372 protein-coding genes, 7 tRNA genes, 1 other RNA gene, 36 pseudogenes and 1 riboswitch (2 of these 417 cut by a window edge) are annotated in these 461373 nt (G+C 70.9%); of the genes and pseudogenes, 189 read left to right on the top strand and 227 right to left on the bottom strand.

Going from position 1 to position 461373, the window contains the following annotated elements; genetic code table 11:
• On the top strand, positions 1-39 hold the 3' portion of the coding sequence (locus tag IPK37_17075) for a hypothetical protein (GenBank protein QQS00516.1). 576 nt of this gene lie to the left of the window's left edge; the window shows 39 of its 615 coding nt (coding positions 577-615); its start codon lies off the left edge, out of view; it ends in the stop codon at positions 37-39.
• 118 nt (positions 40-157) lie between these two features.
• Here the strand turns inward: IPK37_17075 and IPK37_17070 are convergent, their stop codons facing one another.
• Both IPK37_17070 and IPK37_17065 read right to left on the bottom strand, forming a co-directional pair.
• On the bottom strand, positions 158-1543 hold the full coding sequence (locus tag IPK37_17070; protein ID QQS00515.1) for a histidine--tRNA ligase: 1386 nt from the start codon (positions 1541-1543) through the stop codon (positions 158-160).
• 115 nt (positions 1544-1658) lie between these two features.
• Positions 1659-2357, bottom strand: a complete 699-nt coding sequence (locus IPK37_17065; protein ID QQS00514.1) for an MBL fold metallo-hydrolase — start codon at positions 2355-2357, stop codon at positions 1659-1661.
• 701 nt (positions 2358-3058) lie between these two features.
• Here IPK37_17065 and IPK37_17060 point away from each other — a divergent pair.
• On the top strand, positions 3059-4405 hold the full coding sequence (locus IPK37_17060; protein QQS02969.1) for a DUF349 domain-containing protein: 1347 nt from the start codon (positions 3059-3061) through the stop codon (positions 4403-4405).
• 151 nt (positions 4406-4556) lie between these two features.
• On the opposite strand, the gene IPK37_17055 is transcribed toward IPK37_17060, so the two are convergent.
• The 16 genes from IPK37_17055 to IPK37_16980 all read right to left on the bottom strand — a co-directional run bounded on the left by IPK37_17055 (position 4557) and on the right by IPK37_16980 (position 21485).
• Positions 4557-6833 carry a bifunctional (p)ppGpp synthetase/guanosine-3',5'-bis(diphosphate) 3'-pyrophosphohydrolase gene (locus tag IPK37_17055; GenBank protein QQS02968.1) on the bottom strand — a complete coding sequence of 759 codons (2277 nt, stop codon included), beginning with the start codon at positions 6831-6833 and terminating at the stop codon, positions 4557-4559.
• 505 nt (positions 6834-7338) lie between these two features.
• Positions 7339-7869: an adenine phosphoribosyltransferase gene (locus tag IPK37_17050; protein QQS00513.1), complete on the bottom strand. Its 531-nt coding sequence runs from the start codon at positions 7867-7869 to the stop codon at positions 7339-7341.
• Positions 7866-9191 (bottom strand): protein translocase subunit SecF, encoded by a 1326-nt coding sequence (secF, locus tag IPK37_17045; protein ID QQS00512.1) that lies wholly within the window; start codon positions 9189-9191, stop codon positions 7866-7868. The genes IPK37_17050 and secF overlap by 4 nt, the downstream gene beginning before the upstream one ends.
• Positions 9188-11095 (bottom strand): protein translocase subunit SecD, encoded by a 1908-nt coding sequence (gene secD / locus IPK37_17040; protein ID QQS02967.1) that lies wholly within the window; start codon positions 11093-11095, stop codon positions 9188-9190. The genes secF and secD overlap by 4 nt, the downstream gene beginning before the upstream one ends.
• Before the next feature lie 214 nt (positions 11096-11309).
• Positions 11310-12434, bottom strand: a complete 1125-nt coding sequence (gene ruvB, locus IPK37_17035; protein QQS02966.1) for a Holliday junction branch migration DNA helicase RuvB — start codon at positions 12432-12434, stop codon at positions 11310-11312.
• A gap of 224 nt (positions 12435-12658) precedes the next feature.
• On the bottom strand, positions 12659-13276 hold the full coding sequence (gene ruvA / locus IPK37_17030) for a Holliday junction branch migration protein RuvA (GenBank protein ID QQS00511.1): 618 nt from the start codon (positions 13274-13276) through the stop codon (positions 12659-12661).
• Positions 13273-13869: a crossover junction endodeoxyribonuclease RuvC gene (gene ruvC, locus IPK37_17025; GenBank protein QQS00510.1), complete on the bottom strand. Its 597-nt coding sequence runs from the start codon at positions 13867-13869 to the stop codon at positions 13273-13275. Before ruvC ends, ruvA begins: the two co-directional genes overlap by 4 nt.
• 24 nt (positions 13870-13893) lie before the next feature.
• Positions 13894-14724: a sigma-70 family RNA polymerase sigma factor gene (locus IPK37_17020; protein QQS00509.1), complete on the bottom strand. Its 831-nt coding sequence runs from the start codon at positions 14722-14724 to the stop codon at positions 13894-13896.
• Positions 14725-14898: 174 nt separating this feature from the next.
• Complete coding sequence (locus IPK37_17015; GenBank protein QQS00508.1) at positions 14899-15108, bottom strand: DUF2892 domain-containing protein; 210 nt, start codon at positions 15106-15108, stop codon at positions 14899-14901.
• A gap of 156 nt (positions 15109-15264) precedes the next feature.
• Positions 15265-16035: a YebC/PmpR family DNA-binding transcriptional regulator gene (locus tag IPK37_17010; protein QQS00507.1), complete on the bottom strand. Its 771-nt coding sequence runs from the start codon at positions 16033-16035 to the stop codon at positions 15265-15267.
• A gap of 159 nt (positions 16036-16194) precedes the next feature.
• The gene (pdxT, locus tag IPK37_17005; GenBank protein QQS02965.1) at positions 16195-16836 is read right to left on the bottom strand and encodes a pyridoxal 5'-phosphate synthase glutaminase subunit PdxT; all 642 of its coding nucleotides are present in this window, start codon (positions 16834-16836) and stop codon (positions 16195-16197) included.
• Positions 16837-16853: 17 nt separating this feature from the next.
• Positions 16854-17771 carry a pyridoxal 5'-phosphate synthase lyase subunit PdxS gene (gene pdxS / locus IPK37_17000; protein ID QQS00506.1) on the bottom strand — a complete coding sequence of 306 codons (918 nt, stop codon included), beginning with the start codon at positions 17769-17771 and terminating at the stop codon, positions 16854-16856.
• Positions 17772-17954: 183 nt separating this feature from the next.
• The gene (locus IPK37_16995; GenBank protein QQS00505.1) at positions 17955-18542 is read right to left on the bottom strand and encodes a hypothetical protein; all 588 of its coding nucleotides are present in this window, start codon (positions 18540-18542) and stop codon (positions 17955-17957) included.
• Positions 18539-19843, bottom strand: a complete 1305-nt coding sequence (locus tag IPK37_16990) for a glycosyltransferase family 4 protein (protein QQS00504.1) — start codon at positions 19841-19843, stop codon at positions 18539-18541. Before IPK37_16990 ends, IPK37_16995 begins: the two co-directional genes overlap by 4 nt.
• On the bottom strand, positions 19843-20838 hold the full coding sequence (locus IPK37_16985; protein QQS02964.1) for a phosphatidylinositol mannoside acyltransferase: 996 nt from the start codon (positions 20836-20838) through the stop codon (positions 19843-19845). The genes IPK37_16990 and IPK37_16985 overlap by 1 nt, the downstream gene beginning before the upstream one ends.
• A 29-nt stretch (positions 20839-20867) precedes the next feature.
• Positions 20868-21485, bottom strand: coding sequence for a CDP-alcohol phosphatidyltransferase family protein (locus tag IPK37_16980; GenBank protein QQS00503.1), 618 nt, complete (start codon positions 21483-21485; stop codon positions 20868-20870).
• A gap of 205 nt (positions 21486-21690) precedes the next feature.
• On the opposite strand from IPK37_16980, the gene IPK37_16975 reads away from it, so the two are divergent.
• Positions 21691-23802, top strand: a complete 2112-nt coding sequence (locus IPK37_16975) for an elongation factor G-like protein EF-G2 (GenBank protein QQS00502.1) — start codon at positions 21691-21693, stop codon at positions 23800-23802.
• Positions 23803-23901: 99 nt separating this feature from the next.
• Here IPK37_16975 and IPK37_16970 read toward each other — a convergent pair whose 3' ends face one another.
• Positions 23902-24549, bottom strand: coding sequence for a DUF1345 domain-containing protein (locus IPK37_16970; protein QQS00501.1), 648 nt, complete (start codon positions 24547-24549; stop codon positions 23902-23904).
• Between the two features lie 134 nt (positions 24550-24683).
• On the opposite strand from IPK37_16970, the pseudogene IPK37_16965 reads away from it, so the two are divergent.
• A pseudogene (locus IPK37_16965) lies at positions 24684-26056 on the top strand (3-oxoacyl-ACP reductase).
• A 134-nt stretch (positions 26057-26190) separates the two neighbouring features.
• Here the strand turns inward: IPK37_16965 and IPK37_16960 are convergent.
• The gene (locus IPK37_16960; GenBank protein QQS00500.1) at positions 26191-27030 is read right to left on the bottom strand and encodes a MerR family transcriptional regulator; all 840 of its coding nucleotides are present in this window, start codon (positions 27028-27030) and stop codon (positions 26191-26193) included.
• 166 nt (positions 27031-27196) lie between these two features.
• On the opposite strand from IPK37_16960, the gene IPK37_16955 reads away from it, so the two are divergent.
• The 4 genes from IPK37_16955 (at position 27197) to IPK37_16940 (ending at position 31718) form a co-directional block, all read left to right on the top strand.
• Positions 27197-28288, top strand: a complete 1092-nt coding sequence (locus tag IPK37_16955; protein QQS00499.1) for an extracellular solute-binding protein — start codon at positions 27197-27199, stop codon at positions 28286-28288.
• Positions 28289-28344: 56 nt separating this feature from the next.
• Positions 28345-29886 (top strand): iron ABC transporter permease, encoded by a 1542-nt coding sequence (locus IPK37_16950; GenBank protein QQS00498.1) that lies wholly within the window; start codon positions 28345-28347, stop codon positions 29884-29886.
• Entirely contained in the window at positions 29883-30959 is a 1077-nt protein-coding gene (locus IPK37_16945) for an ABC transporter ATP-binding protein (protein ID QQS00497.1), read from the top strand. Before IPK37_16950 ends, IPK37_16945 begins: the two co-directional genes overlap by 4 nt.
• Positions 30960-31028: 69 nt before the next feature.
• Positions 31029-31718, top strand: a complete 690-nt coding sequence (locus IPK37_16940) for a histidine phosphatase family protein (GenBank protein ID QQS00496.1) — start codon at positions 31029-31031, stop codon at positions 31716-31718.
• Between the two features lie 40 nt (positions 31719-31758).
• Here IPK37_16940 and IPK37_16935 read toward each other — a convergent pair whose 3' ends face one another.
• The gene (locus tag IPK37_16935; protein QQS00495.1) at positions 31759-32307 is read right to left on the bottom strand and encodes an HIT domain-containing protein; all 549 of its coding nucleotides are present in this window, start codon (positions 32305-32307) and stop codon (positions 31759-31761) included.
• Between the two features lie 223 nt (positions 32308-32530).
• Here IPK37_16935 and IPK37_16930 point away from each other — a divergent pair, with 223 nt between their 5' ends.
• Positions 32531-32980: a nitroreductase family deazaflavin-dependent oxidoreductase gene (locus IPK37_16930; GenBank protein ID QQS00494.1), complete on the top strand. Its 450-nt coding sequence runs from the start codon at positions 32531-32533 to the stop codon at positions 32978-32980.
• 50 nt (positions 32981-33030) lie between these two features.
• Here IPK37_16930 and IPK37_16925 read toward each other — a convergent pair whose 3' ends face one another.
• The 3 genes from IPK37_16925 to IPK37_16915 all read right to left on the bottom strand — a co-directional run bounded on the left by IPK37_16925 (position 33031) and on the right by IPK37_16915 (position 35918).
• Complete coding sequence (locus IPK37_16925) at positions 33031-33240, bottom strand: hypothetical protein (protein QQS00493.1); 210 nt, start codon at positions 33238-33240, stop codon at positions 33031-33033.
• Between the two features lie 96 nt (positions 33241-33336).
• A complete protein-coding gene (locus tag IPK37_16920; protein QQS00492.1) occupies positions 33337-33810 on the bottom strand; it encodes a GNAT family N-acetyltransferase in 474 nt (157 codons plus the stop codon).
• Positions 33811-33887: 77 nt separating this feature from the next.
• On the bottom strand, positions 33888-35918 hold the full coding sequence (locus IPK37_16915; GenBank protein QQS00491.1) for a threonine--tRNA ligase: 2031 nt from the start codon (positions 35916-35918) through the stop codon (positions 33888-33890).
• A 163-nt stretch (positions 35919-36081) separates the two neighbouring features.
• Between IPK37_16915 and IPK37_16910 the strand changes: the two genes are divergently transcribed.
• From IPK37_16910 to IPK37_16900, 3 genes are all read left to right on the top strand, one after another.
• Positions 36082-36909 (top strand): methyltransferase domain-containing protein, encoded by an 828-nt coding sequence (locus IPK37_16910; protein ID QQS02963.1) that lies wholly within the window; start codon positions 36082-36084, stop codon positions 36907-36909.
• 135 nt (positions 36910-37044) lie between these two features.
• Positions 37045-40686, top strand: coding sequence for a pyruvate:ferredoxin (flavodoxin) oxidoreductase (gene nifJ / locus IPK37_16905; protein ID QQS00490.1), 3642 nt, complete (start codon positions 37045-37047; stop codon positions 40684-40686).
• Complete coding sequence (locus IPK37_16900; protein QQS00489.1) at positions 40683-41720, top strand: dihydroorotate dehydrogenase-like protein; 1038 nt, start codon at positions 40683-40685, stop codon at positions 41718-41720. The genes nifJ (IPK37_16905) and IPK37_16900 overlap by 4 nt, the downstream gene beginning before the upstream one ends.
• Positions 41721-41898: 178 nt before the next feature.
• Here IPK37_16900 and IPK37_16895 read toward each other — a convergent pair whose 3' ends face one another.
• Positions 41899-42639, bottom strand: coding sequence for a hypothetical protein (locus tag IPK37_16895; protein QQS00488.1), 741 nt, complete (start codon positions 42637-42639; stop codon positions 41899-41901).
• A gap of 105 nt (positions 42640-42744) precedes the next feature.
• Between IPK37_16895 and ygeW the strand changes: the two genes are divergently transcribed.
• The 5 genes from ygeW (at position 42745) to IPK37_16870 (ending at position 48265) form a co-directional block, all read left to right on the top strand.
• The gene (ygeW, locus tag IPK37_16890; protein QQS00487.1) at positions 42745-43935 is read left to right on the top strand and encodes a knotted carbamoyltransferase YgeW; all 1191 of its coding nucleotides are present in this window, start codon (positions 42745-42747) and stop codon (positions 43933-43935) included.
• A 94-nt stretch (positions 43936-44029) separates the two neighbouring features.
• Positions 44030-45277, top strand: a complete 1248-nt coding sequence (locus IPK37_16885) for a YgeY family selenium metabolism-linked hydrolase (GenBank protein ID QQS00486.1) — start codon at positions 44030-44032, stop codon at positions 45275-45277.
• Between the two features lie 76 nt (positions 45278-45353).
• On the top strand, positions 45354-46289 hold the full coding sequence (locus IPK37_16880; GenBank protein QQS00485.1) for a carbamate kinase: 936 nt from the start codon (positions 45354-45356) through the stop codon (positions 46287-46289).
• Positions 46289-47566, top strand: coding sequence for a PLP-dependent lyase/thiolase (locus tag IPK37_16875; protein QQS00484.1), 1278 nt, complete (start codon positions 46289-46291; stop codon positions 47564-47566). Before IPK37_16880 ends, IPK37_16875 begins: the two co-directional genes overlap by 1 nt.
• A gap of 336 nt (positions 47567-47902) precedes the next feature.
• A complete protein-coding gene (locus IPK37_16870; protein ID QQS00483.1) occupies positions 47903-48265 on the top strand; it encodes a TraR/DksA C4-type zinc finger protein in 363 nt (120 codons plus the stop codon).
• Between the two features lie 111 nt (positions 48266-48376).
• Here the strand turns inward: IPK37_16870 and xdh are convergent, their stop codons facing one another.
• From xdh to IPK37_16840, 6 genes and pseudogenes are all read right to left on the bottom strand, one after another.
• On the bottom strand, positions 48377-51025 hold the full coding sequence (gene xdh / locus IPK37_16865) for a selenium-dependent xanthine dehydrogenase (GenBank protein ID QQS00482.1): 2649 nt from the start codon (positions 51023-51025) through the stop codon (positions 48377-48379).
• Positions 51026-51044: 19 nt separating this feature from the next.
• A pseudogene (hydA, locus tag IPK37_16860) lies at positions 51045-52441 on the bottom strand (dihydropyrimidinase).
• Between the two features lie 59 nt (positions 52442-52500).
• A complete protein-coding gene (ssnA, locus tag IPK37_16855) occupies positions 52501-53829 on the bottom strand; it encodes a putative aminohydrolase SsnA (protein ID QQS00481.1) in 1329 nt (442 codons plus the stop codon).
• The gene (ygfK, locus tag IPK37_16850) at positions 53826-56885 is read right to left on the bottom strand and encodes a putative selenate reductase subunit YgfK (GenBank protein QQS00480.1); all 3060 of its coding nucleotides are present in this window, start codon (positions 56883-56885) and stop codon (positions 53826-53828) included. The genes ssnA and ygfK overlap by 4 nt, the downstream gene beginning before the upstream one ends.
• Positions 56886-57038: 153 nt before the next feature.
• Positions 57039-58589, bottom strand: coding sequence for a purine permease (locus IPK37_16845; protein ID QQS00479.1), 1551 nt, complete (start codon positions 58587-58589; stop codon positions 57039-57041).
• Positions 58590-58727: 138 nt separating this feature from the next.
• Entirely contained in the window at positions 58728-59222 is a 495-nt protein-coding gene (locus tag IPK37_16840; GenBank protein ID QQS00478.1) for an NTP transferase domain-containing protein, read from the bottom strand.
• A gap of 183 nt (positions 59223-59405) precedes the next feature.
• Here IPK37_16840 and IPK37_16835 point away from each other — a divergent pair, with 183 nt between their 5' ends.
• From IPK37_16835 to IPK37_16825, 3 genes and pseudogenes are all read left to right on the top strand, one after another.
• Positions 59406-60575 (top strand): XdhC family protein, encoded by a 1170-nt coding sequence (locus tag IPK37_16835; protein QQS00477.1) that lies wholly within the window; start codon positions 59406-59408, stop codon positions 60573-60575.
• A 124-nt stretch (positions 60576-60699) separates the two neighbouring features.
• Positions 60700-61278 carry a CapA family protein gene (locus tag IPK37_16830; GenBank protein QQS00476.1) on the top strand — a complete coding sequence of 193 codons (579 nt, stop codon included), beginning with the start codon at positions 60700-60702 and terminating at the stop codon, positions 61276-61278.
• Positions 61161-61451: pseudogene (locus tag IPK37_16825) on the top strand (CapA family protein). The gene IPK37_16830 and the pseudogene IPK37_16825 overlap by 118 nt, the downstream one beginning before the upstream one ends.
• Here the strand turns inward: IPK37_16825 and IPK37_16820 are convergent.
• Entirely contained in the window at positions 61430-61609 is a 180-nt protein-coding gene (locus IPK37_16820) for a hypothetical protein (GenBank protein QQS00475.1), read from the bottom strand. The pseudogene IPK37_16825 and the gene IPK37_16820 overlap by 22 nt on opposite strands.
• 323 nt (positions 61610-61932) lie before the next feature.
• On the opposite strand from IPK37_16820, the gene ccrA reads away from it, so the two are divergent.
• Together ccrA and IPK37_16810 are read left to right on the top strand one after the other, a co-directional pair.
• The gene (ccrA, locus tag IPK37_16815) at positions 61933-63189 is read left to right on the top strand and encodes a crotonyl-CoA carboxylase/reductase (GenBank protein QQS00474.1); all 1257 of its coding nucleotides are present in this window, start codon (positions 61933-61935) and stop codon (positions 63187-63189) included.
• A gap of 75 nt (positions 63190-63264) precedes the next feature.
• A complete protein-coding gene (locus tag IPK37_16810; protein QQS00473.1) occupies positions 63265-63558 on the top strand; it encodes an AsnC family transcriptional regulator in 294 nt (97 codons plus the stop codon).
• Between the two features lie 29 nt (positions 63559-63587).
• On the opposite strand, the gene rnpB is transcribed toward IPK37_16810, so the two are convergent.
• The 11 genes from rnpB to IPK37_16755 form a co-directional block, all read right to left on the bottom strand.
• Positions 63588-63978: RNase P RNA component class A (gene rnpB / locus IPK37_16805), an RNA gene on the bottom strand.
• A 32-nt stretch (positions 63979-64010) separates the two neighbouring features.
• Positions 64011-64919: an HAD hydrolase family protein gene (locus IPK37_16800; protein QQS00472.1), complete on the bottom strand. Its 909-nt coding sequence runs from the start codon at positions 64917-64919 to the stop codon at positions 64011-64013.
• Positions 64912-66363, bottom strand: coding sequence for an RNB domain-containing ribonuclease (locus IPK37_16795; GenBank protein ID QQS00471.1), 1452 nt, complete (start codon positions 66361-66363; stop codon positions 64912-64914). The genes IPK37_16800 and IPK37_16795 overlap by 8 nt, the downstream gene beginning before the upstream one ends.
• A 146-nt stretch (positions 66364-66509) precedes the next feature.
• Positions 66510-67775, bottom strand: coding sequence for a histidine phosphatase family protein (locus IPK37_16790; GenBank protein ID QQS00470.1), 1266 nt, complete (start codon positions 67773-67775; stop codon positions 66510-66512).
• Positions 67776-67845: 70 nt separating this feature from the next.
• Positions 67846-68583 carry a hypothetical protein gene (locus IPK37_16785; protein ID QQS00469.1) on the bottom strand — a complete coding sequence of 246 codons (738 nt, stop codon included), beginning with the start codon at positions 68581-68583 and terminating at the stop codon, positions 67846-67848.
• Positions 68580-69515 (bottom strand): Nif3-like dinuclear metal center hexameric protein, encoded by a 936-nt coding sequence (locus IPK37_16780; protein QQS00468.1) that lies wholly within the window; start codon positions 69513-69515, stop codon positions 68580-68582. Before IPK37_16780 ends, IPK37_16785 begins: the two co-directional genes overlap by 4 nt.
• A 1-nt stretch (position 69516) precedes the next feature.
• Positions 69517-69589 (bottom strand) — tRNA-Val (locus tag IPK37_16775).
• A gap of 112 nt (positions 69590-69701) precedes the next feature.
• Positions 69702-70745: a zinc-binding dehydrogenase gene (locus IPK37_16770; protein QQS00467.1), complete on the bottom strand. Its 1044-nt coding sequence runs from the start codon at positions 70743-70745 to the stop codon at positions 69702-69704.
• A 90-nt stretch (positions 70746-70835) separates the two neighbouring features.
• Positions 70836-71870 carry an S-methyl-5-thioribose-1-phosphate isomerase gene (mtnA, locus tag IPK37_16765; protein QQS00466.1) on the bottom strand — a complete coding sequence of 345 codons (1035 nt, stop codon included), beginning with the start codon at positions 71868-71870 and terminating at the stop codon, positions 70836-70838.
• 72 nt (positions 71871-71942) lie between these two features.
• Positions 71943-72416, bottom strand: a complete 474-nt coding sequence (locus IPK37_16760) for a peroxiredoxin (GenBank protein ID QQS00465.1) — start codon at positions 72414-72416, stop codon at positions 71943-71945.
• A 45-nt stretch (positions 72417-72461) separates the two neighbouring features.
• Positions 72462-72926, bottom strand: coding sequence for a DUF3052 domain-containing protein (locus tag IPK37_16755; protein ID QQS02962.1), 465 nt, complete (start codon positions 72924-72926; stop codon positions 72462-72464).
• Between the two features lie 151 nt (positions 72927-73077).
• Here IPK37_16755 and aceE point away from each other — a divergent pair, with 151 nt between their 5' ends.
• The 6 genes from aceE (at position 73078) to IPK37_16725 (ending at position 81036) form a co-directional block, all read left to right on the top strand.
• Positions 73078-75882, top strand: coding sequence for a pyruvate dehydrogenase (acetyl-transferring), homodimeric type (gene aceE / locus IPK37_16750; protein QQS00464.1), 2805 nt, complete (start codon positions 73078-73080; stop codon positions 75880-75882).
• A gap of 187 nt (positions 75883-76069) precedes the next feature.
• Positions 76070-77173 carry a helix-turn-helix domain-containing protein gene (locus tag IPK37_16745; GenBank protein ID QQS02961.1) on the top strand — a complete coding sequence of 368 codons (1104 nt, stop codon included), beginning with the start codon at positions 76070-76072 and terminating at the stop codon, positions 77171-77173.
• Between the two features lie 78 nt (positions 77174-77251).
• Positions 77252-78205, top strand: a complete 954-nt coding sequence (locus IPK37_16740; protein ID QQS00463.1) for an ACP S-malonyltransferase — start codon at positions 77252-77254, stop codon at positions 78203-78205.
• Complete coding sequence (locus tag IPK37_16735; GenBank protein ID QQS00462.1) at positions 78202-79326, top strand: ketoacyl-ACP synthase III; 1125 nt, start codon at positions 78202-78204, stop codon at positions 79324-79326. Before IPK37_16740 ends, IPK37_16735 begins: the two co-directional genes overlap by 4 nt.
• 111 nt (positions 79327-79437) lie before the next feature.
• Positions 79438-79680: an acyl carrier protein gene (locus IPK37_16730; GenBank protein QQS02960.1), complete on the top strand. Its 243-nt coding sequence runs from the start codon at positions 79438-79440 to the stop codon at positions 79678-79680.
• 102 nt (positions 79681-79782) lie between these two features.
• Positions 79783-81036: a beta-ketoacyl-[acyl-carrier-protein] synthase II gene (locus IPK37_16725; protein QQS00461.1), complete on the top strand. Its 1254-nt coding sequence runs from the start codon at positions 79783-79785 to the stop codon at positions 81034-81036.
• 324 nt (positions 81037-81360) lie between these two features.
• Here IPK37_16725 and IPK37_16720 read toward each other — a convergent pair whose 3' ends face one another.
• Positions 81361-81870, bottom strand: coding sequence for a DUF3145 domain-containing protein (locus IPK37_16720; protein ID QQS00460.1), 510 nt, complete (start codon positions 81868-81870; stop codon positions 81361-81363).
• 335 nt (positions 81871-82205) lie between these two features.
• Between IPK37_16720 and IPK37_16715 the strand changes: the two genes are divergently transcribed.
• Positions 82206-82472 carry a hypothetical protein gene (locus tag IPK37_16715; GenBank protein QQS00459.1) on the top strand — a complete coding sequence of 89 codons (267 nt, stop codon included), beginning with the start codon at positions 82206-82208 and terminating at the stop codon, positions 82470-82472.
• A gap of 146 nt (positions 82473-82618) precedes the next feature.
• Here the strand turns inward: IPK37_16715 and IPK37_16710 are convergent.
• Positions 82619-84042, bottom strand: a pseudogene (locus tag IPK37_16710) (IS1380 family transposase).
• Positions 84043-84369: 327 nt separating this feature from the next.
• Positions 84370-84825 carry a DUF309 domain-containing protein gene (locus IPK37_16705; protein QQS02959.1) on the bottom strand — a complete coding sequence of 152 codons (456 nt, stop codon included), beginning with the start codon at positions 84823-84825 and terminating at the stop codon, positions 84370-84372.
• A 92-nt stretch (positions 84826-84917) separates the two neighbouring features.
• On the opposite strand from IPK37_16705, the gene IPK37_16700 reads away from it, so the two are divergent.
• Positions 84918-84991 (top strand) — tRNA-Ile (locus IPK37_16700).
• Positions 84992-85010: 19 nt separating this feature from the next.
• On the opposite strand, the pseudogene IPK37_16695 reads toward IPK37_16700, so the two are convergent.
• From IPK37_16695 to IPK37_16670, 6 genes and pseudogenes are all read right to left on the bottom strand, one after another.
• Positions 85011-85166: pseudogene (locus tag IPK37_16695) on the bottom strand (addiction module toxin RelE).
• Between the two features lie 44 nt (positions 85167-85210).
• Positions 85211-85903 carry a (2Fe-2S)-binding protein gene (locus IPK37_16690; GenBank protein QQS00458.1) on the bottom strand — a complete coding sequence of 231 codons (693 nt, stop codon included), beginning with the start codon at positions 85901-85903 and terminating at the stop codon, positions 85211-85213.
• Positions 85904-85993: 90 nt separating this feature from the next.
• Positions 85994-86320, bottom strand: a complete 327-nt coding sequence (locus IPK37_16685) for a hypothetical protein (GenBank protein ID QQS00457.1) — start codon at positions 86318-86320, stop codon at positions 85994-85996.
• An 82-nt stretch (positions 86321-86402) separates the two neighbouring features.
• Entirely contained in the window at positions 86403-86999 is a 597-nt protein-coding gene (locus IPK37_16680) for a methylated-DNA--[protein]-cysteine S-methyltransferase (GenBank protein ID QQS00456.1), read from the bottom strand.
• A 17-nt stretch (positions 87000-87016) separates the two neighbouring features.
• Entirely contained in the window at positions 87017-87514 is a 498-nt protein-coding gene (locus IPK37_16675; GenBank protein QQS00455.1) for a sigma-70 family RNA polymerase sigma factor, read from the bottom strand.
• A gap of 16 nt (positions 87515-87530) precedes the next feature.
• Positions 87531-88133: a methylated-DNA--[protein]-cysteine S-methyltransferase gene (locus IPK37_16670; protein ID QQS00454.1), complete on the bottom strand. Its 603-nt coding sequence runs from the start codon at positions 88131-88133 to the stop codon at positions 87531-87533.
• A 197-nt stretch (positions 88134-88330) separates the two neighbouring features.
• Here IPK37_16670 and IPK37_16665 point away from each other — a divergent pair, with 197 nt between their 5' ends.
• The 4 genes and pseudogenes from IPK37_16665 (at position 88331) to IPK37_16650 (ending at position 92175) form a co-directional block, all read left to right on the top strand.
• On the top strand, positions 88331-88663 hold the full coding sequence (locus IPK37_16665; protein ID QQS00453.1) for an antibiotic biosynthesis monooxygenase: 333 nt from the start codon (positions 88331-88333) through the stop codon (positions 88661-88663).
• 335 nt (positions 88664-88998) lie between these two features.
• Complete coding sequence (locus IPK37_16660; protein QQS00452.1) at positions 88999-90087, top strand: catalase family protein; 1089 nt, start codon at positions 88999-89001, stop codon at positions 90085-90087.
• Between the two features lie 13 nt (positions 90088-90100).
• A complete protein-coding gene (locus IPK37_16655; GenBank protein ID QQS00451.1) occupies positions 90101-90796 on the top strand; it encodes a hypothetical protein in 696 nt (231 codons plus the stop codon).
• Position 90797: 1 nt separating this feature from the next.
• Positions 90798-92175: pseudogene (locus IPK37_16650) on the top strand (Dyp-type peroxidase).
• 59 nt (positions 92176-92234) lie between these two features.
• Here IPK37_16650 and IPK37_16645 read toward each other — a convergent pair.
• Positions 92235-94430: a catalase gene (locus IPK37_16645; protein ID QQS00450.1), complete on the bottom strand. Its 2196-nt coding sequence runs from the start codon at positions 94428-94430 to the stop codon at positions 92235-92237.
• Between the two features lie 149 nt (positions 94431-94579).
• Here IPK37_16645 and IPK37_16640 point away from each other — a divergent pair, with 149 nt between their 5' ends.
• Positions 94580-96340, top strand: a complete 1761-nt coding sequence (locus IPK37_16640; protein ID QQS00449.1) for an NAD(P)/FAD-dependent oxidoreductase — start codon at positions 94580-94582, stop codon at positions 96338-96340.
• A 5-nt stretch (positions 96341-96345) separates the two neighbouring features.
• Here the strand turns inward: IPK37_16640 and IPK37_16635 are convergent, their stop codons facing one another.
• Positions 96346-96786: an SRPBCC family protein gene (locus IPK37_16635; protein QQS00448.1), complete on the bottom strand. Its 441-nt coding sequence runs from the start codon at positions 96784-96786 to the stop codon at positions 96346-96348.
• Positions 96787-96871: 85 nt separating this feature from the next.
• On the bottom strand, positions 96872-98044 hold the full coding sequence (locus IPK37_16630; protein ID QQS00447.1) for a radical SAM protein: 1173 nt from the start codon (positions 98042-98044) through the stop codon (positions 96872-96874).
• Between the two features lie 115 nt (positions 98045-98159).
• On the opposite strand from IPK37_16630, the gene IPK37_16625 reads away from it, so the two are divergent.
• From IPK37_16625 to IPK37_16610, 4 genes are all read left to right on the top strand, one after another.
• Entirely contained in the window at positions 98160-99146 is a 987-nt protein-coding gene (locus IPK37_16625; GenBank protein QQS00446.1) for a glycosyltransferase, read from the top strand.
• Positions 99147-99209: 63 nt separating this feature from the next.
• Positions 99210-100250: an amidohydrolase family protein gene (locus IPK37_16620; GenBank protein QQS02958.1), complete on the top strand. Its 1041-nt coding sequence runs from the start codon at positions 99210-99212 to the stop codon at positions 100248-100250.
• A gap of 154 nt (positions 100251-100404) precedes the next feature.
• A complete protein-coding gene (locus tag IPK37_16615; protein ID QQS00445.1) occupies positions 100405-101478 on the top strand; it encodes an IS630 family transposase in 1074 nt (357 codons plus the stop codon).
• 27 nt (positions 101479-101505) lie between these two features.
• Positions 101506-101760 (top strand): plasmid stabilization protein, encoded by a 255-nt coding sequence (locus tag IPK37_16610; protein ID QQS00444.1) that lies wholly within the window; start codon positions 101506-101508, stop codon positions 101758-101760.
• 119 nt (positions 101761-101879) lie between these two features.
• Here the strand turns inward: IPK37_16610 and IPK37_16605 are convergent.
• Positions 101880-103048: pseudogene (locus IPK37_16605) on the bottom strand (IS3 family transposase).
• A 420-nt stretch (positions 103049-103468) separates the two neighbouring features.
• On the opposite strand from IPK37_16605, the gene IPK37_16600 reads away from it, so the two are divergent.
• The 3 genes and pseudogenes from IPK37_16600 to IPK37_16590 all read left to right on the top strand — a co-directional run bounded on the left by IPK37_16600 (position 103469) and on the right by IPK37_16590 (position 106252).
• Positions 103469-103798: a helix-turn-helix transcriptional regulator gene (locus IPK37_16600; protein ID QQS00443.1), complete on the top strand. Its 330-nt coding sequence runs from the start codon at positions 103469-103471 to the stop codon at positions 103796-103798.
• Between the two features lie 17 nt (positions 103799-103815).
• Positions 103816-105449 (top strand): annotated as a pseudogene (locus IPK37_16595) (IS21 family transposase).
• A pseudogene (locus IPK37_16590) lies at positions 105446-106252 on the top strand (ATP-binding protein). The pseudogenes IPK37_16595 and IPK37_16590 overlap by 4 nt, the downstream one beginning before the upstream one ends.
• Before the next feature lie 210 nt (positions 106253-106462).
• Here the strand turns inward: IPK37_16590 and IPK37_16585 are convergent.
• Positions 106463-107650 (bottom strand): annotated as a pseudogene (locus IPK37_16585) (IS1380 family transposase).
• Positions 107651-107727: 77 nt separating this feature from the next.
• On the opposite strand from IPK37_16585, the gene IPK37_16580 reads away from it, so the two are divergent.
• On the top strand, positions 107728-108141 hold the full coding sequence (locus IPK37_16580) for a hypothetical protein (protein ID QQS00442.1): 414 nt from the start codon (positions 107728-107730) through the stop codon (positions 108139-108141).
• Between the two features lie 334 nt (positions 108142-108475).
• Positions 108476-109868: pseudogene (locus IPK37_16575) on the top strand (IS1380 family transposase).
• Between the two features lie 82 nt (positions 109869-109950).
• Here IPK37_16575 and IPK37_16570 read toward each other — a convergent pair.
• Together IPK37_16570 and IPK37_16565 are read right to left on the bottom strand one after the other, a co-directional pair.
• Positions 109951-110976 carry a DDE-type integrase/transposase/recombinase gene (locus tag IPK37_16570; protein QQS00441.1) on the bottom strand — a complete coding sequence of 342 codons (1026 nt, stop codon included), beginning with the start codon at positions 110974-110976 and terminating at the stop codon, positions 109951-109953.
• Positions 110973-111194, bottom strand: a complete 222-nt coding sequence (locus tag IPK37_16565; protein ID QQS00440.1) for a hypothetical protein — start codon at positions 111192-111194, stop codon at positions 110973-110975. The genes IPK37_16570 and IPK37_16565 overlap by 4 nt, the downstream gene beginning before the upstream one ends.
• Positions 111195-111496: 302 nt before the next feature.
• Between IPK37_16565 and IPK37_16560 the strand changes: the two genes are divergently transcribed.
• From IPK37_16560 to IPK37_16540, 5 genes and pseudogenes are all read left to right on the top strand, one after another.
• Positions 111497-112363, top strand: coding sequence for an IS3 family transposase (locus IPK37_16560; GenBank protein ID QQS00439.1), 867 nt, complete (start codon positions 111497-111499; stop codon positions 112361-112363).
• 2 nt (positions 112364-112365) lie between these two features.
• A complete protein-coding gene (locus tag IPK37_16555) occupies positions 112366-112650 on the top strand; it encodes a transposase (GenBank protein ID QQS00438.1) in 285 nt (94 codons plus the stop codon).
• A 72-nt stretch (positions 112651-112722) separates the two neighbouring features.
• Positions 112723-114124: pseudogene (locus tag IPK37_16550) on the top strand (IS1380 family transposase).
• A 608-nt stretch (positions 114125-114732) separates the two neighbouring features.
• Positions 114733-115113, top strand: coding sequence for a transposase family protein (locus IPK37_16545; protein QQS00437.1), 381 nt, complete (start codon positions 114733-114735; stop codon positions 115111-115113).
• The gene (locus IPK37_16540) at positions 115091-115471 is read left to right on the top strand and encodes a transposase (GenBank protein QQS00436.1); all 381 of its coding nucleotides are present in this window, start codon (positions 115091-115093) and stop codon (positions 115469-115471) included. The genes IPK37_16545 and IPK37_16540 overlap by 23 nt, the downstream gene beginning before the upstream one ends.
• Before the next feature lie 108 nt (positions 115472-115579).
• Here the strand turns inward: IPK37_16540 and IPK37_16535 are convergent.
• Positions 115580-115786: pseudogene (locus tag IPK37_16535) on the bottom strand (IS1380 family transposase).
• A 283-nt stretch (positions 115787-116069) separates the two neighbouring features.
• Positions 116070-117462 (bottom strand): annotated as a pseudogene (locus IPK37_16530) (IS1380 family transposase).
• Positions 117463-117677: 215 nt separating this feature from the next.
• Here IPK37_16530 and IPK37_16525 point away from each other — a divergent pair.
• Positions 117678-119082, top strand: a pseudogene (locus IPK37_16525) (IS1380 family transposase).
• Positions 119083-119365: 283 nt separating this feature from the next.
• On the opposite strand, the gene IPK37_16520 reads toward IPK37_16525, so the two are convergent.
• Complete coding sequence (locus IPK37_16520) at positions 119366-120556, bottom strand: hypothetical protein (protein ID QQS00435.1); 1191 nt, start codon at positions 120554-120556, stop codon at positions 119366-119368.
• A 352-nt stretch (positions 120557-120908) separates the two neighbouring features.
• On the opposite strand from IPK37_16520, the gene IPK37_16515 reads away from it, so the two are divergent.
• The 3 genes from IPK37_16515 to IPK37_16505 all read left to right on the top strand — a co-directional run bounded on the left by IPK37_16515 (position 120909) and on the right by IPK37_16505 (position 129429).
• A complete protein-coding gene (locus tag IPK37_16515; protein ID QQS00434.1) occupies positions 120909-122312 on the top strand; it encodes an IS1380 family transposase in 1404 nt (467 codons plus the stop codon).
• 607 nt (positions 122313-122919) lie between these two features.
• Positions 122920-124497, top strand: a complete 1578-nt coding sequence (locus tag IPK37_16510; protein QQS00433.1) for a hypothetical protein — start codon at positions 122920-122922, stop codon at positions 124495-124497.
• 2475 nt (positions 124498-126972) lie between these two features.
• Positions 126973-129429, top strand: coding sequence for an ATP-binding protein (locus tag IPK37_16505; protein QQS00432.1), 2457 nt, complete (start codon positions 126973-126975; stop codon positions 129427-129429).
• Between the two features lie 244 nt (positions 129430-129673).
• Here IPK37_16505 and IPK37_16500 read toward each other — a convergent pair.
• Together IPK37_16500 and IPK37_16495 are read right to left on the bottom strand one after the other, a co-directional pair.
• Positions 129674-130750, bottom strand: a pseudogene (locus IPK37_16500) (IS1380 family transposase).
• A gap of 20 nt (positions 130751-130770) precedes the next feature.
• A pseudogene (locus IPK37_16495) lies at positions 130771-132116 on the bottom strand (IS256 family transposase).
• A 101-nt stretch (positions 132117-132217) separates the two neighbouring features.
• Between IPK37_16495 and IPK37_16490 the strand changes: the two are divergent.
• Both IPK37_16490 and IPK37_16485 read left to right on the top strand, forming a co-directional pair.
• Complete coding sequence (locus IPK37_16490; protein ID QQS00431.1) at positions 132218-132970, top strand: transposase; 753 nt, start codon at positions 132218-132220, stop codon at positions 132968-132970.
• Between the two features lie 25 nt (positions 132971-132995).
• Positions 132996-133322, top strand: a pseudogene (locus IPK37_16485) (transposase).
• Between the two features lie 507 nt (positions 133323-133829).
• On the opposite strand, the gene IPK37_16480 reads toward IPK37_16485, so the two are convergent.
• The 4 genes from IPK37_16480 to IPK37_16465 all read right to left on the bottom strand — a co-directional run bounded on the left by IPK37_16480 (position 133830) and on the right by IPK37_16465 (position 137956).
• Positions 133830-133902 (bottom strand) — tRNA-Asn (locus IPK37_16480).
• A 128-nt stretch (positions 133903-134030) separates the two neighbouring features.
• Entirely contained in the window at positions 134031-134651 is a 621-nt protein-coding gene (locus tag IPK37_16475; GenBank protein QQS00430.1) for a hypothetical protein, read from the bottom strand.
• On the bottom strand, positions 134648-136639 hold the full coding sequence (locus tag IPK37_16470) for a DNA primase (GenBank protein ID QQS00429.1): 1992 nt from the start codon (positions 136637-136639) through the stop codon (positions 134648-134650). The genes IPK37_16475 and IPK37_16470 overlap by 4 nt, the downstream gene beginning before the upstream one ends.
• 42 nt (positions 136640-136681) lie before the next feature.
• Entirely contained in the window at positions 136682-137956 is a 1275-nt protein-coding gene (locus tag IPK37_16465; GenBank protein QQS00428.1) for a deoxyguanosinetriphosphate triphosphohydrolase, read from the bottom strand.
• A 198-nt stretch (positions 137957-138154) separates the two neighbouring features.
• Between IPK37_16465 and IPK37_16460 the strand changes: the two genes are divergently transcribed.
• Positions 138155-139036, top strand: coding sequence for a sulfurtransferase (locus IPK37_16460; protein QQS00427.1), 882 nt, complete (start codon positions 138155-138157; stop codon positions 139034-139036).
• 103 nt (positions 139037-139139) lie between these two features.
• On the opposite strand, the gene dusB is transcribed toward IPK37_16460, so the two are convergent.
• Both dusB and IPK37_16450 read right to left on the bottom strand, forming a co-directional pair.
• Complete coding sequence (gene dusB, locus IPK37_16455) at positions 139140-140429, bottom strand: tRNA dihydrouridine synthase DusB (GenBank protein QQS00426.1); 1290 nt, start codon at positions 140427-140429, stop codon at positions 139140-139142.
• An 83-nt stretch (positions 140430-140512) separates the two neighbouring features.
• Positions 140513-141736: an alpha-lytic protease prodomain-containing protein gene (locus tag IPK37_16450; GenBank protein ID QQS00425.1), complete on the bottom strand. Its 1224-nt coding sequence runs from the start codon at positions 141734-141736 to the stop codon at positions 140513-140515.
• A 94-nt stretch (positions 141737-141830) separates the two neighbouring features.
• Between IPK37_16450 and IPK37_16445 the strand changes: the two genes are divergently transcribed.
• On the top strand, positions 141831-142166 hold the full coding sequence (locus IPK37_16445; protein ID QQS00424.1) for a hypothetical protein: 336 nt from the start codon (positions 141831-141833) through the stop codon (positions 142164-142166).
• A 104-nt stretch (positions 142167-142270) separates the two neighbouring features.
• Here IPK37_16445 and IPK37_16440 read toward each other — a convergent pair whose 3' ends face one another.
• The 5 genes from IPK37_16440 to recO form a co-directional block, all read right to left on the bottom strand.
• Positions 142271-142741: a YbaK/EbsC family protein gene (locus tag IPK37_16440; protein QQS00423.1), complete on the bottom strand. Its 471-nt coding sequence runs from the start codon at positions 142739-142741 to the stop codon at positions 142271-142273.
• Positions 142741-144192, bottom strand: coding sequence for an argininosuccinate synthase (gene argG / locus IPK37_16435; GenBank protein ID QQS00422.1), 1452 nt, complete (start codon positions 144190-144192; stop codon positions 142741-142743). The genes IPK37_16440 and argG overlap by 1 nt, the downstream gene beginning before the upstream one ends.
• 137 nt (positions 144193-144329) lie before the next feature.
• The gene (locus IPK37_16430) at positions 144330-144887 is read right to left on the bottom strand and encodes a hypothetical protein (protein ID QQS00421.1); all 558 of its coding nucleotides are present in this window, start codon (positions 144885-144887) and stop codon (positions 144330-144332) included.
• The gene (locus IPK37_16425) at positions 144884-145693 is read right to left on the bottom strand and encodes an isoprenyl transferase (protein QQS00420.1); all 810 of its coding nucleotides are present in this window, start codon (positions 145691-145693) and stop codon (positions 144884-144886) included. Before IPK37_16425 ends, IPK37_16430 begins: the two co-directional genes overlap by 4 nt.
• 4 nt (positions 145694-145697) lie before the next feature.
• Entirely contained in the window at positions 145698-146426 is a 729-nt protein-coding gene (gene recO, locus IPK37_16420) for a DNA repair protein RecO (protein ID QQS00419.1), read from the bottom strand.
• Between the two features lie 130 nt (positions 146427-146556).
• On the opposite strand from recO, the gene IPK37_16415 reads away from it, so the two are divergent.
• The gene (locus IPK37_16415; GenBank protein QQS00418.1) at positions 146557-147183 is read left to right on the top strand and encodes an alpha-ketoglutarate-dependent dioxygenase AlkB; all 627 of its coding nucleotides are present in this window, start codon (positions 146557-146559) and stop codon (positions 147181-147183) included.
• Positions 147184-147363: 180 nt separating this feature from the next.
• On the opposite strand, the gene IPK37_16410 is transcribed toward IPK37_16415, so the two are convergent.
• Complete coding sequence (locus tag IPK37_16410) at positions 147364-147984, bottom strand: hypothetical protein (GenBank protein ID QQS00417.1); 621 nt, start codon at positions 147982-147984, stop codon at positions 147364-147366.
• A 113-nt stretch (positions 147985-148097) separates the two neighbouring features.
• Here IPK37_16410 and IPK37_16405 point away from each other — a divergent pair, with 113 nt between their 5' ends.
• Together IPK37_16405 and IPK37_16400 are read left to right on the top strand one after the other, a co-directional pair.
• Positions 148098-149642: an IS21 family transposase gene (locus tag IPK37_16405; GenBank protein QQS02957.1), complete on the top strand. Its 1545-nt coding sequence runs from the start codon at positions 148098-148100 to the stop codon at positions 149640-149642.
• Positions 149639-150421, top strand: coding sequence for an ATP-binding protein (locus IPK37_16400; protein QQS00416.1), 783 nt, complete (start codon positions 149639-149641; stop codon positions 150419-150421). Before IPK37_16405 ends, IPK37_16400 begins: the two co-directional genes overlap by 4 nt.
• Before the next feature lie 73 nt (positions 150422-150494).
• On the opposite strand, the gene IPK37_16395 is transcribed toward IPK37_16400, so the two are convergent.
• On the bottom strand, positions 150495-150941 hold the full coding sequence (locus tag IPK37_16395; GenBank protein QQS00415.1) for a hypothetical protein: 447 nt from the start codon (positions 150939-150941) through the stop codon (positions 150495-150497).
• A gap of 422 nt (positions 150942-151363) precedes the next feature.
• Here IPK37_16395 and IPK37_16390 point away from each other — a divergent pair, with 422 nt between their 5' ends.
• Together IPK37_16390 and IPK37_16385 are read left to right on the top strand one after the other, a co-directional pair.
• On the top strand, positions 151364-151585 hold the full coding sequence (locus tag IPK37_16390; GenBank protein ID QQS00414.1) for a hypothetical protein: 222 nt from the start codon (positions 151364-151366) through the stop codon (positions 151583-151585).
• 309 nt (positions 151586-151894) lie between these two features.
• Positions 151895-152632 carry a transposase gene (locus IPK37_16385; protein ID QQS00413.1) on the top strand — a complete coding sequence of 246 codons (738 nt, stop codon included), beginning with the start codon at positions 151895-151897 and terminating at the stop codon, positions 152630-152632.
• Between the two features lie 179 nt (positions 152633-152811).
• On the opposite strand, the gene leuA is transcribed toward IPK37_16385, so the two are convergent.
• Positions 152812-154620: a 2-isopropylmalate synthase gene (gene leuA, locus IPK37_16380; protein ID QQS00412.1), complete on the bottom strand. Its 1809-nt coding sequence runs from the start codon at positions 154618-154620 to the stop codon at positions 152812-152814.
• A gap of 295 nt (positions 154621-154915) precedes the next feature.
• On the opposite strand from leuA, the gene IPK37_16375 reads away from it, so the two are divergent.
• The 3 genes from IPK37_16375 to IPK37_16365 all read left to right on the top strand — a co-directional run bounded on the left by IPK37_16375 (position 154916) and on the right by IPK37_16365 (position 158054).
• Positions 154916-155782, top strand: a complete 867-nt coding sequence (locus IPK37_16375; GenBank protein QQS00411.1) for a hypothetical protein — start codon at positions 154916-154918, stop codon at positions 155780-155782.
• A gap of 204 nt (positions 155783-155986) precedes the next feature.
• A complete protein-coding gene (locus tag IPK37_16370; GenBank protein QQS00410.1) occupies positions 155987-157336 on the top strand; it encodes a M4 family metallopeptidase in 1350 nt (449 codons plus the stop codon).
• Between the two features lie 154 nt (positions 157337-157490).
• Complete coding sequence (locus IPK37_16365) at positions 157491-158054, top strand: LysM peptidoglycan-binding domain-containing protein (GenBank protein QQS00409.1); 564 nt, start codon at positions 157491-157493, stop codon at positions 158052-158054.
• Between the two features lie 177 nt (positions 158055-158231).
• Here the strand turns inward: IPK37_16365 and IPK37_16360 are convergent, their stop codons facing one another.
• Positions 158232-158465, bottom strand: coding sequence for a hypothetical protein (locus IPK37_16360; GenBank protein ID QQS00408.1), 234 nt, complete (start codon positions 158463-158465; stop codon positions 158232-158234).
• A gap of 41 nt (positions 158466-158506) precedes the next feature.
• Here IPK37_16360 and IPK37_16355 point away from each other — a divergent pair, with 41 nt between their 5' ends.
• On the top strand, positions 158507-159181 hold the full coding sequence (locus IPK37_16355) for a hypothetical protein (GenBank protein ID QQS00407.1): 675 nt from the start codon (positions 158507-158509) through the stop codon (positions 159179-159181).
• Between the two features lie 252 nt (positions 159182-159433).
• A complete protein-coding gene (pgl, locus tag IPK37_16350; GenBank protein ID QQS00406.1) occupies positions 159434-160204 on the top strand; it encodes a 6-phosphogluconolactonase in 771 nt (256 codons plus the stop codon).
• A 75-nt stretch (positions 160205-160279) separates the two neighbouring features.
• On the opposite strand, the gene IPK37_16345 is transcribed toward pgl, so the two are convergent.
• Positions 160280-161701 (bottom strand): short-chain fatty acid transporter, encoded by a 1422-nt coding sequence (locus tag IPK37_16345; GenBank protein QQS02956.1) that lies wholly within the window; start codon positions 161699-161701, stop codon positions 160280-160282.
• Positions 161702-161952: 251 nt separating this feature from the next.
• On the opposite strand from IPK37_16345, the gene IPK37_16340 reads away from it, so the two are divergent.
• The 7 genes from IPK37_16340 to IPK37_16310 all read left to right on the top strand — a co-directional run bounded on the left by IPK37_16340 (position 161953) and on the right by IPK37_16310 (position 169409).
• A complete protein-coding gene (locus tag IPK37_16340; GenBank protein QQS00405.1) occupies positions 161953-163044 on the top strand; it encodes a C39 family peptidase in 1092 nt (363 codons plus the stop codon).
• Positions 163045-163253: 209 nt separating this feature from the next.
• The gene (locus IPK37_16335) at positions 163254-164366 is read left to right on the top strand and encodes a hypothetical protein (GenBank protein ID QQS00404.1); all 1113 of its coding nucleotides are present in this window, start codon (positions 163254-163256) and stop codon (positions 164364-164366) included.
• 213 nt (positions 164367-164579) lie between these two features.
• Positions 164580-165326, top strand: a complete 747-nt coding sequence (locus IPK37_16330) for an ABC transporter ATP-binding protein (protein QQS02954.1) — start codon at positions 164580-164582, stop codon at positions 165324-165326.
• 49 nt (positions 165327-165375) lie between these two features.
• Complete coding sequence (locus IPK37_16325) at positions 165376-166068, top strand: ABC transporter ATP-binding protein (GenBank protein ID QQS02955.1); 693 nt, start codon at positions 165376-165378, stop codon at positions 166066-166068.
• Positions 166069-166149: 81 nt separating this feature from the next.
• Positions 166150-167403: an ABC transporter substrate-binding protein gene (locus IPK37_16320; protein ID QQS00403.1), complete on the top strand. Its 1254-nt coding sequence runs from the start codon at positions 166150-166152 to the stop codon at positions 167401-167403.
• Between the two features lie 132 nt (positions 167404-167535).
• Positions 167536-168405, top strand: a complete 870-nt coding sequence (locus IPK37_16315) for a branched-chain amino acid ABC transporter permease (protein ID QQS00402.1) — start codon at positions 167536-167538, stop codon at positions 168403-168405.
• On the top strand, positions 168402-169409 hold the full coding sequence (locus IPK37_16310; protein ID QQS00401.1) for a branched-chain amino acid ABC transporter permease: 1008 nt from the start codon (positions 168402-168404) through the stop codon (positions 169407-169409). The genes IPK37_16315 and IPK37_16310 overlap by 4 nt, the downstream gene beginning before the upstream one ends.
• 72 nt (positions 169410-169481) lie before the next feature.
• On the opposite strand, the gene IPK37_16305 is transcribed toward IPK37_16310, so the two are convergent.
• From IPK37_16305 to hrcA, 9 genes are all read right to left on the bottom strand, one after another.
• Positions 169482-169649 carry a hypothetical protein gene (locus IPK37_16305; protein QQS00400.1) on the bottom strand — a complete coding sequence of 56 codons (168 nt, stop codon included), beginning with the start codon at positions 169647-169649 and terminating at the stop codon, positions 169482-169484.
• Between the two features lie 44 nt (positions 169650-169693).
• Positions 169694-170644, bottom strand: a complete 951-nt coding sequence (era, locus tag IPK37_16300; GenBank protein ID QQS02953.1) for a GTPase Era — start codon at positions 170642-170644, stop codon at positions 169694-169696.
• Between the two features lie 26 nt (positions 170645-170670).
• The gene (locus IPK37_16295; protein ID QQS00399.1) at positions 170671-171963 is read right to left on the bottom strand and encodes an HlyC/CorC family transporter; all 1293 of its coding nucleotides are present in this window, start codon (positions 171961-171963) and stop codon (positions 170671-170673) included.
• Between the two features lie 12 nt (positions 171964-171975).
• On the bottom strand, positions 171976-172440 hold the full coding sequence (gene ybeY / locus IPK37_16290; GenBank protein QQS00398.1) for an rRNA maturation RNase YbeY: 465 nt from the start codon (positions 172438-172440) through the stop codon (positions 171976-171978).
• Complete coding sequence (locus IPK37_16285) at positions 172437-173402, bottom strand: PhoH family protein (GenBank protein QQS02952.1); 966 nt, start codon at positions 173400-173402, stop codon at positions 172437-172439. The genes ybeY and IPK37_16285 overlap by 4 nt, the downstream gene beginning before the upstream one ends.
• Before the next feature lie 509 nt (positions 173403-173911).
• A complete protein-coding gene (locus tag IPK37_16280; protein ID QQS00397.1) occupies positions 173912-174217 on the bottom strand; it encodes a hypothetical protein in 306 nt (101 codons plus the stop codon).
• Between the two features lie 9 nt (positions 174218-174226).
• Positions 174227-174985, bottom strand: a complete 759-nt coding sequence (locus tag IPK37_16275) for a 16S rRNA (uracil(1498)-N(3))-methyltransferase (protein QQS00396.1) — start codon at positions 174983-174985, stop codon at positions 174227-174229.
• Between the two features lie 12 nt (positions 174986-174997).
• Positions 174998-176122, bottom strand: coding sequence for a molecular chaperone DnaJ (gene dnaJ, locus IPK37_16270; GenBank protein ID QQS00395.1), 1125 nt, complete (start codon positions 176120-176122; stop codon positions 174998-175000).
• Positions 176123-176165: 43 nt separating this feature from the next.
• Positions 176166-177206: a heat-inducible transcriptional repressor HrcA gene (hrcA, locus tag IPK37_16265; protein QQS00394.1), complete on the bottom strand. Its 1041-nt coding sequence runs from the start codon at positions 177204-177206 to the stop codon at positions 176166-176168.
• Between the two features lie 65 nt (positions 177207-177271).
• On the opposite strand from hrcA, the gene IPK37_16260 reads away from it, so the two are divergent.
• Together IPK37_16260 and IPK37_16255 are read left to right on the top strand one after the other, a co-directional pair.
• A complete protein-coding gene (locus tag IPK37_16260) occupies positions 177272-178174 on the top strand; it encodes a DUF3097 domain-containing protein (protein ID QQS00393.1) in 903 nt (300 codons plus the stop codon).
• A gap of 57 nt (positions 178175-178231) precedes the next feature.
• On the top strand, positions 178232-179197 hold the full coding sequence (locus IPK37_16255) for a hypothetical protein (GenBank protein ID QQS00392.1): 966 nt from the start codon (positions 178232-178234) through the stop codon (positions 179195-179197).
• A 186-nt stretch (positions 179198-179383) separates the two neighbouring features.
• Here the strand turns inward: IPK37_16255 and IPK37_16250 are convergent, their stop codons facing one another.
• Together IPK37_16250 and IPK37_16245 are read right to left on the bottom strand one after the other, a co-directional pair.
• Entirely contained in the window at positions 179384-181936 is a 2553-nt protein-coding gene (locus IPK37_16250) for a pyruvate kinase (protein QQS00391.1), read from the bottom strand.
• 104 nt (positions 181937-182040) lie between these two features.
• Positions 182041-182571 carry an HXXEE domain-containing protein gene (locus IPK37_16245; protein QQS00390.1) on the bottom strand — a complete coding sequence of 177 codons (531 nt, stop codon included), beginning with the start codon at positions 182569-182571 and terminating at the stop codon, positions 182041-182043.
• Positions 182572-182642: 71 nt separating this feature from the next.
• On the opposite strand from IPK37_16245, the gene IPK37_16240 reads away from it, so the two are divergent.
• The 4 genes from IPK37_16240 to IPK37_16225 all read left to right on the top strand — a co-directional run bounded on the left by IPK37_16240 (position 182643) and on the right by IPK37_16225 (position 187312).
• Positions 182643-183245 (top strand): TetR/AcrR family transcriptional regulator, encoded by a 603-nt coding sequence (locus IPK37_16240; GenBank protein ID QQS00389.1) that lies wholly within the window; start codon positions 182643-182645, stop codon positions 183243-183245.
• 402 nt (positions 183246-183647) lie between these two features.
• Complete coding sequence (gene nadA / locus IPK37_16235) at positions 183648-184718, top strand: quinolinate synthase NadA (GenBank protein QQS00388.1); 1071 nt, start codon at positions 183648-183650, stop codon at positions 184716-184718.
• Positions 184719-184730: 12 nt separating this feature from the next.
• Positions 184731-186464: an FAD-binding protein gene (locus IPK37_16230; GenBank protein ID QQS00387.1), complete on the top strand. Its 1734-nt coding sequence runs from the start codon at positions 184731-184733 to the stop codon at positions 186462-186464.
• Positions 186464-187312 (top strand): carboxylating nicotinate-nucleotide diphosphorylase, encoded by an 849-nt coding sequence (locus IPK37_16225; protein QQS00386.1) that lies wholly within the window; start codon positions 186464-186466, stop codon positions 187310-187312. The genes IPK37_16230 and IPK37_16225 overlap by 1 nt, the downstream gene beginning before the upstream one ends.
• 55 nt (positions 187313-187367) lie before the next feature.
• Here the strand turns inward: IPK37_16225 and IPK37_16220 are convergent, their stop codons facing one another.
• The 6 genes from IPK37_16220 to lepA form a co-directional block, all read right to left on the bottom strand.
• Positions 187368-187532 carry a hypothetical protein gene (locus IPK37_16220; protein QQS00385.1) on the bottom strand — a complete coding sequence of 55 codons (165 nt, stop codon included), beginning with the start codon at positions 187530-187532 and terminating at the stop codon, positions 187368-187370.
• A 124-nt stretch (positions 187533-187656) separates the two neighbouring features.
• On the bottom strand, positions 187657-188934 hold the full coding sequence (locus IPK37_16215; protein QQS00384.1) for a coproporphyrinogen III oxidase: 1278 nt from the start codon (positions 188932-188934) through the stop codon (positions 187657-187659).
• A gap of 190 nt (positions 188935-189124) precedes the next feature.
• The gene (locus IPK37_16210) at positions 189125-190393 is read right to left on the bottom strand and encodes a hypothetical protein (protein QQS00383.1); all 1269 of its coding nucleotides are present in this window, start codon (positions 190391-190393) and stop codon (positions 189125-189127) included.
• On the bottom strand, positions 190390-192213 hold the full coding sequence (locus IPK37_16205) for a hypothetical protein (protein ID QQS00382.1): 1824 nt from the start codon (positions 192211-192213) through the stop codon (positions 190390-190392). Before IPK37_16205 ends, IPK37_16210 begins: the two co-directional genes overlap by 4 nt.
• Before the next feature lie 53 nt (positions 192214-192266).
• Entirely contained in the window at positions 192267-193082 is an 816-nt protein-coding gene (trmB, locus tag IPK37_16200) for a tRNA (guanosine(46)-N7)-methyltransferase TrmB (GenBank protein QQS00381.1), read from the bottom strand.
• Complete coding sequence (lepA, locus tag IPK37_16195) at positions 193079-194953, bottom strand: elongation factor 4 (GenBank protein QQS00380.1); 1875 nt, start codon at positions 194951-194953, stop codon at positions 193079-193081. The genes trmB and lepA overlap by 4 nt, the downstream gene beginning before the upstream one ends.
• A 28-nt stretch (positions 194954-194981) precedes the next feature.
• On the opposite strand from lepA, the gene IPK37_16190 reads away from it, so the two are divergent.
• The 4 genes from IPK37_16190 (at position 194982) to IPK37_16175 (ending at position 197107) form a co-directional block, all read left to right on the top strand.
• The gene (locus IPK37_16190) at positions 194982-195827 is read left to right on the top strand and encodes a DedA family protein (GenBank protein ID QQS02951.1); all 846 of its coding nucleotides are present in this window, start codon (positions 194982-194984) and stop codon (positions 195825-195827) included.
• Positions 195828-195884: 57 nt separating this feature from the next.
• Entirely contained in the window at positions 195885-196463 is a 579-nt protein-coding gene (locus tag IPK37_16185; protein QQS00379.1) for a type II toxin-antitoxin system PemK/MazF family toxin, read from the top strand.
• Positions 196464-196526: 63 nt separating this feature from the next.
• Positions 196527-196715, top strand: coding sequence for a toxin-antitoxin system, antitoxin component (locus IPK37_16180; GenBank protein QQS02950.1), 189 nt, complete (start codon positions 196527-196529; stop codon positions 196713-196715).
• Positions 196712-197107: a type II toxin-antitoxin system VapC family toxin gene (locus IPK37_16175; GenBank protein QQS00378.1), complete on the top strand. Its 396-nt coding sequence runs from the start codon at positions 196712-196714 to the stop codon at positions 197105-197107. The genes IPK37_16180 and IPK37_16175 overlap by 4 nt, the downstream gene beginning before the upstream one ends.
• A 172-nt stretch (positions 197108-197279) precedes the next feature.
• Here IPK37_16175 and IPK37_16170 read toward each other — a convergent pair.
• The 5 genes and pseudogenes from IPK37_16170 to IPK37_16150 all read right to left on the bottom strand — a co-directional run bounded on the left by IPK37_16170 (position 197280) and on the right by IPK37_16150 (position 202016).
• A pseudogene (locus IPK37_16170) lies at positions 197280-198895 on the bottom strand (RNA polymerase sigma factor).
• Between the two features lie 221 nt (positions 198896-199116).
• Positions 199117-199521 carry a universal stress protein gene (locus tag IPK37_16165; protein ID QQS00377.1) on the bottom strand — a complete coding sequence of 135 codons (405 nt, stop codon included), beginning with the start codon at positions 199519-199521 and terminating at the stop codon, positions 199117-199119.
• 155 nt (positions 199522-199676) lie between these two features.
• Positions 199677-200726, bottom strand: coding sequence for a DUF4192 domain-containing protein (locus IPK37_16160; GenBank protein QQS00376.1), 1050 nt, complete (start codon positions 200724-200726; stop codon positions 199677-199679).
• 114 nt (positions 200727-200840) lie between these two features.
• Positions 200841-201191, bottom strand: coding sequence for a DUF1232 domain-containing protein (locus IPK37_16155; protein ID QQS00375.1), 351 nt, complete (start codon positions 201189-201191; stop codon positions 200841-200843).
• A 117-nt stretch (positions 201192-201308) separates the two neighbouring features.
• The gene (locus tag IPK37_16150) at positions 201309-202016 is read right to left on the bottom strand and encodes an EcsC family protein (GenBank protein QQS00374.1); all 708 of its coding nucleotides are present in this window, start codon (positions 202014-202016) and stop codon (positions 201309-201311) included.
• Positions 202017-202343: 327 nt separating this feature from the next.
• Between IPK37_16150 and IPK37_16145 the strand changes: the two genes are divergently transcribed.
• Positions 202344-204080 carry a DNA polymerase I gene (locus IPK37_16145; GenBank protein QQS02949.1) on the top strand — a complete coding sequence of 579 codons (1737 nt, stop codon included), beginning with the start codon at positions 202344-202346 and terminating at the stop codon, positions 204078-204080.
• Complete coding sequence (locus tag IPK37_16140) at positions 204070-204885, top strand: DUF1206 domain-containing protein (protein ID QQS00373.1); 816 nt, start codon at positions 204070-204072, stop codon at positions 204883-204885. The genes IPK37_16145 and IPK37_16140 overlap by 11 nt, the downstream gene beginning before the upstream one ends.
• A 215-nt stretch (positions 204886-205100) precedes the next feature.
• On the opposite strand, the gene IPK37_16135 is transcribed toward IPK37_16140, so the two are convergent.
• The 4 genes from IPK37_16135 to IPK37_16120 all read right to left on the bottom strand — a co-directional run bounded on the left by IPK37_16135 (position 205101) and on the right by IPK37_16120 (position 211970).
• Positions 205101-206027 (bottom strand): PAC2 family protein, encoded by a 927-nt coding sequence (locus tag IPK37_16135; protein QQS00372.1) that lies wholly within the window; start codon positions 206025-206027, stop codon positions 205101-205103.
• 130 nt (positions 206028-206157) lie between these two features.
• Entirely contained in the window at positions 206158-210045 is a 3888-nt protein-coding gene (hrpA, locus tag IPK37_16130; protein QQS02948.1) for an ATP-dependent RNA helicase HrpA, read from the bottom strand.
• A gap of 422 nt (positions 210046-210467) precedes the next feature.
• Positions 210468-210950 carry a DinB family protein gene (locus tag IPK37_16125; GenBank protein QQS02947.1) on the bottom strand — a complete coding sequence of 161 codons (483 nt, stop codon included), beginning with the start codon at positions 210948-210950 and terminating at the stop codon, positions 210468-210470.
• 123 nt (positions 210951-211073) lie between these two features.
• Positions 211074-211970, bottom strand: coding sequence for a DMT family transporter (locus IPK37_16120; protein ID QQS00371.1), 897 nt, complete (start codon positions 211968-211970; stop codon positions 211074-211076).
• An 89-nt stretch (positions 211971-212059) separates the two neighbouring features.
• Here IPK37_16120 and IPK37_16115 point away from each other — a divergent pair, with 89 nt between their 5' ends.
• From IPK37_16115 to IPK37_16105, 3 genes are all read left to right on the top strand, one after another.
• Positions 212060-212419 carry a hypothetical protein gene (locus IPK37_16115; GenBank protein ID QQS00370.1) on the top strand — a complete coding sequence of 120 codons (360 nt, stop codon included), beginning with the start codon at positions 212060-212062 and terminating at the stop codon, positions 212417-212419.
• Between the two features lie 136 nt (positions 212420-212555).
• A complete protein-coding gene (locus tag IPK37_16110; protein ID QQS00369.1) occupies positions 212556-212780 on the top strand; it encodes a hypothetical protein in 225 nt (74 codons plus the stop codon).
• 6 nt (positions 212781-212786) lie between these two features.
• A complete protein-coding gene (locus IPK37_16105; protein QQS00368.1) occupies positions 212787-213200 on the top strand; it encodes a PIN domain nuclease in 414 nt (137 codons plus the stop codon).
• Here the strand turns inward: IPK37_16105 and IPK37_16100 are convergent.
• On the bottom strand, positions 213197-214501 hold the full coding sequence (locus tag IPK37_16100) for a GNAT family N-acetyltransferase (GenBank protein QQS00367.1): 1305 nt from the start codon (positions 214499-214501) through the stop codon (positions 213197-213199). The genes IPK37_16105 and IPK37_16100 overlap by 4 nt on opposite strands.
• Positions 214502-214593: 92 nt before the next feature.
• On the opposite strand from IPK37_16100, the gene IPK37_16095 reads away from it, so the two are divergent.
• Positions 214594-215076 carry a VOC family protein gene (locus IPK37_16095; protein QQS00366.1) on the top strand — a complete coding sequence of 161 codons (483 nt, stop codon included), beginning with the start codon at positions 214594-214596 and terminating at the stop codon, positions 215074-215076.
• Positions 215077-215099: 23 nt separating this feature from the next.
• On the opposite strand, the gene IPK37_16090 is transcribed toward IPK37_16095, so the two are convergent.
• From IPK37_16090 to IPK37_16080, 3 genes are all read right to left on the bottom strand, one after another.
• Positions 215100-215483 (bottom strand): type II toxin-antitoxin system VapC family toxin, encoded by a 384-nt coding sequence (locus IPK37_16090; protein QQS02946.1) that lies wholly within the window; start codon positions 215481-215483, stop codon positions 215100-215102.
• The gene (locus IPK37_16085) at positions 215480-215707 is read right to left on the bottom strand and encodes an antitoxin (GenBank protein QQS00365.1); all 228 of its coding nucleotides are present in this window, start codon (positions 215705-215707) and stop codon (positions 215480-215482) included. The genes IPK37_16090 and IPK37_16085 overlap by 4 nt, the downstream gene beginning before the upstream one ends.
• Positions 215708-215795: 88 nt before the next feature.
• Positions 215796-216434, bottom strand: coding sequence for a maleylpyruvate isomerase family mycothiol-dependent enzyme (locus tag IPK37_16080; protein ID QQS00364.1), 639 nt, complete (start codon positions 216432-216434; stop codon positions 215796-215798).
• 57 nt (positions 216435-216491) lie between these two features.
• On the opposite strand from IPK37_16080, the gene IPK37_16075 reads away from it, so the two are divergent.
• Genes IPK37_16075 through IPK37_16065 form a run of 3 tightly spaced genes read left to right on the top strand, consistent with a single transcriptional unit; the run spans position 216492 to position 217683 of the window.
• Positions 216492-216971 (top strand): MarR family transcriptional regulator, encoded by a 480-nt coding sequence (locus IPK37_16075; protein ID QQS00363.1) that lies wholly within the window; start codon positions 216492-216494, stop codon positions 216969-216971.
• A gap of 48 nt (positions 216972-217019) precedes the next feature.
• Positions 217020-217268 carry a hypothetical protein gene (locus IPK37_16070; protein QQS00362.1) on the top strand — a complete coding sequence of 83 codons (249 nt, stop codon included), beginning with the start codon at positions 217020-217022 and terminating at the stop codon, positions 217266-217268.
• Between the two features lies 1 nt (position 217269).
• Positions 217270-217683 (top strand): PIN domain-containing protein, encoded by a 414-nt coding sequence (locus IPK37_16065; GenBank protein QQS00361.1) that lies wholly within the window; start codon positions 217270-217272, stop codon positions 217681-217683.
• A 135-nt stretch (positions 217684-217818) separates the two neighbouring features.
• Here IPK37_16065 and IPK37_16060 read toward each other — a convergent pair whose 3' ends face one another.
• The 7 genes and pseudogenes from IPK37_16060 to IPK37_16030 all read right to left on the bottom strand — a co-directional run bounded on the left by IPK37_16060 (position 217819) and on the right by IPK37_16030 (position 228420).
• Positions 217819-219138 (bottom strand): bifunctional o-acetylhomoserine/o-acetylserine sulfhydrylase, encoded by a 1320-nt coding sequence (locus IPK37_16060; protein QQS00360.1) that lies wholly within the window; start codon positions 219136-219138, stop codon positions 217819-217821.
• An 84-nt stretch (positions 219139-219222) separates the two neighbouring features.
• Positions 219223-219341, bottom strand: a riboswitch (SAM riboswitch).
• Between the two features lie 83 nt (positions 219342-219424).
• Positions 219425-219559: pseudogene (locus IPK37_16055) on the bottom strand (N-acetyltransferase).
• Between the two features lie 161 nt (positions 219560-219720).
• Positions 219721-223131 (bottom strand): TM0106 family RecB-like putative nuclease, encoded by a 3411-nt coding sequence (locus IPK37_16050; GenBank protein ID QQS00359.1) that lies wholly within the window; start codon positions 223129-223131, stop codon positions 219721-219723.
• Position 223132: 1 nt separating this feature from the next.
• Positions 223133-224938, bottom strand: a complete 1806-nt coding sequence (locus IPK37_16045) for an ABC transporter ATP-binding protein (protein QQS02945.1) — start codon at positions 224936-224938, stop codon at positions 223133-223135.
• Between the two features lie 41 nt (positions 224939-224979).
• Positions 224980-225909, bottom strand: coding sequence for an ABC transporter permease (locus tag IPK37_16040; GenBank protein ID QQS00358.1), 930 nt, complete (start codon positions 225907-225909; stop codon positions 224980-224982).
• Positions 225906-226778, bottom strand: coding sequence for an ABC transporter permease (locus IPK37_16035; protein QQS02944.1), 873 nt, complete (start codon positions 226776-226778; stop codon positions 225906-225908). Before IPK37_16035 ends, IPK37_16040 begins: the two co-directional genes overlap by 4 nt.
• 85 nt (positions 226779-226863) lie before the next feature.
• A complete protein-coding gene (locus IPK37_16030; GenBank protein QQS00357.1) occupies positions 226864-228420 on the bottom strand; it encodes an ABC transporter substrate-binding protein in 1557 nt (518 codons plus the stop codon).
• A 257-nt stretch (positions 228421-228677) separates the two neighbouring features.
• Between IPK37_16030 and IPK37_16025 the strand changes: the two genes are divergently transcribed.
• Together IPK37_16025 and IPK37_16020 are read left to right on the top strand one after the other, a co-directional pair.
• The gene (locus IPK37_16025; GenBank protein ID QQS00356.1) at positions 228678-230492 is read left to right on the top strand and encodes a long-chain fatty acid--CoA ligase; all 1815 of its coding nucleotides are present in this window, start codon (positions 228678-228680) and stop codon (positions 230490-230492) included.
• Between the two features lie 307 nt (positions 230493-230799).
• Positions 230800-231378, top strand: coding sequence for a Uma2 family endonuclease (locus IPK37_16020; protein QQS00355.1), 579 nt, complete (start codon positions 230800-230802; stop codon positions 231376-231378).
• Between the two features lie 31 nt (positions 231379-231409).
• Here the strand turns inward: IPK37_16020 and IPK37_16015 are convergent, their stop codons facing one another.
• Positions 231410-232606 carry a DUF445 domain-containing protein gene (locus IPK37_16015; protein QQS02943.1) on the bottom strand — a complete coding sequence of 399 codons (1197 nt, stop codon included), beginning with the start codon at positions 232604-232606 and terminating at the stop codon, positions 231410-231412.
• Positions 232607-232877: 271 nt separating this feature from the next.
• Here IPK37_16015 and IPK37_16010 point away from each other — a divergent pair, with 271 nt between their 5' ends.
• Positions 232878-234056 (top strand): hypothetical protein, encoded by a 1179-nt coding sequence (locus IPK37_16010; GenBank protein ID QQS00354.1) that lies wholly within the window; start codon positions 232878-232880, stop codon positions 234054-234056.
• An 81-nt stretch (positions 234057-234137) separates the two neighbouring features.
• On the opposite strand, the gene IPK37_16005 is transcribed toward IPK37_16010, so the two are convergent.
• Positions 234138-234848 carry a hypothetical protein gene (locus IPK37_16005; protein QQS00353.1) on the bottom strand — a complete coding sequence of 237 codons (711 nt, stop codon included), beginning with the start codon at positions 234846-234848 and terminating at the stop codon, positions 234138-234140.
• Between the two features lie 269 nt (positions 234849-235117).
• Here IPK37_16005 and IPK37_16000 point away from each other — a divergent pair.
• The 5 genes and pseudogenes from IPK37_16000 to IPK37_15980 all read left to right on the top strand — a co-directional run bounded on the left by IPK37_16000 (position 235118) and on the right by IPK37_15980 (position 240945).
• Positions 235118-236287: pseudogene (locus IPK37_16000) on the top strand (extracellular solute-binding protein).
• Positions 236288-236313: 26 nt separating this feature from the next.
• Complete coding sequence (locus tag IPK37_15995; GenBank protein ID QQS02942.1) at positions 236314-237276, top strand: ABC transporter permease subunit; 963 nt, start codon at positions 236314-236316, stop codon at positions 237274-237276.
• Positions 237273-238139, top strand: a pseudogene (locus IPK37_15990) (ABC transporter permease subunit). The gene IPK37_15995 and the pseudogene IPK37_15990 overlap by 4 nt, the downstream one beginning before the upstream one ends.
• 6 nt (positions 238140-238145) lie before the next feature.
• Positions 238146-239276 (top strand): ABC transporter ATP-binding protein, encoded by a 1131-nt coding sequence (locus tag IPK37_15985; protein ID QQS00352.1) that lies wholly within the window; start codon positions 238146-238148, stop codon positions 239274-239276.
• The gene (locus IPK37_15980) at positions 239269-240945 is read left to right on the top strand and encodes an inositol monophosphatase (GenBank protein QQS00351.1); all 1677 of its coding nucleotides are present in this window, start codon (positions 239269-239271) and stop codon (positions 240943-240945) included. Before IPK37_15985 ends, IPK37_15980 begins: the two co-directional genes overlap by 8 nt.
• Positions 240946-240971: 26 nt before the next feature.
• Here IPK37_15980 and IPK37_15975 read toward each other — a convergent pair whose 3' ends face one another.
• Entirely contained in the window at positions 240972-242648 is a 1677-nt protein-coding gene (locus IPK37_15975; protein QQS00350.1) for an NAD(P)/FAD-dependent oxidoreductase, read from the bottom strand.
• Between the two features lie 108 nt (positions 242649-242756).
• Here IPK37_15975 and IPK37_15970 point away from each other — a divergent pair, with 108 nt between their 5' ends.
• Positions 242757-243428 (top strand): TetR/AcrR family transcriptional regulator, encoded by a 672-nt coding sequence (locus IPK37_15970; protein QQS00349.1) that lies wholly within the window; start codon positions 242757-242759, stop codon positions 243426-243428.
• A gap of 11 nt (positions 243429-243439) precedes the next feature.
• Here IPK37_15970 and IPK37_15965 read toward each other — a convergent pair whose 3' ends face one another.
• The 4 genes from IPK37_15965 to IPK37_15950 form a co-directional block, all read right to left on the bottom strand.
• Positions 243440-243868, bottom strand: coding sequence for a DUF2237 domain-containing protein (locus IPK37_15965; protein QQS00348.1), 429 nt, complete (start codon positions 243866-243868; stop codon positions 243440-243442).
• Positions 243869-244027: 159 nt separating this feature from the next.
• Positions 244028-245260: a 4-hydroxyphenylpyruvate dioxygenase gene (gene hppD / locus IPK37_15960; protein QQS00347.1), complete on the bottom strand. Its 1233-nt coding sequence runs from the start codon at positions 245258-245260 to the stop codon at positions 244028-244030.
• A 132-nt stretch (positions 245261-245392) separates the two neighbouring features.
• Positions 245393-245869, bottom strand: coding sequence for a hypothetical protein (locus IPK37_15955; protein ID QQS00346.1), 477 nt, complete (start codon positions 245867-245869; stop codon positions 245393-245395).
• A gap of 147 nt (positions 245870-246016) precedes the next feature.
• The gene (locus tag IPK37_15950; protein QQS00345.1) at positions 246017-247678 is read right to left on the bottom strand and encodes an FAD-binding dehydrogenase; all 1662 of its coding nucleotides are present in this window, start codon (positions 247676-247678) and stop codon (positions 246017-246019) included.
• A 177-nt stretch (positions 247679-247855) separates the two neighbouring features.
• Between IPK37_15950 and IPK37_15945 the strand changes: the two genes are divergently transcribed.
• Positions 247856-248248 carry a hypothetical protein gene (locus tag IPK37_15945; GenBank protein QQS00344.1) on the top strand — a complete coding sequence of 131 codons (393 nt, stop codon included), beginning with the start codon at positions 247856-247858 and terminating at the stop codon, positions 248246-248248.
• 291 nt (positions 248249-248539) lie between these two features.
• Here the strand turns inward: IPK37_15945 and IPK37_15940 are convergent, their stop codons facing one another.
• The 3 genes from IPK37_15940 to IPK37_15930 all read right to left on the bottom strand — a co-directional run bounded on the left by IPK37_15940 (position 248540) and on the right by IPK37_15930 (position 252752).
• Complete coding sequence (locus IPK37_15940; protein QQS00343.1) at positions 248540-251428, bottom strand: vitamin B12-dependent ribonucleotide reductase; 2889 nt, start codon at positions 251426-251428, stop codon at positions 248540-248542.
• A gap of 92 nt (positions 251429-251520) precedes the next feature.
• Positions 251521-251982, bottom strand: coding sequence for a transcriptional repressor NrdR (gene nrdR / locus IPK37_15935; GenBank protein QQS00342.1), 462 nt, complete (start codon positions 251980-251982; stop codon positions 251521-251523).
• 365 nt (positions 251983-252347) lie between these two features.
• Positions 252348-252752 (bottom strand): LysM peptidoglycan-binding domain-containing protein, encoded by a 405-nt coding sequence (locus IPK37_15930; protein ID QQS00341.1) that lies wholly within the window; start codon positions 252750-252752, stop codon positions 252348-252350.
• A 214-nt stretch (positions 252753-252966) separates the two neighbouring features.
• Between IPK37_15930 and lexA the strand changes: the two genes are divergently transcribed.
• Entirely contained in the window at positions 252967-253683 is a 717-nt protein-coding gene (gene lexA, locus IPK37_15925; GenBank protein ID QQS00340.1) for a transcriptional repressor LexA, read from the top strand.
• Positions 253684-253833: 150 nt separating this feature from the next.
• Entirely contained in the window at positions 253834-254766 is a 933-nt protein-coding gene (locus IPK37_15920; GenBank protein QQS00339.1) for a LysR family transcriptional regulator, read from the top strand.
• Positions 254767-254800: 34 nt separating this feature from the next.
• On the opposite strand, the gene IPK37_15915 is transcribed toward IPK37_15920, so the two are convergent.
• From IPK37_15915 to IPK37_15895, 5 genes are all read right to left on the bottom strand, one after another.
• The gene (locus tag IPK37_15915) at positions 254801-257389 is read right to left on the bottom strand and encodes a ComEC/Rec2 family competence protein (GenBank protein QQS00338.1); all 2589 of its coding nucleotides are present in this window, start codon (positions 257387-257389) and stop codon (positions 254801-254803) included.
• A 26-nt stretch (positions 257390-257415) separates the two neighbouring features.
• On the bottom strand, positions 257416-258513 hold the full coding sequence (locus IPK37_15910) for a helix-hairpin-helix domain-containing protein (GenBank protein ID QQS00337.1): 1098 nt from the start codon (positions 258511-258513) through the stop codon (positions 257416-257418).
• A gap of 93 nt (positions 258514-258606) precedes the next feature.
• Positions 258607-259485: a DegV family protein gene (locus IPK37_15905; protein QQS00336.1), complete on the bottom strand. Its 879-nt coding sequence runs from the start codon at positions 259483-259485 to the stop codon at positions 258607-258609.
• Positions 259486-259618: 133 nt separating this feature from the next.
• A complete protein-coding gene (locus IPK37_15900) occupies positions 259619-262588 on the bottom strand; it encodes a leucine--tRNA ligase (protein QQS00335.1) in 2970 nt (989 codons plus the stop codon).
• A 246-nt stretch (positions 262589-262834) separates the two neighbouring features.
• Positions 262835-263476, bottom strand: a complete 642-nt coding sequence (locus IPK37_15895) for a lysoplasmalogenase (GenBank protein QQS00334.1) — start codon at positions 263474-263476, stop codon at positions 262835-262837.
• Positions 263477-263619: 143 nt separating this feature from the next.
• Here IPK37_15895 and IPK37_15890 point away from each other — a divergent pair, with 143 nt between their 5' ends.
• Positions 263620-264054, top strand: coding sequence for an Hsp20/alpha crystallin family protein (locus IPK37_15890; protein ID QQS00333.1), 435 nt, complete (start codon positions 263620-263622; stop codon positions 264052-264054).
• Positions 264055-264192: 138 nt separating this feature from the next.
• Here the strand turns inward: IPK37_15890 and rpsT are convergent, their stop codons facing one another.
• From rpsT to IPK37_15870, 4 genes are all read right to left on the bottom strand, one after another.
• Positions 264193-264456, bottom strand: a complete 264-nt coding sequence (gene rpsT / locus IPK37_15885) for a 30S ribosomal protein S20 (GenBank protein ID QQS00332.1) — start codon at positions 264454-264456, stop codon at positions 264193-264195.
• A 264-nt stretch (positions 264457-264720) separates the two neighbouring features.
• A complete protein-coding gene (holA, locus tag IPK37_15880; GenBank protein QQS02941.1) occupies positions 264721-265665 on the bottom strand; it encodes a DNA polymerase III subunit delta in 945 nt (314 codons plus the stop codon).
• 177 nt (positions 265666-265842) lie between these two features.
• Positions 265843-267183 (bottom strand): MFS transporter, encoded by a 1341-nt coding sequence (locus tag IPK37_15875; protein ID QQS00331.1) that lies wholly within the window; start codon positions 267181-267183, stop codon positions 265843-265845.
• 52 nt (positions 267184-267235) lie between these two features.
• Positions 267236-269470, bottom strand: a complete 2235-nt coding sequence (locus IPK37_15870) for an ATP-dependent DNA helicase (protein QQS02940.1) — start codon at positions 269468-269470, stop codon at positions 267236-267238.
• A gap of 194 nt (positions 269471-269664) precedes the next feature.
• Between IPK37_15870 and IPK37_15865 the strand changes: the two genes are divergently transcribed.
• Entirely contained in the window at positions 269665-270081 is a 417-nt protein-coding gene (locus IPK37_15865; protein QQS02939.1) for a DUF2752 domain-containing protein, read from the top strand.
• 111 nt (positions 270082-270192) lie between these two features.
• On the opposite strand, the gene IPK37_15860 is transcribed toward IPK37_15865, so the two are convergent.
• The 5 genes from IPK37_15860 to hflX form a co-directional block, all read right to left on the bottom strand.
• Positions 270193-270546 carry a hypothetical protein gene (locus tag IPK37_15860; protein QQS00330.1) on the bottom strand — a complete coding sequence of 118 codons (354 nt, stop codon included), beginning with the start codon at positions 270544-270546 and terminating at the stop codon, positions 270193-270195.
• Between the two features lie 146 nt (positions 270547-270692).
• On the bottom strand, positions 270693-271136 hold the full coding sequence (locus IPK37_15855) for a VapC toxin family PIN domain ribonuclease (protein QQS00329.1): 444 nt from the start codon (positions 271134-271136) through the stop codon (positions 270693-270695).
• Positions 271133-271387, bottom strand: coding sequence for a type II toxin-antitoxin system prevent-host-death family antitoxin (locus IPK37_15850; GenBank protein QQS00328.1), 255 nt, complete (start codon positions 271385-271387; stop codon positions 271133-271135). Before IPK37_15850 ends, IPK37_15855 begins: the two co-directional genes overlap by 4 nt.
• A gap of 66 nt (positions 271388-271453) precedes the next feature.
• The gene (locus tag IPK37_15845) at positions 271454-272308 is read right to left on the bottom strand and encodes a hypothetical protein (protein ID QQS00327.1); all 855 of its coding nucleotides are present in this window, start codon (positions 272306-272308) and stop codon (positions 271454-271456) included.
• A 61-nt stretch (positions 272309-272369) separates the two neighbouring features.
• Positions 272370-274004: a GTPase HflX gene (gene hflX / locus IPK37_15840; protein QQS00326.1), complete on the bottom strand. Its 1635-nt coding sequence runs from the start codon at positions 274002-274004 to the stop codon at positions 272370-272372.
• Positions 274005-274203: 199 nt separating this feature from the next.
• On the opposite strand from hflX, the gene IPK37_15835 reads away from it, so the two are divergent.
• The 6 genes from IPK37_15835 (at position 274204) to IPK37_15810 (ending at position 278548) form a co-directional block, all read left to right on the top strand.
• Positions 274204-275013, top strand: coding sequence for an ATP-binding protein (locus tag IPK37_15835; GenBank protein ID QQS00325.1), 810 nt, complete (start codon positions 274204-274206; stop codon positions 275011-275013).
• Between the two features lie 13 nt (positions 275014-275026).
• Positions 275027-275275: a 4Fe-4S binding protein gene (locus tag IPK37_15830; GenBank protein ID QQS00324.1), complete on the top strand. Its 249-nt coding sequence runs from the start codon at positions 275027-275029 to the stop codon at positions 275273-275275.
• On the top strand, positions 275268-276359 hold the full coding sequence (locus IPK37_15825; GenBank protein ID QQS00323.1) for a 3-methyl-2-oxobutanoate dehydrogenase subunit VorB: 1092 nt from the start codon (positions 275268-275270) through the stop codon (positions 276357-276359). The genes IPK37_15830 and IPK37_15825 overlap by 8 nt, the downstream gene beginning before the upstream one ends.
• Positions 276356-277105, top strand: a complete 750-nt coding sequence (locus tag IPK37_15820; GenBank protein QQS00322.1) for a 2-oxoglutarate oxidoreductase — start codon at positions 276356-276358, stop codon at positions 277103-277105. The genes IPK37_15825 and IPK37_15820 overlap by 4 nt, the downstream gene beginning before the upstream one ends.
• An 81-nt stretch (positions 277106-277186) precedes the next feature.
• On the top strand, positions 277187-277732 hold the full coding sequence (locus tag IPK37_15815) for a 2-oxoacid:acceptor oxidoreductase family protein (GenBank protein QQS02938.1): 546 nt from the start codon (positions 277187-277189) through the stop codon (positions 277730-277732).
• Positions 277733-277843: 111 nt separating this feature from the next.
• Positions 277844-278548 (top strand): methyltransferase, encoded by a 705-nt coding sequence (locus tag IPK37_15810; GenBank protein ID QQS00321.1) that lies wholly within the window; start codon positions 277844-277846, stop codon positions 278546-278548.
• 56 nt (positions 278549-278604) lie between these two features.
• Here the strand turns inward: IPK37_15810 and IPK37_15805 are convergent, their stop codons facing one another.
• The 3 genes from IPK37_15805 to miaA form a co-directional block, all read right to left on the bottom strand.
• A complete protein-coding gene (locus IPK37_15805; GenBank protein ID QQS00320.1) occupies positions 278605-279522 on the bottom strand; it encodes a diaminopimelate epimerase in 918 nt (305 codons plus the stop codon).
• A 17-nt stretch (positions 279523-279539) separates the two neighbouring features.
• Positions 279540-280142 (bottom strand): NUDIX hydrolase N-terminal domain-containing protein, encoded by a 603-nt coding sequence (locus IPK37_15800; protein QQS02937.1) that lies wholly within the window; start codon positions 280140-280142, stop codon positions 279540-279542.
• A 157-nt stretch (positions 280143-280299) separates the two neighbouring features.
• Positions 280300-281223, bottom strand: coding sequence for a tRNA (adenosine(37)-N6)-dimethylallyltransferase MiaA (gene miaA, locus IPK37_15795; GenBank protein ID QQS00319.1), 924 nt, complete (start codon positions 281221-281223; stop codon positions 280300-280302).
• Between the two features lie 458 nt (positions 281224-281681).
• On the opposite strand from miaA, the gene IPK37_15790 reads away from it, so the two are divergent.
• The 5 genes and pseudogenes from IPK37_15790 (at position 281682) to IPK37_15770 (ending at position 286102) form a co-directional block, all read left to right on the top strand.
• Positions 281682-281867: an antitoxin gene (locus IPK37_15790; protein ID QQS00318.1), complete on the top strand. Its 186-nt coding sequence runs from the start codon at positions 281682-281684 to the stop codon at positions 281865-281867.
• A 137-nt stretch (positions 281868-282004) separates the two neighbouring features.
• A pseudogene (locus tag IPK37_15785) lies at positions 282005-283423 on the top strand (3' terminal RNA ribose 2'-O-methyltransferase Hen1).
• A 28-nt stretch (positions 283424-283451) separates the two neighbouring features.
• Positions 283452-285063 (top strand): annotated as a pseudogene (locus tag IPK37_15780) (AAA family ATPase).
• A pseudogene (locus IPK37_15775) lies at positions 285064-285636 on the top strand (polynucleotide kinase-phosphatase).
• A complete protein-coding gene (locus IPK37_15770; GenBank protein QQS00317.1) occupies positions 285635-286102 on the top strand; it encodes a hypothetical protein in 468 nt (155 codons plus the stop codon). Before IPK37_15775 ends, IPK37_15770 begins: the two are co-directional and overlap by 2 nt.
• A gap of 37 nt (positions 286103-286139) precedes the next feature.
• Here IPK37_15770 and miaB read toward each other — a convergent pair whose 3' ends face one another.
• Positions 286140-287666, bottom strand: coding sequence for a tRNA (N6-isopentenyl adenosine(37)-C2)-methylthiotransferase MiaB (gene miaB, locus IPK37_15765; protein ID QQS00316.1), 1527 nt, complete (start codon positions 287664-287666; stop codon positions 286140-286142).
• 110 nt (positions 287667-287776) lie between these two features.
• On the opposite strand from miaB, the gene IPK37_15760 reads away from it, so the two are divergent.
• Positions 287777-288025, top strand: coding sequence for a hypothetical protein (locus IPK37_15760; protein ID QQS00315.1), 249 nt, complete (start codon positions 287777-287779; stop codon positions 288023-288025).
• 103 nt (positions 288026-288128) lie between these two features.
• Entirely contained in the window at positions 288129-288488 is a 360-nt protein-coding gene (locus tag IPK37_15755; GenBank protein ID QQS00314.1) for an antibiotic biosynthesis monooxygenase, read from the top strand.
• A 131-nt stretch (positions 288489-288619) separates the two neighbouring features.
• Here the strand turns inward: IPK37_15755 and IPK37_15750 are convergent, their stop codons facing one another.
• The 3 genes from IPK37_15750 to IPK37_15740 form a co-directional block, all read right to left on the bottom strand.
• Positions 288620-289054 carry a regulatory protein RecX gene (locus IPK37_15750; GenBank protein QQS02936.1) on the bottom strand — a complete coding sequence of 145 codons (435 nt, stop codon included), beginning with the start codon at positions 289052-289054 and terminating at the stop codon, positions 288620-288622.
• A gap of 270 nt (positions 289055-289324) precedes the next feature.
• Positions 289325-290452, bottom strand: coding sequence for a recombinase RecA (gene recA / locus IPK37_15745; protein QQS00313.1), 1128 nt, complete (start codon positions 290450-290452; stop codon positions 289325-289327).
• 238 nt (positions 290453-290690) lie between these two features.
• Positions 290691-290915, bottom strand: coding sequence for a DUF3046 domain-containing protein (locus IPK37_15740; GenBank protein ID QQS00312.1), 225 nt, complete (start codon positions 290913-290915; stop codon positions 290691-290693).
• 67 nt (positions 290916-290982) lie between these two features.
• Between IPK37_15740 and IPK37_15735 the strand changes: the two genes are divergently transcribed.
• The 3 genes from IPK37_15735 (at position 290983) to IPK37_15725 (ending at position 298843) form a co-directional block, all read left to right on the top strand.
• Entirely contained in the window at positions 290983-295941 is a 4959-nt protein-coding gene (locus IPK37_15735; protein QQS00311.1) for an ATP-dependent helicase, read from the top strand.
• Positions 295942-296061: 120 nt separating this feature from the next.
• A complete protein-coding gene (locus tag IPK37_15730) occupies positions 296062-296988 on the top strand; it encodes an Fpg/Nei family DNA glycosylase (GenBank protein QQS00310.1) in 927 nt (308 codons plus the stop codon).
• A 121-nt stretch (positions 296989-297109) separates the two neighbouring features.
• A complete protein-coding gene (locus IPK37_15725; GenBank protein QQS00309.1) occupies positions 297110-298843 on the top strand; it encodes a S8 family serine peptidase in 1734 nt (577 codons plus the stop codon).
• Positions 298844-298876: 33 nt separating this feature from the next.
• On the opposite strand, the gene IPK37_15720 is transcribed toward IPK37_15725, so the two are convergent.
• From IPK37_15720 to rimO, 4 genes are all read right to left on the bottom strand, one after another.
• A complete protein-coding gene (locus IPK37_15720) occupies positions 298877-299197 on the bottom strand; it encodes a helix-turn-helix transcriptional regulator (GenBank protein QQS00308.1) in 321 nt (106 codons plus the stop codon).
• A 126-nt stretch (positions 299198-299323) separates the two neighbouring features.
• Entirely contained in the window at positions 299324-299815 is a 492-nt protein-coding gene (locus IPK37_15715) for a nicotinamide-nucleotide amidohydrolase family protein (GenBank protein ID QQS02934.1), read from the bottom strand.
• Between the two features lie 17 nt (positions 299816-299832).
• Positions 299833-300492: a CDP-diacylglycerol--glycerol-3-phosphate 3-phosphatidyltransferase gene (pgsA, locus tag IPK37_15710; protein QQS02935.1), complete on the bottom strand. Its 660-nt coding sequence runs from the start codon at positions 300490-300492 to the stop codon at positions 299833-299835.
• 2 nt (positions 300493-300494) lie between these two features.
• Positions 300495-302033 carry a 30S ribosomal protein S12 methylthiotransferase RimO gene (gene rimO / locus IPK37_15705; GenBank protein QQS00307.1) on the bottom strand — a complete coding sequence of 513 codons (1539 nt, stop codon included), beginning with the start codon at positions 302031-302033 and terminating at the stop codon, positions 300495-300497.
• 74 nt (positions 302034-302107) lie between these two features.
• Here rimO and IPK37_15700 point away from each other — a divergent pair, with 74 nt between their 5' ends.
• The gene (locus tag IPK37_15700; protein ID QQS00306.1) at positions 302108-303226 is read left to right on the top strand and encodes a dipeptidase; all 1119 of its coding nucleotides are present in this window, start codon (positions 302108-302110) and stop codon (positions 303224-303226) included.
• Positions 303227-303248: 22 nt separating this feature from the next.
• On the opposite strand, the gene IPK37_15695 is transcribed toward IPK37_15700, so the two are convergent.
• Complete coding sequence (locus tag IPK37_15695; GenBank protein ID QQS02933.1) at positions 303249-306113, bottom strand: DNA translocase FtsK 4TM domain-containing protein; 2865 nt, start codon at positions 306111-306113, stop codon at positions 303249-303251.
• A gap of 292 nt (positions 306114-306405) precedes the next feature.
• Here IPK37_15695 and IPK37_15690 point away from each other — a divergent pair, with 292 nt between their 5' ends.
• Positions 306406-307143, top strand: a complete 738-nt coding sequence (locus tag IPK37_15690; protein QQS00305.1) for a hypothetical protein — start codon at positions 306406-306408, stop codon at positions 307141-307143.
• Positions 307144-307194: 51 nt separating this feature from the next.
• Here the strand turns inward: IPK37_15690 and IPK37_15685 are convergent, their stop codons facing one another.
• On the bottom strand, positions 307195-308880 hold the full coding sequence (locus IPK37_15685; protein QQS00304.1) for a ribonuclease J: 1686 nt from the start codon (positions 308878-308880) through the stop codon (positions 307195-307197).
• Positions 308881-309218: 338 nt separating this feature from the next.
• Here IPK37_15685 and IPK37_15680 point away from each other — a divergent pair, with 338 nt between their 5' ends.
• From IPK37_15680 to IPK37_15650, 7 genes are all read left to right on the top strand, one after another.
• On the top strand, positions 309219-310010 hold the full coding sequence (locus IPK37_15680) for a thymidylate synthase (protein QQS00303.1): 792 nt from the start codon (positions 309219-309221) through the stop codon (positions 310008-310010).
• Positions 310007-310594: a dihydrofolate reductase gene (locus tag IPK37_15675; protein QQS00302.1), complete on the top strand. Its 588-nt coding sequence runs from the start codon at positions 310007-310009 to the stop codon at positions 310592-310594. Before IPK37_15680 ends, IPK37_15675 begins: the two co-directional genes overlap by 4 nt.
• A 393-nt stretch (positions 310595-310987) precedes the next feature.
• Positions 310988-311566: a GNAT family N-acetyltransferase gene (locus IPK37_15670; GenBank protein ID QQS00301.1), complete on the top strand. Its 579-nt coding sequence runs from the start codon at positions 310988-310990 to the stop codon at positions 311564-311566.
• Positions 311563-312342 carry an AzlC family ABC transporter permease gene (locus IPK37_15665; GenBank protein ID QQS00300.1) on the top strand — a complete coding sequence of 260 codons (780 nt, stop codon included), beginning with the start codon at positions 311563-311565 and terminating at the stop codon, positions 312340-312342. The genes IPK37_15670 and IPK37_15665 overlap by 4 nt, the downstream gene beginning before the upstream one ends.
• Complete coding sequence (locus tag IPK37_15660; GenBank protein QQS00299.1) at positions 312339-312653, top strand: AzlD domain-containing protein; 315 nt, start codon at positions 312339-312341, stop codon at positions 312651-312653. The genes IPK37_15665 and IPK37_15660 overlap by 4 nt, the downstream gene beginning before the upstream one ends.
• Before the next feature lie 299 nt (positions 312654-312952).
• The gene (locus IPK37_15655) at positions 312953-315250 is read left to right on the top strand and encodes a carbon starvation protein A (protein QQS00298.1); all 2298 of its coding nucleotides are present in this window, start codon (positions 312953-312955) and stop codon (positions 315248-315250) included.
• Between the two features lie 5 nt (positions 315251-315255).
• Positions 315256-315483: a YbdD/YjiX family protein gene (locus tag IPK37_15650; protein ID QQS00297.1), complete on the top strand. Its 228-nt coding sequence runs from the start codon at positions 315256-315258 to the stop codon at positions 315481-315483.
• Between the two features lie 132 nt (positions 315484-315615).
• Here IPK37_15650 and IPK37_15645 read toward each other — a convergent pair whose 3' ends face one another.
• Together IPK37_15645 and IPK37_15640 are read right to left on the bottom strand one after the other, a co-directional pair.
• A complete protein-coding gene (locus IPK37_15645; GenBank protein ID QQS02932.1) occupies positions 315616-316179 on the bottom strand; it encodes an acetate uptake transporter in 564 nt (187 codons plus the stop codon).
• Positions 316180-316538: 359 nt separating this feature from the next.
• On the bottom strand, positions 316539-317288 hold the full coding sequence (locus IPK37_15640) for a 4-hydroxy-tetrahydrodipicolinate reductase (GenBank protein QQS00296.1): 750 nt from the start codon (positions 317286-317288) through the stop codon (positions 316539-316541).
• A gap of 222 nt (positions 317289-317510) precedes the next feature.
• On the opposite strand from IPK37_15640, the gene IPK37_15635 reads away from it, so the two are divergent.
• The 8 genes and pseudogenes from IPK37_15635 (at position 317511) to IPK37_15600 (ending at position 327539) form a co-directional block, all read left to right on the top strand.
• A complete protein-coding gene (locus IPK37_15635; protein ID QQS00295.1) occupies positions 317511-317954 on the top strand; it encodes a hypothetical protein in 444 nt (147 codons plus the stop codon).
• Between the two features lie 120 nt (positions 317955-318074).
• Positions 318075-319778 carry an NAD(P)-binding protein gene (locus IPK37_15630; protein ID QQS00294.1) on the top strand — a complete coding sequence of 568 codons (1704 nt, stop codon included), beginning with the start codon at positions 318075-318077 and terminating at the stop codon, positions 319776-319778.
• Positions 319778-323368: a pyruvate:ferredoxin (flavodoxin) oxidoreductase gene (nifJ, locus tag IPK37_15625; GenBank protein QQS00293.1), complete on the top strand. Its 3591-nt coding sequence runs from the start codon at positions 319778-319780 to the stop codon at positions 323366-323368. The genes IPK37_15630 and nifJ (IPK37_15625) overlap by 1 nt, the downstream gene beginning before the upstream one ends.
• A gap of 3 nt (positions 323369-323371) precedes the next feature.
• The gene (locus tag IPK37_15620) at positions 323372-324391 is read left to right on the top strand and encodes a dihydroorotate dehydrogenase-like protein (GenBank protein ID QQS00292.1); all 1020 of its coding nucleotides are present in this window, start codon (positions 323372-323374) and stop codon (positions 324389-324391) included.
• A gap of 132 nt (positions 324392-324523) precedes the next feature.
• A pseudogene (locus tag IPK37_15615) lies at positions 324524-324796 on the top strand (BatC protein).
• Positions 324796-326136 carry a cupin-like domain-containing protein gene (locus IPK37_15610; GenBank protein ID QQS00291.1) on the top strand — a complete coding sequence of 447 codons (1341 nt, stop codon included), beginning with the start codon at positions 324796-324798 and terminating at the stop codon, positions 326134-326136. Before IPK37_15615 ends, IPK37_15610 begins: the two are co-directional and overlap by 1 nt.
• A gap of 5 nt (positions 326137-326141) precedes the next feature.
• The gene (locus IPK37_15605; protein ID QQS00290.1) at positions 326142-327056 is read left to right on the top strand and encodes a sucrase ferredoxin; all 915 of its coding nucleotides are present in this window, start codon (positions 326142-326144) and stop codon (positions 327054-327056) included.
• Positions 327057-327185: 129 nt separating this feature from the next.
• Positions 327186-327539, top strand: coding sequence for a hypothetical protein (locus IPK37_15600; GenBank protein ID QQS00289.1), 354 nt, complete (start codon positions 327186-327188; stop codon positions 327537-327539).
• A 155-nt stretch (positions 327540-327694) separates the two neighbouring features.
• Here IPK37_15600 and IPK37_15595 read toward each other — a convergent pair.
• From IPK37_15595 to rpsO, 5 genes and pseudogenes are all read right to left on the bottom strand, one after another.
• A pseudogene (locus IPK37_15595) lies at positions 327695-329181 on the bottom strand (amino acid permease).
• A 46-nt stretch (positions 329182-329227) separates the two neighbouring features.
• Positions 329228-330055, bottom strand: a complete 828-nt coding sequence (locus IPK37_15590; protein QQS02931.1) for a glycerophosphodiester phosphodiesterase — start codon at positions 330053-330055, stop codon at positions 329228-329230.
• 79 nt (positions 330056-330134) lie between these two features.
• Positions 330135-333740 carry an ABC transporter ATP-binding protein gene (locus IPK37_15585; protein ID QQS00288.1) on the bottom strand — a complete coding sequence of 1202 codons (3606 nt, stop codon included), beginning with the start codon at positions 333738-333740 and terminating at the stop codon, positions 330135-330137.
• Positions 333741-333926: 186 nt separating this feature from the next.
• Positions 333927-336581 carry a polyribonucleotide nucleotidyltransferase gene (locus IPK37_15580; GenBank protein QQS00287.1) on the bottom strand — a complete coding sequence of 885 codons (2655 nt, stop codon included), beginning with the start codon at positions 336579-336581 and terminating at the stop codon, positions 333927-333929.
• A 282-nt stretch (positions 336582-336863) separates the two neighbouring features.
• A complete protein-coding gene (gene rpsO, locus IPK37_15575; protein ID QQS00286.1) occupies positions 336864-337133 on the bottom strand; it encodes a 30S ribosomal protein S15 in 270 nt (89 codons plus the stop codon).
• A 319-nt stretch (positions 337134-337452) separates the two neighbouring features.
• On the opposite strand from rpsO, the gene IPK37_15570 reads away from it, so the two are divergent.
• Positions 337453-338364, top strand: a complete 912-nt coding sequence (locus IPK37_15570; protein QQS00285.1) for a hypothetical protein — start codon at positions 337453-337455, stop codon at positions 338362-338364.
• Between the two features lie 23 nt (positions 338365-338387).
• Here IPK37_15570 and IPK37_15565 read toward each other — a convergent pair whose 3' ends face one another.
• Complete coding sequence (locus IPK37_15565; protein QQS00284.1) at positions 338388-339164, bottom strand: WHG domain-containing protein; 777 nt, start codon at positions 339162-339164, stop codon at positions 338388-338390.
• Positions 339165-339347: 183 nt separating this feature from the next.
• On the opposite strand from IPK37_15565, the gene IPK37_15560 reads away from it, so the two are divergent.
• The 4 genes and pseudogenes from IPK37_15560 (at position 339348) to IPK37_15545 (ending at position 346143) form a co-directional block, all read left to right on the top strand.
• Complete coding sequence (locus IPK37_15560) at positions 339348-339941, top strand: NADH-quinone oxidoreductase subunit B (protein QQS00283.1); 594 nt, start codon at positions 339348-339350, stop codon at positions 339939-339941.
• Between the two features lie 316 nt (positions 339942-340257).
• On the top strand, positions 340258-342972 hold the full coding sequence (gene lanKC / locus IPK37_15555) for a class III lanthionine synthetase LanKC (protein ID QQS00282.1): 2715 nt from the start codon (positions 340258-340260) through the stop codon (positions 342970-342972).
• Positions 342973-343473: 501 nt separating this feature from the next.
• Positions 343474-345363, top strand: a complete 1890-nt coding sequence (locus tag IPK37_15550) for an ABC transporter ATP-binding protein (protein ID QQS00281.1) — start codon at positions 343474-343476, stop codon at positions 345361-345363.
• 140 nt (positions 345364-345503) lie between these two features.
• Positions 345504-346143, top strand: a pseudogene (locus tag IPK37_15545) (homocysteine S-methyltransferase family protein).
• 116 nt (positions 346144-346259) lie between these two features.
• Here the strand turns inward: IPK37_15545 and ndk are convergent.
• The 6 genes from ndk to IPK37_15515 form a co-directional block, all read right to left on the bottom strand.
• Positions 346260-346682, bottom strand: coding sequence for a nucleoside-diphosphate kinase (gene ndk / locus IPK37_15540; protein QQS00280.1), 423 nt, complete (start codon positions 346680-346682; stop codon positions 346260-346262).
• Positions 346683-346781: 99 nt separating this feature from the next.
• Positions 346782-347177: a DUF4233 domain-containing protein gene (locus tag IPK37_15535; GenBank protein QQS00279.1), complete on the bottom strand. Its 396-nt coding sequence runs from the start codon at positions 347175-347177 to the stop codon at positions 346782-346784.
• Positions 347174-348586 carry a dihydrofolate synthase gene (locus tag IPK37_15530; protein ID QQS00278.1) on the bottom strand — a complete coding sequence of 471 codons (1413 nt, stop codon included), beginning with the start codon at positions 348584-348586 and terminating at the stop codon, positions 347174-347176. The genes IPK37_15535 and IPK37_15530 overlap by 4 nt, the downstream gene beginning before the upstream one ends.
• Complete coding sequence (locus IPK37_15525; GenBank protein QQS00277.1) at positions 348583-349143, bottom strand: GNAT family N-acetyltransferase; 561 nt, start codon at positions 349141-349143, stop codon at positions 348583-348585. The genes IPK37_15530 and IPK37_15525 overlap by 4 nt, the downstream gene beginning before the upstream one ends.
• Entirely contained in the window at positions 349140-352475 is a 3336-nt protein-coding gene (locus tag IPK37_15520) for an isoleucine--tRNA ligase (GenBank protein ID QQS00276.1), read from the bottom strand. The genes IPK37_15525 and IPK37_15520 overlap by 4 nt, the downstream gene beginning before the upstream one ends.
• A 432-nt stretch (positions 352476-352907) precedes the next feature.
• Positions 352908-353786 carry a DUF559 domain-containing protein gene (locus tag IPK37_15515; protein QQS00275.1) on the bottom strand — a complete coding sequence of 293 codons (879 nt, stop codon included), beginning with the start codon at positions 353784-353786 and terminating at the stop codon, positions 352908-352910.
• Between the two features lie 266 nt (positions 353787-354052).
• On the opposite strand from IPK37_15515, the gene IPK37_15510 reads away from it, so the two are divergent.
• From IPK37_15510 to IPK37_15495, 4 genes are read left to right on the top strand one after another with little or no spacing between them, the layout of a single operon-like run.
• Entirely contained in the window at positions 354053-354442 is a 390-nt protein-coding gene (locus IPK37_15510) for a helix-turn-helix transcriptional regulator (protein ID QQS00274.1), read from the top strand.
• Positions 354439-355284 (top strand): ABC transporter ATP-binding protein, encoded by an 846-nt coding sequence (locus IPK37_15505; protein QQS00273.1) that lies wholly within the window; start codon positions 354439-354441, stop codon positions 355282-355284. The genes IPK37_15510 and IPK37_15505 overlap by 4 nt, the downstream gene beginning before the upstream one ends.
• Position 355285: 1 nt before the next feature.
• Entirely contained in the window at positions 355286-355966 is a 681-nt protein-coding gene (locus tag IPK37_15500; GenBank protein QQS00272.1) for a hypothetical protein, read from the top strand.
• 17 nt (positions 355967-355983) lie between these two features.
• Complete coding sequence (locus tag IPK37_15495) at positions 355984-356625, top strand: ABC transporter permease (GenBank protein ID QQS00271.1); 642 nt, start codon at positions 355984-355986, stop codon at positions 356623-356625.
• A gap of 8 nt (positions 356626-356633) precedes the next feature.
• On the opposite strand, the gene IPK37_15490 is transcribed toward IPK37_15495, so the two are convergent.
• The 3 genes from IPK37_15490 to IPK37_15480 all read right to left on the bottom strand — a co-directional run bounded on the left by IPK37_15490 (position 356634) and on the right by IPK37_15480 (position 359046).
• On the bottom strand, positions 356634-357566 hold the full coding sequence (locus IPK37_15490; protein ID QQS00270.1) for an SDR family NAD(P)-dependent oxidoreductase: 933 nt from the start codon (positions 357564-357566) through the stop codon (positions 356634-356636).
• Positions 357567-357750: 184 nt separating this feature from the next.
• Complete coding sequence (locus IPK37_15485) at positions 357751-358245, bottom strand: DoxX family protein (protein ID QQS00269.1); 495 nt, start codon at positions 358243-358245, stop codon at positions 357751-357753.
• Positions 358246-358371: 126 nt separating this feature from the next.
• Positions 358372-359046, bottom strand: a complete 675-nt coding sequence (locus tag IPK37_15480) for a CAP domain-containing protein (protein ID QQS00268.1) — start codon at positions 359044-359046, stop codon at positions 358372-358374.
• 82 nt (positions 359047-359128) lie between these two features.
• Between IPK37_15480 and IPK37_15475 the strand changes: the two genes are divergently transcribed.
• The 3 genes from IPK37_15475 to valS all read left to right on the top strand — a co-directional run bounded on the left by IPK37_15475 (position 359129) and on the right by valS (position 364186).
• Positions 359129-360511 (top strand): FAD-binding protein, encoded by a 1383-nt coding sequence (locus tag IPK37_15475; protein ID QQS00267.1) that lies wholly within the window; start codon positions 359129-359131, stop codon positions 360509-360511.
• Positions 360512-360537: 26 nt separating this feature from the next.
• On the top strand, positions 360538-361428 hold the full coding sequence (locus IPK37_15470; GenBank protein ID QQS00266.1) for a hypothetical protein: 891 nt from the start codon (positions 360538-360540) through the stop codon (positions 361426-361428).
• A gap of 88 nt (positions 361429-361516) precedes the next feature.
• Positions 361517-364186, top strand: a complete 2670-nt coding sequence (gene valS / locus IPK37_15465) for a valine--tRNA ligase (protein ID QQS00265.1) — start codon at positions 361517-361519, stop codon at positions 364184-364186.
• A 281-nt stretch (positions 364187-364467) separates the two neighbouring features.
• On the opposite strand, the gene IPK37_15460 is transcribed toward valS, so the two are convergent.
• From IPK37_15460 to IPK37_15450, 3 genes are all read right to left on the bottom strand, one after another.
• Complete coding sequence (locus IPK37_15460) at positions 364468-365163, bottom strand: hypothetical protein (protein ID QQS00264.1); 696 nt, start codon at positions 365161-365163, stop codon at positions 364468-364470.
• 83 nt (positions 365164-365246) lie between these two features.
• Complete coding sequence (gene clpX, locus IPK37_15455; GenBank protein QQS00263.1) at positions 365247-366542, bottom strand: ATP-dependent Clp protease ATP-binding subunit ClpX; 1296 nt, start codon at positions 366540-366542, stop codon at positions 365247-365249.
• Positions 366543-366852: 310 nt separating this feature from the next.
• Positions 366853-367131 carry a hypothetical protein gene (locus IPK37_15450; protein ID QQS00262.1) on the bottom strand — a complete coding sequence of 93 codons (279 nt, stop codon included), beginning with the start codon at positions 367129-367131 and terminating at the stop codon, positions 366853-366855.
• Between the two features lie 65 nt (positions 367132-367196).
• On the opposite strand from IPK37_15450, the gene IPK37_15445 reads away from it, so the two are divergent.
• The gene (locus IPK37_15445) at positions 367197-367532 is read left to right on the top strand and encodes a hypothetical protein (GenBank protein ID QQS00261.1); all 336 of its coding nucleotides are present in this window, start codon (positions 367197-367199) and stop codon (positions 367530-367532) included.
• A gap of 580 nt (positions 367533-368112) precedes the next feature.
• On the opposite strand, the gene IPK37_15440 is transcribed toward IPK37_15445, so the two are convergent.
• From IPK37_15440 to IPK37_15425, 4 genes are all read right to left on the bottom strand, one after another.
• Positions 368113-368778 (bottom strand): ATP-dependent Clp protease proteolytic subunit, encoded by a 666-nt coding sequence (locus tag IPK37_15440; protein ID QQS00260.1) that lies wholly within the window; start codon positions 368776-368778, stop codon positions 368113-368115.
• 34 nt (positions 368779-368812) lie between these two features.
• Positions 368813-369424 (bottom strand): ATP-dependent Clp protease proteolytic subunit, encoded by a 612-nt coding sequence (locus IPK37_15435; protein QQS00259.1) that lies wholly within the window; start codon positions 369422-369424, stop codon positions 368813-368815.
• Between the two features lie 259 nt (positions 369425-369683).
• On the bottom strand, positions 369684-371327 hold the full coding sequence (locus tag IPK37_15430; protein QQS00258.1) for a trigger factor: 1644 nt from the start codon (positions 371325-371327) through the stop codon (positions 369684-369686).
• A gap of 206 nt (positions 371328-371533) precedes the next feature.
• Positions 371534-371610, bottom strand: a tRNA-Pro gene (locus IPK37_15425).
• A gap of 99 nt (positions 371611-371709) precedes the next feature.
• Here IPK37_15425 and IPK37_15420 point away from each other — a divergent pair.
• Positions 371710-371783: transfer RNA gene (locus tag IPK37_15420), tRNA-Gly, on the top strand.
• 68 nt (positions 371784-371851) lie between these two features.
• On the opposite strand, the gene IPK37_15415 is transcribed toward IPK37_15420, so the two are convergent.
• The 7 genes from IPK37_15415 to IPK37_15385 all read right to left on the bottom strand — a co-directional run bounded on the left by IPK37_15415 (position 371852) and on the right by IPK37_15385 (position 376869).
• Positions 371852-372085, bottom strand: coding sequence for a CopG family transcriptional regulator (locus IPK37_15415; protein QQS00257.1), 234 nt, complete (start codon positions 372083-372085; stop codon positions 371852-371854).
• Positions 372075-372389 carry a hypothetical protein gene (locus tag IPK37_15410; protein ID QQS00256.1) on the bottom strand — a complete coding sequence of 105 codons (315 nt, stop codon included), beginning with the start codon at positions 372387-372389 and terminating at the stop codon, positions 372075-372077. Before IPK37_15410 ends, IPK37_15415 begins: the two co-directional genes overlap by 11 nt.
• Before the next feature lie 124 nt (positions 372390-372513).
• Positions 372514-373242 carry a DUF3618 domain-containing protein gene (locus tag IPK37_15405; GenBank protein QQS00255.1) on the bottom strand — a complete coding sequence of 243 codons (729 nt, stop codon included), beginning with the start codon at positions 373240-373242 and terminating at the stop codon, positions 372514-372516.
• A complete protein-coding gene (locus tag IPK37_15400) occupies positions 373239-373700 on the bottom strand; it encodes a phage holin family protein (GenBank protein QQS00254.1) in 462 nt (153 codons plus the stop codon). The genes IPK37_15405 and IPK37_15400 overlap by 4 nt, the downstream gene beginning before the upstream one ends.
• Entirely contained in the window at positions 373697-374620 is a 924-nt protein-coding gene (locus tag IPK37_15395) for a hypothetical protein (GenBank protein ID QQS00253.1), read from the bottom strand. Before IPK37_15395 ends, IPK37_15400 begins: the two co-directional genes overlap by 4 nt.
• Before the next feature lie 271 nt (positions 374621-374891).
• Entirely contained in the window at positions 374892-376097 is a 1206-nt protein-coding gene (locus IPK37_15390; GenBank protein ID QQS00252.1) for a serine/threonine-protein phosphatase, read from the bottom strand.
• A 181-nt stretch (positions 376098-376278) separates the two neighbouring features.
• Positions 376279-376869 (bottom strand): DsbA family protein, encoded by a 591-nt coding sequence (locus IPK37_15385; GenBank protein QQS02930.1) that lies wholly within the window; start codon positions 376867-376869, stop codon positions 376279-376281.
• Positions 376870-377036: 167 nt separating this feature from the next.
• Between IPK37_15385 and pepN the strand changes: the two genes are divergently transcribed.
• Complete coding sequence (pepN, locus tag IPK37_15380; protein ID QQS00251.1) at positions 377037-379625, top strand: aminopeptidase N; 2589 nt, start codon at positions 377037-377039, stop codon at positions 379623-379625.
• On the top strand, positions 379622-381049 hold the full coding sequence (locus IPK37_15375; GenBank protein QQS00250.1) for an MFS transporter: 1428 nt from the start codon (positions 379622-379624) through the stop codon (positions 381047-381049). Before pepN ends, IPK37_15375 begins: the two co-directional genes overlap by 4 nt.
• A 119-nt stretch (positions 381050-381168) precedes the next feature.
• Here the strand turns inward: IPK37_15375 and malQ are convergent, their stop codons facing one another.
• Entirely contained in the window at positions 381169-383289 is a 2121-nt protein-coding gene (malQ, locus tag IPK37_15370) for a 4-alpha-glucanotransferase (protein ID QQS00249.1), read from the bottom strand.
• 110 nt (positions 383290-383399) lie between these two features.
• Here malQ and IPK37_15365 point away from each other — a divergent pair, with 110 nt between their 5' ends.
• The 3 genes from IPK37_15365 (at position 383400) to IPK37_15355 (ending at position 386629) form a co-directional block, all read left to right on the top strand.
• Entirely contained in the window at positions 383400-384443 is a 1044-nt protein-coding gene (locus tag IPK37_15365) for a mechanosensitive ion channel family protein (GenBank protein QQS00248.1), read from the top strand.
• Entirely contained in the window at positions 384440-384829 is a 390-nt protein-coding gene (locus IPK37_15360) for a globin (protein QQS00247.1), read from the top strand. The genes IPK37_15365 and IPK37_15360 overlap by 4 nt, the downstream gene beginning before the upstream one ends.
• Positions 384830-384892: 63 nt before the next feature.
• Positions 384893-386629 (top strand): glycoside hydrolase family 13 protein, encoded by a 1737-nt coding sequence (locus IPK37_15355; protein ID QQS02929.1) that lies wholly within the window; start codon positions 384893-384895, stop codon positions 386627-386629.
• 1484 nt (positions 386630-388113) lie between these two features.
• Here IPK37_15355 and IPK37_15350 read toward each other — a convergent pair.
• The gene (locus tag IPK37_15350) at positions 388114-388566 is read right to left on the bottom strand and encodes an acyl-CoA thioesterase (protein ID QQS02928.1); all 453 of its coding nucleotides are present in this window, start codon (positions 388564-388566) and stop codon (positions 388114-388116) included.
• Between the two features lie 155 nt (positions 388567-388721).
• Here IPK37_15350 and IPK37_15345 point away from each other — a divergent pair, with 155 nt between their 5' ends.
• From IPK37_15345 to IPK37_15330, 4 genes are all read left to right on the top strand, one after another.
• Positions 388722-389672 (top strand): acyl-CoA thioesterase II, encoded by a 951-nt coding sequence (locus tag IPK37_15345; GenBank protein ID QQS02927.1) that lies wholly within the window; start codon positions 388722-388724, stop codon positions 389670-389672.
• Positions 389673-389788: 116 nt separating this feature from the next.
• A complete protein-coding gene (locus tag IPK37_15340) occupies positions 389789-390559 on the top strand; it encodes an ATP-binding cassette domain-containing protein (GenBank protein ID QQS00246.1) in 771 nt (256 codons plus the stop codon).
• Between the two features lie 70 nt (positions 390560-390629).
• Complete coding sequence (locus IPK37_15335) at positions 390630-393218, top strand: YhgE/Pip domain-containing protein (GenBank protein ID QQS00245.1); 2589 nt, start codon at positions 390630-390632, stop codon at positions 393216-393218.
• 9 nt (positions 393219-393227) lie between these two features.
• Entirely contained in the window at positions 393228-393980 is a 753-nt protein-coding gene (locus IPK37_15330; GenBank protein QQS00244.1) for a TetR/AcrR family transcriptional regulator, read from the top strand.
• A gap of 68 nt (positions 393981-394048) precedes the next feature.
• On the opposite strand, the gene IPK37_15325 is transcribed toward IPK37_15330, so the two are convergent.
• The 5 genes from IPK37_15325 to IPK37_15305 form a co-directional block, all read right to left on the bottom strand.
• The gene (locus IPK37_15325; GenBank protein QQS00243.1) at positions 394049-395848 is read right to left on the bottom strand and encodes a hypothetical protein; all 1800 of its coding nucleotides are present in this window, start codon (positions 395846-395848) and stop codon (positions 394049-394051) included.
• Between the two features lie 127 nt (positions 395849-395975).
• Positions 395976-397658, bottom strand: coding sequence for an energy-dependent translational throttle protein EttA (ettA, locus tag IPK37_15320; protein QQS00242.1), 1683 nt, complete (start codon positions 397656-397658; stop codon positions 395976-395978).
• A 69-nt stretch (positions 397659-397727) separates the two neighbouring features.
• Positions 397728-398357 carry a single-stranded DNA-binding protein gene (gene ssb / locus IPK37_15315; protein ID QQS00241.1) on the bottom strand — a complete coding sequence of 210 codons (630 nt, stop codon included), beginning with the start codon at positions 398355-398357 and terminating at the stop codon, positions 397728-397730.
• Between the two features lie 201 nt (positions 398358-398558).
• Complete coding sequence (locus tag IPK37_15310) at positions 398559-400229, bottom strand: 50S ribosome-binding GTPase (protein ID QQS00240.1); 1671 nt, start codon at positions 400227-400229, stop codon at positions 398559-398561.
• Positions 400226-401929: an ABC transporter gene (locus tag IPK37_15305; protein QQS00239.1), complete on the bottom strand. Its 1704-nt coding sequence runs from the start codon at positions 401927-401929 to the stop codon at positions 400226-400228. Before IPK37_15305 ends, IPK37_15310 begins: the two co-directional genes overlap by 4 nt.
• A 230-nt stretch (positions 401930-402159) precedes the next feature.
• On the opposite strand from IPK37_15305, the gene IPK37_15300 reads away from it, so the two are divergent.
• Positions 402160-402426, top strand: a complete 267-nt coding sequence (locus tag IPK37_15300; GenBank protein QQS00238.1) for a hypothetical protein — start codon at positions 402160-402162, stop codon at positions 402424-402426.
• Positions 402427-402454: 28 nt separating this feature from the next.
• Here the strand turns inward: IPK37_15300 and IPK37_15295 are convergent.
• Both IPK37_15295 and IPK37_15290 read right to left on the bottom strand, forming a co-directional pair.
• A tRNA-Arg gene (locus IPK37_15295) sits at positions 402455-402528 on the bottom strand.
• A 123-nt stretch (positions 402529-402651) separates the two neighbouring features.
• Positions 402652-403800: a PrsW family intramembrane metalloprotease gene (locus IPK37_15290; protein QQS00237.1), complete on the bottom strand. Its 1149-nt coding sequence runs from the start codon at positions 403798-403800 to the stop codon at positions 402652-402654.
• A 211-nt stretch (positions 403801-404011) separates the two neighbouring features.
• Between IPK37_15290 and orn the strand changes: the two genes are divergently transcribed.
• Positions 404012-404617 carry an oligoribonuclease gene (gene orn / locus IPK37_15285; GenBank protein QQS02926.1) on the top strand — a complete coding sequence of 202 codons (606 nt, stop codon included), beginning with the start codon at positions 404012-404014 and terminating at the stop codon, positions 404615-404617.
• A 111-nt stretch (positions 404618-404728) separates the two neighbouring features.
• Positions 404729-404801: transfer RNA gene (locus IPK37_15280), tRNA-His, on the top strand.
• Here IPK37_15280 and IPK37_15275 read toward each other — a convergent pair.
• The 8 genes and pseudogenes from IPK37_15275 to IPK37_15240 form a co-directional block, all read right to left on the bottom strand.
• On the bottom strand, positions 404797-406479 hold the full coding sequence (locus IPK37_15275) for a recombinase family protein (protein ID QQS00236.1): 1683 nt from the start codon (positions 406477-406479) through the stop codon (positions 404797-404799). The two genes, IPK37_15280 and IPK37_15275, sit on opposite strands and share 5 nt — an antisense overlap.
• Positions 406480-406860: 381 nt before the next feature.
• Positions 406861-407361: pseudogene (locus tag IPK37_15270) on the bottom strand (hypothetical protein).
• Between the two features lie 97 nt (positions 407362-407458).
• Entirely contained in the window at positions 407459-407920 is a 462-nt protein-coding gene (locus tag IPK37_15265) for a single-stranded DNA-binding protein (protein QQS00235.1), read from the bottom strand.
• A gap of 76 nt (positions 407921-407996) precedes the next feature.
• Entirely contained in the window at positions 407997-409772 is a 1776-nt protein-coding gene (locus IPK37_15260; GenBank protein QQS00234.1) for a type IV secretory system conjugative DNA transfer family protein, read from the bottom strand.
• Complete coding sequence (locus IPK37_15255; protein QQS00233.1) at positions 409769-410290, bottom strand: hypothetical protein; 522 nt, start codon at positions 410288-410290, stop codon at positions 409769-409771. Before IPK37_15255 ends, IPK37_15260 begins: the two co-directional genes overlap by 4 nt.
• Before the next feature lie 26 nt (positions 410291-410316).
• A complete protein-coding gene (locus IPK37_15250) occupies positions 410317-411786 on the bottom strand; it encodes an ATP-binding protein (protein QQS00232.1) in 1470 nt (489 codons plus the stop codon).
• Positions 411783-412229, bottom strand: a complete 447-nt coding sequence (locus tag IPK37_15245) for a hypothetical protein (GenBank protein ID QQS00231.1) — start codon at positions 412227-412229, stop codon at positions 411783-411785. Before IPK37_15245 ends, IPK37_15250 begins: the two co-directional genes overlap by 4 nt.
• 3 nt (positions 412230-412232) lie before the next feature.
• On the bottom strand, positions 412233-413006 hold the full coding sequence (locus tag IPK37_15240; protein ID QQS02925.1) for a hypothetical protein: 774 nt from the start codon (positions 413004-413006) through the stop codon (positions 412233-412235).
• A 220-nt stretch (positions 413007-413226) separates the two neighbouring features.
• On the opposite strand from IPK37_15240, the gene IPK37_15235 reads away from it, so the two are divergent.
• Positions 413227-414771: an IS21 family transposase gene (locus IPK37_15235; protein QQS02924.1), complete on the top strand. Its 1545-nt coding sequence runs from the start codon at positions 413227-413229 to the stop codon at positions 414769-414771.
• Positions 414768-415551 (top strand): annotated as a pseudogene (locus IPK37_15230) (ATP-binding protein). Before IPK37_15235 ends, IPK37_15230 begins: the two are co-directional and overlap by 4 nt.
• Before the next feature lie 354 nt (positions 415552-415905).
• On the opposite strand, the gene IPK37_15225 reads toward IPK37_15230, so the two are convergent.
• The 5 genes from IPK37_15225 to IPK37_15205 all read right to left on the bottom strand — a co-directional run bounded on the left by IPK37_15225 (position 415906) and on the right by IPK37_15205 (position 420359).
• Entirely contained in the window at positions 415906-416766 is an 861-nt protein-coding gene (locus IPK37_15225; protein QQS00230.1) for a hypothetical protein, read from the bottom strand.
• A 76-nt stretch (positions 416767-416842) separates the two neighbouring features.
• Entirely contained in the window at positions 416843-418312 is a 1470-nt protein-coding gene (locus IPK37_15220; GenBank protein QQS00229.1) for a PrgI family protein, read from the bottom strand.
• A gap of 3 nt (positions 418313-418315) precedes the next feature.
• Complete coding sequence (locus IPK37_15215; protein ID QQS00228.1) at positions 418316-419677, bottom strand: conjugal transfer protein TrbL; 1362 nt, start codon at positions 419675-419677, stop codon at positions 418316-418318.
• Between the two features lie 30 nt (positions 419678-419707).
• Positions 419708-419989, bottom strand: coding sequence for a hypothetical protein (locus IPK37_15210; GenBank protein ID QQS00227.1), 282 nt, complete (start codon positions 419987-419989; stop codon positions 419708-419710).
• Positions 419990-420092: 103 nt separating this feature from the next.
• Positions 420093-420359 carry a hypothetical protein gene (locus tag IPK37_15205; protein QQS02923.1) on the bottom strand — a complete coding sequence of 89 codons (267 nt, stop codon included), beginning with the start codon at positions 420357-420359 and terminating at the stop codon, positions 420093-420095.
• Between the two features lie 97 nt (positions 420360-420456).
• Between IPK37_15205 and IPK37_15200 the strand changes: the two genes are divergently transcribed.
• Complete coding sequence (locus IPK37_15200) at positions 420457-420903, top strand: protein phosphatase (GenBank protein QQS00226.1); 447 nt, start codon at positions 420457-420459, stop codon at positions 420901-420903.
• A gap of 9 nt (positions 420904-420912) precedes the next feature.
• Here the strand turns inward: IPK37_15200 and IPK37_15195 are convergent, their stop codons facing one another.
• The 11 genes from IPK37_15195 to IPK37_15145 form a co-directional block, all read right to left on the bottom strand.
• Positions 420913-422577 (bottom strand): hypothetical protein, encoded by a 1665-nt coding sequence (locus IPK37_15195; protein ID QQS00225.1) that lies wholly within the window; start codon positions 422575-422577, stop codon positions 420913-420915.
• A 9-nt stretch (positions 422578-422586) separates the two neighbouring features.
• Positions 422587-422928, bottom strand: a complete 342-nt coding sequence (locus IPK37_15190) for a helix-turn-helix transcriptional regulator (protein ID QQS00224.1) — start codon at positions 422926-422928, stop codon at positions 422587-422589.
• The gene (locus IPK37_15185; GenBank protein ID QQS02922.1) at positions 422928-424055 is read right to left on the bottom strand and encodes a site-specific integrase; all 1128 of its coding nucleotides are present in this window, start codon (positions 424053-424055) and stop codon (positions 422928-422930) included. Before IPK37_15185 ends, IPK37_15190 begins: the two co-directional genes overlap by 1 nt.
• A 172-nt stretch (positions 424056-424227) precedes the next feature.
• Entirely contained in the window at positions 424228-425835 is a 1608-nt protein-coding gene (locus IPK37_15180; GenBank protein ID QQS00223.1) for a peptidoglycan DD-metalloendopeptidase family protein, read from the bottom strand.
• Between the two features lie 13 nt (positions 425836-425848).
• Positions 425849-426529, bottom strand: a complete 681-nt coding sequence (locus IPK37_15175; GenBank protein ID QQS02921.1) for a hypothetical protein — start codon at positions 426527-426529, stop codon at positions 425849-425851.
• A gap of 51 nt (positions 426530-426580) precedes the next feature.
• Complete coding sequence (locus tag IPK37_15170) at positions 426581-427573, bottom strand: ParB N-terminal domain-containing protein (protein QQS00222.1); 993 nt, start codon at positions 427571-427573, stop codon at positions 426581-426583.
• Entirely contained in the window at positions 427573-428433 is an 861-nt protein-coding gene (locus IPK37_15165) for a hypothetical protein (protein ID QQS00221.1), read from the bottom strand. Before IPK37_15165 ends, IPK37_15170 begins: the two co-directional genes overlap by 1 nt.
• 92 nt (positions 428434-428525) lie before the next feature.
• Positions 428526-428933 (bottom strand): hypothetical protein, encoded by a 408-nt coding sequence (locus tag IPK37_15160; protein ID QQS00220.1) that lies wholly within the window; start codon positions 428931-428933, stop codon positions 428526-428528.
• A complete protein-coding gene (locus IPK37_15155; protein QQS00219.1) occupies positions 428930-429631 on the bottom strand; it encodes a DUF2637 domain-containing protein in 702 nt (233 codons plus the stop codon). Before IPK37_15155 ends, IPK37_15160 begins: the two co-directional genes overlap by 4 nt.
• Positions 429628-430563, bottom strand: a complete 936-nt coding sequence (locus IPK37_15150; GenBank protein QQS00218.1) for a bifunctional DNA primase/polymerase — start codon at positions 430561-430563, stop codon at positions 429628-429630. The genes IPK37_15155 and IPK37_15150 overlap by 4 nt, the downstream gene beginning before the upstream one ends.
• Positions 430563-431636 carry an ImmA/IrrE family metallo-endopeptidase gene (locus IPK37_15145; GenBank protein ID QQS00217.1) on the bottom strand — a complete coding sequence of 358 codons (1074 nt, stop codon included), beginning with the start codon at positions 431634-431636 and terminating at the stop codon, positions 430563-430565. Before IPK37_15145 ends, IPK37_15150 begins: the two co-directional genes overlap by 1 nt.
• Positions 431637-432284: 648 nt before the next feature.
• Between IPK37_15145 and IPK37_15140 the strand changes: the two genes are divergently transcribed.
• A complete protein-coding gene (locus tag IPK37_15140) occupies positions 432285-432764 on the top strand; it encodes a GNAT family N-acetyltransferase (GenBank protein QQS00216.1) in 480 nt (159 codons plus the stop codon).
• Positions 432765-432953: 189 nt separating this feature from the next.
• Here IPK37_15140 and IPK37_15135 read toward each other — a convergent pair whose 3' ends face one another.
• From IPK37_15135 to IPK37_15120, 4 genes are all read right to left on the bottom strand, one after another.
• The gene (locus IPK37_15135; protein QQS02920.1) at positions 432954-433910 is read right to left on the bottom strand and encodes a helix-turn-helix transcriptional regulator; all 957 of its coding nucleotides are present in this window, start codon (positions 433908-433910) and stop codon (positions 432954-432956) included.
• A gap of 85 nt (positions 433911-433995) precedes the next feature.
• Positions 433996-434556, bottom strand: a complete 561-nt coding sequence (locus tag IPK37_15130; GenBank protein ID QQS00215.1) for a dihydrofolate reductase family protein — start codon at positions 434554-434556, stop codon at positions 433996-433998.
• A 1-nt stretch (position 434557) separates the two neighbouring features.
• Entirely contained in the window at positions 434558-435049 is a 492-nt protein-coding gene (locus tag IPK37_15125; protein QQS00214.1) for an SRPBCC domain-containing protein, read from the bottom strand.
• Positions 435049-435447, bottom strand: coding sequence for a winged helix-turn-helix transcriptional regulator (locus tag IPK37_15120; protein ID QQS00213.1), 399 nt, complete (start codon positions 435445-435447; stop codon positions 435049-435051). The genes IPK37_15125 and IPK37_15120 overlap by 1 nt, the downstream gene beginning before the upstream one ends.
• A 188-nt stretch (positions 435448-435635) precedes the next feature.
• On the opposite strand from IPK37_15120, the gene IPK37_15115 reads away from it, so the two are divergent.
• Positions 435636-436097, top strand: a complete 462-nt coding sequence (locus IPK37_15115; GenBank protein ID QQS00212.1) for a hypothetical protein — start codon at positions 435636-435638, stop codon at positions 436095-436097.
• Positions 436098-436325: 228 nt separating this feature from the next.
• A pseudogene (locus IPK37_15110) lies at positions 436326-437729 on the top strand (IS1380 family transposase).
• Between the two features lie 319 nt (positions 437730-438048).
• Here the strand turns inward: IPK37_15110 and IPK37_15105 are convergent.
• A complete protein-coding gene (locus IPK37_15105; protein QQS00211.1) occupies positions 438049-439440 on the bottom strand; it encodes an IS1380 family transposase in 1392 nt (463 codons plus the stop codon).
• A 345-nt stretch (positions 439441-439785) separates the two neighbouring features.
• Between IPK37_15105 and IPK37_15100 the strand changes: the two genes are divergently transcribed.
• On the top strand, positions 439786-439959 hold the full coding sequence (locus tag IPK37_15100; GenBank protein QQS00210.1) for a hypothetical protein: 174 nt from the start codon (positions 439786-439788) through the stop codon (positions 439957-439959).
• A 22-nt stretch (positions 439960-439981) separates the two neighbouring features.
• On the opposite strand, the pseudogene IPK37_15095 reads toward IPK37_15100, so the two are convergent.
• Positions 439982-441372, bottom strand: a pseudogene (locus IPK37_15095) (IS1380 family transposase).
• A gap of 523 nt (positions 441373-441895) precedes the next feature.
• Here IPK37_15095 and IPK37_15090 point away from each other — a divergent pair.
• Genes IPK37_15090 through IPK37_15080 form a run of 3 tightly spaced genes read left to right on the top strand, consistent with a single transcriptional unit; the run spans position 441896 to position 443969 of the window.
• A complete protein-coding gene (locus tag IPK37_15090; GenBank protein ID QQS02919.1) occupies positions 441896-442666 on the top strand; it encodes an ABC transporter ATP-binding protein in 771 nt (256 codons plus the stop codon).
• Positions 442663-443406 (top strand): ABC transporter permease, encoded by a 744-nt coding sequence (locus tag IPK37_15085; protein QQS00209.1) that lies wholly within the window; start codon positions 442663-442665, stop codon positions 443404-443406. Before IPK37_15090 ends, IPK37_15085 begins: the two co-directional genes overlap by 4 nt.
• Before the next feature lie 53 nt (positions 443407-443459).
• Positions 443460-443969: a hypothetical protein gene (locus IPK37_15080; GenBank protein ID QQS02918.1), complete on the top strand. Its 510-nt coding sequence runs from the start codon at positions 443460-443462 to the stop codon at positions 443967-443969.
• A 16-nt stretch (positions 443970-443985) separates the two neighbouring features.
• Here the strand turns inward: IPK37_15080 and IPK37_15075 are convergent, their stop codons facing one another.
• Positions 443986-444288: a DNA cytosine methyltransferase gene (locus tag IPK37_15075; GenBank protein QQS00208.1), complete on the bottom strand. Its 303-nt coding sequence runs from the start codon at positions 444286-444288 to the stop codon at positions 443986-443988.
• A 155-nt stretch (positions 444289-444443) separates the two neighbouring features.
• Between IPK37_15075 and IPK37_15070 the strand changes: the two genes are divergently transcribed.
• The 12 genes and pseudogenes from IPK37_15070 (at position 444444) to IPK37_15015 (ending at position 459047) form a co-directional block, all read left to right on the top strand.
• On the top strand, positions 444444-448010 hold the full coding sequence (locus tag IPK37_15070; GenBank protein QQS00207.1) for a relaxase domain-containing protein: 3567 nt from the start codon (positions 444444-444446) through the stop codon (positions 448008-448010).
• A gap of 239 nt (positions 448011-448249) precedes the next feature.
• A complete protein-coding gene (locus IPK37_15065; GenBank protein ID QQS00206.1) occupies positions 448250-448795 on the top strand; it encodes a hypothetical protein in 546 nt (181 codons plus the stop codon).
• Between the two features lie 88 nt (positions 448796-448883).
• Positions 448884-450285: pseudogene (locus IPK37_15060) on the top strand (IS1380 family transposase).
• A gap of 85 nt (positions 450286-450370) precedes the next feature.
• Complete coding sequence (locus IPK37_15055; GenBank protein ID QQS02917.1) at positions 450371-451810, top strand: ATPase; 1440 nt, start codon at positions 450371-450373, stop codon at positions 451808-451810.
• Positions 451791-452603 (top strand): hypothetical protein, encoded by an 813-nt coding sequence (locus tag IPK37_15050; GenBank protein ID QQS00205.1) that lies wholly within the window; start codon positions 451791-451793, stop codon positions 452601-452603. Before IPK37_15055 ends, IPK37_15050 begins: the two co-directional genes overlap by 20 nt.
• On the top strand, positions 452600-453877 hold the full coding sequence (locus IPK37_15045; protein QQS00204.1) for a 7-cyano-7-deazaguanine synthase: 1278 nt from the start codon (positions 452600-452602) through the stop codon (positions 453875-453877). Before IPK37_15050 ends, IPK37_15045 begins: the two co-directional genes overlap by 4 nt.
• Complete coding sequence (locus IPK37_15040) at positions 453874-454632, top strand: TatD family hydrolase (protein ID QQS00203.1); 759 nt, start codon at positions 453874-453876, stop codon at positions 454630-454632. Before IPK37_15045 ends, IPK37_15040 begins: the two co-directional genes overlap by 4 nt.
• A 177-nt stretch (positions 454633-454809) precedes the next feature.
• Positions 454810-455190, top strand: a complete 381-nt coding sequence (locus IPK37_15035; protein ID QQS00202.1) for a sulfate permease — start codon at positions 454810-454812, stop codon at positions 455188-455190.
• Entirely contained in the window at positions 455187-455426 is a 240-nt protein-coding gene (locus IPK37_15030; GenBank protein QQS00201.1) for a hypothetical protein, read from the top strand. Before IPK37_15035 ends, IPK37_15030 begins: the two co-directional genes overlap by 4 nt.
• A 306-nt stretch (positions 455427-455732) precedes the next feature.
• Complete coding sequence (locus IPK37_15025) at positions 455733-457277, top strand: IS21 family transposase (GenBank protein ID QQS02916.1); 1545 nt, start codon at positions 455733-455735, stop codon at positions 457275-457277.
• Positions 457274-458056: an ATP-binding protein gene (locus IPK37_15020; GenBank protein QQS00200.1), complete on the top strand. Its 783-nt coding sequence runs from the start codon at positions 457274-457276 to the stop codon at positions 458054-458056. The genes IPK37_15025 and IPK37_15020 overlap by 4 nt, the downstream gene beginning before the upstream one ends.
• Before the next feature lie 178 nt (positions 458057-458234).
• Positions 458235-459047 (top strand): annotated as a pseudogene (locus IPK37_15015) (ISL3 family transposase).
• 34 nt (positions 459048-459081) lie between these two features.
• Here IPK37_15015 and IPK37_15010 read toward each other — a convergent pair.
• A pseudogene (locus IPK37_15010) lies at positions 459082-460432 on the bottom strand (IS256 family transposase).
• A 47-nt stretch (positions 460433-460479) separates the two neighbouring features.
• Between IPK37_15010 and IPK37_15005 the strand changes: the two are divergent.
• Positions 460480-460998: pseudogene (locus IPK37_15005) on the top strand (transposase).
• 107 nt (positions 460999-461105) lie between these two features.
• Here IPK37_15005 and IPK37_15000 read toward each other — a convergent pair.
• On the bottom strand, positions 461106-461373 hold the 3' portion of the coding sequence (locus IPK37_15000) for an SdpI family protein (GenBank protein QQS00199.1). It continues 89 nt past the right edge of the window; only the last 268 of its 357 coding nucleotides appear in the window; its start codon lies beyond the right edge, outside the window; it ends in the stop codon at positions 461106-461108.

The following is a 461373-nucleotide window of genomic DNA, read 5'->3' as shown; positions in this document are numbered from 1 at the left end:
GCCGCCGCGGGCGTGCGCGTTCCGGGGCCGCAGCGCTGACGTCCTGCCGGGCGCTGGACGGCTCTGGCGCCGAGGCGCCGGCCGCGCCGGCGTCCGCGTCGAGGCGCCGGCCGCGCCGGCGTCCGCGTCGAGGCGCCGGCCGCGCCGGCGTCCTCGGTCAGCCTGCGGGCACCACCCGCGGCCGCAGGTCCTCGGCCGGCGGCCGCCACTGCCCGGGGTCCGCCTCGACCTGCTCGCCACTGCGAATGTCCTTCACGGCGTGCGGGTGACTGACCCCCTCCGCGTCGGTCCATTCCGGGAACCACACGAACGGGATCCCGCGCCGGTCGGCGAACCGAATCTGCTTGCCGAACTTCGCCGCCGCCGGGGCCACCTCGCACGGGATGCCCCGCGAGCGCAGGGCCGCGGCCACCCGCATCGCTGCGGCGCGGTCGCTCTCGGCGGCGAGGGAGACGAGAACGGCGGCCGGGGTACGTCGGGTGGCCTGCAGCGTCGGCATCAGCTTGGCGACCAGGCGGGAGATGCCGATGGAGATGCCGACCCCCGGGTACGTCGTGCGGCCGTCGCTGGCCAACGCGTCGTACCGGCCCCCGGAGCAGATCGAGCCGTACGACTCGTGCCCGATGAGCTGCGTCTCGTAGACCGTGCCCGTGTAGTAGTCGAGCCCCCGCGCCACCTTGAGGTCGGCGACGAGGAGCCCTGGGGCGTGTTCCGCCGCGGCCGCCACCACGGCGCTGAGCTGCTCCAGCCCCTCCTCCAGGACGGGGTGGTCCACCCCGAGCGCGCGGACCCGGTCGGCGAAAGACACATCCGCGGCCGAGATCTCGGCCAGTGCGAGGCAGGCGGCCGCCTGCTCGGGGGTCCGGCCGGCCTCGATGAGCATCTCCGTGCACACCGCGGCGCCGACCTTGTCGATCTTGTCGACGATCCGCAGGACGGCGGTGATTTCCTCCGCCGGGATGCCCAGCCCCAGATAGAAGCCCTCCGGGATCTTGCGGTTGTTGACCTGAATCCGGAACGGGCCCATGGGGATCCGGGCGAACGCGTCGGCGATCACCAGCGGCAGTTCGACCTCGTAGTGGAAGGGCAACTCGCCGGCGTCGATGACGTCGATGTCGGCCTGGATGAACTCGCGGAAGCGCCCGTCCTGGGGTCGCTCCCCCCGCCAGACCTTTTGGATCTGGTAGCGCCGGAACGGGAACTGCAGCTTGCCGGCGTTCTCCAGCACGTACCGGGCGAACGGCACCGTGAGGTCGAAGTGCAGGCCGAGCTGATCCTCGGGCGCCGCACCGGAGCCGGAGTCGCCCCCGCGGTCATCGGCGCCCCGACCCGCCAGGCGCGTGACACCGTAGATCTCCTTGTCCGCGTCGCCGCCCTTGCCGAGCAGCCGCTCCACCGGCTCGACGGCCCGGGTCTCGATGCCCGCATAGCCGTGCAGCTCGAACGTCTCCCGCACCACGTCGAGCACGAGCTGCTCCACGATGCGCTCCTGCGGGAGCCACTCCGGGAATCCGGACAGCGGGGTGATCTTCTGCGTGCTCATGGCGTGCGGTTCCTTGATGTCGTGCGGGGTCAGTGGGGGGTGCGGGGTGCCGTGCGGCGTCGCGTTTCCGGGGCGGGCGGGGAGGGACGGCCGGTACGTCGGGAGCGGTGCCGCCTCAGAGGTGCTGCAGGAAGGGGTTCGTGACGCGCTCGCGGCCGATCGTGGTCGCGGGCCCATGGCCCGGCAGCACCAGCGTCTCGTCCGACTGGGTGAGCACGGTGTCGCGCAGGCTGGCGATCATGTCGGCGTCCGACCCGCCGGGCAGGTCCGTGCGGCCGATGCCGCCCTGGAAGAGCACGTCGCCGGCGACCAGGGTGTGCGACAGCCCGGAGTCGGTGCCGAGCTGCTCGGGCACGCCCGCCACGCGGAACATCGCGGAGCCCTCGGTGTGGCCCGGCGAGTGGATGGCGTGCAACGTCATCCCGGCCATCGCCAGGTCCACGCCCGAACCGAACTCCACCACGTCGTCCGGATCCTTCCAGGTGGCGGGCTTGCCGAACTGCTGGCCCAACATGAACAGCAGCTCGGGATCCACCTGCGCGAGGGCATCCGTGAGGCGGTAACGGTCCGCGCCGTGGATGTGCGCGGCCACCCCGTGGGCGCCGCAGACCGGCGTGACTGAATACGTGTGGTCGATGTGGCCGTGGGTGAGCAGGACCGCCGCCGGACGCAGCCGATATTCCGTCACCAGCTCCGCCACCCGGGACGCCACCCCGATGCCCGGGTCGACGATGACGCACTCCTCGCCGGCCGAGGGGGCGATGAGGAAGCAGTTCGTCCCGAAGGACGCGGCCTGAAATCCGATGACCAGCACGCCCCCACCCTAATGCGAGGCCCGCAGGCGCCGGCCCGCGGCACGACCGACCTGGTCGCTTACCCTCTCCCGAGATCCCTCGTGCATTGGTTAAGGTGTCAGGCACGCCACATTCGAGCCGCGCCCCCTGCCTGACCGGGGCCGGTGTCCCCCAGGAAGGCCCCGTCGTGTCCGAGCCGATCTCGCAGCCCGCCTCCGTCCAGGCACCCGACATCGAGGAACGGGCTCAGGCCCCAGCGGTCGACGGCGAGGAGGCGCAGCCCGTCGGCGGCGGCAGCGAGGCCGCCGAGCCCGTCGAGACGGTCGAGCAGGCCGAGACGGTCGGGCAGGCCGAGACGGGTGCAGCGGTCGAGACTGTCGAGCGGCCCGAGCCGGTTGAAGCAGTCGCGAAGGTCGAGCCGGTGGCACCAGAGGTTGTGCCCGTCGAGGGGTCTGCCGCGGCGGAGGACGACGAGGCGATGCAGATCGCGGCCCCCGACGCGTCCTCCCTGCCCCCGGAGCCAGACGTCGAGACTCCCGAGCAGGCCGACACCGCCGACCCGGCGCCCACGGCCGATTCACCCGACGTGCCGGTCCCGGCCAGCACGGAGGCTGCCGCAGCGCCCGACGTACCGGTCCCCGCCGCCGACGAAGCCGGCGCGGACGCCGGGGCGACCCCCGACGTACCGGTTCCCACGCCCGCGCCGGCACCCAAGCCCCCCGTGCCCTCCCCCGCCGCGCTCGCCCGGCATGCGCCGGTTCCGGCGCCCAGCCCGGCGTACGTCGCGGGCCGGCTGCACCCCGCCGTACCGGGGGTGCGCTCCTCGGAGTTCGGCCGGGTGGCCGAGGACGGGACGGTCTTCGTCAAGACCCCCGAGGGCGAGAAGGAGGTCGGCTCCTACCCGGGGGCGACGCCGGAGGAGGCGCTGGCGTACTTCACGCGCAAGTACACCGAGGTGGACGCCCAGGCGGACCTGCTGCTCCAGCGCGTCACCCAGACCGAGCTGTCGTCCAAGGAGGCCGCGGACGGCCTGGCGAAGCTGCGCGAGAGCACCAAAGACCTGCGCGCGGTGGGCGACCTGGTCGCGCTGGCGGCGAAGGTCGAGAACGTTGCGACGGCGCTGGAGGCCCGGCGTCAGGTCGAGTCGGCGGAACGGGCCCAGGCCCGCGAGGCGGCGAAGACCCGGCGCCAGGCGATCGTCGAGGCGGCGGAGAAGATCGCCGGGCAGCCCGAGGAGCGGATTCAGTGGAAGGCGAGCAGCACGCAGATGCGGCAACTGCTCGACGACTGGAAGGCCGCCCAGAAGGACGGCCCGAAGCTCGACCGCGAGACCGAGCAGTCCCTCTGGCATCGCCTCTCGAGCGCACGCAACGGCTTCGACAAGCTCCGGCGGGTGCACTTCGCCCAGCTCGGCAACGCCCAGTCCGCCGCGAAGGCGGCGAAGGAGGAACTGGTCGAAGAGGCCGAGCGCCTCGCGCAGAGCACCGAATGGGGCTCGACCGCGGGGGCGTTCAAACGGCTCATGGACCGGTGGCGGCAGGCGGGCCGGGCCTCCCGCGGCGACGATGACGCGCTGTGGACGCGGTTCAAGGCGGCCCAGGACAGCTTCTTCGCGGCCAAGGACCAGGTGGTGGCCGCGGAGAACGAGGAGTACTCCGAGAACCTCAAGGTCAAGGAGGACCTGCTGAAGCAGGCCCAGGCGCTGCTTCCGATCAAGGACCTCGAGGCGGCGAAGGCCGGCCTGCGGCAGATCCAGGACAAGTGGGACGCGGCGGGCAAGGTCCCCCGCGCCGACATGGACCGGATCGAGAAGAGCATGCGCCGCGTCGAGGCGGCGGTCCGCGACGCCGAGGACCGCAAGTGGCACCGGTCCAACCCCGAGGTCGCCGCCCGAGCCCAGAGCCTGGTGACGCAGCTGGAGGCGGCGTGCGAGGGGCTGCGCGCCGACCTCGCCAAGGCCGAGGCCAGCGGGGACGCGAAGAAGATCGGGAAGGCCAAGGAGGCCCTGGAGGCCCGCGAGGCGTGGCTGGCCCAGGCCCGCAGCGGCCTGGCCGAATTCACCTCGTAGCCCTCCGGCCACCCGGTCACCGCCGCGCCTCAGGCGCCCCTGAGATCACCAGAGGCGTCCACCCGCGGCTCATTTCCGTCACCATGGTTGCGAAAAACACCCGCCGGAGAGCCTGCGGGGTGGCGGTTGCCGTTAGCTCTGGCCGTGGCGCTTAGCTTTGGCGGTTGCCGCCGCTGATCCGGAAGACGTCGTAGACGCCGTCGATGCGGCGGACCGCCTTGATCACGTGGTCCAGGTGGCTCGGGTCGCCCATCTCGAACGTGAACCGCAGGCTGGCCACCCGATCGCGCGACGTCTGCGCGGTCGCGGAGAGGATGTTGACGTGGTGGTCGGCGAGCACCCGCGTGACGTCCGAGAGCAGCCCGCTGCGGTCCAGCGTCTCCACCTGGATCGCAACGAGGAACAGGCTGCCCGACGACGGGGACCATTCCACGTCGATGAGCCGCTCGGGCTGCTCCTTGAGGGTCTCGGCGTTCGTGCAGTCGCTGCGGTGCACGGAGACGCCGCTGCCCCGGGTGACGAAGCCGATGATCGGGTCGCCGGGGACGGGCATGCAGCAGCGGGCCAGCTTGGCCCAGACGTCCGAGGCGCCCACCACGACGACCCCCGGATCGGTCGGCTGCTTGCGCATCCGCCCGCGGCCGGGGATGGTCGCCTCGGCCAGGTCCTCGCTCGCCCCGTCGGCCCCGCCATGCGAGGCAACCACCTTCTCGACGATGCTGGCCGCCGAGACGTGCCCCTCCCCCACGGCGGCGAAGAGGCTGTCGATGTCGGCGTACCGCAGCTGCTGCACGACCGCATTCATCGTCTCGCCGCCCATGAGCCGCTGCAGCGGCAGGTTCTGCTTGCGCAGCGCCTTGGCGATGGCGTCGCGGCCGGAGTCGATGGCCTCCTCGCGGCGCTCCTTGCTGAACCATTGCCGGATCTTGTTCCGGGCGCGCGGGCTGCGCACGAACAGCAGCCAGTCGCGCGACGGGCCGGCGCCGTCGGCCTTGCTGGTCAGGACCTCGACGATGTCGCCGTTCTCGAGCACCGACTCCAGCGGGACCAGCCTCCCGTTGACGCGGGCGCCGATGCAGAAGTGGCCGACCTCGGTGTGCACGGCGTACGCGAAGTCCACCGGCGTCGATCCGGCGGGCAACGCGATCACCCCGCCCTTCGGGGTGAAGACGTAGACCTCGCGGGTGTTGATCTCGAACCGCAACGACTCCAGGAACTCCCCCGGGTCCGCGGTCTCCCGCTGCCAGTCGAGGAGCTGCCGCAGCCACGCCATGTCGGTCGTGTCGTCCCGCGACCGCGCCCCGGAGGACTTGCTGCCGTCCTCCTTGTACTTCCAGTGCGCCGCGATGCCGTATTCCGCGCGCCGGTGCATCGTGTGGGTGCGGATCTGGATCTCGACGGGCTTGCCGCCCGGCCCCACGACCGTCGTGTGCAACGACTGGTACATGTTGAACTTGGGCATCGCGATGTAGTCCTTGAACCGCCCCGGCATCGGCTTCCACCGGGCGTGCATCGCGCCGAGCGCCGCGTAGCAGTCCCGCACCGACTCCACGAGGACGCGCACCGCGACCAGGTCGTAGATGTCCTCGAAGTCGCGACCCCGCACGATCATCTTCTGGTAGACGGAGTAGTAGTGCTTCGGGCGCCCGGAGACCACCGCGGTGATCCGGGCCGCCTTGAGGTCGTCGCTGACCTGCTCCTTGACCTGCGTAAGGTATTCGTCGCGCGCCGGCGCCCGCTCGGCGACCATGCGGACGATCTCCTCGTACACCCGCGGATAGAGCGTGGCGAAGCTGAGGTCCTCGAGCTCCCACTTGATCGTGTTCATGCCCAGCCGGTGGGCCAGCGGGGCGTAGATCTCCAGCGTCTCCTTGGCCTTCTTCTCCGCCGAGGTCGCGGACACGTACTTCCATGTTCGGGCGTTGTGCAGCCGGTCGGCCAGCTTGATGACCAGCACCCGGATGTCGCGCGCCATCGCGACGACCATCTTGCGGACGGTCTCGGACTGCGCCGCCTCCCCGTAGCGCACCTTCTCCAGCTTGGTCACCCCGTCGACGAGCATCGCGATCTCGTCGCCGAAGTCGCGGCGTAGCTGGTCCAACGAGTACGTCGTGTCCTCGACCGTGTCGTGCAGCAGCGCGGCGGCGAGGGTCGGCGGGGTCATGCCCAGCTCCGCGAGGATCAGGGTCACGGCCAGCGGGTGCGTGATGTAGGGGTCGCCGCTCTTGCGGACCTGACCCTCGTGGGCCTTCTCCGCGACCTGGTAGGCGCGCTCCAGGATGCTCACGTCGGCGCGGGGGTGGGTCTGCTTCACGACCCGGAGCAGCGGTTCCAGGGCGGGATTGGCCTGGTGCCGCGGGCCGCCGAACCGGGCCAGGCGGGCCCTGACCCGCGAGGAGGAGCCCGAGCTGGTCGGCTCGGGCCGCAGGACGCCGACCGGCGCGGGCGCCCCGGGTTGCGACGGGGTCGGCGCCGGCGCCGCGAGGCTGCCCGCGGCGTCGCGCGTGCCCTGCTCCCGCCCCCGGCCGCGGCCCTTGCCGCCGTCGCGCTGGCGCTCCCGCCCCGGCGCCGGGTCCGGCGTCGCAACCGGTGCCACAGCCGGTGCGGGAAGGGTCACCGCCGCCGCTCCACCCGGTGTCGGCCCATCGGCGGCCAGGGAGTCCGCGGCACTTACGGAGTCGGCGCCCGCCGCGTCCGCGGTGTCGTCGCCGTCGAGGTCGGGTTCGGGGAGAACACCCCGCCGTGCCTCGGCGGGCCCGCCGGCTGGCGTCGCACCGACCGCGTCAACCTCCGCGAGGGAGTCCAGGGAGTCCACGGAGTCGCCCGACGGGGACCTCGCGGTCAGCGGGTCCGCGGTGGGCGCGCCGGACCTGCCCCCCGAGCCGTCGGCAGCGTTCATGCACAGATGATAGGCGTCGCGGACTCGTCGGTGGTCATAGGGTGAGCATGGCGCTGACCGGCCGACCAGGTAGCGCGTCTCGCCCCTTGAACCCCGCCAGCTCGATGACGACCTCCACCGCGACGACGTGGCCACCGGCGCGCTCCACGAGCTCGCACGCGGCCGCCGCCGTACCGCCCGTCGCCAGCACGTCGTCCATCACGAGCACGCGCGGCGTGCCCTGCAGGGCGTCGGTGTGCATCTCGATCGTCGCCTGCCCGTATTCGAGGGAATAGCTCACCGCGTGGACGTCGTGCGGCAGCTTGCCCTCCTTGCGGACGGGCACGAAGCCGATGCCCAGCGCGTACGCCACCGCCGTCGCCAGGATGAAGCCCCGGGCCTCGATGCCCACTACGGCGTCGACCTGGCCGCGGTAGCGCCCGGCGATGTCGTCGACCACCGCACGCAGCGCCGTGCCATCGCCGAGCAGGGGGGTGAAGTCGCGGAAAAGGACGCCCGGCTCGGGGAAGTCGGGGATCTCCCGCAACCGCGAGTGGACGAGCTGGGCGATGGGGCTGTCGTTCATCGTTTCGACCTCGGCAGACGGCGGGGCTGGTTGCGCGGCCCGGTGTTCAGGGACGGGTGGATCGGCCGTCCCGTCGCGGTGCGCGGCACGTCGTCCACGTCGCCATCCTGCCCGGCGCGCGCCCCCTCCGGCGCCGGTAGCGTGACCGACTCGTCGGCCGCCGTGGTGCTCGTCGCCGTCGCGGTGGTCGGTGCGGTCCCCGCGGTGGCGGCGGTCGCCGCGCGCTTGCGGTCGGCGACGGTACGTCGCGCGCCCGCGCCCTCCGGCGTACCGTCGGTGTCCGCGCCGTCGAACTCGGCTGCGGCCGAGCCCTGCTGGCGAGCCGCCGCCGCCCCGCTCCGGGCGGACTTGGCGCGGTGCCGTTCAACGCGGTGGGCGAGCTTCTTCATCTCGGGTTCGCCCTCGCGCAGGTGCGCGTACAGGGGGGTGGCGATGAAGATCGAGGAGTACGCGCCGACCGCGATCCCGACGAACAGCGCCAGCGCGAGGTCGGTGAGCGTGCCGGGGCCGATGACCGTCAGGCCGGTCACGAGGATCGCGGCCACCGGCAGCAGCGCCACGATCGTCGTGTTGATCGAGCGGACCAGCGTCTGGTTGACCGCGAGGTTGGCCGCGTCCGAGAACGTGCTGCGCCCGGAGGCGATCGCGTCGTCGGTGTTCTCGCGGACCTTGTCGAAGACGACGACGGTGTCATAGAGCGAGTAGCCGAGGATCGTCAGGAACCCGATCATCGAGGCCGGGGTAACCTCGAAGCCGGCGAGCGCGTAGATGCCGACCGTGATGAAGATGTCGTGGAACAGCGCGACCAGGGCCGCGGCGGCCATCTTCCAGGTGCGGAAGTACACGGCCAGCACGATCGAGACCAGCAGCAGGAACCAGGCCAGGGCCTGCAGCGCCTGCTTGCTGACCGAGGCACCCCACGACGGCCCGATGACGCTGGTCGTCACGGAGTCGGCCGGCACGGAGAACTCCTTGGCGAGGGCCTCGGAGACCGACTTGGCCTTGTCCGGGTCGAACTTCTCGGTCTCCACTCGGACGTCGCTCTGGCCGACCTTGGTGACCTTGGCGCCCTCGACGCCCCCGGCGTCGGCGACGACCTTGCGCGCCCGCTGCTCGAAGCCGTCGAGGCTGGCGACCTTGGCGATCCGGAAGTCCGAGCCGCCGGTGAACTCGATGCCGAGGTTCAGATGCCGTACGCCGAGTCCCAGCGCGGCCAGGGCGAAGAGGACGAGGGACACGACGTACCAGGTCTTGCGCCGGCCGACGAAGTCGATCGAGCGCTTGCCGGTGTAGAGGTCGTTACCGAACTGGGCGATGTTCATGCCGTCACCTCCCGGGCCGTCGCCGTGGCGCCGGCCACGCGGCCGCGCCCGCGGTAGCGCGGGGTCGCGCCCAGCCGCTCCGGGGAGAGCCCGGACCACGGATGCCCGCTACCGAAGAACTTCGTCGTAGCCAGCAGCGTCAGCAACGGGTGGGTGAACAGGAAGGTCACGATCACGTCGAGGATGGTGGTCAGCATGAGCATGAACGCGAAGCCGCGCACGTTGCTCGCGGCCAGCAGGTAGAGCACCGCGGCGGCGAGGAAGTTGACCGCGTCCGAGATGAGGATGGTCCGCTTGGCGCGCGCCCAGCCGGTCTCGACGGCGGCCTGGAGCGCGCGGCCCTCCCGGATCTCGTCGCGCACCCGCTCGAAGTAGACGATGAAGCTGTCCGCGGTCGTGCCGATGGCGACGATGGCGCCGGTGACGCCGGCCATGGTCAGGCGCAGGTTCTGGCTCCAGCCGAACAGCGTGATCGTGAGGTAGGTCAGCAGCGCGACCACCGCGATCGAGGAGATCGTCACGAAACCAAGGGCGCGGTACTGGAACAGCGAGTAAACCACCACGAGCAGCAGGCCGATGGCGCCGGCGATCAGGCCCTTGCGGAGCTGATCGCCACCGATCGTCGGGCTGATGTCCTGAAGCTCCTGGGCCTGGAAGCTCATCGGCAGCGAACCGAACTTCAGCTGGTCGGCCAGCAGCTTGGAACTCTCCGCGGTGAAGTTGCCGCTGATCTGGGCGGACCCGTCGAGGATGGCGCTGCTGAAGTACGGCGCCGAGATGACCCGCCCGTCCATTACGACGGCGAGCTGGTTGGCGGGACGCTGCAGACCGACCATGAGCTGGCTGACGGCCGAGTAGACGTCGGTCGGGTAGCCGCCCTGCATCCGCAGGTTGACGACCCAGCGGCCGGTCGTGGCGCCCTGCGGAGTCGTTTCGGGGCCGCTCGTGGCATCGGCGAGGGCGTCGCCGGTGAGGATCGCCGGGCCGAGCACGTACTTTTCCGTCACCTGGTTGTTCGCCGCCGGGTTGGCGCTGCCGCAGACGACCGTCGGCTTGGTGAGGTCTTCCTTCGTGGGGTCGAAGTCCTTCTGCGGGCACTGCAGCTCGATGGCCGCCTTCTGGACGTCGGCGGTGACCCAGGACTGGTTCGTCGCGTACTGCGCCAGCCGCTTCGGGTCGTTCTTCACGGACTCCGACCACTGCGGCTTGGCGTTCGGGTCGGCCGGGGCGCTGGTGAACGGGTTGCCCGGGGCCTGCGGCGCGGCAGGCGTCGCCGGTGCGGCGGGGGTAGTCCCCGGGGCGGCAGGAGTGGTTGCGGCGGGGGCCGGGGTCGTGGGGTCGGCCGCGACGGCGCGATCGCCGGCGGTTCGCAGGGCCTCGGGGACCACGGCCTGGGCCGCCTTGGTGGTGGCCGCGCTGGTCGCCCCAGTCGTCCCCGACGGCGCCGGGGTCCCCACGGACGCGCTGGCCCCGGGGAGCGTGCTCGGGTTGCCGGTCGCGGGCGGGGCGGAGCCGGACCCGCCCGGCAGCGTCGTCGGGTTCCCGGTGGCGCCGGCGCCGGTCGGCAGCTCGGCGAGGACGGGCCGGAACCGCATCTGGCTGGACTGCTCAAGCGCGCGCTGCTGGTCCTGGCCGATCTTGCCGGGAACGGTGACGACGACGTTGGTCCCCAGGGTGCTCACCTCGGCCTCGGCGACACCCTGGCCGTCGACGCGCTTGCGGATGATGTCGACCGCGCGGGACAGCTCCTCGGTGTTGACGTCCTCCCCCGAGCGCACCTGCGGCTTGAGGATCATCTGCGTGCCGCCCTCGAGGTCGAGGCCGAGCTTCGGCGTGAGCTGCGCCTCCCCCCACCGGTTCACCGCCAGGAGGAAGCCGGCCAGGCCAAGCGTGATCACCAGCATCGCCAACAGCGTGCGGAGCGGCTTACGCCGATGTGGGTTCTTCGCCATCAGTTTCGAGTCCTCGATTACGCCGCCGCCGCGAGATCGCGGCGCTGTCCGGGTCGCCAGTCACCCGCGGACACCCGTGCGAGTCTAAGTGACCCGCCCAATCCGAGGCGAAACGGCTCGCGGCGCCGCCGCGATCGGTCGGGGGCCGCCGTCGCCGTCCCGGTCGTCAAAAGCGGCCGGTCGTCCCGCCCCAGGGCAGCTCGTCCTGACGGAGGCCGGGAAGGCCCCCGCCCGCCGCGGGTGCCGAGGGGGCCGCCCCGCCCGACGTACCGGCCCAGGCCGCGCCGCCCGGCGCACCCGGCGCTCCGGGTGGGGCCGCGAGGCCGAGGTGCGCCCAGGCCGCCGCCGAGGCGGCGCGGCCGCGCGGCGTACGGATCATGAACCCCTCCCGGACCAGGTACGGCTCCGCGACCGTCTCGACCGTGTCCGGCTCCTCGCCCACGGCGACCGCCAGGGTGGTCAGCCCCACCGGGCCCCCGGCGAACCGGCGGCAGAGCGCGTCGAGCACCGCCCGGTCCAGCCGGTCCAGTCCGGCCGAGTCCACGTCGAACAGGGCCAGCGCGGCCATCGCGGCGTCCCGGTCGACGACGTCCTGGCCGAGCACCTGAGCCCAGTCCCGCACCCGGCGCAGCAGCCGGTTGGCGATCCGGGGCGTGCCCCGGGATCGGCGCGCGATCTCGCTGACCCCGGCCTCGTCGGTCGCGACCCCCAGCAGCCGCGCGGAGCGCAGAATGATGGCCACGAGGTCGTCCACCTCGTAGTAGTCCAGGTGCCCCGTGAACCCGAATCGGTCCCGCAGCGGCGCCGGCAACAGCCCGGCCCGGGTCGTCGCCGCCACGACGGTGAACGGCGCGAGCTCCAGCGGGATCGCCGTCGCCCCCGGCCCCTTGCCCACGACGATGTCGACCCGGAAGTCCTCCATGGCGAGGTAGAGCATCTCCTCCGCCGCGCGCGACATCCGGTGGATCTCGTCGAGGAAGAGCACCTCCCCCTCGGTCAGGCTGGACAGGATCGAGGCCAGGTCGCCGGCGTGCTGGATGGCCGGGCCGCTGGTCACCCGGATCGGCGCCTCCAGCTCGGCCGCGACGATCATCGCGAGCGTCGTCTTGCCGAGTCCGGGAGGTCCGGACAGGAGCATGTGGTCCGGCGGCGTGCCGCGCCGACGGGCGGCCTCCAGCACGAGCCCCAGCTGTTCGCGCACCCGGGTCTGGCCCGCGATCTCCGCCAGCCGCTTGGGCCGCAGCGCCGCCTCGACGCGGCGTTCGTCGTCGGCGTCGAAGGACCCCTCCAGCGTGGGGTCGACGACGCGGGCGGTGGCGTCGTAGGAGCCGTCGCCGTACTCGTCCCCGGATCCGGGCTCGCCGCGCTCCCCCGCGTCGTACCCGGGTTCGCCCGCGCGCCCCGCGCCGCCGTACGTCGTGTCGCGCCCCGCGCCGCCGTACGTCGTGTCGCGCTCCGCCTCGTCGTACGGCGGGAACGGCCCCACCTCGGCGCCCCGGCGCGGCGGGCCAGGCGTCATCGGCCGAGCTCCCGCAGCGCGGCACGCAGGGCCTCGGCCACGGGCGGATTCGCCCCCAGCCCATCGGCTACCCTGCCCACCGCGTCATCCGCCTGCTTAACCGACCACCCCAGCCCCACGAGTGCCTCGCGCACCTGCTCGCGCCAGGGCTCACCCGCCGGCGGTGCCACGGCGCCCGCCGCCCCGCCCTCGGCGCCCCCAGGGCCGCCCGCCAGCGCGCCGATCTTGTCGCGCAGCTCCAAGACGAGCCGCTCCGCGCCCTTCTTGCCGACGCCCGGGACCTTGGTCAGCGCCCCGATGTCGCCCGTCGCCAACGCCGCCCGCAGCGCCTCCGGCGGGTGCACGGCCAGCATGGCCAGCGCCAGCCGCGGGCCCACCCCCGAGACGGTCTGGACCACCTCGAACAGCTCGCGTTCGGCGACGGCGCCGAAGCCATAGAGGGTGAGGGAGTCCTCGCGCACGACCAGCGAGGTGAACAGCCGCGCGGGCGTGCCCACCCGCAGCGCGGCCGCCGTGCCCGGCGTGGTCCGGACCTGGAGGCCCACGCCGCCCACCTCGACCACGGCCTGGTCCAGCCCGACGTGCGTCGTCGTCCCGGACACCGAGGCGATCATGGGGCCACCCTCCTGGGATGCGTCGTCGTGGCGGCCGGTCGGGCCGTGCTGCCGAGCGTACGACGCGGCACCGACACCGGTGCTGCCGCCCGCGCGACCGCGGCCTCGATGCGCTCCTGCGCACCCCCGCGCCACACGTGACAGACGGCGAGCGCCAGGGCATCGGCGGCGTCGGCGGGTCGCGGCTTCTCCGAGAGCCGGAGAATCCGGGTGATCATCGTCGTGACCTGGGCCTTGTCGGCGCGCCCGTTGCCGGTGACCGCCGCCTTCACCTCGCTGGGGGTGTGCAGGGCCAACGGCAGCCCCAGCCGGGCCGCCGCGAGCATGGGGATCGCGCTGGCCTGGGCGGTGCCCATGATGGTGGAGACGTCGTGGCGGGCGAACACGCGCTCCACGGCGATCGCGTCCGGCCGGTAGCGGGCGATCCACTCGTCGATCTCGGTCTGCACCGTGAGAAGTCGCTCCGGGGTGGGATCCCCGGACGGCGTACGGACCACGCCCACCGCCACCATCGTCAGCGGGCGACCGACCCCGCCGTCGACCACGCCGAGGCCGCACCGCGTCAGGCCGGGATCGACCCCGAGCACCCGCATCCGCCCTCCCGTCGCACATGTGTCCTAACGAGACCGTACCGGGCGGGACGCCTCCGACTCCGCAGACTCGCCGCGCGCCTGCAGAACCTGCCGGACGCGATCTGCCAAGGCGGCCGGAACCACCCACTCGGGATCGCGCCCCGACCTGCTCGACACGCCGTGGAGACCAGCCCGAACGCCGACCAGCGCGGCGTACAGCTCCGGACACGTCGGACAGCCAGCCAGATGACGTTCCAGCCGGCTCCGCTCCTGGGAATCCAGTTCGTCGTCCAGATAGTCCTCGACGCGCGAGCGCGCATCCCAGCAGCGCAGCGGCACCCCGTCGCGGTGGGGAGGGAGCGGTGGCGGCCCGTCGGCGAGCAGGCTCACCAGCGCCGCCCGACCGCGCCGGATCCGCGCCTTCGCCGCCGGCACACCGACGTCCTGCACGCGCGCCACCTCGGCGGACGTGAGTCCCTCCACGTCATGCAACAGGACGGCCGAGCGCACCTCCGCGGGCAGTCGGATCAGCGCATCCGCCAGCTCCTCAACCACCTCCGCGCGGCGCACGACGGCCTCGCCGTCGACGGTGTAGGCGTCGGCCTGCCAGGCCGCCTCGACCGCCCGGTCCAGATCGTCGCCCCCCATGGGCACCTCGCGGTCGGCCCGCACCTGATCGACGAACCGGTGGTGCAGGACGCGACGCAACCACGTCCCCGGCGACGCCTCGCCCCGGAAGCCGGAACCGCGCTCTAGCGCCCGCAGCAGAGTCTCCTGCACCAGATCCGCCGCTGCCGTCTCGTCCCGGGTCAGCAGCAGGGCGTACCGCAACAAGCCCGGGATCTGGTCGGTCAGTTCGGCCGGTCTCAGCGCCATGCCTCGAGCCTGCCAGAGCACGCCGTACGTCGTCCGTCGCCGCGAACCTCCAGATCCCACCGTGAGCGCCGATTCCCGCCGTTAGCGCGCGCTGCAGTGCGCGCTCTTCGAGGTATCCCGCGCCGATGGCGGGAAACGGCGTCATCGCCTCGACACGCCTCAGTCGGACCCGCCCTAGCGGCGCGTCGTCCCGCACGTGCTGGCGCCGACCAAACGGTAAAGCGGGCAGAACCGCACCGTGCCCGTCACCCCCATCAGCACGGCCACGACGAGCAACACGATTCCTGCGGTCGAGCCGAACCCGACGAGGTAGGCCGCGATCAGCGCGATGACCGCGATGCCGAAGCGGATAAGCCGATCAGTGCTGCCGACGTTGGTGTTCACCAGGACTCCCTCACAAGATCCGAACGGGGACGAACCCTAGACGGTCGACCACGCCCAAGGGATACTCCACTCACCCTGTGATCTGCGCCACCGGCAGCGCTGTGGCGTCTCGACCCTGGCGCCATCCGGCCACCCAGGGCGTGCCACAAGGCCGCCCTAGTCGTCGGCGTCCAGCTCCGCGGCGACCTCGTCGCTGACGTCCCCGTTGACGAAGACGTTCTGGACGTCGTCGCTGTCCTCCAGGGCGTCGACCACCCGCATCATCTTCCGCGCGCCGTCGGCGTCCAGCTCGACCTTGAGGTTCGGGACGAACTCGGCCTCGGCGGACTCGTAGTCGTAGCCCGCCTCCTGCACCGCCTTGCGGATGGTCACGAAGTCGGTGGCCTCGGAGACGATCTCGAAGCTGTCGCCGAGGTCGTTGACCTCCTCGGCGCCCGCCTCCAGCACCGCCTCGAGCAGCCCGTCCTCGGTCAGCGTCTGCGCGCCCTGCGCCTTCGGCACGACGACGACGCCCTTGCGGTCGAACACATAGGCCACCGAGCCCGGGTCGGCCAGGGTACCGCCGTTGCGGGTCAGGGCCGTGCGCACCTCCGCGGCGGCGCGGTTCCGGTTGTCCGTGAGGCACTCGATGAGCACGGCCACGCCGCCGGGCGCGTAGCCCTCGTACGTGATGTTCTGCCAGTCCGCGCCGCCGGCCTCCGCGCCGGAGCCTCGCTTGACCGCACGGTCGATGTTGTCATTGGGCACCGAGGCCTTCTTGGCCTTCTGCATGGCGTCGTACAGGGTCGGGTTTCCCCCGGGGTCACCGCCGCCGGTGCGCGCCGCGACCTCGATGTTCTTGATGAGCTTCGCGAAGAGCTTGCCCCGCTTGGCGTCGATCGCGGCCTTCTTGTGCTTGGTCGTCGCCCACTTGGAGTGCCCACTCATCGCTGCTGCTCTTCTCTCTCGAACCTGCCGATGCCGGCGCCGCACACCCCACGCGCACCGGCAGCTGTCGCAGCTGCCGCAACCGTCCTGGTGGGGCGGGCACCTCGTATGACTCGTGTGATCCGCCGCGGCACGACCCCGCGCGGACCCCGCACGATCTTACCGGCCGCGTACCAGCTCCACGAACAGGGCGTGGATGCGGTCGTCGCCGCTCACCTCGGGGTGGAACGACGTGGCCAGCAGGTTCTGCTGCCGTACGGCGACGACGCGGCCGCGCTCGGCCCCTTCATCCACCGTGGCGAGCACCTCGACCCCCGGCCCCACCGACTCGACCCACGGCGCCCGGATGAACACCGCCCGCATCGGCCGGTCCTCCTGCGCCACCCCGCGCACCCGCAGGTCCGCCTCGAAGCTGTCGACCTGGCGGCCGAAGGCGTTGCGGCGCACCGTGACGTCCAGCCCGCCGAGCGTCTCCTGATCGGCGCGGCCGTCGACGAGGCGGTCGGCGAGCATGATCAGGCCGGCGCAGGAACCGTACGCCGGGAGCCCCGCGGCCAGCAGCTCCCGCAGCGGGCCGAACAGCCCGAACGCCCGCACGAGCTTGTCGATGGTGGTGGACTCCCCGCCCGGGATGACGATGCCCGCCAGGGCCACGAGGTCGTCGGGACGCCGCACGGGTACGGCGTACGCGCCGCACCGCTCCAGCGCCGCCGCGTGCTCCCGGACGTCGCCCTGGACGGCCAGGACGCCGATGCGCGGGCGGGGGCGTGAGGCGCCGAGGGGCCCGTCCGTCCCGTGCATGCCGTCTGACCCGAGGGTCACCAGCCGCGCTCGGCCAGCCGGTGCGGCACCGGGATGTCGTCGACGTTGATGCCGACCATCGCCTCACCGAGCCCGCGGGACACCTCGGCGATGACCTTGGGGTCGTCGTAGAAGGTCGTCGCCTTGACGATCGCGGCGGCCCGCTGGGCCGGGTTGCCGGACTTGAAGATGCCGGACCCGACGAAGACCCCTTCGGCGCCGAGCTGCATCATCATCGCGGCGTCGGCCGGGGTCGCGATCCCGCCGGCGGTGAACAGCACCACGGGGAGCTTGCCGGCCTCGGCGACCTCCTTGACCAGCTCGTACGGCGCCTGCAGCTCCTTGGCTGCGACGTACAGCTCGTCCTCGGCCATGTTCTGCAGCCGGCGGATCTCCTTGCGCATCGCGCGCATGTGCGTGGTGGCGTTGGAGACGTCCCCGGTGCCCGCCTCGCCCTTCGAGCGGATCATCGCCGCGCCCTCGGTGATGCGCCGCAGCGCCTCGCCGAGGTTGGTCGAGCCGCACACGAAGGGGACGGTGAAGGCCCACTTGTCGATGTGGTTCTCGTAGTCCGCCGGGGTGAGCACCTCGGACTCGTCGATGTAGTCCACCCCGAGCGCCTGCAGCACCTGGGCCTCGACGAAGTGACCGATGCGCGCCTTGGCCATCACCGGAATCGAGACGGCCTCGATGATGCCCGCGATCATGTCCGGGTCGCTCATCCGCGAGACCCCGCCCTGGGCGCGGATGTCCGCGGGCACCCGCTCCAGCGCCATCACGGCCACCGCCCCGGCGTCCTCGGCGATCCGGGCCTGCTCGGCGGTGACGACGTCCATGATCACGCCGCCCTTGAGCATCTCGGCCATGCCGCGCTTGACGCGGGTGGTGCCGGTGCCCCCGGCCGACCCGGCGGTGGGGTGGTGGGTATCGCTCACGGGTATGGCCTTTCGTTCTACTCCGAGGGTGCGGCGGCGGTACGGCGAGAGGGGTCGCGGTCGTCCCGCGCTGATGAGGCGGTGGCGCAGTACGCCGCACGGGAGCTTAACGCCTGGTGGCGTCGCCCCGAACGGCGCCCCGGCCCCTGACCATCTCGGGCACCGGCTCGGCGACGCGTCCGGTCACCGCACCGCCCCTTCGCTCGCGCCCAGGTCGTCGTCGAACTCGACCGTGCGCGGCAGGTCCGTGTGCCCGGCCAGGAAGAACAGCCGCACGAACACATTGCGTCGCAGCCGCAGCACGTCGGTCACCGCGTCGTTGTGGAAGCGTCGCGCCATCATCACGCGCTGCCCCGCGGAATCGAGCCGGCTCAGCGCCTCGTCGGCCAGCCCGTCGCCAAGTTCCACCGGCCCGTGCGCGCCGTCCTCGCCCGCGGCCTCCTCGAAATCCTCTTCAGCGGGCAGGATCAGCCGGATCGTCCGGGTCAGGTCGCTCTCGACTCCCTCCCGATCCGCCTGATTCGCATCCCCGGCCTCAAGGGACTCCGTCGCCGCGTCGGCGAGGATGAGGGCCGCCGCAGGATCCACCAGCCCGAGGTTCGCGACCTCCAGGACGGCCTCCGCGCGGCGTACCAGTTGGGCGTCGAGGGCCGCGTACGTCCCCTCCACCCGGGTGTGCAGCCGGTGCAGCCGCGCCGCCGTGTAGGTCAGGTACCAGGCGAAGGCCAGCAGGATCGCCACGATCAAGGTGATGGTATCGATGGTGGTCATCGGTCCTCCTCGACCTCATGCCGGCCGGAGATCGGATGCGGGCCCCCGGCGGCCGTTTCCCCGCCTCCGGTCCCCGATTCTCGGCGCCCCGCGCCCGGCGCCCGGCCCTCGCCGCGCAGCTCCCGGCGGCGTGATTCGGAACGCCGGCGCCGGCCCCGCAGCGGCCCCGAGTCCCGGCCCGCCACCGCCGTGGTCCCCTCCAGCACCGTCTCGTACACGGCAAGCACGTCGGCCGCCACCGAGGACCAGTCGTAGCGCCGGGCGTGCCGCCGCCCCGCCTCGCACAGGGCGTGCCGGCGCCGGGGGTCCGCCAGGAGGTCAGCGAGCGCCTCCCCGAGGGCCCCCGCGTCGCCGGTGGGGAACAACACGCCGCACCGCCCGGCGTCCAGCACGCGCGAGAACGCCGGCAGGTCGCTAGCCACCACCGGTGCGCCCGCCGCCATCGCCTCGACCAGCACGATCCCGAAGCTCTCGCCGCCGGTGTGCGGGGCGACGTAGGCGTCCACCGACGCCAGCAGCCGCGCCTTCGCGTCGTCGTCGATGCCCCCGAGGATCTCCACCGACCGCTCGGTGTCGGGACCGAGCCGCGCGCGGGCCGCGTCCGCGTCGCCGTACCCCGCCACCAGCAGCCGGGCGCCGGGATGCCGCCGCAGCACCGCGGGCATGGCCTCGAGCACCAGCGGCAACCCCTTGCGCGGTTCGTCGATGCGCCCGAGGAACGCGACCGTGGGCGCCTGCGGCGTTCCCTGCCAGGCGGGGTCCGGGGCGGCGGTCGCGAACCGGTCGACGAACACCCCGTTGGGGATCACGACGGCGTCGCCGCCGATGTGGGTGATGACCGTCTCGCGTGCCGACTCGGAGACGGCGATGCGGCCGTGGATCTTCTCGATGCTGCCGCGCACCATGGGGTACGCCGCCTGCATCGCGCGGCTGCGCACGAAGCTGGTGTGGAACGTCGCGATGGTCGGCCCCTCGACCGCCCACAGCGCCAGGATCGACAGCGACGGCGCGATCGGTTCGTGAATGTGCACGACGTCGAAGTTGCCCTGGTCCAACCACCGGGCGACGCGGCCGGCCGTGATCGGGCCGAAGGCGAGGCGGGCGACGGAGCCGTTGTACGGGATGGGGACGGCCTTGCCGGTGCCCTCGACGTACGGCGGGAGCGGGGTGTCCTCGTCGGCCGGGGCCAGGACCCGGACGTGGTGCCCGGTGTCGATGAGGTGTTCCGCCAGGTCCCGGACGTGGAATTGGACGCCGCCGGGGACATCGAAGCTGTAGGGACAGACGATCCCGATCCGCATCAGTCCCCCCGGCTGGTCTCGGCCGCCTCCGCCTCGTCGGGCCGTCCCGTCGATGATGCCCGCGGCGTTCGCCCCGGGTCCAGGTCCGCGACGAACACCTTCTGCATCATGTGCCAGTCCTGGGTGTGCTCGCGGATGGCCGCTCCCATGACGTCCGCGCAGGCCTGGGTCATCGCGGCAGCGCGGGCCCTCGACGTACCGCCTGCCGGCCCGGGGTCCGGAACGCGATCGTGGAAGGTGACCACCGTCCGCCACCCGCTGGGCAGGTCGGCGCGGGGCACCGGCTCGTAATGCACGCTGACCGGGTACAGGCTCGCGCCCGTCGCCACCGCCAGGGCCGCGGGGCCCGCCGCCATCCGGGCCCGCTGGCCGACGAAGGTGACCTCGACGCCGTGCCGGGTCAGGTCGCGATCCGCGACAAGCGGGATGACCCGACCACCGGCGCGGGCGGCGTCGAGGAGCTTCGGGAACGGCGGATCGCCGCCGGTCAACGGGTGGATCGTCATGCCGAGCCGGGTCCGGAGGGCGAGGAAGTCCGCGAACAGCTCCTCGGGCTCCAGCCGTTCGGCCACGGTCGTGACGGGCCCGAACTGCGTCGTCGACCAGGCGCCGGCCATGTCCCAGTTGCCCATGTGCGCGAGGAACGCCACGACGGAGCGGCCCGCGGCGAGATCGGCCCGGGGAGCATCGAAGCCCACCGGCCGCACCGCGGCGACAAGCGCGTCCTGATCGAGGTCGGGCAGGCGGAAGGCCTCGCACCAGTACCGCAGGTAGGACCTCATCCCGGCCCGCACCAGTCGCTCCAGCTCCGCGGGCGCCAGCTCCGGGCGCACCCGGGCGTAGTTGCGTCGGAGCCGGCCCACGTCGCGGGTGTCCCGCCGGTACGCGGCGTCGGCGAGGTGCTCGGAGAGCCGGTACGCCGTGCGGGGCGGGAGCTTGCGCACGATGGACCACCCGCCGCGGAACGCCGCGAGGGTGGCGCGATCGGCGAGCAGGGCCGGGAGGTGCTTGGCGGGTTCGGTGGTCACGACTCGGCGAGGATGTGGCGGCGAACCGCGACCATCCGCTGGAGCACGGTCACGGCGCTGGCCAGCCCGAGCAGCCCCAGCGTGATCGTCAGGACCACGTCGGGCAGCCCGAAGATGCCGGTGAGCCCGGTCGCGACGAGGGCCACCACGAGCCGATCGGCGCGTTCGGCGATGCCGACGTTGGCGGCGGTGACCCCCAGGCCCTCGGCCCGGGCCCGCGCGTAGCTGGTGACGAAGCCGAACACCAGGCAGGCGAGCGCGAACCAGGCGGTCAGCTCACCGCCCGGGCGGCTGGCGAAGCACAGCAGCAGCCCGCCGAAGACGGCCCCGTCGCCGATGCGATCGAGGGTGGAGTCGAGGAAGGCGCCCCAGGTGCTGGCCCGCCCCGAGAGGCGGGCCATGGTCCCGTCGAGCGTGTCCGAGAAGACGAATGCGGTGATCACGAGCGTTCCCACCAGGAACTCGTGGCGCGGGTAGAACGCCAGCGCACCGACGCAGACCCCGAGGGTGCCGATGATCGTGACCATGTCAGGGGTGAGCCCGATCCGCAACGCCAGACGGGCCACGGGCGTGAGGAGGCGCGTGACGAAGGCTCGGGCGAATTTGTTCAACATGGCGAGGCCTACAGTACCGACGCTCGCCCGGGGTCACGCCCGCCGTTCCTCCCCGACCCATGGCGGTCGTCCTCCCCGACACGTCGCAGCCCTCCTCCCCGACTCCTTCGCCGGAGGCGCGGCGCCCGCGTTGTGGCGGAACCGTCAGGTGTTTTCGGCCCAAAGTCCTTGTCCGGGCCCCTGCCGCGTAGCAGGGTGTATCGGCATGAGCGGCAGACCAGCTACCACCACGTCATCCCCCGTCGCCACGTCCCCGGACGCGCTGCGCAACGTCGTCCTCGTCGGCCCGAGCGGGTCGGGGAAGACGCGCCTGTTCGACCATCTCCTCACCACGACGACGAGCGGATACCGTGCGCCGCAGCGTGGCGACGAGCGGTCGACGCAGCTGTCGGTGGCCGCGGTGCCGTCCGGTGAAGTGGTCATCAACCTCATCGATACGCCCGGGTACTCCGACTTCGTCGGCGACCTGCGGGCGGGCCTTCGCGCGGCGGACGCGGCCCTGTTCGTGGTGTCTGCGGCGGACGGGGTCGACGCCGGGACGCGCCGGCTGTGGCACGAGTGCGCGAACGTCGGGGTGCCGCGCGCCGTGGCCATCACGAAGCTCGACGCCGGCCGTGGCGACTTCGACTCGGTGCTGTCCGAGTGCCAGAGCGCGTTCGGTGCGGGCGTCATGCCGCTGGCGATTCCCCAGTTGGGCGCGGGTGGTTCGCTCGACGCGACCGTGGACCTCGTCATCGGTGAGGTGCACGACTACACCGGCGCGGAGCGCACGGTGCGCAAGACCGGCCCGGAGCACCAGGACGTCTTCGACACCTACCAGGGCCCCCTGATGGAGGGCATCATCCAGGAGGCGGAGGACGACACGCTGCTGGACCGTTATCTCGAGGGTGAGGAGATCGGCTTCGAGGTCGTCGAGGAGGCGCTGCTCAAGGCGGTGGCGCACGGCACCTTCTTCCCGGTGATCCCGATGTCCGTCGCGACCGGCGCGGGCGTGGACCTGCTGCTGCACCTCATCGAGAAGGCATTCCCGCCGCCGACGCTGCACCCGCTGCCGCGCGTCTTCACCACGGCCGGGGCGGACGCCGACGGCTTGTCGGCGGATCCCGACGGGCCGCTGGTGGCGGAGGTCGTCAAGACGACCTCGGACGCGTACGTCGGGGCGGTCGCGCTCGTCCGCGTCTTCAGCGGCACGCTGCTGCCCGAGGCGATGGTGCACGTGTCCGGTCACCTGGAGTCGCTCTCGGGCCGCGAGATCGAGGGTCACCACGACCACGACGAGGACGTCCGGGTGGGCCCGTTGAGCTCGCCGCTGGGCGAGGTCCTCCGGCCCAAGGACAAGGCGATCGCCGGCGACATCGCCGTGGTGGCGAAGCTGCCGACGGCGCAGACCTCGGACACCCTGTCCGACAAGGACAAGCCGCTGGTCATGGAGCCCTGGAACATGCCGGACGCGCTCCTGCCGGTGGCCGTGAAGGCCGCGACCCGGGCCGACGAGGACAAGTTGCCGAACGCCCTGCAGCGGCTCGCGGCGGGCGACCCCTCGCTGCGGGTCGAGCACAACGCGGAGACCTCTCAGGTCGTGCTGTGGACGATGGGTCAGACCCACGCGGACATGGTGATGGACCGGCTGCGAAACAAGCTGAACGTCAACGTCGAGACCGAGCCGCTGCGCATCGCGTTGCGCGAGACGTTCATCGGCAAGTCCGGGGGCCATGGGCGGCACGTGAAGCAATCCGGTGGCCACGGCCAGTACGCCGTGTGCGATGTCGAGGTGGAGCCGAACGAGCGGGGCGCGGGTTTCGAGTTCATCGACAAGGTGGTGGGCGGCGCCGTACCGCGGCAGTTCATCCCCTCGGTGGAGAAGGGCGTGCGGGCGCAGCTGGAGAAGGGCTGCATCGCGGGGTACCCGATGGTGGACCTCAAGGTGACCCTGTTCGACGGCAAGGCGCACTCGGTGGACTCCTCGGATGCGGCGTTCCAGTTGGCGGGTTCGCTGGCGCTGAAGGAGGCCGCCGCGAAGCCCGGGGTGGCGACGCTGCTGGAGCCGATCGACCTGCTGACGGTGACGGTGTCGGATGACTACGTCGGGGCCGTGATGACGGATCTGCAGGGCCGGCGCGGTCGGGTGCAGGGCACGGAGCCGTCGGGTCAGGACGGCGTGTCGGTGATTCGCGCGGAGGTGCCGCAGCTGGAGTTGTCGCGGTACGCCGTGGATCTGCGGTCGCTGTCGCACGGCGCGGGCTCGTTCACGCGGCAGATGGTGGGCTACGAGCAGATGCCGGCGAACCTGGTCAAGGACCACATGACCAAGGAGTGACGACGACGGCTGTAGCGGAGGTCGGGCTTCGAGCGCAACGAGGAGCCCAACCTCCACTGCGGCGGGCGAGGAGTGGGGAGCTGTCACCCCCGTTCCGGGTCAGCCGGCGCCGTTGCCCGCGCCCGAGGCGAGTTGGACGACGAGGTTGATCGTGGAGGCGATGACCACCGCCCCCAGCAGGTAGGACAGCAGGGCGTGCCGCAGCACCGTGCGCCGCATCGCCTTGGTCTGCAGGGTGGTGTCGGAGACCTGGTAGGTCATGCCGAGGGTGAACGCGAGGTAGGCGAAGTCCTGGTAGTCGGGGTCGTCCGCGCTGAAGTCGACCGGTTTCGAGGACGCGTCCTGGTAATACAGGGCGGCGTACCGCAGGGTGAAGATGACGTGCACCAAGACCCACGAGGCGGCAACGGCGGCGGCGCCGACCAACGCCTCCACGGGCACGGGTCCCCCGCGTCCTGAGCCGGCGATCAACAGCACGCCGACGCCCACCAGGCTGAACACGCTGGTGAGGATCAACGCGAGGTGCAACACCCGGCGGCCGGGTTCGTCCGCGGTGGCGTGTCGCCGGACCTCCGGCGCCGGCATCGACCGGATGGCATGCCAGGTCAGGGCGCTGTAGCCGCCCGCGATGCCGATCCACCCCGCGATGATGGCGAGGATCAGTGAGCCCCAGACCGTTGTCGCGGCTCCGACGAGGGCGCCGATCAGGCAAGACAGCAGCAATCGCAGGCGTGCTGAACGCTGCACGGTGGCCTCGCTTTCACGGTGAACGGGTGGCGATCCCATGATCGGGCCATCGGGCCGGTGCAGGCACGCCGGCGGCCTAGGCTGGCGTACGCGCCGGAAGATCGAGCCGGCCGACAGACTCTTCGGGAGGCATGGTGAGCGACAGGTACGCCGGGTTCGTCAACTCGACGCTGGGCGCGAGAGTGGCGGCCACGCTGGGGTTGCCGCGCCCGAGCCTGCTGCGGCGGTACGAGCCTGGGGAGCCACTGGTGCCCGGTCCGGTGCTGGTCGGCGGGTACGGCGTCGCGCCCGTCGCCGAGCGGGCCCGGGAGCTCTTGGCCGCCGAGGGCCTCCCCACCCTCGCGGCGGCCCCCGACGTCGACGCCGGTACGCCGGGCCAGCGCCTCGGTGCGGTGCTCGTCGACCTCACCGAGGTGCGTACGCCGGAGGACCTGGAGGCCGGTCGGGCGCTGCTGGCGCCGGGGATCCGCGCGCTCGGACCGTCGGGACGGGTCGTGGTCGTGGGCCGTCCGCCGACGGCAGGCCAGCAGGACGCCGCCCTGGGGGCCGCCCGAGGGGCGTTGGAGGGCCTAAGGAGCTTCGTCGGGGCGCGACCGCAAACCTCGTGCACGTGAGCGACGGCGCCGAGGGGGCGATCGAGTCTACGCTCCGGTTCCTGCTGTCCGCGCGCTCGGCGTACGTGAGTGGGCAGGTCATCGCCGTGGGCGCCAACGGGGTGACGACGTCCCCCGAGCCGGCCGCCTGGGACCGCCCCTCGGCGGGGCGGGTCGCCGTGGTCACGGGAGCCGCCCGGGGCATTGGGGCCGCCATCGCGCAGGTGTTGGCGCGGGACGGAGCGCATGTGGTCTGCGTCGACCTGCCCGATGCGGCGGAAACGCTGGCCGACCTGGCCGCACGACTGGGCGGCTCGGCGTTGCCGCTCGACGTCACCAGCCCCGAGGCCGGGCAGGCGATTCTGTCCCACTGCGCGGGCCTGGCGGGCCGCCCGGGTGAGACGGGACTCGATGTCGTGGTGCACAACGCGGGGATCACCCGGGACCGACTCCTGGTGAACACTGACGCGGATCGCTGGCGTGCCGTCATCGACGTCAACCTGGGCTCGATCCTGCGGATGAACGCGGCGCTGCTGGGTCCCGACGGCCTGCGGGACCAGGGCCGCATGGTGCTGGTCTCGTCGACGTCGGGGATCGCGGGCAACCGGGGGCAGGCCAACTATGCGGCCAGCAAGGCCGGAATCATCGGGCTGGTTCGGGCGTGCGCGCCCGACCCGGCGCTGCTCGAGCGGGGAATCACCGTCAACGCCGTCGCGCCGGGCTTCATCGAGACCGAGATGACGGCGCGCGTGCCGGCCCTCACGCGGGAGGTGGGTCGCCGGATCAACTCGCTGGCCCAGGGGGGCCTGCCGGTGGACGTGGCGGAGGCGATCGCGTACTTCGCCGCCCCGGCGAGCGCCGCCGTCACGGGCAACGTGCTGCGGGTGTGCGGACAGAGCGTGCTGGGGGCCTGATACCAGCACGGCGCCATCGGCACGGCGAACAGACCTGGACCGCTCACACGCCGTACGACGCGCGGATCACCCCCTCCTACTGGCTCGACCAACCAGAACCGACCTGCGGGAGGGAGTGACCGCGCGGGGTCAGGTCACGCGAGCGGCACGCAGACCTCGGTCAGCAGTGCCTCCGGGGGTACCTGGCTCGGGTCGTTGAGGTAGCGGTTGACCACCTTGTGGTGCACGGGCGCATCGGCGGCCCGATCGGCGACCACCCAGCCGTGTTCCCGCACCGCCTCCTCGATGCGGCCGTGGGCCTCGGTGATCAGCGAGTACGGGCCCTCGACGCGGGCCAGCACCACGTCCTGGGCGGGCAGCTCCAGGATCTCCAGCGGCGCGGCGGCGGTGGTGCCGGGCGGGACGGGCAGGTAGACCGACTCGTCCACGTCGGCCTCCTTGAAGTCCGCGTCGTGTTCGATGCAGCCGCCGGGGCCGATGGGCGCGATCCCCTGGGCCGCGAGCGCGGGCATGAACCGGGCCCATAGCTGGCCCTCGTCGGCGTAGCTGGGGATGGTGCCGCGCAGGGCGACGACGGTCCGTGCGGGCAGCTGTTCGCGGGTGACGGTGATGGAACTCATGGTGTGTCCTTCCTGGTCGAGGAGTTGATCGAGGAGCGCCAGCCGGTCGGTGGCCGCGTGCAGCTCTTCGGCGAGGGCGGCGCGCTGCAGCCGCAGCGCCGCGTCGTACGCCGGGGTGCCGCGGGCGGCGAGAACGGCGGCGATGGCGGACACGGTGAACCCCACGTCGCGCAGCCGCCGGATCTGGACGGCGAGGGCGAGCTGCTCGCGGGCGTAGCGGCGGTACCCGGTGAACGGGTCGACAGCCGCCGGCGGCAGCACGCCGTGCTCGTCGTAGTGCCGCAGCATCCGGATGCTGAGCCTGCTGCGCGAGGAGAACTCGCCGATCGACAGGAGGTTCGCGGTGTCGGTCATACCGTCAACCTGAGCCCTTCCACGATGGGAGAGTCAACCCCTCGGCCAGAGACGGCGACGCGTCCGCGGCCTCGACGAACGTCTCCGCAACCAGAGGGCCGATCGAGGCCCGCCGGCTGAGCGATTAGGTTAGGCTTGCCTAAATCCCCCTCGGTAAGGAGTGTCGATGTCCCCTGCGCCTGCGCGCCCCCGCTTTCCCCATCGCCAGCCGCGAGTCCTGGCCGTCGTCCTCGCCACGAGCGTGGCCGCGGTCGGGTGCGGGACGACCCCGACTCCCAGCTCGTCCGGTTCGGCGACAACCAGCTCAAGCGCCAGCGACTCGACCCAGACCGTCACGATCTACTCCGGACGCAGCGAGAAGCTCGTCGCTCCCCTGCTGGCCAAGGTGGAGGCGGCGACGGGGGTCAAGGTCAACACGCGCTACGGGGAGTCCAGCGCGCTGGCCGCGCAGATCCTCGAGGAGGGTGACCGCTCCCCCGCCGACCTGCTGTTCAGCCAGGACGCGGGTGCCCTGGGCGCGCTGGCCAAGGCGGGCAAGCTCGCTCCGCTCCCGGAGCAGACGACGGCCAAGGTCAAGCCCGGGTACGCCGACCCCCAGCGCGCCTGGGTCGCGACCTCCGCCCGCGCCCGGGTGGTGGCCTACCATCCCGCGCAGGCCCCGGCGGCCGCCACGATGACGAGTATCGACGCGGTCCTCGACCCGACGTACCGCGGCAAGGTCGGCTACGCCCCCACCAACGCCTCGTTCCACTCGTTCGTGACGGCGCTGCGGGTCAGCCGCGGCGAGGCGGCGGCGAAGAAGTGGCTCACCGACTTCAAGGCCAACCAGCCCAAGGCCTACGACAAGAACGGCACCGTGCTCAAGGCGGTGGATTCGGGCGAGGTGAGCCTCGGCCTGATCAACCACTACTACTGGAACGAGCTGGCCAAGGAGAAGGGCGCCGACAAGGTCACCGCGAAGATCCGCTTCCTGGGGACCGACGACCCCGGGGCGCTGGTCAACGTGGCCGGCGCCGGGGTGCTAGCCAGCAGCAAGCACCCCGAGGCGGCGGCCAAGGTCGTTGACTACCTGGTCAGCAATGAGGCCCAGCAGTACTTCGTCGACCAGACCGCCGAATACCCCGCGGTGCCCGGCGTGAGCACGACCAAGCACCAACTCACCCCGCTGGAGGGGCAGAAGACCTCCAGCGTCGACCTGAACTCGCTCGACTCCCTGCCGGCCACGCTGGCCCTGCTGAGCTCGGTGGGGCTGACCTGAGCACCGCCGACCTCGCCGGCCGGGACCTCGACGCGCCACCGAGGACCAGCACCGACATGCGGCAGGCCCGCCGCCAGTCCCCGCCCCGGCGCGGTGCGGCGGCGCCTCGTCCGCTGCTCCTCGCGGGGGTGCTCGTGGCCGGGGTCGCCCTGTTGCCGGTCGGCTATCTGGTGCTCCGTACGGCGTCCGCCGGTCCGGCCTCGATCGCGCAGATCCTGGCGCGCCCCGCCACCGCCGCCCTGGTCGGCCGATCCCTCGTGCTCGCGCTGGGGGTGAGCATCCTCAGCGTGCTGCTCGGCGTCGCGCTCGCCTACCTGGTGGTGCGCACCGACCTGCCGGGCCGGCGTGTGCTCGGGGTCCTCGCACCGCTGCCGCTCGCCATCCCCAGTTATGTGGCCGCGTTCGCGTGGGTCTCCACCGCGCCCGGCTTCACCGGACTTCCGGCGGCGACGGTGGTGCTGTCGCTGTGTTGCTACCCCTACGTGTACCTGCCGGTGGCCGCCGCACTGACCCGACTGGACCCGGCCGCCGAGGAGGTGGCGCGGTGCCTGGGGCGCAGCCGCTGGGGCGCGTTCCGCCAGGTGACCGCGCGCCAGCTCGCCCCGTCCGTGGCCGGCGGCGCGTTGCTGGTGGCGCTCTACGCGCTGAGCGACTTCGGGGCGGTCTCCCTGCTCCGCTTCGACGCCTTCACCCGGGTCATCCACACCTCCTACCAGGCCAGCTTCGACCGGACGCCCGCCGCCGTGCTGGGGCTCCTCCTCGTCGGGCTCACCGTGCTGATCACGCTCGGCGAAGCGCGGTTCCGGACCCGCGGGGTGGCCCGGCTCGGCGCCGGCCTCGCCCGCGCGGCCGAGCCGCTGCCGTTGCGCCGCAGCCGGGTTCCGGCGCTGACGGCGGCCCTTGCCCTGCTGAGCGCCGCCCTCGTCTTCCCGCTGGGGTCGCTGGGCTACTGGGCCGCCACGGGCCTGTCCGCCGGGGTGGACTGGCCCCGGTTGGTCGCCGCCGGCGGCAACACCGTGGTCCTGGCCGGCTGGGGTGCCCTCGTGGCAACGCTGGCGGCCCTGCCGGTAGGCCTGCTCGCTGCACGGCATCGCAGCCGCTGGAGTGACCTCCTCGAGCAGGCCACCTGGGCGGGCCACGCCCTGCCGGGCCTGGTGGTGGGGCTGGCCCTGGTGTTCTTCGGGGTTCGGGTGGTGCCCTGGGCCTACCAGCGTGAGCCGCTGCTGGTGCTGGCCTACCTGGTGCTCTTCCTCCCGGCCGCCGTGAGTGCGGTGCGGGCTGCGGTGGAGCTGGCGCCGGTGCGAGCCGAAGAGGTGGCGCGCACCCTGGGCTGTGGCCCGTTCGCGGCGTTCCGCCGGACGACCCTGCCAGTCGCCGCGCCCGGGATCGGGGCGGGCGCGGCGTTGGTCCTGCTCACGGCGATGAAGGAGCTCCCGGCGACCCTCCTGCTTCGACCGACCGGCACGGACACGCTGGCCACCGCGCTGTGGACGGAGACCGGGGTGGCGGCGTACGCCGCCGCGGCGCCGTACGGCCTGACCCTGGTGCTGCTCGCGGTCCTGCCCACCGCAGCACTGATGTGGGGGCAGCGACGATGAGCAGCCTGAATGTCAGCGGCGTGGTGGTGCGCCTCGGCGGCCGGGAGGTGCTGTCGGGGGTGGACCTGGCGGTGCCGACCGGCGCCATCGTGGCGGTCCTCGGCCCCTCCGGCTGCGGCAAGACCACCCTGCTCCGCGCGGTCTGCGGGTTCACCGCGATCGACGCCGGCCAGATCCGAATCGGGGACGAGCTGGTCGGGGAGCCGGGTCGCGGGATGCCGCCGGAGCGTCGCGGCGTGGGCCTCGTCCCACAAGAGGGGGCCCTCTTCGGCCACCTCGACGTCGCGGGGAACGTGGGGTTCGGCCTGGCCCGGACCCCCGATCGCGACGCTCTCATCGCGTCCGCGTTGGAACTGGTCGGGCTGGCCGGCTACCAGCGCCGCCGCCCCAGCGAGCTGTCCGGCGGGCAGCAGCAGCGGGTCGCCGTTGCGCGCGCCCTGGCGCCCCGACCACGGCTCGTGCTGCTCGACGAGCCGTTCAGCGCCCTCGACGCCGGGCTGCGCGAATCCGTCCGCGCCCAGGTGCGCACCGCCCTGCGCGCCAGCGGTGCCACTGCGCTGGTCGTCACCCACGATCAGGACGAGGCCCTGAGCCTGGCGGACACGGTCGCCGTCATGGACGGGGGTCGGATCCTCATGCACGACACGCCGCAAATGGTGTACGGCGCGCCGGCGGCACTCGCCGTCGCCCGGTTCGTGGGGCAGTGCGTGGAGCTGCCCGCGACCTGGCGGCACGGGTACGTCGACACGCCGCTGGGATCCTTGCCCTGCCAGGCAGAGGACAGGCCCGCCGCCGTCGCAGGCACGCCGTCGGGTGCACCGACCGGCGTCGCCGTCCTGCGACCCGAGCAGCTGCAGCTCCTCCCGACGAGCGCGCCGGGCGGACTGACCGCTGAGCTCGTGGAGACGAGCTACTACGGGCACGACGCGATGGCGCGCGTCGCGGTGGCCGGCGTCGTCCTGCCAGTGCGGCTGATCGGGGAGGTGCCCGCCGCGGGCCCGGTTCGCCTGGTCGTGCGGGGCCCGGCCCGCTTCTTCGGCTTCGCCGACGGCACCGACGCCCCGCTGCCGTGACCCCGTGCGTCAGCGCCGCGCGCCGAGACCGGCACCGCCCGGGCGTTGCCTGACCTTAGGCTGGCGCGTGTGCGTCTGCTCCTGATCCGGCACGGTGAGTCCGCCAACAACGCCGCGTACGCCGCCACCGGGCAGCGCACCGGGCGCGTGGCCGAACCCGAACTGACCCCGCTGGGCCACCGGCAGGCCACGGCGCTCGGAGCCGCGCTCGCGGCTCACGGCGCGCCGGGGATCGGGCCGATCACCGCGCTGCTGTCCTCGCCCATGCTGCGCGCCGTGCAGACCGCCGCACACCTCGGCCGGGCTCTCGGGCTTCCGGTGGCGCTCTGTGTGGAGGCCTTCGAGAGCGGCGGCGTGTACGACCTCGACCACGACACCGGCGAGCGGAACGCAGCCCCCTCCGCCACCCTCGCCGAGCTGGCCGCACAGTGCCCCGGCCTGCTCGTCCCGGCCGGTACGCCCGACCCGTGGTGGTCCGGGCCGCACGAGGAGGCGGCGGCCCGGCTCCCCCGGGCTCGGCGCCTGCTGGACCGGCTGAGCGCCGAGCACACGGACGCCACCGGTGTGGTGGCCCTGGTCGCGCATCGACACTTCGCGCAGTACCTCATCGCGGCGACGTTGGGGCTCCCGGAGCGGCCGGCGGCCTACCTCACCCAGGCCAACACCGGCAGCACGCTGCTCAGCCTGGGCGAGCGGCCCGCGATCACCTGGTCCAACGACCTGTCCCACCTGCCCGGCGAGATGCGCAGCGGGCTGTAGCGGGGGCCCTATATCGGTCCACGACCGAATCGCGCCCAGATCAGGTCCACGCCTGAACTAGCGCCCGACGCGCATCCTCCAGAAGCGTGGGCAGCGCCTTGGTCTGGGCGATGATCGGCAGGAAGTTCGCGTCGCCGCCCCAGCGCGGCACCACGTGCTGGTGCAGGTGCGCGGCCACGCCCGCCCCCGCGACGCCGCCCTGGTTCATGCCCAGGTTGAAGCCGTGCGGATTCGAGGCCTTCTGCAGGGCGCGCACGGCGGCCTTGGTCAGGGCCGTGAACTCCACAGTCTCCTCGTCGGTGAGGTCGACGTACGCCGCCACATGCCGGTAGGGGCAGATCAGCACGTGCCCGGGGTTGTACGGGAACAGGTTCATCACCACGAAACACAGCTCGCCGCGGTGCACGATGAGGCCCTCCGCGTCGTCTCGCCCGGGCGCCGTGCAGAAGGGGCAGCCCTCGCCGGCGTCGCCAGCCGGCTTCTCGCCGGTGATGTAGGCCATGCGGTGCGGGGTCCACAGCCGCTCGAAACCGTCCGCCACGCGGGGGAAACCGTCGGGGGACTCGGGCCCGGGCAGCGCGTCGTCCATGCGGCGATCCTAGAACCCCGCGCGCCGCGCCAGCCGCGTCGGGGCCGGCCCGTGCGGATACCAGCGCGGAGGCGATGGCCCCGCAACGGGCTCCGACACGGCCTCCGTGGTACCGGTTCGAACCGCGGATTGGCGAGGCTTGGCGGGATTGGCGGGGCTTGGCGGGCTTGACGGCGGTGGCGGGGCTTGTGAGGCCGCCCGCTCAGCGTGTTGAGTGGGCGGCATGCCTCTGCACGGTGACTACGCCACTCCCCTGCCGGGCTGGCAGGCCGACCAGCTCGCCGAGATCGACCGGACCGGCGACACCCGCAGCGTCGCGGTCGGCGGCATGCAGGTGGTCGTCCTCACCATCCGAGGCGCCAAATCGGGCCTGCTGCGCCGCGTACCCCTCATGCGCATCGAGCACGACGGCCGGTACGCCGCGGTGGCCTCGAAGGGCGGCGCGCCCGCGCACCCGCAGTGGTACCACTCCCTCGTCGCCAACCCGGACATCGAGATCCAGGACGGCACGACGTCCGCGGACTACGTCGCCCGGGAGCTGGCCGGCGCGGAGCGGGAGCAGTGGTGGGAACGTTGCGTGGCGGGGTTCCCGCCGTACGCCGAGTACCAGACCAAGACCGACCGCCTCATCCCGGTGTTCGTCTGCGAGCCCGCGAGCAGCCCGGACGCCTAACCACGGCCGCGCGCCCCCCGTCCGCCGCACCTGGCCCAGCAAGGCGCGGCTCACTGTCCGTCGGCCTTGCGGGCCCGGTCCCGGCGGAGGTATTCCATCGCCACCCCGCAGGCCACCGCGAGCAGGAAGCCCGGCATCTCGGCGTCCTTCCACGGGAGCAGCAGCAGGTCCAGGATGAGCCAGATGGCCAGGGTGAGCGCCGTGTACAGGCTGGCGCGCAGCCAACCGAACTGGGTGAGGGGCGTCTTGTCGATCGTCATGACCCCAGTCCATCGCGGGCACGACGGCACCGGCATCGGGCCGCGGTCTGAATCCGTCCTGCGACCCTGGGCGGAGGGCACCTGAGCCGGCGAGGATCAGGGCAGATCGAGCCGGTGCAGCCGCGACTCGGCCGGCGCGAATCCGGCCCGGCGGTAGAGCCCCGAACCCGCGGAGGTCGCGGACAGCTGCACCCACAGCGCGCGGTTGTCCCGGCTCCAGTCCAGGCCGGCCCGCAGCAGCCGATCGCCGATGCCGCAGCGCCGCGCGCCCGGGGTGACGTACAGGTTGGTGATGTGGACCCAGGGCCGCGACAGCCGACCCGGCCGGGGCAGCCCGTCGACGACGAACAGCGTGATCGCCCCGAGCGGACTGCCGTCGAGCGAGGTCGCGAGCCATGCGGGACGCCGGTCGCGCTCGGCCAGCCACGCGTCGGCGTACCGGTCCAGGAAGCCCGCCTCGCCCGCCCGGCCCTGCTCGCGGTTGAGCTGCAGCTCCAGCGCGGCCAGCGCGAACGCGTCGGGTGGCTCTGCCCGGGCCACCTGCGTCAACTGCGCCTGACCGGCCTTCACCCCTGCATGAAAGCACAACGGCACATGCCGCGACAGGGGAAGGCCCCGACGGCAGCCCGCGCTGCGGGACGTACGGCTTAGACCTGCGCGCGGGTCCGGATCGCCTCGACGATCTTCTCCACCGCCGCCGCCACCGGGACGCCGTTCTCCTGCGAGCCGTCGCGGTAGCGGAAGCTGACCGCACCCGCGGCGCGGTCCTCCTCCCCCGCGATCAGCACGTACGGCACCTTGGACTTGCTCGCCGTGCGGATCTTCTTGGGGAACCGGTCGTCGCTGGCGTCGACCTCGACCCGTACGCCGTGCGCGCGCAACTGCTCCGCGATCTCGCCCAGATAGGCGTTGTACTCGTCGGCCACCGGGATGGCGGTGACCTGCACCGGCGCCAGCCACACCGGGAACGCCCCCGCGTAGTGCTCGAGCAGCACCGCGAAGAAGCGCTCGATCGAGCCGAACAGCGCGCGGTGGATCATGACCGGCCGCTGCCGCGTGCCGTCGGCCGCCTGGTACTCCAGCCCGAACCGCTCCGGCAGGTTGAAGTCGACCTGGATCGTGCTCATCTGCCAGGTGCGCCCGATCGCGTCGCGGGCCTGCACCGAGATCTTCGGCCCGTAGAACGCCGCGCCGCCGGGATCGGGCACCAGCTCCAGACCCGATTCGGTGGCCACCTGCCGCAACACCTCGGTGGCCTCCTCCCAGGTGGCGTCGTCCCCGACGAACTTCTCCGGGTTCTTCGTCGACAGCTCCAGGTAGAAGTCGTCCAGGCCGTAGTCCTTGAGCAGGTCGAGGACGAACGTGAGGAGGCTGGTCAGCTCGCCCTTCATCTGGTCGCGGGTGCAGTAGATGTGCGCGTCGTCCTGGGTGAACCCGCGGGCCCGGGTGAGGCCGTGGATGACGCCCGACTTCTCGTACCGGTAGACGGTGCCGAACTCGAACAGCCGCAGCGGCAGCTCGCGATAGGACCGCCCGCGCGAGCGGAAGATCAGGTTGTGCATCGGGCAGTTCATCGGCTTGAGGTAGTAGTCCTGGCCGGCCCGCTTGACGTTGCCGTCGGCGTCGCGCTCCTCGTCCACGTGCATGGGCGGGAACATGCCCTCGGCGTACCAGTCCAGGTGCCCCGAGATCTCGAACAGGTGCCCCTTGGTCAGGTGCGGGGTGTTGACGAAGTCGTAGCCCTCCTCGATGTGCCGGCGCCGGCTGTATTCCTCCATCGCCATCCGCACGATGCCGCCGTTGGGGTGGAACACCGCCAGGCCGGACCCGATCTCGTCGGGGAAGCTGAACAGATCCATCTCGACGCCGAGCTTGCGGTGGTCGCGCCGCTCGGCCTCGGCGAGCCGGTCCAGATACGCCTTCAGCTCGTCCTTGCTCGGCCACGCGGTCCCATATAGCCGCTGGAGCTGGGCGTTCTTCTGGTCGCCACGCCAGTACGCCGCCGCCGAGCGCATCACCTTGAAGCCGTTGGCGATGAGCTTGGTGGTCGGGATGTGCGGGCCGCGGCACAGGTCACCCCAGGCGCGGCTGCCGTCCCGGCGCAGGTTGTCGTAGATCGTCAGCTCGCCCTCGCCGACCTCGACGCCCACGCCGGAGTCCGCGTCGGCGGCGGCCTGCGTCTCGCTCATGCCGCCGCCCTTGAGCCCGATGAGCTCGAGCTTGTACGGCTCGGCCGCCAGCTCCTGGCGCGCCGCCTCGTCGGCGACGACCCGCCGCGAGAACGTCTGCCCCTCGTTGACGATCCGCTGCATCACCTTCTCGATCTTCTTCAGGTCTTCGGGGGTGAAGGGCTCGGCGACGTCGAAGTCGTAGTAGAACCCGTCCCGCACCGGCGGACCGATCCCGAGCTTGGCCTGCGGGTTGATCTCCTGGACGGCCTGCGCCATGACGTGGGCGCAGGAGTGCCGGAGCACATACAGGCCGTCGTCGCTGGCGATGTCGACGCCCTCCACCGCGTCGCCGTCGGCGAGCTCGTGGGTGAGGTCGCGCAATTCCCCGCCGATGCGGGCGACGACGATGCGCCGGTCGTCCGCGAACAGGTCGGCCGCCGTGGTGCCGGCCGGCACCTGGCGGGGCTCTCCGGCGACGGACACGGTGATCTGGGGTTGGGCAGACACGGCGGTACTCCTTGCTCGCGGTGCGCCGACGACAGGCCCCGGCGCGGGCAGGACGCCGTACGACGGGCGCCCCGCCCCAGCCTAAGCGCCGGACCAGGCCCGCTCCGAACGGGTTTGGCCCGCGCGTCGTAGGGTGAACCGCGTGCTGGCCGACGTCGCGCCGCTGCTCGCCTGCCCGGTCTGTGGCGCCGGGCTGCGTGCGGATCCCCCGCAGGACGCCCCGCCTCGGCTGGTGTGCCCGGCGGGTCACGCGTACGACGTGGCGCGCCAGGGCCACGTGAGTCTCCTCGCCGGCCGCCATCGCCACCCCGGCGACACCGCCGACATGGTCGCCCACCGGCTGGCGTTCCTCGCCGCCGGGCACTACGCGCCCATCGCCGCCGCGGTCGCCGAGCTGGCCGAGTCGGTGCCGGCACCCGGCGTACTGCTCGACATCGGCGCCGGACCGGGCTGGTACGCCGCCCGCCTGCTCGACCACCTGCCGGCGCGGCACGGTCTGGCCCTCGACTCCTCGACGGCCGCGATCCGGCGCGCCGCCCGCGCGCATCCGCGGCTCGCGGCCGTGGTGGCCGACGCGACGGGCCGGTGGCCGGTGCGCGACGCCTCGGTCGCCGTCGCCACCTGCCTCTTCGCGCCGCGGAACGGTCCAGAGATCGCCCGCGTCCTGGCCCCCGGGGGCGCCGTGCTGGTCGCGACGCCCGCGCCGGACCATCTCGACCCGGTGCGAGAGGCCCTGGGGATGCTCGCGATCGCGCCGGACAAGGACGAGCGGCTCGCGGCGAGCCTGGCGGCCGCGGGGCTGGTGGAGCGGCGCCGCCGGGACGTACGGCGGGTGCTGCGGCTGTCCCATGCCGACCTGGGGCATCTGGCGCTGATGGGGCCGGCTGCCTTCCACCGCTCGCCGCAGGAGGTTGCCACCGCCGTGGCGGCCCTCCCGGCCGTGGTCGACGTCGAACTCGCCGTCGTGGTGCGGGAATACAGCTCCCGCTAAGTCAACAGGGTTTACGGTCGTTCACCCAGGGCCCTAGGTCCCCATACTTTGGCTAAAGACAGCTAGACAATCGCCCGTGACAAGCAGACTTAACCGTGGAAGACTGCGGCTATCTCGACGCGAGGAGGCTGTCACATGCACACATCACCGACGCGTTGGGCAACTATGGACGGCAACGATGCCGCCGCCCGCGTCGCCCATGCGCTCAGCGAAGTCATCGCGCTCTATCCCATCACGCCAAGCTCCGCGATGGGGGAATCGGCGGATGCCTGGAGCGCCGCCGGTCGCACGAACATCTGGGGCGCCGTCCCAGAGGTCGTGGAAATGCAGTCCGAGGCCGGCGCCGCCGGCGCGCTGCACGGTGTGGTCACGAAGGGTGTGCTCGGCGCGACCTTCACCGCGTCGCAGGGCCTGCTGCTCATGCTGCCCAACATGTACAAGATCGCCGGCGAGCTCACGCCCGCCGTCATCCACGTGGCCGCCCGCACGCTGGCGACCCACGCGCTCTCGATCTTCGGCGACCACCAGGACGTCATGAGCGCCCGGATGACCGGCTGGCTGATGCTGGCCTCCAGCTCCGTGCAGGAGGCCCAGGACCTGGCGATGGTCTCCCACGCGGCCACGCTGCGCTCCCGGATCCCGGCGATGCACTTCTTCGACGGCTTCCGGACCAGCCACGAGGTCAACAAGATCCAGCTGCTGTCCAACGAGGACATGCGCTCGCTGATCCGCGAAGAGGATGTCGTCGCGCACCGCCAGCGCGGCCTCACCCCCGACGCGCCGACGGTGCGCGGCACGGCACAGAACCCTGACACGTTCTTCCAGGCCCGCGAGGCCTGCAACGTCTTCTACGACGCCGCCCCGGCCATCGTGGCCGAATGCATGGCGGAGCTGGCCGAGCTCACCGGCCGGGAATACCACCTGGTGGACTACTACGGCGCCCCCGACGCCGACCGTGTCGTCATCATGATGGGCTCCGGCTTCGGCACCACCCGCGAGACGGTGGACGCCCTCAACGCCGCCGGCGAGAAGGTCGGCGTCCTCGCCGTCCGCCTCTACCGCCCGTTCCCCACCGAGGCGCTGCTGGAGGCCCTGCCGGCCAGCGTGCGCAGCATCGCGGTCCTGGACCGGACCAAGGAGCCCGGCGCGACGGCCGACCCGCTGTTCCAGGACGTCCTCGTGGCGCTGTCCGAGAACCCCGGCAGGTTCGAGTTCATGCCGCGGCTCATCGCGGGGCGCTATGGCCTCTCCAGCAAGGAGTACTCGCCGGCGATGGCCAAGGCCGTCTTCGACGAGCTGAAGTCGGACAGCCCCAAGAAGCGGTTCACGGTCGGGATCGTCGACGACGTCACCCACCTGTCGCTGGACTACGACCCCGACTTCCGGCCCGACGCCGAGTCCCTCACCGCTGTGTTCTACGGACTGGGCTCGGACGGCACGGTTGGCGCGTCGAAGAACTCGGTGAAGATCATCGCCGAGGACGACGGCCGCTACGCCCAGGGCTACTTCGTCTACGACTCCCGCAAGTCCGGCGCGACGACCGTGTCGCACCTGCGCTTCGGGTCCAAGCCGATCGACGCGGCGTACCTCATCGACGAGGCCGACTTCGTCGCCGTGCACCAGTTCGAGATGCTGGGCCAGATGCGGACCGTGGACATCGCCAAGAAGGGCGCCAAGGTCCTCATCAACAGCCCCTTCTCCGCGGCCGAGACGTGGGAGAACCTGCCCGTCGAGGTGCAGCAGGTCATCATCGACAAGGGCCTGAAGCTCTACGTCATCAACGCTCTCGACGTCGCCCACAAGGCCGGCCTCGGCAAGCGCATCAACACGGTCATGCAGCCGTGCTTCTTCTACCTCTCAGGGGTCGTCCCCCAGGAGGACGCGATCCCGCGGATCAAGGCCTCGGTGGAGAAGTCCTACGGGAGCAAGCGCGGGCGCACTGTCGTCGAGCGCAACTGGGCCGCGATCGATGCCTCCATCGACGCCCTCGAGGAGGTCCAGATCCCCGCCGGTGTCGCCGGCGACATGCACCGCATGCCGCCGCTGCCCGACGCGGCCCCCGACTTCGTCCAGCAGGTCACCGCGACCATGCTGCGCGGCGAGGGCGACCTGCTCCCGGTGAGCGCGCTGCCCGTGGACGGCACGTGGCCGACCGGCACGAGCAAGTTCGAGAAGCGGGGCATCGCCGACCAGATCCCGATCTGGGACCCGAGCCTGTGCATCGACTGCGGCAAGTGCGCGATCACCTGCCCGCACACCGCGATCCGGATCAAGATCATGCCGTCCGACGCCCTGGAAGAGGCCCCCGAGACCCTGCAGTCGAAGAAGTACAACGACCGCAGCCTCAAGGACCACAAGCTCATCGTCCAGGTCGCCCCGGACGACTGCACCGGCTGTGGCGTGTGTGTCGACGTGTGCCCGGCCCGCAGCAAGACCGAGGTCAAGCACAAGTCCATCAACATGCGCAACCGGCGCGAGCACCTCGAGGTGGAGCGGAACAACTTCGACTTCTTCCTCGACATCCCAGAGGTCGACCGCACCGCGGTCCGGATGGACCAGGTCAAGGGCGTCAGCCAGCTGCAGCCGCTCTTCGAATACAGCCTGGCCTGCTCGGGCTGTGGCGAGACGGGCTACATCAAGACGCTGACCCAGCTGTTCGGCGACCGCATGGTCATCGCCAACGCCACCGGCTGCTCCTCGATCTACGGCGGCAACCTGCCGACCTCCCCGTGGACGACGAACGCCGCCGGCCGCGGCCCGGCCTGGAGCAACAGCCTGTTCGAGGACAACGCCGAGTTCGGTCTCGGCATGCGCCTCGCGTGGGAACAGCAGAACAGCGAGGCACGGCGGTACGTCGAGCAGCTGCGCGGCGCCCTGCCCGCCGAGCTGGTCGACGGCATCCTCGACGCGGACATGTCCGACGAGGCCGGCCTGGCCGCTCAGCGCGAGCGGGTCGAGCAGCTCAAGGCCGCCCTGGCCGGCATGGACGAGCCGATCGCCAAGGCGCTGCTCACCCTCGCCAACGAGCTGGTCGACAAGTCGATCTGGATCATCGGCGGCGACGGCTGGGCCTACGACATCGGCTACGGCGGCCTGGACCACGTCCTGGCCTCGGGGCGCAATGTCAACGTGCTCGTGCTGGACACGCAGGTGTACTCCAACACGGGTGGCCAGGCCTCCAAGGCGACCCCGCGGGGCGCGGCGGCCAAGTTCGCGGCCTCCGGCAAGGCGACCCCGAAGAAGGACCTCGGCATGATCGCCCAGGCCTACGGCAACGTCTACGTCGCGCAGGTCGCGCTGGGCGCCAACCAGCAGCAGACCATCCGGGCCTTCCAGGAGGCCCAGGCGTGGGACGGGCCGAGCCTGATCATCGCCTACTCGACCTGCATCGCCCACGGCATCGACATGGAGACGTCGATGACCCACCAGGGTGACGCGGTGTCGACGGGGTACTGGCCGCTCTACCGGTTCCGCCCCAGCGACGAGGAGCACACCCAGCCGTTCCACCTGGACAGCAAGGCCCCGGTGGGCGCCGTGTCGGACTTCATGACCGGCGAGGCGCGGTTCGCGATGCTCAAGCGGTCCCACCCCGAGCGGGCGGACGAGCTGTTCCGGCTCGCCCAGCAGGACGTCGACGAGCGCTGGCGCTACTACAGCCAGATCGCCGGGGTCGAGCGGGTCCTGCCCGGCGACACGGTAGGCATCCCGGTGCCCGAGGAGGGCCCCGAGCCCGAAAAGGTTCCCCAGCCCGGCAACGTCACCAAGGATGAGTCATGACCGCCACGAGCAGCCCCGACACCAGCGCTGGTCCCGACCTGTCGACCAGCTACCTCGGCCTGAACCTGTCCGGGCCGGTGATCGCGTCGGCTAACCCGACCACGCGCACCGTGGAGTCGATGCTCGCGCTGGAGGCGGCGGGTGCGTCCGCGGTGGTCCTGCCGAGCCTGTTCCAGGAGGAGGTCGAGGCCGAAGAGATGGCCGTCTTGGACCTCATGGACATGGGCGGGGAGTTCGCCGAGTTCGACTCGGCGCCCCTGGCCGAGGTCGACACCTCCGGCCTCGGCACGGACCGGCACGTCCGCCTCGTCCGCGAGGCCAAGGACGCCCTCAAGATCCCCGTCATCGCCAGCGTCAACGGCACCCAGCAGGGCGGCTGGGCGCTGTACGCCAAGATCCTGGCCGATGCGGGAGCCGACGCCGTCGAGCTCAACCTGTACGGCGTCAACACCGACCCGAACCTCGATGCGAACACGATGGAGTCGCAGTACCTCTCCATCATCGAGACGGTGAAGAAGGCCTTGTCGGCGCCGCTGGCGGTGAAGATCAGCCAGAACTACATGGCGCTGTCGAACTTCGCCAAGCGCGCCCAGGACGCCGGCGCCGACGGCCTGGTCCTGTTCAACCGGTTCCTCGGCCCGGACATCGACCTGGCCGAGTTCCAGGTCCACCCGAAGGTCGCCCTGTCGACCCCGGGCGAGCTCCGGGTGCGGATGCGCTGGATCGCGATCCTGCGCAGCCAGCTGCCGCAGCTCAGCCTGGCGGCGACCGGCGGCGTGCACTCGGCCGAGGACGTCATCAAGACGCTCCTGGTCGGCGCGGACGTGGCGTGCGTCGCCTCGGCCCTGCTGCAGCGCGGGCCCGGCGTCATGACCGAGCTGGTCAACGGCGCGCGCGACTGGATGGCCGAGCGGGACTACAGCTCGGTGCAGCAGCTGCGCGGCAGCATGAGCTCGACCTCGGTCGACAACCCCGGTGAGTTCGAGCGGGCTCAGTACGTCGAGGCCATCAAGTCCTGGACCCCGGACCGCTGAGCGAGCTGAAACAGACGCCGGCGACGGCGTACGAACGGGGGCGGGTTTCCTTTCGGGAAACCCGCCCCCGGCACGTCGTACGGGTGACGTCGGCTGATGTCCGGCAACCCGGGCAAGCTTGGCGACGAGCCCTTCCCCCACGTCCCCCGGCACAGCGCCGCCGCGCGGCGGCGGTTCGTCAGGTGACGTCGTTCATGTCGCCGTACGCCACCGGGTTCTGGCTGTTGTTGTCCAGCGGGTCGGATTCCCCGATGAACGGATGGTCGGGCAGAGGTTGCCCGATGATGGCGATACGGTCGCCGTGGATGGTGAGACCGTCGATCGTCCCCACCATGCGCACGATCCCCGCATGCGCCACGATCAGCCACTGCGAGGCGATGACGCGGTCGGCCTGCATGCGCCAGACGCCGCGCCCGCGCAGCCACGTCTCGTGCGGCGAGGCGCCCTCGCGATAGCCCACCCGCTCCCGGCCGAGGGCGTCGTTCGTCACCGCCGGATGGTCCGGCCCAAGCCGCACGCGGACGAGTTGCGGACGCGGGACGGAGGGGTACGCCGACGGCACGCCGAGCTGCTCCAGGATCTCGCGCTCCCGGGACTGCTTGGTCTGCGAGGACTGGGTCAACACGCTGGCGATGACCGACTGGTGCTGGCCGTCAAGGGAATCCCAGCGGGCGCCGAAGGTCTGGTCGGGGTGGCGCAGGTCGGGGTTGAATCCCGCGATCTCGGCGCAGATGCCGAGGAAGGCCCGGTCCCCGCTGGAGAGCACGTTCTGGCTGGCGAGGTAGGCGATCTTCGCCCAGTCGATCTGGGGCTCGGGTCCGTCGCCAGTGACGAACGCGGCGGCCTTCGCGAGCACCGAGGGTGCACTGGCCAGGATCGCGGCCGCATCCTCGCGTGCCTGGGTCAGGGCGAAGTCCATGACATCAATACTAAACAGATCCTTGCCCCCGCCACCAGAAGAAGGCTAGACTCTTGCCATAGTTAGAGAGACCAACACCGGAGTCAAAGGAGTTGACGGGGTCCCATGGACGTACGTGAGCAGATCGCCAAGCTCGAAGGGCTCGACTTCTCGAGTCTCTACCAGGACGACTTCCTGCTGACGTGGGACAAGTCGGACGACGAGATCCGCGCGGTGCTCGCCGTCGCCGACGCCCTGCGTGGGCTGCGGGAGCAGAACAAGAGCTGCCGGATCTTCGACTCCGGCCTCGGCATCAGCCTGTTCCGCGACAACTCGACCCGCACCCGGTTCTCCTACGCCTCGGCCTGCAACTTCCTCGGCCTGGAAGAGCAGGTCTTCGACGAGGGCAAGTCCCAGGTCGCCCACGGCGAGACGGTCATGGAGACCGCCAACATGATCTCCTTCATGGCCGATGTCATCGGGATCCGCGACGACATGTACATCGGGAAGGGCCACACCTACATGCAGGCCTTCTCCGAGTACGTCCAGATGGGCTACAAGGAGGGCGTGCTCGAGCAGCGGCCCACCCTCGTCAGCCTGCAGTGCGACATCGACCACCCGACCCAGTCGACGGCCGACCTGCTGCACCTCATCCACACCTTCGGCGGGCTGGAGAACCTCAAGGGCAAGAAGCTGGCGATGACGTGGGCCTACTCCCCCAGCTACGGCAAGCCGCTGTCCGTGCCGCAGGGCATGATCGGCCTGATGTCCCGCTTCGGCATGGACATCGTGCTGGCCCACCCGAAGGGCTACGACGTCATGCAGGAGCCGATGGACGTCGCCGCGAAGTACGCCGCGCAGACCGGTGGCTCCTTCCGCGTCACCAACGACATGGCCGACGCCTTCGACGGTGCCGACATCGTCTGCCCGAAGAGCTGGGCGCCGTTCGCCGCGATGGAGGAGCGCACCGAGCTCTACGGCAACGGCGACACCGAGGGCATCAAGGCCCTGGAGAAGCGGCTGCTGGCCCAGAACGCCGAGTTCAAGGACTGGACCACCACCGAAGAGCTGATGAAGTCGACGAAGGACGGCAAGGGCCTGTACATGCACCCGCTGCCGGCCGACATCACCGGGCTGTCCTGCAAGGAGGGCGAGGTCGAGGAGAGCGTGTTCTCCCGCTATCGCGTCCCGATGTATCAGGAGGCCAGCAACAAGCCGTACTCGATCGCGGCCATGATCTTCCTGCAGAAGGTCAAGGACCCGATCGCCAAGCTCAACGACCTGCTGTCGAACGCCGCCCCCCGCTGGCGCCAGTGAGGCTCGGGGCGGGCGCCGGACAACCGACGCCGCCCGTCGCCCGCCCCGACCCCCTGCGGCGTCCCCACGACGTACGAATGAAGGAGAACAAGCCATGGCCGACATCGACTACGCACGCGTCAACGAAGTAGCGGAGAGCTACCGCGAGGACATGACCCGCTTCCTGCGGGCCCTCATCAAGAACAAGGGCACCAGCTGCGAGGAGGAGGCCAAGGCGCGCCTCATCGTCGCCGAGATGGACAAGCTCGGCTACGACCGCACCCGCATCGACGGCCTGGGCAGCGCCATCGGCTACCTTGGCACCGGCGGCAAGGTCGTCTGCTTCGACGGCCACATCGACACCGTGGGCGTCGGCAACATCGACAACTGGAAGTTCGACCCGTTCGAGGGCATGGAGGACGACGAGGTCATCGGCGGCCGCGGTGGTTCCGACCAGCTCGGCGGCGTCGTCTCCGCGGTCTACGGCGGCAAGGTCGCCAAGGACCTGGGCCTGCTCTCCGACGAGTTCACCTACATGGTCACCGGCACGGTCCAGGAAGAGGACTGCGACGGCATGTGCTGGCTCTACCTGATCGAGGAAGAGAACGAGAAGCCCGACCTGGTCGTCTCCACCGAGCCCACCGACCACGGCATCTACCGCGGCCACCGCGGCCGCATGGAGATCCGCGTCGAGGTCGACGGCGTCTCCTGCCACGGCTCCGCCCCCGAGCGCGGCGACAACGCGATCTACAAGATGGCCGAGATCCTCCTGGAGATCCGCGACCTCAACGACAAGCTGCACGTCGACGAGTTCCTCGGCAAGGGCACCGTGACCACCTCGGAGATCTTCTTCACGAGCCCGAGCCGCTGCGCCGTCGCCGACTCCTGCGCGATCTCCCTGGACCGCCGCCTCACCGACGGCGAGACCTGGGAAGGCGCGATCGAGGAGATCAAGGCGCTGCCGAGCGTGCAGAAGTGGGGCGCGCGCGTCTTCTGCTACGACTACAAGAGCACCGCCTGGACCGGCAAGGAATACGGCCAGCAGTGCTACTTCCCGACATGGGTCATCCCCGAGAACTCCCCCGAGGTCCAGTCGGCCGTCGAGGCGCACCAGGGCCTGTTCGGTGAGCCGCGCGTCGACAAGTGGACGTTCTCCACGAACGGCGTCGCCACCGCGGGTCGGCACCACATCCCGACCATCGGTTTCGGCCCCGGCAAGGAGGCCCAGGCGCACGCCCCGAACGAGCTGCAGTGGAAGGACGACCTGGTCCGCTGCGCGGCGCTGTACGCGTGCCTGCCCTCGCTGTACGTCGAGCACATGGCCGCCTCCGGCGACGCCAAGACGCTCGTCAGCCAGCTCTGATTCACCCCGCCCACCCGCTTCGGGGCGGTTCCCGACGGGAACCGCCCCGAAGTCGTCTCATCGGAAGGACTCATCCATGTCGCGCATTCTCGTCTCGTTGGGCGGCAACGCCCTGGGCACCGACTTCGACGAGCTCGTCGAGACGGTCGGGATCATCGCCAAGCCCCTCGTCGGCCTCATCGCCGACGGTCACGAGGTTGTGGTGTGCCACGGCAACGGCCCCCAGGTCGGCATGATCAAGACCTCGATCGACCTGGGCAAGGCGGGCGCGCATGACGACCGCGTCGTCCCGCTGTCCGAGTGCGTCGCGATGAGCCAGGCCTACATCGGCTACCACCTGCAGAACGCCATCGAGAACCAGTTGCACGCGCACGGCATCGAGGACAAGACCGTGGTCACGGTCATCACCCGCGCGGTGGTCGACGCGGACGACCCGCTGTTCTCCCGGCCGACCAAGCCGATCGGGGCCTTCTTCACCAAGGAGCAGGCGGACGACTACGTCGCCAAGACCGGCAAGACCTTCATCGAGGACTCCGGCCGCGGCTGGCGCGAGGTCGTGGCCTCCCCCATCCCGCAGCGCATCCTCGAGCAGGACTCCGTGCGTCACCTCGTGGTCAGCGGCCACGTCGTGATCGCCGGCGGCGGCGGCGGAATCCCCGTGGTGTTCCGCGACAACTGGTACAAGGCCATCGACGCGGTCATCGACAAGGACCGTACGTCGATCCTGCTGGCCGCCGACACCCAATGCGACGACCTGGTCATCCTGACCGGGGTCGAGAAGGTGGCCGTCGACTTCAACACGCCGACGCAGCGCGACGTCGACCAGATGACGCTCGCGCAGGCCGAGGCGTGGATGGCCGAGGGTCAGTTCCCCGAGGGGTCGATGGGGCCGAAGATCCAGGCGGCCATGGACTTCGTCCGCTCCGGCCCCAACCGCAAGACGCTCATCACCTCCCTCGACAAGCTGGTGGAGGGGCTGCGCGGCGAGACCGGCACCTGGGTCGTGGCCTGATGCCCGCGGCCCCGGACGCCACGTCGGCGCCCCCGAACGGCGTACGTCGTGGGGTGGTGACCGGATATCGGTGCGCGACCTGCGGGCGGTCGGTGCCCATCGAGGAGGTCTACCCGTGGCGCTGCCCCGCGGCGGCACCGGGGGACGCGCACCACGTCCTGCATCCCGTGGTCGACGGCCCCGACCCCGAGGTGATCGAGGACCCGAGTCCGTTCGTGGCGTACGGTCCCTCGCTGGCGTGGTGGGCCTTCGCGCGGGCGCACGGGATGACGCCGGAGCGCTGCATCGAGCTGACCCGCCAGGTGGCGGCCGGGTTCCACGTGACGCCCTGCGCGCCACACCCGGCGCTGTCGCAGCAGCTCGGGGCCGACGTCTGGGTGAAGAACGAGACGGGCAACGTCGGCGGCTCGCACAAGGCGCGCCACCTCGTGGGAATCCTGCTGCACCTACGGGCCTGCGAGGAGCTGGGGCTCGTCGAGGGGCCGCGGCGGCCGCTCGCGATCGCTTCGTGCGGCAACGCGGCCATCGCCGCGTCGACGCTGGCGCGCGCGGCGTCCTGGCCCATCCAGGTGTACGTGCCCGAGACGGCCAGCCCCGCCGTGCTGCGGACGCTGGCCGACCTGGGCGCGCGGGTGCACCCCTGCGGCCGTACGCCGGGGGTCCCGGGCGACCCGGCAGTCTTCGCGTTCCGCGAGGCCGTTGCGGCCGGCGCCATCCCGTTCAGCGTGCAGGGCCCGGAGAACGGCCTGTGCCTCGACGGCGGGCGCAGCATCGGCTGGGAGGTCGCCGATGTGCTCGGCGGCGACCCCACCGGCACCCGCGTGCTGGTCCAGGTCGGCGGCGGCGCGTTCGCCGCCTGCATGGGCTGGGGCCTGGGCTCGGGCGTGCGGCTCGACACGGTCCAGACCGAGGGCGGCGCCCCGCTGGCCCGCGCCTGGGAACTGGCGGCCGCCGTGCCCGTCGGCGAGCTCGGCTCCCGGTGGTCGGAATTCATGACGCCCTGGGACGACCCGCACAGCCTGGCCGACGGGATCCTCGACGACGAGACCTACGACTGGCAGGCCGACATCGCGGTCATGCGCGCCTCCGGCGGCCACCCCATCGTCGTGGCGGAGGAGCAGGTCGTCGCGGCGGACGAGCTGGTGCAGTCCCTGGGCCTGCCGGTGTCCCCCACGGGGACGGCGGGTCTGGCCGCGCTGCTGCCCGGCGGGGGTCCGGGCACCGGCGTCCGCCCCGGCGAGCGGGTCGTCGTCGTCTTCTCCGGGGTCCGGCGGTAGCGGGCGCCCCGCGTCCTTGGTGCTCCACGCCACCCGGCGTGGAGCTGACCCCATGCCATCCACTGTGCATGTCGTGCGCAGTGGATGGCATGGGCGTTTTGGTGCAGATTCCAGATGTGGATGAGCACGTGCGCGACCGCCTCAAGGCGAAGGCGACGGCAGAGGGCAATCTGCCTCACTGCCCATCTACGTCGACTCCTCGCGAACGACGCCTCCTCCATCGCGCTCGCCGAGGCTCTCGACGTCCCCTGGTCACCCGCGACGCCCGGATGGCGCGCGGCGCCCCGCCCGGCGTTCGCGTCGACGTGCTGTGAGCGGTCGTCGTAGTCTCCCGGGATGACCACCGTTCCGCGCGCTGACCTGGTGGCCGCGCTCACCCAGGCCCGTTCCGAGGTGAGTCGGCGGGTCGCCGAGTTCGAGGAGACGACACGGGCGTACGCCGACGCGCGTGGCGATGCGGACACCGACGACGAGCACGACCCCGAGGGATCCACGCTCGCCTGGGAACGAGCGGCCGCGGCGTCCTCCGCGGAGGCCGCCGCCCGGCACCTGGCGGAGATCGACGCCGCGCTGGCGCGCGTGCGGGCCGGCTGGGACGGCGCGTGCCTCGACTGCGGCCGCCCGATCCCGGCGGACCGGCTCGCCGCCCGACCCTCGGCGAATCGCTGCGTGTCGTGCGCGCAACGCTCCCGAGCCTGACCCGCCCGCCTGGCGTTCCGGACCAGTCCGGGCTCCCCCATACGAAGCTGCGCAGACGGCGGTACGCCGGGTGCCCACGGCTCCCGGCGTACCGCTTGCTCGTTCTTGCGCCTAGTGCTTCGAGGCGGCCTCCGTCGGGGCGCCGGCCGCGGCGGTGGCCGGGGCACCGAAGGTCGCTTGCGGACCGCCGAAGGTGTTCGGCTCCTCCTTCTTGTACGCCGTGCCCCGCAGCGGCAGGGAGTACCGGCGCTTGCCGTCCCGCTTGTAGTACGCCCACGCGGCGGCCGGGGCCGTCGGGATCAGGCAGATCTCGCCCATGCCCTTGGCGCCGTACGCGTACGGCAACACCCCTGGGCCCTTGACGAAGCGCACCTCGACCTCGGGCATCTTGTCGGCCCGCATGAGGCCCAGCTTGCCGTAGCGGGTCTGCGGCACGCCGCCCTCGACCACGAACTCCTCGGTGAGCCCGTAGCCGATGCCCATCATCACGCCGCCCTCGATCTGGCCGACCGCGGACTGCTCGTTCATGACGGTGCCGACGTCATAGACGGCGAGGACCTTGTCGATCTCGCCCTTCTCGTTGAGCGTGATCATCTGCGCGCCGTAGCCGTAGGCCACGTGGCTGACCGGGTTCTCCTTCGGCGAGTCGACCACGTCGGTCTCCGGCGAGAACTCGCCGTACCACTCCTGCCCCTCCAACCGCGCGAGGTCACCATCGACCGCGGTGAAGGCGTCGCGCAGCTGCACGGCCGCGAGGCGGGTGGCCTCGCCGGTGAACAGGGTCTGCCGCGATCCGGTGGAGGTGCCCGAGTCGGGGGTGCGCGAGGTGTCCGGCAGCTCGAAGACGATCTGGTCGGGGCGCAGCTCGACGGTCTCGGAGAGCACGTGCACGCAGACCTGGCCGACGCCCTGTCCCATGCAGGACGCGGAGGTCCGGATGTGGACCTTGCCGTCCTCGACGGAGAGGATGCACCGGCCGGTGTCCTTCAGGCCCATGCCGACGCCGGTGTTCTTGTGCGCGATGGCCAGGCCGGCCTCGGGGTTGGCGTAGAAGTCGCCCTTGAGGTCCTCGAGCACCTCGGCGATGCCCGTGGACTCGTCGGCGATCTGGCCGTTCGGCAGCGAGTCGCCGGGCCGCACCACGTTGAGGTAGCGCATCTCCCACGGGTCCAGGCCGACCTTCTCGGCCAGCTCGCTGACGCAGGTCTCCATCCCGAACTGGCTCTGCACGACCCCGAACCCGCGGAACGCGCCGGACGGCACGTTGTTCGTGTAGAGCGCCATGCCGAGGACCTCGAAGTTCTCGATGGCGTACGGGCCGCCGGCGTGCGTGCACGCCCGCTGCAGCACCGGGCCGCCGAGCGAGGCGTAGGCGCCCGTGTCGGAGAGGATGACCACGCGGCAGGCCGTGAGCTTGCCCTTCTCGTCGCAGCCGACCGTGAACTCCATGTGCATCGGGTGCCGCTTGACGTGGTAGTTCAGCGACTCCGTGCGGGTGAACTTCACCTTGACCGGCTTCTTCAGGTGCCAGGCCATGAGCGCGGCGTGGTGCTGGACGCTCATGTCCTCCTTGCCGCCGAAACCGCCGCCGACATACGTCGCCTGGCTGCGGACCTTGTCCAGCGGCAGCTTGAGCATGCGGCTGATCTCGTGCTGCTCGTCGTACACCGACTGCGAGCTGGTCCACATCCGCACGCCGCCGTCGCCGTCGGGGGCCGCCACGGCGCACTCCGGCTCCATGAACGCGTGCTCCTGCCACGGCGTCGCGAACTTGTGCGTGACCGTGTGCGCGGACTCGCGCAGCGCCTTGTCGACGTTGCCGCGCTTGGTGTGCTCGATGTCGAGCACGTTGCCGTTCTCGTGGATGAGGGGCGCGTCGGGGCGCAGCGCTTCCTGCGGCGACGTGACCGGCGGGCGGGACTCGTAGTCGAGCTCGATGAGCGCAATGATCTCGTCGAGCTTGTCCTGGTCGTCGGAGGCGACCAGGGCCAACGCATCGCCCGTGTAGCGCGTCTCGGTGCCCACCGGGATCAACACGTCCCAGTCGCTGCTGATGTGGCCGATCTTGTTCTCCGGCACGTCCTCCGCAAGCAGGATGGCGAGGCAGTTCGGGTGCGCCTTGGCCGCCGTGGTGTCGATGGCCTTGACGAGCCCGCGCGGCGAGGGCGAGCGCAGCGCCTTGGCGAACACCATCCCGGGCAGCCGCACGTCGTCCGCGAACTTGCCGGTGCCGAGCACCTTGTCCGCGACGTCGGGCCGGTGCGCGCGGTCGGAGAGCCGCTGCCGCTCGTTCGAGGTCTCCACGGCGGCGTCGCTGCGGAGCATGTCGCCGGCCATGAGGATCGCATCGAAGATCTGGCGGTAGCCGGTGCACCGGCAGATGTCCGTGCGGATGGCCTTCTTGACGTCGTCGAGGCCCGGCTCGGGGTTCTTGTCGAGCAGCGCCTTCGACACCATGACCATGGCCGGCGTGCAGAAGCCGCACTGGACGGCACCGGTCTCGCCGTAGGTGTGGACGTAGACGTCCTTCTCCCGCTCGGAGAGGCCCTCGACCGTGAGGATGTCCTGGCCCTCGAACTGCTTGGCGGGGCGGTTGCAGGCCTTCACCGGCTTGCCGTTGGCGAGCACGATGCACGTCCCGCACGTCGAGTCGTCGCAGCCCACCTTGACTGACAGGGTGCCGATGACCTCGCGCAGCGCGTGCACGAGCATGCGGTCGCCGTCGACCTCGTGTTCCTGGCCGTTCACTCGTAGCTTCATCTGCACTCCTTCGACTCGCTCAGCTGATGTGTGGGTCGGGTAGCCCGCGGGGCACGAACCGGCCGGCGGGGCGGTGGTCGGTGGGCTCACCGTCGCGGACGACGGCAGCCCCCCGGAGGAAGACGTCGCGGACGCGGCCGGTCAGCCGCAATCCCTCGTACGGCGAGTGGTCGGTGGCGTCGTGGAGGTCGGCGTGCCGCACCACTCGCTCGTGGGAGGGATCGTAGACCACGACGTCCGCATCGCTGCCTGGAGCAAGCACGCCCTTGCGGGGGTACATGCCGAAGTACTTGGCCGCGTTCGTCGCGGTGACCGCCACGAACCGCTCGAGACTCAGGCGCCCGGCCGCCACGCCGTACGTGTAGAGCAGCGGCAGCCGCAGCTCCAGCCCGGGTCCGCCGTTGGGGGTGTGGGCGAAGTCCTCGGCGGCGGCCTTCTGGCCCGCCAGGGTGAACGAGCAGTGATCGGTGCCGACGAACTGGATGGTGCCGTCGGCCAGCGCGTCCCACAGCAGGTCGTTGTCCTGCGGCGTCCGCAGCGGCGGGCTCATCACATAGGCCCGGCTGGCCAGCTCATCGACGTCGGGCTCGCCGTAACGGGAGCCGTCCAGCACCAGGTACTGCGGGCAGGTCTCGACGACCATCCGCGCCCCGCGCTCCCGCGCCGCCCGGATCTCCGCCAGCGAACCGCCGGAGGACAGGTGCACCACGTAGTGCAGGGCGTCCAGCGGGGTGGCGATCACGCCGAGCCGGTTGATCGCCTCCCGTTCGAGTTCCGCCGGTCGGGAGGCGCGGTGATAGTACGGCGTGTGCCGGCCGGCCGCAACGTACTCCTGCACCAGCGCGTCGACGAGGCGCCCGTTCTCGCAGTGGAACCCGATCGTGGTACCGAGGGCCGCGCTGGCCCGCAGGGCCGCGCGGATCTCGTCGTCCTCGACCATCATCGAATGCCGGTAGGCCATGTAGAGCTTGAACGAGGTGACGCCCGCCTGGACCGCCGCACCCATCTGCTCGGCGAACTCGTTCTTCCACTCGGTCATCGCCAGGTGGAAGCCGTAGTCGCAGGACGCGACGTCGGCCGCCTTGGCGTGCCACCGCGCCAGCCCGTAGGCCAGCGTCTCGCCGTGGAACTGGGTGGCGAAGTCGAGCACCGTGGTGGTGCCGCCGGCGACGGCGGAACGGGTGCCGCTGGCGAAGTCGTCGGCGGTCGTCAGGCCCGGCCCGCACTCCAGGTCCAGGTGGGTGTGGCTGTCGATGCCGCCGGGCAGCACCAGGCAGCCGGCGCAATCGAGGACCTGCTCCCCGGCGCTGGTGCCAGGTCGCCGACGGCGGAGACGACGTCGCCGTCGATGCGCACGTCGGCGCGTCGCGACCCCTCGGCCGCGACCACCTGGCCGCCACGCAGCAACGTCGTCATCGTCTCCGCCTTCCGTCAGCGTGCGGTGGGAGCCGGGTAGACCCCCACTCGAGGCATCGTCACATCTGCGCCCAGACCCGCGGGGCGCGTTCGCGCGACCGGGCCAGGATGGCGTGCTCGTCGACCGTCTGGATCTTCCGGTCCCGCATGATCCACCGGCCGCCGACCATCGTGTCGTTGGTCATCGCGCCGCTCATCCCGAACAGGATGTGGCCGACGGTGTTCGCGCCGGTCATGGGGGTCTGCGGGACGTACCAGACACTGATCAGGTCCGCATAGGCGCCCGGCTTGAGGACGCCCAACGGCTTGCTCCAGAACTTGCCGGCGATGGCCGGGTTGTTCGCCAGGAGCAGGGTGGCGGCCTCGCCGAAGCCGACCGTGGGGTCGCCGAGCCGGTGGCTCTGCGCGATCTTGGCCACCGACGCGGACTGGAACATGTCCGCCAGGTAGGCGTCGGTGCCCAGCCCGATCCGAATCCCCTTGCGCAGCTGCTCGGTGACCTTCGTCAGGCCCACGGCATTGCCCATGTTGGAGTGCGGGTTGGTGACGACCGAGGTGTCGGTGTCCTTGATGAGGTCCATCTCGGCCTCGTTGATGTGCACGCAGTGCACGAGGATCGACTCCGGACCGAGCATCCCGAAGTCGGCGAACCGCTCGACGATGCGCTTGCGGGTGAGCCCCTCGCAGTGCGGCTCGTCCTCCGGGCCCTCGGCGGTGTGCACGTGGAACCCGCCGGGCACCCCGGCATCCTGCACCGCGGCGGCGCACCGCTCCAGGGTGTCCTGGCTGACGGTGAACGAGGCGTGGATCCCGAACAGACCGCGGATCAGGTCGTCGCCGTCGCTGCCGTTGGCCGCCTTCAAGAACGAGACGTTCTCCTCGATCTGCTGGGCGAGGATGTCCGCGCCGTCGCGATCGGAGGTCTCGTAGCACAGGCTCGCGCGGATGCCGAGATCGCGGGCCGCCTTCGCCTGGGTGGTCAGCGACCCCGGTACGGCGTGCGGGCTGGAGTGGTGGTCGATGACCGTGGTGACGCCGGCCCGGATGGACTCCAGGAACGTGGTGGCCGTGTTGAGCTCCACGTCCTCCAGCTCCAGGAGCCGGTCGAGCTTCCACCACATCTTCTCCAGCACCCCGGTGAAGGTGCTGCCCTGTTCGCTCGGGGCCAGGCCCCGGGCGTAGTGGCTGTAGGCGTGGGTGTGGGCGTTGATGAGGCCGGGCATGATGACCCGCCCCGCCACGTCGACGGTCTCCTCGCCGGGGTTCGCCTGCAGGTCGGCCGCCGGGCCGACGGCGACGATCTCGTCGCCCTCGACCCGGACCGCGCCGTGCTCCAGGAACGGGTTGTCGGGGTCGTTCGTGATGACCGGTCCGCCGGTGATGATCATCGGGCGAGCACCTCCGTGGGGGCGAGCAGGTAGGGGTAGCTGCCTTCGAGAACGTCGAGCACGCGCGTCATCTCGTCGGTCATCTTGTTGGCGGTCTGGAAGTCCAGCGACTGGCTGTGCTCGAAGACATCGCCACCGGGCATCCGCACCAGGTAGCTGTGCTCCCCGACGGCCAGGAAGCCCGGGTTCGTCGAGTCGTCGAAGTCCTCGCGGGTCCAGAACACCGTGAGCTTGTCCTTGTAGGGCAGCCCCGCGTGCGGGCAGAACGTCCCACAGGTGTTGCACTCGTTGCACAGGCCGTCGATGTGGACGATCTGCCGCGGGTCGGAGAAGCCCGGCACCGTGATCGCCACGTTGGCGCGGTTGGGGCAGACCTCGGTGCAGATCTCGCAGATGTCCTGGCAGGTCAGGCAGCGCCCGCCCTCGGCCTTGCCGTTGATCTCGGCGATGAGCAGGCCGCGCCGCTGGTAGACGGGCTCCGGGGCCTGGTGCACCGTCGGGTGCGGCCGCGCGTAGTCGGCGGTGATGCCCACGCTGGCGAGGATGGCCTTGCAGGCCACCTTGGCGTCCCCGATGGCCTCGACGATGGTCGCGGGGCCGCGCCGGCCGTCGCCGATGACGTACACGCCGGGCACCGTGGCCTGGTAGGTCTTGTCCAGCACCGGCCGGCCGCGGCCGTCGAGCTGGATGCCGTTCTTCGTGTACGGCTCGGTGATCAGCGTCGCACCGGTGGCGCCGACGACGGTGTCGAACTGCATGTCGGTGAACTCGCCGGTGCCCTTGACGGAGCGGCGGCCGCTGGCGTCGACCTCGGACAGGCTCATCCGCTCGACCCGCAGGGTCGTGCCGTCGTAGCTGATCGGCGCCAGCAGCTGGTGCATCGTCAGGCCCTCACCGCGGACGAGGTTCACCTCGTGCTGGGTGGCGGGCATGAACGGCTCCGTGCGCCGGTAGACCAGCTCCGCGACCTCGCAGTCGGCCAGCCGGCTCGCCGTACGGACGCAGTCCATCGCGACGTCCCCGGCGCCGATGACGGCGATGCGCTTGCCGTAGTCCTGCTTGCCCTCGTTCTGCGTCTTCCACAGGAAGTCGAACGCGTCGACGATGTTCTCGCCGCCCTCGGTCACCGGGCTCGGGCACTTGCCCCACGCGCCGGTGGCGACGATGACGTGGCTGTAGGACTTGCGCAGCTCGGTGACGTCGTACGTCGGGTCCGCGTTGAAGTGGAACCGTACGCCGAGCGCCACGGCGAGCTCGTAGTCGCGCTGGATCTGGTCCCGGTCGATGCGGAACTTGGGGATGATGTATTCCACGACGCCGTACGGGCCGTCGAGCTTTTCGTAGACCTCGACGTCCATCCCGTTGCGGCGCAGGAAGATCGCCGAGGCGATGCCGGCCGGGCCGGCGCCGATGATCGCGACCTTGTCGGACGTGGCCAGCTCCGGCGCCGTCGTGGCGCCGATGTAGTCGGCCTGCGCGCCGTCGGAGGCGACGAGCTTGACGCCGCGCATGTCGATCGAGCTGTCGTAGTCGAGCCGGGTGCAGTGGTCGCGGCACTGCTCCGAGCACAGCACGCCGGTGATCGTCGGCGCCGTGTTGTCCAGGGCGATGACGTCGAAGGCCTCCTTGAAGCGGCCCTGGCTGGTCAGCGTCAGGTACTCCGGGATCTGCTGCTCGATCGGGCAGCCGCCGTGCTCGCACGGGGCCTTGTAGCAGTCGGTCAACGGCAAGGCGGACTGGGTCTTGCGCGAGCGGATCTTCTCGCGCCACCGCTTGTGGAAGCGCTCGTCGGTGAAGATGGCGTCCACCGCGGCGTCGAGCTTGGCCACGTCGATGCCGGCGTAGTCGGTCATGACCGCGGCGGTCTCGTCGGCCATCTGGTTGAACCGCATGACGCCGCCGGGCTTGAGGATCGTCGTCGCGACGGTCACCGGCTGGATGCCCGTCTCCAGCACGTCCTTGATGTTGAAGGCGTCGATGCCGCCGGAGAACGAGATCGGCAGGGTGCCGTCGAAGGCGTGCGACAGCTTCTGCGCCAGCGACAGGGAGAGCACGTAGAGGCTGCGCCCCGACATGTACATCTCCTCGCTCGGCAGCTCGCCCGCCGCCACCTGCACGGGGAAGGTGTTGGTGAGCTTGACGCCGAACCGCAGCCCGAGCCCCGTCGCGGTCTCGGTGAGCCGCTGGAACATCGGCACCGCGTCCTCGAACTGGAGGTCGGCCTTGAAGTGGTGGTCGTCGAAGCTGATGTAGTCGAACCCGAGCCGGTCCAGCGCCTCGCGCGCGTAGTCGTAGCCGAGCATCGTCGGATTGCACTTGACGAAGGTGTTGAAGCCCTTCTCCGTCAGCAGGTAGTGCGCGATCTTCTCGATCTCGTCGGCCGGGCAGCCGTGCAGCGTCGACAGCGTGCAGGACCGGGTGATCTGGGGGTCGAGCTCGTCGAGGTCGGCCTGGGTGAAGTGCGTGAAGTCGCCGAGGCGCTGCTGCACCCAGCCATAGCACTCCTGCCAGATCGCGGTCTTGCTGGCGTCCTTCATCCCCTCGAGGTAGGTGTCGACCTTGGCGCCCTTGATGCCCTCCAGGTCGTAGCCGACGCTGATGTTGTAGGCGACGTCCTTGACGCCACCAAGTCCCAGCTCCTTGCCGAACACCGCGATGGCGAAGTAGGCCTTGATGTATTCGTCGAAGGCCTGCGGCACCGTCAGCTCGGTGGACCACTCGCAGTTGTAGCCCTCGTCGGTCGCCTCGATGCAGGGCTTGGCCACGGCGTGGCGGATCTCCTCGCCGTCCATCTTCTGAACGGTCTTGAGCTCCATGAACCGGGCGCCGGAGAGGTAGGCGACGAGGATGTTGTTGGCGAGCTGGGTCTGGGGACCAGCGGCCGGCCCGAGCGGGAGGGCCACCCGATCCCCGAAGGAGTTGGTGATGATCGCCGGCTGCTCCGCACGCCAGAAGTGATCCCGGCGCACACCGAAGATTGAGCCGTCGGACTTCAGCTCCTCCTGCGCCCACCGCATCAGGTGGTCGAAGGAGAGCGGACGCATGAGGTCACCCATGATGGCCTTCCTTGTCTATGGCGGTCTTGTCACAAGCGGGTGTCGGTCACGAGCAGGTCGAGCCACAAGCGGGTGCTCGGCGCAGGCGGCGGGGCCGCCCCCGCAATGGGGGGCGCACCCGCCGCTGCTGCCAGGGCGGAGCGGGTCGAGCGATCAGTGCAGCGGGTCGCGCGGGGCGGGGGCGGCCGGGCCGGTCGCGCCGCGGGGGGTGTCGGGCAGAGCGTCGATCATCTCGTGATCCACGGCGCGCGCGGGACGGTGCGCCCGCAGTTCGTGGGCGGATCCGTCGCTGCCCTTGCCGAGCACGTTGTAGAAGAGGTTGAGCAGGAAGGCGACGATCGCGGCGGCGCTGATCCCGGACTCCAACACCAGGCCGATCTCGTGGGGGAAGCCGCCCCAGAAGCCGCGGCTGATGTAGCCGGGCACGGCCGGCAGCAGGCTGGGCAGCACGCCGAACGCGATGGAGACGGCCACGATGACCAGGTTGTTGTTGCCGTCGTAGTTGACCTTCGACAGCGTCCGGATGCCGGAAGCGGCCACCGAGCCGAACAGGGCGAGGCCTGCGCCGCCCAGGACCGGCAGCGGAATGATGTTGACGACCGCGGCCAGCCACGGCGACAGGCCCAGGATGGCGAGGATGACACCGCCGACGGTGACGACGAACCGGCTCTTGATGCCGGTGAGGGCCACGAGGCCGACGTTCTGGGCGAACGCGGTCGCCGGGAAGGTGTTGAACATCGGGGCGACGGTCGAGCTGAGCATGTCGGCGCGCAGCCCGTCGGCGACGCGGTGGCTGGGCACCTCGCTGCCGACCACCTCACCGACCGCGATGATGTCCGCGGTGGTCTCGACCATGACGACGATGAAGACGATGAGCATGGAGACGATCGCGCCGATCTCGAAGATCGGGGCGCCGAAGTGGAACGGCGTCGGGAACGCGAGCGGCGAGCTCTTGGACAGGTCCAGGGTGTTGATCGTGCCCTTGGGGAACGTCATGAACGTGTTGAGCACGTAGGCCACGATGGTGCCCAGGGCCAGGCCGAGCAGGATCGCCAGGCGCGCCAGGCGCTTGATGCGGTAGAGCACCAGCACGATCGCCAGCGTGATGAGGGCGAGGATGACGTTGTTCATCGAGGCGAAGTCGGGGTTGGCGATAGGGCCGGCCTTGCCGTCCTTGACTACGGTGATGGTGGGCTGGCCGGTGATCCACTTGCCGGCCACCGGCATCAGCGAGATGCCGATCACCGTGATGATCGATCCCGTCACCACCGGCGGGAAGAACCTGATGATCTGGGCGAAGAGGGGCACCACCGCGAAGGCGATGATGCCGGCGACGATGCACGCGCCGAACGCGGCCCGCAGCCCGTCGGTGCCGCGCGAGCCGATGATCGTCAGCAGGGTCGAGACCGACGCGAACGAGATGCCCTGCACGAGCGGCAGCTGGGAACCCAGGTAGGGCACGCCGTAGGACTGCAGGACGGTGGCGATGCCGCTGACGAAGAGCGCACAGGAGAGCAGGAACGCCTTGCCGGCGCTGTCGAGGCCGGCCGCGCCGCCGATGATGATCGGCACGCTGATGATGCCGCCGAACATGGACAGGATGTGCTGCAAGCCGTAGCTGAGCATGCCGCCTGGGGAGAGTCGCTCGTCCTCGGGGCGCTGGCCCACCGGCGTACCGGGGCCGTCGAGTGTCGCAGCCGACATCGGATACTCCTTCGTTGGATATATCTACTCGCCCCGATGCCTCGGTGACAATCCCCAAGGGTGAGTAGACCTTGCTCAGAGTATTCTGCTCCCGATCCGGCCCGAGATTCCAGTAACGCCGACCCCGTGTGATCTACCTCACTCCAGAAGCTCCGGGGTGTCCCGATCAACACCCGTCGCCAGGTCCGCGCACGGCACGGAGACGACGTCCGAGCGACCCTGCAGCCACCCGCGTCCGCCCTGGTCAGCACGTGCGTGAGCGGCCATCGCGGACCAATGCCGGCGATGCACCGCCAGGGGGTGGCCGGGAACTCCGTGGTAGCTGGCTCGCGCGATCCCCGTCGCCGCTGCGGCGGCGACCACCCGACGTACGACGTCCGCCCCCACGTCCGGGAGGTCGACGAGGTGAAGGACGGCCAGGTCAGCGGGGGTTTTCCGGAGTTCTGACAGCGCGCAGCGGACGGACGAGCCCAGGCCGGTCGCCCAGTCCTCGTTGACGACGGAGCGAGCCGGGGCGGGAACGGGCACCACCGCGGCGCCCAGGACGACGACGACCTCCGCGCAACCGCCCCTGAGCAGCGCGGTTGTCGCCATATCCAGCCACCTGCCGCCCTCGGCCAGGACCTTCGGCATGCCATAGCGGGTCCCGGCCCCGGCAGCGAGAACCACCCCCGCAACCCGTGGCGGATCGATTGATGTTGGCGATACTTTCGGGAGAGTCACGAAAACCTTGCCCTTTGCGCCGGGTTGGCGCCAGCGCCCTGCCTACCGGCCCGGGGCGACCGCAGGCCACTCTGGTGTCGAGAGGAGTCGATCATGAGGGACATCATCCGCGATCTTGCTGGCTGGGCCCGCTCCGGCCAGGAGTTCGCCGTGGCCACGGTGGTGCGCACCTGGAACTCGGCGCCGCGGCCGGTGGGGGCCTCCATGGCCCTCGGCGCGGACGGGGAGGTCGTCGGCAGCGTGTCGGGCGGCTGCGTCGAGGGCGCCGTGGTCGAGGTCTGCCGGGAGGTGTTGACCGACGGGACCGCCCGCCGGGTGCGCTATGGCGTGTCGGACTCCTCGGCGTACGCGGTGGGCCTGACCTGCGGCGGCACCATCGAACTCGTGGTCACGCCGGCCGATGCGCAGCTGCGCGCCGCGGTGCGGACGCTGGAGGCAGGCCTCGCCGAGCACACGCCGTACGCGCTCGTCACCCTCGTCGAATCCGCGGACGGCGAGGTCGGCGAGCCCGCCAACGGCTCGACGCTGCTGCCCTCGTGCCCGCGGATGCTGCTCGACGGCGCGTCCGAGGCCGCCACCGGCAGCCTGGGCGAGCCCGGGCTGGACCACGCGGTCGCCGCCGACGCGCGCGGCCTCCTGGCCGCCGGCGAGACCGGGCTGCTCCAGCTCGGGCGCCGGGGCGAGCGGCGGATGAGCGAGGTCACGGTCTTCGTGGAGTCCTACGCGCCGCCGCCGCGGATGCTCGTCTTCGGCGCCATCGACTTCGCCGCGGCAGTGGCCCGGATGGGCAAGTTCCTCGGCTACCACGTCACGGTGTGCGACGCGCGACCGGTGTTCGCCACCGCCCGGCGGTTCCCGGACGCCGACGAGGTGGTCGTGGACTGGCCGCATCGCTACTTCGATCAGGTCGTCACGGACGACCGCACCGCGATCTGCGTGCTCACCCACGACCCCAAGTTCGACGTCCCCCTGCTGGTCAAGGCGCTGCGGCGGCCGGCGGGATACATCGGCGCGATGGGCAGCCGCCGGACCCACGAGGACCGCCTCGAGAAGCTGCGCGGCGAGGGCATGACCGACGCCGAGCTGGCCCGGCTGCGCTCCCCGATCGGGCTGGACCTGGGCGGCCGCACCCCGGAGGAGACCGCCGTCTCGATCGCGGCCGAGATCGTCGCGCTCCGCTGGGACGGCACCGGCCAACCCCTCACGGTCACCGGGACGCCGATCCACCGGGAGTCGCTGGCCACGCTCGACGCCGCCCGCTGACGACCCGAGCCGGCTGGCGCCCGCGCAGGGCGCCACACCGGGGACTCCGGCAGCAACCGGGGCCAACTACTCGGGCGAATTACACTGGGCGCGAACGAAACTGCGCCCGACGAGAGCTGACCCGATGCGACCGGTGCCCCGGCTGTTGACGACGAGCCTGTGCGCCGCGCTGGCCGCCGGGTGCACCGCCGCGCCGGCGGGTCCGCTGCCCCTGTCCGGACCGCCAGTGGCCGAGACCGCGAGTGCCGCCAGCGGGCAGCCCGGCGCGCCGGAGGGGCCGGCCCACATCACGCGCGCCTTCGGCGGCGATGTGCACTTCGAGGAGTACGTCGCCGACCTGCTGAAGGACCCCCAGCAGTCCTTGGCCGACCTGCGGGGCACGCTGGGCGCGGCGGACTTCTCGATGGTCAACCTGGAGACGGCGCTGACCACCGGCGGCGCCCCCGAGAACAAGTCCTTCACGTTCCGCGCTCCGCCGAGCGCGTTGCCGGCCCTGCAGTCGGCCGGGGTCGACGCGGTCAGCCTGGCCAACAACCACGCGGTGGACTACGGCCGGACGGGCCTGGCGGACACGCTCGCCGGGCCACGCGCTGGTCCGCCGCAACGGGCGAGGGCGTCGCCACCAGCCAGCACCCACAGGCGCTCGCGTTGCTCCGGGCGGCCACCCGCACGGCGGCCGCCGAGGCCGATGTCGTCGTGGTGATGATGCACTGGGGCACCGAGTACGCGACCTGCGCCGACGCCCCGCAGACCGCCACCGCCACGGCCCTGGAGGCCGACGGGGCGGATGTCGTGGTGGGCGGCCACGCGCACCGGCTCCAGGGCGGGGGTTGGCTGGGCCGCAGCTACGTGGGCTACGCGCTGGGCAACTTCGTGTGGTGGCGGTCGGCGGAGCCGGAGGCCCGCTCGGGGGTGCTGACGCTGACCGTGGACGCCCAGGCCGCGCGGGACCGAGGCCGCGCCTCCGGCGCCGCACGACGTACGGCCTCGTCCCTGATCACCTCCGCGGCCTGGGCCCCGCTGCTGATCGGCACCGACGGCGTCCCGCGCCCGCCTGCCGACGCTGCCACCACGACGCGCCTGCGGGGCATCTGGGACGACGCGGTGGCCTGCAGCGGGCTGCGTGCTACCGCAGGATGAGCCCGCCTCCCGAGCCGGAGGCTGTGTCGTCGATCACCATGTCGAGGCGTTGACTCACGAACTCAATTTCGTGAAACTAACTGCAGTTCACGACCCCCCACGCGACGGCCTGACCGGCCTAGACTCGGCCACACCGGGACCGTGCGTCCCGGACGTCCCCGGGTTGGCCGCTGCAATCGACCTCTCGAACCCACACCCACCCCCGAAAGGACACCCCATGAGCACGGACCTCTACCCCCTCGGCGAGGCCCCTCCGCTGGGTGAGGTACCCGCCCAGATGCACGCCTGGCTGATCCGGCCCGAGCGCTTCGGCCCCCCGATGCAGGCCTTCGCCCAGGAGGTCGTCGACGTCCCCGACATCGCGGACGACGAGGTACTGGTCTACGTCATGGCGGCCGGGATCAACTACAACAACGTGTGGGCCGGCCTCGGCGTACCCGTCGACGTCATCGGCGCCCGAAACAAGGCCTTTGCCCGAGGCGGCATCGGCGACGACAAGCCCTTCCACATCGGTGGCAGCGACGCCTCCGGCATTGTCTACCGGGTCGGCAAGGACGTCACCAACGTCAAGGTCGGCGACGAGGTGGTCGTCCACTGCGGCACCTGGGACCGCAACTGCCCGAGCGTGCTCAAGGGCATCGACCCGATGTATTCACCGAGCTTCCGCATCTGGGGCTATGAGACCAACTACGGCAGCTTCGCCCAGTTCACGAAGGTCCAGGCCCAGCAGTGCATGCCCAAGCCGAAGAACCTCACCTGGGAAGGCGCGGCGGCCTACACCCTGGTCGGCGCCACCGCGTGGCGGATGCTGCACGGCTGGGGCGAGAACGCCGTCAAGAAGGACGACGTCGTGCTCATCTGGGGCGGGGCCGGCGGTCTCGGCTCGATGGCCATCCAGATCGCCCGCGAGGCTGGCGCGATCCCGATCGCGGTCGTCTCCGGCGAGGACAAGTTCGACTACTGCATGAACCTGGGCGCCAAGGGATGCATCAACCGCAACGACTTTGACCACTGGGGCATGCTCCCGCACTGGAAGGACGAGGCCGCTTACGGGACCTGGCTCAAGGGCGCCCGCGCCTTCGGCTCGGCCATCTGGGACGTCCTGGGCGAAAAGCGCGGGCCCAACATCGTCTTTGAGCACCCGGGTGAGAGCACCATCCCCACCTCGGTCTTCGTGTGCGAGACCGGCGGCATGGTGGTCGTCTGCGCCGGCACGACGGGCTTCAACGCCACCGCCGACCTGCGCTACCTGTGGATGCGCCAGAAGCGCCTGCAAGGCTCGCACTTCGCCAACGACGTCCAGTCGTACCAGATGAACGAGGTGGCCCTAGCCGGCCGCCTGGACCCGTGCCTGTCTCGGGCGTTCACCTACAACGAGGTGCCCGACGCCCACCAGCTCATGTACGAAAACAAGCACCCCCACGGCAACATGGCCGTTCTGGTCGGCGCCCCGGACTTCGGTCTCGGCGCGTAGACGGCGCGGGGCATTCGTCCCCCGGACGATTCCGGAGGTGCTATGCCCGACAGCAGGGTGACCGAGGAGACGCGCATGGCCAGCATCACGTCGGAGCGGGATTGGACGTTCCTGACCAACCACGCCCACGTGCTGCTGTGCCTCGCGGCGGATCCCGACGTCGTGCTGCGAACCGTCGCACTCCAGGTCGGCATCACCGAGCGAGCAACCCAGCTCATCGTTGCCGACCTGGAGGCGGCGGGCTATCTCACCCGGACCCGGGTGGGCCGCCGCAACCATTACGCCCTCAACCCGCAGCGCGCGCTCCGGCACCCGCTGGAATCCCACGCCACCGTGGAGGTGTTGCTGCGCATCGTGCAGCGGCGCTGAAGGATCGGACGCGGAGAGCGGGGGTGGCGCGGATGAGCCGGCCTGTACGCCGGGTCCTGTCGAGGGCGGTCATCCATCTCGGGTGACTGTTGCCAGGCACCTCTAGCGACCTACCCGTGCGCTCGGGCGGGCCGCCCTCGAACGCGCACTGTCTGGTCTTGCTCCGGGTGGGGTTTACCGAGCCGCGCCAGTCACCTGGCGCGCTGGTGGTCTCTTACACGCACCGTTTCACCCTTACCCGCCGTGCTCGCCGGAGCAAGCACGCCGGGCGGTCTGTTTTCTGTGGCACTGTCCCGCGGGTCACCCCGGGTGGCCGTTAGCCACCACCGTGCCCTATGGAGCCCGGACGTTCCTCGGCGGCAGGCCCTACCGGACGTGGTGCCCGGGGGTGGCTGCCGACGCGACCGCCTGGCCGACTCATCCGCCCCGCCAGTCTAACGCCCTGACCAGGCTCACCCCGCCGGCGCGGGGGCGGGCCCGCCGCGGCGGCGTACCGTGGCCGCCGCCACCACCTGGGCCACGCCGTCCTCCTCGTGGTGGGGGGCGACGGCGGTCGCCGCGGCCAGCACGTCAGGGTGGGCGTTCGCCACGGCGTACGCCGTGCCGGCCCACCCCAGCATCGGCAGGTCGTTCGGCATGTCGCCGAACGCCCACACCTGATCGGCGACGATCGCACGCTCGGTGCACCACCGGGCGAGGGCCTTGGCCTTCGTCACGCCGGGCGGCGAGATCTCCACGAGGCCCGGAGCGCCCGAATAGGCCAGCACACCCCGGGAGCCGACAACGCCACCGACGGCGTCGTACGCCGCCCGCGAATCCAGGTGCAAGGCGCGCACCAGGATCTTTCCCACGGCCTCGGCCGCCCCGTGGCGGCCCGCCCAGCCCGGCAGGTCCTCGACCGGATCGCCGGGGTCCTGCCAGTGCTCGGGGCCGAACCGGTCGTCGAAGACCATCCGATCGGTGGTCTCCACGGCCACGATCGCCGCCGGGAACGCCGCGACCAGTTCGGCCAGCAGCCGCTGCGCCTCGTGCGCGACGAAGCCGTGCGTCTCCACGACCTGTTCGGCGCCCACGTCCACGACGAACGCGCCGTTCCCGGCGAGCACGACCCCGCCCGCGGGCACGACGTGGGCCAGCGAGCGCAGCCAACGCGGCGGCCGGGCCGTGACGAGCACATACTCGCCGCCGGCCGCGACGTAGTCCGCCAGGACCCCCAGCGTGTACGGAGAGACCGTGCCGTCCGCGCGCAGCAGGGTCCCGTCCAGATCGGTGGCCACCACCGCGGGGAAGGTCCGGTCGGCGACGGCGTCGGACCAGTGCCGGTACGTCGCGGTGGCCGACCCGCCCGCAACGTCAGCCATCGGCACCCCCGACCAGCTCGAACGTGGCCCGCTGCTTCACGACGTCCGTGCCGGTCAACCGCACCCGCACCCGGGCGCCGAGCGGCGCGACCTGGGGGCACTCCGCGAGGACGGCCGGGTCGGCGATCTGGACGGTGCACCCCTTCTCCCCGCGGACCTCGACGACGGTCGCGTCCCACTCCCGTCCCACCAGCGGCGCGAGGACCGCGGCCTCGACGGCATCGGTGCAGGCCCGCTCGACGGCGCCAGTGAGTCTGCCGCTGGCCTTCATGATGTCGGGCAGCGTCGGCAGAGCCTCCCGCACCCACCCGGGCACCTCGCCCCCGCCGCTGAGCGCCGCGCACAGGACCAGCCCGAAGCGGTCCACGAGGCGGCGCAACGGGGCGGTGACATGCGCGTACGGCGCCGCCAGCGCGGCGTGGTCGCGCTGCTGCGGGGCTTCGCCGTCGAACGGGGTGTAGCCGGCCCCGCGGAACAGCGAGGTGGCCGCGTGCATGAGCGCCAGGTGGTGCGGGTCGTCCCGGTCGAGGTGGCGCAGGAACTGCCCGTACGGCGTGTCGCCCGGCCACGGCACGCCCAGCGCGGCCGCCTGCCGGCGGAATCGGTCGACGCTGCCGGGGTCGGGTGCCGGCATCGTGCGCAGGATGCCGATGCCGCCGGTCAGCATGATGTCCGCCGCAGCCATGCCGGTCATCAGCGAGACCTGCGCGTTCCAGTCCTCGACCGGCACCGGGGGCCGGAACCGCAGCTCGTAGCCCGTCGGCGTCGTCACGACCTCCTGCTCCGGCTTGGGCAGGCTGGCCCCGCCGCGCGCCGCCTCCTGGGCGATGCGCAGCTCGCCGACCTCGCGCAGCAGCGCCATCATCTCGGGCGCGCGGCCGGCGTCGAGGTCGGCCTGGACCCCCGCGTAGTCCAGGCGCGCGACGCTGCGCACCATGGCCCGGGCCACGGTCGCTCCCGCGACGGTGCCCTCGGCGTCCAGCCGCAGGTCGCAGACGAACGCCGGGCGCCGGTCGCCGGGCAGCAGGCTGGCGGCCCCCTCGGACAGCCGCCGGGGATGCAGCGGCTCGCTCCCGTCGGGCAGATAGACGGTCTCCCCGCGCCGCCGAGCCTCGGCGTCGATGGCGCCCCCCGCCGCGACGAAGGCGGGGACGTCGGCGATGGCGTAGCGCACCCGGAATCCCGTGCCCGCCCGCTCGAGGTGCATGGCCTGGTCGAGGTCCATGCTCCCGGGCGGGTCGATGGTGACGAAGGGGAGGTCCGTGGCGTCCTGCGCCGGCGCATCCTGCGGCCCCGCGGCCGCGACCCGTTCGGCCTCGGCCAGGACCTCCGCGGGGAAGTCCGTGGGGACGGCGAGTCGCTCGCGGATCGCGGCGAATGCCTGGCGGAGCTCGTCCGTCGGCGCACTGGGGGTGCCGGTGAGGACGACGCGGCGCTCTGTCATGGAGCAACCCTACGGCCGGCGAGCTCCGGGGGCGCTGACCCGTCGACCTGCGCGAGGCGCTCGCGCTGCCGGATGTTCGGCCCGCAACGACCGCTCGTCACCTGCGCGTTTGGTGCCATGGCACCAAACGCGCAGGTCGTGAACGGTCAGCCGCGCAGGTGACCCTGGTCGTTGACGAAGTCCACCGACGCGACGCCGTCGCCCCACTGCCGCAGCGCGGTCAGCGATGCCGGCGCCAACGCCAGCGACCACGGCGAGGCCAGCCCCAGCACCGCGTCCAGCACGGCGAGCAGGGCCGCGCGGTGACTCACGACCACGACCGGACGCCCCTCGTCGCGGGACCGCGCGGCAAGGGCCTCGTACGCCGCGGTCACGCGCTCCGCCAGGTCCGCGCGGGACTCGCCGCCCGGCCGCGCGTAGCCGGCCTCGCTGCGCAACCGCTCGTACGCCGCGGCACCCTCGGCCGTCGCGCAGACCTGCGCGACGGTCTGCCCCTCCCAGTCGCCGAAGTGCTGTTCGTCCCAGGCGGCGTCGGCCTCGACCGGCACCGTGAGCACGCCGCCGACCGCCGCCGCGCTCTCCCGCGTCCGGCGCAGCGTGGAGCTCACCAGAATTGGCGCGGGGCCGTCGCGCAGCAGGCGACGCAGGGCGTGCCCCGCGGCCACGCATTGGCGCTGACCCTCGACCGTCAACGGCGCATCCGAGCCGCCCCGGCCGTCGAGCAGCCCTGCCGCGGTGGCCTTGGTCGGGCCGTGCCGCACCAGGAGAAACCGCGCCGGCGTCGCCAGGTCGGGGGGTGCCGCCACCCGGCGTACCCGCGCCGCCGCCGCGCCGCGGGGGACTTCCCGATCCGACCTCTCCCCCGCGCCCGACCCGTCCTCGGCGCCTGGGCCGGCAGTGTCGCCGTCGTCGCGACCAGGGGTCTCGTCGTCCTGGTCAGGGTCGTCCTCGTCGGCCACGTCGTCATCACGGCGGGTGACCGAGACCGTCTTGCCGTCCATCCCGACGTTCGAAAGCCGGTCGGCCGCGGCGTTCGACGCGCGGGGGATCCAGGTGTACGTGACGGAGCCGCCCGCCGCCTGCCGCTCGGCCACGAGGTCGCGCGCCGCCAGGGCGAGCCGCCGCATGTCCTCGTGCTTGATCTTCCATCGCCCGGCCATCTGCTCCACGACGAGCTTGGAGTCCATCCGCACCTCGACGGCCGCGGCCGGGTCGACCTCGGCGGCGGCCCGCAGGCCCTCGATCAGGCCGGTGTACTCTGCGACGTTGTTGCTGGCCTTGCCGAGCGGCGCGGCGCGTTCGGCGAGGACGCGCCCCGTGGCGCGTGAGCGGACCAGCGCACCGTACCCCGCCACCCCCGGATTGCCCCGCGATCCGCCGTCCGCCTCGACGATCAGGTCGCTCACCGGCATGCCCGCCCGTCGTGCCCCCGGGAGAGGCCGGCAGCGCCGGCAGCGTCGGCAGCGTCGGCAGCCACGAGGGTCACAGGCCGGACTCGTCCGTGCGCACGAGGATCCGCCGGCACTCCTCGCAGCGCAACACCTCGTCCGCGGGGGCCGCCGCGATCCGCGCCACGTCCGCCCCCATCAGCTCCAACCGGCAGCCCTCGCATCGGCGCTGGACCACGGCGGCCGCGCCCATGCCGGTCTGCTCGCGGATCTTCTCGTACAGCGCCATCAGCTCCGTCGCGACCTGCGGGACGATCTCCAGGCGGCGCTCCGTCAGCTCCGCGGTCTCGGCAGCGAGCGTCCCCATCGCCGCGTCCCGGGCGCTCGTCGCGTCGGCGACGGCCGTGGCCAGTTCCCCGGCGCGGCCCTCCAGGTGGGTCACCAGCGCGTCGGTGCCCTCGGCCCGCTCCATGATCTCTAGCTGCTCGTCCTCGAGCTCAGCCTGGCGTCGCGCGAGCGAATCCAACTCGTGCTGCAGGGAGGTCAGCTCCTTGGCGGTGCCCGTCCCGGCATCGAGGCGCGCCCGGTTGCGGGCGGCGCGGTCCCGCACGAGTTGCACGTCCGCCTCGGCCTTGGCGACATCGCGGGCGATGTCCGACTGCTGGGTCCGGGACTTGATCAGGTCGGATTCGACCGCGGTGCGCTCGGCGGCGACGGCGTCGAGCGCCTTCTGCTCCGGCAGGTTGGCGCTCCGATGCCGGATCTGGCCGAGTCGCGTGTCGTAGCCCTGCAGGTCGAGCAGGCGTAGCTGCTGCTCGCGGTCGGCCTTCACAGCGCGTCTCCTTCGGAACGAGGGGGTACGTCGTCGCCGGTCCAGTCCCCGGCCCCGCGCGCCCCGACGACGAACGACCAGGGGTCCGTGACGATCTCGCTGACGGACACCTCGACGTCGGCGTGGTGGCGCTCCTGCAGCCGGTCCCGCAGCCGACGCCCGGCCTCGGCCAGCCAGAGCCACTCGGTGGCGAAGTGACCGGCGTCGATGAGGTACGGCGGCCCGCCGCGCGACTCCTCCCGAGCCTCCAGCGTGGGGTGATGGCGCAGGTCGGCGGTGACGTAGACGTCGGCGCCGCGACGACGTACGGCGTCCAGCAGCGAATCCCCCGCGCCGCCGAGCACGGCGACCTTCGTCACCGGCGCCGCGGGCGGCCCCGAGACCCGCACGCCCACGGGAGCCGGGGGCAGGGCCGCGGCGAGCCGGACGGCGAAGTCCCGCAGCGAGATCGACTCGGAGAGCTCGCCGAATCGACCCATGGGCCGCCCCTCCTCGAGGGTCAGCGGCTCGGTCGTCGCCAGGCCGCACGCGGCCGCGAGGGCCGTACAGACGCCCGGCTCGGCGATGTCGGCATTCGTGTGCGCGGCGAACAGCGCGATATCCCCCACGATGAGCGCGGTGACGGCCGCGCCCTTGCCGGTGTCCGTGCCCAGGCCGTGCACCCCACGCAGCAGCAACGGGTGGTGGGTGATCAGCAGGTCCGCCCCCAGCCGGCGGGCCTCCTCGATGACGGCGAGCGTGGGGTCGACGGCCAGGTGGATGCGCCGAACCGGCTGCTCAGGGTCACCGGTGACCAGCCCGACGTGGTCCCAGGACTGCGTGGTAGCGGACGGGTACGTCTCCTCCAGCACCTCGATCACGTCGGCGAGCGCGACCTCGGGGGTCGGTTGGGTGCCGGGCCGCACGGATGTCGGCGCTGCTGGGACGGTCATGTGGGCCCGGCCGGGTTCGAACCGACGACACCCGCGGTGTAAACGCGGTGCTCTACCAACTGAGCTACAGGCCCTCGCCGGCGTCCGGCCGGCGACCGCCCATTCTGCCAAACCCTGGGGCACCCGCGCGCCAGGCGCGGCGCCTCGCCGGTGAACAACGCGTGAGGCCTCGGGCGCCGGCGGCGGTTACGGCTGGACCAGGATGCGGATCGGGTTGCCCCGGCGCTCGCGAAGCGCCGAGATGCCGTCGTGGACCTCGCTCAACGGCACCACCGCGCTGATGGATTCGGAGAGGTCGAGGCGGCCGTACTGCAGCATCTCGGCCAGCATCGCGATGTCCTGCGTCTTGTAACCCAGGTGCCCGAGCAGCTGCTTTCGGCGCAGGTTGAAGGCGAGGATCGGGCCGGCGTCGATGTTCTCGCCGCTCATCCCGACGCTGACCGCCCGCCCGCCGGTGTCCAGCCAGGCGACGCTCTGCCGGATGGTCTCCGGGATGCCCACCGCGTCGAACGCGACGTCGAGCATGCGTCCGCCGGTCGCCTCCTTGATCTTGCGCCCCAGCTGCGGGTCGTCGCTGCGGAACGTGTAGTCGGCGCCGAGCCGCGTGGCCCGCGCCAGGACGGCGTCGTCGATGTCGACGGCGATGATCGGTACGCCGCCGGCCAGCTTGGCGAGTTGGACCAGGTGGCTGCCCACCCCGCCGACGCCCCACACGCCGACGGCGTTGCCCAGGTGGACCTGGGCCGTCCGCACCACCGCCGCGTACGGCGTGGACACCGCATCGGCCAGGATCGCCGCCTGCTGCAGGGGCACCCCGTCGGGGACGCGGGTGAGGCCCATCGCCTTGCTCACGTGGTACTTGGCCCAGGCGCCGTCGTACGCGAACGCCATCAGCCTCAGATCGAGGCAGTCGGTGAACGCACCCCGGCGGCAGGCCCGGCATACCAGGCACGCCTGCCCGGCCGAGGGGATCACCCGGTCCCCGACCTCCCAGCCGAAGACCCGATCGCCGACCTTGACGATGGTGCCGGCCGCCTCGTGCCCCTGGATCACCACGTCGCGCTGCGCGGGGAAGTGCCCGTCGATGAGGGACAGGTCCGAATGGCAGATGCCGCAGTAGGCCACCTCGATGAGCACCTCACCCGGTCCGGGCGTGGGGATCGGCACCTCGTCGAGCGAGGTGGTCTTGGTGTCGGCGTGGAATCGGGCGGCTAGCATCGTGTTACTCACCGGTACATTGTTCCCCCGCGACCCCTCGCCCCGCCACCCCCAGTGAGCCCAATTCCGGCTCGCCGCCTCGCGGGCCAGGGCGCACCGCGCTCAGGCGATGGTTGCCATGATGCGCGGCGAGGGGTCGGCGGCCGGCTCGACCACCCCGCGCTCGGTGACGACCGCGCTGATCAGGTCGTGCGGAGTGACGTCGAAGGCGGGGTTCACGGCGCGCGCCCCGGCGGGGGCCGCGCGGACGCCCGCGTACTCCAGCACCTCTGCCTGGTCCCGCTCCTCGATGACGATGTCGGCCCCGCTCGCCGTGGCGAGGTCCACGGTGGACGACGGGGCCGCCACGACGAAGGGGATGCCCGCCCGCTGACAAGCCAGCGCGAGGGCGACGGAGCCCACCTTGTTCGCGGTGTCCCCGTTGGCCGTGATGCGGTCGGCGCCGATGATCGCGACATCCACCAGGCCGCGCAGAATCGTGCTCGCCGCGGCCCCGTCCGCCTGGATGACGTGGGGGATGCCGTCCTGGGTCAGCTCCCAGCTGGTCAGGCGCGAGCCCTGCAGGAGCGGACGGGTCTCGTCGGCGTAGACCAGGTCAAGGGCGCCGCGGTCGTGCAGTTCGTGGATGATGCCGTACGCCGTGCCCCAGGCGGACGTCGCCAGCGCGCCGGTGTTGCAGTGCGTGATGATGCGCAGCCGGTCGCGACCCGTGACCCGCAGCAGCCAGTCGGCGCCATGCCGCGACAGCGCCCGGTTGGCCGCCTCGTCCTCCGCGAGGACGGCCCGCGCGGCATCCAGGACCGCCGGCTGACCCTCCGCCACCAGCGGGCGCACCCGGTCCACCCCCCAGGCCAAGTTCACGGCCGTGGGGCGGGCGTCGCGGATCCGGTCGATCTCGGTGGCCACTCGCGACGCGCTCCAGCCCTCGCGCTCACCCTGCCGCATCGCCATGGCCACCCCGAGAGCGCCGACCGCCCCGAGAGCGGGTGCCCCGCGGACCGCCAGGGACTGGATCGCCGCCACGAGATCGTCGACGGTCCGCACGTGCAGGTAGTGCTCCTGCGCGGGCAACCGGGTTTGATCGATCAGCCGGATCCCGGGTTGGTCGCCGTCCTGCCACTGCACCGCTCGCACCATGGCCAGCCACCTCCGCTGTCGTTGCTCCCAGGCGGCCGGTCGCCGACGCGGCCAGTCCCGCCACGCGGCCGGTCAGCCGGCAAGCGCCGCCACGGCCGCGTCCACGCCCGTGAAGTCACGCCGCTCCCCCGGCCCGTTGACCAGGGCCCACTGAATGGTCATGTCCTCGCCCACGAGGAAGGTCCCGCGGCGCGCGAAACCGCCGGTCTCCTCCCACACGCCGTACGACTTCGCCACCGCACCGTGCGGCCAGAAGTCGGACAACAGCGGAAAGAAGAAGGCCTCCGCGTCGTCCCAGGCGCGCAGGGCGAACATGGGGTCGCAGGAGACGGCGACGCACTGCACGTGCGCGTTGTCGAAGCGCTCGCGTTCGTCGCGGAGTTCACGCAGCTCGCCGGTGCAGATCCCCGAGAACGCGAACGGGTAGAACACGACCAGGACCGGACGGTCCGTCACCAGCTCGGAGAGCCGGCGCCGCGTGCCCAGCTGATCGACCAGCGCGAAGTCGGGGGCCGCGTCGCCGACCGCCGGTATTGCTGCGTTCATAAGGGCCACTGTGCCAGATACTCCCCCGGCCGCCGCCAAGGTTGGTCAGCGGCGTCCCGACTTGGGCGCGACCAACCGGGTGGCGGACCACTCGTTGGTGAGGTTGAGGCTCACCGAGGCCTGCAGGCCGGCCGTCGTCGCGGCCTCGGCGACATCGCTGGCATCCACCTCGCCGGGGCGGCCCACCTTGGGCGTCAGCAGCACGATGAACCCTTGGTCCTCGAGGGTGGCCAGGGCGTCGACCAGCGCGTCGGTGAGGTCACCGTCGTCGTCGCGCCACCACAGCAGCACCGCGTCGACCACGTCGTCGAAGTCCTCGTCCTCCAACGAGGTCTCCAGCAGGGCCTCGATCTGGCCGCGGAGTTCGTCGTCGACGTCCTCGTCGTACCCGAGCTCCAACACCACCTGCGCCGGAGCGAAGCCGAGCTTGGCCACCGCACCGGCGTTCGCCGCGGACTGGCCCACGCACACACCTCCCTTGCCTGGCAGCGCCAACGACGCCGCCCACATCACGTGCGCTCAAGTTCATCGTTTCGGGACCGATTCCGCAAGCACCGTGCGGGTTTGGCCCCGTCGCGTCGGCGCTGCGCGCACCTCAGGAGGCCTCCCCCGCACCTCGCGCGGGGGCTCGGTGTGACCTCGGTCTCGTAGTGGTGGAAGGATGGCCCCACGCCCCCGCTCGAGGAAGGACGACCACGTGCCCATCGAGGACGCCGGCCCCATCATCAACGGCCTTCCCAGCCGGTTCCCGGACATCGACCCGGAGGAGACCCAGGAGTGGAAGGAGGCCCTCGACCTGCTGATCAAGGAGAAGGGCGAGCAGCGCGCGCGCTACATCATGCTGAGCCTGCTGCAGCACTCCCGCGAACAGCACGTCGGGGTCCCGTCGCTGACCACCACGGACTACGTCAACACGATCCCGGTCGAGGCCGAGCCGTGGTTCCCCGGTGACGAGGATCAGGAGCGGGCGTTCCGCCGGCTGATCCGCTGGAACGCCGCGGTGCTCGTGCACCGCGCGCAGCGCCCGGGCGTGGGCGTCGGCGGCCACATCTCGACGTACGCCTCCGCCGCGACCCTCTACGAGGTCGGCCTCAACCACTTCTTCCGCGGCCACGACCACCCCGGCGGCGGCGACCAGGTGTTCTTCCAGGGGCACGCCTCCCCCGGCATGTACGCCCGGGCGTTCCTGGAGGGACGCCTCACCGAGACCCAGCTCGACGGGTTCCGGCAGGAGAAGAGCCACGTCGTCGACGGCCGCATCCAGGCGCTGTCCAGCTACCCGCACCCGCGGTTGATGCCCGACTTCTGGCAGTTCCCGACGGTGTCGATGGGCTTGGGCCCGATCAACGCGATCTACCAGGCGCAATTCAACCGCTACCTGCACGACCGCGGCATCAAGGACACCTCCCAGCAGCACGTCTGGGCGTTCCTCGGCGACGGCGAGATGGACGAGGTGGAGAGCCGCGGCGCCCTGCAGTGGGCCGCCAACGAGGAGCTCGACAACCTCACCTTCGTCGTCAACTGCAACCTGCAGCGCCTCGACGGCCCGGTCCGCGGCAACGGCAAGATCATCCAGGAGCTGGAGGCCTACTTCCGCGGCGCCGGGTGGAACGTCATCAAGGTCGTGTGGGGCCGCGGCTGGGACGAACTGCTCGCCGCCGACGTCCAGGGCGCCCTGGTGCACCTGATGAACACCACCCCGGACGGCGACTACCAGACCTTCCGGGCCAACAACGGCAAGTTCGTGCGGGACCACTTCTTCGGCCGGGATCGGCGCACGGCCAAGATGGTCGAGAAGTGGACCGACGACGAGATCTGGTGGAAGCTCAAGCGCGGCGGCCACGACTACCGCAAGGTGTATGCCGCGTTCCTGCGCGCCACCCAGCACACCGGTCAGCCGACGGTCATTCTGGCCAAGACGATCAAGGGCTACACGCTCGGGCAGCACTTCGCCGGTCGCAACGCGACCCACCAGATGAAGAAGCTGGCCCTGCAGGACCTCAAGGACCTGCGCGACACGCTGCACATCCCGATCAGCGACGAGCAGCTCGAGGCCGACCCGTACCGTCCGCCCTTCTACCACCCGGGGATGGAGGACGAGCGGATCGAGTACATGATGGAGCTGCGCAACGAGCTCGGCGGGGCCAAGCCGGCCCGCCGGGTCACCCGCGACCAGATCCACCTGCCCGACGCCTCGGCGTACGAGTTCATGAAGAAGGGCTCGGGCAAGCAGCAGGTCGCCACGACGATGGCGTTCGTGCGGCTGCTCAAGGAGCTCATGCGGGACAAGGAGTTCGGCAAGCGGGTCGTGCCGATCATCCCCGACGAGGCGCGGACCTTCGGGATGGACAGCTTCTTCCCGACGGCGAAGATCTACAACCCGCACGGCCAGAACTACACCTCGGTCGACGCCGAGCTGATGCTCGCCTACAAGGAGTCGCCGCAGGGCCAGATGCTGCACCTCGGCATCAACGAGGCCGGCTCCGTCGCGGCGTTCACTGCGGCCGGTACGTCGTACGCGACGCACGCCGAGCCGATGCTGCCCGTCTACGTCTTCTACTCGATGTTCGGCTTCCAGCGCACCGGCGACGGGATTTGGGCGGCGGCGGACCAGCTGGCGCGCGGGTTCCTCATCGGCGCCACGGCGGGGCGCACGACCCTGGCGGGCGAGGGCCTGCAGCACATGGACGGGCACTCGCCGGTCCTGGCCTCGACCAACCCCGCGGTGATCCACTACGACCCGGCGTACGGCTACGAGATCGCGCACATCGTGCGCGACGGGTTGGAGCGCATGTACGGCGAGCACCCGCAGGACGTCATCTATTACCTCACCGTCTACAACGAGCCGATCGTGCAGCCCGCGGAGCCGGCGGGCCTCGACGTGGCCGGCCTGCTCAAGGGCATGTACCTGCTCAAGGAGGGTGAGGTGCCGGAGGGCTCCGACCCCGCGCAGACCCCGCGGGCGCAGCTGCTGGCCTCCGGCGTGGGCGTCCCCTGGGCCTTGGAGGCCCAGGACCTGCTGCGCACCGACTGGGGCGTCATCGCCGACGTCTGGTCGGTGACGAGCTGGACCCAGCTGCGCCGCGAGGCGATGGCCTGCGACGAGGCGAACTTCCTGGACCCGCAGGACAGCCCCCGCGTCCCCTACGTCACGCAGGCGCTGATGGACCGGCCCGGGCCCGTCATCGCCACGAGCGACTACGCCACCGACGTGCAGGACTCGATCGCCCGGTGGGTGCCCGGCGACTACGCCCCGCTCGGGGCGGACGGCTTCGGGTTCAGCGACACCCGCCCGGCGGCGCGGCGGTTCTTCCACATCGACGGTCCGTCCATGGTGGTGCGCGCCCTGCAGGCCCTCGCGGCGCAGGGCAAGGTCGACCCGCAGCTTCCGAAGGCGGCCGCAGAGAAGTACCGCCTGCTCGACGTCACGGCGGGCTCCTCCGGGAACGAGGGCGGCGACTCCTGATCGACGCGTTCTGACCGCATCCCGTCGATGACCCCGTGCCCCGGGCACGGGGTCATCGACGTTCATTTGTCGGCCCCCCACAACATGGCCGTAGACTCCCGCCGTGACCAGGCCGCGCGCACACGAGCAGACCATTCGGGCCGTCGAGCGCTCGGCCGGCCAGCTCACCACCGCCTCCTACCGGCACATGGAGGAACACCTCGACTGGTACGGCGACCTGGCGGCGCAGGAACGGTCCTGGGTGGGGACCGTGGTCCAGGCGGGGTTCGCCTCGTTCGTCGACTGGTACCTCACCGGCGGCGACGCCCAGGATTCCGCGACGGCGGTGTTCGCCGCCGCCCCGCGGGCGCTCACTCGAGCAATCACCCTGAGCCAGACCTTGGACCTGCTGCGGACGGTGGTCGACGTCGTCGAGGACACCATCCCCGACCTGGCGAGCACTCCGAAGGACGAGGGAGCCCTGCGCGAGGCGCTGCTGCGCTACAGCCGCGACATCGCCTTCGCCGCCGCCCAGGTTTACGCCGCGGCGGCCGAGGCGCGCGGCGCCTGGGACGCCCGGCTGGAGTCGCTGATCGTCGATGCGGTGCTGCGCGGCGAGGACGAGCAGGACGTCGTCGGCCGGGCGACCGCACTCGGTTGGGGCGACATCGCGCACGTCACGGTGCTCATCGGCACCGCCCCGCACCGGGACGAGGCGGGCGTGGCCGCCCGCATGCGGTCGACCGCCGCACGGGCCGGGGTCGAGGCCCTTGTCGCCGTGCAGGGCGGGCGCCTCATCGCCGTCGTCGGGGGCAGCCCGCAGGTGGCGCCGGTCGCGGCGGCGCTCACCGGGCTGTTCGGCCCGGGCCCGGTGGTGGTCGGGCCCACCGTCGCGGACCTTTCCTCCGCCGCCCGGTCTGCCCGGAACGCGGAGGCGGGGCTTCGCGCCGCCCCGGCGTGGCCCGACGCCCCACGCCCGGTGTGGAGCGGGGATCTGTTCCCCGAGCGCGTGTTGACGGGGGATCCCGAGGCGAGGCGTCGCCTGATCGAGGACATCTATCTGCCGCTTGCCGAAGCAAGCGGCGGATCGCTGGCCCGGACCGCCGAGGCCTACCTGTCCTGCGGCCGGGCACTGGAGGCGACCGCGCGCGCCCTGTACGTCCACCCGAACACGGTCCGCTACCGTCTCGGCCGCATCGCCCAGGTGGCGGGATACGACCTGACGGACGCCCGCGAGGCGTACGTCGTCCAGACCGCCATGGCGGTGGGTCGGCTCGATGCCCACTCCGCCGCACCCCCCGCGGGATTGTAGGACACCTCCAAAGTCGAATCGGCGTTCCTGTGCACGTCGCGGACGCGTCGATGACGGTCCCTGCGAAACACTGAACCCGTGCTTGCAATTGTTTGCCCGGGACAGGGCGCTCAGACCCCCGGCTTCCTCACCCCTTGGTTGGACGTCCCGGGCGTGCGCGACCGGTTGGAGAGCTATTCGGCAGCGTCCGGGCTCGACCTCATCGGACACGGCACCAAGTCCGACGCGGACACGATCCGCGACACGGCGGTCGCCCAGCCGCTCATCGTCGGCGCCGGCCTCGCCGCGCTGCCCGCCTTGCTCGGCCCCGAGCACGAAGCCCTTCCCCTCGTCGGCCTCCTCGCCGGTCACTCAGTGGGCGAGTTCACGGCCACGGCTGCCGCGGGCGTCGTCACGGCCGAGGAAAGCGTGTCGCTCGTCAGCGACCGCGGCCGCGCCATGGCCTGGGCCGCGGCGTTCCAACCGACGGGCATGAGCGCCGTGGTCGGCGGGGACCCCACGGATGTCGACCGCGCCATCGACCGGCACGGGCTCGTCGCCGCCAACGCCAACGGGCCCGGCCAGGTCGTCGCCGCCGGCACCAAGGCGCAGCTGGCCTCCCTCATGGCGGCGCCGCCGCCCCGCGCCAAGGTGGTTCCCCTACAGGTCGCGGGCGCCTTCCACAGCGACCACATGCGGCCTGCGGTGCCGATGCTGGAAACCGCCGCGTCGCTGATCCGTCCCAAGAACGCCGCCGTCGACCTAGTCAGCAATCGCGACGGTCAGCCCGTCCGGCACGGCCGCGATGTCGTACGGCGGCTCGTGGACCAGGTGGCCCGGCCCGTGCGATGGGACCTGGTCATGGAGACCCTCGTGGCGCGCGGCGTGACCGCGATTCTCGAGCTACCGCCGGCCGGCACGCTGGTCGGCCTGGCCAAGCGGGGCGTGAAGGGCGCCAAGACGCTCGCTCTCAAGACCCCGGACGACCTCGACGCCGCCCGGGCGCTCGTGGCGGAGCACGGACGGGCCCTGGTCGGTGGGCCGACCCGATGAGCGTGGCGCCCCCGGCGCACGTCGTCCCTGACTCCTCGCGCCCGCCCCGACCCCGGCTACGCACCGTCCGGGGTCCGGAGTTCGCCCGCATCCTCGGCGTCGGTGACCATCGGCCGGAGCGCGTCATCGACAACGCGGAGCTGTGCCGGCACATCGACAGCTCGGACGAGTGGATCCGGGAGCGGTCGGGCATTCGGCAGCGACGGCAGGCGGCGCCCGACTCCACCGTCGTCGACATGGGCGTGGCGGCCTCCCGCGACGCCCTGGCGCACGCGGGCCTGACCGGCTCGGACGTCGACGCCGTCATCTGCGCCACGATCACCCACCCGTGGCAGACCCCCGCCGCCGCGCCGATCATCGCGGACCGGTTGGGCACCACGCATGCTGCGGCGTACGACCTGTCCGCCGCCTGCGCCGGCTACTGCTACGCGGTGGCCTGCGCCGATGACATGATCCGCGCCGGCCGCGCCCGCCACGTGCTCGTGATCGGCGTGGAGAAGCTCTCGGACTATCGGGCGCTCGCCGATCGCGGCACCGCCTTCGTGTTCGGCGACGGGGCCGGGGCCGCGGTCATCGGTCCGTCCGACACCCCCGGCATCAGCGCCACCACCTCGGGTTCCGACGGATCCGGCGCCGGGCTCATCGCGCAGTCCACCAGCTGGAGCGACCTGCAGCGCCGGATCGCGCCGCAGACGCTGGGGCTGCCCGGCGACGACATCTCCCGTCGCGCCGCCACGTCGATGGGGACGCCGGAGGCCGCCGCCTGGCCGTTCATCGACATGCAGGGCCCCTCGGTCTTCCGGTGGGCCACGGCCACGGTGACCAAGATCTGCCAGGAGGCCCTCGCCGGCGCCGGCATCGAGCCCGCCGACCTGGACGCCTTCATCCCCCACCAGGCGAACATCAGGATCGTCGAGGCGATGGCCAAGAAGCTCAAGCTCCCGGACCACGTCGTCATCGCCGACGACATCGCGGACATGGCAAACACCTCGGCCGCGTCCGTCCCCCTGGCGACAGCGGCACTGTTGCGCAGCGGCCGCGTGAAGTCCGGGGACCTCGCCCTGCAGATCGGCTTCGGGGCCGGATTGGCCTGGGCCGCACAGGTGGTCGTCCTGCCCTGACCACCCCTCCATCCCCCGCCGTCCGACGGGACCCTCGGACATCAGCACCATCCCGGCGCGACACACCGGCGCCGCCGGAGTCCACCGCAAAGGAGAACCACCATGGCCACCATGACCGCCACCGAGATCCAGGACGGCCTCGCCGACATCATCAACGAGGAGACCGGTCTCGACCAGGCCGACGTCCAGCTGGACAAGTCGTTCACCGAGGACCTCGACATCGACTCGCTGTCGATGATGACGATCGTCGTCAACGCCGAGGAGAAGTTCGGCGTCAAGATCCCGGACGACCAGGTCAAGACCCTCAAGACGGTCCGCGACGCCGTGGACTTCATCACCGCCGCGCAGGCCTGACCGATTCGCCGGCCGGCCGGGTTCGTACGTCCGCGACTCACGACGTACGAACCCGGCGCCGCGACGCCCCGATGACTCGACCCTTATCGCAGGAGCCGCACCATGCCCGCTAACGCCAGCAAGCGCGTCGTCGTCACCGGCGTCGGCGCCACCACCCCCCTGGGCGGCGATGTCCCCTCCACCTGGGCGGCCATTCTTGCCGGGCGCTCGGGCGCGCGGCCCCTGATCGAGCCGTGGGTGGCGGAATACGACCTGCCGGTCACGTTCGGTGCGCCTCTGGCCGAGCCTGCCGCGGACAAGCTCACCAAGGTCGAGGTGCGTCGGCAGGACCCGTGCGCCCAGTACGCCGTGCTCGCGGCGCGCGAGGCGTGGGCCGACGCCGGCACCCCCACGGTCGAACCGGAGCGTCTGGCCGTCGCCATCGGGTCCGGGGTGGGCGGCGTGCACACCCTGATCGACCAGTGGGAGACCCTGCGCACCAAGGGTCCGCGCCGCATCTTCCCGCTCGCCGTACCGATGCTCCTCGTCAACAGCCCCACCGCCATGGTCAGCCTCGAGCTCGACGCGCGGGCTGGCGGACACACCCCCGTGAGCGCCTGCGCCTCCGGCGCGGAGGGCATCGCGATGGGCCTGCAGCTGATCCGCGAGGGACGCGCCGACGTGGTCGTGGCCGGCGGCACGGAGGCGGCGATCCACCCGCTCCCGATCGGCGGATTCGCCGCGATGCAGGCCTTGTCGACGCGCAACGACGAGCCGGAGCGGGCCTCCCGGCCGTACGACACGGCTCGGGACGGTTTCGTCATCGCCGAGGGGGCGGCGGTGGTCGTGCTGGAGAGCTACGAGTCCGCCAAGGCGCGCGGTGCGACGATTTACGCGGAGCTCGTCAGCGCGGGCGTCTCGACGGACGCCCACCACGTGGCCGCGCCCGAGCCGGAGGGCGTCGGGGCCGCCGCCGCGATGACCCAGGCGCTGCAGCTCGGGGACATCGATCCGACCGACCTGGTTCACCTCAACGCCCACGCCACGTCCACCCCCGTCGGGGACATCGCGGAGTGCAAAGCGATTCACGCCGCGCTCGGCAGCCAGGCGACCCAGGTCGCCGTGTCGGCCACCAAGTCGATGACCGGCCATCTGCTCGGCGCCGCGGGTTCGCTGGAGGCGATCTTCACCGCGCTCGCGCTGCGTGACGGCGTGGCTCCGGCTCAGATCAACCTGGACGACAAGGACCCGGCGATCGACCTCGACGTGGTGTCGGGCTCCGCGCGGCCGCTGCCGGCCGGCGACATCGTGGCGCTCGACAACAGCTTCGGGTTCGGCGGCCACAACGTCGCTCTGGCGTTCCGCCGCTGCTCCTGACCCTCGCCCGCAGGGCTCCGATCGGTCTCTTGAGGGCGCCATAGCCCCCACAGGACACCGATCGGAGCCAGCGGGGACGCCCTGCGGCACGACGTACGGAAGGACCGGCCCCCATCCCCGGGAGGCCGGTCCTTCCTGTGCGGTGCCGGGCCAGTGGTTCCGGTGCCCAACCTCGGCGGCTCGGCTCAGTCATCCCGACGGCGGCGAGTGGGGGGTCGCGGTGCCCACACTCGCCCGTCCCGGCCGTGCCACCTGGGCGATCGCGTCGACGCGCTCGTCGGGCAGCACGCCGCCCGCCCCGAGGATCGGACGCGGTCGTAACGGCTATCCGACGCGGTGCAGCCAGCGCACGGGCGCGTTCTCCCCGGCGTGCCGGAACGGCTCGAGCTCGGCGTCCCAGGCGGACCCCAGGGCGATCTCCAGCTCCCGACGCACGCTTGCCGGGTCACCCGCCGCGAGCGCCGAACGAAGCCGGTTCTCCGAGATCAGCGCGTCGCCGTTGCTGGCGACGATGGCGTGGTGGACACCCAAGGATGGGGTGTACGACCACCGCCCGCCGTCGACACCGTAGCTCGCCTCCTCGACGACCTCGAAACGCAGGTCCTGGCACCGGCGCAGCGCGCTGGCCAGCAGCGCGCCCGTGCCCGGAGTGCCGGACCAATTGGCCTCCGTGCGCACGAGTTTGCGGCCCAGCGGCTGGGGAGCCCAGGCGAGCTTGACCGACATGCCGAGCACCGTCTCGAGCGCCCACCCGATGTGTGGGCACAGCGACGTGGGCGTGGAGTGGATGTACACCACGCCCTGGGCCACAGCGGAAGACACCGCGACAGACATCCGAACCTCCTGTTGTTGCGTGGACGTCTTCCCCAACGGCCGGCAACACCGAGATTCGCTCGCGCGGTAACGAGTTCCTCGCCCCGACGATCCCATGTATGCAACGGGTGCCGGGCGAGTGTGCGGTTGTCACCCCATTGTGCAGGACGAATCCCGTTGAGCCAAGCGGTCTCGCGAGTGGTGGTCATCCGGGCGGATCAGCGATTACGTTGGGGGACAACAAGTTGGACAACCGATCAAGTGGGCGCTTCACTGGACGCATTGGGGAGAACGAGCCGGACCTGATGCCGCGTGGGGACGTGGTGCGCCGGCCCGAGAACATGGGGGAAGACACGATGAGCGGTAACGTTCAGGCGCCCGCGCCGGGTATGCAATCGGCGATGGCCATCTTGACCGCGCGGGTCCAGAGCATGGACGGAGGCTGCAGCGTCAACGAGTACGTCGAGCTGCTGCGCACCGAAATGGAGGGCCAGGACCCGTTGATCCTGACCAGCGCAATGGCGAGCCTGGCCTCGGCCCTGCTGGCGATCGCCTCCGGCGGCACCAACATCCCGCCGTACGAGCTGCTGTCCACCATTGGCCTGACACTCGCCGACGCCTAAGCCTCGATCCACCGATGGCCGGGATGGGGTGAGTCATCGTGGTCGTCGTGGGGGCGAGGGTGCTGGGACGCGACGGTCTTCCGGACCTGGGTGTCCGGGGTGTTCCACGGTGGTCTTCGGGTCGCGCAGCGGTGGCTGCTGGGTGGTCAGGCCGCGAGGGCGGACGGCGGATCGCTGACTCGGTCGAACAGCGTGGTCCAGGCGGCCTCCCAGGGCCAGGACCGGGGTAGGTGCAGGGTGACGCGTCGGGCTGAGGACGCGATTCGGGCTGGGACGTTGATCAGCTTGCGGCGCAGGGTCTTGGTGGTCGCGCGTGCGAGGTCGGGTGCTGCAAGGGTGCCGGCGGCGCGGGTGAGGTTGAACGCGATGACCGCGAGCACAAGCCATGCGGCGTTGGCGTTGAAGACCCCGGACGGCAGGTGTGCCAGCGCTGAGTGCTTCAGGTCGGCGTGGACCTGTTCGATGACCGCGTGATGGCGGTGGGTCTTGTCCGCGGTGACGGTGTCGAGGACAGCAGGGTCGGCGGTGGTGAAGAACGCGTGGAAGCGCCAGGTGTCGAACAGCGTGTCCTGACCGGCTGCCTTGTTCTTCTCGGCGTTGAAGTCCGGGATCCGGCGCACGATCAGGCGGCCCGGCACCCGCTCGGCCTTCTTGGCCGAGGTGAACGCGGTGAACGGCACTTCGGCGACCTCTGCCCGAGAGATCCACTTGCCTGTCTCTTCGTCGAAGATGGCGTCGGTGTACTCAATTGCCGTCCAGGCGTGGTCATCGATGCTGGCTATCGCCTTCTTGACGGTGGGATTCATCCGTACGGTCACCGAAACCGCGGCGCCGCCGTTGAGGGCGGCGTGGACCGGCCGCGGCCGTAGAACGCCGAGTCCATCCGCACCAGCACTGGCCGGGCCTTGCCGAGCAGCCGCCGGGTCGTCCGAACCGCGTCACCGACCAGTCGCTTCGCACCACGAGGTGACCCGGCCGAGCCCTTGCGCAGCCGCTGGGCCACGATCACCGGCGCCGTGGCTGGCGTCGCGAGCGTGGCGAGCAGTGCGTTGAGCCCGCGGACACCGGAGTAGCCGAACCCGGCGCCCTGCTTGGCGTAGCCGTGGACCTCGATGATCGTGTCGTCGACATCGAGCAGCGCGTATCCCAACGTGTCGGACTCGACCGTGGTGGCCGCTCCCAGCAGGCCGGTGAGCCCAGCGATCGCGATGAGGAACCGGGAGGCGACGGCGTCGAGCTGGCGGACGTGGCCGAAGGTGAATGAGCGCAGGAACGAGCCCAGCGTGGAGGGCGCATACGCCTTCGCGAAGAGCCGGCTCATCCCACCGTGGCGCAGCAGCGCCATATCGTCGATTGAGTCCGCACCGGCGACCATCCCGGCCACCAGCGAGGCGACCTTCAGGCCGGCGTTCGCGCCCTTGTCGGTTGGCACCGTGAGGTGTTCATCAGCCAGGTCACGCAGCCCAGCACGATCGGCCAACGCCATGACCGGGACCAGCCCGCCGGCCGACACGAGATTCGGATCGTCGAACGCCACCGAGGTTCGACCAACGGTGTGAGAGAGTCGCATCTTGAAGATGCCCTCCTGAGCGGGGTGGTTTGGTTCCGTCGCAAGTCCCAAACTCCCAGCCCAGAAGGGCTTCTTCGCGTAACGGCACGCTCAACACCTCAAAGTCGATCGGTGGATCGAGGCTAAGCTGCAGCTGGCTGACATCGCTCAACGCCCGCCGGTTCCCTTCGGGGGAGGGGAAACCGGCGGGCGTTGCGCATGCTCCGCCCCAGCCGGTTCCGATCGGGACGGGGCACGTAGGGGAGCCGTGCCCGAAGGGCTATGACAGCGGCCGGTCGGGGCCCAACCCGCGCCCGCAGCGATATCAGCTCGGGCGGTTGGGACCACTCACGGGCCCGAACCCTGCTCGGTGATATCGGTTCGGTCGGCCTCGGGCTCGCGGGGCTGCTCGCCGAGCAGCTCGGCCAGGTCGAGGCCGTAGGTCGGGCCCCCGGTTGCCGCATACGCCGCCAGCCGGGCCCTCCCCCGCTCCGCCAGCCGCGCCGCGCCGACCGAATTCCCGCGGGCCGCATGGGTGTACCCGGCGCACCACTGCGCCATCCCCTGCCACAGGTCCCGCTCCCGATCCGGCCGGTGTTTCCACGCCACCTCGTACGTCTCGTGCGCCGCGAACGGCCGGCCCTCGCTCAGCAGCCGCTGGGCCGCCCGGACGGTCTCGTCGGGCGGCACCGGCTCCTCACTGATGGGCGGTTCGCCGACCGCACCGTAGGGAAGCGGCCGCCCCAGCGCGTCTCTCGGCCGCGCCTGCCTTGGCCGCCCCGACTCGTCGCGATCCCTGCCCATGGCGCTCACGCTCTCAACGTTCTCAGAGCCGCCGCGCTCCGGGCGGCGGGTGCGTCGGCGGTTCGGGCGGTTCGTTCTAAGCTGTACGCCGCGGGGCGTTAGCTCAGCTGGTCAGAGCAGCGGACTCATAATCCGTCGGTCGTGGGTTCAAGCCCCACACGCCCTACGTCGTCGCCGGACTAACCCGTCTGGTCCTTGGTGCGGCCCTCAGTGCGGCGCTGCTTGTTCACCGTGCGCGCGGCGATCTCCTCGGCGCGGTCCTCGCTGCGGCCGCGGTCGAGTTCGGAGTCCTTGACGTGTTCGTACTGCCGCTCGTCCTTCGAGCTCCATTCTTTGGGCATCGCTCCTCCTCGTGTTCGGCGCATTTGCCGGTCGGCGCGGGGGTTCAGGCGGTGGGAGGGCCGTCAAGTGCCCGGCCGTCCTGGGCCGAGCCGCTGGGCCGCTCGATCCGGGGGCCAACCTCATCCGTGGCGAAGGCGGCGGAACGGCTGCCCACCTTGCGGGCCACGCTGAGGTGACCGCCCAGGAACCCGGCGGCGCCGGCAAGTGCCCCGCCCGCGAGCGCGGCGGCGACGCCGGCGCGGTGCTCGCCGGCCCGCCGCAATCCCAGCGACGTCGCAAACAAGCCGGTTGCGACGCCGTTGAGGACGGCGTGCAGGGCGCCGACACGCCCGTCCTCGGTGCCGGTCGTCCGCCACTCGGCTAGCCCGGTCGCCACGGAGGGCACCGCGCCGATCAGTCCGGCGGTGAGCAGCAGTTCGCTGGACGGCCGCTGGTCGGGACCACCGGCCAGGTCGATCAGAATCGCCGAGGTCCAGCACCCCATCGGCATCGCGACGAGCGCGGGATGCAGGGCGTGTCCGGCCGTTCGCCCACGCAACTGATCGCCGAGCACCCCACGCCCCAGCGGTCGCGAGAGCACCTCCATCGGAGCGGCGAGCCGATCCAGAACGGGCACCTGCTCCAGGCGTTGCATGATCTTGACCAGCGGCGAGCCGCCGGCGCTAGGACCGGGCAGCTGACCGACGGCGGGAGTCCAGGTGACCGGTTCGCCCGTGATGTCGCTGATGTCCGTCATGGCCACGCCATACCCGATGCGAGCCATACCAACCCCACGGGCTGAATGTCTGACGCCGACCGGGCACACCTGTGGCGGTAGGAGGCTGAGTCACTCGGCCAGTCCGGGCTGGCTGTCCGGGCGGTGGCGCCGAACGCGCCGGGTGGCGGGAAGGGGCCGGGGGGTCCGGAAGACCTGTTGCGCATGCTCCCACTGCGCCACGGCATTGGCGATCACCACGCCGTAGATCAGCGCCGCCGGCACCGCCACGAAGGCGATCACCGCCGCGAGGTGACCCGGTGAGGCCTCACCGAGCTGCCACCGGAAGAGCCCGTAAGCCAGCGCCACCAGGAGAGCAGCACGCGCGCACGCCCGGCGCGGCTGCAGTAGCCAAGTGAGCTCGTGCAGCCCCCACAGATGACGAATCGCATTGAGCATGGCCGATTCTCACCGATGAACACGCGCTCATCCGAACCAGCTGGCACCCGAATCGACGACTCCCCGACCGGGTGGGCGGGCGTCAGGCGGCCCGCTCCAGCGCGAGCAGGATGGCTTTCGCGTCCGCGCCCCCGGCGTACCCGCCCAGGCTCCCATCAGCGCGCAGCACCCGGTGACAGGGAACCACCACCGGCAGCGGGTTCGTGGCGCACGCCGTCCCGACCGCCCGCACGGCCCGCGGCTTTCCGACGCGGGCCGCGAGCTCGGCGTACGACACGGTCCGCCCGTAATCGATGTCCGGCAGCGCCGCCTGCACCACTCCCCGAAAACCCGTGCTCAGCCGGCGATCCAGAGGGAGGTCGAAGCCCCGACGGGCGCCGTCGAAATACTCCTCCAGCTGCCGCGCCGCGTCCTCCAGCCGAGCCGGCGCGGCCAGGACGCGTGGGCTCACCCGCTCCGCGAGGTCGGAAAGGACGGCATCGACGCCGTCCCGCGCGAAGGCGACGCGCACCAGGCCACGCGCAGTGGCCGCGAGCAAGAGGACGCCGACGGGAGTATCGAGCTCTCGGTAGGCGACGTCAAGGATCCCGTCGCGCTCGGCCCGCTCCGCCAGGCGCCCACGCAGATCCGCCAGATCCCCTGCAGCCCCATGGAATTGGTCAGCCAACTGGTCGCTCATGCTGTCCTCCCGCCGGGTCACTCGAACCCTCCGTCCCGCGCCGTCGTCAGTTCCCGACGCAACGCCGCGATGCCGTCCGCCGACGCTCGCCGGACGGCCGCCGCGCTCCCCCCGATGAGCTCCGCCGTCTCCACGTGCGAGAGCCCACCCAGGTAGTGGTAGGCGACGGCGAGGCGCTGCCGCTCGGGGAGCCGCGCCACGCTCCGCCAGACGTCGTGTTCGCCGGCCTCAGCGGCGGGATCTCCATGGCGAGAGGGTGATTCCGGTACGGCGTCCGTCGGCACCGCCCGGCGACCTCGCGCGCGGGTGACGTCGATGGCCTTCCGATGGGCGATGCGCACCAGCCACGCCTGCACGTTTGCCTCATCGGGCAGGTCGGGCCAGGCGACCAGTGCGGCGAGAAACGTCTCGGACCAGGCGTCCTCGGCGTCGGGCCCCGACCCGAGCACCGCCCGGCACACCCGCAGCACGGTCGCCCCGTGGGCGTCGACGGCCTGCTCGAAGGGAACCCGCATGGCGCCGCCAGGCCGCTCAGAAGAGCCGGTCCGGGCTTGCGCCGACGGGCTGTTCCAGAGCCAACAGCGCGCGCTTGCGGTCCAATCCCCCGGCGAACCCGCGTAGTCCACCGTCCGCGCCCAGAACCCGGTGACACGGCACGACGATGCTCAGCGGGTTGTGCCCCACCGCCTGTCCAACCGCCTGGGCCCGGCGCCGGTCGCCGAGGCGGTCCGCCAGCTCGCCGTACGTAGTCGTGGAGCCGTAGGGGATCTCGCACAGCAGTGCCCACACCCGCTGCGCGAATGCGTCCCCCGCGGCGCGCAGGGGCAGCTGGAAAGTCCGCCGCTGCCCAGCCAGGTACTCCCGCAGCTGCGTCGCGGCCCGCCCGAGCACCGGGTCGCGGGGGCGCGTGGCGTCGGTGATGTCGGTGGGCGCGCCGATCTGGTCGGGCGCGGGCGGGTACCGGTGGTCCGGGAAATACACCCCCGCCAGTTCGTCCCCGTCCGCGACGAGCAGCAGGTCGCCCAGGGTCGTGGGCACGTGCGCGTGCCGACGGATGGCGGCGTGCGTCGCCGGCGCGGTGTCGCCTGCGGCGCGGCGCCGCGCCCCTGTCGTGACGTCGTCGGCGGCGGCCATGCTCACGATCGTCCCCACCCGGTGGCGGCGTCCATGGTCTGCTCCCTACTCTCGGCGTACCCAGCATCCCGTAGACGCACCGCGAGCCCGATGTGTGAGGCCCAGGGTGGGGGTGGTTGGGCCGAGCGTAGGGTGGGCGCGGCGTGCTGGCGACGTCGCCGTACGTCGTTGCCCGGATCTCGCCTCAGGAGTCAGCCATGATCCTTATCACCGTAAAGTTCCCTATTCGCAGCGACCGGCAGCATGACTGGGAGAAACTGTCGACCGACTACGCGACCGCGGTGGCCGCCGAGCCCGGCTGCATATTCTTCGAGTTCTCCCGCAGCGTCGCGGACCCGCAGACCTACGTCTGCATCGAGGGTTTCCGGGACAGCGCCGCGGGCGAGGAGCACATGCGCCAGGACCACGTGTCCCGATTCATGGCGGAGATGCCGGACATCGTCTCGGCGCAGCCGCAGATCATCTATGTGGACACCCCGGACGTCGACGGATTCGGGCCGATGGGCGAGATCGTCCCGCGCGACGCCTGACCTCCAGGTCCGCCTCCAAGGGGCGTCCGAGCGTCCGCCCGGACGCCCTTGAGGCATGCTTCTGCAGGGCGGATCGCAACACCGAACACCCATGTCGGCCTGGCACTTTCGTCGGCTTGCGGGCCTTCGCGTAGCTGGCAGCTTGGAGGCTGCTCCGGCACGACAAACCGGACAAGGCTCGCGCACCATCCCCGCCTGGCAACGTCGGGGAACCCTATTTGTGTGCGCGTCAAGCCCATCGGGGGCTCATCGGCATCGTCGGCCATAGGCATATGTCGACCGCCAGGAATGCTGGCCATGCCGAATTGCGTCCGCACCACTTTGGAGGACACCTCATGCCCAATTACGTTCGTTTTAGTCCCGATGTCGAGACGCCCGTGGACAACGAGGCCGCGCTGATCGATGACATCACCGAGATGATGGCGCAGGCCAACCTGGCGGAATTCGAGAAGAACCGGCACGCCGTACGCGACGCGCACGCGAAGAGCCATGGCGTGTTGGCGGGTCGCCTGGTGATCCGTCCCGACCTCCCCGAGCACCTGCGGCAGGGGATCTTCGCCTCCGCCGGGACCCACGACGTGGTCGTTCGGCTCTCCTCGGCCCCGGGCGGAGTTCGCCCCGACGACATCCCCCAGCCCCGCGGCTTCGCGCTCAAGGTGATGGAGGTGGACGGACCCCGGCTTCTGATCGGAGACGAGAGCCATAACCAGGACTTCCTGCTGGTCAACATCCCCTCGCTGGCATTCGGCACGATCCCGAAATACAAGGACATGCTGCCCATGCTGGAGACCCGCGCCGGCTTCCCCTCGGCCGTGCAGCGTGCCGGGGCGGCGGTCGCCCGCGGCGTCGAGCACGTGGTCGAGGGTGTGGGGCGAGAGGCGAGTTCCACGCTGCAGGGACTCGCGTCCAGCAACCACCACCTGCTGGGCGAGACGTACTTCAGCCAGGGCGCGCTGCGATTCGGCGACTACATCGCCAAGATCTCGGTCGCGCCCTCCTCGGACAATGCCCGCGCCCTGACCGGCAAGGACATGGCGGACCTGTCCCAGTCGGGCATCGAACGAGCGGTGGCCGACGTCACCCGCGACCAGTCGGTGGCCTTCGACCTGCGCGTCCAGTTGTGCACCGACCTGGCCGCCATGCCGGTCGAGGATGCAGCGATCGAGTGGTCCGAGAAGGAGTCGCCCTACGAGGTGCTGGGCACGATCACCTTCCCGCCGCAGGACAGCTTCTCGGATCCACGCCGGGTCTGGGCCGACGACGCCCTGGCCTTCAGCCCCTGGAACGGCGTCGAGGCTCACCAGCCCCTCGGATCGATCATGCGGATCCGCCGCCACGTCTACCAGGTGTCCAGCGACCGTCGACACCGCATGAACGCGGTACCGCTCACCGAACCCCGTTCCCTCGCCGACGTTCCCGCCTGATCAGGAGGACGACATGAGCCAGCAAACCGACACCGGAACCGACCCGCGCCTCGCCGACGAGTCCACCCTCGAAGAGATCCGTCGCCGCGTCGAGGAGGTCGCCGCGGACGCCCCCCACATCGTGAAGATCGCGCTCGAGGCGATGGTCCGCGATCACAACCCTGATCTGAAGGGCACCGCGCAATCGGCGGGCCGGGCCGGCCTGCAGTCGGGCAACGTGTCCGAGCTGACGGCCATCGCCAACCTGAAGCCCGGGGGCGCCGACCGCCTCCGCCGCATCTTCAACCTGACGAACGGCAACATGGACGGGGCCCAGCGGGTCTCCACCCTGCACGACATGCGGTTCGTCTTCCTCGACAACGACACGCGCATTCTCTTCGCGACGGCGTACGACGGGGACTGGGACGCCTACATCAACGATTTCGCCACGAAGATTCCAGAACTGATGGACCTGTTGTTCCAGAACATCGAAGGGTGGCCGGGCATCGACAGCCCGGACGTGAAGGATTTCATCGCCGACCACCAGATCGACGCGGCCGGGTGGTTCGTCGCCAATCCGCAGGTGACGGTCGTCGACGTACGCCGTTACCAGCGAATGGATCACGCCCTGCAGGAGTTCCTGGACGTGATGAACACCAACGAGACCACCCGCGCCGCTCTCAAGGACCTCACCGACGAATTGGCCAAGCCGGAGCCGGTGGATTACTGAGATGGGTCTCCTTGCCGCGCTTCGCGAGCGGTTCCACGATGAGGACGTGTCGTTGGACCTGGACGACATCCAGGCGTTGATCCTTCGCAACCGTCCGGAGCCCTACTTCGGCCTGCACGCCATGCTTCATGTCGATGACCCCGCCGGCGGCCGCGACCTGATGGCCCGCCTGGCGCCGCACATCCCCTCCGCCGCGGGGTTCACCGAAGACCTTGAGTCGTGGACCGGCGTCGCGGTCAGCTTCGCCGGGCTCCAGGCGCTGGGCTTGCCCGAGGAGTCCCTCGCCAGCTTCCCGATGGCGTTCCAGCAGGGCATGGCCGCGCGGGCCGACATCCTGCGGGACGTCGGTGAGAACGCCCCGGAGCACTGGGACGAAGGGTTCCGGGATCGCCGCTGCCACATCGCGCTCACCATCTACGCGGCCGACGAACGCGCCCTGGCCCGCGCGGTGGGCACCGCGATGGACGAGCTCGACGCGTCCAGCGGGGTGACTCTCCTCGGCACCCACGCGTTCGGCGCTGACGAGGAAGCGAAGAACCCCTTCGGCTTCCGGGACGGCATCGCGCAGCCGACGATCAAGGGCAGCGGCGTCGAGCCCTTCCCCGGCGACCAGGAGGCCATCGCCCCCGGCGAGTTCATCCTGGGCGAGGACAGCGAGACGGGCAGCCCACTCGGGCGTACCGCAGCCGGACCAGCTCGGGCGCAACGGCAGCTATGTCGTGCTCCGCAAGTTCGTGAGCCGCGTCGGCGCGTTCAACGACTTCCTGCGGGACCACGCCGACGGCGAACAGGAGCAGCAGCGGCTGGGCGCCAAGATGTTCGGCCGGTGGCAGTCGGGCGCGCCGCTCATCCTCGCGCCGAACCGGGACAACCCCGAACTGGGCGCCGACCCGCTGCGCAACAACGATTTCACCTTCGCCGATGACGCAAAGGGCCTCATGTGCCCGCATTCCGCGCACATGAGGCGGATGAATCCTCGCGACAGCCAGATGACGATTTTGACCGACGTCAAGATCAAGCGCATCGTCCGGCGATCTTCGACGTTCGGCCCCAAATGGTCGCCGGAGCTCACCGCCGCCGACGATGCCGCCGAGGATCGCGGGCTGTATTTCATCTTCATCAGCGCGCGCGCCTTCGACACCATCGAGTTCATGCAGCAGGAGTGGATCAACCGCGGCAACTTCGTCGACCTGGCCGACGAGCGGGACCCCATCGTCGGGTTGCACCCCGAGCCCGGTCAGTTCACCGTTCCGGAGGAACCGGCGCGGGAGCGCGTCAACGGCGTGACCACGTTCAATCGCATGGCGGGCGGCGAATACATGTTCATGCCGTCCATCTCGGCGCTCGAATGGATCGGCTCAACCGGCTGGACCACCTGAACGGGCGGGCAGCGTCCGACTGGGCCGGTGTGGATCGCGCCGGCCCAGTCGGAGCGGCGTCAGAGGCCCTGCGCCGGGAAACGGTCCCACACGCGGTGCGTGCCGAGCAGGTCGGCCAGCGCGGCCACCCCGGCGGCCGCGTCGTCGGCGGCCACCACGCCCGGGGCGTCCTCCTCGATGCCGGCGGCCGCCAGCGCACCCTCGGCCGCAGCCAGGTAGGCGATGGCCTTGCAGTGCCGGTACATCTCGCCGAGCAGCATCGACAGCCGCGGGTCGATCGCGGTGTTCGGGATGCCGGAGGGGTCCCCGGCCTTGGCGTCGATGCCGCCGGTGGCGTCCGGTCCGGGCGTGATGCCCGAGACGAGCAGCAGCGCGTCGTACTCGATCGACCTGGTGCCCAACAGCGTTCGGTGCACGGGCACGCCGCCGGTGCCACCGAGGAAGCCGCCGTGCCCCGCGAGGACGAAGGCTGTCATGCCCGCCGACTCCACAGCGTCGACCGCCGCGCGCACCGCGTCCAGGTCCGCCTCGTCCGAGGCGACGACACCGACCACGCGACCCGCGACGGGGTAGGTGACGCCGGGCTTGATCTGCGCCAGCGCCGGGCTGGGATCCACCTCGGGCACGGCTGTCGTCGGCTCGGGCACGGCCATTCCGAGCCCGGTCGCCACCCGCTGGGCCAGGCCGGCGTCGATGGCCGCCAGGTGCGCGAGCTGCCGCTCCCGGATGGCCGACTCGTAGCACTTGCCCAGTTCGAAGGTGTACGCCGCGGCCACGTGGTCCTGCTCGGCCGGGGTCAGACTCCGCAGGAACATCCGGGCCTGACTGAAATGGTCCCCGAACGATTCGGGCACCGCACGAACCTTCTCCCCCGAGACCGGCGCGGCCACCTCGACGAACGGCCGCTGGTCCGCCGGGGTCGCGGCGGGATTGCCCGCGTCCAGGGAGTTGGGCCGGTACGGCGCGACGCCGGTGTGCACCCCGCCCTGGTGGAACCCGTCCCGCAGCATGTCGTTGACCGGGCAGTGCGGCCGATTGATCGGGATCTGGTTGAAGTTCGGGCCGCCCAACCGGGTGAGCTGGGTGTCGATGTAGCTGAACAGGCGCGCCTGCAGGAGCGGGTCGTTCGTGACGTCGATGCCCGGCACGACGTGGCCGGGGTGGAAGGCCACCTGCTCGGTCTCGGCGAAGTAGTTCGTCGGGTTCGCGGTGAGCACCAGCTTCCCGAGCATCTGCACCGGGCACAGCTCCTCGGGCACGAGCTTGGTCGGGTCGAGCAGGTCGATCCCGGCGAACATCTCGTCTTCGGTGTCGGGCATGACCTGCACCCCGAGCTCCCACTCCGGGTAGGCGCCCGCCTCGATCGCGTCGGCCAGGTCGCGACGGTGGAAGTCCGGGTCGGCGCCCTGGGTCAGCTGCGCCTCCTCCCACACCATCGAGTGCACGCCCGCGACCGGCTTCCAGTGGAACTTGACCAGGCAGGTCTCCCCCGCGGCGTTGGTCAGCCGGAAGGTGTGCACGCCGAAGCCCTCCATGGCGCGGTAGGACGCCGGGATACCGCGGTCGGACATGTTCCAAATCGTGTGATGCTGCGCCTCGGTGTGCAGCGAGACGAAGTCCCAGAACGTGTCGTGCGCGCTCTGGGCCTGCGGAATCTCCCGGTCCGGGTGCGGCTTGGCCGCGTGGACAAGGTCGGGGAACTTGATCCCGTCCTGGATGAAGAACACCGGCATGTTGTTGCCGACCAGGTCGAAGGTGCCCTCATCGGTATAGAACTTCACGGCGAAGCCGCGGGTGTCGCGCACCGTGTCGGCCGAGCCGCGCGAGCCCACCACGGTGGAGAACCGCACGAACACGGGGGTGGTCACGTCCGCAGCGAGGAACCCGGCAGAGGTGATCTTGCCGGCGGTGCCGTACGAGGTGAACGTCCCGTGCGCGCCCGCGCCGCGGGCATGCACGGCGCGCTCGGGGATGCGTTCGTGGTCGAAGTGCGTGATCTTCTCCCGCAGGTGGTGATCCTGCAGGAGGGTAGGGCCGCGCCGGCCCGCCTTGAGGGAATGGTCGGTGTCGCGAAGCCGTACGCCGGCAGCGGTGGTCAGGAACTCGCCGGACTGCGCCCGCGATGTCGCCGGGGCGCCCGTGGGGCTTCCGGTGGCCGACACCTGCTCGGGCCCCTGCTGGTCCGGGTTGGGCACGGGTGGCGGCCCGGGAGTGGTGGGCTGCTCGACCGTGGGGGGCGGGTTCTCTGCGGGCATGGCGGATCCTTCCGTGGTAACCGGTGTGTGGGGTCATGTGCCCGAATTCCGGCGTTTCATGCGATTGGCTCCTGGATGAGCTTGCGCATGGCGCGAGGGGGTATGGGCCTGCCATCGGTACGCCGAGATCTGTCACGACGGAGGACGCCATGACGCACGGACAGCCCGCCCCGCCCCGCCGGCCGCGCCCGTCCGACGAGCCGCCGGCCTCGCGCGGGGCGGGCCAGGGCCACCCCCGCGGGGCGGGCCAGGGCCACGCCCGCGGCGCGAGCCAGGGAAATGCCCGCGGTGCCACCGAGGTCGTCGACGCGGTCGTGATCGGCGCGGGACACCACGGCCTGGTCGCGGCGGCGACGCTGGCGGACGCCGGCTGGGACGTCCTCGTGCTCGAGGAGCGGGCCGTCGTCGGTGGCGCGGTGGCCTCGGTCGACCACGACGGCTGGATCATGGACGAATTCAGCGCCTGCTATCCCCTCGCGGTCGCCTCGCCGATCCTGCCCGGACTGGGTCTGGAGGACCACGGATTGCGGTGGGCCTCCGCCCGCACTCAGGTGGCCCACCTGGCCTGGCCGCAGGACACGTGGGCTCCCGCCGTACGGTCTCGCCCGCAGGACACCGCCGCCCTCCTGGCCGAGGACGACCCCCGCGACGGACCCGCCTGGATGCGGCTGGTGGAGCAGTACCAGGCGATCAAGGAGCCCTTCCTACAGGCGCTCCTGACCCGCTGGCCCCCGGTCCTGCCCGCGGGGCGGCTCGCGGCCGCGGTCGGGCCGGCCCACCTGCCGGACCTGGTGCGCTTCATGCTGCTGCCGACGACCCGGATGGGTGCGGAGGTGTTTCACGGCCGGGCCGGGCGGGAGCTGCTCGCGGGCAACGCCATGCACGCCGACGCGCCGCCGACGGCGCCGGTCAGTGGCGTCTTCGGCTGGCTCATGACGATGCTGGCGCAGGACGTGGGGTTCCCCTCCCCCGTCGGCGGCGCGGCGCAGCTCGCCCATGCGCTGCTGGGCCGGACCCAGGCCGCGGGTGTGCGGGTCGACCTCGGCACCATCGTCCGACGCGTCGTCGTGCACGACGGCGCCGCCGGCGGCGTGGAGACCTCAGACGGTCGGCGGATCAAGGCTCGGCGGGCGGTGATCGCCGACACGAGCGCCCCGATCCTCTACGAACGGCTGCTGGAGGCGCACGAGGTCCCCGCCGGATTGCGCGCCCGGCTGCGCCAATTCGAGTGGGACCTGCCGACGGTCAAGCTCAACTACCGGTTGTCCGGCCCCATGCCCTGGCGCGCGGAACAGGCCCGAGGGGCCGGCGTCGTGCACGTCGGGCGGGGCGTCTCCGGACTCGTGCAGTGGTCCGCGGACCTGGAGGCGGGCACGATCCCACAGCACCCGTTCGCGCTGATCGGACAGATGAGCAGCATCGACCCGTCGCGCTCTCCGGCCGGAACGGAGACCCTGTGGCTCTACACCCACCTGCCCCGCGGCGTCACCGACGACGGCGCCGCGGGCGAGCTCGTGGCGAACAGCGAGGCGATGCTCGACGAGTACGCCCCCGACTGGCGCGACCTCATCGTCGAACGCTGGACGCAGACGCCGGCGACGCTGGAAGAAGCCAACGCCAACCTCGGTCAGGGCGCCGTCGGCGGGGGCACGCAACAGCTGTTCCAGCAGGCCATCTGGCGGCCCGGGACGGGCTTCGGCGGCCCGCGCACCCATCTGCGGGGGCTCTATCTGGGCAGCGCGGCCAGTCACCCCGGCGGTGGGGTGCACGGTGCCTGCGGCTACCTCGCCGCCCGGGCCGCCCTCACCGACGCCAAACCGTGGGGTCGCCGCGGGGAGACCGTCCGGTTGGCCGCGGTGCGCAGGCTGTACGCCGACGCCTCCCCGCCCTGGGTGTGGCCGGGCGCCTGACCGGCTCAGGGCTCCTGGCGGCGCTCGGCCATGAGCGCGAGGCGATGCAGGGTCTCGGTGTTGCGGGCGCGCAGGGCCGCAGAGCGGGCGGGACGGGGTACGACGAGCGCGGGCCCGGTCACGAAGTCCTCGGCCATGCGGATCACCGTGCCGCCGCCGTCCGGGGTGAGCGTGATGTCGACCTTGGCCTCCCCGACGGGACGCGTCCGGGCAAGCAGCACGATGCGGGAGCCGGGTTCGCACTCCAGCACCTCGGTGTCGTCGTTCAACACCGCGGGCCACGTGCCGACCGAATGGTGAACGTGCGCCCCGACCGCCGGCCAGCCGGCCTCGACGGCCCGCACCCGGCTGGCTCCGACGACCCACGAGGCGAAGGTCCACCCGTCGGCGATCACGGCCCAGACGGCGTCCGGCGTTGCGGTAGTGCGGCGTTCGACGACACTCATGGCTGGCCTTTCGCGGAACCGGAGGTGTTGGCCCAAGGCATACCCGTCCTGGCCACCCGCAAACCGCCGGCGACGCGGCCTGCGATCAGCCGATGGCTACTGGCGATGGTCCAACCAGCGGGGACGGGTTGGGGGCCCCATCGGCCGGCGTCGTGGCCGGTGGTCGGCTGGTGCTGGCCTGGTCGCGCTCGTCGGTCGCGTAACAGGCGGCGCAGGTCTCGGGGATGCGCCCGCTCGCCAGGCGGGCGCGGAGCTGCTGGTAGGCGTCGTTGTTCCAGATGTCGCGGATGCTCTGCTCGTGGAGATTCCCGACGGCGTAGCGCGTCGGGTCCGACAGGACGCAGCAGGGCGTGACATCCCCGGCCGCGGAGATGAACGGTCGGGTCCAGGGCCACCGGCAGACCTGGTCCCGGTCGTACAACTCGTCGGAGTGCGCGAAGTCGATGCCGACCTCCGCCGCCGTGCGTTCGGCCTCCGCAAGCGGGCCGGTGAGCCCGGGGTGATCCCGGACCCGGGTGCCGAGGTTGACGTCCTCCATGTCGCGCCGGCCCCAGTCGACCAGGACCGTGTGCGCGACCACCGCGTCGAGGCCCAGCTGCGCCGCGAGTCGAACGACGTCGGGGAGTTCGTGGACGTTTCGGGTGGTGACCACCATGCGCGCGTCGAGTCGTGGCCGGCGCCCGCCGTACCGCGACCGCGCCTCCGTCAACCGGCGCACGTTCGTGCGGACCCGGTCGAGTGAGGACCGGACCCGGATGGCCTCGAACACTTCAGGGGTCGCCCCGTCGAGGCTGAACGTCACCCGGGTGTCGGTGTCCAGCAACGCATCTCGGACCTCATCGGTCATCACCGAACCGTTGGTGGTGAGGTCGGCGCGGATGCCGCGCTGGGCGAGGCGGCGGAGCAGCGCCGGGGTTTCGCGGTTGAGGAGCGGTTCGCCCATGCCCTGCAGGGTCACCTCGGCCACGCGCGGGAACTGATCCAGGATCCGGTCCAGTCCGGCGAGGTCCAGGCTGACCCGCGCGTTGTCCCAGTGGGTGACCTGACAGTGCGCGCACCGGTAGTTGCAGTAGTTGTTCGGCTCGACGTCGAGCAGCAGGGGCAGGACGGGAATCCGCGTCCACCGGCGTGCCAGCGCAGCGTCGAGGAGGACCTGCTGGGCGGCCATGCGCGGACCGTGGCGCAGGCGGCGCACGTACAGTCCGCCGCGTCGGGCCACCCGCCCGGCGAGGCGGATCCATCGAGCATGCGACGTCATCCGTGCACCTCCCGCCGGAACCTGGTGTGCGCCAGGGTACGTCGCCGCACGGCCGAGCCCCGGCGCCCCGCCGGTCGACCCCGGTGCGGCGGGACGGCTGGGACATAATCGCGGGGTGACGCGACCGCTCGTGAGCGTGATCATCCCCGCCTTCAACGCGGAACGCACCCTCGGCGAGGCGATCTCGAGTGCGCTGATGCAGACGTACGCGCCCCTGGAGATCGTGGTCGTCGACGATGGCTCGACCGACCGGACGGCGCAGATCATGGCGGGGTACGGTCCCTTGATCCGGGCCGTGAGCCAGCCCCGGGGCGGCGTGTCCGCCGCGCGCAATGCCGGCATTCGAGCCGCCCGCGGCGCCATGATCGCCCTGCTCGACGCGGACGACGTGCTCCTCCCCCCGCACGTCGAGGCGGCGATGCGGGTCTGGGCCCGCGCCGGTGGTGGCCGTCGCCACGTGGCCGCGGACGCCTCGCTGTACGGCGCCCGCGGGATCAAACGCCGGCGCGTGCTGCCGGACCGCATGCCGCGCCGCCTGGAGGGTCAGCGCCGCCGGATCATGGAGCACAACATCGTCGCGATGTTCCACGTGTACCCGCGGGCGATGTGGTCGGAGATCGGCGGGTACGACGAGTCGATGCGGGCCGTCGAGGACTGGGACTTCGCCGCCCGTGCCGTGTATTCGGGGTGGGAGGTCGTGCGGCAGCCCACGCCGTACGCGCTCTATCGGCGCGGCCCGGGCACGTTGTCCACCGATGGGGCCGCGATGAGCGTCGGGGAACGGGCGTTTCGGCGGCACATCCTGGAGGCGTTCGGGGCGTGCATGAGTGCCGAGGAGCGGTTGCAGGCCGAGGTCCCGCTCCGCCGCGGGACGTGGTCGGAGCACGTCGCCGCCGGCGAGGCCGCGCTGGCGCGGGCCGAGGGTGCCCGGGCGGCCGATGCCTTCGCGGCGGCCGCGGCGATGGCCCCGCACGATCCGCGTCTACGGCGCAAGGCGCTGGCGCTGCGGGTTCCGGGGGTGTGGCGCGCCTACGCCGCGCGGCAGGCCCGCCGCGCCGAGGGCCGGCTGTTGCCGGAACCATCCGCGCCCCCGGCGTCCTAGAGTCGACCGGTGGGTGCTGTCCGCCGAGCCAGGAGACTGCTTCAGCTGACGCGAGCGCCCGCGCTGTCGTCCAGCCGAATTCCCCTGCTGGCTTGGACCCCCCGATCGCAACTCGTGACCCCGGTGACGGAACGACCACGGCCGGCGTACCCGGCCATCGACGTGCACACGCACCTGGGTCGTTGGCTGTCCCCAGCCTGGGCGGCTCCCGATGTCACGGCGCTGCTCGACGTGCTGGACGCGGCCAACGTCGAGCGTGTGGTCAACCTCGACGGGCGCTGGGGTGAGGAGTTGACCGCGAACGTCGAGCGCTATGACAGGGCCCATCCCGGGCGATTCACGACGTACTGCCACGTGGACTGGTCGCTCCTGCGCGCCGGCGCCCCCGCGTCAGCGCTGGTGGGGCAGCTGGAGGATTCCGTTCGGCGTGGGGCGCGGGGGGTCAAGGTGTGGAAGGACCTCGGGCTGCGTCTGCGCACCGCGACGGGCGCCCGCCTGCGGACCTGCGACGAGGACGTCGTCACGGTGTTGCGCAGGGCGGGCGAGCTGGGCCTGCCGGTGCTCATCCACACCGCCGATCCCCCGGCGTTCTTCGATCCGATGGACGGGGACAACGAGCGCATCGAGGAGTTGACGCGCCATCCCCACTGGCGGGTGGCCGACGCGCGGCGCTACCCGACGTTTGCGACGCTTCTGGGCGAGTTCGACCAGCTCCTGTCGGCGGCGCCGCAGACGCAGTTCATCGGTGCGCATGTCGGCGCCCACGCCGAGGACCTGGCGGACGTGTCGGCCCGCCTGGAGGTGCATCCAAATCTCGTGGTGGACATCGCCGGTCGCCTGTCGGAACTGGGGCGCCAGCCGCGGGCCTTCGCCCGGCTGGTGGCTCGGCACCCGGACCGGGTGCTCTTCGGCACCGACAGCCACGGTGCAGACCCGGACACGCTGGGTCGGTACTTCAGGTTCTTGGAGACGGACGACGAGAACTTCGCGTACTCCCGGAGCGAGCCTCCGCCCGCCGGCCGGTGGCGCATCACCGGAGCCGATCTTCCCGATGCGTTCCTGCGCGCCATCTATCGCGACAACGCCCTGCGCCTGGGGCTGTAGCGGGAGTTCCTGTTCAGCGCGGGGCTCGCGACGGTCACCGGTCGCCTGGGTGGCAATCCGTCGAACCCAGGGACACTGGTGGGCGAATGACAGCATTCTGCTAGTGCCGCGTGTAGTTAGTTCATTTACGGTTGCCGGGTTGCGATGATGGGGTATGGCCAATCGACCTGCCCCGGCACTGGGACTGCGTGATGGTGACCGTGCCGAGCTTGCCCGGTTGACTCGGTCGTCCTCGGCTCGGGCCGGTCTGACGCAACGCGCCCGGATCGTGCTGCTCGCGGCGGACGGTGAGTCGAACACGGCAATCGCGGCGAAGGTGGGCGTGTCACGGCCGACGGTGATCGGCTGGCGCAATAGGTACGCCGCGCATGGCATCGCGGGACTGGACGAGGAGCCCCGGTCGGGTCGCCCGAGGACGATCGATCACCGGCAGATCGTGGCGCAGACCTTGAGACCGCCGCCGAAGAAGTACGGGGTGACCCACTGGTCCTCCAGGTTGCTGGGTCGCCACCTTGGCATCAGCAATGGAACGGTGGCCAAGGCATGGCGCGACTATGGCGTGGCACCGTGGCGGGTGGAGACCTTCAAGTTCTCCACCGACCCCGAGCTGATCGCCAAGGTCACCGACGTGGTCGGGCTCTACCTGGCTCCGCCGGAGAACGCGATCGTGCTGTGCGTGGACGAGAAGTCCCAGATCCAGGCCCTGGACCGGACCGCACCGATGCTGCCGATGCAGCCCGGGCTGCCCCAGCGGCGCACCCACGACTACCGGCGCAACGGCACCACGACGCTGTTCGCCGCGCTGGAAGTCGCCACCGGCAAGGTCACCGGCGCGTGCAAGCCGCGCCATCGGCATCAGGAGTTCCTGACCTTCCTCAGGCAGGTCGCCCGGGCCTACCCAACGGTCGAGCTGCACCTGGTGATGGACAACTACGCCGCCCACAAACGCGTCGAGGTCCGCGACTGGCTGGCCGCCAACCCCAGGATTCACGTGCACTTCACCCCGACCTCGGGCTCCTGGCTCAACCTCGTCGAGGTCTGGTTCAGCATCATCGAACGGCAGGCGATCCACCGCGGCACCTTCAGATCGGTCAAGGACCTCAACGCCAAGATCCGCGCCTTCGTCGACGGCTGGAACGACCGCTGCCATCCCTTCGTCTGGACCAAGACCGCCGACGAGATCCTCAAGAAGGCCAACCGTCAGACCACTTCAAACACGGGACACTAGAAGCTGTCACCTGAGGGAGGTGCGGTGATGGCGGTCTTGACGATTCGAAATGTCCCCGATGAGGTACACCGCGCATTGCGGCAGCGCGCAGCCCAGCACAACCGGAGCGCCGAGGCGGAAGTGCGCGCCATTCTGAGCGCCGCCCTCTTGCCGTCTCAGCGCGTCCTGCTCGGCGATGCCCTCGCGTCACTCGGCCGCGACCTCGAGATCACGGATGACGACGTCGCCCTCCTGGAAGACATGCGCGACGCCCCTGCACCAGAGCCGATGACGCTGCCGTGATCGTCCTGGACACCTACGTCGTATCCGAAGCGATGCGACCACAACCACATCCTCCCGTCATGACCTGGCTGATCGCCCGGGACTGCTGAAGGTTTGATTGTCACTTTGGGTGTGGTGGTTCAGGCCGCGTGAGCGGGCCAGTAGATGGTCTCAAACTCGATCGGCGTGGTCTTGCCCAGGGCCCGTTGCCGGCGACGGCGGTGATAAGTCCGCTCCATCCAGGTGACGATCGCCAGGCGCAGCTCGGCACGGGTGGTCCAGCGGCGACTGTTCAGGACGTTCTTTTGCAGCAGCGCGAAGAAGGACTCCATGGCGGCGTTGTCCGCCGATGACGCCACGCGTCCCATGGACCCCGACAATCCGCGGGCGTGCAACGTGGCCACGTAGGGGCGGGAGCGAAACTGGCTGCCCCTGTCCGCGTGGACCACACAACCGGCCACCGCGGTGGGTCCGCGGCGGGCGATGGCCATCTGCAGGGCGTCCACCGCGAGGTGGGCGGGTATCTGGTCACTGATGGAGTAGCCGACGATCCGGCGGGACCAGACGTCCTTGATCGCGCACAGGTACAGCTTGCCCTCAGCGGTGGGGTGCTCGGTGATGTCGGTCAGCCACAACCGGTTCGGCCCGGCAGCGGTGAAGTCGCGTTCGACCAGGTCGTCGTGAACCGGCGGTCCGGGCTTCTTCCATCTCCCCCTCGCGCGGGCGTGCGCGGACACGATGCCGGCGTGGGAGCAGATCTTCCACACCCGCCGCTCCGAGAGCTGGTGTCCGGCCGAGGCGAGCTCGTCGGCGATGAACCGATATCCGAAGCCCGGGTCGTCAGGGTGGACCTCGAACGCGGCGTTCGTCGCATACGCATCGACCAGGTCCCGCTCGCTGACCGGGTGGGCGCACCAGGCGTAGAACGCTTGCGGTGAGAACTTCAGCACCCGGCAGGTCACCGTCACAGGGATCCCGTCGACGGCAAGGTCACGGACCAGCGGGTAGGTCATTTTGGGCACTGGCCCAGCCTCAGGTTCGCCTGGGACAGGTACGCCGCGGCGCGACGCAAAACCTCGTTCTCCTGCTCCAGGAGCCGGATCTTCTTCTTCGCCTCGCGCAGCTCCTCGTTCTCGACCCTGGTCACGCCGGGACGGACACCGTCCTCGACGTCGGCTTGGTGCAGCCAGTTCCGCAGGCAGGACTCCGAGATCCCGAAGTCTTTCGCGAGCTGAGCGATCGGCGCCTCGCCACGACGGGCGACCGCGACCACGTCGTCGCGGAACTCTTTGGGGTGGGGTGCAGGCATGTCGACATCCTTCCAGCGGGGACCTCACGTCCCCACAGATCAGGTGTCAACCGAACCTTCAGCAGTCCCAGGCCGCCCATGCGCTAGCCCCGGTCTTTCATGACGGTGCCGACGATGCGTATCGGCGTGGATTACGACGCCGTTTCGGCGTGAATTCTGACGTCACCGCGTCTTGGGTTGAGGCCGTCGGCGTGAATTCTGGCGTCAGTGGCGCGTGGGGGCCTGCGGGCGTCCGGCGTTGGGGTTTGCTTCCCGGTATGGGCCGGGCTTGACGTGGCCGGTGTCGGGGTCAAGACGCGACGCGCAGCGTCGCCCGCGAAGCGGCCGTGGGGTCTTGACGCCGGCAGCGGCCACGTTCGGATCGTCGAGGTCCGGGAAGACTCTTGTATGCGCAGGTGCGCAGCTGTCAGGCTGGCGCGCATGGGCCTCACGGTGCGGTGTCGCGGGGATGGGCCGTCGGCTGAGGTGGTAGCTCAGGCCAGTGAGACGTTGGCGTTGTTGGCCTCACCGGCGCGGTTGCAGATCGTGTGGTTCATCGGCGATGAGGAGGCCGACGTCACCAGCCTGACGCAGGCGTTGGGGTTGGCTGGTCCGGCGGTGAGTCAGCATTTGACGAAGCTGCGGCTGGCCGGGGTGGTCGCGTCCCGACATGAGGGGCGTCGGCGCCTGTATCGGGTTGCGGATCCGCAGGTGGTGGCGTTGACCCGGCAGATCATCGGCATCCACGGCTATCAGCCGTCGCCGCGGTAGGCGTTGGGGTGGGCGTGATGACCGAGCGGAGCAAGACGCAGCTGTACGCCGATATCCGCCGGGACGCCCGCGCCGGTGTCGGCGTTCGTGAGCTGCAACGCAGATACCGGGTGGGGTGGGCTACGGTCAACGCCGCGACACAGGCGGCGTGGCCGGCGGCGCGGGCGAGGTACTCGCCACGGCTCTCGAAGCTGGACGTGTTCAAGGAGGTCATCGACGCGATCCTGGTCGAGGACTTGGACGCTCCGCGCAAGCAGCGACATACTGCACGGCGGATCTTCGCGCGGTTGCTGGATGAACACGGCATGACCGGGGTGTCCTACGACGTCGTGCGCCGCTACGTCAAAGAGCGCCGCCAGCAGATCCGCGCCGAGCACGGTCGTGGCGAGCCGGGCGTGTTCATTGCGCAGACGCACCATCCCGGCCGGGAAGCCGAGGTCGACTTCGGCGATGCCGCGATCTACCTGGCCGGGGAGCTGGTCACGGTCCACGTGTTCTCGTTCCGGATGAGTTACTCCGGCAAGGCAGTTCATCGGGCATTCCTGACCGGTGGACAGGAGGCGTTCTTCGAAGGGCACGTCCACGCCTTCCACGTCCTGGGCGGTGTCCCGGCGGGGCGCATCAAGTACGACAACCTCAAAGCCGCCGTCGCCCAGGTCATCGGTTTCTCCCGACAGCGGGTCGAGACCGACCGGTGGATCGCGTTCTGCTCGCACTGGGACATCGACCCCTGGTACTGCCAGCCCGGCCAGGAAGGCGCCCACGAGAAGGGCGGCGTGGAGGGCGATGTCGGCTGGTTCCGCCGCAACCACCTGGTCCCGGTGCCCCGGGTCGACTCGATCGCCGAACTCAACGCGCTGATCGAGGGCTACGACGACACCGACGACAAACGCCGGATCGGCGCCAGGATCCACACCGTCGGCGAAGCGTTCGCTCAAGAACGCACGCTGCTCAAACCGGTGCCGGTGGAGCCCTTCGAAACGGGGCTGTGGTTGACCCCGCGGGTGGACCGGTTCGCCCAGGTCACGGTCCGCTCGAACCGGTACTCGGTGCCGGCGCGCTTGATCGGGCGGCAGGTGCGGGTTCTGCTGCACGCCTCGACATTGGCGGTCTACGAGGGGCGGGTCCTGGTGACCGAGCACGAACGACTGCTCGGCAGGGGACAGTCCCGGCTGGTCCTGGATCACTATCTGGAGGCGTTGACCCGCAAACCGGGAGCGTTGCCCGGGTCCACCGCCCTGGAGCAGGCTAGGGCCGCAGGAACCTTCACCGCCACGCATGAGGCCTGGTGGGCCGCAGCGTGCAAGGCCCACGGCGACGCCGAAGGGACCCGCGCACTGATCGAAGTGCTGCTGCTACACCGACACATGCGCCACCTCGACGTGGTCGCCGGGATCGCGCCGCCCTGTCGGCTGGGGCTCTGACCGCGGACGCTGTCGCATTGGAAGCCCGCAAGATCGCCGACGCCACCCCCGTCGCGGTGGCTGCCGAACCGGACTCGGTGCAGGTGCCCGGTGCGGCCGCGGAGCCGGTGTCGTCCCTGACCAGACACCGACTCGCCAGGCTCCCCGGAGATACCCGACCGTTGCCGCGTGTCGATCTCTACGACCAGCTTCTGCAGCGTCGAACCCCCGAAGGAGGACCCGGATGACCGCCCCCTCCAGCCCTGCCCGTCGTGGGATGACCGAGCAGGCGGCGACCACCGCGATCGACCAATCATGTCGGATGCTGCGGCTGCCGACCGTGCGGGCGCACTTCGAGGACTTCGCCGATACCGCCGCCCGGCAGCAGCAGTCCTACCGGGCGTTCCTGGCCGAACTGCTGCTGGCCGAGTGCGACGACCGGGCCCGGCGACGATCCGAACGGCGAATCAAGGCCGCCGGGTTCCCCGCGAGAAATCGCTGCGAACCTTCGACTACCACGCCAACCCCAACCTCGATCCCGCCGTCATCAACACCCTCGCCGGCTGCGACTGGATCCGCAAAGGTCAACCCCTGTGCCTCATCGGCGACTCCGGGACCGGCAAGTCCCACCTGCTCATCGCCCTGGGCACCGAGGCCGCAATGGCCGGCTTCCGGGTCAAGTACACCCTCACCGCGAAACTGGTCAACGAACTCGTCGAAGCCGCCGACGAAAAGACCCTGTCGAAGACCATCGCCCGCTACGGCCGTGTCGACCTGCTCATCTGCGACGAACTGGGCTACCTCGCCCTAGACCGTCGAGGAGCCGAACTGCTCTTCCAAGTTCTGACCGACAGGGAGGAGCGGGCCAGCGTGGCGGTCGCGTCGAACGCCGCGTTCAGCTCCTGGGGCCAAACCTTCACCGACCCCCGCCTCTGCGCTGCGATCGTCGACCGCCTCACCTTCGGCGGCAACATCATCGAGACCGGCATCCGACTCCTACCGGCTGGCCCACACCCTCGCCACCCAGACCCCACCAGCAGCCCCCAAGTGACGCCAGAATTCACGCCGACAACCCAACCCCGGGACCGCCCACTGACGCCAGAATTCACGCCGATACGACGCCGAGACCCGCGCCTGTAGCCACGACGACGGCATCGCTGCGTGGGGTGAGTCGATGACGGTGCGCGGGTACGACGTTGGGCCGGCTGGCGCTGCCGGGCTGCGGTTCTCCGGGTCGTGATGTCGTGGGCGGACGGGGGGGTCAGGCGGGTTGTGGGATCGCGGCGATGTTGGCGAAGACTGCGACGATCGCGGCCGCCCATGGCCACGACTCGGGTATCCGCAAGCGTCGTCGGCGGGCGCTGTGAGTCAGCCGGGCTGGGACGTGAAGGAAGCGGTAGCGCAGCGCTTTCGGCTCACACGCCGCCAGCGACTTCGCGTCTCCGGTCAGTGCGAGGAGCCGGGTCCATGCGGTCAGGTCGGCAGCGATCTGCACCAGCATCAGCCACACCCGGTTGATCTCGAACTCCCGCGACGGGAACCGCCCCAGCCCCGAGTCCTTGGCGTGCCGGATCCGGTCCTCGACCCGAGCGTGCGCCCGATGCCGGGCCTCGAGGAAAGCCAGTTGTCCGGTCGTGGTGTTGGTGACGAAGGCTTGGTAGCGCCAGCCGTCACGTTCCTCGAACAGCGACAGTTGGGCGCCGGGATGGGGTCGTTCGCGGCGCACGATGACGCGCATTCCGGTCGGCCAGCTGCTCAGGTCCAAGAGCCCGGTGAGCTCGGCGACGTCACCTCCTTCGCGGATCCCACCGTCGGCGTCGAGTGCCGGGGTCCAGACCTTCTTCGGGACCAGGTCGATGGCGTCGCGGATCTTCTCGGTGACCGCGAAACCCACGCTGTACTCCACGCTGCGGCCACGGACCCGGTTCTGCTCGGTAAGCCAGTCCAGCAGCTTGTGCGATGCGCCCGCGCCGTCGGAGCGGATGAGCAGCTTCTTGCGGTGCGTGCCGGGGATCTGCGCGATCGCGTCGGTGAGGACCTCGATGTGGTCGGCGGCGGTGTTCGAGCCGGCATTGCCAGCGCGGAGCTTGGCGGCGAGGAACTCACTCGTGTTGTCGCACCACACCCCGAGTGGGTGGAACCCGAAGGTCCGCTTGAACGTGGCCGCCGCGTTCTCCTTCTCGCTGTGGCTGATCACGATGGTCGCGTCGGTGTCGAGCACGATCAGATCGTCAAGATCGGTCCCGGCGACCTTGCTCGCCGGGACGCCGTCAGGCAGCTGGGACCAGACCTGGCGGCGGACCCGCGCCCGCGCGTTCTGGATCCTCTTCAACCGGCCAGGTGTGACCTCGTCCAGTGCCCGCCACACCGTCGGCGCCGACGCGACACGGCCCAGCACGCTGGACTGGTGGCGCAGCACGTCGATGTCGGCGATCGCCTCCCCGCCGTCCCCTGTGCGTCAGGCTGAGGTGAGACACCCCTTCTGAGTTCTTTCCCTCTGCACGGGGCGGAGAAGCGAGACACCTGATGACCATGACGTTGGCTGATGCCGCCCGCCTCGATGATGGGGTGGTGACCCCGAGAGCTGACCAGCCCAAGCGTCGGATGTTCACCGCGGAGTACAAGGCGCGGATCCTGGATGAGTACGACACGGCGGACCGGGGTGAGCGGGGCGCGATCCTGCGCCGCGAGCACCTGTACTCATCCCACATCACCGAGTGGCGCAAGGCTGCCGAGGCCGGTGCGACCGCGGCGCTGGGACCCAAGTGCCCGAAGACCCGGGACCGCCGCGACCGGGAGGTCGAGCAGCTGCGAGCCCGGGCAGAGAGGGCCGAGGCCGAGCTGGTCCGGACGAAGGCGGCGTTGGAGATCGTGGGAAAAGCACACGCGCTCTTGGAGATGCTCTCCGAGAGCACGAACCTGCCGAAGCGGCCGCGGTGATCAACCCCGCCGTCGACGAGCTCGCCGAGCAGGTCGGGGTGAAGCACGCCTGTGCGTTGCTGGGCCGGCCCCGCGGCAGCCACTACCGAGCGAAGAAGCCGCCCGGTACGTGTCAAGGTGTTTGGGACATTTAGGCCGCTTCGGAAGTGTGGGAAGCGGAGCTGGTCTGGATGCTGGCTGGCGGCTGGTTGATCCAGGCCTTGGTCGGCACCTTGCCCGGATCGTTCACGAGACTCGGGTGTGATCGGCGCGTGGAAGCACGGAAGTGCCTGTCCAGCAAGGGAAACTTGGTTTGCGACGACTCAAGATCTCCGAACCGGAAGGCACTCCGTAGGTGAAGCGTACTTCGTGGTCTACCGGCTTGTCCGTGACCTCCGATGGTGTCGGCGTGGTGGCCCATGCGGGCAGCGTCGCCACCCGCCTTCTGGCCGACCGGGTCGGCCTCACGTCCGGAGTTGTCCAAGGTGATGGTCCGCCGCAACTTCGTCCCCGGTCACGACCGCGGCAGGGTGCTGACCGACGTCGCGGTGATGCTCGCCGACGGCGGGGAGGCGATCGCCGACATCGACGTGCTGCGCCACCAGTCCAGCGTGCTGGGCCGTGTCGCGTCGGCGCCGACGGTGTGGCGGGCACTGGACGAGGTCACACCTGGCCGGTTGAAGAGGATCCAGAACGCGCGGGCGCGGGTCCGCCGCCAGGTCTGGTCCCAGCTGCCTGACGGCGTCCCGGCGAGCAAGGTCGCCGGGACCGATCTTGACGATCTGATCGTGCTCGACACCGACGCGACCATCGTGATCAGCCACAGCGAGAAGGAGAACGCGGCGGCCACGTTCAAGCGGACCTTCGGGTTCCACCCACTCGGGGTGTGGTGCGACAACACGAGTGAGTTCCTCGCCGCCAAGCTCCGCGCTGGCAATGCCGGCTCGAACACCGCCGCCGACCACATCGAGGTCCTCACCGACGCGATCGCGCAGATCCCCGGCACGCACCGCAAGAAGCTGCTCATCCGCTCCGACGGCGCGGGCGCATCGCACAAGCTGCTGGACTGGCTTACCGAGCAGAACCGGGTCCGTGGCCGCAGCGTGGAGTACAGCGTGGGTTTCGCGGTCACCGAGAAGATCCGCGACGCCATCGACCTGGTCCCGAAGAAGGTCTGGACCCCGGCACTCGACGCCGACGGTGGGATCCGCGAAGGAGGTGACGTCGCCGAGCTCACCGGGCTCTTGGACCTGAGCAGCTGGCCGACCGGAATGCGCGTCATCGTGCGCCGCGAACGACCCCATCCCGGCGCCCAACTGTCGCTGTTCGAGGAACGTGACGGCTGGCGCTACCAAGCCTTCGTCACCAACACCACGACCGGACAACTGGCTTTCCTCGAGGCCCGGCATCGGGCGCACGCTCGGGTCGAGGACCGGATCCGGCACGCCAAGGACTCGGGGCTGGGGCGGTTCCCGTCGCGGGAGTTCGAGATCAACCGGGTGTGGCTGATGCTGGTGCAGATCGCTGCCGACCTGACCGCATGGACCCGGCTCCTCGCACTGACCGGAGACGCGAAGTCGCTGGCGGCGTGTGAGCCGAAAGCGCTGCGCTACCGCTTCCTTCACGTCCCAGCCCGGCTGACTCACAGCGCCCGCCGACGACGCTTGCGGATACCCGAGTCGTGGCCATGGGCGGCCGCGATCGTCGCAGTCTTCGCCAACATCGCCGCGATCCCACAACCCGCCTGACCCCCCGTCCGCCCACGACATCACGACCCGGAGAACCGCAGCCCGGCAGCGCCAGCCGGCCCAACGTCGTACCCGCGCACCGTCATCGACTCACCCCACGCAGCGATGCCGTCGTCGGCACCGTCATGAAAGACCGGGGCTTGGGTGCCTGGGGGCGGCCGCCCGGGAAACGGTCGGGACGGGCCCGCCAGGCCGCGTCCAGGGTCTCTTGACGGGTCCGGCGTTGATCGCGCCAGGTCCCGTCATGGACGGAACAAGGGGTGTACAGCCCGATCCCGCAATGCCGGTGATGCTGGTTGTAGTAGCCGGCGAAATCGCGCATGAATATTTGCGCGTCGATCAGCGACCCGAAGTCGTCGGGGAAGGCAGGACAGTACTTGAGGGTTTTAAACGCCGCTTCGGAGTAGGGATTGTCGTTACTGACCTTGGGTCGCGACAACGACCTGGTGATATCCAGCGCCGACAGGAGCTGCGCGACGGTGCCCGAGGTCATCGGGCCGCCATTATCCGAATGAATGTATCGAGGCAGGACGCCGCGGTTCGCGCGGATCGCGGCATCGATGAAGTCGCGGGCCAACACCTTATCCTCACGGGTATGGACTTCGACGTGAATGATTTTCCGGGAGTAGATATCAATCATCACGTACGCGCTGTAGTACACCCCCTTGCTCGGGCCCTTGAGTTTGGTGATGTCCCAGCTGAACACCTGATCGGGGCCGGTAGCCAGCAGCTGCGGCTTGACCCGCGAGGGGTGGGAAGCGACCGCCCGCCGCTCACGAACTTGCTGGTGAGCACGCAGGATTCGGTACATCGTGGATACCGAGCACAGGTACCGGCCCTCGTCCAGCAGCGTGGCCCACACCTGCGCGGGGGCCTTATCGGCGAACCGGTCGCTGTTGAGGACCTCCAGCACAGCAGCCGTCTCAGCGGGGCTCAACGCCGAGGGCATCACCTTGGGTTTGGGCGCCCGAGACGGTCCGAACGGTTTCCTGTCCCGGGCCCGCCACCGATACACACTCGAGCGGGCAATCCCGGTCAACGCCGACGCAGCGCTGGTCCCGGCCAGGGCCTCGATCGCCTCGAACGCGGGCCACAGCACCGCGGTCACTGCTGCTTTCCCGGCGCGCTCTTGGACACCGTCTCCAAGAGCGCGTGTGCTTTTCCCATGACCTCCAACATCGATTTCGTCATGTCCAACTCGGCCTGCAACCGCACATTCTCGGCCTCTAACTGGGCCTGCCGCGAACGGTCCCGGCTCGGGGTCAGACCCGCAACCGGGGTATCCCGCAAACGGCCCTCCTCGACCGCTTTGCGCCACTTCTGCACATGAGAGTCATACAAACCCTCACGACGCAAAATCGCGCCCCGCGCCCCGGACCGTCCGCCGCGTCATACTCCTGGACCACCGCCGCCTTAAACGCCGCCGTGAACCTACGCCGCGAAGACCGCGCCGGCCGATCCGCCTGACTCATCGTCACCGATCCATCTGCTCTCTCGCCCCGTCAACCACCACACAACCGGACCCACCGGCTGTCCCACTGCACCTTGACAGACAGGGGCCGGCCCACGGACCGGCACCCAAGCGGCCCACGCCACCCAACGCCCTCACGCTGGCCGAGCAGGCCCAGGTGCTGGCCGTGCTGACCAGCGAACGGTTCTGTGACAAGAGCGTCTCCCAGGCCTGGGCCACGCTGCTGGACGAGGGCACCTACCTGTGCTCGATGTCCACGATGCACCGGATCCTGCGCCGCAACGACGCAGCTGGGGAACGTCGCCGGCAGGCGGTCCATCCGGCGAAGAAGAAGCCCGAACTGCTGGCCACCAAGTCCGGGCAAGTCTGGTCGTGGGACATCACCAAACTCCGCGGCCCCGGCCGTGGGATCTGGTTCCAGCTCTACGTCGTGCTCGACATCTTCTCCCGCTACGTCGTGGCCTGGACCGTCCAAGCCTGCGAGGACTCGCAGATCGCCAAGACCATGCTCGAGGAGGCATTCGGCCTGCACGGCATCCCCGACGCGGTCCACGCCGACAGAGGCACCTCGATGACCTCCAAGCCCGTCGCCCAGCTCCTGCTCGACCTGGGCGTGGACCGCTCCCACTCCCGACCACGGGTCAGCAACGACAACCCCTACAGCGAGTCGGCGTTCAAGACCTTGAAGTACGCCCCCGTGTTCCCCGACGCGTTCGGCTCTCTGGCCGACGCCCGCACGTTCTGCGAGGCGTTCTTCACCTACTACAACCACGAGCACCGACACTCCGGGATCGGACTTCATACCCCCGCGTCGGTCCACTTCGGCACCGCCGCCGAGATCCGCGCCCAGCGCCAGGCCACCCTCGACGCCGCCCACGCCACCCACCCGCACCGATTCGGCAACCGCCGACCCCAGGCACCCAAACTGCCCCAGGCCGCCCCCTGTCTGTCAAGGTGCAGTGGGACAGCCGGTGGGTCCGGTTGTGTGGTGGTTGACGGGGCGAGAGAGCAGATGGATCGGTGACGATGAGTCAGGCGGATCGGCCGGCGCGGTCTTCGCGGCGTAGGTTCACGGCGGCGTTTAAGGCGGCGGTGGTCCAGGAGTATGACGCGGCGGACGGTCCGGGGGCGCGGGGCGCGATTTTGCGTCGTGAGGGTTTGTATGACTCTCATGTGCAGAAGTGGCGCAAAGCGGTCGAGGAGGGCCGTTTGCGGGATACCCCGGTTGCGGGTCTGACCCCGAGCCGGGACCGTTCGCGGCAGGCCCAGTTAGCCCGGAGATTTCACGGCGGTGAGCGTGCCGTGACGTGAAAAGTGCCCTTGAGCTGCGAGGATGTCGATTGTCTAGGCCGATATCCGCGTGGTTCGAAGGGCACTTCCCAGGTGAGTAAGCGTAGCGGTCCCTATCCCCTTGTCCGAGTCGACACCGCGGCAGTGCCCGCGGTCGCGCACGCGGGGGGTGTGCTGCTGACCCGGACCGCGACCACCTCCGGGCTGGTCGGGGCGTTGAGTGCGGCGCTGACGCCGTGGCGTAAGTCGCTGGCCCGGCATGACCCGGCCAGGTGCTGCTCGATCTGGCGATCTCGCTGGTCCTGGGTGGGGACGCCTGCCGTGATGTGGCGCTCATCCGCTCCGAGCCGGGCCTGTATGGCCTGGTGGCCTCTGATGCCACGATCTCGCGCACGATCGCGGCCCTGGCCGGCGACGTGGCCGCCGTGGAGAAGGCCGTGGCCGCGCCCGAACCGCGCCCCGCGCCCACGTGTGGCATCGGGCCGGAACCCATGCCCCGAACCACGCAGCCTCAGCAACCGATCCGCTGGTCATCGACCTTGACGCGACGCTGATCACGGCCCACTCCGAGAAGGAGAACGCCGCCGCCACGTTCAAACATGGCTACGGCTTCCACCCGCTGTGCGCCTTCCTCGACCACGGCAAGACGGGCACCGGCGAACCGCTCGGCATGCTGCTGCGAGCGGGGAACGCTGGGTCGAACACGGCCGCTGACCACATCGCCGTGACCAAGACGGCGCTGGCGGCGGTGCCCGGGATCAACCCCTCCCGGCCCGGCAAGAAAGTCTTGATCCGCACCGACGGCGCCGGTGGCACCCGGGAGTTCCTGACCTTCCTGGACCGGCGCGGCCTGTCGTACTCCATCGGGTACACCCTGCCCACCAGCACGCCCCAGCTGTACGCGCTGATCCCCGAGACCGCCTGGCAGGTCGCCCTCGACGCCGACGGCGACGTCCGGGACGGCGCGGCCGTCGTCGAGCTCACCGACCTCCTCGCGGCTAAGGGTCTCCTCACGGGGTACCCGGCCGGGATGCGGGTCATCGTCCGACGCGAACGACCCCACCCCGGCGCCCAACTCCGCTTCACCGACGTCGAGGGGTACCGGCTGACCGCTTTCGTCACCAACACGACCCGTGGGCAACTGGCCGACCTGGAACTACGCCACCGGCGCCGGGCCCGCTGCGAAGACCGGATCCGCATCGCCAAAGACACCGGCCTGACCAACCTGCCCCTGCAGGGCTTCGCCCAGAACCGAATCTGGCTCCTGATCGTGCAACTCGCGAACGACCTGATCGCGTGGATGGGCATGCTGGCCTTCACCAGCACCGATGCCCGCCGCTGGGAACCCAAGACGCTACGGCTGCGGCTCTTCACCATCGCAGCCACCCTGGCCCACACCGGTAGGCAACGCCTGCTCCACGTCAAGGTCACGGCGCCCTGGGCGGGACTCTTCACCACCGGATGGGACCGCCTCGCGATCCTGGCCCCGCCCTGAGCAACGCCACCACCCCGCCCCGACAACCCGCAACACAGCCCTCGTCCGTGGAAGACGACGCCCACCGGAAGCGCCGCCCCGGGACATTGTCATACCCACCGGCCAGAATCAGCCCCACCGAGGCGTCAACGACGGCCCGGCCCCCACCAGCAAGCCCCCATGCAACATCCGGGTTAGAGGCCGAGAATGTGCGGTTGCAGGCCGAGTTGGACATGACGAAATCGATGTTGGAGGTCATGGGAAAAGCACACGCGCTCTTGGAGACGGTGTCCAAGAGCGCGCCGGGAAAGCAGCAGTGACCGCGGTGCTGTGGCCCGCGTTCGAGGCGATCGAGGCCCTGGCCGGGACCAGCGCTGCGTCGGCGTTGACCGGGATTGCCCGCTCGAGTGTGTATCGGTGGCGGGCCCGGGACAGGAAACCGTTCGGACCGTCTCGGGCGCCCAAACCCAAGGTGATGCCCTCGGCGTTGAGCCCCGCTGAGACGGCTGCTGTGCTGGAGGTCCTCAACAGCGACCGGTTCGCCGATAAGGCCCCCGCGCAGGTGTGGGCCACGCTGCTGGACGAGGGCCGGTACCTGTGCTCGGTATCCACGATGTACCGAATCCTGCGTGCTCACCAGCAAGTTCGTGAGCGGCGGGCGGTCGCTTCCCCACCCCTCGCGGGTCAAGCCGCAGCTGCTGGCTACCGGCCCCGATCAGGTGTTCAGCTGGGACATCACCAAACTCAAGGGCCCGAGCAAGGGGGTGTACTACAGCGCGTACGTGATGATTGATATCTACTCCCGGAAAATCATTCACGTCGAAGTCCATACCCGTGAGGATAAGGTGTTGGCCCGCGACTTCATCGATGCCGCGATCCGCGCGAACCGCGGCGTCCTGCCTCGATACATTCATTCGGATAATGGCGGCCCGATGACCTCGGGGCACCGTCGCGCAGCTCCTGTCGGCGCTGGATATCACCAGGTCGTTGTCGCGACCCAAGGTCAGTAACGACAATCCCTACTCCGAAGCGGCGTTTAAAACCCTCAAGTACTGTCCTGCCTTCCCCGACGACTTCGGGTCGCTGATCGACGCGCAAATATTCATGCGCGATTTCGCCGGCTACTACAACCAGCATCACCGGCATTGCGGGATCGGGCTGTACACCCCTTGTTCCGTCCATGACGGGACCTGGCGCGATCAACGCCGGACCCGTCAAGAGACCCTGGACGCGGCCTGGCGGGCCCGTCCCGACCGTTTCCCGGGCGGCCGCCCCCAGGCACCCAAGGTGCCGACCAAGGCCTGGATCAACCAGCCGCCAGCCAGCATCCAGACCAGCTCCGCTTCCCACACTTCCGAAGCGGCCTAAATGTCCCAAACACCTTGACACGTACCGGCCTGGATCAACCAACCCTCACCGGAGGCCCTCATACAGACCGCGTAACGACACGTGTCTCAGACTGCTTGACATCTTCCGGTCGGCGAGCATCACCGCGACGTCGGTCAGCACCCTGCCGCGGTCGTGACCGGGGACGAAGTTGCGGCGGACCATCACCTTGGACAACTCGGACGTGAGGCCGACCCGGTCGGCCAGAAGGCGGGTGGCGACGCTGCCCGCATGGGCCACCACGCCGACACCATCGGAGGTCACGGACAAGCCGGTAGACCACGAAGTACGCTTCACCTACGGAGTGCCTTCCGGTTCGGAGATCTTGAGTCGTCGCAAACCCAAGTTTCCCTTGCTGGACAGGCACTTCCGTGCTTCTACGCGCCGATCACACCCGAGTCTCGTGAACGATCCGGGCTAGCCCGGAGATTTCATGGTTAGCCCCGGTCTTTCATGACGGTGCCGACGACGGCATCGCTGCGTGGGGTGAGTCGATGACGGTGCGCGGGTACGACGTTGGGCCGGCTGGCGCTGCCGGGCTGCGGTTCTCCGGGTCGTGATGTCGTGGGTGGACGGGGGGTCAGGCTGGTTGGGGGATGGCGGCGATGTTGGCGAAGACTGCGACGATCGCGGCCGCCCATGGCCACGACTCGGGTATCCGCAAGCGTCGTCGGCGGGCGCTGTGAGTCAGCCGGGCTGGGACGTGAAGGAAGCGGTAGCGCAGCGCTTTCGGCTCACACGCCGCCAGCGACTTCGCGTCTCCGGTCAGTGCGAGGAGCCGGGTCCATGCGGTCAGGTCGGCAGCGATCTGCACCAGCATCAGCCACACCCGGTTGATCTCGAACTCCCGCGACGGGAACCGCCCCAGCCCCGGAGTCCTTGGCGTGCCGGATCCGGTCCTCGACCCGAGCGTGCGCCCGATGCCGGGCCTCGAGGAAAGCCAGTTGTCCGGTCGTGGTGTTGGTGACGAAGGCTTGGTAGCGCCAGCCGTCACGTTCCTCGAACAGCGACAGTTGGGCGCCGGGATGGGGTCGTTCGCGGCGCACGATGACGCGCATTCCGGTCGGCCAGCTGCTCAGGTCCAAGAGCCCGGTGAGCTCGGCGACGTCACCTCCTTCGCGGATCCCACCGTCGGCGTCGAGTGCCGGGGTCCAGACCTTCTTCGGGACCAGGTCGATGGCGTCGCGGATCTTCTCGGTGACCGCGAAACCCACGCTGTACTCCACGCTGCGGCCACGGACCCGGTTCTGCTCGGTAAGCCAGTCCAGCAGCTTGTGCGATGCGCCCGCGCCGTCGGAGCGGATGAGCAGCTTCTTGCGGTGCGTGCCGGGGATCTGCGCGATCGCGTCGGTGAGGACCTCGATGTGGTCGGCGGCGGTGTTCGAGCCGGCATTGCCAGCGCGGAGCTTGGCGGCGAGGAACTCACTCGTGTTGTCGCACCACACCCCGAGTGGGTGGAACCCGAAGGTCCGCTTGAACGTGGCCGCCGCGTTCTCCTTCTCGCTGTGGCTGATCACGATGGTCGCGTCGGTGTCGAGCACGATCAGATCGTCAAGATCGGTCCCGGCGACCTTGCTCGCCGGGACGCCGTCAGGCAGCTGGGACCAGACCTGGCGGCGGACCCGCGCCCGCGCGTTCTGGATCCTCTTCAACCGGCCAGGTGTGACCTCGTCCAGTGCCCGCCACACCGTCGGCGCCGACGCGACACGGCCCAGCACGCTGGACTGGTGGCGCAGCACGTCGATGTCGGCGATCGCCTCCCCGCCGTCGGCGAGCATCACCGCGACGTCGGTCAGCACCCTGCCGCGGTCGTGACCGGGGACGAAGTTGCGGCGGACCATCACCTTGGACAACTCGGACGTGAGGCCGACCCGGTCGGCCAGAAGGCGGGTGGCGACGCTGCCCGCATGGGCCACCACGCCGACACCATCGGAGGTCACGGACAAGCCGGTAGACCACGAAGTACGCTTCACCTACGGAGTGCCTTCCGGTTCGGAGATCTTGAGTCGTCGCAAACCCAAGTTTCCCTTGCTGGACAGGCACTTCCGTGCTTCTACGCGCCGATCACACCCGAGTCTCGTGAACGATCCGGGTTAGTGTGGCCGGTAAACGCTGAAAGGTGCTCTTGACCTGGGAGAATATCGATTGCTGAGGTCGATATTGCCGGGTCGAAGGGAGCACCTTTCAGGTGAAGCACACTACCCGGATCTACCCCAGAATCAAGGTCGACGCGGCCACCGTTCCGGCGGTTGCCCAGGCCGGTGGGGCGCTGCTGGCCCAGACTGCGACAGTGTCGGGGCTGGCCCCGACGTTGAGCGCCGCGCTGACGCCGTGGCGTAAGCCGTTGGCGCGGCACGATCCGGCCAAGGTGCTACTCGACCTGGCGATCACGCTGGCCCTGGGTGGGGACGCCTGCCGCGACGTGACGTTGTTACGAGTCGAGCCCGCCCTGTACGGGCCGGTCGCTTCCGATGCGACGATTAGCCGGACGATCGCGTCCCTGACCTCGCAGGTCACCGCCGTGGAGAAGGCCGTGGCCGCGGCCCGAACCGCGGCCCGCGCCCACGTGTGGCAGCGGGCCGGAACCCATGCCCCGGAACCACGCAGCCTCAGCAACCGATCCGCTGGTCATCGACCTTGACGCGACGCTGATCACGGCCCACTCCGAGAAGGAGAACGCCGCCGCCACGTTCAAACATGGCTACGGCTTCCACCCGCTGTGCGCCTTCCTCGACCACGGCAAGACGGGCACCGGCGAACCGCTCGGCATGCTGCTGCGAGCGGGGAACGCTGGGTCGAACACGGCCGCTGACCACATCGCCGTGACCAAGACGGCGCTGGCGGCGGTGCCCGGGATCAACCCCTCCCGGCCCGGCAAGAAAGTCTTGATCCGCACCGACGGCGCCGGTGGCACCCGGGAGTTCCTGACCTTCCTGGACCGGCGCGGCCTGTCGTACTCCATCGGGTACACCCTGCCCACCAGCACGCCCCAGCTGTACGCGCTGATCCCCGAGACCGCCTGGCAGGTCGCCCTCGACGCCGACGGCGACGTCCGGGACGGCGCGGCCGTCGTCGAGCTCACCGACCTCCTCGCGGCTAAGGGTCTCCTCACGGGGTACCCGGCCGGGATGCGGGTCATCGTCCGACGCGAACGACCCCACCCCGGCGCCCAACTCCGCTTCACCGACGTCGAGGGGTACCGGCTGACCGCTTTCGTCACCAACACGACCCGTGGGCAACTGGCCGACCTGGAACTACGCCACCGGCGCCGGGCCCGCTGCGAAGACCGGATCCGCATCGCCAAAGACACCGGCCTGACCAACCTGCCCCTGCAGGGCTTCGCCCAGAACCGAATCTGGCTCCTGATCGTGCAACTCGCGAACGACCTGATCGCGTGGATGGGCATGCTGGCCTTCACCAGCACCGATGCCCGCCGCTGGGAACCCAAGACGCTACGGCTGCGGCTCTTCACCATCGCAGCCACCCTGGCCCACACCGGTAGGCAACGCCTGCTCCACGTCAAGGTCACGGCGCCCTGGGCGGGACTCTTCACCACCGGATGGGACCGCCTCGCGATCCTGGCCCCGCCCTGAGCAACGCCACCACCCCGCCCCGACAACCCGCAACACAGCCCTCGTCCGTGGAAGACGACGCCCACCGGAAGCGCCGCCCCGGGACATTGTCATACCCACCGGCCAGAATCAGCCCCACCGAGGCGTCAACGACGGCCCGGCCCCCACCAGCAAGCCCCCATGCAACATCCGGGCTAGGCAACAAGGTCGAGACCCTCCGGCCCCGATGCGTTTCCTGGCGCCATGCCAAAGACACGCGGGGAAAGATCGATGAGCTTCGGTTTCCCCTCTCCTTGCCTTTTCTTCAGTCAGAAAACATGCCCGGCGGTGGAACCCACAATTCAGATGGAAAGCGATCCCGACTTGCGTCATTGACGCCCCAACCGAGGACGTTCTCCCATTCTGCGATAATCACGTTTCGGTCACGAGCATAATCTATAACCTTTTGAGGTATCGGTTGAGCCTGACTAGGAACTATCAAGGTCATGACGCCCTTGAGCTCTTCATGCACCAGCGCCGAAGGTGTGGTTGGGACATTCGCAATCACAACACCTGAATGATACTTCTTAGTCAACTCATCAATGTAGCGAGATGCGATCGATGAGTCAACTTCGGAAAATTGAACGTTCTTCATCGACGCGATCATCCCAACTGACCCGTCATACCAGTCGACCCGGTTGTATCGCTTATTAGCCCCATTTCGCGCAGCGACCACGTCAACCCCGGGCTTGTGCACGTAGAGCTCCGCGCGAGACAATTCTGCTCCGGAAGCAGTCATAGCTTCGTTTAGGTCAGATTGGTACTCCCTATGAACCTTCTGCCCCTCCCACAAACGGAGCCACTCCGGCCGATGACCCGCATCTTTGAGGCGGCGATTCTGCTGGCTCAGGTCCTCGCCAGTCGGCACATCTTTGTTCACTCTTTCATCGACTTCGATCGACTCGAGCGACCGCTCGACCTCGTTGACTCCAGGCGCCACATCAGGGTCGTCCGCACTTCCCTCAGAGTCGCCCGGACCGTCCACGATCTCGACCGCCGGGATCAACTCGGCCTGGGCCTGCCCCGCCACCACCGCATCACTCAGCTCGCCCTGGGCCTGCTCCGCCACCACCGCATCACTCAGCTCGCCCTGGGCCTGCTCCGCCACCACCGCATCACTCAGCTCGCCCTGGGCCTGCTCCGCCACCACCGCATCACTCAGCTCGCCCTGGGCCTGCTCCGCCACCACCGCATCACTCAGCTCGCCCTGGGCCTGCTCCGCCACCACCGCATCACTCAGCTCGCCCTGGGCCTGCTCCGCCACCACCGCATCACTCAGCTCGCCCTGGGCCTGCCCCGCCACCACCGCATCACTCAGCTCGCCCTGGGCCTGCCCCGGGTCCGGTCTCTCCGCCAACCTTCCCTCATACTGCGCCTCCAGAGCAGCGAAACCTGACGGTACGCGATCATCATTCGGTGATCCATTCCCCGATCGAGACTCGATGCGCTGATCCACCGCGTCCCGCGGGGTGGCGTTTTGCGCCTCCAAGGCTCTGAATCCTGAGGGCGAAGGCGGATCAGGCGGAGGCGGTGGGGGCGGAGGAGGCGGGGCATCCCGCGCAGTGGGCGTGTCCGTCATTTCAGGCGAGTCCCTTTCGAATGGTCCGTCAACGACTGCGCTTTCGACCCTCTAAGACCCAGGCCCCCCGCTCCCCTCGAACCGACCACTGCCCAGCAATCCCAACATAAGCGCCTAGCCCGGAGATTTCATGGTTAGTGTGGCCGGTAAACGCTGAAAGGTGCTCTTGACCTGGGAGAATATCGATTGCTGAGGTCGATATTGGCGGGTCGAAGGGAGCACCTTTCAGGTGAAGCACACTACCCGGATCTACCCCAGAATCAAGGTCGACGCGGCCACCGTTCCGGCGGTTGCCCAGGCCGGTGGGGCGCTGCTGGCCCAGACTGCGACAGTGTCGGGGCTGGCCGCGACGTTGAGCGCTGCGCTGACGCCGTGGCGTAAGCCGTTGGCGCGGCACGATCCGGCCAAGGTGCTACTCGACCTGGCGATCACGCTGGCCCTGGGTGGGGACGCCTGCCGCGACGTGACGTTGTTACGAGTCGAGCCCGCCCTGTACGGGCCGGTCGCTTCCGATGCGACGATTAGCCGGACGATCGCGTCCCTGACCTCGCAGGTCACCGCCGTGGAGAAGGCCGTGGCCGCGGCCCGAACCGCGGCCCGCGCCCACGTGTGGCATCGGGCCGGAACCCATGCCCCGAACCACGCAGCCTCAGCAACCGATCCGCTGGTCATCGACCTTGACGCGACGCTGATCACGGCCCACTCCGAGAAGGAGAACGCCGCCGCCACGTTCAAACATGGCTACGGCTTCCACCCGCTGTGCGCCTTCCTCGACCACGGCAAGACGGGCACCGGCGAACCGCTCGGCATGCTGCTGCGAGCGGGGAACGCTGGGTCGAACACGGCCGCTGACCACATCGCCGTGACCAAGACGGCGCTGGCGGCGGTGCCCGGGATCAACCCCTCCCGGCCCGGCAAGAAAGTCTTGATCCGCACCGACGGCGCCGGTGGCACCCGGGAGTTCCTGACCTTCCTGGACCGGCGCGGCCTGTCGTACTCCATCGGGTACACCCTGCCCACCAGCACGCCCCAGCTGTACGCGCTGATCCCCGAGACCGCCTGGCAGGTCGCCCTCGACGCCGACGGCGACGTCCGGGACGGCGCGGCCGTCGTCGAGCTCACCGACCTCCTCGCGGCTAAGGGTCTCCTCACGGGGTACCCGGCCGGGATGCGGGTCATCGTCCGACGCGAACGACCCCACCCCGGCGCCCAACTCCGCTTCACCGACGTCGAGGGGTACCGGCTGACCGCTTTCGTCACCAACACGACCCGTGGGCAACTGGCCGACCTGGAACTACGCCACCGGCGCCGGGCCCGCTGCGAAGACCGGATCCGCATCGCCAAAGACACCGGCCTGACCAACCTGCCCCTGCAGGGCTTCGCCCAGAACCGAATCTGGCTCCTGATCGTGCAACTCGCGAACGACCTGATCGCGTGGATGGGCATGCTGGCCTTCACCAGCACCGATGCCCGCCGCTGGGAACCCAAGACGCTACGGCTGCGGCTCTTCACCATCGCAGCCACCCTGGCCCACACCGGTAGGCAACGCCTGCTCCACGTCAAGGTCACGGCGCCCTGGGCGGGACTCTTCACCACCGGATGGGACCGCCTCGCGATCCTGGCCCCGCCCTGAGCAACGCCACCACCCCGCCCCGACAACCCGCAACACAGCCCTCGTCCGTGGAAGACGACGCCCACCGGAAGCGCCGCCCCGGGACATTGTCATACCCACCGGCCAGAATCAGCCCCACCGAGGCGTCAACGACGGCCCGGCCCCCACCAGCAAGCCCCCATGCAACATCCGGGCTAGTCCGGACCCGGACATGGAACGTTCGCCGCCAAGCTTCCACGACGCGAGGACGCGACGATCCAATGTCACTGGCATGTGTGCGACCTGCCTGCAGCCGCGGAGGAGACGACAGACCATAATCGACGAATTGCTCTGTACGCGAACAGTATTCACCCCTAGCATGAGCATCCACGGGTGACACAAGGGGGGGCGAGGAGTGGATCGGCTACTGGTCAACGAGGGGGACGGCTTCGGGGACTCGCTCTTCGTGCCGTTCGAACGATGGGGGTGGCAGTACGTAGATCCCCCTGCGGCTCGTCCCTGTCCATCGATGGGCCTCGAGCCGCAATGGGTGGAGCCCTCTCCGCCAGATTTACGGGCCCTCGACGCGCGTATTTCCCATGCTCAGGCGGAGCATCGGAAGCGTGTCACCATCGTAATCTGCATATTCGTGTTCAGCTTTGTGTTGGGCCCCCTATTCTTGTTGGGCTGGATCACGGGGATAGTCCTCGCCATCAACTGGTTCGTGAAAGGGTATAGACAAGATCTGAACGAGCGTGCGGCGCTCATGCTGAGTTACCAGAGTTTCCGACAAGAGCAGTGGTTGGCCTATCGTGAGCACCACTCGACGTGGCAGGCCGAGGCATCGGCTTGGGACCAGGCAGAAGAGCGTCGTCGCGCCTCCCTGGATACATGGTTCCCCATTGTCCTAAGGCCGTCGATCGAACGCGTTGACATCGTCGGAGGTACGCCTGCGGGTTGGGCTGCACAACTCTGTGTGACAGGTTGCTCCATTCTGGGCTCCGGCAAGCCGCTCTGGGTGGTTGATCTCACAGACGAGAGCGTTTCCACTTCACTGGTGGCCTTGGCGAGGTGCAAAGTCCGGCGAATAGCGCTTTCAAGCGGACCGGGCCAGGGACTACTCCTAACAGGCTTAGACGCAAAGTCGCTGGCCGAGGCCATTGCGGAGGCGGTGGACACCGTTCGCAAGGGCGGTAGTGACGTCGAACGCAGGCTCATGGACGCTGAGCTCCTGAGCAGCGTCGCGACCATCCTTGGATCGCGGGTGACAATCCCCCGTCTGGCGGCGGGACTCGCGGTTCTCCAGCGGACATACGAGCCAGTCGGCGTCGGAGAGCTGTCCGCGGACGAAGTTCATCGTCTGACGCAGATGCTTGACACCATTGCCGAAACCGAAATGGCGAGATCAGAGGCGCGCTTCTTGCGTGCTCTGCTCTCCGAGGTTGCGGATGCAGAGGACGAAGACATCCGCGGGTCGTGCGAAACTAGCCTCGAGAGCCCGGCGCTCTGTGATCTCCACGTTATGCGATCACTTGCGGGTGGACCGCGACGCAAAGACCTTGCTGACCGAATTTTACTGCAGGCCCTGGTGCAAAGAATCAGACGCGGCGAATACTCTGACAGTGAAACGGTTATCGTTCTTGTGGGCTGTGATCACTTGGGTCGGGAAGCTCTCCAGTCTGTTTCCCGTGCTTGTCGACAAGCAGGCCTTCGTCTAGTGCTCATGCTGAGACGTATCGACGCGGATCTCGAACCGGTCATTGGCGAAGCTGAGAGTGCAAGTCTCTTCATGCGCCTGGCGGGTGCGAAAGAGGCTGCCATGGCGGCGGACCACATCGGACGTAACCACTCCTTCAAAATGACGCAGATCAATCGTCAGACAGGTCTTACGGATACGTCCGGGATTTCCGTGAGCGTCGGAGCCAGCACCACCTTCACCACAGGTGAGTCCCGGGCGAGACAGGGGACCACCCACAGCTCCAGTGAATCAGTCGGAGTGTCGGAGCAAGGGTCCGTAAATGAGTCGCAGGCGACATCCGTGACGGACGGAATCACCGTAACGCGGGTGTATGAGTTAAGCGTTGAACCTGCGGCTATCCAATCACTGGAGGCCCTCTCGAGCATCCTCGTTGAATCGGTAGGAGGCGTTCGAACCGCCATTTCGGCCACCTGTGATCCTGCCATGGCGTTGATGCCGAGGGTAAGCCCACGTCCGTACTCACCTTAGCTGTAGAGTTGCTCGTTGCCCTCAGAAGATCCACATGAGCTAGAGGTATGGGAATGAATCTGGTTGCATCGGAAACGGGTTTTGAGCCTTGGGGGTGGTGTCCCGTATTTCCGGAGCCGAGTCCGCCTATGCCCGACGGAGAACCCGAGTGGGTCGAACCGCCTGAGCCGCAGCTCCTCGTAGATGAAAAGAGTGAACCGAAGGGACCGTTTCCTGTTGAGTGCGCTTCTTATAACGCTGTTCCTGGTAGGAGTAGCCTTCTTCCTGCCGCAGCTCAGTGGCATCTCGGTATTCTGGAGCGGCGTCATTGTGTCTCTAGCTCTCTTCATTTTAGTGGGGGGCATTATGGCGGCATTCTCCTCCAAGTCGGAAGTGAAAACAGCGCGAGTTGAATACGAGGCGATCTGCGCCGAAGCGCGCGTAGAGCACGAACGTAGACTCAACGAGTGGAGTGCTCGACGCGAGGAGTGGGCCAAGAGCGAACAACTGAGAATCGATCAGGGGCCCGTGTGGCATCCCTTGACCACGCCGGATCCACTCACTTCAGTACACGTCTTCGGGGGGAGCGCGACATCCTGGGACGCCTTCCTCACGACGGCCTTGGCGGTGCCTCTGGCTGCGGGTCGCCCTGCTTGGGTGCTGAACGGGCGAGGGGGCGACACCACGAGAGGCCTCCTGCGGGCTTGCGCTGATTCCGGTATCACGGCAGGGGAGTTTGATCTCTCCGATGGAAGTGACGGCTTGGACCTTCTGGCTGGATGCTCTGCAGATGAATCAAGCGACCTGCTTGCGTCGGCGGTCGCGATGCATGGGCGCCCGGAAGAAGTCAGGGCTCGGCGGACGGCATTCGCGGACGTCCTTCGTCTTGTTACGGGGTCATTAGGCCCACCACTGACAATACGTCGAATCGAGTTGGGCGTTCGTGTCGTGGAACAATCGCTCTCGCCGAGTGAGGCGGAGAAGCACCTGACAGCCTCCGAGCTTCGGGATCTCACACGCGGGCTCGACGAGCTGCCACAGGTGGACCAGGTCCGACAGCATACCAGGGACCTGCGCACAACTCTTTCGTCTGCACTTGGGAAGCAGCACGAGAAGGATGCAGCGTTTCTCTCTCCCGTATGGCAGTCAACGGGGCTCCGTGTCTTCTCCACGGGCGGAGCCGATCAAGACGGCGGGCATCAGCGGAGTCTGCTTCTAATCAGCGCCATGGTTCGAGCTCTTCGAGCTTGTGCTGTTGTCCCCGGCTCGACCATCATTATTGCGGGGGCAGATGAGTTCTCCGCGCGGACTCTTGAACATCTGACGGACCGTGCTCGGCTTGCGAACTGCCGGGTCGTGCTGATGTACGAGCACCTGAGGGATGACGGAAGACTGATGCTTGGTCGAAACGACTCGATGACCTTGCTCATGCAGCCAGGCAACGCGAGCGAAGCTCAAGCCGCGGCCGACTTCATAGGTAAGCAACATTCTTTCAAGGTCGCCCAGTATTCTCAGCAGCAAAGTATGAGCGCGAGTCACGGCTCGAGCATATCGATCGGGACATCACGAGCCACTTCAATTTCGTCCAGCTGGTCGAATACCCATGGGGACGCGTGGACGCACCAGGGGACTTCGAGGAGCAGATCTAGCACGGCGGGTGGGAGTAGATCGGAGACCACCACCGACAGCGAGCAGCGGACGGCTTCTGAGACCCTCACTGCTGGCGAGACCGAAGGAGTGACGTGGGGCCGCACTTACGATTTGCTTGTTGAACCGACTGCCATTCAGGGCCTCGCACCAGATTGGGCCTTGTTCGCGTGTCTTCGTCAGGGTGCGCGAGAAGTAGCCGCTGGGACGGTCTCTCCATCAATCATCGTGAACGAGGCAGCGCTTCTGGATCCGGGGGACTATTACCAGAGGTCGCGTGTATGGACCTCTTCATGAGTCCGGGCAGCCTTCGCGAAATAGCATGTCTGACGAAGGTTCGCTCCTGGTATCCCACTTGGCTAGGAATCGCCGCCGATGCTGCTTAGTAGTTATGAGTGGCTCCGCCTTGCTACAGTGCCGAGGCCGCTGGCGGCGGATCCGCGTGCACATCAGATAGCCAGTATTCGCCCCGCCATCATCGCCGCCCATAGTGAACTCATGGCCGAAAGCCGTGCGGGCGGACATGGGGTCGGGCTAGCAATGGCCTGGCTAAGGCTCCCCGGTAGTCCTACTTTCGAGATCTACTACGGTGGGAGTCCGAGTATTCCCGGGCTCAGCTTCGACCTGACTGGATCCGCACACAACGGCAAATTCTCTTTCCCACCGGGGGCAAGAGGAAAGAAGACTAGAGGCGAGCTTGTCGACGGCTGCCTTGCGCAGTACCCCGCCTGGGTGGTTTGTGGTGCTTCGCAACGAGTGGGTGACGGGCGACCTACGAGGCTTCCGCGACGAGAAAGCGAAGACCCTTCAGGCGCCGAGGATTATGCTCTTCACCTCCACGTTCCGTTCGTGTGGTTGGTCATCGCCGTGCCGGTGTCAAGGGCGGATCTGGAGGTCGAGATATCTCGCGCCGATTCCCGCCTGGCCATGATTCGTCCAAGAGAGGCATCCGAAGTCCAACGCCTGGAAACCGAAGGTATGCAGCGTCGGATGCGGGAGCTTCTCAAGGCGCGAACAGGAGGTGCCTGGAGGACACGGGTACTAGCGGCGAGCATTACGGGTGAAGGGAGCCATCGCGCCGCAAATTTGTTCTGCAGCGCACTAGAAGAGCAGGACCTCGGGCATAGCCTGTCGCCTTTGAACGAGGTGTTATCGGTGTCGGAGGGGCTCGCGTGGACGACCGGAAGGGATGCGACGGAAATTGCGCCGGTAATATTGGGTGACCACGATCTGGCGGCGCTGTTGCGGCCTCCTGCGCGCGAACTCCCAGGGATTCAGTTGCGGAGCGTAGCCCGATTCGACCTCACACCAGATGCGAGTGATGGTTTGGCGATCTCACTGGGGCATATCCTGGACGAAGCCCATCGGAGAACGGGTGATTTCCGGATCCCGCTGAGGACTCTCAACCGACATTCCCTAATTTGCGGAGCTACCGGGTCTGGGAAGTCACAAACGACGAGACGTATTCTAGAAGGCCTAACGAAGGAGGGGAATACTCCTTGGCTGGTCATCGAGCCGGCGAAGGCGGAGTATGCAGGTATGGCTGGCAGGCTGGGAGTCGAGCATCAGGTATTGGTGATTCGTCCCGGCGAGTTGGAGGTTCCCCCCGCGGCCCTAAACCCCTTGGAGCCGGAGCCCGGATATCCGCTGCAAAGCCATGTGGACCTGGTACGAGCGCTGTTTTCCGCCTCTTTCGAGGCGCAAGAGCCTTTTCCCCAGGTGCTCTCGCACGCCCTGACGCGGTGTTATCGCGCGGCGGGGTGGAACCTGGTTACGGGCGAAGCCGAGTTGGGGAATGGGCTCCGTGGATCCAAGTCTGAGGCTAGTCCGGTTGGTTCTTGTGCCCCCTACCCTACCCTTGCTGACCTGCAGATCGCAGCCCGCCACATAGTCGAGAATATCGGCTACGGCCCCGAGGTGGCCGCTAATGTCCGCGGGTTTGTCGACGTGCGTATCGGAAGTCTTAGGCAAGGGACTGCGGGGCGTTTCTTTGAAGGTGGTCACCCCCTGTCGATCCCTAAAATAATGTGCCTTAACGTCGTGTTCGAGCTTGATTCGGTGACCGACGATCAGGATAAAGCCTTCATCATGGGCATAATTCTCATTCGGATCGTAGAGTATCTGCGGGTGCGCGGAGCCACCCAAGACTCCCTTTCGCACGTCACTGTGGTGGAGGAGGCGCATCGGCTCTTGAAGCACGCGGAACGTGGAGCCCCGGCGGCGGCTGTGGAATTGTTTTCGGCGCTTCTGGCCGAGATCCGCGCCTACGGCGAAGGCGTCTTGATCGTCGAACAGATACCCTCGAAGGTGTCGCAAGACGTCATTAAGAACAGTGCACTAAAGATCATGCATCGACTGCCGGCGCGAGATGATCGCGATGCGGTGGGCGCAACGATGAATTTGACCACCGAGAACAGCGAGGCGGTGGTGAGTTTGCCAGCGGGGACGGCGGTCGTCGCTATTGACGGCGAGGACCGGCCATTCCTCATAGGTGTCGACGGGGGCATGGGGCGGGAGATGGCGGGGGTGGCGCAGAACTCGCCGCCCTTGGAGAGGGTGCGGAGCACCTTGTGCGGGGAGGCCTGCCGAGCGGACCCTTGCACACTGCGGCAGATGGAGCACGCCAGAGGGCTGGCGACGAAGGCGCCGCTGGTTGTGTGGGCTGAGACCACCACGGCGGCGCTTCTCGCAGGTGAGGGCCTGCCTGAACTGCGGGCTCATGTTCTTCAGGGTTGGCCTGCAGGGGATCGCACTAGCGATTGCGTCCTAGTCTCGCTGTCCGAGCGCGCCGTCGCCGCGCGTTGGTCACTTCTTCGGCGCTGGCTCGATCCGGACGGCTTTCGGCGTGCATTGATGGAAATACTTGGTGATGTTGCGCATGGTCGCGTTGCTGGGAGGAAACACAGAGACTGGATGCGAGCGGGCCCTTATCAATGGTCCGACGTACATCGGGATTTGAAAGATGGCCTTGCCGCGGCGGGGGACTCGGTCGATGCAATCGGTCAGCACGACAGGACGGATGAATGGAGAAGGCGAGGCTTGGTTCTTGATGCTCCAACCCTTGCCGGTCAGCTTGTGCAACTGAAGGGTCACCCCTCTGCATCGGAAGGAACTGAGCGGGTGCTGTTTGGTGACGTGAGATCGAGCGGACTACGAGAGGCTTTGGTAGAACTTTTCGGGGCTGCAAGTAAAGCCACCTTAACTTCCAGTTTGATGTATTGCTACAACATTTCACAAGATGATCGACGTGTCCGAACGCTCGTTGGTGCGTTCGGTGAGGATCTTGAAAAACGCGATCAGGCGTGATTCTCTAGCCGTAGGGGCGCAACAGGAACAGAAGTGCCCTCGCGAAGGAGGATATTCGAGACGCTGCCTAGCCCGGATGTTGCATGGGGGCTTGCTGGTGGGGGCCGGGCCGTCGTTGACGCCTCGGTGGGGCTGATTCTGGCCGGTGGGTATGACAATGTCCCGGGGCGGCGCTTCCGGTGGGCGTCGTCTTCCACGGACGAGGGCTGTGTTGCGGGTTGTCGGGGCGGGGTGGTGGCGTTGCTCAGGGCGGGGCCAGGATCGCGAGGCGGTCCCATCCGGTGGTGAAGAGTCCCGCCCAGGGCGCCGTGACCTTGACGTGGAGCAGGCGTTGCCTACCGGTGTGGGCCAGGGTGGCTGCGATGGTGAAGAGCCGCAGCCGTAGCGTCTTGGGTTCCCAGCGGCGGGCATCGGTGCTGGTGAAGGCCAGCATGCCCATCCACGCGATCAGGTCGTTCGCGAGTTGCACGATCAGGAGCCAGATTCGGTTCTGGGCGAAGCCCTGCAGGGGCAGGTTGGTCAGGCCGGTGTCTTTGGCGATGCGGATCCGGTCTTCGCAGCGGGCCCGGCGCCGGTGGCGTAGTTCCAGGTCGGCCAGTTGCCCACGGGTCGTGTTGGTGACGAAAGCGGTCAGCCGGTACCCCTCGACGTCGGTGAAGCGGAGTTGGGCGCCGGGGTGGGGTCGTTCGCGTCGGACGATGACCCGCATCCCGGCCGGGTACCCCGTGAGGAGACCCTTAGCCGCGAGGAGGTCGGTGAGCTCGACGACGGCCGCGCCGTCCCGGACGTCGCCGTCGGCGTCGAGGGCGACCTGCCAGGCGGTCTCGGGGATCAGCGCGTACAGCTGGGGCGTGCTGGTGGGCAGGGTGTACCCGATGGAGTACGACAGGCCGCGCCGGTCCAGGAAGGTCAGGAACTCCCGGGTGCCACCGGCGCCGTCGGTGCGGATCAAGACTTTCTTGCCGGGCCGGGAGGGGTTGATCCCGGGCACCGCCGCCAGCGCCGTCTTGGTCACGGCGATGTGGTCAGCGGCCGTGTTCGACCCAGCGTTCCCCGCTCGCAGCAGCATGCCGAGCGGTTCGCCGGTGCCCGTCTTGCCGTGGTCGAGGAAGGCGCACAGCGGGTGGAAGCCGTAGCCATGTTTGAACGTGGCGGCGGCGTTCTCCTTCTCGGAGTGGGCCGTGATCAGCGTCGCGTCAAGGTCGATGACCAGCGGATCGGTTGCTGAGGCTGCGTGGTTCGGGGCATGGGTTCCGGCCCGATGCCACACGTGGGCGCGGGCCGCGGTTCGGGCCGCGGCCACGGGGCCTGTCAACTTCTCTGTGTAAGCGGGTCGGGCTTTCAGTAGGTCAGGTAGGGGTTGATGCGTTCGGGGTAGGCCACGGCGAGCTGGGCGAGGGCTTGCTTCCAGTTCGTGGTGACCTGGCCCTCGACGAGCCGGCCTGAGGCCTTGCGCTCGTTCGCGGGCTTGCCGCGTTCCTTGGCTCGTTCGCGGGCGCGGCGGTCCTCGATGTTGCAGATCGCCAGCCACAGCAGCTTGCGGGCGGCGTCGTCGGAGGGAAGTGACCACGGTTCTTGGTCACCTTCCGCAGCTGGTAGTTCAGCGACTCGATCGAGTTCGTCGTGTAGATCACTCGCCGCAGCTCGGGCGGGAACGCCAGGAACGGGGTGAACCGCTCCCAGGCCCCGGTCCAGGTCGCGACCGCGTGGGGGTATCTGCGGCCGAGTTCGCTGGCCTCGAACGCTCCCAGGGCGTCCAGGGCGGCCTCGGCGTTCGCGGCGGTGTAGACCGGCTTCAGGGCCGCGGCGACGGCCTTGCGGTCGCCGTAGGAGACGAACCGCATCGCGGCGCGGATCAGGTGGACCACGCAGGTCTGGACCAGTGAGTTCGGCCAGGTCGCCTCGATCGCCTCGGGGAAGCCCTTGAGGCCGTCGCAGCACACGATCAGCACGTCACGGACCCCGCGGTTGGCGAGCTCGGCGCAGACCCCGGCCCAGAACTTCGCGCCCTCGGTGTTCTCGATCCAGATGCCCAGGACGTGCTTGATCCCGTCCATGTCCACGCCCACGGCGATGTGCGCGGCCTTGTTGCGCACGTGCGCGCCGTCGCGGATCTTGACGATGATCGCGTCGAGGTAGATGACCGGGTAGAACGCCTCCAACGGCCGGTTCTGCCAGGCCATCACCTCATCGGCGATCTCGTCCACGATGTTGCTGATCGTCTCGTGGGACAGCTCGGTGCCGATCGTGGCCGCGAGGTGATGGGCGATCTCCCGGACCGTCATCCCACCCGCATACAAGCTGATGATCATGTCGTCGAGGCCGCCGAGGCGCCGCGCACCCTTGGGTACCAGCATCGGGGTGAACGTCCCCGCCCGGTCCCGAGGCACCTCCAGGGCGACGTCGCCGACCTCGGTCGAGACCGTCTTGGGCGTCGTGCCGTTACGCGAGTTCGGGAAGTGTTTCGCCTCCGGGTCGCCCTTGTCGTATCCCAGGTGATCGGTCAGCTCGGCCCGCAGGCCACGCTCGAGCGCAGCCTTGATCATCGCCGGCAGCATCCCGCCCTCACCGGTCAGCTGCACCTCACCGGAATCGATCCGGGAGAACAACCCGTCCAAGGCGCCAGAAGCCACCAGCTCCTCGGCCATCGCCGCCGTCGCCTCCGCGCCGTTCGTCGATGCCGTCATCTCGTCCATCATGCTCACGCGTACTGCGTCCTCTCGTGTCAGGCCCGAAGACCCTTACACAGAAGAGTTGACACCCCCGGTACCTGTGCTCGGTATCCACGATGTACCGAATCCTGCGTGCTCACCAGCAAGTTCGTGAGCGGCGGGCGGTCGCTTCCCACCCCTCGCGGGTCAAGCCGCAGCTGCTGGCTACCGGCCCCGATCAGGTGTTCAGCTGGGACATCACCAAACTCAAGGGCCCGAGCAAGGGGGTGTACTACAGCGCGTACGTGATGATTGATATCTACTCCCGGAAAATCATTCACGTCGAAGTCCATACCCGTGAGGATAAGGTGTTGGCCCGCGACTTCATCGATGCCGCGATCCGCGCGAACCGCGGCGTCCTGCCTCGATACATTCATTCGGATAATGGCGGCCCGATGACCTCGGGCACCGTCGCGCAGCTCCTGTCGGCGCTGGATATCACCAGGTCGTTGTCGCGACCCAAGGTCAGTAACGACAATCCCTACTCCGAAGCGGCGTTTAAAACCCTCAAGTACTGTCCTGCCTTCCCCGACGACTTCGGGTCGCTGATCGACGCGCAAATATTCATGCGCGATTTCGCCGGCTACTACAACCAGCATCACCGGCATTGCGGGATCGGGCTGTACACCCCTTGTTCCGTCCATGACGGGACCTGGCGCGATCAACGCCGGACCCGTCAAGAGACCCTGGACGCGGCCTGGCGGGCCCGTCCCGACCGTTTCCCGGGCGGCCGCCCCCAGGCACCCAAGGTGCCGACCAAGGCCTGGATCAACCAGCCGCCAGCCAGCATCCAGACCAGTTCCGCTTCCCACACTTCCGAAGCGGCCTAAATGTCCCAAACACCTTGACACGTACCGCCGGGCCCGCTGCGAAGACCGGATCCGCATCGCCAAAGACACCGGCCTGACCAACCTGCCCCTGCAGGGCTTCGCCCAGAACCGAATCTGGCTCCTGATCGTGCAACTCGCGAACGACCTGATCGCGTGGATGGGCATGCTGGCCTTCACCAGCACCGATGCCCGCCGCTGGGAACCCAAGACGCTACGGCTGCGGCTCTTCACCATCGCAGCCACCCTGGCCCACACCGGTAGGCAACGCCTGCTCCACGTCAAGGTCACGGCGCCCTGGGCGGGACTCTTCACCACCGGATGGGACCGCCTCGCGATCCTGGCCCCGCCCTGAGCAACGCCACCACCCCGCCCCGACAACCCGCAACACAGCCCTCGTCCGTGGAAGACGACGCCCACCGGAAGCGCCGCCCCGGGACATTGTCATACCCACCGGCCAGAATCAGCCCCACCGAGGCGTCAACGACGGCCCGGCCCCCACCAGCAAGCCCCCATGCAACATCCGGGTTAAGAGGTCCGGCCAGCTCAGGAACTGTTTGTTCAAGCAACCCAAACCGGAGCCGACCGGACGCCGTCGACCCGTTGTTCGCTCGCCGGAAATCCCGCTGATCGACCTTCGCGATGAAGAACGTCCCCAGCTGCCCTGGCAGGACAAAGGGCAAACGGTGCCGGCGCGGACTATCGCTCGTCGCAGGCGGCGTCATCGTTTGGCTCACGCTGCCAGAGACCCCAAGCCTCGCACGCTGGCGCTCCTCGGGCGCGCCACGGAGCCGGATAGCACGCGCATCGCACGCGAAAGGGCCCCTAACCTGTTGTCGCAGGTCAGAGGCCCTTTTCGGGGCTCCCCCAATTGGACTCGAACCAATAACCCTTCGATTAACAGTCGAATGCTCTGCCAGTTGAGCTATGGGGGATCGACAGCAACGGCGACTCTAGCAAACCCCCCGGCCTGGAACGAAACCGGCCGGGCGAGCCGCGCGCCGTGCGACCCATCGGCACGCGCCCGCCGGACCTGAGCGGCGGGGCAAGGACCGAGCGTGGCTCACAGGCCGGCCTGTTCGCGCAGGTCGGCGAGCAGCGTCTCGACGTACGCGGCGACCTCCGGATCCTTCGCCGCGGAGGCGCGGCGCAGGCTCACCTGCTCGACGAGGGCGCCGGTCGCGAGGTCCTTGCGCAGGGCGACGCGGCCCAGGTCACGCTCCCCCAGCTGAACGGGCAGAGCCAGGACGACGCTTGCCCGGACCCGATCCTGCAGAACGGAGGGCAGGCTCACGCGATCGTCCGCCAGACTCCACATCGCGGGGCGGCCGCCGTCGGCCCACGTCACCGTGATCGTGCGGGTCTTCGGCTCCCAGGCCCCTGCTGCCACGTCCAGCCACGGGCGAGACCAGCGCGCCGCCGCGCTGGCACCCAGCGCCGAGGGCGCGGCGGCCGCCGCCTGCCCGTCGCCGCCGGCGCCAAGACCGGCCGCGCCAGGACTGCCAGCGCCGACGACCGAGGCCGGGACATGATGCAGGCCGTGGAGCGAGGCCACGACGTACGCGCCGGTCGTCGCGTCCCGCGCCCAGGCGAGCATCCGATCGCCCGGGCCCCACGCGACGGCCCGCGCCACCTCGTCCGGCAACTCCGCGCGGGCGCCCCCGGGACGCCGGAACAGACTCATGCGTACCTCTCCCGCAGCTCCGCCAGCTCCCGCTGCCGCTGCGTCAACTCGATCGCCACCGTGCGGGCCCGCTCCGGCTCGCTCGCCTCCAGCCGCCGCAACGCCACCGTCGCGTCCTCGATCGCCCGACGCAACCCCAGTTCGCGCATGCGGAAGACGATCTCGTCGACGTACCGCTGATCCGGCGCCCCCGTCGCCGGGTCGCGACGCGCGTGGATGTCGGCCACCGAGAGCGCCACGATGACGGGGCGCACCTCCTCCGGCGCCGCCGTCGCGACGTGGCTCACCCACGCCGCCGCCGAGTCGGTCAGTGCCCGCTCGCGGCCCAGTCCGACCACGGCCTCGAAGATCGCCCGATGCGTCGGGGAGGCAAACGACGACGCCTCGACGGCGGCCAGGTCACCCTCGGGAACCAGCCGCGGGTACTGCAACAGGATCTGCAGCAGCTGCGCCGCCAGGGCCACGGCGGGGATGCTGAGGTCGGGCGGCGGAAAGGCCGGGTACGGCGCCTCCGGGTCGCCGCCCGCGCCAGCGTCGCCGTCCGCCCAAAAACCAGGGCCACCCTCAGCACCGCCGGCGGACTCCGCGCCGCCGCGAAGCCCCGACGTACGGCCGTCGCTCCCGGCCCGCTCCCCCGCGCCGTCCCGCCGGCGCCGCGCCGCGCGCGCCACCTCCGCCGCCAGCGTCTCGGGGTCGACGCCGATGTGGCCGGCGACGGTGCGGGTGTATTCCAGCCGCAACACGGCGTCGCGGATCTGCGCCAGGACCGGAGCGACGGCCCGCAGCCCCGCCACGCGCCCCTCCGCCGTGGCCAGGTCGTGCCTTGCGAGCAACGTGCGCATGGCGAACTCGAACATCGGGACGGCGTCCTCGATCAGCCCCCGAACCGCCAGATCGCCGCCGCTGAGCCGCAACTCACACGGATCCTGGCCGCCCTCGGCGACCGCCACATAGCTCTGGCTGGCCCAGCGCTGGTCCTCGTCGAACGCCTTCATCGCCGCCTTCTGCCCGGCGGCATCGCCGTCGAAGGTGAAGATCGTCCGGGCCGGCGTCCCGCCTGACTCGTCGCGCATGATCCGGCGCAGCATCTTGATGTGGTCCACCCCGAACGCCGTGCCGCACGTCGCCACCGCCGTCTCCACCCCCGCCAGGTGCGCGGCCATCACGTCGGTGTAGCCCTCCACGACCACGGCCTCCCGGTCCCGCGCGATGGCCTTCTTCGCGAGATCCAGCCCGTAGAGGACCGACGTCTTCTTGTAGATCGGGGTCTCGGCGGTGTTGAGGTATTTGGCTCCGATCCGGTCGTCGTCGTAGAGGCGGCGCGCCCCGAAACCCACCGTGTCCCCAGTGATGTCCCGGATCGGCCACAGCAGGCGGCCGCGGAACCGGTCGTACACACCGCCCCGGCCGCCGCGCCCCACCAGCCCCGCCAGGACCGCCTCCTCGTCGCGGAAACCCTTGCGCCGCAGCTCGGCTGCCAACTCCTCCCCCGTCCGCGGCGCGTAGCCGCACCCGAACCGGGTCGCCGCCGCCGAGTCGAAGGACCGGGCCCGCAAGAAGTCGCGCGCCGCCCGCGCGTCCCGGCTGGACATCAGCTGCGCGGCGTAGAACTCCTCCGCGACGCGGTGCGCCTCGACCAGGCGCGCGCGCCGGCCCGGCGCCTCCTCGCGGGGGCCGCCACCCTCCTCGTAATGCAGCTCCACCCCGAACTTGCCCGCCAACCGCTCCACGGCTTCGACGAACGTCAGGTGGTCGACCTTCTGCACGAAGCTGATGACGTCGCCGCCCTCGCCGCAGCCGAAGCAGTGCCAGGTGCCCACGGCGGGCCGGATGTTGAACGACGGGGTCTTTTCGTCGTGGAAGGGGCACAGGCCCTTCAGGGAGCCGATGCCGGCGGTCCGCAGCGTGACGTGCTCCCGCACGACGTCCTCGATGCTCGCGCGTTCCTTGACGGCGGCGACGTCCTCTTCCCGGATGCGCCCGGCCATCGCCCACCTCCTTGGGAAAACGCGCGCTGATCTGCGCCGATTCTAGGCACGCCCACGACGCCACGCCGCGTGCAGGGCCACGGCGCGCGCATCGGTCAGTGAGGCGACCTGGTCGACGAGGACGCGCCGGCGGCCGGCGTCGTCGCCTGCGCGGGAGAAGTCCGCGGCGAACACGGGGTCCAGGCGGGTCTCGGGACGCCGTTCGTACGCCGTGAGCAGGCCCTCGATCGTCTCCCGCTGGTCCGCCATGACGCGCTGGCGAGCGGGCGCGAGCATCACGAAGTGAACTGCCAGCGCCTTCAGGACGATGCATTCGGCGCGGATGGTGCGCGGGATGACGAGCTCGGCGCCGTACCGAACGTGCGGACCAGGCCCGTACGCCGCCAGCGTCGCCTCCTCCACGCCCGCGACGAAGTGCCCGATGAAGCGGCTCGTCATGTCCTTCAGCGCCGCGAGGGAGCGGCGCGACCCGTCGTACGGCGTGTCGGGGATCGCGCCCCCCTCCCGGACCCGACGGGCGGCCTCGGCGAGCTCGGCCACGGCGAGGTCGGGCGCGTACCAGGATCGCGCCACCTCATACACCGGCCCCATGTCCTGCGGGTGGCGCAGCACGCGCAGGTCGATCAGGCCGCCGGCGACACCGTCCTCCACGTCGTGCACCGAATAGGCCACGTCGTCGGACCAGTCCACCACCTGCGCCTCCAGGCACCGGCGGGGCGAGCCGTCCCCCGCCCTGGGGGCCCCGTCCCGCAGCCACGCGAAGACCGCGCCCTCCTCGGCATACGCACCGAACTTCCTTCCGCCGCTGGGGTGCTCACCCGCGGGCCAGGGGTATTTCGTCGCCGCGTCCAGGCTCGCCCGGGTGAGGTTCAGCCCGGCGGACCGGCCGTCCTCGTGAAACCGCTTGGCCTCCAGCCGGGTGAGCAGCCGCAGCGTCTGCGCGTTGCCCTCGAATCCCCCGATGTCGGCGCACAACTCGTCCAACACCCGCTCGCCGTGGTGCCCGAACGGCGGATGCCCCAGGTCGTGCGCGAGGCAGGCCGTGTCGACCACGTCCGCGGAGCAGCCGAGCGCGGCGCCGAACTCCCGCCCGATCTGCGCCACCTCCAGGGAGTGGGTCAACCGATTGCGGATGAAGTCGTCGGTATCCGGCTGCAGAACTTGGGTCTTCGCGGCCAACCGGCGCAGTGCGGCGGAGTGGACGAGCCGGGCGCGATCGCGCGCGAAGTCGTCGCGGTCGGATCGCTTCTGCGCCGGATCCTCCACGACCCAGCGCGCCCGGTCTCGGGCGTCGTACGGGCTGTCGTACGGGCTCACGAGCGCACTCTAGAACGGGCCACCGACAACGCTCCGTGGCCTCTGGGCGGGCGGGGACGCTGGTGAGGCTGCCGTGTCCGCACGTTGGGCGCGGGCGGTTCGTACGTTGGGCGCTGGCGCCCTGCCGCCCGGCGACGAAGTTTCCCGGCTAGCCGGCGGGCCTCGGCGGCTCTCAGTTGACAGAATTACAGTGCGGGGGTGACCTCCCCGCCGTTGATCTCACCCCTGGAGCTCGCCGCGCTCCTGCGCAGCGGCCCGGGCAGCGCCCCGCTCCTGTTGGACGTGCGCTGGGCGCTGGGTTCGGACACGGGCTTCGACGACTACCTGCAGGGTCACCTGCCCGGCGCCATCTTCGTCGACCTCATGCGCGACCTGTCGGGCGTGCCCGGCGAGGACGGCCGCGGCGGTCGGCATCCCATGCCTCATCCCGACGACTTCGAGCTCGACCTCGCCGAGTGCGGCGTCGACAACGGCCGCCTGGTCACGGTGTACGACGAGGGCAACAGCTACGCCGCCGCGCGCTGCTGGTGGATCCTGCGACACTTCGGCAAGTTCGACGTCGCTGTCCTGGACGGCGGGATCTCCGCGTGGCGAGCCCACCGGCTGCCCATCGAGGCCGGCCTGCGCAACATCGAGGAGGGCGACTTCACGCTCGGCCGCGGCGTCGGTCGCGTCCTCGACGCCCAGGGCGCCGCCTTGTACGCCGCAGAGGGTGTGCTCATCGATTCCCGTCCGGCACAGCGCTACCGGGGCGAGGACACGTCCATCGACGCCGTCGGCGGCCACATCCCCGGCGCCATCAACGTGCCCGCCGCGAGCCTGCTCGCCGCGGACGGGAGCTTCCTGCCGCCGGACGCGCTGCGGCAACGCTTCGTGGACGCCGGCCTGACCAACGGTCGCCCGGTCGCCGTCTACTGCGGTTCCGGGGTGAGCGCCTGCCTGGTCGCGCTGGCCCTGTGCGTCGCCGGCATCGATGAGGCCGCGGCCGTCTACATGGGCTCCTGGTCGGACTGGATCACCGACCCGAGCAGGCCGATCGAGACCGGCGCCGCCCGCGCCGCGGAGGCCGGACTGCGCTGACGGCCCCTGCGTCCGAGGGGTGAGTCGCGCGGCTGGTGGTCCGTAGCCGACCCCACTCGGCCGCGTGTTCGAACTCAACCGCCAGAGGGCCGCCTGGGCGACCTCAACCGCCAGAGACCGACAGCTCCGCCTGGGCCAGCGTTGCCCGGTGCTCCGGCGTCAGGTCTCGGCTGAGCAGCCAGCCGTCGGGGAGGGCCACCGCCCGCGCGGAGCCCGCCCGCCCGCGCTGCCCCTCGGCGTCGGCGCCCGGCCAGGGGGCCGTCTGGTCGAGTTCGGCGACGAGCCGGTCCAGTTCGTCGAGGGACTCGACCAAGGCGAGCCGGTTGCGCAGGTGCTGGCCGGCGGGGAAACCCTTGAGGTACCAGGCCACGTGCTTGCGGATGTCTCGGCAGGCGCGCAGCTCGTCGCCCTCGTGGAAGTCCACCAGGTAGCGCGCGTGGCGACCCAGCGTCCGCCCCACCTCCCCCAGGCTCGGCCGGGCCCGCTCCGGGGAGCCCGCAAACCCGGCGGCCAGGTCCGCGAACAACCACGGCCGGCCGAGGCACCCTCGACCCACCACGACCCCGTCGCAGCCGGTCGCTCGCACCATCGCCAGGGCGTCCTCCGCGGACCAGATGTCGCCGTTGCCCAGCACGGGGATCGACGTCACGGCCTCCTTGAGGCGTGCGATCGCCGACCAGTCGGCCTGCCCGGAGTAGTGCTGCGATGCCGTGCGGGCATGCAGCGCAACGGCGGCCACGCCCTCCGCCTCCGCCAACCGGCCCGCCTCCAGGAACGTCAGGTGCTCGTCGTCGATGCCCAGCCGCATCTTCACCGTGACGGGGATTCCGCCGCGGCTCGCCTCGGCCACAGCGCCGGCCAAGATGTCCCGGAACAGCGTGGTCTTCCACGGCAGCGCCGAGCCGCCGCCCTTGCGCGTCACCTTGGGCACCGGACAGCCGAAGTTGAGGTCGATGTGGTCGGCGCGGTCCTCCGCCACCAACATCCGTACGGCGGCGCGGACGGTCGCCGGGTCGACGCCGTACAGCTGCACCGACCGCGGGGACTCGTCCGGATCGTGGGTGATCATCCGCAGCGACATCGGCGTACGTTCGACGAGCGCACGCGAGGTGATCATCTCGCTGACGTACAGGCAGCCGGCGCCGCCCGCGCCGCCGCCACCATCCCCGCCACCCCCGGCGCCGCGTGCGCCCCGGGCGCCGGCGGCGGCCTCGCGGCAGAGCCGGCGAAACGCCCGGTTGGTGATGCCCGCCATCGGCGCCAGGACGACCGGCGTGTCGATGGTCAGGGCGCCGAGCCGCAGCGGGGCGAGCACGGGCGCTGGCGCTGCCGCTGACACGCACGCTGGGACAGACGCCGCGGAATGGGCCGTCGACCCGCCCTGGTCGGGCATGGCCGCGGAGGATGCCGGTGCGCACGTCATGGTCCACCAAGTGTCCCAGGCCGGGGTAGGCGCCCGACATCGGTGGGACCAGGTCAGGGATCGACCGTGTCGAGGACGACGCCCGTCGCGTCGAGGACCGGGTTGATCGGCTGGAAGTACGCCACCTGGTCCCCCTGGGCGCCCGCGCAGCCGGGCCCGTGCTGCCCCGCTCCCCCGCTCGTCAGGCCCTGGGCCTGGGTGCCCCACAACCAGGGGCCGCCGGAGTCGCCGCCGCTGCGGCAGACGTCCACCTTGGTCAGCCCCCGCACGTACTGCGTCGTGGCGCCCGAGCCGTAGCGCACCGTGACGCCCGTGGCGACGATTGCTCCGCAGGCCCAGCCGCTGGAGGACCCCATCGAACAGACCCGGCTGCCCACCGGCGCCTCCAGGCTGCCGCGGACCGGCACCGCGGCCAGGGTCCCCGCCGCCACCGAGCCGCGCGGTCCGCTGCCCTCGAACACCCCGACGGCGTAGTCGGATTCGGGGAAGACGACGTCCGTGATGCGGCCTGCCGAGCGCCCGTCCGAGGTGAACGTCGTCCCCTCGCGACCGCAGTGACCGGCGGTGAGGAAGACCGGAACCCCCCGCCGCGTGCCCGTGAAACCCATCGTGCACGCCGCGCCGCCGCCGACCAGGGGGCTACCGCCCGCGGGCCGCACGGGCTCGCTCGCGACCTCACGGACCACGACGCGGTCATCGTGGATCCCCGCCGTCAGCTGCTCGCTTCGCCCGGGTCGTGCCGCGACGACCACGCGACCGGCCACCGGGTCAACGTACAGCTCCGCGACGTCCGGTCGGTCGTCGGCGGCCAGGCTGGCGGCGAGCTCGCGGAGCTCCGCGAGCGGGTACGTCGTGGGCTCGAGCCGTACGTCGTCGCCGGCGGCGGGGGCCCCTGACGAGCCGGCCGACCCGGGGGCGACCCGCACCACCATCTGCGCGGCGGCGGCGTCCCAATAACTGCCCCCGAACCTGGCGCCGACGCGATCGGCGAGAGTCAGCGCGGCGGCGAGTACCTGCGGCGTCGGCCCGTGCTCGTCCTCGGCACGCGCCGCCCGATCGGTCGCGGTGACCGCGTCGGCGCGGCCAGCGAGCGCCGGCTCGGTCGCGGTGACCGCGTCGGCGCGGCCAGCGAGCGCCGGCTCGGTCGCCGCGTCGGGGCCGGTGGCGGCCGTCAACCCCAGCGACAGACCCACGGCCAGGCCGGCGACGGACGCGCAGCGGCGGACGAGCGGGCGCACGGGGATCTCCTCGACGGTGCGAACGGACGAGGCCCTCATCGGCGGCGCCCCCCGAGTCCTGCGCCAAATCCCCGCGACCGGAGGTCCGGTGCGCCCGGCCCCACGGAGCGTGACCCGATTATGCTGGGGCACCGTGACCGAGCACGCCCACCAGCACCTGAGTCCGCCTGCCACGTCGGACGCCGCCGAGAGCCGCGCCTGCTGCGGGGACTCCCCCGAGGCCGCCCAACGGCAGGCGCGGGCGCGTCGGCTCGTCGTCCTCAGTGGCGTCTGCGCCCTCGCCGTCGTCGCGATCGGGTTGATCGTCGGTGGCTGGCTCGGCGCGAGCCTCGTCGGTGGCGTTGCCGTCGGCATCGCCGTCACGGCGGCGGGATCGTGGTCGCGACTGTCCCTCAACGACCGGCTGCTGCGCGTTGCCGTCGTGCTGTTGCTGATCGCGCTCGCGCTCGTCCGGGCGGTCCCCCGCTAGAACACCGCGGCCCTGCTGAACGGCCGCTGAACCGCCGCGCCCCTAGAGACCGCTGCGCGCCGCCGTCCCTCGCGCGGCCTCACCCGCAGCCGCACTTGCGCCCGTCAGCCCGTCGGGAACAGCTCCCCGCCGGTCATAACCAACAGCTCCGGCAGGTTGGTCGACAACATCGTGAGCTCGTCCCCGCCGCCGGCCCAGAGCACGTCGTGGTCCCCCAGCGCGGCGTCCACGAGGGTGCGCAGCGGCGTCGGGTGCCCGACCGGCGCGACCCCGCCGACGTGCTGCCCGGTCGCGGCCAACACGACGTCCGGCGCCGCCATCGATACCTTGCGAGCCCCCAGCGCGGCCTTGAGGCGCTTCGTGTCGACCTTGCGGCCGCCGCTTGCCAACACGAGGACCGGGGCGCCGTCGGCCACGAAGACCAGGCTGTTCGCGATCGCCTCGATGGGGCAGCCCAGGACCTGAGCGGCCGCCGCGCTGGTCGGCACGTGGGTGGCCAGGTGCCGGACCTCGCCGCCGTGGCCGAGGGCGCGCAGGGCCGCCTCCACCCGGCGTACGGCATCGGGATCGATCATCAGTCCGCGCCGAACTCCATCGCGGCGTCGTCCAGCGCCTCGTCGTCCGTGCCGTCCGGAACCCGGCGCTTGGCGATGACCTCCGCGCCGCCGGGCTCGAGCTCGCCGACCAGGTCGGTGTTGGCCAGGCCGAGGGCTTTGATGCCCTCGCCCGCCGCCCCGAGGAGGCCCAGCCCGACGTACTGCTCCAGCCGCGACCGCGAATCCGCGATGTCGAGGTTGCGCATGGTGAGCTGGCCGATCCGGTCGGTCGGGCCGAACGCGGCGCCCTCGGTCCGTTCCATCGACAGCTTGTCGGGGTGGTAGCTGAACGCCGGGCCCGTGGTGTCGATGATCGAGTAGTCCTCGCCGCGCCGCAGCCGCAGCGTCACCTCGCCGGTGACCGCGGAACCGACCCAGCGCTGCAGCGACTCGCGCAGCATGAGGGACTGAGGGTCGAGCCAGCGGCCCTCGTACATGAGGCGGCCGAGCCGGCGGCCCTCGGCGTGGTACGTCGCGATGGTGTCCTCGTTGTGGATCGCATTGACGAGCCGCTCGTACGCGATGAACAGCAGCGCCATGCCGGGCGCCTCGTAGACCCCGCGGGACTTGGCCTCGATGATCCGGTTCTCGATCTGGTCGGACATGCCGAGTCCGTGCCGACCGCCGATCTTGTTGGCCGCGTCGACCAGGGCGACCGCGGACTCGAAGCGTTCCCCGTTGATCGAGACCGGCCGACCCTGCTCGAAGCCGAGCGTTACGTCCTCCGTGGCGATCTCGACGTCCTCCCGCCAGAACGCGACGCCCATGATCGGCTCGACGACGTCCTCGATGCCGGTGTCCAGGTGCTCCAGCCGCTTGGCCTCGTGGGTGGCGCCCCAGATGTTGGCGTCGGTCGAGTAGGCCTTCTCCTGGCTGTCTCGGTACGGCAACTTCCGCTGGGCGAGCCACTCGCTCATCTCCTGCCGGCCGCCCAGCTCCGTGACGAACGCGGTGTCGAGCCACGGCTTGTAGATGCGCAGGTTGGGGTTGGCGAGCAGGCCGTAGCGGTAGAACCGCTCGATGTCGTTGCCCTTGAACGTCGACCCGTCACCCCAGATCTGGACGCCGTCGGCCATCATGGCGCGGATCAGCAAGGTGCCGGTCACGGCCCGACCGAGGGGGGTGGTGTTGAAGTACGACCGCCCGGCGCTGCGGATGTGGAAGGCCCCGCAGGCGAGCGCGACCAGGCCCTCCTCGACGAGCGCGTGGCGGCAGTCGACGAGGCGGCTGGCCTCCGCGCCGTACTCCATCGCCCGCCCGGGCACCGAGGCGATGTCCGGCTCGTCGTACTGGCCGATGTCGGCCGTGTAGGTGTAGGGCACCGAGCCCTTCTCGCGCATCCACGCCACGGCCACGGAGGTGTCGAGGCCCCCGGAGAACGCGAGTCCGACCTTCTCGCCGGCGGGTAGGGACGTCAGCACCTTGCTCATGTCGATGATTATTCAGAACCCTGCATGACTATGCAAACCGGTACGTCGGACGTCCGTCCCCTCCTCAGCGGCCGGCGAGTTGTCCACCTGGCGACAGATCGGCGCCCGCGGGGGCAGGGGGCAGTGCCGGAGCGGGGCTAGGAGGCCGGCAGCGGCACGCCATTGCCCTCGACGTGGGCCTTCAGGCCGTCCTTCGTCGACGTCACGGTCTTGACCGTCACACCCTTGGGCAAGTCCGTGATGGGGACCTTCACGCCCGCCGCCTGCCGCGCAACCACGGACAGGACGCCGTCCAACGCCGAGAGGCCCTCGATGCGCAGCGTCGTCGGCTGCACCACGACGTCGTTGCCCTGCACGGTCATGTTCCCGTCGGTCTCGACGCGCAGATCCCGACCGAACGCGCTGAACGGTGCGTTGACGCGGATCTTGCCGCCGCCGGCGTCGCTGAGCCGTACGCCGTTGCCGGCCTGCTGCTCCAGCCGGGCGAAGGGCACCACGACGTCGGCGGACAGGTTGTTGGCGATGAGGTCACCCGCCTTTCCGGCCGGCGCCGAGGACGTCGAGGGCGAGGCCGGCGCACCGCCGAGGCTGGCCGGCGCGGACTTCAGCGCGACGAGCCCGACGACGAGCACCACCACGGCCAGGGCTCCGATGACGGTCAGCAGTCCGACGATCATGCGGGCGAGGGTCCTCATCGGCCCGCCTCCTGATCTCCCGGAGCCGGCCCGTGCTCGGCGCGGTCCACCGCGCCGCCGTACCGTCGATCCCGTTGCGCGTAGATCTCGATCGCCTCCCACAGGTGTCGCCGGTCGAAGTCCGGCCAGAGCGTGTCCAGGAACACCATCTCGGCGTACGCGCTCTGCCACAACAGGAAGTTGCTCGTGCGCTGCTCCCCCGAGGATCGGATGAACAGGTCGACGTCCGGCATGTCCGGGTCGTAGAGGTGCCGCGCGAAGCTGGCCTCGTCGATGCCGCGGCCCTTGATCCGGCCGCGCCGCGCCTCCTCGACGATGTCACGCACGGCGTCGACGATCTCGGCCCGGCCGCCGTAGTTCACGCAGAAGTTGAGGGTGAGGGTCGTGTTGTGGCCGCTCAGCCGCTCGGCATCGAGCAGCTCATCGATCACCGACTTCCACAGCCGCGGCCGCCGCCCGACCCACTTGACCCGCACCCCCATCGCCGACATCTGGTCCCGCCGGCGGCGGATGACCTCGCGGTTGAACCCCATGAGGAAGCGCACCTCGTCGGCGGAGCGGTTCCAGTTCTCGGTGGAGAAGGCGTACGCCGAGATGTGCTTGACCCCAATCTCAATGCAGCCGGCCAGCACGTCCATCAGCGCCGCCTCGCCGGCGCGGTGCCCCTCGGTCCGCGGCAGGCCGCGCTGGTTGGCCCAGCGGCCGTTGCCGTCCATGACGATCGCGACGTGGTGCGGGACCAGCTCCGGCGGGATCGCCGGGGGTCGGACGCCGGTCGGGTGCGGGAAGGGCGGCTGCACGGCCATGGCTTCAGGTCCTCTCGACGAGCCGCAGCGAGCGGACGCCCCGCTCGAGGTGCCACTGCAGGAACGCCGTGACCAGGCCGCTGCCCTCGCGTCGGTGCTTGGGCAGGCTCGCGTCGGCGGTCACCCAATCGCCTTCCAACAGCGCGCCGAGCAGCTCCAGGGTGTCGAGGGCGGGCGCCGCCGACCCCGGCGTACGACAGCTCGGGCACACGCACCCCCCCGAGGCGAGGTTGAACGCCTTGTGCGGACCCGGCGCGCCGCAGCGCGCGCAGTCCCGGAAGCTCGGGGCCCAGCCGGCCACCGACAGGGCCCGCAGGAGGTACGCGTCGAGCACCAGGCCGGCCTCGTGGTCGTGGCTGGCCAGGCTGGCCAGCCCGCCGGCGAGGAGCCGGAAGTGCTGCGGGCTGGGATCGCGCTCTGAGGTGAGCCGCTCGGCGGTCTCGCACATCGCGGTGGCGGCGGTCCAGGCGATGTAGTCGCGGGCGATGGCGTCGCCGTACGGCGCGATCGTCTCCGCCTGGGTGACCGTGTCGAGGTTGCGGCCCTCGTAGCACATGACGTCGACGACCATCGCGGGCTCCAGCCGGGCGCCGAAGCGGGACTTGGTCTTGCGGACCCCCTTGGCCACGGCGCGCACCAGGCCACGCTCGCGCGTGAGGAGCGTGACGATGCGGTCCGCTTCCCCCAGCTTCTGGGTGCGGAGCACGATCGCGGCCTCGCGGTACAGGGGCACGTCGCCATTCTGCCTGGCCGCGGCGACAACCTTGGGTACATCCGCGTGGCGTGCCGGACGATCGCCCAACTCCGTCGCGTCGGGACGGGTCGACGGGCGCGTGGGCTCGTACAGGTGTACGATGCCGGGCATGACCGCCCTGCAGGGATCCCTCCTGGACCTCGACGACGCGATTGGGCTGCGCGAGTTGGCGGGGGCCGTGCACCGGACGACGCTGTCCGCCGGGGCCTGGGTGGACCTGCGGCCTGGGTGGCTGACCGGCTCGGACGGCCTGTTCGCGCAGCTGCGCGACGACGTGGAGTGGCAGGCCGAGCGGCGCCGCATGTACGACCGCGTCGTCGACACCCCGCGGCTGCTGCGCTTCTACGGCGCCGCGGAGGCGCTGCCGCACCCGGTGCTGACGGCCGCGCGGGACGCCCTCACGACGTACTACTCCCCCGAGCTCGGCGAACCCTTCACCACCGCGGGAATGTGTTTCTACCGGGACGGGCGCGACTCGGTGGCCTGGCACGGCGACACGATCGGCCGGTCCCGGACCGAGGACACGATGGTGGCGATCGTCTCGCTGGGCACGCCGCGACCGCTGTTGTTGCGGCCGCGCGGGGGCGGGGGTTCGCTGCGGTACGTCGTGGGCCATGGCGACCTGTTGGTCATGGGTGGCTCCTGCCAGCGCACCTGGGAACACGCCATCCCGAAGGTGGACGCCTCGGTCGGTCCGCGCATCAGCGTCCAGTTCCGCCCCCGCGACGTGCGCTGAGCCGCAGCCCCACCCCGACGTACCGCCTCGTCCCACCCGCTCCGCCCCGGAAGAGCTGACTCCCCTGAGGGTGGGTGAACTCCCGCGAGCGTGGGGGTCCACCCACCCCTAGAGCAGTTGGCTCCCGACGGGGAAAGGGAGGGGTTATTCGACGGGCTGCCCCGGATCGGGCGTCGCGTCTTAGGCCGCTCGCTGCCGACGGTCCTGGTCCAGCGCCCAGAGGATGCGCCGCTGGATCTCCTCGATCCGGAACAGCTCGGCCCACTGAAACCGGACGACCACCCAATGGTCCGAGCGCAATAGCTCTTCGCGGGCCTTCTCTGCGCGTTTGGCGGCGGCTGCCTCCGCCCGGTCGGCGTACTTGATCATCCCGTCGAACTCGACCGCCACCCGAGTGCCCTGAATCACCAGGTCGATCCGGTAGTGACGACCCTGAACAGTCGCCCACTCCTGGCTCGTCACCGGGTAGCCGAGGTCGCGCAGCCGCAGTCTCAGCAGGCTCTCCCCCGGCGATTCGCTCTTGGCGTCGAGCCTGCTGACGGCGTGGAGCAAGAGAGGGTGGCGGGGCGCCTCGGCCCGGGCCTCAATCGCGCAGAGCAGGTCCGACACACTGGCGAGCCGCTGTCGCAGGGCCTGATCGGCCGGCACGACGAAGGCCTCCTCCCCCCACGTCGAGCCGCATTGGATCAACGCCTCGGCGAGGGGGATCGGACCACGGGTGTCGGCGGCCACGAGAAACTGCCCGGAGACGGCCACGAAGCTGCCCGCTGGCGGACGTGAGAACTGCCCACTGACGGTCATGGGATCTGCCCGACACGACGTCGTCTGCCTCGCCGACCTGCGCGGTTGAGGCCCCTTCCTCGGGTGCGATGAGCGGTGCTGATGCGCCCTATCGCTCCCGAGGAAGGGATGAGTTGAAGTCTGCCGAGGAGATCATGGAAATGTTGGATGCCTACGACCTAACAGGTTCGTTGCGCGATGCCGGCGAGCTGGCTGGCTGCTCCCACCACACGGTGAAGCGGTACGTGGATCGCCGTGCTGGCGGCGGGGAGTTGCCGGCGGCGGCGGTGCGGCCGATGTTGATCGATGAGTATCTGCCCAAGGTCGAGGAGTGGGTCGAGCGGTCGGTCGGGAAGGTCCGTGCCGATGTGGCGCACGAGAAGCTGCTCGCCCTGGGCTACGGAGGGTCGGAGCGCACCACCCGCCGTGCGGTCGCGAAGGTCAAGAAGTCCTACCGGGCCGGACACGTGCGGGTGCACCGTCCCTGGGTGACTGAGCCGGGGATGTGGTTGCAGTACGACTACGGCGATGGCCCCGTCGTCGACGGCGTCAAGACCGTGCTGTTCGTCGCCTGGCTGGCTTGGTCGCGGTTCCGGGTCGTGTTGCCGATCCGCGACAAGACGATGCCCTCGGTGTTCGCTGCCCTGGACGTGACGTTCCGGCGGCTGGGTGGGGTGCCGACCTATGTGTTGACCGACAACGAGAAGACCGTCACGGTCGAGCACATCGCCGGAATTCCGGTGCGGAATCCGCAGCTGGTGGCGTTCGCCGAGCACTACTCGATGGTCGTGCACACCTGCGTCCCGGCCGATCCGGCGTCCAAGGGCGGCACCGAGTCGTCGGTGAAGATCAGCAAGGCCGACCTGGTCCCCAAGGACACCAACCTGCGCGAGGGGTACGCCTCGTTCGCCGAGCTCGAGGCGGCGTGCGTGGAGTTCTGCGAGAAGGTCAACACCCGAGCGCACCGGGTCACTCGTCGGCCACCGATCGAGATGCTCGCCGAGGAACGGGTCCGGCTGCACCCGGTCCCGATGACCCCGCACACGGTCGCGTTCGGCACCACGCGGGTGGTGCCGGGCAACACACCGATGGTGATGTTCGAGTCCGGCCAGTACTCGGTCCCGCATGCCCTGCTGGGTGCGACGGTGTGGGTCCGTGCCCATGGTGTCGGCGAGGACGAGTGGGTCGTCATCGTCCACGTCGGCCAGGACGGTCCCCTCGAAGTCGCCCGCCACCGCCGGGCCACACCCGGCACCCCGAAGATCGATGACGAGCACTTCCCAGCCCAGCCGTCCGGGCCACTGGACCGCCAGCCCCGTGCGAAGAACCCGGCCGAGTCCGACTTCCTCGACCTGGGCGAGGGCGCGAGGTTGTGGCTGATCGAGGCCGCCGCCGCAGGCACACCACGGATGCGCGTCAAGATGGCCGAAGCCCTCAGCTTGGCTAAGCTGTTCGACCCCGTCGAGGTCGACTGGGCACTGGGCCACGCCGCCGTGCACGGCCGGTTCGCCGAAGCAGACCTGTCCTCGATCCTGGACCACCACGCCCGAGCACCGAAAGCCGGTGAGCACCGGGCCAGCGAGGACTCCTCGCTGACCCAGGGCACCAGCGCATGGGCACGGCTCGGTGAACAGGTCGGCCAGCACGACGGCCGCGACGGGAACGAGGTGGCCCGATGACGACGAGAAGCACGGCGTCAGCACCGCCGCTGCCAGCCGAACTGGAGGAGCTGTTGCGCCGGTTGCGGCTGCCGCACATCCGTCGTCACGCACCCGAGGTCGTCGCAACCGCGAAAGCCCAACGCTGGGAGCCCGCCGAGGTGTTGAAGGCGCTGTTCGCCGAGGAGGTCGCCGGCCGGGAGCGTTCCGCACTTGTCACCCGGCGAGCGTCGGCGGGCTTCCCCACCGGGAAGACCTTCGACGCGTGGCAGCCCGAGGCATCCTCGATCCCAGTCCCGACCCAGCAGGCGCTCCGCACCCTGGAATGGGTCCACCGCCGCGAGAACCTCGTGGTCTGCGGCCCGTCGGGCACCGGGAAGACGTTCCTGCTGGAGGCCCTTGGCCAGCAAGCCGTCGAGGCCGGGTTGAAGGTCGCCTGGTTCACCCTGGAAGACCTCGGCGTCCTACTCCGAAGGCACCGTGCGGACGACACTGTCACCAAGGCCATCGCCCGGGTCCTGCGCGCCGACCTGGTCATCGTCGATGACATCGGCCTGCTGCCGGTCGCCGCGGACGCCGCCGAGGGGCTCTACAGACTCGTCGACGCCGCCTATGAGAAGCGGTCAGTCGCGATCAGCTCGAACCTCCACCCCTCTGGGTTCGACGAGCTGATGCCCAAGACGCTGGCCACCGCCACGGTGGACCGACTGCTCCACCACGCCCACGTCTGCCAGACCAGCGGCGACAGCGTCCGGCTCACCCAAGCACTCGCCGGTCAAGGGGTGAGCCCGTTGAACTGACCACCCTGGTCGGTGGTGGCCACAACCCCCTTGGGTAGATCCCGTGGCCACCACCGGGCAGATCTCGTGACCGTCAGCGGGCAGCTTTCATGTCCGCCACTGGGCAGTTCCGACTGTCCCTTGACACACGGGCGACGACCAAGCCCGAGGGCGCGGCGTGAACGATGTGATCCGACCGCCGCCGATAGCGCCCACCATGTCGGTAGGTGAGGTGGACCAGCTCGGTCGGGAGGGAACGCAGAGGAAGTCCCCGCATCGCGACGGCGAGGTGATGGCTGGCCATGACCCTGTGCCCGTATCGCAGCTCGAGCGCTCGGGCCCTTCGCACCTGCGCCGCCAGCGGCTCCAGCCGCGGGTCGGCGAGAGCGAAGTAGCCCGTCGTCACCCGCGTCAGCACGTTGTGGCGCAGCAGGCTCGCGAGCGCCTCCTTCTCGACGCCGCGTTGGCGCAGCTCCGCGGTGCTGCGCAGTCCGTAGCTGGCACCGATGAAGCAGGTCGTGGCCAAGGTGGCGAGGTCCATGGGTGCAGTGTGCGGGCCCGACAAACGCCGCCCCCGACCTCGCCGAGAACCTGTGCGTAGCCGAGGGGGTGTGGATAGGCAGAGCCCCAGCCCCGGCCCGTCTGGTCCGCCCCATCGCCCCGGCCCCGCCTGGCACTCCCCCCATCGCCCCGCGGCACTCCCCCCATCCCCCGCGGCGCCGCCGGCGCCACCCTGTCTGTCAAGGTGCAGTGGGACAGCCGGTGGGTCCGGTTGTGTGGTGGTTGACGGGGCGAGAGAGCAGATGGATCGGTGACGATGAGTCAGGCGGATCGGCCGGCGCGGTCTTCGCGGCGTAGGTTCACGGCGGCGTTTAAGGCGGCGGTGGTCCAGGAGTATGACGCGGCGGACGGTCCGGGGCGCGGGGCGCGATTTTGCGTCGTGAGGGTTTGTATGACTCTCATGTGCAGAAGTGGCGCAAAGCGGTCGAGGAGGGCCGTTTGCGGGATACCCCGGTTGCGGGTCTGACCCCGAGCCGGGACCGTTCGCGGCAGGCCCAGTTAGAGGCCGAGAATGTGCGGTTGCAGGCCGAGTTGGACATGACGAAATCGATGTTGGAGGTCATGGGAAAAGCACACGCGCTCTTGGAGACGGTGTCCAAGAGCGCGCCGGGAAAGCAGCAGTGACCGCGGTGCTGTGGCCCGCGTTCGAGGCGATCGAGGCCCTGGCCGGGACCAGCGCTGCGTCGGCGTTGACCGGGATTGCCCGCTCGAGTGTGTATCGGTGGCGGGCCCGGGACAGGAAACCGTTCGGACCGTCTCGGGCGCCCAAACCCAAGGTGATGCCCTCGGCGTTGAGCCCCGCTGAGACGGCTGCTGTGCTGGAGGTCCTCAACAGCGACCGGTTCGCCGATAAGGCCCCCGCGCAGGTGTGGGCCACGCTGCTGGACGAGGGCCGGTACCTGTGCTCGGTATCCACGATGTACCGAATCCTGCGTGCTCACCAGCAAGTTCGTGAGCGGCGGGCGGTCGCTTCCCACCCCCTCGCGGGTCAAGCCGCAGCTGCTGGCTACCGGCCCCGATCAGGTGTTCAGCTGGGACATCACCAAACTCAAGGGCCCGAGCAAGGGGGTGTACTACAGCGCGTACGTGATGATTGATATCTACTCCCGGAAAATCATTCACGTCGAAGTCCATACCCGTGAGGATAAGGTGTTGGCCCGCGACTTCATCGATGCCGCGATCCGCGCGAACCGCGGCGTCCTGCCTCGATACATTCATTCGGATAATGGCGGCCCGATGACCTCGGGCACCGTCGCGCAGCTCCTGTCGGCGCTGGATATCACCAGGTCGTTGTCGCGACCCAAGGTCAGTAACGACAATCCCTACTCCGAAGCGGCGTTTAAAACCCTCAAGTACTGTCCTGCCTTCCCCGACGACTTCGGGTCGCTGATCGACGCGCAAATATTCATGCGCGATTTCGCCGGCTACTACAACCAGCATCACCGGCATTGCGGGATCGGGCTGTACACCCCTTGTTCCGTCCATGACGGGACCTGGCGCGATCAACGCCGGACCCGTCAAGAGACCCTGGACGCGGCCTGGCGGGCCCGTCCCGACCGTTTCCCGGGCGGCCGCCCCCAGGCACCCAAGGTGCCGACCAAGGCCTGGATCAACCAGCCGCCAGCCAGCATCCAGACCAGCTCCGCTTCCCACACTTCCGAAGCGGCCTAAATGTCCCAAACACCTTGACACGTACCGCCAGGAGTGTCGACTCCTCTCAGGGTGGGTGGACCCTCCAGCTCGTAGGTGTTCACCCACCCTGATGCGAGTGAACTCTCGTCAGGCTGGGGGGCGGGGCCGGGGCCCGGAGCGGAGGCAGGGTTGGGGGCGGGGGGAGGCGCCGTACGGCGTCAGGGGCCGCCGCCGGGGCGGCTGATCGCCGTGCCCTCTTGACCCACGCCGGACATGCCCCGGCCCGCCTCGGACTCCGAGCGCTGTGCCCGGTTGACCGCCGACAGGATCGCCATGAACGACGCCCGCACGATCGAGGCGTGCACCCCGACGCCCCACAGGACGCGGTCGCCGACGGCGCACTCGACGTACGACGCCGCCCGCGCGTCCCCGCCCGAGCTCAGCGCGTGCTCGGAGTAGTCGAGGACCCGCACGTCGATCCCGTACGAGTGCAGCCCGTCGATGAACGCCGCGATCGGCCCGTTGCCGTGGCCATCCAACGTCACCTGGCGACCCCGGTCGGTGACCACCGCCTCGACGTGGTCCCGACCATCGGGGTCCGAGGTGGTCTTCGACGAGACCGGCGCGAAGCGACCCCACGCGGCCGCGCCCTCGTTGGTCCCAGGCAGGTACTCGTCCGCGAAGATCGACCACATCTGGGCCGCGCCGACCTCGCCGCCCTCGGTGTCGGTCTTGCGCTGGACGACGGCGCTCATCTCGATCTGCAGGCGCCGCGGCAGGTCCATGCCGTACTCGGACTTCATCAGGTACGCCACGCCGCCCTTACCGGACTGGCTGTTGACCCGCACCACGGCCTCGTACGACCGGCCGACGTCGTGCGGGTCGATCGGCAAGTACGGGACGCCCCAGACCAGCTCGTCGATGGACTTGCCCTCGGCGGCAGCCCGGCGCTCCATGTCCTCGAAGCCCTTCTTGATGGCGTCCTGGTGGGACCCCGAAAACGCCGTATACACCAGATCCCCGCCGTACGGGTGCCGCTCCCCCACCGGCAACTGGTTGCAGTGCTCGACCGTACGCCGGATCTCGTCGATGTCCGAGAAGTCGATCTGCGGGTCGATGCCCTGGCTGAACAGGTTCAACCCCAGCGTCACCAGGCAGACGTTGCCGGTGCGCTCGCCGTTGCCGAACAGGCAGCCCTCGATGCGGTCGGCCCCGGCCAGATATCCCAGCTCGGCCGCGGCGACGCCGGTCCCCCGGTCGTTGTGCGGGTGCAGCGACAAAATCACCGAGTCGCGGCGGGCCAGGTGGCGGTGCATGTATTCGATCGAGTCGGCGTAGACGTTCGGCGTGGCCATCTCCACCGTGGCCGGCAGATTGATAATCATCGGCGCGTCCGGCCGCGGGTCGATCTCCTCGATGACGGCATTGCAGACCGAGACAGCGGCAGCCAGCTCAGTGCCGGTGAACGACTCTGGGCTGTATTCGTAGGTGATCTTCGTGTCCGGGATCTGCTGCTCCAGCTTGCGGCACAGCCGCGCGGCTTGGACGGCGATATCGGTGACCCCGTCGACGTCGGTGTGGAAGACGACCTCGCGCTGCAGGATCGACGTCGAGTTGTAGAAGTGCACGACGGCGCTGTGCGCGCCGGCGATGGCGTCGTATGTCCGCTCCACCAGGTGGTCCCGCGCCTGGGTCAACACCTGGATGGTCACGTCATCGGGGATGTGCCCGTCCTCGATCAGCAACCGCGCGAAGTCGTAGTCGGTCTGGCTCGCCGACGGGAACCCGATCTCGATCTCCTTGTAACCCATCCGCACCAACAGCTGGAACATCCGCAGCTTGCGCTCGGCGTTCATGGGGTCGATGAGGGCCTGGTTGCCGTCGCGCAGGTCGACGGCGCACCAGCGCGGGGCCGTGGTGATCACGCGGTCCGGCCAGGTGCGGTCCGCCAGCCTGGTGGGGATGACCTCTTCGAAGCTGCGGTACTTCACGATCGGCATGCCGGAGGGCTGCTGGTTGTTCTTCATCGTCTCGTGTCTTCCTCGTCCTGGGTGGCCTTGCGGTTCGAAGCTCCAGGCCTGCCAGGGCTGCACGTGGCGAGGGCAGCGGCGCTCTCCGCGACGGGGACGGCCCGGTCGATCAGGCCCCGTCGCGGCGGCGAAGAAGTCGCCCAGACGGGGCGGGCACGCGCGCGGCAGTGACGAACACGTGGTCAGCGTGCCACAGCGCCCGCGCGCGAGTCCACGCGGCAATCGGCGCGTCTCGTCATCCGACCGGGGTGGCGCCGCAGATTACGTCAGGTGAGCAGGTACTAAGGGAGGCATGAGCACTTATGGCAGGTCCGGACTCGCGGTCGTGCTGGGCGGGACCGGGCTGACCGGCCGCGCCTGGCTCACCGGGATCCTGGCGGGATTGGCCGAGGGCGGCGCCGGCATCCTCACCGGCGCGCGGGACCGCACGGTGATCGCCACGTCCGCCGGGGCCATCGTGGCCGCCCGCGCCGCCGCGGGCCTGACGCCCGAGGCGCAGCACCGCGACCTGCTGGAGCACGGCGTGCAGGAGACCGGCGCGATGCCTGCCAAGGCGATGGCCCAGCTCGCCTGGCTCGGGGTCCGGCATCGCAGCCCTGCCGCGCATCGCGCGGCCGTGGCGGCCTTCGCGCGGACCGCGCCGGAGGTCGTGGACCACCGCGAGCGGGTCCGCGACCTGGTCGGAAGCGCCGACTGGCCAGCGTGGCCGCTGTGGATCGTCGCGGTGCACGCCGAGACGGCCGAGCGGGTCGTCCTCGCGCGGACGGGCACGCTGGCCGAGTCGGCGGCGGCCAGTACGGCGGCGCCGGGTCGCCGACCGCCCGTCCGGATCGGCTCCGACAGCTACCTGGATGGCAGCGTGGCCTCGGCCGCCAACGTCGACGTGGCGGCCGGGTTCGGCCGCGTCCTGGTGGTGTCCTCCGTGGAGGACGGTACGGCGGCGTCCCCGGGGGCCCGGCGCCAGCTCGACGCGCTCCCCGGCGCGCCCGAGTCCCTGTTGGTCTTGCCCGACATCGCGGCGCGCCGAGAGATGGGCCCGCATTCCCTGAGCGCGGCCCGGTGCATCCCGACCGCCCTCGTCGCGCACGCCCACGGCCTCCGACTCGCCGAGGAGGTCGGCGCCTTCCTGGCCGCCGGGCGCCCGGCCAGCCGCGTCTGACCCCCTTCGATCCCGCCTCGTCGTCACGCCCGGCGTGGCCTCGCCCCGCTACCGACATAATGCCTGTGCCGCGGCACGGACATTATGTCGATGCGCTTGGCCCTTTGCGTGGCAAGTGCCCCAGCTTGCCCTTGCGCGTGGCCCTGCTTTTCCGTTGTCGGACAGTGCTTTCCGCTGTCGGTGCCGAGCGGCACAGTGGTGGGCATGACGACGTACTGCTCGATCCTCCCGCCGTACCTCCTCGACGCGGTCGCGACCCACTGCGACGGCGAGGTCGCCGAACGCGCCGCACACACGCTGCGCGTGGAGGCCACCATGCGGTCCCAGCGGGAGGTTCGCGCCGCGCGAGCGCCCCGACCGGACCCCGCGCGCTCCCCCGACCTCGACGCCGGGCCGGCAGGGGACGACCACGCGGACGACGACCGGGGCGGCAGCGAGAAGGGCGGCGCGGGGCTTCGCGGGATCGTCCCGATCGACCTCCTGGAGAAAATCGGCCACGAGGACGACCGGACGCTGCGTGCCGACCTCGACCAGGCGCGGCGCCGCAAGGAGGCCCCTAAGCCGGCGCCCCCCGGGCCACCGGCCGCGGCGACGCCGCAGCGGCGCGTTCACGACGCGCAGCACCGCTCTACGCTGCCCGGCGATCTGGTGCGCCCGGAGGGTGGCGGGCCGGTGGGCGACGAGTCCGCGAACGAGGCGTACGACGGGCTGGGCGCCACCTGGCACCTCCTCAGGGACGTCTACGGCCGGGACAGCCTCGACGGCCGCGCGCTCCCACTCGTCGCGAGCGTGCACTTCCGGCAGGGCTACGACAACGCCTTCTGGAACGGCGACCAGATGGTGTTCGGCGACGGCGACGGGGTGATCTTCCGCAGCTTCACCGACTCGGTCGACGTCATCGGGCACGAACTGGCGCACGGGCTCACGCAATACACGGCGGGGCTGATCTACCTCGCCCAGCCGGGCGCGCTCAACGAGTCAATCTCGGACGTCTTCGGTGTGCTGACCGAGCAGTACCTGCTGGGTCAAACCGTCGAGCAGGCGTCCTGGCTGGTCGGAGCGCAACTCTTCGAGTCCGGCGTGCAGGGCGTCGCGTTGCGCTCCATGAATGCCCCCGGCACGGCGTACGACGACCCGCGCCTCGGCAAGGACCCGCAGCCGGCGCACATGCGCGATTACCGGGAGATGCCGCACGACGACTCGGGAGACAACGGCGGCGTCCACGTCAACTCCGGCATCCCCAACCGCGCGTTCTACCTGCTCGCCGAGGCACTCGGCGGGCACGCCTGGGAACGGGCCGGGCGGATCTGGTTCGACACGCTGACCGCCGGCGGATTGCCCAAGGACGCCGACTTCGCGCGCTTCGCCGCCGCCACCGAGGCCGCCGCCAAGCGCCGCTACGGCGACGGGGAGGTCGCCGAGGCGGTCCGCGCGGCGTGGGCGCAGGTCGGCGTGAGCGTCGGCGCTCCCCTACCCGACGCACCCGCCCCGGGCCGTCAGCCGCGCACCGGCGCCCCCCGGCGGGAGCGACAAACTGACTGGTCACCCCGTTAACGGGCGCAGCCGGCGAGTGATCGTGGCAAATCGGACATGGGATGGCATGAGGCCAGAGCCGATGTTACGTTCGCCGTGGGTCACGCGCCGGGACCACGGCGCAGCCATGCGGTCCCGCGTGGCCACCGGCCCAAGACTCCAGGGGAGATCCTTTATGAACTCACTGTCCGCAGGCCAGGGCCTGAACCGCGGGGAGAGCCTGTCGTCCTCCACGGGCAAGTTCGTCCTCGCGCTTCAGGACGACGGCAACCTCGTCCTTCAGCAGGGCAGCGACGTCGTGTGGGCGAGCGGCACCAACGGGCAGGGCATCGACCGCCTCAGCGTGCAGGACGACGGCAACGTCGTGCTCTACTCCGGTGGCGACGCGAAGTGGTCCACGGGCACGAACGGCAACTCCGGGGCCCGCCTGGAGCTGCAGGACGACCGCAACGTGGTGGTGTATGGCGGCGACGGCCAGGCCCTCTGGTCCACCGGCACCGACACGGCCGATGGCGACGCCCCGGCCCCCGCCGCCCCGGCCGAGCCCGCGGTCTCCGCCCCGGCGCCCGCGCCCGCCGCGCCAGCGCAGCAGACCTACACCGTCCAGGACGGCGACACCCTGTGGGCCATCGCCGAGCGCTACTACGGCGACGGCAGCCAGTACATGAAGATCGCCACCGCCAACGGCATCGCCAACCCGGACCTCATCAACGTCGGTCAGCAGCTCGTCATCCCGTGATCCGACGGGGTCACCCCGGCACGCGCCAGGGGTGATCGGCGCCGGCGTCCGCTCGAACGCCGAGCGGACGCCGGCGCAGGTCGAGTGTCAGGAGCGGCCGTGGCCCGTCGGGGCCGCGGCCGCTTCGGCGTCCCTGGGCACGAATCCGCGCGTTACGAATCCGCGATGATCCGTGCGCTACGAGTCAGTGACCTGCGGTTCTGCACGCTGCGGGTGTTCCGCCTCCGCGTACCGGGCCCGCAGCCGCTCCCGCACCTCCTCCGGCGTCAGCACCGCGCGGCGCCGCTGATCGCGAACGACCAGAACCCCGGTCGCCGCCACGCCGGCCAGCCCCGCGATGCCCAGCGCCTGCAGCGCGTGCCGCAGCAGGCGGCGGCTTCTCGTGCGGTCTCGGGGGATGCGGCTCGCCATCGCGCCAGGGTACGCCCCGCCAGCCTTGGCACACTGAGCCCATGCCGCTTCCCCCGTCGACTATCCGCCTGGACCACGCCGCCGAGGTCACCCGCACCGGGGACATCTGGATTTTCCGCGGCCGCACGGTGGCCGACCGGGCCATCCGGGTGGCGACGAACGCGCCGGTCAACCACGTCGGCATGGCCGTGGTCCTCGACGATCTGCCGCCGCTCATGTGGCACGCCGAGCTGGGCAAGGGCCTGTACGACGTGTGGGCCGGGGCCCATCAGCGCGGGGTACAGCTGCACGACCTGCGAGCGGCCGTCGACCAGTGGACCGGCCGCTACGCCCAGCAGGCGTGGCTGCGCCAGCTCTCGCCCGAGGTGGACCGGGCCCAGGAGGACGCGCTGCTGCGGGTCATCGCCCAGTGGGACGGTACCCCGTTCCCGTCCACCGCGCGGCTCACGGCCCGCTGGCTGCGCGGCCGGGCGGGTCGCCTGGCCGACCCGCGGCGGTGGCCGCTGCCCGGCCGGCCAGGGCGGTTGGCGCCGGCCCCGATGGACGCCCGGGAGGCCTACTGCGCCGAAGTCGTGGCGGTGACCTACGAGGCCATGGGCCTGCTTGACAACGGCATGCCGAGCAGCTTCTACGACCCCGGACTTTTCTGGAGTGGCGACGAGCTGCGGCTCAGCCGGGGGTTCACGTTAGGAGACGAGATCGCGGTCCAGACCTGAGCGGGCTCGGGCGTACGGCCGCCGATCCCGCGGCCTACCGCCCCCGGCGACCCGGCGACCCGGCCGCCCCGCCAGTTCCGTTCTAGGTGTTTCGCGTTCGGGCTCACGCGGGCCCCGTTCGCGCCGATGTGGCGAACGTGGACATTTCGCGCGTGCCGGGGGCCGCGCGTTGGAGGAAGAGGTGAGGGCGTGGTCGGGCCTGGATTGCTCAGTAGTACGCCGGGGGCCCCGCACGCCTTGGTCACTGGCTCGGTGGACTCCCTGGCGAAGATCGCCGCGCAGCGGGTGGTCGACGCGCTGGCCTTTCGGCTGAAGGACGAGTGGGTCTCCGCCGCGCACGTGGCCATCTCCGGCGGGGTGGTCATCGACGCGGTCGTCGAGGCGCTTGCGGATTCCGTGGCTAAGCACCGAGTGGACTGGGACAAGGTGCACATCTGGTGGACCGACGAACGCTACCTGCCGGAGGGATCGGTGGGCCGGTATGAGACCCGCGCCCGCTCCGCCGGCTTGTATCGCATCGGCGTCCCCCGCGAGCGGATCCATCCCGTCCCCGGCCCGGACCGTCCCAACGACGAGAACCCGGACGAGGCGGCGGCCCAATACGCCAAGCAGCTCCGCAAGTACGCCCCGCACGGCCGGTCGACGCCCATGTTCGACCTGGTGCTTCTCGAGGTCGGCGAGGACGCCAGCACGGCGGGCCTCTACCCCGAGGACCGGAGCCTGAGCCTGACTGACGCGGTCGTTCCCGTGTGGGACGCCCCTGCGCCCGCCCGGCTGCGGGTCACCATGAGCATGCCGACCATCACGGGGTCGGCGCGGGTGTGGTTGCTCGGCATGGGGGCCGAACGGGCCGACGCCGTACGTCGTGCGCTGTCCTGCACCCCCGACGCCAGCGCTCCGCCGGCGGCCCGTGCGCGGGGCATCCTCGAAACCCTGTGGTGGCTCGACCAGCACGCCGCCAAGGGCCTTCCCGACCGGGGCATCACCGCCGTGGAGGAGAACACGCAGGCCCAGGGCGCGTAGACCGGGGACGCGGCGCGGTCGACCGGCCAGCGGGAGCTCGTCGCCGGGCCACCCGCGCCCAGAGGGGCGCTCGGCTCAGCCGATGTGCGGCGCGAGCACCGTCACGGCGATCAGCGCGGCCGGGAAGCAGGCCAGGAACATCGTGAACGTATAGCCCATGATGTCCTTGGCCTTCAGGCCCAGGATCGCCAGCGTCGGCAGCATCCAGAACGGCTGCAACAGGTTGGCGCTGGCCTCGCCGAGGTCGTACACGACGACCATCCAGCCCGCGCTGACTCCGAGCTGGTGAGCGGCATCGAGAACGTACGGCGCCTCGATGACCCACTTGGACCCGCCCGACGGGACAAACACGCCGAGGATCATCGAGTAGAAGGCGATGAGCGGGGGGTAGAAGAACTGGTTGCTGATGCTGGTCAGCACGTCCGCGATCTTGTGGGAAAGCCCCGTGTAGGCGATCATCCCGAAGATCCCGCCGTAGAACGGGAACTGGAGCAGCACCCCGGCCGCCGCGCGGGTGCCCTCGATGACCGACTTCACCATGCTGATCGGGTGCCAGTGCAAAGCCATGGCCAGCAGCAACAGGATCAGGTTGATCATGTTGAGGTCGAGGGTCTGGAAGAAGTCCTTCCCGATGAAGGCACGCCACACCCAGATGAATCCGATGAGGCAGATGAGGACGGTCATCACCGGCGAGTACTCCAGTCGGTCCCCGGGCCGGGTCGGCCGACTGGCCTCCTGGCGCTCCGCGACCTCCGAGCCGGCCCCGAGCAGCGGCCGCAACGTGATGCCGAGCTCCTCAGCGTTCTTGCCGGTGTGCGCCTTGGGCGCGATGAGCCACGCCATGACCACGGCGACCACGAAAATGACGAGCGTCGCGGAGATGGCCCGCCAGTTGAGGATCGTGTCGTTGAGCGGGATCGTGCCCGAGGCGTAGCCGAACTTCTTGATCTCGTTCTGCACGGCGGCCGGGCTGGAGGCCGGGCTGGCCACCTGCAGCGCCGCCGACCCCGAGAAGCCCTGCGCCCACACCGTGCCCAGCCCGAGGAACGCCATCGCGCCTAGAGCCCGATAGTCGGCGTCGGGATTGCGACGGGCCACCTCCTTGGCCAGGATCGCACCGAACACCAGCGAGAACGCCCAGTTCAGGTAGCTGGCGAACATGGACACCGCGGCCACGAACGCCACGGCCGCCTTCGGGGAGCGCGGGATGCCGGCGAGCTTGTCGATCAGGCGAGCCATGGGTGGGGAGCTGGCGACGGCGTACCCGCCGATGACGATCATCGCCATCTGCATCGTGAAGGTGATGAGCGACCAGAAGCCGGCGCCCCAGGCGTCGACGAGGCCCATGCCGGCCGGTGCAGCCGGCGGCTTGGTGGTCGAGGCATTGAAGACGGACTCTCCCCAGGCGAGCCCGAGCAGGAAGATGATGACCGTCCCGACGAGGACGAAGCCGAACGCGTCGGGGAGCCACTTCTCGGTGAAGGCCGTGAAGCGCAGGGCGAGCCGGGCGAGGGCGCCCTCGCGTTCCGCGGCGTCATGGGCGGGAGCTGGCGCTGGGGCGGCGGCGTCGGGGGGCGGGAAACTGGCGCTCGTGCCGCCGAAGGTAGTCGGGCGGCATCGCGTCGTGGGCTAAAGTTCGCCAACCGGTCGTCGTGTCGCAACCCGATCCCCGCATCGGCGCGAGTGACACTCGCAAGGACGGTGTCACGTCCGCTGGTCGCAAGACCGACTCCTGAAGGGTCTCCCGCATGATTCGCCCGCGCACCTCCGCCACGGCTCGCCGCGCCGCCCCCACCCGTTCGGCCCGCCGCGCCGCCACCACGGTGGCCCTCGCGATCACCCTGGCCGGCGGGGGTACCCTGTCGGCGATGGCCGCGGTCCCCGCCGCCGGAGCGCCGACGACGGCGCCGCACGCCGCGGCCGGCCAGGCCGCCGTCGAGGCGTCGGCCTTGGCCACGCGCCGGGGCAAGGACCGGCACCGCGACCCCGACCCGCATACCCCGATCCCGGCGCAGGTGCAGAGCCAGGCCGCTCAGAAGGACGCCGCGGGGGCCGCGGGTGCCGCGGCGGCCGGCGCTTCGGCCGAGACCACCGGGGTGGTCGTCGGCGGGGGCGGCCCGCTGTCGAACCCGCCCGCCGGTGCCCCCGCGAAGGTCAGCGCCGCTGCGCAGAGTGCGGCCACCGCCAGTCCGTCCGCGATGGCGGCGGCCGGACTGCCCGCCCAGGTCGTCCTCGGCTACGCCCAGCAGCCACAGCAGAACTCGTACTACTGCGGCCCCGCCGCCGTCGCCCAGGCGCTCGCGCTGGTAGGCATCAACCGCCCGCAGAGCGAGGTCGCCGAGCGGCTGCGCACCGACGCCGCCGGCTATCAGACGTCGTGGTCGGGCACGTTCACGTGGTACTACGCGCCCGACGTCGGCTCCACGAAGCGGCCCGTCGCGGACGTCATGGGGTCGTACATGTACGGCTACGGCCGCACCGGCCGCTACTACTCGGCGGAGCTGCCGATGGACCCGAGCGCCGCGGACATCGCGACCTACCAGCGCCGGCTCGTGAGCGACACCGCCTCCGGCTATCCCCTGATCGGGGACGCCTGGGAGATGCAGGGTGAGGGGAATCTCCGCCTGCCCGGGCACCCGGCGGTCTTCCCCAATACGTCGTACGACGTGTTCCACTGGTACACGATCCACGGGTACGAGAACTACGGCGCCACGTCGTACATCACGGACTCCGCCGCGGGCAGCCCGTACGTGAGCTGGAGCACCACGATCCCCCGGTACTCCAAGGTGGACTCGGGGACACTGACGCTCATCAACGGCGGCCGCGGGTACGTCTGGTAGTCCTCGGTTCTGGTAGACCCTGAGGTATGTCGGGCAGCACGGAGAACCCGCGGCGTCGGCCGGACGGTCGGCCTCGGCCGACGCGCGGTGGCGCCAGGATGGCGCTGGCTACGGCGTTGACCGGAGCGCTCTTGGCCGGGTCCGCGGCGTGCTCCAGCGCCGGCGTTGGCGCCGGTGGAGAGACCGGCGCTACCAGCGCCGCAAGCTCCTTGGCGTCATCGGGACCGAACGCCGCCGATTCCTCCGGACACGCCGCGGCGCGACCCTCCGCACCGCCCGCGGGCGCGCCGTCCTGGGGCAAGGACCGGCCGGCTTGCGAGGTCGAGCTCCCGGGGACGGTCGAGGCGCGCACCTTCTCCCCCGGCGGCGGCCGCGCCGTCTGGCCGCAGGGCGGGCCGTCGACGCAGGGCTGGCTCGCCGTGACGGAGTACAGCCCGGAGTTCGCGGGCGTGGCGATGTGGAACCTGGGGACGAACGAGCGTCGCGAGGTCTACCGCTTCGCCTCGGCACAGTCCTCGGCGATGGGGGCCTTCGACGGCCGCTACCTCGTCTCCAAGGAGGTCCAGTCCTCCGCGAACTGGAACGTGTTCACGCTGCGCGCCCACGACGTGACGACCGGGCAGACCTGGACCCTGGACACCAATCCTCCGGTCGATGCCACCGGCCACGTGCCGGCGACCCCGCTGGAGTCGTTCGGGGTGCGGGACGGCCGGGCCTGGTGGATCCGCGCGACCGCACCGAACGTCACCGCGGTCAAGCTCGCCGACCTCGCCGACCGACAGGTGCGCCAACTGGCCGAGGGCGACTACGTGACGGCGCACTTCTACCGCGACGGCCTGCTCGTCGAGCACTTCTCGCCGGCGAAGTACGGCGTCCGGGACCTGCTCGACGCGACGGGTGCGGTTCAACCGTTGCCGGCGCGTCTGGCCCGCCTCAACGGCAACCGCTGGGTGTCGGTGGGTCCCCGCGGCGACCTCGCCTGGCTCGACGAGGACTGGACGCGGCTGTCCTACGCCGGGCCGGACGACGACCAGGGCCGGCTGGCCATCCAGACCACCATCAAGGGCAAGTTCCAGAACCTCCCCTCGATCGGGGAGTCCGGGCTGGTCGTGCCGACGATGGAGCCGGGCACCTACTACCTCGACACGACCACGGGGACCTATGCCAAGGTCCTCGGCGGCAACTTCGGCACGCTGCTCGGCCACCGCGTCGTCACGCTGCCCGCGGCCGAGGTCGCCAAGGCGCGGACCACCTCAGGGTATGGGGAGTTGCGCATCCTCGACCTGCCGGCCGGATCACTCGGCGGGTGCCCGGCGCGGTGAACGCGCCGTTAGTCCCGCCCCGCGACACCCTGGGCGCTCGGACGGACCGTCCGGGGCGCTCGTCGCGCCGACCAGGCAGTGTGCGCTAGTTCACCGAACGGCCTTCCGGTAGAAAGACCGAACGAGCCGACGAGGAGGTCAGGCGTGTCGCCGTCCGATGCTGACCGGCCGGACGCCACCGCGCCGGTCATCGCCCCCGCACTGGGCGAGCCCCTGCTGCAGACCCGCGGGCTGACCAAGGAGTTCAGCGGCTTCACCGCCGTCAATGCCGTGGACCTCACCGTCGCGGACGGCACGGTGCACGCCCTCGTGGGCCCCAACGGTGCCGGCAAGACGACGCTGTTCAACCTCCTCACGGGCTTCCTGCACCCGACCTCGGGCACCATCACCTACGCAGGGTCGGACATCACGGGCAAGCACCCGGAACAGATCGCCCACCTCGGCGTGGCCCGCTCGTTCCAGATCACCAGCCTGTTCGACCACATCAACCTGCGCGAGCACGTGGAGCTGGCCCTGGCCTCGCCCACCGGGCTGGGGAAGAAGTGGTGGGTGCCGGCTCGGCGGCTCTCGCAGTTCGCCCCCCGCGCGATGGAGCTCCTCGAGCAGGTCGGCCTCGCCGGCCGCGCCCGCGAGCTGGCCGGGGCCCTCCCCTATGGGCAGAAGCGGGCCCTCGAACTGGCCATCGCCCTCGCCCTCGAGCCTCGGCTGCTGCTCCTCGACGAGCCGACCGCGGGCATGGGCATCGAGGACATCGACCGGACCATCGCCCTCGTGAAGCAGATCGCGCAGGGGCGCACCGTCGTCTTCGTCGACCACAACATGCACGTCGTGGGCTCCCTCGCCGACACGGTCACGGTGCTGCAGGCCGGCAAGATCCTGGCCGAAGGCCCGTACGAGGAGGTCCGCAACGACGAGCGCGTCGTGACCGCCTACCTGGGGAGCGCCGATGTCGCCCACTAGCCCCACCCCCGCGGGCGCGACCGCGCCGCAGGCCCCCGCCGTTCGACCGATGCTGGAGGTCGAGAAGCTCTCCGCGCGGTACGGCGAGGCGCGCGCCCTGTCCGAGGTCTCCCTCGACGTGGGCGCCGGCGAGGTCGTGACCCTCGTCGGCCGCAACGGCGCCGGCAAGACCACGCTGCTGCGCTCGGTGATGGGGCTGCACCACCACGTGCGGGGCCACATCCGCTTCGACGGCAACGACATCGTCAAGCTGCCGGCGCACGCCCGGGCACGCCGCGGCATCGGCTGGGTCCCGGACAACCGGGGCATCTACGCGAGCCTGTCGGTCGAAGAGAACCTGGTGCTCCCGCCGAAGGTCCACGAGGACGCGTGGAGCCTGGAGCGCATCTACGACTTCTTTCCGGTGCTGAAGGAGCGCCGCGCCTTCCCCGGCACGAAGCTGTCCGGCGGCGAGCAGCAGATGCTCGCCATGGCGCGGGTGCTGCGCAGCGGGTCGCGGCTCCTGCTCCTGGACGAGCCCAGCGAGGGCCTGGCCCCGGTCATCGTCGCGCGGATCGGGGAGATCATCCGCGAGATCAAGGCGCACGGTGTCGCCGTGCTCCTGGTCGAGCAGAACGTGAAGTTCGCGGCCACGGTGGCCGACCGCCATTACCTGCTCGCGCAGGGCAAGGTCGTCGAGCACCTCGGCAACGACGAGTTCCGCACCCGAGAGCGCGAACTCCTCACCTACCTCGGCATGTGACCGCGCCCGACGTACCCGCCTTTCGAACCCGCCCCGACGTACCCGCCTTCGATCCCGCACCGCCCCCGACAGGAGAACTCGATGCGCCGTAGCCACCTCACCGCGATCGCCCTGACCGCCTCCGCCTCGCTCGCCCTCGCTGCCTGCGGCGGCGGCGCCGGCGGCCCCCAGGCCGGCGGGTCGAGCAAGCTCACCAACGACAAGGTCGTGATCGGCCTCATCAATGACCAGTCCGGGGTCTACAAGGACGTCTCGGGCCCCAACTCGGGCATCGCGATCCAGATGGCGATCGACGACTACAAGGCGAAGTACGGCGACAAGGCCGTGGCCAAGACCATCGAGCTGGTGCAGGCCGACCACCAGAACAAGGCCGACGTGGCGAACACGAAGAGCCAGGAGATGTATGACCGGCAGAACGCCGACATCATCCTCGACGTGCCGAACTCGGCCGCGGCGCTCGCCATCGCCACCCAGGCGCAGCAGAAGAAGAAGCTCTACATCAACATCAGCGCGGGCTCGACCGCGCTGTCGGGCGAGAAGTGCAACAAGTACATGTTCCACTACGCGTACGACACCGCCATGCTGGCCAAGGTCTCGGCCAAGGGCATCGTCGACAAGGGCGGCAAGAGCTGGAACATCCTCTACCCGGACTACGCCTTCGGTCAGGACATGAACAAGTCCTTCGCGGCCGAGGTGAAGGCCAACGGCGGGACCGTCGGGCAATCCATCGGGACGCCGTTCCCGAGTGAGAACTTCGCGACCTTCATCACCAAGGCCGGCGAGGGCAACCCGCAGGTCATCGGCTCGATGCACGCCGGCGGCGACCTCATCAACTTCGTGAAGCAGTTCAACCAGTCGGCGCTGAAGGGCAAGGCGCAGCTCGCCGTGGGCCTGATGTTCATCACGGATGTCCACTCGCTCGGCGTCGACCAGTTCGCGGGGACGCAGTTCACCGACGCCTGGTACTGGAACTTCGACGACCAGAACCGCAAGTTCGCGGACAAGTTCATGGAGAAGGCCAAGGTCCGTCCGTCCTTCCCGAACGCCGCCAACTACTCGGCCGCGACGCAATACCTGGAGGCGGTCCAGGAGGCCGGCACCGACAACGCCGACGAGATCGTCAAGAAGCTGGAAGGCAAGAAGGTCAACGACCTCTTCCTGCGCAACGGCGAGATCCGCAAAGCCGACCACAAGGTCATCAAGGACTCCTACCTGGCCAAGGTGAAGACCAAGGACCAGGTCAAGGAGGAGTGGGACCTGGAGGACATCGTCACCACGATCCCGGCCGCGCAGGCGTACGGCGAGCCGCAGGCCAGCTGCAAGATGGGCGGCTGAGCCAGGGCCCGTGGGCGGGACTGCACGACGATCCGACGACCCGCCCACGATCCGGCGCCGGCCCTACGACGACCCGACACACTGACCGGGAGCTGATCTGATGCACGTGATGCCACCGCAGGCAGGAGCGAGATGAGCGCGTTCGTCCAGTTCACCCTGCAGGGCCTGGCGGCCGGGGGGTTCTACGCCCTGGCCGCCCTCGGCCTGGCCATCATCTTCGGCGTCCTCGGGGTGGTGAACTTCAGCCACGGCGCCTGCTACATGTTGGGCGCCGTGGCCGCCGCCGTCCTGCTCGGGGAGTTCGGGCTCGGATTCTGGCCCGCGTTGATCATCGTCCCGGTGCTGCTGTTCTGCTTCGGGGTCCTCATGGAGCGGCTGCTGGTGCGCTGGCTGTTGGCGCTCGACCCGCTCTACAACTTCCTGCTCACGTTCGGGCTGACGCTCCTGTTGGTGGACCTCGTGAAGCGCCGGTACGGCGTGTCGGGCCTGCCGTACGAGACCCCGGCGGGGCTGGACGGCCGGGTCGCGCTCGGCGACCTCAGCCTGTCCGTGTATCAGATCTTCGCCTGCCTGTTCTCGCTCGCGGTGTGCGCCGTGGTGTGGGCGCTGCTGACGAAGACCCGGATCGGCATGATCGTCCGGGCGGCCACCGAGGACGCCGACCGGACGAGCGCGCTGGGCATCAACGTCAGCCGATGGGTGACGCCGGTGTTCGGGTTCGGCATCGCCCTGGCCGGCCTGGCGGGCGTGCTGCGCGCCCCGAACGGGGCGATCACCGCCGAGATGGGCGGCAGCTTCATCATCATCCTGTTCGCCGTGGTGGTCATCGGCGGTCTCGGCTCGATCCTCGGCGCCGTGGTCGCCGGGTTCCTGGTGGGCCTGGTGGAGGCGTACGGCCAGGCCTACGCCCCGGCGTACGCCCAGATCGTCATCTTCGTGCTCATGGCGCTGGTGATTCTCGTACGGCCCGCCGGGCTGTTCGGGCGGGAGGAGGCGGCATGAGCACCCAGAGCGAAACCGCGCATCTGCAACTCGACGAGCCGGTCCTCAAGCGAGGGTCGTGGCTGAACCGGGCGCGCATTCTCGTCGCCCTCCTCGTCGTCTTGGCGCTGCCCTGGTATGTCTATCCGCCGGTGGCCTTCGACATTCTCGCGTGGGGGCTGTTCGCCATTTCGGTGGACATTCTGCTGGGCTACACGGGGCTGTTGTCGTTCGGCCACGCGGCGTACTGGGGTTCGTCGGCCTACGCGACCGGACTCGTCGCCATCCACACGGGCGTCCCGTTCCCGCTGGCCGTCCTCGCGGGAATGCTGGTCGCGATGGCGATCGCGGTGCCGGTGGGTTGGTTGTCCGTACGCCGTACGGGCATCTACTTCGCGATGGTGACGCTTGCCTTCGCGCAGATGATCTACTTCTTCGCCAACCAATGGCGCGACGTCACCGGCGGCGAGAACGGCCTGCAGGGCATCCCGCGGAACTTCTTCGGGATGACCCTCGTGGAATCGGACTCGTTCTACTTCTATTACGTCGGGCTGGCATTCGTGGTGCTCGGGGCGCTGGTCGCGTGGCGGGTCGTGAATTCGCCGTTCGGGCGCGTTCTCGTGGCGATCCGCGACAACCCGGCCCGCGCGCGGGCGCTGGGCTACGACGTGGACCGTTTCAAGCTGGTCGCGTTCGTGATCTCCGCGGGCCTGGCGGGGCTGGCCGGCGGCCTGTTCGCGATCTCGCACGGCTTCGCCTCGCTGCAGGAGCTGGATTGGCGGACGTCGGGCAAGGTCGTGCTCATCGCCGTCCTGGGCGGGATCGGGACGTTGTGGGGCGGCCCGATCGGCGCGGCCATCGTGGTGCTCCTGGAGGACAAGCTGGCGTCCAGCGGCTTCGACGGGGTGGGCATCATCACCGGGGCGATCTTCGTGATCGTGGTGTTGCTGTTCCGCCGTGGCGTGTGGGGCACGGCGCGGCACTACCTGGGCGCCGAACTCATGGCGCGCCGACGACGGAACTGATCCCGCCGGCCGACGGCGCATGGAGCAGGCCGCTCGGCCGAGGGCGGGGCGGCTCTCTCTCGGTGCCCGTGGCTAGCCGGGCACCACCCCCTCGACCCCGAACCGGTCGAAGCTGGCAATGGCCGCCCCGTGCTCGACGGCCAACGCTGCGATGCGTGCGTCCGTGATGAGGTTGCCGGCGGTGCCGCACTGCCGCAGCAAACCCCCGAAGACCGCGGAATGACGGATGGTGGGCTCCACCGTCGTCACGGCTGGCCGCAGCCGGAGCAGACCTCGGCGGCGAGTTAGAAGCCCAGGCGATGCAGCTGTTTGGGGTCGCGCTGCCAGTCCTTGGCCACCTTGACGTGAAGGTCCAGGTGCACGCGGTGCCCCAGGAGCTCCTCGATGCCGGCCCGGGCCCGGGTGCCGACGTCCTTGAGCCGCGCCCCGCCCCGCCCGATGACGATGGCCTTCTGGCTGTCCCGCTCCACGAAGACGTGCACCCGCACGTCGGTCAGCGGGTGGTCCGCCGACCGACCCTCGCGGGGGACGACCTCCTCCACCACCACGGCAAGGCTGTGCGGCAGCTCGTCGCGGACCCCCTCCAAGGCCGCCTCCCGGACCAGCTCGGCGATCATCACGACCTGCGGTTCGTCGGTCAGGACGTCGTCCGGATAGAGCTTGGGGCTCTCCGGCAGACGCACCGCCAGCTCCCGGCGTACGACATCCACCTGCTCCCCCCGCGTCGCCGAACACGGGATGATCGCGTCCCAGCTGCCGAGCTGGTCGACGGCGATGAGGTGCTCCGCGAGCCGCCGCTTGTCGACCAGGTCGGCCTTGGTGGCCAGGGCGAGGACGGGGGTACGGCGGGCGCGCTGGAGATCCGCCAGCTCCCGCGCGATGAACGCGTCGCCCGGGCCGGGCTTGGAGTCGGCGGGTAGGCAGAAGCCCACGACGTCGACGTCGAGCAGGGTCTCCCGGACCACGTCGTTGAGCCGCTCGCCCAGCAGCGTCCGCGGCCGGTGCAGGCCTGGGGTGTCGACCAGGATGAGCTGGCTGTCCTCGCTGGTGCTGATCCCCCGGATGGCGTGCCGGGTGGTCTGCGGCTTGCTGGAGGTGATCGCCACCTTCCGCCCCACCAGCGCGTTGGTCAGGGTCGACTTGCCGGCGTTGGGGCGCCCGACGAGGCAGGCGAAGCCTGCTCGATAGGGCGTCGGCGGCGGGGCGGCCGTCGGCGCGGTCGCAGGCTCAGGCATCGGCTCCGGCGTCCGCTCGGGCTCGGTCATTCCTCGTCCTCCTGGGCTGCGTCTGCATCCGCGTCGCTCGCGACGCGGTGAACGAGCACGGTCGCGATCCGGTGCCGCCGGCCCGACATCCGCTCGGCGACCAGCCGCAGCCCGTGCGCCTCCCCCTCGGAGCCGAGGATCGGCACCCGCCCGATGGCCTTGGCCAGCAGGCCGCCGACGGTGTCGACGTCCTCCTCCTCATACTCCAGGTCGAACAGCTCCGCCAGGTCGTCCACGTGCATGGTGGCGTCGACGCGGTAGCCGCCGTCGGGCAGCTCCTCGAATTCTGGAGTCTCGCGGTCGTATTCGTCGACGATGTCGCCGACGATCTCCTCGAGGATGTCCTCGATGGTCACCAGCCCCGCCGTACCGCCGTATTCGTCGATCACAATCGCCATGTGGGTCTGGTCGCGCTGCATCTCCCGCAGGAGGGCGGAGATGGGCTTGGACTCGGGAACGTACGCCGCGGGTCGCATCACCTCGGTGACGGGTTCGGTGACGGAGGATGGTACGTCGTAGGTGCGCTGCGCCACGTCCTTGAAATAGAGCAACCCCACCGGGTCGTCGGCGTCCTCCCCGATGACCGGCATGCGGCTGAACCCGGAGCGCAGGAACAGGGAGGTTGCGGCCCGCAGGCTCTTGGCGGATTCGATGGTCAGCATGTCCGTGCGCGGGACCATCACCTCGCGGACCAGGGTGTCGCCGAGCTCGAAGACGGAGTGGATCATCTCCCGTTCCTCGTCCTCGATCATCTGGCTGTCCCCCGCGAGGTCCACGAGGTCGCGCAGTTCCGCCTCGTTCTCGAACGGGCCGTCGCGGTAGCCCCGCCCGGGCGTGACCGCGTTGCCGGCGGTGACGAGCAGCCGGGCGATGGGCCCGAGGATGCGGCGCAGCCACACGACGTACGGCGCGGCGAGCAGGGACACGACGACGGAGTGCTGACGGCCGAGCGTACGGGGGCTGACCCCGACGATCACGAACGACGCCACGCTCATGACAAGGATGGACGTGCCCATGATCTGCCACACGCCGTCCAGCAGCTGATCCATCGCGAGCGTGGCGAGGACGGCGGCCGAGGTCTCGACGAGGATGCGGACGAAGGTGAGCGTCGAGAGGTAGCCGGCGCTGTCCGACAGGATCAGCGCGAGCCGGTCGGCGCCGCGGCGCCCCTCCTCGACCATGTCATGGGCGGCGTGCCGGCTGACGCGGCCCAGCGCGGCCTCGGAGGCCACCAGCACGAACGTCAGGACCAGGCAGACGAGGAAGCCGCCGATGAGCTGGGAGAGCATGGCGAGGTGGGCTCAGCGGTCCCGGCCGCGCCCGGCGAGATAGGTGAGCAGCAGCGTCCGCTGCAGCTCGAACATCTCCTTCTCGTCTTCCGGCTCGGCGTGGTCGAAGCCGAGCAGGTGCAGGATGCCGTGCGTGACCAGCAGCAACAGTTCCTCGGCGGTGGTGTGGCCCGCTGTGGAGGCCTGCGCGGCGGCCACGTCCGGGCACAGCACGATGTCGCCGAGCACCCCCTCGGGGCTGACCTCGCCGTCCCGGCCGGGGCGCAGCTCGTCCATCGGGAAGCTCATCACGTCCGTGGGCCCGGGCAGGTCCATCCACTGCACGTGCAGGTTGGTCATCGCGTCCTCATCGACGCAGGTGATGCACAGCTCCGAGCGCGGGTTGACGTGCAGGTGCTCCAGGACGTACCGGGCCAGCTCGATGAGTTCGTCCGCGTCGACCTTGTGGTCGGTCTCGTTGAGGACCTCAATGCTCACGGTGGCTCCTTGCCTCCTGGGCCGGGCGGCGCGGGGTGCTCGGGGCGTTGGGTCTCGTCCCAGCGGCCGTAGGCCTCCACGATGTCGCCGACGAGCCGATGCCGTACGACGTCCTGCGCGGTCAGTTCCGCGAAGTGGATGTCATCGACCTCGGCCAGGATGTCGCGCACGACCCGCAGCCCCGACAGGATCCCGCCCGGCAGGTCGACCTGGGTGATGTCGCCGGTGACGACCATCTTGCTGCCGAACCCGAGCCGGGTCAGGAACATCTTCATCTGCTCGGGAGAGGTGTTCTGAGCCTCGTCGAGAATGATGAACGCGTCGTTCAGCGAGCGGCCCCGCATATAGGCCAAGGGGGCCACCTCGATGGTCCCCGCCGCCATCAGACGCGGGATCGACTCGGGGTCGACCATGTCGTGCAGCGCGTCGTACAGCGGCCGCAGGTAGGGGTCGATCTTGTCGTTGAGCGAGCCCGGGAGGAAGCCCAGCCGCTCCCCCGCCTCGACGGCGGGCCGGGTCAGGATGATGCGGTTCACGGCCTTGGCCTGCAGCGCGGCGACGGCCTTGGCCATCGCCAGATAGGTCTTGCCGGTGCCGGCCGGGCCGATCCCGAACACGATGGTGTGCGCGTCGATCGCGTCGACGTACCGCTTCTGCCCCACCGTCTTCGGCCGGATCGTGCGGCCCCGGTTGGAGACGATGTTCATGGTCAGGACGTCGGCCGGCCGCTCGCGGACGTGGTCGCGCAACATCCGGATCGAGCGCTCGACGGCGTCGCGGTTGAGCTGCTGGCCGGTGGCGGCGATGACGAGCAGCTCGTCGAGGAGCCGTTCGGCCAGATCGAGCTCCAGCTCGGGGCCCGCCATGTGGATCTCGTTGCCGCGGACGAAGATCTCCACACTCGGCAGGTTACGCTCCATCGTCGTCAGGAGCTGGTCGTGCGGGCCGAGCAGCGCCAGCATGGGCACCGTCGGGGAACCACGACGACGCGGGACGGGCGCTCCGGCGCGGCGTCGGTGGTGTGGGCACGGGTGGTCTCGGGGGCGCCGGGGCCGGCTGCCGAAGCGGCGGGCTCGGGGGGCACGACGTACGGCGTCGCGGGCGAGGGAAGCTGGTCGGTCATGAGGAGGCCAAGTCTACGGGGCGCGCTGCGGCCGGTTCCCGCGCCGCCCCGCCCGCCAGCACCACAGAGCTCCAGCCGCTGGCACCTGGGCCCTCTATCCGGCTCGCCGCCACGTGAGGCACCTCGCTTCAGGTCGAGTGAGCACACGTACGTACGCGTGCTCACCCGCCGTCACGAGAGCCGCCTCCCCACGGGCAGGGGCGGCGCGGTCGCTGGACCGTTGCCCGCGGCGTCCGGTCATTGCCGTGCAAGTCGTCGAGTTCCTAGCCGGTGGCGAGGTCGTTGGGCCGATGCCAGTCCATAGCGTCAGGGGATCTGATGCGATGCTGACATGATGTGTCACCGGTGTCACCGGTGGCCATCGACCAAGCCAAGCTCGGCCACCAGCTCGGCCAAACTCTCGGTCGCCACATGGCCGGTACGCGCCTCGCTGGCCCGTTGCACGAGGTCCTGCTCCGATTCGCGCCCCGTCGCTGGCTTGAGCCTCGCCAGGTTGCTCACCAGCCGGTCAAGACGGCGACGCCTTTCCGCGTCCTCCAGTTCCTGCCTATCGACCATGGTGGCTGCCGCTTCGGAGAACGTGGCGCTGCCACCAAGAACGCTGAAGGCGGCCATCCAGGACCGCTTCACGCGGGACCTGCCGGACTTGGGCATCGTCACAGCTTACGAGCGCCAGCGGGTGGCGGCCAGGACCACCGCTAGGGCCGCCGGGCCAGCCGTGCCGGAGCGCAACACCGTGTCGCCCAGCCGTACGACGATCGCGCCGGCCCCCTCCAGCGCCGCGAGTTCCTCCGGCGCGATGCCGCCCTCCGGCCCAACGACGAGCAAGACCTCGCCGGCCGACGAGGAATCGTGGCCAGCCAGGGGGTCGGTCGCCGACTCGTGCAACACGTACGCCGTGCCGCCGGCGGCCACGCAGGCCTGCACCCGCTGGACGAGCTGCGGCGTACCCAACGCCCCGGCCACGACGGGCACGGTGGCCCGCCGGGCCTGCTTGGCCGCCGCGAGCACCACGTTGCCCCACTTGCGCAGCGACTTCGCCCCCCGCTCGCCGCGCCAGACCACGACGCAGCGAGCCGCCTGCCACGGCACCACCTCATCGACACCCAGCTCGGTGGCCGCCTCCGCGGCCGCCTCGTCCCGGCCGTCCTTGGCCAGGGCCTGGACCAGCATCAGCCGCGGCGCGGCCGGGGTCGCGTCCCGCACCGCCGACACCCGCGCCGTCAGTTCCCCAGGGCCGACCGCCGACACCACCGCCTCCGCGACCAGACCGCTGCCGTCGGCCAGCAGCACGGATTCGCCCGCGCGCACCCGGCGTACGGTCACCGCGTGGTGCCCCTCCGACCCGGCCACCAGCAGCTCGGCCCCACCCGCCACGCCCGCCAGGGCGCCGGGCTCCAGCCAGAACAGCGGCGCGGTCACGGGTCGCCGGCCCTACTTGCCGAGGAAGGCGTCCCGCATGCGGCCGAAGAAGCCGCTCTGGCCGACGTGGGCCAGGCGACCCTCCGGCTGCTCCTCGCCGCGCGACTGGGCGAGCTGACGCAGCAGGTCCTCCTGCTCGGGCGTGAGGCGGGTGGGGGTGCGGACGTCGAGGTGGATCATGAGGTCGCCGCGGCCGCTGCCCCGCAGGTGGGTGACCCCCTGGCCCTTGAGCGTGATGACCTCCGCGGGCTGCGAGCCCGGGTGGATGTCGATCTCCTGCGGCCCGTCGAATGTCTCCAGCGTGACCTTCGTGCCGAGCGCGGCGGCCGTCATCGGCAGCTCCGCGGTGCAGTGCAGGTCGTCGCCGCGCCGCTGGAAGCGATCGTGCGGGGTGAGGCGGACTTCGACGTACAGGTCGCCGTGCGGGCCGCCGCCCGGCCCGACCTCCCCCTCGCCGGCGAGCTGGATGCGGGTGCCGGAGTCCACGCCCGCCGGGACCTTGAGCGTGATCGTGCGGCGCGTGCGGACCCGGCCGTGGCCGGAGCACTCGAAGCAGGGGCTGGTGATGACCGAGCCGTAGCCCTGGCAGGCCGTGCAAGGCCGGCTCGTCATGACCTGGCCGAGGAAGCTGCGCTGCACCTGCTGGACCTCGCCGCGCCCCGTGCAGACGTCGCACTGGCGCAGCTTGGTGCCCGGCTGGGCGCCCTCGCCGTGGCACGTGCCGCACTCCACCGCCGTCTCGACGGTGAGGTCCTCCTCGCCGCCGAACACCGCCGTGCGCAGCTCGATGTCCAGCGGCACCAAAGCGTCCTGGCCGCGCTGCCGCCGCGACCGCGGGCCGCGCTGGGCGCTGGCCGCGCCGCCGAAGAAGGCGTCCATGATGTCGCTGAAGCTGAAGCCCTGGCCGAAGCCGCCGGTGGCGCCGCCGTACGGGTCCGAGCCCATGTCGTAGGCGCGCCGCTTGTCGGGGTCGCCGAGGACGTCGTACGCCTGACTGACCTTCTTGAACTCCGCCTCCGCCTCCGCGCCGGGGTTGACGTCCGGGTGCAGCGTCCGCGCCTTCTTGCGGTAGGCGCGCTTGACCTCCTCGGGGGTGGCATCCCTGCTCACCCCGAGGTCGGCGTAGTAGTCGTTCACGAAGGGCCTTCCCTGCTGATCATGCGGCTGGTCATGCGGCTGGTTATGAGGCGAGCATCTTGCTGACGTACGTGGCCACGCTACGCACGCACGCCATCGTGGTCGGATAGTCCATCCGGGTGGGACCGAGCACACCCAGTCCGGCGACGACGTCCCGGCCCGCACCGTAGCCGGTGCTGATCACCGACGTGCCGGCGAGGCCGAGGTGCGGGTTCTCGTGGCCGATGGTCACGGCGACCCCCATGCCCGGCAGCGGTTCCGAGGCCAGGGTGCCGAACAGCTTGAGCAGCACGACGTGCTCCTCCAGCGCCTCCAGCACCGGCCCAATCGACAGCGGGAAGTCCGGGCCGAACCGGGCCAGGTTGGCGGTGCCGGCCAGGACCACGCGCTCCTCGCGCTCCTCGACCAGCGCGTCCTCCAGGGCCTGCACCACCGTGCGGGCCAGGTCGCGCCGCTCGGGCGCCAGCTCGTCCGGAAGCGACGCCAGCCTCGCCGCCACCTCGGGCAGCGGCCGGTCCGTCGCGTGGTCGTTGAGGCGGGCCCGCAGGTCGGCGACGATCTCCTCGCCCAGCGGCGTGCGCAGGTCGCGACCCGCCTCCAGGACGCGCTGCTCCACGCGCCCGGTGGCCAGGATCAGCACGACCATGAGCTTGGTGTCCCCGACCGGCAACAGCTCGATGTGGCGCACGGAACTGCGGGTCAGGGACGGGTACTGCATCACCGCCACCTGATGCGTCAGCGAGGCGAGCAGCCGCACCGTGCGATCCACGACGTCGTCGAGATCGATGGCGCCCGAGAGGAACTCGGCGATCGCCGTCCGCTCGGCCACGGACAGGGGCTTGATCTCGGAGAGCCGGTCGACGAAGACGCGATAGCCCGCGTCGGTGGGGATCCGGCCCGCGCTGGTGTGCGGCGCGGTGATCAGCCCCTCCTCCTCCAGGGCCGCCATGTCGTTGCGGACCGTGGCCGCGCTGACGCCGAGCGCGTGCCGCTCCAGCAGGGACTTGCTGCCGACGGGCTCCGACGTACGCACGTAGTCCTGGACGATCGCGCGTAGCACGGCCATCCGGCGTTTTTCGCTCATGAGCGGCCTCCCTCCCCGGCGCGTTGGCACTCGGACCTATCGAGTGCCAGTCTACGATGCCGGGCGTGAACGCACGCTACGAGGGCGACCCGCTGGCCGGCGACTGGCGCGCCCCGAAGGGCGGCCGATCGGTCCCCACCGAGGCGGAGCGCGGCCTGGTCGTGGAGGAGGCGACGAGCGGGTGGTGCGGCGCCGTGACCGCCGTAGAGAAGGCCGGCGGCATGTACGTCGTGCACCTGGAGGACCGGCGCGGCGCGGTGCGGGCCTTTCCGCTGGGCCCCGGGTTCCTCCTGGAGGGCCGCCCGGTGGTGCTGACGCCGCCCAACGCCGCCGCCCGCGAGGCCCTGGCCGCCCAGCGGGCGGCGTCGTCCCGGACGGCGAGCGGGTCGCGGGCCGTGGCACGACCCGCCGGCGCCGCGACCTCCGCGCGCGTCGCCCGGGGCTCGCGGCTGCTGGTCGAGGGCCGGCACGACGCCGAGCTGGTCGAGAAGGTGTGGGGCGACGACCTGCGCGTCGAGGGTGTCGTCGTGGAGCTGCTCGACGGCGTGGACCACCTCCCGGCGTACGTCCGTTCCTTCGCCCCCACCCCCGAGCGCCGCCTCGGCGTCCTCGTGGACCACCTCGTCGCGGGCAGCAAGGAGTCCCGCATCGTCGACGGCGTCGCCGGCCTGCCCGGGGGCCGGTTCGTGAAGGTGCTCGGGCATCCGTACGTCGACGTGTGGCAGGCCGTCCAGCCGGGGCGGCTGGGGCTGACGGACTGGCCGGTGATCCCGCGCGGTACGTCGTGGAAGCACGGCATCCTGGCCCACCTGGGCTGGGCCCACGACAGCCAGGCCGACGTGGCGCAGGGCTGGAAACGGATCCTCGGGACCGTACGCAGCTACACCGACCTGGAGCCGGCGATCCTCGCGCCGGTCGAGGAGTTGATCGACTTCGTGACGGTCGGCGGGTCGGGCGACCCCCGGTAACGCCTGACTCCCCCGCAGATCCCGGCTCGCGGCCCGCGAGGATGACAGGCTGGGCCCGTGGCCGTTCACCTGCAGACCACCGAGGTCGTCGCTGTCGTCACGACGTACGAGGCCGGCTCCCCGCGCCTGCTCACCATCGGCGACCCCGGCGGCGTGCCCGCGCTGCCCGCCGGCCCCCTACTCGCCGACCACCGCTCGCTGCAGGCCGGGCTCCGCGCCTGGGTCGAATCGCAGACGGGACTGCGGCTGGGATTCGTCGAGCAGCTCTACACGTTCGCCGACCGAGAGCGCGCGGGGGCGCATCAGCGGGTGATCTCGGTGTCGTACGTCGGGCTGACCCGGCCCACGGCGCTGCCGAGCGGGCAGGCGCATTGGCGCGACTGGTACGAGCTCCTGCCCTGGGAGGACCGCCGGACCCCGGCCGGCGACGCCCTGGTGGCGGGGCTGCGGTCGGCGCTGGACGAGTGGGCGAACGGCGCGGATGTTCCCGCGGTCGCCGGCGCGCGCCGGGCGCGGCTGCGGATGGCGTTCGGGGCCGACGACCGAGCCTGGCGGGCGGAGGACTGCCTGCACCGGTACGAGCTGCTGTGGGAGGCCGGCCTGTTGCCGGAGTCGCGGGCGGTTCCGGGGGCGGCGGTTCCGGGGGCCGCGCACGAGGATTCGGCGCCGGCAGCGGGCGGGGCGACGGGGACGGGTACGGCGATGCGGCACGACCACCGCCGGATCGCCGCGACGGGGATGGCGCGGCTGCGGTCGAAGATCCAGTACCGCCCCGTGGTCTTCGAGCTGCTCCCCGACGCGTTCACGCTGGGTCAGCTGCAGCAGGTCGTCGAGGCGCTGTCGGGCACCCGCCTGCACAAGCAGAACTTCCGCCGGCTCGTCGAGGCGGAGGAGCTGGTCGAGGAGACCGGGGAGTCGACCACCGCGACGGGCGGCCGGCCGGCCCGGCTGATGCGGTTCCGGGCCGATGCGTTGTTCGACCGGCCGGGCGCTGGACTGCGCCTGCCGCAACCCCGCCGCTGACCCTAGGCAGATCTGCCGTAGCCCAGGCCCCCATGGACCCAGCGCAGTTATCCCCAGGACGACCGTTCGTCAACTGCGCAAAGGGTGCCTTGGCACCCTTTGCGCAGGTCGTGAGCGGTCACTATCCACAGGGCGGCGCGAGTGGACGGTTCGGGGCGCGCCGACGCGGGCCAAACTGGCGCTTCCCTAGGTCCCCGGCGCCGCGAACTGCACCACGAACCGCCGCTGCTCCACATCGGTGCACAGCTCCAGGCCCGGGGTGGCCACCACCTGGATCACGTCGACGAGGTGGGCGGCGTCGGTCTGGACCAGCTCCGCGTGGGTGTTGGGCAACCCCGTCACCAGATCCGGCCGGAAGACCGTGTCACCCCGGCCCTCGAACACCGCCGCGTAGGTGATGTTCGCCTCGACGAGTTCCTGGAAGAAGTGGCTGCCGTACGACAGCTCGGGAAGGAACTGGCCCTCGGCGTACGTCGTCTCGCAGATCGCCCGGAACGCGTTCAGGTCGGTGAAATGCGTGGGTACGCCGAGCGAGGGCGTCGACGTGCCCCACCGGCCGGGCCCGATCAGCAGCGCCGAGCGCGATCCGATGCTGCGATTCACGGTCCCGATGGCGCGGGCGACGGCGTACCGGTCCGCCTCGCCCAAGGCGAGGTACCGGTCCGGGCGGACCAGGACGACGAGATCGATCGGGAGCCGCGCGTTGCCACCGAGGAACGTGCCGGTGGTGGCGATCAGGCAGCGCTCGGGATCCACGTCGGGGACGCCCTGGCGCGCGCCCGCCTGCCCGGTCTGCAGGGGGCGGCACTGCACGAGGTTGACGGTCATCGACCCGGCCGCGTCGATGTTCACGGTGAACTCGATGTCGACGGGATAGTCGTACGCCGTGGTCAGCGTGGTGAGCATGTCCCGAAGCAGGCCCGGGAACGACGTACGGCCCAGCAATCCCGCGAAGTCCACCGCCTCCGGGGCCGGCCGCGCGGTGCCGCGGCGGCCGAGCTCGCGCAGCCGCCGGGCCGCCTCGGGGTCGGGGCTCATCAGCAGGTCCCAGGCGATCCCGGGCGCCTGCTCGCGGACCCGGTGCAGGGGCATCGTGACCAGGGCGTTCTGCGAGGCGTCGAGGAGATCGACGCGGCGCTGGGAGTACTTGCCCAGATCCTCGGCCGCGACCGGCGAGGCCGTGGGATCGGCCAGGGCGACGATGCGGGCGAAGTCCCCGCCGGTGCGGTCCACGGCGCGCGTCCCGAGTCCCACCACCAAGCGAGCCATCCCGTGATCGGGCAGGCCGGGCTGCCAGACGTAGCCGCTGGAGGAGTTCGCGACGCCGGCCGCCGCGGGCAGGAACCAGTCGCCGTGCTGGTCCCCCGAGATCCGCTGGACGAGGATGGCCATCTCCTCGTCCAGGCCGAGGAGGCCCCGATCGGCCCGGTAGCGCAGCGCCGGCTGGCTGACGACGCTGGCGTAGACGAAGCGGATGGCGTCCTCGAGCGCCGCGAGCCGCTCGTCGGGGGTGCCGCGGTTGGTGAGCAGCACGGAGTCGTACTTGCCCGCGAACGCGTTGCCGAAGTTGTCCTCCAGCAAAGAGCTGGACCGGACGATGATGGGCGCCTGCCCGTAGTACTCCAGCATCTCGATGAACTGCTCGCGCACCGGCCAGGGAAAGGTCCCGCCGGGCAGCAGCGAGTGCATCACGTGGGCGATGACGAAGTCGTGGTCGGCCTTGTGTGCCGTCCACATCTCCCACCAGCCGTTGCGGACCAGGAAGCTCTCGAAGACGTCGCTGCCGACGAAGTACGAATCGTGCGGCTCCAACACGTCGGCGAAGCCGCCCGCCCCGCTGTGTTCGAGGATGGCGCGGGCCGTGAGCATCCCGACGGCCTTGCCCCCGATCCAGCCGCTGCCGATCTGCCGGCCCGCGACGGCGAGCAGGTCGGTCAGGCGCAGGTGCTCGCGGCACAGCTCGGTCATCCGGCCGTCCTTGCCGACGAGCATGGCCAGCAGCATGTCGCGCGCGGCGTCCTGGGCGGCCGCGTCGCCGGTCAGCGCATTCCAGGCCTCCTCGATCCGCAGCTGCCACGGGTCGACCGGGTCGACCGGGCGCACCAGCGAGGAGAACAGCTGCGTCGTCGCCGCCGAGGACGTGATCGAGATGGCGTCGCCGCCGTCGAGGCGGTGCGGGAAGAACATCGTCGGGGAGTAGCGCTGCCAGACCTTCAGCGGGTGGACGTAGAGCTGGCCCTCGATGCGGTGCAGGTCGAGCAGGAGCTGGGTGGTCTCGCGGATCCCCGTAACGGTCGCGCGGGTGTGCCGGTCGCGCAGGAGGGCGAAGTAGGCGATGGTGTCGAGCTCGAACAGGTACGGGCAGGTGGCCTTGAAGAAGTTCAGGACCCGCAGGTCGGAGTGCCAGGCCGCGTGCAGGTCGGCCAGCGGGTCGAAGACGTAGAAGCCGAGCGGGCCGACCTCCCGCAGGGCCTCGTGCACGGCGACCGCGAACCGCTCGAAGCCGATCGCCGGGTCGATGAGGATCGACTCCAGGCCCGGCAGCGCCTCCCGCTGCCCGAACCGGACGTGCACGAGCCGGCGGCCGTCCACCCGAGCCTGCGCGACGAACGGACGCACCACCGTGAGGTAGTCCTCGACCGAATCGACCCGCCAGACCACGTTGTCGCCGAGGCGGAGGCCGTCGACGGTGTCGTCGAGGCCCGCATTGCCCGTGCTGGCCCGCTCCGCCTCCGCCACGGCGGCCCCCTTCGGTCGGCCCGTGCGCTCGCCCCGCGGCGAGCGTCGAGGGCCACCGTACGCCGGGCGGCGCGCGCGGCAGCCTTCGTCGGGTGGCCGTGCGCCTAGCGACCCGTCGCGACTGTCGCCGGGGGCTGGTGGTCGCGGCGGGACGCGAGATAGCCGGCGCCGTGGGCGAGGCCCATCGCCACCGGGAAGAGCAGCAACGAGGCGGGCCGGAGGTGCACGTCGATGCCCTCCCGGGCCAGCGCGCGTCGGGCCCAGAGCCAGTACGCCGTACAGATCGGTCCCGTGACCGACCCGCTGGTGTAACCACCGACGAGCACCGGAGCGGCGACGTGGGTGAGGCCGTGCAGCCCGAAGACGGTAAGGGCGTCCTGGAACCACGGCGAGCGACCGCCCGTGCGATAGCCGTCGGCCGCGAAGCCGGCCATGACCGCCGCCATCACGCCGATCCCCACGGTGACGTGCTTCTGCGACAGGCCCTCGGTGCGCCAGCTGGTGGGAATCTGCACCGCGGCGGGGACGCGCTGCATCGCACGGCGCGACCCCCGGGCCATCGTGAACATCTCCTCGGCATCGTTGACACACCAGGCGGCGAAGAGCCCCAGCGGTACGGCGTGGGTGGCGCGCATCTGACCCTCCCGACATTCGCAACCATGAGTTGCATTTGGTAGTGATACCGACGGTAGCGATAATGCTCGACATGGTCAACGCCGGGCGCCCACGCAGCGTGGAGATCGATCGACGCATCCTCGATGCCACCCTCGACCTGCTCATCGCGCACGGGTACGACGGCCTGCGAGCCGACGCCGTCGCCGCTGCGGCGGGCGTGCCCAAGTCGACGATCTACCGACGCTGGCCCTCACTCGCCGTGCTGGCGGTGGCGGCGGTTGAGCGCGCGGTGGGCCATCCCGAGTTCACGCCCACCGAGGACCCGCGCGCCGACCTGCGGACCCTCATCGACATCCTGCACGCGACGGTTCTGGACACCGAGCTGGGCACAGTCCTGCCCCGCCTGGGCACCGACATCGCGGCGCACCCCGAGGCCGCCGAGACCTATCGCCGGCAGATCATCGAGCCGCTGCGGGGGCCGGCGATCGATGCCGTCCGTCGTGGGCTGACCGCCGGCCTGTGGTCCGCCGACGGCGAGCGTGACGGGGGCGCGTGGGCCGAGCGGGCCGTGAACATGATCATCGGCGGCGCCCTCTATGAGATCGCCTACCTGGGCCGGCGGCCGACCGGGCGGGACACGCGCGCGGCGGCTGCGCAGCTCCTGCGAGCTCCGCTCGGCGAGCCACAGGCCTGACGACAGCCCCGATCCGTCCTCTATCCACAGGGCGACCGTTCGTCACCTGCACGTTGGGTGCCACGGCACCTAACGTGCAGGTCGTGAACGGTCACTATCCACAGGTGGGCCATTGAGGCACTCGGCCGCGGCGGCCTAGGCGGAGCAGGACCGGCGGACCAGGCGGGGTGGCGCCGGCGAACCGGGCGACGCAGGGTCGGCGGACTAGGCGGGGTGGCGCCGGCGCTCCGGGCGGGGCGGGTGCGGCTGACCGGGCGGCCCGGGACCCCGACCGGCCGAGCTTTCACAGATGCCGCGGATCGCGCGGATCAGGAGGGCGGCTTGACGGCAGGGCGGGAATAGATATGCTCAGTCTCAGCATTACAGCAATGCTCAGATAGGGCATAAGCCTTGGAGGTAGCCATGACCACCATCCCCAGCACGCTCGCCTCCCCGGGCGTGGGCACGGCCGGGTCCGCCCTCGCCGACCGTCCCGCCCCCTCCCCGGTGCCCTCCCTCGACGAGCTGTACGCCCGCGTCAGCACCGTGATCCCGCCCGTCGAGTGGGCCACGATGACCGACGACATCGAGGACATCTGGCGGCTCAAGCGCGAGAAGAACGCGGTCCTGCTGGCGCACAACTACATGACGCCGGAGATCTTCTACGGCGTGGCCGACGTGGTCGGCGACTCCCTGGCCCTGGCGCGCGAGGCCGTGGACGTCGACGCCGACGTCATCGTCCTCGCCGGGGTCCACTTCATGGCCGAGACCGCCAAGCTGCTCAATCCCGGCAAGACCGTCCTGGTGCCCGACCCGCTGGCGGGCTGCTCGTTGGCCGACGGGATCACCGCGGACGACGTACGGCGGCTTCGCGCGCGGCACCCCGGCGTGCCGATCGTGACCTACGTGAACACGTCGGCTGCCGTGAAGGCCGAGTCCGACGTGTGCTGCACGAGCGGCAACGCCGCCGCCATCGTCCGCAATATCGCCGCGCAGACGGGCAGCCGCCAGGTGCTGCTCATCCCAGATCAGTACCTCGCCCGCAACATCGCCGCGCAGGTCGCCCCGCAGGGGATCGAGATCCTCACGTACGCGGGCAGCTGCGAGGTGCACGAGCGGTTCACCCCGGCCGACCTGCGTCAGATCCGCACGGACCACCCCGGGGTGCAGATCCTGGCGCACCCCGAGTGCCCGCCCGAGGTGGTCGCCGAGGCCGACATGGCCGGGTCGACGGCGCAGATGCAGAGCTACGTCGAGGAGCGCCGACTGCGGCGCGTCGCGCTCATCACGGAGTGCTCGATGAGCGACAACATCGCCGCCGCCAACCCGGACGTCGAGATGATCCGGCCCTGCAACCTCTGCCCGCACATGAAGCGCAACACCCTCGCGAAGATCCGCCGCGTCCTGCAGACCGGCGCGAACGAGGTCACCCTGGACCCCACCGTCGCCGACGCCGCCCGACGCGCCGTCGAGCGGATGCTCGAGCTGAGCTGACCGGAGGACCGCATGGACCGCATCGACAGCACCGCTCTCGCCGGCCGCCCCGTCATCGTCGGCGCGGGCCTGGCCGGCATGGTCGCCGCGCTCGAACTCGCCCCCACCCCCTGCGTGCTCGTCACCGGCGGCGACCTCGGTGTCGACTGCGCCAGCGACTGGGCCCAGGGCGGCCTCGCCGCCGCCGTCGGCTCCGACGACTCGGTGGAGCTCCACGCCGCCGACACCTTGGCCGCGGGCGCGGGGCTGTGCGACGAGACGGCCGTACGGCGCATCGTGGCTGCCGCCCCCTCCGTCGTCGACTACCTCGTCGGGCTGGGCGCGCAGTTCGACCGGCACGAGGACGGGACGTTGCGCCTCGGTCTCGAGGGCGCCCACTCGCGGCACCGGATCGTGCACGCCGACGGCGACGGCTCGGGCCACGAGATCACCCGCGCGGTGGCCGCGGCCGTCCGCGCTGCGGGGCACATCACGGTGCTGGAGCGAACGTTCGCCCGCCGGGTGCTTACCGCAGCAAGCGGCCCCGTCCCGGTGTCGGCGAGGGCCTCGGCGCCGGCGATGCCGGCGGTGGTCGGCGTCGAGCTGGCGACGGCCGTTGAGGTCATGGTGCTGGCCACGCCCGCCGTCATCCTCGCCACCGGTGGAGCGGGGGCGCTGTACGCGCACACCACCAACCCTCGCGGGTCCTGGGGTAGCGGTCTGGCGCTCGGTCTGCGGGCCGGGGCGGCTGCGCGGGACCTCGAAATGGTGCAGTTCCACCCGACGGCACTCGACGTACCGGCGACGACCGACCTGCGCGACGGCGCACCCGGTGGCGAGCCCATGCCGCTGGTGAGCGAGGCCGTCCGCGGCGAGGGCGCGCACCTGGTCGACGACCTGGGCCGACGCGTCCTCGACGACGACCTGGCCGCCCGCGACGTCGTGTCGCGTGCGGTGTGGGCGCGGCTGGAGAAGGGCCGGCGGGTCTACCTCGGCACGCCGACCGCGCTCGGGACGGCCTTCCACGGGGAGTTCCCCACGATCACCGCCAAGTGCGCGGCGGCGGGCCTCGACCCGGCCGTGGACCTGCTGCCCATCCGGCCGGCCGCGCACTATCACATGGGTGGGCTGCTCGTGGACGACGGCTGCCGCACCACGGTGCCCGGCCTGTGGGCCATCGGCGAGGTCGCCTCGACCGGCCTGCACGGCGCCAACCGGCTGGCCAGCAACTCGCTGCTGGAGGCCGTGGTCACCGGGCGGGAGGCGGCGGCCGCCGTACGGCGTACGTTCGCCTCGCTCGGCCAGGCACCGGTCGCGGACGCAACCCCCGCAAGCGCCCAGGCGACCGCTCACGACCTGCACGTTAGGTGCCATGGCACCCTTTGCGCAGGTCACGAACGGTCATTCGGCGCGCTCGGTACGCCCGACCGGGGCGACGCGACCGGCCGCGCTCGCGGCGGGTTCGGGCCGACGGCCGAGGACCGGGCCATCCTGGAGCGGGCCTGCGGCGTCCTGCGCGACGAGGCGCGCCTACTCGACGGCGTCCGCGCGCTGCGGCCGGGCGCCGAGGACCGGGATGCGCGGCTGCTCGCGCTGCTGGTCGCGTGGTCGGCCTACCGCCGCACGGAGTCTCGCGGCGGCCACTACCGCACCGACCACCCGAGGCCCGGCGCCCCGCGCCACATCGTCCTGACCCTCACCGAGGCCCTGGCCGAGATCGACGCCGCCCCGGCCGGGTCCACCGCCACCACCGCGAGGAGCGCCTGATGCTGGACCTGCAGATCGAACCCGTCGTCCGGGCGGCCCTCCTGGAGGACCTCGGCCGCGCCGGCGACCTCACGACGGACGCAATCGTGCCGGCCGACCAGGTGGGGACGGTGGCGCTTGTGGCGCGGGACCCCGGAGTGATCGCGGGCACCGCCTGCGCCCGGCTGGCCTGGACCCTGGTCGACCCCCGCGTGAGCGTGCGGGTCGACCTCCCCGACGGGAGCCGGGTGGCCCCGGGGGACGTCATCGGCGAGGCGAGCGGCCCGGTTCGCGCGCTGCTCACGGGCGAACGGGTCGCCCTGAACTTCCTGGGCCATCTCTCCGGGGTGGCCACCGCGACGGCGACTCTGGCCGACGCCGTCCGCGGCACCAGCGCGCGCGTCTGCTGCACCCGCAAGACCACGCCTGGGCTGCGAGCGTTGGAGAAGGCGGCGGTCGTCGCCGGCGGCGGCGTGAACCATCGCTTCGGCCTCGACGACGCGGTGCTCATCAAGGACAACCACGTCGCGTTCGCGGGGTCGATCACGGAGGCGGTCCGGCGGGCGCGGACGCACGTCGGCCACCTCGTGAAGATCGAGGTCGAGGTGGACACGCTCGATCAGCTGCGCGAGCTGTTGGCCCTGCCCCAGCGCGAGGGCGCCGACGCGGTGCTTCTGGACAACATGGGCCCCGAGGTGCTGCGCGAGGCGGTCGCCCTCGTGGACGGCCGCATGATCACCGAGGCGAGCGGGAGAGTGACGCCGGACAAGGCGCGCGCGCTGGCCGAGGCGGGCGTCGACCTGATCTCGGCGGGCTGGCTCACGCACAGCGCCGCGGTGCTCGACATCGGCCTGGACCACCGCGCCTGAACCGTGTCGAGTTCCCCACCGAACTCGGTGGAGAACTCGACACCACGTCGGCGTGTCAGCAGGACCAGCGGTCGAGGCCGACGGCCTCGATCAGCGGGTGGTGATAGGCGATCCAGAACTGGCGACCGTTGCACCATGCGAGCGCCTGGGTGGGCCCGCAGAGGCACTCGTCGCTGTGATCGTGGGCGATCACGTCGTCCGGGATGGCGTGGATGGTCACGACGCACTATCGACCCGGACCGAGTCGTACTGAGCCATAGCGCAGTTCGCGCCTCAATCTGTTACCGACGTCACGACGGGGACGACCGCGCGGCCGACGACCCACGTCGGGCCGGCGAGTGCCGCTACGCGCCGAGCAGGCGATGCACCACCGTGTCCGCCAACAGCCGGCCGCGACGCGTGAGCACCACGCGGCGCCCTTGTCCCGGCCCGGTCTCCCAGGACCCCGCGGGGCTCGCGCCCCCGGCCAGCGCCGGTCCGGCCGCCACGAGACCGTCCGCGACCAGCGCGGCCACGGCGGCCCGCCCGCCCGGACGCAGCAGATCGAGCGCAAGCCCTTCGGCCAATCGGGAGCGCAGCAGCACGGTCTCGTCGTACGACTCCACATCGGTCAGCACCTCGCGCCCCTGGCCCGGCGCCTCCCCGGCCAGCAGCCGCTGTGCCCAGGCGTGGGGGTGACGCAGGTTCCACCACCGCACGCCGCCGACGTGGCTGTGCGCGCCCGGCCCGAGTCCCCACCACGAATGACCTCGCCAGTAGCCGAGGTTGTGCCGGCAGACACCCCGGTCCGTGCGAGCCCAGTTGCTCACCTCGTACCAGCCGTACCCCGCCTCGGCCAGCATCTCGTCCGCCAGCTCGTACTTCGCGGCCTCGTCGTCGTCGTCCGGCGCCGCCACCTCCCCGCGGGCCACCCGGCGCGCCAGCGGCGTCCCGGCCTCGACCACGAGCGCGTACGCCGAGACGTGGTCCGGCGCCAGCTCGATCGCCCCGCAGACGCTCGCCCGCCAGTCGGCCAGGCTCTCCCCCGGCGTGCCGTAGATCAGGTCGACGCTGGTGGCCAGTCCGGCCACGCGGGCGGCGGCGACCGCGGGCGCCACCCCGGCCGGTTCGTGGGTGCGGTCGAGCGTGACCAGCACGTGCGGCACCGCGGACTGCATGCCCAGCGACACGCGGGTGAACCCGGCGGCCGCGAGCGCGTCCAGGGCGGCGGGGGTGACCGTGTCCGGGTTTGCCTCGGTGGTCACCTCGGCGCCGGGGGCCAGCCCGTACGCCGTACGCACCGCGGCCACGATCCGGCCGAGGTCGCCGGGCGTCAGGAGGGTCGGGGTGCCGCCACCGACGAAGATCGTCTCGACAGGACGGGCGGCCGCGCCCAGGACGCGGACCGACAACTGCAGCTCGCGGAGCAGGACGTCCACGTAGGACGCGGGGTCGGTCCCCGCCGGGCTCCCCGCCAGTTCGCCGGGCACGTAGGTGTTGAAGTCGCAGTAGCCGCAGCGCACCCGGCAGAACGGGACATGCACATAGAGCCCAAGCGGTGCTCCAGCACCGCGGGCCAGCGCCTGCGGCGGCAGGGCGCCGTCCAGCGGCACAGGTTCACCTGGAGGAGGGGGCGAGGGCACCCGACCAGTGTCGCAGCCCTCACCGGCCGCGCCCCGACGACCCTCGCTGGCCTCGCGACCCCCAAGAACCCCGCGCCTGCGACCCCGGGCGTGTCAGCCAGCGTCCACACCGTACCGTCGGGAACGGCGCGCCCGACGGTACGGTGCGCGGACGCCAGGATGACCGCGCCAATAAGCCTGGTGGACAGCGTCAGTGCACGCTCTCCCGTTCCTCCCCCAGCATCTGGTCGAGCTGGTCGTCGTCGTGCTCGGCATGGGCGCCCGAGGTCAGCTCGGCGGGGACGTCGTCGCCGTCATCGAACTGCACCTCCTGGTGCTCGGCCACGCCCACGAGATCGTCCTCGTCGTACTGGGCCGCCTGCCCGATGCTCTCCCGCGCCTCGAAGCTGACCTGCTCGGTCTCCCGGTGCGCCTCCTCGACCTGCTCGCGGAACGCCGCGATGCCCGGAATGGCGGCCAACGCGTCGTCGCCCACGCCGGTGCCCAATCCGAACGTGGCGAGCATACTGCGCACGTTGGACAGCTGGCTGGTGATCGAATCGCGCCGGGCCATGGCCGCGGCCAGCTCCCGCTCGGACTCCCGACGGATGCGCTCGGCCTGCGTACGTGCGGTCTCGACCATCTCGTGGGCCTGGTCGCGGGCCTCCACCAGCCGCTGCGCCGCCTCGCTCGAGGCGTTCGCGCGCTCCTGCTCGCCCTCGAGGCGCATCTGGTTGACGCGCTCGGTGACGCGGCGCAGCTCGTCCTCCTGCGCCGCCATCTCGGCCTGGAACTCCCGGGTGGCCTTCTCGCGGCGCTGCCCCAGCGTGCGCTCGAAGTCCGCGGCGGCCTCGGCGGCCATCGCCCGCTGCCGCTCGAAGTAGGCCTCCGCCTCCTCGCGGCGGGCCGCCGCGTCGCGGACGGCGTCGTCGACGATCGTCGCGGCGTTCTCCTTGGCCTCGATCGAGGCCTGCTCCACGTCGGTCTCGGCCCGCTCGCGGACCTCGGCGGCGTACTGCTCCGCCGACCGTCGCACCCGCTCGGCCTCGCCGCTGGCCTCGTCGCGGATCCCCGCGGCCTCCCCGGTCGCCTTGGTGATCAGGGACGCGGCCTCGGCCTCGGCCAGGCTGAGGATCTGGCCGATCCGCTTGCCGAGGTGGACGAAGGAGGACTCGGCCTCCAGGTCGGCCCGGTACTGCTCGATCTTCGCCTGGGCCTCGACGAGGCGTTGCTTGAGCTCGTCCCGCTCGGCGGCGGAGTCCTCGGCCCGGGACTCCAGGCGACCCTGCACGTCGGCCACGCGGCGCCGCAGGTCGTCGCGCTCCGTCTGCGCCGAGTGCAGCTGCGCCTGTACGCGGGCGCATTCCTCTCGAGCATGCGCGGCACTCTCGCGTACGGATGCCAGGGCGGCTTCCACCTGCCCTGGGTCGAATCCGCGGAAGACGGTCGCGAACTGCGAAGTGACGCTGTCGGTGCTCATCGGGTCTCCTCGGTGGAGCTGGGTGCGGTCAACTGGGGAACTCTCGGCCGGCCGTCGTGGTCGGGGGCGTGGGGGCTCATCGGGTCGTGCTGGTCGTACGCGTCTTGCGGGTGGTACTGGTCGTACTCGCCGGGCTGGCCGGGCTCGTGGTGTGCGGCGTCGTGCTGGTGGGTGTCGTCGGTCTGGTGGCTGGGTTCGTCGGGTGCGTTCTCCTTGGGCGCGACGAACGGTTCCCCGTCGGGATCGGTCGCCTCACCCCGTACGTCGGCGTCGATCACCTCACCCCGTACGTCGGGATCGGTCGCCTCCCCCTGTACGTCGGGGCCGGCGCCGTCCGAACCAACAGCCGGCTCTGCGGCGTCGCCATGCGCCACCCTGGCCTCGGCGGCGACCCGGTCGGCGGCCGCCCGCGCAGCGGCCACCTCCGGCACACTGAGGGCCTCGATGACGGCGTGCAGGTCGCCCAGCTGGCGGGAGATGTCCTCCCGCTGGGCCGCGAGCGCGGCGACCTCGTCCCGGGCCCGCTGGGCGTGCGCCTCGGCCTCGGCCCGGACCTTCTCGGCCCGCTCCTGGGCGGCCTGGGACATCCGCATGATCTCCTCGCGGGCCGACCGGTGGTAGTCGTACGCCTCTCGGTGCAGCCGCTCGGCCTCCGCCCCGGTGCGCTCCCGGACGATCTTGGCTGCGCGCTCGGCCTCCTCGACCCGGCGGTCGGCGCGCTCACCGATCTCGTCGGCCACGGCCCGGGCGTCAGTCACCAGCCGTTCCGCCTCGCGCTGGGCACCAGCCAGCACGACGTCCGCCTCCGCGCGGGCCGCGGCCAGCGCGGACGCGGCCTCGTCGCGGCGGCGGTTCGCGTCGGCCTCGGCCTGTGCGACGGTCTCGGCCGCCCGCGCCTTCGCGCTGGTGAGCAGGACGACCACGCGTTCCCGCACGGTGTGGGCGCGCTTTTCGAGAGCGTCGTGGTGGCTCCGGCTCCGGACCGCCATCTCGGTCTCGGTCTGCTCCTTGAGCTCGGTGGCCGTGCGGGTCGCCCACCCCAGGTGCTCCTCGGCCTGCCGCATGACCTCGGCAGCGTCGCTTTCGGCCCGGTCGTGTCGCGCCTGCGCCTCGGCTTCGGCGCGTTCCAGTGCCGACCGGGCGGCGTCCGCGGACTCCTGCTCGCGTCGCTCGATCGCCTCGAAGCGTCGGGCGCTCTCGGCATCGGCCTCTGCGCGCAACCGGTCGCGATCTTGGGCGGCCTCGTGGCCGAGGCGTTCCACATCGGCCCGAGCGGATGCGAGCAATGCTTCGGCGGCCTCGTGCGCCTCGTGGTCGCGGGACGCCAGGAGTTGCCCGTGGGCCTCGGCCTCCTGCGCCAGCCGGGCCCGCTGGTCGTCCGCTTCCTGACGGGCCCGGGCCAGGATCCCCTCGGCCTCGGCCTCCGCCTGCTCGCGACGTCGACGGGCGTCCTGCTCCGTGACCTGCATGGCCTCGTCGGCGGCCTTGGCCGCCTGAGCCTGGACCACCGACGCCTGCGCGACGGCGTCACTGATGAGCGACTCGACCTCGACGCGGGCACGCACCCGCATCTCTTCCTCGTCCTGGCGTGTGCGGGCGATGCGATCCTGCGCCTCGCGCAGCTCGCCGGCCGCCACCGCCATGTCGCGGCGGGTCTGCTCTGCCTCCTCGCGGATGGCGGCCGCCTGCGACTCCGCCTCGGCCCGCACGGCGTCCGCCAATGCCTGCGCCCGGGCAAGAATCGTCAGTGTTTCCCGCACACTGCCATCGACCACATCCATCCCGTCTTCGAATGCGGGCGCGTCGCCGGCGACAGTCATGGGGCTAATCATGCACTAGGCACGAGCCCCATCGATACACGCGAAATGGCTTGTCAGAGGCCTATTTTGTCGGACGCGCGTCTTGGACGGCGGACCAGATAAAGGTCTTTCACCGTCCTTCCAGCGGCTATTCCCTTTCGCTCGAAGCGCGTCATTTCACGACCCTCGAACCGTTCTGAAAATCCGGCGTGAGGGTTGCAGAACTCCGGCGTGGCGCACGCCGCGTGCAGCATCTGGTCGGCGTAGTCAGCCCAGTCGGTGGCCAGCCGCAGCACGCCGCCGTCGACCAGGACGCGCGCCGCGTCGGCGACAAAAGCCGGCGTGACCAGGCGGCGCTTGTGGTGCTTGAGCTTGTGCCAGGGGTCGGGGAAATAGACCCGCAGCTCCGCCACACTCGCCTCGGCCAGGCCGGTGCGCAGGAGGGCTGCGGCGTCGGCCTGCAGGACGCGGACGTTGCGCAACCCTTGCCGATCCGCCCGCAACACGGTCTTCGCGGCGCCCGGGCGGTAGACCTCCACCCCCAGATAATCGACGTCCGGATGCGCGGCGGCGGCCGCCAAGAGCGCCTCCCCCGTGCCCGAGCCGATCTCCACCACGAGCGGGGCGACCCGACCGAACACCGTCGCCGCGTCGAAGCGCCACCGCGGGTCGAGCGAGGCGTCCCGTTCCAGCCGGTCCGGCTGCACGAGCAGGTCGTCGTGGCGCGCCGACCAGGCCCGCGCGATCTTCGGATGCACCCGCCCGTCCCGGCGGGCGAACGAGACCACCTCCCGGCGTACGCCGCGCGGCAGCGCCCCCTGAAGGGAGCCAGCCGGCTCGGGCGACCCCGGCGTACCCCCCGCGCGCTCGCCCCGCGGGGGCGAGCTCACTTCTTGGTCTCGATCTCGTCCGACGACAGCGCGGCAATGAAGGCTTCCTGGGGGACCTCGACGCGGCCGACCATCTTCATCCGCTTCTTGCCCTCCTTCTGCTTCTCCAGCAGCTTGCGCTTGCGGCTGATGTCGCCGCCGTAGCACTTGGCGAGCACGTCCTTCCGGATGGCCCGGATGGTCTCGCGGGCAATGACCCGCGAGCCGATGGCCGCCTGGATCGGCACCTCGAACTGCTGCCGCGGGATGAGCTTGCGCAGCTTGGTGGCCATGGCGACGCCGTACGCGTAGGCCTTGTCCTTGTGCACGATCGACGAGAATGCGTCGACCTGCTCGCCCTGCAGCAGGATGTCGACCTTGACCAGGTCGGCCACCTGATCGCCGTCCGGCTCGTAGTCCAGGCTCGCGTAGCCGCGGGTCCGGGACTTCAGCTGGTCGAAGAAGTCGAACACGATCTCGGCGAGCGGGAGCGTGTAGCGCATCTCCACCCGCTCCGGCGAGAGGTAGTCCATCCCACGCAGGGTGCCGCGCCGCTGCTGGCAGAGCTCCATGATCGCGCCGATGTAGTCGCTCGGCGCCAGGATCGTGGCGCGCACGACGGGCTCGCGGACCTCAGCGATCTTGCCGTCGGGGAACTCGCTGGGGTTGGTCACCTCGACGACGCGCTTGTCCTCCAGCGTCACGTCGTACTCCACGTTCGGCAGCGTCGAGATCAGGTCCAGGCCGAACTCGCGCTCCAACCGTTCCCGCACGATCTCCAGGTGCAGCAGGCCGAGGAAGCCGACCCGGAAGCCGAAGCCCAGCGCCGCGGACGTCTCCGGCTCGTAGACGAGGGCGGCGTCGTTGAGCTTGAGCTTGTCAAGGGCGTCGCGCAGGAGCGGGTAGTCGGTGCCGTCGATCGGGTAGAGCCCGGAGAACACCATCGGCTTCGGGTCGCGGTAGCCGCCGAGGTCCCGCTGCGCGGGCTTCGATGAATTGGTCACCGTGTCGCCGACGCGGGACTGGCGCACGTCCTTCACGCCCGTGATGAGGTAGCCGACCTCGCCGACGCCGAGCCCCTTGCAGGGCTCGGGCTCCGGGCTGGACACCCCGATCTCGAGCAGCTCGTGGGTCGCGCCGGTGCTCATCATGAGGATGCGTTCGCGCGGGTTGAGGTTGCCGTCGACGACGCGCACGTAGGTGACGACGCCCCGGTAGGTGTCGTAGACCGAGTCGAAGATCATCGCCCGGGCCGGCGCGTCGGGGTCGCCCTCGGGGTGCGGGATGCGCGCCACGATCCGGTCCAGGAGCTCGGGGACGCCCTGACCGGTCTTGCCCGAGACGTGCAGGACGTCGCCCGCGTCGCAGCCGATGAGGCCGGCGAGTTCCTCCGCGTACTTCTCCGGCTGCGCCGCCGGCAGGTCGATCTTGTTGAGGACCGGGATGATCTCCAGGTCGTTCTCCATGGCCAGATAGAGATTCGCCAAGGTCTGCGCCTCGATCCCCTGCGCCGCGTCGACCAGCAGGATCGCGCCCTCGCAGGCCGCCAGGGAGCGGCTGACCTCATACGTGAAGTCCACGTGGCCGGGGGTGTCGATCATGTTCAGGCAGTAAGTCGTTGCGGGGCCGCCTACGCCGCCCTCACCGCCCGTCCCGCCGTTGATCGCCCACGGCATCCGCACGGCCTGGGACTTAATCGTGATGCCCCGCTCGCGCTCGATGTCCATCCGGTCGAGATATTGCGCGCGCATGGCCCGCTCGTCCACGATCCCGGTGATCTGCAGCATCCGGTCGGCCAGCGTCGACTTGCCGTGGTCGATGTGGGCGATGATGCAGAAATTGCGGATCAGCTCCGGCGGCGTCGCGTGCGGCGGCAGCGCGGTGCGGGCCATCGGTGACACGTGGCGGGATCCCTTCGGGATGAGGGGGCGTCGGGCGGTTCGGCGCCGGGCGAGCCGCGCCGGTCCGGCCGTGGCCCACCGGACGCGGTGGCGGCGCACCGGACGCGGCGCGCGACCAGCGGTTCGCCGTCCATCATCCCATGCCCGCCTCCCGGTTCTCACAGCACGACCCGAGCCCGGACACTGCACACTGGGGAACGATGACGTCGACGCGCTGCTGTTATCCATTCCCCCGCTGGAGGTCTATCTCCTGGTGGCCCTCGTGGTCGGCCTGGAGTCTCTCGGCATTCCGCTGCCGGGCGAGATCACCCTCGTGGGCGCGGCGATCCTGTCGGCCCACCACGAGCTGGCCGTCTCACCGCTCTTCGTGGGCCTGGCGGGCGCCTTCGGGGCGATCGTGGGCGACTCCATCGGCTACGAGATCGGGCACGCGCACGGCTGGCGCCTCCTGACCAGGGTGCGACGCCGTTTCCCGAAGCACGTCAACCCCGAGACGTTGGCGTTCGCCACGTGGGTCTTCCACCGGTACGGGCCGCTCGCCGTCTTCGGGGGCCGCTTTGTGGCGCTGCTGCGCATCCTCTCCGGGCCCCTGTCCGGCACGCTGAAGCTGCCCTATCGGGTCTTCCTGCCGGCCAAAGCGTTGGGCGGGCTCACGTGGGCGGTGGGTACGACGTACGCGGTGTACTACCTCGGCCGCGCGGCCGAGGCCGCCCTGAAGGACTTCGCGTGGGCGGGGCTGATTGCCTTCTTCGTGGCCGGCTTGGCCGCCTCGACGATCCTCAAGCACCGGATCGAGGCTCGGGTGCGGGCGTTCGCCGCGGGCCACCCCGATGAGGTGCGCGCGGCCGACGAGGCCAGCCGCTGACCCCTCGGGCGCCGCGGCGCCACGACAACTGAACCCGCGGGAGGCCAGACTGAGCCCATGACCGGACGTGAGCACGGCTCAGCCACCGCGAAGTCGATCCTTGCCGCCCTGCTGGGCCGGTTTGGCCTGGGCGGAGTCGTGGCGCCGGGGCCGGGGTCCGGTCACTCCCGACCGCGGGGGCCCGGGCGCGGGCGCGGGGAGCGCCCAGTCGATGTCCCGGTCGCCAGCACCGCGCCCTATCCCGGAGACTTCTTCGGCCCGCTGCACCCGACGTACGACCCCCACGACGACCAGCTCGCCGACCCCGGGGAGGTGGTGTGGGCCTGGGTGCCGTACGAGGACGACCCCAGCCAGGGCAAGGACCGCCCGGCGCTGATCGTCGCGCGCGACGGCGACTGGCTGCTCGCCCTTCCTGTGACCAGCCACGATCACGACCGGGACGCCGCGCAGGAGGCGGCGGCGGGCCGCTACTGGGTCGACATCGGCCGGGGCGCGTGGGACTCCCGCAGCCGCGCCTCGGAGGCGCGCGTCAACCGGGTGCTGCGGCTGGCGCCGAGTTCCGTACGCCGCGTCGGGGCGCGCCTCGATGAGGCGGTCTTCGCCACCGTCTGCGCCGCGATGGCGGCCCATCGGTAGCGACACGCATGTTGCATATGCTTGTGCATGTCCACGATCCAGATCCGCAACGTGCCGCCGGACATCAGCCGCACCTTCAAGAGCCGCGCCGCGGCGGAGGGTCGTTCCCTCAGCGATTACCTTCTGGGCGAACTGACCCGCCTCGCCGAGCGACCCACCATGCGCGAGGTCATGGAACGCGTCGAGCAGCGCGGCCGAGTCGACCTGCCGCCGGCTGCCGACGTCCTCGCGGAGCAGCGGGCTGGCCGGTGAGGCTGGTCGTCGGTGCCTCGGCGATCGCCGAGGTGCTGGCCTCCCGTGACCGCGGCGAACGCGTGGCGCGCACCGTCCTGGGTCACGACCTCTTCGCGCCGCAGCTGCTCATCCCGGAGGTCGTGTCCACCCTGCGCGGTTGGGTCCTCGGACGGCGTCTCGACCCCGACCGGGCAGCGGGCGCCCTGGACGACTTCCGTGCCCTCGACATCACGCTCGTCGACATGTTTCCCCTCGTCGGCGACGTGTGGCGGCTGCGCGACGGCATCACCGCGTACGACGCCATGTACGTCGCGCTGGCGCGAGCAATGGCCTGCCCGCTGGTCACGCTCGACCGGAAACTCGTGGCGGCGCTGCCCGCCGACGTCCAGGTGCTCGCCGCGGACTGTTAAGCGCGCGCCCCCCGGTCCACCCCCCGGTCCCCCCGGGCGGTCGCGACCGCGGCGAGGTGACAGACGAAAGGCGAGCCGGGAGCGGGGTCGAACAAGCTAAAGACGCTGTGCCCGCTTGGGAGACCCCTCTCCCGGCCCGCCGTCCCAAAGCCCGCGCCTCGGGGACAACACCTCAGTCCAGGTAATCCCGCAAGACTTGGCTCCGACTCGGATGCCTCAGCTTGCTCATTGTCTTGGACTCGATCTGGCGGATGCGCTCGCGCGTCACGCCGTACACCTTCCCGATCTCGTCCAGCGTCTTCGGCTGGCCGTCGGTGAGCCCGAACCGCATCGAGACCACGCCGGCCTCGCGCTCGGACAGCGTGTCCAACACGGAGTGCAACTGCTCCTGGAGCAGCGTGAAGCTCACCGCATCCGCGGGCACGACCGCCTCGGAGTCCTCGATCAGGTCACCGAACTCGCTGTCGCCGTCCTCGCCGAGCGGGGTGTGCAGGGAGATGGGCTCGCGGCCGTACTTCTGGACCTCGACGACCTTCTCGGGGGTCATGTCGAGTTCCTTGGCCAGCTCCTCCGGGGTGGGCTCGCGACCCAGGTCCTGGAGCATCTGGCGCTGGACGCGGGCCAGCTTGTTGATGACCTCGACCATGTGCACCGGGATGCGGATGGTGCGGGCCTGGTCGGCCATGGCCCGGGTGATGGCCTGCCGGATCCACCAGGTCGCGTACGTCGAGAACTTGAAGCCCTTGGTGTAGTCGAACTTCTCAACGGCGCGGATCAGGCCGAGGTTGCCCTCCTGGATGAGGTCGAGGAACAACATCCCCGGCCGGTGTAGCGCTTGGCCAGCGAAACCACGAGCCGCAGGTTCGCCTCGAGGAGGTGGTTCTTGGCGTTCTTGCCGTCCTGGGCGATCCACCACAGCTCGCGCTTGAGCTTGGGCTCCAGGGGGTCCCCGGCGTTGAGCTTCTCCTCAGCGAACAGGCCCGCCTCGATGCGCTTCGCGAGCTCGACCTCCTGCTCGGCGTTGAGGAGGGCGACCTTGCCGATCTGCTTCAGGTAGTCCTTCACCGGGTCGGCGGTGGCGCCGGCCGTGACGACCTGCTGGGCGGGGGCGTCGTCATCGTCGTCGTCGCGCAGGACGAAGCCGGTCTCCTCGTCGGTGCCTTCCTCGGCGGCCTTCGCCGGTGCGGCCGTGGCCTCGCTGCCCGCCGCGGGGGTAGACGCCTCGTCTTCGGAGCCCTCGTCGTCGGCGTCCGCAGCCTCGGTGGCGTCGTCGGCGACCTCGACGTCGTCGCCCTCCGTATCGGCTTCCTCGACCACCAGCGCGTCGATGTCCTCGACAACGTCGCCCTCGGAGGGCTCGACGTCGTGGGGCAGGTCCGCGTCGAGGTCGTCGGCCAGGTCATCGCCGGCGGGGTTCGCGGTCGCCGCCGGGGCGGCCGCCGGCTCCGCCGCGGCCTTGCGGGGTGCGGCCTTCTTGGCGGTCTTCTTGGCGGCGGCCGTCCGTGCCGCGGGCTCGGCGGCCGCGGCCTTGCTGCCCGAGGCGGCCTTCGCGGCCGCCTGTGGCTTGAGACGCACGTCGCCCTCGACCGAGATTCCCTGCTCAGCAAGGCTGGCGAGAAGCTCCTGGCGGCGGGACTCTTGCACCGCGTCCGCGTCCATCGCTTCGGACAGGGCGTCCGCAACGATGCGACGGGACCGGGCGGCCTTCTTGACTATCTTCGCGACGGAGGGTTCCGTGGCGATCGAGTCGGTCGTGCGGGATCGGGTGGCAGGGGATCCGTTCGGCACGTGGCTACACCGACACCTTTCGTCTTCGCTTCTGCGGTCTGCGACACGCAGGCCTCGTGCGCACCTGGATGGCACGCACCACTTCATCGGCTGGGGTCCGGGGCGGCCGCCGGGTCAGTGGGGGTGTCGCTGCGCATGGCGAAAGTACCCGGCCGGCCATCAGACGTTCATTATAATCCGCGGCCGGGACACTTCGCGCGTCGGGTGTCGGGTGTCGCCGGTCAGTCGTGGCCGGGGGCCTTCACGGCGAGCACGGGGCAGCTGGCCTCGAGAAGCACGCGCTGCGCGTTCGATCCGAGCAGCAGCTTGCCGACCGGGCTGCGCCGCCGGAGCCCGATGACGATGAGGTCGGCCTTGATGCTGTCGGCCAGCTCGACCAGCGAGTGAGCGATGTCATCGCCGGTCGCCTCCCGCATCGTCATCTTCCGGCCGCCGTCGGCCATCCGCTGCTCGGCCGCCTGGACGCTCGCGTCCCAGGCCGCCTTCTCGTCGTCCTCGAACCCTCGCCCGCCGTCGGGCATCCCGACCAGTTCGAGATCGGCTCCGCGGATCAAGCATTCGTCCACCGCGACCTCAAGCGCTGCGCGTCCTTCACGGCTGGGCAGGGACCCTACGAGTATCGACATCGATTCTCCCTCCTCGGCGCGTAGGCGCCTCCTCCTGGCAGTCGCACCGAGGAGCTCCGGCGCGTCCAACGACGATGGAGAGTATACGACCGACCAGACGGTCAGTGTGGCTTGTTAAGTGCCCGACCTCGGACGAAGTCGGCCCGCCACGCGCCTCACGCGCAGTCTCGCCGAGGTCCGAGCCCGTGGTCGAGCATCGCCTCGACCAGCGCGCTGAGTCGGTGCGCAGGTGCGAGGACGTGCACCCGGTCGAGGCAGATCCGGGCGAGCGTGCCCTGGCCGTACCACCACGCGCAGACGGCGGTCATCGCCAGCGGCTCGGCGCGATGCTGCTCGGGCAGCCGCCGAGCGAACTCGGTCAGGCGGCGCAGTCGCTGCTGCGCCGCGGCCCCGGCACCGAGGACGTCGTACGGCGTGCGCGGTAGACCTCCCGACTGGACGCCCGGCCCCACCGCCACGGCCCCGGCCCCGTCGGTCGCGGGGTCGGGGCCACCGAGGAGGCCCGGGCAGATGAGTTCCAGGACCTCGTCGCGGAGGGCCGGTACGGCGGCGGTGGCCAGCGCCTGCCACGCCACCGCGGCGGGGATGTCAGCCGGGCTGCCGCCCTCGGATCCGAAGCCCAGGACCGTGCCCCACGCACGGCGCGCGAGCGCGGCGCTGGGCCGCACCCGCCGCAGACCCGTGAAGTCGAACATCTCAGTAGTCGACGAGGGTTCGATGGTGGCCGCCATAGCGTCGCGGTCCGGGTAGGGGTCGATCCCTCGCAAGACCCATTCGGCCACGGCCGGCACGTCCGATGGCGGCGGCAGGGCGCGCCCACCCGGAGGACAGCACCGGGGGTCCTCGCAGTCCAGGCCTCCCCACCGCCGGTCCTCGGTGACGGTGAGGCGGTCCAGGACGATCACGCCGGCGGCCTCAACAGCCTCCGTGATCTGGTCAACCGCCGGGAGCCGTCGCAGGGGGCGCCCGTCGTAGGCGATGAGCAGGACCGCGGTACAGCCGTCCCGGACCAGCACCGCCGCCATGGTCGCCGCCTCCTCGGGGCCGAACCGCCCCCACGGTGGCGGCCAGCCCACCGCCTCCGTCACCCCCAGCGCGTTCCCGCGAACCCCCATCAGGACGAGAGAGCTGCGCGGGTGGTAGCCGAGGGCGTACGGGATCAGGACGACGAGGTGCTCGGGTTGCGAGATGCGGGTGGCGGGCATGGTCGCCAGGATGCGCGGCAAGGCCGCCGTGGCGTCGCGACCCTGGAGTCATCGGCGCGCGCTGTGGACGAGGCCGAAGGGTGTGTACGGCGACCCGCCCCCGGGACTTTCAGATCAGACCACGCTGGAGGGCACCGTCGAGCCGCGCCGCTCCCACTCCAGGAAGCTCTGGGTCTCCCCGACCAGCGCGGCGGCCAGCCAGGCGATCGCGATGGCGTCGTCACCCAGCCCGAAAAGGCCGAGGACGCCCTCGGGGAAGAGGTCGGCCGGCGACACGACGTACAGCGCGGCCGCCACCATCATCAACAGGCGCTTGCGCGAGAGGCCCTGGTACGCGCCGGACCAGGCCTGGGCACTCAGCCGCGGCAGGGCCGCCAGCCGCTCCGACCAGGAGGGGGAACCGGGCTGGGCGGTGGCCCGAGCCGCACGAGCGACGGAACTCACAGACTGCCAACGCAGCGACATGACGCTCTCCGGGGGATCGAGCGGCGCCTGTCGCGCCGCACCAGGGCGTCAACGACGGTGCGCCCCGGGTGATTCCCGGGGCCACCGTCGGATCGTCAGGCTCAGCCGTGGGCCGACTCAGCCGGCCGGCAGCGCCGGGTCGCGGCGCGGGAACTCCGAGCGCACGTGGTCGGCGATCTGCTTGACCATGTAGCCGTCCAGGCCGGCACCGATGACGCCGCCGACGAGCGGTACGCCGCGGCCCAGCTTGGCGAACGTCTTGCGCCCCACCTGGGTTAGCAACCGGAAGCCGACGCCCTTGTTCACCGCCATCAGGACCGGCCCGGGCAGCCGCTGGGCGGCGAGGTTGGACAGGCGGCCCGTGCTCGCGTAGCCGGCCTTCTTCAGCAGGTCCTCCGAGTCCGCCCCGACCAGCGACAGCAGGACGGCGGAGCGCACCTCCTTCTGCTGGATGTCGTACCCGCGCAGATGCGCGATCGCGGCGGCCATCCGGGTGGCGATGATGTAGAACCCCGCCACGTTCGCCGGCAGCGCGATGGGCAGCGTGACGAATCCGCCGAGGCCGGTGACGAACCCGCCGGCAGCGGCGAGCTTGAGGTGGTCGTTGACAATCGCGTCGATCGCCTTCTCGTCGGATCCCTGGCGGGCGCGGTGGTTCTCCGCGACGGTCCGCGCGGAGTCGAACTGGGCCTTGCCGTCGATGCCCACGTCGAGAAGTCGCTCCACCAGCCGCGTCGCCGAGCCCGCCAACCCCTCGGTGGGCAGCTGCTGCGCCGGACTGGCCTGGGTGGCCTCGTTCTTGCCGAATCGGTCGAAGATCCCCACCGGTCGTCCTTCCTGGTTCTCGTCATCGCGGGCCGACCGATTCGGTCGGTTCGGCCCGACGTGCCGGTCCGTGCGGACCGGTGTCACGTTCCACAATGCCCGCAACTCGGCCGGCGGACACCTTCAGCGCCCCGGACGCCCGTCTGTCGGTCCCTCGGGCCGGCGGCGGACCGGTGGATTGTCCGAGGGAGGTGACACAGTGACGAGGTGGCCTCCCCCACGCCATCGCCAGCACCAGGGCCAGCGCCATCGCCAGCCACCACGCCCGGGTCGCGCTTCGTGGCGCTCACGATCGGGGACGGGTGGGCGGCCGCCGCCGGCCCCGACGTGACGCTCAGGGGCGAGCCGGAGGACGTCGTACGTCGTGCGCTGGCGCTCGCCGAATCCCTGGCCCGGGAGGGGCCGATCCGGTGGGCCTGGTGGTCGGCGGCCGAGGTGGTGCCCGCGCTCTGGGCGGCGGGAGCCTCGGACGCGGTGCTCGACCGCACGTGGGATGTCGCCGAGGTCCACCGGCTCCTGGCGGGTGGATGGCGCGCAGACCCCGCCCTGGCCTGGGCCGGCGCCCATGGCCTCGACCCTGCCGGGGTACCGCGCCCCACCGGCGACGACCTCTTCGACTTCGTCGCCCCCGCCGACGGCACGGGCGCCGACAGCGGGACCTGCGACAGCACGGGCGCCGGCGACGCCGCGCTACCCGCCGACCGCGACTGGCCGGTGGGCCCGGATGGCTACTTGCGCGCCGACGCCGTGAGCGGCCGCTGGCAAACCACCCCGGCGCGGGCCGGGGGCTGGGCACGGGCGCTCCGCCTCGTCGCGCAGCGTCAGGAGGCCCTGCTCGCGAACGCGCGGCAGCGGCACTGCGCGTGGTCGGAGTCCGCCGCCGCGGTGTTGTGCCTGGAACTCGAACGAGACGGACTGCCCCTCGACCGGGCGCGCGCCGAGCAGATCATGGGCGACCTCATCGGGCCGCGACCGCGCGACGACGCCGACGCCCTGCGGCTCCGGGAGCAGCGCGACCGCGCGGTCTGGCGGCACGTGCCGGGGCGGGAGGGCACCGATCTGCGCAGCCCGGAGCAGGTCCGGGCCCTGTTGGCGGCCGTGGGGATCGACGTCCCGGACACGCGCAAGCACCGGCTCGCCGCCTACCGAGGCGTGCACCCCGTGGTGGAGGCGTTGTTGACCTGGCGGGCCGGGGAGCGCATCGCGACGACGTACGGCTATCGCTGGCTCGACGAACACGTCGGTGCCGACGGACGACTGCGCGGCCACTGGACCGCCTGCGACGGCGCCGCCGGCCGCATGACCGCGCGCAACGGCCTGCACAATCTCCCCGCCGCGCTGCGGCCGGCGGTGGCCGCCGAACCGGGTCACGTGCTGGTGCGCGCCGACCTGGGCCAGGTCGAGCCGCGGGTCCTCGCGGCGGTGTCCGGGGACCCGGCGTTCATCGCGGCCACCCACTCCCCCGACCTCTACGCGCCCGTCGCCGCGGAGCTGCGGCTGGACCGGCCCGCGGCGAAGGTCGCGGTGCTGGCGGCGATGTACGGGCAGACCTCGGGCTCCGCCGGGGAGGCGCTGCGGCGGCTCAGCGCGGCCTATCCGATCGCCGTGGCCTACCTGGATCGCGCGTACGAGGCGGGCTACCGGGGCGGGGAGATCCGCACGTACGGCGGGCGGCGCCTGGCCGCGGGCGACGGCCGGCAGCCCCCGACCGAGCGAGCACCGAACGAGCCCCGGGCCCGCGCGCAGGGCCGCTACCTGCGCAACGCTGTGGTTCAGGGCGCGGCAGCCGAATTGTTCAAGGCATGGGCGGCGACGGTCCGGGTTGCCTTGCGCCCCCTGGATGCGCGCCTCGTCCTGTGCCTTCATGACGAGTTAGTGGTGCAGAGCCCGGCCGATCGAGCGACACTCGTGGCAGCGGCCATCGACGACGCGCTGACCAGCGCTGCTGCCCGGTGGAGCGAAGCTGGCGACGTGCGGTTCGTCGCAGACACGAGCATCGTGGCCACCTGGGCGGACGCGAAGGGCTGGAGCGCGGCGACAGGGGAGGTGGCGCATGAGCGGTGAGGACATCGTCGAGCAAGCCAAGGATGTGGCGCGGGACGCGAACGACCACCCCGTGGTGGAGGTGGCGGCCAGGGTGGGGTACGCCGCGAGCGGGCTCATCCACCTGCTGATTGCCTGGGCGGCCCTCGGCATCGCCTGGGCCCCCCTGGCACATGGCACGGCCGACCAGTCCGGCGCGCTCGGGGGCCTGGCGCAGCAACCGTGGGGCCGGCCGTTGTTGTGGGTGCTGGTCGTCGGCCTGTTCGGGCTATGCCTGTGGCAGGTCACCGAGGCGGTCGGCGGCTGGCACGGGCACGGCCGGGACGCCGCGTTCAGCCGGGTGAAGGCCGTCGGCAAGGCCATCGCCTACGCCGCGCTAGGCCTCACCGCCCTCACGTTCGCCCGCGGCGGGCAGGCCGACAGCCGGACGCAGTCGAGCGAGGTGACCGAGAACCTGCTGGGTACGCCGGGTGGCCGGCTGCTCGTCGCGGTGGTCGGGCTGGCCACCATCGGCATCGGCGCCTATCACGTGGTCAAGGGCTGGAAGAAGAAATTCCTGCAGGACCTCGTCGCCGACCCGGGCGAAGTCGCCGAGCAGGCCGGCCGCTTCGGCTACATCGCCAAAGGCATCGCCCTCGTAGCCGCCGGCCTGCTGTTCCTCGGGGCTGCGCTGGAGGCGCGGGCCGACGACGCGACCGGCCTAGACGGGGCGATGCGGGCCATCGCGGCGACGGCGTACGGCACCGCCCTGCTCACCATCGTGGCCCTCGGCATCGCCGCCTACGGCGTCTACAGCTTCTTCCGGGCCCGCTACACGAAGTTGTAGGCGAGGTGCTTAGACCCGAGAGGCCGGGGATCGGGGCACCAGCGTCCCGGGACCGGGGCACCAGCAGCCGGGGAACCGGGGGCCCAGCGGCCGGGGACCGGGGTAGGGGCGGCTGAACTGGACCGTCTCTCCGGCATGGACATCTGTCAGGACATGGTTCCGGTCGTGACCACGACGCGGAACGTGTCCTGACAGCTGTCCGGACCTGGCGGCCGTCAGGCCTTCGGCTTGCCCTCCGGGCCGTCCTGCTGGCGCAGGAATGCCTCGAACTCCTCGGCCAGTTCTTCGGCCGTCGGGATCAGCGAGTCGTCCCCGGCGAGGAGCGCCTTGCGCTGCCGACCGGCGACAAAGGTGTCGTACTGCTCCTCCAGGGCCTCCACCACCTGCGGGGCGTCCTCGGTCTTGGACACCTCGGCCGCAATCGCCCGCTGGGTGTCGGCCGCGGCGATCTGCAGGGCCGCGTCGGGCAGCGCCAAACCGGTCGCGGCGAGGAGATTCTCCAGCCCCGCGAGAGCGGCGGCCGGGAACTCCGACTGCGCTACGTAGTGCGGGACGTGCACGGCGTACCCCACCGCCTGGTGGCCCGCCTCTCCCAGCCGCAGCTCCAGGAGGTTCTGGGCCCCGGCGGGCACCTTGACCGTCCCGAAAACGGCCTCACGACCCTGCACGAGGTGATCGTGGGTGGCGTGGGCGCTCACCCACAGCGGGCGGGTGTGCGGCACGGCCATCGGGATGCCGTAGACCGTCACCGTGAGCGTGACGCCGAACCGCTCGATCAGGCCGCGGACGGCCTCGACGACGCGTTCCCACTGGTAGTCGGGCTCGCGGCCGGTCAGCAACAGGAACGGCACGCCCTCGTCGTCCACGACGCGGTAGAGCACCAGGGCCGGGTCGTCGTACCCCGTCCACCGGTCCCGCTCGAACGTCATCAGCGGCCGACGGCCGCGGTAGTCGAAGAGCTGGTCGATGTCGAAGGTGGCCACGACGCTGTGCGTCAGGGTGGAGAGCAGGTGGTCGACGAGGATTCGCTGCGTCCCGCCCGCGTCGAGGTACCCCCCGAACGCGACGACGAGCACGGAGGCGCGCAGGTCGCCGATGTCCGTGTCGGTCTCGAACCTGTAGAGCCCGCGGGGGTCCTGCACCGTCTCCTCCTCCCGTCCCGTCGGCCACGGAACGCGGTCGTTGCGTCCATGGTCACGCGGGGGTGTGTTCGCGGGGTGCAACGCCGTACGCCGGTCGGCGATTCCCCACACGGATTCGGCTCGTCCGGACTCACCGCGCGTGGGCGTCCTCGACGGCGTCCATGGCCTTGTAGATGCGCTTCTCGGAGACGGGGTACGCCGTGCCGAGCCGCTGCGCGAACAGGCTGACTCGCAGCTCCTCGATCATCCAGCGCAGGTCGGCGACGTCGGCGGCGCCGCGCTCGCCACTGGGCAGGGCGGCCACCAGCTTGGCGCGCTCCGCCTCCACCCGACGTACCGTTTCCGCGCGTTCCCCGTCGCGACGCAGGTCGGCGGGCGCCTTGTCGAGCCGCTCGAGCATGCTGGCAAGGTACCGCGGCAGGTGGCGCAGGTGAGCCAACCCGGTGCCGGCGACGAAGCCCGGGTAGGCGAGCGCGTCGAGCTGGGTTGTCAGGTCGGCCTTGAGGGCGGCCACGCTCGTCGCCTTCATCCCGTCCAGCGCGAGTCGCACCTGCAGCGCCCGGTCGAGCACGGGGTGGACCAGCTCGACGATCTCGATGACCTGGGGCACGACCTGCTGGCGTACGGCGGCCAGGGCCTCGTCGAACTCGGCCGCGGTGTGCACCCGCTGGCCGGGACGCTGCGCGACCAGCCGCGCCACGATCGCGTCGACGGCGCAGGCGAGCACGTCGTCGAGCAGTGCCGGAACCGAGCCGTGCGGGTTGTGCCCGAGCGCCAGCTTCTGCGCGTTGCTCAGCAGGCCGAGGATGCGGGGCCAGGGCGCGGTCGTGTTGAGCAGCAGGAGCCGCCGGATGCCCAGCCGCGTCGCGGCCTGCTGCTCGGCGGGGCTCGCGAGCACCTGGACCGCCACGCTCGCCCCCTCGTCGACGAGCGCGGGGTAGCCCTGCAGGGTGCGGGCGGCCCGGGCGTTCGCCGGCCGCTCGAACGTGTCCGGCAAGTCGCCGAACGTCCACGCCGTCAGCCCCCGTTTCTCCAGGTCACCGGCGGCGCGCGCCATGGCGGTGCGCACCGTCGGCGCGAGCTGGTCCTGGAGCGCAGCGAGGTCCTTGCCCTCGCCGAGGCGCCGCCGCCGCTCGTCCTCCACGCGGAACGTCATCCGCAGGTGGTCGGGCAGCCGGATGGGGTCGAACTCGCCGGGGTTCACGCGGACCCCGGTGTTGATCCACAGCGCCCGCGCGAGCTCGTCGGGGAGCGGCCCCAGGGCCGGGTCGGCCTCGTTCAGCGCGCGGGCGGCATGGTCCGGGGTGGGGACAAAGTTGCGGCGGGTCTGCTTCGGCAGGGTCTTGAGCAGCGCCGTGGCCAGCTCGGCGCGCATCCCCGGGACGAGCCAGTCGAAACCCTCGTCCTGGACCTGATTGAGGACGTCCAGCGGGATGTGGCAGGTCACGCCGTCGGCGTCGGCACCGGGCTCGAACTGGTAGGTGAGCGCGAGCCGCAGGTCGCCCTGCTCCCAGGTCTTGGGGTAGTCCCGGGCCAGGTCCTCCTGCAGGTTCGAATACCCGTCGTCTCCCTCCCCCGCACCGACTGTGTCGCTGACCAGGACGTCCTCGGTGAACGTGAGCAGGTCCGGATGGCGGCGCCGCTCGGCCTTCCACCACGCATCGAAGTGCGCGGCCGAGACGACCCCGGCCGGGATCCGGCGGTCGTAGAACTGCACGAGGTCCTCGTCCTGCACGAGGATGTCGCGCCGCCGGGCCCTCGATTCGAGCTCGGCCAACTGCGCGACGAGCTTGCGGTTGTCGTGGAAGAACCGGTGGCTCGTGGTCCAGTCCCCCTCCACGAGCGCCCGGCGGATGAACAGGTCGCGGCTGGTCTCGGGGTCGATCCGGCCGTACTGGACGGTGCGGTCGACGACCAGCGGTACGCCGTACAGGGTGACCCGCTCGGTCGCGACCGCCGACCCGGACGACGCCGACCAGCGGGGCTCGGAGTAGCTGCGCTTGACCAGGTGCTGGGCCGCCCGTTCCACCCAGTCGGGATCGGTGGCGGCGTTGGTCCGGGCCCACAGCCGGGTGGTCTCGACGAGCTCGGCGGACATGACCCAGTCGGGCTGACGCCGGAACAGCGTGGATCCCGGCTGGATCGAGAAGCGGGCGCCGCGAGCGCCGAGGTAGTCCCGCTTCTCCCGGTCGCGCAGCCCGACGTGCGACAGCAGGCCGGCGAGCAGCGCGCGGTGCACCTGGTCCGGGTCGGCGGCCTGCGCGTTCTCGGTCAGGGCCAGGTCGCGCGCCACCCCGCGCAGCTCCCGATGCAGGTCCTGCCACTCGCGGATGCGCAGGTAGTGCAGGTACTCCGCCTGGCACATCCGCCGGAACGCGCTGCCCGACTTCTCCTTCTGTGCTTGCTTCAGATAGCGCCACAGGTTCAGCAGCGTGACGAAGTCCGACTGCTCGTCCTTGAAGCGCGCGTGCTGCTGGTCGGCCTGGGCCTGCTTGTCGGCTGGGCGCTCGCGGACGTCCTGAATGGACAACGCCGCGACGATCACGAGCACCTCCCGCAGCGCACCCTCGGCGGCCCCGGCGAGGATCATCCGGGCCATCCGCGGATCGACGGGAATCGCCGCGAGCTGCTGCCCGACGTCGGTGAGCCGCCGCCGCTGGTCGGCCGCCGAGGCGGCGTGGTCCTCGATGGCGTGCAGCTCGTGCAAGAGCCGGAGTCCGTCGGTGATCATCCGGTTGTCGGGGCGATCCACGAACGGGAACCGGGCGATGTCGCCGAGTCCCAGCGCCGTCATCTGGAGGATGACGGAGGCGAGGTTGGTGCGCAGGATCTCGGGGTCGGTGAACTCCGGGCGCTGGTCGTAGTCGGACTCGGCGTAAAGGCGGATCGCGATCCCGTCCGCGACCCGCCCGCAGCGACCGGAGCGTTGGTTGGCGCTGGCCTGGCTGATCGGTTCGATGGGCAGACGCTGCACCTTCGTGCGCTGGGAGTAGCGCGAGATGCGGGCGGTGCCGGCGTCCACGACGTACCGGATCCCGGGCACCGTCAGCGAGGTCTCGGCGACGTTCGTGGCCAAGACGATTCGGCGCCCGGGGTGCGGCGCGAAGACGCGGTGCTGCTCCGCCGCGGAGAGCCGCGCGTACAGCGGCACGATCTCCGTCTGCGGCAGGCCCATCCCGTCCAGGGCGTCGGCGGCGTCGCGGATCTCCCGCTCCCCGGATAGGAACACGAGGATGTCCTCGCCGAGGCCCTCGGCACCGGTGGCGCCGTGCCCCTCGGTCCACAGCTCCTCGACGGCCTCGATGATGCCGGTGACCTGGTCGACCTCGACCTCGACGAGGTCGCCGCCGGGCTTGGGGTTGGGTTCCGCGCGGGTCAGCGGGCGGTAGCGGACCTCGACGGGGTAGGTGCGCCCGGAGACCTCGATGATCGGGGCGGGGGCGCCGTCCGGGCCGGCGAAGTGTCGCGCAAACTTCTCCGGGTCGATCGTGGCGGAGGTGACGATGACCTTGAGGTCCGGGCGGCGCGGCAGCAGCTGCTTGAGGTAGCCGAGGATGAAGTCGATGTTGAGGCTGCGCTCGTGGGCCTCGTCGATGATGATCGTGTCGTACCGGCGCAGCATCCGGTCCCGCTGCAGCTCCGCGAGCAGCACGCCGTCGGTCATGACCTTGACGAGGGTGTCGCGGGTCGTGTGGTCCGTGAACCGGACCTGGTAGCCGATGGCCTGGCCGATCTCGACGTCGAGTTCCTGGGCGATGCGCTCCGCGACCGAGCGCGCCGCGATCCGACGGGGCTGGGTGTGGCCGATCATGCCGGTGATTCCGCGGCCGAGTTCGAGGCAGATCTTCGGGATCTGGGTGGTCTTGCCCGAGCCGGTCTCGCCGGCGACGATCACGACCTGGTGGTCGCGGATGGCGGCGGCGATGTCGTCGCGGCGCTCGGTGACGGGCAGGTCGGGGTAGGTGATCGGCGGAACGCTGGCGCGGCGCCGATCGCGGTAGGCCTCCCGGCGGGCGATCCGCTCGGCGCGCTCCGCGGGGGTCTCCGGGCCGCGCGCCGCCCGGCCCTCCCGGCTCGCCGCCTGCCGACTCCCACCCTGCCGGCTCCCACCCTGCCGGCCACGCCTCGCGCGTTCACTCCCCCCGCGACCTCGGCCCTCCTCACGCCCGTTCGTGACCTGCGCATTGGGTGCCATGGCACCCTTTGTGCTGGTCGACGAACGGTCGCCCTCCCCCGCACGGCCGGGGCGACTCGCGCCCTCCGGCGTACGGCTTCCCCCCGCGCGGTCCGGACGGCGGGCGGCGGGGTTCCTCGGGGGTCGCTTGCCCTTGCCGCCGCCGGTCTTCCGGCTGGTCGGGTCCGCAGGCTCGTCGCGCGGCGGCTGCGGGGGCTGGTACGGCACGCCGACCAGGATAGGCAGGTCCACCGCGCACCCGGCGGTCAGTAGCCCGTGGCGCGGTCGATCCGCTCGCGCAGCAGGTCGGCGTGGCCGAGGTGACGCGCATACTCCTCGATGAGGTGCACCAGGATCCAGCGCAGATTGACCTCCTGCCCCCGGCGCAGCCCACCGCACGGCGCGGCCAGGTCGCGCACGCGGGCCGCCTGCCGACGCGCCTGCTCCACCTCGGCCAGGTAGGCCGAGACGTCGCCGGGCGCCGTGTGCTCGCTCGCCTCGTCGAAGTCCGCGTCCGTGGCGTCCCGGCGGGTGTAGAGGTCTGGACTGTCCTCGCCGTGGGCCACGTCGGTGAGCCAGTAGCGCTCGACCTCGGTGAGGTGGCGCACTAGCCCGGCCAGCGACAGCGCGGACGGCGGCACGGACCGCTCGGCCAGCTGTCCGGCGGTGAGCCCGGCGCACTTGCGCAGCAGGCTCTCCCGGTAGTTCTCCAGAAAGTGCTCCAGCACCGCGCGCTCGTCCCCCAGCATCGGGCCGTCGCTGCGGGTGTCGTCGCGCTCGGGAAGAACGACGTCGTACGTCGGGAGTTCGGGGCTCATGCTGACCACCCTGACCGGAGCGGGGCCCCGCCAGCAACGGCATTTCCTGCGAGGTTAGGTGGCCGGCTCCTTGGTTGTCGGCCGTCGAGGCCCGAGCTGAAGCACGGCGACCGACCCCACCACGAGGACGCCGCCGACCACCTGGGCGGGGGTCAGCGCCTCGCCCAGGGTGGCAGCGGCGAGCGCGGTGGTCACCACGGGTTCGAACGTGGACAGGATCGCTGCCGTGGACGGGCCGGTACGCCGCATCCCCGCGAAGAACGTCACCATGGCCAGGACGGTCGAGACCAGGGCGATGCAGCCCAGCCACAGCCAGCCGCGGGCCCCGAACTCCAGCCGCGGGCCGCCGACCAGAAACGACCGCGCCCACAGCGTCGCCGACGCGCCGGCCATGACGAGACCGGCCAGGAGCACCGCCGGAAGGCGCCGGATCACCGCGTCCGAGACAAGGATGTACGCCGTGTAGGTGGCCGCCGCCCCGAACGCGAGGACCGTGCCGCGCACGGGAAAGCTGAGCGCGCCGGCGCCCCCGCCAGCGCCGAGCAGCACCAGCAGCACCCCGGCCGACGCGGCGACCAGCGCGGCGACCCGGGCCCGGCTGAGATGATCTCGGCCCAGCGCCGCCGCCACGAGCGTGACCATCGCCGGATAGGTGTAGAACACGATGGCCAGCAGGGAGGCGTCCATGACCTCGAGGGCGCCGAAGAAGAAGGCGGCCTGAGCGGCGTACCCAATCGACCCCAGCCCGAGCACCGCGATGAACGCGTCCCTCGGCCGGGGCCGGCGGCCGCGGCGGCGTACGGCCGCGAGCGCGAGCAGCACCACCGCGGCGAGAGTGAACCGGACCAGCAGCAACTCGGCGGTCGAGATCCCCTCGGCGTACGCGAGCTTGCCGAAGATCGCCATCGCCCCGAAGCAGGCGGCGGAGAGGAGGCAGAGGGCGGGTCCCATCGCGCCTCACCTTGTCGGTGCGGGGTACGTCGTGTCCAGCCGCGGTGGGCTCCGGGGACGACCGCCAGGATGCGCCTAGCCTCTGAAGGATGCGCCTCATCGCCGACCGGACCAGGCCGCTGCCCGCCCCGCCGCCGGTGGTGTGGGCGGACCTGGCCGAGCCGCGGGCCGAGGGCACCCGCGCCTGGCTCCGGCTCCTGCCCGACGAGGTGCCCCCGCGCGTGCTGTCGTCGTACGCGCCGCGCACCCTGGTCTGGTCCTCGCTGTGGATCCGCCACCCGGCCCTGGTCGTCCGGCTGGACTGCCGGCCCGACGGCCCGGCCACCCGGCTTCGCGTGTGCATCGAGGCGCCCGACGACCTCGCGCTCTCGGATGCGGCCGTCGGGCACGTCCGGCACCGCATCAACCACCTGCTCTTCGCGGACCTGCGCGCGACGTACGGCCAGTAGGACGCCACGTACGTCGCGACCAGCGTCCACGTGGACGCGACCCATGGGCTGGTACGTCCAGGGACGCACGGAAGACGCTTGTCCCCGGACATCGCGACTGGTGATATCGTGATATCGAAATGGAGGAGGTGTCGGCGTGGCGGACGTCTTGATTCGCGGTCTTTCCCCCGATGCCGTCCTGCGCATCGACGAGGAGGCCGCCGCCCAGGGGTTGTCGCGTAACGAGTATCTGCGTCGGCGGCTTGAGCAGGACACCACGTCGCCGCGAGAGCGATCCGTCACGCTGGCAGATCTCCGACGCGCTTCGGGAGCGGCCAGCGATTTGCTCGATGACGCAGTCATGCGCGGCGCCTGGACGTGACCCTGCGTGGCCGTCAGTTGGTTGATCGATAAGTCCGCCTATGCGCGTCTCGCGGTCTCTCCCGACGTCGAACAGTGGCTCGTGCGGATCCAGCGCGGGCTGGTGCGCATCAGCACGGTGACGCGGCTGGAAGTCGGCTACTCCTTCCGCAGCGGCGACCAGGCCCGCAGCGAGGTCGACGCTCCCCCGCTGTCGCTCATGCCGCTGGAGTACCTGACACCCAAGATCGAGAACCGCGCCCTCGAGGTGCAACTGCTGCTCGCGGACCGCGGGCTGCATCGCGCACCGTCGATCCCCGACCTCCTGATCGCGGCCACCGCGGAGAAGGCCGGCCTGACGGTCCTCGCGGTAGACAAGGACTTCGACATCATCGCCGCCATCACGGGTCAACCGGTCGAAACCCTAGCCTGGCAGCCCTAGAGCGGCTTTTCGAAGAGCGTCGCGCTGAACCACGGCCCCTCGAAGTCGCGGCGACCGACCTCGACGTACCCCTGATCTGCGTAATAACGGCGCAACGCTGTGTTGGATTCGACGCAATCGAGCCGCAGGAATGCGGCGCCGTCGGCGACCGCGTGCCGTTCGGCCCACCGCAGCGCCGCCGCGCCCGCTCCCGGCTCCGCCACCGCGCGGTCCACCATGAGTCCGTGCACGTATCTCGCCTGGCCTGGGACGTCGTCCGGCCACACGGAGGGGTCCCGGTCGAGGTAACGCAGGGCGGCGGCGATCCGGCCTGCTCGTCGAGCGACCTGCCACTCGCCGTGCTCCAGCTGGGCGCGCAGCTCCGCAAAGGGCACCTCCCCCGGGTTCCACTGCTCGATGCGCCGCGCGGCGAGCCACTGCTCGGCCTCGTGCCGGATCCGAGCAAGATCCGTCGCGTCCGCCGTACCGGCTTGCTGCCACCCCTCCCCCGCCGGCGTCTCCGCGAGATCGACTGGCGCGGAGCGGAGCTCGCGCAGGTAGGCAGCCGGGGGCTGGCCCACCGCGGTGCGGAAGTCGCGGGTGAAGTGGGCCTGGTCGTACCACCCCAGCGACGTCGCCAACTCCGCCAGGTCGATGTCCGGGTCGCCTTGCAGGGCGGCCAACGCGTCCTGCATCCGGTACCGGCGGATCAGCCAGGTCGGGGGCACCCCGACGTACCGGTTCGTGAGCCGTTGCACCCCGCGGACCGACAGCCCGTGCCGCGCGGCCAGGTCATCCACGCGCACGAGGGAGCGGTCGCGCTCGACCTCCGCGACGAGATCGCGGACGACGAGGTACGTCGCATCCTGCTCCGGCGGCACCTGCGCGCCCCACCACTCGCCGAGGATGTGGACGCGGTCTGCCTCGTCGGTGGCCGCCCGCGCGGCGCTCAGCGCGGCGGTCGCCTCCGGCCGTTCGCCGTCCCACCGGACGACCCGATCCGTCAGCGCCCCGGCGTCCTGCCCGGTGAGCGCCGAGAAGCCCCCGGGGAAGAACCGGGCGCCGACAACCCAGCCCCGCCCCTCCAGTTCCATGTCGAAGCGCCGCGTCAGGACGCCGTGGACGAGGGCGGCGGGCATCCGATGGCCATGCCGTACGCCATCGTCGCCTTCGAGTGTCGCGTGGACGCAGGGGTGGGACAGCACCGGCGCGGGCTGGGTCACGGTCTCCGGCAGCTCCCACGTGACGGCCCAGATCCACTCGACGTACGGCGTGAGCGGTTCCGGCACGGCGTACCGGCGCAGGCTGTGCCGCCTCCCCATGAGGTGGGGCCGAAGGATGCCCCGCGGCCCGTCGGTGGGCGCTGTCGCATCCGTGCAAGACCCGTCGGGGCCGGGCTCGCGAGGCTGCTCCCATGACGACACAGAACGCAGTCTCACCGATTCCGGCCGGATACACCTCGCTGACGCCGTACCTCGTGGTCGACGGCGGCGCCCGTGCGATCGAGTTCTACACGTCGGTGTTCGGCGCGCGGTTGGTGACCCGCAACGACGGTCCCGACGGCACGGTGGCCCACGCCGAGCTGGACTTCGGCAGGGGCCGGCTGCAACTGTCCGACCCGGCACCCGACATGGGCCTCATCGCCCCCGACGGGACGAACCAGGTCAACCACAGCTACGTGCTCTACTGCCCGGATGCGGACGCCAGGTGGCACGCGGCCGTCGCCGCCGGGGCGACGCCGTTCGAGGAGCCCGCGACGTTCGTGACCGGCGACCGGTTCGGGGCGCTCCTGGACCCGTTCGGGCACCGGTGGGCGATCATGACCCGCGTCGAGGACGTCTCGCCGGAGGAGGCCGAGCGGCGGGTCAACGAGTGGCTGGCCAGCCAGGAGGCGTGAGCCGACCGTCGCGTCGCGTGGGGTCAGGCCGGCATGACCTCGATGGGGCACCGTACGCCGGGCGCCGTCGCGAGGCGCCGGTCACCGGTGAGCACCGGTACGTCGAGTGCCTCGGCGAGGGCGACGAAGGAGGCGTCGTACGCCGTGAGGTTGTGCCGCAGCTCCCAGACCCTCGGGAGCAGCCCCGTGATGGGGTAACGACCCAGCGTCCAGGCCTGCCACCTGCGTAGGAGCGCGGCGGCGGCGTCCGGCGAGAGCTTGTCGGCGCGCGCCAGGCCACGCAGCGCGTGGGCGACCTCGGCGTCGGCCAGGTGCGGAACGCATGGCAAGCGGCCACGCAGCACGCGGACGGCTCCCGGTCGCCCGGCGAGAATGGCCAGCGCGGCGGAGGTGTCGAGGACGATCAGCGGTCGCGCCCCTCACGCCCATCGCGTACGGCGTCGACCAGGTCCGTCATCGAGACGTCGAGAGGCGGCACGGCCTCCAGCTCCCTGAGCTGCCGCCGGGCCCTGGCCACCGCGGCGAGCTCGCGCACCGCCAACGCCGAGACAGATATCGACTCTGCCGCGGCCATCGCTTCAAGATCGGCCACCGCCTCATCGGGCACGTTCCGCAGGTAGAGCGTCCTCATGTCGCATAATGCTAGCACTTCGCAACAGTTGTGACGGGCACCCGCGGACCACCGGCCGGCGTCCTCGGGCGCCCCAGCCGACGGCGCGTCAGTCCGTCCGCAGGCGACGGGCCAGCTCCGGGACGCCGGGCCCGGTGAGCTCCGGCAGGACAGCAGCGCGGCCGGTCATCGCAAGCGACAGTGGTTCGGCGCGGGCCTCGACGACCGGTCCGGCGCCGTACGACCAGGGCAGGTCCGTCGCCCGCCACGACAGGCCGTGGAGGAGGCCGCGAGGTACGTGGCCGAGTCCCGCGGCCCGGGACGGCAGCCACGCGAGCACCAGGGCCCAGTCGTCCAGCGGGGCATCGGCATCCGCGCCCAACGGCCGGGCGGCGTCGCGCAGGTGGACGCAGCAGTCCACGAACTGCCCCATCGGTCCCACGCCGGGCGCCGGCACGTGCCCCTCGGCGCGGTCGCGCAGGACGGCGGTGAGGGTGGCCACAGGTCGTCGGCCAAGCTCGGTTGCGATCGCGGAGGACGCCCGGTGGACCGATCCAAGACGCAGGGCTGTCAGCGCCAGCCGGGTCGGCGAGGTCACCAGCGGCATGACGACGTGCCCCAACAGGGTCCGCAGATCCCAGCCGGCACAGAGGCTCGCCTGACTCAAGCACTCGGACGCCGTCCCGTCGTACACGTCGGCGATCCGGCGACGGTTGGCCGCGGTCCGTTCCCGCAGGTTCGCCTCCATGAGGGATTCCTCTCGTCAGGCACCTATCTCGCTCAACGAGAGATTACTCTGGATGCCATGACTGCGTCACCCGGCGAGATCGTGACCGCCGTACGCCGTGCGGTCGTCCACCTGAGCACTCAGGGCGCCGCCTTCGCCCGCGAGCACGGCATGAACCTCACCGACATCCGCGCCCTCATCGCACTCAACGACCTGCGCCGCGCCGGGGAGGCCGCGACCCCCGGCACGCTCGGTCGGGAGCTGGGGCTCGCGTCCGCGTCGACGACCCAGGTCATCGACCGCCTCGAACGGCGTGGGCTCGTCCGGCGCGGCGCCGACCCCGGCGACCGTCGCCGCGTGCTCATCGAAGTGACCAAGGCCGCCGCGGCCTCGGGCGTCGCCAGCTTCGGGCCGCTGTTGGAGGAGATCCGGGCGCTGGCGTGCGCACTCGGCCCGGGCGAGCGCGATGTCGTGCTGGCCTTCCTCGATGGCCTCTCGACGCTGCCCATGATTGACCAGAGCCCCGGAGTGATCAGCCCGGAGGCGGGTCATGCCTGAAACACCTTGAGCACCGAGTGGTGCCACGCGGTACCATTTCTTATGGCCATGAACCTGCGCTTGAAGCCGGAGACCGCCGAGGCGCTCCGTCGAGCCTCGGCGGAGCAGGGCCGGAGCCAGCAGCAGATCGCCCAGGAGGCCATCGAGATCGCGCTCGGTCTCGCCGTCCCACCGCGCAGCTACAAGCCACCCTTGCCACCGCCTCGCATTCCCTACATGGAGCCGGGTCCGCTCCTGCCGCTGCCACCGGGCGTCACAAGTTCGCTCGAGCTCCTCGACCGAGAGGACCGCTTCTGACATGGCCCGGGTCTACGTCGACACCTCAGCGGTGCTGCCGCGGATCTTTAGCGAGACCGTCACTGCGCTCACCGAGGAGACGTTCGCACGCCACCACCGGGACGGGGACGACCTCTTAACGTCCCGCCTAACCGTGGTCGAGGCCTCCCGCGCCGCTCGCGCCCGCTGGCGCCGCGAGGGCGGCGGTCCGGAGGCTGCCGACCCCATGCGGGCGCTGTCGGGAGTGAGCGAGGCGCCGATCGACGAGGGAGTCATCTGCGTGGCCAAGGCCATCGGGCCGGACGAGCTGCGCTCCCTCGATGCGATCCATCTCGCGACGGCAGTCACCGTTGGGGCGGACGTCATGTTCACCTATGACGCGAGACTCGCCGGCGCCGCCCGCGCCCTGGGCATGACCGTCGAGCCGCCAACCTGATCGCGAGCGATAGAGCCGACCGTTCGTGACCAGGGCAAAGGGTGCCATGGCACCCAAAGCGCAGGTCACGAACGGTCGTTCTGAGCCCTTCGTAGGGGGTGAGCCCTTCGTCCGCGGTTAGCTCTGCGCCGCCGGTTAGGCCTTTGCCGCCGCGAAGCCCTTCTCCAGGTCGGCGAGGATGTCATCGATGTGCTCGATGCCGACCGCCAGCCGGACGAGACCCGGGGTCACACCGGCGCCGAGCCGGTCGGCGTCGCTGCCCTGGCTATGCGTGGTTGACGCGGGGTGGATGACCAGCGAGCGCACGTCGCCGATGTTGGCCACGTGGCTGTGCAGTTCCAGCGCGTCGACGAACTTGCGGCCGGCCTCGATCCCGCCGGCGATCTCGAAGCTGAACACCGCGCCGGAGCCCTTCGGGCAGTACCGCTGAGCGCGCTCGAAGTCCCGATTCCCTTCCTGGGAGGCGTAGTTCACGGACTCCACCTGCGGGTGGGCGGTGAGGAAGTCCACCACGCGGCGGGTGTTCTCGACGTGCCGCTCCATCCGCAGCGACAGCGTCTCCAGGCCTTGGGCCAGCAGGAACGCGTTGAACGGCGACACTGCCGCACCCGTGTCCCGGAGAAGGTCGACCCGAGCCTTCAAGATGAAGCTCAAGTTAGCTCCAAACGCCGACCCGACGCCCAGATCCCGCGCGTAGACCAGCCCGTGGTAGCTCTCGCTCGGCGTGTTGAACTGCGGGAACTTCGCCGGCTCGGCGCCGTAGTCGAAGGTGCCGCCGTCGACCAAGGCGCCGACGATCGCCGTACCGTGTCCGCCCAAGTACTTTGTCGCCGAGTGGATCACGACGTCGGCGCCATGCGCGAGGGGCCGGATGAGGTACGGCGTCGCCACCGTGTTGTCCACGAACAGCGGCACCCCGGCCTCGTGGGCGACCCCGGCGACTCCCGCGATGTCGAGCACCTGCTGGTCGGGGTTGGAGATGGTCTCGCCGAACAGGATCTTGGTGTTCGGCCGCAGCGCGCGGCGCCACTCGTCCAGGTCCGCCTGGTTCTGCACGAACGTCGTCTCGATGCCGAGCCGCGGCAGCGTGTACTTGAGCAGGTTGTACGTCCCGCCGTACAGCGCCGCACCGCTCACCACGTGGTCGCCGGCCTGGGCGACGTTGAGGATGGCGTACGTCGTGGCGGCCATGCCGCTGGCCAGCAGCAGCGCCCCGACGCCACCTTCCAGGGAAGCCAACCGGTTCTCCACGACCTCGGTCGTGGGGTTGCCCAGCCGCGTGTAGATCGGGCCCAGATCCGTCAACGCGAAGCGAGCCGCCGCGGTCTCGGAGTCCCCGAAGACGTAGCTCGTGGTCTGGTAGATCGGCAGGGCCCGCGCGCCGGTGGCGGCGTCGGGCAGCTGGCCGGCGTGGATCTGGCGGGTCTCGAAGGCCCAGTCGCTGGTGTCGCTCATCGCGCGCTCCTTGTCGTACGGCGGCGCAACTGCCTTGCTCGGGCGAGTTGCACCGCGAGGTGATGGTGCCGGGTGCGTCACGACGCCCCGCGCTTGCTCCCCGCCACCTGCCGGCGGGTCGCCTGGTCCTCACCCGGGGCACCCCGCCGCGGCGGGAGGGTTGCCGGCCAGCGAGCCGGGGCTTGGCGCTGGCACTCATGACCTGCCGTGAGGATAGCCAGAACGATCCGTGATGTGAGCCCTGCATCTCAGCTCTCGGACGATCGTCAATGCGAGCCGAGGTCGCTCAGAGCGCGCGCAGGTAGCAGAGCATCCGGTACGTCGTGTCGGGTTCCATGTTGACGAAGCCGTGCCGTTCGTAGAACCGGCGGGTGGCCACGTCGATCTCATCCACGTTGATGTGCATCTCGATGGCCCGCTCGGCCCGGGCGGACAGCCGCGTCATGAGTCGTGGCTCGCCGAATGGGCGCTTCGGGTGTGGCTGTCATCGCGGCATCGATCGAATCCACGGCGCGCGGAACGGATGTCCGTCTGCGCGAAATCGTCGCCCGTGGAGAGAACGCTCGCCTTCTTCCTCCTGGATCAACATGACACCGCCAGCGGCACAGGGCGCGCCGCGTCGGCGAACGCGCACAGGGCGTTGACCAGCCGCACCTGTTCGGGGGTCGATGCCGCCGCGTCGAGGAGCGCCGGCGAGCCCACCCAGACCGCCAGCGCCTTCGCTCGCGAGATCGCCACGTTGAGCCGGTGCACGTCGTACAGGAAGGACAGCCCCCGCGGCGCCTCCGCCGCGCTCGAGCTGCCCGTCGCGTAGATCACGGCGGGCGCCTGCTGCCCCTGGAACCGGTCGACGGTGCCCACCCGGACCCCCTCGGGGACGGCCGCGGCCAGCCGGTCGACGTGCGCGTTGTACGGCGCCACGACCAGCACGTCCGCGGGGGTCATCGCGCGCCGTACGCCGTCGCAGTCCACCCACCGACCCTCCAGAAGCTCACGCACCAGCGCCCCCACGACCACCGCCTCCTCGGCGCTGTCGGCCACGTTGCCCTCGTGCGGCACCGGCACGCACCGCAGCCCCGAACCGGCCAGGCCGACCCAATGTCCGTCGGCGAGCTCGATGAGCTGGCGCTCCCGCCCGGGCGCCGACCGCAGCCGACCGTCGTAGCTCAGCGTGGAGACCAGCTCGGTGATGGCCGGATGCATCCGGTACGTCACGTCCAGGAACAGCCCCCGATCGGCCGGGATCACGTCGTGGTCCCCGATGAGGTGCGCCAGCGCCGACACCCCCGCCCCGTAGGGATGCTCGGCCTTCGTGGGCTGGGTGAGCTGTTGCGGATCCCCGAGCAGCACCAGCGACCTGGCCGCCCCGCCCACGGCCACGGCATTGGCCAGCGAGAACTGCCCAGCCTCGTCGATCACGAGCACGTCCAGCGACTCCGCCAGCTCCGGCCGGGCCCACAGCCATGCCGTGCCGCCGACCAGGCGCGCCGACCCGTCGGCCAGCCCCGCAGCGACCTCGGCGTTGTCCGCGACCTCGCGGACCCCGCCACCCTGACCCGCCGCGTCGAGCAGCGTCGGCTCGGCCGGCTCACCGCTCACCTTGTGCAGCGCCGGGCGACCCACCTCGTCGAGCAGGTTGCGGATCACCGCGTGCGACTGGGCCGTCACCCCGACCCGGCGCCCCGCGTCCAGGAGCGCCCGAATCAGGCGGCTCGCGGCGTACGTCTTGCCCGCCCCCGGCGGCCCCTGCACCGCGAGCACCTCGCCGGCCAGCCCCAGACCCACCCGCACCACGGCCTCGGCCGGCGTCTCCCCCGGCCGCAACCCCAGCGCCGACCCCGGCACCCGCCGCTCCACCAACGCCGTCCCGGCCGAGGAGCCCCCGGCCAGGAGCGTCTCCGCCTGTCGGGCCAACGCCCCCCGCACCACCTTGTTGTCGAGCGGGCCCGGCGGCATGATCCCGCGCGGCTCGGCCGCCGCGTGCTTGACACCGCGGGAGAGGATGACCTCCCCCGCCTCGACATCCACCGAGGCCACAGTCCCGCACGACTCCCGCGTGTCGACGTCGTGGGCGCCCTTGCCGACCTCGAGCCGGCACGCCTGCGGCGGAAACGCGTAGCGCCACAGCCGCGACGTCGGCTTGCCCGACTTCCCCAGCTTCTCCCCCGCCGCGACCGGCTCCCCCACCCGGCCCAGGGCCACGCCGTCGTCGACGAGGTCGTCGTCGGCCAGGTCCGCGCGCCGGAAGAAGTCCCACCACTCGGGACGGTCCTCGCGGCGGTGCCAGCCGACGAGCCCGGCGAACAGCTCGTGCCCCTGCGCCAGCAGCCGCTCGGCCAGCTCGCGCTCCGCCGCCGCGGCCTCGCCCTCCGCCGCCTCCGCGAACGGCGTGCCCGCCGGGCGGGGCAGCAGCAGGCCGCCCGCCCCGGAACCCCGCGCGGCCAGGTCCAGCGCCAGCTCGGTGCGCCGGTCCTCCAGCCAGTCGTGCAGCGCCAGCGTGGACCGCACGTCCTCGCGGTTGTAGTCGGCAATCCGCCGCAGGATGTCGTCGTCGCCGCCCTCGAGCCAGCGTTCGTACTCCACCACCGAGCTCATCGCGTCGGCGACCTCGTCGCCCTCGCCGTGCCGAATGTGGCCCCAGTAGAGGTCTTCCAGCTTCTTGATCGAGTACGACGACTTCCCGATCAGCACGCCCTGCTTGACGACGCCGTACAGGTCCACGAACCGCCCGCCGCGCAGCAGCGCGTCGAGCTCGGCCTCCGCCACCCCGTAACGGCCGGTGAGCCGCTTCAGCGCCGCGGTCTCGTAGGGCGCGTAGTGGTAGACGTGCATGTCCGGGCGCTCCCGCCAGCGCGCGACGAGGAACGTCAGCAGGTCCTCGACCAGGCGCGCCTCGGCCGCCGCGTCGTGCGCCCACCAGGTGTGGAACCGGTCGCGCCGATCCAGCACCCCGGCGAGATATTCACGCCCCGTCCCGTCGCCCGCGAACGGGTCGCCCTCGAAGTCGAGGTAGAGGTCTCCCGCATCGGGCTCGGGCAGCTGGGCCAGCCCGCGGCCGGGGACGTAGGGCAGCAGCTCGTACCGCGCCCGATCCCCTTCCCGCTCCGCCACCTGCAGGCGGGCCTGGCGGCGCAGCTTCTCGTACGTCGCCCGGGACAGCCCAGCCGGTACGTCGTCGCCGGCCCCCGCCAGCGCCGCCACGTCGGCGATGTCCGCCGCGCGCAGCGCCATCCGATGCCGGTGCCGCATGCCGGCCACCAGGCTGAGGTCGTCGGCGGCGGCCCAGGAGTCCCCGCACTCGCCCTGCCAGCGACACCGCGAGCACGCCGGCACCGGGACGGGTTCGGTCGCCGCCTCGTCCGCCCCCGCGGCCGACGCGCCCACGAACCATTCGAGCCCGGCGCGGGCGCGCGCGGCGTACGCCGTCACGTCCGCGAGCCGCCAGGACCGCTCCGCCCCGTCCCCCGTCACGACGACCAGCCGTTGCGGCGGGACGCCCTGCAGCACCTCCAGTCGCTTGGCGTAGGTCGCCAGCTGGAGCAGCGCCGCCGCCGACAGGTGCCGCGCCAGCTTGGTGTCGACGAGGTCGTAGGCCCAGTCGCCGTACGCCGAGCGCGGCTCCGCCGGCGCCAACTCGCGCCGGACCAGGAAGTCGGCGTAGCCGAGCCAGGTCCCGTCGAAGAGCGTGCCCTGGTAGATGACGTCGGCCCCGGCCCGCATCGCGGCGACCGTCGAGGCCTCGGCCAGCGCCGGGTCCGCGGTCCGGCCCATGGCGACCACCCGGCGGCCGGCCTCCCGCAGCCGGTCCAGGTAGGCCCGTTCGTGGGCCAGCCCCCGGGCGGCGATGAACTCCAGGTGCTCATCCACGCCGTCGGCCGGCCGCCCGCGCCGCCCCAGCGCCACCTGCAGGTCCAACGCGCTCGCGTGGGCGCAGCCCAGGAACCGCGCGAGGTCGGTGGGCGACAGGACCAGGCGATCCTCGGCCCGATGCACGCTAGGCCTCCCCCGGGTGCTCCTGCGCCCGGGCCGCGGCGAGGTCGGCGGCCGAGACACCGGCCAGCGCCCGCTCGATCGTGGGGATGGACGCGACGAGGCGGCGCGTGTAGGGCTCCGTCGGCTCGCCGTAGACCTGCGCCACCGGACCCTCCTCGACGATCAGCCCCGCCTTCATCACCACCACACGATCGCAGACGGCTCTGACAACGCTCAGATCGTGCGACACGAACACCAGCGTCAGCTCGAGGTCGTCGACGAGGTCTGCGAGAACGCCCAGCACCTGCGCCCGGACCGACACGTCCAGCGCACTGACGGGCTCATCGGCCAGCAGGATGTCGGGCTCCGGGCCGATGGCGCGGGCGATGGAGATGCGCTGCCGCTGGCCGCCGGAGAACTGGTGCGGGTAGCGGTGCGCGTTCTCGGGGTCGATGCCCACCGACGTCAGCAGCCGGGCGACCCGCTCGCGGTGGTCGTCTCGGCCCAGCAGGAGCAGCGGCTCGCGCACCGAGGCGTGGATCCGCATGCGCGGGTCGAGGGAGCCCATCGGGTCCTGGAAGACCATCTGCAGGCTTTGCCGCAGGAACCCGAGCCGGCGCTCCGGCTGCCCGGACACCGGCCGGCCCGCCACCCGGACCTCCCCCGTGGTCGGCTGGTCGAGACCGGCGAGGATGCGCAGCAGCGTGGACTTTCCGCAGCCCGACTCGCCCACGATCCCGACCCGCTCGCCCCGGCGGATCGTGAGGTCGACCCCGCGCAGGGCGTGCACGATCGGCGCCGGGCCGAAGAGGTTGCGCCGCGGTCGCTTGTAGTCGCGGGTGACGCCGCGGACCTCGATGACCGGCGCGTCCGGCTCCGCCGCCGACCCCCGGGCCACCGACCGCGCCTCCTGGGTCTGCCGGCCGCGGGCCTCGATCCCCGCCAGGCTCGACGCGGCCAGCAGCTTGCGGGTGTAGGCATGCGTCGGCTGGGTCAGGACCTGGCGCACCGGCCCGGACTCCACGATCCGCCCGTCGTACATCACCGCCACCCGCTCGCACACCGTCGCGATGACAGCCAGGTCGTGGCTGATGAACAGCAGCCCCGCGTCGCGGGCCTCGACTCCGGCCACGATGAGGTCGAGCACGTTCGCCTGGACGGTGACGTCGAGGGCGGTGGTCGGCTCGTCGCAGATGAGCAGGTCGGGCGAGTTCGCCAGGGCCATCGCCAGGACCACCCGTTGGCGCTGGCCGCCGGAGAGCTGGTGGGGATAGGAGCGGGCGGCCTGTTCGGGGTCGGGCAACCGAACGTCGTCCAGGAGACGGATCACCTCCGCGCGGATCGCCGCGCGGTCGGTCCGACCCGGGTCCGGCGCGCCCTCGTCGCGGCCCGGCTGGCCGGCCTCACCCAGCACCTCTCCCTGACCGACGCGGGCCGCCCGGTCGCGGTGCAGCAGAAGGACCTCCGCCACCTGGCGGCCGACCCGCATGGTCGGATTGAGGGCGGTCAGCGGCTCCTGGAAGACCATCCCCATTCGCGACCCGCGCAGCCGCGACAGGGTGCGCTCCGGCAGCTCCAACAGGTTCTCGCGCACGCCCCGTACCCGGACCCGGCCGCTCGCTTCGAGGCCCTCCGGCAGCAGGCCCATGACGGCAAGGGCGGTCAGCGTCTTCCCGCTGCCGGACTCCCCGATCAGCCCGACCCGCTCGCCGCGAGCGATGTCCAGGTCCACCGGGTGCACGAGTTCGACGTCCGCGGTCCGCACGGTCAACCCGCGCACCGACAGCACGCGATCCCCCGGCGCCCCGCCGTCCTCGTCGCCGCCCAGCGCCCGCGTGGGGTCCGGCGCGCCGGGGTCGGCCGGGTGGGTCACCGGACCGCCTCCATCCGCGGGTCGAGCAGATCCCGCAGCCCGTCGCCGAGCAGGTTGAACCCCAGGACGGCAGTCGCGATGGCGCCGCCCGGGAACAGCACGAGCAGCGGGTGCTGGGCGAGGAAGTCCTGCCCCTCGAAGAGCATCAGCCCCCACGAGGGGGTCGGCGGGGGCGTGCCCAGCCCCAGGTAGGACAGCCCGGCCTCCGCCAGCACCGCGAGCGCGAAAGACACCGACGACTGCACGATGGCGATGCTCGCGATGTTCGGCAGGACGTGGCGCACCGCGATCGAGAGCCCCGATCGGCCCGCGACCCGCGCCGCGAGCACGTAGTCCTGCGCCATCACCTGCAGCGCCCCGGACCGGGCCACGCGCGCGAACGACGGGATCCCCGCGATGCCGATCGCGAGCATGGCCAGGGCCGCGCTGCGCGTGAAGACGGCCGCGAACATGATCGCCAGCAGCAGCGCCGGGAAGGCCAGCATCACGTCGAAGACGCGCATCACCAGCTCGTCGACCCACCGCCGCGGCGACATCGCGGCAAGCAGCCCCAGCGGGACGCCCACGGCCGCCGCGACCCCCACCGCCACCAGCCCCACGATCAGCGTCGTGCGGCTGCCGACGAGGATGCGAGAGAACACGTCCCGGCCGAGTGAATCGGTGCCGAACCAGTGCTGCGCCGAGGGCCCCAGCAGCCGCGGCACCTTGGCGTCGATGAGCGTGGGGTCGTACGGCGTCCACACGAACGAGAGCAGCGTCCCGGCCACGATGATCCCCACCAGCACGGCGCCCACGACGAGCGCCGGGCCGACGTGGCGCCGCCGCGTCCGACGTACCGTCGCCGCCGCCTGGCCAGCCCCGTGCGCACCCCCCTGGCCCGCGGCCGGCGAGCCTGCCGGGCCTACCCCCGTCGCCGCCCCGCTCATCGCGACCTCGCGCGCATGCGCGGATCGATGGCGACGTAGAGGGCGTCGGTGAGGAACGACAACAGCAGCACCAGCGCGACGAGCACCATCACCACGTCCTGGACCAGGATGAGGTCGCGGACCTGCACGGCGTCCAGCAGCAGGCTGCCGAGGCCGTGGACGACGAAGACCCGCTCGACGACCACCGCGCCGATGAGCATCGAGGCCAGCTGCAGGCCCAGCACGGTCGCGACCGGAACCCCCGCGTTGCGCAGGCCGTGCCGGATCAGGGCCCGCCAGGGGGTGAGGCCCTTCGAGCGGGCCGTCCGCAGGTAGTCCTCGCGCAGGACGTCGAGGACCGCGCTGCGGACGTAGCGCGCGAGGATGGCCGCCTGCACGATCCCCAGCGAGAGGGCCGGCAGCACGAGGTGGCGCAGGAAGCCGGCCGGATCGACCGCCGGCGGCACCCACCCCGACGACGGCAGGGCGCCCCACCGCACGGAGACCACCGCGACGAGCAGCATGCCGGCGAGGAAAGCGGGCACCGCGACCCCTACCTGCGACAGGGCGGTCAGCACGACGCCGTCGACGTGCCGGTGCCGGACCGCCATGAGCGTCCCCACGGGGATGGCGATGGCGACCGCCACGACCAGGGCCGCCAGCACTAGCCAGCCCGTGACCGCGAGCGCGTCGACCAGTCGGGGCGCGATGACGTCCCCCGACACGTAGCTGCGGCCGAAGTCGCCCCGCATGAGCCCGCCGGCCCACGCGGCGTACTGCACGAGGACCGGTCGATCCAGCCCGTACTCGTGCCGCAGCCGCGCGACCGACTCCTCCGAGGCGGACACGCCGAGCGCCACCCGAGCCGGGTCGCCGGGCAGGATCTGCATGAACGCGAACACGATCACGCTGGCCGCGAGCAGGCTGAGGAGCAGGACCGCCGTACGGCGGGCGAGGGCGATGGACAACGGGGCCTCAGGTGCGCGACAGGCCCGTGAGGTCGAACGACTCGCTGACCGAGTTCTGCGGCAGCCCCGTGATCCCCTTCTTCGCCACCATGAGGTTGGGCAGCAGGAACAGCCAGTCCGCCGCGGCGTCCTCGCTGATCAGCCGCGCGGCCTCCTTCATCTTGGCGATCTGGGTCGCCTCGTCGCCGGCGTCGGCGGCGGCCAGCGCCTCGTTCAGGGCGGGGTTCTTGTAGTGGATGTAGTAGTCGGGGTTGCCGAACACCGTCGGCAGGTCGCGGGGCTCCACGTGCGCGACGATCGAGGCGTCGTAGTCGCTGTTCTTCAGGACCGTCGTGAGCCAGCTGGGGAAGTCCATCTGATCCATCGTCACCGTGAAGCCGGCCTGCTCCAGCTGGCTCTTGACGACCTGGCCACAGGAGACGGCGTACGGCGCGGTGGGGATCCGCAGCCGGATCGCGGGGTTCGGCGTCTTGGCCTGCCCGAGCAGGGACTTGGCCTTGGCCACGTCGTACGGGGCGATGCCGGTGAGGTCCTCGAACCACGGGTCCGTCGGCGGCACCATGGAGCCGATCAGCTTGCCCTTGCCGCCCCAGCAGCGGCCCATGAGGTCCTGGTGGTTGATCGCGGCGCGGGCGGCCTGCCGGACCAGCTTGTCCGCGAACGGCCCCTTGGCGTTGTTGAACGACAGGACGACCTCGCCGTTCGTGGTGCCCTCGATGGTCTGGTAGGTGTTCGCGTCCGCGAACCGGGCCACCGCGTCGGGCTGCACGATCGAGAGGACGTCGAGGCCGCCACTGAGCATCGCGTTGTTGAGCGCGGAGGTGTCCGCGACGTACTTGAGATCGACCTTCTCGAAGTACGGCGCCTTGCCCCAGTAGTCCTGATTGCGCGCGAGGGTGAGGGTGTCGCCCTGCTTGTAGGACTCCAGCTTGTACGGCCCCGTCCCCACCGGCGTCTTGGCGAGATCGGCGACCCCCGTGCGCGAGAACATCGCCCCGAGCCGGGTCGCGGCCATCCGGAAGAGCCAGTCGTTGCTCGGCTTGGTCAGCACGACCTGCACGGTGGTCGGCGAGACGACCGTGACCTCCTTGACCACGCCCATGACCTTGGCCAGCGAGGTGGTCCAGTCGGTCTTGGTGCGGTCGATCGAGAACTTCACGTCGTCCGCGGTGAACGGCGCCCCGTTGGTGAACTTCACGTTCTCGTTGAGGGCGAAGGTGTACGTCGTGCGGTCCGGGGACACCTGCCACGACTTGGTCAGCGAGGGGACGACCTTGCCGTCCTGATCCAGCTTGACCAGGCCCTCGTAGACATTACCGAGCAGCGCCTGCGGGATCGCCGCGCCGTCGGCCTTCGTGAAGTCCAGCGACGTCGGTGCGAGGACCATCCCCACGGAGAGGTTCTTGCTGCCCTGGGGGGCCGGGCCGGAGGATCCGCTGCCGGAACTGCCGGTGGCGGAGGGCTGGGTGGTTTGGCCGGCGGAACAGCCCGCGGCCAGCGCTGGGGTCACCGCCATCGCGACGAAAGCGGCGAGCACGCGAGCCCGTCGGGACGTGTGCGTCATTCCTACCCTCCCGGTTGATTCCCCACCTCACGCGGGGTTGGCCTGATCGTATGCCCAGCATGGGACGTGGGACCGCCCGACACCGGGTTGAGGTCAGCCTCGCGCGTGAGGCCCGGTTACCGCGCGGTCACGCGTGGTCATCCCGCTGGCTGGCTGATCGGCACCGAACCGGTGAGTAGGTTGCGGCGCCGGCCGCCGGGCCGGCGCGGCCCAGCGGGGATAGGCTGGTCGCGGCGCCAACGGTAAGGACCTCCCCCATGCACCGCCATCTCCCCGGACTCATCGAGGCCGCGGTCCACACCCACGCCGATCGCCCCGCGTTGCGCGTCGAGCGCGACGGGCAGTGGCACGTCACGACGTACGCCGAGATGGGCCACGCCGTCGACCGGGCGGCTGCGGCCCTCGTCGCGCACGGGATCGGTCTGGGCGACCGAGTGGCGATCTACGCGGGCAACCGCCCGGAGTGGACCATCGCCGACCTTGCGATCATGCGGGCCGGCGCGGTGACCGTGACCGTCTACCCGACGTCGACCCGCGACCAGGTCGAGTTCCTGCTCGCCGACTCGGGTGCGGTGGCCGTGGTCTGCGGCACGACCCAGCAGGCCGAGCGGGTGGGCCGGCTGCGGGAGCGGCTCCCCGCCCTGCGGCAGGTGTGGGTCCTCGACGATGTGCCCGCCGGCGGTCCGGACCGCGACGAGGCCGTAGCGGCGGCGTTCGCCGAGCTCACCCGGCGTACGGCGACTCCCGAGGAGCTGTCCGAGGTCGACGGCCGGCTGGCCGCCCTGGGGCCGGACGATCTCGCGACGATCATCTACACCTCCGGCACGACCGGCGAGCCGAAGGGGGCCATGCTCACGCACGGCAACCTGCTCGCCCAACTGGCGGCGATCCGCGAGCGGTTCGCGATCCCGGCCGGGCAGCGCAACATGAGCTTCCTGCCGCTGTCGCACGCCCTCGAGCGCGGCTGGACCCTGGTGATGCTGGACCACGGCGTCGAGAACGTCTCGGTCCCGGACCCGCGGACCGTGGCGGAGGCCATGGTTCGGATCCACCCGCACCTGTTCGTCTCGGTGCCGAGGCTCTACGAGAAGGTGTACGCCGTCGCGCACGAGCAGGCCGGCGCGGGCGCCCGGCGGCGCCTGTTCGACGCCGCGGTGGCCCTTGGGCTGTTGGTGGAACGTCGGGTGCGGCGCGGCGAGCGGATTGCGGCGCCGCTGCGGGCGGCGCATGCGGCCGCGGATCGGCTGGTCCTGCACCGGATTCGGGACGCCGTCGGCGGCCCGAAGACCGTCATGGCGAGCGGCGGCGCGCCGCTGCGCCCGCAGGTGGCGGAGTTCTTCCTCGCGGCCGGCCTCGACATCTACGAGGGCTACGGGCTCACCGAGACCGCGCCCATGATCAGCTGCAACGCCCCGGGCGCGAACCGGATCGGGTCGGTGGGTCGGCCGATCCCGGGGTGTGAGGTGCGGATCGGCGACGCCGGAGAGATCCTCGCCCGCGGCCCGAACGTCTTCGTGGGCTACTGGCAGCGACCGGATCTCACCGCGGAGGCGCTGGTCGACGGCTGGTTCCGGACGGGTGACGTAGGCCGGCTGGACGCCGACGGTTTCCTCTACGTCACCGATCGGCTGAAGGACCTGATCGTGACCGCGCAGGGCAAGAACATCGCGCCCGCGCCGCTGGAGACCGCGCTGACGGCCGACCCGCTGGTCGAGTCCGCCGTGGTGCTCGGGGACAACCGCAAATACCTGGTGGCGCTGCTGCAGCCGGCCTTCCCGGAGCTGACGGCGTACGCAGTCGAGCGCGGCTGGACTACCGCGGAAGCCGCCGTCGACCGCGCGGCTCTCGTCGCGCTGCCGCAGGTCAAGGAGCTGTACGCCGAGCGGGTCGCGGCCGTCGGCGCGGGCCGCGCGCACCACGAGCAGATCCATCAGGTCCGCCTGCTCCCCGAGGAGCTCACCTCCGACGGCGGCGACCTGACCCCGACGATGAAGGTGCGTCGGCAGCGGGTGGCGGACCGGTACGCCGAGTTGGTCGAGGACATGTACCGCGGGCCCGACCCGCGTCGCTGAGCCGCCACCCCGCACCGGTCCGGTGACCCCGCGTCCGCAGCCGCGTCGGCCGCCGAACTCCCGTCACCATGGTGATGGGCGCGAGTCCCCTCACCGCCGCCATGGTGATGCTGGGTGACGCCCTTCACCCCTCGCCGTCCTCGGACCTCGTCTGACAAGCGCAGCGCCGTGTCCACACCCCCTGCGGGCATGGCCGTTATCCACACCGGAACCGCATCGAGCGGCCACTGAGCCGCGGCGGGCCTAGCGTCTCGCGCAGTCGCCCCGGATACTCGACCGCATGGGCCGGATGGAAAGGAGTGCCGCCATGAGCATCGCCACCGCACCGCTGCGGGAGCTGACGCTGGCCGAGTGGCTCGACGGGCCGCCGGCTCCCGAGGGGTACCGCGATGAGCTCGTCCGCGGCCACCGCATCATGTCCCCCACCGAATTCGTCGCCAACAGCATCGCGGAGGGTCGCCTCATCGCCCACCTGTCGCGGCATCTTGCGCACCGCTGGCTGGCTGTCCCGCAGCCCGGCCTGCTCATCGGCGGCGATCCTGCCGCTACGATGCGCATCCCCGATCTCGCGGTGATTCCCGCCCAGCCATCCGCCGGCGGCCGGTACGTCGACGCTCGTGAGGTGCCGCTCGCCGTGGAGGTGGTCTCGGCGTCGTCGGTAGAGACGGACTGGGTCACCAAACGCGCCGAGTACGCCGCCGCCGGCATCCCGAACTACCTCATCGTCGACGTCCGCGAAGACCCGGTGGTCTATCTCTTCGACACCCTGCTGCCCGCCACCGACGACCAACCCCGCCGCTACGCCGACCCCACCGGCGACGGCCACACCGTCACCCTGACCATCGACGGCCAGCCCATCACGATCACCGCCGCCGACCTCGTCTGACCGCCAGGACGCCGGCCCGGGCCGCACCCGGTCAGTGCCCCACGAACTGGGCGAAAGTGTAGATCAACAGCCCCGCCAGGCCGCCCACTACGGTGCCGTTGATCCGGATGAACTGCAGGTCCCGGCCCACGTGCAGCTCGATCTTCTCCGCGGCCTCCTTGCCGTCCCAGCGGGCGATGACCTGGGAGATGATCGGCGCCAGCTCCTGGCCGTAGCTGTCCACGAGGAAAGCGACGGCGTCGCCCGCGCGGGCGTCGACGCTGGCCCGCAGCTCGGGCTCGCTGACCAGCCGCTCCCCCAGCCGGCGCAGCTCCTTGGCGATGCGGTCGCGCAGCAGGCTGTGCGGGTCCTCCAGCGCGCGCTGCATCCCGGCCCGGAGCACGTCCCAGATGGCCAGGGCCGCGTCCGCGGTCTGCGGGTGGGTGATGAGGCGCTCCTTGAGCGCCTCGAAGCGGGCCATCGTCGCGGGGTCCTCCTGCAGGTCCCGACCCAGGTCGGTGAGCAGGTCGTCGACCGCGCGGCGTACCCGGTGGTCCCGGTTGTCCCGCACGTCGCGCACCCAGTTGACCGCCTCGGTGTGCAACCGGTCCGCCACCATGTCGTTCACCCACGCGGGCGCCCACGTCGGCGCGCGATCGTCCACGATCTGCATGAACGTGCGCGGGTTCTCCAGCAGCCAGGCGTGCGCCTCGATGATGAGGATGTCGACGAGCGAATGGTGCACGCCGTCGCGCACGACCTCCTCGAGCAGCGCCCCCGCGACCGGGCTCAGGGGCTCCGCCACGATGCGCGGCACGAGCGAGTGCTCGACCAGGCCCCGGATGTCGTCCGGGGCGACGTGCGTCAACGCGCGCCCGAGCACCACCGCGGACTCGTCGGCCAGCCGCCGCGCGTGCCGCTCGTCGTCCAACCAGACGCCCACCCGGCGGGTGACGTCCGAGGCGAGGAACCGCTCGCGAGCCGCCTCGCCGGTGAGGAAGTTGCCCGTGACGAAGTCCTCCAGGCCCTTGGCGAAGGTGTCCTTCTTCTTGGGAACCAGGGCGGTGTGCGGGATGGGAATGCCCATCGGGTGCCGGAACAGCGCGGTCACCGCGAACCAGTCGGCGAGGGCGCCGACCATGCCGGCCTCGGCAAACGCATTGACATAACCCAAGACCCCGTCGCGATGCAGCGTCGCCACGAAGATCAGCGCCATCACCACGAGCATGCCCGTGGCGATGCGGCGCATCCGGTGGAAGGCCCGGCGGCGTTCGTCGTCGGCCGCGCTCAGCGCGATGGTGCCCGGGGAGGTGGTGGCGCTCGGCGGTGCGAGGCCCGGATCGGATGCGGTGGCGGAAGGAGCCATGTCGGCATTCTCGCAATCCTCGTGCGATCCTGCGCGTGTGCGTTCCCCGTCTCTGCGACTGCTCGCTAAAGCGTTCTCCGCCAAGCGATTCCGTGGTCAAGGTTCGCGGCGACTGCGCCGTCGGTCGACGCCCGCGCTGCTGAGCGTCGCCCGATTGACCAGTGCCGCGGTGCTGGCCTACCTGCTGGCGATCGCGATCACCCCGGGCTCCACCGACCTGACCGGGCCGCTGACGGCCCTGCTCGTGGTGCAGACCAGCCTCTACGCCACGCTGCGGATGGGCGCCTTCCGGATCCTCGCCGTCCTCACCGGGGTCTTCGTGGCGATCGCCGTCTCGACGTGGGTGGGCCTGTCCTGGTGGAGCCTGGGGCTCGTCATCTCGGCCTCCCTGCTGATCGGCCACGTCCTGCGCCTCGGCGACAACCTCCTGGAGGCGCCGATCAGCGCGATGCTCATCCTCGGCGTCTACTCCCACGACATCGCCGCGGAGACGCGCGTGCTCAACACGCTGATCGGGGCGGGTGTCGGGGTGGCCTTCTCCATCGTCCTGCCCCCCTCGGTCGCCCCGTCCAGCGCGGAGGAGGCCGTGCTGGAGGTCGCGGAGGAAACCGCGGACGTCGTACGCCGTGCGGGCGGCGAGATGACCGACCGGCTGGACCGGCGCCGCGTGTCGTCCTGGCTGCACGAGACACACGCGCTGCTGCCCCTGCTGGAGCGGGCGGACGAGGCGCTCGCGCAGGTCGAGGAGAATCGCCGGCTCAATCCCCGGTCGCTGGGCAGCGCGGACGTCGTACCGGTCCTGCGCTCGGGGCTCACCGCGCTGGACTCGACGATCCTGTCGCTGCGGGCCATGTTCCAGTCGCTGGAGGACGAGATCCCGGTCACGACCGGCCATCCCTCCGCGCGCAACGTCGGCTACGACGAGGAGCTGCGGCTCGCGTTCTCCGTGGTGCTCACGGACATGGGCGACGCGATCGAGGCGTTCGGGACGCTGGTGGTGGCCGAGGCCGAGAACCGTACGTCGGAGGCCGAGGAGGCCCTGGCCGAGACGCTGGAGATCCTGCGGGAGACCCGGGCCATCCTCACCGACCTGTACTTCGTCGACGGCCGCGAGAACCCCGCCGCCTGGCTGCTGCGCGGCTCGGTGCTCGCCGGGGTCGAGGGCGTGCTGCGGCATCTGGACGTCGAGGAGCGGGCCCGCGAGCGCGCCCGCCGTACGGACGCCTCCCGCAAGCCGCGCGGACCCGGACTGCCGCTGGTCGGCGGGATGCTGGGACGTGAGGACCGCGCCCGGGCGCCGCTGTGGCCGGAGACGCAGGACCCGCCCGCGTGAGCGGGGCCGCACCCGCCGGGACCTGCCACCGGCCCCCCCAGTGGCAACCCGCCAGCGGGAGCCCGCCAGACCAGCCCAGACTTAGAAGCGGTGCGGCGCGTGCATCCAGACGGCCACGTCGAGGTGCCGCAGCAGGGCGCCCACCTCGCCGACGTCGGCGCCGGGGGCCGCGGCCACCCGCTCCACCAGCCGGGTGAGCTGCTCGCGGACGTCGTCGTGCCCCATCACCCACGCGAACACCTGCCAGTCCACCTGATAGCGCGACGGCCACAGCCGCAGGTAGCGGCACACGACCTCGTCGCGCACCGGGAACAGGTTCGGTCGCTTGCGGGCGCAGAGCTTGGCGGCGGTGGCCCAGTTGACCTCATACCGCTCGCGCGTCGGCGGCACCAGCGCGCGCAGGAATTCGTAGAGCTCGGCCATGTTCGCGAGCACCTCCGGCGTGACCTCCCAGAGGCAGGCGTCGGGCGGCAGGCGGTCGGCGGCGAGCAGCTCGTGCAGCCGGTCGCGGGTGGGGCCAGGCTGCAGCAGGGCCCGCACGGTGCGCGGCGGGATCTTGACGTCGAGGAGGGTGACCGCGAGCAGGTCGCGCTCGTCGACGGCCTCGGGATCCGACTCGCCGTGCCCCCCGAAGGTGGCGCCGGCGAAGTTGGCATCCGGGGTGTAGTAGCGGGCGAGCCGCTCCGGGGTGCGGGTGTCCCGCAGCGCCGTCCACACCCGGTCGAGGGCGGGCTCCAGGTAGAGATCGGCGTTGCGCCAGCCCGCGGGGACCGGCAGACGTTCGTTCGCCATGCCACCACCTTTGTCACGCCATTGTCAGGACGATCCCGACGTCGCCCGCCTGGAGCAGCATAACGAGGGCGGCTTCCCACGCCGAGGGCCTGCGCGGGCCGCCCGCGTCACATCAGGCGCCGTCGGCTCGCCCGGGCTAGCCCCGGCAAAGGGCAGGTAACGCGGCGGCCACGCGCGGGTGATCAGCGGGTAAGCACTGTGAAGTGCCTCTCCTGCGCCGTACGGTGGGTGCAGCACCACCCCCCGAGCCCTTTCACCGGAGGTCACCCATGAGCAGGAAGTCCCTCGCCGTCCTGGCCGTCTCGGCGCTCGCCGCGACGAGCCTCGCCGGATGCGCCCAGAAGAGCAACGACTCCGGCGGCGGCAGCGGCGCGTCCGGCTCCGGCTCGTCGGGCGGTGGCGAGGTGCGCGTCTACATCGGCGCCGACACCAACATCAAGGACCTGTGGGAGAAGAGCGTCAAGCCGGGCTTCGAGAAGGCCAACCCCGGCACCACGCTCAAGATCGACTTCGACCTGCACGAGGAGTAGGGCACCCAGAGCCTCGCGAAGCTCACCGCCGCCGAGAAGGGCGGCCAGGACGCGGGCTGGGACGTCATGGACGGCGGCATCGTCTTGCAGGCCGCCGAGGCCGGCGTCCTGGAGCAGGTGAGCAAGGACAAGGTCAAGGGCTTGGCCGACGTGCCCGAGGACACGATCAAGGCCGGCGGCAAGGGCGGCATCCCCTACCGCGGCTCGTCGGTGCTGCTGGCCTACAACGCCAAGACAGTGGCCACGCCGCCGGCGACGTTCGACGAGCTGATGACGTGGATCAAGGCGAACCCGGGCAAGTTCACCTACAACTCCCCGAAGTCGGGCGGCTCCGGCGGGGCGTTCGTCACCACGGTGCTGGACAAGTACCTGCCCGCGGACACGGCCAAGACCCTGCGCACGACGTACGACAAGAACCTGCTCACCCAGTGGAAGCCGGGCTGGGACGCGCTGCGCGCCCTCAACCCGTACGTCTACCAGAAGGGCGTCTACCCCACCGGCAACAAGGGCAGCATCGAACTGCTCGCGGGCGGCCAGATCGCGATGACCCCGGTGTGGTCGGACATGTTCATCTCCGGGCAGAAGTCCGGCACGATCCCCAAGGACATGAAGGCGACCCAGATCGCCAACCCGAGCTTCACCGGCGGCGCGAGCTACCTTGGCGTCCCCGCGCACGCCAAGAACAAGGACAACGCGATCAAGCTCGTGGACTACCTGCTCTCCCCCGAGGCGCAGAACATGATCGCCAAGGACATCGCCGGCTACCCGGTCATTCCGCTGGACAAGCTCCCGGCCGACACGCAGGCCACCTTCAAGGACGCCCACCCCGACCAGCTGCGGGCGGGCTACTTCGACAAGGTCAACGAGGATCGTGACCTCGCCTGGGACCAGGAGGTTCCGGGCAAGTGACGGACCAGGTCGTCGCCGCCGCCCCGGTGCCGGGGCGGCGGGGATGGCGAGGCTTCGGGACCGGGCCGGGGTCGGCGCGGCCGCGGCGGGCCGGCGGAGCACGCCGTACGTCGTGGCTCGGCTTCGTCCTCGCCCTCCCGCCGGTGGCGTTCATCGCGTTGTTCGCCGGGCTGCCGATCGCGCTCGCCTTCGCGTTCACGCTGGGGTACGGCGGGGGGCTGAACGAGATCACCGCCCTGATCGGCCAGGACGTCTACCTGGCTGACGGCCCGCCCGGCACCGTCGAGCCCTATCGCGTCGTCTTCGCCAACGGCAGGTTCCGCGAGGACCTGATCGTGACGATCCTCGTCACGGTGCTGTCGACGCTGATCGTTCTGGCCGTGGCCCTGGCCATCGCGCTCTTCCTGCGGCTGCGCGGCGGCAAGATCGCGAGCGCGCTCACGGTGCTGACGATCTTGCCCATGTTCATCCCCGTCGTCATCAGCGCTTACGCGATCCGCACCTTCTATTCGGACATCGGCTTCCTGCCGACCCTGTTCGCGCAGTTCGGGGCCACCGGACCGTCGTACAGCTATTCCGTGACCGGGCTGGTCATCGGCTCGGTGTGGACGAACCTGCCCTTCGCGGTGCTGATGATCAGCTCGGGCGTCGCGGCGGTGCCGGACTCGGTGATCGACGCGGCCCGCGACTCCGGGGCGGGGCTGGCGCGCACCACCCGGTCGGTGATCCTGCCGATGGCGATGGTGCCGATCGTTATTGCGACCACGTTCACGGCCATCGGGATCATCGGCTCGTTCACGATCCCCTACTTCATGGGCCGCAACAGCCAGAACATGCTCGGCGTCGACATCGCCAGCTACTTCATCGCCTTCAACCGGCCCCAGCAGGCCATCGTCATGGCGTTCGTCGTGTTCGCGCTGGCGTCGCTGATCGCCGCGACGTACGTCTGGGCGAACTTCCGCCAGGCCAGGGAGGCGGATCAGGTATGAGCCAGCCCACCGCATCGGCCACGTCGACCGCATCGCCGGCGGGGGGTGCCGGCCTGCGCCGCGGCCTGGTCGGCGCCGCCGCCACGCTCGTCGTCGCGCTGCTCGCGCTGTTCATCTTCGGACCGCTGGTGTGGCTGGCGGTCCGGGCGTTCGTGACGAGCTGGAGTTACCCGAACCTGGGCCCGGACGGCTGGACGCTGGACTGGTGGGGCAAGGTCTTCGCCGACGACCAGCTGTCCAACGCGGTCTACAACTCGTTCTCGTTCGCGCTGATGACGGTCGCCGCCTCGGCGGTGATCTGCCTGCCGGCGGCGTAGCCCTTCGGGCGCTACCAGTTCCCCGGCCGGCGGTTCTTCCTGGCGTCGCTGTTTGCGATGAACAGCTTCCCCAAGATGGGGCTGTTCGTGACGCTGGCCTCGCTGTTCTACACGCTGCGGCTCATGGAGACCCAGCTCGGCGTGGTGATCGTGCACGTCATGGGCACGGTGGTGTTCATGACGTGGATCCCCGCGGCGGCCTTTGCGGCGGTGCCGCGCTCGCTGGAGGAGGCGGCCCGCGACGCGGGCGCGTCGGCGCTGCGGGTGTTCTTCTCGATCACGCTGCCGCTGGCCCTGCCGAGCATCCTCGTGGCGGTGATCATGAGCTTCCTCGCCAGCTTCGACGAGGCTCAGGGGACCTACCTGGTGGGCGGCTCGACGTACCTGACCATGCCCACCCAGATGTACCGGCTGGTCGAGTACTACCCCCTCCAGATCGCCGCCGTCTTCTCGATCCTGCTGTCCATCCCCTCCGTCGTGCTCCTCGCCCTGGTCCGCAAGCAGATCATGGGCGGGCAGCTGGCCGAGGGCTTCCAGCTCCGATAGGCCCCGATGACCACCTCACCCGACGTGCCCGCCGCGCCCGGCGTACCCGCCACGCACGACGTACCCGCCCTGCGCCTCGACGGCATCCACAAGCGGCTGGGCGGCCGCGACATCGTCACCGACCTGCACCTGGACGTGGCTCGCGGGGAGCTCGTCACCCTGCTCGGCCCGTCCGGCTGCGGGAAGACGACGACGCTGCGGATGGTGGCGGGCTTCCTCAAGCCGGACCGCGGGCAGGTGCTCGTGGACGGCAGGGACGTCACGGCGCTCAACCCCGAGCGGCGGCCGAGCGCGATGGTGTTCCAGAGCTACGCGCTGTGGCCGCACATGACGGTCTTCAAGAACGTCGCCTTCCCGCTGAAGCTCGACAAGGTTCCCGGTCCGGAGCTGACCCGCCGGGTCGAGGCGGCGCTGGACATGGTGGGCCTCATGCACCACCGGGATTCCCGGCCCGCCCGCATCTCCGGCGGGGAGCAGCAGCGGGTGGCGCTCGCGCGGGCGTTGGTGCAGGAGCCGACGCTGCTGTTGCTCGACGAGCCGCTGTCCAACCTCGACGCCCAGCTGCGGGTCAAGGTCCGCGAGGAGATCCGCGAGATCCAGCAGCGGCTCGGGATCACGACGGTGCTGGTCACCCACGACCAGGAGGAGGCCCTGTCGATCTCCGACCGGGTGGCCGTGATGAAGGACGGGCGCATCGAGCAGCTGTCGCCGCCCGCGCAGCTGTATGCGGATCCGCGCAGCGAGTTCGTCGCCCGGTTCGTGGGCAGCCTCAACACGTTCCCAGGGCGGCTGGTCGAGCGCGCCGACGCGTTGACCGTGGCCGAGGAGGCCGGCGTGGTCACGGGGGTGCGCCCGGAGGACGTCGTCATCCTCGAGGGGATCAGCGACCAGGCGGCCCAGCTCGAGCGCGGCGCCGGGGGCCGCGCCGAGGGGGCCGGGGTGGCGCATCGGGCGCGGGTGGTGCGGGTGGTGCCGCACGGGCCGTACGCCGAGATCGTGTTGGACCTGGCCGGACACCGGCTGTCGGCGTTCCGGTCGGGGACGCTGCCCGCCGAGGGCTCGGAGGTGTCGGTGCGGCTGCGGCGGCCGATGGTGTTCGTGGACGGCGTCCGCGAGGACGGTCCGGCGGGTGACTGACACGCCGTACGTCGTGTCCGGCGCATCGCCGGTCCCGCCGCGCACGCCGTACGTCGTGGCGCACCGGGGCGATTCGCTGCGGTACCGAGAGAACACCCTGGCCGCCGTCCGTTCCTGCCTCGACCTCGGCGTCGACCGGGTGGAGATCGACGTCGTCACCACGGCCGACGGCGTCAGCGTCGTCAACCACGACCAGACGCTGCTGCGGCTGTGGGGCGTGCCGCAGCGGGTGCGGGAGCTGAGCTGGACGGAGGTGGCCGAGGTCGGGTACGCCGACGTCCGCATCCCCCGCCTCATCGACGTGGCCGAGGTCTTGGCCTGCACGGGGGTGACCTTGCTGGTGGACGCCACGAACGCGCACGATGCGGCCGCCGCGTGGCGCGCCCTGGCCGCGTGGCGGGACGGGGGCGCCGGACGGGAGTCTGCGGCCGGACGGGAGTCTGCGGCCGGGCGGGAGTCTGCGGCCGGGCGGGAGTCTGCGGCCGGGGCGCTGGAGGTGCACTGGTGCGGGGCGCCGTCGGCCACCGGGGCGGTCCGGGCGCTCGACCCCTCGGCCATCCTCCACCTGGAGTCGACGACGGGCCTGGCCGATCCCGATCTGATGACCGCGCAGCGCCCGACGTACCTCAACCTCGAGCGCACCCTCCTGTCCCCCTCCGTCGTCGCCGCCGCCCACGCGGCCGGGCTGCGCGTGGCGGCCTGGACCATCGACGACCCGGCCGCGATGGCTGCGATGGTGGCGCTCGGCGCGGACGCGATCACCACGAACCGGCCCGGCCTGCTGCGGCGGCTGCTCGACGACGGGAGCCTCGCGACGGCCGCCGGACGGTGGCTCGGCGATGGCGCGTCAGGTGCCCGTGCCGCGTCGCCCGGCGAGCTTCCCGAGGCCGAGCTGGCTCGTGCGGCGGTGGTCGCGGGCGAGTTGGCGTCCTGGGCCCGGGGCTACCTGCGGGAGAGCCGACCCGGCGCGGTGGCCACGAAGGCGCACGCGGCGGACCTGGTCACGGACGTGGACCGGGCGGTGGAGCGGCACGTCCGGGAGGTGCTCGCCGCCGAGTTCCCGGCGCACGTCGTCGTCGGGGAGGAGGAGGGCGGTACGGCGCGAGCGGGCGTGCCGTGCTGGTATCTGGACCCCGTCGACGGCACCACCAACTACGCACACGGGCTCGGGTGGAGTTCGTTCTCGCTGGCGCTGGCCCTCGATGAGACGCCGCTGGTGGGCGTGGTGGCCGACCCCTGGCGCGGTGAGGTCTGGTCGGCCCGGGCCGCGACGCTGGACGGCGTACCGTTGAGACTCGACGACGCGCCGCCCGAGCAGGGGACCGCGCTGGCGGGCACCCTGGTGCTCACGGAGTGGGCGGCACACGTCCCGTTCCCCGGGCAGCCGGAGCTGCTCGCCGACCTCGCGGCCCAGCACGTGACGACGCGGGTCCTGGGCTCGGGCACGCTGTCGACCGTGTCGGTGGGCGCCGGGCGGGCGGCCGGCTGCGTCATCGGCGACTTCCACCCGGAGGATCACCTGGCGGCGACGCTGATCGCGCGCGAGGCCGGCGCCCGCTGCCTCGACGCGGACGGCCGGGAGACCGCCTGGCCGCGTGGGGCGTTCCTCGTCGCGGCCCCGGCATACGCCGAGGCGTTGGGCGATTTGCTCACCCGCCGCTGCCGCTGACGCGGCACCATGGTGATGGGCGGAGGTCACAGCTGTGCCGGGACCGCTTCCTGTCGCTCTTGCTTGGCGTCATCCTGCGGCGTGCCCGGCGCCGTCCCGGGCTGCGGCCGGTCACCCCCACCCTTGGCCGCCCTCGCCATGATCTTCGGGATGCCCGTGGGGCCGAGGACGGCACCCGCGGCGAAGACGCCGCCCATCAGGGCGCCCATGATGCCGAGCGAACACGCGTCGGCACCGGCCAGGTACAGCCCCGGGACGGGAAGGTCGGCCGGCGTCAACCGCGCCCGCAGCCGCTCCGGCGTACCGGCGAGCTGCGCGAATCCGCCCGACGGCAGCCCCGTGAACGTCTGCACGGTGGCCGGCGTGGACACCTCGAGGTAGTCGACCAGCTCCCGGAACCCCGGGTAGCGGTCCTCCACCACGGCCAGCATGGCGTCGGCGACGCGAGCCTTGACGGCCTCGTACTCGCTCCCCCGCTTCATCCACGCCGTTCCCGCCCACGCCGCGAAGCACGCCGGGTCCACGGAGGTGATGAGCTCCGCCGTGTGCCGCTCCGCCTGGGGGTCCTTCAGCGAGGGCAACGACAGGTACGTCATCGGGACCGCGCCGGTCACCGCGCCCCGCCCGTCGCCGTAGCTCGCGTCGTGGTCCCACCCGCCGAAGAACCAGTGGTTCTCGCCGTGCAATCCCCGGGTCTCCGGGGACTGACGCAGCCCCAGGTAGGCGACCACATTGGCGGTCCCGGACCCCGCGTCACGGGCGGCGTCCAGGAGCCGGGCCACCGCCGGTTCCGGTCGAGGGCCCGGCGGCAGCAACCGGCCCAAGGTGGTGCCGAGCCCGGCGTCGGAGATGACGACGGGCGCGTGGATCTCTAGCTCCCGGCCGCCGCGCCCGCGCTTGGCGTGCGCCGCGACGCCGTACGCGCGGCCCGTCTCGTCCCGCAGGATGGAGCGGACCTCGTGGCTGGCCCGGCAGCTGCCACCCGCCGCCTCGATGCGCGCCACCATCGCGGCGGTCATCGCGGTGGAGCCGCCGACCGGGTACCAGCCCCCGCGCAGGTAGTGGGTCACGATCATCGCGTGCATCCCGAACGATCCGCGCGCGGGCGGCAACGCGTAGTCGCCCCACTGCGAGGCCAGGATCGCGCGCAGGCGCGGGTCGGCGCAGCGCATGGCCAGGTAGTCCCGGGTGGTCATGAGCGCCAGGCGGCGGCCCGGCCGGTTGAGGTGCCAGGCGGCCGCGCGCAGCGGCGCGGGGAGGTTGAGGGCGACGTACTCCCGGGTCATCCAGTTCGTGACGACGCGCAGGTCGCGACGGTACGCCGCAAGGGCCGTGCGTTCGCCCGGGAAGCGCTCGCCCAGCCGCGCGAACCACGCGTCCGGATCTGCCGGCTGGGCGATGTCCAGGCCCGGGTAGTGGAAGACGTCGAATTCCGGCGGCATCGGCGCCCAGTCGACGTTCCCGCCCGTGGCCAGGTCCATGAGGCGGCGCCCCTGCTCGCCGGGCCCCATCTGGCCCACGTAGTGCAGCCCCACATCCCAGTGGTAGCCGCGGCGCGTGAAGGCGTGGTTGAAGCCGCCGAGCTCGAAGTGTCGCTCCAGGACGCACACCCGCTTCCCCGCGAGCTGGGCCAGCAACGAGCCCGCGACCAGGCCCCCCACGCCCGAACCGATGATGACGACGTCGTAGCGCTCGATGTCCATGACGCTCCCCTTCGCTGACGCATCTAGACATTGCCTAGTTGACGCCCCGACCGTAGCGCGCGATCCTGACACCGTCAAGATCGCGCGCGAAGCAGGAGGTCACGGGACGTGGTCGCGGAGCAGGGAACGACGCCGGTACGGCGTGGCGGGTACCACCACGGGAACCTCCGCCGGGCCCTGCTCGACGCCGGCTGGGACCTGGTCGCCGAGGACGGACCCGACGCCCTGACCCTTCGCGCCGTCGCCCGTCGGGCCGGCGTCAGCCACGGCGCGCCGGCGCATCACTTCCCGGACAAGGCGGCCCTCGTAGAGGCGATGGCGGTGGAGGGTTGGGACCGGTTCGCCGAGGCGTTGGCGCAGGCCTGGGCCGGGACCGACGGCACGCCCCGGGACGGCCGACTGGCGGCGGTCGGGGCCGCGTACGTGCGGTTCGCCGCGGCCCACCCGCACGCCTTTCGCCTGATGAACCGCCCGGAGCTGCGCTCCGACACCGGGGGCGTCGTCGCGTCAGCGGCCCGGCGCTGCCGGGACGTGCTGACGACCGCGATCCTCGCCTGCCAGGACGACGGCATGATCCCGGCGGGCGACCCAGCCCCGTGGGCGATGCTGTGCTGGAGCGGGGTACACGGGCTGGCCATGCTGGCCATCGATGGGCTGATCGAGCTGCTCCCCGGTGGCGAGCGCGGGCTCGAGGCGACCACGGCGGTCGTGCTGGAGGCCATGGGGCACGGCCTGATGGTCCGGGCGACGCCCAGTGATCCGTCGGGCACTCTCTCCTGACTAGGCGCCGCTCAGACGGTCGGCGACGGCCCGTCCGGGGAGTCGGCCGGGCCGAGCAGGCTGCTGAGGTCGTTCGGCGCGTCCACGGCGTGTTCCATCAACCATTCGGCCGGGATCACCTGCAGCGCCAAAGCATTCGTGGCGCGCAGCCGCACGGGCGGGGCGCACCCGGCCTCGTACGCCTCGCGCCACCGGATCGCCACCACGCACCACGCGTCGCCCGGCCGCAGGCCCGGAAACGCCATCTCGGGGCGGGGCGTGATGAGGTCGTTGCCGTGCTGCCGCTGGTGTTCCAGGAACTCCTTGGTGACGACGGCGCACACCGTGTGGCCGCCGAAATCGCGCGGGCCACTAGTGCATTGACCGTCGCGGTAGAAGCCCGTCACCGGGTCCACGCCGCACAGTTCCAAGTCGTCCCCGAAGACGTTGCGCCCCGCCATGGCGCTGATCCTAGGGCGCCGCGGGGCACCCGACGTACCCCTTGTGCGCCCGCGGGCGGACCTGCTGCGGACGAGCGGCGCGTCACCCCGAGCCGAACGGCGAGTCACCCCCCGACGAGCGGCGAATCGGCCTCGGACGCTCGAGCCGACCTGCGGCGATCAGAGGTTCCCGCGCAGGTCTTGCTCCCGCTCCAGAGCCACGAAGAGGGCCTTGAAGTTGCCCTTGCCGAAGCCCAGGCTGCCGTGTCGCTCGATGAGCTCGAAGAACACCGTGGGCCGGTCGCCGAGGGGCTTGGTGAAGATCTGCAGCAGGTAGCCGTCCTCGTCGCGGTCGACGAGGATCTTGCGGCGGCGCAGCTCCTCGATCGGGACCCGGACGGCGCCGATGCGCGCGCGCAGCTCGGGGTCGTCGTAGTAGCTGTCCGGGGTGTCGAGGAACTCGACGCCCTCGGCGCGGAGCGCGTCGACGGTCGCGAGGATGTCGCCCGTGGCGAGGGCCAGGTGCTGGGCGCCGGGGCCGCGGTAGAACTCCAGGTATTCGTCGATCTGGCTCTTGCGCTTGCTGATCGCGGGCTCGTTGAGCGGGAACTTCACCCGGTGATTGCCATTGGCGACCACCTTGGACATCAGCGCCGAATATTCGGTGGCGATGTCGTCGCCGATGAACTCGGCCATGTTGTCGAAGCCCATGACGCGTTGGTAGAAGTCGACCCACGTGTCCATCTGGCCGAGTTCGACGTTGCCCACGATGTGATCCAGCGCCTGGAAGAGCCGCTTGGGCGCGCCGTCGCGCTTGGCGTGGCTGCTCGTGCGCACGACGTATCCGGGCAGGTAGGGGCCCGTATAGCGGCTGCGGTCGACGAGAGTGTGGCGGGTCTCGCCGTACGTCGCGATCGCGGCGAGCCGCACCGTGCCGTGCTCATCCGAGATGTCGTGCGGTTCGGCCAGGATCGTGGCGCCCTGCGCGCGGGCGTGCGCGACGCACTGGTCGACATCCGGCACGTCCAGGCTGATGTCGACGACGCCGTCGCCGTGCGCCGCCTGGTGTGCTACCAGGGGGCTGTCCGGGTCGACGGCGCCCTTGAGGACGAAGCGGATGGAGCCGGAGCGAAGCACGAACGCCTTGTGGTCGCGGTTGCCGTGCTCGGGTCCGGAGTACGCCTCCAGGGTCATGCCCCACGCGGACTGGTAGTAGTGTGCCGCCTGCGTGGCGTTGCCGACGACGAAGACGATGGCGTCCCAGCCGTTGACGGGGAACGGGTCGCTGGCCGGGTCGTGCTCGACAAGCCCGACGAGTTGGCCCAACTCGCCGGCGTCAAGGCAGGCCTCCCGCTCGAGGTCGGTGAGGCCCGCGACGGCGGCTGCGGAGTCGAGGTGCGTGGTCTCGGTCATGCCGCCAGGGTGACGCACGTCACGCGAGTGGGCAAATCACTCAACCAATGCCGCGCACGCTGCCCAACCTGATGGCTTATCCGACGGAATCAGCCGACATATTGCTCAGACGTGGGGAAGCCTCGTCGGCGGTCAGGCGGCGTGTCGCTCGGGCACGTGGACGGCCTCGACTCCGTCGCCGCTGACGAGGTAAACGCCCAGGAGCGGTACGTCGAGCGCCGCACAGGTCTTGCGGGCCTCGTCGGTCCAGCCGACCACCTCGGCGGTGAGCCGCGACCGCCGCGCGCCCACGGCGAACACCACCGATGCGCCGAATGTGGATGCGGCGTGCAGGAGGCCCTCCAGGGTGCGCGCCTTCTCCGCCGCGGAGAGCCTCCTCGGGACGTCGTCCACGAGGATGGGCTGCATCAGGCGTCCGCTGGGGTGACACAGGAGGGTGACCAGCGTCGACTCGTGCCGGTCGCGCTCGGGGGTTAAGAGATCGACGACGCCCGCCGCGATCTGCGGGTCGCTGAGCGCGCGGCGGGCCCAGTCCCGAGGGAGCGGAGGCGTCGGAGCGGTGCCGTGGGGCGCTGGGCTGGTGGGGGGCAGGGTGTGGGAGGGGTGCATGGGGCCATCCTGCCCACGTGAGCGCGTGCCTGGCGGCCGTCCTCCACAGGCGGGCGGGCCAGGCGGGGGTGTGGATAACACGCCGGCCCCGGCGGGTCTGGCGGCCACCGCCGAGCACCCACCCCCAGTGCCTGGGGCCGCGGGTCGTTACCGGGCCGCCTCGGCGACGGCGCGCCCCGCCGTACGGCCCGAGAAGAGGCAACCACCGAGGAACGTGCCCTCCAGGGCGTTGTACCCGTGCATTCCCCCGCCCCCGAATCCGGCCGCCTCGCCGGCGGCGTACAGCCCGGGCACCGGTTCGCCGGCCGCGTCGAGCACCCGGGCGGACAGGTCGGTCTGGAGCCCACCGAGGGTCTTGCGGGTGAGGATGTGCAGCCGGACGGCGATGAGGGGGCCGTGGGCCGGGTCGAGGAACCGGTGCGGCGGGGCAGTCCGGATGAGGCGGTCGCCGAGGAACTTGCGCGTGCCGCGGATCGCGTTGATCTGCACGTCTTTGCTGAACGGGTTGGCGAGCTCGGCATCTCGCGCCCGGAGCAGCCGCTCGAGGGCGTCGGGGTCGATGAGCGAGTTGCCGGTGACCGCGTTCATCTTGGCCGCGAGGGCGCGCGGGTCCGCGGCGGTCACGAAGTCCTCGCCGTGCTCCAGGAAGTCGTGCACCGGCCCCTGGCCCCCGCGGACCCGGTTGAGCAGCAGCCGCAGGTCACGTCCGGTGAGGTCGGGGTTCTGCTCGGATCCCGAGAGGGTGAACTCCTTCTCGATGACCGTCTGGGTCAGCACGAACCAGGAGTGTTCGTGGGTGCTGGCCGGGCCTGTGCGCAGGTGGCGCAGCGTGCCGAGGGTGTCGAAGCCGGGGAGGCAGGGGTGCGGCAGGCGCCGACCCTCGGCGTCGAGCCACAGCGACGAGGGGCCCGGCAGGATCCGGATGCCGTGGTTGGGCCAGATGGGGTTCCAGTTGCGGATGCCCTCGGTGTAGTGCCACATGCGGTCGCGGTTGGCGACGTGGCCGCCGGCGCGTTCGGCGATGCCGATCATGCGGCCGTCGACGTACGCCGGGACGCCGGCGACCATGCTGCTCGGCGGGCTGCCGAGGCGATCGGGCCAGGCGGCGCGGACGGCGTCGTGGTCGCCGCCGATCCCGCCGGAGGTGACGATGACGACCGGGGCCCGCAGCTCGCGCTCCCCCACCACGGTGCGGGTCGTCGCGTGTCCGCGGGGTTCGCCGGTGGGCTCGAGGACGGAGCAGCGTACGCCGGCGACGGCGCCGGACTCGATGAGGATGTCGTCGACGCGGTGTCGGAAGGCGAAGGCGACCCGGTCGTCTTGGGCGGCGCGGTACAGGCGTTGGGTGAAGACCTCGACAAGGCCGGGCCCGGTCCCCCAGGTGATGTGGAAGCGGGGCACCGAGTTGCCGTGTCCCTCCGCCCGGCCATCGCCGCGTTCGGCCCAGCCGACGACGGGGAACAGGCGGTGCCCCATCCCGCGCAGCCACGACCGCTTCTCGCCGGCCGCGAATTCGACGTAGGCCCTCGCCCATTCGCGGGCCCAGCGGTCCTCGTCGGGGCGGTCGAACTGGGCGCTGCCGAGCCAGTCGTGCCAGGCGAGCTCGACGCTGTCCTTGATGCCGAGCCGCCGCTGCTCGGGGCTGTTCACGAGGAACAGGCCGCCGAAGCTCCAGTACGCCTGGCCGCCCAGACTCTGCTCGCCCTCCTGGTCGAGGATGAGGACGCGACGTCCGGCATCGGCGATCTCGGCGGCGGCCGCGAGCCCGGCGAGGCCGGCTCCCACGACGATGGCGTCGGCGTCGGTCACGTGATCCTCCACGAAGGTCCTGGTGAGCACCCAGTTGGTCTGCTCTGCTGCTCGACGGTACGCCGAGCGGCTCCGCGCCACGCCGGTTTCGGCCGCGACACGGTGGGTAGGGGCCGCTCAGCCACGGCGAGCGTGGCGAGACCGCCACCAGAACCGTCACCCGACCGGAGGCCCGAGATGACCGGCAGCCCGATGTACGACCGCGACCAGCTGCAGCCCGAGGACACCCTGGTGCCGGAGCCGTCGGGGGACGTGCTGGACCGGGGGTATGAGCCTCCGGACTCCGTGCGGGGCCACGGCCTGGGCGCCTCGGTTGCGGAGCAAGCCGAGGGCGAGACGATCGAGCAGCGGCTGGCCCAGGAGGAGCCGGAGGACCCCGACCTGCCGGGCCAGCCCCTGGAGGATGCGCCCGCCGCGGCCGCGAGCGCTGATGCGCTGCTCGACGAGGCGCTCGTGGCCGACGAGGAGCCCGGACAGTCGGACGTCATGGCGGAGCGCGGCGGCGCCGTACTGGACGCGACGCCCGAGCAGGACGCCATTCACGTCATCGAGGCCGACGAGACCCCCTGATTGGCGGGATGCCCTCGGCGGAGCCCGACGTCGGGTCCGATGCGGACTATTCGGGTCTCCGACCGTGAGACACGCGTGTGGACCTCCCGCCTACCACCCATTACTCGCATCGGTTCGGCGTACGCCTCGGGCGCACCGTGCACCTGTTGTCGGGATCGGACGATTGTTGCACCACCCTGACGGTCCGGGCCACAACCTGCGGTTCGCGGCCCGGACCGAGCCGGCTACAGCCTCGTGCGCGCTCAGGGCGCGCACCAGCGCGCGGGCGTAGCGGCCTCGCGGCTTGGCTGATTAGCTGCAGCCGGAGGTGCTCCCGCAGCCCTCGCAGACGTAGCAGCTGCCGGCCGGGCGCATCTTGGTGCCACAGGTCATGCACATCGGCGCGTCGGCGGCCTTGCCCTGGAAGCGCTCCATGAGCTCGGCCGAGCTGTGCACCTCGGGGGCGGCCTCCTTGGCGGCGGCCGCACCGGACCCGGATTTCAGGTCGATGTGCCGGGCCTTCGCGGTCGCCTTCTCGTGCCGGGGCTTCTCGGCGGCGGACTGGGAGTAGTTCTCCAGCTCCTCCTCGATGTCCTCGTCGTCGGTGCCGGTGATCGGTGCGTAGGAACCCGTCTCCAGTTGCCGCGTGCGCTCCTCGGCGGTGTGGATGCCGAGGAACGAGCGGGTGTCGAAGTCGAGGTAGTCCAGCGCCAGGCGTCGGAACACGTAGTCCATGATCGACTGGGCCATCCGGATGTCCGGGTCGTCGGTGAGGCCGGCGGGCTCGAAGCGCAGGTTCGTGAACTTCTCGACGTAGGTCTCCAGCGGCACGCCGTACTGCAGGGCCACCGACACGGCCAGCGAGAAGGCGTCCATCAGACCGGCGAGGGTGGAGCCCTGCTTGCCGAACTTGAGGAAGATCTCGCCGAGGCCGTCGTCGGGGTAGCTCGACGCGGTCAGATAGCCCTCCGCACCACCGACCGTGAAGGAGGTGGTCACCGAGCTACGGCGCTTAGGCAGGCGCTTGCGAACGGGCCGGTATTCGATGACCTTCTCGACCTTGACCTCCGCGGCCTCGTCCTTCTTGCCGGCCTTCGCGTCGGAGAGGGGCTGGCCGACCTTGCAGTTGTCGCGGTAGACGGCAAGCGCCTTGATGCCGAGCTTCCAGCCCTGGAGGTAGACGTCCTCGATGTCCTCGACGGTGGCGGTCTCGGGGAGGTTCACGGTCTTGCTGATCGCGCCGGAGAGGAACGGCTGACAGGCCGCCATCATCCGCACGTGACCCATGGGGGAGATGGCCCGCTCCCCCATGGCGCAGTCGAACACCTCGTAGTGCTCGGGCTTCAGCCCGGGCGCGTCGATGACGTGACCGTGGTCGGCGATGTATTCGACGATGGCCTCGATCTGCTCGGCCTGATAGCCGAGCTTGCGCAGCGCCCGCGGGATCGTAAGGTTGACGATCTGCATGGACCCGCCGCCGACCAGCTTCTTGAACTTGACCAGCGAGAAGTCCGGCTCGATGCCGGTGGTGTCGCAGTCCATCATGAAGCCGATGGTCCCGGTGGGAGCGAGCACGGAGGCCTGCGCGTTGCGGAAGCCGTGCTTGGCACCCAGGGTCACCACCTCGTCCCAGGCCCTGCTCGCCTCGCGGTGGATCGTGGCGTCCATATCGTCGAGGGCCCGGACGGTCTCGTTGGCGGCCTGGTGCTTGCGCATCACCCGCTGGTGGGCCTCCGCGTTGCGCGCATACCCGGCGTACGGTCCGACGATCTCCGCGAGGTGCGCCGAGCGACGGTAGGCGGCGCCGGTGAGCAGGCTGGTGATCGAGGCGGCGAGGCTGCGTCCGCCGTCGGAGTCGTAGCCGTGGCCGGTCGCCATGAGCAGCGCGCCGAGGTTGGCGTAGCCGATGCCGAGCTGGCGATAGTCGCGGGTCGTGACGCCGATCGACTCGGTCGGGAAGTCGGCGAAGCAGATCGAGATGTCCATCGCGGTGATGACGAGTTCGACGACCTTGGCGAAGGCCTCGGCGTCGAAGGTGTCGTCCTCGCGCAGGAACTTCAGCAGGTTCAGGCTCGCGAGGTTGCAGCTGGAGTTGTCCAGCGACATGTATTCCGAGCAGGGGTTGCTCGCGGTGATCCGACCCGTCTCCGGGTTGGTGTGCCACGAGTTGATGGTGTCGTCGTATTGGATGCCCGGGTCGGCGCACTCCCAGGCGGCCTTCGCGATCTTGTGGAACAGGTCGCGGGCGTCGACCTCGTTGATCAGCTCGCCGGTCTGCCGCGCGGTGAGGCCGAACGAGGAACCGTCCTCGACGGCGCGCATGAACTCGTCGGAGACGCGCACCGAGTTGTTCGCGTTTTGGTATTGCACCGACACGATGTCCTTGCCGCCGAGGTCCATGTCGAACCCGGCGTCGCGCAGGGCCCGGATCTTGTCCTCCTCGCGGGCCTTGGTCTCGACGAACTCCTCGATGTCGGGGTGGTCGACATCGAGGACGACCATCTTGGCCGCGCGCCGGGTGGCGCCGCCGGACTTGATGGTGCCCGCCGAGGCGTCGGCGCCGCGCATGAAGCTCACCGGGCCCGAGGCGGTGCCCCCGGAGGAGAGCAGTTCCTTGCTGGAGCGGATCCGCGAGAGGTTGAGTCCGGCGCCGGAGCCGCCCTTGAAGATGAAGCCCTCTTCCTTGTACCAATTCAGGATCGAGTCCATCGAGTCGTCGACCGAAAGGATGAAGCAGGCGCTGACCTGCTGCGGGCTCGGCGTGCCCACGTTGAACCACACCGGCGAGTTGAAGCTGAACACCTGGTGCAACAGCGCGTAGGTGAGCTCGTGCTCGAACAGCGTCGCGTCGTCCTCGGTGGCGAAGTAGCCGTGCTTCTTGCCCGCTGCGACGTACGTCAGGACCACCCGGTCGATGAGCGTCTTGAGCGAACCCTCGCGCTTGGGCGTGCCCAGGGCCCCGCGAAAGTATTTCGTGGTGACGATCGTGCTGGCGTTGATCGACCAGAAGTCCGGGAACTCGACGCCGTGCTGCTCGAAAATCGTCGCGCCGGTCTTCCAGTTGGTCTGAACGACGTCTCGTCGTTCCCAGGTCACCTCGTCGTAGGGGTGCACACCGGGGGTGCTGAAGATGCGCTCCACGCGCACGCCCTTGCCGGAGCCCTTCCTGGCTCCGGGGCGCGCGCCGGTCGTCTCCGTCATGCTGGTTCCTTCCGTCCGGTGTCGTACGTCGACAACTGTGGCGGCCGGGTCTGACAACCCTGACCTGGGATGATGGCGCGAGTGAGCCGGGGTTAGGGCCCCGTCAAGGCCCGCTCCGCGCGGAGCAGGGCGATGGCGGCCTCGAAGTCCGCCAGGGAATCGAAGCCCTGGTAGACGGAGGCGAACCGCAGGTAGGCGACCTCATCCAGCTCCCGGAGCGGGGCCAGGATCGCGAGCCCGACCTCGTGGGCGTCGATCTGGGCGTGTCCGCTGGACCGGACCGTCTCCTCCACCCGTTGGGCCAGCCGAGCCAGGTCGTCGTCGGTCACGGGGCGGCCCTGGCAGGCCTTCCGCAGGCCGACGACGATCTTGTCGCGGCTGAACGGTTCGCTGACCCCCGAGCGCTTCAGCACGCTGAGGCTCGCGGTCTCGATGGTGGTGAATCGCCGCTCGCACAGAGGGCATTGCCGCCGGCGTCGGATGGCTAGGCCGTCATCGGCGGTCCGGCTGTCGATGACTCGGCTGTCGGTGTGCCGGCAGAACGGACAGTGCATTCCCCCTCCTTCCGCTGCGCCGGGCGATCCATCCACTCCCCTGGTGGCCGGCCGCTGGCCGAGCCATCCGTCCGGCCGGGGCTTGGGACAACATGTGGAACAAGGTGTGCACGGGCTGTGGAGAACTGCCGCACGCCTGGGGACTACATGTGGATGACTTACATCGTTGTAACCACTAGATGTAGGGATCGTAAGTCTCTAAGGGCCCAGGATCAAGCCACCGCCACAGCCGGGGCGTCGCCGGGGGCACGACAGCAGCTAAAGCCGTTGCGGTGCAGGTCAGCAGCGGTGACACGCCGGATGATGGGCGGGAGTCGTCTGGTCGCGGCCACCATCCGGACGCTCGCATGGACGCATCCGCGCCGTCACCGGTTGACGGGAATCTGCAGGGTCTGGCCCGGATACAGGCCCGTCGCCTGCAGCGCGTTGACGATCCGGATGCGCCGGACCCCCTCCTCGACACTGAGCGCGGGCAGCTCCTGGGCGGCGATCTGCGTGAGGGTTTGCCCGCTGCGGACGGTGGCCACATGGTCGACGCTGAGATCGGCCGGCGGCGGTGCCCCATCGACCAGGTGCAGCAGACCGATCATGAGCAGCGTGAACACGAGTAGGGTGCGGACCAATCGCCCGCGCTGGGTGAGGCCCGACCGCGGCCGCGGCGGCTCGGGCACCTCGACAAGCGGCGGCACCAGGGCGAGGTGCTTCCTCCGGTGCGGCTGCGCGGGAGTCCTGGGTTGACGCCAGTCAACGGCAATGCTCATCGTCTTCACCTCTCCACGTGCCGAGCCCCGGCGACACGCCGGGCGGGGTCGAACAGTCTTGCTAGCTGATGTGATGCGATTATCACCACACATCGAACGCGTTGTCGAGCCAACCATCGAACGGATGTCTTATGCTGTTCTCGACGGGCGGTCCGCGACGTAGACCACTGAAGCAGCCGTCACTGACAACCCTCTGACCAGCGATGATGTCAAGGAGAACGCGATGGCGAAGATCCACAAGCTCCCCGAACGCGACCCCGGCGTCGGCCTCACGCAGCGCCAGAAGCGCATCCTGGACGTGATCCGCCACGCCGTGGACCGACGCGGCTATCCGCCGAGCCTGCGCGAGATCGGTGACTCCGTGGGTCTGACGAGCCCGAGCAGCGTGGCCCATCAGTTGGCCGCGCTCGAGCGCAAGGGCTACCTTCGCCGCGACCCCAATCGGCCGCGGGCCATCGAGATCGTGAGCACGGGGCCGGGCGCGCCGCGCAGCAGCGGTCATACCCGCGCAGCCCGCCCGGCGCGCCCTCGGTACGACCAGATGGGCATGCGGGACCTACAGCCGACGCCGTCCTACGTCCCGCTGCTGGGTCGCATCGCCGCCGGCGCCCCCATCACCGCCGAGCAGGCGGTCGAGGACATCTTTCCGCTCCCCCGGCAGATCGTGGGCGAGGGTGAGCTGTTCCTCCTGCAGGTCGCGGGCGATTCGATGATCGACGCCGCCATCTGCGACGGGGACTGGGTCGTCGTCCGCCAGCAACCCTCCGCGGAGAACGGTGAGATCGTCGCCGCAATGATCGATGGCGAGGCGACGGTCAAGACGTTCCGGCGCAACGACGGCCACGTCTGGCTCTTGCCACACAACGAGGCGTACTCCCCCATCCTCGCCGACCAAGCCGTCATTCTTGGCCGAGTTACCGCCGTGCTGCGCCGGATCTGAGGACCACCGGCCATGCCGGTTCGGTGTCGCTTTCCGGCTCACGTCGCGGCTCGGCGCCAGCTGGCTGGTCTGGACCCGCCAGCCGCCGCTGGTGAAGCGCGAGCGCCGATTCAGCATCCCGTCGGGATAACGAACAGTTATGCTCTTTTCATGATTGACGCCGCCGGATTACGGGTGATGAAGGCCATCGCCGACGAGGGCAGTTTCACCGCGGCCGCGGCCTCACTCGGCTACTCCCAGCCCGCCATCTCCCAGATGGTGCGGCGGCTGGAACAGCGCACCGGCACCATCCTGGTGGAGCGAGTCGGCCGCAGCGTCCGGCTCACCGAAGCCGGCGAGGTGCTCGCGCGACACGCCATCGGCGTGCTCGCCGCCCTGGAGTCCGCGGAGGAAGAGGTGGCGGCCATCGCCGGCCTGCGCGCCGGTCGGGTGCGCCTCATGGCGTTCCCGTCGGGCTCGGCCACGCTCGTGCCCCGTGCGCTCGCCCTGGTCCGGGAGCGCTACCCGCAAGTGTGTGTGCGGTTCGCCGAGGCCGAACCCCCCGAATCGCTGGCCGCGCTGCGCGCCGGAGACTGCGACCTCGCCGTCGCGTTCACCTATGAGGGCACGGACCTGGGACGCGGCGAGGAAGACCTTGACCTCTTCGTCGTCGAACGGCTCCTCGACGACGAAGTGCGCCTCGTCGTTCCGCGTGATCATCCCCTGGCGGCGCAGGACGTCGCGCACATCGCCGACCTCGCCGAGGATCCCTGGATCGCCGGCTGTCCCCGATGTCGCGGACACCTGGTCCAGGTCTGCGACAACGCCGGCTTCTCCCCGCGCGTCGGGTTCGAAACCGAGGACTACGTCGCGGTCCTGGGCTTCGTCGCGGCCGGGCTCGGCGTCGCACTGGTCCCGGACCTCATCCTCAGCAGCGCGTCCAACCCCGGCGTCACGATCCTGCCGATCGACCCGCCCTCCCGGCGTACGGTCCTCGCCGTCACCACCCCGGACCTGCGCCGCGTGCCCGCCGTCGAGGCCACGATGCAGGCGCTCCTCGAGAGCGCCAGGCATCTCATGAGCCGCGAGCCTGCGCCCGCCTGACCGGCAACCCAGCAAGCCAACGCTCCCCCCGCAGTCAGTCGGCGCCACGGCCGACGCCACGGCCGGCGCCGCAGTCGGCGCCGCAGTCGGCGCCGCAGTCGGCGCCACGGCCGACGCCGCAGTCGGCGCCGCACCCGGCACGCCGGTCCCCTCGCCTGCCGGTGCGCTTCGACCGGGCCACCGCCAGGCCCCCTCCCACCTGGCAGAAGAGCAGGTCGCCGTCGCGATCGGTCCGGTACACCGGCGCCCCGGTGCCCGCGAGGATGCCCAGCAGCGACGGCGCCGGATGACCGTAGTCGTTGTCGGCGCCGACCGAGATTGCGAAGACCTTCGCCCCCGCGCTCTCCAGCAGCGCCCGGTCGGCGTTCGCCGAGCCGTGGTGCGCCACCTTCACCACGTCGAAGGGTCGTCGGTCATCGAGACGGCCGAGCTCCTGCCGTACCTGCGCCGCCTCCTCGCGTTCGGCGTCCGCCAGGAGGAGCAGTCGGAGCCCGTCCACGTCCACGTCCAACACCACCGACGAGTTGTTCGGCACCGACCCCACCCCGATGCGGCCCTGCGGGGCCAGCACGCGCGCCGAGGCCCCCTCCCAGGTCAGCGCGTCCCCGGCCCGGAGCCTTTCCGCCGTCAGGCCCCGGCCCGCCAGTGCCGCCGCGACCCGGCGCGCGTCCTCCGGCGGGTCGTCGATGGGCGCCAGAAAGACCTCGCGCACCGACCGGTGACCCAGCACCCCCTCCACGCCGCCGGAGTGGTCGTCGTGCAGGTGCGTGAGGATGAGCGCGTCCACGGTCCGCACCCGAAGCCGATCCAGGCAACCGGCGATGACCCCGGGCGTCGGCCCCGTGTCGATCACGACGGCGGCGTCCGGCCCGGTCCGCAGCACCAGGGCGTCGCCCTGCCCCACGTCGCACACGGCGAATCGCCACGTCGGCGCGGGCCATCCGCCCGTGCCGGTGGGCACCAGCCAGGCCGCCCCGAGCGCGACCACGGCCAGGGCCGCCGCGGGTCGCCGATGCGCCGACCACACCAGGCGGGGCCACGCGGCCAGGACCACGGCCGTCACCCCCGCGAGCAGCAGCGCTCCGCCGACCCCGCCGGGCCAGGGCACCACGGCGTACGGCAGCCGGGCGCACCGATGCGCCACCTCCGCCACGCCCAGCACCGGAATCGCCGCGAGCGCCGCCGCCAGCGAGCCGAGCCCCACGTGTGCCGCCCCCAGCAACGCAGCGCCCACCCCCAGGATCGTCGCCGGCCCGATCAATGGCGCCACCAAGAGGTTCGCGAGCACGCCGACCACGCTGATCGACCCGGCCAGCAGCACGATCACCGGCGCACAGACCACTTGGGCCGCCAGCGGGATGGCGGTCGCCTCGCCGAGAAAACGCAGGTACGCCGGGAGCCGCCGCGCGATCGCCTCCCCCCACGGCCGGGCCAACAGCAACAGCCCGGCCGTGGCCAGGACCGACAAGGCGAATCCATACGACCTGGCCAGCCATGGGTCCGCGACCAGCAGCACCACGACCGCCGCACCGAGCGCGGGAAGGCCCGCGCCGCGTCGCGAACTCTGCATCCCCACGAGGCCCACCCCGCCCATCACGGCGGCGCGCACGACACTGGGCTCGGGGCGCGCGAGGACCACGAACCCGAGCAGCAACACCGCCGAGAAGGCCGGGCGGGCCCGCCGCGGCAGCCGGAGCGCCCCCGCGAGGGCCAGGGCCGCCGACAGCACGATGGCCACATTCGACCCGGAGACCGCCGATACGTGCGTCAGGCCGGTGACCTTCATGTCGTCGAGGAGCAGGCGGGGCGCCAGGCTGGTGTCCCCGATGACCAGCCCCGGCACGAGGCCCTGGGCATCCGGGGGCAGATCCGCGACTGCTGCGCGGAATCGGCTGCGGACGTGTTCCGCGGCGTCCGCCAGGGGCCCAGCCGGGGCCTCCAGCTCCGGGGGTCCGCTCGGCGCGAACACGGCCACGACGTCCTCGCCCGGATCCGCCGACCGCAGCCGGCCCGTCACCCGCACGGACTCGTGCCAGCGGCGCTCCGCCCAGCTTCCCGGCGCAACCACGAGGATCGGCGTCGACACCGCGGTGCGGCGCCCCCGCCCCACCACCTCCTCGACGTCGAGGCGGACCACCACCGAGTCCGCGCGCCGCTCCGGCCCCGCCCGCAGCACCCGCGGATCCGTGGCGATGCGCCCGCTCAGCGTCACCACGGCCCGCTGCCGGGCCAGCTCCGCGACCCCGCCCGCCTCCCGGGAGGCGACCTGCGCGGACCCGGCGGCGAGCAGCATCGCGGTGACCGCGCAGCAGGCGGCCGAGACGGCGGAGCGACGACCGGTACGACGCCGCCACCAGGCCACCCCGCCGAGGCAGGCGGCGAGGACAGCGCCGGCGGCGAGCGCCCAGGGCCCCAGCGGCAGGAGCAGCACGAGAACGACCCATCCGACCCCGGCCGCGAACGCCAGGCGAGCATCCACCACCGGCGAGGGCGACGCTGACCCCGACGCCGACCCCGACCGACGCTCCTGGTTCGCATGGTTCGTCTGGTCCGCCCCTGCGTACGCCCCGGTCCCGTGGATCGTGCCGTGGCCCGTCCCGGGGTCCATCCACCCGAGCGGCACCCTCCTCCGCTCCTCGTGGCGGTGGGTCACACCCGCACCAGCGGCGCGAGTTGCTCCAGCAGCTTCGGCCCGATGCCGGGGACCTCGGCGAGTTCGTCGACCGAGCTGAACCGGCCGTGCGCCGCCCGCCAGTCCACGATCTTCTGGGCGGTGACCGGCCCCACCCCCGGCAGGGTGTCGAGGGTCGCCACCGTGGCGCTGTTGAGGTCGATGCGCTGACCGGGGACGCGGCCGCTCGCTCCGCCGGGCCCGGACGCCGCCCCCGCTGCCGGAGCGCCTGCCGCCGGGGCCTGCGGCTCCCCCGGAGCCGGCACCACGATCTGTTCACCGTCAACCACCACCCTGGCGAGGTTGACCCCTGCGAGCTGGGCACTCGCGGCGGCCCCGCCGGCGGCGCGGACGGCGTCCTCCACCCGCGATCCGGCGTCGAGCCGCACCACGCCGGGCGACTTGACCTGGCCGATGACGTGCACCACGACGGTTCCGGAGGGCCGAGGCCCACCGGTGCCGGTCCCGGCGGCGCTCGACGCGCCGGGCCCCGCGGGACCCGCACCCCCCGACGCTGGGACGGTCCCGGCGCCGGCCCGAGCGCCGGCCGCCGCGGTGGGCGACACGGGCGTCGGAGTCGCCGCGGCCGTGGCACCCCAGGCCCGGACGGCCAGCACCGCCACCACCGCCAGCCCGACCAGCGCCAGCCCCAGCACGGCACCCCACGCCGGACGCAGTCTGACCTGGTGAAAGGGACCGGGCAGCGTCAACCGCGGCGGCGGCGGCCGCTCAGCGCTGCGATGGCGCGCCGATGCCAGGAGGCGTTTCCGGCGCCGGCGCTCGACCGTCCTCGGGGCCGCCGAGACGTCCCCCTCATCAGTGCTTCGAGCCGGGCTCGTGCGCCGGATAGGAGCCGTGCTGCGGATCCGGCTCCGGCCTGGTGTCGAGGACAGGCCTCGCCGCGAGTCCGCCCTGGGCGTCGGGACCGGCGGCGGCGTGACCGGCGCGGCGGGTCGTGCCGCGCCCGACTCGACGTACGGCTCGGGCTGCTCCCCTACGCCGCGACCCGGTGGCCTGCGCCCCAGCAGCGCCGCGACGCGGTCGGCCGGCGGCGGCGTCGGTGATCTGCGGCGCATGCCGCCACGCTGTCAGCCGGCGCGACAACCCGGTGAGCGCGCCGCCGCGGCCTGTGGATGGCCCGGCCCGGGCGCCGGGGTGTGGACGAAAAGTCAGGCCACCGCAGGCGGCGCCACCACGACGCCCACGCTCCCAGGGCCCAGATGCGCGGCGGCTACCAGCCCCAACTCCACCAGCTCGGGCTCCCCCGCGAGCACCCCGTCCCCGCGGGACCGCATGGCCTCCGCGATCTCACGCGCCCGCCCGTCCGCGCCCACGTGGTGCACCGTCACCCGCGCCCCCGGCCGCTGCGCGATCCGCTCGGCCGCCATGTCCACCAACCGGTTCACCGCCCGACCCATCGTGCGCTGCTTCTCCACGGGCTCGATCCGGCCGTCGCGCAGCGCGAGGAGCGGCTTGACCGCCAGCGCCGTCCCCAGGAACGCCGAGGCGGCTCCGATCCGGCCGCCGCGCCGCAGGAACTCCAGCGAGGCCACGCAGAACAGCACCGCCGTCTCGCGCGCCACCCCGCTCGCGGCCGCGGCGGCCGCATCCGCCACGGCCGCCGCGGAGGCGTCGGGGCCCACGCGGCGTACGGTCGCGACCGCCTCCCGCACGGCGTACCCCAATCCGGCCCCCATCGACGCGGAATCCACCACCCGCACGGGGACCGGCGCGTCCGCGGCCGCGAGGACCGCGGCCTCGTACGTCCCCGACAGCGCCGCAGACAGGTGCACGCTCACGATGGCCTCGGCGCCCTCGTCGGCGAGCGCCTCGTACCGGGCGAGGAACTGCTGCGGACTCGGCCGAGAGGTGGTCGCGCCGCCCGCCCGCGACAGAGCCCGCGCGAGCTCGCCCACGGCCCGGTCCACGCCCTCGACGTAGCTGTCCATGTCAATGAGCACCGACAGCGGCACCACCGTGACGTCGTGCTCGGCGGCCCACTGCTCGGGCAGGTAGGCCGTGGAGTCGGTGACGATGGCGACGCGCATACCGCGAGATCCTGCCAGGTCGGCCCGGCCGCCGTCAGCACGGCAGCCCGCGCGGCGGTGAAGCTGCCGCCGACCGCCGCCCAAGCCGCCGGCCGAGCCGCCGCCCCAACGGCAAACCGGCGGCGCCGCCGGGTCAGCCCGCGACGATGTTGACCAGGCTGGGCGCCCGGACGATCACCTTTCGGACGGTCTTGCCCGCCAGCTGCGCGGCGACCTTCTCGCTGGCCAGAGCGGCGGCCTCCAGGTCGGCCGGACTGATGTCCGCGGCCACCTCGAGGCGGTCGCGCACCTTGCCCTGGATCTGGACGACGCAGGTCACGGTGTCGTCGATGAGGTACGCCGGGTCGGCCGCCGGGAACGGCGCATAGGCCAGCGAGTCCGGATGCCCCAGCCTGGCCCACATCTCCTCGGCGATGTGCGGCGCGACCGGCGCGGTCATCAGCACCAGCGCCTCGGCCGCCTCGCGGGGCACGGACGGCAGCTTGGTCAGCGCGTTCGTGCACTCGATGAGCTTGGCGATCGCCGTGTTGAAGCGCAGGTTGGCGTAGTCGGCCCGGACGCCGTCGATGGTGCGGTGCACGACGCGCCGGGTGGCCTCGTCGTACGCCGTACCGTTCTCGTCCGCCGTCGCTGCGCTGTCAGCGACGACGCACGCGCCGGTCTCCTCGTCGACCACCAGCCGCCACAGCCGCTGCAGGAACCGCTGCGAGCCCACCACCGCCCGCGTCTCCCACGGTCGGGACTGGTCCAGCGGACCCATGCTCATCTCGTAGACGCGGAACGTGTCGGCGCCGTAGTCGGCGTACATCTCGTCCGGCGTCGTCACGTTCTTCAGCGACTTGCCCATCTTCCCGTACTCGCGGAAGACCTCCTCGCCGTTCCACACGTACGTCGTCGCCGGCGCGGCCCCGGCCCCCTGCCCGGTCGAGGTGATCTCCTCGACCTCGGCCGCCGGCACGGTCTGGCCGCGCGCGTCCCGGAACGCATATGCCTGGATGTAGCCCTGGTTGTACAGCCGCCGGAACGGTTCCTCGCTGCTCACGTGCCCCAGGTCGAACAGCACCTTGTGCCAGAACCGGGAGTACAGCAGGTGCAGGACCGCGTGCTCGACCCCCCCGACGTACAGGTCCACGCCGCCAGGGTCACCGGACCCCTCCCGCGCGCCGCCAACCTCGTCGCCCACCGTGACGTCGGTCGGCGGGCCCATCCAGTAGCGCTCCACGTCCGGGTCCACCAGCGCGTCGTCGTTGGTGGGGTCGAGATAGCGCAGCTCGTACCAGCACGAGCCGGCCCACTGCGGCATCACGTTCAGCTCGCGGCGGTAGGTGCGCGGGCCGTCGCCGTGCCCGTACGCCGACAGGTCCAGCTCGACCTCGACCCAGTCGGTGGACTTCGCCAGCGGCGGGACCGGCTCGCTCGCGGCGTCGTCGGGATCGTGCTTGACGGGCGAGTAGTCGGCGACCTCGGGCAGCTCGACCGGCAGCATCGACTCGGGCAGCGCGATCGGCAGGCCGGTCTCGTCGTACACGATCGGGAACGGCTCGCCCCAATAGCGCTGCCGGCTGAACAGCCAGTCGCGCAGCTTGTAGGTGATCGCGCCCTCGCCCAGCCCCTTGCCCTCCAGCCAGGCGATCATCGCGGCCTTCGCGTCGTCCTTGCCCAGGCCGTCGAGACTGATCTCGTCGTTGGCGCTGTTGATGGAGACGCCGTCACCGGTGTACGCCGTGTCCATGTCGTGCCCGGCCGCCGGCTGCACCGTGCGAATCACGTCCAGATCGAAGGCCTTGGCGAAGTCCCAGTCCCGCTCGTCCTCTGCAGGCACCGCCATGATGGCGCCGGTGCCGTAGCCCATCAGCACGTAGTCGGCGATGAATACCGGCACGTCCTTGCCGTTGACCGGGTTCGTCGCGAACGCGCCGGTGAAGACGCCGGTCTTCTCCTTGGCCTCGGCCTGCCGCTCGACGTCGGTTTTCGCGGCGGCTGCGGCGCGGTACGCCGTGACCGCCGCCGCCGGGGCGTCATGGCCGCCGGTCCACGCCGCGCGGGTGCCCTCGGGCCAGGCGCCCTGCGGCACCAGCGCGTCCACCAGCGGGTGCTCCGGGGCCAACACCATGAACGTCGCCCCGAACAGCGTGTCCGGTCGGGTCGTGAACACCTCGATCGGCGCCTCGCCACCGGCGGCGGTGCGCCCGGTGAACCGCACCCGCGCGCCCGTCGAGCGGCCGATCCAGTTGCGCTGCATCAGCTTGACCGGCTCCGGCCAGTCCAACCGGTCCAGGTCGTCGATGAGCCGGTCGGCGTACGTCGTGATCCGCATCATCCACTGCCGCATGTTGCGCTTGAACACGGGGAAGTTGCCGATGTCGGAGCGCCCCTCGGCGGTGACCTCCTCGTTCGCCAGCACCGTGCCCAGCCCCGGGCACCAGTTGACCGGTGCCTCGGACAGGTACGCCAGGCGGCGGTCGTCCACGGCGCGCCGCCGCTCCACGTCGTCCAGGTCCGCCCACGCCCGGCCGTCCGGCGTGGCGATCTCACCGCGCGCGTACGCCGCGACCAGCGCCTCGACCGGCCGCGCCCTGCCCCGCCCGCCGTCGGCCGACTCGTCGAACCAGGCGTTGAACAGCTGCAGGAAGATCCACTGCGTCCAGCGGTAGAAGCCCACGTCGGTGGTGGCGATGGAGCGGCGGTCGTCGTGGCCCAGCCCCAGCCGACGCAGCTGGCGGCGCATGTTCGCGACGTTCTCGTCGGTGGTCTTGCGGGGGTGCTGGCCGGTCTGCACGGCGTACTGCTCCGCGGGCAGCCCGAACGCGTCGTAGCCGAGGCAATGCAGCACGTTCTTGCCGGTCATCCGCTGGTAGCGGGCGAACACGTCGGTGCCGATGTAACCGAGCGGGTGGCCGACGTGCAGCCCCGCGCCCGAGGGGTAGGGGAACATGTCCATCACGAAGAGCTTGTCGCCGCGCTGCTCCACCGTCGCGGGGTCGCCGAGCGGCCCGCTGGGGTTCGGCGTCCAGAACGTGTGCTCCTCCTCCCACCGGTCCTGCCAGGCCGTTTCGATCTGCTCGGCCAGGGCGGCGCTGTAACGGAAGGGGGTGTCGGTCATCGCTCTCGTCCTCGTTCGTGTCGTCGGTGCGTGCGGCGTGCTCGGACGGTGCCGATGCGCGGGGAGCGCCGGTCGGGCGCGGACATGAGAAGACCCCCAGCGCATGGGGGTCGGCCGCGTCGGTCCCGGTGTCCTCGGGCGCGGCTAGCGAAGGAGCAGTTCGTCACGCACGAGTCCAGGCTAGCGCAGGGTAGCCGCTGGTCCGGAACGGGTTTCGCGTCGTCGCGCCGGGACTGGCCGCGGCGCTCAGAGCAGCACGCCGAGGACGATCGCCGCCTGCGCCAGGTGGTACGTCGACATGACGACGACGTGCGAGCGGGCCCGGGGCGCGTCGAACCGGTCCAGCGCGAGCACCAGATCGGAGATCGCGAACAGCACGCCCCCCAGCAGCAGCAGGGGGCGGCCCGTCGCGCCGGCGGCGAGGGCCATGCCGAGCAGAACCACGACGTACGCCGTCATCGCGTGGCCCAGCCGCGGCCCCTCGCCGCGGACCGCCCCACGCCGGGCGCGCGGGAACGATAGCGCCGCGAACGGCGCCAACACCAGGGCGACGACCAGCACCCCCCACAGGTGGAACCACTGGGGCGCGAACGCCCAGATGTAGGCCAGGTGGCCGGCCAGGAAGGCCAGCAGACCGACGGCGAACGAGGTGGTGTCGTCCCGGGTCAGCGCGATGTCGCCCAGCATGGACAGGACGAGCCCGACGAGCAGCGGGATGCCGCCGGCGCTGTCCCGGGCGCCGAGCAGGAGGGCCAGCACGATCAGCGCGAGGATGGCGCCGATCTTGGTGGGGCGGGCGACGTACGAGGCGCCCTTGTCGCCCGCGTACCAACACGTCGCGGCGAGGACGGCGACCAACAGGCCGACGAGGATGGCGGTGCTGCCCATGATGGGCTGGACTCTACTGCGCCGCGGGACCGGAATACGGGCGGCGCGCGCCTGGTTGGCACTCGTGAGTCGCGAGTGCTAATTCGCGACCGCGCATATCGCCCACACCGGCACGACCGGAGACCACCGCCTCGGAGGACAGCATGGCTATGAACTACGACCCCTTCCGCGAGCTGGACCGTCTCTTCACGGCGGCCACCCGCACGCCCGCATCCCTCGGCATGCCGATGGACCTGTACCGCACCGGCGACTCCTTCACCGCCCGCATCGACCTGCCCGGCGTCGACCCGAGCACGATCGACGTGGACGTCGAGGAGCGCACCCTCACGATCCGCGCCGAGCGCCGGGACGCCCCGACCGGCGAGGTGACCTGGCTGTCCCACGAGCGGCCCAGCGGCACGTTCGCGCGGCAGCTCACGCTCGGGTACGGCGTCGCCCTCGACCGCATCGAGGCCCGCTACACCGACGGCGTCCTGGAGCTGACGATCCCGGTGGCCGAGGAGGCCAAGCCGCGCAAGATCTCGGTCAGCCACGCCGACACCGTCCAGTCGATCGCGACGGACCAGCCCGCGCAGTGACGTTCGACGTCCCCTCCCCCGCCGCGGGATAGGAAAAGGCCGCCCGCCCCTCATCGGGGCGGGCGGCTTCTTGCGTCTCGGGGCGCAGGCGGTACGGCGTACCAGCGGGCGCACCCTGCGGCGTGCGCCGCGCGAGGATCAGCCGAGGTTGGCGTGCGTCTTGGCCATCGCCGACTTCTTGTTGGCGGCCTGGTTCTTGTGGATGACGCCCTTGCTCACGGCCTTGTCGAGCTTGCGGCTCGCCAGGCGCAGCGCCTCGGTCGCCTTGTCCTTGTCGCCGCTGGCGGCGGCCTCGCGGAACTTGCGGATCCAGGTGCGCAGCTCCGACTTGTACGCCTTGTTGCGCTCGGTGCGCTTGGCGTTGGTCAGGATGCGCTTCTTCTGGGACTTGATATTGGCCACGTACTTCTCTCCTGGTCGATCGGCTGCCCGCGGCTGCGGGCAGGCCCGGCCTCACCTCCGCCCGCGTGTGGTCGGCGAGCGGTCAAGGACGAGCTGGTGGGATGCGTGACAAGCGCACGACCTGGGCGCGCACGCGAGAATCCACGCTACCAGCGCCAACCGGTCCGGCCCAAAACGCGGCGCCCGCCTCCGACGCCGGCAGCGCCCGGCGAGATGCGGGTCAGCACCTGGTGGGATGCGGGTCGGCACCTGGCGTGACGCGCGTCAGCGCCGGGCCCGGGCCCGCGCCCGGCAGAAGGCCAGGATGCAGCGCTCCACGGCGTACTCGGGGTCCCGGTCGCCGCCCTTGACCGCGAAGTCCGCGGCGGCGACGGCCTGGATCGCCTCGCCGAGCCCGTCGAGTTCCCAGCCGGCCAGCGCCCGGCGGGCCCGGTCGATCTGCCACGGGGCCAGCTCCAACACCTTGGCGAGCGAGGCCGACGAGCCGCGGGGGGCGCCGGCCACCTTGACCAGCTGACGCAGCTGGCTGGCGAAGACCGCCACGATCGGCACCGGGTCGACGCCCGCGGCGAGGGCGTGCCGCAGCAGCGCCAGCGCCTCCCCGGCATTCCCGGCGATCGCCGCATCGGCGACCCGGAAGCCGGTGGCCTCGATCTTTCCGCCGTGGTAGGTCTCGACCACGGATTCGTCCACCAGGCCCTGGGTGTCGCGGATCAGCTGGGCGCAGGCCGCGGCGAGCTCGGCCAGATCCTTGCCGACGGCCTCCACCAGCGCGCGCACCGCTTCGGGGGTGACCTTGCGGCGCCCGACCCGGAACTCGTTGACGACGAAGTCGGTCTTGTCCCGCTCGGACTTCACCGCGGGGGCCTCGAGGACGCGCGCCTTCGCGGTCTTGAGCGCGTCGAGGAGCTTCTTGCCGCGGACGCCGCCGCGGTGGGCGACGATCAGCGTCACGTGCTCGGCCGGGGCGGCCACGTAGTCGAGCACGTCCTTCGTGCAGTCCTCGGCCGCCTCGTCGGCCTCCGTCAGGACGATCGCCGTGCTCCCGCCGAACAGCGACGGGCTCGCGTGCACCCCGAGCGCGCCGGATTCGTACGTCGTGGCGCTGAGCCGCACCACGTCCAGCCCAGGGTCGGTGGCCCGCAGGGCCTCCACCGTCGCCGCGAGGGCGCGCTGGGCCAGCAGCTCCTCCGGTCCGACGATCAGCACGAACGGCGGCACCCCTCGGCTGGTCGGCGGCTCGATCGTCACGGGGCCAGCCTGCCACGGCGTACCGACGTCGCTCGCCCACGGCGGCGGCGCGTGGGTGGCCGGCCGGGCGCACTGACTGGGGCGTTATGCGCTCCGGGGAACGCATAACGCCCCTGTCAGTAGTTCACGCGCTGATCAGCGGGGGGCGGCCGTACCGGCGCCGAGGGGCTGGTCGACCTCGTGCAGGTCCTTGGCCTTGGTCTCGGGCAGGGTGAAGACCGTCAGCGCGGAGATGCAGCAGGCGATGATCGCGTAGATCGCGAACGCGTACTTGTTGCCGGGGAACGCATCGCTCATCCACGTCTGCACGTAGCTCGCCGTACCGCCGAAGGCCGCGATCGTGATCGCATACGGGATCCCGAACGCGGTGGCGCGCACGTTCGTCGGGAACAGCTCGGCGTAGACGGCCGGCGCGATCGCCAGGTAGGCGCCCAGCAGGATGCACATCACCGAGATCGCCAGGGCCAGCTGCCACATCTGGTTCTGGATCAGGTTGAGCATCGGGATGTACATGATCGCGGAGCCCAGCATCGCCACCAGCATCAGCGGCTTGCGGCCGATCCGGTCCGAGATCTTGCCCCACACCGGCAGGCACAGCACGAACACGATGTTGCCGATGATCGAGGCCGTGAAGCCGTCGCCCTGGGAGAACTTCAGCGTCTTCACGGCGTACGGCTGCATGGCGACCGACCACACGTAGTACGTGATCGTCAGGCCCATCGTCATGCCGATGACCTGCAATCCGGTCCGCCAGTGCCGCGCGGCGCTGACGAAGACGTTCTCGCGCGCCACGTCGGTGTGCTCCTGGGCGTCCTCGAAGACCTCGGACTCCTCCATCCGGTTGCGGATCCACAGCGCGAACACGCCGAGCACCGCGCCCAGGAAGAACGGAATCCGCCAGCCGTAGCTGGCCATCGCCGCCGAGTTGAGGTTGGCTTCCAGGCCCTTGCCGAGGGCCAGGCCGAGCAGCAGACCCAGGGTGCCGGTGACGTAGATGGCGCTGGACCAGAACCCGCGTTCCTTGCGGGGGGCCTGCTCGGACAGGTAGGTCTGCGCGCTCGGCAGCTCCCCGCCGTGCGCCAGCCCCTGGATCAGCCGCGCCACCAGCAGCAACAGCGAGGCCCAGGCGCCGGCTTGGGCGTACGTCGGGCAGACCGCGATGATCAGCGACCCGATCGAGGCGCAGATGACCGCCACCATGAGCGAGTGCTTGCGGCCGATCCGGTCGGCGAGCCAGCCGAAGAAAGCGCCACCGAACGGCCGGGCGACGAAGCCGACCGCGAAGACCGCCAGGGTCTGCAGCAGCGCCGAGGTCTCGTTGCTGGCGTCGAAGAGCTGCTTGCTCATGTACACGGCGAAGGTGGCGTAGACGTTCCAGTCGTACCACTCGAGCATGTTGCCCACGCCGGTGCCGAGAAGGGTGCGGCGGGCGTGGCCGGGCCGATGGCCGTGGTCGCTCGTGGGGGTGCTGCTCATGCGGGCTCCAGGTCGGGTGAGGTCAGTGCGGAAACGTCGGGTCACCGCGCGGTCAACGTACCTGCTGGTCCAGCCCCAAGGCGGCAAGTCTGCGCAAAACGTCCGGCGCGGGCCGGTCCAGGTGCTCGGCCAGCTCGTCCGGGTCGAGCCCGAGCGCCGCTCCGTCCCGCAGCTCGTCGTCGTCCTCGGCCGTCCACGCGGCGCCGTCGACGACGGCGGTGCGGGTCGCGTCGGCGACGGGAGCGCCGGTGGGTACGGCGTCCGCCACGCGCGGCGTGGGGTGCTCGCTCTCCCCGGCGGCCGGCGGCTGGGCGTTCTCGGAGCCGTTGGGCGAGGCGAGGCCGGGGCTGGCCGCCTCGGCGTCGGCGCCCTCCCCCTCGATGGCGGCGGATCGGGCGGCCGGGGCGTCGATGCCGAGGACCGGCGCGGCGTCCGCGTCCAGGCGGGCCAGCGCGGCCAGGACCAGCGCCCGGTCGGTCGTCGGCCAGAAGTCGGGCAGCGAGCGCTGCAGGAACCCGGCGTACCGCGCGGTCATCATTCGTGAGTCGAGGAACGCGACGACCCCCCGGTCGTCCGCACGCCGGACCAGCCGTCCCGAGCCCTGCGCGAGGCGAAGCGCCGCGTGGGTCGCGGAGACGGCCATGAAGCCGTTCCCGCCGCGGCGGCCGATCTCCTCGCTGCGCGCGCTGGCCAACGGATCGTCGGGCCGCGGGAACGGGATGCGGTCGATGATGACGAGCTGGCAGGCCGGCCCCGGGACGTCGACGCCTTGCCAGAGCGACAGGGTGCCGAACAGGCAGGTGCGGGCGTCGGCGGCGAACTGCCGCACGAGGGTGGGGGTTTGGTCTTCGCCCTGGCAGAGGATGGGGTAGTCCTCGCCGAGGCGTTCGCGCAGCTCCTCTGTCGCCGCCCGGGCCGCGCGCATCGAGGAGAACAGGCCCAGCGTGCGGCCGCCGGCGGCTCGGACCAGCGCCTCCATCTCGTCGAGGGCCTGCGGGGCGGTGCCGTCTCGACCGGGGGCCGGCAGGTGGCGGGCGACGTACGCGATGGCCTGCCGGGGGTAGTCGAACGGGCTGCCCACGTCGAGGCCGTCCCACTCCGGCGCGCCCTCGCCGCGCAGCCCGAGCGTGCCGGCCACCGCATCGAAGCTGCCGCCGAGTTCGAGCGTCGCCGAGGTCATGATGACGGTCCGGTCGCCGAACAGGGCGTCCCGCATCGCCATCGCCACGCTCATCGGGGCGACGCGCAGGACCTTGCCGCGGCGGGGCTCGTCGGTGATCCAGGCGACGTCGAGTTCGCGGTCCTCCAGCAGCCGCTCGGCCACGGTGAAGATCTCGTCCACGGCCGCCCGGGCCACCGCGCGGGCGCCGTCGGGCTCGGCCCGCTGGCCACCCTGCGGCTTGAGCTGGCTGGCGACGTCGCGGGCCGAGTCGAGCACCTGCGCCAGGGAGAGGACCAGCAGCTCGGGGAGGCCGCGCAGGCGGCCCTCCGCGAGGGGGTCCAGGGCCGCGGCGAGGACGTCGCCGGTCTGGTCCAGCTCACCGGTGTCGGCGAGCTTGCCGGCCTTGCGGGCGGCGGACTGGATGGCGGCGGGGGTCAGCTCATCCGTGATCGTGGCCGTGACCCGGTCGACGAGCTCGTGGGCCTCGTCGACCACGAGGAGATCGTGCTCGGGAAGCATGCTGCGGTTCTCGAAGGCGTCGATCGCGAGGAAGGAGTGGTTCGTGACGACGACATCCACGTCGTGGGCCGAGGCGCGGGCGCGCTCCACGAAGCATTCGTCGCGCATGGGGCAGGCCTGGCCAAGACACTCCCGGGCGCTGACCGAGACCTGCCGCCAGGCCCGCTCGGTCACGCCGGGGACCAGCTCGTCGCGGTCGCCGGAGTCGGTCTCCTCCGCCCACTCGCGCAGCCGAACCACCTCGCGACCGAGCCGGGAGGCGTCGGCGTCGACGGCCCCCACCGAGAGCAGGGAGCCCTCGTCGTCGTCGGGGAACCCGCCCGCGGTCTTATGGACGCAGACGTAGTTGCGGCGCCCCTTCACCAGGGCGTACGTCGGGCGCCGCCCCACGATCGAGCGCACCGCGTCGGCCAGCCGGGGCATGTCGCGGTCGACGATCTGGGCCTGCAGGGCGAGCGTGGCGGTGGCGACGATCGCGGGCCGGCCGGTCTGGACGGCGTGCGCGACGGCGGGGACGAGGTAGGCCAGCGACTTGCCTGTGCCCGTTCCGGCCTGGACGAGCAGGTGCCGGTCCTCGGCGACGGCGCGATCGACGGCTTCCACCATGGCCACCTGCCCGGGGCGCTCGCTCCCCCCGATGCCTGCCACGGCGGCACGCAACATGGCGAGGCGGTCGAGGTCGGGCACCCGGACAGACTACGGGCCCCGCTCGTAGACTGTCCGGACCGTAGCGGCGGTGGGGACAAACCCAGGAGGTGAGCCAGCTGGTCGCTCCTCGCCCTGACCCCCGTCGCCGCGGCATCCAGGCTTCGCCCCTCCTGCGACCGCCTCTCGCCGCCGCGGGGCTGGCGCTGGCGGCCACCGCCCTCGTCGCGGCGGTCGACCCCGGCGTGCCCGGCCGCTACCCCGTGTGTCCCTCGCTGGCCCTCACCGGCCTGTACTGCCCCCTCTGCGGCGGCCTACGCGCCGTCCACGCGCTGACCCGGCTCGACGTCGCGGCCTCCATCGCCTGGAACGCCATCGCCATCCCGCTGATCCTGCTCGCCGTCTGGTTCTGGATCGTGTGGATCCGCCGGGCGTGGCGGGGCGAGACCGCCCCGGGCCGGTGGCGGCCGATCGTCCCGCGTTGGGCCGTCTGGGTGGTGTGCCTCGTCGGCCTCGCCTTCGGCGTGGCCCGCAACCTCCCGGGCGGGGAGTTCCTGGCGCCGCATGCGTAGCCGGCACACCATCGCGTCGCCACTGACCGGCGTACCGCGCGACGATCAATACCAGTCGTCGACGACCGAAACGGCGACACACGAGAGGTATTGATCGTCGCCGGAAACGCCTCACGCCAACCAGAGGCCCCCCGTCGCCTCCATCCAGTCGACGATCCGCTCCGTCGTCGCCGGCACGTCCGACTCCGACACGTCCACGGTCAGCGTCGTGAGCCGCGACGCCGCGACCAGGTCCGCCAGCACCTCCTGTTCCCGGACGAACATGTTGAGGTCGTCGTACTGGCTCGGCTTGCCCGAGACCAGCAGCCGCCGCTCCAGCGCGGCCGCGAACGACTCTGGACTACGGGTGAGGAACACCAGCCGGAAGTTCAGCGCGGCCAGCCGGTCCTCCAGCCAGCCGAAGTCGTACCGGCGGCCGTGCGTCATCAGCTGGTAGGCCTGCGTCGAGATGTGGAACCGGTCCACGATCCACGAGTAATACCGCTGCAGCTCGAAGAGCCGCGAGGACGATCTTCGGGACCATTTTGCCGCCCATGGACAGATCGTACGGCGGCCCAGTCCCGTGGTCCGCGCGCCTATCCGAGCAGCCAGACCGGGCAACCGCTCGCCGGTCAACCGTGCGCCGCATGCAGTCGCCCGGCGCGTCCGTCCCGACCGATCTCGAGAACGGGTAGCTCGGGCGCGAGATGGACGACGTCAGCGGGATTGGCTGTGACGAGTACGGCGCCGTGCCGCATCGCCACCGCCGCAATCTGCAGGTCGGTGCCGCGGCCACGCGGTCGACGCCCCGCCCGCTCGGTGAGGTGACAGAGGTAGCCGAAGTGGCCCGCACACGCGTCATCGAACGGGAGCCCGCCACCGAGGGTCGCGCGCGCCACGGCGACCAGTCGCTGGCGCCGCGCCCGCTTGTCGCCGTCGGCCCGCTCCACCCCCCACGCCAGCTCGGCGTAGCTCAACGAGGACAGCGACCACATCCAGGCCTCGGGCAGCCCGGCCAACGACTCCAGCAGGACGATGGCGCTGGTGTCGAGGACCGCGCGGATGCGCGCGGTCACCTCGGGAAGGGATCGGTCATGTCGCCGTCTCGACGGTCGGTCAACAGCTCGTCGAGCCATTCGGTCTGCTCCTGGGCAGCACCCGCCGCGAGCAGCTCGGCTGTTGACACCCAGCGTTGCCGGTCGATCGCCGGTGACAGCACGGCAACGGGACGTCCGGCCACGGTGATCAGGGCTTCCCCGTAGGCCTCGACGTCACCCAGAACCCGGCTCGCGTTCTGGGTGAGCTCCTTGACTCCGACAGTGCGCATAGACCCACGGTACGCCGCGGGTAGAACAAGATCTACCAGGGCACGCCACGCGGATGATCGGTCAGATCAGCTGCCGCCGTCGTAGCGCAGCTCTCCCCCGTCGACCCGCCGCAACATCAGCACCGAATCGCGGTCATCGCCCGGCGCGACCCGGACGGTCCCGGGCCGCCGCCCCACCTCGACGTACCCGCATCGGTCATAGAACCGCGACACCCCGGTGCCGCTGCGATACGCCAGCTCGCACAGCTCGACCCCCGGCAACCCCCGCGCGATTCGGTGCATCCCGGCCATCTGAACCCGGCCGATGTTGCCGCCCTGGGACTCCGGTCGGACCTGGAACCGCGATAGGTGCGCCACGTGCGCGAACAGCGGATTCGCGGCCACATCCCACCAACCGAACCCGAGCAGCGCGGCGTCCGCGTCGCGCGTGGTGACCAGCACGGCCCGGCCCTGCGCCGTCGCGTCGAGCTGCCGTTCCAGCACGGGCCGGATCTGGGCCGCCGTCGCCTCGCGTCGGAAACCCACCGCCCCGCCCGCGGCGACGACCGCGAGCCACACCGTCAGCATCTCCTCCGCGAGCCGCTCGCCCGGCTGGGTGGCGGCGACGACGGGCAGCATCCGGGCGGCGCCCGGGTCGAGGAACCCGCTCGCCGCGGCCACGGCGTTGGGGACGTCCACCACCAGCCGCGCGCGCCCGTCCGGCGCCCACTCCGCGGCCCACGCGGCGACCTCGCGCAGCAGCACCCGCGACGCGCCGTCCATCGGGTCGGGCGCCAGTTCCCAGATGTCGCCGCGGTCGGTCTCGACCACGGTCACCTCGACCGGGATCGGCGGCGAAGGCGCCTCGCCGGCAACGTCATACACGCCGCCATCCGGCGGGACGACGCGGGCCACGGGTACGTCGTGGGTGGTCGAGGTCATCGGTGCGCTGTCGCCTCTCTCGTGTCGGGCTCCGCTCGGTGCTCCCGGGGACCGTGGCGGGCTATTCGGCGTACGGAGTCAGCTGGTCCACGATCGGCGGCGCCACCCGCACGTGCAGGCGGGTGCCCTCGGCCACGTGCTCCTCGGCCAGCACGTCCGCCTCCGTGTGCAAGCGATGCACCAGGTCGCCGCGGTCGTACGGGATGAGCAGCCGCATCTCGATGTCCGGCCGCGGAATCTCGGCCGCGATCCGCTCGACCAACTCAGTCAGGCCGGCACCGGTCCGAGCCGAGACCACCAGCGCGTCCCGTTCGCGACGAACCAGCCGGGCCAGCACTTCGGGGTCGGCGGCGTCGGCCTTGTTGATGACGATGATCTCCCGGGGCCCGGTCCGGATCGGCTCGCCACGCCGGGCGGCGGCGCGGTCCCGCGGATCGGCCGACCAGGCGTCCCTACGCACGGCGGCGGCCGCGCCGGCCTCGCCATCATCGTCCCCCGAGCCGGCCGAACGCAGGTCCACCTTGTCCGCGCCCTCGGCGATGACCTCGGCGAGCACCTCGCGGACCGCCGCGATCTGGCCCTCGGGGTCGGGGTGGCTTCCGTCCACGACGTGCAGCAGCACGTCGGCGTCGGCGACCTCCTCCAGCGTGGACCGGAACGCCTCCACCAGCTGATGCGGCAGGCTGCGCACGAAGCCGACGGTGTCGGAGAGCGTGTAGGGCCGCCCGTCGGGGGTCTCGGCGCGCCGTACGGTCGGGTCCAGCGTCGCGAACAGCGAGTTCTCGACCAGTACGCCGGCGCCGGTGAGCCGGTTGAGCAGCGAGGACTTCCCGGCGTTCGTGTACCCGGCCAGCACCACTGCGGGCACCTGGTTGGCGCGGCGCCCGCTGCGCTTGGTGTCGCGGGTTGTCTTCATCTCGCGGATCTCGCGGCGCAACTTCGCCATCCGCGAGTTGATCCGGCGCCGGTCCAGCTCGATCTTCGTCTCGCCCGGGCCCCGGGAACCGATCCCCGCACCGCCCGCGACCCGGCCACCCGCCTGCCGGGACATCGACTCGCCCCAGCCCCGCAGGCGCGGCAGCAGGTAGCTCAGCTGCGCCAGCTCGACCTGCGCCTTGCCTTCGGCGGACTTGGCGTGCTGGGCGAAGATGTCGAGGATCAGCGCGGTCCGGTCGATCACCTTGACCTTGACGGCGTCCTCCAGCGCGCGCCGCTGGCTCGGGCTCAGCTCCGCGTCGCACACGACCGTGTCGGCGCCCTCGGCGATGACGATGTCGCGCAGCTCCTCGGCCTTGCCGGAACCGAGATACGTCGCCGCGTCCGGCCGGCCCCGCCGCTGCATCACGGCAGCAAGCACCTGGGAGCCGGCCGTCTCGGCGAGCGCCGCCAGCTCGCGCAGCGAGTTCTCGGCGTCCGCGGCGGTGCCCTCGCACCAGACCGCGGCGAGCACGACGCGTTCGAGGCGCAGCGCCCGGTACTCGACCTCGGTGACGTCCTCCAGCTCCGTCGAGAGGCCGGCGACGCGACGCATCGCGGCCCGTTCCTCGCGGTCGAGCTGGTCCCCGTCATAGTCGGTCGTGGGGCCGGCGGCGTCGGCGTACGCGTCCTCCTCGGCCAGTGCGTCGGCGCGCGTGGCGAGGATGTCGGGGAGGTCGGGTCGCTCGGAGAGTTCGGGGGTATCGGAAGGTCGCGTCATGGTCCCCTCAGGGTCGCAGGTACGTCGGGTGCCCGGCCAATCCTTTCCCCGGGACGCGCCGGGCCGCCCCAGGAGTTTTCGTCGTGATGGACGACATCCTCAGAACCGGTGCGGGAGTGATGGCCCCGGCCTACCCTGGAAACACGCCCACAAGGCATCGAACGACGCGCTCACAAGGCGTGGATCGAAAGGCAGGCCAATGACGGCCATCCCGACCAGCAGACCGCCCGACGTACCGCTCCTCCTCCCGGAGGACCGCCCGAAGCGGGCCGCTGCGGCGACGTACCGAACCGCCGCTGCCACCGATCCCACCCGCGCGCGTCCCCCGCAGCCCTCCGCAACGACCGGGACCGTCCGGATCATTGCCGGCCACTACGGCAGCGGGAAGACTGAGGTCGCGGTGTCGCTGGCCATGCGACTCGCCGCCGAGGGCCGCCGCGTGGCTTTGGGCGATCTCGACATCGTCAACCCCTACTTCCGGTCCCGCGAGCGCGCCGACGCGATGGCGGCGACCGGCGTCGCCGTACACAGCTCCTCCCTCGGGCACAACCTCACCCTCGACCTCCCGGCCGTCTCCGCCGCGATCCGCGGCCCCATCGCCGACCCGAGCTGCGACGCGATCCTCGACGTGGGCGGCAACGGGGTCGGGGCCAAGGTGCTCGTCGAGTTCGCGGCCGACCTGCGGCGCCGCGGCTACGAGATGCTCCTGGTCGTCAACGCCTACCGCCCGGAGACCGCAGACGTCGCGGGCGTGCTGCGCCAGCTGCGCACTATCGAGGCCTGGTCGGGGCTGGGTTGCACCGGGTTGATCAGCAACACCCACCTGCTGCGGGACACGACGGCGGCGGACGTGCTCGCCGGCTACCGGCTGACCAAGGCCGTGAGCGCGCAGACGGGCCTGCCTATCGCCTACGTCAGCGCGATCCCGGCCGCCCTGGTGCAGGTCTCGGAGCACCTGGACGGCGAGCGGCTGGAGATCGGGATGTACCTGCGCGAGACCTGGATGTGAGAAGGCGAGGCGAATGGCGACCAAGGGAACGGTGACGTTCGATCACGACGTGTGCAAGGGCTGCGGCCTGTGCGTGTCCGCCTGCGGGGTGCACATCTTGGCCCTCGACGAGGGCGCGATCAACGCCAAGGGCTACCACCCGGTGACGGTGACCGACCCGGAGAAGTGCAACGGCTGCGCCAACTGCGCGGTCATGTGCCCGGACGAGGGCATCGTCGTGGCCAAGGAAAAGGTGGCGCGGGCGGAGGCGACCCATGCCTAAGACGCTGATGAAGGGCAACGAGGTCATCGGCGCGGCGGCGATCAACGCCGGCTGCCGATACTTCTTCGGCTACCCCATCACCCCCCAGACCGAGCTGCCCGAATACATGGCCGCGCACCTGCCCGACGCCGGCGGCGTCTTCGTGCAGGCGGAGTCCGAGGTCGCGGCGATCAACATGGTGTACGGCGCGTCGGGCAGCGGCGCGCGCGTCATGACCAGTTCGTCCTCGCCGGGGATCGCTCTGAAGCAGGAGGGCATCTCCTACATCGCCGGGGCCGAGCTGCCCTGCGTCATCGTCAACATCGTCCGCGGCGGGCCCGGACTCGGCGGCATCCAGCCCGCCCAGTCGGACTACAACCAGGCCACCCGCGGCGGCGGCGACGGGGACTACAAGCTGTTGGTCTACGCCCCGGCCAGCCTGCAGGAGATGGCCGACCTGGTGCAGGTCGCCTTCGACAAGGCCGACTACTACCGCAACCCGGTGATGATCATCGCCGACGGCATGCTCGGCCAGATGATGGAACCGGTCGAGCTGCACGAGCACCAGCCGACCATGGAGCTGCCGCCCAAGGACTGGGCCGCGACCGGCACCGAGGGCAAGCGCCCGCCGAACATCATCAACTCGCTCTATCTCAAGCCCGAGGAGTTGGAGGAACACATCCACGGGCTGTTCCGCAAGTACGAGGAGATGCGCGAGCGGGAGGTCTTGGCGGAGCGCTATCACCTGGAGCCGGACCGGGGCGCCAAGGTCGCGATCGTCGCCTACGGGACGACGGCCCGGATCTGCAAGAGCGCCATCGAGCTGCTGGAGGCCGAGGGCATCAGCGCCGGGCTGCTGCGGCCGATCACGCTCTTCCCGTACCCCATGGACGAGTTCACGTCGCTGCCGGACAGCGTCGAGCACCTCCTCGTGGTGGAGATGAGCATGGGCCAGATGATCGACGACGTCCGCATCGCCAACGAGGGGCGGCTGCCCATCCACTTCGTCGGGCGCACCGGGGGCATGATCCCCAGCCCGAAGCTCGTCGCCGATAAGGTTCGCCAGATTCTCGCCGGATCCCAGCCCGAAGGAGGCGCGCGATGACCGTGGTCTTCGACCGTACGCCGGGGCTGACCAGCGCTCAGACGCACTACTGCCCGGGCTGCACGCACGGGATCGTGCACCGGCTGGTCGCCGAGACGCTCGTCGAACTCGACGTCCTGGGCCGCACCGTCGGCGTGGCGCCGGTGGGCTGCTCGGTGCTCGCGTACGACTACTTCAACTGCGACATGCACGAGGCCGCCCACGGGCGTGCCCCGGCCGTGGCGACGGGGATCAAGCGGGTGCTGCCGGACCGGGTCGTCTTCACGTACCAGGGCGACGGCGACCTCGCCTCGATCGGCACCGGCGAGATCGTGCACGCCGCGCACCGCGGCGAGAAGATCACGACGATCTTCGTCAACAACGCGATCTACGGGATGACCGGCGGGCAGATGGCTCCGACGACCCTGGTCGGGCAGCGTACGACCACCTCGCCGACGGGGCGGGACGCCGCGCTGACCGGCTACCCGCTGAAGATGTCGGAGATGCTCGCGCAGGTGCCGGGCGCGGTGTTCGTCGAGCGGGTCTCGGTGCACAACCCCGTCTACGTGCGCAAGGCCAAGAAGGCGATCCGGCGGGCGTTCGAGGTCCAGCTGGCGGGCGAGGGCTTCGGCATCGTCGAGGTGCTCTCCACCTGTCCGACCAACTGGGGGCTGGAGCCGACCGCCGCGCTGGGTTGGCTGGAGGAGAACATGATTCCCTACTACCCGCTCGGGAACCTGCGCGATCCGGGCAAGCGGGAGGGCTGAGCCGTGGCTGGTGGAGTGCTTGCTGGCGGCGCACGGCGTACCGAGAAGTGCATCCTGGCCGGGTTCGGCGGCCAGGGGATCATGCTGATGGGGCAGCTCCTCGCCCAGGCGGGGATGGACGACGGGCGGTGCGTCAGCTGGCTGCCGTCGTACGGTCCGGAGATGCGCGGCGGCACCGCGAACTGCCAGGTGATCGTCTCCGACCACGACATTCCTTCGCCGATCATCGACGACGACGCGACCAGCGCGATCATCATGAACCGGCCGTCGCTGGCGAAGTTCGCACCGCGCGTCGCCGCCGGGGGCCAGATCCTCGTGAACTCCTCGCTGATCGCGGACCGGGTGGGGCGCGACGACGTCCAGGCCCTGTACGTGCCCGGCAACGACATCGCCAACGAGCTCGGCGACCTCAAGATGACGAACATGGTGATCCTGGGCGCGTTCGTGGCGGCGACGGGCTGCGTCAGCGCGGACGCGGTGCTGGCCGCGCTGGAGCACAAGCTCGGCGAGCGCAAGGGGCACCTGATGGCGGCCAACCGGGCGGCGTTCGCCCGCGGGGCCGAGTGCGCGCTGGCGGCGGCGCCGGACGCTGGGGCGCTGGAAGCTGCAGTGCTGGCCACGCCGTAGTGTCCTCGCGTGCGGCTGCCCGGGTCGCGACGTGCGGCGATTTATGATGTGTCGCATGGTCCGGGCGGGGTGGCAGGCGGGGGCGACTCGACCGTACGGCGGGTGCCGGCGATGACCGAGTCCTCGTCCCGGCCGGCCCTGCACGCGGTCGGGGACGCTCCAGCGGCTCGGCAGGCGGAGGGTTCGGCGGCACACTACTTCAGCGCCCAGCCGAGCTCGGCGGAGGAGCGTCGTCAGCTCTCCGTGCGGCTGGCCGGACGCGAGCTGCCGGTGTGGACGGCCAACGGGGTGTTCTCCCAGGACCGGCTCGATCTCGGGACGTCGGTGCTGCTGCAGGAGGCACCCGAGCCCCCCGCGCGGGGGAACCTGTTGGATCTCGGCTGCGGCTGGGGCCCGGTCGCGTTGACGATGGCGTTGCTCGCGCCGGCCGCCACGGTGTGGGCGGTCGACGTCAACGAGCGCGCGCTGGCCCTGACGGAGGCGAACGCGCGGGCGCACGGGCTCGCGGGAGTGCGTGCCGTGCTGCCGGACGACGTGCCGGCGGACGTGGCGTTCGACGCGATCTGGTCCAACCCGCCGATCCGGATCGGGAAGGCCGCCCTGCATGAGCTGCTGCTGCAGTGGTTGCCACGGTTAGCACCCGACGGCACGGCGTACCTCGTCGTGCAGCGCAACCTCGGCGCCGACTCGCTACTGCCCTGGCTGGCGGGGACGTTGGGGGCGGGGTACGCCGTCGAGAAGTACGCCTCCGCCAAGGGTTTCCGCGTGCTGCGGGTCCACCGCCCGGCCCCGGCCCCTCTACCCGACCCGGCCTAACCCGACCCTGCCGAACCCGCGCCGGGCCCTTGACCCGACTCGGCCGGGATACACCTCTAGGTGAGGTGGTACTGGCCGTCCGCGACCAGGCGGGCCGGGCCGAGCAGCTCCACCTCGCCGCCCGGGAGCGCCGTGACCTGCACCGTGCCACCGGGCAGGTCGACCCGCCAGCTCTCGTTGTCCGCCGGCGCGCCGCTCCAGAGCATGAACGCCAGCGCCGTCGCGCAGGCGCCCGTCCCGCACGACCGGGTCTCCCCTACGCCGCGCTCGTGGACCCGCATCTGCAGGTGTCCGGGCCCGAGCGGCTGCGCCAGCTCCACGTTCGTACCCGCCGGCGGCTGGGGATTGACCAGGGGCGCGGTGGTGAGGTCCAGCGCCATCAGGTCCGCGTCCTCGGGCAGGGCGACGACCGTGTGCGGGTTGCCGAGATCCATGGACAGCGCCGGCAGCGGGTCGAGCCCGCGCACCGCGACCAGCGCGTCGTGCCCCGCCGCCGCGAGCGCACCCGGGTCGACGACACGCCAGCGGCCCAGGTTCACGGCGTACCGCTCCCCCTCGACGTACGACCCACCCGGGCTGGCCCCCTCGACCCGCACCCGCTTCACGCCCGCGCGCGTGGCGAGCGCGAACTCCACACCCTCGACCAGGCGCTCGCGGCGCACGTACGCGGCGAGCACCCGCGTCCCGTTGCCGCACATCTCGGCGAGCGAGCCGTCGGCGTTGCGGTAGTCCATGAACCACTCGGCCTCGCCGGCCTGGGCCCGCACGTCGGCCTCGTCGGCCGCGGCCGCCCGCACCACCCGGATCACGCCGTCCGCGCCGAGGCCGGACCGGCGGTCGGCGAGCCGCCGAACCAGGGCGTCGTCGAGCCCACGCAGGCCGTCCAGGTCGGGGACGAGCACGAAGTCGTTCTCGGTGCCGTGGCCCTTGGTGAACGGCAGCGCGGGAGACGAGGCGGCTGGCTGGGCGGTCACGGAGCTAGTGTCGCAGGTCAGTCGACGTGCGCGGGGCCGGGGTCGCGCCAGTGCCGGTGCAGCAGGCGGATCTGCTCCGGGACGATCCGCGACCGCGACAGCTCCGGCAGGTCGTCCACGGCGAACCACCCGACGCCGCCGGTCTCGATGCTCGTGTAGGCGTCAGACAGCGGCTCGAGGGCGTCGCACACGAAGAACAGCTTGAACACGTGGACGTCGAACGGCGGCTCGTGTCCCCAGGCCTCCCGGTCGCAGACCGCGGCGAGGTGCCGGGCGCGCACCCGCAGCCCGGCCTCCTCGAAGACCTCCCGTTCGATCGCGCCCGTCGGGGTGTCGAGGACGTCGCACCAGCCGCCGGGCAGGGTCCACCGGCCATCGTCGTGCAGCTCCTGGACGAGCAGGACCCGGCCGGCCTCGTCGAACACCGCGCCGCGCACGTCCACCTTGGGTGTCGCGTACCCGGCCGTGGCGGCGACCCGCGGTTCGTACGGCGGGAGCGGCCCGGCGGCCACCAGTCCCATCAGCTCGCCGGCCAGCGCCCCGATGCGGTGCAGCCGCTGGGCGTCGAAGTCGTTGCCGCAAAAGGCCAGTCCCGACTGGGAATGGGCCGTCAGCTCCATCGCGATCCGGCGGATCGCGTCGGACGCGTCGGGTGAATCGGGGGCAGCGGGTACGTCGGGGGCCGCGGGTACGTCCAGTGCGTCAGATGCCTCGGCGGCGTCGCCGTCACGCGGCGTGAATGGGCTCTGCGGATGCGGGTCGGTCACGCTGCCGAGGCTACGCGAGGCGGTCCAGGGCCGCCGCGAGCAGGTCGGCCCCGGCGGCCCCGGTGGCCCCGGCTGCCTCGGCGTCCAGCCAGCGCACCCGCGGGTCGGCACCGAACCACGACTCCTGGCGCCGCGCGAGCCGCCGGGTGGCGCGGGCGGTGTCCGCGATGGCCTCGGCCTCGGTGACGTCTCCCCGGAGCTGGGCGAGCGCCTGGGCGTACCCCACCGCGCGCGAGGCCGTCCGGGTGTCCGCCAGACCGCGCGCCGCCAAGCCACGCACCTCGTCGAGGAGCCCGTCGCGCCACATCCGGGCGGCGCGGGCCTCGATGCGCCCGTCCAGTTCGGCCCGGTCCAGGCGGAGGCCGAGCTGGACGGTCGGAAGCACGTACTCCCGGCGCGGCATCGTCGCCGAGAACGGCGCCCCGGTCAGCTCGATGACCTCCAGGGCCCGCACGATGCGGCGCCCGTTCCGAGGGTCGATGGCGGCGGCCGCGACCGAGTCACGGCGCCCCAGCTCGGCGTACAACTCGGCCACCCCCCGCTCGGCGAGCCGGGCCTCCCAGGCGGCCCGCACGGCGGGCTCCGTCGGGGGGATCTGCAGCACGTCGAGCGCGGCCCGGACGTAGAGCCCGGAGCCGCCGCAAACGATCGGGCTGCGCCCCCGCGCCAGGACCGCATCGATATCAGCGCGGGCCTCGCGCTGATATGCGGCCACCGAAGCGTCCTGCGTGATGTCAAGAACGTCCAGCTGGTGGTGGGCGATGCCCCGCCGCTGGCCCGGCGCGAGCTTGGCGGTGCCGATGTCCATCCCGCGATAGAGCTGACTCGCGTCGGCGTTGACGACCTCGCCGCCCAGCCGCTCGGCGAGCGCGAGCGCCAGGTCCGACTTGCCGGTCGCGGTCGGGCCGACGACCGCCACGACACGCGCGGGCATGGGGCTCCTTCCGGGAATGCTCCGGGCTGCTTCGGGGGCTGCTTCTGGGGCCTGCTCCCGGACCCGTTGTGGACCGCTGCCGAGCGGCCGAGAGGGCCGGGAACGACCTCTACCGTACGTCGGGCGCGGCGGCGGACCCCACGGCAGCAGGACGGCGCCCGGTTCGCCACCGAACACCGCGCGGGCGCCGCGCGAGCGCCGCGGATCGGGCGATCAGGTGATTCGCGGCATTTCGGGCGCAACCCTGTTGAGCAGCACGTTCACCGGCTTGTCGACCGAGTGGATCTCAGGTGCCGAGAAAAACCGGGATTGGGCATGCAACATTGCGGGCCTTGCGGCGATGGTCGAAGGGAGGCACCACCCCCCCCTGAGGGCGGCCTCACCGACCGGCCCGAGGTCGCGTCGGAGCCACGCCCCGCGCACCCGCCGGGGCGTGACCACCGAGCAGGGAGAACGACATGGGCATCTTCGACAGCGCCAAGGAAAAGCTCGGCCAGCTCAGCAAGAACGAGGGCACAACCGACCAGGGCCTGGACAAGGCCTCGGAGGCCGCCAAGGGTCGCCTTGAGGGTCACGACGAGCACATCGACAAGGCCCGCGAGATGGCCGACGGTCGCCTCGGCGACGAGGGCCAGCCGGCCTGAGCATCGCCCCATATGCCCGAAAGGGGCTTGGTTCCTCCGGGAACCGAGCCCCGTTCTGGTCTTGTCAGAGGTCGACACGGCGAACCGACCCGAAATACCGACGCCGACGGGCCGTTGCCTGACGCACACTGTTCGGCGTGTTGCTGATCGTTTCCACCACCCACCGCCCCGCCACAGACCTGGGCTTTCTGTTGCACAAGCACCCGGGGCGGGTCCAGGAGTTCCGGCAGTCGTTCGGCGCGGCCGTGATCTTCTACCCGGAGGCTGACGAGGAGCGCTGTACGGCGGCGCTGCTGCTCGACGTCGACCCGGTGCGGCTGGCCCGGTCCCGCCCGCGCAATGCCCCGGACTCCAGCTTGGCGCAGTACGTCAACGACCGCCCGTACGCCGCGTCGTCCCTGCTCGCCTTGGCCCTCGGCGACGTCTTCAGCACCGCCCGGGGCGGACGCTGCGCCGCGCGGCCCGACCTGCCCGCGCAGCCGCTGCCGCTGCGCATCGAGATCCCGGTCCTGCCCTGTCGCGGCGGGCCGGACCTGGCCCGGCGTCTGTTCGCCCCGCTCGGCTGGGACGTCACCGCGACGCCGATCCCGCTGGACCCGCAGTTCCCGCAGTGGGGTGATTCCCGATACGTGGATCTCGCGCTCACGGGCACGCTGCGGCTCGCCGATGCGCTGAACCAGCTCTACGTGCTGCTCCCGGCGCTCGATGAGTCCAAGCACTACTGGCAAGGCGCCGACGAGGTCGACAAGCTGATGCGCTCCGGGGCGGGCTGGCTCGCCGACCACCCGGATCGCGACCTCATCGCCCGCCGGTACCTGGGTCGCCACGGTGGCCTCGCCCGGCTCGCTCTCGACCGCCTGACCGAGCTCGACGACGCCCTCCCCGAGGACGAGGTCACCGAGCCGGAGGACCCACAGTCGGAGGGCACCACGAAAGGGTCCGACGCGCCGGTCGCGTCCAGGCCGCTGAACGCACACCGACAGGACGCCGTCCGCGACGTGCTGCGTCAGCTGGGCGCCACCTCCGTCATCGACCTGGGTTGCGGTCCGGGGCACCTCCTGGCCCGGTGCTCAGCGAGGCCCAGTTCACGCGCCTGGCGGGCTGCGACGTCTCGACGCGCTCACTGAAGAAAGCAGCGCGGCGGTTTGCGCCTGGACGAGCTCAGCGACCGCCAGCGGTCCCGGATCGAGCTCTTCCAGGGTGCGCTCACGTACGAGGATGCCCGCTTCGCGGGGTACGACGCGGCGGTCCTCATGGAGGTCATCGAGCATGTCGACGAGGCTCGGCTCGGGGCGCTGGAGCGCGTGGTGTTTGGCGCGGCCCGGCCCCGCGCGGTGGTCGTGACCACCCCCAACCGCGAGTACAACGCCCGCTACCCGAATCTCGCCGGCCTGCGGCACCGGGACCATCGCTTCGAGTGGGACAGGGCGGCCTTCGAGCGGTGGAGCGCGGTGGTGGCCACGTCGTACGGCTATCGCGCGACGCACGCCGGCGTCGGCGACACCGACCCGGCCCTCGGCGCACCCACCCAGCTGGCGGTGTTCACCCGTGACTGACCCGCACCCGGCCCTGTCCGTCCCCGCGATGGGCCTCGTGGTCCTCGTGGGCGTCTCCGGCAGCGGCAAGTCCACGTTCGCCGCGCGCCACTTCCGCCCCACCGAGGTCGTCTCCAGCGACTTCTGCCGGTGCCTGGTCGCGGACGACGAGAACGACCAGACCGCCACCCCCGACGCCTTCGACGTGCTGCATTACATCGTGGGGACGCGGCTGCGCCGGGGGTTGCTCACCGTCGTCGACGCGACCAACACGCAGGCCAAGGCCCGCGCCGGGCTGGTCGCGCTCGCCCGCGCGCACGACGTCCTCGTGGACGCGATCGTCTTCGACGTGCCGGCGGCGGTGGCCGTACGCCGCAACGCGGCCCGACCCGACCGCGACTTCGGCGGGCGCGTCGTCGAGCGGCAGCACCACGACCTGCGACGGTCCCTCGCGCACCTGCTCAAGGAGGGCTTCCGCCGGGTCCACGTCCTGCGCGGCGTGGACCAGATCGAGGCCGCGACCATTGTCCGGGAGCCGTCCTGGCCCGACCACCGCCACCTGACCGGGCCCTTCGACATCATCGGCGACGTGCACGGCTGCCTCGGCGAGCTGATCACGCTGCTGACGCGGCTCGGCTGGCAGATCGAGAGGGACGGCGCCGGGGTGGTCGTCTCCGCCGCCCATCCGCTGGGCCGGACCGCGGTGTTCCTCGGCGACCTCGTCGACCGCGGACCGAACGTGACCGGGGTGCTGCGGCTGGCGATGGGGATGGTCGCCGCGGGGACGGCGCTGACGATCACGGGCAACCACGAGGCCAAGCTGGTGCGCGCCCTCAAGGGGGCGAACGTGCGCGTGTCGCACGGGCTTGCCGAGTCGCTGCAGCAGCTTGACGGGGAGGACGAGCAGTTCCGCGCCGATGCCCTGCAGTTCATGACCGAGCTGGTCAGCCACTACGTCCTCGACGGCGGCCGATTGGTCGTCGCGCACGCCGGGCTGCCGCAGGCCTATCACGGCCGATCGTCGCGGCGGGTGCGGGCGTTCTCGCTGTACGGGCGACACGACGGGCGAGACCGACGAATACGGGCTGCCGGTGCGCTATCCCTGGGCGCGCGACTACCGCGGCGCGGCCGTCGTGGCGTACGGCCACACGCCCACCCCGCGGGCCGAGTGGGTCAACAACACGATCTGCCTGGACACCGGCGCCGTCTTCGGCGGGGCGCTCACCGCGCTGCGCTACCCCGAGCGCGAGATCGTCTCGGTCCCGGCGGAGCGGGAGTGGTACGCGCCGGTGCGCCCGCTGACCGCTGCCGTGGGCGGCCAAGCGGATTCGTGCGCCGGGCCGTCGGGCGCCGGGCCGGCGGGCGCAGGCGCGGAGGGGGGTTTTGGCGCCGATGCGAACGGTGGGCGCGAGCCGGACGCCGGGCGCGAGCCGGACGCCCGTCGCGAACCCGACGCGGGGCGCGAGCCGGCCGTGCTGCGGATCGACGACGTGGTCGGCACCCGCTGGCTGAGCAGCCCGCACGCCGGGAAGGTGAAGATCGAACAGGAGAACGCCGCGGCGGCGTTGGAGGTCATGAGCCGGTACGCCGTCGACCCGCGCCGGCTCATCTACCTGCCGCCGACGATGTCGCCGGCGGCCGCCGCGCCGCCCGGGCCCTAACTGGAGCACCCCGAGCAGGCCTTCGACCAGTACGCCGAGTGGGGCGAGAGCCGCGTCGTCTGCGAGGAGAAACACATGGGCTCGCGGGCCATCGTGGTTCTGACCCGCGACGAGGCCGCCGCGGAGCACCACTTCGGCGTGGCCGACGGCTCGCTGGGCGCCGTGTACACGCGCACCGGCCGGCCGTTCTTCGCCGAGGCGGCGCAACACCGGGAGCTGGTCCGCCGGCTGCTGGGCTCCACGGCCGGGCTTTTCGACGCGCTGGAGTCGTCGTGGCTGGCCCTGGACTGCGAGCTGCTGCCCTGGTCGGCCAAGGCCGACGGGCTCATCCGGGATCAATACGCTTCGGTCGGAGCCGCCGCGACGTACGCCCTGCCTGCCGCAGCCGCGCTGCTGGAACAGGCCCGCGAGCGCGGACTCGACGTGGGGGGTCGGCTGGACCACGTGCGGGCGCGCCTGGCCAACGCCGCGGCCTACCGCGCGGCGTACGCCGCCTACTGCCGCCCGACCGACGGCCTCGACGGGATCACGCTGGCGCCGTTCCAGATCCTCGCCGCCCAGGGGCGGGTGCTTGGCCCTCACCGAGCCCCACGAGTGGCACCTCGATCGGCTCGCCACCCTGACCGACCCGCTGATCACCCCGACCCGCGCCCGCGTGGTCGACCTGACGTCGTCGGCCGACCGCGCGGCGGGCGTGCAGTGGTGGCTGGACCGCACCGCGGCCGGCGGCGAGGGCATGGTGGTCAAGCCGGCCTCCGCGCCGGCCGAGCGTGTCGGGCGGCCACGGCGGGTCCAGCCGGGGTTGAAGGTGCGCGGCCGGGAGTACCTGCGCCTGATCTACGGTCCCGACTACCTGGACTCGCTCGACGTGCTGCGCGACCGGAACCTCGGCCGCAAGCGGCAGCTCGCGCTCCGCGAGCATGGGTTGGGGCTGGACGCGCTGGAGGGGTTCGTCGCGTGGGCGCCGCTGTGGCAGGTGCACCAGGCGGTGTTCGCCGTGCTGGCCCTGGAGTCCGAGCCGGTCGACCCGCGGCTCTAGACCCGGCGCGGGCAGGCGGCACCGGCCGACGCCCGCCTCACGGGCGCGGCGGCGGGGCGCCCACCCGGGGCAGGCCGAGGCTGACCGCGGGGCCGCCGGTCGGTGCGTCGGTGGGGTGGTCCTGGGTCGCCTCCCAGGCGTCGCCACCGCGCGTACGGCGTACGGCGTAGGGACCCCCCGCCAGGGCGCCGTCCGCGACGAGGTGATGCGGGGCGCCATACGTCACCTGCACCGTCGCCATGTCACCCGGCCGCGGGACCTCGCCCCGCTCGCGGGCCGCCGCCGGCACCGCGAAGTGCACCAGCCGGTTGTCCCGCGCCCGGCCGCTCATCCGGTCGGTGGCCGCGTCCTTGCGGCCCTCCCCCCGCGCGGCGAGGACCTCGACCGTGCGGCCCTCGAAGGCGCGGTTCTCGGCCCAGGCGATCTCGTCCTGCAGCGCCACGAGCCGGTCGAACCGCTCCTGGACCACGTGCTTGGGCACGTGGTCGGCCATGGTGGCGGCGGGGGTGCCGGGGCGGATGGAGTACTGGAACGTGAACGCCCCCGCGAACCGCGCCTGCTCCACCACGCGCAGCGTGTCCTCGAAGTCCGCGTCCGTCTCGCCGGGGAAGCCGACGATGATGTCAGTCGTGATCGCGGCATCGGGGATCTTGCCGCGGACCTCGTCGATGATCGCCAGGAAGCGCTCGCCGCGGTAGCTGCGCTTCATCTCGCGCAGCACCCGATCGGAACCGGACTGCAGGGGCATGTGCAGGCTGGGCATGACGTTCGGCGTTTCGGCCATCGCGTCGATGACGTCGCTGGTGAACGCCGCCGGATGCGGGCTGGTGAAGCGCACCCGCTCCAGGTGCTCGATGTCCCCGCAGGCGCGCAGGAGCTTGCCGAAGGCCGCGCGGTCGCCGAACTCGACGCCGTACGTGTTGACGTTCTGGCCCAGGAGCGTGATTTCCATGACGCCCTCGGCGACCAGGGCCCGCGCCTCGGCGAGGATGTCGCCCTGCCGGCGGTCCTGCTCCTTGCCGCGCAGGGCGGGCACGATGCAGTAGGTGCACGTGTTGTTGCAGCCGACGCTGATCGAGACCCACGCGGCGTACGCCGAGTCGCGCCGGGTCGGCAGCGTCGAGGGGAAGGTCTCCAGGGCCTCGAGGATCTCGACCTCGGCGCGCTGGTTGTGCCGGGCCCGGTCGAGGAGGGCGGGCAGGCTGCCGATGTTGTGGGTGCCGAAGACGACGTCGACCCAGGGCGCCCGCTGCACGATCGTGGCGCGATCCTTCTGCGCCATGCAGCCGCCGACGGCGATCTGCATCTGCGGGTTTTCGGTCTTGGCGGGCCGCAGCTGGCCGAGGTTGCCATAGAGCTTGTTGTCGGCGTTCTCGCGCACGGCGCAGGTGTTGAAGACGACGACGTCGGCGGTCTGGGGACGGTCCGTGGCCGGGACGCTCGCCACGTCGACATAGCCGGCCGCCTCCAGGAGCCCGGCCAGCCGCTCGGAGTCGTGGACGTTCATCTGGCACCCGTGGGTGCGGACCTCGTAGGTCCGGGGTGCGGTGGTTTCGCGGGTCATGACCCGTCAAGGGTACGGCGTGCGCGGCGGGCCACCGATGCCCGCCCCGACCGCCGGCTCGACCGCCGGCCGATGTGCCCACACCCCGCTCCCGGGGCGCGCTCGCCGTGGTGCCGCGCACCGCCCTCGTGACCGAACTTCGCGAGGGGGACGTGGTCGAGCCGTTGCCCTTCGGCACCCGCGTGCGGTTGTCCCTCGTTACCGGCCGCGGGGCCACGGCCGCCGCAGACCTCGTTCGGCGCCGCCGCGAGCTCGCCCGGCTGCTGAGCCTGACCACACGCGCCGGCGCCGCTGATCAGGGCTCAGCACACTGCGAGAGCGACGATGCGGCTTCCGTCGCGGGGCTGGGACCGGACTGACCCGTCCGGCCGCGGGTGGTGACCCCGAAGAGCCGTCCGGCTCGCGGGCATCCGGCGCAGGGCCCGGTCTCCGGCGGTGCATCCCACCGAGCATGATGTGGCCATGACGACGATCAAGATCAACGCGATCACCGTGCCCGAAGGCGGGGAGGAGATGGTCCGCCGGTTCGCCGCGCGGGCCGGCGCCGTGGACCACTTCGACGGGTTCGAGGGCTTCGAGCTGCTCGCACCCACCGACGGCCGACGGGTCTATCTCGTCGTGACGCGGTGGCGCGACGAGGACAGCTACGCCGCCTGGATCGGCTCGGAGGACTTCAAGGGGGCGCATCGGGAGTTCCGCCCGGGTGCCCATGGCACCGCCCCGGCGGGGCCGGGCGAGGACCCGGCGCCGAAGCCGCCCATGGGTCTGTCGGCCGAACTGTGGAGCTACGAGGTGGCCACCCGCAGTACCGGTGGCCACTGACCGCCTGGTCCGGCCCCGGCAATGACGCGCCAGGCCGGCGAGGAACGGCGGTCCCCCGCGCGGCCCAACTCATCGCACGCTCCTGCGGCGGGATACTTGGCCCTCTCGGGCGCTCACCAGCGCTCCCGGGGTCAGTCGCGCTGGTGTTCCGGCGCCTCGCGCAGGGCTTCCCGGACCATGGCGTACGACAGCTCGCTTCCGTAACCCTTACGCCCGAGCATCGCGGCGAGACGGCGGGCCTGGACCTGAGCCGGCAGCCCGTGCATGGTGCGGAGCTTCTTCTCGACCAGCCGGCGTGCCTCCGCCCGTTCCTCCTCGTCGGACACCTCGGCCACGGCGTCCTCGATGACCTCCGCCTCGACGCCCTTCTTGCGCAGCTCGACGCGCAGTGCCGTCCGCGCCAGGCCACGACCGGTGCGCTGGCTGCGGACGAGCATCCCGGCGTAGGCCTCGTCGTCGACCAGCCCCACCTCTTCCATCCGGTCGAGGACCACGCGGGCCACCTCCGGAGCACAGCCGCGCTGGGCCAGCTTCTTCTCCAGCTCCGCCCGGGACCGGGGGGCCATCGTCAGTAGGCGAAGCACGATCTGCCGGGCGACGTCGTGCGGATCCGGTTCGCTGTCGATCGCCTCCGGATCGTCCGGCGGCGACCAGCGCGGGGTCATCCCGCGGCGCGCACCCGGCGTACGGTCCCCGCTCGAGCCCGCATCCCCTCCCGTCGGCACGGCCCGGCCGGCCGCCGCCTGTTCGGCGGCGGCCAGCGCGGCACGCGCTAAGTCCGCCCGTTCTGGCACGGTCGACGACCCGTGGTGGGGCAAGGCGTGCCGGGGCAACGGTTAGAACGCGACCGGGACGTCGGCCAGCGGAACCTCATCCTTGCTGTTCCCCAGCCCCAACCCGCTCGTCGCACCCGGCGCGGCGTCCGGCGCCCCGTCCTGGGGAAGACCCGGTCCGACGCCGAGCTTGGCCTTGATCTTGCGCTCGAGCTCGTCAGCCAGCTCGGGGTTGTCGCGCAGGAAGTTGCGCGCGTTCTCCTTGCCCTGGCCGAGTTGGTCGCCCTCGTACGTGTACCAAGCCCCCGACTTGCGCACGAAGCCGTGCTCCACGCCCATGTCGATCAGGCCGCCCTCGCGGGAGATGCCCTGGCCGTAGATGATGTCGAACTCGGCCTGTTTGAACGGCGGGCTCACCTTGTTCTTGACCACCTTGCAGCGGGTCCGGTTGCCCACCGCGTCGGAACCGTCCTTGAGCGTCTCGATCCGCCGGACGTCGAGCCGCACCGACGCGTAGAACTTCAGCGCCTTGCCACCGGTCGTCGTCTCGGGCGAGCCGAACATCACGCCGATCTTCTCGCGCAGCTGGTTGATGAAGATGGCGGTCGTCCCGGTGCTGTTGAGCGCGCCCGTGATCTTGCGCAGCGCCTGGCTCATGAGGCGGGCCTGCAGACCCACGTGGGAGTCGCCCATCTCCCCCTCGATCTCCGCGCGCGGCACCAGCGCCGCCACCGAGTCGATGACGATGATGTCGAGCGCCCCGGAGCGGATCAGCATGTCCGCGATCTCCAGCGCTTGTTCGCCGGTGTCCGGCTGGCTGACCAGCAGCGCATCGGTGTCGACGCCGAGCTTCTTGGCGTATTCGGGGTCCAGGGCGTGCTCGGCGTCGATGAAGGCCGCGATCCCGCCGGCCTTCTGCGCGCTCGCCACGGCGTGCAGGGCGACGGTGGTCTTGCCGGAGGACTCCGGCCCGTAGATCTCGACGATCCGGCCACGCGGGAGTCCGCCGATGCCAAGAGCCACATCGAGCGCGATCGATCCGGTCGGAATCACCTCGATCGGAGGCCGTACGTCGTCGCCGAGCCGCATCACCGCGCCCTTGCCATGCGACTTCTCGATCTGCGCCATCACGGCGTCCAGCGACTTCTGCTTCTGATCTGCCGTTGCAGCAGCCATCTCGCACCTGCCCATCTGCTGATTCGTGGTCGGTCGTCTACCTTCGACCCGTCGAGGCCGCCACTGCGGCCCGTCCGGATCAGACGTTAGGGGGCGGCTCCGACAACGCTTCGACCTGGCGCGATGCCTGTGGATAACGGGGTGGGGCCGCGGTCCCTGTGGACAGCACAGTAGCCGAACAATTGTTCGACGGTGCACACGCGGTTCGGCGTGTCGGCCCACTCCACGGTCAGCGCCGCGGAGGGCGTGCGGATCAGCCGCGGCGGATCGGTCGGTCCTTGCCGAACCAACGCTCCTGCGGGACGTTCATCTCGGCGCACATGGCCCGCCAGACCTGCTTCAGCGATTCGCCCCTCGCGATGGCCACGCTCGCCGGCACGCTCCCCAGCGACGTCAGGGACTGATGATCGGCGAGCATCCGGGCTCGGGCAGGGCCGAACTCGTCCTCCATCAACCGCCAGAACTCCGTCAGCCGCACGCGCCCAGTCAAGCATGGGGCGGGTCCGCGAGCGTTGTCGGTGCCGAGTGGCAGGCTTCGCACTGTCATGATCACCAGTCCCGAGGGCGCCCCCGCCCCGATTCCCCGCGAGGACCCCGCCGCTCCGTCGGCAGGGACCGTGGTCGGGCACGCCGCCGACCCTGCCAACGGGGCCGACGGCGGCGACGGCGTACTCGCCCGGTTCTCTCCCGCGACCGCCGCCTGGTTCCGGGGGGCCTTCGCCGCGCCCACCCCGGCCCAGGTCGGCTCCTGGGAGGCCATCAGCTCTGGCGCCCACACGCTGGTCGTCGCGCCCACCGGCTCCGGCAAGACGCTGTCCGCCTTCCTGTGGGCCGTGGACCGGCTGGTGGCCACGCCTCCCCCGGACGAGGCGCAGCGCCGCTGCCGGGTGCTCTACGTGTCGCCGATGAAGGCCCTCGCGGTCGACGTGGAACGCAACCTGCGCGCGCCCCTGGTCGGGATCGGGCACCACACGGAGCTGCTGGGGTTGCCGCGCCCCGACGTACGGGTCGCCGTCCGCTCCGGCGACACCCCCGCCGAGGAGCGCCGCGCGTTCGCGAAGACCCCCGCGGACATCCTCATCACGACGCCGGAGTCCCTGTTTCTCCTGCTCACCTCCCGCGCGCGCGAGGCCCTGCGCGGCGTGGAGACCGTCATCCTCGACGAGGTGCACGCCGTCGCGGGCACGAAACGCGGGGCGCATCTCGCGCTGACCCTGGAGCGCCTCGACCATCTCTTGGACGCTCCGGCGCAGCGCATCGGCCTGTCGGCGACGGTGCGCCCCCTGGAGGAGGTGGCTCGTTACCTGGCCGGTGGCCGCCCGGTGACCACCGTGCAGCCGCCGTCGACGAAGTCCTGGGACCTCGACGTGGTCGTTCCCGTCCCGGACCTGGCCGAGCTGGGCCAGGTCACCGACGACCTGTCCGGCGCTGCCGCAGGCGACCCCCGGCGCACCTCGATCTGGCCGCACGTCGAGCAGCGCCTCGTCGACGAGATCGCGGCCCACCGCAGCACGCTGGTCTTCGCCAACAGCCGACGCCTCGCCGAGCGGCTGACCGCTCGCCTCAACGAGGTCTGGCAGGACCGTCTGGACGCGGCGGCTGAGGGTACGTCGGAGCCGCCGGACCGCCCCGCCGGCGTGTCGCGCTGGCAACTGGCGTCCCCGGAGAACGCCTCGGCGGGCGCGCCGGCGGTCCTGGCCCGGGCTCACCACGGATCGGTCAGCAAGGAGCAACGCGCCGTCATCGAGGACGACCTGAAGGCGGGCCGGCTGCCCGCGGTCGTCGCGACGAGCAGCCTCGAGCTGGGCATCGACATGGGGGCCGTCGACCTCGTCATCCAGGTCGAGGCGCCCCCCAGCGTGGCCAGCGGCCTGCAGCGGGTCGGGCGCGCCGGTCACCAGGTCGGCGCCGTCAGTCACGGCGTCCTCTTCCCGAAGCACCGCGGCGACCTGGTCCAGACCGCGGTGGTCGTGGAGCGCATGCTCGCCGGTCGCATCGAGGCCCTCCGCATCCCCAGCAACCCCCTCGACGTCCTCGCCCAGCAGGTGGTGGCGATGACGGCCCTAGACGACTGGGCGGTCGAGGAGTTGTTCGACGTGGTGCGCCGCAGCGCGTCGTACGGCACACTCACCCGTCCCGTCCTCGACGCGGTCCTGGACATGCTGTCGGGCCGGTACCCGAGCGATGAGTTCGCTGAGCTGCGGCCGCGCCTGGTCTGGGACCGGATCGCCGGCACCCTGTCCGCGCGACCGGGCGCGCAGCGCCTCGCCGTGACCAGCGGCGGCACCATTCCCGACCGCGGTCTCTACGGGGTGTTCCTCGCGGGGGACGGCGCCGGCCGCCGGGTCGGGGAGCTCGACGAGGAGATGGTGTACGAATCGCGGGTCGGGGACGTGTTCACCCTCGGCACCTCGTCCTGGCGCATCGAGCAGATCACCCACGACCAGGTGCTGGTCACGCCCGCCCCCGGCGTACCCGGGAAGCTCCCCTTCTGGAAGGGCGACTCCCTCGGGCGACCGGCGGAGCTCGGCGCCGCGGTCGGGGCGTACACGCGCGAGCTCGCGGGGCTGCCCAGGGAGGCGGCCCTGGAGCGGGCCAGGGCCGGCGGTCTGGACGACTGGGCCGCCGACAACCTGATCGACTATTTGACAGAGCAGCGGGAGGCGACCGGCCGCGTCCCGGACGACGTGTCCATCGTCGTGGAACGGTTCCGCGACGAGCTCGGGGACTGGCAGCTCGCGATCCACTCCCCCTTCGGCTCCCCCGTACACGCCCCGTGGGCTCTCGTCATCGGCGCGCGATTGCGGGAGCGGCTCGGCGTCGACGTCCAGGCCATGCACGGCGACGACGGCATCGTGCTCCGGCTGCCCGACGTCGAGTTCGATGACGACAGCGGCGACCCGCTTGATCTCGTCGCCACGCTGACCATGGACCCCGCCGAGGTGGCGGACCTCGTCACCGAACAGATCGGCGGCTCGGCGCTGTTCGCCGCCCGGTTCCGGGAGTGCGCGGCGCGTGCCCTGCTGCTGCCGCGGCGCCACCCCGGCAAGCGCCAGGCGTTGTGGCAACAGCGCCAGCGCTCCGCCCAGCTGCTCTCGGTGGCCAGCCAGTACCCCTCGTTCCCCATCGTGCTGGAGGCGGTGCGGGAGTGCGTGCAGGACGTCTTCGACGTGCCGGCCCTGGCCGACCTCATGGCGCGCATCGCCCGGCGCGAGATCGCCGTGCACACCGTGGACACGCCCGCGCCCTCGCCGTACGCCCGCTGCCTGCTCTTCGGCTACGTCGCGCAGTTCCTCTACGAGGGCGACTCGCCGCTGGCCGAGCGGCGCGCGGCGGCGCTCGCCCTCGATCCGGAGCTGTTGGCCGAGCTGCTCGGGCGCGGCGACGGGGCCAGCCTCGCCGACCTCCTCGACCCCGAGGTGGTCCAGCGGACCGAGGCGGAGTTGCAGCGCCTGGCCCCGGATCGGTGGGCCCGCGACGCCGAGGGGGTGGCCGACCTGGTGCGGCGCCTCGGCCCGATCAGCACGGCGCAGGTGCAGCGGCGGGTGAGCCCGGACCAGGCGGCGCAGGTCCCGACGTGGCTGGAGTCGCTCGGCGCGGCCCGCCGGCTGATGACCGTCCGGGTGGCCGGCGAAGACCGCTGGGCCGTGGTGGAGGACGCTGGCCGGCTGCGCGACGCGCTGGGGGTCGCCCTGCCGGTCGGCCTGCCCGAGGCCCTCCTCGCCCCCGTACCCGATCCCTTGGGTGACCTGGCGGCTCGCTACGCCCGCACCCATGGCCCGTTCGACGCCACCGAGCTCGCCGCGTGGCTCGGGGTGGGTCGGGCCGTGGCCGTCGGCGCCCTCGAACGCCATGTCAGCACGGGCCGCCTCACGTCCGGCCGACTGCGGCCGCTCGCCGGCCCCGCGCAGGCTGATGCCACGGCGGCGTCGGGAGCGGAGGCCGCCGCACTGGGGCCACCCCACGAAGCCGCTGCGCCCGGACATCTGCCCCTGGAGTACTGCGACGCCGAGGTCCTTCGTCTCCTGCGCCGCCGATCCCTCGCGGCCCTGCGGGCCGAGGTCGAACCGTCCCCCCAGGTGGACCTGGCCCGCCTCGTCCCGGCCTGGCAGGGCGTCGGCGGCCGCGCGCGCGGTCCGGAGGCCGTGGTCCGCGCCGTCGAACAGCTCGCCGGCGTCCCCCTGCCCGCCAGCGCCTGGGAGTCGCTGATCCTGCCCGCGCGGGTGCGCGACTATGCCCCGGCCGACCTCGACGAACTCCTGTCGGCCGGGGAGATCCTGTGGCAGGGCCGAGGCGCGCTCCCCGGCGGCGACGGGTGGATCTCGCTGCACCTCGCCGACTCGGCTCCCCTGACCTTGGCCCCGCCGACGCTCCCCGCGCCGCCGACCGGGCCAGCCGGGTCGGCCCTCCACCGGGCGCTGCTCGACGGCTTGGCCGGTGGCGGCGCGTTCCATTACCCCGCGCTCGCCGAGGCCCCGGGCATTCACGCCGAGCTGGGCCAATCCCCCGGGTCGGGCGAGACCGCGCTCCTGGCAGCCCTGTGGGACCTCGTCTGGGCCGGCCTCATCAGCAACGACACCTTCGCGCCGGTGCGGGCCCTCGCGGGCTCGGGCCGGGCGACGCACAAAGCGCGGCGGACGGCGCCCCGGTCGGGACGGTACGCCGGCCGAGGCCTCGGCGCCCTGGGGGGTCGGCGGGGCGCAGGCCTCGTCGTACCGCCTCGCGCGGTCCCGCCGACCGTCGTCGGTCGCTGGGCGGCCCTTCCGGCGCCCGATCCGGACCACACCGCCCGGGCGTACGCGACGGCGGAACTGCTCCTGGACCGGTACGGCGTGCTGACGCGCGGCAGCGTGCAGGCCGAGGACACCCCCGGTGGATTCGCCGCCGTCTACCGGGTCCTGGCCGCCGCCGAGGAGGCGGGGCGGGTGCGCCGCGGCTACTTCGTCGACGGGCTCGGGGCCGCCCAGTTCGCGACGACCGGGGCCATCGACCGCCTGCGGGCCCTGCGTCGGGCGCCCGACGAGGAGAGCGACGTCGGCGCGTCGACGCTGGTGCTGGCCGCGACCGACCCGGCGAACCCGTACGGCGCCGCGCTGCCCTGGCCCGATCGGGACGCGGTCGATCCGGCCCATGACCCCGCCGGGGACGACGCGGGCGCCACGGTCGCCCATGCGAACGCCGCCGAGAAAACCGCCGCGACGGAACGCGCCGGGGGTCATCGCGCCGCCCGCAAGGCCGGCGCCCTCGTCGTGCTGCGGGAGGGAGAGCTGGTGCTGTACGTCGAGCGGGGCGGCCGGACCATGCTCTGCTACACCGACGACCCGCACGCGCTGGGCGACGCGGCCGGGGCCCTGGCGGCGGCCATCCACTCCGGCGCGCTGGGCCGGCTCTCGGTGGAGCGGGCCGACGGCGCCGCGGTCCTGGGCTCCGGGCACCCATTGATCACCGCGCTGGCGGGAGCGGGTTTCCACACGACGCCACGAGGTCTGCGGCTGCGACGCTAGGCGCAACCGCGACGCGCGCACACCGGTCCGCAACCGCGCACGCACCCAAACCCTGCGGACAGCGAAGGAACAGGAAGCAGTCGACCCGGAACGGACGGGAAGAAACGGAGGTGGGGCCGCATGCCCGAGGGGGACACGGTGTTTCGCACGGCCCGACGGCTCCATCAGGCCCTCGCGGGTCGCGACCTGACGGTCTGCGACCTGCGGTGGGGGCAGGCCGCGACCCTCGACCTCGCCGGCCGCGAGACGGTGGAAGTGGTCGCCCGCGGCAAGCACATCCTGCACCGCATCGCCGGCGGTTGGACGATCCACAGTCACCTCCGGATGGAGGGCTCCTGGCGGGTCCTGGCCCCCCGCGAGGCCACGCCGCGCCGGCTCGCCGCCGGCAGCATCCGCGCCGTGGTCGCGGACGCCGACTGGGTCTGCCTGGGCATCCGCCTCGGGATGCTCGACGCGGTCCCGACCGAGCAGGAGGCCAGCCTCGTCGGCCATCTGGGCCCCGACGTCCTCGGGACGGACTGGGATGCGCCGGTTGCCCTGGCCAACCTCAGGGCTGAGCCGTCCCGCCCGATCGGCGAGGCCCTGCTGGACCAACGCAACCTGGCGGGCGTCGGCACGATGTACGCCGCCGAGTCCCTGTTTCTGCAACGCCTCAACCCCTGGGCGCCGGTGGGCACGCTGCCCCCCGAGACGGTGGCCGCGCTGGTCGACCGCGCCGCCCGGCTGTTGCGGGTCAACGTGGACCACGCCGTGCAGTCCACGACCGGATCGCGACGGCGCGGCAAGGAGAAATACGCGCACGGCCGCTCCGGACTGCCGTGTCGCCGCTGCGGCGACCCGGTCCGGGTCTTCGCTCTGGGCGCGCCGCCGCGGGACCGCACGATGTTCTACTGCCCCTGCTGTCAGGGCGGGCTCGCGCCGGGCGACGATGGCCGTCGGCAGGCCCCGCTCGGCACGACCCTCCGAGCGAAAGACGCTGCCACCAACTCCGATTCGGCACGCCGCCGCTCGCCGCACGCTGGCCGCTATCGGCCGCCGGGACGGTAACGTCAAGGCGAGCGTCCAGGGGCCGGCGGCCACCGTCTCATGAGCTCGGCCCCCTCGCCGATGGGGGCCGTGAGGCACGGATGCGACCGATCCCTGCAGTAGGGGCGCAGAAGGAGTGCAGATGTCGGTACGGCGCAGGGTCGCCTCGGTCGTCGCGGCCGCCGGACTTCTGGCGGCCAGCGCGGCGCCCGGAGTCGCCGCGTCCGCGGCGCCCCTCAAACCGGCCGGCACGCCTCAGGCGACGAACGCGACCCGTCCCGGCGGCGGCACCACCACCTCAGGGACCGGCAGCCGCCCCGGGGCCGCCCCTCGATACACCGGCAAGGTCGTCGTCAAGCTCACCGAGCCGGCCGCTGCCCCGGCCGAGTCACCCGCCCAGTCGGCCACCCGGGACGAGCGCGTCAGCCGGGCCGTCGCGGCCGTCGGTTCGACCGCCACCGAGCCGCGCAGCACGGCCACGGGCGGCAGCGTCGTCGAGGTCGCCGGAGACCCGGTCGCCGTCGCCCAGCGCATCGCGGCGCAACCGGGGGTGGAGTACGCCGTGCCGGAGCGCCGCCTGCAACCGACCGCCACCCCCAACGACCCGAGCTACCCGCAGCAGTGGGACCTGCCGGCCATCGGCGTTCCCCAGGCCTGGACCGCCAGCCGTGGCGCGGGCGTAACCGTCGCCGTGATCGACACGGGTTCGCTGCCCCACCCCGATCTCGCAGGCCAGTACCTGCCCGGGTACGACTTCATCAGCGACCCCGCCTACGCCCTCGACGGATCGGGCCGGGATGCCGACGCCACGGATGCCGGCGACTGGATGCCGTACGGCGTCTGCGACGACCCGGCCTCCCGGTCCTCGTCCTGGCACGGGCTGCATGTCGCCGGCACCATTGCAGCACTCGCCGGCAACGGCCTCGGCGTCGCGGGCATCGCCCCGGCGAGTCGCATCCTGCCCGTCCGTGCCCTGGGCCGGTGCGGCGGCACCGACACCGACATCACGGACGCGATGGTGTGGGCCGCGGGCGGCGCCGTGCCGGGCGTCCCCGCCAACCAGACCCCCGCGAAGATCATCAACCTGTCACTGAGCGGGCCCGGCTCCTGCGGGCCGATGGAGCAACACGCCATCGACCAGGCCACGGCCCTGGGCGCGTTAGTGGTGGTGGCCTCGGGGAACGACGGCGAGGACGTCGCCGGCTATACCCCGGCGAACTGCCGCAATGTGCTCGTCGTCGGCGCCTCGGGCAGTTCGGGCGCGGCCGCGACGTACGGCAACTGGGGCGCCGCGGTCGGCCTGTCGGCGCCCGGCTCCGGCATCACGTCGCTGGCCAACAGCGGCGCCCACGAAGCGGACCCCAACGGCTGGACGGTTCTGACCCGCAGCGGCACCTCGATGGCGACGCCGCACGTGTCGGCCGTCGCCGCGCTCGTGTGGTCCCTGGCGCCGAAGCTCACCGCCGCGCAGGTCCGAGACATCCTCGTGCGGACGGCGACCCCGTACGCCGAGAGCACCAGTGGATACGGCGTGGGGGTGCTGAATGCGGCGAAGGCGGTGGCGGCCGTCCGTCCCGCCAACGTCCCCGCTCCCCTGGTCGCCGCGGTCAGCCCCGCGGTGGCGCGCACCCGGGGCGGGGACTCGGTGACGATCAGCGGCACGAATCTCGCCGGTGCCAGCGTGGCGATCGGGGGTCGCCCGGCGGTGATCGTGGCCAACGACGCGACGCACGTCGTGATCACGGCCCCGGCCTCGGCCCCCGGCCCGACGGAACTGGTCGTCACGACGGCGGGCGGGACGGTCGCCAAGGGGTTCCGGTATGACGAGCGCTATGCGATCCAGCGATCGGGCGTGGGTCTGACCCCGAGGCGCTGAGCACCCGAGCGGGTGGTCCTCAGGCGGGCAATGTCAGGCGGCGGAGGCCTGGACCGGCAGCTCGTGGGGGACGGGAAGCGCGACCGGCGTGCACGCGCCCTCGCCGAGCGTGCCCGCGCCCTCGGCGACGGCCGCCCGCTGCGCGACGCGCCCGAGGAGCACGGACAGGGGCAGTTCGAGGGCGCCACAGACGGCCGCCAGCAGCTCCGAGGAGGCTTCCTTCTCGCCTCGCTCGATCTCGCTGAGGTAGCCCAGCGATACCGACGCTGCCGAGGAGATGTCGCGGAGGGTGCGACCCTGCCCCACCCGGCATTCCCGCAGGGCGTCACCCATCTCCCGCCTGAGCAGGATCATGCGCCTACCTCCCTGGTCGGGCAGGCCGCCGGTGCCGGGGCCGCGCGTCGTACGGTGGAACGTCAGGCCCATAACTTACCTGCGGCCTGTTGATGTCCAGGATAACCGTCGCGACCCGGGCGTGCCTCATGGACCGCCGGGACGGCCGCCCCGGAGGTCGATCTGCTCCTTGAGCAGGGCCAATGCCCCGGCGACGGCGCCGGCACGGATCTGGGCCCGGCTCCCGGACAACGTCAGCAGTCGAGTGGCCACCCCCGCCGAGATCGGCCCTGCGACGGCGACGTACACGGTCCCCACGGGCTGGCCGTCCGCCGCGTCCGGGCCCGCCACCCCCGTGGTCCCGATCCCCCACGTCGCCCCCAACCGCTCGGCCGCGCCCAGGGCCAACTGCGCCGCGACCTCGGCCTGGACCGCGCCGCCGGACGCCAGCAACCCGGCGTCGACGCCGACCAGATCGGCCTTCACGTCGCTCTGGTAGGCGACGATGCCGCCGCGCACGCACGCGGAGGCGCCGGGTACGTCGACCAGGGCGGCGACGACGAGGCCGCCGGTCAGCGACTCGGCCGTGGCGACGGACTGCCCGGACGCGCGGAGGTCGGCCACGAGAGCCCAGGCCAGCCCGGGCTCATCGCCGTTCACGAACCGCCGTCCCGATCGGCGTCCCGACCGGCCGGCTCCCGCCCCGCCACGGGTTTCCGCGCCGACCCAACGAGGCGGCGGGCCTTGACCACGTAGTCGGCCCCGGTCACCAGAGTCACGGCGACGGCCGCCGCCATCACCACGGCGGCCAGCACGGACCACGGCGCGCCCAGCGGAGCCGTCATGAGGCCGAGGGCCACCGCTTGCAGGGTGGTCTTGAGCTTGCCGCCGCGGCTGGCCGGCATGACGCCGTACCGGATGACCACGAAGCGCAGCAGCGTGATCCCCCACTCGCGCACCAGGACGACGATCGTCACCCACCACCACAGCTGGCCGATGAGCGAGAGCCCGATAAATCCCATCCCGGTCAGGGCCTTGTCGGCGATGGGGTCGGCCACCTTGCCGAAGTCGGTGACGAGGCCTTTCGCCCGGGCGATGTCGCCGTCCAGCCGGTCGGTCGCCATGGCGAGGACGAACACGCCGAACGCCCACCAGCGCAGGTCGGCGCGGCTCCCACCGTCGGTGAGGAGGAGCCAGCCGTACAGCGGGACCAGCGCGATCCGCAGCAGTGTCAGGGCGTTCGGCACATTCCACGGGCTGGCCTGGGCCGGCCCGGGGGTCGCTGCGGCCCCCGGCTCCCCGACGGGGGCGGCCACGGTCACGTCACCTCCACGACGAGGTCGGCGCCTTCGCTGCTGACGACCTCGCCCACGACCCAGGCGCCAGGCCGCACGTCGGCGACCTCGCCGATGAGTTGGCAGACGCCGTCCACGTCGGGTCCCTGATGCGCTGCACGCCCGACCGGCACGCCGTCCTCGACGCCCTCCACCAGCACGACCACCCGCTCGCCCCAACGTTCCTCGGCGCGTTGGGCGGTGAGCTCCTCGGCCAGCGCCGTGATCCGGTCGTGGCGGGCCTCGATGACGTCGGTGTCGACCTTGGCGGCGTACCGTTCCGCCTCGGTCCCGTCCTCGTCGGAGTACGCGAACACCCCGCAGGCGTCGAGGCGCGCCGCCTCCAGGAAGCTTGCCAGGACCTCGACGTCCTCCTCGGTCTCGCCGGGGAAGCCGACGATGACGTTCGAGCGGATCCCCGCGGTGGGGGCGAGATCCCGGATCCCGGCGATGAGCCCCAGGAACGCCTCCGCCGACCCGAACCGGCGCATCCGGCGCAGCACCGGCTCGCTGGCGTGCTGAAACGAGAGGTCGAAGTACGGCGCCACGCCGCGCGTGCCCGCGATGGCCGCCACCAACGCCGGGCGCATCTCGGCCGGCTGCAGGTAGCTCACCCGCACCCGGTCGATGCCTTCGACCTGCGCGAGCTCGGGCAGCAGCCGCTCCAGCAGCCGCAGGTCGCCCAGGTCCTTGCCGTACGACGTCGAGTTCTCGCTGACCAGGAAGATCTCACGAACCCCCTGACCAGCCAGCCAACGGGCCTCGGCCACGATGTCGGCGGGCTGGCGGGACACGAAGGCGCCGCGGAACGACGGAATGGCGCAGAAGGCGCAGCGCCGATCGCAGCCGGAGGCGATCTTCAGGGGCGCCCACGGGCGCGCGTCCAGCCGGGAGCGCACGGGCCGCGGCCCACCGAGCCCTGCCCCAGGCAGGACGTCGAGGGTGGCAGCCGGGGCCGCGCCGGGAGTGAACGGCGGGACGTCGGCAGACGCCCGGCTTGGTACGTCGGGTGCCGGCCGCATCGGTACGTCGTGGCCCGGCACCGCCACGGCACCGACGGCCTGGGGCCGCGCGGCCGGGGTCAACGGCAGCAGGGCGCGGCGGTCGACCGGCACATGGGCGGCCGGATGGCCCCCGTCGAGGATGTCCGTCAGGTGGGTGGAGAGGTCGGCGTAGCTGTCGAACCCCAGGACGGCATCCGCCTCGGGCAGTTCGGCGGCCAGCCGCTCGCCGTACCGTTCCGCCAGACACCCCACGGCCACCACCGCGCGGGTCCGGCCGCTCCCCTTGAGATCCGCGGCCTCCAGGACGGCGTCGATCGAGTCCTTCTTGGCCGCCTCGATGAAGCCGCAGGTGTTGACGACCGCGACATCGGCGGTCGCGGGGTCGTCGGCGACCTGCCACCCCTGCGCCGCCAGGCGCCCGGCCAGTTCTTCGGAGTCGACCTCGTTGCGCGCGCAGCCCAAGGTGATCAGCGCCACCGAACCGCGCGCCGGGACCCGCTGCGCCGCTGATCCGGTCATAGGCCCACTGTACGGGGCGGCGGCCCGCCGACCGGCAGCCGTGCCTTGTCGGCGCCATGCGGCAGCATGGGGGAATGCGCGACGTCAACGCCCTGCGCCAGCTGCCTGCGGAGGCCGTGCTCGTGGACGGCCACAACGACCTGCCGTGGGCCGCCCGCAACCTCGCCTCTTACGACTGGGACGACCTCGACATCGGCGTCCCGCAGCCGCGCGTCCACACCGACATCCCCCGGCTGCGGGCCGGTGGCGTGGGAGCCCAGTTCTGGTCGGTGTACGTCCCGGCCACCCTCCCCGACGCGCAGATCCTGCCGGCCACGCTCGAGCAGGTCGACGCCGTCCGCGCCATGACGACGCGCTACGCCGCGGATCTCGTGCTCGCCACGACGGCCGACGACGTGGCCGCCGCTCGGGAGGACGGGCGCATCGCCTCGTTGCTGGGCGCCGAGGGAGGGCACTGCATCGCGGGCTCGCTCGGCGTCCTGCGGAGCCTGTACCGCCTGGGCGTTCGCTATCTCACCCTCACCCACAACCACAACGTGGGGTGGGCCGACTCGGCCACCGACGAGCCCGACTGCGCGGGCCTGACCGACTTCGGCCGCCAGGTCGTCGCCGAAATGAACCGGTTCGGCATGATCGTCGACCTCTCCCACGTCTCGACCGACACCATGCGGGCGGCCCTGGACGCGAGCACCGCACCCGTGCTGTTCAGCCACTCCAGCGCGCGCACCGTCTGCGACAGCCCGCGCAATGTGCCCGACGACGTCCTCGCGACCATGGCGGCCCGGGGCGGGGTGTGCATGGTGACCTTCGTGCCGCAGTTCGTCTCCCAAACCTGCGCGGACTGGATCGCCGTGCAGCTCGAAGCCGCCTCCGCCGCCGGCGTGGACGCGCGGGACTACATGGGCTTCAAGGCCTTTCTCGCCCCCCGGGTCGAGGGTCGCCCGGTGGCCACCCTCGACGACGTCGTGCGCCACGTGGAGCACGTTCGCGAGGTCGCCGGCATCGACCACGTCGGGCTCGGGGGCGACTACGACGGGATCGACGCGGTCCCGGTCGGCCTGGAAGACGTGTCCTGCTACCCGAACCTGTTCGGCGCCCTCGCGGACCGCGGGTGGTCGCTTGCGGACCTGGGCAAGCTTGCAGGTCAGAACGCCCTGCGGGTGCTGCGGGACGTCGAGGACGTCGCCTCGTGACGCCGCACCCTAAGGCGCGCGCTCAGTAGCGGTCGGGTCCCCGCCCGGTCAGCTCCCAGGCGTCCGTCGAGCCCTCGTCGCCGTCGATCTCGTCGTAGCCCTCCGGCGCCAGGGAGTCGCGCGTCGGGCCGCCGTACGGGTCGCGTCCGCCCGGGCCGCCGCCGCCCGGCCGGGCGCCGTACCCGGCCGCGCCGCCGCCCAGGTCGCCGCCGCCGTCGTGTTCGCCCGGTCCGCGGGTGCCCGGGTCGTCGTCATCGTCGTACGCCGGGGGCGGGTCCTCGCCGCGGATCACGGCGAGCGTCGCGGCCAGGTCGTCGGGCTTGACCAGCACGTCACGGGCCTTGCTGCCCTCGGAGGGGCCGACCACCCCACGCGTCTCCAGCAGGTCCATCAGCCGGCCGGCCTTGGCGAAGCCGACCCGCAGCTTGCGCTGCAACATCGAGGTGGACCCGAACTGGCTGTTGACGATGAGCTCGGTGGCCTGGACGAGCAGCTCCAAGTCATCGCCGATCTCCTCGTCGATGACCTTGCTGGCCGCCTTGACGGTGACATCGTCGCGGTAGCTGGGCTTGAGCTGCTCGGTGACGTGCTTGACGACCTGGTGGATCTCGCTCTCGGTGACCCACGCGCCCTGTACGCGCATGGGCTTGCTGGCCCCCATGGGCAGGAAGAGCGCGTCGCCCTGCCCGATGAGCTTCTCGGCGCCGGGCATGTCGAGGACGACCCGGCTGTCGGCGAGCGAACTCGTCGCGAACGCCATCCGGCTCGGCACGTTGGCCTTGATGAGGCCGGTGACGACGTCGACCGAGGGACGCTGCGTCGCGAGCACGAGGTGGATGCCCGCGGCGCGCGCGAGCTGGGTGATGCGCACGATGGACTCCTCGACGTCGCGAGGAGCCACCATCATCAGGTCGGCCAACTCGTCGACGACGACGAGCAGATAGGGGTACGGCTGGAGCACCCGCTCCGAGCCCGGCAGGGGCTTGACCGCCCCGGACCGCACGGCCTTGTTGAAGTCGTCGATGTGCTTGTAGCCGAACGCCGCCAGGTCGTCGTAGCGCGCGTCCATCTCCCGCACCACCCACTGCAGGGCCTCGGCGGCCTTCTTGGGGCTGGTGATGATGGGGGTGATGAGGTGCGGAATGCCGTCGTACGCCGTGAGCTCCACCCGCTTGGGGTCGACGAGGATCAGTCGCACCTCGTCGGGGGTGGACCGCATGAGGATCGAGGTGATCATCGAGTTGACGAAGCTCGACTTGCCCGACCCGGTGGCGCCCGCGACGAGCAGGTGCGGCATCTTCGCGAGGTTGGCGATGACGTAGCCGCCCTCGACGTCCTTGCCGACGCCCATCACCATCGGGTGGGTGTTGTTGTGCGCCACCTGGCTGCGCAGGACGTCGCCCAGGCTGACCTTCTCGCGGTCGGCGTTAGGAATCTCGATGCCGATGGCGGACTTGCCGGGGATCGGCGAGAGGATCCGCACGTCGGCGCTGGCGACGGCGTACGCAATGTTCTTGGAGAGCGCGGTGACCCGCTCGACCTTGACGCCCGGGCCGAGTTCGACCTCGTAGCGCGTGACCGTCGGGCCGCGCATGAAGCCCGTGACCTGGGCGTCGATCGCGAACTGGTCGAGGACCTCGGTGAGCGACTCCACGACGCGGTCGTTCGCCGCGCTGCGCGACTTGGGCGGGGTGCCGGGAGCCAACACCGCAGGATCCGGCAGCGTGTAGGCGATGTCCCCGGCCAGCGCCAACTGCTCGACGCGCTGGGGCAGCGGGTCCGTCGGGGGGGCGGTGAGTGCCGGCTTTCCGGCCTCGCCAGCAGCCTCGACGGCGCCGGGCTCCCCAGGTCGAGCCCCGCGAGCGCCGAACCCCGCGCCACCCGACGCGCCGGCGCTGGCCGCCGGGCCGGCCGCACCACCGACCCCGGCGACGTCAGCGCTGCGCGCACCTACCGCTCCGGGCGCCCCTGTCCCGCCATGGGCGGTCCGGCCTTCGGCCCCGGAATCGTTCGGCGAGGGGCGCCGCGCCGCCGTGGCCCCGGTTGGTCCAGTTTCCCCGGCTGCCCCCGCGGCCTCTGCCGCTCCGGTGCCCGGCTGGTCCCCCGCTGCGTCCGCGCGAGCCGACTGGCCGCGGCGATCGGTCCCGTCGCCGCCATCGGACGACGCGCGGCGGCGGAGCAGCCGGCCGCCGCGTTCCCGGTGTACCTGGGCAGCCTGCTCGAAAGCCTCGTCTCCGTCGCGCGGGCCGTCGTCCCCCACCCCGCGGCGACGTTTGCGCCCGCCCGGTCGACCGGAGTCGGTGGCCGCACCCTCGTCGAGCGCGGTGGCTCCGCCGCCGGCCCCGCGAGTCGCCGCAGAATCGACGCCGAACAGCCGGCGGTAGGCGTCTCTCAGCCGGTCGGGGATGCGGTGCACCGGGGTGGCGGTCACGACCAGGATCCCGAAGACGCCGAGCAGGATCAGCAGCGGGACCGTGCCCCAGGCGCGCAGCCCGGCGACCAGGGGCGCGGCCATGAGGTAGCCGAGGATGCCGCCCGCGTCGCGGACGGCATCGAACCCGTCGCCTGGGGCGGGCACGCCGTAGGCCACATGCACCAGCCCGCAGGCCGCGAGCCCGAGGGCGGCGCCGCCGATCATGACGCGATGGGTGCCCTGCACGTCGTCGGGCGCGCGCAGCACCCGAGCGCCCAGCGCCGCCAGGGCCACGGGCAGCACGAGCGCCACCCGGCCGAACGTGCCGGCCGCCACCGCGTGAATCACACCGCCGGCGGTGCCGGGCAGCCCCCACCACTCGCGCGCGGCCACCACGATGGCCAGCGCGATGAGCAGGAGACCGGCCCCGTCGCGGCGGTGCTCGGGCTCGAGGTCACCGGCCGTGGACCCCACCCGCCGTAAGGCGTTTCCCGTCACGTGCGCCACTCCCGTCCAGGTGCCCCGCAACGCGCGCAGGGGCAGCGGTAGCCCGCCGCCCTTGGGACCACCACGGCCGGGCGAGCGGCTGCTCGCCCCGGCGCCACGCCCCCTGCCGGGGCGGGCGGTCGCACCCTGGGGTCCGGACCGGGCACTTGAGGGGGCACGATTCACCACGCTGGCAGGTTAGGGGACCACACCGACAACGCCCCGGAGGCGCGCCGGAGCGCCTGTCCAGGTGAAGGAACCTCACTTAAACTCGCCTCTCATGACGGCGTCGCCACCGCTTGCCGACTCCCCAGACTCCCCCGACTCCCCCACTTGCGAGGACTCCACACCGTCCCGCGCCTCCGCGGGCATGCGTGCCCTGCTGGTTGTCACCGCCTCGGCTCCCCGCGAGGGATGGCCGGTCGCCGAGTTGGCCTCGGTCCCGATGGCCCGCCCGTTCCAGGCCGGCGAGGGATCGCCGTGGGAGGGAGTCCCGGTCGACGGTGCGGGCGTGGTCGCCGCCCTGCGCACCCTGCTGCGGGCCGGTGCCGGGCAGGTCGGGATCGGGTGCGGCGGAGCGGAACCGGCCGGCCGGGGTCGGGGCGTTCCGGGCGAGGCGGGCGTTCGGTCAGCCCCCGGGAACCGAACCGTTCGAGCCCCGGCGTACGCCGCCGCCCGGGTCGCCCTCGCTGCCGCCCATCGGACGCACCAGGGCGTGGCCTTGCGCGCCAGTTGGGGACGGGGCCGCACCGGACCGCCGCCGAAGGCCGTCGAGGACGCGGAGACGTGCCTGTGGCTCCTGGCCGACCTCTGGCACGGGCGCAGCGTCGAGGGGTGGGCGGTGGCCGACCACATGGACGCGGGGCTGACCGGACGCGAGTGCGCCCTGCGGCTCGACATCAGCCCCTCGGCGGTGAGTCAGCGGGCGAGCGCGGCGCGGTACGTCGAGGGCCGCCGGGCCGCCGACCTCGCCGGACGACTCCTCGACCGGCTGGTACGCCACGACCAGCACACCTGACCAGGCAGGCCCCACCCGACCTGGCCCGTCGAGACCACGAAGGCGGATCGATCAGACCTCGATGACCACCGGGATGATCATCGGGCGGCGGCGCAACTTGCCGCCCACGAAGGAGCCGACCGTGCGACGCACCACCTGCTGGAGCTGGTAGGGGTCGACGACGCCCTTGGCGATCGCCTCCTCCACCGCCTGGACCAGCACGGGAACGACGCGCCGGAAGTTCTCCTCCCCCTCGGGGACCCCCCGGGACAGGATCTCCGGGTCCTGCGCCACCTTCCCGCGGCTCGCGTCCACGGCGACGATGACCGTGACGAAGCCCTCGTCGCGCAGGATTCTGCGGTCCTTCAGCAGGGCCTCGTCGGTGCCGCCGACCGAGGATCCGTCGACGTACACGTAGCCGCAGCCCACCGCCCCCGAGATCCGCGCGATCCCGTCGAGGAGGTCGACGACCACCCCGTTCTCGGCGAGGATCACCCGGCGCTTCGGCACCCCGGTGGCCTGGGCCAGCGCACCGTTGGCGACCAGGTGGCGCCACTCGCCGTGCACGGGCATGACGTTGGTGGGGCGAACGACGTTGTAGCAGTAGAGCAGTTCGCCCGCGCTGGCGTGCCCGGAGACGTGCACGCTGGCGTTGCCGCGGTGCACCACGTGCGCGCCGAGGCGCATCAACCCGTTGATGACGCGGTAGACCGCGTTCTCGTTGCCGGGGATGAGCGAGGAGGCGAGCAGCACCGTGTCGCCCGGACCGACCTCGATCTGGTGATCCCGGTTGGCCATTCGGGACAGCGCCGCCATCGGTTCGCCCTGGGACCCGGTGCAGACGAGCACCTGCTGGTCCTCGGGGTAGTCGCCCAGCTTGCGGAAGTCGACGAGGGTGCCCTGCGGGACGCGCAGGTAGCCGAGCTCCTCAGCGATCGTCATGTTGCGGACCATGGAGCGCCCCACCAGGGCCACCTTGCGGTCGAACTCCTCGGCCGCGTCGAACACCTGCTGGACGCGGTGCACGTGCGAGGCGAAGCAGGCCACGACGATCCGCCGGTCGGCCCTCTCGAAGACCCGCTCGATCGCCGGATAGATGTCCAGCTCGTGCATCGTGAAGCCGGGCACCTCGGCGTTGGTCGAGTCCGTGAGGAAGAGGTCGACCCCCTCCTCGCCGAGCCGGGCGAACCCGCGCAGGTCGGTGATGCGGCCGTCGAGCGGAAGCTGGTCCATCTTGAAGTCGCCGGTGTGCAGGAGCAGACCCCCCGACGTGCGGATGGCCACGGCCAGCGCGTCCGGGATCGAGTGGTTGACCGCGAGGAACTCCAGGTCGAAGTGCGCAAGCTGGTGCCGCTGCCCCTCCTTGACCTCGAGGGTGACCGGGGTCAGGCGGTGCTCCTTGAGCTTAGCCTCGACGAGCGCGAGCGTCAGGCGCGAGCCCAGCAGCGGAAGATCCTGCCGCAGCCGGAGCAGGTAGGGCAGCGCGCCAATGTGGTCCTCGTGCCCGTGCGTCAACACGACGGCCTCGACGTCGTCGAGCCGGTCGGCGATGTATTCGAAGTCCGGCAGGATCAGGTCGACTCCGGGCTGATGGTCGTCGGGGAAGAGCACTCCGCAGTCGACGATCAGGAGTCGACCCTCGTGCTCGATCACCGTCATGTTGCGGCCGACCTCGCCGAGGCCGCCGAGGGCGACGATGCGCACCCCGCCGGGGGGCAGGGGCGGGGGGGTGGTCAGCTCGGGATGCGGGTGGCTCACGGGTCTCCTGGGCGGCAACGGTACGTCGAAGCACGGCGCGTTCCTGCGCCGTGTCCTCACGGTAGCGCTCTGCTCCGACAGCCCCCGACCACGGCCACGCCATCCCGCACAAGGGAAAAGCCGCGACGCCACCAGCTCGGGGGTTCCGGGGGCGCCGCGACCGCACGAGACATCGCGGACCGCGACATCGGCGTTACGGGGAAAGACCAGACCTGAATGTGACCCTGGTCACATCCAGGAACGGCGGTGTCCCGCATGGCTCGGCACGTCCCGAAGCCGAGGTCTCCCCCACCACGACGGTGCCGACGGTTGTCGGAGGGCCGTCCTAGGGTGTGCTCGTGCAGCCTTACCACGACCTCCTCCGCCGGGTCCTCGCCGACGGCGCCCGCCGCGACGATCGCACCGGCACGGGCACCCTGTCGGTGTTCGGCCATCAGATGCGCTTCGACCTGGGCGCCGGCTTTCCGGTCCTCACGACGAAGAAGCTGCACCTGCGCTCGATCGTCGGGGAGCTCATCTGGTTCCTGTCCGGCAGCACCAACGTGCGCTGGCTCCGGGACCGCGGGATCTCCATCTGGGACGAGTGGGCCGATGCCGACGGAGAACTCGGCCCGGTCTACGGACACCAGTGGCGCTCGTGGCCCACCCCGGATGGCGGCACCATCGACCAGATCTCCCGGGTCGTCGAGTCCATCCGGACCAACCCCGCCAGCCGGCGGCACATCGTCTCCGCCTGGAACGTCGCCGAGGTCGATGCGATGGCCCTGCCGCCGTGCCACGCGCTGTTCCAGTTCTACGTGGCCGATGGGCGCCTGTCGTGCCAGCTCTATCAGCGCAGCGCCGACATCTTCCTCGGGGTCCCCTTCAACATCGCCTCCTACGCCCTGCTCACGCACATGGTCGCGCAGGTCACCGGGCTCACCGCCGGCGACTTCGTGCACACCCTGGGCGACGCGCACCTCTACCTCAATCATCTCCACCAGGCCCGCGAGCAGCTGACCCGCGAGCCGCGGCCGCTGCCCACCCTCCAGCTGACGCCGCGCGCTCGCCTGGAGGACTACGTGATCGAGGATGTCCAGCTGCTCGGATACGACCCGCATCCCCCCATCAAGGCCCCCATCGCGGTATGAGCCAGGAGACGCCCGAGCCGGCTGGCCGCGCCGGGTCCCCATCCGGGCCCACGGCCCCGCACGCCCCGGCCGGCAGCGAGGTCGTCCTCATTGCGATGGTCGCCGCCAACGGGGTCATCGGGGACGGCGAGGACCAGCCGTGGCATCTGCGCGAGGACCTGCGCCGCTTCCTGCGCCTGACCAAGGGCCATCCGGTCGTCATGGGGCGCCGCACCTGGGACGCCATCGGGACGGCGCTGCCCGGTCGACCCGCGGTGGTCCTCACGCGGGACCCGGACTGGGCCGCGGAGGCTGCCCGGGCGGCCGCCGACCCGCAACGGGCGCTGGACCTGGCCGCCGCGCTCCCCGGCGGGGAGCTGATCTGGGTCCTGGGCGGCGGGCAGGTGTACGACGCAATGCTTCCCGCGGCGACCCGGGTCGAACTGACCGAGGTCGACGCGCCCGCATCCGGCGAGACCCGGTTCCCCAGGCTGCCGCCCGGCGAGTGGCTGGAGGCCGAGCGGGACGACCGGCTCGCGTTCGCGTTCGTCACGTACCGGCGCCGCGAGGCGTCGGCTGGGGACGGCCGAGACCACCGCGGCTAACGAATCCCCCGAGCGGGTCGCGCCGGTCCTCGGTGGCTGGCGGCGTGTGCCCCAACATGCCCCTGGCTCTGGGCACACGCCGCCACGGCGACAACACCCGGGCCGAACCCGGGCCACTCCTCCCACCGGACGTCTGCCCGATCGGGCCATCCAGCGGCGATGATCGTCCGTTCAGTTCGGCCGAGCGCAACTTAACCGGACCTCCTGCCCGGTTAAGCCAGTGGTCCCGAGCCCGCGTCGCGCGGAGCCACCGATCCGTCGTCCGCCGTGGGGACCGCCGATCGTCGACCCCGGCAGGGTTCCCCGATCGTCGTCCCCGGCAGGAACCCCCGATCGTCGTCCGCCGCAGGGACCGACCATCGACGGTCGGGCTGCCTCTGACAAGATGCGCAAATGAGCCGGACCCACCCCGATGTCGGCGTACGACGCGCCGGCCCGGCCGACGCCGATGCCGTCGGCGCCGTCCAAGCTCGGCTGTGGCGCGACGCCTACGCCGGTGACCTCCCCGCCGAGGCGCTCGAGATGTGCACCGCGCAGGCCTTCGCGGACGCCTGGCGAGTCGCGCTGAGCGACTACTCGGGCCCCGACCACGTGCTGCTCGCCGCCCACGAGGGCAGCGAGATCGTCGGGTTCGCCGCGATCAGCCCCAGCGACGACCCCGACCTGGCCGAGCGCGGGGCCGTCGAGATCACCGTCGCCGGCGTCGACCCGGATCGCCGCGGCGCGGGCCATGGCAGCCGGCTGCTGGCCGCGGCGGCCGACGTCGCCCGCGAACGCGGCGCCACCGGGATCACGGTCTGGGTCCTGGCTGGGCACGAGCGGACCAGGGCCTTCCTGCAGGGCGCCGGATTCGGCCCCGACCGCGCCCGGCGCACGCGCGTCGTCGACGACGCCGGCGCAACCGTGCTGGAGGCCCGACTGGCCACCAGCCTCGACCCGCCCGGCCCCGACGCCCCGGACCCCACGCGATGAAGCTCGACACCGTCGCCCGCCAGTCCCTGTCCGTCGGGGTCGCGACGGGCGCCTACGGGGTGAGTTTCGGTGCCCTGTCGGTCGCCGCGGGACTGGACGTCGCCCAGACCCAGGTCCTCAGCGTCCTCCTGTTCACCGGCGGCTCCCAGTTCGCTGTGGTCGGCATCCTCGGGGCGGGCGGTTCCGGCCCGGCAGCGGTCGCCACGTCCACCCTCCTCGGCGTACGCAACGGCCTCTACGGCCTGGAACTCTCCCGCGAACTGGACGCCCGCGGATGGCGTCGACTCGCGGCGGCCCACCTGACCATCGACGAGTCCACCGCGGTCGCCGTCGCCCAGCCCGACGTCGCGTCCGCACGCCGAGGGTTCTGGCTGACGGGACTCGCCGTCTTCGTCTTCTGGAACCTGATGACCTTCGTCGGCGCCCTGGTCGGCAACGCCCTGGGCGACCCGAAGACCTGGGGGCTCGACGCCGCGGCGGCGGGGGCCTTCGTCGCCCTGCTGTGGCCCCGGCTGCACCGCCGCGCGGCGCTTCTGACGGCGGCCCTGGCCGGAGCCTTGGCGCTGGGCGTGGCACCCGCCGTGCCAGCGGGGATCCCGGTGCTCGTGGCTGCGCTGGCGGCGATCGTGGTCGCGGGGCTCTCGCTCGCCCGGGGCCGCGAGCGCGTCACCCCGGATGCCGCCGGCCCCGCCGACAGCGTCGACAGGGCCGACGGCGCCACCACGGCCGAGGGCGCCGACGGTTCGCCCGAACGACGTACCGGACCGTCCGCATGACCACCTGGACCACGGTGCTCCTGGCGGCGGCGGCGGGGTACGCGGCGAAACTCGCGGGGTACGTCGTGCCGCGGCGCCTACTCGAGGGGCCCTATGTATCTCGCCTCGTCGGACTGCTGCCGGTCGCACTCTTGGCGGGGCTGGTCGCCGTCCAGGCCTTCACGACCGGCACCGGAGCCCGCACCCTGGACGCTCGCGCGGCCGCCGTCGCCGTCGCGGCCCTGGCACTGGCACTGCGGGCCCCGTTCCTGCTGGTCGTCGTGCTCGCGGCCGGCACGGGCGCGGCGCTGCGCGCACTGGGGTGGGCCTGACCGGCTGACCCACCTGACCCGCCTGACCGGCGCGACCCGCCGCGCTGCCTGACCCGGCCGCCATCACCCCCCGCGCCGAACTGAATCATCGGACCACATTCGCGCGTACGACGCGTATACGATCAGTGGGCCAAAAGCCCGCTGGGCGAACACGGCTCGAAGATCCATCCGCATAATGACCCCATCTGCCCAGGTCACCGATCTGCAACGATGACCCGGGAGTTCCGCGAGTTCGCTTCCCGAATCCATAACGGGTGGGTATCTTTCCCGTGTCCCAGCACCAACTCCAGGAGCCGACAATGACCGTCGACACCCGGGCGGAGGGAAAGGTCCGGAACGATCCGGACCTGCCACCCATCGCCGTCAACGAACCCCCTGTGATGACGGGGAAGACCAAGATCTACCTGGCTGTTTGTGCCGTTCTTGCGGCCTTGGGCTGGATCATGATCGCCCTCGTCCGCGGCGAGGAGGTGAACTCCCGCTGGTTCGTCTTCGCCGCCGTCGGCAGTTATCTCATCGCGCTGCGGCTTTACGGCAAGTTCATCGAGCGCAAGATCCTGAAGGCGGACGACACCCGCGCGACGCCTGCCGAGCAGTTCGACAACGGCAAGGACTTCATGCCGACGGACCGCCGCGTCCTCTTCGGCCACCACTTCGCGGCCATCGCCGGCGCCGGTCCCCTCGTCGGCCCGGTGCTCGCCTCCCAGATGGGCTACCTGCCGGGCACGATCTGGATCATCGTCGGCGTCATCCTGGCCGGCGCCGTGCAGGACTACATGGTCCTGCACTACTCGCTGCGCCGGAACGGCCGCAGCCTCGGTCAGATGGCCCGCGACGAGCTCGGCCCGGTCGGCGGCTGGGCCGCGATCCTCGGCGTGCTGACGATCATGATCCTGCTCATCGCCGTGCTCGGCCTGGTCATGATCGGCGCCCTCGCCGAGAGCCCGTGGGCGGTCTTCTCGATCGCGATGACGATCCCGATCGCCCTCTTCATGGGCTTCTACCTGCGCTACCTGCGCCCCGGCAAGGTCAACGAGGTGTCGCTCATCGGCGTCGCGCTGCTGCTGCTCGCGATCGTCCTGGGCAAGTACGTCGCCGACTCCTCGACCCTGGCCCCGATCTTCACGCTGAGCCGGCTGTCCCTGGCCTACTGGGTCGCGGCGTACGGCTTCGTCGCCTCCGTCCTGCCGGTCTGGATGCTGCTGGCCCCGCGCGACTACCTGTCGACGTTCATGAAGGTCGGCACGATCGTCATGCTCGCCATCGGCATCGTCGCGGTCGGACCGGTCATCCAGATGCCGGCCGTCACGAAGTTCGCCGAGACCGGCACCGGCCCCGCCTTCGCGGGTTCGTTGTTCCCGTTCCTGTTCATCACCATCGCGTGTGGCGCCATCTCCGGCTTCCATGCCCTCATCAGCTCCGGCACGACGCCGAAGCTGATCGAGAAGGAGCGGCAGGCGCGGATCATCGGCTACGGCGGCATGCTCACCGAGTCCTTCGTCGCGATCATGGCGCTGGTCTCGGCCTGCATCCTCGACCAGCACCTCTACTTCGGGATGAACGCCCCGGCCGGTCTCACCGGTTCGCCCGACCCGGCCAAGGCCGCCGCCTACGTCAATGGGCTCGGCCTGACCAGCCCCGGGGGCAACCCGCTGGCCAACGTCGATGCGAACTTCTTCGTCCAGCACGCCAAGGATGTGGGCGAGAAGAACATCATCTCGCGCACCGGCGGGGCGCCGACGCTGGCCGTCGGCCTGTCGGACGTCATGCACCGCACGCCGATCCTGTCGCTTCTCGGTGACAAGGCGTTCTGGTACCACTTCGCCGTCATGTTCGAGGCGCTGTTCATCCTCACGACCATCGACGCGGGCACCCGCGTCGCGCGGTTCATGTTCTCCGACTTCTTCGGCGCTCTCGGGCGGTCCACGAAGAACGCGGGGCTGCAGAAGTTCGCCGACCCGTCCTGGCGCGTCGGCGCCTGGGTGTGCTCGGCTCTCGTCGTCCTCCTGTGGGGCGGCATCCTGGTGATGGGCGTCACCGATCCGCTGGGTGGCATCAACACGCTGTATCCGCTGTTCGGCATCAGCAACCAGCTCCTCGCCGGCATCGCGCTGTGCGTCGTCTTCGCGATCACGTGCAAGCGCGGCTACGCCAAGTACGCGTGGGTCCCAGGCCTCCCGCTCGCGTGGATCCTCATCGTGACCGAGTCCGCCTCGTTCCAGAAGATCTTCTCGAGCAACCCGACCATCGGCTACTGGTCCCTGCGCAACGCCGCCCAGGCGGCCAAGGACGCGGGCAAGACCTCGTACTCCACGGCGAAGACGCCCGCGGAGATCGACGCCGTGATCCGGAACGCGACGATCGACGGCGTGCTGTCGATCGTCTATGCGGGGCTCGTCCTCATCGTCTTCGCGGTCACCCTGTGGGTGTCGTGGAAGGCGGTCAAGGCCGGCGGCCTGCCGACCAGCGAGGAGGAGCCCGTCCCGACGCGGATCTTCGCTCCTGCGACCTTCTTCCCCACGCCGCTGGAGAAGGAGGTCCTCGACGAGTGGAAGGCGGCCGGGCTGGACCCGACGCCGGTCCGGGCGCACCATTGAGCACCATGACGAGCAACGGTGGCCGCGCGGGCGGCGACGTGATCGAGCAGGTACGCCGCGGCGTGCGGGGGCTGCGCTGGTACTGGCGCGGCGTCACCGGCGCGGACGCCTACGAGCGGTACGTCGCCCACCTGCGCCGCCACCACCCCGGCTGCGAGGTCCCCACGGAACGGCAGTTCTGGAAGGACAAGTACGCCGAGCAGGAAAGCAATCCGAAGACCCGGTGCTGCTGACGCTGCGGCGACAGCCCGGGCCTCGACGGACGGGCGGCCGGGCATGACGAAGGGGCGGGAGAGCCAGGCTCTCCCGCCCCTTCGGGCGTGCGGGACTAGGCCCGATGTGGGCTAGCGACGCGGGTCGTCAGCTCAGGCGCGCGGCCAGACCGGGACGACGGCCTTGCCGGCGGTCGCGTTGAAGACCGCGGCGAAGCTGCAGTACCAGGCGCCGGCAGCAGCGGCGAGACCGAAGTAACCGCCGAGCTTGGTGAACATCTCGTTCAGCGTGAAGTCGCCGAGCGTCAGGAAGATGAAGGCGGCCAGCAGGACGACAAAGGTGAAGAAGAGCGCATTGTGAGTCTTGCTCACCGCGATCGTCATGTACGCCGTGAAAATGGTCCAGCCGAGCAGGAACAGGCCGACCGCGTGGCTCTTATCAGCGGCGGAAACGCTCGGGGCATAGGTCGTCTGGGTCGAGATATACCAGAAGGCCATCCAGAACGCGCCGTAGCTACAGAAGGCGACGCCACCGAGGGTGTTGTTCTTGAAGAACTCGAGAACCCCCGCAAAGATCTGCGTCATTCCGCCGTAGAACAGGGCCAGGCCGAGGACGACGGGCTTGATGCCCACGGGCATCAAGCCCGCGTTGATGGTGGAGAGCACGAACGTGGTGAGCGCGAAGCACGCCGTGCCGAGCGGGCCCGGGTCGCCCATCAAGATCTGCCGAGTAGCGGGGGCGGCGGTCTCGACAGGAGCCGCAGTCGAGGTCGGGGCGATGTCGTGTGCCATGTGGGTGCGGACCTTCCTCAAAGTCTTGGTGAAACGCCCGGGGCTCCGGGCTTTTCGGTGCCCCACAGATTTCCGCTTTTGGGCCTGTCCTGCATGGGACCACATGCCCCCCTGCGCCGAGCAGCCGCGACCAGGACGGACGTGGTTATGCCGCGTGACCTGGCGTTTATGCAGCGTGTCGGGGATCACACCAGAAGTTCCCGACCACCCGGTCAAGAGCCCAGCGGTCATGAGCCGCCGTTCAGCGGCCGCAAGCGCCGCGCCGAATGGCAGTCATCGGCGTGTCACAGGCCCAGATAGTGCTCCAGGCCCACGGTCAGCCCGGGGTGATCCGCGACGCCGCGCACGCCTGCAAGCACGCCCGGCATGAAGCTCACGCGGTCGAAGCTGTCGTGCCGGATCGTGAGGCCTTCCCCCTCGGTGCCGAACAGCACCTCCTGGTGGGCGATGTAGCCGCGCAACCGCACCCCGTGCACGTGGACCCCGTCGACGTCCGCTCCCCGAGCGCCGCCGGGGTCGGTGGTCGTGGCGTCGGGAACCGCCCCGAGTCCCGCGGCGGCCCGCGCCTGCGCGACGAGCTGCGCCGTGCGCGCCGCCGTCCCGGAGGGCGCGTCCACCTTGTTGGGGTGGTGCAGCTCGACGATCTCCACCGACTCATAGAACCGGGCGGCGGTCTGCGCGAAGCTCATCATGAGGATGGCACCGATGGCGAAGTTGGGGGCGATCAGGACGCCGGTGCCGGCGGGGGCCTTGTCCAGCTGCTCCCGCAGGGTCGCCAGCTTGGCGTCGTCCCAGCCCGTCGTCCCCACCACGACGTGCACGCCCCGCGCCACGCAGTGGGCCACATTCACGGGCGAACTGTCCGAGACCGAGAACTCCACGACGACGTCGGCGCCCCCGAGGTCGCCAAGGTCGTCACCCATGTCATAGCGGCCCACGAGCTCCAGGTCGTCGGCCTCCTCGACGGCCTGACACACCGTTGTACCCATCCGACCCGCCGCACCGATGACCGATACCTTGCTGCTCGCGCTCACAGCACCCAGACTAATGATGCCGAACCGCCCACCCACGGTAGGGGGCTCGTCGGCCCTCCCGAAAACCCTCCCGGGACGGCGCGACCTGCCGAATCGAGAAGTGACCGGACGGTCGACTGTGGCCTTCCGCAGGTTGGTGATGCCCCGGGAGGTTGAATGACGGCCACGGACGATGCGGTCAATACCGTCGCTACCGCTACCCCTGCCGCGCCAGAGGTGGCTGTGTCGAGCCCACCGGCCGCGTCGAGCCTGCCCGAGGACCCGGACCTGCGCCGCTTCGCCGCCGAACTGGGCGGCCTCTGGCAGCAGGTCAGCGCCTGGACCACCCCGCTCGATGAGTCCGCGAGCCGGGAACTGTTCGAGCTGATGGACGCCGTCCGCCGGCAGAACGTCGCCGCCGGGATGGCCGTGTGCAGCGTCTCCGCCCACGCCGGGGACCTCTCGGCTCTTCGCGCCGGCTGGCCGCACTTCTCCCCCGGCCAGAAGGCCGTGCTCAACGCCGCCACGGCGTACGTCTTGGAGGCCGACCGCGCCGGCGCGCCCGTCGGCGACCTCGCCGCCCCCGGCGCGGGGCCCGAGACCAGCGGCCCCACCCGGCCTGGGGACGGCGCGCAGGCGGCCCTCGTCGTCAGCGCCGCGGTGCGGGCGCTACTGCACCGTAGCTGAGGGTCCGGCGCCGCCACTCCTCCATTTCCGGCAAACTCCGGGGAAAGCTCCTCCCCTCAGCGCCTCGACGGGTACTAGCGTGCGCACTGTCACCCGTCGACGACTGCCCGAGGTGCCCTTATGCCGCAAGCCCGCCGCGACATCACGAAGCTTCCCGACCTCAGCCAGGCTGCCGGTCGGGTCGCGCCCGTCCGGTCCCGAATGCCCGTGTACGTCGACCTGCTGCCCCCGTGCAACAACGCCTGTCCGGCCGGGGAGAACATCCAGGAGTGGCTGCGGCTGCTGAAGCTGGGCGACCCGCACGCGGCGTGGGTGCAGCTGACCCGCGACAACCCGTTCCCGGCGATCCACGGCCGGGTCTGCTATCACCCGTGCGAGTCGGCCTGTAACCGCGCCGACCTCGACAGCGCCATCTCCATCCACGGAGTGGAGCGCTACCTCGGCGACATGGCCCTGGAGCAGGGCTGGCAGTTCCCGCCGCCCCCGCCGGCGTCCGGCCGCAAGGTGCTCGTCGTGGGCGCCGGCCCCTCCGGCCTGTCCGCCGCCTACCACCTGGCTCGCCTCGGCCACGAGGTCGAGATCCGGGACACCTCGCCCCAGCCCGGCGGCATGATGCGCTACGGCATCCCCGAATACCGCCTTCCCCGCGTCGTCATCGACGGCGAGGTGGCCCGCTTGACGGCCATGGGCGTGCGGATCGTCAACGACCACACGGTCAAGGACCTCCTCGCCGAGCAGCGCGACGGCGGGTTCGACGCGGTCTTCGTCGCGATCGGCGCGCACCTGAGCAAGAAGGTGGACCTGCCGTCGCGGGACGCCGAGAAGGTCGTCGACGCGGTGAGCTTCCTGCGGACCGTGGCGAGCGGCGACCGGCCGGTGATGGGCCGGCGGGTCGCGGTGTATGGCGGCGGCAACACCGCCATGGACGCCGCCCGCGTCGCGCGCCGGTTGGGCGCGGAGGAGACGATGATCGTCTACCGCCGTACGGCGGAGCAGATGCCCGCCCACGCCGAGGAGGCCGCCGAGGCCGAGCGCGAGGGCGTGAAGATGAACTGGCTGCGGACCATCACCGAGGTCGACGACGACCTGACCGTCGAGATCATGGAGCTCGACGAGAACGGCAAGCCGCGCGGGACCGGCCGGTTCGAGAAGCTGGCGGCCGACACGGTGATCCTGGCCCTCGGCCAGGAGACCGACAGCGACTTCCTCAAGTCGATCCCCGGGATGCGCTTCGACGGCGACGTGGTCCAGGTCGACCCGAAGAGCCTGATGACCGACGTGCCGGGCATCTTCGCCGGCGGCGACGCCGTACCGTCCGAGCGCACCGTCACCATCGGCGTGGGGCACGGCAAGCGAGCGGCCCGCACCATCGACGCCTGGCTGAACTCCACGTCCGACAACCGGCCCGCCAAGCACCCGGTCGTCGGCCTCGACGACCTGCACCTGTGGTACTTCGGGGACTTCACCCGGCGCAGCCAGCCCGAACTCGACCCCGACGCGCGGGTCAGCGCGTTCGACGAGGTCGTCGGCGGCCTCGACGACGAGCAGGCGAGCTTCGAGGCGGAGCGCTGCCTGTCCTGCGGCAACTGCATCGAATGCGACGGCTGCCTCGGGGCCTGTCCCGAGGACGCGGTGATCAAGCTCGGCAAGGGGCACCGCTACCGCTACGACTACGACAAGTGCACGGGCTGCGGCACCTGCTACGAGCAGTGCCCCGTCCACGCCATCGACATGGTGCCCGAGGGCCGCCCGGATCGACCCCTGACCGGCCCGGGCCGGGGTCGCGCCACGGCGGACGACTCGCGACAGGGAGGGCTCTTCTGATGACCAAGGCGATCATCGACGGCAACGAGGCCGCGGCCTCCGTCGCCTACCGCCTCAACGAGCTGTGCAGCATCTACCCGATCACGCCGAGCTCGACGATGGCCGAGCTCGCCGACGAGTGGTCCGCGCACGGCCGCACGAACATCTGGGGGACGGTCCCGACCGTCGTGGAGATGCAGTCCGAGGGCGGCGCGGCGGGCGCCACCCACGGCGCGCTGCAGGGCGGGGCCCTGTCGACCACGTTCACGGCCAGCCAGGGCCTGCTGCTCATGATCCCCAACATGTACAAGATCGCCGGCGAGCTGACCTCGGCCGTGATCCACGTGGCGGCGCGCTCCCTGGCCACCCAGGGGCTGTCGATCTTCGGCGACCACCAGGACGTCATGGCGGTCCGGCAGACCGGGTTCGCGCTGCTGGCCAGCGCCTCGGTCCAGGAGGCGCACGACATGGCGCTGGTCGCCCAGGTCGCCACGCTGGAGTCCCGGGTGCCGTTCGTGCACTTCTTCGACGGCTTCCGCACCAGCCACGAACTCAACACCCTGGAGATGCTCGGCGACGACGACCTGCGCGCGCTGGTCCCCACCGAGCTCGTGCGGGCGCACCGGGCCCGGGCGCTGTCGCCGGAGAACCCGTTCATCCGCGGCACCGCCCAGAACCCGGACACCTACTTCCAGTCCCGCGAGACGGCGAACAGCTTCTACACCGCGGTGCCGGGCATCACCCAGTCGGCGATGGACCGGCTCGCCGCGCGTACGGGTCGGCAGTACCACCTGGTCGACTACCACGGTGACCCCCAGGCCGAGCGGGTCATCGTCATCATGGGCTCCGGCGCCGAGACCGCCATCCGCACCGCCGACCGGCTCAACGCGCAGCGGGACGGCGCGGGCGGCGGGGTCGGCGTCCTGCAGATCCGGCTCTACCGGCCCTTCCCCACCGAGGAGATCATCGCGGCCCTGCCGACCAGCGCCCGCCGGATCGCCGTGCTGGACCGCACCAAGGAGCCCGGCGCGCTCGCCGAGCCGCTGTTCCTCGACATCACCTCGGCCCTCGGCGAGGCAGTCGCCCGCGGCGAGCGGGACGGCATGCCGCTGGTCATCGGCGGCCGGTACGGGCTGTCGAGCAAGGAGTTCACGCCGGCCATGGTGGCCGCGGTGTACGACGAGTTGGTCCGGGACGGGGACTCAGCGCCGCGCCCGCGGTTCACGGTGGGCATCACCGACGACGTCACCCACCTGTCCCTGCCGGTCGGCGAGGACCTCGACATCATGCCCGAGGGCACGGTCGGCGCCGTGTTCTATGGTCTCGGCAGCGACGGCACCGTCGGGGCGAACAAGAACACCATCAAGATCCTCGGCTCCCAGGAGGGCACCTTCGCCCAGGGCTACTTCGTCTACGACTCTAAGAAGTCGGGCTCGCGGACGGTCAGCCACCTGCGCTTCGGCCCGGCGCCGATTCAGGCGCCGTACCTCGTCTCCCGCGCCAGCTTCGTCGGCTGCCACCACATGTCGATCCTGGAGCGGGTGGACATCCTGGAGTTCGCCAAGCCGGGCGGCACGCTGCTCGTCAACGCGCCCTTCCCGCCCGAAGCCGTCTGGGACCACCTCCCGAGCAGCCTGCAGCGAGGCATCATCGACAAGGGCCTGGAGCTCTACGCCATCGACGCCACAGCCGTCGCCCGCGAGGCGGGCCTGGCGGGGCGCACCAACACCGTGCTGCAGACCTGCTTCTTCGCGATCTCCGGAGTGCTGGCCCGCGACGAGGCGATCGCGAAGGTCAAGGCCTCGATCCGCAAGACGTACGGCAAGCGGGGCGCGGAGGTCGTCGCCAAGAACGAGGCGGCCGTGGACGCCTCGGTGGCGCACCTGCACCGGATCGAGGTGCCGTCGGCGGTGACGGCGCAGCGCGATCTGCTCGCGCCGGTGCCGGAGCACGCCCCGGAGTTCGTCCGGGAGGTCACCGCGGAGATGCTCGTCGGGCGCGGCGACCTGCTCCCGGTCAGCGCCCTGCCGGTCGACGGCACGTATCCGAGCGGCACCACGGCGTACGAGAAGCGCAACGTCAGCGAGATCATCGCCGTCTGGGACAAGGACGCCTGCATCCAGTGCGGCAACTGCTCGATGGTCTGCCCGCACGCGGTGCTGCGGGCGAAGCGGTTCCGCACCAAGCACCTCGACGGGGCGCCTGAAGCGTACGAGTCCGCGCCGCTCAACGCGGCCGGCATCCCCGGCGAGCGCTACACCCTGCAGGTGTACGCCGAGGACTGCACCGGCTGCGGCCTGTGCGTCGAGGCCTGCCCGGTCAAGCCGGTCGAGCAGCCGAACCGCCGGGCGATCAACCTGGCGCCGGTCCGCGACCGGGAGCCCGCCAAGGCCAACGTCGCGTTCTTCGAGTCGATCCCCGTCAACACCCGGTCCAAGGTCGACTTCGGCAACGTCCGCGGGATCCAATACCTGGAGCCGCTGTTCGAGTTCTCCGGGGCGTGCAGCGGGTGCGGCGAGACGCCGTACGTGAAGCTCCTCACCCAGCTCTTCGGGGACCGGGCGATGGTCGCGAACGCGACCGGCTGCTCCTCGATCTACGGCGGGAACCTGCCGACCACCCCCTGGACGAAGAACGCGGGCGGCCGCGGGCCGGCCTGGAGCAACAGCCTCTTCGAGGACAACGCCGAGTTCGGGCTGGGGATGCGGCTCGCCGCGGACCTGCAGGCGGGGCTCGCGCAGAAGCGGCTCAAGGGCCTGCGCGAGCAGATCGGCGCCGCCCTGGTCGACGAGATCCTCGCCGCCCCGCAGGAGCGCGAGAACGAGATCCTCGCGCAGCAGGCGCGCGTCGAGGAGCTGCGGACGCGGCTGGAGTCGCTCGACGGCGCGGCGGTGAAGGATCTCGTGTCGGTCGTCGACCACCTCGTACGTCGTTCGGTGTGGATCGTCGGCGGCGACGGCTGGGCCTACGACATCGGCTCGGGCGGACTCGACCACGTCCTGGCGTCCGGCCGCGACGTCAACGTCCTGGTCATGGACACCGAGGTCTACTCCAACACCGGCGGGCAGAGCAGCAAGTCGACCCCGCTGGGCGCCGTGGCCAAGTTCGCCGCGGCGGGCAAGACCACGAACAAGAAGGACCTGGCGATGCAGGCGGCGGCGTACGGGCACGTGTACGTCGCGCGGGTCGCGATGGGCGCCGACCCGCAGCAGACTCTCAAGGCGTTCCGGGAGGCGGAGGCCTACGCCGGCCCGAGCCTCATCATCGCGTACAGCCACTGCATCGCCCACGGCATCGACATGCGCAAGGGCCTCGACCAGCAATACAAGGCGGTGGCGTCCGGGCACTGGCCGCTGATGCGGTACAACCCGATCCTGCGCGCCGAGGGCCGCAACCCGTTCCTGCTCGACAGCCCGCGGCCGCGGATCACGCTGAAGGACTACCACAAGAACGAGCTGCGGTTCCGGATGCTGGCCGGGGCCGACCCGGCGGAGGCGGAGCGACTGCTGGAGCTGGGCCAGGAGCAGGTGGCGCGGCGCTGGTCGGAATACGAGGAGCTGGCGACCCGCGAGGCACAGGACTTCGCGGCCGACGCCCGGAAGGAGGGCTGAGCGGTGGTCGATCTCGCCACGCAATATCTGGGCCTGTCGCTGCGCAACCCTGTGGTCGCCTCAGCGGGGCCCCTCTCGCAGACGGTCGACGGGGTCCGCCGGCTCGCCGACGGTGGCGTCGGGGCGGTGGTGCTCTATTCGCTGTTCGAGGAGCAGCTCCGACACGAGGCCGCGCGGGACATCTACCTGGAGGAGATCCATGAGGAGTCGTTCGCGGAGTCGCTGACGTACTTCCCCACCGTGCCGAGCAACGACTCCGGACTCTCCGACAACTACCTGCGCTTGCTGGAGCAAGCGGCCGAAGCGGTCGACGTGCCCGTGCTCGGCTCGATCAACGGCTCGACGCTCGGCAGTTGGGCGGAGTTCGCGCGGCAGATGCAGGACGCGGGCGCGGCGGCGATCGAGCTCAACGTCTACCTGGTGCCCGGCGACGTCACCGTCGACGGGATGGTCATCGAGCGGCGCCATCTGGACATCCTGGGCCTCGTGAAGGAGGCCGTGTCGATTCCGGTGGCGATGAAGCTGAGCCCCTACTTCAGCTCGTTCGGCTCCATGGCGATGCGCCTGGACGAGGCCGGCGCCGACGGCCTGGTGCTGTTCAACCGGTGGATCCAGCCGAAGATCGACGTCGAGGCCATCGCGGTGGACTCGGGAGTCGAGCTGTCCGCGCCGGCGGAATCGCGGCTGCCGCAGACCTGGATCGCGGCGCTGCACGGCCGGGTCCGCGCGAGCCTGGCCGGGACGACGGGCGTCGAGACGCCCGATGACGTGGTGCGCTACCTGCTGGCCGGCGCGGACGTCGTGATGACGACTTCCGCCCTCGTGCGGCACGGCGAGGACTACGCCGGGCAGCTCGTCGCGGGCCTGTCCCAGTGGTTGGAACGCAAGGGATTCGCCTCCGTTGCGGACGTGCGCGGCCTGCTGGCCGTGCCCACGGCGGTCGACACCAGCGGCTACGGGCGGGCGGGCTACGTGTCCGCGCTGGAGAAGGCCAAGAGCACCTACGGACGCATCGACGTGTGAACCCTCGTTCCTGTTGCGGCGGGCTGCGGGGACCGCAACGATGGCGGGCACAACCCGGCGACATGACAGCACGGCGAAAGGACGGTCGACATGACGGATGCAGGCGAGGACCAGGTCTTGGGCCCCATGGGTGACGGCGGCGCGGACGGCGGGGCCGACATGGGCGCCGTGCGTGGCCCCGAGGGCGACGGTGGCGCGGACAAGGGCGCTGACGGCGGAGCTGACGGGGGCGCGGACAAGGGTGCCGACGGCGGTGCCGATGGTGGCGCGGACAAGGGTGCCGACGGCGGAGCTGATAGCGGCGCCGATGGTGGCGCGGACAAGGGCGCCGACGGCGGCGCCGATGGTGGAGCCGACAAGGGTGCCGACGGCGGCGCCCACGGCGGCGCGGGAACGCCCGCCTGATGACGCGCGGCCGGGACTCCGGCCCGCGGTCTGCAGCACCGCTCGAACGACTGCTCGCGCCTCGGCGCGAGCAGTTCGTTCGTGAGCACTGGGGTCGTACGCCGCTCCTGGTCCCCGCCGCGGACCGGGCCGCCTGCCTGCCGGGCACGCACGCCGCCGACGACTTCGCCGACCTCTTCTCCCCCGCCGCCGTCGACGAGCTGATCAGCCGCCGCGGACTGCGGACCCCATTCCTGCGGCTGGCCCAGGCCGGCCGGACCCTCGGCGAGCGGGAATTCACCACGGGCGGTGGCGTCGGGGCGGGGATCGACGATCAGCTGGACGAGGACGCCATACGGCGTCGCTTCGCCGCGGGCGCCACCATCGTCCTGCAGGCGCTGCACCGCACCTGGCCACCCCTCGCGGACTTCACCGGCGCCCTGGCGACCGAACTCGGGCACCCGGCGCAGGTCAACGCCTACGTCACGCCGCCGGGCAATCAGGGCTTCGCGGCGCACTACGACGTCCACGACGTCTTCGTGCTGCAGGTGCACGGAGGCAAGTCCTGGCGCATCCACCCGCCCGTGTGGCCGGACCCGCTGCGGGATCAGCCCTGGGAGGTCCGGCGCACCGCGGTGGCCGCGGCCGCCGCGGCCGAGCCGCTGCTCGCGACCGAGCTGCGGCCGGGGGACGTCCTCTATCTGCCGCGCGGCTATCTCCACTCCGCCACCGCCTCGGCCGACGTCTCGATTCACCTGACCGTGGGCGTCCACACCTGGACGCGCGCGCACCTCGTGGACGCGGCGCTGGACCACGTACGTCGTGCGCTCGCCGACGAACCGAGCCTGCGGGCCACCCTGGACCTCGGCGTGAACGTGGCCTCCCCCGCGGATCTGGCCCGCGACGCCGACGCCGTCCGGGCGGCCATCGCGGCCGCGCTCGAGGCGGTCACGCCGACGACCCTCGCGACGGCGCTGCACGGCCGCGCGCGGGCGGCCCAGCGGCAGGCCGCGCTGCCGGTGCTCGCCCAGGTCGCCGCCGCGGACGCGCTCGCGCCGGTCGACATCCTCGTGGCCCGGCCCGGTCTCATGGCCACCGTCGAGGAACCGAGCAATCCGGCCGATGACGGCCGCGGCACCGACGTCGTCGTACGGTCTCGAGCCGGCCGCTTCCGCGCGCCCGCGGCGGCCACGCCCGCTCTGCTCCGCCTCCTCGCCGGGGAGCCCGTCACCGTGGCGGACCTGCACCCCTCGGACGGCGCCGCCGCCCTGGCGATCGCGCGCACGCTCATGGTGGAGGGGGTGGCGGCGCTCGGCCCGTCCCTCGCCTCCCAGGCCGCCGCGACAGGGGGCGTGGGGTGATGACGATGAGCTGCTCGGACGCGGCGCGAGCCCGGGGGGATGCGCTGGTCGGTACGGCGCCGCCGGCGCGTCGCTGGCTGCTCATCGAGCAACACCAGGGCTGGGGCCGCGTCGCCCTGGACTCGTTGGACGCGCCCGGCGTGGATCGCGCCGCCCTGGCGCGCGCGCTGGACGACACGGGGGCGCGGCTCCAACTGATCCGCCAGCCGGCCGTGCGGGGGGCGGCGCGTGCGGGCGCGAGCGCGCGCCGGTGGGCCGTCGTGAGCACCGACCCGCACCCGGGCCAGCGGTGGGGGACGCTCGCGGACGGCTGGGACGCGATCCGCGACGCGCTCACCCCAACCGCGTCCCCAAGCCCGCGCGACGACACCCCCGTCCTGCTCGTGTGCACGAACGGCCGGCACGACGCGTGCTGCGCGGTCCGTGGCCGACCCGTCGCCGCGGCGCTGGCCGAGGCCTACCCGGGGCGGGTCTGGGAAACCACGCACACCGGCGGCGACCGATTCGCCGCGAACCTCGTCGTGCTCCCGGACGGGGCCTGCTATGGGGCGCTCGATCCCGACACGGCGGTCGGCGTCGTGGCCGCGCACCTGCGGGGCGAGCCCGCCCGTGCACATCTGCGCGGGATCACCGGCCGGTCTCCCCAGGACCAGGCGACCCTGCTGGCCGTCGCCGGACGCCTGGGCGTGGTGCCGTGGGACCGCGTGCGGCTCCAGGTCCGACCGCAACCCGGCGCCGCCGGACGGGCCACCGGTTGGCGACGCGAGGTGCTCCTGGACGGCGTACCGGTCCTCCTCGTGCACGGACACCACGCGATCCAACCGGCCGAGTTCTTGACCTGCGCGGCCCGCGCACCCAGCCGCGCGACCGTGCCCATGGTGGACGACGTGCAGGGCTACCCGACGCCGCTGGGCGATTGACCGGGCGGGGCGGTGGGTAGGAACCGCCCATGAGCATCGACCTCACCACCCAAGAGCGCGACACGATCCGCACCGCAGCCTTCGGCTCGCTGACCCTCGTCAGCAAGGCCGACCCCCGGCTTCTTCGCCATGTTCAAGGAGTCCGTGGCGGGCAGCCGGGCGCTCGCCGAGGCGCCCCAGGAGATCAAGGAGGTGTTCGGCTCGGGCGGGCTGCCGCCGGTGCCGAAGGCTGGTTCCGACCAGGAGCTCGAGGCGACCATCCTGGCCGACGTCGCGGCGGCCGTCGACATCCTCGGCGCCAAGGCCCCGGCCCAGCTCCAGGGCTTCAAGGACGTGCTACTGACCGCGTGCGACCAGGTGGCCCAGGCCTCCAGCGGCGTCGACCCGGCAGAGCAGCAGGTCATCGACAAGATCCGGGCAGCTCTCGGCGGTGGCTCAACGGGCACCGGCGCGGCCCCGACGGACGGCGCCCTCGGGCAGTAGCGGCAGCGAGGCGCCCCGCCATCGTGCGGGGGGCTCAGGAAGCGGGCGCCACCGGCCCGACGCACAGTGCATCCGCGCCGGGCCGGCGGGGGCGCCCCGCGCTCCGATCGGTGTGCCGTGGGGCCTCCGGCCCCCTCAGCACCCCGATCGGAGCGTTAAGAGGCCAGGCGCGCGTTGCGCCTGCCCCACCCGAAGTACACGACGAACCCCACCGCCATCCACACCACGAACCGGATCCAGGTGGCCAGGGACAGGTTGGTCATCAGGTAGGCGCACGCGAGGACCGAGATCGCCGGCACCACCGGGGACAGCGGCACCCGGAACGGGCGGTTCAGGTCGGGCCGAGTCCGGCGCAGTACCGGCACGGCCACGCTGACCACCACGAACGCGAACAGCGTCCCGATCGAGACCATGTCCGCGAGGTCGCGCAGCGGAACGAACCCGCCGAGCAGCATGACGAACGCGGCCGTGGCGATGGTCATCCGCGACGGGGTGCCCCACCGGGGGTGCAGCCGGCCGATCCAGCGGGGCAACAGGCCGTCGCGGCCCATCGCGAACCCGATGCGGCCCATCCCGACCATGTCGACCAGGATCACCGAGGTCAGCCCGCACACGGCCGCGATCGAGATGAGCACGCCCGCCCAGCCGATCCCGACCTGGGAGAACGCGGCCGCGATCGGCGCGCCCTCGTCGATCTGGTCGTACGGCACCATGCCGGTGATGACGATGCAGACCCCGACGTACAGGGCCATGCACAGGAACAGCGAACCCAGGAGGCCGCGGGGCATGTCGCGGGCGGGGTTCTTGCTCTCCTCGGACATGTTTGCGACGGACTCGAAGCCGGAGTACGCGAAGAACACGACCGCCGTGGCCGTCAGCACCCCGCCGATCCCGAACTGGGTCGGGGTGATGCCGAAGGCCCACTGGGACAGGGGCTGCTCCAGCCCCGAGGTGCCCGCCTCCACCGGCCGGGACTCAGGGATGAACGGCGTCCAGTTGCTGGCCTTCACGTAGAACGCGCCCAGCGCGATGACGAACAGGCACACCGACACCTTGATCGCGACGAGGAGGTTCGTCACCCAGGCGCTCTCGCGGACCCCGACGGTCGCGACCACGCCGAGGATCGCCGCGATGAGGATGGCGCCCACGTTGATGCTCGATCCCTCACCGAACAGCGAGGACGGCAGCCACGGGAACAGGTGCAGCATGTAGCCGGACCAGCCCCGCGACACCACGGCCGCGCCTAGCGTGAACTCGAGCACCAGGTCCCAGCCGATGATCCAGGCGAAGACCTCGCCGATGGTGGCGTAGCTGTAGGTGTACGCCGAGCCGGCGGTCGGCACCGTCGAGGCCAGCTCCGCGTAGCACATGGCCGCGAGGCCGCTGACGAGGCCGGCGATGACATAGGCGATCGTGACGGCTGGGCCGGCGTGATTCTTGGCCTCGATGACGGTGAGGGTGAAGATTCCGGTCCGATGATCATCCCGACGCCGAAGCCGATCAGGTCCTTGACCCCGAGCCGCTTCTGGAAATGGCCGCTCTCGCCGGCGACGGCGTTCTCCTCGTCCTGCTGCGCGAGGATGTCCTCAATCGGCTTGGTGCGCAAGATGCCCCGCGAGCGCGGGGCTGTCGACGATGTCATGGATGCAGGTTAGGGCCACACGCGTCCGATCGGGCGTTCCGGGGCACTAGCGTGGCGGCCGGCCGTCCCTCTCGCGCAACATACCGGCCAGCACGTCGATCGCGTCGCTGACCAGGCCGTCGACGCCGAGTCCCAGCAGGTCGACCATCTCGGCGCGGTCGTTGATCGTCCACACGTGCACCTGCCGACCGATCCGGTGCGCCGCCGCGACGAATCCCGGAGTCACCACCTCCACGTCGCGCCCGAGCAGGCGTTGGTGGCGAGGCACCTGGTACGCCGCGCCGGGCGAGTGCACCCACCGGGTCAGCGCGGCGGGCGCGAACCGCAGCCACGCCGTACCGATCGGGCCGGCCGACGTCGCCACCCGCCCCCGGGCCAGGCGGCGAAACTCCCACAGCCGCCGCGGCGAGAACGAACCGACGCACACCCGGTCGTGCGCGCCGGCGGCCTCGATGGCCCGCCACAGCGCGGCCGGCGTCCCGGGGGCCTTGAGGTCGATGTTGAACACCGTCGTCGGGAATGCGGCGAACAGCTCCGCCATCGTCGGCACGGGCTCCCGTCCACCGAGCCGGGCGGCGCGGACGTCGGCGTACGACAGCTGGGCCACCGCCCCTGCGACCCCCGCGACCCGGTCGAGGCGCTCGTCGTGCAGCGCGAGCAGCACGCCGTCGGCGGTGACGTGGACGTCCGTCTCGACGTGCGTGTAGCCGAGCGCGATTGCCGCCGCGAACGCCGCCGCCGAGTTCTCGATGCCGACGTTGGGGCCGTACGCCGGGCCGCCGCGGTGCGCCAGCGCGACCGGCGCTACCCCGGGATAGCGAAGGGCGGTACGGCGCCGCGGACGCCACGAAGCAGAACGTCCACCAGCAGGCAGCCTCACCCCGCCAGGCTAGCCGGCTGAGCCGCGACTTCTATCGACGCGCGCGCCTCCCCCCAGACGGGGCGCTGGACTGCTAGGCCGCCAGGTGCCCCCATCGGTCCGCCAACGCCGGCCACGGCCCGACGTCGACGACGCGGCCCTCGACCAGGACCACCACCCGGTCCGCCTGCGCCAGCGCGGCCCGCTTCGACGTGGCCCCGATGACGGTCCCCGACCTGGACCGCAACGCCTGCCAGAGTTCGATCTCGGTGCGCGCGTCGAGCGCCGCGGAGATGTCGTCGGCCAGCAACAGCTCGGCTTTCGCCGCGAGCCCCCGGGCCAGCGCGAGTCGTTGCACCTGGCCACCCGACAACCGCACGCCGCGGTGACCGACGAGGCTGTGCGCTCCCCCCGCGGCCGCGAGGTCGGGGGCGAGTCGGGCGACGCTCACGGGCCCGTGCACGTAGCGCTCGTGGCCCAGGTGCACGTTCTCCGCGAAAGTGCCGGACAGGACCCTCGGCAGCTGCGCCACGTAGGACACCTGCCCGGGCCGCAAAAACACCTCCGCGTCGCCGACGGGAACGCCGTTCCAACGCAGGGCGCCGCGATGGTCGACGAGCCCGGCGAGCGCCCTCAGCAGGCTGGACTTGCCCGCCCCGATCTGCCCGAGCAGGAGCACGAGTTCGCCGGCCTCGACGTCCAGGTCCACGTCCTCGACGCCGATCGTCCCGTCCTCGTGGACCGCGGTGAACCCGCGCAGGGTGAGCCGCTGCAACGGCACCTGCTCCGGCCGGGACGGCGTGGGCGCCGTGCCGGCGCACAGGTCGACCCCGGCGGGGAGCGTCATGAGGTCGACGCCGCCGGCGAGCCGCGCCGTCGCGACCTGCCAGGCCCGCGTCCCCGGCGCCTCGGTGACCACGGCACCGGCCACCCGACCGAACCAGTCAAAGCCGTTCACGGCACTGACCACGAGGAGCGCCTGAGCCAGGCCCCACTGCCCGGTCAGCACCCCCGCCCAGGCGGCCACGGAGCCGGCCTGGATCATGACGGTCGGCACGCCGTCGAGCAGCGCCTGAACCCGATGCTCCCGCACTGCGGCCGCCACCCGGCCGGCATCCACCGTCCCGAGCCTGTCCCGCGCCGCGCCGGTGCGGTCGGCCAGCTTGACCGTGCGCGCCGACTCCAACACCGACACCAGCACGCGCCCGAAGGTCGCCCGCGCCGTGGAGGCCTTGGCGGCCGAGCGGCCCGCCACGCCGCGGCCGACGGCCGAGGCGCCCGCCGAGACCGCCATGATCGTCGCGAGCACGGCACCGGCCACCCAGGTGCCGGCCGCGAGGCCCGTGATCAGCGCGATCGCGAACCCGTTGACGGCGTCCACCCAGCGGTCGGCGTACCGGGCGTAGCGGTCGGAGTCCAACGCGCGGGCCACCACCTCCCCGGGCGGCGTCCGGTCCAGGCGCCGCTGAGCGGTCTGGCCCACCAGCACGGCCATCCGCACGCGCAGCAGGACCTCGATCCACCAGCGTGGGTATCGCAGGATCGCGAACGCGAGCAGCACCGGACTGATCACCACGCTGAGCACGTAGGCCAGCAGCCACCCCCACGGCCGCTCGCCGGCGCTCACGGCGGCCACACTCTGTCCCCACATGAGCCCGGTGATGGGCCCCTGCGCGCCGGTCACGGAGTACAGCAGGAACGCCCCGACCGGCAGCTGCCCCCACGCGGGCCGCACGGCGAGCATGCTCAGCACCCCCCGGGCCAGGGATGGGCCATCCCCGGGCTCGGGTCGCGGGACGGGGTCCCCGCGCCGCCGTACCACCCCGATGCCCTCCCCCGCCGGTCTCACCGGCCCCACCGGCCCAGCGTGGGCGCGGGAACCGGCCGGACCCGTGGCCGCGGCACCCGGGCCGCGCATCCCCTCCGTGGCCGCTGACGCGAGGGACGCCGTGGCCGACGTGGAGGGCACCGACGCCGACGCGGCGAGCAGGTCGGCGAAGGGGCCGGGCCGCTCGGCCAGCTCGACGCGCGGGCCCGCCTGCACGAGTTGACCATCGGCGAGCACCGCGACCAGGTCGGCCCGGGCCGTGGTGGCCAGGCGGTGCGCGATCAGGATGCCGGTCCGCCCGCACACGAGCCGGTCGGCCGCCGCGACGACCCGCGCCTCCGTGACCGGGTCCATGCGCGCGGTGGCCTCGTCGAGCACCACCACGCCGACGTCGGCCAACAGCAGCCGGGCGAACGCCACCAACTGCTCCTCCCCGGCCGACAGCGGATGGCCACCGGGCCCGATGGGCGTGTCCAGCCCGCCCGCGAACCCGGCCACCCAGTCGGTCAGCCCGAGGTCGGCGACGACCTCGTCGAGCCGGCGGCGCGGTACGTCGGCGTACAGCGTGATGTTGTCCGCGAGGCTCCCCGCGACGATCTCGGTGCGCTGGGTCACGACCCCGACGCTGCGGCGCAGGCTGGACAGGTCCACCGCCAGCACGTCGATCCCGCCGAGGTGGACCTGACCGGGACCCGGTTCGACGGCGCGCGAGAGCAAGGCCGCCAGCGTCGTCTTGCCCGACCCGGTCCGGCCGACGAGCGCCAGGGTGCGCCCGGCCGGGACGACCAGGCTGATCCCGCGCAGCGCGAAGGTGCCCTGCGGGTAGCCGAACCGCACGTCGCGAAACTCCAGCTCCAGCGGGCCGCTCGGGAGGGTTAGCCCGCCGACGGGTTCGGGCTCGACGGCCAGCATGGCCCGGATTCGTAGCACCGCGCCCAGCCCGGCCTGCAGGTCCGGCCACTGGTCGGCCACTCTGGCGAGGTGACTCACGAGCGTGCTGGTCACGAGCACCAGCGTGACGAGCTGGGCCACCGTCAGGCCCTGCCGTAGGGCCAGCAGGGCGGCGCCGCCCGCCACGACCGCCAACACGCCGTGCAACAGCAGGCCGGCGCGCAGGGACAGGACGCTCTCGAGTCGGAGCACGTCGAGCAGCCGCCGGTGCACGGTGGCGGACAGCGTCGCCAACCGCTGCACTGCGAAGGCCTGACCCAGGCTGGTCCGCAGGTCGTCGCGGCCCGCGATGCCCTCCTCCAGGAGCGCGGCGTGGTCGGTCCAGGCAGCCTCCTCGACGGCCTTGCGGTGCGCGATCTCCGGGAGCAGCGGACGGACGAGGCGCACGGCCAGCGCCGCGGCCAGCGGGATGAGCACGGCCCCTGGCCACCACGTCAGGGCGGCGACGGCCAGGATCGGCAGCGTCATCACCAGGGCGCGCAGCACGGTCCACGCCTGGATGCGCAGCAGCGAGCCCACCTCACGGGTGTCGTCGTCGACCCGGTCGAGCACCTCCCCCACGGCCTGCTCCGCCAGCACGGGCAGTGGCTGGGCTAGCGCGGTGTCGAGCAGGTCCGCCCGCAGCCGACCCTCCGCCCGGTCCACGACCCCGGCCCACAGGAAGCGACCCAGCGTGTCCAGGGCCGCCCCGCCGATCACGCAAGCGGCCAACACCAGGAGCAGGCCCGAGGTCACGCCCTCCGCGAGTTGTCCCGCGACCAGGGCGCCCGCGGCCGTGCCGACGGAGCCCAGGGCGAGGGCCGCGATCGCGGCGGCCGCGGGGACGCCCTGCAGACGACGCCAGGAGACGTCCCGCGGCGCCGCGGCGCCGACCGGAGGTGCGTTCGCGGGGGGTGCGGGCGGTACGTCGAGGAGGCTCACAATCGTCAAATCTAGGAACGCGGCCCCCAGGTGCTCCACCGGTTTTTGGGCCGGCACTCCGGACGCCGACGGCCGGCGCCGCGCCAGGCGGTGCGGACGCCGACGGCCCGGCACCGCACAAGGCGGTGCCGGGCCGTCGGGTGGGCCACTGACCGGAACGCCCGGTCGGGGCCCTGCGAACTTCGGTCAGGCCTCCTCGGACGTCGCGCTGACGCCCTGGTCGGCGTCGGCGGAGGAGACCAGCGCGTCCGACTCGGGGGTACCCTCTCCGTGCTCGACCCCCTCGCCGCCGTTGTCGCGCTCGGCGCCGTTGTCCTGGTCGCCGCCGTGGTCGCGGCGCGGCCGCCGACGCCGGCTGCGCGAGCGCCGCTCGCCGCCCTCGTCGGCGTCGCCGGGACCGTCGCCGTTGCCGGCATCGTGGCTCTCCGGCGCGGAGCCCTCGGCGTCGTCCCGGCGGGGTCGCCGGTCGCCGCGCTCGGGCCGGTCACCACGATCGCCCCGGTCGCCACGCTCGGGCCGGTCGCCGCGACCGCCGCGGTCACCCCGGTCGCCGCGCTCGGGACGGTCGCCGCGGGGTCCGCGACGCTCGCCTTCGTCGGCGGCGGCCGCATCGGCCGCCGCCTGCTGCTCCTCGGTGAGGACCGCACCGAGCGACAGCTTGCCGCGCGGGTCGACCTCCTTGAGCTCGACCTGGACCTTCTGCCCGATCGAGAGGACGTCGTCCACGGAGTCGATCCGCTTACCGCCGACCAGCTTGCGCACCTCGGAGATGTGCAGCAGGCCGTCCTTGCCGGGCAGCAGCGAGACGAACGCGCCGAAGGTCGTCGTCTTGACCACGGTGCCGAGGAAGCGCTCGCCGATCTCCGGCATCGTCGGGTTGGCGATGGCGTTGATCGCGTTGCGCGCGGCCTCGGCCGACGGGCCGTCGGTGGCGCCGATGTAGACCGTGCCGTCGTCCTCGATGGAGATGTCGGCGCCGGTGTCCTCCTGGATCTGGTTGATCATCTTGCCCTTCGGGCCGATGACCTCGCCGATCTTGTCGACCGGCACCTTCACCGAGATGACGCGAGGAGCGAAGGGGCTCATCTCGTCGGGGGCGTCGATGGCCTCGTTCATCACGTCGAGGATGTAGAGCCGCGCGTCGCGGGCCTGCGTCAGCGCCCCGGCCAGGACGGAGGCGGGGATGCCGTCGAGCTTGGTGTCCAGCTGGATCGCGGTGACGAACTCCCGCGTGCCCGCCACCTTGAAGTCCATGTCGCCGAACGCGTCCTCGGCACCCAGGATGTCGGTCAACGCGGCGTACTGCGTCTCCCCATCGATCTGAGCCGAGACGAGGCCCATCGCGATGCCCGCGACCGGCGCGCGCAGCGGCACGCCCGCGTTGAGTAGCGACAGCGTGGAGGCGCAGACCGACCCCATCGAGGTCGAGCCGTTGGAGCCGAGCGCCTCGGAGACCTGCCGGATCGCGTACGGGAACTCCTCGCGCGTCGGCAGCACCGGCATTAGCGCCCGCTCCGCGAGCGCGCCGTGGCCGATCTCGCGGCGCTTGGGCGAACCCACGCGGCCGGTCTCACCGGTCGAGTACGGCGGGAAGTTGTAGTTGTGCATGTAGCGCTTGCGCGTCACCGGCGACAGGGTGTCCAGCTGCTGCTCCATGCGGAGCATGTTCAACGTGGTCACGCCCATGATCTGGGTCTCGCCGCGCTCGAAGATCGCCGAGCCGTGCACCCGCGGGAGCACCTCGACCTCGGCGCCGAGCGCCCGGATGTCGGCCAGGCCGCGCCCGTCGATGCGCACCTTGTCGCGCAGGATCCGCTCCCGGACGAGCTTCTTCTGGACGGCGCGGTACGCCGCCGAGATCTCCTTCTCGCGGCCCTGGAAGGACTTGCCCTCGCCGGCCAGGTCGGCCTTGAGGATCTCCTTAGCCTCGTCGAGCTTGGCCTCCCGGTCCTGCTTGCCGGCGATCGCGAGCAGCTCGCGCAGCTTGTCGGAGGCCGCCGCCTCGACGGCGTCGTACGCGTCCGGCTGGTAGTCCAGGAAGACCGGGAACTCCTGCACCTCTTTCGCGGCGGTGCTGGCGAGCTCCTCCTGCGCGCGGCACAGGGTCGCGATCGGCTTCTTGGCGGCCTCCAGACCGGAGGCCACGACCTCCTCGGTCGGCGCCTGCTTGCCCTCGTTCTTGACGAGGTGCCACGTCGAATCCGTGGCCTCGGCCTCGACCATCATGATCGCGACGTCGTCGTCGGCCGGACCGTCGCCGTGCCGGACGATCCGCCCCGCGACCACCATGTCGAAGGTCGAGCGCTCGATGTCGCTGAAGTTCGGGAACGCCACCCACGTGCCGTCGATGAGGCTCAACCGCACGCCGCCGACCGGGCCCGAGAAGGGCAGGCCGGAGATCTGGGTGGAGGCCGACGCGGCGTTGATGGCCAGCACGTCGTACTGGTGGTCCGGGTTCAGGCTCAGCACCGTGATGACGACCTGAACCTCGTTGCGCAGCCCCTTCTTGAAGGTCGGGCGCAGCGGCCGGTCGATCAGCCGACAGGTGAGGATCGCGTCCGTGGACGGACGGCCCTCCCGCCGGAAGAAGCTGCCGGGGATCTTGCCCGCGGCGTACATCCGCTCCTCGACGTCCACCGTCAGCGGGAAGAAGTCGAACTGGTCCTTGGGGTGTTTGCTCGCCGTCGTGGTCGACAGCAAGGTGGTGTCGTCATCCAGGTACGCCGTCACGGCGCCTGCCGCCTGCTTGGCGAGACGTCCGGTCTCGAACCGGATCGTGCGGGTGCCGAAGCTGCCGTTGTCGATGACGGCCTCGGCGAAAGTGATCTCTGGACCCTCCATGCGATGGGGCCCTCCTCTTCTCTCAATTCGTGCGATGCATCGTCGTTGTGCACCGGCTTGTCGTCGTACTCAGGGGCGCGAAGCCGCCGCCGGGATGAACCGGTCAGCGACCGGGTCGCCCCCGTCCTGCCTACACGCCGTACGGCGTGGCACCGTGCCGACCCGCCGCGCTCGGTCCGCGACCGCACCGGCGGTGGGGTGACGAACCGGGACGGCGGGACCGGCCGAATGCGAAAGGAGCGGTCCCCGTCGTGCGGGAACCGCTCCCAGTCGTCGGCAACGTCACCGACGAAGACCCAGGCGCTTGATCAGCGAGCGGTAGCGCTCGATGTCGGTCGCCTCCAGATAACGCAGCATCCGCTTGCGGCGCCCGACCAGCAGCAGCAGGCCACGCCGGCTGTGGTGATCGTGCTTGTGCTCGCGAGAGTGCTCGGTGAGGTCCTTGATGCGCTGCGTGAGCATCGCGATCTGCACCTCGGGGGAGCCGGTGTCGCCGTCCTTGGTGGCGTACTCGGCCATGATCTTGGTCTTCGTGGCAGCATCCAAAGGCATGTAGGCGACTCCTAGGCTCGTTGCGCGGTGCCCGGCGGTGACTCCACCGAGCGCTCTCGATCCGCGGCCGATCGACGGCAAGAGCCAAGGCTACCAGCGTGATCACGGCCCTCCTAATCCACCCGGGCCCGCCGGCAGGCGCGCGCGAATGCATGCAAGACGGATCGAGGCCCTGGTCAACGCGTTGGACCTGACGCACACTAGACCCATCGGCGACTCGGACGGGCGTTCAGGGGGTCCGTCGGAGTCGCCGACGGGGGACGCCGATCGGCCGCTATCGTGGTGCGGCGCGAGGGGGAATCGAGGGGGACTACCGACGGTGCAGACACTGACGAGGCTTGCTGCTGTGCTCACGGTGGGCATGGCCACCGTCGCGCTGACCGGTTGTTCCGGCTCGGTGGTGTTCCCGACCCACGGCACGATGCCGGCGACGCTGGAGCAGGCCTACGACGAGGTCAAGGACAAGGACCAGAACAGCGCGGTGCTCACCGGCCCCACCCGCGCCTACCTGTCCGGCTTCGAGGCCGCCGCGGCCCGACCGAGCGTGCCGACCAGGCCCGCGGAGCCGCGTCCGTCGGCGCTGGCCAGCGAACGGTTCACCCTCGCCGACCTGGCCATGACGACACGGCCGGCCGACGCGACGGCCTGCCCCCTCATCGCCGCGCAGGTGGGCGGCGGCCAGGCGCACTGTGCGAACAAGGGCGACAGCTCCCTCGCCGACGACCTGCCGGCCGGGGTACCCGCCGGCTCCTACGTCGTCGGCAAGGCCTTCGGCGACGGCCGCATGATCCTGCTCAACCAGCCGGGCGAGGGCGGCGGCATGTGGGACGCCGCCATGCACGAACGCGGGCACCTCTTCGCGGCCTGGCTCTGCGGGCGCGCCGACTGCCTCAACGCCAAGCTGACGGCCCGCGGCTACAAGGACTCCGCCAGCTATCTCGGCAGCCTCACCGAGGGCTTCGCCCAGTCGTGGGCGCAGTGCCACGGCGCCCGGATGCGGCCGGACTACGTCGTCATCACCTGCTCCGACGTCACGGCCGTGGTCGCCGCCGCCCAGGACGAGAAGGCCGCGGCCAAGAAGGACTACGAGGCGGCGAAGAAGTCGTACGACGAGTCGCTGGTCGGCTACCAGCAGAAGATGCGCGAGTACGACGAGCGCTGTCACCAGGTCGACGTCCTGCAGCGCTTCGGCGACGCGGTGAAGGCACAGGCGTCGGCCACCTCCTCCTGACCGACGGGGAGGCTTCGTCGCGCTCAGGTCTCGCCGCGTCCTAGCTCCGCCTCGAGCAACGCGCGCAAACGTGGCAGCGCCGGGTCGACGTACTGCTGGGTGAACCCCGTCACGGCCTCCTCGAACAGTGCCCCCGTGGCGACCAGCGCCGGCGGGATCTGGTCGGTGACCTCCATCGTGACCAGGCCGACGATGCGGGCCCAGGACACGTATTGCAGCCACCATCCGCCCAGGCTGAAGTCGGGGAAACGGGGGTCGCCGCCCCACATCTTGTGCTGCTGTTTCATGGCGTGCTGAGCGCGCGGGCTCAGGGTCTCGAACGCCGGCGGCGGCGGGAGCGCGCCATCCGCCCTGGCCGCCTCGACCAGCGCCATGAAATAGCCGCCGAACGCGACCGGACCCGGAAAGTCGGCGAGGTCCTCCGGCTGCTGCGCACCGAGCCCGAGCCCGCTGCCGCCGGAGGCGAAGAGCAGCTGGTACTCCGCACGATGGCTCAGGCCCCATCGGCGAAAGGCCACCAGGCCGGCGATGACCTTGCCGTACGGGTCCGCATAGCGGGTCCCCGCCTCGACGACGACCGCCATGACCTCCTCGTAGACCAGGTTTCCCACCAGGCGCTGCAGGTGCTCCAGGCTGTCGACGTAGCGGTACAGGGCCGAGGGCGCCATCCCCATTTCCGCGGCGATGGCCCGCAGCGAGATGGCCTCGCCCTTGGCCAGGGCGTCGCGCGCCGTACCCACGATCTCGGCGTACGTCGCCTGCCGCAGCCGCTCGCGCCGCGTCGTCTCGCCCTTGCGCACGATGCCACCTCCGACCATTCGCGCTCTTCCGCGACGAGTGTCCCATTCGATACGGTGGGCCTTATCGAGAACGTTGTTCTCGACTAGTACGTCATTCTCATCACGCGCCGCCGCGGCCACCCCCGTCGCCGGCCCCCGGGGGTCACCACCCGGGGTCAGTGCCGGGCGATCACAGGAGGAGACATGACCCACGGACCGCTGGACCAGGCCGACCGGTCAGGCTTCGTCACGGCGAGGCTCGCGCAGGTCGTGAACGAACTGCAGGTGCGCTCGCTCTGGCCCGCCGGGATGGGATTGGCGTGCTGCGCCATCGAATTCATGATGGGCGGGGCGCCCGATTACGACTTCAGCCGGTTCGGGATGGAGGTCTACCGGGCGACGCCGCGACAGGCCGACCTGATGGTGGTCTCCGGGCGGCTGTCGCAGAAGATGGCCCCGGTGCTGCGGACCTGCTACGACCAGATGGCCGAGCCCCGGTGGGTGATCGCGATGGGGGCGTGCGCGAGCTCAGGCGGGATGTTCAATAACTACGCGATCGTGCAGGGCATCGATCACGTCGTTCCGGTGGACGTGTACCTGCCGGGCTGCCCGCCCCGTCCGGAGATGCTGATCGACTCCTACCTGAAGCTGCACGAGCTGATTCGCCGCAGCGCTCCGTTCGGCGCCGACCGCGACCGCATCCGCCGTGAGGTCGAGGCCGCGGCGCTCGCCGCCGTACCGCTGGCCGATCTGCCGCTGGCCGCCCGCCTGGCGGCGCATCGCGACCTGGTGGCCTGACCCAGCGCGGCCGTCCGCCGACCGACGCGTGGGCGCCGCCCGGCACGTAGGGTCTGGCTCCTGGCTACCTCGGGCACCAGCCGCTCGCCTGGCCCACCCCCATCCACCCCTGCCATCGCGCAGATCACGGCCGACGGCCGGTGTCGCCCGATGAGGCCCAGTCGCGCCACCCGTTTCGCGCCGTTCGCCGCCCGCCACGGGAACCGCAGACCGGCCGCCGACGTATCAGCAGCCCCCTCCAGCCCTCTCACTGGGCAACGACAAACCATCCGCTGGCGCCGCCGGCGGGACCGGAGGGGTGAGCACCATGTGTCCAGTGGGCTGGGAGTACGCAACCCGGATCGACGCCGAGTCGCCGTTCTACACCGACGCCCCCCGCGCCGACGGCGTGCCCCACCCGGTCAGCGCGACGGCCGTCGCCGACGCCCCGGACGACGCGACGCAGGACACCGACCCCCAGGATGAGCCCCTGCAACACCGCGACCCGCCGGCGGGCTGGGTGCGCAGCCGCAGCGGCAGCTGGGAGGGCTGGAGCCCGGCACAGTGGCCGATCCGCTTGCAGGGCTGGAAGATTCACGTCTCGGCGACCCTCGACAACGCCGTGTCGGTGCTCGATCGCGTCACCGCGATCGCCCTGCCGGCGCAGGTCGCGTTCAAGTTCCTGCCCACCCGCGCCGCGTTGTGGACGGCCAACGCCAAGCACGCCGACCGCGCCTCGGCGGGCAAGTTCGTCACGATCTACCCCCGCGACGACGCCCAGCTCGCCCAGCTCCTGGCCGCGTTGCAGGAGGCGCTCGACGGCTTCGCCGGCCCCTACATCCTCAGCGACCTGCGGGTCGGGACCGCGCCGGTGTTCGTCCGGTACGGCGGGATCTACCCCCTGTCCTACCGGAATAGCGACGATGCCGCCGTCGCGGCGGTCGTCACGGGGGCGGCCCTGACGCTCACCGAGGACGTCCGCCAGCCGACCTTCACCATTCCGCCGGGGGTAAGCCTGCCCGACTGCCTGGCCGAGGCGTGGCGGCGGCAGCGGCAAGACGTCGCCAGCCCCCTGGACCGCTACGCCACCATCCAGTCCCTCGGGTTCTCCAACGCGGGCGGGGTCTACCTGGCCACCCTGCCCGACGGCACCCGGCACGTGCTGCGCGAGGCCCGTCCCCACGCCGGCCTCGACGCCCGCGGACGCACCGCGATCGACCGTCAACTCGCCGAGGAGGCCGTCCTGTCGGACCTGCGGGGCTGTCCCGGCGTCCAGCAGCTCATCGGCGCCTTCACCGCCTGGGAGCATCGCTTCCTCGTCTTGGACTACCTGCCCGGCGATCCGCTCGTGGCGTGGGCCGCGGCCCACTACCCCCTGCACTACGTCGGCCGCCCCGACGATCCGGAGCGGATTGCGGACTATCGGCGCACGGCCCATGGGATCGTCGCGCAGCTCACCGCCATCGTGGAGCGGGTCCACGCCGCCGGGTGGTGCATCGGCGACTTGCACCCGGGCAACGTGCTGGTCGACGACGAGGGGCGCGTCGGGCTGCTCGACCTGGAGGACGCGAGCCCCATCGATGAGCCGCGCCGGATCGGGATGCGGGTGATCGAGTACTGCGCCCCGGACGGATTCTCGGCCCGGGAGGCGGACTGGTACGCCGTCGCCCGCGTCGCCATGAACCTCTACGTGACGGGCTGGCCCGTCGAGGTGATCTGCCCGAAATCCTGGGACCGCCACCTCGAGCTGGTCCGCGACCGGATGGGTGCGGAGGCCGCGACGCAGATCGCCGCGCTGACCGAAAGGGCCGGCGCGGGGTCAACGCCTTCTCACCATGCGCTCAGCCCGCGCATCGTCGCCGAGCCCGCGCCGCGGGAGGCGCCCCGGATCGCCGAGGTCGTGACCGGGCTGGCGGCCTTCATCGACTGGTCGGCGCAGTACACCCAGGCCGGCGGCTACCCGGGCGACCCGGTGCTCGGCGGCCGACTCCCCTGGTTCACCTTCGAGGCCGGCCTGGCCGGCGTCGTCTTCGCGCGCGCCCGCATCGGCCACCCGCTCGGCTCGGCGGTCGTCGACCGGCTGGAGACCGTCGCCAGCATGCTCCTGAGCGACGGCCCCATTGACCTGTACCAGGGCCTGTCCGGTGTCGCGCTCGCGCTCCTGGAGGCGGGCCGCGGCGAGCGGGCCGCGGCCATCGCCGCAGCCTGCCTGGGCCGGATCGAGGAGATCCGCCGCCGGGACCTGGCGCGCGGCCGGGCCGGCGTCCTGCTCACCGCCCTGGAGGTCGCCGTCGCCACCGGCGACGCCGCGCTGCAGACCGCCGCGCTGCGCGCCTACCGTCGCTTCGAGGTCGATCATCCGCCGGTGCGCGCGTCGCGCGCCGGAATGTCGTACGGCGAGAGCGGGCTCGCCCTGCTCGACCTCATGGTGGCCCACCACGTCGGCGACGACCGGGCGTTGCGCCTGGCGGTCCAGCGGATCCGCCGGGACGCCGAACAGTGCGAGGCAACGCCCGAGGGCCCCTGGCTGGTCACCGACGAGGCAGGCGGACGGCTGCTGCCGTACCTGGAATGGGGCTCCGCCGGAGTCCTGGCCATCGCCGGGGTGGCGCAAGCCTGCACCGGCGAGCGGGTGCTAGAGCCGGCCCTGGTCGAGGGCATCGGGCACGCCTGTGCCTCGCGCATGTACGTCTACGACGGCTTCCACCACGGCCGGGCGGGCATCCTCGCGGCGCTGTTGGCCGCCGGTGAACCGGGAGTGGCGGCGGCACAGTTTCAGGCCGGGCATCTCGCGGCCAACCTGCCGCGGATCGCCGGCAACCCGTGCGTCGTCGGCGACGGCCTGATCCGGCTCTCGGCCGACCTGGCCACCGGCGCGGCCGGCGTGGCCCTGGTTCTGCACTGCTACGCGGCGGGCGAGCCGTTCGGCTGGCTGCCGATCGCCCAGTCCAGCGCGCTGGCCCTCGCTGGCCGGGCCCCCGAGCGGCCGGCTCCGGCGTGGAACCGGATCGAGGATCCGGCGAGAACCTCGGCGGTCGGGGCCGTCGCCTGAGGCGACGCGATCCCTCGACCACCACAACCCCTAGACCCCGTCCGGACACCGCACCGGTGCCCGGGCGAGAAGACCGATTCCGCTCACACCCCCGAAGGAGGTGACAACCATGGCCAAGATCCTCGACCTGCAGACGGCGAGCCCCGCGTCCAAGTGGACCCCGGGATTCCCGATGAGCTGCTCCTGGAGCATCTACAAGTGCCGCAGCAACGGCAGCTGGTTCTGCTGACGCTCCGGTGGTGCCGCTCCCCTCACCTGAGCGGTGCCCGGCAGACCCGCCAGGCATCCGGTCCGCGCCATCTCCGCAGCGGCGCGGACCGGATGCCGGTCGGTCGGGCCGGACGCGGTTGGTCGGGCCGGATAGCCGGGGAGCACGCGACGTACCGCGGCTTGGCCCGGCGGACGACCACGACGCGACACCAGCCCTCCGCGGGGGCGCACCCCACCGGCGGATTGGACCCGCATCACCAACCCTGCCTCGCCGCTCCCGAAAGGAACGCCATGCCAGCCCCGACGCAGCGCCTCCCGCGCGGTCATGTCCGGCGCGTTGTCGCCGTCCTCGGCCACGACCGGCGTGCCGTGCTGATCGGCGCCGCCGGGACCATCGTGGCCGCCGCGACCGGGCTGCTCGGGCCGCGCCTGGTGCAGGTGGCGATCGAGGAGCTGCGCGCCGAACGTTGGTCGCAGGTGGCGGTGCTCGGCGGGGTGTTCGCGGCGCTGTCCATCGCGGGCGCGGTCCTCGGTGCGAGCGTCAGCCTCGTCCTCGGCCGGGCCGCGAACCGCGTCGTCGGCGACCTGCGCGACCGCTCCGCGGCGGCCGCCCTGCGAATCCCCGCCGCCCGCCTGACCGCCTATCCCGCCGCCGACCTCGTCTCCCGCTGCGCCAACGACACCGAGCACCTCGGGGCGGTCTTCCGCGACGGCCCCATCCAGGTGATGGGGCTGAGCGTCACCGTCGTCGGCGCGGGTATCGGCATGTGGGCCGCCGACCCGGGGCTGTGTCTGGTGGTGCTCCCGCTGCTGGCCGGATGCGCCGCCGTCGTCGCCGTGGCGACCCGCCCGATCGGCCGCTACAGCCTGGCCCACCAGCGGGCCCTGGGCGCCTTCGTCGCCGAGGCACAACGTTGCCTGGACGCGCTGCTCACCCTGCGCGCCGCCGCCGCCGAGGGCTTCGCCGCCGGCCGCCTCGGCGCGGCAAACGGCACGCTCATCGCTGCGGCGAACCGGTCGCTGTTGGCCCGTTGCATCGTCGGGCCAGTGCTGCTCGGATGCGCGCAGCTCGCGGCGGGGGTCCTCGTGGCACTCGTCATCTGGCGATCGGTCACCGGCGGGATCGCGCCGGGGGCGGTGGTGGCCTTCTTCATGTACGCCGCGATGCTGCCCGCCCCGCTGAGCCAGGCGGGCACCCTGATGACCGCGATCGCCGAGGCGGCCGGCGCGCTGGAGCGACTCGACGAGCTGGACCGAATCAGCGCCCCCGAGACCGATGCCCCCGCCGCCGGCGTGAGCGAGGTCGACGCCTCTCTCGCGTGCGGCGGCGCCCGTGACGGACTCGTCGGGACCGCCGCGCGGCGCCACCCGGGCTCGCCTGCCGAGGAGGGACCCGCCCCGGAAAGCGAGCGTCCCGCGCCGGTGTGGCCTCGCGAGACCCCCGCGCTGGCACGGCAGTTCATCCGTTTCGAGGCCGTGTCCCTGTCGCTGCGGTCCTCCCCGGACCCGCTGGAGCCCGCGCAGCGCATCCTGGACGCGGTGTCGTTCACCGTCGAGGCCGGGTCCCACGTCGTGTTGACCGGCCCCTCCGGCGGCGGCAAGAGCACGATCCTCGCGCTCCTCGAACGCTTCTACACGCCCAGCGCCGGCCGCATCACGCTGGCCGGCACGGACATCGCACGGCTCGACATCGTCGGCTACCGCTCGGGAATCGGCTACGTCGAGCAATCCAGCCCCCTGTTTCGCGGGTCGGTGCGGGACAACCTCACCCTGGGCGCCACCGATCGCACGGACGAGGAGTGCTGGGAGATGCTTGCCCGGCTCGACCTGGCCGACATCGTCCGCCGTCGCCGCGGCGGGCTCGACGCCGCCGTCGGGGCGGGCACCGACACGTTCTCGGGCGGCCAGCGGCAGCGGCTCGCCCTCGCTCGGGCACTGCTGCGTCGACCGCGGCTGTTGTTGCTGGACGAGGTCACCTCGGCCCTGGACGCCGTCGCCGCCCGGGCCGCCTGGGCGGCGGTCGCCGAGGCCGGCGCCACGGTGATCGAGGCCGGGCACGGACCGGGGGTATGGGAGCGCGCCGACAAGATCCTGGTCGTCACCGACGGCCAGGTCGCCGAGCGCGCCTCGGAGTGGCTCGCCTCGTGCAGCGAGACTCCCGCCGTCGCGCTGCGCCCCTGACTCCTTGGCTGGGGCGAAACGCGGTCCATGGCCCGCCCTTCGCCCCAGCTATCGGCGGGCGGGCCCCTCGGCAGGCCGCTTGGGCGTGTCTGCTAGGACCTAGGCTCCTGGCGTACGGCGTCGGAGGCAGGAGGTCGCGAATGGCCGGTGGTCCCGCCCTGCCGCAGCTCGGAGCGGCTGTCTTCCTGACCGACACCGGCCTGGAGACGGAGCTGATCTTCCGCGCCGGACTGGGAGGAACCGCTGGGGTACGACGCCGCCGGCCTGGCTGATCTCAACCGCCGAGCCGTGGCGCTGATGCGGCGGCTGGCGACGACATACCGGGGCGTTCCCACCGTGGTGAGCGGCGCGATCGGGCCGCGGCACGATGCCTATCGAGTGGACCGGACGCCGGCCCCGGCGGAGGCCGCGCGCTACCACCGAGACCAGCTCGCCACGCTGGCCGCTGCTGGGGTCGACATGGTGCACGCCGCCACGCTGCCTGAGGCGCCGGAAGCGATCGGGATGGTGTGGGCGGCGACCGAGGTCGACGTACCCATCGCGGCGAGCTTCACGGTGGAAACGGACGGTCTGCTCCCGGACGGCGGGCGGCTCCTCGATGCCGTAGAAGCCGTCGATCGGGCCACCGACCGCGCGGCCGCGTACTTCGGGGTCAACTGTGCCCACCCGGAGCACCTGAGGCGCGCCCTCGCGCCCGGCCTCACGGTGCTCGGCGGCTGCTGCGGCACCGGACCGGAGCACCTGCGGGCGATTGCCGCCACGACACTGCGCCCTATGTGAGGTTCACGATGCGGTGAGGCTCCCGATGCGCCGATCTTGGCAGGACCGATGACCCACCTGCCATGGGTGCGCAGGAGTAGCCAGGCCATGCGGTCTCTGCGATCGCGGAACGGGCATCAGACCAGGTCGGGGAACCAGATCGCGATCTCGCGCGCCGCGGATTCCGGGGAGTCCGAGCCGTGCACGATGTTCTCGGTCGAGCCGTTGCCCCAATCCCGTCCCAGGTCGCCGCGGATCGTGCCCGGCAACGCCTCGGTGGGGTCGGTCTTGCCGGCCAGCGAACGGAAGCCGGGGATGCACCGGACGCCCTCGATGACGATGGCCGTGACCGGGCCCGAGGACATGAACGTGAGCAGTTCCTCGTAGAAGCCCTTGCCCTCGTGCTCGGCGTAGTGCTTCGCCAGCATGTCCCGGGTCGGGGTCAGGATCTGCAGGGCTGCCAGCGTGTACCCCTTGGCCTCGATGCGGCGGATGACCTCGCCGGTGAGACCGCGGGCGAAAGCGTCGGGCTTGACAAGGACGAGAGAGCGTTCGGTCATAGCGGCAGCTTAGTGACGCGACCACCCGCGGTAGGGGTTCAGACCAGCACCGTCGGACGGGCACCACAGCTAAGCCGATCAGCTCTGCAAGCGGGGAACTCACGCCTCGTCGGGGTGTTCGCGCAGGTAGGCCTCGGTCAGGTCGTCGAGGCGGACCCCTTGCACCAGGGCCACCCACCACAGGCCGCCGAAGATCAGCCCGATCACGACCATGACCGGCACGACGACCGCGCACAGCAGCGTCGCGATCTGCACCAACCAGCCGAGACTCACCCCGAACGGCGTGCGCAGCAGGCCCGCGACGAGCACGCAGGCGAGCGCGAGGCCGAGACCCATCCACAGGTACATCGAGGCGGCGCCCTGCCCGCCCGCGTCGGCCAGGGCGCGCGCGCCCACGGCCCCGAACAGCACCACCGGCGCCTGGCTGCCCAGCACCACCGCCCCGAGCCGACGGGTCATCTTGCGTTGGGCGCCCGCGAGCGGCGGCATCCTCATGACAGTTCCCCGTGTCCCACCAGCGCCCGAACCTCCGCGGCCGTCGTGACCGACCCCGTCGCCACCACGCCGCCGGCGGAACCGCCCCCCTGCGCGGCGGCGTCCGCGAGGCCCGCCGCCACGTCGACCGCGTCCGGCAGGTCGGCCACGACCCGGACGCGATGCTCGCCGAAGATCTCGGCCGCCAACGCGCCGAGCCGGTCGGGCCGCATCGCCCGCGGCGACGTCGTGCGGGTGACGACCACCTCGTCCAGCACGGGTTCGAGCTCGACCAGGATCCCCTCGGCGTCCTTGTCCGCCAGGATCGCGATGACCCCCACCAGGTGAGCGAACGCGAACTCCTCCGCCAACGCCGTGCGCAGCGTCGCTGCGCCGTGCGGGTTGTGTGCCGCGTCGACGATGACCGTGGGCGAGCGGCGGACGATCTCCAGCCGACCCGGCGTGGTGAACCGCGCGAACGCCGACTCGACGACGTCCCGCTCCAGCCGCTGCTCGCCGCCGCCGACGAAGGCCTCCGTGGCCGCCAGCGCGAGCAGCGCGTTGTGCGCCTGGTGCGCCCCGTGCAGCGGCAGGAAGAGGTCGTCGTAGTCCCCGGCCAGCCCGCGCAGCGAGACGACCTGACCGCCGACGGCGCTTGCCCGAGCAAGCACCCCGATGTCGACGCCCTCTAACACCGGCCGCGCGTCCACCTCGCGGCAGCGTGCCACCAGGATCTCGGCCGCCTCCGGCTCCTGGACCGCGCTGACCATGATCGCCCCGGGCTTGACGATGCCCGCCTTCTCGGTGGCGATGAGGTCGATCGTGTCGCCGAGCAGCCGCTGGTGGTCCAACCCGATCGGCGTCACCACGGCCACCGCGCCGTCGGCGACGTTGGTGGCGTCCCAGGTCCCGCCCAGGCCCACCTCCACGACGGCGGCCTCGACCGGGGCGTCCGCGAACGCCGCGTACGCCACCGCCACCAGCGTCTGGAAGTAGTTCATCCGCCCCACGCCCCGCTCCGCGAAGCTGGCGTCGACCATGTCGACGAAGGGGATCACGTCCTCGTACGCCGCCACGAACGCCGCCCGCGAGATCGGCTCGCCGTCCAGGGCGATCCTTTCCCGGACGTCGTGCAGGTGCGGCGACGTGAACCGGCCGGTGCGCAGCCCCATCTCGCGCAGCAGCGTCTCGGCCATGCGGGTCGTCGACGTCTTGCCGTTGGTACCAGTCAGGTGCACGACCGGATAAGACCGCTGCGGCTGGCCGAGCAGGTCCATCACGGCCGCGATCTGCTCGATCGAGGGCTCCACGTCGTTCTCGGGCGCGCGGGCGAGGATGGCCTCCTCGACCTCGCGCATCCGGCGCCGCAGCTCCAGGTCCGCCGCGGCCCGCCGGGAGGCGTCCCGCGCCGCCCGCGCGTCCCCGCTCATCGCTGATCCTCGCGCTCGTCGACGGCCGGGGTCGCGCCCGCGCTCGACGTACCGGCCTGAGCCATCCACACGACCTCCGGCATACCGGTCTGCTCCTCCCGGCCCACCTCGACGAAGCCGTGCCGGGCGCAGAAGGCCGGGGCCTGCCGGTTGCCGTCCGTGTAGGTGATCCGCAACGGGACGACGGCCTCGCGCGCCCGCTCCTGCGCGGCGGTCAGGAGCGCCCCGCCCACGCCCCGACCGCGCGCGTCGGTGGCCACGCAGAGCTTCCAGAGCACGTAGCTCCCGTCGAGCGGACCGTAGCTGCACATCCCGAGCAGGCGCCCCGCCTTGTCCTCCGCGACGAACGCGCGGCCCGCCCGGATCGACGGGATGAGCGCGTCCTTCGTCCACCACTTGGCCAGCAGCAGGGAGATGAGTTCCGGCTCCACCACGCCCTCGTACGCCGCGGGGAACGCCGCCAGGCCCAGCTCCCGGATCGCGTCCAGGTCATCGCCGCGGGCCTCGCGCACGGCGTACCCGACGTCCCGCGGCAGCGGCCGGATCTGACCCGTCACAGCCGCGCCACCAGTATCCGGACCGCGCGCCCGTCGCCCAGCTCCACGGTCGTGCCACGATCCGCCGGCAACGCCTCCGCCGGCCCGAAGCCGATCTGCCGCGCCAGCGTCTCCGCCTCGATGAACCGCTGGTGGTCCATGACGACCGAACGCAACTCGTCGGCGCCGAGGACGGTCAGGCTGATCGCGTCACCGTAATCGAGGCCGAGCGTACGGCGTTCGGCGTTGACCGCCCGGGCGATGTCGGCGGCCAGGCCCTCGGCGGCCAGCTCGGGCGTCACGGCGGTGTCGAGCACGATGAATCCGCCGCCGGGCAGCACGCTCACCGCGCCGGCGTGCGCGTGCGCCTCGTCCACGACGGTGTCGAGGCTGTACTCGCCCTCGGCCAGCTCGATGCCGCCGCAGGTCACCACCCCGTCGCCGGTCACCGACCAGTCGCCGCCCTTGCTGGCCTTGATGACGGCCTGGACCTGCTTGCCGAGCCGCGGGCCGGCGGCGCGGGCGTTGACGAGCAGCCGCTGGCTCACGCCGAAGTCGGCCTCGCTCGCGCTGGACAGGTCCTGCAGGACGACCTCCTTGACGTTGACCTCGTCCTTGATGAGGTCAACGAACTCGCCCAGGGCGTGGGCGTTTTCGGTGACGACGGTGAGCCGCGCCAGCGGCAGCCGGGTCCGCAGCCCGTCGGCCTTGCGCAGGCTCGCCGCCACCGACGTGACCGTGCGGGCCCGCTCCATGTGCGCCACCAGGGCGTGGTCCGCCGGCAGGTCCGTCGCGTCCGGGTAGTCGGTGAGGTGCACCGACCGGCCGCCCGTCAACCCGCGCCAGATCTCCTCGGTCGTCATCGGCAGCAGCGGCGCGGCGACCCGACACAGCACCTCGAGGGTCGTGTACAGGGTGTCCATCGCCTGGCGCGCCTCGGCGGCGCCCTCGCCGCGGGTGTCCCAGAAGCGGTCCCGGCTGCGGCGCACGTACCAGTTCGTCAGTACGTCGAGGAAGCTGCGCACCGTGTCGCAGGCCCCGGCGATGTCATAGGCGTCGAGCTGCGCCTGGACCTGCTCGACGACCTCGCGAACTCGAGCAAGCAGGTACCGGTCGAGCACGTGCGTCGAGGCGGTCGACCAGCGCGCGGCGTACCCCTTCTCCCCCGACCCGTCCGCGGCCTCGACGAAGGCATTGGCGTACGTCGTGAAGAAGTACCACGTCGACCACAGCGGCAGCATCGCCGCCCGGACGCCCTCGCGGATGCCCTGCTCGGTGACGATGAGGTTGCCGCCGCGCAGGATCGGGCTCGACATGAGGAACCAGCGCATCGCGTCGGCGCCGTCGCGGTCGAAGACCTCCCGCACGTCGGGGTAGTTCTTCAGCGACTTGCTCATCTTCAGGCCGTCGTTGCCCAGGACGATGCCGTGGCTGACGCAGGACTGGAACGCCGGCCGGTCGAAGAGCGCGCTGGCCAGGATGTGCATCGTGTAGAACCAGCCGCGGGTCTGCCCGATGTACTCCACGATGAAGTCGCCCGGGAAGTGGTGCTCGAACCAGTCGCGGGCCTCGAACGGGTAGTGCACCTGCGCGAAGCTCATCGACCCCGACTCGAACCAGCAGTCGAAGACGTCGGTGACCCGGCGCATCGTGGACCGCTCGCCCTCGGGGCGGGGGTCGTCGGGGTTCGGCCTGGTCAGGTCGTCGATGAACGGCCGGTGCAGGTCGTCCGGGCGCACGCCGAAGTCGCGCTCAAGCTCCTCCAGCGAGCCGTAGACGTCCGTGCGCGGGTAGCGCGGGTCGTCGGACTTCCACACCGGGATCGGGCTGCCCCAGAACCGGTTCCGGGAGATCGACCAGTCGCGGGTGTTCTCCAGCCACTTGCCGAACTGGCCGTCCTTGACGTGCGCCGGCACCCAGGTGATCTCCTGGTTGAGGCGCAGCATGTCGTCGCGGATCTTGGTGGTCGCCACGAACCAGGAGGAGACCGCCATGTAGATCAGCGGCTCGCGGCAGCGCCAGCAGTGGGGGTAGGCGTGGTCGTAGGTCTCGCGGCGCAGCAGGACGGTGCCCTCGGTGATGGCGCCGGTCTCGCCGGGGGCGCCATCGGCGTCGAGGCGCGTCCGCGCCTTCAGGTGGTCGATGACCTGGCCGTTGGCGTCGAGGACGAGCAGTCCCTCGTACTCCGTGACCGGGTGCGTGAAGCAGCCGTCGATGCCGACGGGGACCACGACCTCGATCCCCTCGCGGTCGGTGACGGCCTTGTCGTCCTCACCGAACGCGCCGGCCGTGTGGACCAGCCCGGTGCCGTCGGTGGTGGTGACGAACTCGGCGGGGACCAGGCGGAACGCGTTCTCGTGGCCCAGGTAGTACGACATCGGCGGGGTGTAGTGGGACCCGATCAGGTCGCGGCCGGTGCAGCGGTCCACGATGAGTGCAGCCACGTCGCCCTTGGCCTCGCCGGTGAACTCGCGGGCGTAGGCCTGCGCTCGGGCCTCGGCGATGACATAGCGCTCCGGCCGGCCGGTCGGCACGGCGGACTCGACCACGACATAGTCGATGTCCTCGCCGACCATGATGGCGAGGTTGCAGGTCAGGGTCCACGGGGTCGTGGTCCAGATGAGCGCGAGGGCCCCGGCGTACGGCCCGTCGGTCAGCCGGCAGCCCACGGTGACCGCGGGGTCCTGCCGGTTCTGGTAGACGTCCTCGTCCATCCGCAGCTCGTGGTTGGACAGCGGCGTCTGGTCGTTCCAGCAGTAGGGCAGCACGCGGAAGCCCTCGTAGACCAGGCCCTTGTCATAGAGCTGCTTGAACGCCCACAGCACGCTCTCCATGAACGTCACGTCGAGCGTCTTGTAGTCGTTGTCGAAGTCGACCCAGCGCGCCTGGCGGGTGACGTAATCGCGCCAGTCGTCGGTGTACTTGAAGACCGACTCGCGGCACTTGGCGTTGAACGCCTCGATGCCGAGGTCGCGGATCTCGTCGGTGGTCTTGATGCCCAGCTGGCTCATGGCCTCGAGCTCGGCGGGCAGGCCGTGGGTGTCCCAGCCGAACCGGCGCTCGACCCGGCGCCCGCGCATCGTCTGGTAGCGCGGGATCAGGTCTTTCACGTAGCCGGTCAGCAGGTGGCCGTAGTGCGGCAGGCCGTTGGCGAAGGGCGGGCCGTCATAGAAGACGAACTCGTTGCTGCCGTTCTGCCCCGCCTCGCGGTTCTCGACGGACGCCCGGAAGGTGTCATCGGCGGCCCAGTAGGCGAGGATGCTCTCCTCGATCGCCGGGAAGTTCGGGGAGGAGGGCACGCCGAAGGCTGCGCCGGGAGTCGCTGGGGTGCTGCTGACCTGGGGGTACGTCATCTCGCGGGGGTCCTTCGCGGGTCGAACTCGTCGGGGTACGTCGGGTCCTGCCGCGAGGACGACGTACGGCGCGCTCGTCGCGCACCTGCCGCGGTACCACCCCGCTTGCCGCCGATCCACGCCACGCCGTACGCCGAGTGCCGGCGCCCGCCGCGGACGCCGAGTCGCGGCCGCTCTTGTCGGAGGCTGTGACGGGCCCACCCGTCCGGTTCTACTAAGCGCTTCCCTGCGGGCCCGAGGCCGAGTCCGCCTGTGTCACGCCGTTCTTCCGGAGGCTCGCCGCTGATGACGGCTCGAACGCCTATGAGCCCAGTCTACGGGACCGCAGCAACCGCCGTTCCCCGCCCGCGGCCATGACGATATGGGCCCAGACCCCCCGCCGTTTCCGCAGTCTCGGCCCAGATCGCGATGGTGGTCGGGCACGGGCGGGGACTAGCGGCACAGGGCACGGGCGTCCTCGATGCGTTGCCGCACGCGTGCCGGCTCATGGAGCAGGTCCCAGGTGAGTCGCACCACGACGTACCCCCAGCTGCGGATCTCGTCCTCACGCCGCTTCTCCGCGAAGAGCACCTCGGGGTCGGTGTACTTCACCCGCCCGTCGAACTCGATGACCACCCGCGTGCCGTCGAGCAGGAAATCCACCCAGTACGCCGTACCGTCGCGGCGCAGTTCCACCTGTGGCGTCACGGCGTACCCCAGCGCCCGCAGCACCACCGCGGTGCACGTCTCCCCGGGTGACTCGTGGCGGGCGTCGGCGTACCTGAAGAACTCTCGAACCTGCGCCATCCCGCGGCGACCCCGAAGCCGGTCCAGCGCCTCCGCGATGTCGCCCGGCGTGACGGTCCGCCGCCGCAGGGCCGCATCGGCGGCGTAGAGGCCCTGCAGCGGCCCGCTCAGGAGGGCGCTCTGCACGATGGCCGTGGCCAGCCGCGCGGACGGGTCGAGGTGGTCGCCGACGCTGGCGTGCATCCGGTACGTCGTGGCGCGCCGGGTCTGCTGGTCCGTCCACCTGGTCAGGTGCGCGGTGGTGAGCGCGGCCTGCTGGACGGGCAGCTGCGCCAACGCCAGGGCGGAGGTGTGGCTGACCCAGGCCCGACCCTCGTACTGGGATTGCAGTGCTGCGCACAGTCGACGATGCCGGTCCTTGCCGTCCGCCGGTCGGCCCGGCATCCACCACCCGTGACACAACCGCGTGACCTCACCCCGGGCTGCCAACCGCAGGAGGGCTTTGGTGGACAGCCCCACGGCCCGACCATCGGCGCTGGTGAAGACGCCGCCTGACCGCAGCGGCAGGGCAGAGAGATCGGCCATGGGTCGATCCTCATGGCACCGGCCGTCAGCCGGCCGGAGTCCTTCGCACCCTGTGGATAAGCCCGTCCGGTCATCTCGAGCCGGGGGCAGGCCGGCCTCCAGCTCCAGCATCGCGATATGGGCCTACACCCCCCGCCGTTTCCCCATGCTCGGCCCATATCGCGACGCTGGCGGGCCCGTACGTTCTGCACGGCGCACGAAACCCCTCAGGCCCACCGCTCACCGCCGGTTGTCAGGCCGTCTGGTTAGTAGATGGTCTACTAACCATGCCCGACGCTCGACAGAACTGGTTCTACGGCTTCCTCGACCTGTGCCTCCTAGCCCTGCTCCGCGGCGGCCCTGACTACGGGCTTTCGCTCACCCAGCGGCTCGTCGCCGCCGGCGTCGACGAGGTCCCGGGCGGCACGCTCTATCCCGCGTTGCTTCGCCTCGAACGCCAAGGGCTGCTCGCCAGCGATTCGGTCGCGTCCACGAGCGGGCCGCGTCGCAAGTACTACGAGCTCACCCCCGCCGGACTCCGTCAGCTCGAGCAGCTCGTCACCCAATGGCACGGCTTCCGAGCCACCCTCGACGGAGTCACGCGCGCCGCCCACCCGGCCGAAGCCGGGCCCACCGACTCACTCACCGCCGTTCGCCGTCCGGAGCGCGACCGATGACCTCTCCCGTGCTGGATTGGCGCGCCAACCTCGAACGTGACCTGCACGCCGCCGGCCTCCCCCGCCGCGTCGCCGTACAGCTCTCAAACGACGCCCAGGCGGAGGCCGACGACGCGGGCCGCGACCCGGCGGACCTCTACGGGCCGGCCAGCGCGTACGCCGCGGCCCTGGCCCGCTCCGTCCGAGCCACCGAACCTGCCCGCACCGCCGGACTGAACCGTCCGTCCCCCGACCTCACCGGCCCCGTTGTCCTGCGCGTGACCGAGGTCAGCAAGCGCTACGGCCGCCGCCTGGTGCTCTCGCCCGTCAGCTTCACGCTGCGCGCCGGGCAGATCGCCGCGATCGTCGGCGCCAACGGCTCGGGCAAGTCGACCCTGCTCGACATCTGTGCCGGCGCCACCCGCGCGAGCACCGGGCGCGTGGCGCGGACGGCGCGCCTCGGGTACGTGCCCCAGCACGGCGGCCTCGCTCCCCTGCTCACGGTCGGTGAGCACCTGCGCCTGTTCGCCGCCGCGCGCGGGATGCCGGCCGCCCAGGCGGTCCCCACCGGCGAGCGGCTCGCCGCTCAGCTCGGCTGGCGGCCGGAGCCGAAGGCGCGCGTCGGGACCCTCTCGGGCGGCACCCAACAGAAACTCAATGTCGTCCTCGGCGAGCTCGACCGCCCCGACCTCATCCTCCTCGACGAGCCCTACCAGGGCTTCGACCAGGAGTCCTATCTCGACTTCTGGGAGCAGGTCTTCGCCTGGCGCGACGCGGGCGCGGGGGTGGTGGTCGTGACGCACCTGCTGTCGAGCCTGCGCGAGGTCGACCGCGTCATCGAGCTGCGCGTCCCGGGGCCGTGACATGTGGCGCGCCGTCGTCCAGGCCAGCGTCGGGGACCTCGCCCGACGCCGCACCGCGCTGGTCCTGCTCGTGGCGTTGCCGTTTGCGGTGTACGCCGGGACCTCGTCGGCGTACTTCCTCGTCCTCGTCGCGGCCTGGTCGATCGCGACGTTGGCCCTGTACAGCTGGGCCTTCGCCCAGGGCATGGAGCGTCGACTCGTCATCGTCGGCGCCCGACCGGGGGTGCTCTTCGCCGGTCGAGCCGCCGCGCTGTCCGGGCTGGCCGTGCTCGTCGCGACCGTGGGGGCGGCCCTCTTTTGGGCCGCCGACCGCGACGCGGAGCGGCCATCGGCCATGGTGGCGGCGCTGTTCGCGGCCTGCCTGCTGGCGGTGCCGCCCGGCGCGCTTGTCGGACAGTTGCTGCCGCGGGAGTTGGAGGGGACCTTGACGCTCATGGTGGTCATGGGCGTCCATTTCGCCATCGCGGGGGCGTCGGCGGGCTCCTGGACCCGGGTCCTGCCCTTTGACAGCCCGGCCCGGCTGGTCGACTTCGGCTACTCGGGGAGGGTCGGTACGTCGTACGCGGTCGAGGCCGCCGTCCAGTGCGGCGCCGCCGCCGTGGTCCTGGCGGCCTGTGCCGCGGGCGCGGCGTACTGGCGGCTTCGACCCGCCCGCGTCGGCGCGATCGGGGCCGAGTCATGATCGCCACGGTCGCCCTGGTGACTGTGCGCGAGCTGTGTCAGCGCGGTTGGGCCCTGGCCATGGTCGTGCTGCTGCCGCTGTTCTTGCTGCGGTTGGGACCCGTGCGGTATCGGGTGTCCTTCCTCGTCGTCGGTGCTGGCTGGGCCGTGGCCACGCTTGCCCTCTTCAGCTATGTCGCGGCCCGCCCGGTGGAGCGGCGACTACGGGTCGCCGGGGCGCGACCGGTGTCGCTGCACCTCGGGCGGCAGATCGCCCTGTCCGTCCTCGGCCTCGGCGTCGCGACCGTGGCGTGGGTCGGTGCCTGGCTGGCCCGTGCGGACCGGCCCGACATGGTGGCGCTCGCGTTGGTCGCCGCCGTACTGGTGGGTGTCCCGTTGGGCGGCCTCGTGGCGCAGGTCGTGACGCGCGAGATGGACGGGACCCTCGTGATGATCGCCCTGCTTGCGATCACCCTGACGTCCCAATCGGAGTGGACCCACATCCTGCCGTTCTGGTCGGCGCAGGAGTTCCTCGGATCGGCCGCGGCGTTCGGGACCGAGCCGAAGGTCGGCGACGGGCTGCGCCATGCCGGCGTCACGCTCGCGGTGTTGTCCATCGCCGCCTGGTGGGCTCACCGGACGCGCCTGGCCCGTTCGTCAGGGCCCACCTTGCGCACCTGACTGGGGCGTTATGCGTTCCCGGGCACGCATAACGCCCCAGTCACTCGAGCAGGCTGCTGCAGCAACGGCGAGATGGCGGAGGCCTCACGAGGCCGCGGACCTCTGCCGCGCCGCTTCCGGTCGGCTGGTGTCGAATAGGGAAGCGCAATAGGGGGGAGGATCAGCTCGTCGGCCGGCTGGCCCGGGCGAACCGCCGAGCCTTGACCGTCGGGCAAGACCCGATTGAGCCAGGCGGCGCGTCGCGTCTTGCGGTCCCCGCCGATGACGTGGTCGCGGCCCGCGAACAGGGCCTCCACCCCGAGCGCGGCCACCAGCGCCGGGTCGTTCTTCCACTCATTGGAGCCGAAAACCGTCCCATCCATGCCGGCCGTGTGGTGGAAGTCCGTCGCGGTGGTGCCGGGCAGGAGCGCGGTCACTGTCACGCCGTACTCCTTCATCTCCTCCCTTAGCCCCTGCGCGAAGCTGAGCATGAACGCCCTGGTCGGACCGTAGATGGACTCGTACGGCGTGGGGGTGAGCGCCGACAGCGACGAGGTGATCAGGATTCGACCGTGGCGCTGCGCCGCCATGGCGCGGACGACGTGCTTGGCGAGCAGCACCTGAGAGGTGATGTTCAGCGCGATCAGGTCCTTCTCCGCCTCGATGTCGGTGTCGAGGAAGGACCCGCCCAGGCTGCGGCCGGCGTTGAGCGCGGCCACGTCGAGCGGCTTCCCCAGCTCCGCTACTGCGGCCCAGACGCGCTCGACGCCCTCCTCAGTGCGCAGATCGGCTTGGACGGGGATGACCGTGCCGCCATCGATCATGGTCGCGAGCTCCGCGACACGCGCGCCGGACCCGACCCCGACGATGTCGTGGCCGCGAGCGGCGAGGTTGCGGGCAATCTCCAAACCGATGCCCGCCGAAGCTCCGGTGACGAGGGCGAGATGGCTCATGCACCGCATTCTCGCGGAGCTCGTGAGCAGACGAAGCCTCTGCCCGTGGGGAGGCGCCGACCGGGCACACCTGACAGGGGCGTGATGCGCTCCCGGGACCGCGTTACGCCCCAGTCACTCCACCCGCGACTGCCAGGCCAGGCCAGCCAGCGGCACGCGCGGCGAGCGGGATCAAGCGGCCGAACCTGCGTCGCTACCCGCGCGAACGGCCGGCCCACACCTCGTCAGCGCTGAACCGTCCCGGACCCACGACGGCGAAGACGAGGGCGGCCAATCCGAGCGCGGCGACGAGTTCCCACCCGCCCTTCGCGACGAACAGGCCCTTGTCCGCGTGGACGAAGGCGAAGGCGCCGGCCAGTACCCCGGCCAGCAGGACTCCCGCGATCGGCGTCAGCAGCCCAAGCACCATGGCGGCCCCGGCGCCCAGCTCGATGACGGCGGCCACCGCCGCGGAGACCTCGGGCAGCGGCACGCCCATCGCGGCGAACGAGGAACCCGTGGCCTCCAGGCCGTTGGTGGCGAGCTTCTGCCAGCCGTGCGCCATCATGATCGCGCCGAGCAGGACGCGCGCCAGCAACAGCACCACGTCGCGGGCCACCGCCGGCACCGGGGCGGCGCCGGTGATTCTCGCGAGCCCGCCCGGAGCGACCTCAGAGCGCGCATCCGGCAACGAAAGCTGTTGTGCCATAACCTGACTCCTTAGTCGACGAGGCAACTAAGGGCACCCTAAGTCGGACGCGCCTCAGATCCCAAGCCCGCATGCGCCCCAGGCGGCCCGAGGCGCTTCGGGTCAGCCGCGACGCGGTCCCACGCGTCAGCGGTGCGGCGTCAGCGCGGGGGCGTCTTCGCGGGAGATCGGGCGGTGGGTACGGACCGGCGGCTGGGGCGTCACGGAGGCCGGGGTCGGCGTGGAGACCGGCGGGGCGGCGGCCTGCCCGGCGCCCAGGTTCATCACCCAGAACGTGCGTCCCGAGGCGTCTTTGGCCACCGCGATCGTCACCTGCGTGAACGTGGGGTTCAGCAGGTTGGCCCGGTGCCCCGGGGAGTTCATCCAGGCGGTCACGACGGCCGACGCGGTGCTGTACCCCATCGCGACGTTCTCCCCCGCCGAGCTGAGCGAACACCCACTGAGCAGCGGCGCGAGGTCCTGGTGAGCGAGCGAGCCGCGCCCGGCCAACGTCGTGGCCCAGCGCTGTGCGAACGGTTGCAAGCACCCGTTCCAGACCACGGGGCCGGCGCCGACGGCGGCCCGCTGCGCGTTCGTCGCGGCCACCGCCGCCTCGGCGGCGGCATCGAGGGCGGGGACGGGTGCCATGGCCGGTACGCCGGGTGCCATGGCCGGTACGCCGGGTGCCGTGGCCCCCACCACCGCAGCGACCGGCGAGGCGGCCTGCGGGGGGACCGCCGCCGGGACGACCAGCAGCGCGAGCGTTGCCACCGTGCTGGGGAGCGCTGTCGCGAGCGCGGCGCTGAGCGACCCGAGGTTCATGGTTCACCGAATCGGCAGAGGTCGGACGACCTGTAGCCCGCTCGACGATCCGACGCGGCGGGAGTCGGGGCAGGATGGGTTCATGACCGATCTCGCCGTCGCGCTGCCCCACGCCGTCACCGACCCGGACGTCAAGGCCACCTACGGCGTCGACCAGACCTTCGGATCGACGGCGCCCGCGACGTACGAGGTCGTCCGCGCGACGTCGGTCGCCGACGTCGTGGAGGTGATGCGCTACGCGGCCGCGCACGACGTACCGATCGTCCCCCAGGGCGCCCGCACCTGCCTGACCGGCGCGGCGTCCGCCGTCCCCGGCGGCATCGTCCTCAACACCGAGCGCCTGAACACCATCGAGGAGATCGACGAGATCGAGTCGATCGCAGTGGTCGGCCCGGGCGTGGTCACCGGCGACCTGCGCCGCGCCACCGCCGAGAAGAACCTCTTCTACCCGCCGGACCCCGGCTCGGTGGACTCGTGCACCATCGGCGGCAACGTCGCGATGAACGCGGGCGGGCTGTGCTGCGTGAAGTACGGCGTGACGGCCGACTACGTCCGCGGCCTGGAGGTGGTGCTGCCGAGCGGCGAAATCCTGCGCACCGGACGGCGTACCGCCAAGGGCGTCACCGGCTTCGACCTCACCGGCCTGTTCGTCGGGTCCGAGGGCACGCTCGGGGTCGTCACGAAGGTGATCGCCAAGCTGCTGCCCAAGCCGGAGACCGCCCTGACGGCGCTGGCGACCTTCGACTCCCTGACGGCCGCGAGCGAGGCCATCGTCGCGCTCCGCCTGGCCAGCTCCCGCCCCAGCCTGATGGAATTCCTCGACCAGCCCTCGATCGTCTCGATCCAGGCGCTGGCCGACTTCGGCTTCCCCGAGGGCTGCGCCGCGGCGCTCCTGGTTCAGTCCGACCGGACGGGTTTCGCCGCGGCGGACGTCGCGGAGTACGCGCGGATCATGGAGGCCGTCGGCGCCACCGAGATCGCCATCGCCGACGACGAGCAGGAGAGCGAGATGCTGCTCGCCGGTCGGCGCTCGCTGAACGCCGCGCAGGAGGCGGTCGGGCCGCACCTGCTGGAGGACATGTGCGTCCCGGTCAAGCACCTGCCCGACCTCGTCCGCACGGGGCAGGCGATCGGGGCCGACCACGGGCTGCAGATCATGATGGCCGGGCACGCCGGCGACGGAAACCTGCACCCGGCGATCTTCTTCGACCCCCGCGACCCCGACCAGACGGCGCACGCCTGGCAGGCGTTCGACGAGCTAGTCACCGCCGCGCTGGCGCTCGGCGGCACCCTCGCCGGGGAGCACGGCGTGGGCGCGCTCAAGGCTCCGTGGCTGCGCCGCGAGATCGGGGACCTCAGCTACGGGCTCCAGCAGCAGGTCAAGGCGGTCTTCGACCCCAAGGGCCTGATGAACCCCGGCCGCGTCTTCACCGATCGGGTCCCCGGCGGCCCGGCGGCCGGCTAGGGAGCGCGAGAGGAACGGAGCCGCCCATGCCGATCGTCCTCGTCCACGGCGTCGCGGTCCGCGTCGAAGACGACCCCGCCTTTGCCACCGTCGCGCGATTCACGGGCGGCTTCCCCATGGGGCCGATCGAGGCGCAGCTGCGCGCGCACGTCACCTCCGCGATCAACCCTGGCCACCCCGACGACGTGCCCATCCGCACGGTCTACTGGGGCGACCTGGGCACCCCTCCGCCGCGGCAGGCCTCCCGGCACGTGGGCACGGGCGGCGCCGACGGCCCGGGAAACGCCGACGAGCTCGACCGGGCGGCCCTCGGCGAGCTGCTCGAGGAGGCCGTGCGCAGCGTCCTTCCCGCGGCGCTGTGGCCCGAGGCGGTCTGGTGCACCTGGCGGGTCGTCGACGAGGCGCTCGCCGACGGCACCCCGCCCGCCGATCTCGACCTCGCCGAACTGGCCGAACGGGTGCGCGCCGGCCTCGTCGACGGCATCCCGAACCTCGACCACTGGTACGCCCACGTCCTCACCCGCCTCCAGGCCCGCTCCCGGGAGCGGGCGAACACCGGCCCGCTCGGAGACATCCCGGTCGACAGCGCGGACCCCGAGCGGGACGTCGCCTTCTGGTCGGCCATGACCGGATGGCACCGGACGATGCTCTTCGGCGGTGTGGCGCTGCGCCACCCCAGCGGCCGTGGCACGCACGTCTCGTTCTGGCCGGAGCCCGCCCCCAAGCCGGCCGACGTCAAGAACCGACTCCACCTCGACGTCCGCCCCTCCCCCGGCGAGCCCACCGCGGACTGCCTCGCGCGCGCCCTCGACCTCGGAGCCACCCGCGTCGCCGAGCCGTGGGCGCAGGGTCACGACTGGACCGTGCTGCGCGATCCCTCCGGGAACGAGTTCTGCCTGTTGGCCGGCGCGTCCTGACCGGCGGGTGAGCCCGGCCCGATGGCACCGGGGCGCGGCCCCGTAACCGATTGGAGTCGATCGCCGCCCATCTGGGAAGATTCGGCCCATGACGACCCCCGCTGATCCCTCCCCCGCCGGCTCCGCCCAGGTGCCCGAGAAGCCGTCCGTCGACGGCCTCGAGGACAAGTGGGCGCCGGTCTGGGAGGCGCAGGGGACCTACCGCTTCGACCGGGCCCGGGCGCTCGAGCTGCCCCGCGAGCGGGTCTATGCGATCGACACCCCGCCGCCCACCGCCAGCGGGTCGCTGCACGTGGGGCACGTGTTCTCCTACACACACACGGACTGCCTGGCGCGCTACCAGCGGATGACCGGTCGCGAGGTGTTCTACCCGATGGGCTGGGACGACAACGGCCTGCCCACCGAGAAGCGGGTGCAGAACTTCTACGGGGTGCGCGGGGACGCGTCCCTGCCCTATGCCCCCGACTACCAGCCGCGTTACCACGGCGACATGCCGGCCAAGGACGTCAAGGACGCCAGCAAGCAGGAGGCCATCTCCCGGCGCAACTTCATCGAGCTGTGCGACGAGCGCACCGTCGAGGACGAGAAGGCGTTCGAGGCGCTGTGGCGGCGGCTCGGCCTGTCCGTCGACTGGGGCATCAGCTACCGCACGATCGATGACCGCAGCCGGGCCGTGTCGCAGGAGGCCTTCCTGGCCCATCTGGCGGCCGGCACGGCGTACCAGTCCGAGGCCCCCGGCCTCTGGGACGTGACGTATCAGACCGCGGTGGCCCAGGCGGAGCTCGAGGCGCGCGACTACCCCGGCCACTACCACCGGGTGGCGTTCCACACGGTGGCCACCGACGCGGCGGCGAGCCGCCCGATCTACATCGAGACGACCCGGCCCGAGCTGCTGCCCGCGTGCGTGGCCCTCATCGCGCACCCGGACGACGAGCGGTATCAGCCGCTCTTCGGCACCACCGTGACGTCGCCGGTGTTCGGGGTGGAGCTGCCGGTGGTCGCCCACCCCGACGCGGAGATGGACAAGGGCGCGGGCATCGCCATGTGCTGTACCTTCGGCGACCTCACCGACGTCACCTGGTGGCGAGAGCTGCAGCTGCCGATGCGCTCGCTGGTCACCCGCAACGGGCGGCTCGCGGCCGAGACCCCGGACTGGCTCGCCGGGTCGGGGGCGCAGCTGTACGCCGAGCAGGTGGCGGGCAAGACGACGTACGGCGCGCGGACCGCGATCGTCGACGCGCTGCGCGCCAGCGGGGACCTCGACGGTGAGCCCACCCCGACCCAGCGGAAGACGAACTTCTACGAGCGCGGCGACAAGCCGCTGGAGATCGTGACGACCCGGCAGTGGTACATCCGCAACGGCGGCCGGGACGCCGACCTGCGGGAGGCGCTGATCGAGCGGGGCCGCCAGCTGGCCTTCCACCCCGACTTCATGCGGGTGCGCTACGAGAACTGGGTGGGCGGGCTCAACGGCGACTGGCTGATCAGCCGGCAACGGTTCTTCGGGATCCCGATCCCGCTGTGGTACCGGCTCGACGACGCCGGCGAGATCCACTACGACGACCCGATCGTGCCCGCCGCCGACACCCTGCCGATCGACCCGTCGGCGGACTGCCCGCCCGGGTACGCCCCTGACCAGCGTGGCGTGCCCGGCGGATTCGTGGGTGACCCGGACATCATGGACACGTGGGCGACCTCGTCGCTGACCCCCCAGTTCACGACCGGTTGGGGGGCCCAGGGCGGCGACCCCGAGCTGTTCGCCAAGATCTTCCCGATGGACCTGCGCCCCCAGGGTCAGGACATCATTCGCACCTGGCTGTTCTCGACCGTGGTGCGCGCCCATCACCTGCAGGACAGCCTGCCGTGGCGGCACGCGGCGATCAGCGGCTGGATCCTCGACCCGGACCGCAAGAAGATGTCCAAGTCGAAGGGCAACGCGGAGACCCCCGAGGGCATGCTGCAGCAGCACGGCTCGGACGCCGTGCGGTATTGGGCCTGCTCGGCCCGGCTGGGCACCGACGCGGCGTTCGACACCGGCCAGATGAAGGTGGGCCGGCGCCTCGCGATCAAGGTGCTCAACGCGAGCAAGTTCGCGCTGGGCTTCGGCGAGCCCGCCAGCTCCCACGATGTGCTGGCCGCCTTGGTGACCGAGTCGCTGGACCGGGCGATGCTGGCGGCGCTCGCGGCGGTCGTCGACAAGGCGACCCGGGGCTTCGAGGGCTATGACCACACCCGCGCCCTGGAGGACACCGAGACGTTCTTCTGGACCTTCTGCGACGACTACATCGAGCTCGTCAAGGACCGCGCGCACGGCGGTCGGGGCGAGGCCGCGGCGGCATCGGCGCAGGCCGCGCTGCGGATCGCGCTCGACGTCGTGCTGCGGCTGCTGGCACCGTTCCTGCCGTACGCGACCGAGGAGGTCTGGTCCTGGTGGCGCACCGGGTCGGTGCACCGCGCGCCCTGGCCCTCGGTGGACGAGCCAGGCCTCGCCTCGGCGACGTCGGGCGGGGGCGACGCGGTCCTGCTCGACGCGGTGGGCACGGCGCTGGCCGGCATCCGCAGGGCCAAGTCCGACGCGAAGGTGGGCATGAAGGCCGTGGTCACCTCGGTGACGCTGGCCGGCCCGGCGGAGGCGTTGGCGCGGATCCAGGCCGCGGAGGGCGACCTGTTCGCCGCGGGTCGGGTGGAGAACGCCTCGTACGTCGAGGGCGGCCCGCTCGAGGTCCGCGACGCCGAACTGGCCCCGCCCCCGGCCTGACCCGCGGTCCTGCCAGCGTCGCCTCCGTGACATCCCCCGTGAAATCCCCTGTGCTGCCGTGATCACGACAGCCGGCGGGCGATCACGGGGGACGTCATCACCGAGGGCCGCATACGACCGTTCGTGACCTGCGCAAAGGGTGCCATGGCACCCAAAGGGCAGGTCACGAACGGTCACTGGGGGCGTCACGGGGCGGACGTCATCAACGAGGGCCGTACCGGGCGGTCAGGCAGCAGGTCACGAACGGTCACGGGGGCCGTCACGGGCGGTCAGGCAGCAGGTCACTGCTCGCGCAGCAGGGCCGCCCCGGGGTTGGCGCGCGGGACGGGCGCGAGGCGTCGTACCCGCTCCTTGCCGGCGATCTGGGGTGGCGCGCCGGGCGCGACCAGGAACCACGGCCGGTCCCAACCCGCCAGGCCGAGCTGAGCCGACGCGAACCGGTCTCGGCTGGGCAGGTCCACGGCCCCGCACGCCGGCTCGTACACCAGCACGGTCCGGTCCTGCGCCCCGGCGAACAGCAGGCAGACGTGCCGAGGCAGCGCCGCGCTCCCGACGTACAGCAGGACCGGCGCACCCGGCCGCACCCGCGCCACGATCGCGTCGTACGCGCCCCCCAGCGCCGCGCGACCGAGCCCGCGGACGGGGACGACCCGGTAGTCATAGCCAGGGTCGGCGCTGTTGGCCTCCAGCTCGGCGGCCGCGCCCCACGGCGAGGTGCCCAGCGCACGAGGCCAGGGCAGCTGGGGCCGCCCGGGGTAGGCCAGCGAGCTGTTGGTCCGTCGCATGGTGCGGCGTTCCAGGGAGGCGAACCGCTCGTTCGGCGTGCGCGGGTCGCCGTCGGGTCCATTCACGACCCACCCGGCGTACGACGGATCGCGCAACATTCGGGCCACCACGAGGCAGGCCGCACCGCAACTGACCTCGCTCTGCTGCAGGGGGCCGACCTGGCCCAGCCCGAGACGAAAGACGCGATCCACGCCCCTCATCCTGCCTGGACCGGACCGGGCGCACCAGGCGAGCCCAGCTCAGGACCCAGCGTTCGGCCGAATCCCGCGTCGGCTCAGGCGGATTCCTTGCGCTCCTGGCGGTCGGCGCGCTTGCCGCGGGCCCGCAGCGTCGGCTCGCGCCGCACGATCGTCGGGTTGACGTTGTGCTGCACGACCTCGCGGGTGATGACGACCCGGGCGATGTCGTCCTCGCTGGGCACGTCGAACATGACCGGCAGGAGCACCTCTTCGAGGATGGCCCGCAGCCCGCGCGCGCCGGTGCCCCGCAGCAGGGCCTGCTCGGCCACGGCCTCCAGCGCGTCGTCCGAGAACTCCAGCTCGACGCCGTCGATCTCGAACATGCGCTTGTACTGCTTGACCAGCGCGTTCTTCGGCTCGACCAGGATCTTGGTCAGCGCGTCCTTGTCCAACGGCGCGACCGTCGTGATGACCGGGAGCCGACCGATGAACTCGGGAATGAGACCGAACTTGAGCAGGTCCTCGGGCTGGACCTCGGCGTAGTACTCGTCCGGGGCCTTCGCGGTGTGCAGTGTGGCGCCGAAACCGAGCCCGGACTTGCCGGCGCGGGACTCCACGATCTTCTCCAGCCCAGCGAAGGCGCCACCCACGATGAACAGCACGTTCGTCGTGTCGATCTGGATGAACTCCTGGTGCGGGTGCTTGCGGCCGCCCTGCGGCGGGACGCTCGCGGTGGTGCCCTCGAGGATCTTCAGCAGCGCCTGCTGCACACCCTCGCCCGACACGTCGCGGGTGATCGACGGGTTCTCGCTCTTGCGGGCGATCTTGTCGACCTCGTCGATGTAGATGATCCCGGACTCGGCCTTCTTCACGTCATAGTCCGCGGCCTGGATCAGCTTGAGCAGGATGTTCTCCACGTCCTCGCCGACATAGCCCGCCTCGGTGAGGGCGGTGGCGTCGGCGATCGCGAACGGCACGTTGAGCATCCGCGCCAGGGTCTGGGCCAGGTAGGTCTTGCCGCACCCGGTGGGCCCGATCAGCAGGATGTTGGACTTGGCGATGTCGACCTGCTCGTCGCCCTTGCGGTTGTTCTCGCCGGCCTGGATGCGCTTGTAGTGGTTGTAGACCGCGACGGCCAGCGCGCGCTTGGCGTCGTCCTGGCCGACCACGAACTGCTGCAGGAAACCGAAGATCTCGCGCGGCTTGGGCAGCTCCTCCAGGCCCAGCTCGCCGCCGTCGGCGAGCTCTTCCTCGATGATCTCGTTGCACAGATCGATGCACTCGTCGCAGATGTACACGCCCGGGCCGGCGATCAGCTTCTTGACCTGCTTCTGGCTCTTCCCACAGAACGAGCACTTCAGCAGGTCGGCGCCGTCTCCCACGCGTGCCACAGGCGATCCCTTCGGTTCGGTTGATGCGAGTGCAAGCGTTCGAGCGGGTGGGCGGCCGGACCCAGCCGGGACCGCCCGGGCCTGCGCCCGTGCATCCATCTTCCCTATTCGGCCGGCCCACCGCGAGGACAACCGGGGCGTGTCCGCTGAGGGCGGAAACCCGCGGGTACGGCGCCGCGCGGCCGAGACGACACCGCGGCCGCCGGATCTCCGGCGGCCGCGGGCACTCGACGTACGCCGTTGCGGCGCAGCCGATTTGCTATAGGTCAGCGCGAACTCAGGTGGGCCCCAGGGCGGGCCGCTGCGGCCGTCAAGCGTCCGGTGCGACCAGTCCTGGCAGTGCCGCATCGAAGAGCCGGATGAACTCGGCCGCGGTCACGATCTTCCCCTTCGGTCGCGCGGCCTCCTGGAGCCGGTAGGCCCAGTCGGCGGCGCGCAGCCGCTGGTCCGGCGTCCCGTGGTGGCCCGGCGCGGCGAAGAAGCAATCGCCGATGCCGTAGACCACCTGCAGGGCGTCCCGGACCCGCTTCCATTGCATCGAGACGCCGCGGGGGTGGCTGGCGTCGTACGCGGCCAAGGCGTCGGCCATGAGCTCGTCCGGCGGGTCCCCTCCGGGGTGCCGGGGAAGTCCACGCCCTTGTCGAACTGGACGTGGTGCCCGAACTCGTGGGCGACGATGACCTGCGGAGCGACGTCGCCGTAGCCGAGCTCCCGGAATCCCGTCAGGATCCCGTCACCCATCAGCAGCTTGTCGGGAAGACTCCGGATCGGGGCCGGATCGCCGGGGTGGGGCGTGACGGCGAAGGCGTTGAACGTGAGCAGGGGGTGGTTGCCGTAGCGGAACTTCGGCTGGTTCAGCGCCCCGGCGAGCAGCGCGGCCAGCTCCTTCGCCTCGCTGTCCGGGAACCCGAACTCCGCCGTCAACACCCGCGTCATCCGCGCCTGGTCCAGCGCGGTGGTGCCGTGGAAGGCGACGAGCTGGATGTTTGAGGAGTCGATGTCCCAGAAGCGGCGCAGGTCCATACGTCTTGGTGACGGCGTGCGTGTACTCGCCGGCCGGACCGTAGCTCTGCGGTTGCGCGGAGGTGACGTTGAGCAGGGCGTCGTACATGATCAGGATGCTGGCGATCCCCTTGACGGACGCGTCCTCCGCGGTCCATCCGGCGGTGACGCGCCCCACCCAGGTGTGGACGTAGGTCGGGCCGCACCGATAATCCGTCGGGTTGATGATGCCGAGGCCGCTTCGGGCGTCCGCCGGTAGGGCCGACCGCCCCGCGGCAAATCGGGCCTGATAGTCGGGCACGTGAGTCGCCAACCAGGCAAGGACGCTCCCCGCCGAGGGTGCCGACTCGGCCGTCTTGATGGTCGACGACGCCGCGTGCGCCGATGAATCCCGCGGCAAGGAGCGCGACAAGGCGCCCGCTGGTCTTCATGGCGAACTCCGCATCCGACGGGCGTCCCCGACAGCTCCCCATGAGCGGTGACCGCGCCCATCGACGGCAGCCTAAACGGCGACGGAGCGTCCACGGACGGTTCGGCCTCGCCCGCTTCAGGCTTGCCGCAGTCGAATTCAGCCCTGCGCTGACGCCTTCCGGCTGGATAGGACGTCGTCGATCAGGCCGTAGGCCTTGGCCTCGTCCGCCGAGAGGATCTTGTCGCGTTCGATGTCCTCGTTGACCTGCTCCGGCGTACGGCCCGAGTGCTTGGCCAGCGTCTGCTCCAGCCAGCTGCGCATCCGGAAGACCTCGTTGGCCTGGATCTCGATGTCGGAGGCCTGGCCGTAGTCCCCGCCGGCGAGGGCCGGCTGGTGGATGAGGATGCGGCTGTTCGGCAGGGCGTAGCGCTTGCCCGGCGCGCCCGCCGCCGTGAGCACGGCCGCGGCCGAGGCCGCCTGCCCGATCACGAAGGTCTGGATGTCGGGGCGGATGAACTGCATCGTGTCGTAGATCGCCGTCATGGCGGTGAAGGAGCCGCCGGGACTGTTGATGTACATCAGGATGTCCCGGTCGGGGTCCTGGCTCTCCAGCACGATGAGCTGGGCGATGATGTCGTCCGCGGAGGCGTCGTCGACCTGGACGCCGAGGAAGATGATGCGGTCCTCGAACATCTTGGTGTACGGGTCGGTGCGCTTCATCCCGTACGACGTGCGCTCCTCGAACTGAGGAAGGATGTAGCGGCTGGTCGGGGCCGGGACGAACTGGCCGCCGCGGCCGGGCTGCGGGGTCTGTAGGTACATGTCGGTCTTTCCCTCTGGGCAGTCGGGCCGGTTGTCAGTTGTCGGTGCCGCCGGCACCCGGGGTCTGGCCCGCGTGCTCGTAGACGTGGTCGACGAAGCCGTACTCCATGGCCTCCTGCGCGCTGAACCACCGGTCGCGGTCGGAGTCCTCGACGATCTTCTCCACCGGCTGGCCGGTGTGCTGCGCGATGAGCTCGGCCATCTTGCGCTTGATGTAGAGCATCTGCTCGGCCTGGATCTTGATGTCCGTCGCCGTACCGCCGATGCCGCCCAGCGGCTGGTGCATGAGGATGCGCGCGTTGGGGGTCGCGTAGCGCTTGCCGCGGGTGCCCGCCGAGAGCAGGAACTGCCCCATCGACGCCGCCATGCCCATCGCCACGGTGGCGACGTCGCACTGGATCCAGTTCATCGTGTCGTAGATCGCCATGCCCGCGGAGATCGAGCCGCCGGGGCTGTTGATGTAGAGCCAGATGTCCTTGTTGGGGTCCTCGGCGGCCAGCAGCAGCATCTGGGCGCAGATCGCGTTGGCGTTGTCGTCGCGGACGTCGGAGCCCAGGAAGATGATCCGCTCCTTGAGCAGCCGCTGGTAGATGTGGTCGTCCAGGCCCGAGTTCTGGTTCGGGCCGGCGGCGACGATCTCGCTCATGCTCACCGTTCTCCATCTTGTGTCGTGGTCTTGAGGGCGCAGGTCCAGGGTCGAACTCCGCTCACCTTCGATCGTCAAGGCTAACGTGGCTGGCTCAGTGCGCATTTCCCGCCACCGGCGATGTTCGCCCTGAGCGCAAGCCACCTCCGGGGGGAACGTCCGCGCGGCGCCGTTCGGAGGCGGGGGGAGATGCCGCGACGGCGTCGCCCCACGCGCGGGGGCGACGCCGTCGATGCACAGGCGGTACGGCGGGTGCGGCTCAGCCCTCGTCCTCGGCTCCGTCCGCGTCGGCCTCGGCCTTGGCCGAGGCCTTCTTCGCGGGCGCCTTCTTGGCGGGAGCCTTCTTCGCGGCCTTCTTGGCCGGCTTCTCCTCAGTCGCCGCATCCGCGGGCTCGTCGGCGGCCGTCTCGTCCGCAGCCGACTCTTCCGCCGCTGCCTTCTTGGCGGCCTTCTTCGCCGGGGCCTTCTTGGCCGGCGCCTCGGCGGCCGCGGCGTCCGCGGTGTCCGGGGTGTCCGCGCCCGCAGCGTCGTCCGCGGGGGATTCCTCGGCAGCCGCCGGTGCAGACTCGGCCGCGGTGGCTGCGGCGCCCGCCTCCTCGGCGGCCTCGATCGCGTCCTCGTCGAGGTCGTCGGTCTCGATCTCGGCGGACAGGTCCACGGGCTGGCCGTTGCTGTCCACGACCGTGACCTGCTCCAGCACGGCGGCGAGCGCCTTGCGCCGCGCCACCTCGGAGACCATGGCGCCGACCTGCTGGTTCTGCTCCATCGCCTGGGCGAACTGGCTGGGGTCCATGCCGTACTGCTGGGCGGTCATGACCAGGTACTCGATCAGCTCGCCCTGCTCGACCTCCACCTCCTGCTCCTCGGCGATCGCGTCGAGCAGCAGCTGGGCGCGCAGCGCCTTGGTGGTGTTGTCGGTGACCTCGCCGCGGTGCTCGTCGTCGTCCAGGCGGCCCTCGCCGTCGAGGTGCTGGTGCACCTCGGCGTCGACGAGGCCCTGCGGGACGTCGAATTCGACGGTCTCCAGGAGCAGGTCGAGGATCTTGTCGCGGGCCTGGACGCCCTGGGCGAACATCTTCGCCTGGCGGGCCTGCTTGGTGACGTCGGCCTGGAGCTCCTCGACGGTGTCGAACTCGCTCGCCTGCTGGGCGAAGTCGTCGTCCAGTTCGGGGAGTTCGCGCTCCTTGACCGAGCCCAGGGTGACGGTCACCTCGGCGTCCTCGCCGGCCCGGTCGCCGCCGGCCAGGGGGGCCCTGAAGGTCTTGGACTCCCCCGCGGACAGGCCGATCAGCGCCTCGTCCATGCCCTCCAGCATGTTGCCGGAGCCGATCTCGTAGGAGATGCCCTTGACCGAGTCGATCTCGTCGTCGCCGATGACGGCGCGCAGGTCGACGCTGACGAAGTCGCCGTCCTGCGCCGCGCGCTCGACGGTGGCCAGCGATCCGAACCGCTGACGCAGGGTCGTCATCCGGGACTCGGCCTCCTCGGCCACCGACGCGTCGTCGAGGGCGTCGACCTCGACCTTGAGCGCGTCGTACTTCGGCAGCGTGATCTCCGGGCGCACGTCGACCTCGGCGGTGAAGACGAACTGCTCCCCCTCCTCCATCGGCAGCTCGACGATGTCGACCTCGGGCTGGCCGAGCGGCTTGACGCCGGCCTCCTCGACGGCCTTGCCGTAGAGCTCGGGAAGCGCGTTGTTGACGGCCTCCTGCATGACGGCCGGCCGGCCGACCCGCTGCTCGACGAGCCGGGTGGGCACCTTGCCGGGGCGGAAACCGGGGATGTTCATCTGCGACGCGATCGCTCGCAGCGCCGCGTCGAGGCTGGGCTTGAGCTCCTCGTGCGGGACCTCGACGGTCAGCTTGACCCGGGTCGGGTTGAGGGTCTCGACGGCACTCTTCACTGCGCGCACTCCAGCGGATATCGAATCGGATCAGTCTGGTTGGCTCCCGGCGGGAGAGACTTCGGGTCATGCTATCGGCTCGGTCGGGCTTCCTCCGAACCGCGTACGACGTGGCGGGACGCGGTCGCCTCACCGGGATGGCGGATCGCGCCGTACGTCGCGGCCGGTCGTCTGTCCTCGGCATTGACAACGGACGCCGTACGTCGTGGTCGGGCTGACAGGATTTGAACCTGCGACATCGTGCTCCCAAAGCACGCGCGCTACCAAGCTGCGCCACAGCCCGTTGGCCCTCAGGCTACCCGAGCACGCCGTACCGGCCGATTCGCCATCCCGGACGCGGCGGTTAGACTACGAAACCGGCCCCGCCACAGCGGGGCCCGCTGCGGGTGTAGCTCAATGGTAGAGCCCCAGTCTTCCAAACTGGCTACGCGAGTTCGATTCTCGTCACCCGCTCCACGACCCACCGAGCGGCCCCTCGCCAACGCCAGGCCATCAGTCTGGTCCGCGTTCGACCTTGTTTAGAGTCAGGCTGAGCGTCCTAGCTCGCGCTCAACGGCGCGGCGGATCCACGACGACAGGGATCGGTCGTCGGCCTCGGCGGCGCGCTTGACCTCGTCCAGCAGGTCGGGCGGGAAGCGCACGGGCACCGGCGCGCTGAGGGCCTGGCGACGCCGGCGCGGGGGGCCTTGAGGTTGCTGGTTCTGCGGCTCTGCGTAGAACGCGTACTCCTGGTCTGGGGTCATCTGCTCAGTGCTCATGGCGGTCCCTTCGGTAGGTGGCGGCGAGGCCCGAAGATGCCTCGTAGCAGCCGATCGGGCGGCAGGTGCTCGGGTCGCCCGATCGGGACGGAGCCAGCGGAACCATCAAGACCCGGCCGCCGACCTCGGCGACCATAAGCCAGTGGGCGGGCGCCCTTGCTGGATAAAACAGCGGTCTGCTGTTCCAGATGTCGATCACGTCGGCCAGCCCCAAATGCGGGTGCTTGAACAGGTGCGCTGCCTGACGGTCGATTTCGAAAGGCGCGGTGTCATCGACCGCTTCGATATCGAATGGCTCCGTCACGTAACTACTGTATTACAAACGAATACGCATGAGCACGCGACGCTGGAACTTTTTCGGCGACAGCGAGGGGTGGCCACCGCGGACGATGGCCACCCCTTCGCCGTACGTCGGGATCCGGCTCGGCTCAGCCCTCGCGGGTGGCCTGGACCTCGTCCTTGGCGTCCTGCGCGGAGGACTTGACCTGCTCGGCGGAGTCCTGCGCGGAGGCCTTGACGGTCTGCGCCGCGTCCTGGCCTTCGGCCTTGACCGCCTCCGCCGAGTCCGCCGCATGCGACTTCACGGCGTCGACCGTGGCCTGGGCCTGCGGCTTCAGGTTTTCGACCGCCTCCTGAGCAACACCCTTGGCCTCCTCGACCAGGGGCTGCGCCTTCTCCTTCAGCGCCACCGAGGCCTCCCGCTCCTTGGCGGTGGACGGCATCAGACCGCCGAGCAGCGCACCGATCCCGAAGGCCACCAGGCCCGCGCCGAGCGGGTTGCCCCGGGTCTGGCGCCGCGCCGCTGCGGGGGCACCCTGGACCGCGCCCTGGGCGTCGGAGAGCCGGGCGGCCGCCTGGTCGCGCAGTTCGCCCGCCTGGTCCAGCAGCTGGTCCTTGGTGTCGCCGGCGCGGCCCATGAGCTCGTCGCGCCGGTCCGCCATGGCGTCCCGCGTGCCGTAGGACGAGCCGTAGTCGTCGTCCCCGCCCATCACCCGGTCCTTGAGGCCGCGCAGGGACTCTCCCACGCGGTTGACCTCGCGGCGGGCCATGTTGCCCGGCGTCACCTGGTCGGTCAGCGCATCCACGTTGCGCGACAGGTCGCGTCGGGTGGCCTCAATCTCCCGGCGGATCTGCTCCGGGTCGTTGCTGTTGGTCATCGCGTCTCCTCGTTTCCCTTGAGCGCATCGGGGATGCGCGACGTCGTTTCCGCCGTCTTCGGCATGCCGACCTTCTGCACTTCCTTCTTGCCGGCCATCGCGAGGACGGCGGCGACGATCGCCCACAGCACCGCGACGGTGAACGCCGCGCAGCCGATGGGCATGAACATGTCGAACACGAACATCAACGCGAGCGAGGCGAAGATGAGCGCGAGGTTGGCGGCGACGCCGGCCCCGCCGAGCATCCCCGCGCCCTTGCCGGCGGTCTTCGCCGACTGCTGCCCCTCGGCCTTGGCGAGGGCGATCTCCTGGCGCAGCAGCGTCGACAGGTCCTCGGTCACGTTGCCGAGGAGCTGGCCGATCGACGGCCCGGCGGGATCCGTCGGGTCGATGCCCGTATGCGGGTTGACGTCGAGGTTTTCCCCACGCGCCCCCGGCGTACTGGCTCCCGTCGTCATCGGCGGTCCTCGCTGGTGGGCGTGCCGACCTGCGGGGTGTACGTCGTCTCGGCCTCGGCGACCGGGGGCAGCCGTCGGCCGTCGGTGCCGAGGCCCGTGCCGACCGCGCCGAGGTCGTCAGCGAAACCCGGGGTCGTGCCGACCGGCATGCCGGTCACCTCGTCGTACGCCGGGGCCGCGGCGCCGGCCTCCATCGCATAGGCGCTGGCGGTGTCGTCGACGTACCCCTGGCGGCCGTAGGTGGCCGAGGTGTTGTAGGTCGCGGGCGACATCGGTGCCGGATACCCGGCGCCGTAGTCGCCGTAGTACCCCTGGCGGCTCACGTCGCCGTACGCGCGGGCGGACTGGTTCGACTCCCGAGCGTCATCCGCCATGCCGCGCGACAACCGGCCCACGACGAGCCCGGCGAGACCGGCAAGAGCCAGGAACGTGCCCGGCCGGCGGCGCGCAAACCGCGACACCTCGTGCAGCACATCGGCCGGCTCGCGGTTCTCCAGCCACGAGGTCGCATTGGTCAGGCGCCCGCTGGCCTGGTGGGCGAGGTCGGTGACCATGCCCTGGCGGTAGTCGGTGTTGTTCGGGTCGAGGATGCCGCCCAGCTCCTCGCTGAGCGTGCGCATCAGCCCGGCGAGCCGCTGCTGCTGCGTGCCGGCCTGGCTGGACAGCTCTCCCTGAGCCTGGCCCAGCAGGCTACGGGCCTCCTGCTTGGCGTGCTCGGCCACGTCGCGGGCCTCACCCTTGGCTTGTTCGGCGACCCGGCCCACCTGCGCCTTGGCGTCTTCGGCCACGCCGGCCGCCTGCGCCTTGGCCTCGCCGGCCACCCCTGCGGCCTGTTGCTTGGCCTGCTCTGCGGTCGACGGGTCGTCACGGCCGAGGCTGGCCGGGTCATAGCGGCCGGCGCCGTCGTACGGCTGCGTCATGTCGGGGGTCCCTTCGTCACGGATTCTGAGCGGCACGAACGCCGCTCGGAGCCACTGGTACCCACCGTGCTTCAGACAAAACCGGGCAAGCCGCCGAAAACGTCCCGACGTCGCGGCGAAAAGCCGGGACGGAGCGCGTCGCCCCTGGTCAGCGCTCCCTGGCCGGGCCTACCTTGGTCGCGTCAGATGAGCCGATCGCGACAGTTCCGCGCACGCGACAGTTCGGCTCATCGCGACCGCAGGGCCGCCCACGTCACTCGCGCTTGGCGCGTCAGTCGCGCCAGACGACGACGGCGCCACGGTCGTCACAGTGCCCGGCCGCGGCGTGCAGACACGCCGCGTGCGCGACGCCGTCGAACGAGGCGTCCGCGTGATCCGTCAGGTTGGCGATGAGGTTGGCGATCCCCTCGTCGACGTGGTTGGACCGATCCTCGATCAGTCCGTCGGTGTAGAGCATGAGCGCCTCGCCGTGCCCGATCGAGCCGCGGTGGCACGGGTACCGCAGGCCACCGACCAACCCCAGCACCGGACCCGACCCGGCCTCGATGGTCAACCACCGTCGACTGGGGGCGTCATAGCGCACGGCTGGCGGATGCCCCGCGCCGGTGACGGCATAGTCGCCGGTCTCCAGGTCGAGGCAGAGGTAGACGGCCGACGCGAACCCCTCGGACCACTCCTGGCGGGCCACATAATCGTTCGCGGCGACCATGAAGTCCGCGGGCGGCACGGAGCCGACCAGCGCATCGAATGCGCCCGAGAGCACGAGGGACCGGGTCCCCGCGTCCAGGCCCTTGCCGGACACGTCCACCAGCGCCACCTCGAGCAGCCGCCCGCCCTGGGTGCGCCGGATCACGACGAAGTCGCCGGAGAAGCGCTGGCTGTAGGCGGATTCCACGCAGGTCTCGGCGTGCCACTCCCCCGGCAGCGCCGGGACCCGGGCCCGCTTCAGCAGCCGGGTGCGCAGGTCGGCGAGCATCGTCTCGCCGCGGCTGCCCTGCACGCCGACCTTGGCGCGACAGGCGCTGCGCCACAGCGTGACCGCACCGACCGCGAGGGTGGCGACAGCCGCACCGACACCGTCGGACTTCACGGGTGCCGTCAGCGCGGCCGTCAGCAGGATCGCCGCCGCGGTCAGCGCCAGGATCGCGGTGTGGCGCCAGGGGCTGTGCATGGCTCCGGAGAGGACGACGAAGGGCAGGTAGGCCACCCAGGGGACCGTCAAGGGCGCGACGACGATGATCCCCGAGACGACCACGATGGCCAGCACGGTCGCCGCGACGGTCGCCCGCTCGTTGGTCTCGACGCGCGCGCGCACCGCGGCCCAGCCGCGCGCCAGCACGGTCCGCAGCGCGGGGGGCGGGAGCGCGGGCGGCCCGACCTCCCGCCGGGGCAGGGGGTGTGCGGCCGTGCCGTCCAGCCGAAGAGCACCGACACGGCTCAGCGCATCCCGCGCTGAGTCGATCGGCAAGCTGCCCATGTCCGGAGAGTAGTACGACGTCGAGAGGAACGCAGTCCCTACTTCCTATAGGATCCGGCCGTTCCACGGCGTCGCAGGTGACCGGTGGTACATCCCGTCGCTGGGCCGACGAGACTCTGGTCACACCCGGTCAGCGCCCACCTGGTGGGCATCTGAGCCCTCCTGCGAATCTCGGCGCCGCTCAATCCTCGTCGAGGATCGGGTCGACCGTCCGGGAGCGTTTCAGTTCGAAAAACCCGGGCGTTCCCGCGACGAGCACGCACCCGTCCCAGAGCCGCCCCGCGGCCTCCCCCTTGGGCGCCGGCGAGACCACCGGCCCGAAGAACGCGACGTCCCCCACGGCGATCACCGGGGTGCCCACGTCGTCGCCCACCAACGCGATCGCCTCGCCGTGACTGGCCCGGAGCGCCTCGTCCACCTCGTCGGTGTGGGCATAGCGCGCGAGGTCGGCGGGAAGCCCGACCTCGGCCAGCGCCTGGCGGATCACCTCGTCGCGGTCGTCCACCTTGCGCAGGTGGATGGCGGAGCCCATGGCGTCGTACAGCCGGCCCACCACCTCGTGCCCGTGCTCCCGTTCGGCGGCGACGATGACCCGGACGGGCCCCCACGAGCGGTCCATCAGCGCCCGGTAGTCCTCGGGCAGGTCGCGGCCCTCGTTGAGGACGGACAGGCTCATGACGCGCCAGTCGACCTGGAGGTCTCGGACCTTTTCCACGTCCTTGAGCCACCGGGACGTCATCCACGCCCAGGGGCAGGCCGGGTCAAACCACATGCGTACGCGCTCGGTCATGGGCGACACTCTGGCAGGTGCCGAAGGCGCCCGCGCGTCCGGGGCGCGGATGTCAGGATGGGTTCGCCCGCTGCGGCGTACCGGCGTGCCGGCCCGCTGCCGCCGCCCACCAGCCCACCCCCCGCCGAGATCCCCAGCAGGAGAGCACCGTGCCCGGTACCAACCTCACCCGCGAGGAGGCGGCCCAGCGGGCCGAGCTGATCCAGGTGGCGTCGTACGACGTCGCCGTCGACCTCACCGCCTCCGCGACCACCTTCCCGACCAGCAGCATCGTCCGCTTCAGCTGCGCCGCGCCCGGCTCGCAGACGCACCTCGACTTCGTCGGCGAGTCCGTGGCGTCCGTGCGGCTCAACGGGGTGAATCTGGACCCGCGTACGGCGTACGTGGACGGCCGCATCGCCCTGCCGGACCTGGCCGCCGACAACGTGCTGGAGGTCCACGCGGCCGGGCGCTACATGCACACCGGCGAGGGGCTGCACCGCTTCGTCGACCCGGTCGACGACGCCGTCTACCTCTACACCCAGTTCGAGACCGCGGACAGCCGCCGGATGTTTCCGGTGTTCGAGCAGCCCGACCTCAAGGCGACGTTCGCCTTCTCGGTCACGGCGCCGGCGCACTGGCAGGTCATCTCGTGCCAGCCGACCCCGGAGCCGACCGCCCTGGGCGCACGCGAGGTGCCGGATCTCGGATCCGTCGAGGTCGCCCGGTGGGACTTCGAGCCGACGCCGCGGCTGTCCAGCTATGTCACGGCGCTGATCGCGGGGCCGTACGACGTCGTCCGCGACACCGTCAGCGTGGGCGAGCGCGTCGTGCCGCTGGGGCTGTTCGCCCGCAAGTCGCTCATGCCCTATCTGGACACGGCCAACGTGTTCGACTGCACCAAGCGGGGATTCGCCTTCTTCGAGGAGCTCTTCGAGCTCGGCTATCCGTTCGCCAAGTACGACCAGATCTTCACCCCGGAATACAACGCCGGCGCGATGGAGAACGTCGGGGCGGTCACCTTCAACGAGATGTACGTCTTCCGCGCCAAGGTCCCGCAGGCCCTCGTCGAGCGGCGCGGGCTGACGATTCTGCACGAGCTGGCGCACATGTGGTTCGGCAATCTCGTCACGATGCGCTGGTGGGACGACCTGTGGCTCAACGAGAGCTTCGCGGAGTGGGCGTCGATGACGTGCCAGGCCGAGGCGACCCAGTGGTCCCACGCGTGGGCCACGTTCGCCACGGTGGGCAAGGCGTGGGCGCTGCGCCAGGACCAGCTGTCCTCCACCCACCCGATCTCGGCGGACATCCGCACGCTGTCCGACGTCGAGGTGAACTTCGACGGGATCACCTACGCGAAGGGCGCGGCGGCGCTGAAGCAGCTCGTCGCCTACGTCGGGCGGGATGCGTTCGTCGCGGGTCTGCGCGGCTACTTCCGCGAGTTCGCCTACGGCAACACGACGCTCGCCGACCTGCTGCGCCACCTGGAGGCGACCTCGGGCCGCGACCTCGGCGCCTGGTCCCGGGCGTGGCTGGAGACGGCCGGCCCGAACACGCTGCGCCCGGCGCTGGACGTAGACCCGGACGGGACGATCCGGGCCGCCGCAATCGAACAGACCGCCCCCGCGGAGCACCCCACCCTGCGTCCGCATCGCCTCGCGATCGGGCTGTACGACGTGGCCGGCGCGGGTTCGCCGGACGAGCGGCTGGTGCGGCGCGACCGGATCGAGCTGGATGTGGCCGACGCCCGGACGGAGGTGCCGCAGCTGGTCGGCGCCCGACGGCCCGACCTCGTGCTGCTCAACGACGAGGACCTGACGTACGCCAAGGTCCGCCTCGACGAGGCGTCCGTGGCCACGCTCATCGAGCACGCCGCCGGGGCCGACCCGCTGCCCCGCGCACTCCTGCTCGGCGCGGCCTGGGACATGACGCGCGACGCCGAGCTGCGCGGCCGGGACTTCGTCCCCCTGCTCCTCCACGCGCTCCCCGGCCAGAGCGACTCGACGCTGCTGCGGATGCTCCTCGCCCAGCTCACCACCACGCTGCGGCTCTACCTCGACCCCGCCGCGCGGCCGGCCGCTCGCGCCGACGCCGCCCAGCACCTGCACGACCTCGCGGTCGCGGCGGAGCCCGGTTCCGATGCCCAGCTGCAGCTCGTCTCGGCCGCGGCGGGTTCGGCGCGCACCCCGGAGCAGCTCGCCTGGGTGCGGGGCCTGTACGACGGGAGCCAGACCCTGACCAGCCTGGCCGTCGACACCGAGATGCGGTGGACCCTGCTGACGGCCCTGGTGGCCGGCGGCGCGGCCGGCGAGGAGGAGATCGCGGCTGAGGAGCGCCGCGACCCGACCGCTACGGGCCGGGAGCGGGGGGCGCGCGCCCGGGCCGCGATCCCCACCGCGGCCGCCAAGGCCGCCGCCTGGGAGCGGGTCTTCGGCGACGCCACGCTCTCGAACCAGATGGTCGACGCCATCGTCAGCGGGTGGGCCTCGGCGCACGACGAGAGCCTGCTCACGCCGTTCGTCACCGCCTACCACGACCAGGTCCGCGCCCTGTGGGAGGCGCGCACCTACGCGATCGGCGAGGTGATCGCGGCGGGCGCCTACCCGATGGCGCTCGCGGGCGAGCCGCTCCTTTCCGCGACCCAGGCCTGGCTCGACGCCAACGGCGACGCTCCCGCGGGGCTGCTCCGGTTGGTCGCCGAGAACCGTGACGCCGTGGCCCGTGCCGTCCGGGCCCAACAACGGGACGCGCGGCCGTGAGTGCGCCGGGCTCCCCCGCCCCCGCCCCCGCGCCCGGTGCGCCCGGCGACGCGGGACCGGCCGGGGCCCCCAAGCGGCTGCTCAACCGGGAGTCGCTGGCGTGGGTCTGGTACGACCTCGGCACCAGCGGCTTCAACTCCGTGGTGGTGACGTTCGTCTACTCGGTGTACGTCACCAGCTCCGCCTTCGGTGACACCGACGCCAACAGCCAGGCCCTCGGCACCGGCGGCTACATCGCCGCCGCGATCGTCGCGCTCTTCGCGCCCGTCCTCGGGCACCGCGCCGACCGGACCCGGCGACCCACGCTGTGGCTGGGGATCAACAGCACGATCGTGCTGGGGCTCATCGTGGGGCTGTGGTTCGTGCGACCGGATCCCGCCTGGCTGTGGCCCGGGATCTTCATGCTGGTGGTCGCGCAGATCTTCTGGGAGTTCTCGGCGGTCAACTACAACTCGCTGCTGCGGCACGTCTCCACGCCCGCGACCGTGGGCCGGATCTCGGGGATCGGTTGGGGCTCGGGCTATCTGGGCAGCATCGCCCTGCTCGTGCTGATCCTGTTCGGCTTCGTCGTGCCGGGGCACTTCATCCCGATCCCCAGCGACGACGCCCGCAACATCCGCGCCACGATGCTGCTGACCGCGGTGTGGTTCCTCGTCGGCATGCTGCCGATCCTCGTGGTGCTGCGCGACCGGGGCCGCCCGGCCGAGCCGCCGCAGCGGGAGTCCCTGCTCGCGGCGTACCGAGCGTTGGCGCACACGGTGCGCCGCATCGCCCGTGAGAGCCCGAACACGCTGCGCTTCCTCATCGGGTCGGCGCTGTTCCGAGACGGCCTGGCCGGGGTGTTCGCCTACGGCGGGGTGCTCGCGGCCGGCACGTTCGGGTTCAGCCAGCAGGGCGTGATCATCTTCGCGATCGCGGCCAACCTGGTGGCCGGGGTGGTGACGGTGGGTGTCAGCTCGCTCGACGACCGGATCGGGCCCAAGCCGATCATCATGGCGTCCCTGGTCATCACCATCGTGGCGGGACTCGGCATCTTCTTCTTCCACGCCGGTGGGGCGATCGTGTTCTGGATCCTCGGGCTCGCCCTGTGCACGTGCGTGGGCCCGCCGCAGGCTGCGGCCCGGAGCATGCTCGCGCGGGTCATCCCGCCCGGGCGGGAGGGCGAGATCTTCGGGCTCTACCAGATGACCGGCCGCGCGCTGAGTTTCCTTGCGCCGCTGGGGTGGACGCTCTTCATCGGGCTGGGCGAGACGGTGACCGGCGGGGGGCACGTGCAGTACTGGGGCATCCTCGGCATCATGGCCGTCCTCGTCGCGGGCCTGCTGGTGTTGATCCCGGTGCGCGCCTACCGGACGCCGCAGGAGGCCGGCTTCCAGGTGCACCACGGCGTCACGGACGGGGTGCTGGAGGGCGGTACGCCGTAGCCGCGCGCCGACCACGCGCCCGGCTCCCACACCTGCCGGCCCAAACAACGACCGCTCACGACCTGCGCTTTGGGTGCCATGGCACCCAAAGCGCAGGTCACGAACGGTCAGGGGTGCCGTCAGCCGCGTTGCACCGCCCGGGTGATGCGCTTCGCCCCTGGGTCGGCGATCACGTCGTCCAGCATCAGCGGCTGGCGATCCGGCCCGGCGAGCGGGACGCGCCAGTTGGGGTATTCCTCGTCGGTGCCCGGCTGGTTGATCGTCCGCACGTCCCCGACGAGGTCGGACAGGCTGATGCCCACGAGCAGCGCGGGGGTCCAGGACACGTACCGGTGCAGCGCCTCGACCACCTTGCGGGTGCGCCGGTCCTCCCCCAGCAGGCCGCGGTCGGCGAGCATCGCGATCATCGCCGCCCGGTCGGCCTCGTCCTCGGCGCGCTCGACCTCGACGTCCCGGGTGAACAGGCCCAGCTGCCCCCGGATCACCATGTGCTCACCGGTCAGGTACCCGGCCGTCGGCGGCAGGTCGTGCGTGGTCACCGACGCCAGGCACATCCGGCGGTAGTCCTCGGGGCGACGCACCCCACCGTCGTCGGTGCGCTCGAACCACAGGATCGAGGTGCCGAGGATTCCCCGCTCGCGCAGGTAGTCGCGCACCCACGGCTCCACCGTGCCGAGGTCCTCCCCGACCACGACGGCCCCGGCCCGGTGCGCCTCCAGCACCAGGATGCCGATGAGCGCGTCGTAGTCGTAGCGCACGTAGGTGCCCTCCGTGGGGCTGTGCCCCTCCGGCACCCACCACAACCGGAAGAGGCCGATCACGTGGTCGATCCGCAGGGCCCCCGAGTGCCGCAGGGCGGCGCGGAGCATGTCGCGGTACGGCGCGTAACCGCACTCGGCCAGCTTGTCGGGGCGCCACGGCGGCTGGCTCCAGTTCTGACCCAGCTGGTTGTACGGGTCCGGCGGCGCCCCCACCGTGACCCCGCGCCCCAGGGCGTCGCCGAGCCCCCACGCGTCGGCGCCCTCCGGGTGTACGCCGACGGCGAGGTCCTGCATGACGCCGATCGTCATCCCCGCGGCCCGCGCGAGCCGCTGCACCGACGCCAGCTGCTCGTCCACGATCCACTGCAGCCACATGTGGTAGCGCACGTCCTCGGCCAGCCGCTCCCGTTCCGCGGCCACGACGGCCGAGCGCGCATCCGAGAGCTCGTCCGGCCAATCGGCGATGCCGCGCTCGGCGGCGATCGCGCACCAGGTGGCGAAGTCCACCAGGCCCTGACCCTCGCGCGCGCAGAAGGCCTCGAAGCCCATGCTGCGCCGGGCCGAGGGCGCCGCGGCGTACACGATCCGCAGCGCGCTGTCCTTCAGCGCCCAGGCGGCGTCTCGAGCAATCGTGTCGGCCTGGGACAGCCGCCGAGCCTTGCGGGCGCACTCCTCGACGTGCTTGCGGTCCCGCGGCAGCAGGGAGGCCACCTCGGGGATGTCCTCGACCCGGATGTAGAGCGGATTCACGAACCGGCGCGAGGTCGGCAGGTACGGCGATGGTTCCATCGGCGCGACCGGCTCGGCGGCGTGCAGCGGGTTGACCAGCACGAAGTCGCTGCCCAGGTCCCGCCGCGCCCACGCCGTCAGGTCCGCCAGGTCGGCCAGGTCGCCAACCCCCCAGGACGCCCGCGACCGGGCGGCGTACAGCTGCACCATCAGCCCCGCCGCGCCCCGCGCGGCGACCTTCGGGGGCAGGCTCAGCGCATCCGGCACGACGATGAGCGGTGCGGTGACCGGGACCTCGTCCTCGACCTGCGCATACAGGGTGTGCCAGCCCAGCGGGAAGTCCGCCGGGATCGCGAACATCGCCTCGCCCACCAGGACCCCGTCGACGTCCCGGGGCGGGACGTTGTGCTCGAGCTGGCGGATCTCCCGACGCCCGCCGCGATCCTCCAGCTCCACCCAGACGGACACCGCCGCGCCGTGCGGCACGTGCACGGGAACGCCGGTCGACGTGCCGCGCCGCGCGAGCGTGCTGTGCGGCAGGGTGAGCCGCCACGGCCGCAGGTCGACCTCGCGCAGGCTGGCCTCGATCGCGGACTCGTCGCCGCACGGTACGTCGAGGGCCCGCAGCACCGCCACGATGGTCTCGGCGCCGACCACGACGTGGTGCCCCTGCCAGTCCCAATACTCGGTGGCGACGCCGTACGCGTGGGCCAGATCGGCAAGGGCCACCGAGGGCGCAGAACGGGACACGACAGGCCTTTCGTCGGGGAACCGTCCCGATCCTAGTGGCGGGCGCCCGCGCGACCCGCCCTCTGGACCACCCCACTGCCGCCGCCGCCGAACCCGTCAGAATGGGGCCCATGCACGCCGTCTCCGCCCGTGAGGTGTCCGCCGAGGCCTTGCTGGCGTGGCTCCTCAACCAGGGGCTGACGATCCTGCTCATCGTGGTCGTGGCGCTGGCGACCCGGTGGCTGCTGCACCGCCTCATCAACCGCGTGGTCGCCTCCCTCAGCGTGCCCAAGCCGGCGCGGACGGCGGCGGCGAGCGATGGTACGGCGAGTGCCGGCACCGCCTCGGGCACGTCCTCGACCCCGGCGACCGCCGCGGGCCGCGCCGAGGACGCCGACCCGGGGCGGATCCCGACCGAGGAACTGCCGACCGTACGCCGGCACGCCCGGCTCGCCGCCCGGGCCCTGGAGGGCAGCTTCCTCAACCCCGAACGGCAGCGGCAGCGCGTCGAGACCCTCGGCTCGGTGCTGCGCAGCATCACCACGGTCATCCTCTTCGTCATCGCGGTGCTCATGATCGGCGACGAGCTGGGCTTCAACATGGCGCCGGTGCTGGCCTCGGCCGGGGTCGGCGGCGTGGCGCTCGGGTTCGGCGCGCAGAGCCTCGTCAAGGACTTCCTGTCGGGCATGTTCATGCTGGCCGAGGACCAGTACGGCGTCGGCGACCTCATCGACGTCGACAATGTCACCGGCACGGTCGAGGAGGTCACCCTGCGGGTGACCCGGCTGCGCGACGGCGACGGCGTGATCTGGTATGTCCGCAACGGCGAGATCACCCGGCTCGCCAACAAGACCCAGGGCTGGTCGACGGCGACGGTGGACATCCCGGTCGGCTTCGGCGAGTCCCCCGAGCGCGTCATCGAGGTGCTGCGCACGGCGATGGCGGCCATGGACGCCGACGACCGCTGGGAGGACCTGCTGCTGGAGGAGCCGAAGGTCGTCGGCGTCGAGGCCACGGCGCCGGGCACCTTCTCGGTGCGTATCGTCGCCAAGTGCGCGCCCAACGAACACTGGGGCGTCCAGCGCGAGATCCGCGAGCGCAGCCTCATCGCCTGTGCCGACGCGGGCATCAAGCCGCCGCCGACCTACCCGCCGTACGGAGGCAACCCCACATGAGCGACCCCGACCAGCGCACGCCGTACGAGCGGATGGGCGGCGCGCCCACCTTCGCCGCCCTCACCCGGGCGTTCTACCGCGGCGTCGCGGACGACCCGCTGCTGCGGCCGATGTATCCGGAGGCGGACCTGGAGCCCGCACGGGAGCGGCTGGAGCTGTTCCTGGCGCAGTACTGGGGCGGGCCCACGACGTACAGCGATCGCCGCGGGCACCCGCGGCTGCGCATGCGCCACATGGGGTTCGCGGTGACCCCGGCGGCCCGGGACGCCTGGCTGACGCACATGCTGGCCGCGGTGGACACCCTCGACCTAGAACCCGACGACGAGGCGATGTTGCGCGAGTACCTGACCCGAGCCGCGTACTCCCTCGTCAACCGAGCCGAGTGAGCTGGAGAGAGCCACAGTGAGCTGGAGTGACCCCGAGTGAACGGGAGTGAGCCCGAGGTGAGCATGGACCCCGCGCGACCGGCTGGCCGGGCCCCGGCCTGGTGGCGAACCGCGGTGATCTACCAGGTCTACCCCCGCAGCTGGGCCGACTCGGACGGCGACGGCATCGGCGACCTGCCGGGCATCACGGCGCGCCTGGCGCACCTGGCCGATCTCGGGGTGGACGCGCTGTGGCTGTCGCCGTTCTACGCCAGCCCGCAGAACGATGCGGGGTACGACGTGGCCGACTACCGCGCCGTCGACCCGCTCTTCGGGACCATGGCGGACGCCGACGCCCTCATCGCGCGGGCGCACGAGCTCGGCCTGCGGGCGATCGTCGACCTCGTGCCGAACCACACGAGCAGCGACCACCCCTGGTTCCAGGCGGCGCTGGCCGCGCCGCCGGGGTCGGCGGAGCGGGCCCGCTACCTGTTCCGCCCGGGTCGGGGCCAGGACGGGGAGCTGCCCCCGAACGACTGGCGCTCGGTCTTCGGCGGCCTGGCGTGGAGCCGCGTGGCCGACCCGGACACGGGCACGCCGGGCGAGTGGTACCTGCACCTGTTCGACGTGACCCAGCCCGACCTCGACTGGACGAACCCGCAGGTCGCGGCCGAGTTCGAGGCGATCCTGCGGTATTGGCTGGACCGCGGGTTCGACGGCTTCCGGGTGGACGTCGCGCACGGGCTGGTCAAGGAGCCCGGCCTGCCGGACTGGCCGGCCGAACAAGAGCTGCTCAAGCCCGGCGACGACGGCTACGCCGGCCGCCGCCACGCGCCGATGTGGGACCAGGACGGGGTCCACGACATCTATCGGTCCTGGCGGGCGGTGCTCGACGCCTACAATCCGCCCGACGCCCCCGGTCACGACCCGGCCCGGGATCGGATCCTGTGCGCCGAGGCGTGGGTGGACCCGCTGTCCCGCGCCGCGCGCTACGTCCGCCCCGACGAGATGCACCAGGCCTTCAATTTCGACTACCTGCAGGCGCCCTGGACGGCCCCCGCGCAGCGCGCGGTCATCGACGCGTCGATCCGTGCCTGCGCCGCGGTGGGGGCGCCCACCACCTGGGTGTTGTCGAACCACGACGTCATCCGGCACGCCACCCGCCTCGCGCTGCCGTCGGCGCGGCGGACCGGCCGCGGCCCCAACGGGGTCGGCGCCACCGACCGGCAGCCGGACGCCGCGCTCGGCCTGCGCCGCGCCCGCGCCGCCACGACGATCATGCTCGCGCTGCCCGGCTCGGCCTACCTCTACCAGGGCGAGGAGCTGGGCCTGCCCGAGCACACCAGCCTGCCCGATGAGCTGCGCCAGGATCCGACGTGGCTGCGCACCGGCCAGCAGGAGTACGGCCGGGACGGCTGCCGCGTCCCGATGCCGTGGGAGGCACAGGCCCCGGCGTACGGCTTCAACGCCACCGGCGCGACCTGGCTGCCGCAGCCCGCGACGTACGGCGAGTTGGCCGTCGACCTGCAGCGGGAGGTGCCCGGCTCGACGTACGAGCTCTACCGCGCGCTGCTGCGGATCCGCCGCGAGCGCCGGCTCGGAGCGGGCGAGGTGGCCTTCGTCGATGGGTACGGCGAGGACGTGCTCGCCTTCTCGGTCGCCGCCCCGGGAGCACCGCCGGTGCTGGTCCTGGCCAACCTCGGCGCCACCCCGATCGCGCTGCCCGACCTTCCGGTGCTGGTCAGCAGCGCCGATGCCGGCGGCGGAGGGCCCGCGCCGACCAGCCTGCCGCCCGACGCCGCGGTCTGGCTGGCGGGCTGAAAGCGGCCGCCCGAGACGGTTCCGGGGGTATCCCCTTCTTTGCGCAACGAACGTATGCTGGGCGGGTGAGCGGTCGGGGCGCGGAGCTGATGGGCGGACGGTACGCCGCGGTGACCGCCTCCGTCCTCAGCCTCGTCACGATCATCGCGTTCGAAACCATGGCCGTGTCGACGGCGATGCCCCGCGTCACCCAGGATCTGGGCGCGGGCACGGCGTACGGCCTGGCGTTCTCGCTCATGTTCACCGGCCAGCTGCTGGGCATCGCTCTCGCGGGCGCCCTCGCCGCGCTGCGCGGCCCGGTCGCCACGCTGTGGGCTGGCGCGACCCTGTTCGCGCTCGGGTCGCTGACCGCGGGGCTCGCCACCGGCTTCTCGGTCCTGCTCGCCGGGCGCCTGGTCGCCGGGGTCGGCGCCGGACTGTGCCTCGTGGCGATCTACGTCATGATCGGCGCCGCGTACCCGCGGCGGTTGCGGCCCACGGTGTTCGCGTGGGTCGCCTCGGCATGGGTGCTGCCGTCGATCGTCGGGCCGCTCGTCGCGGCGGCGATCACCCAGGTTTGGGGGTGGCGCGCCGTGTTCCTCATCATCGTGCCCCTGACGGGCGTTGCCTCCGTGGGCATCTCGCGGGCGGGCCGGCTGCTCGCGGCGGGCGAGGGCCCCGAGTACCGGCCGGACGTCGCCGAGGGCGGCGCGTCCGCGGCGCCGACGCTCCCGCTGCGCACGGCGACCGGGTACGGCGTCGTGATGACGATCGGGGCCACGCTCTTTCAGGCGGGGGTCGCCCTGCCCGGGCTGAGAAGTGGGGTGGTCGCCGCGGCCGCGCTGCTGGGGCTGGCGCTGCTCGCGTGGTCGGTGCCGCCCCTGCTGCCGCCGGGCACGCTGCGGATGCGCCGCGGGCAGCCGAGCGTGATGCTGGCCCGGTTCCTGCTCATGGCCGCCTTCAATGCCACCGTGGCATTCGTCCCGCTCATGCTGGTCGAGCAGGACCGCCTCGACCTCGTGGCCACCGGCGTCCTGCTCACCCTGGCCTCGCTGGGCTGGGCGCTGGGCTCGTTCGTGCAGAGCCGCCCCGCGCTGGCCGATCGGGGCGCCGAGCTCATCCAGCGAGGCACCCTCCTCCTCGTCCTGGCCACGACGGCCTTCCTCGCCGGCGACGTCCTGAACGTGCCCACCTGGGGACTCGGCCTGGTCCTGACGGCGCTCGGCTGCGCCATGGGAATCGCTGTCACCTCCACCTCGGTGCTGGCCTTGGAGCTCGCGCGACGGGGTGGCCACGCCGCCGCGTCGGCCTCGCTGCAGGTCGCCGACGTCCTCGGCAGCGTCATCGGGATCGCGGCAGCTACCGGCGCCTACACGCTGGGGACCAGCGGAGGCGTCGGCGCGGCGACGACGTTCGCCCTGGTGTGGGCCCTGGCGGGACGCTCGCGGCGCTCTGCCTCCCCGCGGCGTACCGCATCCGCGAGGGTCGCAGCTGGCCCCCGGCCGCTAGCGCTGCCGCCGCCGGAACGGCACCTCCGGACCCCGCATCCGCTCGAACGCCCCCCGCTCCCCCTCGCTGAGCCGCCGGGACCGGCCCTCCACCAGGTCGTAGCAGACCATCGTCGTCTCGGCGCGCGCGTAGAGCTGCTCGCCGACGTCCGCCGGGTCGCGCACCTCGTAGCCGATGTCGAACGACCCGCCCGAGATCCGCGACACCCACATGGTGATGCGGATGGGCGCACTGCGATAGGCCAGTTGCGCCAGGTACTCGATCTCCTGGCGCGCCACCAACACCCCGGTGCGCAGCAGGTCCACGTCGGTGCCCGCGAACCAGTCGGTCAGCCCGACGACCCGCGCCTGCTCCAGCAAGCGCACGTACTCGACGTTGTTGATGTGCCCGAAGGCATCCATGTCGCCCCAGCGGAGCTGGATGTCCACGAAGTAGCGCGGGTCGGTCATGGCCTCCATCCTGCCGCGCCGCGGCCCCGCGCCGTACGGCGGTCCGCACCGCACCACCTGCGGCGTACGACGGCCCGCGCGCGCCCCGCCGTACGACGGACTCCCCGCGCCGCCCGCGCCGTATCGTGACGTCGGTGACCTTCCACGAGCAGTATCTGTCTCCCAGCGACCCCGGCTACGACCCCCTGGCCGACCTGCTGCGGGTGCTCGACCTCACGCCGGCCGCGGAGGTTTCCCCCGCGGCGGCGGGTGCGGCGGCGGAGGGCTCGCACGGCCTGCCGTACGCGGCGCAGGACGTCTTCCTCGGCGCCAGCCAGCCCACCCCGCACGGCCGCGTCTTCGGTGGTCAGGTCGTGGCGCAGGCGCTGATCGCCGCGGGGCTCACGCTGCTGGCCGAGCGGCGGGTCCACTCGCTGCACGGCTACTTCCTGCGCCCCGGCGACGCCACCGAGCCGATCCGGTTCGAGGTCGAGCGGCTCCGGGACGGTCATTCGTTCTCCGCGCGGCGGGTGCACGCCGTCCAGCACGGCCAGCCGATCCTGTCGATGATCTTCAGCTTCCAGGTGCCCGCCGGGGGCCTGGACCACCAGGCCGCGATGCCGCCGGTGCCGATGCCGGACCACATCGCCTCGATCGCTGACCTGCTCGCCCAGGCCCCCGACAATCTCGCGAAGAACTGGACGGTGCGCCGCCCGATCGACATGCGCCACTGCGAGGGCCCGCTCTACCTGCGACCCGGCTCGATCCGCACCACCGCGCAGCACGTGTGGATCCGCGCCGTGGGCCGGCTCCCCAACGACCCGCTGATCCACGCGGCGGTGCTCGCCTACGCCTCGGACTACACGATCCTCGAGGCGGTCCTGCGCGAACACGGCGTCTACTGGACCGACCCGCGGCTGCGGCCCGCCAGCCTCGACCACGCGATGTGGTTCCATCGGGAGCTGCGCGCCGACGAGTGGATCCTGTACGCCGAGACCTCGCCCTCCGCATCCGGCGGTCGAGGGCTCGGCTTCGGGCACATGTTTGACACCTCCGGCGCGCTGGTCGCGACCGTGGCCCAGGAGGGCATGCTGCGGATCAAGGAGCGGCCACCGACGGACGCGTGAGCGGCGGCAGATGGCGTCAAGAACAATTTGACCTGACCGGTCAGTCTAAGGATACTGGGCAGTAGCTCGGTGGGCGTGCGCCTGCCGATCCCCGACTCCCCGCACCAAGGACCGCCATGACGATCACTCTTCCCAGCCGCTCCACCGCCCCGGCGCTGCCCGTGGACGCCGACGGGCAACCGGTCGCCGTGCACGCCCGGGGCCTGCGCCTCGACGGCAAGCGCGGACGCATCTACGGACCCATCGACCTCGATCTGCCGACCGGTTCCCTCACCGTGCTCACGGGCCGCGCCGGGACCGGCAAGACCTCGCTGCTCCTCAGCCTTGCCGGCCGGATGAACCCCTCCGCGGGCGAGCTGACGGTGCTGGGGTACGAGCTGCCGCGGCGCTCGCGTTCCGTGCAGCACCGGACCTCCGCCATGGGCATCGCGGGCCTCGACGACCTGGACGAAGAGGTCTCAGTAGGGGCCTGCGTGCGAGAGCGGCAGGCCTGGCTCGCGCTGCCCTGGAAGATCGTCCGCTCCCCCAACGACGCGACGGTCGAGCGGGTGTGCGCTGCCGCCTTCGGTGACCTGCCCGTGCCCGCCGCGGCGGACATCGTGCACGAGTTGCCCGAGGCGTCCAACCTGCTCCTGCGTATCGCCCTGGCGCTGCTCAGCGAGCCGCAGCTCATCGTCGTGGACGAGATCGACCAACTGCATGACCTCGGTGAACGCGACCTGATCTGGAAGCGCCTCGAGGCGATTGCCGCGTCGGGCGTGACCGTGGTCGCGGCGTGCTCTGGTGCGGCCGAGCTGGACCGGGTCGACTGGCAGCGGCCGCCCCGGCACGTGCCCCTGCCCGACCACGAGACCGTCACCCTCTCCTCGGCCGCCGACGCGCGCTGAGCAGCGGCGGCAATTCGCACCGGCACCCTTCGACACCTGATACCTACGACAGAACCGGACTTTCATCGCCATGTTCGCCTGGACCTCGCACGGCACCGAGCTCAAACGGTTCCTGCGCCAACCCATCACGAGAGCCGCCGTCGCGGTGATGCTCTTGATTCCCCTGCTGTACGGCGCCATGTATGTCTGGGCGTTCTGGGATCCCACCTCCGGGCTCGACCGCCTGCCGGTCGCCCTGGTCAACGAGGACGTCCCGACCACGCTCGACGGGCAGCGCTTCGCCGCCGGTGAGAAGACCGTCGACACGCTGCTGGAGCGCAAGCCCTTCGAATGGCACCAGACCAGCGCGGACGACGCCCGCGAGGGGGTGGAGAAGGGCCGCTACTACTTCGCGGTGAGCGTGCCCGCGACGTACTCCGCCGACATCGCCTCGCTCAAGAGCGACGCGCCGAAGTCGGCGCACATCGACGTCACCTACGACGACACCAACTCCTTCCTCGCCTCGACCCTGGGTCGCAGCGCGATGATCCAGATTCGCGACGCGGTCAACGACGTCAGCGGCACCGAGGCGGTCGACAAGCTGCTTATCGGGATGGGCCAGGCCCACGACGGCCTCGGCACGGCCGCCGACGGCGCCTTCCGGCTGCGGGACGGACTGACGACCGCAGCCGACGGCAGCACCAAGCTGGCGGTGGCCGCCGACCAGCTCCGGGATGGCGCCGCCCAGTTGGCGACCGGCAACCAGGCCCTCGCCGACGGCACCCACAGCCTCGCCAAGCAGGTGAAGCCGATGGCCGGGCAGGTGGGCCAGTTGGCCACCGGGTCCGCGCAGCTGAGCAGCGGCCTCGACGCGCTCAACCAGCACCTGCCGCAGCTCACCGGCGGCCTCGCTTCGCTCGACGCGGCGCAGCAGCGGTACGTCGACGGCGTGACCCGCGCCGGAGCCGGCGCGCACCAGCTCAACCAGGGCGCCGCCGCCCTCGGTCAGCTCTCCCAGGGCGTCGTGGCGCTCGACGAGGGCGCCCGCAAGGCCGGCACCGGGGCCCAGCAGCTCGCCGCGGGCCTCGACACCTTCGCGGGCAAGCTCGACGGTGCCGCCGCCGCGACGGGTCCGCAGGGGACGCTGTACGGCGGGGCCGCCGGCGTCGCCGGCGGCGCGGGCACCCTCCACACGGGCATCACCAGCCTGTCGGCGCAGCTCGCGCCCGGCGGCCAGCTCGACGTCGCGCTGCGCAGCGAGGACCCGACCGTCCGCGCGGCCGCCGTCACCAAGATCACCCAGGCCCTCGGCCAGATCGACGCGGGCTCCAGCCAGGTCGCCGGCGGGGCCGCGCAGGTCCGCGACGGCATCTACAGCGCGGCCGCCCCGGGCGACGCCTCGACGCTGCACGGCGCCCTGACCCAGCTGCGTGGTTCGAGCACCACGGGGCTCGGTGCGCTGCAGTCCGGCGCCCACCAGCTCGACACCGGCCTCAACGCCAAGGGCACCGACCCGGCCACGATGGGCCTGGTCACGGCGCTCGATGCGTTCGCCGGGAAGACCCCGGCCATGGCCGGCGGGATCCCCGCCCTCCAGGCCGGCCTGGCCACCATGGACGACGCCTTCAACAACCCCGACCCCGCCAAGGGGCTCATCGCGGGCGCCAAGACCATCCAGAACGGCGTCGCCGGGCTGGACCAGGGCGCGCAGAGCATGGGCAGCGGGGTCGCCGCGCTGGCCAAGGGCTCGCACCAGATGACCGACGGCGTCCAGGCGGCCAGTGGCAAGATCCCCGCCCTCGTCGACGGGGTCGCCAAGCTCGACTCCGGCGCCCAGCAGGCCGCCGCCGGCGCCGCCCGGCTGCGGGACGGCAACGCCGCCCTCGCCGGGAAGGCCCCCGAGCTCGCGAACGGGCTCGCCAGCGCCAAGGACGGCGCCGGGAAGCTGGGCACCGCGCTGCACGACGGGCAGCAGCAGATGCCCAAGGACGGATCGAGCGTCCGTGAGGACCGGGCCGCGGCCATCGCCAGCCCCGTCACGCTGAACGAGACCGATATCCACAAGGCGGAGAGCTGGGGCGAGGGCTTCTCCCCCTTCTTCATCGGGATCGCCCTGTGGGTCGGCTGCCTCATCACGTGGCTGCTCCTGCGGCCGCTGCAGACCCGCGCGCTGATGACCTCCGTCAACGGGTTCCGGATGGCGTGGGGCGCCCTCAACACGGCGCTGCTGCTGGCGGTCGGTCAGGTCGTCATCATGCTCACCGTCATGCACTTCGCCATCGGGCTGAACCCCAACAACGTGATCGCCACCATCGCGTTCACGACCCTGTGCGCCTTCGCGTTCATGGCGATGCAGCAGGCCTGCCAGGTGATCTTCGGGTCCGCCGTCGGCAAGGTCATCGTCATCGCGATGCTGATGGTGCAGCTGGCCTCCTCGGGCGGCACTTACCCGATCGAGACCGAACCGGGTTTCCTGCGCGCGGTCAACCCGTACCTGCCGATGACCTACCTGGTCACGGGCCTGCGGGAGGCCATCACGGGCGGGCTGGATGCACGGTTCTGGGCGGCTACGCTCATCATGGGCCTGGTCTTCGCGATCTCGCTCGCGCTGAGCTCGCTGTTCTCGGCCCGCAAGCGGACCTGGACGATGGCTCGCCTGCACCCCGCCCTGTCGATCTGAGGCCTGGACATGACAGCTCACCGCACCCCCGTCGCGTCGCGGCCCGGCGACCGGCCCACGGCCGGCACCGCGCCGAAGGCGGGCTCCTCCCCCCAGGGCGGCGGCACGGCGAAGGCCGGCGCCGCGGCGAAGGGGGGCGCGACGCCCAAGGCCGGGGCGACGGGCAAGGTCGGCGCGGCACCCAAGGCCGGCGACGGACGCAGCGCCCGGCGCGTCGACACCAAGGCGGCGATCCTCGACGCGGCCGGTGAGCTGTTCGCGACGCGCGGCGTCTCGGCGACGTCCATGGAGGACATCGCCGAGCACGCCGGCATCGCGAAGGGCAGTTTGTACTACAACTTCACGTCGAAGTCCGGGCTGGTCGCCGCGCTCCTGGAGCGTTCGGTGGACCGGCTCGGCGCGGCCATCGCCACCGCCAGCGCGGGGTTGTCGGGCCGCGCCGCGCGGCGGGCCGTCGTCGCGGCCCTGCTCGCCGAGATCCAGGCGCAACCCCATGCCGCCCGGTTGATGGCCGCCGAGGTCTTCCGGACCGACCGGGACTGGCGCACCACGACCGCGGCCTGGCGGGGCGCCACGATGGGCCCGGTGGCGGCGAGCCTGCAGGCCGAGGAGCCGGCGCTGTCGGAGTCCTCCGCCGCGATGCGGGCGGCCGCGATCGTCGGTGCCGCACTCAGCGTGGGCATGGAGTGGCAACTGTTCCGGCCCGAGCTGGCCTACCCGGCGGTCCTCGCCGACGCCCTCGCGGCGCTCGCCCTGGACTAGCCGGGGCTTGACGAGCTGGGGCGGACCGCGGGCCAGGGCACGCAGTTCGCCCCGGTCAGCGTCTCCCCCTAGGACTCGTCGGCCGCCACGAGCGCGTCCAGCCACACCTTGGCCATGGTCTCGTACCCGAGCCGGCTGGGGTGCACCCCGTCGGAGTAGTAGCGGCGCTCGGGCAGCGCGTTCTGCATCGGCACGGCGTACATCCGTTGTCCGTTCGCGGTCCGCGCCGCCGCCTCCCGCTCGACGATCCGACCGAGCGCCAGGATGGTCGGGTAGTCGCGGTTCGCCGCGAACTGCAGCGGCGTCGCGGCAAAGACCTTGATCTGGGGCTTCGCGGCGTAGATCGCGTCGAGGAGGGCCGCATAGTCGGCCGTCAGGTTCTCCTCCTTGTCCCAGTCCCCGAGCACGTCGTTGGTGCCGATGTGCAGCAGCAGCACGTCCGGGTCGGCGTCGCGGATCCAGGTGGCGATGCCGGCGCCGGTCTTGTTGCGTTTGGCCGTCGTGCCGATGATGTCGTTCGTCGACCAGCCGCCGGCGCCCGCCCAGCGCGAGGCGGTGTACGGGCTGAGGATCTGCAACGGCGTGGTCGGCGGCCCGACGTTAGGTCCGACCGTCTCGAAGCCCCAGCCGCGGGCCGCCATTGCCGTGAAGAGCGGCACCCGGAAGCCGCCGCTCGCCGGGTACCCGACGCCGGCCGTGATCGAGTCCCCCACCGCCATGACGCGGACGGACCGGCCGGGGGCGAACAGCTCGTGCCGTTCCGTGACCTCCAGGCCCGCCAGCGTGGGCGGCCGCTTGCGGTCGAGCGCGGAGGTGGCCACGGTGATGGTCCCCGCCTCGTCCGCGCGGGCGACGAGCTCCTCGACGTACGCCCGATCGCGAGCCCCCGCGTGCGCCAGGATGTCGTAGTCGATGAGCCGGGTCGTGCCGTTGATCGCGACGTCGAAGACCCGTTCGCCCGGGTTCTTGTAGCGGGTCTCGGCGAGGTGCAGCCGGAGGGTGTAGGCCGCGCCCGGGGTGAGCCCGTCGATCCGGTACGTCGCCTCGCCCTCCCGCTGCGCCTGATAGACCTCCTGCGGCGCCGCGCCGGTGACGTCGCGCGTGTCGATGCGGCGATCGCGGTACGTCGTCCGGTTGGTGGACCCGGCAAGAGCGCCCACGCCGATGTTCGCGGACCAGCCGGGCGCGGGGGTGCGCTCGCCGACGTCGAACCGACGGGGCTGGGCCACGGCCGGGGCGGGCCACCCGACGGGGGCTCCGGCCACGGCGAGCTCCAGGCCGGCCACGATCGCGCCGCCGCGGACGTTCCGGAACGTCACCTTGAGGGTGCCGGTCGCGTCGGAGCGCACGTCGAGGTTCTCGATGACCGCGGTGTCGCGCGCGCCGGCGGCCTTGACGATGTCGTACGACGGCAACACCGTCGTCCCGTTGACCCCGACGTCGAAGAGACGGCGCCCGACCGTGACCCACGTCGCCGGCTCGTTGAAGTGCAGCCGCAGGCGGTAGTTCTGGGCCGGGTTGAGGTAGGAGAACGTGTACGTCGTGTCGCCGTACCGGTAGCTCGGATAGATGTCGGCGGGACCCGGATCGGTGACCTTGCTCAGGTCCGCGGGCAGCTGCGGGTTCTCATGGCCGGACCAGCCGCCCGACACGTTGACGTCGTAGGACCACTCGCCGGTGGTCTTCAGGCCGCCGGCGTCGATGCGGACGGCGCCGAAGGCCTGCCGTTCCGCGGCGGGCAGCACGGCGCCGGCCGAAGCGGGCATGGCTCCGGTCGCGCCGGGCGCCGCGGCGACCGCGGCCGGCGAACCCGCGAGCACGCCCAGCGCCAGACAGAGGGACAGGACACGAGGAGGGGACAGTCGCATACCTCCCGATCGGCTCCGTTCCGGGGCGACCAAGCTTGAGCGGCAAGCAGATTCGTCGAACCGCCCGGAACGCTGCGGCTGGCGCGACGGCCGGGTCACTCGGTGTGCCACGGTTGGGCCCGCGCGCTCAGTCGCGGGTCAGCTTCCGGTAGGTGACCCGGTGGGGGCGAGCCGCCTCCTCGCCGAGCCGCTCGACCTTGTTCTTCTCGTAGGCCTCGAAGTTGCCCTCGAACCAATACCACTTCCAGGGCTCCTCGTCGGTGCCCTCGTAGGCCAGGATGTGGGTCGCGACCCGGTCGAGGAACCACCGATCGTGGCTGATGACGACGGCGCAGCCGGGGAACTCCAGCAGGGCGTTCTCCAGGGAGCCGAGCGTCTCGACGTCGAGGTCGTTGGTGGGCTCGTCGAGGAGCAGCAGGTTGCCGCCCTGCTTGAGCGTCAGCGCGAGGTTGAGCCGGTTGCGCTCGCCGCCGGACAGCACCCCCGCCGGCTTCTGCTGGTCGGGGCCCTTGAACCCGAACTGGCTCACGTAGGCGCGACTCGGGATCTCGACCTTGCCGACCTGGATGTAGTCGAGCCCGTCGGAGACGACCTCCCAGAGGGTCTTCGTCGGGTCGAGGCCCTCGCGGGCCTGGTCGACGTAGCTGATCTGCACCGTCTCGCCGACCTTCACGGAACCGGCGTCCGGCTCCTCCAGCCCGACGATGGTCTTGAAGAGCGTGGTCTTGCCGACCCCGTTCGGGCCGATCACGCCGACGATCCCGTTGCGCGGCAGGCTGAAGCTGAGGTCCTTGATGAGGACCCGGTCATCGAAGCCCTTGGTGAGGTTCTTGACCTCGATGACGGTCGAGCCCAGCCGCGGGCCCGGCGGGATCTGGATCTCCTCGAAGTCGAGCTTGCGGGTCCGCTCGGCCTCCGCGGCCATCTCCTCGTAGCGCTGCAGCCGCGCCTTGCTCTTGGTCTGGCGCGCCTTGGCGTTCGACCGCACCCACTCCAGCTCCTCCTTGAGGCGGCGCTGCAGCTTGGCGTCCTTCTTGCCCTGCACCTGGAGACGTTCGGCCTTCTTCTCCAGGTAGGTCGAGTAGTTGCCCTCGTAGGGGTAGAGCCGCCCGCGGTCGACCTCGGCGATCCACTGGGCGACGTTGTCGAGGAAGTACCTGTCGTGGGTCACGGCGATGACGGCGCCGGGGTAGGAGGCGAGGTGCTGCTCCAGCCACTGCACGCTCTCGGCGTCGAGGTGGTTGGTGGGCTCGTCGAGGAGCAGCAGGTCGGGCTTGGAGAGCAGCAGCTTGCACAGCGCGACTCGGCGCCGCTCGCCGCCGGAGAGCACGGTGACGTCGGCGTCGCCGGGCGGGCACTGCAGCGCGTCCATCGCCTGCTCGAGCTGGGAGTCCAGGTCCCAGGCGTCGGCGTGGTCGATCTCCTCCTGGAGCTTGCCCATCTCCTCCATGAGGGCGTCGAAGTCCGCATCCGGCTCGGCCATCTCTGCGGAGATCTGGTTGTAGCGCTCGACCTTCGTCAGGGTCTCGCCCATCCCCTCCTTGACGTTGCCGAGCACGTCCTTGTCCTCGGTCAGCGGCGGCTCCTGCAGGAGGATGCCGACGGAGTAGCCCGCGCTCAGCCGCGCCTCACCGTTGCTGGGCTGGTCCAGCCCCGCCATGATCTTGAGGATCGTCGACTTGCCCGCCCCGTTGGGGCCGACCATGCCGATCTTCGCGCCGGGAAAGAAGGCCATGGTGACGTCGTCGAGGATCAGCTTGTCGCCGACGGCCTTGCGCGCCTTGGTCATGGTGTAGATGAACTCCGCCATGCCGCTCAGGCTATCGGGCGAGCACCGCCGCCCCCGAATCGGCGGCGCCCGCCCGAGACCTCCGGCGGCTCAGGCCCCGACGCTCGCCCGGCGCTCGGCGTACGGGGTGGTGTCCGGCTCCGCGTACGGGGTCGGGTCCGGCTCGGTGGAGCCGTCCTCGTCGTACGGCGGCAGCGGCGCGTCGAGGTCGTCGTACGGCCGCTCCCGCTCGTACGCCGCCTCCAGCTCCGCGTCTTGTTCCGGGTCGGTGGGCTCGGCGGGGGCCGTGCCGGCCGGTACGTCGGACGCGAGCCGCAGGCCCGGGACGTCGGCCGGGAACGAGCCCTCGCCGAAGGTGCCGCCCCTGACCTTGGTGAAGCGACCGACACCGCGGGTGAGGTCGTGGCCCACCGTCGCCGCGTCGATCTCGACGCTGGTCCCCGTCCGCTCCCCGGAGGACCACTGATTGACCCGCAGGCGGCCGGACACGACGACGGGCTGGCCCTTGCGGACGGACTCGGCGACATTCCGGGCGAGCTGACGGAACGCCAGGACGGTGACGAAGTTCGTTCCCGCATCGACGAACAGTCCGGTGGCGGGGTCCCGGCGACGCACCGTCGAGGCGAGCCGGAACGTGACGAACGGCTGGCCCGACTTGCCGAACCGGAGGACGGGGTCTTCGACGGCGTTGCCGAGCATGGTGACCTGGGTTTCGTTCACGGGTGGTGGGCCTTTCCCCTGGGCCGGCGCCCTCGGCCCCGGCAACGCACCGCCGTGGTGCGCCGCCCTCAGCGTGGGCCGGTCCGCGCGCCGCCCGCCGCGCCGCGTCCGCGACCTGTGGACAGCGCCGGATCGGGGTGGGGGTGTGGATCACGCGCGGGCGCAGCTATCGGCGGGGGCTGCGCGGCACCTCCTAGCTCGTCAGGAGCTGCGGACCCGGGTGAGCGCCTCTCGAGTGCGCCGGTGCCGGTCGAGCACGTCCCGCACCGGGGCGATCAGGTGCTCCGCGGCGACGGCACGGACCTGCTCCCGCAGCGCGGCGGCGACCCGCGACCGTCGCCGGGCGGCGCCCATGCTGATCAGCGGCTTGGCGAGGAGCGCGAGCAGCAGCCCGCCGAGGATCCCCCCGACGAGCATCACCGTCGGCACCGGCAGCGACCACAGCGTCGGCACGTCCACGGACGGCATCTTGAGGAACGCGAACCCGGCCAGCACCAGCAGCCAGCCCAGCCCGGCGATCGTCACCAGCGCCAGCAGCAGCTGCAGGAACCCGACGGCGGCCCACCACAGCGGGTTCCGGTCTCGCAGCGGCGTCGCCAGCACCGCCCGGTCCAGCGCGTCGGCCATCGCCCGGTCGTCGGGGGTCGCGGCGTCCTCCACCGCCCGAGCCCAACCCGACGGCAGGCCCCGTCCGGCGCGGGCGCCCAGCTTGCGCGTCGTGAGGTCCACGGCGGCCCGAGCCGCAGGAGTGGGCTGGGGCAGCGACGATCGCCCGAGCAGCTCGGCGACCCCCGCGTCGGCGGAGCCCGCCCCCTGCAGCCGCAGCTTGCGCAGCGGGTCGGGGCGGAGCCGATGCACCCACCGGGAGAACGGCCAGCCCACCCTCGCCGTCGCCTGCCGGCGGTAGTCGGCGGCCACCGTGTCGAGCACGATCGGGATGCCCGCGGCCCGGGACAGCGCCTCGAGCAGATCGTTGTCCACGGTGTCGTCGACGGTGGGTTCGCTGGCCCCGACGTACGGCGTGAGCGCATCCGCCTCTCGCTGGACGTCGCCCAGCAGTCGGGCCCGGGCGGCCGTCGCGGCGCGGGCGGCCCCGGCCAGGGCCTCGCGCAGCTCGAAGACGCCCTCCCCGGTCTTCGCGGACAGCAGCATGACCTCGGTGTCGGGCAGGCCGTCGTCGGCGAGCAGCCGGCGCAGGTCCTCGCGGCAGTCCTGCGCGGCCGCGGTGCTCATCCGGTCGGCCTGGTTGAGCACCACCAGCGTGACGGCCTGGTGCCTAGCGGCCCGCCGCAGGTAGTGGTCGTGCAGCAGGGCGTCGGCGTACTTCTGCGGGTCGGTGACCCACACGAAGACGTCGGCGAGGGCCAGCACGCGGTCCGCCTCGGCGCGGTGGGCCAGCTCGAAGGAGTCGATGTCCGGCAGGTCGAGCAGCACCAGGCCGGCCGGCGCCCCGCCCTCCTCGAGGCGCGCCCAGCCCCTGCCGCCGGGCGGTTCGGGGGCCACGTGGTGCCGGGTCTGGGCGTCGACCCAGTCGAGAAGGGCGGACGCGTCGTCGTCGCCCCAGACGGCCGCGGCGATCCGGCTCGTCGTGGGGCGCAGCGCCCCCACCTGCGACACCGGAGCACCGACCAGGGCGTTGAAGAGCGAGGACTTCCCGGCGCCGGTCGACCCGGCGAGGGCCACGACGGTGTGGGCGCCGGACAGCGCGAGCCGCTCGGAGGCCTTGCGCAGCACCTTCTCGGCGGCGGCCACCTGCGTGGGCGGCAGGTAGGCACCGCCGGCGTCGATGGCGCCCGTCAGCCCCTCCACGGCGGTCTTGAGGGCCCCCGAGGGGTCGGTGACGACCGGGGCGTGGCGTTCGCGTCGCCTCATCGCTGCGCCTTCACCGCGGCCGCGGCGCGCAGCAGCCGCTCGGGCTGCCCCACGTCGAGGTCGACGTCGTCGAGAGCGCTGAGGATGCGGGCCTCCTCGTCGGCGTACAGGGCATCGGTCCGCTCGATGAGGTCGGTGCGGGCTTTGGTCGCCAACTCCCGGACCGCCTGGTCGCCGAACAGGGCCTCGAGCAGCTTCTGGGCCACGACGGCCGAGCCGCCGGCGATGCCCACCTCCGCCCCCGATAGGCCCATGGTCTGGCTGAACACGACGAGCATGAGGACGACGCCGACCCCGTTGACCCCGAACGAGAGCACCCGCGCCGTCGTGCGGCGATCCTTCCCCTCGGCGCGGACCAGCTGCAGGATGTCGTCCTGCCAGTCGCGCACCAACCGGTCCACCCGCTCTGGCAGGTCCGCGGGCAGCTCCTCCAGCTGCGGATGCGACGACACGATCTGCTCGCCGCCAGGCACCTGCGCCCAGCGCCGCGCGACCTGCAGCGCGGCCCCCTCGGCGTGCGCGAGAACGAGCTGTTGCACGCCGGACTGCAGGGCGACCCCGAGCTCGGTCGTCGGCGCGGGCCGCCCGGTGATCGCGGCGCTGACCCGGTCGCGGAAGCGGCCGATCGCGGCCTCGAAGGACTTGAAGAGCTCGCCGGTCCCGACGTACTCCTGCCAGCGGGCGAGCACCTCCCCGCGGAGCAGGGACCCGTCGCTCATCCCGGAGAGGACGTCGCGACCCGCTTCGGCGTAGCTGCTGCGGGCGATGGCGCGCAGCTGCTCGACGGTCTGGACCTGGGCGGAGCTGGCCTCCGCCAACGCCTCGGTTCGGCCCTGGAGGGAGTCCAGGGCGCCGGAGAGCGTACGGCGTACGACGACCCCCCGCGCCCGGGCGTCCTCCCCCAGCTTGGTCAACCACTCGCGCAGCGGGGCGAGCTCCATCTCCGGGAGCATCCCCCGCTCATCCAGCCTGGCTTCGGTGAGGGTGAAGACGGGCGCCGAGCGCAGCCCCTCGGTGGCGAGCATGCCGGACAGGTGGTCCCCGATCGCGATGACGGCCTCCGGCGGCACCCGGTTGAGCACGATGGCGATCGACGTGCCGCGTTCGGCGGCCTGCCTGAGGAAGCCCCAGGGCACGGCGTCGGCGTACCGAGCCGCGGTGGTCACGAAGATCCACAGGTCTGCGGCCCCGAGCAGCTGCCGGGCCAGGTCGCGGTTGGCTTCGACGACGGAGTCGATGTCGGGGGCGTCGAGCAGCGCGAGCCCGTGCGGCAGGCCCTGCGCGGTGACGAGGCGCACGGCGCCCGGGTCGTCGTGGTGATCCGCGCCGGTGATCCTGGCCAGGCCCGGGAGGATGCGCGCGCCGGCGAACCAGTGCGTCTCGTCGGGGTGGTGGACCAGGACGGAGGCCCGCGTCGTGGGACGCAGGACGCCGGCGCGGCTGACGACCTCGCCCGCCAGGCTGTTGACGATGGTCGACTTGCCGGCCCCCGTGGACCCTCCGACGACCGCGAGCAGCGGCGCGTCCAGGTCGTTGAGGCGCGGCAGGATGTAGTCGTCGAGCTGAGCCAGGACGTCGTTGCGGTCGACGCGCGCTTGGGCGACCCCGGCGACCTCGAGCGGGAGCGCCACGGTCGCCACCTCGTCGCGCAGGACGCCGACGGCCCGCGTCAGGCCGTCCGAGGTCACCGAAATGCTCACCCGGCCAGAATGGTCGGTTCGCCTGGTCATTGCCACCTGGCGCGCCGGGAAGCGGACGGTCGACGTTCCGCGCGGGCGGCCGCAGCGGGCCGCGCCCGTCCCGCGAACAGGTCGATCGCCCCGCAAGCCTCACGATCGCCCCCGGTCGGCCGATCGGGGCTTCGCAGCACCGCCACGGACGGCACCCGGCTGACGCGGAAGCACCGGCCGGACCAGGACAGGAAGATCCCATGAGTACCCATCGAGGTCTCGTCGCGCCGGCTTTCGACGGCACGACCCGCGCACCGTACGCCGACACGGCCGCCGCCGACGACCAGGTCTATGCCCGGGTCGGTCAGCAGGCCGCCTGGGTCAGCGTCGTCATCGCCGCCGCCGCCGGAGCCGTCGACCCGCAGGCCTGGCTGTTCGCCGAGCGGGCCCGCCACCAGCGCGACGGCGCCTGCGACCCGTGGGCGGACCAGATGCTCTACCGGGCAGGACTGCTGCCGACCCGCTGAGCTGCGCGAATGTCGGTGGGTGGCGAGGCGCCCCCGGCAGGACTCGAACCTGCGACCTAGAGATTAGAAGGCTCTTGCTCTATCCAGCTGAGCTACGAGGGCTGGGCGCCGCACTGCCGGCGCGTGTCCTCGATTCTAGAGCCCGACCAGATTCGGCTCATGCCGGCGTCTGCGTCGTGCCGGCGTCCGCGTCTCGCCGGCGGCTGCGTCATGCCCGCGGCCGCGTCAGGCCGGCGGCCGACCGACCGGCGGGGCGTACAGGCCGGCGCGGATCTGACCCAGCTCGCGCAGGAGGGCCGCCTCTTGCTCGGGGGCGTCGGGCGGCGCGGTGCCGTGCCGGACGCGTTGGCGCAGGAACGCCAGCTCTGTGGCCTGGTCCTGGAACCGCTGCATCCGTCGGCCGTTCTCGGGGCCACCGACCTCGGCCGCCCAGCGCCGGGCCGACCGCCGCAGCGGCAGGCTGGCCAGCATGGCGACCTCGGGCGGGGCGAACCAGCCCGCGGCGGCGTACGAGGACAGCTCCAGCCCGATGATCCGCCCCTCCCGCCGGCGGGCCCACACGGCGAACGCCGCCACCGCGATGAAGAGGGGCACCTGCAGCACGAAGTACAGGGTGAGGGCGCCCTCGGCGCCGAGGACGGCCGCCCCGTTCCACAGGGCGTGCAGGGTCATGGCCAGCAGCAGGCCGAGCACCGGGGCCACGACCCGCAGCGGCCCGCGCGAGCGCGTCGAGGCGATGCCCAGGCCCACCCCCGTGCAGGCCGTGAACATCGGGTGCGCGAACGGCCCGAACAGCCCGCGGGTGATCAGGACGACGGCCAGCCCCGACACGCCGTACTCCCCCCAGCTGCGCCCCAGATAGAGGATGTTCTCCGCGAAGGCGAAGCCGGCGGCGCAGGTGGCGGCGTACACGATCCCGTCCACCACCCCGTCGAACTCGCGGCGGCGCAGCAGCAGGACGAGCAAGACGCCGAGCCCCTTGAGTGACTCCTCGACCACGGGCGCCACGACGACGGCGGCGACCTCCTGCGCGGATTCGCGGCCGGCCACCTCGGCGATGATCAGCATCGACGAGGTGTTGAGGACGAGGGCCCCGGCGGTGGCGACGCAGGCCCCCCAGAGGAACGCCGTCACGAGATAGCGGGTCGGCTCCGCCTCGAACCGGTCCAGCCACAGCACCGCCGGCAGGACGATGCCGAGCGGCAGAATCGCCGCGGCCATCCCGATGAGCGCCGGCTCGACCCCGATCTCCGCGTCCAGGCCCGTGGCGAAGACCAACCCGGTGAGCAGGAAAAGCGTGGCGGTGCTCCCCGTCCACAGCCAGCGCCGCAGCAGGGGCCGCGCGCTGGGCGGGTTCGGCGGGTACGGAGTCACGCTCACCTCCGGGGGCGATCGGTCGCTGGGGGCCGTGCGGTCGGGTCCGCGGGGCGGGGTCGCCGCGACCGCGTGGCCACGGTACGCCGTACGCCCGCGTCCCGGTCGGCTCCCGGCGGACACCTAAGGTGAAGGGGTGACGACGGCGCCGAACGCAACCCCTCCGCAGCCCCAGCCCACCGACGGCCCAGCCAAGCCCAACGACAAGTCGCTGGCGGACCGGATCGTCTGGATCGACTGCGAGATGACCGGCCTGTCGTTGGAGAACGACGCGCTGATCGAGGTCGCGGCCCTGGTCACGGACTTCGAGCTGAACCAGCTGGGCGACGGGGTGGACGTCGTCGTCCGCCCGCCGGACGCGGCGCTGGCGCAGATGGGCGACTTCGTGACGGACATGCACACCAGCAGCGGGCTGCTGGCCGAGCTGGCGGACGGGATGACGCTGGAGGCGGCGCAGGAGAAGGTGCTGGACTACGTCCGGGCCTGGGCGCCGGAGGCGGGCAAGGCGCCGCTGGGCGGGAACACGGTCGCCACCGACCGGGGCTTCCTCGCGCGGGACATGCCGGAGCTGGAGTCCTGGCTGCACTACCGGATCATCGACGTGTCCTCGATCAAGGAACTGTCGCGGCGCTGGTACCCGCGCGCCTACTTCAATGCCCCCGCCAAGCACGGCGGCCACCGCGCCCTCGCCGACATCCGGGAGAGCATCGCCGAGCTGCGTTATTACCGCGCCGCCGTCTTCGTGCCGCACCCCGGACCGGACACCGACCGCTGCCGCGAGCTGGGTGCCCGGTACGAGATCGTCGACCCCACCTGACGCCGCCCGAGGTGTGGCGGACTCATCGGCGGGGCTCCGGTCCGGAGCACCCCCAGTCTCGGGGTACGATAGTCGCCGCTGCCCGGGCGCGATCCGCTCCGGTCAGCCCTGGTGGGTGTAGCTCAGCTGGTAGAGCACCTGGTTGTGGTCCAGGTGGTCGCGGGTTCAAGTCCCGTCACTCACCCTGATGTGGCGAGGTTCAAACCCTCGACCGGAGGAACCGCTCCGGTTTGGGTCTGAACCTCGTCACTTTTCTGTGTCTCGGCAGCCCAGTTCAGGGCGTTCGCCTGCACCTCGGGATCGCACAGTGCGTCGTAGGGCTGCTGGTAGGTGACGCGCGGTTCGACGTCGTCATCGAGGTAGATCGCGGTGAAGAACGCCTGGTTGCAGAGCCGGCGGTTCGCGTCGTCGCAGCGGCGATAGATGCCGGCGACATTCGCCAGCAGACCGATCGAATCTTCCAGGTTCGCCCGCGCGGCAGCGTACTCATCATGGTGGGCCGCGATCCGGTTGTTGATCGTTTCCAGCTCCGCGCCGATCCGGGCTTGCTCCTGCTTGAGCAGGTCCAGCGGTACCGCGTCGGCGTAGTGGGCTTGCAGCAGCTTGACCCGCTCGTTGTCGAGGCGGTCGCGGTCGGCGGCGAGCCGGGCCAACTCCTGGGTGTCGGCAGCCATGAGCTGGTCGAACTGAGCATGCATCATGCCCGCCACGTTCTGCCGGGTTTGGCCCCTGATCTGAATACGGTCGTAGTACGACTCGATCAGCCGCTCCACATCCTCAATGAGCACCGCCTGACGGGTGCAGTCACCCGCGCCACCATGCCGGCCCGAGCACACGAAGTACGGGTAGACCTTGCCGTGACGGTTGCGGGAGTTGCAGATGATGAGCCGGCTGCCGCACTGGCCGCAGTAGACCGTGCCCTTCAAGTAGTGGTCGTGAATCTGCGTGGCGTCGGCGGCGGACTTGTGGGAGTCGAGCACCGACTGAACCTGATACCAAACCTCGCGCGGCACGATCGCTTCGTGCGTGCCCTTGTACGTCGCGCCCTTGTAGCGGATGTCGCCCTTGTAGTACGGGTTCGTGAGAATCCGATGCACGCTCGACAATCCGATGGGCTTGGACGGCCGGTTGGGCGACGGCGGCGTGTTCAGGCCACGCCGCACGAGTTCGCGGTGGAGCTGCGTGGTCGTCCACTGGCCCGAGGCGAACACCTGGAACGCCCATGTCACCAGCTCCGCCCGCTCAGGATCGACCTGCACCGTGCGGACCTCACGGCCGCGCTCGTCACGGACTCCGACGTTGAGGTAGCCCATCGGTGCCCGGTTGATGGTGCCGCCTTGTGCTGCCTTCTGCGACAGGCCCTTGATTGTCTCGGTGGCGAGGTTGCGGGAGTAGAACTCGGCAATCGAGGACATGATGCCGTGCAGCAGCATGCCCGAAGGAGTCTCGTCGATGTTCTCGCTCGCGGACACGAGCATCACTCCGGCGTCGCGTAGCGCGAGGTGGATCGTCACGTCGTCGGCGCGGTTGCGAGCGAGCCGGTCGACCTTGTGGACGATGCAGTAGTTGACCTGATGCTCGGTCACGTACTGGATCATCCGCATCAGTTCGGGCCGGTCGGCCTTGCGCGCGGACTCGCCCGCGTCCACGAACTCTTCGATCACGGTCGCGCCGAGCTGTTCGGCCTTCCGGCGGTTCGCTTCGCGCTGGGCAGGGATGGAATATCCCTCGTCTGTGCCGCCCTTTTCTGCCTGCTCCTTGGTGGAGACGCGCAGGTAGGACACGGCCACGGCGCCGCCGGTGGGCACTGATGGGGTCAGGAGGCTATCGACCGCGGCGCGGTCGAGGGTAGGGGTCGTCATGGCTCTTCTCCGCGAGTGGTGGTCCAGACGCCCACCGCAGAGGTGTCAACTGCGAATGTTGATTGTGAGAAGAGCCCGAAGGCTGTATGACGAGGCCCAGGTCGGCCAAGTCCGCATGCCCGCCGAGACAGCGGGGTTTAGGACCACAACATCCACCTCTACGGCGGACACCTTCATTCTACGACGAGTCGCTGACACCGGCCATAGCCCCGCGCTCCCGCTCCCGTGTGGCTCGCTGTTCACCGGAGTCTTGGAGCGCGAACCGGATCAGCAGCTCGGTCAGCTTGTCGAGGTCGGGGGTCTCTCGGTGCACTGCGCGCACCGACAGGTTCCGTTCCTCTCTCGACCGGCGATTGGTCTTCCTGACGTACTTGCGCGGCATCAATCCTTCACCTCGCCAGTCACAGGATCGACGCCAGCGAAGAACGCTTCCTCAGCGGCCTCGCGCATGGCGACTTCATCGAGGACGTAGCGCACGAAGTCTTCGTCGCGGTCGGGGATCGGTACCTCTTCGACTGGCTCGGCGGGTGCTTCGCCGGGCCAGGTGGTTTGCCGGGTTGGGCGGTCGCGGTCCAGGCGGGTGCCGCTGGTAGCTACCCAGTCGCGGAGGCGCTGGCGGGCGTCGGCGAAGTCGCGGTGCCAGCCCAGCGGTGCGGAGCCGTTCTGCTCGGGGTCGTAGGCACACAGCCAGTGCAGGTGCAGCGCGGACAGTTCCCAGAGCAGTTCGGGGTGGCGGTGCCACATCGGCGGGATCACGCTGGCGGGCAGGCCGTAGGTGTGGCGCAGCCAATCGACCCAGCGGTTCAGTTCCAGCAGCTCGGCTTCCAGGTCGCCGGCCGACAGCAGGTTCCAGTTGATCGGCCTCGGCGGCCCGGGCACATCGCTGCCGGGATCGAACGCCAGACGCTCATCGAAGTCGTCGGGCACCTCCGCCCCCGCAGACGCATTGGGCGTGTCGGTGGGGCTCATCACGGCCCCCTCACATTCCCATTGCCGGCGCGGTGGTCGCCTGCCTGCTCGGTTCGCGACTGGTGAACGCCGAGGCGTCCCGCGCCGGTGCCGCCTGCTCAGGTCCGTTGCGACGGGGCGAGCGGTTAACCTCGTAGCGGGTGCGGGCGGTGTCGTGACCGATCTTCCTGGCGGTGAACTCTTCGCTCTCGACGGCCTGGCCGTCGCGCTCGTAGTTGACCGAGCGGGTGTACCCCTCGGCGATGAAGTTGTCACCCTTGCGGAACCGATCGTGTGCGTGGTTCGCGGATCGCCCGAACATCACCAGGTGGTGGAAGGTGGTCTCCAACTGGGTGAACGAGCCGTCGTCCTCCTTGCGGAAGTGCTCTTGCCCGAAGCGGAAGTAGAGCCTTGCGTCGCCCTTCTCTGTCTGCGTCAGTTGCGGGCTCGAAGCGACGAACCCGGAAACGGATTCCTGCGTGTGGATGGTCATGATCGCGTCCTTGTCTGCTCACGCAGCCCGTCGTGCTGGGCCGCTGTGGCGGGAAGGTGCGCGAACGCCTCCGAGGTCAGGTGCCGGTGCGGCGCAGGAGTGCTTCGATCTCCTTGCGGTCACTGGCGAGCTGCCCGGCATCCGAGCGGTTGGGCCACGGGTGCAGGTCGGTGACGATGGGTGGCGCGGAGCGCAGCAGCACGACCCCAGTGCCGAAGGGCAGTCGGCGGATGCGGTCGGGCGGGAAGATCGGGACACGGCGCACGGATCGCTGGTTGGAGCGCGTGCCGTGATCGCCCAGCGTCACCGAGTCGGTGTACTCGTCGCGTTCCCCAACGAGCGCGCTCAGGTCTTGCAGGTCGCGGGAGTTCGACGCACCACCGAAGATGACTTTCACGATGCTCGCGTCCCAGATCGCGTTGGCCTGGTGCTCGTTCCACTTCTCCCGCGCCTGAGCGAGCGACTGCAACACAGGCATCGTCGTGATCCCCGACCCACCGCCTTCAGCCATCAACGTCGGCAACGACGGCAGGGGCGAGAGGTTGGCTATCTCGTCCAGCGCCAGCAGCATCGGCGGATCGAGCCGCGCGCCCGGTGAGCGTGCCGCGAGACGGCGGGCAGTCTCGATCAGGTCTTCCACCAACGCCGCGACCAGCGCCGCAGATGCCCCCGCCCCCGAGCCCGTCGCGAGTAAGAACAGGGTGCCGCGATCGCGGATGAACGCCTCGGGGTCGAACCCTTCTCCCTCGGCCGGTGATACGGCATCGAGGACTCGCGGGTCGGCCAGCGATCCGAGCGCGAGGGACACGCCTTGCCAGATCGAGTCGCGGGTGCGGGGGTCGGAGTCGATCATCGCCTCCAACGACTCGGCCCATCCGGTCGCGGCGCGGGTGGAGCCGGTCAGGATCGCCACCGCATCCGCCGCCGCGGTGGGGTCGAGGGTCCAGCGGAACAGCTCGGCCGGAGGCCGGTTGTCGATCGCCGCCGCGTGCAGCAGGGCTTGGAGCGCGGCGCGAGTCTTGCCTTCCCAGAACCCGCCCGAATCGACCCCGCCCGCGGACAGACCGGTACCGGCGGCGAGGCCGGTGGCGCGGATCATCGCAGTTTGTGGCGACTCACATCCCCGGATCGGTGACCAGCGCAGACCGGCGGGCAGGCCTTCGGCCAGGTGTTGGGGGTCGAAGATCGCGACGGGTCCGATGCGGCGTCGGGCGCGCATGGTCGCGGTCAGGTTGTCGGGCCGAGTCGAGGTGACGACGACGGCGCCGGGTGCGTCGAGGATCGCCGGGATCACCAGGTGCAGGCCTTTGCCGGATCGGGGCGGGCCGATGACCATGATCGAGTCCTCGACCGACGCCCACACGCCCACCCCTTTCGACGCGCCGAGCTGGTAGCCGACATCGTGCGGTTTCGGGTCGGTCAGTCCGGGGCGGAGGCTTCCGGCGCGGCGCAGCAGCGCCTTCTCCGATGCCGCGGTGGCGACTTCGTGGCGGGTTGCGATCCCGGCCATCCGGCGCGGGTCTTGCTCGGCCCGGTGTGTGTAGCGGCGAACCCGCGCCCACACGAAGACCACGAGTGCGAGGAGGAGCGCGAGCATGGCCCCGGTGACGATCCAGTAGACGACTGGGTTCAGGCCGTCCGAGTCGAACGCGGTGCCGGGGTCGCCGGGATGGAACAGGACGCCGACCCCGGCCGCGAGCCCGCCTTCGGGCTGAGGGGTGCCGGTGAGCCAGGCGGTGATGGTGCCGGTGGCTCGGAGGACGAGTGCGACTCCGAAGAGGGCGACCAGGCCGATCATGGCGGCGTTGGTCAGCTCGTCACCGAACGATCCGGTCTGCCTTCCCTCGGTCATGGCAGCCGCCGGATCACCGCGGCACCTGAGATGCGTCCGAGCAGCAGCACTTCGATCCGCCCGGTTGCGTGGTCGGGGATCGGGTTGGTGGGGTCGATGAGGGCGCGGGCGGTGCCGGTGTGCGCGGCGTCGGTGTGGCCGGTGATGATCGCGACCGCGACATCCTCACCGGGCACGAACCCGTCGCCCTCGATCTGATGGAACACCGGCAGTGCCGCCGTGGGGTTCGCCTCGACGGCGGGCTCGGGTTCGGGGAGGGCGCGGCGGGGTCGTGCGGTGATGAGGTCGGTGAACACCGAGCCGTCTGCTTCGCGGACCTCGACGCGGATGGGGCGGGTGCGGTCGTTGCTGGCCTGGTCGATGATCTGCGGGAACGACTCGCGCCGCCACGGTGGCGCCCACTGAGGCGGCGTCAAGGGTGCGCCGTCGAGGGTGGCGGTCAGAATGCCGTCCTCGTGCACTGTGAGAACGACGGTCGGGATGTTGACGGGTGGCTGGTCGGGTTCGCTTCGCTTCATGCCCGGCAGGTGCACCCGCCGAGTCGCTAGATCATGCGGGTCGTGGTGTCGAACATTGCCAGCTCGTCGGGGTGCATCTGGTGCTGGACGACGAAGGATCGTTCCTTGATCCGCCACAGCCCTTGCCCGGTCCCCAGGCCAGGCAGGAGGTGCTGTTCGGTGCCGGTCAGGCCGAGGGTCTTGGCGGTCAGGGAGAGCTGGTCGGATTCCTGCCGGTAGATCACTCTCGTTTCGGCGTTGGCGAGCAGGCTGTTCGCCAGGGAGCGCATGGCCGAGCCTTGATCGCCCACGTTGTCGAGGTCGCTCAGCTTGTGGAAGACGAGCATGTTGGCCAAGCCGTAGTGGCGGGCGAGCCGCCATTGCGCATCCATGCGGCGCAGCAGGGCGGGGTGGGCCATGAGTCGCCAGGCTTCGTCGTAGATCATCCAGCGTTTCCCGCCATCGGGGTCCATCAGCGCGGCTTCCATCCACGCGCTTGCGCAGGTCATCAGCACACTCAGCAGGGCGGCGTTCTCGGCGACGCGGCTGAGGTCGAGGCTCACCATCGGCAACGACGGGTCAAACTTCACCGTGCTTGGCCCGTCGAAGAGGCCGGCGAGGTCGCCACCGACGAGACGGCGCAGGGCGTGCGCGACGAGTCGTCCGTCTTCGGCCAGCCGCCGATCCTCGTCGGCAGATGGGGTGAGGAGGCGGTCCACAACCATCGGCAGGATCGGCACCTCAGCGTCCCGCACCGTCGCGGTCAGGGCGGTGTCGATGGCGGTGTGTTCCAACGGCGACAGGTCCCTGCCGAGCACGGTCTCCGCGAGCGCGCCCAGCAGCTCACGACGCCGCGACGCCAGCGTGGAGGCCCACTCCCGATCCGACAGACCCGAGGAGCGGTGGCCTTCATCGAGCGGGTTCAGCCGGGTGCGGAGCCCGTGGCCGAGGACGATGGCCTTCCCGCCGACTGCTTCGGCGACGGCGGTGTGCTCGCCTTTGGGATCGCACGCGATGTAGACGCGGCGACCGAACGGCAACGACCGCGTGTAGAGCGACTTGGCCAGGCTCGACTTTCCCGAACCCACAATGCCGGCGAGGATCATGTTCGGCGCGGTGATGATGCCCCGCCGGTACAACTCCCACGGGTCATAGACGAACGATCCGCCGGAGTACATGTCCTGCCCGACGAATACCCCTTGGCTGCCGAGGCCGCCTTCGGCGAGGAACGGATACTGGGCCGACAACACGGCGCTGGTGTCTTGATGGCGTGGGAGGCGGAGCCGGCCTGGCGTTCGCAGCATCGCGGCTCCGGGTTCGCCGGCCTTCGGCAGATACGTCGTGGCCCGCCGCTCCGCTCGCTCTGCTTCGGCCTTGGCTTTGGCGGCTTCGGTCTCGGCGTGGCGTTGCTCGGCGACGAGCCGGGCGGCGGTCTGCCGGCGCTGTTTGCGGTACTTGCGCCGCTCCGACGCCGGGGCGACGAGCACCGAGGTGTGCAGCTTCTCCCGCTCGTTCACAGCGACCGCCCCCGCGAGCGAGCGTCCGAACTGATCGCGGGCCGGTCGAACCACGACGGCTCCGACGTGGATGGCGGCGGCGTTTCGCTCAGGAGGGTGAGTGCGTCGGCGTTCTGCCGGGCGGCTTCGGCCGCCCATGCGGGGAACATGCTCGCGTGCTCGGCGGCGTTGCCGGGGTTGTCGATGATGTACTGCCGGGACTCACCGGCGGGGTCGCGCAGCGCCCGCTCGGGTGCGACGGGCGCACCGGCTCCGGTGAACAGGTCTCGACCTTCGAGGCTGTGCCCGGTCGTGGCGTCTTCGATGCGGTAGGCGTACCGCTGGTGCTCGCTGACCGGGCTCTCGGGCCAGACGGTCAGGGTGAGCGTGCCGGCCTGCCGGGATGTGCGGGGCGTGGGGTCTGTGGTGTTCATGCCGGGCAGGTGCACCACCGGCACCGGCACGGTTCAGAGTGAGAGGCGGCCGCTCTGTTTGAGCGTCGTGATCGCGGCCGGCTCGAACCACGACCCCTGCGACTGTGCCTGCCGGGGTGCGACCGCCGACTTCGGGGCGTTCGGGGACGAGTACGACACCAGAAGTTCCGGCACACCCTGCACCGGGCCGACCGCCTCCGCCTCGGCGGGTTCGGGAGTGGTGGTGTGGCGGCGGAGCAGGGAGACGTAGCCGAGCTGGGGGTTGACGACCAGCGCGTAGTCGCCTGAGCGCATCACTCGATCGTTGGTTCCTTCTCCGGGTTCGTCGTAGACGTACCCGTTCTCCATCGCCGCGTCGGTGGTCTCGTCACCGTAGTCCCACTCGGCGAGGTAGTCCACCGCGTCGACGTGCCCCAGCTCCCCGAGGATGCGCAACGGCCGTTCGGCCTCATCGCCTTGCAAGATCACGACACTGATCCACCGCGACAGCTCAGCCTCTTCGACAGCGGGGTCCGGGTGCCAGGCGATCCGTCCCGCAGAGATGAACCCTTCCGCGAGCCTGTCATAGGCCCGGTCGATGAGGTTCGCGGCCTGGCGCAACTCCTCCGCCGCAGCGAGCGCGTCTCGCACTCCTGCCTCGTGGCTTCCGTCGTCGTTGAAGGCATGCGCGGCCTTGCGCTCGTGAACATCGGCGATCTGATCGAGCGCCTGCCGCAGCGAGCGCATCCCCGAGGACAGATCACCGATTACCCCGTACATCTGCGCGGGCTGATCGAAGTCCCGGCTCGCGTGGGCCAACCCCCGCAGCGCCTCGGATACCTCAGCGGCGTCGTGTCGGCGGCCACGAGAAACTGCCCGGAGACGGCCACGAAGCTGCCCGCTGGCGGACGTGAGAACTGCCCACTGACGGTCATGGGATCTGCCCGACACGACGTCGTCTGCCTCGCCGACCTGCGCGGTTGAGGCCCCTTCCTCGGGTGCGATGAGCGGTGCTGATGCGCCCTATCGCTCCCGAGGAAGGGATGAGTTGAAGTCTGCCGAGGAGATCATGGAAATGTTGGATGCCTACGACCTAACAGGTTCGTTGCGCGATGCCGGCGAGCTGGCTGGCTGCTCCCACCACACGGTGAAGCGGTACGTGGATCGCCGTGCTGGCGGCGGGGAGTTGCCGGCGGCGGCGGTGCGGCCGATGTTGATCGATGAGTATCTGCCCAAGGTCGAGGAGTGGGTCGAGCGGTCGGTCGGGAAGGTCCGTGCCGATGTGGCGCACGAGAAGCTGCTCGCCCTGGGCTACGGAGGGTCGGAGCGCACCACCCGCCGTGCGGTCGCGAAGGTCAAGAAGTCCTACCGGGCCGGACACGTGCGGGTGCACCGTCCCTGGGTGACTGAGCCGGGGATGTGGTTGCAGTACGACTACGGCGATGGCCCCGTCGTCGACGGCGTCAAGACCGTGCTGTTCGTCGCCTGGCTGGCTTGGTCGCGGTTCCGGGTCGTGTTGCCGATCCGCGACAAGACGATGCCCTCGGTGTTCGCTGCCCTGGACGTGACGTTCCGGCGGCTGGGTGGGGTGCCGACCTATGTGTTGACCGACAACGAGAAGACCGTCACGGTCGAGCACATCGCCGGAATTCCGGTGCGGAATCCGCAGCTGGTGGCGTTCGCCGAGCACTACTCGATGGTCGTGCACACCTGCGTCCCGGCCGATCCGGCGTCCAAGGGCGGCACCGAGTCGTCGGTGAAGATCAGCAAGGCCGACCTGGTCCCCAAGGACACCAACCTGCGCGAGGGGTACGCCTCGTTCGCCGAGCTCGAGGCGGCGTGCGTGGAGTTCTGCGAGAAGGTCAACACCCGAGCGCACCGGGTCACTCGTCGGCCACCGATCGAGATGCTCGCCGAGGAACGGGTCCGGCTGCACCCGGTCCCGATGACCCCGCACACGGTCGCGTTCGGCACCACGCGGGTGGTGCCGGGCAACACACCGATGGTGATGTTCGAGTCCGGCCAGTACTCGGTCCCGCATGCCCTGCTGGGTGCGACGGTGTGGGTCCGTGCCCATGGTGTCGGCGAGGACGAGTGGGTCGTCATCGTCCACGTCGGCCAGGACGGTCCCCTCGAAGTCGCCCGCCACCGCCGGGCCACACCCGGCACCCCGAAGATCGATGACGAGCACTTCCCAGCCCAGCCGTCCGGGCCACTGGACCGCCAGCCCCGTGCGAAGAACCCGGCCGAGTCCGACTTCCTCGACCTGGGCGAGGGCGCGAGGTTGTGGCTGATCGAGGCCGCCGCCGCAGGCACACCACGGATGCGCGTCAAGATGGCCGAAGCCCTCAGCTTGGCCAAGCTGTTCGACCCCGTCGAGGTCGACTGGGCACTGGGCCACGCCGCCGTGCACGGCCGGTTCGCCGAAGCAGACCTGTCCTCGATCCTGGACCACCACGCCCGAGCACCGAAAGCCGGTGAGCACCGGGCCAGCGAGGACTCCTCGCTGACCCAGGGCACCAGCGCATGGGCACGGCTCGGTGAACAGGTCGGCCAGCACGACGGCCGCGACGGGAACGAGGTGGCCCGATGACGACGAGAAGCACGGCGTCAGCACCGCCGCTGCCAGCCGAACTGGAGGAGCTGTTGCGCCGGTTGCGGCTGCCGCACATCCGTCGTCACGCACCCGAGGTCGTCGCAACCGCGAAAGCCCAACGCTGGGAGCCCGCCGAGGTGTTGAAGGCGCTGTTCGCCGAGGAGGTCGCCGGCCGGGAGCGTTCCGCACTTGTCACCCGGCGAGCGTCGGCGGGCTTCCCCCACCGGGAAGACCTTCGACGCGTGGCAGCCCGAGGCATCCTCGATCCCAGTCCCGACCCAGCAGGCGCTCCGCACCCTGGAATGGGTCCACCGCCGCGAGAACCTCGTGGTCTGCGGCCCGTCGGGCACCGGGAAGACGTTCCTGCTGGAGGCCCTTGGCCAGCAAGCCGTCGAGGCCGGGTTGAAGGTCGCCTGGTTCACCCTGGAAGACCTCGGCGTCCTACTCCGAAGGCACCGTGCGGACGACACTGTCACCAAGGCCATCGCCCGGGTCCTGCGCGCCGACCTGGTCATCGTCGATGACATCGGCCTGCTGCCGGTCGCCGCGGACGCCGCCGAGGGGCTCTACAGACTCGTCGACGCCGCCTATGAGAAGCGGTCAGTCGCGATCAGCTCGAACCTCCACCCCTCTGGGTTCGACGAGCTGATGCCCAAGACGCTGGCCACCGCCACGGTGGACCGACTGCTCCACCACGCCCACGTCTGCCAGACCAGCGGCGACAGCGTCCGGCTCACCCAAGCACTCGCCGGTCAAGGGGTGAGCCCGTTGAACTGACCACCCTGGTCGGTGGTGGCCACAACCCCCTTGGGTAGATCCCGTGGCCACCACCGGGCAGATCTCGTGACCGTCAGCGGGCAGCTTTCATGTCCGCCACTGGGCAGTTCCGACTGTCCCTTGACAGCGTCGGCTGTTGAGTCGAAGAATGTGGGCATGGTGACCTCCTGGTGCCGTGTGACGAGGAGGTACGCGCCCGAGCCCGTGGTAGAGTGTCTACTACGTAGCGGATGCCACTGATGGGCTAGAGGGTCAGAACCTCAATTCGCACAAAAACAGTGGAGACCCAGGTTCGACTCCTGGCTCCGGCAAAGCCGGATGTAGCTCAATGGGTACAGAGCCCCCGTGTTCTTTTCACCACGATGTCGCCGTCCAGTAGCCCGACTGTCGTGCCGCTAGTTCGAGTTCTTCCGCGCTCAGACTTAGCCCGCCAAGGTAATGGAATCGCGCGAACCCCAAGAGCCCACGCTTCCACTGCCTGCTATTGCGCGGGTGCTCAGCAGATTCGGCGAAGTCGGCGACGGCGATCCCGGCCCAGGTCTCTCTGCTCAGCTTCTGCCCCAGGACCTCATTGAGTCGCCGCGCACCCTCCTTCGTGACTGCAAACGCAGCGATCAGATGGCCGATTGTGAAGTGCAGCTTCCCGTCCCTCATCATCGAATCGAGCGGAGCCATCGTCAGTTGCTCCCATCGCTCGCGCTGCGCATCAGTCAACGAGTCCAGTACCTCGGTCACTGCAGGCGTCACATGGCCGGCATGGTGAATCTGGGCATTCCGAACACAACGCAACACGTGGAAGAGAGGGATCACATCGGCCGGCTCCGCGACTCCAGCAGCGTCGAAGAAGGTCCTGTGCATGCGTCCCGCATTCAAGGCCCCCCAGGCCTGTGATACTGCGTAGCCTGCGTCGTCCAGCATGGCGATTGCATCTTTAACGAAGGCCTCATAGACAGCCAGTGCGTACGGAATCGCCACGGCTGCGAGGTGCGCATCGGCGTCGAGTAGGAGCTGTGATGCTCGATCTGGTAGAAGGTTGAAACGGTCAATGTCGCTCACTGCCGGAAACAGTCCGGGGAGCTGATGAGGAGACCCACTGTGCAGCTGGAGATTGTGTGCGGCCAGCCGGGAGCCTGCAAGGAGCGCGATCATGGCGTTGTTCGCCTCGACCCGCGCGTCGACATAGGCCCGGTACCGCGCAAAGTTGATCTCGCTCACACACCCAAGTTTCTCGCACTTCACCTGACAGACGCAGCAAGTCGGCGCGGATGATCGCGCCCAGCGGCGAGCGCCGTCACACCCTCCGGCACAGGGGCAGCGCGGCGGCGGTGAAGGCGGCGGCTTGCTGGCCGACGAGTCGGCGGGTCTCGCAGGAGCTCTGGATGGCGGCTTGGGTGATCGCGGCGACGGCGGCTTCGAGGTCGTCGATGCTCGGTGCCGACACACTGATGAGTCCGGTCACGCGCAGGACGCCGTGCCCGGCGGTGAGGTCGGCTTCCTGTTGTAGCACGTCTTGGAACTCCGCTGATTGTGAGGCGTCCTCGATCTGCCCGAGCCGGGCACGCTGGGCCGCATCGCTGATGTATTCGACCTTCTTGCGTCGGATGTCGCGGGCGGCCTGGTCGGAGCGCATCGGCGTGTAGATCAGGGACACGGCCCGTTGGATGCCGGTGGACAGCAGGATCGGGGCAGCGAAACCGGGATAGACGAGGCTCCGGGGCCATTCCGATATCCAGAGCACAGCGTGGTGGGCGGAGTCGGTACGCAGGTTGCCCCAGGTCTCGGTGACCGCGACAGGCCCGGCGGTGGCGAGGTCGCGGCCGATCTGTCCGTGTCGCTCCAACGCTGAGGCGATCGCGGGATCGTAGGCGGATCGGAGGATGACGGCGATCTGTCCGGCGTTGAGCCACCCAGAGGGGGCGAGGTCGGCCGACCGCAGCGCCGACACGAGGGTGGACATCTCCTGCCGCAGTACCCCGGCGGCGCCCTTGATGCCGCCACCGGCGGTCCTGATCTGTCGGGCGGCCGCTTTCATGTCCAGTGACAGGCTGATGGTGGTGGCGTGCCGTTCCCCGGCCGGGCCAGCGCGCTCGATCAACTCGGCGTAGGTGTCGGCGGCCCAAGAGCCGTCCGGGGTTCCGTGCGCGGTCCACCACTCCGCCAACCCCGTACCCGAGTCCGGCAGGGTCCGTTCGAGAACCTGCAAGGTTGCGATCCTGCCCGAGCGGCACACCGTCGCCAACGCCCGGCCCCAGGTCGTGACGCGGCGTTCCTGCTCGCCCGGGTCCAACAAGACGAACGCCGGATGCGCCACCTCGCACACGACCGTCAGGGTGGCGGCGTCGGGGTCGTGGATCATGCACGCCCCGCTCTCCGGGTCGATGAACTCCCGCAGCCGCGCCGCGTCGCCGGGGAGCGCGAGGGTGCCGACCGGCCGGGGCCGGACGATGCGGCGGCGGTAGAGCAACTGCCCGCCCGTGACCCGCCACAGCCACCAGAACGTGACCGGCAGCCACTCCACGACCGGGCGCCCGCCGACCGGTATCCAGGTCAGCGCGGCGCAGAGCACCCAGATGGGCGCGGTGTAGGCGAGCAGCATCCCGCCGCCGGCGTAGAACGCGCCGACCAGCGTGAGGCCGCCGATGCCGAGCGTGACGAGCTGAGCGACCGACAACCCCAACAACACCCCGCGGCGAGTGAGACGGCTGAACTTCACCGGCACCAGCTCACCCGACGCAGCGGTCTCTTTCGCGTGACTGGGCATCGGTCACTCCTTCGTCGGCTTGGGCGCGGGCGGGGTCGGACTGGCGGGGCGTGGGCTCGGTGGAGCGGTCGGCGCCGGCGTCGATGGCGGCGGTAGGGCGCTGGTCTGCCCGGCACCGGCGGCGGCCGTCTCGGCCTCACCCGCCAACGCCGTCCCGGCCTTCGGCCCCGCGGTCGCGGCACCCTTCACCACCTGCGCACCGACCACCACCGCAGCCGCCGGACCCGCCGCAGCAGCACCCGCCCCGGCTCCCGCGCCTGCGCTAGCTCCGCCACTCGCGCTAGCTCCGGCACCGGCACCAGAACTTGCGCCGCCGCCACTTCCAGCAGTCGGGGTGGGCTTCGGTGGCACACCCGCACCACCTCCCGAACCGCCACCGCCGTCGCCGCTGGTTTGACCGTCGAGTACCTTCTTCGGCCCATCCCCGGACGGCTTGGAGGGCACGGGGATGGGACGGTTCAAGGCCCGCTTGGCGTCGTCCTCAGCGCCGGCCTGGCCGTAGTAGTCGGTGCCGACGAACGCGAGGAACCGATACGTCAGATACGGAGCGAACCCGGCCAGCGCCATGAGCACGATCCCGGACAGCGGATCGGACACCGAGGCCAGGTCGACGTCGATGGGTGCGGCGACCTGGGTGATCGCGACGAGGAAGATCACGACCAGCACGAGCTTGGACAGGATCAGCGCGATGACGAACATGGCGCACTTGCCGACCCAGCCCCGTGCCGCATCCCACGACGAACCGGAGAACGCCAGCGGGGCGAGGGCGACCGCGACGAGCAGTAGCGATTTGCGGATCAGCAATGAGAGCCACACGATCGCTGCCGATGCGATGGCCAGGCCGGCGAGGAAGATCATGATGATCGCGCCGACACCGGGGGCGGCGATGGACAGCCCGGACAAGGCCAGGACGAGGGCGGCGATCTTGTCGCCCATTGTCTCGGTGGTTTCGCCGGCGGCTTGGATGATGCCGACGCAGAGCTGGTCGGTGATTTCCAGCAGCAGCGCGACCAGGGTGATGACCACGAACGATCCGAGGACGGATTTCCCCAGGCCGAGCGCGGCCCGGGTGAGGGCGGTGGGGTCGCGGCGGATCATGCCGGTGATGAGCTGAAGTGCGAAGAACAGCAGCATCACGAACACGGCGATGCCGAACACGAGGTTGAATACCGACACGAACCCGGGCCGCTGCACGTCCACGAGCGTGGTGGTGTCGAAGACCGTCCAGACGGCCTCGAACAGCCAGCCGGCCGCGCCGCCCATTGCTTGCGCGAGCCAGTCGAACGGGGCCGAAACCAGCGACGCTGCCGCCTCACCGGCGGTGTCGCAGACGGTGGAAATCACCGGGACATCGCAAATGCCCATGACAAGACCTGCCTTCCTCGCGCACTGCGCTCAGACGGCTTGGCCGACGCCCCAGAAGAAGTTCACGAGCGCGACGCTCGCGCCGCAGATGATCGCTGCGCCGCAGGACACGAGGACGCCGATCTTTCCCCGCCCGGCGAGGTGCGGGTTGCTGGAGTTGGCGCCGTAGGCCCACACGATCGCTGAGACGATCAGGGCGAGGACGGCCAGGATCAGGCCCACCGTCATCACGGCACCGACGATGGTGCGGAGCTGTTCGATACCGGGAAGGCCGGTGCCATTGGGGTCGATGTCGATCACGACGTTCTCCATTCACGCTGAGGTTTGCTTCTGCCCACAGGTGCACCCCGCCCACCAGCACCCGCCCAGCCATGACGAAGGCCCGCCCCCGAAGGGGCGGGCCAGGGGGCGAGGGTCAGAGTCGTTGGCCGAGGGCGATGAGCCAGTTCATCCACGCCACCCCGCCGCCGGCGAGGACGGCGGCTCCGAGGGCGACGAGCACGCCGACCCGGCCCTTGGCGGCGGCGGCGTAGTTGCCGTGTGCGGCGGCGACGGCCCAGCAGATCGCCGAGACGATCAGCATGAGCACGGCGATGATGAGCACGAACATGAACAGCGCACCGACGACCTGCTTCAGATCACCGATCCCCGCCAAGCCGTCGAAGTCCGGGAACACGTCCATCACGCACCAACCGGGGATCGCAAGTATTCGAAGCGTTCGAAATCCATGCTGGCGAGGTGCGCAGGCAGGACCGCCGCCGTCGGGCTAGCGTTGAAGTGTGGACGCATGGACTGACGAGCCGGGTGTGGTGGTGTTGCCCGACGGGCGACGCATCCGCGGCGTCGGCGTGCGCCGGCCGCGCGGCGATGTGCCTGCCCCCGATTTCGCGGTCTATCTACTTGGCCGTGACCCAGCGCCTGGTCCTTGGCCTCCTCGCTGGGTGCGGTGGCGAGACTTCCGGCTACCGGACTCGACCGACGACGCGACGACGGCGCTGCGTGAGGCGTGGGAACGTGCCGGTGAGGAGCGAGTCGAGATCGGGTGTGGCGGCGGCATCGGGCGGACCGGGACGGCTTTGGCGCTGCTGGCAACGATGAGCGGTGTCGCGCCAGAAGACGCGGTGGCGTGGGTCCGTTCCCACTATCACCGGCGAGCTGTCGAGACGGGCAGGCAACGACGCTGGGTAGAGCAGACCGCGACCTTGCTTCAGACGGAGCGGGAGTGACCTTGGTCGTCAGCGTCGGGCGGCGGCGTAGGTGTTCCAGGCTGAGCCGGTGAGTTCAGCCCAGCGGGTCGCGGTGGTGATGTGGATGCCGATGAGCGAGGCGAACACGGCGGGCGGGGTCGTGGAGGCCAGGTGCAGTAGCGCGGTGCTCCGGCTGGCGCGGGTGAAGATGCCGAGCTGGTTCATCCGCCGCATGAGTGAAGCGGGATGAAGATGGGTGCCCGCGTTCTTGCCAGTGAACAGCCACCGGGCATCAGCCAGGATGCTCGCAGTGCCGAACGGCTTGACGACCGGTAGCGCGGTGACCAGCCCGTCCAGAGGCGGGATCAGCAGCAGCGGTTCGCGGCCGAGCCGCAGATAGGTTCCCGTGTCGCGGACCTCGATGTCGTCGGTGGTGAGGGCGGCGATCTTCGCGACGGGCTGGGCATAGAGCAGGATCAGGCAGGCGGCGGCGCGATCCTCGATGCTGGCGACGGTGGAGTCGTGCAGGAGTCGGCGGGCAAGGGCCAGCTGATCTTCGGCGTCAACCTGATGGGCGGGGTCTTTCGCCGCGACGGGTTCGGGCAACGTGACTCGGGGTAGGTAGCCGCCTCGTGTGAGCCAGCGGACGAACCCCAGGCGGGTGCTGCGGCTCGTGCTGAGCCAGGCGTCCACGCAGGCTTGCGGGCAGTCGTCGAGGGTGTGACCGCCCGCGGTCAGGTCGTCGAGAAAGGCGTGGGCGGTGTGAATGTCGCTGCGGCAGCGTGCGGCGACATGAGCGGTGAGGTGGCCGTGGCGGTTGGTCTTGGCGCGGCCGACGACGTGCCAGCGGGCATAGCGGGACAGCACGCCGCGCAGCTCGGGATCGGTGATGTCGGCGCCGGCTTCGGCGGCGTGGCGGTGTAGCCGGGCGGCGTTCTCGTCCCGGGGCGGCAACGCGCCGGAGGCGACGAGCATCGCGCGCAGGTAGGTCACCGAGAACACTTGCGGGCGGGCATCGAGAGCATCGTGTGACAGGTCGAGCCGGCCTTGAGCGATGTCGGTGAGCAGGTGCAGGCTCGGCAAGTCGTGCCAGTTGTTCAGCAGCGAGCGGGGTTGGCGTAGCTCGGTCAGGGCATCGCGGACGGGTTTCAGCTCGGGTCGGATCGTGCCGTCCGGGCCGGTGAGCGCGGCGTCGATCTGCTGGGTGGCTTGGCAGGCGAAGCAACGGGGCCGGCCGTGGTTGGTGGTTCGCCGGCCGAGCGACCGCTGGCCGCAGATGGAGCAGTCGATGACCGGCGCTTGGTAGCAGGTCGGGCAGACGTCCGGGCTCGCGGCGGTCGCTTTCAACGCGACTCGCTTGAGCCGGCCGCAGACGCCGCAGGACCGACGCGGGTGCCGGTAGCAGCGAACGCAGAGATTCCGCGATCCATCGGACTTCCCGCCAGCTCGGGTGGCGAGCGGGCCGATAGTGCCGCATCCCTCGCAAGCATCCTCACCGGCGCGGTTTCGGGCGTAGCAGGTGGTGCAGATAGCGCCGCCGTCGCTGGTGCGGGCGTTGACTCGCCGCTGCCTGCCGCAGCCGGTGCAGGTCTCCTGGGGTGAGCGGCGGGCGCGGCAAGCCCGACACTCACCCCGGTTGAGTGTGTGGTTCCAGCGCAGGTTCCTCACCCGTCCGCAGCGGAAACACTCACCGGGGACGATCGTGCTCGCCATCTGGTCCGGTCAGTCCCCAGCAGGCTTGATGACTGCGCGAGTTGGACGGTTCCGGCTGGGCTTGGACTGCGTGCTGGTGCCGGTGGTGCCGGTCTTGCGTCCGCGCCGCGAGCTGGTGGCGACGTAGGGCTCGATCAGGTCGTTGGGGGTGACGTCGAGGATGTCGCAGAGCGCGGCGAGCAGCCGCATGTTCAACCGCTCCGGCTCGCCGGTGACGATCCGGTAGACCTGGGTCGAGGTCATCACCACGCCCCGGTCGGCCAGCAGCGGCACCAGTTCGGTGGTGGCGTTCATGCCGTGCTCGTTCATGATCTTGCGCAGGTGCCAGTGGTAGGCGACGGTCTTCGTCATCAGCGTGATCCTTCCTCGGTTGCGGTCGGTGGGGTGAACGCGGCGTCCAGGGCGCGGCGCAGGGTGCGGTTGCGGTAGTCGCCCGAGACGCCGGTGTAGAGGGCTGTGGTCGATCCCCACCGGTGCCCGACCTGCTGCTGCACGAACAGCGGGTCGAAGCCGTCCTCGATCAGATGGGTCACATACGAGTGCCGCAGACAGTGCGGGTGCAGCGCGGCGTCGAAGCCGAGGTCGTCGCGGTACTCGGCGAACCTCATCCCGATGTAGCTGCCCGTGATCCTGGATTGTCGTTCGGTCGGCCACAGCATCCCGGCGCCTGCCGTGTCGAACAGCGGCAGCACGTCGGTGACGTATTCCTCGATCACTGGGCGGGTCCAGTCGAACACCGCCAGCACCGCCCGCCGACGGGGCGGGGAGCCTTTGCTGGCCTTGCCCCAGCGGACGTTGCAGACCCCGAACCGGCCGAACTCGATCGCGGTCGGGTTGCGGGTGAAGTCATGCAGGTCCAGCATCCCGACCTCGCGGCGGCGCAGCCCGAAGGCGTAGATCATCTTGAACAGGGTCGCGTCGCGGAACACCGACTTCCAGCCCTTCTTTCCGCGCGTGCGAGCATGGTCGGCGCGATCGTCGGCGTAGTCGAAGAAGGCTTGTACCTCTTCCCGCGACAGTGGCCGGACCGCCGGGCGTGCCTCGTGATCGCTGGTGTGGGTCGCGGTGTTCCACTCATGGCAGACCTGCACCGGATGAGCGCCGAACAGTTCCTCGCATCGCTCCATCCAGCCGTAGCGGCGGTCGGTCAGGTAGTCGCAGAACAACGCGACCGCGTTCTGATACGAGCGGATCGTGCCGTGCGAGCACGGCTTGTCGCCGGAGACCAGCTCGGTCGTCCACTCCTCGACATCGGCGGGCGACCACTCCCACGGCAAGCTCCCGCAGAACACGGCGAACCGGCGCACCTGCGACAAGCGCGCCCCGATCGTCTTGGGGTTCAGCATCCGTGAGACCTGCTGCGCCGACCAGCCCGTGAGCATGTCATCGAAGACCTGCTCCGCCGGACGCAGCAACGCCACGTTGCCCGCCCGCAACGCCGTCACCGATCCGGCGCGGTTCCCGTCCTCGAAGTCCACTCCAACAGTCTTACATCTAATGTATGAAAAGTACATCTAACGTAAGACTTGGTGCGTTTCCCCTGGTCAAGAGCCGGGTTCAAGGCTCAGATCAGTGACCCCTGGTACCCTTGCCTGACCAGCGAATACGCACGATTCCGGCCGTCGCGGATTACATCTAACGTAATAATTGCTAGTTTTCTTTCACGGTGACGTGCAGGTGGTCATAGTGGCCTCCGGTGACGTTGCCGGGGTCGTGCATCCCGCCGCCGTTGTAGGGCCGCCACCCCTGGTCGTCTCGGGCGAGGGACCAGATTTTGCCTTGCCAGATCAGGTACTCGACGCCGAGCACTTCGGCGTTGTCTTTCATCCAGTTGGTGACCTTCCAGCCGGCTTCCAACTGGCTCGGTGTCGGGTAGTGGCCGATGGCGTTGCCGAGGGTGATGTCGCACGCCCGCCCGAGCGGGTGCTCCGACTTGGTGCCGGGGCGCGGTGAGTAGCAGCCCCAGCCGGTGTCGGGGAACGCGGCTTTGGTCTGGGCCATGAGGTGCGCGAGTCGGGCGGTGATCTTCCCGTTGCTGGTGGGGTCGTCCACCATCTGATCCGGGTCACCCGTCAACGGGGCCGGCGCGCCAGCCGTGCCGCTCTGGCATCCCTCGGCCGGACCGGAAGCGGCTTCGGGAAGGTTCGCCGCGCCGTGGTCGTTTAGCCACTTCGCCGGGTCGATCGCTTCGCCGTTGGTGCCGCCGGGCCGGACCTCGAAGTGCAGATGCGCGCCCGTGCTCATGCCCGAGGAGCCGACATCGCCGATGTGCTGTCCGGCGCTCACGCGGTCTCCGACATGAACGAGGATGCCGGACTGCCACATGTGCGCGTAGGCGGTCGCGACGGTCTGGCCGTCGATGGTGTGCTCGATGACGATGAGCCCGCCGTAGCCGCCGCTGAACTCGGCGACGGTCACGGTGCCGTCTGCGGCGGCGAGGATCGACGTGTCGACCGGGGCGGCCAGGTCCAGGCCGGTGTGGAAGGAGTGCTCGCCGGTGATCGGATGGATGCGCGGCCCGAACCCGTCGGTCTTGACCCACGTCCCCTCCGGCAGCGGGAACACCACCCGCGACGACTCCGCCACACCGACGACGGGGCCGCCACGCTCGCCGGTACGAGTGAGGGCGTCGAGGATCGCATCAGCAACGGGCGCGTAGCTGCGGTACCTGTCGGGAAACGCGCTGACCTCGACCGACTGGGCAGCCTCCCCGGGGTCCATCCGCTCCCAGCCGGGAATATCGAGCAGGCCACGCGGACTCGGGTAGTTCGGGCCAGCCGGGCCGCCGAAGAACGCGGCGGCTTGGTAGTTCGGGTCCATCAACTCGGCGACGGAGCCCCACCCCGATTGCGGGCGCATCTGGAACAACCCGAGGGAGTCGTGGTCGCCGCCGTTGCCGTCGTTGGGATAGTTCGCAGACTCGGGGTAGGCGCTGGTGTTGGACAGCATCCGCAGCGTGGACTCAGTGAGCGCCGCCATCAGCGCGACCTTCACGCCAGGCAGGCCTACCCCGTCGATCCGTCCTCCGACCGTGATGATCGTCGCGGCGTGGGTGAGCTGGCGCTTGTTGAGCGTGAAGGTGTAGCCGTCCGCGGTCGTCACGGTGAGGCTGTCGGGGACGTTGCCGACCGAGAGCGATCCGGCGGTGGTGCAGGCGGCGATGGCGGCGGGGTTCATCAGCACCCCGATCGCCAGCAGCAGCATCGCCGGGCCGAAGAACAGCGCGGCGAGCGCGAGAACAGCGAACTTCTTGAACACGAGATGCCCGTCCTCATCGCAGCGGGTTGTCGAGCTGGGACAGCCGCAACAGGTGACAGGTCGGATAGGCCGGCGTGCAGATGATGAACACGGTGAACGACACCGGATGCTCGCTCGTGACGGGTTCGCCGTTCCACAAGCCGTTGCGGTGCCGGGTGCCCTCGATCGTGAACGCCGTCGTGCCGGGCGCGATCTGCCCGCGCTGTGCCTGCGTCACGGCATCGGCCCACGCCTCCGGGATCACCGAGCGGTTGATGGTGAGGTGTTGGCGGGTCTCGTGCTTGCGCAGCTCGATCCATGCCTCCCGCGTCGGCAGGAAGCTCGCGAGGTCGGAGGCGAGGCCGGCCTGTTCGGTGCCGGACGGGTCACCGACATCGAGGATCGCCGCGGTGTAGTCCAGGGGCATGTGGCCGCTGGTGGTGTCCCACGCGAAGATCGCCTCCGCGACGTTGCGGGCGAACGTCTCCGGGTCCGCCGAGCGCGGCACGGTCGGGAGCCGTGGCGATGACGGCCCCGGCGTGGTCAGCGTGTGAGACGGCGACGGTGCGGGTTTGGGTGCCGGCGTGTTGGTGGTGCGGGGGCCGAGGATGAGGCCGTAGATGCCGACCCCGGTGAGGATCAGCAGTACGAGGCCGGCGGCGATGAGCGCGATCAGGCGGCCACGCGGAAACGACGGAGAGGGAGAAGTCTTCATGCCTGCCAGGTGCACCCCGACCGCCAGCCGGCCAAAGCCGAGGATCGTGAATCAGAGTGCGCGCAGGCGTGGAACCTCTGGCTCTTGTTGGCGTGCGGCTTGGAGGTCGGTGGCGAACTGGCGGGTGCCTTCGGCGGTCACGTAGAACGCTTCGGCCTGCTCGTCGGTGAGCTGGGCGGCGAGCTCGTCCAGGTCGTAGTGCAGCCACCAGGAATCGAGCTCGGTCCAGGTCAGCACGAACGCCCGCACCGCATACCTGGCATCCGGCACCACCTGCGCAGCAGGGGTGGTCTTCTTCGCCCTCTTCTTGCCCTTCTGCTCCTTCGTCTGGGCGTCCACGCGGGCGAGGGCTCGTTCGGCCAGGTCGTGCAGATGAGCGTCATCGGAGGCTTGGTGGATGTCGCGGATGCGCTGATACACCGGATCGACCGGCCCGCCGGCCTCGATCTTCACCAACCCCGCCCGCGCCCCAGTTCGCAACGGTTCGGGGGTGTCGGGGTCGGTGGCGAGGTGTTGCAGGTAGCCGATCTTGTCCATCGTCTTGTACGAGGGTGCGCCGGGGATCATCGCGGCGGCCTGCTCTCGGACCTTACCCGGCGGGGTCAACGGGGGTGGAAAGTTTCCACCCCCGTTCCACCGCGGCTGATGCTCCGTCGAGAACTGCGTCGCAGCGTCCCTGCGGGCGGCGTCCTCGGCCATCAACGTCTTGATTTCGCGGTAGAGGCCGGCGGCTTCCAGCGGGGAGAGAGTCTTGTGGAGCTGGTTGTCGTCCTGCTCCGCGAGCAGGTGCCCCAACCTGTCCGAGATGCTGGATCGCACCCAGACGTTGACGGTGCGCCAGCCGAGCTGTCGGATCGCCGCGAGTCGACGCACCCCGCACACCAGCAGCCCGTCCGGGGTGATGGTGATGGGTTGCAGCAGCCCGTCCCGCTCGATCGACGCCGCGAGCGCGTCGAGGTCACCGAGGTCTCGGCGGTGGCGGCGGCCGACCTGGATCGACTCGACGGTCCGGTCGAGTTCGATGTGCCCCGTCGCGACGGTCATCAAGCACCCCTACGTCGGGTGTGGGGTGCGGCGTGGCTGATGGTCGCCACGAGCCCGTCATCGCCCAGCAGCACGGGCAGGCCCTCGCCGATAAGCAGCCGCAGCAGGATGCCGCGTCCTTCGCCGGTCGCCCCGTAGCCAGGAGTGGTGCGGCCAAGCAGCACCCGCAACAGGACCGTCCACGAGGCGGCGGGAACATCGAGCAGGGCGCGGGCATGCCGGTCGCGGCGCAGCGCCTCATAGGTGCCGGTGCGTGACCCGATCCGGGCGAGGGCTTCGCAGACGTGCTCGATCGCCGGGCGGGCAGCGCCCTCGGGCCAGCCCAGCAGCATGAACAACAAGATCGCGTCCTCCACCGCGCCGGTCACCGACGCCGGCTCACCCACATCCGCATCCGGCTCGTCGTCGTGGTGGTGGGGGTCAGTGACGTGGAACGCCGGGTGGTAGTCCGACAGGGTGTTCTCGCGTTCGGAGAGCCGTTCGGGATCGTGGAAGCAGGAGATGTGCGGACGCCGCGCTTGATGCACCGAGCACAGCAGCCCTTGGCCGCGCTCTTCGGCGACGCAGGTGATGCGTACCGCGTGCGTGACGACGGCCCAGGGGTCGTCGGCCTCACGGGCGGTGCGGGTACGCATCACGTCGAACGCCGCCGACGCGGCCTCCCACGGGTCCAGGCCGTGCTTGCGCGCCAACGGCGTGTACTTCTCCGCGGCGTAGGTCATCAGTTCGGCGGCTACCGGGTCGTGCTCCCACGCTCCGGGGCCGGCGTCGTGAAGCCGGTTCAGCAGGGCGCGCAGGCCCTCACCGCTGGTGTAGTCCTCACCCGCAAGATCGGTCGCCGTCGTTGTCGTCGTGGTCATGGTCGAGGCACCTCCTGGCAGGCAGGTGCGCCGGTCGCTCCGGGCAACCGTCACCCCGTCGTGCTGGGTGTCCATGACTCATCACCACCCCGTTACCTCATCCCGACCCCGGACCGTGCCGGACCCTCGACGTGCTGGCCGCGACGACCGAACGCCGACAACGGCGGCAACCGCTTCGCCCGCTCCGACAACGACCGCGCCCCCGCGGCGAGCGTCGAGCGGACACGGCGGCCCTGTTCGCTGTTGAACTCGATCCCACGCCCCGCCAGGGTTCCGCTGGAACGCACGATCAGATCGGTTGGGCGCACCCACTCCACGCCCCGGCCGCGCACCTGATCCATGCGCTGGCGCACCGCGTCGCGGCGGGCCGACGCTTGCTTGACCGCATCCGGTGTCCCCGCCACCTCGGCCGCCTCGGCTGCTTCGGTGTCGGGCTTCTTTGCCTGTTCGGGTTCGATGCGGCGGGGTGGCTGCTCGCGCATCAGGTCGTCGGTGCTCATGGTGTCGCTCCCTCCAAGATCGCCGCTGAGCGTGGCTGCTCGGGCTCATCGGGGTGGTGCGCGCCGGCGAACCAGCGACCCACCGTCGAGGGATGCACATCGAGCGTCCGGGCGATCTTCTTGTTCGACCACCCCGACTCCCGCAACTCCGCCGCCCGCACCCGACGATCCGGCTCGTCGGTAGGAACGAGGCGCGCCAGCTCGGGGATTGGCGACGCCACGGAAGGCAGTTCGTTCGGCGCGACTTCGAGCGCGACCGGCTCGCGCACTTCGGCGGCTTCGATCGTGGGTTGGGTGGTGGTGCGGATGAGGACGACAGTCAGATGGGTCGAGGCGAGCAGCACCACGGGTGGGACGGCCGCGACCGCCGCCGCCAGCCCAGCCGGTATGTCGGCATCGGCGGCGACGATCGCGTGCAGCGCGTTCGCGGTCACCGACACCGCAGCACCACCGATCAGCAGCGTCCACGGATACCAAGCCGCCCGCTCGCCCGCGAGCGCGACCACGGCGACCGTGGAGACGACGATCACGCCATCGACGATCAACGGCCACGCCCACGCTTGGCCCTCCCCGATGCCCGCTCGGCGGGCGAGGTCAGCCAGCGCGGTGAAGGACAGCCAGAACGCGCCGGCCGCGATGAACACGGTCCCGACGACCGAGGTGATGACCGCCCACCTGCGGCCCCGCCACCCGGTCACGACAACCCCCGCGACGCGGATTCTGGCGCTGCCCGATCACAGCGAACGAACCCATCGGCAGACGAGACAGGCGCGTCGGCGGTCTCGCGCTGGCGGGCTCCCGCGCCGACGCTTCGGTAGGCACTGTGAACGGTGCGGGTGATCTCCCGCTCGCCGAAGTCCGACTGCGCCGCGGTCACCATCGCGTCTACCGCATCGGCGACGGGCACGCCGCCTTCGGCGAGACGGCACGACGCCCAGAACAGTTTCAAGTTCCGGTCGGTCGCCTGCCGGCCCAGCCACGCCGCCAACCTGTCCGCGTCCGCGCCATCCCGGTCCCGCGCAGACGCCGGGTGGACAGTTGGGGCGGGGCGGGGGTCGAGGAAGTCACGCAGCCGGTCCGAGTCGACGGGCAACGGCTCTCCGAGGCATTCGCCGGCGCCGACCTTGTAGCGGCCGGCGATGCCGTCGATAATGCGGATCGAGGGCGGGGCGATGATGTAGCCGCCGTCGCCGCGGAAGTCGATACCCGCGCTGCCAGCCTGCCAGGACCGCTGTTCCACGCCCGGGATCGCCGGGAAGTAGGCGTGCTGTCCACCCGTCGGGGTGCTCACCAGCAGACCCCACCCCTTGACCAGGCCGGCGTCGCAGGCACGAATGAATGACCTCATGCCGTTGGCCGGGCCGTGCACGTCGACGTCCACCACGACCAGGCCCGACGCGGCACCGGTCGGGATGCCGATGTTCGCCCACGGATGCAGACGCCACCACGACCGCACCTGCCGCCGATCCGTCGTGGCATCCAAATGGCCGTGGCGAGTGAGCGGTGTCTTGCCGCCCGGCGCGCCCGGGAACACCGGCACGCCGCCCTCAGCGAGCCGCATCGCCGCATGATTCAGCCGCCAGCCACGGCCCGCCTTCGCGAGCACGTCCAGCGCCTCTCGCCCAGCCATCACAGCCCCCGTCCCACCAGTGCCGGCACACCCGCCGGCTGGGGCTTGGGCAACGGCGCCGCTGACCGCAACGACGCCTCCGGCGCGGGAGCATCCCGCGTGAGGCCAGGTGGAGTGCCGTTGGCGACCTGGAAGGTGTCGAGCTGGTCGAGGATGCCCAGCGCCGTCTTCCGCACCCGCTCCCCGGTGGCCTTGATGACCTCCGCAGGCTCGGTGTCCTTCACCGACGACGCCCACCCCGCCACATACGGGATCGTGTAGCCGCTGGTGTCCATGCCGTGCGCGGCGCCGATCATCAACGCGACCGACTCGGCTTCCACCTCGCGGATGCCGCGGTGCTGGCGGGCGTCCTCGTCCTTGGGGTCGTGCATCAGCACATGCGCCAGCTCGTGGATCAGCGTGGCGACCTGGTTGACCTCGGTCACGTCGGTGCGGACAGACACTTGCCGCGTCGTGTAGTCAGTCAGGCCGTCCGCGCCGCAGATCTGCCCGGCATCCGGCACCTGCACGACCTCGAACCCCAGCGCCTTGACTTGCGCAGCCAGGCCGTCCCACAACCCCACCGGGGCTTCGCCGTCCAGCAGTATCGGCGCGGGAGTCTCCGGGATCGGATCGCCCTCGGTCTGCGTCACGTCCCACACGTAGGCGGGCCGGGCGCCCACCATCCGGGTGCGCACGACCTCGTTGACCTTGTGCTTCTCCCGTGGTCCCAACCGGCGCCACGATGACGGATCAGTCGGGTTCGATGAGGCGAAGCGGCCGGTGACCGGGGCGAAGATCATGTAGCCCTGCTGGCCCTTCTGCACCTGCCGGCCGAGCTGCTGCCACTGCCGATAGCCGGCCACATGCGACGGCACCGGGTTCGGCACGTTGCCGGCCTCGAACGCGGCTTCGTGCTGGACCCAGATCAGCAGCGTGTTGTTGAACGACCTGCTTCGGAGCCTCGCAGCGAACGCCAACGCGCGCGCCCAGTCCTGTCCGGACACGAGCTGGTCGACCGCGCCCGTCAGCTTCTCGTGCAGTTCATCGAGCTTCGCATCACGCGCCGCCCGTACTTCCTCTGTCGTCGCCATCGCTGGACCTCCCTTCGCCGGGGTCGCTCCAGAAGGCGGGAGCGACCATGCGACTGTGAGGTACGCCGGGAAGGCCAAGACGAGACGGACAACAAGAGGATGACCGTCAGGGATCGAGACGAGCCCGACGAGTCTTTACCGGATTACACGACGAGGCGAGGTTAGGTGCCCCCGATGGCTGATCCTGCGGATAACACCCGGAAGCTTGCGTGGATCACCCGGCCACAGAGGAGGAACGGGAGCGGCTGATGGCCCGATACTTGCTCGGCGTCACACCGACGCTTCGGCGGAACTGACGGGCCGCAAAATCAGAATCACCCCATCCGACCTCGTGCGCAGTCATGTCGATCGGCGTGCCCGTAGTGCGCAGAAGAACCGACCGCCCGTGGGCAGAGTCGGCTCAGATGTGTCGACGGCTCGCGACCTCCCAGAACGACGAGACAGTTGCGATACTGGATGCATGGGATCGGACGTCGGACACTTCTTGCGAATCAAGCGTAAGCGCAGTCATCCCTTCCTCCTTTGCCATCACCTTCCAACCACAAGTCTGCGCCAGCGAACACGAGGATCACAGGGAGGTTCATCCGCCGATCTTGGCCTTTCTCGACGCCGCCCGTATCCACGCTCGGCGCTGTGCGTGAGTTCCCGATGACCACGGACATTCGCGTCATGCGAACCGGTGACCTCGACGGAGCCGTGCGGGTGTGGCGGGCAGCGAACCTGGCGCGCGACAAGCCGCCCAGCGCTGAGCGCGTCACGCGAATCATCGAAAAGTTGAATGAGTCGTCTGCCATCGTTTACGTCGCAGCCGAGGACGATCGGATCGAGGGCATGCTCCTATTGGAGCCATACCGCGCTGAGGAGGGGGTGGGCGCTCTAGTGCCAGATGCGTTGCACCTCTCGATGACCTTCATCGACCCCTCAGCCCAAGGTCGTGGGCTCGGCACCCGCCTAGTCGGTCACGCACTCGATCAAGCACGCAACGCCGGCCTGGCACGAGTATCGCTCTGGACGGGCCACGATAACACCGCGGCCCGGCGCCTCTATGAGAGTCTCGGCATGAAACCGTTTCGGACGCGACAGATCACCAGGACTGTCGCTTGGGTGGGCTACGAAACAAACCTCTGACATGGCTCACGGATGCGGGCTACGACCGTCGTGACCAACACGGAGTCGTCTTGGCCATCGGCCCTTCGTGTACAGGCGGATTGCTCTATTTGCACGCCGGCGTTACCTGTCGTGCTGGAGAAGTCGAGTACCCGAGGCGCTCAGCCCGGGTCAGTTCAATCCGAACTGCATCGACACTGTTCCACGGTTTCACCCGGTCGATTGTGCCCGCGCACGGCACAGCGCCCGGTAGTTCGTCGGTGTGACTCCCACGCTACGGCGGAACTGGCGGGCAGCGAAGTCAGAGTCGCTCCAACCCACATCCTGAGCGATCACCGCGATCGGCGCGTCCGTGGTGCGCAAAAGGCCGGCCATACGCTCAGTCCGCAGCATGGTCAGGTACGCGATGGGCGACTTCCCGAACGCCTCAACGAACACTCGACCTACCTGCGACCTGGACAGATGGACCTCATTGGCGAGGTCGGTCATGGACCAGCGGCGCTCCGGCTCTGCTTGTAGCAGTTCCGCTGCTCTACGTGCTTCTTGGCGCAACGGAGCAAAGCGGCGATGCCGTGGTGAAGTTGGCCAGGTCGTCGCACGTTGAGTAGGCGATGTGCGAATCGGCGAGGTCCTGATGAACGGCGCAATGACGTGAGCGACGCTGAACCACAGCGCCTGCATTCGATAGAAGTTCTGTACCGGCCGGCCCTCAACGCTCAGCGCGGTCAGCTCATCCAGCCACGGCATCAGGTTCCCGGCCAGATCCTCGTCGAGATGGAGAATCTGTGCTGGTTCGGTATAGATCGTTGCCGCGAAATACTGGGCGTGAAGCCGATCTTGCAGGAACCCGGCATACTGCCAGAAAATCTGATCGATCACGTAGTCTGTTTCGGCGCAAATGATCGTGATAGTTATGTGTCCCTCGGGCTCACAACCGCAGAGCGTATTCGCACCGAGCAGGACAACGTCACCCACCTTGACGGATTTCCGCCCGAACTCGCTCAATACAAAGGCTGAGCCATCTCGAACAACATAGATTTGGACACAATCGTAGGCTGCAGGTCCGAGCGGGCGGAAGCTTGTCTGGGTTCTCGCCGCTATCGGCGCTTGGCAACCTAGAGTTCGGCCGTACCCTGGCCAAGAATCTCGATTATCATGATTGCGCATCATCGTGCCGTGACGGAAACGGAGATCGGTCAACCCTGGTCCCAGTAACGGGACCAGGGCGGCTACGCCTCGTCCTGCCAGCGGCTCAGGTCAGAACGCGATACTGAAGGCGCACGACGCCGTTCCCGAAGCGGTGCTCGTCAAGCAACTCCAGCGTGGTGCGAGCGTCAGGCGACAATGCAGGCTTGCCGCCGCCTACGAGGACGGGAAGGACGTAGAGTTCGACCTCGTCGACCAGCCCAGCATTGAACGCCTCCGACGCCAGCTGTGCGCCGCCGATGGTCAGATTGCTGGTGGCCTTCGCCTTCATGTCGCGTACCGCGGCGACGTCGAAGCGGCGTTCGATTCGAGTATCGCCGGTTGACACGTCGGTCAGGGTGGTGGAGTACACGACTTTGCTCGCGGCCTTCCAGACCTTTACGAACTCGGCCATCAGGTCTGACTGTGCTGCGAGGGCAGGTTCAGTCTCCCAAACGGACATAGCTTCGTAGAGGCGCCGGCCGTAGAGGAAAGTGTCCGCTGACCGAAGAAGGTCTGTGTGTACGGCGAAGACTTCCTCGTCGATGGGGAACCAATCGAACTTTCCGCTTGCGTCCTCGACATACCCGTCAAGCGACATGTTGTTGGCATAAATCAGTTTGGACATCTTACTGTTCTCCTATCTCGGATGAGGGTGCTTGGACGGTCAGCAGTTCGGCGTCCAGCTTGATCAGCGCTTCGCTCCAACCTCGCCGGGCATTGCCCCGCTGCTCTGGTGGGAGCCACTGGCGGATCGTGAGCCGAGTTCGCCCATCGGTCTCGTCGGAAAACTCGTACCGAACTCTGGTCTGGAATGGCTCGATCCCTGCCGGAAGCTGTCCGCCGACATGCATCAAACCGTCGATGAGTTTGCCCTCGATCACGTCGGTCAAGTCAACATGGACCTGGACGCGGATTCGTGGATCGTCGGCGGACACCTCTGTCCATTGCTGGTGGCCGCCCGGACGGATGTCGAACTCGATCTCGTTTGAAGGCAGAGTGTTGCCAGCTGGGCCCCACCAAGCCATGAAATGGCTGGGATCAGTGAAGACCCGAAAGGCCAGATCCCGAGGCGCCGCCAGCACATGGGTGACGTCGATCTGTGGTGTTTCGGTAAGCATCAGTTTTCCTTCTCGTCGGAGATATCAGCGACCTCCTGGGACGCAAAACGCGTGGGAGTCGCCTCCTGCTCGGCGTCCTGGATAGCAGCGAGGTGGGCATCGAGCCGGGTAAGGGACGAGTCCCAAAACTCTCTGTAGCGTGCGATCCAATCGGCAGCATCGCGAAGCGGCGCGCCCTCTAGATGGCTCGCGCGCAATTTGCCTGAACGTGTACGCGAAATGAGCGCGGCCTGCTCAAGCACCTTGAGGTGCCTGGAAACGGCAGGCATCGACATGGGCAGGGGGGCAGTCAGTTCGGTGACTGTGGCATCACGCTCCGCCAGCTCAGCGAGGATCGCTCGCCGAGTCGGGTCTGCCAGCGCCGAGAACACGACGCTGAGTTGATCCGTGCCAGCCATGTCCACCTCCACTCATTTAACAAGCTCGTTAAGTATCCTACAGTAGATCCCGTACGTCCAGAGCGTGCGGGCGATCCCATGCGGCGAGACAGCCTTGACCGATGCAGCGAGAGGTGGTGCGTCGTGGCGGTTGAGGATCTGTCACCCCAGGGTTGACGTATCGAAAGGACTGTGCAAGCCTGAGCATCATGATCAGTAACCCCAGGGGTGACAAAGCCGCAGATGCAGGCATCGATGCTGACTGGGTCCGCGTGCTGGCTCACCGTCAGAAGGAGGGCCAGCATGTCGTCGAGACGGTCATCGAGCGATTTCGGGACGCAGGGGTCAGGCCGTCCGAGGTCGAGTCACATCTGTGCGATGGGGGCGATCGCCTCTACTCAGCAGCGAGACTTCACGATGAGCGGTGGGCGGACGAGTTCGGTGGCCCGCGAGCGGTCGCACTCCTGGCAGCGGAGGTCAGCGCGCTCATGTCCCATCTCGTCGCGCGCGCCGCGAGTGTGCGGTCTGTCGGCGTGGAGGCGCTACTCGACGAGTTCAGCGCCGTCACCGTCGCGAGCGTGATCGGCGTGGCTCGACAGAAGGTCTACGAACTCGCCAAGCCCGAAGTTGATGGCGACTACGTCGCCCATTCCCCGTGGAGGACGGAATGAACGAAATGTATGAGGCAGTGGAGCTTCCCGATCTGCCTGAGAAAGCACTGCTGCATCCGGCTGACATCGCGGAGGCGCGATCCCTATACGTCCGCGGATGGTGGTTCAGGCGCCTAGCCCGGAGATTTCATGGTTAGTGTGGCCGGTAAACGCTGAAAGGTGCTCTTGACCTGGGAGAATATCGATTGCTGAGGTCGATATTGCCGGGTCGAAGGGAGCACCTTTCAGGTGAAGCACACTACCCGGATCTACCCCAGAATCAAGGTCGACGCGGCCACCGTTCCGGCGGTTGCCCAGGCCGGTGGGGCGCTGCTGGCCCAGACTGCGACAGTGTCGGGGCTGGCCGCGACGTTGAGTGCGGCGCTGACGCCGTGGCGTAAGTCGCTGGCCCGGCATGACCCGGCCAAGGTGCTGCTCGATCTGGCGATCACGCTGGCCCTGGGTGGGGACGCCTGCCGCGACGTGACGTTGTTACGAGTCGAGCCCGCCCTGTACGGGCCGGTCGCTTCCGATGCGACGATTAGCCGGACGATCGCGTCCCTGACCTCGCAGGTCACCGCCGTGGAGAAGGCCGTGGCCGCGCCCGAACCGCGGCCCGCGCCCACGTGTGGCATCGGGCCGGAACCCATGCCCCGAACCACGCAGCCTCAGCAACCGATCCGCTGGTCATCGACCTTGACGCGACGCTGATCACGGCCCACTCCGAGAAGGGAGAACGCCGCCGCCACGTTCAAACATGGCTACGGCTTCCACCCGCTGTGCGCCTTCCTCGACCACGGCAAGACGGGCACCGGCGAACCGCTCGGCATGCTGCTGCGAGCGGGGAACGCTGGGTCGAACACGGCCGCTGACCACATCGCCGTGACCAAGACGGCGCTGGCGGCGGTGCCCGGGATCAACCCCTCCCGGCCCGGCAAGAAAGTCTTGATCCGCACCGACGGCGCCGGTGGCACCCGGGAGTTCCTGACCTTCCTGGACCGGCGCGGCCTGTCGTACTCCATCGGGTACACCCTGCCCACCAGCACGCCCCAGCTGTACGCGCTGATCCCCGAGACCGCCTGGCAGGTCGCCCTCGACGCCGACGGCGACGTCCGGGACGGCGCGGCCGTCGTCGAGCTCACCGACCTCCTCGCGGCTAAGGGTCTCCTCACGGGGTACCCGGCCGGGATGCGGGTCATCGTCCGACGCGAACGACCCCACCCCGGCGCCCAACTCCGCTTCACCGACGTCGAGGGGTACCGGCTGACCGCTTTCGTCACCAACACGACCCGTGGGCAACTGGCCGACCTGGAACTACGCCACCGGCGCCGGGCCCGCTGCGAAGACCGGATCCGCATCGCCAAAGACACCGGCCTGACCAACCTGCCCCTGCAGGGCTTCGCCCAGAACCGAATCTGGCTCCTGATCGTGCAACTCGCGAACGACCTGATCGCGTGGATGGGCATGCTGGCCTACCCCGAGCACCAGGCCCGCCGCTGGGAACCCAAGACGCTACGGCTGCGGCTCTTCACCATCGCAGCCACCCTGGCCCACACCGGTAGGCAACGCCTGCTCCACGTCAAGGTCACGGCGCCCTGGGCGGGACTCTTCACCACCGGATGGGACCGCCTCGCGATCCTGGCCCCGCCCTGAGCAACGCCACCACCCCCCCCCCGACAACCCGCAACACAGCCCTCGTCCGTGGAAGACGACGCCCACCGGAAGCGCCGCCCCGGGACATTGTCATACCCACCGGCCAGAATCAGCCCCACCGAGGCGTCAACGACGGCCCGGCCCCCACCAGCAAGCCCCCATGCAACATCCGGGCTAGCCCCGGTCTTTCATGACGGTGCCGACGACGGCATCGCTGCGTGGGGTGAGTCGATGACGGTGCGCGGGTACGACGTTGGGCCGGCTGGCGCTGCCGGGCTGCGGTTCTCCGGGTCGTGATGTCGTGGGCGGACGGGGGGGGTCAGGCGGGTTGTGGGATCGCGGCGATGTTGGCGAAGACTGCGACGATCGCGGCCGCCCATGGCCACGACTCGGGTATCCGCAAGCGTCGTCGGCGGGCGCTGTGAGTCAGCCGGGCTGGGACGTGAAGGAAGCGGTAGCGCAGCGCTTTCGGCTCACACGCCGCCAGCGACTTCGCGTCTCCGGTCAGTGCGAGGAGCCGGGTCCATGCGGTCAGGTCGGCAGCGATCTGCACCAGCATCAGCCACACCCGGTTGATCTCGAACTCCCGCGACGGGAACCGCCCCAGCCCCGAGTCCTTGGCGTGCCGGATCCGGTCCTCGACCCGAGCGTGCGCCCGATGCCGGGCCTCGAGGAAAGCCAGTTGTCCGGTCGTGGTGTTGGTGACGAAGGCTTGGTAGCGCCAGCCGTCACGTTCCTCGAACAGCGACAGTTGGGCGCCGGGATGGGGTCGTTCGCGGCGCACGATGACGCGCATTCCGGTCGGCCAGCTGCTCAGGTCCAAGAGCCCGGTGAGCTCGGCGACGTCACCTCCTTCGCGGATCCCACCGTCGGCGTCGAGTGCCGGGGTCCAGACCTTCTTCGGGACCAGGTCGATGGCGTCGCGGATCTTCTCGGTGACCGCGAAACCCACGCTGTACTCCACGCTGCGGCCACGGACCCGGTTCTGCTCGGTAAGCCAGTCCAGCAGCTTGTGCGATGCGCCCGCGCCGTCGGAGCGGATGAGCAGCTTCTTGCGGTGCGTGCCGGGGATCTGCGCGATCGCGTCGGTGAGGACCTCGATGTGGTCGGCGGCGGTGTTCGAGCCGGCATTGCCAGCGCGGAGCTTGGCGGCGAGGAACTCACTCGTGTTGTCGCACCACACCCCGAGTGGGTGGAACCCGAAGGTCCGCTTGAACGTGGCCGCCGCGTTCTCCTTCTCGCTGTGGCTGATCACGATGGTCGCGTCGGTGTCGAGCACGATCAGATCGTCAAGATCGGTCCCGGCGACCTTGCTCGCCGGGACGCCGTCAGGCAGCTGGGACCAGACCTGGCGGCGGACCCGCGCCCGCGCGTTCTGGATCCTCTTCAACCGGCCAGGTGTGACCTCGTCCAGTGCCCGCCACACCGTCGGCGCCGACGCGACACGGCCCAGCACGCTGGACTGGTGGCGCAGCACGTCGATGTCGGCGATCGCCTCCCCGCCGTCGGCGAGCATCACCGCGACGTCGGTCAGCACCCTGCCGCGGTCGTGACCGGGGACGAAGTTGCGGCGGACCATCACCTTGGACAACTCGGACGTGAGGCCGACCCGGTCGGCCAGAAGGCGGGTGGCGACGCTGCCCGCATGGGCCACCACGCCGACACCATCGGAGGTCACGGACAAGCCGGTAGACCACGAAGTACGCTTCACCTACGGAGTGCCTTCCGGTTCGGAGATCTTGAGTCGTCGCAAACCCAAGTTTCCCTTGCTGGACAGGCACTTCCGTGCTTCTACGCGCCGATCACACCCGAGTCTCGTGAACGATCCGGGCTAGGGACCGTCCCAGTTGCAGTGGCCCTCGGGGCGGTGGTCTGGCTTTTCAGCGGGAGTCTGCTCGCGACCATCCTCGCGCCGGCGACGTCCTTTGCCATCGGCTTCATGGCAGGGCGCTGGTACACAGCTCGAGCCTGGGACTTCATACCCCGAAAGCGGCAGCTCGATACCGGCATCACTAGCTGGAGTCTGGGTGCCGCCTGCATCGATGGAGTCGCACTCGTGATCGCGACTCTCGCGCTGGTCCTCGCCGCTCAAGCCAACGCGGTCCCCCTAGCCCCGGTCTTTCATGACGGTGCCGACGACGGCATCGCTGCGTGGGGTGAGTCGATGACGGTGCGCGGGTACGACGTTGGGCCGGCTGGCGCTGCCGGGCTGCGGTTCTCCGGGTGGTGATGTCGTGGGTGGACGGGTCGAGTCAGGCTGGTTGGGGGATGGCGGCGATGTTCGCGAAGACCGCGACGATCGCGCCGCCCATGGCCACGACTCGGGTATCCGCAAGCGTCGTCGGCGGGCGCTGTGAGTCAGCCGGGCTGGGACGTGAAGGAAGCGGTAGCGCAGCGCTTTCGGCTCACACGCCGCCAGCGACTTCGCGTCTCCGGTCAGTGCGAGGAGCCGGGTCCATGCGGTCAGGTCGGCAGCGATCTGCACCAGCATCAGCCACACCCGGTTGATCTCGAACTCCCGCGACGGGAACCGCCCCAGCCCCGAGTCCTTGGCGTGCCGGATCCGGTCCTCGACCCGAGCGTGCGCCCGATGCCGGGCCTCGAGGAAAGCCAGTTGTCCGGTCGTGGTGTTGGTGACGAAGGCTTGGTAGCGCCAGCCGTCACGTTCCTCGAACAGCGACAGTTGGGCGCCGGGATGGGGTCGTTCGCGGCGCACGATGACGCGCATTCCGGTCGGCCAGCTGCTCAGGTCCAAGAGCCCGGTGAGCTCGGCGACGTCACCTCCTTCGCGGATCCCACCGTCGGCGTCGAGTGCCGGGGTCCAGACCTTCTTCGGGACCAGGTCGATGGCGTCGCGGATCTTCTCGGTGACCGCGAAACCCACGCTGTACTCCACGCTGCGGCCACGGACCCGGTTCTGCTCGGTAAGCCAGTCCAGCAGCTTGTGCGATGCGCCCGCGCCGTCGGAGCGGATGAGCAGCTTCTTGCGGTGCGTGCCGGGGATCTGCGCGATCGCGTCGGTGAGGACCTCGATGTGGTCGGCGGCGGTGTTCGAGCCGGCATTGCCAGCGCGGAGCTTGGCGGCGAGGAACTCACTCGTGTTGTCGCACCACACCCCGAGTGGGTGGAACCCGAAGGTCCGCTTGAACGTGGCCGCCGCGTTCTCCTTCTCGCTGTGGCTGATCACGATGGTCGCGTCGGTGTCGAGCACGATCAGATCGTCAAGATCGGTCCCGGCGACCTTGCTCGCCGGGACGCCGTCAGGCAGCTGGGACCAGACCTGGCGGCGGACCCGCGCCCGCGCGTTCTGGATCCTCTTCAACCGGCCAGGTGTGACCTCGTCCAGTGCCCGCCACACCGTCGGCGCCGACGCGACACGGCCCAGCACGCTGGACTGGTGGCGCAGCACGTCGATGTCGGCGATCGCCTCCCCGCCGTCGGCGAGCATCACCGCGACGTCGGTCAGCACCCTGCCGCGGTCGTGACCGGGGACGAAGTTGCGGCGGACCATCACCTTGGACAACTCGGACGTGAGGCCGACCCGGTCGGCCAGAAGGCGGGTGGCGACGCTGCCCGCATGGGCCACCACGCCGACACCATCGGAGGTCACGGACAAGCCGGTAGACCACGAAGTACGCTTCACCTACGGAGTGCCTTCCGGTTCGGAGATCTTGAGTCGTCGCAAACCCAAGTTTCCCTTGCTGGACAGGCACTTCCGTGCTTCCACGCGCCGATCACACCCGAGTCTCGTGAACGATCCGGGCTAGCCGTCATCGCATATGCGATCGGCGCTGCTGTCGCCGTCGTACTGGTCCAAGGAATCGAACTCGCAATCCTCGCTACGCGAACGACTACTCGTCGGAAAGCACTTCCGAAGGTCGTCATGATGGGAGCAGTGGCCGTCTCGTGTCTCACTGCCGCCCTGATGGGAATTGGTACCCACTGGTACCAGCAACTGGTTTGGGTTGCCCTACTCGGAGCCGGGACCCTTCTGCTGGCGCAAGCGCTCTGGTGGGTTTTCGCCTTCTCCCAGAAACGCGAACGGGCCACTACGGAGAATCCATGATTCCCAACCTGGACCGCTGTTCGGACTACCGCGAGACAGCCAGAGCCGAGGCGCTGGCACTCAGCCGTCGCGCACAAACCGAGACGTTCGGCGACGCATGATGAGCCAGATAGTCCAGCAAAGCCCAGCCATTGAGGTACGCGGACTACGCAAGCACTTCAAAGGCTCACGGGCGATCGACGACGTCAGCTTCTCGGTGGAGAGAGGTGAGATATTCGGCGTCCTTGGCCCCAACGGTGCGGGCAAGACCACGACGGTGGAGTGCATCACCGGTGCGCTGAAGCCCGACAGCGGTGACATCACCGTGCTCGGCGTCAATCCTTTGCAGGACCGCCACGTTGTTCGCGAACGGGTCGGATATCAAATGCAGGCGTCGGCCCTGCCTGCCAACCTTCGGGTCAAAGAGGCACTGGACCTCTACGCGTCGTTCTACGCATCTCCCGCACCCGTGGCGGATCTCATGGACGCCGTCGGTCTTGCTCCCCATCGCAATCGCCCGTTCGGCAAGCTCTCCGGCGGGCAGAAGCAACGCCTGTCCATCGCGCTCGCGTTGATCGGCACGCCGGACATCGTCGTCCTTGATGAGTTGACCACGGGCGTCGACCCCGAAGGAAGACGCGAAGTCTGGAGACTCGTCGAAGACTTCAAGGACCAGGGGATCACTTTCATCCTCGTGTCTCACGACCTCGATGAGATCGACCGTCTCTGCGACCGCTTTACGATCATCGCCGACGGCCGGACACGATTTGTCGGCACATCTGACGAACTCGTGCGCCGGTACCCAGCCCCGTCGCCGTCCCGCTGGGCGCTTGAGGATGCCTACGTCGCGTTCCTGAACGACGCGCGCCAGCAGGAAGGAACGAACCGGTGAAGGCCCTGACAGCGTTGACGAAGACCGAGACCCGGCTGTTCGTCCGCAACCCCACAAGCATGTTCATGGCGCTCCTCCTGCCGGCCGGGCTCCTGCTGTTGCAGGCATACGTGATCCCGGGAACGCGGGAACCCATCGCGGGCGAATCCGGTCTACGAGTGATCGACCTGTTCCTGCCCGTCGCCATCGCGATCGCGCTGACGAGCGTCGCCGTGACGAACTACCCATCGACGATCGGCGCATACCGGGAGAGCGGAGTGCTGCGGCGGCTCGACGTCACGCCGGTCGGCCCAGCCCGCGTCCTGTTCGCCCAGTGGATCATCAGCGGGCTCTCGTTCGCGGCAGCGACCACGCTCACGGTCGTGCTCGCCGGCGTCACCTTCGGCGCAGCGGCTCCGCGCAACATTCCCCTCGTGATCGCGATCCTCGGTCTCGGTGCGCCGACCATGATGGCCCTAGGCTCCTTGATCGCCGCCGTCGCACCCAGCGCGCAAGCGGCATACGGCATCGGGCTTCTCGTCTTCATGGCATCGCTCTTCACCGCCGGCGTCTGGACACCCGGTCCGATGATGTCCGATCCCGTCCGGGACGCCGTCGGCTTCACACCCCTCGGAGCGATGACACAACAGCTCACAGCCGCATGGTACGGAGGGGCCGTCGAGGGCACGGCGTTCCTTGTGATGGTCGCGTGGCTCATCGCGTGTGCGATCATTTCAGCGAAGGTCTTCCGCTGGCGATAACGCTCCCTCGACATCACTCGCTACCCGAGATGAACAAGGACGGATCGAATCTGATGACCGAGACCTCAACCGCTCCCGATCCAACAATGGAGGCCATCGGCAACGCCGTAGTTCTCGGATCCGCGGGGGACCCCGCGTCGGCCCGCCGCGATCTACTCGCTATCTGGGATCAGATTGGTGTCATCGGTGACCCGTTGCACCGCTGCACCCTTGCTCACTACCTAGCCGATCTTCACGACGATCCCGCAGAAGCGCTCATCTGGGACCTACGCGCCCTCGATGCCGCCCACGCCCTCACGGACGAACGTGCGCAGCAGCACCACGCCAGCCTCCACGTCGCTGGGTTCTATCCGAGCCTCCACCTCAACATCGCCGACGACCTCCGCCGACTAGCTTCTTTCGACGCGGCCGATGAATACATTCAGGACGCCGAACGGCACGCCTTCGCGCTATCCGAGGATGCCTACGGCAACACCATCCGCACGGCGATCCACGAAGTTCACAAAGCTATCGACAACCGCGATACCGCACGCCGGACATCCGCGACGGGCGCGGCCCGGTGACGCACGAGCAGGATTGTCATCCTAGACTCGGTTGGAGCGGCGTAGCGGCTGCAGCGTGTCGATCGCTTCGGTCATGGGTGACGAGAGCCCGCATGGGGGTGCCCGGGGCGAGTCCGTCCCGCGTGCCAACGGTCGATACGTCTTGGCGTGGGACCCCGCCGCAGAGCACGTCGACCGTGTGCACGTCATCCCAATCGATGGTAGCGATGTCACCCAGATTCGGTGCGTCGGGCCAGTGGTGAGCGAAGACACGGGCGACGTGCTCGTCAGACCGGACCCCGTCCGCGACCGCGAACGGGTCACCATGAACCTCGGACAAACGCGGGGCGCAGCAACCTCCCCGGCTTCACACTAAGCACCGCCCGCCGCCGAACAGGACCACCACACGTCTTTCTGTAGAGGCGCGACCGCGCAGTATCGCGCCCAAGAGCGGCGGCTTCCGGCCCACCTTGCGAGCAGGGAAGGGAGACCGTGGTGACGGTTTCGATGCGCGTGATGACGGCGGGCGATGGTTACAAGTACCTGCTCCGCTCGGTCGCGGCCGGTGACGGTGACCGCTCCCTTTCGACCCCGCTGACCCGCTACTACGCCGAAGCGGGGAACCCTCCCGGCTTCTGGGTCGGCCAGGGCCTCGCCGCCCTCGGGCACGGCGAACTGACGACGGGCTCGGAAGTGTCGGAGGCGCAACTCGAGCTGCTGATCGGGTCCGGCCGTGATCCCATCACCGGCGACCCACTCGGCAAGGCGTACCCGACGTTCGCACCCGTCGCCGAGCGGATCGAACGCCGCACCAAAGCCCTCGACGCAGAGCTAGGTCCGGCAGCGCGCGCGGTCCAAGCGGCGCGGATCGAGGCCGAGGAAGCCGAGCGGGGAACCCGGCGTGCGGTGGCGGGATTCGACTTCACCTTCTCGGTGCCGAAGAGCGTGTCGGCGTTGTGGGCGGTTGCCGACGCCGGGACGCAAGCGTTGATCGCGGACGCGCATCATGCGGCTGTTGCGGACCTGGTTGCGTTCCTCGAACGCCAGGTTGCAGTCACCCGTGCTGGTGCGGACGGCCCCGAGGGCACGGTTGCACACGTCGATGTCCTCGGCGTCGCCGCAACCGCGTTCGACCACTACGACTCCCGGGCGGGCGACCCGCAGTTGCACACTCACGTCGTCATCAGCAACAAGGTCAAGACCGCCCAAGACGGCAAATGGCGCGCCCTGGCCGGACGTCCGATGCACGCCGCGGTCGTCGCGGTCTCCGAGCTCTACAACGCCGCCCTGGCCGACCAGCTCACCCGCACCCTCGGCATCGAGTGGGAGACCCGCGACCGGGGCCGGGACCGCAACCCCGCCTGGGAACTCGTCGGCGTCACCGAAGAACTGATCGGTGAGTTCTCCACCCGGTCACGACACATCGAGGCAGAGAAAGAACGCCTCATCGCCGAGTACCTCGCCACGCACGGCCGGCAGCCCTCCGCCCGGATCGTGTTGAAGCTCCGCGCCCAAGCAACCCTGGCAACGAGACCCGAGAAGCACATCCACTCGCTCGCAGACCTGACCCGCCAATGGCGGGAACGCGCTACCAGGGTGCTCGGTCAGGACGCGACCGGCTGGGCACGCACCCTCACCCGAGCCGCCGTGGACACGCCGGCTCGGGTGTTGCGGTCCGATGACGTGCCGCTGGATGTCGTGCGCGAGGTCGGCCTGTCGGTGATGGCGACGGTGAGTGAGAAGCGGTCGACGTGGACGCGCTGGAACCTGCACGCCGAAGCCTCCCGCCAGTTGATGGGCTGGCGGTTCGCCTCGATGCTGGATCGAGAGGCGATCACCGGGCTCGTGGTCGATGCCGCCGAACAAGCCTCGCTCCGCCTGACCCCGCCCGAACTCGCCTCCAGCCCGGTGCAGCTCCGCCGCCCTGATGGCACCTCACGGTTCCGGCCGCACGCCTCAGTGCTGTTCTCGTCCGAAGCCCTGCTCGCCGCCGAAGACCGACTCCTTGCCCGCGCCAACACTCTCGCCGGGCCGGTGGTCTCGTTGGAGACGGTCGAACGGATCACCAGCCGCCCCGACCCGCGAGGCCGGATGCTCGGTGAGGATCAAGCCGCAGCCCTGGCCGCGATCGCCGTCTCCGGCCGCACCCTCGACGTGCTGGTCGGCCCCGCCGGCGCAGGCAAAACCACCGCCATGTACGCACTCCGCCGCGCATGGGAACAGGAGCACGGCCCCGGCTCCGTCGTCGGGCTCGCACCATCCGCCGTCGCCGCCCAGGTCCTCGCCGACGATCTGGGCATCACGACCGAGAACACAGCGAAATGGTGGCAGAACCACCTCATGCACGGCACCACGTTCGAGGCGGGCCAGCTCGTCATCATCGACGAGGCATCCCTGGCCGGCACCGCCTCCCTCGACCGCATCACTGCCGAAGCCGAACAGGCCGGCGCAAAGACCCTGCTGGTTGGTGACTGGGGGCAACTCCAATCGGTCGATGCCGGCGGCGCGTTCTCGATGCTCGTCAACGCCCGCGACGACACCCCCGAGCTACTCGACATTCACCGCTTCACCCACGAGTGGGAGAAGACCACCTCCCTCCAGCTCCGCCACGGACGCGCTGAGGCGATCGACACCCTCCTCGACCACGACCGCATCACCGGCGGCGACCAAGAAGCCATGATCGACACCGCCTACGGCGCGTGGCGGCGCGACCTCTCTGTTGGTCGTGCGTCGATCCTCGTGGCCGAGACTCACGAGACCGTCACCGCTCTCAACGCCAGAGCGCGGGCTGACCGGATCATCGACGGCACCGTGCACGGCACCCGAGAAGTCGGGCTGCATGACGGCACCGCCGTGTCCGAGGGCGATCTGGTCATCACCCGCCACAACGACCGCCGCCTCCGCAACGGCCGATCCTGGGTCCGCAACGGCGACCGCTGGATCGTCACCGGGGTTCATGCGGACGGGTCGCTCAGCATCCGCCCGGTCGGCCGCTGGCTGCGTGGCGGGATCGTCCTGCCCGCCGACTACGTGGCCGAACACCTCGACCTCGGCTACGCCATTACGGCCCATAGAGCGCAGGGAGTGACGACCGATACCGCGCATGTCATCGCGACCGCGACTACGACGCGGGAGAACTTCTATGTAGCCATGACTCGCGGTGCTGACGGGAACTATGCCTATGTCGTCCTGGATCGGCCTGACGGCAGTCACGGGGTGCCGCACCCCAGCGACAACCCGGACGCCACCGCCCGGTCGGTGCTCTACGGTGTGATCCAGCATGTCGGCGCTGAGCTGTCGGCGCATGAGGCGATCGCTGCCGAGCAGGAGCGGTGGAGCAACATCGGCCAGCTCGCCGCCGAGTACGAAACCATCGCCCAAGCCGCCCAACACGACCGCTGGGTCACCCTCCTCGCCACCGCCGGGCTCACCGTCGGGCAGGTCGATGCCGTGCTCGACTCCGACGCCTACCCGGCCCTCTCGGCCGAGCTACGGCACGCCGAAGCCAACCACCACGACCTCGACGCTCTGCTGCCGCGTCTGATCGCGGCACGCGGGCTGGACGATGCCGACGACATCGCTTCGGTAATCCACGCTCGCGTCGCCCGCGCCACCGCCCGGCCTGCCGAGTCCGGCCGCACCCGCAAACCGCCTCGGCTCATCGCCGGACTCATCCCATACGCGGACGGGCCGATGGCCGACGACATGCGCCAAGCCCTGGACGAGCGCCACGAACTGATCGAAGCCCGCGCCGACGCCGTGCTCACGGGCGCGTTTACCGACGAAGCACCGTGGACAACCCAACTCGGCCCGGCGCCGAAGGACGGGAAGCCTGGGGAGGCATGGTGGCGAGCCGCCCGCACGATCGCGGCTTACCGCGACCGCTACCAGATCACTGACGACCGCCACCCGCTCGGCCCCGCACCGGAGAGCACCAGCCAGAAGATCGACGCCGCCCGCGCCCGCGCCGCCGTCGCTCAAGTCCAGGCACTTTGGAACGAGACCGCGACAGCCGACCAAGATCGACGGCCTCGCATCGTCGGGGTGGCCCCGAGCCTGTGATGCGACCTGGACAGCACTACTCGGCGCGGAGACGTCCGAGAGTAGAGCAAGCGTCCAGGCATCAGACGCAAACATGAGCAATGGCTCTTCCCACGCCCTACTCACAGTGACCGAGCCAAGACCTCCAGACTGGTAGGCCCGCGATTCTCCGTCCTCCGATCCACTGCACATGGGACAATCGGAGCGAAGTCAGGCTCAGGTCGCCGATCGGAGCAAGCAACGCGAGGAGGCGGCCGAGCATGTGGACCGACAACGAGACCGACCGCGACTTCCTCAACTTCGAGGGCGTCGCCGACACCATCGCCGAGGTCATCGTCAGTGCTGACGGGCGACCCGTGTCGATCGGAGTGTCCGGTGCCTGGGGTGTCGGCAAGTCCTCCATGATCAAGCTGACCAAGACGTCCCTCGCTAAGCATCAGCCAGCGAAAGGACCCAAGAAGTTCGTCTTCGTAGAGTTCAATGCATGGTTGTACCAAGGATATGACGACGCTCGTGCAGCACTCCTCGAAGTGATTGCCAACAAGCTCGAAGCCGAAGCGGAAGCTCGCGAGACGGGAATCGACAAGGCCAGAGATTTTCTCTCGCGCGTGCGATGGTTCCGCCTCGCCAAGCTGATCGCGCTGCCCGCTGCATCCATGGCGCTGGGGCTTCCGCCGATAGGACTCGCAGGCGAGATTTCCGGAGTCGTCAAGGACGCAATCTCTGGCAGTCTGACTGGCGAGGGGCTGGAGTCTCTTGGCGAGCAGGCGTCGGCCACAGCTAGCCCGGAGATTTCACGGCGGTGAGCGTGCCGTGACGTGAAAAGTGCCCTTGAGCTGCGAGGATGTCGATTGTCTAGGCCGATATCCGCGTGGTTCGAAGGGCACTTCCCAGGTGAGTAAGCGTAGCGGTCCCTATCCCCTTGTCCGAGTCGACACCGCGGCAGTGCCCGCGGTCGCGCACGCGGGGGTGTGCTGCTGACCCGGACCGCGACCACCTCCGGGCTGGTCGGGGCGTTGAGTGCGGCGCTGACGCCGTGGCGTAAGTCGCTGGCCCGGCATGACCCGGCCAAGGTGCTGCTCGATCTGGCGATCTCGCTGGTCCTGGGTGGGGACGCCTGCCGTGATGTGGCGCTCATCCGCTCCGAGCCGGGCCTGTATGGCCTGGTGGCCTCTGATGCCACGATCTCGCGCACGATCGCGGCCCTGGCCGGCGACGTGGCCGCCGTGGAGAAGGCCGTGGCCGCGGCCCGAACCGCGGCCCGCGCCCACGTGTGGCATCGGGCCGGAACCCATGCCCCGAACCACGCAGCCTCAGCAACCGATCCGCTGGTCATCGACCTTGACGCGACGCTGATCACGGCCCACTCCGAGAAGGAGAACGCCGCCGCCACGTTCAAACATGGCTACGGCTTCCACCCGCTGTGCGCCTTCCTCGACCACGGCAAGACGGGCACCGGCGAACCGCTCGGCATGCTGCTGCGAGCGGGGAACGCTGGGTCGAACACGGCCGCTGACCACATCGCCGTGACCAAGACGGCGCTGGCGGCGGTGCCCGGGATCAACCCCTCCCGGCCCGGCAAGAAAGTCTTGATCCGCACCGACGGCGCCGGTGGCACCCGGGAGTTCCTGACCTTCCTGGACCGGCGCGGCCTGTCGTACTCCATCGGGTACACCCTGCCCACCAGCACGCCCCAGCTGTACGCGCTGATCCCCGAGACCGCCTGGCAGGTCGCCCTCGACGCCGACGGCGGCGTCCGGGACGGCGCGGCCGTCGTCGAGCTCACCGACCTCCTCGCGGCTAAGGGTCTCCTCACGGGGTACCCGGCCGGGATGCGGGTCATCGTCCGACGCGAACGACCCCACCCCGGCGCCCAACTCCGCTTCACCGACGTCGGGGGTACCGGCTGACCGCTTTCGTCACCAACACGACCCGTGGGCAACTGGCCGACCTGGAACTACGCCACCGGCGCCGGGCCCGCTGCGAAGACCGGATCCGCATCGCCAAAGACACCGGCCTGACCAACCTGCCCCTGCAGGGCTTCGCCCAGAACCGAATCTGGCTCCTGATCGTGCAACTCGCGAACGACCTGATCGCGTGGATGGGCATGCTGGCCTTCACCAGCACCGATGCCCGCCGCTGGGAACCCAAGACGCTACGGCTGCGGCTCTTCACCATCGCAGCCACCCTGGCCCACACCGGTAGGCAACGCCTGCTCCACCTCAAGGTCACGGCGCCCTGGGCGGGACTCTTCACCACCGGATGGGACCGCCTCGCGATCCTGGCCCCGCCCTGAGCAACGCCACCACCCCGCCCCGACAACCCGCAACACAGCCCTCGTCCGTGGAAGACGACGCCCACCGGAAGCGCCGCCCCGGGACATTGTCATACCCACCGGCCAGAATCAGCCCCACCGAGGCGTCAACGACGGCCCGGCCCCCACCAGCAAGCCCCCATGCAACATCCGGGCTAGCGCTGCCTCCGCTCTCGTAAAGCCGAAGGAATCGGTCTCGCCGCCGAAGGAGATCCAGGCCCTTCGCGATTCGTTCGAAGATGCGATCAAAGCACTCGACATCACACTCGTGGTACTCATCGACGATCTGGATCGGTGCATGCCTGGCACGACAATATCGACACTGGAAGCCATTCGTCTTTTCCTGTTCCTTGATCACACAGCGTTCGTCATCGCTGCCGACGACAACATGATCAAGTACGCCGTCAAGAAGCATTTCGGTGGACTCGAAGACGACGAACTGATCACCAACTACTTCGACAAACTTGTCCAGATACCTATTCGCGTGCCAGCGCTTGGAACACAAGAAGTTCGCGCCTATCTCATGATGCTATTCATCGAGAACAGCGACCTTGACCAGGCGAAGAAGGATCAGCTTCGGACGTCGATTGCGGGCCAGCTCCGAGAGACTTGGAAGGGCAAGCGCGTCGATCGGTCATTCGTTAGTAGCTGCGGGATTGAGTTGAAGCCCGCGCTGCTTGCTCGGTTGGAAACAGCGGAGCGGCTTGCTCCGCTAATGACAACGTCTGAGCGGATCGCAGGAAATCCTAGGTTGATCAAGCGGTTCCTCAATGCGCTTTCGATCCGTATGACAATCTCGACTGCTCAAGGCGTAGGCGTGGACGAAGCTGTTTTGGCGAAGCTGCTCCTGTTCGAGCGCTTGGCGTCGCCCGCGGCATACGCCGCATTGACCGCCGCGGTGAATGCCGACCCAGATGGGAAGCCTCAGATCCTGACTCCGTGGGAGGACGCGGCCACGAAGGAAGAGGAGTTCGAGCCCGACGAGGCGTGGGATGAAGTATTCGTGCGTGAGTGGTTGTCCCTCCCTCCGGCGCTCGGCCAGGTCGACCTCCGTGGTGCGCTCTATGTCGGGCGCGAGCATGCTCCCTTGGTCACAGCATCGGATCGTCTCTCGTCCGCTGCAGCCGATCTGCTTCGAGCGCTTGTCGAGGACCCACAGGAATCGAACGCTCTCGTTGCCGACCTGGCGGCCCTGCCTCGAACCGAGCTGTCGATCATGATGGATCGCGTGCTTGCGCGCGCTCGTCAGGTCCAAGAGTGGGGCGCTCCGCCGATCCTGGACGCCTGCATTGCTCTAGCCACGGCCGACCCGAACCAAGGCCGGAGCGTTGCGGGATTCCTCATCGAGCGGCCCGGCAAACAGATTCAGGCAAGCATCGTGCCGAAGATTGAGTCCGAGCCGTGGGCCGCCGAGGTGCTCAAACACTGGGCCGCTGCTGGGGATGTCGAGGGTCCTGTAAAGAAGGTCATCGAGGGGAGGTCGAAGAGTGGGAACGTCGCAAAGTAGTACCGGACCAGGCGCTGGGGTCGCTCTCGTCCCGCCGTGGGCCGACGATGTGCCCCCAGACGACCCTACTGACCCGAGTGCTGACAACGCCCCCGACGATTCCGATCAGACCCCGCCGCGGGAAGCGCCCCCCGCACGGTTCAGGGACACTCGCCGAAGCCTCGGAAGCTATGCCCGCAACGGAGACAGCAAAGACCTACGTCGTGCGCTCGGTCACTATGTGAGAAGCGGTTACGGCGGTACCGCAACTATGACGCGCCGGCTTGGCGGAACCGCCGCCACAGCCGGGCGGCTAGGCACGATGCTCCAGTCCGGTCGAACGCCGGACGGGGCATCGCTCCGTGACGCAGCTCTGGCCAATGGAAGCGACGCGAACGCCGTACTCGACGCGATCGTCGATACGGCAAGTCCCGCGGACGGGACGCAGGACAAGGAAGCGTCACGCCTGTCAATCCGCAACGCGTTATCCGATCTTCTTGTCAGGTTCCCGGATGCGGACCTCTTCGCGCTGACCGAAGCACAGAGAAACTACGTGATCGAGCGCTATGCGGCTCTTGACGTGTATGCGCGCTTCTGCCTTGACTTGCAGAAGACTGTGCTGGACAAAGCTCCAGATGCGGTTACAGGGATGCGCCGACTGCGATACATCCGTGAGTTCATATCGGAACAGGTCTCGGAATCATTCCGCAAGATTCGTGACGAAAACGCATCTCCGACGACTCGGAGCATCGCTCAACTTACCCGTGCTGCGCTCCGCGAGACGCTAGCAGTTTTCGAGGAGTACACCTCATGAGGTACCTCAGCGTTCCGAAGTTGGAGAGAACTGATCGAAGCGGCGACCAGACTCCCATCTTGCTGTTCGGACGCGACGGAACTGGCGACGCACTCACGGCGGGATGGTCTGCCGCGGAGAAGGTTCGCCGACAGAAGCTGATGCCGGATACCGCCGCCTGGGACTTGCTCGCCATCGCCCTGTCAGTTGTTGTCGCCGACGGGACGACGCTGCGAAGCTCTAGCCCGGACGGATGGACCCGACAGATCGAACTTGAGATCGCGCTGAGCGATCCGGATCGGTGGAGCCCCCATGCTGATGCGATAGCCACGGCGTTGAGGTTTCTTACCACCGATCTTTGGACCATCTCGTTCCGAGATGGCGGAACGATTCCAACCCCACCCAAGAAGCCTCGATACCCGACGAGTGACGCCGTTGCTCTTCTGTCTGGCGGCCTCGACTCCTTGATCGGAGCGATCGACCTCACTGCTGCGGGAACGACACTGCTCGCCGTCAGTCAAACGGTGCGGGGAGATGCGGCGAAGCAAGACCGGTTCGCTCAGCGGATTGGCGGAGGTATCGACCACCTTCAGCTCAATCACAACGCAAGTACGCCCCGCGGCCAGAAGGAGACCTCACAACGCTCCCGTTCGCTGATCTTCCTGGCATTCGCCGTACTGGCCGCGACCGCTACTCGTCGTCATGCCTACGGCCAACCGGTACCGCTCTACGTATGCGAGAACGGCTTCATTGCGATCAACCCACCGCTGACGACTGCGCGCGTGGGAAGCCTCAGCACTCGAACTGCGCATCCCGAGTTCCTGGGACGGATGCAAAGCATCTTCGATGCCGTCGGACTTAATGTCCAGATCAAGAACCCGTACGCGGAGAAGACCAAGGGCGAGATGCTTCGTGAGTGCCTCGACCAAGACCTACTGTCGACCGAGGCGCCGCTATCGACGAGCTGTGGTCGATTCCAACGCTTCAACTACAGGCATTGTGGGCGATGCGTCCCATGCCAGATTCGACGCGCATCGTTCGAGGCATGGGGGCGCCCAGACCCGACTGAGTACGTGTACGACAACTTAGCTATCCAAGACGAGGACCATGCAGCGTTTGACGACGTTCGCTCCGTAGCCATCGCGCTGCTCACCATCGAGCAGGACGGATTCGACCGCTGGCTCGGACCGACTCTCAGCTCCCCACTCATTCACAACCGACTCGAACTTCGAGACATGCTCCAGCGTGGTTTCGGTGAACTGCGGACGGTCCACGAGAAATACGGCCTAGTGTGATCGACTTCCACTGCCACCTCGATCTTTACCCATCGCCACCTGCCGTAGCCGATGAGAGTCAGCGCCGCGGTATCGGTCTACTTTCGGTAACCACGACGCCCTCCGCGTGGAACGGCACCGCGAGGCTCGCCGAGGGACGGTCTACGATCCGCACTGCAATTGGCTTGCACCCTCAACTCGCGGGACAGCGAAAGCATGAACTCGCTCTCTTCGACAGGTACTTGGCGAACACTCCCTTTGTTGGTGAAGTGGGCCTAGACGGGTCGCCCGAGTGCCGCGCCTTCTGGGAAGACCAGTTGGAAGTCTTCGACCACGTACTTCAGGTGTGTAGCGCAGGCGACGAAAAGGTCATCTCGATCCACAGTCGCAGAGCGGCCAAAGACGTACTTGACCACCTTGACCGCTACGACCGGATCAAGACCCCAATACTCCACTGGTTCTCGGGCTCACGCTCGCAAATGGAACGTGCTGTCGGGCGCGGATGCTGGTTCAGCGTTGGACCAGCAATGCTGGCCGGCGCGAAAGGCAAGGACCTCGTTGCGGCCATGCCCAACGACAAGGTTCTCCTTGAGACTGACGGACCGTTCGCACTGGTTCGGCGTCAGGGATTGAACCCGTGGGACGTCACCGCGGCTCTCAGGCCGATCGCGGAGCTGTGGGGCGTGACCGAACACGAAGCACAGCAGCGGATCGAAGCCAACGAGCGAGCGCTGTTTGCTCCCGTCCCAGGTGCACTACGCCGACCAACCACCTAGCGGAGCACGCATGCCTCATCGATGAGGGTTCCCTCTGCCGGGGTCCAGTCGTAGACTCGGTGGTGGAGGCAGGTTCACAACTCTGCGGGTCCTCTGGGACGGCCCCTCTGCGGGCACTCATTCATAGCTGCCTCACGACGGACATCCGTCGCGCTATGACATGGAACGAGTCCCGTAATGAGTACCCTCGCACTCACCATCTTCTTCAACGTCCGCTACCGGCTGCTCAGGTACGCGCCGACCAACATCCTGCTGATCCGCACCCATGGTCGTCACGGAGTCAGGTGGTTCCTGTTCGCCGTCAGCTTGGCCGTGGTGTACTTCTACGCCGCCGCGATCTGCACCACGCTCCTCAACCACGACGGCCCCGGCTGGCTCAACGCACTGGTGATCCTGTTCACCTTGAACGGCTTCAAGATGCTTCGCATCGACCCGGTGACGCTCGTGCTCCGGCGCTACATCCGCGTCCCCCAGCCTGACCGAAGCGCAGACGCCGACACCTACGGCGAGGAAGTGCAGGGTCCGTACGAGGTAGAGACGATGGGGGCGACCCGATGAGCGCCCGCGAAGTTGACCGCTCAGGCGACGCAGTAACGAGCAAGCCACGCAAGGCCCCGCCGGCACGGATGCGTAACTACCGCATCGTCGCCCAACCACGCACCGAGCCGGACCTGCACGAGCTCGCCCAACTCTTCATCAGAATGGCCTTCGCGCGCGCCGACGCCGAACGCCAGGAGCGACGCGGCCCGACCGCATCACCTCGACAAGAGTCGCCCAAGGATGTCGGCAACTGAGGTTGGCAACAGGAAGGCCACCGGGAACTCTCCCCGGTGGCCTTCGTCTGTTTCACGGCTCTTCGCGAACGAGGGTGTTCCGCGGGTCGAGTGGGGGTAGGCGTCGAGGTCTGTCGGCGGCCACGAGAAACTGCCCGGAGACGGCCACGAAGCTGCCCGCTGGCGGACGTGAGAACTGCCCACTGACGGTCATGGGATCTGCCCGACACGACGTCGTCTGCCTCGCCGACCTGCGCGGTTGAGGCCCCTTCCTCGGGTGCGATGAGCGGTGCTGATGCGCCCTATCGCTCCCGAGGAAGGGATGAGTTGAAGTCTGCCGAGGAGATCATGGAAATGTTGGATGCCTACGACCTAACAGGTTCGTTGCGCGATGCCGGCGAGCTGGCTGGCTGCTCCCACCACACGGTGAAGCGGTACGTGGATCGCCGTGCTGGCGGCGGGGAGTTGCCGGCGGCGGCGGTGCGGCCGATGTTGATCGATGAGTATCTGCCCAAGGTCGAGGAGTGGGTCGAGCGGTCGGTCGGGAAGGTCCGTGCCGATGTGGCGCACGAGAAGCTGCTCGCCCTGGGCTACGGAGGGTCGGAGCGCACCACCCGCCGTGCGGTCGCGAAGGTCAAGAAGTCCTACCGGGCCGGACACGTGCGGGTGCACCGTCCCTGGGTGACTGAGCCGGGGATGTGGTTGCAGTACGACTACGGCGATGGCCCCGTCGTCGACGGCGTCAAGACCGTGCTGTTCGTCGCCTGGCTGGCTTGGTCGCGGTTCCGGGTCGTGTTGCCGATCCGCGACAAGACGATGCCCTCGGTGTTCGCTGCCCTGGACGTGACGTTCCGGCGGCTGGGTGGGGTGCCGACCTATGTGTTGACCGACAACGAGAAGACCGTCACGGTCGAGCACATCGCCGGAATTCCGGTGCGGAATCCGCAGCTGGTGGCGTTCGCCGAGCACTACTCGATGGTCGTGCACACCTGCGTCCCGGCCGATCCGGCGTCCAAGGGCGGCACCGAGTCGTCGGTGAAGATCAGCAAGGCCGACCTGGTCCCCAAGGACACCAACCTGCGCGAGGGGTACGCCTCGTTCGCCGAGCTCGAGGCGGCGTGCGTGGAGTTCTGCGAGAAGGTCAACACCCGAGCGCACCGGGTCACTCGTCGGCCACCGATCGAGATGCTCGCCGAGGAACGGGTCCGGCTGCACCCGGTCCCGATGACCCCGCACACGGTCGCGTTCGGCACCACGCGGGTGGTGCCGGGCAACACACCGATGGTGATGTTCGAGTCCGGCCAGTACTCGGTCCCGCATGCCCTGCTGGGTGCGACGGTGTGGGTCCGTGCCCATGGTGTCGGCGAGGACGAGTGGGTCGTCATCGTCCACGTCGGCCAGGACGGTCCCCTCGAAGTCGCCCGCCACCGCCGGGCCACACCCGGCACCCCGAAGATCGATGACGAGCACTTCCCAGCCCAGCCGTCCGGGCCACTGGACCGCCAGCCCCGTGCGAAGAACCCGGCCGAGTCCGACTTCCTCGACCTGGGCGAGGGCGCGAGGTTGTGGCTGATCGAGGCCGCCGCCGCAGGCACACCACGGATGCGCGTCAAGATGGCCGAAGCCCTCAGCTTGGCCAAGCTGTTCGACCCCGTCGAGGTCGACTGGGCACTGGGCCACGCCGCCGTGCACGGCCGGTTCGCCGAAGCAGACCTGTCCTCGATCCTGGACCACCACGCCCGAGCACCGAAAGCCGGTGAGCACCGGGCCAGCGAGGACTCCTCGCTGACCCAGGGCACCAGCGCATGGGCACGGCTCGGTGAACAGGTCGGCCAGCACGACGGCCGCGACGGGAACGAGGTGGCCCGATGACGACGAGAAGCACGGCGTCAGCACCGCCGCTGCCAGCCGAACTGGAGGAGCTGTTGCGCCGGTTGCGGCTGCCGCACATCCGTCGTCACGCACCCGAGGTCGTCGCAACCGCGAAAGCCCAACGCTGGGAGCCCGCCGAGGTGTTGAAGGCGCTGTTCGCCGAGGAGGTCGCCGGCCGGGAGCGTTCCGCACTTGTCACCCGGCGAGCGTCGGCGGGCTTCCCCACCGGGAAGACCTTCGACGCGTGGCAGCCCGAGGCATCCTCGATCCCAGTCCCGACCCAGCAGGCGCTCCGCACCCTGGAATGGGTCCACCGCCGCGAGAACCTCGTGGTCTGCGGCCCGTCGGGCACCGGGAAGACGTTCCTGCTGGAGGCCCTTGGCCAGCAAGCCGTCGAGGCCGGGTTGAAGGTCGCCTGGTTCACCCTGGAAGACCTCGGCGTCCTACTCCGAAGGCACCGTGCGGACGACACTGTCACCAAGGCCATCGCCCGGGTCCTGCGCGCCGACCTGGTCATCGTCGATGACATCGGCCTGCTGCCGGTCGCCGCGGACGCCGCCGAGGGGCTCTACAGACTCGTCGACGCCGCCTATGAGAAGCGGTCAGTCGCGATCAGCTCGAACCTCCACCCCTCTGGGTTCGACGAGCTGATGCCCAAGACGCTGGCCACCGCCACGGTGGACCGACTGCTCCACCACGCCCACGTCTGCCAGACCAGCGGCGACAGCGTCCGGCTCACCCAAGCACTCGCCGGTCAAGGGGTGAGCCCGTTGAACTGACCACCCTGGTCGGTGGTGGCCACAACCCCCTTGGGTAGATCCCGTGGCCACCACCGGGCAGATCTCGTGACCGTCAGCGGGCAGCTTTCATGTCCGCCACTGGGCAGTTCCGACTGTCCCTTGACAGAGGTCCCCTGATGATGGGAGTTCTCACACCGCCCATCCAGAAGACCTCGACGTGCTTCACGCTACATTCGCTGACCCTGACCTGACCGCCTTCTGCCGCCTGGAAGAGCTTGGGCTCGTCGCTGTCGGGCAGCGGCTCGAGCCGGGCCGGGCCGTGATCGAGTGCCGCCTCACCGAGCCGGATCCGTGGTGCCGGAGCTGTGGCGCCGAAGGGGTGTCGCGGGGCACGGTCACGCGTCGGCTGGCGCATGAGCCGTTCGGTCACCGACCTACGACGCTGCTGGTGCGGGTGCGCCGCTACCGCTGCCAGGGGTGCGCCAGGGTCTGGCGTGAAGACAGCGACACGGTCGCCCCGACGCGGGCCAAGCTGTCTCGCCGGGGGCTGGCCTGGGCGCTGGAGGCGGTCGTGATCGATCACCTGACGATCTCCCGGGTCGCGGCCGGGCTCGGGGTCGCCTGGCACACCGCGAACAACGCGGTGCTGGCCGAAGGGCGACGGCTGCTGATCGATGACCCAGCCCGCTTCGATGGCGTGGCCGTGGTCGGTGTCGATGAGCACGCCTGGCGCCACACCCGCCGTGGTGAGAAGTACGTGACCGTGATCATCGACCTGACTCCGGTCCGTGACGGCACTGGCCCGTCACGGTTGCTGGACATGGTCGAAGGCCGCTCCAAGCCGGTGTTCCAGGACTGGCTCGCCGCCCGCCCGAGGCAGTGGCGCGACGGGGTGCAGGTGGTCGCGATGGACGGCTTCACCGGGTTCAAGAGCGCCGCCGCCGCAGAAGTCCCCGACGCTGTCGCGGTGATGGATCCATTTCACGTGGTGCGCTTGGCGGGTGAAGCGCTGGATGTGTGCCGGCGGCGGGAGCCTGTCAAGTTCTCTGTGTAAGTGATCTGGGTCACAGATGTGGGTTGATGCGGTCGGGGTAGGCCAGGGCGAGCTGCTCCAGGGCCTGCTTCCAGTTGGTGACGACTTGGCCTTCGACGAGGCGGCCGGGGGCGCGTCTCTTCTCGGCGGGCAGGCCGCGTTCTTTCTCGCGTTCTCGGGCTCGCTTGTCTTCGATATTGCAGATCGCCAGCCAGAGCAGCTTGACGGCGGCGGCGTCGTTGGGGAAGTGGCGCGGTTCTTGGTGACCTTGCGCAGCTGGAAGTTCAGCGACTCGGCCGCGTTGGTGGTGTAGATGACGCGGCGCAGCTCGGGGCGGGAACGCCAGGAACGGGGTGAACCGGTCCCAGGCGTCGTGGAACGTCTTGACGGCCGAGGGGTACTTCTTGCCCCAGTTCGAGTCCTCGAAGGTGCCCAGCGCTTCCAGTGCGGCGTCTTCGTTGACGGCGGTGTAGATCGGTTTCAACGCCGCGGCGACGGCCTTGCGGTCGCCGTAGGAGACGAACCGCATCGCGGCCCGGATCAGATGCACCACGCAGGTCTGCACGGTCGCCGCCGGCCAGGTCGCGGCGATCGCGTCGGGAAAGCCGGTCAGCCCGTCGCAGCACACGATCAGCACGTCCGACACGCCCCGGTTGGCGAGCTCGGCGCAGACCCCGGCCCAGAACTTGGCGCCTTCGGTGGTCTGCACCCAGATCCCCAGGACGTGCTTGATGCCGTCGAAATCGACCCCCGACGGCGATGTGGGCGGCCTTGTTCGACACGTGCGCGCCGTCGCGGATCTTGACCACGATCGCGTCCAGGTACATCACCGGGTAGAGCGGTTCCAGCGGCCGGTGCTGCCAGGCGAGGACCTCCTCGCTGATCTGATCGACGATCTTGGAGATCGTCTCGTGCGACAGATCGGTGCCGATCGTGGCGGCCAGATGATGGCCGATGTCGCGGATCGTCATGCCGCCGGCGTAGAGACTGATGATCATCGCGTCCAGCCCCTCCAGGCGCCGCGCACCCTTGGGGACCAGCATCGGGGTGAAGGAGCCGTCCCGGTCCCGCGGCACCGCCAGCTCCACCGGGCCGACCTCGGTCGCCAGCGTCTTGGACGTGGTCCCGTTCCTGGAGTTCGCGAACTCCGCCGCGTCCGGGTCGCCGCGTTCATAGCCCAGATGCTCGGTCAGCTCGGTATCCAGGCCCCGCTCCAGCGCGGCCTTCAACATCGCCCCCAGCACCCCCTGATCCCCGGTCAGAGGCTGCCCGGCATCGAGCTGGGCGAACACCTCATCCAACGCCCCCGAAGCCGCCAACCGCTCCGCGAGCTCTGCCTGCTGCCGGCGACGCTCCTGGCGCTCCGGACTCACCTTCACCATGCTCATAGCGTCTCTCCTTCCAGATGGAGTGACCCCTTACACAGAGAATCTGACACCCCCGGCGGCGGGTCCAGCAGGACATCTTCGGCCGCCGCAGCATGAGCGGGGACCCGCTCTACTCGGCCCGCCGCACCCTGCTCACCGGCGCCGGGCTGCTGCAACCACGCCAGCTCCAACGCGTCGAGGCGCTCTTCGAGGACGTCCGGCACGCCGCCGTGGAGGCGACCTGGGGCGTCTACCAAGACATCATCACCGCCTACCGCGAGCCCGACCGCGGCCTGGGCAAGCACTTCCTGACCCTGACGATCAAGCGGATCGGCGCCGCGGTCCCGGCCGAGCTGGAGGAGATCCGCAAGCTCGGCCGAACCCTGAAGAAGCGCGCTGCTGACGTGCTGGGCTACTTCGACTACCCGCGGACCAGCAACGGGCCCACCGAGGCGATCAACGGCCGCCTCGAACACCTACGCGGCTCCGCCCTCGGCTTCCGCAACCTGGCCAACTACATCGCACGGTCACTGCTGGAAGCCGGCGGCTTCAGACCACGCCTATGCCCGGGGCAGCGGTGAGACTGGTTGGTTACGGCAGGGCCGGGTGCGCCGAGAAACACATCATCAAGATGCCGTGACGAGCGCCGACGCTAGCCTGGCAACGAGATGCAGGCGGCACCGGGGCGCTACTCGTCGTCAGCGTCCCGGGCGGCGACGTGGGCAACCCTCGCAATCACGGCGCACAGGATGACCACGGCGCCATAGGCGACGCTCACAAAGATCGCCAGACCAGCTGGCCGCTCATCCGCGATCGAGCGGATCATCAACGCGATCACGCCAAGGACGAGCGCGAGGACGCCGGTCGCGAGCACCCATCGGGCAGCAGCTCGATGACCGCGTGCCCAAGCTTCGTCCGAGGCCATCGTCGCCCTGGTGCGGATCCCGACCGTGCGA

It is taken from the genome of Austwickia sp. (assembly GCA_016699675.1).
Taxonomy (GTDB): domain Bacteria; phylum Actinomycetota; class Actinomycetes; order Actinomycetales; family Dermatophilaceae; genus Austwickia.
The sequence above is the reverse complement of the archived record's forward strand: the minus strand, read 5'-3'. Positions and strand labels throughout refer to the sequence as shown.

Bases quoted from the DNA above. Each gene is read 5' to 3' on its own strand.
- IPK37_15610 (QQS00291.1), top strand. From the start codon at position 324,796: ATGACGCGCGGCCGGGACTCCGGCCCGCGGTCTGCAGCACCGCTCGAA.
- IPK37_15475 (QQS00267.1), top strand. From the start codon at position 359,129: ATGACCGATCTCGCCGTCGCGCTGCCCCACGCCGTCACCGACCCGGAC.
- IPK37_16635 (QQS00448.1), bottom strand. From the start codon at position 96,786: ATGAGTGTCGTCGAACGCCGCACTACCGCAACGCCGGACGCCGTCTGG.
- miaB (QQS00316.1), bottom strand. From the start codon at position 287,666: ATGACCCGCGAAACCACCGCACCCCGGACCTACGAGGTCCGCACCCAC.
- hppD (QQS00347.1), bottom strand. From the start codon at position 245,260: ATGACCGAGACCACGCACCTCGACTCCGCAGCCGCCGTCGCGGGCCTC.
- IPK37_16665 (QQS00453.1), top strand. From the start codon at position 88,331: ATGATCCTTATCACCGTAAAGTTCCCTATTCGCAGCGACCGGCAGCAT.
- IPK37_15600 (QQS00289.1), top strand. From the start codon at position 327,186: ATGTTCAAGGAGTCCGTGGCGGGCAGCCGGGCGCTCGCCGAGGCGCCC.
- IPK37_16880 (QQS00485.1), top strand. From the start codon at position 45,354: ATGTCGCGCATTCTCGTCTCGTTGGGCGGCAACGCCCTGGGCACCGAC.
- IPK37_15535 (QQS00279.1), bottom strand. From the start codon at position 347,177: ATGAGGATGCCGCCGCTCGCGGGCGCCCAACGCAAGATGACCCGTCGG.
- IPK37_15170 (QQS00222.1), bottom strand. From the start codon at position 427,573: ATGACCGTCGCGACGGGGCACATCGAACTCGACCGGACCGTCGAGTCG.
- IPK37_15190 (QQS00224.1), bottom strand. From the start codon at position 422,928: ATGACGAAGACCGTCGCCTACCACTGGCACCTGCGCAAGATCATGAAC.
- IPK37_16040 (QQS00358.1), bottom strand. From the start codon at position 225,909: ATGAGCGGGGCGGCGACGGGGGTAGGCCCGGCAGGCTCGCCGGCCGCG.
- IPK37_15895 (QQS00334.1), bottom strand. From the start codon at position 263,476: ATGGGCAGCACCGCCATCCTCGTCGGCCTGTTGGTCGCCGTCCTCGCC.
- IPK37_15220 (QQS00229.1), bottom strand. From the start codon at position 418,312: ATGCCCAGTCACGCGAAAGAGACCGCTGCGTCGGGTGAGCTGGTGCCG.
- IPK37_16555 (QQS00438.1), top strand. From the start codon at position 112,366: ATGAGTCAGGCGGATCGGCCGGCGCGGTCTTCGCGGCGTAGGTTCACG.
- IPK37_16725 (QQS00461.1), top strand. From the start codon at position 79,783: ATGCCCGCTAACGCCAGCAAGCGCGTCGTCGTCACCGGCGTCGGCGCC.
- IPK37_15480 (QQS00268.1), bottom strand. From the start codon at position 359,046: ATGAACCTCGGGTCGCTCAGCGCCGCGCTCGCGACAGCGCTCCCCAGC.
- IPK37_16630 (QQS00447.1), bottom strand. From the start codon at position 98,044: ATGACGTCGCATGCTCGATGGATCCGCCTCGCCGGGCGGGTGGCCCGA.
- IPK37_15310 (QQS00240.1), bottom strand. From the start codon at position 400,229: ATGAGGCGACGCGAACGCCACGCCCCGGTCGTCACCGACCCCTCGGGG.
- ettA (QQS00242.1), bottom strand. From the start codon at position 397,658: ATGGCGGAGTTCATCTACACCATGACCAAGGCGCGCAAGGCCGTCGGC.
- IPK37_15140 (QQS00216.1), top strand. From the start codon at position 432,285: ATGACCACGGACATTCGCGTCATGCGAACCGGTGACCTCGACGGAGCC.
- IPK37_16470 (QQS00429.1), bottom strand. From the start codon at position 136,639: ATGGCCGGGCGCATCCGGGAAGAGGACGTCGCCGCCGTCAAGGAACGC.
- IPK37_15735 (QQS00311.1), top strand. From the start codon at position 290,983: ATGATCACCAGTCCCGAGGGCGCCCCCGCCCCGATTCCCCGCGAGGAC.
- IPK37_16120 (QQS00371.1), bottom strand. From the start codon at position 211,970: ATGGGACCCGCCCTCTGCCTCCTCTCCGCCGCCTGCTTCGGGGCGATG.
- IPK37_17050 (QQS00513.1), bottom strand. From the start codon at position 7,869: ATGAACGACAGCCCCATCGCCCAGCTCGTCCACTCGCGGTTGCGGGAG.
- IPK37_16205 (QQS00382.1), bottom strand. From the start codon at position 192,213: ATGACTGTCGCCGGCGACGCGCCCGCATTCGAAGACGGGATGGATGTG.
- nifJ (QQS00293.1), top strand. From the start codon at position 319,778: ATGACCAAGGCGATCATCGACGGCAACGAGGCCGCGGCCTCCGTCGCC.
- IPK37_15790 (QQS00318.1), top strand. From the start codon at position 281,682: ATGGGCATCTTCGACAGCGCCAAGGAAAAGCTCGGCCAGCTCAGCAAG.
- IPK37_15340 (QQS00246.1), top strand. From the start codon at position 389,789: ATGACGATCACTCTTCCCAGCCGCTCCACCGCCCCGGCGCTGCCCGTG.
- IPK37_15850 (QQS00328.1), bottom strand. From the start codon at position 271,387: ATGCGCACTGTCGGAGTCAAGGAGCTCACCCAGAACGCGAGCCGGGTT.
- IPK37_16355 (QQS00407.1), top strand. From the start codon at position 158,507: ATGCCGCTTCCCCCGTCGACTATCCGCCTGGACCACGCCGCCGAGGTC.
- IPK37_15030 (QQS00201.1), top strand. From the start codon at position 455,187: ATGAGCGCCCGCGAAGTTGACCGCTCAGGCGACGCAGTAACGAGCAAG.
- IPK37_16690 (QQS00458.1), bottom strand. From the start codon at position 85,903: ATGACGGACATCAGCGACATCACGGGCGAACCGGTCACCTGGACTCCC.
- IPK37_15130 (QQS00215.1), bottom strand. From the start codon at position 434,556: ATGTCCAAACTGATTTATGCCAACAACATGTCGCTTGACGGGTATGTC.
- IPK37_15395 (QQS00253.1), bottom strand. From the start codon at position 374,620: ATGACGCAGCCGTACGACGGCGCCGGCCGCTATGACCCGGCCAGCCTC.
- IPK37_16025 (QQS00356.1), top strand. From the start codon at position 228,678: ATGCACCGCCATCTCCCCGGACTCATCGAGGCCGCGGTCCACACCCAC.
- IPK37_15365 (QQS00248.1), top strand. From the start codon at position 383,400: ATGCACGCCGTCTCCGCCCGTGAGGTGTCCGCCGAGGCCTTGCTGGCG.
- IPK37_15145 (QQS00217.1), bottom strand. From the start codon at position 431,636: ATGGCGACGACAGAGGAAGTACGGGCGGCGCGTGATGCGAAGCTCGAT.
- ygfK (QQS00480.1), bottom strand. From the start codon at position 56,885: ATGGGTGACCTCATGCGTCCGCTCTCCTTCGACCACCTGATGCGGTGG.
- IPK37_16490 (QQS00431.1), top strand. From the start codon at position 132,218: ATGTACCGAATCCTGCGTGCTCACCAGCAAGTTCGTGAGCGGCGGGCG.
- IPK37_16240 (QQS00389.1), top strand. From the start codon at position 182,643: ATGGTCAACGCCGGGCGCCCACGCAGCGTGGAGATCGATCGACGCATC.
- era (QQS02953.1), bottom strand. From the start codon at position 170,644: ATGCCTGAGCCTGCGACCGCGCCGACGGCCGCCCCGCCGCCGACGCCC.
- IPK37_16975 (QQS00502.1), top strand. From the start codon at position 21,691: ATGAGCGGCAGACCAGCTACCACCACGTCATCCCCCGTCGCCACGTCC.
- IPK37_15035 (QQS00202.1), top strand. From the start codon at position 454,810: ATGAGTACCCTCGCACTCACCATCTTCTTCAACGTCCGCTACCGGCTG.
- mtnA (QQS00466.1), bottom strand. From the start codon at position 71,870: ATGGTGCGAGCGGTGCAGTGGCAGGACGGCGACCAACCCGGGATCCGG.
- IPK37_15485 (QQS00269.1), bottom strand. From the start codon at position 358,245: ATGGCACAACAGCTTTCGTTGCCGGATGCGCGCTCTGAGGTCGCTCCG.
- IPK37_16035 (QQS02944.1), bottom strand. From the start codon at position 226,778: ATGCAGATCCTGCCCGGCGACCCGGCTCGGGTGGCGCTCGGCGTGTCC.
- IPK37_16320 (QQS00403.1), top strand. From the start codon at position 166,150: ATGCGCCGTAGCCACCTCACCGCGATCGCCCTGACCGCCTCCGCCTCG.
- IPK37_15890 (QQS00333.1), top strand. From the start codon at position 263,620: ATGGCTATGAACTACGACCCCTTCCGCGAGCTGGACCGTCTCTTCACG.
- lexA (QQS00340.1), top strand. From the start codon at position 252,967: ATGGCGAAGATCCACAAGCTCCCCGAACGCGACCCCGGCGTCGGCCTC.
- IPK37_15965 (QQS00348.1), bottom strand. From the start codon at position 243,868: ATGGCGGGGCGCAACGTCTTCGGGGACGACTTGGAACTGTGCGGCGTG.
- IPK37_16410 (QQS00417.1), bottom strand. From the start codon at position 147,984: ATGACCGTCAGTGGGCAGTTCTCACGTCCGCCAGCGGGCAGCTTCGTG.
- IPK37_16980 (QQS00503.1), bottom strand. From the start codon at position 21,485: ATGTTGAACAAATTCGCCCGAGCCTTCGTCACGCGCCTCCTCACGCCC.
- IPK37_16935 (QQS00495.1), bottom strand. From the start codon at position 32,307: ATGGACGACGCGCTGCCCGGGCCCGAGTCCCCCGACGGTTTCCCCCGC.
- IPK37_15385 (QQS02930.1), bottom strand. From the start codon at position 376,869: ATGTGGTTTGACCCGGCCTGCCCCTGGGCGTGGATGACGTCCCGGTGG.
- IPK37_16370 (QQS00410.1), top strand. From the start codon at position 155,987: ATGACGACGTACTGCTCGATCCTCCCGCCGTACCTCCTCGACGCGGTC.
- IPK37_16185 (QQS00379.1), top strand. From the start codon at position 195,885: ATGACCGGACGTGAGCACGGCTCAGCCACCGCGAAGTCGATCCTTGCC.
- IPK37_15330 (QQS00244.1), top strand. From the start codon at position 393,228: ATGACAGCTCACCGCACCCCCGTCGCGTCGCGGCCCGGCGACCGGCCC.
- hflX (QQS00326.1), bottom strand. From the start codon at position 274,004: ATGACGCGACCTTCCGATACCCCCGAACTCTCCGAGCGACCCGACCTC.
- IPK37_16280 (QQS00397.1), bottom strand. From the start codon at position 174,217: ATGCCCAAGTCCGGCAGGTCCCGCGTGAAGCGGTCCTGGATGGCCGCC.
- IPK37_15800 (QQS02937.1), bottom strand. From the start codon at position 280,142: ATGGAGCTGACGGCCCATTCCCAGTCGGGACTGGCCTTTTGCGGCAAC.
- IPK37_16950 (QQS00498.1), top strand. From the start codon at position 28,345: ATGCGGCAGGCCCGCCGCCAGTCCCCGCCCCGGCGCGGTGCGGCGGCG.
- IPK37_15470 (QQS00266.1), top strand. From the start codon at position 360,538: ATGCCGATCGTCCTCGTCCACGGCGTCGCGGTCCGCGTCGAAGACGAC.
- IPK37_15725 (QQS00309.1), top strand. From the start codon at position 297,110: ATGTCGGTACGGCGCAGGGTCGCCTCGGTCGTCGCGGCCGCCGGACTT.
- IPK37_16005 (QQS00353.1), bottom strand. From the start codon at position 234,848: ATGGCGAACGAACGTCTGCCGGTCCCCGCGGGCTGGCGCAACGCCGAT.
- IPK37_16895 (QQS00488.1), bottom strand. From the start codon at position 42,639: ATGGACTTCGCCCTGACCCAGGCACGCGAGGATGCGGCCGCGATCCTG.
- IPK37_15515 (QQS00275.1), bottom strand. From the start codon at position 353,786: ATGGCCGATCTCTCTGCCCTGCCGCTGCGGTCAGGCGGCGTCTTCACC.
- IPK37_15260 (QQS00234.1), bottom strand. From the start codon at position 409,772: ATGACCGAGGGAAGGCAGACCGGATCGTTCGGTGACGAGCTGACCAAC.
- IPK37_16995 (QQS00505.1), bottom strand. From the start codon at position 18,542: ATGACCACCATCGATACCATCACCTTGATCGTGGCGATCCTGCTGGCC.
- IPK37_15520 (QQS00276.1), bottom strand. From the start codon at position 352,475: ATGACGTACCCCCAGGTCAGCAGCACCCCAGCGACTCCCGGCGCAGCC.
- pdxT (QQS02965.1), bottom strand. From the start codon at position 16,836: ATGCACGGGACGGACGGGCCCCTCGGCGCCTCACGCCCCCGCCCGCGC.
- IPK37_16645 (QQS00450.1), bottom strand. From the start codon at position 94,430: ATGCCCGCAGAGAACCCGCCCCCCACGGTCGAGCAGCCCACCACTCCC.
- IPK37_16030 (QQS00357.1), bottom strand. From the start codon at position 228,420: ATGACGCACACGTCCCGACGGGCTCGCGTGCTCGCCGCTTTCGTCGCG.
- IPK37_16340 (QQS00405.1), top strand. From the start codon at position 161,953: ATGATTCGCCCGCGCACCTCCGCCACGGCTCGCCGCGCCGCCCCCACC.
- IPK37_15175 (QQS02921.1), bottom strand. From the start codon at position 426,529: ATGAAGACTTCTCCCTCTCCGTCGTTTCCGCGTGGCCGCCTGATCGCG.
- IPK37_16840 (QQS00478.1), bottom strand. From the start codon at position 59,222: ATGCCGAAGGTCCTGGCCGAGGGCGGCAGGTGGCTGGATATGGCGACA.
- IPK37_15415 (QQS00257.1), bottom strand. From the start codon at position 372,085: ATGAGCACTGAGCAGATGACCCCAGACCAGGAGTACGCGTTCTACGCA.
- IPK37_16440 (QQS00423.1), bottom strand. From the start codon at position 142,741: ATGATCGATCCCGATGCCGTACGCCGGGTGGAGGCGGCCCTGCGCGCC.
- IPK37_16955 (QQS00499.1), top strand. From the start codon at position 27,197: ATGTCCCCTGCGCCTGCGCGCCCCCGCTTTCCCCATCGCCAGCCGCGA.
- IPK37_15115 (QQS00212.1), top strand. From the start codon at position 435,636: ATGATCAGTAACCCCAGGGGTGACAAAGCCGCAGATGCAGGCATCGAT.
- IPK37_16580 (QQS00442.1), top strand. From the start codon at position 107,728: ATGACCATGACGTTGGCTGATGCCGCCCGCCTCGATGATGGGGTGGTG.
- ccrA (QQS00474.1), top strand. From the start codon at position 61,933: ATGAGCACGGACCTCTACCCCCTCGGCGAGGCCCCTCCGCTGGGTGAG.
- IPK37_16845 (QQS00479.1), bottom strand. From the start codon at position 58,589: ATGTCGGCTGCGACACTCGACGGCCCCGGTACGCCGGTGGGCCAGCGC.
- IPK37_15830 (QQS00324.1), top strand. From the start codon at position 275,027: ATGGCGACCAAGGGAACGGTGACGTTCGATCACGACGTGTGCAAGGGC.
- IPK37_16870 (QQS00483.1), top strand. From the start codon at position 47,903: ATGACCACCGTTCCGCGCGCTGACCTGGTGGCCGCGCTCACCCAGGCC.
- IPK37_15255 (QQS00233.1), bottom strand. From the start codon at position 410,290: ATGAAGCGAAGCGAACCCGACCAGCCACCCGTCAACATCCCGACCGTC.
- IPK37_16640 (QQS00449.1), top strand. From the start codon at position 94,580: ATGACGCACGGACAGCCCGCCCCGCCCCGCCGGCCGCGCCCGTCCGAC.
- IPK37_16610 (QQS00444.1), top strand. From the start codon at position 101,506: ATGGCGGTCTTGACGATTCGAAATGTCCCCGATGAGGTACACCGCGCA.
- IPK37_16795 (QQS00471.1), bottom strand. From the start codon at position 66,363: ATGACAGAGCGCCGCGTCGTCCTCACCGGCACCCCCAGTGCGCCGACG.
- secF (QQS00512.1), bottom strand. From the start codon at position 9,191: ATGAACATCGCCCAGTTCGGTAACGACCTCTACACCGGCAAGCGCTCG.
- IPK37_15730 (QQS00310.1), top strand. From the start codon at position 296,062: ATGCCCGAGGGGGACACGGTGTTTCGCACGGCCCGACGGCTCCATCAG.
- IPK37_16930 (QQS00494.1), top strand. From the start codon at position 32,531: ATGCCTCTGCACGGTGACTACGCCACTCCCCTGCCGGGCTGGCAGGCC.
- IPK37_15660 (QQS00299.1), top strand. From the start codon at position 312,339: ATGACCACCTGGACCACGGTGCTCCTGGCGGCGGCGGCGGGGTACGCG.
- IPK37_15720 (QQS00308.1), bottom strand. From the start codon at position 299,197: ATGATCCTGCTCAGGCGGGAGATGGGTGACGCCCTGCGGGAATGCCGG.
- IPK37_15150 (QQS00218.1), bottom strand. From the start codon at position 430,563: ATGGCTGGGCGAGAGGCGCTGGACGTGCTCGCGAAGGCGGGCCGTGGC.
- miaA (QQS00319.1), bottom strand. From the start codon at position 281,223: ATGCCCGCGCGTGTCGTGGCGGTCGTCGGCCCGACCGCGACCGGCAAG.
- nadA (QQS00388.1), top strand. From the start codon at position 183,648: ATGACCACCATCCCCAGCACGCTCGCCTCCCCGGGCGTGGGCACGGCC.
- IPK37_16875 (QQS00484.1), top strand. From the start codon at position 46,289: ATGCCCGCGGCCCCGGACGCCACGTCGGCGCCCCCGAACGGCGTACGT.
- recA (QQS00313.1), bottom strand. From the start codon at position 290,452: ATGGGCAGGTGCGAGATGGCTGCTGCAACGGCAGATCAGAAGCAGAAG.
- IPK37_15275 (QQS00236.1), bottom strand. From the start codon at position 406,479: ATGACGACCCCTACCCTCGACCGCGCCGCGGTCGATAGCCTCCTGACC.
- IPK37_16415 (QQS00418.1), top strand. From the start codon at position 146,557: ATGACCGCCCTGCAGGGATCCCTCCTGGACCTCGACGACGCGATTGGG.
- IPK37_15405 (QQS00255.1), bottom strand. From the start codon at position 373,242: ATGACCAACAGCAACGACCCGGAGCAGATCCGCCGGGAGATTGAGGCC.
- IPK37_16720 (QQS00460.1), bottom strand. From the start codon at position 81,870: ATGTCTGTCGCGGTGTCTTCCGCTGTGGCCCAGGGCGTGGTGTACATC.
- IPK37_15080 (QQS02918.1), top strand. From the start codon at position 443,460: ATGACCGAGACCTCAACCGCTCCCGATCCAACAATGGAGGCCATCGGC.
- IPK37_16245 (QQS00390.1), bottom strand. From the start codon at position 182,571: ATGCGCGCCACCCACGCCGTACCGCTGGGGCTCTTCGCCGCCTGGTGT.
- IPK37_16395 (QQS00415.1), bottom strand. From the start codon at position 150,941: ATGGACCTCGCCACCTTGGCCACGACCTGCTTCATCGGTGCCAGCTAC.
- IPK37_15440 (QQS00260.1), bottom strand. From the start codon at position 368,778: ATGTACCTACAGACCCCGCAGCCCGGCCGCGGCGGCCAGTTCGTCCCG.
- ygeW (QQS00487.1), top strand. From the start codon at position 42,745: ATGGACGTACGTGAGCAGATCGCCAAGCTCGAAGGGCTCGACTTCTCG.
- IPK37_16075 (QQS00363.1), top strand. From the start codon at position 216,492: ATGACTGCGTCACCCGGCGAGATCGTGACCGCCGTACGCCGTGCGGTC.
- IPK37_16670 (QQS00454.1), bottom strand. From the start codon at position 88,133: ATGGCCGCCGCCGACGACGTCACGACAGGGGCGCGGCGCCGCGCCGCA.
- IPK37_15630 (QQS00294.1), top strand. From the start codon at position 318,075: ATGCCGCAAGCCCGCCGCGACATCACGAAGCTTCCCGACCTCAGCCAG.
- IPK37_15820 (QQS00322.1), top strand. From the start codon at position 276,356: ATGACCGTGGTCTTCGACCGTACGCCGGGGCTGACCAGCGCTCAGACG.
- IPK37_16600 (QQS00443.1), top strand. From the start codon at position 103,469: ATGGGCCTCACGGTGCGGTGTCGCGGGGATGGGCCGTCGGCTGAGGTG.
- IPK37_15355 (QQS02929.1), top strand. From the start codon at position 384,893: ATGGACCCCGCGCGACCGGCTGGCCGGGCCCCGGCCTGGTGGCGAACC.
- ssnA (QQS00481.1), bottom strand. From the start codon at position 53,829: ATGATCATCACCGGCGGACCGGTCATCACGAACGACCCCGACAACCCG.
- IPK37_16015 (QQS02943.1), bottom strand. From the start codon at position 232,606: ATGCGCCGCATCGCCACGGGCATGCTCGTGGTGATGGCGCTGATCTTC.
- hrcA (QQS00394.1), bottom strand. From the start codon at position 177,206: ATGAGCGAAAAACGCCGGATGGCCGTGCTACGCGCGATCGTCCAGGAC.
- IPK37_15045 (QQS00204.1), top strand. From the start codon at position 452,600: ATGAGGTACCTCAGCGTTCCGAAGTTGGAGAGAACTGATCGAAGCGGC.
- IPK37_16735 (QQS00462.1), top strand. From the start codon at position 78,202: ATGAGCGTGGCGCCCCCGGCGCACGTCGTCCCTGACTCCTCGCGCCCG.
- IPK37_17070 (QQS00515.1), bottom strand. From the start codon at position 1,543: ATGAGCACGCAGAAGATCACCCCGCTGTCCGGATTCCCGGAGTGGCTC.
- IPK37_16945 (QQS00497.1), top strand. From the start codon at position 29,883: ATGAGCAGCCTGAATGTCAGCGGCGTGGTGGTGCGCCTCGGCGGCCGG.
- IPK37_15975 (QQS00350.1), bottom strand. From the start codon at position 242,648: ATGGACATCGAGCGCTACGACGTCGTCATCATCGGTTCGGGCGTGGGG.
- secD (QQS02967.1), bottom strand. From the start codon at position 11,095: ATGCTGGTGATCACGCTTGGCCTGGCCGGCTTCCTCCTGGCGGTGAAC.
- IPK37_15810 (QQS00321.1), top strand. From the start codon at position 277,844: ATGACCGAGTCCTCGTCCCGGCCGGCCCTGCACGCGGTCGGGGACGCT.
- IPK37_16020 (QQS00355.1), top strand. From the start codon at position 230,800: ATGAGCATCGCCACCGCACCGCTGCGGGAGCTGACGCTGGCCGAGTGG.
- IPK37_15675 (QQS00302.1), top strand. From the start codon at position 310,007: ATGAGCCAGGAGACGCCCGAGCCGGCTGGCCGCGCCGGGTCCCCATCC.
- IPK37_16810 (QQS00473.1), top strand. From the start codon at position 63,265: ATGGCCAGCATCACGTCGGAGCGGGATTGGACGTTCCTGACCAACCAC.
- IPK37_16095 (QQS00366.1), top strand. From the start codon at position 214,594: ATGACGACACAGAACGCAGTCTCACCGATTCCGGCCGGATACACCTCG.
- IPK37_15215 (QQS00228.1), bottom strand. From the start codon at position 419,677: ATGGGCATTTGCGATGTCCCGGTGATTTCCACCGTCTGCGACACCGCC.
- IPK37_16615 (QQS00445.1), top strand. From the start codon at position 100,405: ATGGCCAATCGACCTGCCCCGGCACTGGGACTGCGTGATGGTGACCGT.
- valS (QQS00265.1), top strand. From the start codon at position 361,517: ATGACGACCCCCGCTGATCCCTCCCCCGCCGGCTCCGCCCAGGTGCCC.
- IPK37_16315 (QQS00402.1), top strand. From the start codon at position 167,536: ATGAGCGCGTTCGTCCAGTTCACCCTGCAGGGCCTGGCGGCCGGGGGG.
- IPK37_15360 (QQS00247.1), top strand. From the start codon at position 384,440: ATGAGCGACCCCGACCAGCGCACGCCGTACGAGCGGATGGGCGGCGCG.
- IPK37_15875 (QQS00331.1), bottom strand. From the start codon at position 267,183: ATGAGCAGCACCCCCACGAGCGACCACGGCCATCGGCCCGGCCACGCC.
- lepA (QQS00380.1), bottom strand. From the start codon at position 194,953: ATGGCCCGCACCGCGCTGCCGCCGCACGCGACGCCGCCGGAGCTGATC.
- IPK37_16430 (QQS00421.1), bottom strand. From the start codon at position 144,887: ATGAGGACCCTCGCCCGCATGATCGTCGGACTGCTGACCGTCATCGGA.
- IPK37_15750 (QQS02936.1), bottom strand. From the start codon at position 289,054: ATGGCCCCCCGGTCCCGGGCGGAGCTGGAGAAGAAGCTGGCCCAGCGC.
- IPK37_15500 (QQS00272.1), top strand. From the start codon at position 355,286: ATGTGGCGCGCCGTCGTCCAGGCCAGCGTCGGGGACCTCGCCCGACGC.
- IPK37_16085 (QQS00365.1), bottom strand. From the start codon at position 215,707: ATGAGGACGCTCTACCTGCGGAACGTGCCCGATGAGGCGGTGGCCGAT.
- IPK37_16780 (QQS00468.1), bottom strand. From the start codon at position 69,515: ATGACCGTCCCAGCAGCGCCGACATCCGTGCGGCCCGGCACCCAACCG.
- IPK37_15195 (QQS00225.1), bottom strand. From the start codon at position 422,577: ATGGCGAGCACGATCGTCCCCGGTGAGTGTTTCCGCTGCGGACGGGTG.
- IPK37_16450 (QQS00425.1), bottom strand. From the start codon at position 141,736: ATGAGGGCCTCGTCCGTTCGCACCGTCGAGGAGATCCCCGTGCGCCCG.
- IPK37_16660 (QQS00452.1), top strand. From the start codon at position 88,999: ATGCCCAATTACGTTCGTTTTAGTCCCGATGTCGAGACGCCCGTGGAC.
- IPK37_15125 (QQS00214.1), bottom strand. From the start codon at position 435,049: ATGCTTACCGAAACACCACAGATCGACGTCACCCATGTGCTGGCGGCG.
- IPK37_15940 (QQS00343.1), bottom strand. From the start codon at position 251,428: ATGACGGAGACGACCGGCGCGCGCCCCGGAGCCAGGAAGGGCTCCGGC.
- IPK37_15580 (QQS00287.1), bottom strand. From the start codon at position 336,581: ATGGAGGGTCCAGAGATCACTTTCGCCGAGGCCGTCATCGACAACGGC.
- IPK37_15835 (QQS00325.1), top strand. From the start codon at position 274,204: ATGACGGCCATCCCGACCAGCAGACCGCCCGACGTACCGCTCCTCCTC.
- IPK37_16755 (QQS02962.1), bottom strand. From the start codon at position 72,926: ATGTGGGCGGCGTCGTTGGCGCTGCCAGGCAAGGGAGGTGTGTGCGTG.
- IPK37_16675 (QQS00455.1), bottom strand. From the start codon at position 87,514: ATGCGGGTTCCCTTCGAGCAGGCCGTCGACGCCCACGGGGCGACCGTG.
- IPK37_15550 (QQS00281.1), top strand. From the start codon at position 343,474: ATGCCAGCCCCGACGCAGCGCCTCCCGCGCGGTCATGTCCGGCGCGTT.
- IPK37_15120 (QQS00213.1), bottom strand. From the start codon at position 435,447: ATGGCTGGCACGGATCAACTCAGCGTCGTGTTCTCGGCGCTGGCAGAC.
- dusB (QQS00426.1), bottom strand. From the start codon at position 140,429: ATGCCCGACCAGGGCGGGTCGACGGCCCATTCCGCGGCGTCTGTCCCA.
- IPK37_16230 (QQS00387.1), top strand. From the start codon at position 184,731: ATGGACCGCATCGACAGCACCGCTCTCGCCGGCCGCCCCGTCATCGTC.
- argG (QQS00422.1), bottom strand. From the start codon at position 144,192: ATGAGCAAGGTGCTGACGTCCCTACCCGCCGGCGAGAAGGTCGGACTC.
- IPK37_16125 (QQS02947.1), bottom strand. From the start codon at position 210,950: ATGCTGGGGGACGAGCGCGCGGTGCTGGAGCACTTTCTGGAGAACTAC.
- IPK37_15505 (QQS00273.1), top strand. From the start codon at position 354,439: ATGACCTCTCCCGTGCTGGATTGGCGCGCCAACCTCGAACGTGACCTG.
- xdh (QQS00482.1), bottom strand. From the start codon at position 51,025: ATGAAGCTACGAGTGAACGGCCAGGAACACGAGGTCGACGGCGACCGC.
- IPK37_16885 (QQS00486.1), top strand. From the start codon at position 44,030: ATGGCCGACATCGACTACGCACGCGTCAACGAAGTAGCGGAGAGCTAC.
- IPK37_15435 (QQS00259.1), bottom strand. From the start codon at position 369,424: ATGAGCGAGATCGTCGCCGCCGGCCCGAACCAGAACTCGGGCCTGGAC.
- IPK37_16070 (QQS00362.1), top strand. From the start codon at position 217,020: ATGAACCTGCGCTTGAAGCCGGAGACCGCCGAGGCGCTCCGTCGAGCC.
- IPK37_15325 (QQS00243.1), bottom strand. From the start codon at position 395,848: ATGCGACTGTCCCCTCCTCGTGTCCTGTCCCTCTGTCTGGCGCTGGGC.
- IPK37_15985 (QQS00352.1), top strand. From the start codon at position 238,146: ATGACCACCTCACCCGACGTGCCCGCCGCGCCCGGCGTACCCGCCACG.
- IPK37_16960 (QQS00500.1), bottom strand. From the start codon at position 27,030: ATGACCGACACCGCGAACCTCCTGTCGATCGGCGAGTTCTCCTCGCGC.
- IPK37_15065 (QQS00206.1), top strand. From the start codon at position 448,250: ATGTGGACCGACAACGAGACCGACCGCGACTTCCTCAACTTCGAGGGC.
- IPK37_16800 (QQS00472.1), bottom strand. From the start codon at position 64,919: ATGGCTGACGTTGCGGGCGGGTCGGCCACCGCGACGTACCGGCACTGG.
- IPK37_16655 (QQS00451.1), top strand. From the start codon at position 90,101: ATGAGCCAGCAAACCGACACCGGAACCGACCCGCGCCTCGCCGACGAG.
- IPK37_15160 (QQS00220.1), bottom strand. From the start codon at position 428,933: ATGAGCACCGACGACCTGATGCGCGAGCAGCCACCCCGCCGCATCGAA.
- IPK37_15655 (QQS00298.1), top strand. From the start codon at position 312,953: ATGACCGTCGACACCCGGGCGGAGGGAAAGGTCCGGAACGATCCGGAC.
- IPK37_15815 (QQS02938.1), top strand. From the start codon at position 277,187: ATGCTGATGGGGCAGCTCCTCGCCCAGGCGGGGATGGACGACGGGCGG.
- IPK37_16990 (QQS00504.1), bottom strand. From the start codon at position 19,843: ATGCGGATCGGGATCGTCTGTCCCTACAGCTTCGATGTCCCCGGCGGC.
- IPK37_15335 (QQS00245.1), top strand. From the start codon at position 390,630: ATGTTCGCCTGGACCTCGCACGGCACCGAGCTCAAACGGTTCCTGCGC.
- IPK37_15165 (QQS00221.1), bottom strand. From the start codon at position 428,433: ATGACCACGACGACAACGACGGCGACCGATCTTGCGGGTGAGGACTAC.
- IPK37_16685 (QQS00457.1), bottom strand. From the start codon at position 86,320: ATGCTCAATGCGATTCGTCATCTGTGGGGGCTGCACGAGCTCACTTGG.
- IPK37_15450 (QQS00262.1), bottom strand. From the start codon at position 367,131: ATGGCCGACGCCTTGGCCGCGTACGACGCCAGCCACCCCCGCGGCGTC.
- IPK37_15390 (QQS00252.1), bottom strand. From the start codon at position 376,097: ATGGGCAGCTTGCCGATCGACTCAGCGCGGGATGCGCTGAGCCGTGTC.
- IPK37_15870 (QQS02940.1), bottom strand. From the start codon at position 269,470: ATGGTGGAAGCCGTCGATCGCGCCGTCGCCGAGGACCGGCACCTGCTC.
- nrdR (QQS00342.1), bottom strand. From the start codon at position 251,982: ATGCACTGTCCGTTCTGCCGGCACACCGACAGCCGAGTCATCGACAGC.
- IPK37_15210 (QQS00227.1), bottom strand. From the start codon at position 419,989: ATGGAGAACGTCGTGATCGACATCGACCCCAATGGCACCGGCCTTCCC.
- IPK37_15300 (QQS00238.1), top strand. From the start codon at position 402,160: ATGAGTACCCATCGAGGTCTCGTCGCGCCGGCTTTCGACGGCACGACC.
- rpsO (QQS00286.1), bottom strand. From the start codon at position 337,133: ATGCCTTTGGATGCTGCCACGAAGACCAAGATCATGGCCGAGTACGCC.
- IPK37_16715 (QQS00459.1), top strand. From the start codon at position 82,206: ATGAGCGGTAACGTTCAGGCGCCCGCGCCGGGTATGCAATCGGCGATG.
- nifJ (QQS00490.1), top strand. From the start codon at position 37,045: ATGCACACATCACCGACGCGTTGGGCAACTATGGACGGCAACGATGCC.
- IPK37_16760 (QQS00465.1), bottom strand. From the start codon at position 72,416: ATGAACGCAGCAATACCGGCGGTCGGCGACGCGGCCCCCGACTTCGCG.
- IPK37_15020 (QQS00200.1), top strand. From the start codon at position 457,274: ATGACGACGAGAAGCACGGCGTCAGCACCGCCGCTGCCAGCCGAACTG.
- IPK37_16100 (QQS00367.1), bottom strand. From the start codon at position 214,501: ATGGGGAGGCGGCACAGCCTGCGCCGGTACGCCGTGCCGGAACCGCTC.
- IPK37_16060 (QQS00360.1), bottom strand. From the start codon at position 219,138: ATGAGCGACACCAGCGACTGGGCCTTCGAGACCCGCCAGATCCACGCC.
- IPK37_15700 (QQS00306.1), top strand. From the start codon at position 302,108: ATGCGCGACGTCAACGCCCTGCGCCAGCTGCCTGCGGAGGCCGTGCTC.
- IPK37_16835 (QQS00477.1), top strand. From the start codon at position 59,406: ATGAGGGACATCATCCGCGATCTTGCTGGCTGGGCCCGCTCCGGCCAG.
- IPK37_15605 (QQS00290.1), top strand. From the start codon at position 326,142: ATGAGCTGCTCGGACGCGGCGCGAGCCCGGGGGGATGCGCTGGTCGGT.
- IPK37_16190 (QQS02951.1), top strand. From the start codon at position 194,982: ATGAGGGGGCGTCGGGCGGTTCGGCGCCGGGCGAGCCGCGCCGGTCCG.
- IPK37_16115 (QQS00370.1), top strand. From the start codon at position 212,060: ATGCGCCTCATCGCCGACCGGACCAGGCCGCTGCCCGCCCCGCCGCCG.
- IPK37_16925 (QQS00493.1), bottom strand. From the start codon at position 33,240: ATGACGATCGACAAGACGCCCCTCACCCAGTTCGGTTGGCTGCGCGCC.
- IPK37_16475 (QQS00430.1), bottom strand. From the start codon at position 134,651: ATGAGTCTGTTCCGGCGTCCCGGGGGCGCCCGCGCGGAGTTGCCGGAC.
- IPK37_15510 (QQS00274.1), top strand. From the start codon at position 354,053: ATGCCCGACGCTCGACAGAACTGGTTCTACGGCTTCCTCGACCTGTGC.
- IPK37_15090 (QQS02919.1), top strand. From the start codon at position 441,896: ATGAGCCAGATAGTCCAGCAAAGCCCAGCCATTGAGGTACGCGGACTA.
- IPK37_16285 (QQS02952.1), bottom strand. From the start codon at position 173,402: ATGCTGGCGCTGCTCGGCCCGCACGACCAGCTCCTGACGACGATGGAG.
- IPK37_15905 (QQS00336.1), bottom strand. From the start codon at position 259,485: ATGCGCGTCGCCATCGTCACCGACTCCACGGCCTACCTGCCCGAGCAG.
- IPK37_16065 (QQS00361.1), top strand. From the start codon at position 217,270: ATGGCCCGGGTCTACGTCGACACCTCAGCGGTGCTGCCGCGGATCTTT.
- IPK37_16295 (QQS00399.1), bottom strand. From the start codon at position 171,963: ATGCTCTCCCAGCTCATCGGCGGCTTCCTCGTCTGCCTGGTCCTGACG.
- IPK37_16325 (QQS02955.1), top strand. From the start codon at position 165,376: ATGCTGGAGGTCGAGAAGCTCTCCGCGCGGTACGGCGAGGCGCGCGCC.
- IPK37_16730 (QQS02960.1), top strand. From the start codon at position 79,438: ATGACCGCCACCGAGATCCAGGACGGCCTCGCCGACATCATCAACGAG.
- IPK37_15900 (QQS00335.1), bottom strand. From the start codon at position 262,588: ATGACCGACACCCCCTTCCGTTACAGCGCCGCCCTGGCCGAGCAGATC.
- aceE (QQS00464.1), top strand. From the start codon at position 73,078: ATGGCCCCACGCCCCCGCTCGAGGAAGGACGACCACGTGCCCATCGAG.
- IPK37_15400 (QQS00254.1), bottom strand. From the start codon at position 373,700: ATGACGACGGGAGCCAGTACGCCGGGGGCGCGTGGGGAAAACCTCGAC.
- IPK37_16080 (QQS00364.1), bottom strand. From the start codon at position 216,434: ATGGAGGCGAACCTGCGGGAACGGACCGCGGCCAACCGTCGCCGGATC.
- IPK37_16375 (QQS00411.1), top strand. From the start codon at position 154,916: ATGAGCACTTATGGCAGGTCCGGACTCGCGGTCGTGCTGGGCGGGACC.
- IPK37_15265 (QQS00235.1), bottom strand. From the start codon at position 407,920: ATGACCATCCACACGCAGGAATCCGTTTCCGGGTTCGTCGCTTCGAGC.
- IPK37_16745 (QQS02961.1), top strand. From the start codon at position 76,070: ATGGAGGAACACCTCGACTGGTACGGCGACCTGGCGGCGCAGGAACGG.
- IPK37_15205 (QQS02923.1), bottom strand. From the start codon at position 420,359: ATGGACGTGTTCCCGGACTTCGACGGCTTGGCGGGGATCGGTGATCTG.
- IPK37_16165 (QQS00377.1), bottom strand. From the start codon at position 199,521: ATGTCGATACTCGTAGGGTCCCTGCCCAGCCGTGAAGGACGCGCAGCG.
- IPK37_16160 (QQS00376.1), bottom strand. From the start codon at position 200,726: ATGCCCGCCACCCGCATCTCGCAACCCGAGCACCTCGTCGTCCTGATC.
- IPK37_16900 (QQS00489.1), top strand. From the start codon at position 40,683: ATGACCGCCACGAGCAGCCCCGACACCAGCGCTGGTCCCGACCTGTCG.
- IPK37_15755 (QQS00314.1), top strand. From the start codon at position 288,129: ATGACGACGATCAAGATCAACGCGATCACCGTGCCCGAAGGCGGGGAG.
- IPK37_15645 (QQS02932.1), bottom strand. From the start codon at position 316,179: ATGGGCGACCCGGGCCCGCTCGGCACGGCGTGCTTCGCGCTCACCACG.
- IPK37_17020 (QQS00509.1), bottom strand. From the start codon at position 14,724: ATGGCGCTGAGACCGGCCGAACTGACCGACCAGATCCCGGGCTTGTTG.
- IPK37_15845 (QQS00327.1), bottom strand. From the start codon at position 272,308: ATGACCTCGACCACCCACGACGTACCCGTGGCCCGCGTCGTCCCGCCG.
- IPK37_16225 (QQS00386.1), top strand. From the start codon at position 186,464: ATGCTGGACCTGCAGATCGAACCCGTCGTCCGGGCGGCCCTCCTGGAG.
- IPK37_15910 (QQS00337.1), bottom strand. From the start codon at position 258,513: ATGCGCCGCAGATCACCGACGCCGCCGCCGGCCGACCGCGTCGCGGCG.
- ndk (QQS00280.1), bottom strand. From the start codon at position 346,682: ATGACCGAACGCTCTCTCGTCCTTGTCAAGCCCGACGCTTTCGCCCGC.
- IPK37_15135 (QQS02920.1), bottom strand. From the start codon at position 433,910: ATGCGCAATCATGATAATCGAGATTCTTGGCCAGGGTACGGCCGAACT.
- IPK37_16360 (QQS00408.1), bottom strand. From the start codon at position 158,465: ATGGCGAGCCGCATCCCCCGAGACCGCACGAGAAGCCGCCGCCTGCTG.
- IPK37_16210 (QQS00383.1), bottom strand. From the start codon at position 190,393: ATGAGCACCGACAGCGTCACTTCGCAGTTCGCGACCGTCTTCCGCGGA.
- IPK37_15670 (QQS00301.1), top strand. From the start codon at position 310,988: ATGAGCCGGACCCACCCCGATGTCGGCGTACGACGCGCCGGCCCGGCC.
- IPK37_16155 (QQS00375.1), bottom strand. From the start codon at position 201,191: ATGTCGCTGCGTTGGCAGTCTGTGAGTTCCGTCGCTCGTGCGGCTCGG.
- IPK37_16365 (QQS00409.1), top strand. From the start codon at position 157,491: ATGAACTCACTGTCCGCAGGCCAGGGCCTGAACCGCGGGGAGAGCCTG.
- IPK37_16705 (QQS02959.1), bottom strand. From the start codon at position 84,825: ATGGGCAGGGATCGCGACGAGTCGGGGCGGCCAAGGCAGGCGCGGCCG.
- ruvA (QQS00511.1), bottom strand. From the start codon at position 13,276: ATGATCGCCTCGGTGTCCGGGACGACGACGCACGTCGGGCTGGACCAG.
- IPK37_15650 (QQS00297.1), top strand. From the start codon at position 315,256: ATGACGAGCAACGGTGGCCGCGCGGGCGGCGACGTGATCGAGCAGGTA.
- IPK37_16140 (QQS00373.1), top strand. From the start codon at position 204,070: ATGAGCGGTGAGGACATCGTCGAGCAAGCCAAGGATGTGGCGCGGGAC.
- IPK37_16425 (QQS00420.1), bottom strand. From the start codon at position 145,693: ATGGCCGTGCAGCCGCCCTTCCCGCACCCGACCGGCGTCCGACCCCCG.
- leuA (QQS00412.1), bottom strand. From the start codon at position 154,620: ATGAAGAACAACCAGCAGCCCTCCGGCATGCCGATCGTGAAGTACCGC.
- IPK37_15530 (QQS00278.1), bottom strand. From the start codon at position 348,586: ATGAGCGGGGACGCGCGGGCGGCGCGGGACGCCTCCCGGCGGGCCGCG.
- IPK37_15350 (QQS02928.1), bottom strand. From the start codon at position 388,566: ATGACCGACCCGCGCTACTTCGTGGACATCCAGCTCCGCTGGGGCGAC.
- IPK37_15920 (QQS00339.1), top strand. From the start codon at position 253,834: ATGATTGACGCCGCCGGATTACGGGTGATGAAGGCCATCGCCGACGAG.
- IPK37_15560 (QQS00283.1), top strand. From the start codon at position 339,348: ATGACCCACGGACCGCTGGACCAGGCCGACCGGTCAGGCTTCGTCACG.
- IPK37_16310 (QQS00401.1), top strand. From the start codon at position 168,402: ATGAGCACCCAGAGCGAAACCGCGCATCTGCAACTCGACGAGCCGGTC.
- IPK37_15955 (QQS00346.1), bottom strand. From the start codon at position 245,869: ATGCACCCCTCCCACACCCTGCCCCCCACCAGCCCAGCGCCCCACGGC.
- IPK37_15825 (QQS00323.1), top strand. From the start codon at position 275,268: ATGCCTAAGACGCTGATGAAGGGCAACGAGGTCATCGGCGCGGCGGCG.
- IPK37_16680 (QQS00456.1), bottom strand. From the start codon at position 86,999: ATGAGCGACCAGTTGGCTGACCAATTCCATGGGGCTGCAGGGGATCTG.
- IPK37_15690 (QQS00305.1), top strand. From the start codon at position 306,406: ATGACGGCGTCGCCACCGCTTGCCGACTCCCCAGACTCCCCCGACTCC.
- rimO (QQS00307.1), bottom strand. From the start codon at position 302,033: ATGACCGGATCAGCGGCGCAGCGGGTCCCGGCGCGCGGTTCGGTGGCG.
- IPK37_15665 (QQS00300.1), top strand. From the start codon at position 311,563: ATGAAGCTCGACACCGTCGCCCGCCAGTCCCTGTCCGTCGGGGTCGCG.
- IPK37_15945 (QQS00344.1), top strand. From the start codon at position 247,856: ATGACCGGCAGCCCGATGTACGACCGCGACCAGCTGCAGCCCGAGGAC.
- IPK37_16790 (QQS00470.1), bottom strand. From the start codon at position 67,775: ATGCCGGTGAGCGACCTGATCGTCGAGGCGGACGGCGGATCGCGGGGC.
- ruvC (QQS00510.1), bottom strand. From the start codon at position 13,869: ATGCGGGTGCTCGGGGTCGATCCCGGCCTGACGCGGTGCGGCCTCGGC.
- IPK37_16400 (QQS00416.1), top strand. From the start codon at position 149,639: ATGACGACGAGAAGCACGGCGTCAGCACCGCCGCTGCCAGCCGAACTG.
- IPK37_16830 (QQS00476.1), top strand. From the start codon at position 60,700: ATGCGACCGGTGCCCCGGCTGTTGACGACGAGCCTGTGCGCCGCGCTG.
- IPK37_15490 (QQS00270.1), bottom strand. From the start codon at position 357,566: ATGCGGTGCATGAGCCATCTCGCCCTCGTCACCGGAGCTTCGGCGGGC.
- IPK37_17010 (QQS00507.1), bottom strand. From the start codon at position 16,035: ATGAGTGGGCACTCCAAGTGGGCGACGACCAAGCACAAGAAGGCCGCG.